Source organism: Pedobacter sp. GR22-10 (genome assembly GCF_026239715.1).
Taxonomy (GTDB): domain Bacteria; phylum Bacteroidota; class Bacteroidia; order Sphingobacteriales; family Sphingobacteriaceae; genus Pedobacter.
Genome location: NZ_JAPIVR010000002.1, coordinates 807,402 through 1,219,187 on the forward strand (window position 1 = coordinate 807,402; position 411,786 = coordinate 1,219,187).

Genomic DNA, 411,786 nt, shown 5'->3' on the forward strand with positions numbered 1-411,786 from the left:
AAAATCACCTTTCATGACCCTTGTTATTTAGGTCGGGGAAACGGCGTTTACGAAGCACCTAGAAAAGCACTGGAGGTTTTAGATGCACAATTGGTGGAGATGAAACGTTGCAAAAGCAATGGTTTATGCTGCGGTGCCGGCGGGGCACAAATGTTTAAAGAACCAGAAAAAGGTAAAAAAGACGTTAACGTTGAGCGCATTGAAGAAGCGCTGGAAACAAATCCTCAGGTAATAGCAGCTGGCTGTCCTTTTTGCATGACCATGTTGAGTGATGGCGTGAAACTGAAAGATAAAGAACAGGAAGTTAAAATACTTGATATTGCTGAAATTACGGCGAGAGCAAATGGTCTTTAATATTTAAACCTTACAGGTTTTGAGCAATCTGTAAGGTTTCCTAAATGGTCATTGCGGGATTAACACGGCTGGTAAACCACAAATTTTGGTCAGGTTTTCCCTGATTGCATTTAAATCCTCTGCCTCTATATTTTTAAGGGGAATTACCACTTGTGTTGCCATAGAATCCACATCTCCTCCCCTGTCTTTATAGGTTTGAACAATCACATCATCACCCTTGGTATGCAAATATAATTTACCCGCTGAAGTAGTACCATAATATTCCATATCCTTAAATTTCGCCAACTTAAATGCGAAATACTCCGTTTTACCGTTATTATAATACCGCTTATAACGACAAAATCCATTGTTGGTAATATTAAGTTCATAACGCTTAATTTGCTTAACCTCCTGGCTGATATCATAATGATCAACTAAGGATTTTTGCAGGTAACCCACGTATTGCGCCATGGATTCGGGATCTGAAAAAGCACATAGAAGTGTTGCTGTGGCCGAAATAAGGGCTATTATCAAGCACAAAGTAAACTTTTTCATAAGGGGATTATTTTAAGGCAAACTAATTTAATTAAAATTATAAATTTGTATATGAGTTTTTCTCCACAATCAAGAGTCTGGATCTATCAGAGCGATCGTAAATTTACAGCTGCAGAAGAAACTGCGATATTAAATAAGTTAGCTGCTTTCACCGGTCAATGGAAAGCGCATGGAAATGAACTATTGGCAAAGGCAGAAATCCGCTATGGTTATTTTATTATTTTGACTGTGGATGAAAGTCAGGCTGGCGTTACCGGCTGCTCTATTGACAGCTCGGTAAGATTGATTAAGGAAATGGAACAGGAATATCATATAGACCTGTTTAACCGGTTCAATATTGCCTATAAATTAGACGGTGAAGTAAAGGTTCAGGGTAAAGAGGATTTTGAAACCCTGGTCAATATCAAGCAAATTACACAGGATACAATTGTTTTCAATAACATGGTGCAAACATTAGCCGAACTGGAAACGAAATGGGAGGTTCCATTTAAAGACAGCTGGCACTCCACCGTGTTTTCACACTTATTATAGTTCAATAAGTTTTTTAATCAGGTTTGCGGCCAGCCTTTACACCTGACATTTATTATTTTTAGTTAAGCCTGAAACAATTAGATCAAAAAAGCATTATATTGCTATAATCAAATCCTGTTTATGAAGCGCTGGCTCAAAATTTCCTTAAAAATACTTTCTGCAATTATCATTCTCATTATTTTAACCTGGCTGGCGGGTGCTTTTTACACCAGCAGGAACAAAAAAGAAATACTGTCATCCATATTAGCCCAGCTGAACAAAAACTTAAACGGGCAAATCACAGCAGGTAGTATGGAACCTACGCTTTTAAAAAGCTTCCCGGGTGTTTCTGTATCTTTACATGATGTTTTGCTCCGGGATAGTTTGTGGGCACAGCATCAGCATGATTTGCTTAAAGCCAAAGAAATTAATGTTTCTCTAAACATACTATCCTTAATTGTTGGCCATGTAAATATCAACCGAATCGCCATTAATGATGCCGCCGTATATATTTATACCGATTCTACCGGATACAGTAATACCAGTATTTTTAAAAGTAAGCCCAAAACAGAAGAAAAAAAATCTGCTCCGAAATCTTCGGCACTTGAAGTGGGTAAAATAGATTTCAACCGGGTGAGTTTAATCCTCGACAACAAAAAGCGATTTAAGCTATTTAATTTTAATATTGACCAGATTCAGGGCAGAATGCAGTATCCGGATAGTGGCTGGACAGGTAAAGTAAAAATCAAAACACAGGTTAATAATTTCGCCTTTAACACCAGAAAGGGTAGTTTTTTAAAAGATAAATCATTAGAAGGAACTTTATCCGCACATTATAGCAGAAAACTGGATGCCGTAATTTTAGCTCCTGAAATGCTGAACATTGGAGGCCATCCTTTTAAAATTGGTGCCAAGATAGACCTGGATAAAGCAGCATTTGCCATCAGCATCGCTGTAGATAAGATTTTATTCCGCGATGTTGCGCTCCTGCTATCACCTAATATTTCTTCCAAACTTTTAAAATTTGGTATTGAGAAACCGATTGACATTCGCGGGAAGATTATTGATGATGGTTCCGGAAAGTACGGAGATCCCTTAATCAGAGTGGGCATTAAAGTTCGCGATAACATCATCTCTATTCCCGCAGGAAAATTAACAGCCGCCAGTTTTAATGGTTCCTTTACCAACCAGGATACCGTAGGGGGAATTATTGGTGATGAAAATTCTGCAATAAAGTTTCATACATTAACAGCCAAGTATTATAATGCTCCCATTCGGATCGATACGTTTACAGTCACTAACCTGGCCAGACCCATTGCTACGGGGCTGGTGACATCACAGTTTCCACTGACAAACCTGAATAATTCGTTGGGTACGCAAGATTTTGAATTCAAAGCCGGAACTGCAGATTTAAGGCTATACTGTCAGGCAGACATCGATAATTTCCGTTTTACTAAACCCGTAATTTCCGGGGGTATTAAAATTGCGAATGCAGATATCACCTACCTTCCGCGCAAACTTCACCTGGTAAAAAGTGCGCTGAATATTATTTTTAACCAGAATGATCTGTCCATTCAGGATGGTCATTTTCAACTCGGCAAAAGCGAATTAAATGTAAGTTGTAGCATTGCCAATTTTGCGAATTTATATTATTATGATCCGGATAAGATTTTAGTGAATTTGAAAATGCATAGCCCTCAATTGTATCTGAATGAGTTTATGCCATTCTTAGGACCAAGAAGCACTAAAAAGAAAACGGCGTCAGGTAATTCAATGAAAACGGCTTCAAAACAATTGAGCAATGTACTGGAGGTTTCCAAAATGAATATAAACCTTACCGTTGGTAAGGCCATCTATGATAAATTTCTGGCTAAAAATCTGGCGGCAGACATTTCACTTCGCGGCAATGGCATATTCTTCAACAAAATAAGTGTGGAACATGCTGGTGGTGCCCTTTCTTTAAATGGGAGTATCCTTCAGCAAACCGGTTCAAACACCTTTAAAATCAACTCTAAAGTGAGCCATGTCAGTGTGAAAGATTTCTTTTATTCTTTTGATAACTTCGGCCAGAATACCATTACCAATAAAAATCTGAAAGGTTATTTATCTTCACTGGTTGATATATCCGGCAAAATATCGCATACCGGTAAAATTCTTCCCCGCTCCATAAACGGAAAGGTGATTTTTAATTTAAATAATGCCGCCCTCGTGAATTTCGAGCCTATGGTAAAGGTAGGGAAGTTTGCATTTGCCAATAGAAACCTATCTAATGTTGAAATCAAAAAACTAGATGGCATACTGAATATCCAGGGCGATAAAATTAATATTAGTCCGATGCAGATCAATTCAAGTGCCTTGAATTTTAATGTAAAAGGTATTTATGCCTTAGGCGCAGGAACCAATGTTGAAATGGATATTCCATTAAGAAACCCTAAAGGAGATGAAAATTTAACCCGCCAGGAAAAACGTGAGGCCAGAATGAAGGGAATTGTGCTTCATCTGAAAGCCATTGATGACGAAAAAGGCGGAATTAAAATCAGATGGAATAAGGATCATGATTAGTTAGTCTGGAGTCCAAAGTCTTGAGTCGGGAATCTTCTACCATGATTTTATACCATACGACTAGGCTTCTGACTCAAGACTATTAACTTAGGACTACTGACTAAAAGCCTAAAAATCCAGCGGTCCCAGCCTGTTCATATTTCTTAAGATCAGATATTGGCGATGGCGAATATAAGGTGTTGCATTTCGGGGTGTCCACCTTCTTGGATTAGGGAAACAGGCTGCAATCAGTGCAGCTTGCTTTTTGGTTAACTTGGTGCAGGATTTACCGTAATATTCCTGCGCAGCAGCTTCAGCACCATAAATCCCATCCCCCATTTCAATGACATTGAGGTAAACCTCCAGAATCCGTTCTTTGCTCCAAAAAATCTCAATCAGCAAGGTGAAATAAGCTTCGAAGCCTTTTCTGATCCAGGATCTTCCCGGCCACAAGAAAACATTTTTTGCCGTTTGCTGTGAAATGGTACTGCCACCTTTAACTTTTTTGCCCCTGGCATTGCTGGCAAAAGCTTTTTCTATCGCTTTCATATCAAAACCAACATGTGTTAAAAAAAGCTGGTCTTCAGCTGAAACTGCAGCCCGTTTCATGTTGTTAGACATATCTTCAAAATCAACCCACTTCTTTTCTGTTTTAAATGGCTTCCCGTCAGCCTTTCTTTCAATGTTGCGAAGCGCCATTAATAAGGTTAATGGTGGGTTAATAAAACGGTAGGCAATAACCCAGATAACCGAAACAAATAGAAAATAAAGAAAAACCTTACTCAGAATGTTAATGATTTTCTTCGATAGTGATTTTTTTGAGCTTAATTTAGAAGGTCTTTTTTTGGCCATGATACAAAGGTATAAGAATTTAATATGGTTTTATAGCCAACATGAGCAAGGAAGCACATCACTTGCTGCGTTTTTTGTATTTTGCGTTAAAAAATTGACATGAAAAACCTGTCCTACCTTACCTTATTGATCATCTTCACCGGATGCATGGCCAAACGGAATCACATTTCCAATAAAAGTGAATGGATATCACTCTTCAATGGAAAAGATATCAAAGATTGGAATGTGAAGATTCATCACCATCAATATCACGAAAATTATGGAAATACCTTCCGGGTGGAAGATGGGATAATTCGGGTCAGTTATGATCAATACGGAGATTTTAATGATCAGTTTGGCCATCTCTATTATAAAACACCCTTTTCCAATTACCATTTAAAATTAAAATACCGCTTTGTTGGCCAGCTGCAAAAGGGAGCGCCGAGTTATACCCTAAGAAATAGCGGCGTGATGTTCCACAGCCAGGACCCTAAAACAATGCCTGAGGCGCAAGACTGGCCAATATCCATTGAAATGCAATTTTTAGGTGGTTTAAGCGATGGCCGATCACGTCCTACCGGCAATATGTGTTCTCCGGGAACTGAAATTTTTTATCAGGGAAAGTTATACCCAGAACATTGCCTGGACTCAAAATCAAAAACATATGATGGTGACCAATGGGTGTCTGCAGAACTGATTGTATTAGGCGATTCCCTGATTCAACATATCATTAATGGTGATACTGTTTTAAAATACAGTAAACCCCATATTGGTGGCGGGGTGGCTAATGGATATGATGCTAAAATAAAAATTGATGGAAAAGCGCTTAAAAGTGGTTTTATAGCATTGCAAAGTGAAGGACAACCTGTTGACTTTAAAGATATTTTCATTAAGCAACTTTAAAAGTTAGGATAAACATTTTATAAATGAATACGTTAATAGGATATGAAAGTAGCATTAATAACAGGAGGAAGTAAAGGGATTGGATTTGGAATTGCCGAATCACTCCTAAAAAGCGGTTATAAAGTGGCCATAACCAGCAGAACAATAGAAAGTGCAAACCAGGCGGCATCTCAATTGGTCGCTCATGGTGATGTTTTAGCTATTGAAGCTGACGTAAAAAATTTCCAGTCGCAGCAGGGAGCTGTTAATTTAGTTGTTGAAAAATGGGGGCAGTTAGACATTCTAATTGCAAATGCCGGTGTGGGTGCTTTTGCTCCTATTGATGAAATTGATATTGAGCAATGGAACGACATCATTGACACCAATTTAACCGGTGTTTTTTACAGCATTAAAGCGAGTGTGGATGAAATTAAGAAAAACCAGGGTTATATTTTCACCATTTCAAGCTTAGCCGGAACCAACTTTTTTGCGGGAGGAGCGGCGTATAATGCCAGTAAATTCGGTTTAACCGGCTTTACGCAATCAGTGATGCTGGACCTGAGAAAATATGGCGTGAAAGTAAGTACAATCATGCCGGGTTCGGTGGCTACTCATTTCAATGATCATAGTCCAGATGCTGAAAGCGATGCCTGGAAAATCCAACCAGAAGACATGGGAAAACTGATCGTAGATTTATTAGCGATGCCAGCGAGAACATTGCCGAGTAAAATTGAAATCAGGCCAACTACGCCTAAAGGATAGTGGTTAAGTAAAATAAAATAATAGTTTTTAATATTCTAATAAAAAAAATGCCTTTTGATTTGCATCAAAAGGCATTTTTATAATTTCTATAAAGAAAATACTTATTCAGCAATCACTTCGAAAGGAACCTGAACTTTAACTTCTTTGTGTAAGTTTAAGTTAGCCACATACTCGCCAACAAATTTTGGTTCAGTTTCGAAAGTAATACGACGACGATCTACATCAAAACCTTGAGATTTTAATGCTTCAGCAATCTGGATGGTGTTAACCGCTCCGAAGATTTTTCCGCTTTCGCCAGCTTTGGCACCGATAGAAAGTTTAACAGATGTTAAACGCTCAGCGATACCTTCAGCATCTTTCTTAATTTTATCTTGTTTAAATGCAGCTTGCTTTAAGTTCTCAGCTAAAACTTTTTTAGCAGAAACGGTAGCCAATGCTCCAAATCCTTGAGGGATTAAATAGTTACGACCATAACCTGGTTTTACTGTAACTACATCATCTTTCTCACCAAGGCCTTTAATATCTTGTTTTAAAATAATTTCCATATCTCTGAGCCTCCTATTTTAATTGATCTGCAACGAAAGGTAACAAACCGATGTGACGGGCACGTTTAACTGCCTGAGCCACTTTACGCTGAAATTTTAACGAAGTACCAGTTAAACGGCGTGGTAATAATTTACCCTGATCGTTAATGAATTTCAACAAGAAGTTTGCATCCTTGTAATCGATGTATTTAATTCCGTTTTTCTTGAAACGGCAATATTTTTTACGGTTATCCTCTACTTTAGGGGCTGTTACGTATTGAATTTGTTCTCTTGCCATTACGCTGCAACCTCCTTAGTTTTTTTGTTAAAAGCACCACTACGCTTTTTCTCATTGTAAGCAACCGCGTGTTTGTCTAAACGGATAGTTAAGAAACGTAACACACGCTCGTCGCGTTTTAATTGAAGCTCTAATTTTGCGATCAAATCACCTGAAGCTTTATATTCAGTTAAGTTGAAGAATCCGTTTGATTTTTTCTCAATTGGATACGCTAATTTTCTCAAACCCCAATTATCCTCTTGGATAATTTCGGCACCGTTATCAGTAAGAACTGCTTTAAATTTAGCTAATGCCTCTTTTGCAGCTTCTTCAGATAACAATGGGGTTAGAACGATAACAGTTTCGTACTGATTCATTGTTATAAATTATGTTTTTAATTTTTTAATCCCGAGGTATATTACGGGGATGCAAAAGTAACAATATATTTCTTAAAATCAAACCTTTAATTAAAAAGACTAAAGTAGAAAGAGGAAAGCCAAAAGACTAAAGAGCAAAGAACATCAGCCATATTTAAATATACCTGACATAAATGCCTAACATGACTGAGGTGGTTAAAAATAACATCAATCTTAATGTAAATAAAAAAAGAGATCACCCTCAGGCAATCTCTTTATCAATTAGCAATATTTAACCTTAATATAATTCTATTGTTTTAGTAAATTGTTTGCCTTTGGCATTAATAATGAATGTAAGCGATTGAGAATCAGTTTTGCTGATATTGAATTTCCGTTGTAAAACAGATTTATTTTTGAAAACCTCTGTGTATACGCTGTCGTTATATTCGTTCATCACCTGAACTTCAATAGGTTTGCCTTCTTCATTTTCTACTTTAAGAACAATAAAATCTCCCTCTTTTTTAATTAACGGATGGAACACATCAGAAAATACAGGCTCGGAAACAGTTGCCTTTCCATTGTATATCCCAACTTTATAATTCGCCAGCTTGGTATCTGATTCTATTTTAACAATATATTTTCCATCTGGTAATGCATTTAAATCATAAAGTTTACTGGTAGCTGTCTGAGTCTGAATATTCTCCTGAAACAACACTTCATTATTATTTCCGATAATAGACAGGGTTACATTTTCATTTCCTTCAAAAGAAAAGCGAAGTGATTTTTCTTTTTCATCTTTAACTTTCAGGGTAAAATCACCGTCATTTGCAGAAGCAACAGTTACATTAAAAAATAACGCTGCAATTAAACCGATTTGTAAGAACTTTTTCATAATTAAATAGCTTAAAGAGTTAACAATTAATTTATACGGCTAAATTACAGGTGTTTTAAAAGCCAAAAAGAAAGCATATTCTCCAATATATATGCTAAATTAACCTGAACTATTCTTTTATACCTATTAAATATCAATACAGTATATTTTATGCTTATTTTTATTGATATGAAAACTTTAAAACCAAGCTTTGAAGTTGTAGAACCTTCTTTTGGAAGTTCTTTCTATTATTCTAAATACATAGAAAATGAAAATAATAAGGCCCATATGTGGCATTATCATCCGGAGATCGAAATGGTTTTTGTAAACGGAGGGGCAGGTAAGCGACAAATCGGAAGCCATGTATCTTACTATACCGATGGCGATCTGATCTTAATTGGAAGTAATTTGCCTCATTGTGGCTTTACTGACACACACACTGGTAATAAAAATGAAACGGTTATCCAGATGAAGCCAGATTTTTTAGGCAGCGGTTTTATGTCACTCCAGGAGGCCAAATGGATGACAGCGCTATTTGACAAAGCCAAAGGTGGCATTGCTTTCGGCGAGCAAACCAAAAAAGAGGTAGGAAAGTTGATCGAAGACATGGAGTTTCAACAACCTTTCCATAAATTATTAACTTTGCTTGGCGTACTTAAATCACTGGAAGCCACAACAGATTTCAAGATTCTGAATGCTTCCGGATTTTCCCTGGAAACGCAAATACAGGATAATGATCGCATCAACATGATTTTCAATTATGTAAAAGATCATTTTCAGGAACAGATCAGCCTGGAGGATGTGGCAGAAATGTCGGCCATGACGGTACCTTCATTCTGCCGTTATTTTAAAAAAATAACCAAAAAAACCTTCACCCGCTTTGTAAACGAATATCGTGTGGTACACGCCTCCAAGCTTCTGTCCGAAAAACACCTGGGCATTACTGCCATTTCCTACGAAAGCGGATTCAACAATTTCAGCCATTTCAATAAAATCTTCCATGAGTTTACCGGAAAGAGTGCGTCTGAATATCGAAATGAATTAAAATCCATTATTAAATAAAAGGTATCAGGCACCAAGACTAAATTCAAATTCAGCTTCTAAAATCCTCGCTCATCCGTTCTAAATTTAAACAGCTGTCTGGCAGCTTATCAATACGCCTACTTTTCAACATTTAAACTTTTCAACCCAACAACATCCAAAATTTTCCTATTTTCGTGCCGATGGAAAATTTTATTGTTTCTGCCCGTAAATATCGTCCGGCCACGTTTGAAACCGTAGTTGGACAGCAGCATATTACAGGCACACTAAAAAACGCCATTAAAAACAATCAACTTGCACAGGCATTTTTATTTTGCGGTCCAAGAGGCGTAGGTAAAACCACCTGCGCCCGGATCCTGGCTAAAACCATTAACTGTACCAATCCTACAGCAGAAATGGAAGCTTGCGGACAATGTGATAATTGCCTGTCATTTCAAAACGGGCATTCATTTAACGTTCATGAGCTGGATGCGGCTTCAAACAACTCCGTTGATGATATCCGTAGTTTAATTGAACAGGTTCGGATCCCGCCACAAGCCGGCAGATATAAAATCTATATTATTGATGAGGTTCACATGTTATCACAAAGTGCATTTAATGCCTTTTTGAAAACATTGGAGGAACCACCTTCTTATGCCATTTTTATCCTGGCAACCACAGAAAAGCATAAAATCCTGCCAACCATCTTATCGCGTTGTCAGATTTTTGATTTTAACCGCATTCAGGTAGAAGATATTTCCAGGCACCTGGCTACGATTGCACAACGCGAAAACATTGCCTTTGAAACGGATGGCTTACACATCATTGCCCAAAAGGCGGATGGCGGCTTACGTGATGCACTCTCGATGTTTGATCAGATTGCCAGTTATGCAAACAAAAACATCACTTACAAAGCCGTAATCGACAATCTGAATATTCTAGACTACGATTATTTCTTTAAACTTACCTCCTATTTAACGGCTGCTGAAGTAAGCGAAACCCTGCTTCTGTTCGATGAAATTTTAAACAATGGCTTTGATGGCAATAACTTCATTAATGGTTTAGCCACACACTTCCGTAATTTACTGGTTGGTAAAGACGCCGCAACCATCAAATTGTTAGAGGTTAGCGAAAACATCAAACAGAAATATTTAGATCAGTGCAGGCAAACAGAATTATCATTTTTGTTAACGGCTTTAAATTTAGCCAACAACTGCGATTTAAATTATAAAAATTCTAAAAACCAACGCTTACAGATAGAGTTGGCGCTCATCAAAATGTGCCATATTCGATCTGTCGTCCAATTAGCCCAACAGCCTTTAAGCCCTAGTAACACAGCAACTGACGCAGATCAGGATAAAAAAAAAACTGATGTCATAATTGAAAAAGCGGAAAGTCCGAAGATTAAAGCGGAAAGTGAACACCTGCCGCCTAAAACGGAAACACCTGTTTTGCCACCTGTAGAAGAAAAACCAAAAACCAATCCTCCTTCTTCCGCAACGTCGATCAGCATTAACATTCCTAAAAAAAATGTAGGCACTTTAATTCCTTCTTTAAATGATTTGGAGCGACTGGCCAATGGCGAGGAAGATAACGGACCTAAAAAAGCTACAGGCGAGGCCCGAGAACCTTTTACCTATGATCAATTGCTGGAAGTTTGGAATAAATATATTCAGATTTTAAAAAGTGCTGATAAAATCAACCTATTTACCATCCTGAATAATTTTGCGCCAAAACTTATTAGTCCGGTGTTGATTGAAATATCAGTCGAAAGTAAAACGCAGGAACAATTTGTGGTGCAGGAATCAGTAGAGCTGATGAATTTCTTAAGAAATCAGTTGCAGAATTTTGCCGTTGACATTACCTTTAAACAGGTAGAACGCAAAATTGAAAACAGATTGTACGGAAACCGGGAAAAGTACGATTACCTCGTAAATAAAAACCCCAAGCTGGATGAGTTGCGCAAGAGATTTAATTTAGATATTAATCCGTAAAACATGACAGCCGATACAAAAGCAAAGCTGAAGAATACAGTTATAGCTGCCTTATTTTTTGCCATTATTTTCGGAACAATTGAAGCATTTATTTACGGCATTGCCTATGCCGCAGTTGCTGCACCCATCGCAGGTATACTTTTTGGCTTGTTTATGTACCTTTTTGTAAACTCAAGAAAAGTTAAACAACAAACTGCACTGACTGAAGAAGATCAGGACGGGGTTATTTATTCGGGAGCGGCTAACCATTTCAAAAATGCAGAGGCGGTGGGCGGCAAACTTTATCTTTTAACAGATCGCCTGGAGTTTAAATCGCATGGCTTTAACATCCAGAACCATGCTTTTAATATCTATCTGACGGAAATTAAAGAATTGGTTTTTTATAAAACTTTAGGTATGGTTCCAAATGGCTTGCAGATTGTTTTATACAATGGCGAAATGGAAAAATTTGTGGTCAATAACAGAGAGATCTGGAAAGCCGAAATTGAGAAATTAACTAAAATGGTATAAAACAAAAGCAGGATCATACTGTAATGTATCATCCCTGCTTTTCCATTTATAATGGTTTTGTCTCAAATCGCCATCTTACAGACGGGAATCTTTTACCTATATTTCGGGTGCATCGTTAACCGGGTAACCTTCCTCGTCTAAATCATCACGGTCATCTTCAGGTGTACGAGCTAAAATTTCATCTTCCGTATTTAATTTTACACTCTCACCATTGTCAACATGCATACCTAATTCTTCTAAATTATCTTCTGCAATGTCTTCATTACTGGCATATTCGTCACCTACATATGGATTAGCCTCATCATAAGTAGAATCATCATCTTTAGCTCCCGCAGCCACCGTTTCATATCCCATCGGATGATCATAATCCTGATCATCACCTTTTACATCCAACTCATAACTTTGTTTATTCTCATCAAAAGATAAATTCTCTTTATTGATTTCCGGATTTTCCGTAGTACTATGTATTTTATCTTGTGATCCTTTGTTTTCGTTAATTGACATGGTTATATCTCCTATTTTATTTATGATGATAACAAATGGTCTGGCAGATGGTTTTTGAGAGATTATGTATTTTAAAAGAATCTATCAACTAATATAAGTGAATTATCAGGGTATCTAATTCCAAAATACTCTTTATATTAGCATACCCATCCCTATAAATCAAGCATAATCAAATGATTTATATAGACAAATCACTTTACGCTATCATGAATGAAAAATATCAAAACAAATACAGAATTCCTTCTGCACGTTTACAAACTTGGGATTACGGCTGGGAAGGTAAATATTTTATAACCATTTGTACAAAAGATAAGTTACATTATTTCGGTAAAATTTTAAACGGAAAGATGATATTATCAAATATTGGTGTGATTGCCAATTTAATGTGGTACGAAATCAGAAATCACCAAAAAAATGTAGAATTAGGTGAATTTGTGTGATGCCAAACCATGCGCATGTGATCTTGATTTTAAATAATATAAATCCTTTGTCTGTAGCTCCCGGACAACAACGCTTTCTAAATCAGGGAAAAAACACGATATCATCTATAATTGACTCTTACAAATCTGCGGTGACTAAACATTGTAATCGATTAGGCTTCGACTTTGGATGGCAGACGCGCTTTTACGACCGCATCATTCGTGATGAAACGTCTTTTCAAAATAGTTCAAACTACATTATTAACAATCCCATGAACTAGGAAAAAGATAAATTTATTAAAGATGAATAGCATCTTTTAAATAAAACATTAAGATATAGAAACAAAAAATCCCCAATTGAAAATTAATTCAATTGGGGATTTAAATTTATTTATGAAGCCTTACAATCCAGCCAAAGCTGCATTTAAAGTTGCACTCGGACGCATTGCTTTATTTGTCAATTCATCATTTGGATGATAATAACCACCAATATTTTGAGGCTTACCCTGAGCACCAATTAATTCTTCATTAATTTTCGATTCGTTCTCTGTTAAAGCTTTTGCCAATGGCGCAAATCTGGCCTGCAATTCAGCATCTTTCGTTTGAGCGGCTAATGCCTCCGCCCAATATAAGGCTAAATAAAAGTGCGATCCACGGTTATCAATAGAACCTAATTTTCTACCAGGAGATTTATCAGTAGCCAGGAACTTCGCATTTGCCTCATCCAATGCATCAGCCAAAACCTGTGCTTTAGCGTTATTCTGTATTTGAGATAAATGCTCTAAAGATGCCTGAAGGGCTAAAAATTCACCTAATGAATCCCAACGTAAATAACCTTCTTCAATAAATTGCTCGATGTGCTTAGGAGCAGAACCTCCGGCACCTGTTTCAAACAAACCACCTCCATTCATTAACGGAACGATCGACAACATTTTTGCAGAAGTTCCCAGTTCTAAAATTGGGAATAAATCCGTTAAATAATCACGCAATACATTACCGGTAACTGAGATGGTATCTTCACCTTTACGGATACGATCTAAGGTAAATTTGGTAGCTTCGATTGGTGCAAGAATGCGAAGGTCTAAACCAGTAGTATCGTGATCCTTCAAATAAGTATTTACTTTAGCAATAATTTCTCTGTCATGCGCCCTGTTTTCATCTAACCAGAAAACTGCCGGCGTTTCAGATAAGCGGGCTCTGTTTACCGCTAATTTAACCCAATCCTGAATAGGTGCATCTTTTGTTTGACACATGCGGAAAATATCACCTTGTTCCACTTTCTGATCAAAGAAAACTTTACCTTCTGCATCAGTTACCTGTATGGTTCCATTTGCTGTAGCTTGAAAAGTTTTATCGTGTGAACCGTATTCTTCAGCTTTTTGAGCCATTAAGCCAACATTAGGCACAGAGCCTATAGTAGTTACATCAAAAGCACCATGTGCCTTGCAATCATCAATAGTTGCAGTATACACACCAGCATAACAACGATCTGGAATTAAGGCAATAGTATCCTGAGATTTACCTTCCTTGTTCCACATCTGACCGGAAGTACGAATCATTGCCGGCATCGAAGCATCAACAATTACATCACTAGGTACATGCAGGTTGGTAATTCCTTTATCTGAATTTACCATTGCCAAAGCCGGACCATTTTCTATTGCTGCTGCAATGGCTGCCTCTACTTCTGCTTGTTCCGGGCGGCCCGCGATCTTGGCATAAACATCACCTAAACCATTGCGTGTATCTACATTAATTTCTTTGAAAAGAGCTGCATATTTAGTGAAAACATCAGCAAAGTAAACTTCCACAATCGCACCGAAAATGATCGGGTCAGAAACCTTCATCATGGTCGCTTTTAAGTGTGCAGATAATAAAACACCTGCTGCTTTGGCTTCTTCAATCTCTTTGGCCACAAAAGATTTTAAAGCAGACAAGCTTAATGCGGAACTATCAATCACTTCACCGGCTTTTAGGGGCGATAAACCTTTTAATTCTGTAATAGCACCATCTTCTGCTACAAATTCAATTTTAAACTGACTGGCATCCTGAACAGTTACCGATTTTTCTGATCCGTAAAAATCACCTTCTGTCATGCTGGCTACCTTTGTTTGCGAATCAGCAGACCATTTACCCATTGAGTGCGGGTTTTGTTTGGCATAATTCTTAACTGCTTTAGGTGCGCGGCGATCGGAGTTACCTTCCCGTAAAACCGGGTTCACTGCAGAACCTAATACCTTTGCATATTTCGCTTTAATCGCTTTTTCTTCTTCGGTCTGCGCATTATCCGGGTAATTAGGAATGGCAAAACCCTGTGCCTGTAATTCCGTAATTGTACCTGCCAGTTGCGGAATAGATGCTGATATATTGGGTAATTTAATAATGTTGGCTTCTGGAGTGGTAGCCAATGCACCAAGCTCAGCCAAAGCATCACCAATTTTTTGATCGTCTTTTAAATACTCCGGAAAGTTTGCCAAAATCCTTCCCGCTAAAGAAATATCTCTGGTTTCTACATCAATACCCGCTGATGCGGTAAAAGCTTGTACGATAGGTAAAAGGGAGTAAGTTGCCAACATGGGCGCCTCATCGGTTTTGGTGTAGATAATTTTTGATGTATTTGACATGTTAATATTGATTTTGCTTTATAAAGGTTAACTATTTAATCGGTTAAAATTGTAAACCGACCTTTTCTTAAAATCGCCTAAAGATAAAATAATCGGATGAATTAAGGAACATCCTAATGTTATTTGTGTTTTCCTGGAACTTAAATATTGCGGATATTTTTTTAACTAAAATCTGATTGGATCTATTTCTCACACATAAAAATACGACTACTCTCATTGGCACGTTTTTATAAATGGATCAGGATTTGTTATTAAGAAGACAATTCATATGAGCAAATAAACATGGGAGAATGATCTCCCTGATTTAGCGCGCTACAACGCATAGCTCTTAAGTTAAACCTATATCATTTTCTATATGAGTGAACAGAATTTAGAACAACTTTTGATGCAGGGTCATTTTGATCAGGCGCTGCCATTATTACAATCAGGTGAAAAATTATCAAAAAATATTCCTGAACACCAAAAATCTCAAATTTTAGAGCGATTGTTCAGTAAGGAGCAATATGAGTTAATCGATCAATTGGTAGAAAGCAAATGGATTGAAACAGATGTGTACGAATTTGACAGTTTTGATAAAAGTATCTTCGGCAAGATCATCTGGAATTTAAAAAATGACGATCAAGCACTTGCTTTCTTTGAGAATTTCATTTCAAAATTTGAGAACCTCAACGATGAAGTTGAAGCAAAAACATTGTTAGGTTATTTTCTGGAAAAAGGCGTAAGTGTAGAAAAGATTAAAATATTGATTGCTGCCGGATGCGATGTGAACTTCACCAATAATGCTGAAGAAAATTTCATTCATCAGGTCATTAGAACGAACCTGATGAAACCGCAGCTTTCCATCTCCTATCTGGAACTGTTAATTCATGAGGGCTTAGATGTAAACGCTACTAACATTGTAAAAAAAACGCCACTAATTGCAGCCATAGAATTTAACAAACCTGAATACCTGGATATCCTGCTAGAAAATGGCGCAAATCCTAATGAGCTGGACCAGGATGGAAATTCGGCATTTTACTACGCTGTAGCACATAAACAAGACTTAAATATGTACCTCAAATTAAGGGATTTTGGAAGTCCTGATTTTGATACTGTTAATAAAAGCGGCGTAACCACACTTTTTGAATTCTTGAGGATGATGTACGTAAGTGATAAAAATCTTGAACTTTTAAGTCACCTGATCACCGATGGTGCAGATATTTATCAGGCCAGCATTTATTACAGTAAGGAGAAAACCCCTGTAGATCTGATCGCCGAAAAACAACCCGAAGTGCTTCAGGCCATTTTATCATCCGGCAATCTTGATGTTAACAGACAAGATGATCACGGCAACACCCTTCTGCATAAAGTGTGCGCATACAATGTAAACTTTGAAGCAGAAAAAGCAAAAGAGACCTATAAAAAAGTAAAATTATTATTGGAAAACGGAGCGGATACGTCAATCAGTAATGATGAAGATAAGACACCGCTGATGCTTGCATCTGACGATAATCTTAAAATAAAAACAGTTGAACTATTAATGAAAAATTCTTAATCTGATCAAAGGAAAAATATGTCGATGTCATTTATAATTGCATGCGAAAGCGGCAAAAGAAAAATAGCCGAGCTCTTATTGGCAAATGGTGAAGTTGAAGTAGGTTATACAGATGAAAAAGGTAGAACAGCATTGCATTATGCTGCTCATCGCGGTTACTTAGATCTGGTTCAGCTTCTAATTGCTGCCGGAGCTGATCTAAATTATGAAGACCATGCGGGTGAAACGCCGCTTTATTTCGCCTGTTTACAAAAACAAAAGCAAACAGCGCTTTACCTGCTCTCGCAGGATGCCAAAGCAGAAATTAAGGATTTAAAAGGAAACGGCTTACTTCACCTGACAGCACAAAGCGGCCAAATTGAAGTTTTAGAAAAATTGCTGGAGAAAGGACTTGAGGTAGATAGCGAAAATAATGAAGCTGAAACACCCCTTCTCATTGCCGCAAGCTGGAGAAATAAAGAAATTGTAAAGCTGTTGCTCAATCATGGTGCAAACATAAACACCACCAATAAAAATGGTGACTCACCTTTACTTTTTGCTGTAGCGTCTAAAAATTTACCTGTAACCGAACTGCTTCTGGAAAACGGGGCAAGTATTAATCATGTTAACCATAACGGGGTAAGTGCATTATTACAGGCTTGTTATGACAGCAATAGAATGCTGATTAAACTATTGATGGACAAAGGTGCAGATGTGTTCGCCTCTTCAAAAAACGGACAATCTCCGATTTGGTATGCCTGTTCAAACAATCAAAAAGAAATAGTTTCTTTATTCCTGGAGAATGGTGTGGATGTGAATTACTCAAAACCAGCTTCCGGAGATGAAGCATCCATGTATTCTTATCTCGACTGGGTGGAAACAGCAACCAACTTGTCTGCGTCAAGTTCTTTTTCCTTAGATACAGATTACGGATATGGTGGCGAAAGTTTACTTCATGTAGCTGCCAAAAGCGGAAATATTAGTATGGTGAAATTATTGCTTGAAAAAGGTGCTAATATTAATATTCAGGATGAAAGTGGTAACACGGCCTTACACTATGCTGCCGCAAATGGTAAAAAAGATATTGTTAAAATGTTATTGGAGCAACAGGCCGATGGAAATGTGGTTAACGCTAAAGAACAAAAAGCGATAGATTATGCCAATATTAAAGGCTTTAATGAAATTACTGCTTTATTACTTCAGTTTAATCCATCTGCACAGGCCAGTTTTAGTAAGCCAGAAGAACCTGCAGCAGATGAAAAACCAAAGCCAGACCTGGCCAGCAAAAAGCAGGCTTTACTGGATTTAAAAGAGTTGCTGGATATGGGGATTCTCTCACAGGCAGAATTTGATGTGGAAAAAGGAAAGATTTTAAGCAGTTAAATTATCAGGTATAGTTATTCGTTTTAGTGATTTAAATAGAACTTATTTAACAAACATCTCTGCATATATAATGTTATCAGACTGAAGATCTCCTTATTCACGAAAAATTGAAAAACATGAAAAGATATTATTTTTACGCTTCCATGCTCTCTGCAGCTTTCCTGGCGAGTTGCCAGTCGAACTCAAAATCAGGCCCGCAGGGTACGGATACCACTGTTACCACAAGTAGCGAATCCCTTACTTTACCTGCTCCGGATACCACAGCTTCAAAAAATAAATTCAGTAAAGTAATTGGCTGGCCGGAAAATAAAACGCCCGTAGCTCCTGAAGGTTTCGTAGTGACCAGATTTGCCAGTAACATCAAAAGTCCCCGGAATATGATTGTTGCGCCTAATGGTGATGTGCTGGTGGTATTGTCCAATTCAGAACGCAGCACAAAGGAGAAAGTAGCAAATGCGGTTACCGGAAAGTCAAAATCTGAAGTAGCCGGACAAAGTGCCAATACCATACTGCTCTACAGAGACGCAGATAAAGATGGCAAGCCAGAATTAACCACTACATTCTTAACTGGCTTAAACCAGCCTTATGGTATGCTGATTATTGGCAACTCATTTTATGTCGCCAATACAGATGGTATATGGCAATATCCATACAAAAGCGGAGATACAAAAATCACCAGTACCGGAAAAAAAATCATGAGTTTGCCTGCCGGGGGGTATAATAACCACTGGACCAGAAACCTGATTGCCAATGCTGATCAAAGCAAAATTTATGTAACCGTTGGATCGGGGAGTAATGTTGGTGAAAATGGTATGGAAAACGAAATCCGCAGGGCTAATGTCTTAGAAGTTAATCCTGATGGGACCGGGGAAAAAATTTATGCTTCTGGTTTGCGTAATCCGGTAGGAATTGATTGGGCACCGGGAACAAACATGCTTTGGACAGCTGTTAATGAACGTGATGGCCTGGGTGATGACTTAGTTCCCGATTATATTACAAGCGTGAAAGAAGGTGCATTTTATGGCTGGCCATATTCGTATTATGGTCAGAATGAAGATCCGAGATTGAAAGGTAAAAATCCTGATTTGGTTAAAAAAGCCATTGCGCCCGACGTACCGGTAGGATCACATACCGCATCCTTAGGGTTAGCTTTTTACAAGGGAAATAAATATCCTGCCAAATATCAGGGAGGTGCCTTCGTAGGTCAGCATGGTTCCTGGAACCGCTCTGCCATATCAGGCTATAAGGTGATTTTTGTGCCTTTTAAAGATGGAAAGCCTACCGGTAAACCTGAAGATTTCCTTACTGGATTTATTGCAGACACCGATAAAGCAGAAGTATATGGAAGACCTGTTGGCGTCACCCTTGCTGCAGATGGCGCCTTATTGGTAGCGGATGATGTGAGTGGCGTAGTTTGGCGTATAGCTTCGAAATAAATTAATTTACACCTGATAAGGGAGTAAGTGGCTAATGGTCATTTACTCCCTTATTTTTTAAAAATCGAACAATTGAAAATAACCTTTACTTGTATTTACCTGTTTCTCTCGGTTACAGCCTTTGCTCAAATGAGTGAAACTGATTCTGTTAAAAAATTAAAAGAAGTAGTTGTTCGTGGCTATTATAATAACCAAACACGATTAAGATCAGTTTCATCTGTTAACCTGATCGACACTAATCTCATACGCAACCAGCCCAATACCTCACTCACCAGTACTCTTAATACCGTTCCTGGTTTGAGGATGGAAGAACGATCGCCCGGCAGTTACCGTTTATCTCTTCGGGGAAGTTTGCTCCGTTCACCATTTGGCATCAGAAATATTAAAATTTATATTGATGATTTCCCACTTACAGATGCTGGTGGAAATACTTATTTAAATGCAATTGATCCGGAATCCCTCACCAGTATTGAAGTATACAAAGGTCCTGAGGCGAGTATTTTTGGTGCCAATACGGGCGGTACGATTTTAATTACGCCCCTATCTGCCAATCAAAATGCTATTTCGGCAACTGTTACCGCCGGCTCTTATGGCTTATTTCATCAAACAGCAAACATTCAGCAGCAGTTTAAAAACTATAGCTTCAATTTGATGGAAGGTTATCAAAAAAGCGACGGATTCCGAGAAAACAGTGCCATGGAAAGAAAGTACATACAAACCAATCATCAGTGGGACTATAGCAATAAGGGAAATTTGAAGCTTTATGCTTTTTACAGTGATTTAAATTATGAAACGCCAGGCGGTTTAACGTTAACACAGTTTGAAAACAACCCCAAATCCGCCCGACCTGCAACAGCAACCATTCCGGGGGCAATAACACAGCAGGCGGCCATTTATAATAAAACGTTATTTACCGGTATTGCTAATAATTATCAGATCAGCAAAAGCTTTAAACACGTAGTTGCCTTATTTGGGAGTTATACAGATTTCAAAAATCCGTTTATTACCAATTATGAGAAACGTTATGAGCAAACACTGGGGTTAAGAACTTTTGTCGATTTTCAGCAACTGAAAGACAAACTCAAGTTTAATGCACAGCTTGGATTGGAAAGTGGTGCAACGAAGACCCAGATCAAAAATTTTGATAATAACGCAGGAACTCCCGCTGCGATGCAGGCGTCTGATCACGTGAGAGCGAACCAGAATTTCGCTTTTTTACGCCTGAATTTAGACATTAATGATAAGCTTTTAATTGAGTTGGCTTCCAGCCTGAATTTTTATAGATACCACTATGAGCGCTTTTTTCCAACAGTAGTAGCTGAAAAAGAAAGGAAGTTTGATGTAGAATTGATGCCTAAGTTAGCTGCATCTTATCTGATCACTAATGAACTTTCCATCAGAGGAACCATTAGTAAAGGTTATTCCCCTCCTACTATTGCGGAGGTAAGGGCTTCTGATAATAATATTAACAATAACCTACAGGCCGAATCAGGATGGAATTATGAAGGCGGCATCAGGTATAGTCTATCAAACAATCGGCTTTATCTGGCAGCAAATGTATTTCAATTCAATTTAAATGATGCTATTGTCAGGCGTTTGAATACAAATGACGCAGAGTTTTTCATCAATGCAGGCGGAACCTCACAGCGGGGCCTAGAAGTGGAAACTTCCTTCTGGCTGATCAGAAATCATCGTTCCTTTCTACATGCAATTGAAATCCGCAGTAGTTATACTTACAATCATTTTAGATTTAAAGAATTTTCAACAGGTAATTTAAATTTCGACGGCAATAAACTAACTGGTGTTCCATCAAATGTTGCAGTCTCCAGTTTGGATTTTCAATTTAGCAAAGGTTTGTATTTCTTTGCCCAGCATAATTATACTTCCTCAATTCCGCTGAATGATGGCAATACGGCATTTGCAAAGCACTATCATCTCGTTGAACTTAAAACAGGCATGCGTCATATCCATCTTAAAAAGGTTAACCTGGAGGTTTTTGGCGGGATAAATAATTTACTTGATCAAACCTATAGTTTAGGAAATGACTTAAATGCAATGGCTGGCAGATATTACAATGCTGCCCCGGGCATTAACTTTTACCTTGGCACATCTGTTAAACTCTAAAGACATAAAGTAATTGAGATTTAGCCAACTCAATTACTTTATGCTAAAGTTACCTAATTTGACAAATCGATTTCTTTAATGGCAACTTCACTCACCACAATGTCTGTTGTAAACTTTTTAGATCCGTCTTTCGCCACGTATGATCCTGATAATAATTTACCTTCAATGGTTAATCTGGTTCCTTTCTTGATCTGAGCAGAGGCAAGGTCGGCTTTATCATTCCAGAATGTTAGTGTAAACCAGTTTGTTTTTTTAACCTCTTCACCTGATGCATTCTTGTAATATTCATTTACAGCTAGATTTACTTTCGCCAATCTTTGATTTCCTGAAATGTTTCTTACCTCAGCGTCTGCTCCTGCAAAACCACTTAATACTACTTTGTTAATTGCACTTTCCATAATCTTTTAAATTTAAGTTTCTTAATCATTAATGAACAATAGCTTTCCTCGCTATCGACAGAACAAAGGTGCAGACAGTGAAAAAAATTATTCGGATGTTAAGCAGTTATAGTCGTTTATAAACGTTTATAAACGGATTTAGCAGGCCATTACTCTTCAATTTGATTTATAAGCCTTATTTAATTTATGATGAAAGTAAACAGCATAGGTATTTGTGTATGTTGTATTTCAATCATGATCAGATATTCAGATTCAGATAACTTTGTGGTAACGATCATTTCAAGCTTAAGCATCAATCAACTGTATGATATGCTGCTGAACATTTTTTTAAGATGACTGAGGTAACGGATTTAGTATGCAAACGGGAAAACAGAGGATTTATATTTCTTAAACCATTTCATATGCTTACATTTAGTGGTGAGATCACAAATTAACAGGCAAAAAAGTATTCAAAGAGGTCGATTAGTATTCTATTTTAATACTGAATTATTGATCAATAAAGTTTTTGAAAACCTCGTCTGGTTAATTTTTTTAGCCTTGCCTCTTTTGCCATTGATGAATAAGAGCAATAAACTAACATTTACTTCGCTTTGCCTCAGTGTGGCTTTTGTTATCTTCATGCTCGTTAGTCTTTATTTAATGAATCACTTGATCCTGATCAAAGGATCAAACCCTAACTTAAACCGGTTAAAGATGGTTCAAATTTTAAAACATAGATATCCATCGCTTAAAATAGATGATTCAGGGCAAAACATTATAAAATTTAAAAAGGAAACAGGACTCTTTACCTGGGGAAAGGAAATTACAGTGCTCTTTGAAGAAAAGCAGGTTTACATCAATTCGACCACATTAGGACGTTACCACATGAAATCTCCTGTTCATTCTATCTTCAACACCATCTCTATGCTACAAATCAGGAAAGATTTTCAACAGGCAGAAGCCCAGGGTAAATCTACAGCCCCTAACTAAAAGGATGTAATGCGTCATGATCGCATTTTGTACAAAGATAAAATTTTATTATTTTTAATCATCATCCCATAATATAAACCTGATTATATATATGGAACGCTTGTGTCTAGATTGTGGCGAGGCTGTTAAAGGCCGAACTGATAAAAAATTTTGTGATGATAGTTGTCGTAATAATTACAATAATCGTTTAAAGAGTGAAAACGGTATTGTATTTAACAGGATTAATTCAATTCTTAAAAAAAACCGTACACTTCTATCTAAATTTAACCCTGATGGGAAAGTTAAAATATCAAGAAAGAAAATGCTAAACGCCGGCTTCAACTTTGATTACCATACCCACATTTATCAAACTCAAAACGGCAAGTGTTATCTCTTTTGCTATGAATTTGGTTATCTGGCGTTAAATGATGATGACTTTCTTTTGGTAAAAAGAGAGGATAAGTTATAGTCAGATGCTGGTCATGCAATGGAACTTAGCAATTATCGGGTATCATCTACTTCATTTCTTTATTAGTTTTGCGGGTAAGAAATGAGGATATGAAAATACAAGAAGACATTAACTACCATAGAATTGCCGATGCGATTAAATATATCCAGTTAAACTTCAAAAAACAACCCAGTCTGGAAGAGATTGCTGAAAAGGCAAATTTAAGCCCATACCATTTTCAGCGGCTATTTAGCGAATGGGCAGGTACAAGTCCGAAGAGGTTTCTACAGTATATTAGCATTGGTTATGCGAAAAAATGCCTCAAAGAAAATCAGGCTTCGTTATTTGAAACGGCAATGGAAACCGGATTATCCGGAACCAGCAGGCTACATGATTTGTTTGTTAATATTGAAGGAATGACTCCCGGCGAATATAAAAACGGAGGTGCAAATTTAAATGTTAATTACAGCTTTGCTGAAACACCCTTTGGAAATATCATTGTGGCCGCAACACCAAAAGGCATTTGTCATCTGGTTTTTATAGAAAATGAGCAAATCGCACTAGCACAATTGATTTCCAAATTTCCAGCAGCAAATTTTCATCACCAGTTAGATCGCATGCAACAAAATGCGCTGTTTATTTTCCAGAATGACTGGTCCAAGTTACAGGAAATTAAACTCCATTTAAAAGGTACTGATTTTCAATTAAAAGTCTGGGAAACCTTATTAAAAATTCCGATGGGTAAGTTGTCCACTTATGGCAGCATTGCCAGCAAAATTCAAAATCCAAAAGCATGCCGGGCAGTGGGCACAGCCATTGGTGATAATCCTGTAGCATTTTTAATTCCCTGCCATCGGGTAATCCAGGCCAGTGGTGCGTTAGGGGGTTACCACTGGGGCACTGAGCGTAAAATGGTCATGATTGGCTGGGAGGCCGCAAAAACAGCGGAACAGCAAAATTTAAAGCGGTAAAAATGGATTTGTTTAGTACAATACAAGATGTTAATCACAACTTCCTTCCCTATGATGGAACAGTGCGGTATTTCGGGCAATTGTTTTCCATCGAAAAGGCGAATGCCTATTACGAAGCACTCCTGAATACCATTGAATGGAAAAATGATGAAGCTTACATCATGGGCAAACACATCATTACCAAAAGAAAGGTGGCCTGGTATGGCGATAAAAAATATGCTTATACCTATTCAAATGCGACTAAATATGCACTTCCGTGGACCATGGAATTAACTGAACTCAAACAAATTGCAGAGGAAAACACCAGATCAACCTACAATTCCTGCCTGTTAAACCTTTACCACAATGGAGATGAAGGCATGGCATACCACAGTGATGATGAAAAAGCCCTGGGCAAAAATACCAGTATTGCCTCAATGAGTTTTGGCGCCGAAAGAAAGTTTCTTTTTAAACATAAAACAACTAAAGAAACCATTGGCCTGTTTTTAGAAAACGGAAGTTTGCTGGAGATGAAAGATGCCACCCAAACGCATTGGCTACACCGTTTACCTCCAACAAAAAAGATCAGCACGCCAAGGATCAACCTTACCTTTCGATCAATGCTTGCCGGATAATGAACTACTTTTTAAATTCGCTGATGTCTACAATCCGGTCATCATCTGGATTTTGCTTTAAAAAAGATGCCCCTTTTGCATTGGTAGCCCAGCTATAACCCTTTCTGATTTCATTGGCCACATTGCCAGATTGCATCACATTGGCAGGAAGTTTAAGTGTAGCCGTTTCTCCTGTACGGTAATTAACCTGATAAAGCGCGTTGCCGGTTAAAAAAACCAGGGTTTGCTTATCTGATGAATTGAATAAAAAATCGCCTTGAATGCGTTCACTTTCATTTTGTCTTTTGATGGGATAAATCTTCCCATTCACCAAAGCAATGGTAAAATCATTATTCACAATAATATTGCTTAAACTCATCTCCTCTATTCCCTTGGTATATTTTTTATCACTTTTCCCTGCTGATGCCTTGTATAAACTGGTTACACCAACTTTGCCGTCCTTTAAAGAAATCACATAAAATGGAGAAACCAGGCCTGAACCATCTTCAACCTGAACCAATGCAGCAGTTTTCTGTGTATTGATAAACCTGGCTTGTTTAAACTGATTGGCTAAAGGCTTAGGCTTATCCTGAATCGCTATAGTGGTATCTTTAAACTGAATGGTAAAAGTTTCCCTGTCTTCAGGTTTTGAGGGCTCAACAGTGACAATATTTAAGATTTCATTTTTAACCTTTGGAAATTCATTAAAATCCTCATTGGTGTAGGCTTTAGGAACATAAGTTTGTTCCAGCTTGCTTTGCTTACAGGCGAATAAACTGATGGAAAGCAGAATGGCGAATGCTGTAGTTTTCATAGATTTTATTGTCGCTTTTTTTTTGCTAATTTATTATCTTTATTTATTACCTCCGATTAAAAATTTAGTTTTATATCATTTACCCTCAAATAAATTATTGGATTAATTTTTGTTGATCATCAGAAATCGCAATACTTATGAAAAATTTATTTATCCTTGGCATTAGCCTCTGTCTTTTTAGTGCCTGTCTGGAAAAAAACGATCCAAAGAAATTAGCACATACCAAATGGGAATTAACTGAATTGCCAGGACTTACCTTACCTGCGAATGCTAAAGCAACACTTAATTTTGGTGATAGCTTGAAAGTTAGCGGTAAATCTTTTTGTAATTCCTATGGAGGAAAAATTGAAAAAGCAGATCGCAGGATTAAATTGCAAGATGTCATCAGTACCAGGATGTTTTGCCAGGAAACAGATGCGGCCGAACGTGCATATGTACAAGCCATTAACCAGGTAAACCAGGCGAAAGTAACGGATGGGAAACTAACCCTGCTGAATGACGAAAAAGTGCTGCTCGTGTTTAAAAAGGCGGATTAAATAACAAAAACAGATACAAAGGATTACGAATAAAGTATTTTGAGTATTTTCGGGGCTTTAAGAATGAAACATGCTGTTAAAACTAAAGGATAAATTAAGCTTCTTTTTCTCTACTTCGAAAAATGCATTTATCTTATTTCAACAAAACGATCCATTAAGATTAGCTGGCGCAACGGCATTCTTTACCAATTTTGCGCTTCCACCGATATTGATTATTCTCATCCGCTTATTTGGTATGTTTACCGACAGGCGTATTTTATTCACTAATATTTTTCAGCGTCTGGCCAACATCCTGGATGAAGACAGTATTAAACAGATCAAATTAACCCTTCGCAATATCAGGGGAATTGATCAGGCCTGGTATATTACTTTATTCAGTTTCGTATTTTTTCTGTTTGTTGCCACTACCCTTTTTAATGTGATTAAAAATTCTTTAGAGCAAATTTGGAATATTGGCAATAAGGATAAGAAAGGCATCATTAATACCCTTAAATCAAGAGCGATATCTGTTACGATAATCCTCTTTGCCGGAATCTTATTTTTTATCGGCTTACTGGCAGATAGTGTTCAGGCCATTATCGGTGCCTATTTAAAAAGCAGTTCACCGTCATTTAGTCTGATATTAACCTCCATACTGAATCAAATCATCTTTGTTATTATTGTTACTACCTGGTTTACGATGCTGTTCAGATACCTTACCAATGGCAGACCCACCTGGAAAGCAGCCATTTCAGGAGGCTTACTTACCGGCTGTCTTTTTACCGTGGGTAAATATATTTTAAGGATTTTGCTTCCACTGAGTAATATCAGCAACATTTATGGATCAGCCGGATCTATTATTGTGATTATGCTTTTTGTATTTTACTCTTCACTTATATTTTATTTTGGCGCTTCATTTATTAAAGCCTTAAGTATAGGAAGAGAAACGCCAATTGTTCCTAAAAACGGTTCTTATGCGTATGAGCTGACAGAGGTTGATCTCTAAATAAACATCATAAAAAAGGGCAGATCAAATGTCTGCCCTCTCCTATACTGATTATTTAGTATCAGGTTAAAAAATTCTATATCCCAAACCAACGGTAAACAAATTCAGCTTTGTTCCAGGGTAACCATCTTTATTTAATTTAGACAAGCCCAATTCGTAACGCGCATCGATGCTTAATTTCTTAATATCAAGTGCTGCACCAAATTGCCATGCAAATGCCTGATTTTTAAAGTTTCCATTAAAAACATTTCCGGTAGCCTGACCAAAACTTTGTTTTTCGTCTAAAATAAATGAAACCATTGGTCCGGTGTTTAATCTAACGCCAACACCCAAAGCACCAATTTTAGTTCCAACCAATAACGGAACATCCAAACTGGTAAAACTCACTTTATTTACCTGACCTGTTGCATCACTAACCAGGTTCGTTTTCTTACCTGAGATGTAAAGCTCTGGTTGAAAATGAACGCCTGCTCCACCAATCCTTGCCCACAAACCGCCGTAAAAACCGGCACGATTATCACTACTGAAAGTATTATCGCTATCAAACTTTGAAAAATTTGCTCCGGCTTTTAAACCTAGCTGGAAGGTTGGTAATACCTGTGCGCTTGCAAAAAAACAAGCAAATAAACAGGCAATAGTTAATGATAAAGATTTCATATAAAATAGGGTTAAGTTAAATTAGCCAGTTGCATTGTTGATGGCTTCTTGTTCTTTCAAGGCATCAACATTGTTCTTATCGCCAAAATTTTGTGTTTTGCCTGCAAAGTAATCTAAAATTCCTGATATAGTGTCTAAGTTATCTGCTAAATTTTGGTGGATATCCGGTAAATCCTTTTCTAACCTGCCATCGCCTAGTTCGATATTATCCACTTCAATTTTGCCAATTTTTTGGATCAGTGCTGTTTGCGAATTTTGTAAATCCTCTAACTCACGCACAATCTTTTCCATCAATTCGAATTTCTGTAAGGTATTCATAGGTTCTTTATTTAAATTTATACTAATATTCTTATAAACCCACACGCACCCAATTTGTTTTTATTTACCTCATCTTCCAGAAAAATTTGGAATCATCACTTATAACTAATAAATTAGTTTAAAATATTGAAGTGATGAAAAATATATTTTACTTCCTGCTGCTCATGGTATTTTCCCAACAGTGTGATGCTCAGTCTGCGCTTGTTAATAAGGAAAAATTATTCGATCTGTATCAAAATCAGAAATATGCAGATGCCGCTTTATATTTAAAAAGCATATTCACAGACAGTACAACCGATCAAAAAGCGCTCACCCAAATAGGTTATTGTTTTTTGATGGCGGGCAACAATGTAGAAGCCGAGAAATATTATAGCAAGGCATACCAGCTCCAACCGCAAAGTCTGCCTATTCTATTTAGTCTTGGGAGTATCAGCACCCGGCGGGGAAACCAACAAATGGCGAAAAAATACTATGGCGAAATCGTTCAAATAGACAGCAATAATTTTAGTGTTTATAAGCTTCTCGCTAATTTATATCCTTCAGTAAAAGACTCTATGAAGCTGGTTTACCTCCTTAAGGCAAACCGGCTTAATCCCAATGAAGCAGATATTGCGGTTGACCTGGCAGAAGTACACGACGTAAGCCAGGAATATGAAAAGGCTTATCATGTGCTGGATGTCGCCATTAAGGCAGACAGTGAAAACCTGGTATTGCAAAAAGCAAAACTTCCCCTGGCCAATCAGCTAAAAAAATACCAGGAAGTGATTACTTCCGGCGAAATGTTATTAAAAGACGGAGATGATGCCAGCGTAATTAAAGACGTAGCAAAAGCCTACTATTACACTAAAAAATATAATCAGGCCATTAATTATTTTTCCAGACTTGAAAAACTTTTGATGCAAAATGAAAACACTTTATATTTTACCAGCTTAAGTTATCGATACCTTAAAAATTATAAAATGGCCGCAGTTTACGCCAGGAGAACAATTGAGGAGGCCATCTCTCCAAATACGGCAAGTTACTATGCATTATTAGGCTTAAGTTATGAAGAGAATAATCAATTTAAGTTAGCCAATGCAGCCTATAAAAAAGGATTACAGTTTAAGGTAATGCCAACACTTTACTATCGCCTGGCCACACTTTATGATACCAAACTGAAACAGACTAAACCTGCTCTAAATTATTATAAGCTTTATCTCGGCAGTAAACCTCATGCAGAAGATGATCATTCAGAAATTAAGTTTGCCAAAGAAAGAATAGCACAATTGCACCTGACTGATTAGACCAGATCTTCAAAAACCGGTTTCACATGATCCCAGAAATCATCCAGCGCAATAATTCTTGGCTTAAAAAATGAAATGAGTGCTGGCCAGTGTTGCTGGTTAAAAATGCTTACTTCAGGTAAAGTAATTGATATCTGACTGATCGTTTTTCCGTAATCATCCGTAAAATCTCTCCTCCAGTCCCACTCCTCTTCTAAGGTATTGATGAGCATTAATTTGAATTCTTCAAACTGATCAAAAATGAGGTGGCGAATATCCTGATCTGAATGAGACAACTGAATAGCAATTGTTGCCTTTTTATTGTCAACATCCATTTTGAAGAAGATATTTTTTACGCCTGTTTTATAATTGATCCAATGAACCGTGCTGCCACTTGCCGAAGGCACAGGTTTCATGTACTGCCCAAAACTAATCCAGAACTGTTGCCTTAACCTGGCCGCTTCATCTTTACTGTACATCCCGATTGATTAAAAGGCAATTATTTATTCATTAATCTGGCCACGTACTTGCCAATAATATCAAACTCTAAATTAACGGTATCCCCAACATGTACTTCCTGCAGGTTAGTATGCTCAAAAGTGTATGGAATAATAAAGACCGAAAATTCGTTATCAGCAGAATTTACAACCGTTAAGCTAATCCCGTTTACACAGGCCGATCCTTTTTCTACCGTTACATTTCCTGTACCTGCATCATATTTAAAACGATATTCCCAGCTACCGTCCAGTTCTTCCCGTTTAACACAAACAGCTGTCTGGTCAACATGCCCCTGCACAATATGGCCATCCAAACGCGCATTCATTTGCATACACCTTTCCAGGTTTATCCGGCTACCCACCTTTAAATTAATTAAACTGCTTTTGCGCAATGTTTCGTCAATAGCCGTTACCGTGTGCGCCCCATCCTGAAGCGATACCACTGTAAGGCACACACCATTATGCGCCACACTCTGATCTATTTTGAGTTCGTGGCTAATGGCTGATGAAATGGTAAAATGAATATTGGTATGATCATTTTTAATGGCGGTAACTTCGCCGAGTGTTTCTATGATTCCGGTAAACATGTGTTATCAGTGTTGAGATTTCATTTTGCCATTGATAAAGTAACGGCCTGATGAAACCTGAATTAATATTTTAATCTGTTTTTTCTCCAGTTGGATGATGGTGGAGACACCTGCACAGGCGCTTCCTTAAATACATCCTTTTTAAAGAATTTTGTAGCAACAATTGCAGCAATCATCGCTTCCTCTTCATTTATTGCTTTTAATTCATCTGGTCTGAAATAGTTAGCAACAAAATGGGTATCAAAATTTCCGCTTTTAAAGGCTTCATGCTGCATGACAAATTTACCAAAAGCCAGTGTAGTTTCTATCCCGGTAATCTCATATTCTGCTATTGCCCTCAACATTCTGGATATGGCTTCCTCCCGATCCTTTCCATACGTAATCAATTTGGCAATCATCGGGTCATAATAAATCGGGATTTCCATGCCTTGTTCAAAACCATCATCCACCCTTACACCATTGCCTTTTGGTATTTTATAGGTTTGAAGCGTTCCGATATCCGGAAGGAAATTATGATTGGGATCTTCTGCATATACGCGAAGTTCAACTGCATGGCCATTAATTTTTAAATCATCCTGACCAAAACTTAGAGGCTTTCCTTCAGCAATTTTGATTTGCTCTTTTACCAAATCAACACCGGTAATAAATTCCGTAACAGGATGTTCCACCTGCAAGCGCGTATTCATTTCCAGAAAGAAAAAATCATGATTTTCATCGAGGATAAATTCTACAGTTCCGGCACCGGTATAATGTACAGAGCGGGCTACATCAATTGCACATTTACCCATTTTTTCCCTGATTTCAGTTGAAAGAACAGATGAAGGGGCTTCTTCCACCACCTTCTGGTGCCGGCGCTGCACGGAACATTCCCGTTCAAACAGATGAACAATGTTACCATGATGATCTCCAAGAATTTGAATTTCGATATGTCTTGGTGAAGTAACATAGCGTTCTATAAACACGGCCCCATCACCAAATGCAGATGTAGCCTCGCTCACGGCCAGATCCATCTGTTCTTCAAAATCAGACACACTTTCCACAATCCGCATACCTTTTCCACCACCACCTGCAGCAGCTTTGATCAGAATAGGAAAGCCTACTTCAACTGCCCTTTCTTTTGCTTCATTTACATTGGTAATGGCTTCTTCCGTTCCGGGAACCATGGGGATGTTATATTTCAAGGCAGCTGCTTTTGCCGATAATTTATTGCCCATGATTTCCATGGCCACTGCAGATGGGCCAATCAAAATTAATCCGGCATCTGCTACCATTTTCGCAAAGCCTGCATTTTCAGATAAAAAACCATAACCAGGATGAATGGCTTCAGCACCGGTTTTTTTACAGGCATCAATAATTTTTTCACCAACCAGATAACTCTGGTTAGATGGTGCCGGTCCGATAAATATGGCTTCATCGGCATAACGTACATGCAACGCATTGCGATCAGCTTCAGAAAAAACAGCTACCGTTTTAATCCCCATTTCTTTTGCCGAACGCATAATGCGCAGCGCAATTTCGCCCCGGTTGGCAATGAGGATTTTTGAAATCGATATCGGGAGGTTAGAATTTTCAGGCATTTGGCAATTTACTTTATTTAATACAATAATTGGTGAACAAGCGGTGCCATAACTACTGGCTGTCAACTTTACTACAAATGTACTATGATTTCAATGGCACGGTCAATCATTTCAGCGCTCAGATCCAAATGCGTTACCAGCCGCACTGTACTGGCACTCGTTGTACCGCACAGCAATCCTTTATCTTTGAGCTGATTTGCAATTTTCTCTGCCGTTCCCGCAGCCACCTCAAAAATAACAATATTGGTTTCAACCGGCATTACAGAAAGCACATATTTTGTACGTAACAGTGCTTCAGCTATTGCCCCGGCATGTTGATGATCCTCCTGAAGGCGCTCGATGTGATGATCCAGCGCATAAATCCCTGCTGCGGCCAAAAAGCCTGCCTGGCGCATTCCACCACCAAAAGCCTTTCTAATTTTACGGGCTTTCCTGATTATATCCTTATTGCCCAGTAATACCGATCCCACCGGCGCACCCAAACCTTTTGATAAACAAACCGACATCCCATCGAAATACTTGCCATACTCATGTGCCTTATCGCCTGTGGCCACCAAGGCATTAAAAATCCGGGCACCATCCAGGTGCAGTTTTAACCCTTTAATATTACAGAGATGATGAATAGGTGCAATCTGCTTCAGGTCATAACATTTTCCACCACCTTTATTTACCGTATTTTCCAGTACCACTAAACTGGAATCCGGATAATGGATATTATCTTCATTAATTTCAGGCTCAATTAATTCAGGCGTCAGAATGCCCCTATCGCCATACAGCAACCTGACGGAAGCACCAGAATGAAAGGCAATGCCACCAATTTCATAACGGTAAACATGTGCCGTTTGGTCGCAGATAACCTCATCCATGGGTTTCGTAAAACACTTGATCGCAATCTGGTTGGTCATGGTACCTGACGGACAAAACAATCCTGCTTCCATATGAAAAATCTGGCAGAGTTTTTCTTCCAATGCAGCAACTGTTTCATCTTCACCAAAAACATCATCACCTACCCGGGCAGTCATCATGGCATCCAGCATGCCTGGCGTTGGCCGGGTTACCGTATCGCTCCGAAAATCTAAAAAGTTATTATTCATTTGCACTTAAATTGTAAAATATTCTTGACGATTAAAAAAAAGCCTAATGCCTTTTCAAGTATAATAATAAGGTTTTAAGGCGATTGAAGCCCCTATATAGTGTATTTTTTACACACTTAAATTTCAACAACAATAAATTGTTAAAAAATTATTAAAAAAAAAGATACAAAATATAAGAGTTTTTATACTTTTATCGTGCTAAAACCAAAAAATAAATAAAATGATAGTAATTGCAGACGGTGGATCAACCAAAACAAATTGGTGTCTGATCAACGAAGCCGGCAGAAAAATCTACTTTAATACCGAGGGTTACAATCCATATTTTTCTAAGGGAGAATACATTGTAAAGTCTCTAAATGAAACCCTTCCAGACCACTTGGAAAGAGAAAAATTAACTGCTGTTTATTATTACGGTGCTGGATGCTCTACCCCTGGTAATGTAAAGATTGTGACTGATGCCATGAAGCAGATTTTCACCAATGCCGAAATTTTTGTTGGTCATGACCTTCTAGCTTCCTGCAGAGCACTTTTGGGTAACGAGCCCGGATTTGCAGCTATATTAGGAACCGGTACCAATTCCTGCCTGTATGACGGAAAAGATATTACCCTTAATATAGATTCATTAGGTTATTTCCTGGGTGATGAAGGTAGCGGTTCATTTATTGGGAAACGCATTTTAAGCGACTATATGAAAGGCTATATGCCAAAAGGCTTACGTGAAGCTTTTTATGATAATTATGCTTTAACAAATGAAGATATTTTTGATAATATTTACAATAAGCCTTTGCCAAACCGTTTCTGCGCCAGCTTCAGTAAATTCTTATACGACTTCAAAGATAACTATGAAGACTATGCTTTCAGCACTATAGATTATGCCTTTACTTCATTTTTTGAAGCTTTGGTGATTCACTATCCAAACTATAAAGACCACAAATTAAACTGTGTAGGTTCTGTAGGTTACAGCTTTCGCGATATTTTAAGTATTGTTGCTGACCGTTATGAAATGGGGGTTGGTAAAATTATCCGTTCACCTATAGATGATTTAGTTCATTACCATTTGGAAACAGCTAAGAAGGGGTAGTTTAGAGTACTGAGTTTGGAGTCTTTAGTCTGGAGTCATGAGTTTCAAGTAATTAGTCCAAAGTTTTTAAAACCATAAAAAAGGTCCCGATTGAAAATTCAATCGGGACCTTTTTCTTTTTATAGTAATGTGGTCTTTATTCTTTGCTCGGCAATCCTTTTCTTAAAAGGAAATTTCCTTGCCAAACAATTTGGCGTATTTGCGTTTATCAAAACGATAAAGCGTAGCTGCACGATAAGATACACCTTTTTGTTTTTCGTCGAGTTCTTTCAACACGCCAAAGCTTACAATCTTTTTTCTAAAGTTGCGCTTATCCAGTTTTTTACCGAGAATCAGTTCATATACATGTTGCAACTGGGTGAGGGTAAATTTTTCGGGCAGCAACTCAAACGCGATTGGCTGGTGTTTAATCCTTCGCTTGATTTTTTCCAGGCCCTTATCATAAATCTTCTGGTGATCGAAAGCCAGTTTAGGTAAATCCGTAATGGGTAACCATTTGGCACGTTTCGCATAGGTACTGATCGGACGGGGTTCTTTATCACCACCTAAACGGATAAGTGCATAATAGGCCAGGGTAATTACCCTACCCTGCGGGTGCCTGTTTGGATCACCAAAAGCATAATATTGCTCCATGTAAATTCCACGCAGACTGGTCAGCTCATATAATATACGCGATGCGGATTGATCTAAACTTTCATCTGCACCCACGATATTACCAGGCAAGGCCCACCAATCTTTAAACGGCTCTTCATTTCTTTCGATGAGTAAGATTTTAAGCTCCTTACCATCAAACCCAAACAACACGCAATCTATCGAGAATACAGAATCTAAATGAGGTAAAATTTGTTCCAAAGTAAAATTTAATTATTTTAAACAGATAAAGGTATGACTTTCAATATTAAGTAAAAAAAATAAAAAAAATTACTTAGTGTAAAAATTACACACTATATTCGTATCATAGATGGAGCCAAATATTAAAAACATAGCTGTACTTACTTCCGGTGGCGATGCCCCGGGAATGAATGCAGCCATTAGAGCTGTTGTTCGAACCGGAATTTACCATGGCATCAACATGTTTGGTGTAATGCAGGGATACCAGGGTTTGATTAAGGACAATATAAAATCGATGGACGCCCGTTCTGTAAGTAATATTTTACACTTAGGGGGTACCATTTTAAAAACTGCACGCTGCCTGGAGTTTAAAACTGATGAAGGTCAGCAAATTGCCTACCAGAATTTAAAGAAAAATAACATTGACGGTTTAGTGGTTATTGGCGGTGATGGCACTTTTACAGGCGCAAAACGTTTCTCAGAAACTTTTGGCGTAAAGGTAATTGGTATACCTGGAACGATTGATAATGACCTGGCAGGTTCTGATTTTACATTGGGTTATGATACCGCAATCAATACTGTCATTGAAGCAATAGATAAAATCAGGGATACCGCAGATGCGCACGACAGGTTGTTTTTTATAGAAGTAATGGGCAGGGATTCGGGATGTATTGCACTAAGAAGTTCAATAGCCAGTGGTGCCGAAGCCGTTTTATTACCTGAAAGGGCAACCAGTGTGGATGAGCTGATTACTAAACTTGCCCTGGGTGCGGCTACAAAAAAATCATCAAGCATAGTTATTGTTGCCGAAGGACATAAACAAGGCGGTGCTTATGATATTGCCAAGAAAGTAAAAGAAACTTTTGACCATTATGATACTAAAGTTACCATACTTGGACACCTTCAGCGCGGCGGCAGCCCGAGCAGCTTTGACCGTATTTTAGGAAGCAGACTTGGTTTCGCAGCCGTAAATGCACTCATTGCCGGAGAAAGCGGACAAATGGTAGGTTTACACGGCAATGCAGTTAAATTAACCAGCATCACAGAAGCGTTAACTGCACACAGCTTCAAGCTTGAGCCGGATTTAATGGAAATGACAGAAGTTTTATCAATTTAATATGGTGGCGGTTGTTTATAGTGGATCAAAAACTGCATTTTGGAAATTAACCCAAAATGGCAAAGTAGTGGCACACTGCAATACGACTGGAATTAATCCGACTTTTGTTGATGCCAAAATGATTTTGCAAATCCTGAACAAGAAAATTGTTCTGGTTAATCATGCAGAAAATATTAAAAAAATCTATTTCTTTGCAGCAGGAGCATCTTCAGCAGAAAGGAAAATAGAATTGGCAAATACTTTATCATCATTTTTCAGATACAGTAAGGTTTTTGTTGAAAACGATTTATTCGGCGCTGCAAAAGCCGCCTGTTACGAACAAACCGGGATAGTGGGCATGTTGGGAAGTGGTTCAAACTGTGCGTATTTTGATGGTAAAAAACTCCTCAACAATTGCTTTGGACTAGGCTATATTCTGGGAGATGAAGGTTCTTCAAACTATTTTGGCAAAGTACTTTTAAAAAGTTTTTTAAGTAAAACACTGCCCGAAGATCTTGAAACCAAATTTGTCAGAAACTTTAATCTTGATCGCCCTCAAATTTTGGAAAGAATATATAATAAGCCACAGGCCAATATATTTCTGACCTCTTTCTTTGACTTTTTTACACAAAATATAAAGCATGAGTATATTCTCAAATTAATTGATGAAGGCTTTGAGAGATATTTTCAGACTTATGTATTACCTATGGCAACTAAATATCAGGGTGAAGATATACACTTTGTTGGAAAAGTAGCTGCAGAACTGGAAGAACAGTTGCAAATAGTAGCAGACAGGCATCAGCTTAAAATTAAAACCATTATTAAAGAACCAATACTAAATTTATTAAAACATTACACTAATTAACAAAAACAATGAGCAAAATTGGAATAAACGGCTTTGGCCGTATCGGCAGACTGGTTTTCAGAGCTGCATTAAAAAGAGGATTGGATATCGTAGCAATTAATGACCTGATTGAGCCTGATTATATGGCTTATATGTTAAAATATGACACTACACATGGCAAATTTGATGGCACAATTGAAGTTGTAGATGGTAATTTAGTTGTTAATGGCAAAACAATTCGTGTAACAGCAGAAAGAAATCCTGCTGACCTGAAATGGGATGCAGTTGGTGTTGAAGTGGTTATTGAATCTACAGGTTTATTCTTAACCCGTGCGGATGCAGAAAAACACATCGCAGCAGGTGCTAAAAAAGTAGTTTTCTCTGCTCCGGCTAAAGATAGCGACATCCCTACTTACGTAATGGGTGTTAACCACCATAAATTAACTGCAGATCAAACAATTGTTTCTAATGCATCTTGTACAACAAACTGTTTAGCACCTATCGCTAAAGTTTTAAATGATAACTTCGGAATTGTTGAAGGCTTAATGAGTACCATTCATGCGGTTACTGCAACTCAAAAAACAGTAGACGGTCCTTCAGCTAAAGACTGGAGAGGTGGCCGTGGTGGTTTCTCTAACATCATCCCTTCATCAACCGGTGCTGCCAAAGCAGTAGGTATGGTATTACCAGAATTAAAAGGCAAATTAACCGGTATGTCATTCCGCGTTCCTGTGGCCGACGTTTCTGTTGTTGATTTAACTGCCCGTTTAGAAAAACCAGCAACTTATGAGCAAATTAAGGCAGCCATGAAAGCAGCATCAGAAGGTGAATTAAAAGGCGTATTGGCTTACACTGAAGATGAGGTTGTATCTTCTGACTTCATTGGCGATGACCATGCATCTATTTTTGATGCCAAAGCAGGTATTTCATTGAATGACAACTTTGTAAAAGTGGTTTCATGGTACGATAACGAGTGGGGATATTCATCTGCACTTGCTAAATTTGTAGAATATTACGCAAGTTTATAATACAAAATAGCCATAAGGCTAAATACTGTATTCAAAAAGCGACATTAACCTTTGGTTTTGTCGCTTTTTTATTTTAAACCTGAATTTCATTTATAAAGCTGATTTAATATGCAAGGTAAAACACTTAAGCGCATAAAAAAATGCTGATAAAAATACTTTATCTATAAATAAAGCTTAAAAAAGATTTAAAATGCACTTTTATTTTATAAATCATTCAAAAATTCAACTGACTACAACCATCCAAGCTAAAATTTAATACTATTTAACAATTACTTAACATATTTTGGATGTATATTTGCAATACGGTCATTTTAACAACGATTTGCCGGTTAAAAGATAGCTGCAGATAAAAATGACAAAAAAAATATATAAAAATTTCTTAGTGTATTTTTTACACTATCATTTTTTTTACTATATTTGTAGAGTAATAAACGGAACGATGTTTATGCAGATTAAAAAAGATAAATCATTCTCCTTAAAAAATATTTTGACGGAGGATTAAAGACAAAGCCTGGCTCATAACAGGTTTATATTTGGTTAGAAAAAAAGGAGACGCTCGGATGAGGTCTCCTTTTTCTTTATATCAAAATTTAGCATTCACAAACTTTGAATCCATAAAACAAAATATGATGAATATTTAGGGTGAAATACAACCTACGGAAACATCAGCCGCCAAACACCGCTGATTTTTACAGTTGATGAAGATTGATCTGACGATTGGTAATCTGATGCAACCAGGTAAAGATTTTAAATTTAGTCTCATCATATCCTGATATAGAATTCCAGAAATCTAAAAAGATTTTCTCAAGGATAATTTCTGCAGCATGTTCATCGGCAATCTTGCTGCGGATCATGCCGTATATTGCAGCTGCATATTGCTTATAAATGGTTTTAAAAGCTTCAGGATCACCAGATCTTAAATTATTAAGAAAAATTTCATGCTCAGAAAGCTGAATATTGAGGCCATAGCCTGCTTCCTGCTGATTAACTATCTTTAATAATTGCATTTTACTGATCTGTATAATTAGCTAACATTACATTTTTTTATTTGTTCGGTTTACCAACTAACTATCAAACAACCCAATGGAATATAAGTATAAAAGATACCACAGAACCGCATTTTTATTCTTTTGCTAATCCCTTAATAAATTAAAATCATAACTGGTTTGGTTGCCAGAGGTTTTGTACATTTGACTGGCCAATGAAAATCTTAGTTTACTTTTTGAGTATCACCATTTTGCTTTTATCTTGCATTACCTGCGAAGACGTGATGGCGGTGGAAATCAATAGGCAAACCAATGAGGCCATTCTAACAATTTCAAATACGAACACTTTACCGGATAATGATCATTGTTCGCCATTATGCACCTGCAATTGTTGCGGGCAGCCTATTGTAAATATATGTACCGAATTATTGACGCTTCAGCCAAAATCTTTATCTTCCAATCAGATAAAGCCTGGTTACCAAAGCAGAAATGTATCCGACTATATCCGAAACATCTGGCAACCGCCAAAGTTGAATAAAAATCTTATCGGTTAACCGATATTGTTAAGAACCTATCTCAAGGTTTAATTATTCAATTTATACTATACAGATGCAAAAAATAATATTATTGCTATGCACATTTTTGTGCTTAGGAAGTGCTTACGCACAAAACAGTCTTGAAATATCAGTCAGGAATAAAACGGACAAAACCATTATTAGTGATGCAACGGTGCTGATTAAGGGCACTAATCTTATCATAAAAACCAAAGCAGATGGTACTGCCAGCTTTGAAAACATTCCCGATGGTTCTCAAACCATAATCATCAGAAATATTGGATTCCGGGAACAACGCCTTATTGTTACCTTCCCGTTAAATCAGGTGAAGACGTATGAAATTTTCCTGGAACCGGCAGAAGATGAACTGGATGAAGTTATTGTTTCTTCTACCAGAACCAGCCGGAGTATTCAAAACACCCCCACTCGCGTGGAAACCATTGAACTGGAAGAAATTGACGAGAAAAGTAATATGCGGACAGCCAATGTTTCGATGATCCTGCATGAAAGCACGGGTATTGCCGTGCAGCAAACTTCGGCCACCAGTGCCAATGCCAGTATCAGGATTCAGGGCCTGGATGGACGTTATACCCAGCTTTTAAAAGATGGGTATGCCAGTTTTGGCAATTTTGCCAGCGGATTGAGTATCCTCGAAATTCCACCGCTCGACCTGGCGCAGGTAGAAATTATTAAAGGTCCAGCCTCTACGCTTTACGGTGCAGGGGCAATTGCCGGTGTAGTCAACTTTATTTCCAGAACACCGAGGGAAAAAGCTGATTTCAACATGATCTTTAATCAATCAAACGTAGGCCAAACCAATATCGGGGCCTTTAGCATGCAGCGAAAAGGAAAACTGGGCTACAGCTTACTGGCACTTACCAATTTTCAGAAAGCTTATGATGTTGATCAGGATGATTTTACAGAACTCCCAAAAACAAATGATTTTACCATTCACCCGAAAGTATTTTATTATCCGAATGAAAAAACAACTATTGTAATTGGCAATGCTTTTACCAGAAGCAACCGCACAGGTGGAGACATTTTTGTGATTAATAATGGTGCAGATGCCAACCACCGCTATTTTGAAAGCAACAAAAGCCTTCGCAATACCTCTACCCTCGATTTTGGCTACAAGGTAAATGCATCAGATTTACTGAAGATCAAAACCAGTTTCAATTATTTTAAACGGGATATTGCCATTCCTAACTATACTTTTAACGGGACTAACTATAATGCCTATACTGATATCAGTTATTTGAAAAACATCAAAAATCAAAGCCTGATTTTTGGGTTGAACATCGTATATGATAAGTTTGCAGAGCAAGATCAGCTCCCGAATCTGTCAAAAAACTTTACGACCAGAACGGCCGGCCTTTATGCACAGCAAACCTGGGATATCTCCGATCGTTTTAAGTTAGAAAGTGGTGTGAGGCTTGACTTTGTCAATTATTTCAATGCATTTTACCGCAGGAATGAAGCCTTCGTTTTACCCAGGATTTCTGCTTTGTACAAAATCAATGATCATTGGAGTTCAAGAATTGGTGGCGGCCTGGGTTATAAAACACCAACACTCTTTACCGAACAAACCGAAACTTTTCAATACCAGAACCTATTGCCGCTAAACCAGGTTAAAGCAGAAAAAAGTTATGGAGGTACGGCAGATATTAATTATAAAACGGCTATTGGCGCTGACTGGTTATTCAGCCTGAACCAAATGTTCTTCTATACCAGGATCAATAATTCTACTATCCTGCTTCAAGACAATCAGGGCGCATTTCACTTTGAAAACACCACACAACCTGTACAAAGCAGGGGTTTCGAAACCAATGCAAAGATTATTTTTAAGGAAAACTTTAAGCTTTTTGCCGGTTATACTTTTACCGATGCCAAGGCAGATTACCTGCCGGTTATTCAAAATATCAGGCTTTTACCTCAAAATAAGGTGAACCTGGCTTTGCTTTATGAAAAGGAACGCAATTTTAAATTAGGGCTGGAGGGTTATTTTACCGATCGTCAATACCTTTACAATAATCAATTAACCAGTGCATTCTGGGAGTTTGGTTTCATGGCAGAAAAGGTTTTTGGCAAAATCTCCATATTTATTAATGCCGAGAATTTTACTGATACCAGGCAGAGCCGGTATAAAAGTGTGGTTAACGGATCACATCTTAACCCCAGTTTTGACGACATCTGGACACATACAGAAGGCAGAACTTTTAATGGTGGGATTAAATTAAAGCTTTAAACAGATAATCAAACTATTTTCTAAAATATCTATTGTCAAAGAAAACAATTTTTATATCTTTGCAGCCGCTCTGGAAGCTTCCACTCCAGAGTTTAAGAAAGCCTTCCAGCAATGGGAGGCTTTTCTTATTTAAGCCTATTTGCTTTTAAATATGATTACGGCTAATGGTGGCAAGGTAATGTTAACCGAATATTCTTGCCCGTTATATCCCTCTTTCCGGGGAATAATCTCTCCCCTGTTGTTAATTCCGCTGCCGTAAAACAGAATATCATCCGTATTAAAAATTTCTTTCCATTTGGTTTTAAACGGCACACCAATGCGATAGTGTTCACGAACTACAGGTGTTAAATTAATGGCAATTACCAGTGTATCTTTCGCCTTTGGCCCTTTCCTCATAAAAACAAATACCGATTCATTAACATTATCAGCATCAAGCCATTCAAAGCCTTCATAACTGAAGTTAAAATGGTAAAGTGCAGGTTCCTTTTTGTAGAGGAAATTCAGTGCTTTCACCGTTTCCTGCATCCCCTTATGTCCGGGATACTGAAGCAGGTGCCAATCTAAAGATTGGGTAAAGTTCCATTCACTGGTATCGGCAAATTCATTTCCCATAAACAGGAGTTTTGCACCCGGGTGAGTAAACATGTAGCCATACAGCGCCCGCAGGTTAGCAAACTTTTGCCAGTCATCACCAGGCATTTTATACAGCATGGGCGATTTTCCATGCACCACTTCATCATGTGAAAAGGGCAGCATAAAATTTTCAGTAAACGCATAAGTCATGCTAAAACTTAGCTGATGGTGATGGTGTTTGCGTTCCAGCGTATTAATTTTAAAATACTTCAGGGTATCATTCATCCAGCCCATCATCCATTTCATGCCAAAACCCAGTCCACCGGCATGAACAGGATGTGTTACACCCGGATAAGTACTGCTTTCTTCAGCGATGGTTTGAACACCTTCAAAATTACCATAAATGGCCACATTGAGGTCTTGCAGAAACTGAATGGCACCAAGATTTTCACTGCCCCCATATTCATTTGTTGCCGCATCACCGTCTTCTCTTGAAAAATTGTAGTACAGCATAGAAGCCACTGCATCTACACGCAAACCATCCGCATGATACTGGTCCATCCAGAAAACAGCATTGCTGATTAAAAATGAACGAACTTCATTGCGGTCGTAATTAAATATATAGGATTTCCAATCGGGATGAAATCCCTTTTTCATATCAGCATGTTCATAAAGATGCGTTCCATCAAATTCGTATAGCCCGTGCCTGTCACCTGGAAAATGTGAGGGTACCCAATCCAGGATAACCGCAATATTGGCCTGGTGCAGGGCTTCAATCAGGAACATTAAATCCTGTGGTGACCCATAACGTGAACTGGCACCAAAATAGCCGGTAATCTGGTAGCCCCAACTCGGAAAATAAGGAAATTCCATTACCGGCATCAGCTCTACATGGGTAAAACCCATTTCTTTAACATAAGGTACCAACCGGGTAGCCACTTCCCTGGCGTTGAGCACCCGTTCAGGGTTTTCCGGATCACGCTCCCAGGAGCCTAAATGCAATTCATATACTGAAATGGGCTGATCAAGTGCATTCAGTTTTGCCCTTTTGGCCAGCCACGATTTATCTTTCCAACTGTAATCTGTATCCCAAACCACACTGGCTGTTTGCGGAGGATGTTCCCACTTTCTGGCATAAGGATCGCCCTTTAAATGTTCAGAAGCATCAAAACCCTTTACAAAATATTTATAAACCTCTCCTTTTGAAACCCCAGGGATAAATCCTTCCCAGATCCCTGATTTATCCAGTCTTTTATACAGCGAATGCGAAGTTCTATTCCAATCATTAAAGTTACCGGTTACGCTTACTTCCTGTGCATTTGGTGCCCATACCGAAAAATAGGTTCCATTTGTTTTTTCTACACTGATTAAATGAGAACCCATTTTTTCGTACAGCCTGAAATGCTTTCCAACCGAAAAAAGATCAATATCATAATCGGTGAAAAGGCTATGTACCCAAACTGACCTGCTTTTATCTATCGGTGTTACGGCTATATTTTTTTTGGAAACTTTTTTTGCTGGTATCATAATTTGACTGGATAGGTTTAGCCCCAAACACTAAACAGCGTTTGGGGCTAAAAGATTTACAGACTTAAAATCTGTATTTCAGTAAAGTTTTTAAGGCACTTGAAATGCAGCACACTTCTATCATCAATATGATAGTCGGTTACTTCTTTATTATCGACGATAATTTTCTTCACCTGAAATTTCATACCTATAATGTGGCAGCTATAAAATTCATAGTTTGGCGTATAAAGCCCTTCAATTCTTTGGTTAATTTTCAGTCCCTGTGCATCATTTGCTTTTACCGTAAACTTTTTCTCCAGGTAAATATCCTGTTCAAAAGCAAAGGTATCTCCATGATCTTCATACATATAGGAGTTAACTTCGTAATCGCAACTATAAATATTTAATGCCACCTCGGTAATTGCTTTTTCATCTACATATTGCATTACCGGGTATTCCGGAATGACAGATCCTGCTCTTACAAAGATCGGCATACTGTCAATCTTTGCTTCGATGTTGTATTCATTTCCGCCATCTAAAACTTCATTGGTCCAGAAATTATACCATAATCCTTTAGGCAGGTACACTTGTCTGGATATTGCGCCCTGCTCCAGAACAGGACAGATCAATAATTTATCACCATAGCAGAACTCATCCTGGCGGAAGCTGTTGCTAATATTTTCCTGCTCCAGCATCACCAATGGTCTTAAAATTGGAAAACCATAACGGTGATGTTCCCAGAAAACAGAATACAGATAAGGCATTAAACGGTATCTCAGTTCAATAAATTTACGGTTAATATCTTCGAAAAACCCACCAAAACTCCAGGGCTCCCGTTCAGCTGTATCACCCGCCGAATGTGCACGCATAAATGGAGAAAACGTTCCCAACTGGATCCATCGGGTAAACAATTCGCCATCAGGTTCGCCGCTAAATCCGCCGATATCTGTTCCGCAGAAAGGCACCCCTGAAACCGATAGTCGCTGGCATTGGATATTGCCTATTTTTAAATGTTCCCAGGTGGCAATGTTATCACCGGTCCATACACTTGCATAACGCTGCATCCCCGAATAACCTGCACGGGTAATGGTAAATGGCCGCTTATTGCGCATGAGTTTTTTCAATCCTTCATAAGTAGAGCGCACCATCTGCATGCCATAAACATTATGTGCTTTGCGGTGCGAGCCACGGTAACCATCGTAATTATGGCGAACATCATTCGGAAACGTTCCGGAACCAAAAACGGCCGGTTCATTCATGTCATTCCAGAAACCTGCAACACCCATATCCACCAGTTCTTCGTACAATTTACCCCACCATTTTCTTACTTTTGGATTGGTAAAATCCGGAAACTGGCAACGGCCAGGCCATACATGGCCTTCCATAAAATAATCATCACTTCTTCTGCAAAAGTATTTATTGTCTTTTCCTTCTTTAAACACCCAGTAGTCATCATCCACCTTAATGCCCGGATCAATCATTACCACGGTCTTGAAACCATCGTTAGCAAGTTCCTTGATCATCCGGCGTGGATCGGGAAAATATTTTTTGTTCCATGTAAAGCAGCGGTAGCCGTCCATGTAATCGATATCAAGATAAATGGCATCGCAGGGAATTTTTCGATCCCTGAACTGTTTGGCAATTTCCTTAACCTTGGTTTCCGGGTAATAACTCCAGCGGCATTGCTGATAGCCTAATGTCCACTTCGGGGGCATAGGATGTGTTCCGGTTAGGCTGGCATAACGTTTAACCACGTCCATAATATGCGGACCATGAATATAGTAATACTGTAATTCGCCACCATCAGCCCAGAAACTGGTTTTATTTACATCTTCACTACCAAAATCAAAATATGATTTAAAGGTATTATCAAAGAAAATGCCGTAAGCTGCCTGGTTATGTAACCCGATATAGAAAGGTATGGTTCTATACAAAGGATCCTGATTCCAGCCATAAGAATAGGCATCCGTGTTCCAGTTTTCGAAGCGACGACCGCGAAGGTTAAAGTTCCCCGATTTATCTCCTAACCCAAAAAAATTCTCTTCTGAATGGCATTTTTTGGTTGCATAAATATAGTAGCCACCAAAATCCACATTTTCTTCCCAGTGCATGGAGTTGGCCTCATCTACCATTACTAAATTGGTGATGTTATCAGAAAAGGAAATATGAAAGTTTTCTTTCTCTATTTTACAGGTAACGGAGTGGGTAGAAACCGTATAATACCCTTCGTGCTCCTGCATTTTAAATACCGAAACCTTTTGATCTACTTCCGGTACGGCATAAGAGAAGTCATCCAGAAAAACACCATGTGGCGCCATGCGTACACGAATGATTTCATCACTCACCACACGTACCTCAACTCTTGCATCGCCATCAGAAAAATAAAAGCGGTTTCCCTCTTTCTTTACCTTCTTTACGGCCCCCAGATATTGCTTAACAATTGGTTTAACCGATATATCAACAGGATTGTTTAAATGTTGTACTTCCTGTGCCTTTTCAACCAGTTCATTTACCTCATTAGGCTGATCATTTTGCTCTTCCATCCTTATTTATTCAAATTTGCTTTAAACTCATTCTTAAACCGGGATTGTGCTTAAGAAAGTACTATTATACAAATTATTTTATAGAAGCGGTTAAAAAACCTATTGCATAATCAAATGCCTTCTTATCTGCCCGTCGGCAACTTTATCCTGAAAGAAAAAGGATTGGAAATAAACCTTCGCTACGCACACCCCCGCTATTACCTCTGTGCCATCAAACCTGAGAGACACTATCCAAACACTTCATAGCAGTATTAACCCCTCCTTTTTAAAAAAGGGGCCGGGGTGGCTCTAAAACATCAGCAATAAAATCTGTCTTGTATCTTAGCAGGTGGGTTTTGCCCATCAACTGCCGGCTGTAGCGCGTTGAAATGCCCCTTGCATAAACTTTTCGCCAAATCCAAAAAAGCTTCTGTTAGGTCTACAAATTGAAATACAGATTTAATTTCAAGATCCTGATCAGCCTGAAAACCAGCTTGACAATAATTTTCCATTATTTTTTTCAGCAGCTGTTCATTTTCTGTACAACCTAAAAAATGTTGCAGCTTACTTTTAGCGAAACACGCACATAAATAAAGCAATTGTTTTAAGTTGTAGCTTTCGGCTTTGTAATCCATAAAAACATAATGATTTATGCCCCCTTTGTTGTTATTTCATCGGCGGGCATGCTTTCGCTGCGCTCAGGTTTGGTTACCTTTTTATCAAGAAAAAGGTAAGAGCTCCTCGGCTACGGTGAGCCGAGGCAAGCCAGGGCAAAGGGCAAAGATCTCTCCGCTGCGGTCGAGATGACGATTGATCTCGATTGAATTACGCATAATATCCCTCTGCACGACCGCTACCGGCCTGGGAGATGATGGAAGGAGAAGCCGTTGAAATTTTTGCACCTCCGTTCAAATGACCCCACTGCCCAAGGTAGCGCACACGGCTCCTTCGAAATTAATCTTGATTACCAAATAAAATCGAGTCCTTGTGCTACCGCTTTTAAAATTTCGACGCGCTAATCCAACATCAGCTCCAAGCCTTGATTGTTTGCTTCTTTGTTATCAAGAACAAAGAAGAAGAGGCCACAGCAGCCAGCCGAAAACAACTCCTGTCAGTAATTACGGCAAAGATTGCTTCGCCGGCTGAAAAAGCCGCCTCGCAATGACGATTTAACTGATCATCTGCACCCCGCTACCAGCCTCTGTGCGTATAATAGCGATTTTATCAAATCATAACACTTACTTATAAACGCAGAGCATAACCAGCCCGTTCTTCTTTTTTAAAAACCTATTAAGATTTGAAAAATCTTAATAGGTTTGGGTATTACTAAGGATTAAAAGAATAAGCAATATAATAAATAGCCCCTGCAGCAGGGTTACCATAAGAGGTGATGTAATATTTATTCATCACATTCGATCCACCCAGTTTAATAGCCGATTTTACTGAAGGGATTTGTAAACTCACCTGCGCATCAAGCGAGCTGTAAGCCGGTACATCTCCTGAGGCAAATGAAGAGTTCCAGTAAAATTTATCCTGCCAGCGGTAAGACACATTAAACCCAAAGTTTTTAATCACTTCCCTGTTGCCTAAACCCAGGTTAAAACGAATTTTCGGCGTATTAAAATCGTTAATATAGTTGACTGGCAAATCGCCAATCTGGTTATATGAAACGTTTCCGCTTAAGGTCCACTTATTGATCAGGTAATCAAGCCCCAGGGCGGCACCGTAAGAACTCACTTGCCCCTCAGCATTTACCGGAACGCCAAATTTAACAAAAGTAGGGCTGGCCGCCGTACCCACATTTTGATACACATCAACGGCAGTAATAAAATCTTTATAGATATTATAGTAACCATAAGCATCAACCAGGAGATTGGGCAAAATCAGTCCTTTATAACCTAACTCATAAGACTGAACACTTTCAGGCCGAACGCCCCTGCTATCAAATGTATATTGCTGCAATAATGCCGGATTTGGCGTACCCGTGGCCGCTGAAGCCAGGAAAGCACGGTAGCTTACATCGGTATAAGGTTTATTCGCATCTAAGTGATATTTATTGAAAATGATTTCAGGCAAGCCGCCAATTAAACGTTGCGACCCACCGCCAACAGCCAGATCAATGTACTGATTTTGTGTGGTTGGGTTGCGGTACCCTGTTTGGTATGATGCCCTGATGTTATTATTCCTGGCCACGGTAAACACACCGGTAATCCGTGGTGTAAAACGGCCTTCAAAATTCTGGCTTTTATCATACCTGCCGGCAAAAGTAATCTTCAGTTTATCATTCAGTATCTTTTTACCTACCTGTGCAAATGCACCATATTCATTAATATCAATCGATTCATTTAAATCGTTAAAGATGGTTCCGGCAGAATTCAAATCATATAAACGATAGGATGCACCCACCTGAAACTCCACTACCTTATTAAACGCATTGGTGAAATTGTACATGCCCTCATAATGATAAAGATTGGATTTATCATCAAACCTGGCTCCATAAACACTTTTTGTTGGATCAGTGCTATTGATAGATGTAGCACTGATGGTGGTATTCATAATGGTATTTTTAGCATTTTCATACCCCGCGCTTCCAGGTGCAAACCTTCCCTGGTTGGCGGCATTCCGGGCAAGTACATGTGCGGCCGCATCGTTTTGTCCGGCAGCCCTTGCCCCTATGTAATTACCGATATACTGTGGAAACCAGGTAGTAGAGGGTTTTGAAACTTCGTTGATGTAACTACCCAAAATAGAGGAAATATAAGAATCGCCTGAACGCTCCTGCGTGGTATATCCTTTTAAATAAAAATCCTCCCCTTTTAATTCCAACTTATACTGACCAATATTGAAGTTACGTAGCGAATAACGATCTGATCCGGTATAAACTGAAGTACCTGTGCCCCAGTTCGCCTGTGCTACCGCCTGAATGGTATTGGTGAAATTATAATAAACAGCACCAGATGCCTTGAGCGATTTAGTATCATAATCAACCAGATCAGATTCCTGATAACCTGTCCTGGAAACATTCTGATCCGGGATAAGATTAGCTTTTAAGCCCACATAAAAAGGAAGATAATTCTGAACTGCAGGCCTCAATGCGGCTGGCAGTCCGGCCAGGAAACCAGCTTGTTGTGCGGCATTTGGAATAGCGGCACCAAAGGTACCATCCATTAAAGCCTTGATGTTTGGGATTGCGCCACCTGAACCTGCATTAATTCCGGAAATGGTAGCATTTTGTACGCTCAGTGCCACGTTCCGCATATTCTGGCTCACTTCATCACCATATACGTTGATCCCGTCATAATTGGTATCACTACTGCGGTCACCCGTTTTTGCTGTCCTGGCGTTCCGGTCAAAGTTTGAATAATTGTTTCCAAACCAGTCTTTGGCCTGCAAAAATGAAAATGCGGCCTTCACACCAAATTTTTTATTCCATGATTTCGCCAGACGGACATCCAGCTGATTAAAGGGCTGCACGCTGCTGTTTTCATCATTTACATGATTTACACCCGATTTATACTGAAAACTGGCACCCTGATATTTAAAAGGATCTTTCGAAGTCATCAATAAGGTTCCGTTGATACCACCGGCACCATATAAGGCTGACGATGCACCCGGCAATAATTCTACATGATCAACATCCAGCTCAGTGATGCCCACAATATTACCTACTGAAAAGTTTAAGCCTGGGGCCTGATTATCCATTCCGTCGATATACTGATTGAAACGTGTATTTCCATTGGAGTTAAAGCCACGTGTATTGATGGATTTAAAAGTTAGACTCTGCGTGCTGCTTTCCACACCTTTCATATTGTTTAAAGCATCATAAAATGAAGGTGCCGCAATATCGCGGATAGAAGCAGCACTCATCCGCTCAATGGAAACCGGCGATTCCAGAATGCGCTCAGGTGTCCTGGATGCAGAAACAACCACATCGCCACCCAAAAGCACAGCAGCTTCCATCTCCACTGCAATTCCGGTAGTCGTACTATTAATTAACTGTTCCACAGTACCATAACCTACATAAGATGCAACCAGGGTAAATGGAAACTTTGCAGCAGTTGAAAAACTAAAGGTACCATCAGCAGCAGATGCCGTACCGCCAGGTTGCCCTTTAACCATCAGGCTCACACCTGACAATCCTTCTTTTGATTGCTTATCTTTTACAGATCCACTGACCGTAATGCGCTGTGCCTGTGCAGTTAAATTCATCGTGCACATCAATAATAACGCAAATAAAATTTGTGTAAAAATCCTGCTCATAAATAAATTGCTATTTGGCTTGTATTATTAGTTATATAAACTTAAATATTATTTTTGACTTCACCAGTATGGTGTGTAATATTTATGATTGAATATATAATTTTGATTGACATTCTGTTTGTTGTATTTTGCAGTCCTTATAAACGATCAGTTAAATAAATACTGTAATTTCTGAGATTTTTGCGAACCCACATGAACAAATTAAGAGCATTATTCTGCATCATCATACCTATAAGTCTGGCTTTCTTTTTCAATACAAAAATTGGAAGTACTCCACCCCTGCTGAAGTTCTTAAACCCTTTTATGGGATTTTGGCAAAATGCTGAAAACAATCATTTTATGTTTAACCATAAGGTGAAAATTAAGGGTGCTACAGATCAGGTTGAAATTTTTTTTGACGACAAAATGATCCCGCATATTTTTGCCCGGAATGATCATGATCTTTACCTGGCCCAGGGTTATGTAACCGCCATGCACCGCCTTTGGCAAATGGATTTTCAAACGCGTTTTGCAGCAGGCAGAATCAGTGAGGTAGTTGTATCTGAACCTGCACGCGAAAGCGACCGTTATCAGCGCAGAATGGGCATGGTATATGGTGCTGAAAACTCGCTTAAGGGCATGATGGCTGATCCAAAATCAAAGGAAATGATATTGGCGTATACCGAAGGGATTAATGCCTATATCAAAACACTCTCCCGTTCCAATTATCCTATCGAATATAAAATACTGGATTTTAAACCGGAACAATGGACCCCGCTCAAATGTGCGCTTTTGCTCAAACAAATGTCGGCCATTTTAGCCATGGGATCTGATGAATTTTATATGACCAACATCCTGAAAAAATTTGGTCCTGAAATTACCAAAAATCTTTTCCCGGATTATCCTTTTAAAGAAGATCCGATTATTCCGGTGGGTACTAAATGGAATTTTTCGCCATTACCCATTCCCAAAACCCCTGAAAGTTTCACCACAACACAAACCGGTGATGTACAAACCAAACAAAAAGTAGAGGGCATCGGAAGCAATAACTGGGCCCTCTCCGGAAGTAAAACCGCTTCAGGCTATCCGATTTTAGCCAACGACCCGCATCTGGAACTGAGTTTGCCATCCATCTGGTATCAGATTCAATTGCATGCACCGGGTATCAATACTTATGGTGTTTCACTGCCCGGTGCACCAGGAATTATTATTGGCTTTAACCAGAAAATTGCCTGGGGTGTAACCAATGTTGCAGCAGATGTGCTCGATTTCTATCAGATCAAATTTAAAGACAGTACGCATAATGAATACTGGTACAACAACAAATGGAATAAAACAACTAAACGCCTGGAGGTGATTAAAATCCGCGGAAGCAAGGATCTTATCGATACCGTTTACTACACCCATCAGGGACCTGTGGTTTATCTTCAGAAATCAAATTTTGTTAAAGCAAACAGTGTGCCTGTGGGTGATGCCTTAAGGTGGATCGCACATGACCGTTCAAATGAACTCATGACATTTTACTACCTGAACAGGGGTAAAAACTATAATGATTACAGAAAAGCATTAACCTATTATACCGCACCGGCACAAAACTTTGTGTTTGCCAGTGTGGATAATGATATCGCCATCACGCCAAATGGAAAGTTTCCATTGAAATGGAAAAACCAGGGAAAATTTATTCTCGATGGTACCGATCCGGCATACGACTGGCATGGCTGGATTCCCGCTTCACAAAACCCTACTGTGAAAAATCCACCTAGGGGTTTTGTAAGTTCAGCTAACCAATCTTCTACTGATCAGACTTATCCTTACTACCTCAATTGGGAATTCGCACCTTATGAACGCGGAAAGCGAATTAATGACCGTTTAACGGCGATGAATAAGGCTACGATGGACAGCATCAGACTCATGCAAACTGATAATTACAGCATCCTGGCCCAAAACCTGATTCCGGCTGTATTGCCACTTTTAAATCCGGAAAATTTAAACGCTACCCAAAAAGAAGCACTGCACTATTTAACTAAATGGAATAAACGTTATGATGCAGGTGAAATTGCAGCCAGTATTTTTGAAATCTGGACTAAACGCCTCGCATTCGATATTTGGGACGATGAATTTACAGTTAAAGGTATTCCAATGCGTTATCCATCAAGAGACCGCACGGTTGAAATGATATTGAAAGAACCGGCTGCCAAATGGTACGATAATGTAAATACCAGTCGGAGGGAAAACCTCGCTGATCTGGTTAATGAATCGTTTAAATACAGTTGCGATAGTTTGGAACGCAGATTCGGGCCGATCAATAAAGACTGGAGATGGTCTAACGTGAAACAAAGCAATGTTCCGCACCTGGCCAAAATACCAGGTTTTGGGTCTGAAGTATTACAGATTGGCGGAGCAAAAAGCACCATCAATGCCTTAAGTGAAACAAATGGTCCATCCTGGAGAATGGTAATTGAACTTGGCAAAAATCCTAAAGGCCATGGTGTATATCCGGGCGGGCAATCTGGTAACCCCGGAAGCAAATTTTATGATAATATGATTGATACCTGGGCAAAAGGTCAGTTATACGATTTGTTTTATATGCAAACGCCGGATGATCAGTCTGAAAAAATTATCTCTCGTTTAAAAATTTCTAAATAATTTAAAATGGTTTTTATTGTTATCGTCATCATCTGCTTTTTCCTTCAAATGATTGCACCCTGGTGGGTAATTATTGTGGTGGCCTTTGCCACTTGCGGCATTATAGGTAAAACGGGCAAAATTGCTTTCTGGCATTCCTTTTTTGCTATAGGCTTACTATGGATTGGCTATTCGCTATTTAAAAGCTTACCAAACGATAATTTGTTAGCCAGTCGGGTGGCAGTGATGACGGGTGTAAAGCTCTGGTGGGTACTATTATTGGTAACGGGAATACTTAGCGGATTAGTGGCCGGAATCAGCGGTTATTGCGGCTATCAATTTAGAATGGCGATGCTGGCTAAAAAAACTGACGATAAAATAGCATAAGGCTTCGTACTTTTGCAACGTGGATTTGACAAATACTGATATTTTTACAATAAACAATGCTCAGTCTTTTCAAGACCAGGCTTTAGCAACCTTTAAATTACAGGCAGCAAACTGCCAGGTTTACCGTGAATATATTCATCATTTAAAAATTGATGTCAATCAGGTATCCGCCATCGAACAGATTCCGTTTCTACCCATTGGTTTTTTCAAAACGCATCAGATCGTGAGTAATCAACATCCTGCTGAAGTAATTTTCAGCAGTTCGGGTACTACAGGAATGAGTCATAGCAGCCATCACGTAACAGATGTGGCTTTATATGAGCAAAGTTACCTGCTTGCTTTCAATCATTTTTATGGCAAAGTATCAGATTACTGTTTTCTGGCTTTACTTCCCTCCTACCAGCAAAGATCAGGTTCTTCTCTAATTTATATGGTTAATGATCTGATTGAAAAAAGCGGTCATCCACAGAGTGGTTATTTTTTGGATAACCATCATGACCTTTTGCAAACCTTAACAGATCTTAAAACCAGGAATCAACCAACTGTTTTAATTGGTGTAACTTATGCCTTACTGGATTTTGTAGAGAAATTCGATCTTAACTTCCCTGAATTGATTGTAATGGAAACAGGCGGTATGAAGGGCAGAAGAAAGGAAATGGTTCGGGAAGAACTTCACCAGCAATTAACAGAAGGTTTTGGCGTACCCGCTATTCACAGTGAATATGGCATGACCGAATTGCTTTCACAGGCTTATTCTTTGGGTGGGGGCATTTTTCAATGTCCGGGCTGGATGAAAGTACTGATCCGGGATACCAATGATCCTTTAACATTGATTCCTGAAGGAAAAACAGGAGGAATAAATGTAATTGACCTCGCCAATATTAATTCTTGCTCATTCATCGCCACACAGGATTTGGGTAAAATAAATGCTGACCAAAGTTTTGAAGTGTTGGGCAGATTTGACAATGCCGATATTAGAGGCTGTAATTTGCTTGTGCAGTAACTGAATTAATTCCAAAACTCAATTAGCTAAAACAATTACCTGCTAAAAAGGATTATTTATACAAAACCTTATACTATGAAAAATATCTTCTTGGCAGCACTAACCCTAACAGGTTTATTTGTGGCCTCATGTAACGGAAAACAAGCAGATCAGGAAAATGCAGATAGCACCTATAAATATTCAGATACGAATAAAAAAGATTCAGCAATGATGGATACCACAAAAGGTAAAATGCTGGCTGACTCTATATCGAATACCCCTGCCGATGCTAAACATTAGCATTCTAATTGGAAACTGATCATTAATCAGTATACAAACAAAAAAGGCTCAATTTGATTGAGCCTTTTTTGTTTAGCGTTTATTCTGCAATCAGGAGAAAATAGTTTTTCTTTCCTTTTTGTACGACAATAAACTGATCATTAATCAGGTTTCCGGTATTAAAAACCTGCATGGCATCAGCTACTTTTTCTTTATTTACAGAAACACCTCCACCCTGAATGAGTTTCTTGGTTTCGCCTTTAGAAGGAAAAACGGCAGCCTTTTCTGCAAGCAAAGTTGCCGCATCAATACCAGCACTTAATTCTGATTTAGAAATATGGAACTGCGGAATACCTTCAAACATTTCCAACACCTGGTTTTCTGATAAGCTTTTTAAAAAATCAAGTGAACCGTTTCCGAACAAGAACTCCGAAGTTTTAATAGCAGTTTCCAAAGCTTCTGCTGAGTGCGTTTTCACTGTAATGTCTTCGGCTAAAGCTTTCTGAAGAATGCGCAAATGTGGTGCTGCATCATGTTCCTTTTCCAGGGCTTCGATTTCTTCTTTATTTTTTAGCGTAAAAATCCTGATCCATTTCTTTACATCATCATCAGATGCATTTAACCAGAACTGGTAAAATTTATATGGAGAGGTTTTCGCCGGATCTAACCAAACGGCACCACTTTCTGTTTTGCCAAACTTGGTTCCATCAGCCTTTTTAATTAATTGCGTGGTAATGGCATAAGCTGTTCCGGCATCTTTCCTTCTGATTAACTCGGTACCGGTTACAATGTTTCCCCATTGGTCTGATCCCCCCATCTGCACCAGACAGTTTTCGTTTTTCCATAAATGATAGAAATCATATCCCTGAATCAACTGGTAACAAAATTCGGTAAAGGATAAGCCAGAATCACCTTCCAGGCGTCTTTTAACGCTATCCTTAGCCATCATATAGTTTACGGTAATGTGCTTGCCCACGTCTCTGATAAACGTAAACAGGTTCATATCTTTAAACCAGTCTGCATTATTTACCATTACTGCACCATTGCCACCCTCTTCAAATTTTAGAAATTTGGAAAGTTGACTTTTCATGCCTTTCAGGTTATGTTCAATCATTTCCGGTGTTTGAAGGTTACGCTCATCCGACTTACCAGAAGGATCGCCAACCATACCAGTAGCTCCTCCAACCAAAGCAAATGGCTTATGCCCTGCATTTTGGAAGTGAATGAGTGTCATGATTTGCGTTAAGTGACCAACATGAAGGGAATCGGCAGTAGGGTCGAAACCAATATAACCAGATGTCATCCCTTCATTCAACTTTTCTTCTGTATTTGGCATTATATCATGCAGCATGCCGCGCCACCTTAACTCTTCAACAAAATTCGTCATTGTATAGGCAATTTATTTTCGTGCGTGCAAAGATAAAATTTTCACTTGCTTTAATGCAAATTAGTTGATGACGCTAAACCAGCTTTTAAATCTGCAGCCCCAATCAGCCGTTTATTTCGAAATAGCTGATTATGGGTTCCATTATGTACATAAAACTCCAGATATATTGGTAACACCTTTTATCAACTGATATTTTGCATCACTAAAGAAAATATTACCTTGCAACATGAACTTTCTATCCCATTATTATTTCGAAAGATTAACGCAGGATGCTAACATAGTAATGGGAACGGTTTTGCCCGATCTGATCAAAAATGCTTCGAAAGAATTTAATCTTTATCCACAAAAAAATGAGTTTCTGTTTATAGGAAATCCGGATGAGGAAAACTTGCTTAAAGGCTGGAAAAGACATTTAGCCGTTGATTTATATTTTCATTCATCTGATTTTTTTCTGGAAAAAACCGCTCTGCTAAAGGAGCTTATTAAGCCCATTGTAACTGATACGCCGATTCGCCCCTCGTTTCTGGCTCATATTGGTTTAGAATTATTGTTAGATCATTTATTAATTGAGCAGAATCTCATTCAGGTCAATCATTTTTATGATAAGCTGGTGGCTGTTAATCCAAATTCGTTAACCGATTTCCTGGAGCATTGCGGACTTAAAAACCAGATCGTTTTCACGAAATTCCTGGAAAATTTCATCAGTAGCAAATATTTACTAAGCTACCAAAAGCTGGAAAACATTAGCTATGCCTTAAATAGAATCTGCATGCGCCTGTGGCCCGAAACTTTAAATGAGCTTCAGTTACAGGAACTGACCTTTCAATTGGGAATTTTCAAACCTGTTCTAGCCAAAGATTTCATGGATATTTTCGATGAGATTGAGGACAAATTAATATAAGTAATTATTAAAATCACTTCACCAACCTTGCAATTTGAAAGTGTAACTTTCAAATTGCAAGGTTTAAACGTATATTTGTTTGTAATCTGAAAGCAAAGGTTTCAAATTACAAGGTTATGATTGAAAGATTAATTAAAGAAAAAATTGTTAAAGGTTTAAAAAGCGTTCCAATTGTTGCGCTTTTAGGGCCAAGACAAGTTGGTAAAACAACGTTGGCATTTCAAATCTCCGGTGAGTTTTCAGCTAAAAAAACCAGTTATCTGGATCTCGAACTAGATACGGATATTAATAAGCTTCAGGATTCTGAAAGCTACTTAAAAAGATTTGAAAATGTCATCCTGATTATTGATGAGGTTCAGCGTAAACCAGATCTTTTTCCTAACCTAAGGGGAATTGTCGATCTAAGAAAGCGAGCAGGTGAGCAAGCCGGTCATTTTCTGCTGTTGGGCTCAGCATCAAGAGACCTGCTACAACTATCATCAGAAACGTTAGCAGGCAGAATCAGGTATATAGAACTTACACCCTTTAATGCACTGGAAATCTACAATCATGATCCACTTGGTTTTAGCGTAGAAAAAATTTGGTTTAGAGGTGGGTTTCCAGGAAGTTTTCTTGCTATTGATGCTGAAGAAAGCTGGGAATGGTTAAATGATTTTATTTCGACTTATGTAGAACGTGACATTCCATTAATGGGACCAAGTTTACCAGCAAACCGATTAAAAAGATTTTGGTCTATGCTAGCTCATTTTAACGGACAACAGGTAATTTATACAGATTTAGCCAAAAGCCTGGAAGTAAGCCATCCAACAGTGAAACTATATCTGGATGTATTAACGGATTTTTATATGGTGAGGCAACTGCAACCCTGGGCAGGAAATACTAAAAAAAGATTGGTAAAGTCTCCTAAAATCTATATCCGCGATACAGGAATTCTGCACAAATTACTTAACATATCTAGCTTAGAAGACCTTCTCGGGCACCCTGCATTAGGTTCAAGCTGGGAGGGTTTTGTGGTAGAAAATATTATTGGTCAGTTATCCAGTAAATGGCAATACAGTTATTATAGATCGGCCACACAAACAGAAATTGATCTTGTTTTGGAAGGCCCGAATCATAAAATCTGGGCGGTTGAGGTCAAAAGATCAGCCTCACCAAAAATTGCGAAAGGTTTTCATATCGCATGTAAAGATATTGGTGCCACCGAAAAATTTGTAGTTTACTCGGGTACCGAGAGGTATCCTCTTCCTAACAACACAGAAGCTATTGGTTTGATTGAATTTCTTCAGCTATTAAATAAAAACACCAATCAAGATCCGGCTTAATCGTAATTGCACCTGTTATCTATAAAAATCAAGCTAATGGTAATGTCACTCATTTCCCACAGCTTTTTGTGCTTCAAAGTATAAAAGCGAGTTAACCTTTTTTATCTTTGTGTCATGTCGCTGTTTAAAATAAAAGAGGAAATGGATGCGCTGGTTGCCGAACTTAACCAGCATAATTATAATTATTATGTGCTGGCCATGCCAACTATCGGCGATTTTGAGTTCGATAAAAAATTAAAGCACCTGGCTGAACTGGAGCTGGCGAACCCAGACTATGCAGATCCAAATTCCCCGACTCAACGGGTTGGTGGCGACATCACCAAAAATTTTATCACTGTTCAGCATAAATATCCCATGCTTTCGCTGGGCAATACGTATAATGAGCAAGACCTACGTGACTTCGACGAACGGATTCGAAAAGCCATAGGGGATAATTTCGAATATGTTTGTGAATTAAAATTCGACGGTTTATCCATCAGTTTAACTTATGAAAATGGAAAACTGATTAGGGCCGTAACCCGTGGTGATGGCACCAAAGGTGATGATGTAACCAATAATGTAAAAACAATTCACACTATTCCCCATCAAATTAAATCAGACCAGGCACCGGCACATTTTGAAATTCGGGGAGAAATTTTTATGCATAAAGCTGCCTTTTTGCGTTTAAATGCTGCACGTGAAGAGCTTGGTGAAATCCCTTATGCCAACCCCAGAAATTTTGCTTCCGGAACCATCAAAATGCAGGACAGCAAGGAGGTAGCTAAACGACCATTGGATGGTTTTATTTACTTTCTTTATACTGATAAAAATGAATTTAAAAACCATTGGGATAGCCTGATGGCTGTAAAAAATTGGGGATTTAATGTTTGTGAACACAATAAACTGGTTCAAAATATTGATGATGTATTGGCCTTTATTCACCATTGGGAAAATGAGCGCTTTAAACTTAGCTATGATATTGATGGGATCGTAATTAAGGTAAACAGTTATGCGCAGCAACAGGAATTGGGTTTTACGGCCAAATCTCCGCGTTGGGCTATATCCTATAAATATAAAGCTGCAGAAGTAGAAACCATTCTCGAAAAGGTAACTTATCAGGTTGGTCGTACGGGAGCAGTTACGCCGGTTGCTAATTTAAAGCCGGTTCTGCTAGCAGGTACGACGGTAAAAAGGGCCACCCTTCATAATGCCAACGAGATTGAAAGACTGGATTTACATGAAGGCGATGCTGTTTTTGTAGAAAAAGGCGGAGAAATTATTCCGAAGATTATTAAGGTAAACCTGGATAAACGTCTCGCCGGCTCGAAAAAGATTCATTACCTGCACAATTGTCCTGAATGTGGCACTGAACTCATCAGAAAAGAGGGCGAAGCCGTTCATTATTGTACAAATGATGAAGGTTGTCCGCCACAGATTGTAGGAAAAATACAACATTTTATTTCCCGCAAGGCGATGAATATTGATGGCCTTGGTGATGAAACCATTGAAACTTTTTATAAACATGGCCTGGTAAATCATATTAGTGATTTGTATACCTTGTACCAAAAGGCAGATCAGCTGAAAACATTAGATCGCTTTGGCGAGCGTTCTATTGAGAACATGCTGATGGGCATAGAAAAATCAAAAGAAATGCCTTTCGAAAAAGTACTTTTTGGTTTAGGCATTCGCTATGTAGGCGAAACTGTAGCTAAAAAGCTGGCTGCCGGAGTAAAGAATATCGATCGTTTATCGAAAGCAACAGTTGAGGAATTAATTGCTATAGATGAAATCGGACAAAGAATTGCTGAAAGCATTGTTGAGTATTTTGCAAAAAAAGAGCATCTCGATCAAATAGAATTATTAAAATTAGCCAATTTACGCTTCGAAATTGAAGAAAAGCTAATTGAGCTGTCCAGTGATAAACTTATTGAAAAAACATTCGTAATTTCGGGCGTTTTTGAAAATTATAGTCGTGAGGAACTTAAAGACCTCATTGAGGCCAATGGTGGCAAAATTTTAAGCGGAATATCCGGTAAATTAAACTATCTGGTAGCCGGAGATAATATGGGGCCATCCAAACTGGAAAAGGCAACCAAACTAAAAGTTCCGATCATTAGTGATCAAGAACTTATAGATATGTTAAAATAAAAAATAAGGGAATGATAGATTTAATGAATGGCAGAATGTGAGCGTTCGGTCAATCTTTCATTCAAAATTGAATAATTACAATATATAATGAACAAATTTCAGGGTACTGGTGTGGCATTGGTTACACCTTTCAATGCAGATGGATCTGTTGATTATAACGGTTTAAAAAACCTGATTAATCATTTGATCGACGGAGGGATAGATTACCTCGTTTCTTTAGGCACAACCGGCGAAACCGCCACGATGACCAAGGATGAGAAGAAGAAGGTGTGGGCTTACACTGCTGAAATTAACAACAATAGATTACCATTGGTTGCCGGCATTGGGGGCAACTATACCTTAGCTGTTGCTGAAGAGATCAAAACTTTTGATGCGACGGGATATAGTGCAATTTTATCTGTAAGTCCTTATTATAACAAACCAACACAAGAGGGGATTTATCAACATTATAAGCACCTGGCGGAGGTTTCGCCTTTGGATCTTATTTTATACAACGTACCCGGGCGCACCATGAGCAACATGAGCCCGGAAACCACCTGCAGGTTAGCGCATGATTTCAAAAACATCATTGCAACTAAAGAAGCCTCAGGAAGTTTTGATCAGTTTAACCAGATCATGAGGGATAAACCCGAAGACTTTCTATTGATCTCAGGAGATGACCCGATTACATTGCCCATGATTGCTTTAGGTGCATCAGGGATAATATCTGTCGTTGCCAATGCAATCCCCAAACAGTTTTCTGATATGGTAAGACAATGCTTGGCTGGCGACTTTAAGGCTGCTGTTCCTGCACACTTAAGTTTGGTTGAGTTCACACGTTTGGCTTTTGCAGAAGGAAATCCTGCCGGGATTAAAGCTGCATTGAAACATTCAGGCATTTGCGGTGATACAGTAAGGTTACCACTGATTAAAGCTTCTACTACCTTACATCATGCCATTGAAAATGAATTGGCAAAGCTTGCTCAACTGGTATAACTAAATAATAAACATTGCTTATTTGAAGCGTGTTTTTAAATGGAAACAGGTTCGTTCTTTTGCTCTTCAGCAATGGAATTAACCTGTTTTTTTTATGCGTATTTAAAATATTACAGTAGGTTATTCCACTAACTATCAACAACTTACCAGCACACTTTAACCTATTGATAAAAGCAGACACCAACATTCCATTAAAGAATACTATGCAGGCATAGAAATTGAATACAGCATTCTACACACAAATTAAACACAAAATGAAAAAGCTACTATTAATGTGCCTATTAGCCGCAACGCTGATGGGCTGTAATGCGATTCAGTATTACGAACCGAAATTTACGATCGGTATGACCGAGCAGGAATTTAAAAATCTTAACAGATCTGCCGTCCAGGTTTATGGAGATGATAGAGATATGCTGATTTACAGAACCTATAATGGCATAACAGAAAACTTCAAATTTTTCCGTTTCTCCAAACAAAAACTGGTACAATTTGGTGAGGGAGTTTATGCAGATGACTATAAGCTTATGCTCTTGAAGTAACAAAAAACCTGCCTTCGGGATTTCCTCAAAGGCAGGTTTGTCAAATATCTAATATTGGTTTAAGCTTTATTTTTTGTATCCTGTACTTCCAAACGAATGGCCTGGGCTAAGTTCTTTAAATCTTGCATACCTTTACGAACACGGGTTCCAGCGGCGCTATTCCCCTTGTTATAAAACTTGTCTGCATCAGCTTCCAAAGCTGCAACTAAACTTTTCACTTCTTCAAATTTTTTCATTTTCTTGTACTCCTGTAGTTTAAAGGTTTGATTTTTAATTATCTAACTCTAATTTAAATGGTTTGTTGCACAAACAAAAATATTCCTAAATAAAAATAGCTGTTTAAAGTGCTTTTTTTCTTCTCCACGCAGATCAAAGTTAACTTAAGAAACACTGGTAAAGCAAAAAGCCAATTATCTTAAATAATTGGCTCCTGTATTCTAATACTATAACTGCTTATGCAATTGCAAACTGATTTTCTTTATAATAACCGTTTTCCAATTTTTCTGAAACTTCACTGAATGCATCCAATGTACGTTGAACATCTTCTAATGTATGTACAGCTGTTGGAATTAAACGCAATTCGATCATTCCTTTAGGAATTACCGGATACACTACGATTGAGCAGAAAATACTATAATTTTCACGTAAATCGAAGGTAATGGCAGTAGCATCCGTTAATTCGCCCTTTAAGAAAACGGGGGTCACAACTGAATTGGTTACCCCTAAATCAAAACCGCGTTCACGTAGTCCTTTTTGCAAAGTGGTGGCTATTTCCCATAATTTATCCTTAAGCTCAGGTTTTCCTTTTAACAGTTCTAAACGTTTTAGAAGTCCTTTAACCATTGGCATAGGTAATGCTTTTGCAAAGGTTTGAGAACGCATGTTGTACCTGAGGAAATTAGTGATTTCTTCTGTAGACGCTACAAATGCACCAATACCAGCCATAGATTTGGCAAATGTTCCAAAGTAAACATCAATGCCTTCAATGCAATCCTGTGCTTCATGTGTACCAGCGCCTGTTTTACCCATGGTTCCAAAACCGTGTGCATCATCAACCAGTATCCGGAATTCGAAATCATTTTTAAGGTCAACGATTTCTTTTAGTTTACCTTGCGCGCCACTCATGCCGAAAACACCTTCGGTAATTAATAAAATACCACCTCCAGATTCTTTAGTCAGTTTGGTCGCACGTTCTAATTGTTTACGGGCACTATCAATATCATTGTGTTGGTAAACAAATCTTTTGCCCATGTGCAAACGCAGGCCATCTATAATACAGGCATGAGATTCTGCATCATAAACAATTACATCATTTCTATCAACCAGGGTATCAATAATCGAAACCATCCCTTGATAGCCATAATTCAACAAAAATGCATCGGGTTTACCAACAAACGCAGCAAGTTCCTGCTCCAGTTGCTCATGATATTTTGAGTTACCGCTCATCATCCTGGCACCCATTGGGTAAGCCATACCAAATTCGGCCGCGGCCTCTGCATCAGCTTTTCTAACCTCCGGATGATTGGCTAAACCTAAATAATTGTTTAAGCTCCAAACCAAATGCTCTTTTCCTTTGAATTGCATGTGCGGTGCAATCTCTCCCTCTAATTTTGGAAATGAGAAATACCCATGTGACCATTTTTGGTGCTGACCAAGCGGGCCCATGTGCTTTGCTATCTTATCGAATATATCCAATGTACTGTGTATTTTGTATAATAAAATTTTGCGAATTTAAGCTTTATTCGTCTTAAAATCAATTAGATTAATCTTTTGCCTGTCAATTAAGATTTTTAACGATCTAATTTTATGCCAAAAAAGCCCCCGATATTGTATCGGGGGCTCAAAATTATATGTGGTCAGACTTAGTCAACGTTATCATGTAAAAAAGAATTGTTTGGTCTGATCTCTGTACCGCCATCCTGATCGTTGCTGAGTGTAAAACGACTCACCTGTGATTCTGAAGAATGCTGAACTTGCTGCAATTGCATTTGTTTACGTTTATAAGCAGGTTCATTTTCCAATTCCTGTAAACCATTGGTTGTACGCAGTTTCATGCTCAAATCTTTCAGACGTAAAATACGTTCTTTAGATTTTTTCAACTGCTCTTCCATTGATTCGTCACTTTTATCATCATCTAAACCAACCACCGGCATTTCTGGTTCAGGAGTTGGTTCAGCAACCGGTGTATCAAATACGTAATTAGGTTCAGCCAACTTCACTTCAAACTCAAACCCGGTTTCTTTCGGCTCTTCTACCTGAGGTTCTTCCTCCATCAGGGTATGGCGAACGATGTGGTTATCCGGCTCCTGCTGTTTTTGAGCTTCTGGCTTGTTGAACATTCCACCAAAAAGATCAGCTTGTGAAACTTCTTCTTTTGCTTTTAAAACAGGCTCATAAGATGGCGCTGCTTTTGGCTGAATAAAAGAGTTTACCGGTTCAATCGGGCGAACCAATGGTGCTTCTTCTGGTGTTAACAGTGAAATTTTCTTCTTATTCTTTTCTTCGTGAACGCGTTCTTCTGAAGTCTGGAAGCCCGTAGCAATAATGGTTACCGATAATTTATCTTCCAGAGATTCATCCGTACAGTTACCCCAGATTAAATCTGCTGATAAACCAGCTTTATCCTGAATGTAATCTGTAATTATGGAAACCTCATCCATGGTTACTTCACGAAGACCAGAACTGATGTTCAATAAAATATAACGGGCGCCTTCAATTTCATTATCTTTCAATAATGGAGAAGCTAAAGCACCTTCCACCGCTTCCAATGCACGATCTTCACCATCAGCAGAATGACTACCCATAATAGCTACGCCACTATCTTTCATCACGGTACGCACATCCTTAAAATCCACGTTGATATAACCTGGAACAGTAATGATTTCGGCGATGCCTTTAGCTGCAGTAGTTAAAATATCGTCTGCCTGGCCAAATGCAGAACCTAAGGTCAGGTTTCCAAAAATCTCACGTAAGCGATCATTTGAAATAACCAGATAGGAATCTACATATTTCTTTAACTCTTCCATTCCTTCATCAGCCTGAAGACGACGTCTTTTCCCTTCGAATGAAAATGGAGTAGTAATGATGGCAACAGTTAAAATATCAAGTTCTTTAGCAGCTTTCGCAATAATTGGCGATGCACCTGTACCGGTACCGCCACCCATTCCTGCTGTAATAAAAAGCATTTTGGTTGTACTACCCAGCATAGCTTTAATATCATCTATATTCTCTATTGCCGAGTTTTTACCCACCTCAGGAATAGAACCAGCACCCATTCCTTCGGTTAAGCTAGCCCCTAATTGCACCTTGTTAGGGATAGGACTAGATTCCAAAGCCTGGGCATCTGTATTACAAATAATAAAATCTACACCAGTAATACCTGACAGGTACATATGGTTTACTGCGTTGCCGCCACCGCCTCCAACACCAATTACCTTGATAATTGAAGACTTATCTTTTAACATTTCGAACTGCATATCTTTATGAATCAGTTGTTTAAAAATTTTTAAATTCTGTTCATTACTCAATGTAATATTAACACTTTTTCAACATACGTTTTCCACATTTGTTAAGAATGTGGAAAACTCATTTTTTGTGGAAAAGTTTTAGCTTTTTAAGTAATCTTCATCACTCACATTCATATCGTCCTGAATGAACGTTTTCGTTTTCGCCAGTAATTTATCAAACAAACCTGGTCCACGTTTTTCTTTCTCTTTAACCGTTTTTGGCTTCTCTACAAATACCCCTGGTTGCTTCATTTCCTCAATCAGCTCTTCTGCTTTTTGAATACCTTTAATTAACAATCCAACACTGGTTGCATACATCGGGCTTTTCAAGTCATCATAAATCGTTTTCGGCATATCTTCATATTTAGATAAATGCTCATTCGGATATCCGATGCGGCAATCTAAACCTGTTACATACTCTACTGCCTGAGATAAGTGCTTTAACAGTGCGCCACCACCTGTGATGACAATGCCACCAATTAATTTTTTCTCATATCCGGAAGATTTGATTTCGTAATATACATGCTCAATAATTTCTTCCATCCGTGCCTGGATTACATATGCCAGGTTTTTAACTGATATTTCTTTCGGTTCGCGTCCACGTAAACCTGGTACACAAATGATTTCATTTTCTTTGTTCTCCTCAGCAAGGGCAGAACCAAAACGTGTTTTCAGCAACTCAGCCTGGTTACGCATGACAGAACAACCCTCTCTGATGTCTTCAGTTACACTATTACCACCAAATGGAATTACCGCTGTATGGCGAATAATGCCTTCATGGAAAATAGCAATATCTGTAGTACCACCACCAATATCTACTAATGCGATCCCCGCTTCTTTCTCTTCATCGCTCAACACCGATTCAGAAGACGCCAATGGCTCAAGAATTAAATCCTGCGTTTGTAATCCTGCATTATTTACACATTTAATGATGTTTTTCACCGCGGTAACCTGACCGGAAATGATATGAAAATTAGCTTCCAGACGTACGCCAGCCATACCTATAGGATCTTTAATTCCCGGTTCGTTATCAATGGTGAATTCCTGTGGCAATACATGGATGATCTCCTCTCCTGGAGGCATCACCAGTTTAAACATATCGTCAATCAGCTTATCGATATCTTTTTTACCAATTTCGTTGTTTAATTCTCTTCTTGTTAAAATCCCTCTATGCTGTAAGCTTTTGATGTGCTGACCAGCAATCCCTACATTTACCACCTGTATTTCTACGTTGGATTGTCCGCTTGCGATTTCTACTGCCTGCGCGATGCCTTGCACGGTTTTTTGAATGTTAGAAACCACTCCACGTGTCACACCTGCCGATTCTGCTTTGCCTATTCCTAAGATTTCTATCTTACCATGTTGGGTTCTGCGGCCAACGATAACACAAATTTTTGTAGTACCGATATCTAATCCTACTACAATGGGAGACTGACTGGTAAATTTTGCCTTGTCCATATTTGTTAATTTTGCTGAGTTTTATATTGTTTTTCTAGGGCTCTGATTTCTTTTTCTCTTGCTTCTTTCTGCTTTTTAAGCTCTTGTGCACTTAATACAGGTTTTGCCTTAGTTGTTGCTTTTTGATTTTCTTCTTTTTTGGTTTCTTTCGCCTTTGCCGCCTGAATTACAGGCTTTTTGGGTTCAGTCTTATTTTCAACCTTTTTCACCTCAGTTTTCTTGGTTTCAGTTTTTTTGACTTCGGGCTTTTGTGGCTCCGGCTTCCGGGGTTCTGTTCTTTTTACTTCAGTTGCTGATGCAGTCTGAACAGGTGTTTTTTTAATGGCCGCCGCGATTACATCCTTCACCAATGAATCAGAAACCCTTTGCTGTACACGAACGCTATCCATCTTTGATAAACGTTTTAAATTCCTTGCGATTTCTGTAGAGTCGCGCCTTTGGCAAACAATCTGATTGGTATACTTGATATTAATGGTTTTATAAGCTTCCCATCCTACCTGCGGCATTGCTTTTTTATAGAAAATAAGCAGGTTATTCATTTTCTTTTCCAGCGAATCAGCATTACCTAAAATTATACGCTGATTACCCACCCTTGGAATGAGTTCCATATCATTTTGCTGATCTACCACGACCTGTTCAATCTGGGCATCCCAAAGTGTATCCTTTTTGATGTACTGAGCAGTTTTATAAAGGTCGCGGGCCAATTTAGTATGTAAGGTATCTACACGGCTTCCAAAAACCTCCGAAATATGACCTGTAGCCACCAGCACATTTGCGGTAAAATTAGAAGAGGTAGGCATTTTTAATCCATCATTATCTATATAGAAATCTTGTCCAGTTTCATTTAATATACGTACAATGGGCTGTCTTTGTTTGACTTCGATGTTTAAAATTCCATCCATATCTACATAAACCTTTGCAAATGCGATATAAGGGTTGGATTGTAATTTCTTTTCTATTTTATGAATGTTAATGTTTTCCAGATTTCTTCCTAAAAGCACACCCTGATCTTCTTTCAGGATGGCATCAATTTCTTCTCTTTCGATAAAATTATCTGCACCGGGAATTAAAATTTTTACATCAGTACATTTTACCGTCTGCTTTTTAACATTAATAAAACTTAAAAGCACCACCACGCCAGCCAGGCTGATTAGCCAGGCAAAGCCGGTAAATATTGCGCTCCAGTTTATTCGCTTAAGCATGGTTTAATGTATTTTTAATGGGTTCAATAAGGGTATCAATATCGCCGGCACCAACCGTTAGAATCAGTTCAGGCTTTTCTTGCGCGATGTATTCGATCACGGCATCTTTTTCAACAATTCTTTTATTTCCCAGTGTGATTTTATCCAGTAAGAACTGTGCATTTACACCTTCCAAAGGCAATTCTCTGGCCGGGTAAACATCTAATAATAAAAGTTCATCGGCGGTACTTAAAACGCGGGCGAAATCATCTGCAAAATCCCGTGTCCGTGTAAACAAATGCGGTTGAAAAATCACTGTCAGTTTTTTCGTTGGATATAGCTGCCTAACCGCATCAAAACATGCCCTGAGTTCTTCAGGATGATGCGCATAATCATCAATATATATCTGCGATTCGTTATTGACAATATATTCAAAACGACGTTTAACCCCTTTAAAATTGGCAACGGCCAGTTTTACTTTTTCGGCATCAATCCCCAGCTGTAAAGCGATGGCTATGGCTACAGTTGTATTTTCCACATTATGCTTACCAGGCAGCATTAAGCTTACATCTGTCAGCTGATGATTGGAGTCAACATAATCAAAAACAAATTTCGCCCCTTCAACCCTTAAGTTTATTGCCTTTGCATCAGCGGTTGAGCTTGCGGCATAAGTGATGCTATTTTCTAAAGGCAAACCTTCGTGAACATACAGTTTGCCCTCAGCCTTTAACTGACCGGCATATAACCGGAAAGATTCTTCCAGATGGCTTTTATCACCATAAATATCCAGGTGATCGGCATCCATTGAGGTAACAACAGCAATATCAGGGTGTAAGGTCAGGAATGAACGGTCATATTCATCCGCTTCTACAACCACCACATTATTCTTTCCGAAAAGCACGTTGCTGTTGTAGTTACTGGCAATGCCACCCAAAAATGCAGTACAATCAAATCCTGTATCTTTCAGAATATGTGCTACTATAGAAGATGTGGTTGTTTTCCCGTGTGTACCCGCTATCCCGATACAGAACATTCCCTTGCTAATAATTCCTAACACTTCAGATCTCTTCTTCAGCACGAATCCGTGGCTTCTAAAATAATTGAGTAATTGAGCATCTTTCGGAATGGCGGGGGTGTAAACCACCAAAGTATCTTCTTTTGAATGGAGAAATGCTTCAGGCAATTCAGATACTTCATCAGCATAAGTGATCTGTATACCTTCCTGCGCTAATGTTTCAGTAAGTCGGGTTTTAGTTTTATCATAACCACAAACTTCCTGCCCACGTTTAGCAAAATAACGGGCGAGCGCACTCATGCCGATACCACCGACACCTACAAAAAAGACCCTATTTATTTTACTTAATTCCATTTTTATTAGATTTGAGATGGGAGATATGAGACACTAGACAAATGGTCTAATCTCAAATCACACATCTAGTTTCTCATCTCTTTACTTAATCAATTTCAACACTTCACCCGCTATCATTTCATCAGCTGCCGGCAAGGCCATTTTCCCTATGCTTTCTGATAACTTAATGCGCTGACTTTCATCTTTCAGCAATTCCAAGGCTGTTTTAACCAAAGTATCTTCAGCTGAACGGTCATTGATGAGCAAAGCAGCACCATTTTTAACCAGTGCCATGGCATTTTTAGTCTGATGATCTTCTGCTACATTTGGAGAAGGCACCAGTATTACTGGTTTTTTGATCAGGCAAAGTTCTGCAATGGTTCCTGCTCCGGCACGGGAGATGATTACATCTGCCGCTGCATAAGCCAGGTCCATTTTATTTAAAAATTCCAGGATGCGCACGTTGGGGTGATATTCAAGCCCTAACCTTTCAATAATTCCTTTATAATAAAACTTACCGGTTTGCCAGATTACCTGAACATCCTGAGCTAAAATTTCAGGCAGGTGTTTTTCAATCGCTTTATTTAAGGTTCCTGCGCCTAAACTCCCCCCCGTAACCATAATGGTTTTTTTCAATGGATCAAGTTTCAAAAGTTCAGCACCTGCATGGTGTTTACCTTTAATATCCACCACCTCTTTACGTACCGGATTACCTGTTTTCAAGATCTTACCTGCCGGGAAAAACTGATCCATTCCGTCAAAAGCGACACAAATCTTGGCCGCTTTTCTGCCCAGCCACTTGTTGGTAACACCTGCATATGAATTTTGCTCCTGTATTAAACCTGGAATTCCTTTCAATGAAGCCGCATACAATAACGGACCAGAAGCATATCCCCCTACACCCACAACAGCATCAGGTTTAAAATCTTTAATAATTTCCAGGGCTCTTTTTACACTTCCGATCACTTTAAATGGCAATGCCAGATTTTTCATGATCGAACCGCGCTGCATACCACTGATATTCAATCCTATAATTTTATATCCGGCAGCTGGAACTTTTTCCATTTCCATCCGGCCGTTCGCGCCCACAAACAAAATTTCACAGGAAGGAACCAAGCGTTTAAGCGCATTGGCTATGGCTACGGCGGGAAATATATGCCCGCCGGTGCCACCACCTGATATGATAATTTTTGGGGAATTATTCATTTTGTTATTTAATTATTGAATGAGGGAATTTTGAATGAGGGAATGTTCAATAAAGATAGCTACATTCAATCATTCGTTCATTCTATCATTCTTATTTAATTATTGAATGAGTGAATTTTAAATGAGTAAATGTTTACTAGCGACAATTACATTCTATAATTCAATCATTCTTTATTTCTATCTCTAATTATTGAATTTGTGAATTTTGAATGAGTAAATGTTTAATAGCGACAATTACATTCTATAATTCAATCATTCTTTATTTCTATCTCTAATTATTGAATTTGTGAATTTTGAATGAGTAAATGTTTAATAGCGACAATTACATTCTACAATTCAATCATTCTTTCATTTAATCCTTTATTTATGATTACTTACTGTTTTTCTTGCTTTAGCTACAATTGCTAAAATTTCATTTACTTCTTTCAATAATGGTTGAGCTTCCATCGAATTTGTAATCTTCGATTCTGTTAGGATCTCAATCCAGAACGCAGTTTCATCCGCTTCCTCAACAACAATACTCAGCTTAGAAAAAAATTCTGCCCTGGACCTACTTCTGCATGCAGCTCTATAATTTGCTCCGACTGATGATGCTGATCTTATAAATTGCCTACCTATTATTTTTCCTTCTTCAGTTTTTGGCAGTGCTTGATAAAACTTTATTGAATCCAAAACGAACTTCTTTGTTCTGGCTTTTATCGATTCTACAAAATCAATTTTAGTTACATTCTCCACTATTTATTAATTTCTAACTATTAAACTTTGGGATGTTCACTTCAATAGGGAATTCTATCACTTCATTATTACAACAATCTTATTCAATCATTCAAAATTCTGTCACGCTCTCAATCATTCATTAATTATTGTCTCACTCGCTAATTCAATCATGCTATCACTCACTAATTATTAATTAAGCCATCGCCGGAATCTCTCCTACAATCACTTTATTCTTTACTTTTTCTTTCTCCTCTTTAGCTCCTCCAATGGCATTTTCTTCCACATCTCTACTTACACTCAGGATAATACCAAAGGCTACACTGGTAAAAATCATTGATGTTCCACCCATACTCACCAATGGTAAAGGCACGCCCGTTACCGGGCCCAAACCTACGGCTACTGCCATATTTGCAAAAGCCTGAATGGTTAAACTAAAACTCAAACCGGCAGCCAGCAGTGCCCCGAAAGCCTTCGGAGCCTTGGTCACTATTTTTATGCATCGGTATAAAAGCACCAGGTAAAGCACCATAATGACAATTCCGCCCAGTGTTCCCCATTCTTCAATAATAATGGCGAAAATAAAATCGGAATACGGATGGGGAAGGAAATTGCGCTGTGTACTATTACCTGGTCCTTTACCAAAAACACCACCAGTGGCCAGGGCAATTTTTGCCTGATCGGCCTGGAAAGTTTTATCTGAATGCTGCATCTCCGGATGCATGAACGTATTAATCCTCGACATGTAAGTCTTCCGCCTCGGCCCGAGGAAGAATACAAATAACAATAACACAAGACCACCCGCACAAACAATAGCTATTTGCTTGATACTAATCCTGCCGATAATTAACAGCAAAATACTTACACCGAAAAGCATTAGTGCCGTTGAAAGGTTAGCCAATGCAATCAGTACAAAAACCACACAAACGGAGCCCATGATTGGTAAAAAGGACTCTTTTACATCTTTAATATTCTCCTGTTTTTTCGTCAGCATCCTGGCCAGAAATGTTATTAAAGCCAATTTTGCCAAATCGGATGTTTGAAAAGTCAATCCGATTACCGGAATCTTTACCCAGCGTGACGCATCGTTTAAATTTGTTCCAAAAATTAAGGTGTAAACCAGTAATGGAATCGTGATAATCATTAATATTTTAGATATACCTGCGTAATACCTGTAATCCAGCAAATGTGCAATGTAAATCATCCCAATCCCCATCAAAACAAAGATGAGGTGTTTGGTTAACAGCAATTTCTCTACGGCTTCGCCCTTTTTATAGGCCAAAGTTCCCGTTGCACTATAAACTGCCATTACAGAGATAAGCGAAAGCAAGATGATGATCAACCAGATCCATCTATCGCCTTTTGTTTTATCAAGTAGTGCTTGGAACATATATTAGCCTCCTATATTATAATTCTTTAACTGCTGCTTTAAACTGGTTGCCGCGGTCTTCATAGTTTTTAAATAAATCAAAACTGGCACATGCAGGTGAAAGTAAAACTGCATCTCCGCGTTTGGCCAGATGAAAAGCAATCTGAGTGGCTTCATCAGCAGAAAACGTATTTACAATAACTTCCACATCATCTTCAAAGGCATCATGAATCCGTTTGTTATCCTTACCTAAACACACAATCGCTTTCACTTTACTTTTTACCAGATCTTTTAGCATGTTGTAATCATTGCCTTTATCAACTCCGCCCATAATCAACACCACATCGGCTGTCATACTTTCCAGCGCATACCAGGTAGAATTCACGTTGGTGGCCTTGCTATCATTGATAAAATCAATTCCTGATATCTTAGCTACATGTTCTAACCTGTGCTCAATATTTTTGAAATTGCCCATACTTTCACGAATGGTCTCATTTCTTAACTCTAAAACCTTCGCAACAATGCCCGAAGCCATAGAGTTGTAAATGTTGTGCTTGCCTTGTAAGGCTAAATCTGAAATAGACATGGTTAGTTCTTTATTAGGTTCTGTTAGGATATGTATGGTTTGTGCTGCTAAATAAGCACCAGGTTCATTCTTTTTAATAATGGAAAACGGAAATACATTTGCTAAAGGCTTAAAGGCCTGCACTGCTTTTACAGTTTCTTCATCATCGGCACAATAAATGAAGACATCATCTGCCGTTTGATTTTGAATAATGCGCATTTTGGATGCAACATAATTTTCCATTTTGTAATCGTAACGATCTAAATGATCAGGCGTGATATTTAAGAGCACAGCAATATCTGCCTTGAATTTAAACATATCATCAAGCATGAAACTGGAGATTTCCAGCACATAATAATCATAGTCCTTATCAGCTACCTGCGCTGCGAAACTGTGACCAATATTTCCTGCAAGTCCTACATTTAAACCCGCATTTTTCAAAATGTGGTACGTAAGCAAACTGGTGGTTGATTTACCGTTTGATCCTGTAATGCAGATGGTTTTCGCCGTGGTATACCTTTTGGCAAATTCAATTTCTGAAATGACAGGCGTTCCCTGGGCGATTAATTTTCTAATGATCGGTGCAGTTGGCGGAATACCAGGGCTTTTGATTACTTCTGTTGCATTTAAAATCAATGCTTCAGTATGTTTTTCTGATTCAAAAGGAATGTTCAGTTTCTCTAATGCTGATTTATATTTATCGGCAATTACGCCGAAATCTGAAACGAATACCTCAAAGCCTTTGACCTGTGCAAGTTTCGCTGCACCAACGCCACTTTCGCCTGCGCCCAAAATAACCACACGGCCCTGCCCTGCCATTGCTGACTGCGGGTTTTCTAATGTGTTATTTTGAACTGTGTTCATTTTTAATTAGTATTTAGTATCAAGTCAAGAAGCTTAATAGCCAATTTTTTATTAATCTTTATTTATTTAAGAAGGTTAGCATTTTTTTTACCTTCTACCTTAAAGCCTTCCGCCTAGGTTTATCTCAATTTTAACGTTACTATTGTGATGATGGCCAGCATGATTCCGATGATCCAGAAGCGCGTTACAATCTTTGCCTCATGATATCCCTTTTTTTGATAGTGGTGGTGCAAAGGTGACATCAGAAAAATCCTGCGGCCTTCTCCAAACCGCTTCTTCGTGTATTTAAAGTACGATACCTGCATAATGACAGACACCAATTCCACCAAAAAAACGCCGCATAGAACCGGAATCAACAGTTCCTTGCGGATCATTAAAGCGAAGGAAGCGATGATTCCCCCAATGGCCAAACTTCCGGTATCGCCCATAAAAATCTGAGCCGGATAAGAATTATACCAAAGAAAACCTACACAAGACCCAACAAATGCGCCTGCAAAAATCATCAGCTCTGCTGAATTTGGAATGTACATGATGTTCAGGTAATCGGCCATTACCGTGTTACCCGAAACATAAGCCAAAATCCCTAAGGTAATCCCGATGACAGCGGATGTTCCAGTGGCTAAGCCATCTATCCCATCAGTTATATTGGCTCCGTTTGATACCGCCGTGATAATGAAAACGGTAATGAGCAAAAAGATGATGAAGGCAAACTTTTGATAATCACCACCTAAAAACTTCAATACCTTTGCGTAATCAAATTCATTATTCTTATAAAAAGGCATATTGGTTTTGGTCGATTTCACATCCTGAGTGTAATAAAATGTTTCCCCTTTCTGACGCAATACCATCGGGGCCGGCGAGGTCACTTTTACATCATCCTGAACCGTTTCTCTCACCACAATATTGGGATGAAAATACATCGTCGTACCAACAATTAAACCTAAACCTACTTGCCCAACAACCTTAAACTTGCCTGCTAAACCTTCTTTATTTTTTTTGAAAACCTTAATATAATCATCCAGGAAACCAACTGCACCCATCCAAATGGTGGTAATGATCATCAGGATCACATAGATATTGGAAATATTGGCAAACAATAAAGTTGGAATCAGAATCCCCAACAAGATGATAATCCCTCCCATTGTCGGAGTGCCTTGTTTTTGCATCTGCCCTTCCAAGCCAAGATTTCTAACCGTTTCTCCAACCTGTTTTTTGTGGAGATAATCGATTAACCTCCGTCCGTAAACGGTTGTAATGACCAAAGACAAAATAATAGAAATCGACGCACGGAAAGTGATATACTGGAACAACCTTAATCCAGGAATGTCATAATGCTTATGCAAGTATTCGAATAATAAATATAACATTAGCTGTTCGGGTTTAGTTGTGCTAGTAAAATTTCTTTATCGTCAAAATGGTTCCTTACGCCATTAATTTCCTGGTATTTTTCATGTCCTTTTCCGGCAATGAGGATAATATCACCGCTTTTTGCCAAATGACAGGCTGTTTTAATGGCTTCCCTTCTGTCTAAAATGGATAAGGTTTTACGTTTATTGGTAGGTGAAACACCTGCTTCCATCTCTGTAATAATACTTTGAGGATCTTCCGTTCTTGGATTATCAGAAGTTAAAATCACTTTATCACTCCAATCGCAGGCCACCTGTGCCATCACCGGCCGTTTGGTTTTATCCCGATCGCCACCGCAACCAATTACCGTAATTACCTGTTCTGTTCCCTTGCGGATATCTGCAATTGTGCCTAATACATTTTGAACCGCATCTGGTGTATGGGCGTAATCTACAATACCAATAATTTTATCTGAAGAAACAATATAATCAAAACGACCTTCAGCGCCGGTTAAACGACTTAAAGAAGTTAATACTTTCAATTTATCCTGTTCCAGCAAGATGGCTGTTCCGTATACCGCCAATAAATTATAGGCATTGAATGAACCAATCAACTTGAAATACACATCTTCATTGTCGATATCCAGGTGCAATCCGCTAAAACCGTTCTCCACAATTTTAGCTTTAAAATCTGCCAGTTGTTTCAAGGCATAAGTTTTTTTATGCGCCTTTGTATTCTGCAGCATCACCAAACCATTTTTATCATCAATGTTGGTCAGTGCAAAGGCTGACTTTGGAAGCATATCAAAAAAGGATTTCTTAGCCTTTAAATAGCTTTCAAAAGTTTTGTGAAAATCCAGGTGATCATGGGTCAGATTAGAAAACACACCTCCTGAAAAGCTTAAACCTTCAATTCTATGTTGAGAAACCGCATGTGAACTCACTTCCATGAAACAATAATCACATCCGGCGTTTACCATATCACTTAGTAACTGGTTAAGCGCAATCGGATCTGGAGTAGTATGTGTTGCCGGTATAACGGTATCATTGATATAATTTTCTACCGTTGAAATTAATCCGGTTTTATAGCCTAAATCTTTAAATAATTTAAATAGAATAGTGGCAATGGTGGTTTTACCATTTGTTCCAGTAATGCCAATCAGCTTTAAATCGGCAGAAGGATTACCAAAATAATGACCTGCCATAATACCCAAAGCTACAGCCGTATTTTCTACCTTAATATAGGTGACGGTAAAATCATGAACTTCAGGAAGATTTTCACACACAATTACAGTTGCTCCCTGCGCAAGAGTTTGCGCTATAAACTGATGGCCATCAGCCAGCGTTCCCACTACTGCAAAAAAAACATCGTCTTTACCAACCTTGCGTGAATCAAAGTGGAGCGCATTGATTTCCCTATCGGTTTTCCCAACCAATTCTTTAATCGTTACGCCATATAGTAAATCTTGTAATTGCATTTTGTTTTTTAATTAGAGAAGGATTGAATTAGAGAATAAAAGAATGTGGCTATCGCCTTTAACATTCACTCATTCAAATTCTATCATTCAATTATTTCACTTAATTAGAGAATAAAAGAATGTGGCTATCGCCTTTAACATTCACTCATTCAAAATTCTATCATTCAATTATTTCATTTAATTAGAGAATAAAAGAATGTGGCTATCGCCTCTAACATTCACTTATTCAAAATTCTATCATTCAATTATTTCATTTAATTAGAGAATAAAAGAATGTGGCTATCGCCTCTAACATTCACTCATTCAAAATTCTATCATTCAATTATTTCATTTAATTAGAGAATAAAAGAATGTGGCTATCGCCTCTAACATTCACTTATTCAAAATTCTATCATTCAATCATTTAATTCAACTCTATCTGTACGCCTAAACCTCTTCCTACTTTAGTGCCGGCGGCGATGGACTGGCTGATGACCTTACCGGAACCTGCCACTTTCGTTTTTAAGCCTGCATTACCCAAAAGGTATAATGCATCTTTCAACCCCATTCCTGCAACATTTGGCATGACCCCTCTTCGTTCTGTATTTTCCTGGTAAACGGCTCCTGCACTGGTATCAATGATGTTATAATACTCCGATTTAGATGCAAACAACGGTTTGTAACCAAATGATTTATATACCTTTTGCGTAGCTTTACTTTGACCGGCTTTTGTTGGTGGATTACCAGTGTTCCCAACTAATCTTGTCGGCATATCATTGTACATCTGCATATCACTGGCATAAATCCGGTCAGCTACTTCACGAAACACCGGTCCGGAAACCAGGGCACCATAATATCCACCTCTGGGATCATTAATCACGACAATCATCGAATATTTAGGCTTATCGGCCGGGAAATACCCAACAAAAGAAGCCTGATATTGCTTTTTAGCTTTGTAACCTTTATTGGCATCCGCTACCTGTGCGGTACCCGTTTTACCTGCAATTTTATATAAAGGGTTGCGTACATATTGCTTTCCACTACCTTCAGTCACCACACCTTCGAGCATTTTCTTTATTTTACTTAAGGTTACATCCGAGCATATTTTATCATTGATCACCCTGGCTTTAAATTGTTCAATCGGATTTCCAAGTCTCCTGACTTCCTTTACAAAAATTGGTGCAATATATTTACCATTATTGGCCACCGCATTATAAAATGACAGCATTTTTAAAGGTGTAAGCTGCATTTCATAACCATAAGCCATTTGCGGGAGGGTCATTTTCCCCCAGCTTCTATTTGATGGATTTTTAATAACAGGTTTTGCTTCTCCGGGAATCTGCAATTCCAGCTTTTCATTCAAATGCCAGTTATACAGATGGTCCGTAAAACGTTTTGGATTTTCACCATACCGGTTATTAATCAGGTAAGCGATTGCGGCATTTGATGATTGCTCAAAAGCTTTCTTAACCGTAACAACCCCAATACTTCCATGTGAATCTTTAATCATATGCCCAGGAATCTTATAATTTCCTGTTCCTACCATGGTATTCGTATCCACTAACTGATCTTCCAGCAAAGCCATATAGGAAGCCAGTTTAAAAGTTGAACCAGGATCCTGATTACCGGCTATGGCATAGTTAAACTTCTCTTTATAAACACCTTCTTCTACTTTTGAGAAATTGGCTACTGCCCTGATTTCTCCTGTGGCCACTTCCATTACAATCACCGCACCATGATCTGCATCATAGGCAATCAGCTGTTTTTCAAGCGCACTCTGCGCCAGATCCTGCATATTCACATCAATGGTGGAGATAATATCCGCGCCATCTTTCGGTGCCACCTCAGCCTCTTCATTTACCGGAATATAAACGCCTCCGGCAATCCGCTGCATTAATCGCTTACCTGTTTCGCCATTGATATACTCCTTATAAGCACCTTCCAAACCTACACCGTTGGCTACATTTTCATTTTTATAACCAATGGTACGGGCAGCCAGTGCCTGAAACGGAAGAATTCGCTTGTTCTGCTGCACAGCAATTAAACCACCACTGAATTTACCAATGTTATAAAGCGGAAAAGTCCTGATCGTTTTCAGATCGGCATACCCCACTTTACGGTGAATCAATAAATACCTGGCGCTATCTTGCCTGCCTTTACGTAGCATCCGGGCATAATCCTTAGCAGTTTTATCATTAAAAATCTGCGACAATTTGAGCCCCAGAGAATCGACCTTTTCATTGAAAACCTTATCATCTGCAATTCCACCTGCATACATATCCATACGAAGTTCGTATTCCGGAACAGATGTAGCCAGCAAACTCCCGTCGTTAGAATAAATATTCCCGCGGGTAGCCTCTACATTAACATAGCGTGTTGACAGGCTATCAGCCATTGCCTTCCATTTTTTACCTTGCAAAAACTGCACCTGACCGAGGCGTAAAAACACCGCAAAAGCAAAAAGCACAATTAAGCCAAATGCCAGGTATACGCGAAGCAAGATGTTTGCTCTAATATTCATCGCTTTTAACAATTATTTTTTTTGGTGGTTCAATCAGTTCCTTTATTCCGAGGGTATCTACCTTTTTGGCTACTTCTGTCAACTTACTCTTGAACATCAGATCTGCCTTTAACGATTTATACTCCCATCTTAATTCTTTTACTTCTTTATTTAACTTATCAATACGGCGAACATTGTTTACCGCAAAGTGGCTGTTGGCAATGTAAATCATCCCCAAAAAAGCCAGAAAACACAAATAAGGCAAAGCATCTGTTGCCGCCTCTTTTGATACCAAGCCATCATTAAAAAGCTTACTGATAAACGAATTACTATCCATTTTTTCTTCAGCTGTTTTTGGTTTTTTAGGCGCAGCCTTTAGCTCCGGCTCAGGTCCGATCTCCTCTTCTTCTATATCTTCCCTGAACTTATTCATATCTTCTCTGCTATTCTCAATTTCGCACTTCTAGCCCTGTTGTTCAGCACAATTTCCTCATCCGAAGCTACAACAGCTTTACGCGTAACCACATTAAAAGGCTTCTGTTGATTTCCAAAAAAATCTTTTTCAACCTCTCCCTGAAATTTACCTTTTGCCATAAAATTCTTTACCGGCCGGTCTTCCAATGAATGATAAGACATCACAACCAGTCTGCCACCAGGCTTTAAAACATCGGCAGCCTGCTGTAAAAAATCTTCCAGCACTTGTATTTCGGCATTCACTTCAATACGTAAAGCCTGAAAAACCTGCGCCAGGTATTTATTTTCTTTTCCTTTCGGGATGTAGGCAGAAATAGCAGCCTTTAAACTATCAATATCTGTAAATGGCATTTCCAAACGAGCAGTTACAATAGCACGCGCCAATGATTTTGCATTTTTAACCTCTCCGTATATCCCAAAAATTTTATGAAGCTTATCTTCAGTATAAGTATTTAACACTTCTGCAGCCGTTAAATGACGGTGCTGATCCATCCGCATATCCAGATCGGCATTGTGCCGGATCGAAAACCCACGCTGAGGAACATCAAACTGATGAGATGAAACCCCTAAATCAGCCAAAATGCCATCAACCTGCCTTACACCGTTTAAACGAAGATTATTTTTTAGAAATCCGAAATTCTGATCGATAAAAACCAATCGTTTATCATCCGGAATATTTTGTTGCGCATCAGGATCCTGATCAAAAGCAATCAATTTACCTTTATCACTGAGGTGCTTTAAAATTTCTCTCGAATGCCCGCCACCACCAAAAGTAACATCAACATAAACCCCGTCAGGATTAATATTAAGCCCCTCAATACAAGGTTGCAACATCACCGGAACATGGTAATTATTCTCCATCAATGCCTCCTTTCTTGTTACCCATTACCTTTTGAGCAAGATCTGCAAAGTTTGCAGGCACGTCATCAAAAATATCTTCGTAAGATTTTTTATCCCAAACCTCAATCCGGTCTAACTGACAAGCTAAGACCAGATCACTACCAATACCCGCATACTCTACCAATGATTTAGGCAGCAATACACGACCAGCCGCATCAAGCGAAAGCTCGGTGGCACCACGGGTAAAAGCCCGAACAAAAGCGCGGTTTTCCTGATCGTAAATATTTAGCTTGGCCAGATCGGCCACAACGGCATCCCAAACATTCTTAGGATAGATCACCAGATTTTTTTCGAAACCACGGTTAATAATAAGCCCTTCCTTCTCGGCATCAGGCAATTGCTTCTTAAGCGCAGCGGGTACCATAAGGCGTCCCTTTGCGTCAAGTTTACAATCGAATTCTCCTAAAAGTTGGGTCATAGTGGTATCTACACTTTTTATCTAGTGTAAAAGTAAAGAGTTCTACCACTTTTTACCACATTTTACCACAAAAAAGTTTTCAACATCTTTTTTGTTACATTAAAGCATACTCATTGAATCAAAAAATATGTTGAGCAATACACATAACATACTATAAACACTAATAATCAGCACTTTAAAAACATTGGTTTATTGAAGTGGGAAGCAAGCCCAAAAATTAATTCTCAGCTCCAAATTTAGGCTAATTAATTCCGAAATGCATGAGTAAGGCTACAAATTGGCTAAATGATCCTGGTCAATATCGATTGGAAGATATTTTTTTTGATGGAAATTCAGATTAAACTTCTATATAATTTTATGGCCGTAATTATTACTTTGAAGCGAAATGATATTAGTAATCCTTACTTGAGGTCATTTCAAGACCAACGATTTAAATAATACCTTAGAAATTTTATTTAGATCTTATACCCAGGCTTTTTTCCATAAAATTAAATCCAAAGAAATAATAGATAAAAAACTTATAGGAATTTTATTTTTCCCCCTTATGACATCTGTCAAATATCACTATATAAGGAATGAGAGAAAGTACAAGACCATGCATCTTATTTCTTATTCTAGATGATTAAAAGAAATTGTCTTTGGAGCTAAGCGAAATGAGAAGGGATGAGTGTGTTAAAGAGAACGAAGCTAAGCCAGATTTTTAAATAGTTATCGGATGAACATAACATATTATTCATCCGATAACCAAATTAACTATTCGTTAATTGCTTTAACGCCAGGTAATTCTTTACCTTCCATATATTCTAATAAAGCACCGCCACCTGTTGATACGTAGCTAACTTGATCTTCCATACCGAATTTAGCAATTGCAGCAGCAGAGTCGCCACCCCCAATTAATGAAAAGGCACCATTCTCGGTTGTAGCAGCCACCACAGCATCAGCCACTGCTTTTGTACCGACCTGGAAATTTTCCATTTCAAAAACACCCATCGGACCATTCCATAATAAAGTTTTAGAGTTCTTAATCACATCCTGAAATAATGCAACTGATTTCGGACCGATATCTAATCCCATCCAATCAGCAGGAATCTGACCTGAATCTACATCTTTCTTATTAGCGTCGTTCGCAAACTTATCAGCGATTACCGTATCTACAGGCAAAATTAAATTTACGCCTTTAGCTTTTGCTTTCTCCATTAACTCCAATGAAAGTTCTTGCTTATCCGCTTCCAAAAGCGAAGTACCAATTTCGCCACCTTGTGCCTTAGCAAAAGTATAGGCCATACCGCCACCGATGATCAGGTTATCTACTTTATCCAGTAACTTTTCGATTAATAAGATTTTATCCGAAACTTTTGCGCCGCCCATAATCGCAGTAAAAGGACGTTCTGCATGGTTTAAGATTTTCTCTGCATTTTCTACTTCCGAAGCCATTAAATAGCCAAAGTATTTCGCATCAGGGAAAAACTGGGCAATAATTGAAGTTGAAGCATGTGCACGGTGAGCTGTACCAAAAGCGTCATTCACGTACACATTACCCAGTTGAGATAATTTCTCGGCAAAAGCTACATCGCCTTTTTCTTCTTCTTTATAAAAGCGGAGATTTTCTAATAACAGCACTTCACCCGGAAAAAGATTTTTTGCCTGGTTAACAGCATCTTCACCAATACAGTCGGCAGCAAATTTCACTTCCAGATCAAGCATCCGCGATAAATCGCCCAGAATATGTTTTAAAGAGTATTTGTTAGTAGGGCCATCTTTTGGTCTGCCCAGGTGAGACATTAACACAACAGAACCGCCATCATTTAAAATTTTAGTGATGGTTGGCAATGCCGCACGCATTCTTTTATCATCGGTAATTTTAAATTCTTCATCAAGAGGCACGTTAAAATCTACCCTGATAAGCGCTTTTTTATCTTTAAAATTTAACTGATCGATTGTTTTCATGTTTATATATTATTTTAGTTTTAGTCGCATTTCATAATGGAAACCAATACCTGGAATGTCAAATTCAGGTGATTCATTGATAAAGCCTATTTTTTTATAGAAAGTTACAGCGGCAGATCTTGCATTGCACCAAAGGTAATCGGTATGATATTCTTTCAGATATTCGACCGCAAAATGAATTAATGCTGCGCCGTAACCCCGGCCACCATAATCAGGATGTGTAGCCATTCCGCGGAGTTGATAACCTTCACCATCTTCCGGAAAAAAATCATTCCGCATAAAGGTAGCTACAGAAAGGATTTGATCATCTTTCACGTAACCGAGATGAAAGGTATCATAGGCTTGATCTCCATCAAAAACACATTCATTCAATGGCTTACCATTTCTCAACATCAGGCTTCTTAGCGGGAGAACTTCTTCAGGAAGAATGAATTTAACCATATTTTACTTTAACAAAAGTGTTGTACTTACTTACAAGGCAAATACAAGGATGTTTTTCAAGAGCCTTGGCAAAGTTAGCAAAGCATTTGAAACCTGATTAAAATTGAGGTAAGAATTTTGTTAATGACTTTTATTATCACCAGCAAATTGTGGTATTGACGAGGATGTCAGGAATATGGTAGATGAGCGAATAATGCATCTTTTTGAAAAAGCAGTCATAAAATCCCATGAAAAGGATTCTATGACTGCCTTAAATTTATTTACTTTTCAGTTCGTTAACCGGTGTGGTTAATGTAAAAGCTTTGTGTACTTTTTCTACTTCCAGTTCTTTAGCCAAAGAAAATTCTGCAGATTGTTTTATTGATAATGATGAGGTACCAATGTTAACTTTATAGGTTCCTGCTTCAGCTACCCATGCACTTCTGCTTTCCATAAACGAAGCGAGATCTTTTGGAGACAGTGTAAGTTGCACAGTTTCTGACTGACCAGGTTTTAACAACTTTGTTTTAGCAAATGCTTTTAACTCTTCCACCGGTTTATCAACGTTTTGATGTGGTGCTGAAAGATAGAGTTGTACAATTTCCTTCCCGGCAACCTTTCCCGTGTTCTTAACGGTAACTGAAGCCGTCAATTTTCCTTCGAAAGTTTTGCTGCTTAATTTTAGGTTGGCATATTCAAAACGGGTATAAGATAATCCGTAACCAAACTCAAAAGATGGTTTTACTTTGAAGGTATTAAAATAACGGTAGCCTACATAAATACCTTCGGCATAAGTTACGTTTTCAGGGTTGGATGCAGGTGTACCCAACCAGTTTTTGGCTGAGGGCGTATCTTCATATTTCACCGGGAAAGTCATGGTTAATTTCCCTGAAGGTGTTACTTTACCACTAAAAATATCAGCTACAGAGTTTCCACCTTCCTGACCAGGCTGCCAGGACAATAAGATGGCATCTACTTTATCTTTCCAGCTGGCCGTTTCAATCACGCCGCCAATATTTAAAATTACCACCACTTTTTTGCCTTTTGCATGAAAAGCTTCAGTTACATTATTCATCAGGTTTACCTCATCCGCAGCCAGGTTAAAGTCATTATCTACAGTACGATCGCCTCCCTCACCAGAATTTCTTCCGATGGTGATCACCGCCAGTTCAGTCGATGCTGCCTTTTTTGCAATCAGCTCTTTATTTAAATCCAGCTCGGGCAATCTTTGCGGCAATGCCAGAATTCCCCGTTTTTTACGGCTTTCCAATTCTGCTGCCTTTTCTTTTGCTGCAAATGGCGTGTATAACGTTTTAAGCTCATCATCCAATTTATAGCCGCCCTTTTCCAGCCCCTCGATCAAGGAAACCGTATAAGCTTCATTCACATCACCACTTCCGGTTCCGCCCGAGATGAAATCGTATGAGGTTACCCCAAAAGCTGCAATTGATTTTCCTTTGGCCTGATAAGGCAATAAATGATCATTATTTTTCAACAAAATCATGCCTTCGGCAGCCGCACTCCTGGTCACCTCAGCATTAGCTTTTAAATCCGGGTGATCAGTATATTTATATTTCGCCATGGTTGGAGATTTGAAGACCAGCTCCAAAATTCTCTTAATGTTTGTTTCTACTACAGCTTTTGAAAGTTTACCATTTTTCATATTTTCAAGAATGGCTTTTTTCTGTGCAGGGAGGCCGGGCATTAATAAATCATTTCCTGCCTCAAGCTGGGCAACAACATTACTGGTACCACCTTGCAGTGAACTAAATCCGGCGTAACCGCCAAACCAATCCGTCATTACAATTCCTTTAAAGCCCCATTCATCGCGAAGAATATCCGTTAACAAATCTTTTCTTGCTGAAGTATAAGTTCCGTTAATCAGGTTATAAGATGACATCACCGTCCAGGGATTGGATTCTTTAACAGCAATTTCAAAGCCTTTTAAGTAAAGTTCACGCATGGCTCTTTCGGTAATGTGTTCATTAATAGAAAGGCGATTGGTTTCCTGATTATTAGCGGCAAAGTGCTTAATGGATGTCCCTACACCGTTAGACTGGATGCCATTTACCATGGCTGAAGCAATTTTACCAGACACTAATGGATCTTCGGAGTAGTATTCAAAATTCCGGCCATTTAAAGGATTGCGGTGAATATTTAAGGCAGGAGCCAGCAGCACATCTACCCCATATTCTTTCACTTCATTTCCCATGGCTTTACCAACAATCTGGATTAATGCCGGGTTCCAGGTAGAGGCGAGCGCAGTGCCCACCGGAAAAGCTGTACAGTAATAGGTGTTCTTATCCTTTTCACGAATGGGTTTAATGCGTAATCCGGCAGGGCCGTCGGCTACAATAATTTCCGGAATCCCTAAACGCTTGATGGCATAGGTGCCACCGGCTGCTCCCGGAACACGACCTTCTATTGCACCAACCACTGGTGTTAAACCATCAAAACCAGGCATGCCTGTGCCCATTAACATAGATGCTTTTTCTTCATCAGTCATTTTGCTGATCAAATCATCAATGCGCTCACTGACCGGTAAACGGTAATCTTCATATTTGTCTAACCTTCCGTTTCTGTTTAAATCTTCGAAAGTAAAACCATTTATGGTAATCCTAAGTGGTTTTTCTGTGTGTTTCGGGGATGCATTTTTCCAGGAGAGATTTGAAAATACCAATGCTGCCATCAGCGATAGCTTTAAAGTCTGATTTACGTGATGCTTTTTCATATTTTATCTATTTGGCTATGATTAGTTTAATAATTTGTGATATTTTAACCAGTCTTCAAACCGGTCAACCCAGCTATCAACAGGCAGATTTTGCTTTCCCATTCCGAAGCCATGACCACCCTTTTCATATATGTGCAACTCTGCCGGGTAACCACCTTCCAGCCATTTATTATACAACTGAATACTTCTGGGTGCAAGTTTTAGCTGATCATCTGTTGCGGCACATACAAATAAAGGAGTGCTGAGTTTAGGTAAAGGCTTTTGTAACAGTGCTGCAGAAACACCACCATAAATGGACGCCGCAAAATTTGGAACGAAGTTGCCGTTATTGTTCAATACGGTTTGCATGGCAACAGTACTGCCTGCGGAAAAGCCAATAATGCCAATCTGATTGGTTTTAATACCATATCTGGACGCATTTTCATAAACGTACTGAAGGGCTTTTTTTCCATCATGTGACGACATTTCAATTAACGGTGCAGTACTTTTTTCGAAAGCAGCCCGGTCTTTCAGTTTATCCATCATTTCTTTTGCAGGATCATTCGAAATGGTTTCGAGTAAACGATATTTTAAAACAAAAGCAGTAATTCCCTTTTCACTCAATCTTTTGGCTAAATCTATCCCTTCCCTGTTGATGGATAAACTCTGGAAACCACCACCAGGTGCAATTACCATGGCTGTACCTGTATTTTTCACACCTTCAGGCACTTTATAAACCAGAACCGAGGGATCAGTCACATTGTAAACCACTTCTGTTTTAAAGAGCTCGGAATAAACCTGTGCTTCTTTCTGCTTCCAGTTTTCAGACCCTGGCGCCTTGCCGTTATAAAGTTTTATAACCTCCTGTGCCTGAATGGAGAAAGAAAATCCAAGGGCGGTAAGTAGTAATAAGGGGATTTTATTTTTCATGGGATTCTATTTTGTTATTGTCAATCTAAATTTCAAAGCACTATCTTAAATGAGATAGCATCAGCATAAAATTTCTGTTCGTTATTTTTTATATTTTTCTGTTCTTGCATCTTTGATTACGCCTTTCCAGTTTAAGCCATAAGCAAAATCATAGCGGTTCCCATCTGTATCCTGATGTGGAATTAAATCAAAGGGGACGTCCTCTTTCTGTTTTTCCACAGTTGCCATATTTGCCGGCATTTGCAAAGGCAACAAACCTGATGGTTCAGTTTTGCCTGAAATAATATCTAAAACAGCTTGTGTGGAAACACCAAAATTCAGTACAATGCCATTTACACTTTTCTCAAACTCATTAAAAATCATCGGTTTTGATGCGGTAACTGAAACGATAACCGGTTTTTCTTTCATCATTTCGCGGGTATCGAGAATGGTCCGCAAATCCATGGTATTGGATGCAGTAACCGTTTTGTCCTTATAGTTCCGGTCTTTAATAGTTGGGTCGATTACAGGATCGCCGGCAGCAATGCTTTTGGATCTGGCACTTTCTGCAGTATAGGTTCCGTATTGCAAGCTGATGGGCACATAACCATTACTGCCACTCTTGCGATCGTTGATATCATAACCACCTTCAGCACTTTGCGGACTGCTTACAAATACGATAGCAAAATCTGCCTGATCAGGTACATCTGTTACGTTGTAATATTTTTTAACCAGTTCTATATTAACCGGGTATTCAAACTTTGCAGCCGTATAAATGCCCCACCAGTCTTTGGTGGCCGCTGTGTATATTTTGGGGATATAAACCGTTTGTTTTGTTTTTACCGGAAGTACGTTAGCACTGTTTTTTAACAGTATAACAGATTTTAACTGTGCGTTATATCCTGCTTTCATAAATTCAGCATTGCCAACAATTGCTTTGGTTTCGGCTACATTTAAGTAAGGGTTTTCAAAAAGCCCGACACGGAATATGTTTTTAAGTAAGCGCACGGCAGACCTTTCAAAACGGGCCCGCATAAATTTTTCGCCGTATTCTTTTATGCCCATTTGATAGGCTTCCAAAACAGGTTTCTGATCATTATTACCGCCAAACTGATCTACGCCTGCCATTAAAACTTTATAATGTCTCTGGGCAATGGTTAAAGCTTCGGCACCCCAGGGTTTACCGGCAAAAAGATTTGGCGTTTTTCCTTCATCACCAGTAACGAGCCAATCGGTACATACTACGCCATCATAGCCATATTGATCTCTCAATAAATCGGTAATTATATACTTACTGAAGCCATTGGCTACATTTTCCTTATACTTTTTATCCTGATCAAAAGTGATGGTATAATAAGGCATTACTGCTGATGCTTTTGCTGTTTTTCCTTTTAGTTTAAAAGCACCATTTACAAAGGGATCAATATGTTGCTGCAAATTATTGCCGGGGTAAACCGTAAATTTTCCATAAGCCCAATGCCCGTCTCTTCCCCCTTCTTCTGCCCCGCCACTTGGCCAGTGTTTTACCATTGCATTTACACTTTGATAACCCCAGCCATCCTTAATTTCATCTTTTCCATAAGAAGTTTGAAAACCATCAATGTAGGCGCGCCCCATATCTGTGGTTAATAACGGGCTTTCGCCAAAAGTCATTGCAATGCGATACCAGCGGGGTTCGCTTCCAAGGTCAATCTGGGGAGACAATGCCGTTGCAATGCCAAGGGCCCTGTATTCTTTCGCTGCGATTTGACCAAACTGTTCCACAATTTCCGGATCGAAGGTTGCCGCCATGCCCAAACCATCAGGCCACATGGAAATTTTACCACCCGCACCAGCATTAAACTCACTTGTGGCTATTGCGGTATGCCGCGGATCCGAACTGTTATTTGCCGGGATGCCTAAACCAATGCCTTCAACAAAAGCCTGAACATTGTTATTCCAGGTGGCTGCAATTTCCGGCGTTTGCACACTGGTTAACAAGACATGGCGCAGGTTATCCTTTTTTAAAAAAAGCTTTTGCTGATCAGTTAAATCTGATGCCTTCGCCTTACTCTCCGGAAACACCTTACCACCGTAAGTACCCATATTGTATCCGGCTACGCCTGCCGGCAATGCCTGGTGCCTGCTGTAAAGCATTAAGCCGGCAATTTGTTCTACCGTCATTTTTGAAGCCAGGTCTTTTGCCCTTTCATCTGCGGTTAAACGCCAGTCTTCATACCGGTCTAGTTTGCCGTTTTGATTTAGATCTTTAAACTTTAATCCGTTAACCGATAATATTTTAACACCCGAACTGGTGGAATAGCCAAGCATGGCACCACGGTTATTTTTAACGATGGAGAACTGTTGCGCAGTTAATGAAAAATTCGTCAACAGGGCTATGGACAGGGTTACTGTAATTTTCTTCATTTGGTTAGAATCTGAAATTTAATGAGGCTTCAACGGTAAACGGACGGATATAGGAACCTACTAAAATCTGGTTGTAATAAGCAGATGCATCTGTAATTAACTCGGCACCGTTAATGGTACCTTTCGCACCGGTCTGGTTTAAGAAGTTAACTGCAGTTACACCGAAGTCAAAATGCTTGTTCACTTTATAATTTATACCGCCAAAGGTTTCCCAGCGTGCAGCAAAGTAAAGTGCATTGGTTAAGTTAGCAAATTGCTTGCTGAAATAGCGAAAACTGGCCCAAACTTTAAAATCTTTGTAGGTATAACTTGGATCAATCTCCATTAACACTTTAGAAATCTCCAGTACGTTTTTATTATCGTATGAGTAGTTATTTCCAAAGGCGGTGAAGTTGTAATTCTTATAAATTGGATTTTGAAAAGTAACGAGATAGTGGATATTGAAACCTTTAAACGGATTGGCTACAATGTCGGTAGTCCAACCCAATGTTTGTATGTCATAGTTTACTGTCGCCACCTGCGACTCGCTGGCATTACCGGGATTCACCAGGTTTAAACGAGAGAAGTAATTGTTTCTGGTTAAATAAGTAGCCTGAGAAACGACACTAAATTTATCGTGATTATAGTAGATACCAAAAGCACCCAGCGGACTTTTAGTTTTAGACATGTTTGGCACTACCGCACCTGAATAGCTTTCCAGTCGGCCGTTATTCTCCGCATAGGTAAAATCAGCCAGTAAGCCAAGCCTATTGGTAATTTTGTAAACGGCATTTACTGATCCCCCAAAATGGAACCAGTTGTTATCAATCGGGCTTGTTTGTGTAGGATCGAATACAAAGCCTGCGGTACGTGGTGTTTGGTAATAATTTCCGCTTAATTTCTGGTATCTTAAATTAATGCCATAGTTGAGAGAGAATTTATCTGAAATGCTCCAGTTGTCTGAAAAATAGGTAGACAATTTATTTTCATAGCCATCATGATATTCTCCGCCAACATTATAGTTGTAAAAACCATCGGCATCTGTATTTGAAGTTCCGCCTGGTGTATTCCGTACCAGCTTTTCCGGGTTAGCTGAAACGGTTTGATAATAGAATGACCGGCTGGAAGTGTATTGATCCACATTATAATAATATTCGGTTAACCCCAGTCTTAAATTGTGGTCATTTACTTTTTTTGTTAATTCAAATCTTGAAAGAAAAGTTTGTGTAGGCGTTTTAGGGGTAGATAAGCCCAGCATTGAATTGACATTTCCGGTGTAAGCCTGTCCGTTACTTACATATGAAAAACCATCATTGGAGCCGGCCTGAAGAATGCCTAATGGAATATTGGTTAATGTTGTGGCTTTCGCAAATCTTAAACGTGTACTAAAATTAAATTTCCAGTCGTTCTTAAGTTTATAATTTCCAAGCACATCAAAGCTGTGAGAGCTTGATGCAGCATCATTTCCACCTTCATTCTTAAAAGAAAACGCACCTGTACGGATATCCTTAAACTTCATGATCCCATCATTGATGATGTAAGAATCCCTGCCAATTCGAAAGTTATCCAGCTCTTCAACCTGCCCGTTTTCTTTATATTTAAACACGGCATAATTGGTTAACGAAATGGAATTGGCATATTTATACAGAAAACTGATCTCACCTTTATCTTTTTTGAATCGTTTGGTTAAGCCGGCACGATAAATTTGTGTTTTATCCGAATAATTGGAAAATTGCACATCAAAAGAATTGGGATCATAGTTTTGGTAAATGCCAGCTACATATGACCAACCATTTGATATTGGCCCCGAAACATTTACATCCCCTTTTAACCAACCATAATGGCTGCCAGATAAATTACCAACAACTTCTAATTTTGGTGTACCCAGTTTTGTATAGGAATTAACCGCAAAACCCAAATCACCTGTGGTAATCACTGATTCTCCTATTTTTAATAAACCTGTTTTTTGCAGGCTCACACTTTGGCGCCAGGTTCTGTTAGGCAATTCAGGCCAGAAAAAGTAAACGACAGGCAGGTTATTTTCCTGAATGGTAATGCCGCCTACCGTTGATGGCAAACCGATATTAACATCCCTCGGACCAGTATTATTTGCTGCGTTCAGCATGACGTTTCTATTATCTTCTTCTTTTTTCTCGCCAATTTTCTTTTGAGGAATGGAATCTCTTTTTATTTTTTCTTGCGCATAAGACGAAATGTATAATACGGAAAGTACTAACATCAGGGTACTCTTTAGGGTGCTCATAGCCAACTCGGATTAAGTATGTAATTTTTAAAGTAGTTTTTCAGCAAAAAAATGAAGGAAAGCGATATTGGTTAGCGTAAATCAGCATATTTATCATTGCTTCATTATGAAGCAATATTAATATGTTTAATTAAGAAAAACAAATTATTAATTTTAGAAGTCATTAATTCATATAAAATAAACCTATGATCAATCAGGATATTAAAGATAAAAGTGTGGAGTTATGGCGAAGTTCAATCCCTCATATTTCAATAGACAGTGTGGTATTCGGCTTTCTGAACAACCAGTTAAATGTGTTATTGCTGAAGCTTAAAGAGGAAGAAAACTGGATTTTACCTGGTGGATATTTGCAAAAGGATGAAAGTATTGATGATGCAGCAAAAAGAATTTTATATGAAAGAAGTGGTGCCGATAAAATATTTCTGAATAATTTTTGTGTGTTTGGAGACCTCAACCGATCTGAAGAATATTTTAAGGATTATCCTGATGACCTGTGGCATAAGCAGCGTTTTATTACCATCGGTTATTATGCATTGGTTGACCAGACCAAGGTAAAACCGGTACCTGATAACTTCACCGACCGTTGTGAATGGATGCCGGTTAATGCCCTTCCCAGATTGGTAATGGACCATGAAACAATCATCAAAAAAGCATTGAGCACCTTAAGGGAACATATCAGTTATAAACCTATCGGCTATAATTTACTTCCTGAAACTTTTACACTTCCTGAATTGCAGGGACTTTATGAGGCTATTCTCGGAGAAAAACTAAACCGTGGGAATTTTTATAGAAAAATGATGCGTTACGATATCCTCATTAAACTTGACCAGCAGCGAAGAGGCGGTGCCTATAAAGCACCTGACCTGTATAAATTTGATGAAGCAAAATATAAAAAAGCACTGAGTGGATTAAACTGGTAAATCATTCAGGCTTGATCATAATACTCAAGCCTGAATAATAATATTGAAGAACCAGGGGGAAACCAATTGTTAATTATATTCGTTCAACTGGTTTATTTTCTTTACAATATCAACCAGGCGTGAACTGTAGCCAAATTCATTATCATACCAGCCCACCACCTTTACCATATCGCCAACAATAGAAGTTAAAAGCGAATCAAAAATGCAGGAATGCGGATTATTGATAATATCTACCGATACAATCGGATCTTCAGTATATTCAATTACACCGGCCAGTTCATTCGCTGCAGCACTTTTAAATGCAGCATTAATTTCACTGATGGTGGTTTTCTTTTTTAATAAACAGGTAAAATCAGTCAGTGATCCGTTCAACACCGGAACCCTTATTCCAGCTCCGCCTAAACAGCCATCCAACTCTGGAAAGATGTGAGTAATGGCTTTCGCCGCACCTGTAGTAGTGGGGATTATGGATGAAGATGCAGCCCTTGCCCGGCGCAAATCTTTATGATTGGAATCATGCAGGTTCTGATCACCTGTCATAGAGTGAATGGTAGTGATATAGCCTTCTTCAACACCCCAATGATCATTCAGGATTTTTATCATGGGCGCAATATTATTGGTCGTACAGCTGGCATTAGATAAGATTTCACTTTTAAGGTCAATCTGATCATCATTTACGCCCAGTACCACCATTGGAATATCATCTGCTGCAGGTGCTGAAATTAATACCTGCCTGGCGCCGGCCTTAATGTGTTGTCCTGCCGTGTCTGTTGTCAGGTTTTTCCCGGTGCAATCTATTACGAGGTCAACCCTAAGGGCAGACCACGGTAATTCTTCAGCTTCTTTAATGGAAAAAACAGGAATGGTAAGTTTATCAATAACCAGTGCATCAGGTTTCGAGGCTACTTCGCCATTAAAAACACCATGTACAGAATCATATTTAAAAAGATGGGCCATGGCTTTGGCATCAGCCAGGTCATTGATGGCTACTACCTCAAAGCCCTCAAGCAATGCCAAACGCAAAAAAGTTCTGCCTATTCTCCCGAAACCATTTATCGCAAGCCTCATATTAAAAATTTAGAGGGCAAAATTAATGTTTATTTCCAGATTATAGCCCCATCATATGCTCTACGTTCATTTTATTTTTGTCTGTTTAATCAGTTCGTTTTGAAAGCTGTCTTGAGATCAGTAAATTGAATACCATGCAGATGCCGATTAAAAGAAATATCAGGAGGAAGCTTCCCAGGTGTTGCAAAATCATGGTACAACACATGGCACTGAAATTCAGAATTACAGTTAGCATAACAATTTTATCCGGTTTAAAACCGAGGTCTTCCAGCCGGTGGTGAATATGATTCCGGTCACCAAGAAAAGGTGATTTTTTCTTTAAAATACGAACGGTAAATATGCGGAGTGAATCAAAAATCGGAACAATTAAAATAGATACAGCAATGGCTGGTGCCGAATAAAACGCTGGTGTATTCAGGCCTGTAAACTTATTTAACTCTATAAATTTAATGGCTAGTGCAGCTGTGGTTAAACCAATAATCAGTGCGCCGGTATCGCCCATAAATATTTTAGCCGGAAACCAGTTATACCTTAAAAAGCCGGCAAGGGCACCTGCCAGGGCAAAAGCAATAAATGCATAAGGCAACTCATCCATGATGGCAAAGCAGATACCAAAGCTCAGACTGGCCAGGATGCCAATGGTACCTGCCAGGCCATCAATCCCGTCAATCAGATTAAAGGCATTGTTTAAAAAAATAATCAGGATGATGGAAAATATTCCCCCGCCCAGGTAATTGATTTCATTGATTCCTAATACACCATACAGACTGGTAAGCCGGAAACCACCAAAAAAAACAAGTATGGCGGCAACAACCAATTGCAGCAAAAATTTTGTACTGGTATTGATACCATAAACATCATCTTTTAGGCCCAGGCCCGCCAGGATAATACAGGAAACAATTAAATAATTAGCCTCCTCAAAATTGATCAATGCGGAGAACAATAAGGTACAGATAGTAAAAATAGAAACGATTGACAATCCACCCAGCCTTGATATATTTTCTGCATGATTTTTACGATGCAGATCGCTCACATCAAAAAGTTTATATTTCAGTGAAGCATGAATGATAGAAGGAATACTCAATATGACCAGGAGCAGTGCCAATAAAAATATTGCACAATAGAATACTTCTGGAGCAGTTATTAAAAAATTTTTGAACAAAACGGGGAACTATTTTAACAAATATAGCCAATGATTGTAGACAATCCTGTTCTTTTTGTTCTTTACGGGTAATCATATCATTTACTTTACAATAACTTAACCGCTATACCGTAATAATTGCCGGGTTGAAACTTAATTTTTTAATATATCACATAAAATTTGTTTTTAATTTTGATTACAGGCGCAAAGATTACAGGTATTGAATAATTTTAGATACTTTTTTCCGCCATAATACCATTAATGGATTCGGGATTCTATTTCTTTTTAAAGCTTTATAATCATTCTTCAATGCCGCCATTAAATTCATTAAATTTTTATTGCTAACCCCTCCGGTCCTCATATTCACCATCAGCATTGGCAGGTAAACGGCTTTTAACTGGTGAACAAAAAAATACCGCAGGATGAGATCATAATCTGCGGCAGTACCCAAGTCAAGTGCATAATGTCCATACCGGAGAAAAAGTTCTTTTTTGATGTACAATGTAGGATGAGCCGGCATCCAGCCTTTTGCAATATCTTTTTCATCAGCCTGTTTCGATTTCCATCTTCTTAAAACCTGGTTATTAACCGGTTTAATATAATGAAGATCGCCATAAATGGCATCTATTTCAGGATTTTCGGAAAACTTCGCAGCTACATGTTTAATCACATGACGGTCAGCCAGCATATCGTCAGCATTTAAAATACCGATTACTGTTCCTGATGCCATCTGAATACCTTTATTTATGGCATCATATAATCCACGATCAGGTTCAGAAATAAAATGTTTTACAGCATATTGATAGGTTTCAATAATCTGAAGGCTTCCATCTGTTGATCCGCCATCTACGATAATATATTCAATATCGGGATAAGATTGATTGACAATTGATGCAATACACTCTTTCAGATAAGCCTCCCCGTTATAAATGACCGTGATAATGGATATTTTCATTTTTAAATGGCAGAAGCCTTTTACTTATGGTTAAAAAAGATATTCCTGCGGTAAATATAAATAATAAGGGAATAAAATCATCAATTGGGCATGCCTGGTAATAGGTACCTTTTTTACCGGCTTTACCATGACCAACGCAACCAGCAGAAGGCATTGACATATCCAGTGTCCAGGCACAATTGGCTTCAGGATAAATTTCACCTGGCGTGTTTGAAAATGTTCCGCCTGGCGGATTACTCTGATGAGTAAGCAATTCCGGATATCCGGGAACAAGACAGCCATATTCAGCAAAAACGAAAAACGGGATAAGATAAAGAGGGATGATTAAACATAACTTTTTCATAAGCCATTGGATTAATCATACACGAATGTAAGAAAAAAAATCAATACCTAAATATTAGGTATAATCAAAAATTCATTCTTTTTATAATTAAGTTTAAACTTTAAGGTAACGAATCATATTTTATTTTGCTTACCCCACCTAGTCTTATCATTTTAGAAGCCATAACGATTATTGGCTAAGGCATTGGAATATCTCTACCATAATCTTTTATATAATGAATTGCATTTTTTATTTCACAATCACTTAGTGTGTCCATTCGGTTTGTCTTGAATGCTCCCTTCATACTATAGTTACCGTTATGTCTTTTGATAAAAACAAAATTTACAAGTTTTGAACTGTCCATAGTCGCAAGCTCATCAAATGATAGTATGTTATTTAACCTTCCACCTCTCCTGATATGGCAATTATAGCAACTGAGGTTAGAAATTATTTGCCTGGCATCATAGGCATCATACCTGCAAGAATCTGGCAAGCTATTTTTTTTTTGTGCTTTTATGTTTATTTTGTTTTCATTTAAGCAAGCAACAAATAAAAAAAATAGAATGCTACCTAAACTTAGCTTTATTGTATTTGAAACCATTCGTTGTATCTTTTAAAAATCTGCTCAATAAATTTAAGGTGTTATAATTTAAGTTTGTATATGAATAGGTACCTTTTGTCATATCACTAATATTTCGCATAAGAAAATTCATCATATCTCCTCTTTCATTATCAGATATATTATAACTAGTGTTATCTCCTAAATGGTACATTAATCGGCCCTTTTTACTAACATCTTCAATGTCCCCCAAACCTAGCGTATGAAAAAACTCGTGTACACCTATATATTTATTTTTCCTCCATTCATTGTAACTTACAACTGCTGGCCCTCCATCTCTTTGGGCAAGTCCCCCTGAATTGTGCTTTTTCCCATATTGATCAGTAAACTGATAGCCAATACTATCTACTACAGCCAATACAAAATCATTTCCCTTTAATTGACTTAGCATATTTATCTGCACAACACTAGCATTACAACTAAAATTATAGCGGATAGAATATGTATGATTTTTTCGAAAATTAAATGACTTAGTTGATGAATTATATTCAAAATAAATAACGCCACTCTTATACCCGCCGCCCCTTAATTTGGAGGTTATCACCTGCTGGGTAAAAGTCATCAGGCTGTTTAAATTAGGCGCACCACCCGTAGTGAGATCAAGCACTTTTAAGGTAATGGTGAAATCGCCATATAGCATTAACTCACCACTACCATTATCACTAATGCTAAGGTTTTTGGCTACAATTCCTCCAGATAAGGGTTGATTTTGCAGCAATGAAATTTTGGTTTTAAATAAGTCAATTAAGTCATCAGCCATCATGAGTACAATATACCCTTATAAATATAGCCATAAATCATACAAACAACAAAATAGTGCTTACAGGTTAATTTGAAATTATTGATGGCTTATTAGATAAATGATTATCCTATTGCCTGATCAATCTTTATCCTAATTGCTTTCCCTACCCATGGAATTTACCAAAAGGTATGTCGGTTTAAATTAAATTTCTGGTGATTTTTCCCTTGATTATATATAGCGAAGTGATGTTGCTTTTTTCGATGATGGTATCGCCTTTAAAGTTGGGGTTGGATGAACGCAAAATCAGTTTATTCCGGTCGGTATGTTCATAAATCATTTTGATGCTCCGCAGGTAGTTGGCTTTCGCATCAGCCATCACCACATAAGCTTCTCCCCATTGCAGCACATCGTAATTTGTTACTTCACGAACAGCAATAATTTCACCGGATGCATATCTGGGATACATGCTGTCGCCGTAAACCGGAAGATAGGCTGTACAATCGTTAAAAGGTTTATAATTTACAAAATACTCCGCCTTTTCTTCCATCAAAATCAGGGTATCGGTATCTGATAAACTGATATCATAATAAGGTACACCTTCCTTAATTTCAGAAATTACCGGACCGATTTTCTTTACTGCTTCCCCTACGCCGGTTTCCAGCCATTCAATGTTGATATTTAACTTAAAATTCAGCCTATCTTTAATAGCGTTAGAAATTCCAGTACGCCCGCGTAATATATCAGAGAGTGAACCATCCTTAATATTTAATGCCGCAGCAAAATCTCTCTGGGTTTTGAAACCCAATATATCCATTAATAATTTAAGGCGATCCAGTTCATTCATAATTAAAAATGTTGATAAGTTTACCTAAAACTATTTAGAGTAACTTATTTTTTTAATATTTTTGTTATACCTCACGCAAGATAAATAAATTTTAAATTAAAAATAAGCTCATGAAAAGTATCGAAATTAATATGCATCCTACCTTCGCATTTTATAAAAGATTTTTCGAACTCAAAAGTGTTTCCAATTACCTGTATTTTATGGATGAATGGATGGAACTCATGCTATCAGATTACTCATCTGAACAAAAGTATGCACCTGCCGATTTACTTTTTTTCTACCGGCTCCTGGTTGAACTTTATGAAATTTCATTTGCAACAAATAAGGAAGTATCTGCAGTAAAAGACTTCATCAGTAAGCACAGCAGTGTAACGGAAGATTTGCTCGAATATGAAACATATTGTTACTTTTTCAATAGCCGTTATTTAACAGCTGAGGAACTGATGCAGCCGCTTAAAACACTGAACTTTCTTTATGATGAAGACCAATTATTTAAATACAAAAATTTTCTGTTCGAATGGCTCAGCTACTCATTGGAGCAAGGCATCGCTGATGGTTTTGACTTTTCCATTTATTCGCTTTATCGCAACACCAAGAGGTTAATTGAAGCCAGCTGGCTAATTTATGAACGGTTATTGAGGGCATTAGAAAGGCCGTCCACCGTAATTAAAATCAATCACTTTCAGGATACCTGCCCTACCTTACTGAGAAATGAATACCTAAAAAATCCCTATCATCAAATTATTCAGTTTTTTAGAGAAGGAAGCCTGGGCAGTTACCGCGATCAGCTCAAAGCATGGTTTAAAGCGGTTATAGCAAACAACCTGACAATGGCACCACCGGATTTTATATACCTGCATGACCAGCTGACCAGGCTTCTGGAAGCCTGTTACCTTATTTCAGCCTATCAAATTCCGGTTTCAACGCCTACTTCAGCTTCGGCGCAACCCCATCTCTTTTCCAGTTGGCTTGCCCTGCAGAACATCATCCATACCTCGCCGGAAGAGAACGATCCTTATGCCATTTTAACATTGCAGGAAGATGAAAAGACCAGCCCCCTTGATGTCTTCCACCCAATACTCACCCTTGAAAACATTTTTAACATCAGAGAAGACTTAAAAGAATGGAGTTATTGCGGTTCAAAGGCAGGCCATATTGCGCCAGCTACAGGCAGTGCCTTTAATTTATACGAAATATTGATCAAAATCATGGAACTTGCTTTATTACTGGTTGCGGTTGATGAAGACAAGTTATACTTACATTTTCACAATGAAACATTTATAAACCGATAAGATGAACTTCAACGCCTTGGAAACGAACAGAACCCTTGCTGCTTTTACTCAAAAGCAGTTTACGCATCTGCTGGAACTCATCACCAGTCTGATTCCGCTGGCCTATATTTTCCAGCGCAGGGCCGATGCAGGGGGCATCACTTTAATTATGGTTTTAGACCGCTTTCAATACCAACCGAGTGATGTCACCAGAAACATGCTGGAATTTATTGCCCTGGCCAAGATTAATATAGAAATCAGGTATTTCCATTATGGAACCATGCACGATATGTTAGCGCGTGGCAATATATTTTATTCCAGCTATTGCCGTCGCGAGCATTGCATCTATCAATCTGCCCCGCAATATGAATTGATTGAAACCCCTGCATGTACATTATCCGAAATCCGGGAACAGTCTGCCTTGGTCATTCATCATGGACTAGAAAAGGCCAAAAGTTTTCAGGAAGGTGCATCAGTATATTTTAAGGAAGGTAAATTCCAGCTGTCAGCTTTTATGCTTCATCAGGTGTGCGAGCAAATGTTTAAGCTCATCATCAATTTATCTGAAGAGAAAATGTGCAAAAGTCATCAGTTAGTATTATTGCAGCAAACAGCTGGTTTTTATGTTCCTGAAATCAGGAATATATTTGATATAAGAAAAAGCAAAGAATTGAATTGGCTGGAGTTATTGCAAAGCGCTTATCTTGGTGCACGCTATGATGATCATTACGAAATCAGGCCTAAACAGGTTATTTACCTCCAGGAGAAAATTGCTTTCATGCTGGAAAAACTAGGGCAAAAATTACAGGCTTGCTAATCATGAAGCAATAAAATAAATCTACTACAGGATTTTCCTACTCCTGATCATAAACACCCCAAAAGCACTAGCTACGGCAGCCAGTGGAAAAGTATAATCATCCAGGTTGCAGTATACAAATGATTTGGTTACGATAAACCCATCAAGAGCTGTACCATTACAACCGGTGCCACCTATCGAAAATGCATAACCACCGGGGCAGACCCTACAGCCACCGTTCGCAGTGACCCATTTGGTCTGGCTATTATTAACACAGCTAGAGGTTTGTGGTTCGGTTGGAGAATTTTTATACGCCAATCTAGTTCCAAAAAGCAATCTTATGGTGTTATCTAAAAATCCTAAATCATCAACCGAGGTATAAACTGTAGACCCAACCTGGCATCCATTTGTTTGCGCATTAGAAATGCACGTACAGAATAGTAGTAAACAAAAACAAATAAAACCTTTCATATGCAGCGCGTTACAGCTGCAAAACTACATGGTGTTACGTTCAATATTAACGTTCATTTTATTCAATATCAAGCAGTTAAACTTATTCACTTAATGAACAGCAAAGATCTAAAATGAATGAAAATGAGTAAATGTGATATAAGAAAAAACAAAAGCTTGGCAACTTTAGCAATGTATTCAGCACATGCAGCACTTCAATTATAAAATTAAATAAATTGAAGTGCTATTGGTTACATTATTGAAATCCCCATCACACCATTATCAAAATATCCTGGTTAAATTTAAATGAGTTTTTTGCGAATAACGGGCAAAGAAATTACCCCGGTTATCATTACTAAAAAGGAAAAGTGATCATCTAAAGGAAGATTGTCAGGACGTGTAGAAGTACACTTATTCGGATCTCTATAGGTATAGCCAACAATTGTTCCCTCGCCATCGGGTGTAGCATAACGTGATGATGCCACCACACATTCATGCTGCCGCGATGATGGATTTCGCCTGATATCATGACTGGCAGGAACAGTTATAAATCCACCATATGGCTTTATGGATGAATTCCAAACCTGAAATTCATCATAATCATTTATGGCACCACAATCATATGACCTGCCATTTCCCTTGTTAATTGGAACTGCTGATGAAGTGCTGTATACCTCAACAACATCGCTTACATTACCATAATATGTGGCTTTACCCAAATATTGAATAGCGATACGCCCACCAAAATCGCAACCATTTCCTTTAATCTGGGCATCACACTTCAGCGTAATTATGGATAGCATTACAGTTGATAATCCAATTAACTGATGCTTTAAACTAATATATTGATAGAAATGATTTAATCGTTGATAGGATAGTTTGATCATTAACACCAACTGTTGCGTGATACTAAGAAATGAGGACATCAAAATAAATATTAAAGCGTATTACTTATTTTACAAAAATATTCAAAACAAAACTATTAGCCAAATAAACAAGTCTCCATAAGTATTGTTTTTAAAATCAAAAAAAGTAGGTTTTTATTTAAAAAACCCAGTCATTTTACTTTAAACGAATATTTTTTAATATATCACTCAACAATTTGTACTCCAAAAACATTGACCATTGTCAATCTTAAAATTTTCAATAACAAAAAAACAGGGTATTCTTATTCTTATCTTGACTATGCAAATTAACCATATAAAAAAAAGTGAATTTATACTACACAATTACTGCTATAAAGGTTAAAAAAGGAAGTACTGATTTGAAAAAATAATTTAAGCCGAAAAAGCCATATTGATTTTCAGGTACATTTATTTTCACGCTGCACCTTGCTGGATAACATTTAAATAAAAAGCTCAGATACTATAGCAAGAGTTATCGGCAGAAAAATACACTATCGATGCTTTTCACCTGCAACTTGTGCTAAAAACATTTTAAATTGTATTTTTATCCTAATTTTACATTTCAGCAAATACACCACACTTAGCCTTATGCCATATCTGAAATCGCATCTCCATTTTCTATTGATCAGCTTAATCATGGCCAGCCTTTTTGGTTGTGGGGCACGCAAAGAGCGTACTTTGTTTAATGCCCCTTCAGATATTGTGACTGACACCATTAAACAGGTATATGTAGTAAATGACCAGGGCATTAGCGATGCTTATTATAAAATCAAAGTAAATGACCAGCTCGCCGTTCGTAATGTTCAGAATTTTGAATTTGGTGCAACAACCAATAGTAGCTCAGCTACTGGTTCGGCGAATCAGAATGCATCCGGAGGCGGTATCCAGAATGTACTTTCTTATCCGGTAGATTTGGATGGCAAAGTGAATTTACCTGCCATTGGAAAAGTTGAAGTAGCTGGCTTAAGCAGAAGGGAAGCAGCCATTAAAATCCAGGACATTTATAAAAATAAATTATTGAAGGAACCTATTATAGAACTTAGTGTGGTAAACCTTAAAGTTACCTTGCTGGGTGAGTTTGGGAAGCAGGGTAATTTTCTGCTGGAACGCGACAATACCACGCTAATTGATATTATAGGAGAAGCCGGTGGAATCAGTAAAACAGCAGATCCGAAAACCCTGAAAATTATCCGCGGCGACAGAACGCATCCTGAAATTATTTACGTTAATCTTAATGATATTAATAGCTTGGCCAGTAAAAAGCTGATCCTTCAAAATCATGACATTATTGTATTGCAACCTACTAAAAGCGCAGCCACGAGTGATAAACTTCAGAGTTTAAATAATATTTTGCAGCCATTGTTAGTGGTGGTGAATTTAGCTGTGCTTATTTTTACAGTAACCAGGTAAGTGTTCTTTAGTCTTTAGTCTTTAGTCTTTAGTCTTTAGTCTTTAGTCTTTAGTTAAAACACAGATTCCAGTTCATGGTTTTGATCAATTGCTGGCATGCTTTAAAATAATTCTACTGATGACTATAGAGAACTATTCATCTGACATTCGAAATCAGTGAATCCTTGTTGAATACCTTTTTTCATTATCGCTGGAAGTACAAACGGGCAGAGACTTTTCAAAATGAAACTCAAAACATTTCCAATTAAATCATCTCTTTTTCAAAATTGATTTTATCTTTATACTTTAATTGATTGTTCCCAAACTTCAAAATCAAAAAACATTGACAGAGTTAGTGCAAGAGAAAAAGGCTGTTAGCCAGAGTATTGATTTTTATAAAATATTCAGGGTATTTTTAAGCCGTTGGTACTGGATTACCGGAACAGTTGCCCTTGCGCTCTTCGGTGCCTGGCTTTATTTATGGTATACTCCACCTATTTATCAAACAGGCGCATCTCTTAAATTGGAAGACAGTAATCCCAATCTCGGAACAAATGCCGGTATCGTTGCCTCACAAAACTACAATTACACGGATAAAATCCAGGCAGAAAGTTTTACTATCCGCAGTAATGAAGTGATTGCCAATGCCGTAAAAACACTGGATTACAAAATCAGCTATTACCTTAAAGGCCGTGTACGTACCACAGAACTGTATCCCAATGTTCCGTTTGTGATTGAAATCCTCAAGCAGGATAGCGTAAATTTCAGTCGCTCACTTTATACCGTAACAGGCAAAGACGAACAGCATTTTGAACTTTCTACTGCTGATAATGAAGATAAAAAGACCACTTATCAGTATAATGCGATAATCAATATTGGCAATATGTCTTTCCGGATTAAGGATAAAATACCGGTAAAGAGTACCTATCAATTTAAATTTAACAGTCAGGAAGATTTTATTGGCCGTGCGATGGGTGGTTTAAATATCGGCGAAGCGGCACGTTTCACAAATGTAATGGGCTTGAATCAAACAGATGGAAATGCCGTTTTCGCTGCTGATATTCTGAATGCCATCATGAAAGCGTATGTAAAATATGATGTGATCCAAAGGAGACGATCAGCCAGACAGACAGTTGATTTCATCAATAGCCAACTGGGCTTCATTGATACTGCAGCAGGAAAATCAGGCAGTACCCTCGCCAGTTATAAAGCTAGAAACAACATGCTGGATGTCAGTTCTTCTACTTCCATGACGGTAGGAAAACTATCTGATTTTGAAAAGCAAAAAACCGAGCTCAACCTGAAACAGTTAGGTATCAGGCAACTTCAGGAACAGGTTAACAGCAATAAATCGAAGATTGAAATCGGTATGGATCTTGATGGGGAGATCAATTCAGGCATGGGTACCCTGGTTACGCAGCTCAATAACCTGCTCGCCAGCCGGGAAGCAAAACTCAGCCAGTTTAATAATGATTCACAGCCCGTCAGGCAAATTGAACAACAAATTTCAAACGTGAAGGCCGGCATCAGAAACGCTGTGGCTGGTATGCTTCGCAAGAATGAGCAAACCATTCGTTACATAGATAGCCAGATTGCCGGTGTAACGCAAAAAATGAGTACCATACCGCAGAAAGAACAAAACTTTGTAAAACTGCAAACCAATTTTGAAGTCAACAATAAAGTCCGTTCTTATCTTTCCGAAAAAAAGCTGGAGGCAGAAATGAATGCAGCCGCCATAGTACCGGGTGCATCCATCGTCAACCCTGCTTATCCATCTTATTATGCTATTTCGCCAAACAGCAGCAAAGCCTATACCACTGCACTGATGTTAGGCCTGGCATCTGGTTTTGGCTTAATCTTGCTGGTACGGTTCCTCAATCCTTATATTTACGATAAGGAAACGGTTGAAGGCTTAACCCATACACCCATTATTGGCGTTATCCGTAAGTTCCCCGATTATATTGACCAGGACAGCAGACAGGCTTTATCGCTTTCGAAACCAAAATCGGTATTTGCTGAATCGGTTCGCTCCGTGCGGACAAACCTCAGCTTTCTGGCCAGTCATAAAGAAAGTAAAGTCATTTGCATCACTTCAGAAGTTTCGGGTGAAGGAAAATCATTTGTAACCATTAACCTGGCCGGAACCCTTGCCCTGATTGACAAGCGCATTATCCTTATAGCTGCCGATTTAAGACGTTCCAAGCTGCATAAGGCATTCGGCAATGACAATAAGAAAGGATTAAGTTCCCTGTTGTCTGGCCAGGCTAGCCTGGAAGAGGTGATTAGTCACGATGAAGTGCACCATATCGATTTTATCCCTTCAGGTCCAGTACCACCTAACCCTTCAGAACTCCTTCACTCCACTACAATGAAAGAACTATTGTTAAAACTGGAACAACAATATGATTATGTTTTGGTGGATACGGCACCTGTAGGATTGGTATCAGATGCGATTCCGTTAATCAGAAATGCTGATATTAATTTATTTGTTATCCGTTCCGGTGTTTCACAGCAAAGAGCTGCCAATATCCCTGAGCGTTTATCAAGAGAATATGGCTTAAGCAACCTGGCCATTATCCTTAACGCCTTTGGTGACGATGCCCTGTATGCAAATTATTATACCACCGATTATTCACGCGGAGGGGGCAACAGCACTTATTATTATTCTGATTATAGTGGTTATTCCGGATCGGGTTATTATGATGATGAAAACCGCAAATGGTGGATGTTCTGGAAAAAGAAGTAATGGCTTTTGGCGTAAACAATTTTAGGGGTCAATTTTCGGATTTATACTAAAAAAATTTCACCACTCAGGTTTCAAAAAAAATGATGATACATCCCTTTCCTATCGAGAAAAAGCTGAAAGGCAGATTGAAACTTATCACGGCATTTAATTTCAGACATGATCGACAATAATTACCGGTGGTATCCTGTTTATACACGCTCAAGAGCAGAAAAAAAAGCATACGAAGAACTAATCCGGAAAGGAATTAATGCTTACCTTCCGCTCAGGAAAACCCTGAAACAATGGAGCGACCGTAAGAAATGGGTTGAAGAACCCCTCCTGAAGTCATATCTCTTTGTCTATATTTCCAGTAAGGAATACGCAGCAGTAATGATGACCAATGGCATTGCCAGATTCCTCTATTTTTCAGGACATATCGCTGATATGCCCAGCCAGCAAATTGAACATTTAAAATTATTACTGGCAACGGAACAAGACCTGGAGGTATTTGATCATGACATTAAACCAGGGCAGAAGGTATGGGTTAAAGCCGGACCGTTTAAAGATATGGCAGGAGAGCTGGTTTCGATTCATAACAAACAACGCATCATATTACGCCTGGATAATATCGGTTATTCCATCGAAATCAATACCTCACTGGCATTTGTAGCACCTTTGTAATTCTGGAAATACATATTTAACAGAAATCTGTTGCTTTCATTTAAATGAGAATAAAATTGCTTGTAAATACTTCTTTGCAAGTACCCGGTTTTCGCACAGATTTAGCATATTTGGGCTTAAAGCCTGTGGGGTAAATGAAAAGATTAAGGTCAATCATTAATAGAAAAACACAAAAGGATTAATAGTTAACCTCCTTATTGATTAGTTTTGCAAAGGGTAAACCTTTTGGAATTGAAACTCCGGGCATCAGATTTAAATATACTCATCAGTTCATTTTTTTAAGAAAATGTGACTGAAGGGGCGAAGCTGTGCCAGGCCGGCATCAAATGACTTCAATCCATCAAAAAATAACTTTGAAATATCTGGTCTGGATAAAACCAGGAGCATAAAAATTGGGGCGTGTGTAGAATTGCGGGTGTCATAGATAAAAAAGCATATCCTGATCAACTCAGACAGGATGTACAGCAGATGTGCAATGTTATGCGCCATGGTGGACCTGATGATGAAGGATTTTACACTGATGAGGCTGGAGGTTTAGGCTTTGGCCATCGCAGACTGGCCCTTATTGACCTCACTGCCGGCGGACACCAGCCTATGTTCGGACCGGAAGAAAAATTAGTCATCACCTTCAATGGCGAAATCTATAATTTTCCGGAATTGAAGAAAGAATTGTCCGCAGCGGGCTACCCCTTCCATACCCAGAGTGATACTGAAGTAATCCTGGCCGCTTATCAAGCCTGGGGTGTAAATGGTTTTAGGAAACTTAACGGGATGTTTGCTTTTGCACTGTATGACCGCTCCAAACAATTCAGTTACCTGGTTCGGGATCAATCAGGCATTAAACCCCTGTATTACGCCATTCAAAATCACCGGCTGATCTTTTCATCTGAAGTAAAAGCCTTTAAAGAAACCTGTTATCCATTTATTGAAAATAAGGACTGGAAAATTTATTTCCTGGCTTTTGGACATATCCCCCAACCTTTTACAACGTTGCAGGATGTATTTTCATTAAAACCCGGGCATTATCTGAAATGGGATCATCAGCAACAGCTTCATGAAATCATTTCTTTTGAACAAAGCCCCCCTTCCCCATCCGTAACGTCTTCCTTAGAGGCTGCGGCCGACTTGGGTAAAAGCCTTGAGGCGGCAGTTCATCGCCATCTGATTGCCGACGCCCCCATTGGGGTATTTTTGAGTGGCGGCATAGATTCCAGTATCATTACCCTGCTCGCCAATCAACACACGGGTAAACACCTCCAAAGCTTATCTGTCAATTTTACGGATCAGGCTTTCTCTGAAGAAAAATATCAAAAAATCATTACCGCAAAAACTAGTGGCATTCATCGCACTTACCTGGTTGAAGCACAGGATTTTGATGCAGACTTTGAAAAAATTATGGGGGCAATGGATCAGCCTACCAATGATGGCATCAATTCGTGGTTTGTAAATAAATATGCCAAAGAAAATGGCTTAAAGGCTGTTTTATCCGGAGTTGGTGCTGATGAACTGCTTGGCGGATACCCGTCATTCAGCAGAATGAAGATCATCAATATATTAAAAAAAACACCTCGTTTTCTCTTAAGGTTATGTAACCAGCTGCCTTCAGAAAAACTGAAAAGAATATATTACCTCAGCTACCGGAATCCGATTGGAGAATATCTTTTTCTCAGGGGATTTTTTACTCCGGAAACCATCGCCCGAATATTAAATATCGAAAAAAAAGAAATTGATCAGTTGTTTGAAAACTTTCCTATGGATGAAGAAATAAATGCTTTAAGTGGTGCAGAAAGGATTTCATGGCTGGAGACCCGTATTTTTATGCAAAACCAATTGTTAAAAGATACCGACTTTATGAGCATGAGCCACGGAGTAGAAGTCCGCGTACCTTTCCTTGATCAGCATTTCTTAGAAACCATCAATAGCATCGCTACCCCGCAACGCTTTCATGCAGAAAAGAAAGGTTTGTTAATCCAGGCGTTTAAAAAAATCCTGCCTGAAGCAATATGGAAACGGCCTAAAATGGGTTTCAGTTTTCCGCTTCAACAGTGGTTTATACAAGGCGGACAGATTACAAATGAACAGATTTATGCCGATCATGATTTCGCCAGGCACCTGATGGAAAGATTTAAATCCGGAAAGATACATTGGTCTAAAGCCTTTGCGCTCTACCAGGTATGTAAAAAGGGTTAAGGGATAGTCAGAATGGGAAATAGCGGATTGAAAAGTGAAAAGGTGTTATTTTTAAGTTTACATACTTTCAGCCTAACAGGTGGAATAGAAAAGGTATGCCGGTGCATCAGTAAAATTCTTAGTGATTTAAACATCACAAAAAATAATACGCATCAGCTAATAAGTCTCTACGATGATCAGCCGGATCTGCGTTATGTAAACACCGGAGATTTTAAAGGCTTACGTGGAAAACGTTTAGCCTTTCTGCTCAATACCATCAGATTAGGCCGCAAGGCAAACACCATCCTGCTCAGTCACATTAATCTTTTACTATTTGCCTGGATCCTGAAAAAAATTCAGCCGCAAAAGCGAATCATTCTGCTGGCCCATGGTATTGAAATTTGGGAGAAACTGCCTAAATGGAAAACAACGTTTCTTCGTAAACACACAGAAATTTGGGCAGTCAGCCACTTTACGGCACAACAGATCGAAAAAACACATCAATTAAATCCATCAATGATTAAGGTACTCCCTAATGGCCTGGATCCATTCTTTCCTATACCAACCCATTTTCAAAAACCAGGTAAACTGCTTCAACAGTATCAGCTTTCCACATCCAATAAAATACTTTTTACCTTAACCCGTCTTTCTTCACATGAACAATATAAGGGTTATGATCAGGTGATTCTGGCATTAAAAAATCTGCCTGAAGAAGTGGTTTATGTTTTGGCAGGTAAAGCCGATGATACGGAAAAGAAAAGGGTATTGACCTTAATTGAACAGCATCACCTGACCCATAGGGTAATACTCACTGGTTTTCTCGAAGAAACAGCTTTGCAGGATTATTTCCTGCTGTCCGATTTATTTGTCATGCCCAGCCAGGGTGAAGGTTTTGGGATTGCTTTCATAGAAGCGGCCGCCTGTGGTCGGTTTTCCATCGCCGGAAATGCTGATGGTAGCCGGAACGCCCTCCTGAACGGGAAACTTGGCTGCTTTGTTGATCCGCATCATATACATGAAATTGAAACAGCCATTTCTAAACAACTGGAAGATTCAAAATCCACTACTGATGCCTCGGGCTTACAGCAAGCCTGTTTAAATGCTTTTAACTTTGAACAATACAGAATAAACTTTCTTAATCTATTATCCAATTAGATGAATCCTGACTACCAATTTTACACAGTTTTATCTGTTTATGGAGCATAAAGAAGAGTACAGCTGGACCATTGAAGCAAAAGCTTCGCTTTTTGACCTGAAGTTTGGTGAGATCTGGGCGTATCGCGATTTATTGTGGCTGCTGGTGCGTCGCGATTTTGTTTCCTTTTACAAACAGACCATTTTAGGTCCGCTATGGTTTTTCATTCAACCCTTGTTTACCACCATTATTTTTACTTTTATTTTCGGTAACCTGGCGGGCATATCCACCGATGGACTGCCTAAACCTTTGTTCTACATGGCCGGCATTACCGCCTGGAATTATTTTGCAGATTGTTTGACTAAAACATCTACCGTATTTAAAGATAACGCCGGTATTTTCGGAAAGGTATATTTCCCCAGATTGATCATGCCGCTCAGCATTGTGGTGAGCAACCTGGTGCGTTTTGGTGTACAAATGTTGCTATTTATGCTGATGATGGCCTATTACCATTTTACGGGTGCGGCCTTCCATATCACCTGGGCGATTTGGCTCTTTCCTGTTATAGTGGTGCTGATGGCTTTACTGGGATTAGGTACCGGCATGATGATCTCAGCCATGACAACCAAATACCGCGACCTGGCTTTCCTGGTCACCTTTGGCGTGCAGCTTTTAATGTATGCCACCACTGTGATTTATCCGCTATCAGAAGCTTTAAATAAATATCCTGACTATGCCTGGATCATTGAATATAACCCCATGACACCCATTATTGAAACCTTCCGGTACGGATTTCTGGGTGAAGGAAGCTTTAGCTGGGGAAGTTTAGGCTATGCTACCGGCCTTACCGCTACCCTGCTCCTTTTCGGCGTGGTCATTTTCAATAAAGTAGAACGGAATTTTGTGGATACGGTTTAGGAGGGGAAGTGGGTTAGATGGTTAGAATTTTGACTAATATTATATTAAGTGATCATCCTTTATTTATTAATTCGTCTATAATAAAGATGACGCACGTTTATTTAGTGGAGAAACTGGAAGTTTGGACATGATCAATGTTGTTCAGAAAAGACATTTCTAACTGACTAAAAAATTTCCAAAAGAAGAGACTTTTGGCCTGACCAGTCAGATCGAAAGATCAGTGAACAGTATGGGAGTATGCTTAGCTGAAAGATCCGGGAAGATTGCATTTGAACAGAAGACTCATTGCACCAAAAGGGCCTATTCTACTACGCTTGAAACCTTAAATCATTTCATTGGGTTTACCTTTTGTTTACCCTTTCTCTACCCCTTGTTAACCCTTAGTCAACCCTTTGGTAACTCTTTGGTAACCCTTTGTTAACCCCCTGCTTACCCTTTGGTTACCCGCAAGGTAAAGCAGGAGTAACCAGGCAGTAATGAAATGGCAATGATTTAGCCCGTTTATATTAACTTAGTCAGGAGAATTATATATTGTACAGAGATCAGATAGAAAATATTATCCTTAAACTTACCCATCTGTGAAATTCACAGCTCAATGGTAAGAACTGACATTTGTACATCACTAATCTAAATTAATCAACATATACGCTAACACCCATCTCTTGTTGTCACACATCGCCATAAAAGTAGAAAACCTCAGTAAAGCTTACCAGTTAGGTCAAATCGGTACCGGCACCATCAGCCGGGATCTGGAACGCTGGTATGCCAGGATGCGTGGAAAAGAAGATCCCTTCCTGCGAATCGGGGAAAGCAACAACCAGCACACAAAAAGTGAAAGCGATATCGTTTGGAGTCTGAAAGACATTAATTTCGAGATTGAAAAAGGCGATGCTGTTGGTATTATTGGCCGTAATGGCGCTGGAAAGAGTACACTCCTTAAAATTTTAAGCAAAGTTACAGCCCCCACGACCGGAAAAATTTCAGGTAAAGGCCGGATTGCCAGTTTGCTGGAAGTAGGAACGGGATTCCATCCGGAGCTATCTGGCCGGGAAAATATATTCCTGAATGGAGCTATCCTGGGCATGCGTAAAAGGGAAATCCAGCGCAAACTGGATGAAATTGTCGATTTCGCCGGAATTGAACGCTACCTGGATACGCCTGTGAAACGGTATTCATCCGGCATGTACGTGCGACTGGCCTTTGCCGTGGCCGCACACCTGGAATCTGAAATCCTGATAGTAGACGAGGTACTGGCTGTGGGTGATGCAGAATTTCAGAAAAAGTGTTTAGGCAAGATGGGCGAAGTAAGCAAGGGTGAAGGACGGACGGTGCTGTTTGTGAGCCATAATATGGAAAGCATCCAAAAATTATGTGATAAAGGATTACTGTTATCAAATGGTCAATCTCAATATTATGGACAGATTAAAAATGTAATTGAGCATTATTTAAAGCGAAATGAGAAAATATCACAAAGATTTTTCGAGCCTTCTTTGGGACGCGTTGCAAATGTCCTGTCAGTAGAATTGAAGAATAATCAAACTAGGCTCGCTTCTGAAATATGTATTGCTGAAAGCTGGACGGTAAACTTCAATTTTAATGTTAGTGAAGACATAAAAGGCCTTATCTGTGCTATTGGGATTGTAAGTGTTTCTGGAATTCCGATAAAAACGACCTGGCATGAACCTTTAGATTTAAAACAAGGAAATTATAAAGCTGAGTTTTTAGAGGATTACACCCATTTGGCTTTAGGAACTTATTTTGTTCATGTTGGATTGTCAAGAGGTAATGAAAGTATTCAATATATTGAAGAAGCTATACAATTTGAAGTTGTTATAGGAAATTCGGACTTGAATAAGAATGTATTAAAATTCAATGCAAATACTGGGATAATCCTAAATCAACTCAAATCTTCTGTGTACAAAAATGATTAAAACGATCTATAGAAAATTATTTAAGCGTAAGCCTGATCAAAGTTTGGACTGGTTTAAGGAACAATTCTCACTTTTTAAAGAAAAGACAAAGGAAGTAAGATTTGATGTAGTGAAGATGACTTATATCCATGTTTAAATGACAGTACCGAAAGTACCGGTTTCGATGCGCATTACATTTATCATCCAGCATGGGCAGCCAGAATTTTAAAAGAGATTAATCCAGTTAAGCATATTGATATATCTTCAACATTGCATTTTTGCTCCATTATTTCAGCTTTTATTCCTGTAGAATTTTATGATTATCGGCCTGCTGATCTCAATCTGAGTAACCTTTTAAGTCAAAAAGCAGATTTAACTCAGCTTTTTTTTGAATCTAATAGCATAGAATGCTTATCCTGTATGCATACCATCGAACATATTGGCTTAGGCAGATATGGCGATCCTATTGATCCGGATGGGGATTTAAAAGCAATAAATGAAATTAAAAGAGTAGTCAAAAAGGGTGGATCAATACTATTTGTAATTCCTGTTGGTAAATCTAAAATTATGTTTAATGCCCATCGAATCTACGATCCAAAAATGATACTGGATTATTTTAGCGGCTTCGAACTCAGAAAATTTTCTCTGGTAACAGATCAAAACGATTTTATTGATCAGGCAGAAATAACTGAGGGTGCTGCCCAGACTTATGGATGCGGATGCTTTTGGTTCATTAAAAAATAATGATTATTGTAAAACTACAAGGCGGTTTAGGCAACCAGATGTTTCAGTATGCGGCTGCCAGAACTTTATCTAATTCTGGAAAAGTATACCTGGATTTTTCTTTTCTGCTTCAAAACAACATTACAACCGATTCATTTACAGCTCGTGGTTTTGAACTGGGCATTTTTAAAAGAACGAAGACACGTATTTCAAACCCCTATTTTATCAGATTGATTCGTTCAAAGAGAAGGATTTTTAAAACGCTTTCACCAAGATACCAGGAAGTAAAAGATGAAAACATTTTTGATTTTCTGAATAACAATTCATCAAACGTCTACTTAGACGGTTATTTTCAAAACCCACTCATTTTTCGAGACATCCGGAATATTTTAATGGATGAATTTACATTTCCTGAATTATCAAAACTGTCAAAAGAAATTGAATTAAATATTTTATCAACTACAAATCCTGTCGCTATACATATCCGTAGAGGAGATTATACCAAGCCAGAAATTCAGAGTTACCATGGAATACTACCTCTAAATTATTATAAACAAGGCATTGAACGTATTAAGTCCAAAGTAGAAAACCCAATATTTTATATTTTCTCTGATGATGCTAACTGGTGCAAAGAGAATTTTTCTTTTATTGAGAATAGTACCATTGTAAGTAACCTTGAGCCTTGGGAAGATATGTATTTGATGACGGCTTGTCAACATCACATCATTGCAAATAGTACTTTTAGCTGGTGGGGTGCCTGGTTATCAACGAACAAAAAGCAGATTAATATTGCACCTAAGAATTGGTTCAAAGATCCTCAACTCAACCTTGTATATCAAAATATAATCCCTAAAAATTGGATAAAACTATAATTGGAAAATCAATTCCTACTATATCTGTTATTATGCCCGTTTATAACGCGGCTAATTACCTTAATGAGTCTATTAAGAGTATCTTAGACCAAACATTTGCTGATTTTGAATTTCTCATATTTGACGATGCTTCTACTGATAATTCAAAGGAAATTATTCGGTCATTCAAAGATGAACGGATTATTCTTTACGAGTCGAGCATAAATACAGGATATTTAACTCATTTGAACCGCGGAATTGAGATAGCGCATGGAGCATATATCGCAAGAATGGATGCTGATGACATTTCTCATCCCGAAAGATTTCAAATGCAAATTAACGCCTTTCTGGAGGATGAAACTTTAGGCGTTTGTGGAACAAACTATCAAACATTTGGAGAACGGGAAAAAGAAGTAGTCCATCCTGGTGAGCACCGTGAAATTTTCAGTTCATTGCTTATTGGTTCATATATTGCACATCCTTCCGTGATGTTTCGGAAATCATTAATTCAAAGCAACAAAATACATTATGAACCAGCATATTATACGGCAGAAGACTATGAACTATGGACTAGGCTTGCCTTTCTAACCCGATTTAAGAACATTCAACGTCCTTTACTTAAGTATCGAATACAGCCAAATCAAATCAGCCAATCAAAAGTGAGTTTACAAAAGGAACTAGCCAATATTATTTCCTTGAACTTCTTTCATCATCTGTGTCTGATTCTTATCGGAAGTAAAGCCGCGGATATGAAATTTGGACATGTGTTCTTTAAATTTTTAATTAAATATGAAAGATCGATCAGAAAAGCTAATGAGAAACAAAAGTTGGTTAATGCCGATCATTTGGATAAAGCTATTTCGCGTTATTACAAACTAAACATCATTTCTCAGCTTAAATATAATCCATCTACACTTTTCGAGTCAATAGGGAGTTCTTTTTTTAATCGTTTAAGTAACAGAGAGCGAACTAAATTTATAGTAAAAAACCTAATATTTTATCGGCGCGAAAGATTTATTAAAATTAAATCATTTCTAACAGAAAGATATATTCAAATGTTAGTTAAACTCTTTCAGTTGAAAATCCTAAATTATTATAGAATTCCTATTATAATAAATAATTTTAATCGTCTTGCATATTTAAAGATTTTACTGGATGGACTAAAAAGTCGTGGATACCATAATATTATCATATTAGATAATCAGTCTACTTACCAGCCTTTATTAGACTTTTATAGCAATAATAAGCAAATCAAGGTTATCCGGTTGAGCAAAAACTTAGGACATCTTGCCTTAAACCAACTTCCATCGCTTTACAATAAAATTAAATATAATTTTTTTGTCTATACTGACCCTGATCTAGAAATTATAAAAGAATGTCCTGATAACTTTATTGAAGTTTTCTTTAAATCCTTAAATAGAAAGCAAAATTATAATAAGATTGGATTTGGACTTAAAATAGACGATTTACCTGACCATTACGAGAATAAACAAAAAGTGATTCAATGGGAGAGAAAATTCACATTATATCCATTAAGTAGTCTTGAATTTGATGCAAACATAGATACAACTTTTAGCTTGCATAAACCATTTTCACTTGTAGGAGTCGGATATCAATATAAATGTATGAGAACAAATTTCCCATATTTAATGAGGCATTTGCCATGGTATGAAAATACTAACAAAAAATCTGCTGAACAAATATATTATGATAATACTGCCGGGATATCTTCTTCATGGCATTCAAGTAAAATTAAAATATATGACCCCAACCTATGATCTCGATAATAATTTGTTCAAGAAATCAAAGTCTGTTAAATGATATACAGATAAATATTTCACAGACTATCGGAACTAATTATGAAATAATAGCACAAAAAAGCCCGAACGGTGAAATGGGGATAGCGAAGGCATATAATTTGTCGGGTGCCAAAGCTAAATATCCTTATCTGGTTTTCGTTCATGAAGATGTACAATTTCATTCTGAAAATTGGGGTCAGAAAGTTATTAAGCACTTGGAAAATGAGGCAACTGGTCTGATTGGTGTAGTTGGCACTAAAATTAAGACTTCAGCCCCATCAGGCGCATGGTTGAATAATTCTTTACTTGACAGATTTTTTATGATTCAAAGGAATCCATCAGGAGATAACTATATTAAATATGCAAATCCATTAAACGAAGAAATTTCAGAGGTAAAGATTTTAGACGGTTTGTTTTTATGTTGCAGAAAAAATGTATGGAAAGAAAATAAATTTGATGAATTGAATTTTAATAACTTTCACGGCTACGACATCGATTTTTCACTTCAGATTCAACAGCTATATAAATTATATGTTGTATATGATATTGAACTGGAGCACTTTTCTAATGGTGGAAATTCCAAAGCCTGGATAGTGGCCATGATTAAAATCACTAAGAAGTGGAATAATGTCCTGCCAACCTACATAACTGGAATTGATGACATCTTAAGTATTGAATATAATGCAATAGATTATTACATTAAAGCACTCATTCAAAACAGATACTATTCCATCCATACAATATTAATTTATGTAAAAATGCTGTACCTTGATATATTTAATCTAAATAACCTTAAAATAATTAAATATTTCTTAAAGAATATTCATAAAAATAAGATATGAATCTATACATGTTTAATATTCATAAGTTTAAACAAATATTTTCAATTTTGATGACCTTCAAATCAGTATAGTATTGGAAGTTATTTATCTTCTTTCTGATGTCATAGATTATGATAAGTTGATTTGTGATGATGCAGGACCTGGATATTCCAGAAACATGGGGTGGAGGCCTATATATTTGAAGGACATGGATTTGCCTATCTCTGGTAAAAAGAGCATCGTTGTTGTTGACAATAGAATACAAACAACTGACATAGAAAAGATTAACTATCTGATTGAGAACAACCCGACATCCATCTTTTTTTTAAAGATTGTAGATCCATATTATGAAAACTGCAATGGTCATTTCTACTATTCCTTTTTGGAACACGCATCTCGATATAGAAACGCCTTTTTGCTTTCTGTATACGAACCAAAAGAAATTACCTTAGATCTAAAAGAAAAATTTAGTGATAGATTTCTTCATTTACCGTATCCCTATCTCAGCTCAAAAGAAGTAGATATCAATACCTCTAAAAAGAAGAAAATCATAATATCAGGAGCATTAAACGAAAACGTTTATCCTTACCGATATTCGATATGGAAAAAAGTAACCAGATCGTTTTTTAGATTTTTATTCAAGATTTTGAAACATCCTGGCTACTTGGATTTAAATCGAGAATATTATTTTAAACATCCTTTCGTAAAGGATAGTTATATTCAATATATATCCAAATATAAGTACATGTTATTATGTCCCAGTAGGTGTGAAATTGAACTTTTAAAATATAACGAGTGCATGTATGCTGGTGCTCTTCCTGTCGGTCTACCACCAACGAGCTATCCTACTGAAATTCAAGCACTATTTTTAAAATTAGATAATTCCTCTTTTAACCGGGATTTAATTAAGATTTTTTTTAGTAGACAAAACAGTTTAATAGTTAATCGGTTGAGGAGATTTTTGTATGAAACCCGAAATCCCAAAATCTTGAATAACAATCTTTTGAATTTTGTTAGTAAATATCATCCTTTAAATCCTAAGGACGAGTGCATATGACCTCACAAACTTCCGAGCAAATTGTTCTTTAAATACTTTTAATATTATTCAGTACTATGGTACCACAACCTTATTATAACAACCTATATAAATACCTATCAGACAATCCGATACAAGAATATTAATTATTTCCATCTATAAATTTCCTAAATAGTTATCTATGAATATTTTGTTTATCCTTCCAGAGTATTATCCACATTCTGGCGGAGGTATATCCACTTATTATTTACATTACATTAAAGCATTGCGCAACTATTGCTCTTCTATACATGTAATGGTTGGAAGTGGTTATACGCAGGATGAAATAACATATACTATAGAGGATGGTATTCAAATCGAATATTTAAAACCATCAATTTTCGATTCTTATCTAAAAAAATTTACGAAACTTTCGCTTTTCCCAGAATATCAAAGAAACGTTGCCGCAGCATGGGCCATGTGGGATCAGGCAGATCAGGGGAAAAAATATGATCTTATTGAATGTACAGATTTTGGTTTAGGTTACATTCCCTGGATAATCAATCATCATAAACCTGTAGTGACAAGACTTCATGGAAGCTTTGGACAAATAGAGTTAAAGGAACCTCAGCTGAAACAATATTTAAACGGAGACTTGAACAGGCAAACGGAATTAAATTTACTGTCTCAATCTGATGTTCTCATCACCCATAGTGAAGCAAATCAACAGTTTTGGAAAGAGATGATAAATAAGGATGTGACGATGTTATATCCTGTTTTTATTCCGCCCATTATTGAGTTTAGTTACAATGAAGAAAAATTAGACTTTGCCATTGTATGCGCAAGAATTCAACAATGGAAAGGCCCGGATATACTTTGTAAAGCGATCCAGGAACTTGGGAATAATGCACCTAAAGTTAAGTGGTACGGAAAAGATACTGCATTCAGCAAAACAAGTTCTAAATCTGAAGAACTCAAAAATGAATATCCCACTGTTTGGGGTAGTAAAATAACCTGGCACTCTGCCTTGCCCAACAACCAAGTTCTCGCTGAACAAAAAAAAGCTAAATTCGCCATTGTTCCATCCACATGGGATATGTTTAATTTTACCTGTTTGGAGTATATGAGTGCAGGCATTCCGGTGATCTGTTCGGATGGTGCAGGGGTTTCTGAGCTAATTGAAAATGGTGTAAACGGATTTAATTATCCTAAAAATGATTTCAGTTCACTTGCCAAAAACATCAACTATGCAAATGCACTTCCTGAACATGAGCGAGAAAACATAGCAGATTCGGCAATGGTCACTATCAGAACTTTACTGTCGCCCGAAAAAATTATTCCTCAAAATCTTGATCTTTACCATCATGGTATAAATAATTTTAAGGATAAGTCGTCTAACGATTATTTAAATGCAATTTACAAACCTTCAGATACACCATTTGATATAGGAGATTTTTTAGATGTTCAGCCATTAAGACCCTTATTGCAGTATATTTTTAAAAGAATTAAAAAAAAAATTAGCTTGTGAGCTCTATTTCACTATGTATTCCGGCATTTAATGCAGCAAAATATCTTCCTCGTTTGCTCCAATCAGCCCTTAATCAAAAAATTCCATTTGATGAAATAATAGTTTATGATGATGCAAGCACTGATAATACGGCTGAAATTGCTAAGCAATATGGCGCAACAGTGATTTACGGAAAAATCAATAAGGGCTGTGCGCATGGTAAAAACACCATGGCACTGGCATCAAAATCTTCCTGGGTTCATTTTCACGATGCCGACGATGAGCTACTTCCTAATTTTACCACTGTGACAAAAAAGTGGATTGACACCCCATTGTGCCCCGACATTGTATTATTAAATTTTGAATATAAAGACGGTGTTACTCATGAAATACTCGGTTATCCAAATTATAATAGAGCTAAGCTTATTGAAAACACTGAAAAATTTGTAATCGAAAATAAGTTGGTGAATTTTGCCATACTCTGTAAAGATAAATTTAATGCCATCGGAGGCTTTAATACCGATCCTGATGTTTTGTATAACGAAGACCGGGCTTTCTATTCGAAAGCAATTGTCAATCGACTTTCTTTCGATTACGAAAGCGAGGTTACCTGTATTAACTATAGGCAAAACGAAAGCATGTCAAATTCTAATCTCTTAAAATGTTGCTGGGCACACTATCATGTTTCAGAATATCTTAAAAATTACTTCGGACAAATATACTACAGAGAGATAGCGGCCTGTTATTGGGAAAATGCTACACAATCTGCTGCTTGCAAGGATTGGACACTTGTGAGAAAAAATATTGAATCTGCCAGAAGGTTAAAAAGCTTCGCTCCTCCTAAAGAAAAAACTCTTTTCACTACAGTTTGCAAACTGAATCCTTTTGCGGCATTTTGGTTGAGAGAAAAAATGATCCGTTTATTCAAACCATATTTAAGACGTGGTTAAACCCTTAGTTTCTATAATTATTCCGCTCTATAACGCCTCACCATTTATAAGTAAATGTCTTGAATCTGCAATAAATCAAACATGGCCACAGAAAGAGATCATCGTAGTGGATGATGGTTCTACGGACGATTCATTTGAAATTGCAAAAACTTACCAAAGCAAATCGGTACAAATTCACCAACAACAAAATAAAGGTGCAAGTGCTGCCAGAAATCTTGGCCTAGCTCATGCTAGGGGCGATTATATACAATTTTTGGATGCTGATGACTTTTTGAGTGAAAATAAGATAGAATTGCAGGTAGAAGTGCTTGAAAAAAACCCAGGGTACCTGGCACTTTGTGAAACTATTCATTTTTTTAATTCCTCAGATATCTTACAATCGAATCGTGACAAAAGCTGGTATAATCAAACAACTGATCAACCATTTGACTTTTTATTAAAGCTAATTGGTGGTGAAGTTATTGGGAAAGGTTACGGAGGAATGATTCAACCTAATGCCTGGCTCGTTCCATCATCCATTATAAATAAAACAGGCCCATGGAATGAAGAATTGAGTGTAGATGATGATGGAGAATATTTTTGCAGAATTTTGTTGAACACAAAAGGCATTTGTTTCGTGCCAGAAACCTTTAATTATTATCGTAAATATCTTGTTTCAGGTGCAAATATAAGTTTATCGCAACAATTAACATATAAAGGATATAGCTCAATGATCAAAGCAATTGACTTAAAATATGAATATTTACAAACGAAGGTGGCCGTGGATTTATTAAATAAAATGTTCATTGCACCCTATGTACGAGTTGGTATAGCAACTTTCCCGAAATTCAATGACCTTTCGAGATATGCGATAAACAAAGCAAAACAACTCGGTGCAAAAAAAATGACTTACTCAGGAGGTCCAGTCAGTTTGAAGCTAAGCCGCTACTTTGGCTGGCGAGTAATAAGATTAATCAGCTACTGGAGATTTGGCTTTTAGACAAAATACTGTACCCCATTGTATTGAAGTGCTTAGAATCGCTAAAGATCTTTTTAGAATTTTACACCCCAATTCACTTTATTATTATAGCTATTAAACAGATAAACATGCAAAGAAATGTTTTAACCATTGCCACAGGAAAAGAAGTATATTGGAAAATGGCTATTAATTTAATACGCTCTTTTTTATGGTGGAACAATAATTACGATATTAATTTCCAAATCGTTACTGATTTAGAAAATCCGTTACCTACTGATATAAGTGGCAAAATAGAAATTATTAAAATAAACCAAAAAGAATATGGCACCGGTTTTTCGACGAAGCTACATCTTGATAAGTTTATCAAAAACGGTTCAACTTTGTTTATTGATAGCGATTGTTTAATTTTTGAACCCCTAGATTCTATTTTCAAAAGGTTTAAAGGCTTATCCGTTTCAGTTGTTGGCAATTACATAAATGGAGGTGAATGGTTTGGGAATATTTCCGAAATACTCACTCGCTTTTCCATTTCTTCAATGCCAAAATTTAATGGTGGCATTTACTATATAGAGAAGAACGAGATCAGCGATAAAGTATTCGAAACAGCCAGGATGTTAGAGAAAGAATATGATAATATAGGTTTTACCCGTTTAAGATCTCAACCTAATGATGAAGTTATTATTTCACTGGCTATGCAGCTAAATGGTCAAACTCCATTGATAGACGACGGAACAATAATGAGTGATCCACAAGCCTGTAGAGGACCATATCATATTAATGTTCTTAAAGGCACCAGAGTCTTGATAAACCCTAAATTTCCTGATCGGCTTAATCAAGATTGGTATCCATTTAATGAGGTTCAACCGGTTATTGTACATTTTCTAGGAGAATTCACCAAAGACTTTCATTATAAAAAGGAGGTTTATCGGTTACATGCAAAATCAAAAAATAGGCCTGAATTATGGATTAATCTGGTTTGTAATTTATCCATTAAATATCCGGCAACCATTAAAAATAATTTTAAAGCTATGTTTAGGCCATTATATCATAAGCTTTGGGGTTTCAGATCAATTAAACAATCGGAAAGGATTTTATGATTACTTACGTGACACACTATTTTAACGTTTATGGATAAACTCAAGTTATGCAGAAAATCTTTTTGGAAAAGATTGCATGTCTTATATTAAGTATTACAACTCAAATTTTTATAAAAAAAGTAAAAAGGCAAACCAATTATTTAAATTATCCTGAAAATAACAGCACGTGATATTGAGAAATAAAATAATTACTTCTGTAAATGGTTGATGTTAGCATTATAATACCAACCTACAATCGTTTATGGTGTTTACCAAGAGCTATAAGTAGTTGTTTGAATACGAAATGTAATGTAGAAATAATTGTTGTAGATGACGGAAGTACTGACGGAACGTGGGATTGGCTTTCAACTCAAACAAAAATAATAGCTCTTTACCAGCAAAATCAAGGACAAACATATGCTATAAATCGAGGAGTTAGTATTGCTTCTGGCAAGTATATAAGATTTTTGGATAGCGATGATTTTCTAACAGAAAGCATAATAGACGACCAGTTTAAAGTTGCAGAAGATAATTTCGCTGACCTTGTTTATTCAAAGGTGGATATCTATAACAACGATAATGGTCAGATATTCAAATCACCTGGAATTGAGAAATGGAACGACTTTTTAGAAATTCAATTGAGTAATAGACCTGGAAGTCACTTTTTAGGCATGCTATTTAAAACGAACCATGTTAAAAATATACCTAGAAGAGCAGATTTTGCTTTAAGGGAAGATAGAATGTTTTTACTTGAATATGGTCTTTTAGAACCAAAAACTGTTTTTTTAGATATTTGTGCTGGATATTGGGTTAAGCATAATGACCAAATGCAAGCGAATTATCAGGGATTGAAAGCTCAAGTAACAAATTGGCAACACTTAAATATTTATAAAAATATAGTTCAACACCTTCAATCTAATAACAAATTAACGCAGGGCAGAAGAAATGCGGTGAGTGAATCCCTTTGGCCATTAGCACACTGGATTGCGAAAGCTCACCTCAAAGAAGCTATTGAAATTGTTAAATGGATATATGAGCTTAATCCGGATTTTCAAATCCCTGAAACCGGGCTTTTGGGATGGTGCTACAGAAAATTAGGATTCACAACTACTGAAAAGATTTTAGTTATTAGAAGATTATTATTTGGAAATAATTTTATCAGGTATTAAAGATATATGTCTCATATAAATCTCTTCTATTCAGAACCAGATCCGGATCGATGGATAAAATTTGATCGTTATCCGAGGAGATGGATTCGCAGAATACTGAGAGGTAAGCCCAAACCTGGTGGTGTGATGATGGTAGCGCTTGAGCTTATAAAGGGACTGGAACTATTAAACATTCCCTACCGGTTCAACGACTATAAATATGCTAAACAACATCCAGAGGAATTAATTGGGGTTATCGGCAAGCCACATCTAATATTTGAAAGAAGATTCAAAAATCCAATTCTGTTTGGTGCTGGTGTTTTCTCACATCCAATCGAATGTCCTGACTTATTTCAAAAATATCCCAATGTCAAAAAAATATTGGTACCTGGTGAGTGGATGAAAGAAATGTGCGAACCTTATTATGGCAATCAAGTAAAAAGCTGGGCAGTTGGTATTGACAGCAACCTTTGGGCATCTACCAACAATAAACCAAAAGAATATGATTTCCTCATTTACGATAAAGTGAGATGGAATTATGAAAGCCTAAAAGACGAACTTATTAATCCAATCTATAAAATTCTTAAAGAAAAGAATTTGTCTTATCACATCATCAAGTACGGCAATTATATACCAAGCCAACTAAGGGATATGATTGAGATGAGTAAAGCAGTAATTTTTCTTTGTGAACACGAAACGCAAGGCATTGCCTATCAGCAAATCCTTTCAACAGATACCCCAATTTTTGCATGGGATAGAGGCGGATTTTGGCAAGACCCTTACTATTACCCGGAAAAGGTTAAGTTTCAGCCCGTGAGTTCTGTACCATACTGGGATAATAGATGTGGACTGAAGTTTAGAGATATAAACCAGTTCAATGAGCTATTGCCTCAATTTCTTGACCAGCTCCAAAATCATAACTTCGAGCCCAGGCAGTATATTTTAGAAAATTTAACATTGAAGATTTGTACACAGAAATATGTCGATACCTATCAATCATTACTTTAGATGAGAATTTTAGTTATAATGGATCCTGGAATTCCAATTCCCCCACCCTTATATGGCGGGCATGAACGTTTAGTAGATATGTTTGTTAAGGAGTATATCAATAAAGGGCATGATGTAAGTTTACTGGCGGGACCAGATTCCAAATCACCTGGCAAGACATTCCATTTTGGCATTAATGACCTTAAAAGATCCAAATGGCAGAAAATAAAAGAAGTGATGTACGCGTGGAGATTCCTGATTCGCCGCAGAAACGATTTCGATCTGATCCACAATTTTGGTCGGCTTGCATATCTCCTGCCCATTATCAATACTAAACAAACAAAACTTATGACCTATGGCCGTGAAGTTTCGCAGCGTGGAATCAGATTGACCAATTTATTACCTAATAATAAACTCACTTTTACCGGTTGCAGCGATTATTGTGTTTCCACCGGTAACATCGCAGGGAGTTGGAAAACAGTATACAATGCAATCGACTTTTCGAAATATGAATTTCAAGATCAGGTTGAGGAAAATGCTCCTTTGATGTTTCTAGGTAGAATGGATAAAATAAAAGGCTTACATCATGCAATTGATGTTGCCTTGGCTACACATAACAAACTTTGGATTGGAGGTAATATTCCGAATACACCTGACAATCTGAGATACTACGAGCAGGTGATAAAACCCAGAATAGATGGCCAGCAAATTATTTATTTAGGAGCGCTGGATGATTGTGCAAAAAATACATACTTAGGAAAATCGAAAGGACTTCTTTTCCCTATTGAATGGGACGAACCTTTTGGAATGGTAATGGTTGAAGCAATGGCCTGTGGAACACCCGTTATTGCTTTTAAAAAGGGTGCTGTTCCAGAAGTTATAAAAGAAAGTATAAACGGCTTAGTGGTAAATAATATAGTTGAAATGATTTACGCTATTAAAAAACTGCCTAGTCTTTCACGTAGGACGTGCCGGGATGATGCGTTTAAGAGATTTGATACCAAAGTAATCGCAGAAGCGTATTTAAAATTACATTCATGATTAAAAAGCTAATCCCCCAAAAGCTGATTAACTACTTAAAAATTAAACTTGGTGTGCCGAGTCAGAAATCGAGCCTTACTAAGTTAAAAAATTTAGGTTTCGAACCTAAAAACATACTTGATATCGGTGCCTATGAAGGTAATTGGGGTATAGAAATCGCAGAGATATTCCCTGAAGCACATATTTTAATGATTGAAGGACAACGCTCAAAAGAAGATAAACTGCTTAAAATTGCAAAAAACCTTAAAAATGCAGAAGTCTTAATTGCTTTGCTTGGTGCAGAAGTTAAAATGGTGAATTTTAATATTTATGAAACAGCCAGTTCTGTATTTACAGAAAACAATGTTACCAATGCAAAGATTGAAGAAGTACAACTAAATTTATTAGATGATATTCTTGAAAATCAGTATACGAATGCGATTGATTTTATTAAAATTGACACTCAAGGGTATGAGCTTGAAATATTAAAAGGCGGACTTAAAACGTTACATAATGCTCAAGCAGTCTTGCTTGAAGTTTCACTCCTAAATATATATAATGATGCTCCATTGGTTGATCAGGTTATGGCTTTTATGAGCGAGAACGGGTACGCGCTTTATGATATTTGCACTTTAATGCCCAGACCATACGATAAAGCGCTTTTCCAATCTGACTTTTTGTTTCTCAAAAAGGATCATTTATTAAGATCTTCTAGCAGATGGGATTGAATTCATCCAAGATAGTTTTAATTACTTCCGGCCAGCCTGCACTAAACCCAAGGTTGGTTAAAGAAGCCGATTTGTTAGCCGAAGCAGGTTACGAAGTAATCGTGATCTATCAGCACTGGAATGACTGGGCAACAGAAGTGGAAAAAACTTTGCTTCCTCAAAAGCAATGGGAAGCTATTCAAGTTGGTGGTTCTCCAAAAAACCAGGCCATCTTATATTGGTACACCAGGATAAGATTTAAAATAGCACGCCTGTTGTATAAATATTTTAAATTATTACCAGATGAAGCAATTGCACGGAGTACAACCTTGCTGCTTAGCCATGCAAAAAAACATGTAGCAGATCTTTACATTGCCCATAACCTTGGAGCATTATCTGCTGCAGTAAAAGCAGCACAAGCCCATCATGCAAAATGTGGCTTCGATGCTGAAGATTTTCACAGGTATGAGAATGCGGATAATCAAAATCATCCTATTGTAAAGCTAAATACACTCATCGAAAATACATACATTCCACAAATTGATTATTTAACCGCATCAAGCCCGCTTACCTCGGCCGCTTACTCACAAATATTCAACAGGGGATGTCCCGTAATATTAAACGTCCTCCCAAAAACTAAAAACAAACAGTTTTTTAGCAATAACGCAATACTGAGAATCTTTTGGTTTTCACAAACTATAGGAGATAATAGAGGTATAGAAACAATAATTGAAGCCCTTAACATCTCTGATAATAAGTTTGAACTACACTTACTTGGCAGCGTGGATCTGCAATATGCCGAAACACTAAAGAATCAACTTGCAATAAATAAGAGTCAAATTCATTTTCATTCTCCAATAACACCCGAAAAGCTACCAGCTTTTGCAAGCCAATTTGACATTGGAATAGCCTCAGAAACAGGGTTTTCAAGAAACAATAAATATGCACTAAGCAATAAAATTTTTACTTATATCCAAACTGGTTTAGTAACCATAGCAAGTGATACGCCAGCTCAAAAAGAATTATTAACAAAATACCCGAATATTGGCTCACTCTACAGAATTGGCAATGCCAGTCAGTTGGCAGCAGTATTAGATCAATATCAGAATGATCGCAACCTGCTATTGGTTCAAAAAACAGCTGCATTTGATTTGGGACAATCAGCGCTTAACTGGGAGGTAGAGGGCAAAAAACTGTTAGCATTGATTAGAAGTACATTCGAAGTTTGAAAAAGATCCTCATCATTTCCCCCTATTTTCCTCCAGTAAATTCGGCAGATATGCAACGCATCAGAATGAGCCTGCCCTATTTTTCCTCCCATGGATGGGAACCTGCGGTGGTAATGGTAGAGCCGGAATATACCGACCTGCCGACTGATGCCCTTTTGAATGAAAATATTCCTGCCAGCGTAACCATCCACCAGGTAAAGGCCTTGCCGAAAAAATGGACGAGTAAGGTGGGTTTAGGCAGTATTGCTTTACGTGCTTTATGGTTCTATAAGAGAAAGGTGAATCAATTACTCAAAAGTGAAAAATTTGACCTCATTTATTTTAGCACTACACAATTCCCCGTATTAATTCTAGGCCCGTACTGGAAAAAAAAATTCGGGGTCCCGTATATAATCGATATGCAGGATCCCTGGCATTCTGAATACTACCAGGACAAACCGAAGAGCGAACGCCCGAAAAAGCACTGGTTTTCATATCGGTTGAACAAGTTTTTAGAGCCTATTACCATGCAAAAAGTTGATGGGTTGATCAGTGTTTCAAAAGGCTATTTAGATACATTGACCGAGCGGTATCCCCAATTAAATGATTTACCAAAACGCATAATCACATTTGCCGCATTTCCTCCAGATTTCGAGACGGTAAGGAAACACCGCGCAGAATTCAACCTACCCTATCTAAAAACCGCATCGAATTATAATTTTGTATATGTCGGCCGCGGCGGCCACGATCTTAAACAGGCTGCAGAAATTTTATTTTCGGCATTTCAAACCGGGCTTAAAGCACATCCCGGGTTATTTAAACACGCCCGCTTTCACTTTATCGGCACCAGTTACGCCCCCAAAGGAGAAGGAGTTGCCACTATTCAACCCATTGCCCGACAAATGGATATCTCAACATATGTAAATGAACAAACCGATCGTTTACCTTTTTATCAAAGCCTGTTCACACTCGATAATGCTGATCATTTACTGATACTGGGATCTGAAGATAAAAGCTATACCGCGTCTAAAATCTTTCCTTACATTTTATCTGACAAACCCATACTGGCCTTTTTTCACTCTGAAAGCAGTGCCGCACAAATTATTAGTGAATGCCAGGCGGGCACGGTGATTCCGTTGGAAGAAGATGCTGTCCATTTACAAAAGATAGTGTATGAATATTTGCATCGGGCACTGCTAGGCAGACAACAACCTGCGAAAACCGATTGGAAAGCCTTTGAAAATTATGAAGCGTTTAACATGTGCCGTAAGCAGTGTGAAGTTTTTAATGAAGTAATAGCAAATGCGGAAAGAAAAAATGGTTAAAAAATCTATACATCGTTTGTTGCGCTTCATTTTAAGGAGGAAGCTATTTAAGGGCCAATTCAGAATTTTCCTGTCACTGTTCAAACGTCATATCCTTCATGGAATAATCACCATTACCCGGCCATTGTCTGGAAATTTTCGCTTAAATGTAAATACCGGTAACTTTATTGATGCAGCTATATATTTTACTGGTGATTACGAACCCTATTTAAAAAAACAATATCAAAAACTGATCAACCCTGGAGACTATGTCATGGATATTGGTGCCAATATTGGCTTCCACACGATGTATTTTGCTGAACTTTGCGGACCTGATGGAATGGTGTTTGCCTTTGAACCCATCCAATTCAACTACGATGCTTTATTGGATAATTTATCATTAAATAGCTTCACTCAAATACGCACTGTTAATGCTGCCTTAGGAAATGAAAACAGGGAAATGGATATACATATCGATCCATCAGCAAAAAATCCAGGAGCATATAACCTCCTTAGCGAAGGAGAAAAAAACACCTTTATAACCTGCCTGAAGGGTGATGATTATCTTTCGAGTATAGCACTTAAAAACATCAATTTTATAAAAATTGATGTTGAAGGTTATGAATATGAAGTATTGAAAGGTTTGAAACAAACGATACTACGTTTTCGCCCCACAATAATTTTTGAATATGACCGGAATTACCAGCTTAAGATGAACGCAGATGCCAGGCTTATTTTCGATTTCTTAAAAGAGCTAAAATATAATTTTTACTGTGTTGATGGTTATGGTGTACGAAAGCCTTTTACATATAATGAGCATGTACAGGGTGCTGAAATCATAGCACTTGCAAATTAACATGAAAAAACTCGCCGTCATCGTTACCCATCCCATCCAGTATTACGTGCTTTATGGTTCTATAAGAGAAAGGTGAATCAATTGCTCAAAAGTGAAAGATTTGACCTCATTTATTTTAGCACTACACAATTCCCCGTATTAATTCTGGGCCCGTACTGGAAAAAAAATTCGGGGTCCCGTATATAATCGATATGCAGGATCCCTGGCATTCTAACTATTATGAGGATAAGCCACAATCAGAAAAGCCAGCCAAATATTGGTTTTCTTATCGCCTAAATAAATTCCTGGAACCCATAGCCATAAAACAGGCAGACGGGATTATCAGTGTATCAAAAGCTTATATAGAAACCTTATGCAAACGTTATCCAGGATTAAAAACAGTACCTCAGGCAGTAATTACTTTTGGTGCTTACGCCAAAGATTTCGAACGGGTTCAAAAAAATTGGAATAAATTTGAGTTGCCATTTGAAAAAAAAGATGGATGTACACATCTGGTATATGTTGGCCGGGGCGGAAGCGACATGAAGGATGCCTTGATTTTACTATTCAACGGCTTTAGAAAAGGCCTGAATGATCAGTATGAACTTTTTAGCAAGCTCAGGTTTCATTTTATTGGTACAAGTTATGCTCCTGCAGGAAAGGGCATTCAAACAATTATGCCTATAGCCATAAAAATGGGTATTTCAGCATATGTAGAAGAGCAAACCGATCGCATCCCTTATTATCAGGGTATTTTTACTCTCTTAAATGCAGATGGTTTAATTGTAATTGGCTCAAATGATGTCCAATATACAGCTTCAAAAGTATATCCTTATATTCTAGCAGAAAAACCCTTATTAACATTGTTTCATTCAGAAAGCAGTGCCGCTAAAATCATTAAAGAATGTGAAGCTGGAGAGGTATTTACGTTAAATGACAAGGGCTTAGTAATTGAAGAAATTAGTCATGAATTATATTTAATCCTTTCAGGAAAGAAAAAGTCAACCACCAACTGGTCTGCATTTGAACAGTATAGTACTAAAAACCTGACAGAGAAACAATGTGAATTATTTAATAGTGTATTAGATGCAGGCAATCTACCGAACAATTAGTTTTATTAATAATCATCCGTTAGCCCAAAAAAACCTTATACTGGCTTACTATAGATTTTTTAAATGGCAATTCAATTCCATCATAAATAAAAATTTACAGCCTGTTCATTTTATTGGGTCTATTAATTTTTTAGCGAAAAAAAGATTAACAGGAATAACAGGAAATATCTATACCGGCCTGCATGAATTTAATGATATGGGATTTTTATTGCATTTTCTAAAACAGGATGATCTATTTTTTGATATTGGGGCAAATGTAGGCTCTTATACATTATTAGCCTCATTCCGTAAAGCAAAAACCATAGCATTTGAACCAATCCTCGAAACTTTTGATATTCTTAAAAAAAATATAGAACTGAATAGTCTTCATGCTGATGTAACTTTAGTAAACAAAGCTGTCAGCAGTAAGCATGGCATTATAAATTTTACAAATAATCAGGATACTACAAATCATGTAGTTAACCATCCTAGCGAACAAACTACAGAAGTTGAAATGATATTACTTGATGATTTTTTTGAAGAAAATAAACCTATATTAATGAAAATAGATGTAGAGGGTTTTGAAACAGAGGTATTAAATGGTGCCAAAAATTATTTATCAGATACCTCTTTAAAAGCAATAATCATTGAATTAAATGGTAGTGGAAATAGATATGGCTTTAAAGATGATGATATTCAAACTAAACTATTGAAGCATCACTTTAAACCTTACGATTATAATCCCATTACCAGGATTTTAAATGAACTTAATACCTATGGTAAAGATAATACCATTTATATAAGAGATCTCGAATTTGTTAAAAAAAGAATTCAATCAAGTGAAGCATTTAAGATTTTAAATCAAGTAATTTAAAGATTATATCAAATCCACTCCATCAAATTAATTGAAGTCACTCGCCATCATCGTTACCCATCCCATCCAGTATTACGTGCCTGTTTATCAGCAACTCGCTAAAGCCTGCCATTTGAAAGTTTTTTATACCTGGGGAGAGCAGGGTGCCGCTTCAAAATATGATCCTGGTTTTAAAAAACATGTTCAATGGGATATTCCACTACTGGATGGTTATGATTTTGAGTTTTTAAAAAATACATCCAAAAATCCCGAATCACACCATTATAAAGGCATCATTAATCCTCAATTAATTGAAAGTATCAAAGTCTTTCAGCCAGATGCAATACTCATTTATGGCTGGGCTTATCAAAGTCATCTTGCGGTGTTGCGCTACTTTAAAGGAAAAATCCCGGTATGGTTCCGTGGTGATTCTACCCTGCTGGATAAAGGTGCCGGCCTTAAACAATTGTTGCGGAATTTATTTTTAAAATGGGTTTACCGTCATGTAGACCAGGCGTTTTTTGTCGGCAGTGCAAACCAGGCATATTTTTTAAGATTTGGCCTGCAAAACAGGCAACTCATTTTTGCACCGCATGCAATAGACAATAGCCGTTTTGCGGCAGACAGATCAGATGAGGCCCTTTTGCTCAGGAAAAAACTGGGTATTGATCAGGACGCATTAGTCATTCTATTTGCCGGGAAGCTGGAGAAAAAGAAAAATCCTGAATTATTATTGCATGCTTTTATCGATCTGAATATAAATAACGTTCATCTCCTCTTTGTTGGGAATGGCGAACTGGAAACTGTTTTAAAGCAGAGAATCGAAAGCCTGGAAACCGATAACACTGATACAATCAACTTACCCTTACACACGAAGATTCATTTTATAGATTTCCAGAATCAGACGGATATGCCTGTAGTTTACCAGGCATGTGATCTATTCTGCCTACCTTCACAGGGTCCTGGTGAAACCTGGGGTCTGGCTGTTAATGAAGCCATGGCTGCAGGCAAAGCGATTTTGGTTTCCGATCGGGTAGGTAGTGCAAAAGATTTAATTTCAGAAGGAATAAATGGCAACATATTTATTTCAGGTGATTTAACCGACCTGAAAAATAAACTATTGATCTTAACTGCAGACCGTGAACAGCTATCGGCCATGGGGCAGGTAAGTAAAGAGATGATTCAAAACTGGACATTCAAACATCAGGTTAACGCATTGATTAAAACATTACATGAAGAGCACTAAGCACGTTTACTATATCCTATTGTATATACCGTACCTGCTCAGCGTGGCTGTACGATCTTTACCCCATAGTTCTTACTTAATTGCCTGGTTTGGCTCATTCTTTATCTTTTGGGTGTGTTTCAAAGGAATTATTAAAAAACTCCCAAATGATCTGCCCCTCTTTGAACAATTATTAAGACCTGTCTTTTTTCTGCATGTCATCTTTGCAGGCTATATGGCCTGTACTTCTATTTTTTATTATGTGAATGCTTTAGGTTATGAATATTTCAGTTATGTGGGAAACAGGGATTTTTTATCAGGAGATATTTATAAGTCCATTGCGCTTTGTCAGCGTTATTATGTTTTAGGCCATGCTGCACTCGCACATGGGATTATTGCCGGGATGAATGATCCGCAGGAAAAAAAGTACCGGGTTTATGCACCATCCATGAGTAACTTATTATTGGGTATTTCAGTGGCATGTTTGCCTTTAGGCTATGTATTCTCTAAAATTGGCAGCTTAAACCAGTTTAGTGTGCAGTTAAGCGGCCTCAGTTTTGTGGCAGGCAGCATTGCACTGGCCTTTGCCATCCGGGAAAATAAAAGCGTTAATCTTTGGGCATCAGCAGGACTCTTTGTTTTAAATATGATGTCGGCCTTAAGTTCCGGATTTAAAGAACCCATCATCATTTGTGTATTACTGCTGGGTGTTTTTCTCCTGCCTGTTTACGGGAAAAAAGTATTACCCGTACTGATTCCAGTATTAGTTTTATTATTTTTTGTGCTTCCCACCTTTATCGGAAACTTTAGAAAAATATCTTCACAAGGGACGGACGCCATCACCGCTAGGAACAAAAGTTTCGACAGCATTTTCAACAATGATCACCTAAGCAATGATTTACAGGAAGATAACTGGGCATTTTTAACCGGTCGTTTATCCGAAATCAGTATGTTTATTACCTATACACAATCTACCCCCTATTACATCCCCTACTACAAAACCAATCTGCTTAAAAGTGCCTTGCAAACTATCGTTCCACGTGTATTATGGCCTGGAAAACCCAATGTTGAAGAATTGGTTATGAATCGGGTTTATGCTGCGAGAGTGGTTGACAGGGAAAGTATTGTATCGGCCAAGCCTGCATTTATTGTAGACTGTTACCTCTCTTATGGTGGAATAGGCATCTGGATAGGCCTGTTTTTATATGGATATGTCGCCCAGAACCTTTCAGCACTTGCAGAAAGGATGTTCGGCGGTTATTTTATGGGAACGGCCGTGATGTTTGCAGGTTTGTTTCAAATTCTGTGGCGGGGAAACAGTTTTGAATTTGTTGCAAATGCTGTTTTCTGGAGTTTGATCACCATGTTGATCTTTCAAAAGGTATTTAAAGCCAGGGGAATCTTATATCAAGCCAGTTGAAAGTTATTCACGTTACCGCTTCCTATAAACCTGCATACATTTATGGTGGCCCTATTCAGAGTGTGGGCAAACTTTGTGAAGCCCTTGCTGCCGATCATAAGCACCCGATCCATCTTGAAGTTTTCACCACCACCGCCAATGGCGCTGCTGAACTTGCGGTAGAGACGCAGCAACCGCAGGTGGTTGATGGGGTTCAGGTAACCTATTTTAAAAGATGGACAAAAGACCACAGTCATTTTTCGCCAGGCTTACTATTAAGATTAAGAAAAGTACTTAAACAGGCTCAGCAGAACGATGAACAACTCATTATTCATATCCATGCCTGGTGGAACCTGGTTTCTATATTGGGTTGTCTGATCGCCAAATGGTATAATTTCCATGTAGTACTTTCCCCAAGAGGCATGCTTACCCATTATAGTCAACATAACCGACACTCCTTTGCGAAGCGTTTCATTCATTCCATTATGGGCAGGCGCCTGTTAAGCTACTGCCATATTCATGCGACCAGCTTGCAGGAAAAGGCAGATATTCTGCAAATAATTCGTCATAAACCCATTACCGTCATCCCCAATCTGATCAATTTAGCACCAGCGACACATCAGCCGCAGCCGATTTCAACCGGATCCACGTTGAATCTGATTTTCCTCTCCAGAATCGAAGAAAAGAAAGGGCTGGATTTATTATTCGATGCGCTTGCAAGGCTTAATTTTTCCTGGTATTTAACTATAGTGGGATCCGGATCAGCAAATTATGTGAAAAATTTAAAAGATCGGGCCAATGACTTGAAGATTGACGATCAGATTAAATGGTACGGACAAGTGAATGATCAGGATAAGTTTGAATTGATGGCTACACATGATGTACTGGTTTTAACCTCTTACAATGAAAACTTTGCTAATGTTGTGCTCGAGAGCCTTAGTGTTGGCACCGCCGTTTTAATTTCTGATCAGGTTGGATTGGCAGACTATGTCGAGGATAAAGATTTAGGATGGATTTGCCGCTTAACAGTACACGATATCATAAATAAACTCATTTCTTCAAATGATCAAAATAAAAGAGAAAAGATCAGACTGACAGCACCAGATCTGGTGAGACAGGATTTTAATGCAGAATTACTGGCAAGAAGATATTTGGAAATGTATAAGGAAGCGATGCGTTGTGAAGTTGATCAGACGGGTATAGTTGGGGATTATAATAATGAATAAGAATTATAGTTTTATTATACTCACCCTCAACGAAGAAATGCACTTGCCCAGGCTTTTGGAATCTATCAAAGGTCTCCATGCAGCAACCTATATTTTAGACAGTGGAAGTATTGATGCCACCATCGGGATTGCAGAAAAATATGGTGCTATAGTTAAACTGCATTTCTTTGAAAACCACCCTAAACAGTGGGATTTTGCTTTAAAAAACTTTGATATTCAAACGCCCTGGACTATTGGCTTGGATGCAGATCAAATCGTAACACCTGAACTTTATCACCTGCTTGATCAATTTAAAGCGGAAGAATATACCGGCGTTAACGGAATTTACTTTAACCGTAAAAATTATTTTCAGGGAAAATGGATTCGATTTGGAGGCTACTATCCGATTTACCTTCTAAAAATGTTTCGAACGGGAATCGGATATTCAGACCTAAATGAAAACATGGATCACCGCTTTATTACTTCCGGAAAAACAATGATCTGGAAAAAGGGGCACCTGGTGGAAGAAAATCTGAAAGAAAACGATATTGATTTCTGGTTTAAAAAACATGAGCGATATAGTGATCTTATTGCACTTGAAGAAGTGGAAAGAATGCAAAACAAAAGAACACAAACCTTAAAGCCAAATTTATTGGGGAATCCTGATGAACAAAAGGCATGGCTCAGGCGCCTGTGGTGGAAACTACCCCTGGGCTTCAGGCCCTATTTATATTATGGCTTCCGGATGTTTTTTCAATTCGGTTTATTCGATAATAAAACGGCCAGACGCTTTCATTACCTTCAAGGACTCTGGTTTAGAAAGTTAGTGGATAAAAAAATCAATATTCTACTCCAAAAAAAAAATCTTTCACAATAGTATCATATTCTCACCTAGTTATAGCTCAAGATGCAAAGCCAAAAAATTACAACAGATAAAAAAGCGGCTAATAAAAAAGCCATCCAGTTTATTATTACCTTATTTGTACTGTATATTTTTTTCAGTCAGGGTAACCTCTTCATGTTTAGCGTGATGACACCTACCGGGCGTTATTACAATCCATACATTGCTGAACATTTTGATTATATTCAGGGTCTGAAAACTGCATTGATTAATCCAGCCGTATGGATAATCAAGTTATTTGGCTTTTATGCCATTCATAATGAAATGGATGTTTTAATCATTAACGGTCCGTATTTAAGAATCAACTATTCTTGCCTGGGTTTAGGAGTAATGAGTTTTCTGACTGCTTTTGTACTCGCCTATCCGGCATCATGGAAAGCTACCTTTAAAATGCTTTTTTTAGGTATAATAACCATTTATATACTGAATATCCTGAGAATTGCAGGACTAGGGCTATTATTTGGTTTATTTCAAAGCCAGCGCAATTATTTTGAGTATCACCATGAAATCTTCAATGTTATCGTTTATATCATCATATTTGTGATGCTTTACATCTGGATCAAAAAGAACACTACAAAAGTCAGGCTTTAGGAAAAATTATCATTAACCAAAAAAAATTGCTAAAAACACAGTTACAGAAAGATTTTAATACCGGTCATTTTCAGATTGGTGCTTCAGTTTTGAAGCAATTGCTATGGTATTTTACGGATGTGTTTTTCTTTAGAAGTAAGCTTATTCCATTCAGCACTGTGCTCGTTTTTTTATTAAGGGCATTTGGTGCAAAAATTGGCAGGGAGGTCCGCATTAAACCAGGCATACAAATCAAATATCCCTGGAAACTGGAAATTGGTGATTATTCCTGGCTGGCAGATTGTTATATAGAAAACCTGGATTGGGTAAAGATTGGTGACCATTGTTGCATTTCACAGCAGGCCATGCTCATGACCGGTAACCATAATTATAAAAAAACAACTTTTGATTTAATGATATCGCCCATCATTTTAGAAGATGGGGTATGGGTTGGTGCAAGGGCGACAGTATGTCCGGGTTTGAAATTACATAGCCATTCCATATTAAGTATGGCTGGTGTGGCTGTAAGCAATCTTGACGCTTATGGCATTTATCATGGAAATCCTGCTGTAAAAATAAGAGACCGGATAATTCTTTAAATATGAATTATTTATTAAATTTCTTAAGCCACTTTGTGGCTTTTTTTATTGGTGATCATCTTTCAAATTTTTTAATTCATCCGGTATTTTAGCTGCCTGAAGCATTGATTCGAAGAAAAGTTAACGTACACTGATAAAATCTGATACAGAATATGAACAGATATATTACTCTTACCGAAAAAGTACCTGTACAAGCTGAGTATATCTACCCGTTTTTACCTCATTAAGGCAATTCTGCCTGTTATTTAAAAACCCTCCTGAAAGCTTTCGTGTTGTTTTCACAATCATCCTTGTTAAACCTTAACTGTTTACCTATGACAGAAAATGAATTTTCCATCAGCGTTAAAACACATGCTAAATCGCTGATCTCGCATGCGTTAAAATTTACCAAGGACCTCGATGATGCGAATGACCTTGTTCAGGATACACTCGTTAAAGCCACCCGGTTTGCTTACCGGTGTGATTATGAAACCAATACTAAAGTCTGGCTTTTTGTAATCATGCGAAATACCTTCATTAACAATTACCACAAAGGTGTTAGGCACAGAAGTAGAATTGTTCGGGAAGATGAGATATCCTCAAATCAGATGGCTTACAGTGCAACTACTAATGGTGCTGAAACCAGTTTTGCAATGGATGATATTAAAAAAGCATTGAACAGCCTTCCGGCGATGTATTCCGTGCCATTTATACGGTATTTTGAAGGCTATAAATATCAGGAAATTGCCGATGAACTGAATTTACCACTCGGAACCGTTAAAACTTATATCCATCATGCCAGGTTAAGGTTAAAAAAATTGCTCAAGCAGTATAAAAACAACTGAACCTGTTTAACTCAAACCTAACCGGCCATCCTGAAAATTTCAGGATGGCCGGTTTTATTCCCGGGTGTTAGAACTTTTAAAGCACAATATCAGCTATTTCAGCAGCTGAAGCGCCCGCATTTCCCCTGGGTGTATTTTCATTGTAAGAAGCCTCCAGGTGATTCAGGTATATTTTTAAATTCTGAATCTTCACATTTACCGCATCCTGCTGTTCAACAGAATGTTCAGGAGCACCATCCATGGCATTGAGTACATCCACAGAATAATCCATAAAATCCTTCAGATTCTCGGATAAGAGTTCTTTCTTTTCTATCATTTTAATTTTGTTTGTAGAAATAACAGGAAGAACAGCAAAAGGTTCAGGTTAAATTTAAAGGCTGGAAGTTCTCGGCACTAAAGAAATGAATTTATGCTTCATTGATGATTTAAAAAGCGATTTTTCAAACAAATTCATACACTTGATACACATTAAATGTTTGCCTTTAATTTGCATTTAACGTAACATTTTTGTATCTTTATGTTCAACCAAAAAGAAAAAGCCTATTCATCAAGACCTACTTAAATCATTATTATAATCGTATAGCCTATGAGAAATTATGTTTTGGGAGTCTCCGGTCTTTTGTTAATTGCTACTTGCTCATTGTTTACCGCATGGAAAAATGATGATGCCAAACAAGCAGATAAGCGGTTTTCATCCGAAAACACTTTGGAGACAGCCTATATTCATCATGCAAGATCACTTTATCAATCTGCACATTTAAAAGATTCAGGACTCTCTTTTCCTGTATTTGAAAAAGCCTTAACTGGTTACTATAATTTAAAAAAAGCTGGCTTGCTTTCTGATCATGCCCTTTTAAGCATCGCTGATTTTGATCAGCCAAGCACCAGTAAAAGATTGTATGTATTAAATGTTGACCAAAGGGATGTGGTGCTCAATACCTGGGTAGCGCACGGACAGCGAAGTGGTGAAAATCAGGCTGTAACTTTTTCCAACCAGAATGATTCATTTGCAAGCAGCATTGGTTTTTTCGTTACCGGCGAAGAATATCATGGTACACATGGCCGATCCTTAAAACTGGATGGCATGGACCCGGGTTTTAATGATAATGCCAGGCTGCGTTCTATCGTGATTCATGGTGCACCATACGTTAGTGAAGGTACTATAGCGGCTTTAGGACGATTGGGCAGAAGCCAGGGTTGCCCTGCTGTGGCTCCCGAGCTGGCTGATCCGCTTATTTCTTCCCTTGGTGAAGGTAGTGTACTTTTCATCAATAAATCTTCTGAGCGGTATGCTTCTACCTTTCTTAATGAAGAAAGTGCCTATCTGGCGATGATGCCTGAAATTAATGATACGCCGCTTTATGGCAACATTTCCAATATGGATTAAATTTTAATGAGATGCGTATACAACACGGCATCCAATCCATAAATATCCTTTGCAAATTTCAGTTTTCCTTCAGTATCCTGCCAGCAGGTATAATAGCTGAGATACACTGGAATTTGCTTTGGAAGTGAGATATTTTCGGCTTTTGGGTCTTTACTGACCATACCTGTACTGATCCTGTCGAATTTTTTTCCTGTACCAAAAAGTGCTCTTGCTAGTTCAAGAGGCTGTTCTACCCGAACACAGCCATGGCTCACCGCCCTTACAGGCTGATTAAAAGCCGCTTTTGCGGGCGTGTCATGCAAATACACACTACTTTGGTTATTAAACAGGAATTTGATTTTACCCAATGAATTATCATCCCCCGGACGTTGTTTAAAAGTATAGGTTTTTCCAACATCGGCAGCAGACCAGTCAATAGTTTCCGGGTCTTCGACCAGTTTTCCCTTATAAAACACATCAATATTTTTATTACCTAAATAATAACGATCTTTTGCTGCGTATTTAACAATTTCATTGGTTGCAATACTTTCCGGAATATTCCAAACCGGATTTACCTGAACGCTATGGATCATACTTTTTAGCTGTGGTGTTTCACGGTTGAAAGGCCTGTCTTTTTCAAGGTCATTGTCATCAAATTCTGTTAATGAAGGGGCAATATTCTCGTTCCGCCCCTCTCCTACACATACTTTCATGGTTAAAGCAGCTTTTCCATTTTCGATGACATGAAGCTTAAATTCAGGAATATTTACCCAAACGTACTTATCCTCGGCCGGGATATTCTTCCAGCGTAAACGTTCAAGATTTACCGCAATGAGGCGTTTACTTTCTTCAGCAGAGCATCCCGGAGCAAGCACCTCTTGCTTCAGCGCCTGCTGCAGCATTTTATAATCTGCTCCTGCCGGCTGGATGCTGTCCAGAAAGAAGGCCAGATTTTTAGTTTGATAAGGTTTGATAAAACTAAATGAATCTGGTCTTTTTGTTTTGGTATAATATTGCGCATAAATGCGACGCGGACTTACCTTTCCAAATTCTATTGCCTGACTATAAGCTGTAATGGAATGGCTGGCGGCAAATTCCAGTTCTATCAACGCCTGATAGGCTGCATCCAGGTTATTTATATTGGTTTGCTGGTGGATTTTTGCGAGTGTTGATTTAAATTCCGAAACCTTAAATGTTTCCGGGGATAAACCATGATCTCCAGCCCGGGAAATGATTTCAGTAGCCTTTAACAATCCGCTATCCGGAAAATATTTCGTCACTAATACCGGTTCATAATTGTTGGCTGCGTATATAGCTTCAGTAAATTTAGGGTTTTGAAGTGTTTTCGCACGACTGGCTATGGCTGATTTTAGCTTCTGACCAAATTGCTCCATATCTACCTGACTGAAAATCTTATTACCGGTTTCTTTAGCCAGCTGCGCACCAATTTGTGATTTATTTTTCTTGCAACTTTGTAATATAGTTAAACTGAATATAATCAGCAGGAATATGCCCAACAGCCCGGGCCTTCTAAATTTCAATAAATACATAGCCTATATAATCTGATTTTCAGGCGATTTGTTTTATCAATTTCTTATCTGACTGACGACTAAATCATTGCATTAATTACGATATCCATGAAGTATAAAATAGCCAAAGGATATAATGCATTTTTTATCAAATTGACGAAGTTTTCTTTTCAAAAAGCTTAAAAAGCTTATTTAGTCAGAAGTTCATTAAATCTTCATTTGATATGTAGAGTTTTATGGAACAATTAACAACGTTTATAAATCGATAATTCAACAAGCAAAATGAAAGCAATAAAAATTTTAATGATCGCCCTTGTAGCTGCCTTTACTGTAAATACAGTTAGCGCACAAACAAAAACTCCTGCAAAAGCAAAAGCTGATACAGCACAGGTTAAAAAAGTAAAAAAAGAGCATGGCAAACACAAAGCCAAAAAAGCTGAAGTAAAAAAATAATAATTAATATTTAATCTGCAATTAATCAGATTTATTCATCCATAATTAAAAACAACATGAAAGCAATTAAAATTTTAATGATCGCCCTAGTAGCAGCTTTTACTGTAAATACAGTTAGCGCACAAACTAAAACTCCTGCAAAAGCAAAAGCTGATACAACACAGGTTAAAAAAGTAAAAAAAGCACACGGTAAACACGCCGCAAAAAAAGCTGAGGCTAAAAAAGCTGAAGCTAAAAACTAATACCAATCACAAATGAAACCTACAAAGGGGCTGCCTTGAACTTAAGGCAGCCCCTTTGTGATTTAAGAAGCTGTGACCTAATTTAACGGCAGCTCACCCAAGCCTTCCAAAAACCATCCTGAATGGTATTTAAACGTTACTTCCTCTTCTCCAGATTTACGAATTACCTTTGAAGTAAAATCATGTGCGATTTCCTTTTTACTTTCTAAAACTGCTTTAGCTAAAAGGGCAAATTCATCCAGGTTTAAGCCATCTTCGATTACAAAATAAGGCTCTCCAGCTTCTGTCCAGCGGGTCTCTACCAATCCTTCTTCAAATTTTTTCTGTTGTTCTTCAGTCAATTGAGGAACATGGTTTTGATTATCCATATACTGTTTAATTAAAATTATTTAATTAATAAATCTTCTGCGAAATGCATAAGACAAAAAAAGACCGGCTTTGTGCCGGTCTTAGTATTTTAATACCTGGCTTATAAATTAAGCCGGAATTTTTCTAGGCACTTCCCTATCCCAGAATCTGTGCATCGCAATCATTTGTGCAAACAGATCTGTTAACGCATAAAGATCATCGGATACGATAATACCTTCCCTAAGTACGGTTTCAGCGGAATATTCTGCCGGAAGTTTTTTATGGAAATAACCAGCCTCCAATACTTGAATGGCAGCAGCATCAGCAGCAATCGCCTTGCAATGCTTAAAGGCTTCATTCAGGAAATGTACCGCATTGGCTTCAGCTTCTAAACTGGCTACACTGTTGGTTCCTCCCGGAACATACACGGCATCATAAAGTACAGATGCAGCAGTTAGAAAACTTTCATCTACCTGGATGTGCTGATCTTCTGCTGAAATAATCTCTCCTAATTTAGGTGCAATAATATGAACCACTGCTCCTTTTGCAACAAGTGCATCCTTTACGGTACTTAATGATTTTCCATCAACACCATCAGCAGCCAGAATAGCAATTTTTCTGGTAACAATCGAATCCTTTATGGTATTGGCCATGCTTAAAGCTTCAGATTTACCCAATGAACCTTCTTTCTTTTCTGATGCATAATCTGCCAGATCAGCATCGGCAGGAACACTTCCATTTAATTCGTCAAGAGGAATCTCAGGCACATGTAAACCTAGCGAATAGGCAACGGCAGCAGCAAGACCTTTATCAATGTGTGCTAAAACACCCAGCATACGCTCACGGATAGGTACCATTTTCACCTTACCCAACTCAAAACAAAGGGCATCAATCAAGTGATTTTTTTCAGGGTCAGACTGGCTATCGAAAAATAATTTTGCCTGAGAAAAATGATCGAAGAAACTTTTGCTTCTGGCCCGTATCTTTCTGGCATCGATGCGTTCATTATAACTGGTAAAACCTCCATTTGCAGCAGCAGTTTGCTGTGGATCATTCGCCGCAATGGCATTTGGTCCGTAACTGGTTTTGCCACGATTAATGGTCTGGCGCATGTAGCCATCACGCTGGTTATTATGTACTGCTATCACCGGACGGTTAATCGGGATTTCATGAAAATTTGGTCCGCCCAAGCGGATCAATTGCGTATCGGTATAAGAAAATAATCTGCCTTGCAACAGGGGATCATTGGTAAAATCAATTCCGGGAACGACGTGACCAATATGATAGGCCACCTGTTCTGTTTCTGAAAAGAAATTATCGGGATTGCGGTTCAATGTCATTTTACCGATTCTTTGCACAGGAACCAACTCTTCCGGTATCAATTTGGTAGAATCTAACAAGTCAAATTCAAATTTAAATTCATCTTCTTCCGGTATAATCTGAACACCCAATTCCCATTCAGGGAAAGCACCGGCCTCAATGGCATCCCAAAGATCTCTTCTATGAAAATCAGGATCTTTTCCGGAGATATTCTGGGCTTCATCCCAGGCTACTGCATGCACGCCCAAGAGAGGTTTCCAATGAAATTTAACAAAACTCGCTACGCCGGAAGCATTCACGAACCTGAAAGTATGCACGCCAAAGCCTTCCATCATACGGTAACTTCTGGGTAAAGCGCGATCGCTCATGGCCCACATAATCATATGTGCAGATTCAGGAAGCTGGGAAATAAAATCCCAAAAAGTATCATGGGCAGATGCGGCCTGAGGTATTTCATTATCGGGTTCAGGTTTTACCGCATGGATCAGATCGGGAAACTTAATGGCATCCTGAATAAAGAAGACTGGCATATTGTTTCCAACCAGGTCAAAATTCCCCTCCTGGGTATAAAACTTAACGGCAAATCCCCTTACATCCCGGGCAAGATCCGTTGATCCTCTTGATCCGGCTACCGTAGAAAACCTTACAAATACAGGTGTTTCTGCACCAGGATCACAAAGAAATGCTGCCCGTGTTACTTCAGACATGTCTTCATACACTTTAAATACACCATGGGCGGCTGATCCCCTCGCATGAACGACACGTTCTGGAATACGCTCATGATCAAAATGCGTAATCTTTTCCCTCAGGATAAAATCTTCCAGCAGGGTTGCTCCCCTATCGCCTGCCTTTAACGAATTTTGATCGTCACTGATTTTCACCCCATGATTGGTGGTCATCTGCTGTCCGGTACTATCGGCCACAAATTCTTCCAGCTTAGTGGTTTTATCGTTTTCAACCTGAGCAGGTTTAGTGCTATTATTATTTACTGATTTCTTCGCCATCCTATTTTCTTTTAAGCTTCCTCAGCTGCTTTATAATTGATTTCGTTGCCTGCGATATCCGAAAGTTTCGAATCCGCATTTTTCTCTTCAGAAAGTGTTTCTTCCAAAAGATCGCCAACTTCTGTTAAACCCAAAGTGGTAGCCAGTTGAATTAAACCACTATAAGATGCAATTTCATAGTGTTCTACTTTTTGTGAGGCCAGAATAATGCCTACATCACGGGTGGCCGTACCTGGTTCCGTTTCTTCCACAATGCCTTCACCCTCTTTTGTAATCCCTTCCATGGCATCACATTTCTTTGCAATGGCCTTTTCTCCCAGCAATTCAAAAACCTGTTCTAATCTGGCTACATGCGTTTTAGTTACTTCCAGGTGAGATTCAAGTGCAGAAACAAGTTCCGGGGCAGTAGCGGCAGAAATCATTTTTGGTAACGCTTTCACCAGGTGATTTTCTGCCCAATATAGGTCGCGGATACCGTCGGTAAAAAGTTCCTGAAGCGCTGAAGAAGAATCTTTAGTGGTTTTAGTACTCAACTTTGGTTCAGTACCGCTTTCCTGTTTTTTCATATTGATGTTTTGTTTAAGTTGATATTGGTGACTATACTACATAGTTGGATCAGAATTTATCTCTGGTTCCTTTTCTGCAACAAGTCGTTTTAAGAGAACCCATGCCAACACGAAATAGTTTTAAGAGTTTTAAGCAATAAATGCTTTTCTTTCTCAGGGATACCAAGTTAAAATCTCGATTCTCCACGCTAAAACGTAATGCTGATCAAAAGCATCAAATAAACTGTTCATTATCCAAACTTTGACTGGATAATATGGTTTTGATTGCATGGAAAATATCGACCAGTTGATGATACCCGCCGCAAGGAAAGGCGAAATGGAAGTTTTAGCAGAACTGATTCGCAGGGATGCCGATGTAAATGCACGCGATGAAAAAGGATATACGCCGCTAATTATTGCCTGTTACAATAACCAGCTAGCTGCCGCGAAGGCACTGCTTGATGCCGGAGCAGATATTAATGCCGCCGATGATGGTGGCAATACAGCGCTCATGGGTGTAAGCTTTAAAGGTTATATTGAAATTGCCAGGTTATTAATTGAACGTGGTGCAAAGCTCGACCTCCAGCATGGTAATGGTGGAACAGCACTGATGTTTGCCAGCATGTTCGGACGGAACGACATCTTGCAATTATTACTTTCCAGCGGAGCCAATGTAGACATAACTGATTTTCGCGGGCAAACCGCAGCAGATCTGGCTGCCATGCAAAGGAATGAAGAAGGACTAAAATTGTTAAATGCATCCTAACCTCATCCTGAATTAAATTCAGGATCTTCATCATTGTTAATTTTAAAGGTGCTGAATCAGGTTCAGCATGACGAGTAATGGTCGTTATTTACGTCATCAGATAAGCGGCACGGTGACAATTAATACATTATTTATCGATAAAAAAGATTGCGTCGTTAGCTAAAAAAGCATTCCCTTAATGATGGATTCCTTTTGACAACCCTTTTTTGCAGACTTCCCTCCCTTTTTTAAAGGAGGGAAGTGCATGCTACTATAATCTATTATTTTACACCAAATGCCTGTAAAATTCGCTTACAAATCTCAGTGTTCGGATAAATGCCAGTGAATTTTTGCGATCCCGGGCCGTAGGCAAAAACTGGAACCATGATGTTGGTATGGTCATCACTACTGAAGTTCCCCCTAACGGTACCTTTTCTGTAAGAAGCATCCAGCATGGAGAGCCCGCCAGTTTCATGATCTGCCGTCACGATAACCAGTGTTTCCCCATCCTGATCAGCAAATCGCATGGCTTCGCCAACCATCCGGTCAAAATCATGCAGCTCGGTAACCACATAAGGTAAATCGTTTGCATGTCCGCCATGATCAATTTGTGCCCCTTCAGCCATAATAAAGAAACCCTTTTTATTTTTAGATAGCAATTCCACACTTTTTACCAGTGATGTTTTAAGCATTTCTCCCCTACCCTTTAAAACACTTCGCGTAACGGAATCATCTAACAATACCAATTGCCTGCCCGATGCTGCTGTCCTAAATTCATTCAGGTTATTTTGCAACTGGTAACCTTTGGCCTTTAGTTTCTGCATTAAACTGGCATCCTTATTTTCTAAAAAACTTTTACGATTTGAACCAATTAACACATCAACCGGACTGTTCTGAAAATCGGCTGCAATATCCTGCGACATGGTTCGTTCGATCTGATGCGCATAAAATGCTGCCGGAGTGGCATCAGTGATATCTCCACTGGTGATGATAGCCGTTTTCATGCCAAGTGGCGCTAAAATTTCAGGAATAGATGATAAAGGCTTACCATTTACATCCATACTGATGTAACGATTATTGGTTTTTTGTCCGGTGGCCATCGCCGTAGCACCCGCCGCAGAATCAGTAAAATCAGAATTGGAAGCCTCTGTGCGTGAAAGACCAATATGCTGGATATTCATCATATTGAGTTGTCCGAAATTGGCACTTAAACCCGCCTGAATTTGAGCCAGTCCCATGCCATCTCCGATTAAAAGAATCACATTTTTAACCTTTTTAGGCAAACCGTCATTTTTATATGTGGGTTGATACAGCTGATACTTTTTGGTATTGGTGTACTCCAGCTTATCTTTGTTTTTATAAAACTCGCCTAAAACAGTCGGCCGATCTGTTCCAATCCAGTCTGCTCCCATTTGCTCCAATTCTTTCCAGCTATTCGGACTATCTTTTGTGGCCCAAAAACGAAAGGGCTTGCCCATCCGGTGTGCTTCAGCAATCACATTTTTCATCTTCTGCAAATCAGGTGGTGTTGGTGTACCCTTTCCATTCCATACGGAAAAATGCGAAAGATCATCACTGATCATCCCGATATGCTTCAACTGTTCATCAGTATAATTCCTCCCCGGACGACCGTCAAAAAAAATCATTTGCGGATATTGGCTAAACTGATCAGCTGGTGGCACATCACCACTCATTACAATTTTAATGGCAGATGGATTTTTAGACTGATCAAACACAGATTCATAACCTTTAATCTGTTTGATCAGAGTAGCAAGCACATGCGGGTAATCTTCCTTAATATCAATTACCAGCTGAAGTTTTTGCGAGGCACTGGCATAGGGTTGATTTCCGTTTTGCTTAAACAAGGCTACCAACGGATCAAGGTAAATCTTTTTCAGCGTTTTACCTGGCTTAATCTCGTTGCTTTCATGCGCTACATAAAGTTCTCCTTCGCGATAGAAAACATCAGCTTCAATGGAGCCCATCCCTGCGTAATAAGCCTGAAGTAAGGGGATTTGCTGTTTATAATCATTGTGACTATGACCATTATTGGCGGTCAGTTTCCGCTGTGCAGAGACTGACTGAATACCAAAAATGATGAACAATAAACAAATGAGTTGAGTGCTCTTTACCATCCCGGGTTTTGTTTAATTACGCCTGAACTGTTATCAATTTCTCTTTGCGGAACGGCCCAAACATCATGAACCTGTGGGTTAAACGTTCTGGCCGGCCAGATAACCGAACCATCATAGTCATGAAGTGGTTTGGCATAGGTGGCTTGTGCATCTCCCCAACGCACCAAATCGCGGTGGCGATCGGCCCATTCGCCGGCCAATTCATTCCGGCGCTCACGCTTTAAATCATTCATGGTCATTCCGGTTTTGGATGCCAGACCGGCCCTTACCCTGATTCTGTTTAGTTCGGTATCGCCTGCACCAGCGCCATTTAAATTAATCGCTGCCTCAGCTTTAATTAAAAGGACTTCAGCAAAACGCATTAAAGGCACATTTAAATCTGTTGTTCCATTATCGCCATTTGGGTTAACGTGGGTAGGAATGGGATTGGCATAACTAAAAGGCTCCATATACTTTTTAAACTGGTAATTTGAAGTGGCGCCACCATCTTTGGTAAAACTCCGCTCAGTGCCAAAAAACATAAATTTGTCGCCTGGTTTTAAAATGGTTACCTCACGACGCTGATCTCCTGTTTCAAAAGAATCATAAAGTTCTTTTGTAGGCAGGTAATAGCCCCAGCCATTATAAATTCCCCAGGCTTTGTTAGTCAGCATTACACCTGGCAATTTACTACCCCAGCCTGTGCCACCACCGTTTGGCGTACATACTACCGACCAAATGTATTCTTTAGACCAATTATTTGAAGCTTTAAATACATCAGCAAAGTTAGACAGCAAATCATGCTGACCAGAGCCAATGACCATATCAGCATATTTTGCTGCGTTTGCATAATCTTTCTTAAACAGATATACTTTTGATACATATGCCCAGGCAGCCGTTTTGTGTGCTTTGCCATAATCAGCGGATTTCATTGCTGAAAAATTAGGCAAATTATCTGCGGCTTTCAATAATAATGAAATGATGTAGTCATAGTTCTCTGTTACATTTTTTGCCCTTGGGATGGCCACAGATGCATCAGCATCCGGAGTTACAATGGGTACGCCAGCTTTATCATTACCATAATTAGCCGCCAGTTGAAAATAAACCAGTCCGGCATTAAAATAAGCATCACCAATAATCTGTTTTTTTAATGTTTCATCCATGGCGATGTTTGGTACATGGGTAATGATGTCATTTGCCCTTTTAATAATGGCATAACGCATGCTCCATTGCGATTCGGTATAACCACCGCCTACATAACTCCGGTTAAAGTTTTTGATATTATCTGCTTCTGGCTTATTTCTACCCGTAACCATATCATCACTGGCATTGATAAACCAGAACATGCCACGACCATAAAAATCTTCTGCATTATAATTTTCATACATTCCGGCTTCGGCCTTCATGGCATCTTCCTTTGTTTTCCAGAAATTTTGCGCCGACGGAGATCCCTCTGGTGTGATATCCAGTTGCTTGGTGCACGAGGCGAAAGCTGCAATAACAATCAGTGCCAGGTATTTTATATTCGTTTTCATTAAATTATAAATTAAAGGTTAACACTCAGACCAAAGATGAAACTTCTTGCTTGCGGGTAACGGCCCACATCAAGGCCATTATTATCCATCCCGATTTCCGGGTCGAAGCCTGAGTACTTGGTAATGGTAAATAAATTGTTGGCAGTGGCATAAACCCTTACCGCCCCGGTTTTAAGTTTGCCGGTGAGTGATTTTGGCAAACTATACCCGAGTGTTACATTGCGGATACGCAGATAAGAGCCATCTTCAATATAAAAATCGGAAGCATTAAAGTTTCCATTGTTATCACTGGTAGAAATGACAGGTACTTTTCCACCCGGATTTTCAGGAGACCACGCATCTAAAATGCCCACCAGCTTATTGTAAGAAGGTCCGCTGGCACTATAAGTTGTCCTCTTTACGGCATTGAAAAGTTTATTGCCCTGTACACCCTGTGCAAAAATATTGAAATCGAAGTTTTTATAACTGGCATTAAAGCTTAAGCCATAAGAGAAATCAGGATAGGCGCTCCCTGCGAAGTAACGGTCTTTGCTATCAATTGATCCATCTCCGTTAAGATCTGCAAATTTGAAATCGCCGGCTTTAGCATTTGGTTGAATTTTCTGTCCATTTGCATTTTTATAATGATCGGCTTCTGCCTGGCTTTGGAAAATACCTTCCGTTTTTAAAACGTAATAGCTATACAAAGGCTGGCCTACAGTAATGGCCAATGGAGCAAGCTCATTTCTAAAATTGGTACCTACAGCAATATTGGTTAATCCTGGCGCCAATTCTTCTACCTTGTTGTTAACTTTGGTTAACGTAGCATTTACAGAATAGGTAAATGCGGTGTTTTTAGCACTATTATAAGTTAAACCAAGTTCAATGCCTTTATCTTTTACTAAGCCTGCATTGATGGTTTGCGAAGTTAACCCCGCAGTGCCTGGCAAAGAACGGGTCAGAATCATTTTATCCGTTTTCTTAATAAAATAATCTGCCACCAAACTTAAGCGATCAAGAACCGTTACATCCAAACCTATATTCGTTTGTTTACTTTCTGCCCAGGTTAAGTTTTTATTGGCGAGAATGGTTTGAACATAACCGTTTTGCAGGGTTGGTGTTTGACCGAAATAACTTTGTGTTGCAGCCAGTAACGGATTAACCGCTGATGAGGATAAACTCCCCAGATTACCTAAAATACCATAACTTCCTCTTAGCTTTAGTTCATTTAACCAGTTTGCTGTTTTTAAAAATTCTTCTTTGTTGATAGACCAACCGGCTGAAACAGAGCCATAATTTCTAAACCTGTTTTCTTTGGCAAGCATAGATGAACCATCTCTTCTGCCGATAAATGACAATAAATATTTTTCCTTATAATTATAATTGGCCCTTAAAAACAGTGATGAAATGGCTTTGGCGTCATAATAACTGGTAGAAGGTTGAATAATGGTGGCATTGGTTAAATAACGGTACTGATTAGACTCATCATCAAAGCCAGATCCGGAGGTATACAAGCCATTGCTTTTGGTTTTCTGAAAGGTATAGCCACCTGTTAAATCAATTTGATTAGATCCAATGGTCGTTTTGTAGTTTAGTACCTGTTCTGCTAAAAAATCATTTACCGCATCTGCTCTTTGTATCAAACTATTGCTTAACACCGGCTTTCCAACTTCCGGGCGTTTTGGTGTAAAACTTTTAAATTGGGCATCTGATTTGGTGATACTCAGGTTTGACCGAAAACTTAAACCTTTGGCCAGCTGAAGGGTAGCATAAGGATTCACCACCAACACGTTGACAGGGTTATTGATGTCAATTCTTTTTAATTCGGCAACCGGATTAATAATATCTCCGTAATCACCGGCATATTGTCCGCCAGGTAAACCTGCAAAACTGCCATCAGCATTGTAAGGTGTACCGTTTGTAGGGTAATAAATGGCCGACAAAAGTGCACCCGTATAATCACTGCTGGTATTGGCACCATTACCATTGGTACTGCTATAAGAAAGGTTTTCACCCACTTTTAACCAGGGTGTAAGTTCATGTTCAGAATTGACCCTGAAATTATAGCGTTTGCTTTTAGTATTCAATACAATGCCTTCAGCATTGCGGTAATTGAAACTTAAATAAAAGGTTGATTTTTCACTTCCCCCGTTAATAGCCGTATTATAGTCCTGCAATAAGGCATTTCTAAACACCTCATCCATCCAGTTGGTTCTGGTGGTTTGTCCGTCAGGATATTTGGAAAGATCAAATGCAGGCAAAATGGTTGTTCCGCCGTTTTTAGCTGCCGTTGCTGCCACCTGTGCACGTTGCTGGGCATTTAAGGTTTCCAGCTTTTTCCAGGCACTTTGTTCTCCAACCTTGGCATCAAAGCTGATCTGCATTTTGCCTTTCTTTCCTTTTTTAGTGGTGATTAAAACCACACCACCAGAAGCACGCGCACCATAAATTGCTGCGGAAGCATCTTTCAATACCGATATTGATTCGATATCGTTAGGGTTCAGGTTTGGCGTCCCCAGAAAGATAGATCCATCAATGACGTAAAGAACACTTTCGCCATTAATTCCACCCGCTCCTCTGATATTGATTCTGGGTGCTGATGTCGGGTCGCCACCTTCATTGGTTACGATTACGCCTGGCGATTTACCAGCCAATACTTCTCCAACACTATTTACAGACCTCGATGACAGTTTATCCAGTGAAACCAAACTCACCGCTCCTGTTAATGTTTCTTTCTTCTGGGTTCCGTAACCTACCACCACCACATCTGCCAACATAGACCTTTCCTCGTTCATTATAACGTTAATGGTGAGGTGATCACCCACGGTTACCTCTTTGGTGCGGTAACCGATCATGGAAAAGGAAAGCACCGTTTGTGCACTTACTTCAATGCGGTATGCACCATTGGCATCAGTAGTGGTACCGCTTTGGGTGCCCACTACTTTAACGGATACACCAGGTAAAACCAAACCGGTTGAATCTTTCACTACACCTGTTACAATCCGGTCGGGTTGATTAAAAGTAGCATTATTCAAAATGACGTAGTCGCCCTTTTCTTCTACGCGAAGGCCTAATTTATCCAGCAAAGAACGAACAGGCTCCATCTGAAAATCACCGCTGAGCTGGGTATTTGTTTTTTGAAGAAGATCGGGATTGTAAACAAAGCTTAAACCTGAAACGCTTTCGATCTCCCGGATAATTTCATTGAGTTTACGGCCCTTGCTGATTTTAATGTTCACTTTGCTTTTGGCCAATCGCTGGGCCATACCGGGCGAAGCCAAAAGTGAGCTGCAGAATATGCAGATGATTGAAAATGTTAAGCATGAATATTTCATGATCTGATAAAGAGATAAGGTCCTCCTGGACGAGGTTGTTTTCATTTGTTTGTTTGCTTATAAGAATTAAAATAGTTGCGAATAGTCTGTTTGAATAGCCACAGGTAGTTTATGAATGATTTAATTATACATTATTGATAGATTTTAAATGTTTGGTGATTTTGATCTGAACTAAATTTGAGGTGATGCAGTGTGCAAATGATATCAAGAATTTCTTCAGGCCGCTGTGCACTGTTAAATGTTGCCGTTGTTTTTAAGTTCACTAAGGAAGTTTGATGCAGCTGAATTTTAATATGATAGAGGTATTCCATCCGCCGGACAACCTGCATTAGTGTGGTTCCATTGAAATTGATTTCAACGGGGCGGACATCACGAATAGTATTGAGGATAGATTTGCCGCTAGTTTTATTAAATGAAAGTTTCTGATTTCTGGTTAACGTTCCCAGCAGTTTATCTTCATTTTTAATGGCCACCTTACCTGTTGAAACGATGACTTCCACTTCTTTTCTGGCATAATAGGCACGAATGAGAAACGAAGTTCCTAATACGGAAACACTTAAATGGTTGGGAAGCTTCACCTGAAAAGGTCTTTTTTCATCATGCGCAATGGAAAAAAATGCTTCTCCTTCTATGATGGAAACCTTTCTGGAATTTTTCAGGAATTTCTCAGGGTAAGTGATTTTGGCTAAAGGGGCTAAAGTAATTTCCGAACCATCGCTCAGTATAATCTTTTTACGCTCGCCTGCCTGGGTTGAGGCCGTGATTTGTGTGTTAGGGATTTCATGCCCTGTATGCTGTTGCCAAAGCCAGAGCGTAACAGAAACAACAATTACAATGGCAGCGGCAATGTTGATCCAGTGTTCCAATAAGAAAGGTTTCCTGGTTTCCTGATGATTAATAGCCAATCGCAGTTTTTGAAACATCTCTTCACTGATGGCAGCTTTTTGCTTGCCTGCAGGTGCTTCCTGATTGGTGCCTAAAGCATTGTACCAATCTGTTACCTGATCACATTCTTCAGAACTTGCCGCTCCGTCCAGATATTTCTCCAACAGTTGTTTTGCCTTTTCTACGCTCATTTGTATAGATGTCGTTTCAAAAGGAAAAGGGTACTAACCAAAAATGTTATCAGTAAGTTAAGTTTTGGTTAAGACCGGTAAAACGAAGAAAAGACCAGGTCTCAAATGAATCAAAACCATAAAAATGCGATAAGCAGCAAGTAGGATAAGTTTTCGCGGAGTATTTTCATTGCTGTGGTAATCTGGTTTTTTACCGTCTGTACAGAAATGTTAAGTTCAGCTGCAATCTCCTTAACGGTTTTATCCTGTTCCCTGCTCATCGAAATCACCAAACGCATCCGCTCAGGTAAAAGTTGCAGTACAGCCTCTACCTCTTTTGCGGTATCCTGGCGTATGAGGTGTTCATCCGGGGCAATTTCCCTCCGCTGATTCATCAGGTTGGCGTATTCAACCTGGTGAATATCTTTAATGGAACTGGATCTGTAATAATCAATTACCCTATTTTTTACCGCACCACATAAGTAGCCGGAAAGGTTGCCCGTTAAATCAAGTTTCTTTCGTTTTTCCCATAAAGAGATAAAAATCTCCTGCGTGATGTCTTGCGCAAGTATTTCGTCGCCCAGCTTTTTAAAGGCTAAATCAAATACCTTTTCCCAATGGATATGGAATATTTGCTCCATTGCAGAAGGATCATCGTTTTTTAATGATGCAATTAATAAGTCGCTCAATGCTTTTAGTTTGCTGCAGCAAAGCTAGCAAGCCAATATTCACTTCATATTAATTCTTTATAAAGAGTGATGCATTAACTGCTCTTTCATGAAGGACTTGTTTCAAATTAGTATCTGTATTAAGTAATTAGAACATCAATAAAACCTAAAATACTGATTTTCAAAAGGAAATAAAATAATTTAAACATTATTTAATTATAAATGTTGGCTCTTTAAATCGAAAATAATCTCGGTTATTATATTTATTATTAAATCATTTATCATGAAAAAAATTTTTATCTCTAGTTTATTCTCAGTAGCATTATTTATGGGTGTTGCTCAGGCACAAATTCAAAAAGGCAATGTAATGGTTGGTGGAAACCTGGCCAATATCAATTTAGGTTTGGATAACCCTAAAGTTTTCAGTGTAGACATTACACCTAAAGCAGCCTGGTTTATCCAGGATAACCTGGCATTGGGTGGATATGTAAACTTTGGTTTAAGTACGACAAAAAATGCACCAACTAGAACTAATTATGGTGTAGGTGCTTTAGGTCGTTATTATGCCGGTAAAGACGTTGAAGTGTTAAACCACGGACGTTTCTTTGCTGAGGCAACAGTTGGTGTTGGTGGTACCAGTGTAAGCAGAGGTGGTGCTAATACAAACGGCTTAAACCTAAGTGTTGGTCCGGGTTTTGCTTATTTTATTACACCAAACATTGGTTTAGAAACCTTGTTAAAATACAATGGTTTAGTAGGATTTGGTAATACTACAGCTCAAAACAGCTTAAACCTTTCTTTTGGTTTCCAGGTTTATTTACCTGGACAAAGAACGGCTAACAAAGTAAAAGGCGATATCCGTAATTAATAACGAATAAATATTACAAAAAATGCCGGTATCGATCAGATACCGGCATTTTTTATTTCTGTAAAAGAAGCATTTATACAGGTAGCCCTAAAGCCTCTTTTAATTCCTGACAATCTTCTTCCTCCAGCGAAATAATTTCATTCAGCAGATTAAAGATTCCCTCCTTTTCATTAGTTTTTAGCATCAGATCAAATAAACGGATCACCATTTTCTTTTGATCAATGTTTAAACTGCTAAATAATTTAGGTTCTACTTCATATAATATTTTAATCAGCCGGATTAATTTTGGTTTAACCAGTTCCTTTTCGTGTGCAGTTGTGTAATTCGGAAAAATCCCATCCTGCTCCAGACTTTCTATTAAGCGATCTGCATATTCCCGTAAAAATGGCTTTCGTTTATTTTTCAGGTAATCATTTAGTTCCTTAATTAGAAAACGATATTCCGGAGAAGATTTAGCTGACCCGAACAAAGCCACTTGTTCTTCATTTTCAAAACTTTTAAAATCAAAATCCCTGAAAAAGTCGCTATCTATATAAACGCTGTGAAAGTAATCGTCACTTTTTTTATTCAGGGTAGTGTAATCCTTATAAATTTCTTCGCCACCTGCCAGAAAGTAATATTTAGAGAGTTCTTTATGCAGACTCTCCTTCCAGTGTACATATTTGATTTTAAACCTAAAGGCTGTATCCGCATAGTAAAGCTCAAACTCTTCCATACTTTTAACATTGGCTGAGAAATCCAGCGCATTTCCATTCACCAGCACTTGCAGTTTCTGATGTCGGTTTAGTTCAATAAACCAACAAAATTCCTGAACTAAGAAAGGGATTACGGTTTGCTTAAAATCCAATTCACCAATACGCAGGTTAGTAAAGGTAACCACTGTTCCCGTCGTTTTAGCCGCATGAGGCTGCTCAAAGGCTTCGTAACTATTCAACCTTCCGGTATTGATTTGGATGACTCCCTGATGAAAGCCTTTATCATCCTGGTAAGTAGTATTCCAGCTGGCATTGTGGGCAAAAGTGAAAAAAGTAAGCCGGCCAACACCGTTCCGTCCGTGCATTTTGGAAGTATGCTTGGGAGCTGCAATTTGAACAGCCTTTTCTGATTCGAAAAAGGGATCAAACTTCTGCTGTAATTTTTCAAAGTTAATGCCATAACCATTGTCTGCAATTTGAAGACTATCCAGCCAGCCAAGTTCATTGCTCACATAATCGATGTGAATGGTATCAGCATTGGCGTCAAAACCATTCCAGATATATTCTGCTATCGCTTGCTTTTCATTATAATTTTTTAATACCCTTTGAATTCCCTTGGAGGTAATATTAACTTTCTCAGACATCTATTACTAAATTAATTAGCAAATATATCAGAATATTCCTGAATCTGTAAACTGTTGATGTCATTCACATCATTTATATTCAGCATACTAAGGGCAGCAAGACTAAATGAATTTAGTTGTAGGTATGTGGCTTATTCAATTATCTAACTAAAACACCATAAAAGCATAACTAACTTTACTATTCTGCTATTTTTATATTTTTAATTACGAATTTTGCTGAAAAGTAATTTTTAAATGAACATCGAAAATGTCTATGGCGATCAAAAGTGGGCCTCATCTGGCGGGCAATCACCCTTAATTGCTGTCTTTAAATCATTTCATCAACTTAATCCAGAAATTGAGGCAGTGATCAATGCCTATACTTTTCCGGTAAACTTTCCGAAAAATAAACACATTGCATCGCCTTTAAAAAGAAACAAGTATATCTATCTGATCCTGCAAGGCGCTGTTCATGGTTACATTAAAATGGGCAATAAAAAAATCACCACGTGGATTGCTGCGGAAAATGAACTTGCAGGAACAATCAGAAACCTGTGGGAAGATGTCATTACTGATGAATATATTGAAACCATTGAAAATGTGTTCGCCATTGCCATTCCACACAGCATGTCTAAATTGTTATACGAAAATTATCCCGTCGCCAACTATGTAGGCAGAAAGATGACCGAAATGTATATCAAGGGTGCATCCGAAAGGGCATTTATTGTGCGGTTACCTACAGCTTTAAAACGCTATCAAAGATTATTAATTTCTTACCCGCACCTGATGAACAGGGTACCGCTAAAATATATTGCCTCCTTTATCAGCATGCGTTTAGAAACACTTAGCCGTATCAGAAGTAAAGTTTAACAACTATGCTTTTTATAATCCAACTACATCATGAATATTATTCTCGCTTCTACTTCGACGCTCTTCGGCGGCACTTATCTCCACTACCTTAAAGATGAAATTATAGACCTTTACAAAGGCATTGATGAAATTATCTTTATTCCATTTGCCAGACCAGGCGGCATTTCGCACGATGAGTATACCGATAAAGCCAGGTTTTTTTTTGCCGCCCTGGAGATTAAGGTACGTGGTTTGCACGAATTTGAAGATCACATTAAGGCTATAAACGATGCGAAGGGATATTTTACCGGTGGCGGAAATACGTTTATGCTGGTCAAAACCCTTCATGAAAACGGCTTAATGGATGTTTTAAAAAGCAATATCGGAAATGGCAAAGCTTATCTGGGCTGCAGCGCCGGAAGCAATATTGCCGGCATTAATATGAAAACCACGAATGACATGCCGATTGTTTACCCGCCTTCCTTTAACTGTATGGAACTGGTTCCTTTTAACATTAATCCGCATTACCTGGACGCAAACCCTGACCTGAAACATAACGGAGAAACCCGGGAAACAAGAATAATGGAATTCTTAACTCAAAACAACATTATGGTGATTGGTTTAAGAGAGGGCAACTGGATCAGAAGAATTGGCGACCGGATTACTACGGAAGGTGCGGAGCAGACAAGAATTTTCGAACAACATAAAACCCCATATGAAGTTGATCCGGGTACAGTGCTTTAACAACAGCATCCTGATTAAAGACCTACCCTTTTTAACATGTGTAAATATGATGATCACATGATTTAAATTACTGAAAATAAAGCAGGTAAACTTTGTTATTGATACCGACTTTCTGTAAATTGGATATACCAAATATAGAAATCATGAAACTACTCAAGAAAATTAAAAAATGGGGGGATCAGCATCATCCTCAATGGATTGATTATTTCAGAATATTGTTAGGCATCATTCTCATCTGGAAGGGTGTTGGTTTTTACATCAATATTGAAGCCTTTAATCATTTAATGCGAGGCGCAATGCTCAGTACGGCATTCAGTATTAGCATAGCAGCTCATTTTATTATTTTAGTCCATATTATCGGCGGTATTGCTATTGCCCTGGGCACACATACCAGGTTATTTTGCCTGGTTAACCTGCCCATACTAATTGGAGCTGTCTTTTTCATCAATATTTCTGCCGGGATATTTAAACCCTATTCAGAATTCTGGTTTTCATCGCTGGTATTGATTGGACTCATTTGTTTTATTGTCGAAGGAAACGGGGTGCTGGCTGTAGACAAAACGCAGCCTGTTCCTCAATAATTGACGTTTAATCGGGACTTTAATTCTGGCTAAAAAGCCAGGGATGCCACTATTTCCGCAAATTGAGCTTGATTTTTCTTTAAAAATCAAATGCTAACTTAATGGTTAACAAGAAGTAATGTTTTTTATTGAATATTAAAGCTAAAATGATTTGCAGATTACGATCAACTTTGTACTTTTGCAGCGGAGAGCTGGCAGAGTGGTCGAATGCGGCAGTCTTGAAAACTGTTGACTGTAATAGGTCCGGGGGTTCGAATCCCTCGCTCTCCGCAGCATAAAATTAAAAGCCTGTTTATCGTATGATAGACAGGCTTTTTGCTTTTTGGTAAAAAATATAAGGCATGATTTTACCGGCGAATATGATTTCTGTTTGAGGCGGTTCGGAGAAGCAATAATAACTTTGCGGTAAAGTACCTTAAAAATTTCGGAAAGATTATCAGAATCTGTTTGGCAAATGGATGGATGACCAAGGAATCATTTCCTAAATTATAAGCATAGCGTTAAACCTGTGAAAAGACAGTATTTGACGGAAGGTGCAATTAAGATTATTGCTTCTAAATCCATATCTCGGAAAGTCTAATGAACTTGTAGTTAACTCGTTTTTTACTTTTACAGCCTATTCTTCCATGAGTCTGCTCATTAAAATTATCCGTTCCAGATTCTTTTTCATGGTAATTTCTTATTAAACTATTATGTCCCCATTGCCTGCGTTTTGGTTTTGGACAACAAAATATTCACTTAAGCCCTAAAAAAGTAATAGCTACGCTCAAATTACTTCCAACAGTCCGAGATGACACAAATGGACTAGGATATCCCCGGCCATTTCAAATGGTATCTGCCGGCTCCAGAAATAGATTAGCTCTCCAATGGTTTCACCTCCTTTAACCGAGCTGATAAGGGGGAAAATCGCGACATTGCCGATATAAGCAACTTCCCTCTCCAACATAGGATGCCGAATAGTATCCTTTAACTGTAGCCGATCGTTTTCGACACAGACTGCTTTGGTAAAAGTAACCTGTGGAGAAATCCTTACCTTTTTATGCCACAATTGGTCTATCGCATCTGCCGGCTTTATACGGGCACCGACAGTATTGTCTTTTTTATTGATGGGGCTTTCCTGTAACTTTAGCTTCAATTTAGTGTAGAATGCAGTTTCGTTAGCCTGTGCCGATATACCTACTTGAGATCTTTCTTTCCAGAAGCCGTTGTTGCTACCGGGCCAAGCACTATGGTAATATCCGCCTGTCCATTTTATATGCTGACTAATTGAATTTGCTATGTGATTCTCAAAAAAGGCCTGCGAAATTTCCACATCTCCGGAGTTAAGTATATTATTTACAGCAATTACCGTCTGTAGCGAAAAACGCATCGCTTTTTCCACTCCTGAAGAGGATAAGGGATCGAGTGTAAATGCGGCCTCTCCAATCCTGACATAGTTGTTGTCCCAGGGGTTATTATGACAATAATTCAATACCACACAGCTTTTGATTCCGGAATTTGAGAGACCAGTAAGCCCCTTACGAAACAATAAGGAAGAGGATACGCTGTGTTGAAAAAGCTTTTCCGGATACTCTTTGCGAAGATCTGCCAGCGCAAAAAAAGCCATCATCCTAAATAACTTATCACCTGGTAAGGGTGAGCCCCATAACCAACCATTTTCCTGTGCCTCTATCAGGGTACAGGCTGGCATCGAAACGCTGCTGGTATTTGCGTAAAGCGCAACCATCGGTGGCGTAGTAATGATTTTATCGATCATCCTGCTACTGCTCCTACCTCTGGAGTCAAGCACAAAAATCGTTTTGAGCTCCATACACTGATTTTTTATCCTGATCAGCACCTTCCAATGATCGCTTTCTCTGCGAAAAATTTCCGGCTTTGCAGGCTGAAACAACACCAGCCCCTTTGAAACTGCCAACTGGATCAGATCATGGTCCAGTTTCCCTCTATCTACCATAATACCGCCGTTATGGTTCCTTAGCTCAATATTTCCCTCTTTGGCATTCTCCCAGATTACCCGGGCTGGGAGCTCATCGATATAGCCACGCTCCTTCAGCAGATGTCCTGCACCCAAGTAATCGAAAATGTTCCGAATACCTGCAGATAAGGATTCCCCGATCTGCGGACGTGGAAAAACATGCTGTTCAACCAATGCTACGCGGTGACCAAGATCAAGAAGCCTGATTGCAGCAGAGGTTCCAGCAGGCCCTCCGCCAATGATTACTACGTCGAATACTTCAGGATTTCCCATTGAAACAAACTTAATTGAACCAGCCAGGTGCCAATCTCGAAATCCGCTCGTGTGCCTGAATGGTATAATGGAGCCAGCCTCGTATATAATCACAGGCATTTCTTCCTTTATCAATCACTTCATGATGACAACCGCCTCCACAGAGATAGCGGGCCCAGCACTGGTTGCAGGGAGACTGTTGATGCACATGTCTTGACTCCAGCCAACCATTCTGCAACTCTACATCAATGCCATTTAAAATATCACCCATGCGCCCGGCCGGTTCATTAACAAACCTGTGGCAAGCAGCAATTTCTCCATCTGCAGATACCCCCATGTAGCCTGCACCGGCGCCACATGGGTAGGGCCGGTGTGTTCCTTTATTGATTTCTTTAAGGGCATTGACCATATTCAGGTAAGGATAACGTTCACCCTGCAGCACTTTCTTTTCAAAGTGCAAACCACAGGCGATCATTGCCCCTAACAATTGCTCTAGGTCTTTTTCATCCATTTCACCTTTTCCGTTACTGGAGTTTAATAACGGGGAAAAACCTACACTATGGAAACCCATTTCGATAAAACCCTCAAGAACCTCAAGCAGATTAAGGTTTGCAGGAGTAACCGTTACACGGGCTGATACCTGCATTTTCCGCTGAATCTGCAGCAGCGGCTTAATATTTTCCATAATCTGATCATAGGTACCAGAACCGCTTTTCAGTGGCCGTTGTGCATCATGTTCTTCCCTTAATCCATCAAGGCTGACTGTAACGGAAAAAGCATATTTTTCAAAAAAAATGGCATCATCTTCGGTCAGCAATGTTCCGTTCGTAGTAATGGAAAAACCGATGTTAATATTTTTTTCCAGTGCCTTTTCGGCTGCGTATGCAGTTGCTATCCTTATCGCTTTCCGGTTAAGCAAAGGTTCTCCACCAAGGAAAGTAAGCTGTACACTCCCGTTTTCAGGACAGTCTTTAAGCAGTAGGTCGATCGATCTGGTGGCCACATCTAATGACATGCTTTTCATTGCGCCGCCAAAGCCTCCCTGATCTGCATAACAATAGGTACACCCCATATTGCATTTTTGAGCTATAGCCAATGAAAGCGCATAGACCGCGGGGCTTTTTAATGGCACATCATTTATTTTCAGCGGTGCATCAAGGCCCATATCCATCAGCTTGTTTTTAAGCCCGTTTTCATCTTTTGATCCCAGGAGCACTCGAAACTCTGCCTCAGTCTGGGGAGAAATCCGGTAAAGCATAGTGCCATTGGTAACCAATAACTGTGTATCCTGTCCACCTCTAACCAAGTGTACTTGCGGAGAGATCGGTTTGGATTCGGTTGCAATTTTTATCGCCATCCTGCCAGCTATATTGCCTGCCGGGGAATCTGTCTGTTTAAGCGTTAACATAAGTTATCTCCTTTTTTATAAATTCTACTTTTCCTGATCTGTTCCGGTAGCATCATTGCCCTTGATGATAAAACTTAGTTCACCCTCCCAGTTTCTGAACAAGTCATCATAACTCAACAGACGTGAATCTGTCCTATTGTCGAGAATATATTCACCTGTTCTTTTCTTTGCCATCCAGTTATCGCCGGAACTAAGTCCTTTTTCGTCCGGCACTACATTTACAAAATCCGGACGGCTGGCTGCCCAATAATAGCAGGCACATTCACGATAATCGTTCTGCCATGGCGCACATAGCCCTTGGGTCATTTCGCCCGGCTTAATGATTTCTTCAGAAAAAACACTTGTGTCAGCTTCAAAAAAGTGGTTTACTTTTAGGGGCACTTTTTGGTACAATTTTTCATTATCAAGATCTTTTGCCAAAGCAACAACCTCTGTTATTGATGGTCCAATGGTAAAATGGCATATTACTTCCTCTCCCTGTTTCTGTAATACCTGCGCCATAGAATTTGACCATTCCATAAAGGAAACTCCATTTGGATTGGCAGCAGTAATCAAAGGAATACTGTCGCCGCCCGGAAACACAGGACCAGAGGTAGCAACCATGGTTGGCTTATACCCTATCGCAACCAGGCGACAGCCTTTCAAATGCTCGAACTCTGGATCAGCGCTAACCACATAATTGTTATTTTCGATGAGCAAGATGCCTTCAAATGCACGCCGCCAAAGGTTCCTAAAATCGAATTCGAGTCCTGGAAAACAGTTGGAAATCGCTGCCCTCGGCAAGATGGAAAAAGGATTTCCCTCACCCAGATAATGTAGCTGGGCGGTAAGGTTCGAGGCCTTTAGGGCCTTATCACTTAAAGAGGATTTATTAAGTGCTCCTGCCGCCTGGCTATCCTTGAAAATTGCACCGGCAGCTGCCTGGATTACCAAATTAATCTGGCGATGCGTCAGGGTAAGCGATCGCCCATCTGCACCGCGCATAAGTGCCGGCATCTTGCGGAGCATTGGGCTGGAAAGATCGCCAATTTCATTCGGATGGCGGAGCGCATCGGCAAACCATGCAGCTGCACCTGTGCTGAGACCTCCGAACACCCGTTCATGAAGCGCGCGCAAAGCCAGATTATCTACAATTGAGGTTGCCATTATCGGTTCATAAAGACGGCCAAAGTCATTGGTATTCTGTCTAACCATTGTACTGGCCGCATTCTGTATGCCTTCAAAAGAATTGCCGTTCATCACACTGGTATTCATCAACCTAATCGTTTCCAGTGCCCTTCGTACAATTTCCTCTGCTTCTTCAATATCTACTTCGCCAGTAACCTCTGGTCCAAGCAGGATTTGTTCGAGCTCATCCGAAACTACCCTGACTGGAAGCGTATCGGGTGCAAATGCCGGAGGTCCGGCGCTGATATGTGCCCTTGCTGTAAGCTTATCATCTTTACCCTTAAGATGTACAGAAACAAAACCATCACACTCATCATCCAGATAACCCCAGCTGATTCTATCATTGTTCTCCAGGTAGTAACCTGCAAATATCTGTGCCGGATTGGTGTAGGTGGGTTCTCCAACTCCCTTTTCACAGTAACCCCACCAGCCTTTTTCTTTGTCGTAGATCACAAGATCTTCCGAATTGATGATCGGATCAGGCTGATTGAGCTTGTTTGGACTCTCATTCCTAAACCTGCTCGAACCATAAACCTTTCCCGCCCCTGGAGTAAAGCGGAAGCGAACTTCAGGAAATTCGGCCGTTGGCGAAATAAACTGTACTGATCCCAACGGCAATGTCTTTCCAGGGAGGAAGTTTTCGCTCTCGCCTAGTAAAGGCGCGACAGCATGGCTATTGAGGCCTAAAACCTTAGCATAAATCTTATCACCTTCCTTACCTGTTCTCCGGAATATCTTGATATTTCCAACCTCTACGTCCCAGCTGATGTCTTTTAGACTATAGCCAGCCTTTATCAATAATGCTTCAGTTAAGGGAACAAGCCTGTCTCCATCTTCATCGGTAAGTGCAAATACTTCAAGAAAAGGCGCTACAGGATGTATCTTACCATCTTTGGATTCTACAGAAGGTGCATCCTTAAAATTGATCTGCTTTGGCAGTTTACCGGTAATCTTTCCCGAAACAGGATCAACACTAAAAGTCTGTTTTGGTATTATATTCCTGAAGTCAAGCGGTCTTTCCGGGGACAGACCAAGATCATAGGCGGACAGGGGAACTGCAGAGGAGCCCAAACGGCCGATGGCAATAGGGGGAAGAATGCGAAGCGCTAAAATTTTCATAACAATAAAATTTAGGTTATTATTTAGAGGTAGAAATAAGTTCTTTTATAATTGCTGAAAGTCCCTGATCGGCTTCCCTTAGCACATAAAGGTATTTGAGGTTGGTAGGTGATACAAAAGGCACCAGGCTTTCTATGATGGTTTCACTGGCATCTATCAGATCCTGATGTTCACGCCAGCGATTTCCCTCTCCCATCGGGAGATCCAGCGTATAAGGAATGCTGAAAGGTGGCCCTGCCATCTTATCATCTATCCCGGGCGGGTTAAGTGGTGTTTGTACGAGTACATTAGAAATACTTCTTAAATTGTACATTTCTCCAAATGTGGCATTGATAATGGTAGCTCTTGGTGAGGTAGCACCGTTATTGTTAAAACCATTATCTAACAGGAAACTATGCGCAAGGTAATTCAGCAACATCCGGTAGCGAACATTAAAGAGATGGGCCCATGCTCTGGCCTCGGGATTGGTTATTGCATCCTTCTGATAATCCGTCCCAACCTTTTTTGAAGGCTCCAGGCTACCGTCGGCCTCCCTTTCGGCAATAAATGGATTAGTGGCTACATTTCTTGATGGCTCCCATGATCCGCCTATTTCTTTTTCCAGTTCACGCAGCTCTTTGTAAACAAACAGAAACCGTTCGAAATGTGAAGGCTTACCAGCATTTTCTTCATTTGTCGGCGCCTCGCCCTGTTCGGAAATTTCAAGTAAGGCAGCGTAAGCATCATCCCTACAGGTAAGTGGGGCAACCAGCACATCCGGACCTCCTTTAGGTCCTGTTTGCGCACTGCCGCGCTGTCCTCCCGTATATCCGCGTCCCCATTCATCAAATTTAGCCTGAAAGGGATAGGTATTGGCATGAAAAAGTTCATCAGGAATCTGTTTATCATCATTGATAAGGCTGAGAATCACTGTAAAAAGCGCACCTACCCGGTGAGGATCTGTAGTATCTTTATATACTTTTTCTTTGACCTCGATAGCGATTGGATCATCACTATTGATCCATTCTTCAGGGGATTCAGCGTATACATACTTGGCAAGCGATTCTAAGGTAAGCCGTTCTAGTTTAAAGGGAAAGGGATAAAAAGGGGTATCCCAAGGGTAGTCCATCCGTCCAAAGTTTAACGGAGCACCAATAAGCTTGAGTACATTCTGTACAGAGATAAAATGCCCCATTTCTTCTTTTGCTATGCCAAGAATAATATCTTGCCAGCCTTTAACCTTTTGCTGATACTCTTCAGGGATTTTTGAACCACCGATACTGTAACCCGCATACAGGTACTGGAGCATCAGTCCATGCTCTATTTCTGCATTAATGTAGAGCAAAAAGGAAAGATAATCTTTAGCATTAAATTCATATGGGATTTCGACTTTCAGGTCTTTAGGATCCGGAGGACCGGAAGCCCCGCCGGTTTCAATAGCGTGGAAATTTTTGATTCCTTCGGCTTTCATTAAAGCCTCTGCTCTGTTGCTTTCCGCCAACTGAAAAACAGGCTTTAAAAATCGTTCAAAATTGCTTTGCATAGTATGGTTTTTAGAGGTTAAAATTTTAATATTTATTCTTTGAATGATACTATGGATGATGTATCCTCAACACGTTATAAGCAGCATACCCATTTGTATTTTAGGAAATACATAAAATCCGGATCTACAAGCCGCCGCTGTATTACACTTACCGATCGGTTTACACTTACTGAGCCATATGAAAACTCAACTACTGGAACCGCGTATAAATATATTGAAGGTATAAAGCTTGTAAAAATATTTTTTTATCAGTGACTGACAGTGAAATAAGATAAACCTATAGCGTCCACCACTTAAGGATGGAGTAATATGAATGGAGAGCATATCGTGAGAGCGTTTTGTAAGTTAGTATCTAATGTAGTATTTATAATATAAATAAGCAACTATAAAATTGTAAATAATACACAACATAAACACAATAAACAACCATCCATACCGGCTGAAAAAAAACATGGATATACCATTTGGAATTTTAAATTAATGATGAAACCTATTGTTAATTGAAAGTGATGATGATAAAAGGCGGGCTAACAGAAAAAATAACTAAAGAAAGGAATAGCGCTGCTTAAGGTCCAGCACCTGTTCATCCACAACCATTCCAGATCATATTTCTGGATAATTAATCTTGCTTTAAAACCAAAATAGGCCCGAAGTGTTTATAGTTACAAAATCGAAAGTCTTGATGAATTATTCACCACAAAAAAACTTATGGAAATAAGTCAAATCAGGGCAATATAATCCGGAATAATTGAGATTACAGCAAACCGGATCTGCACAGATGGCTTTAAGTAAATGGGTAACTCGTAAAAACTAACTAAAGAATTTAATTACTTAAATTATAATGAAATACATTCTAATTATCGCTTCTTTTCTTATCCTCAGCTCACAGGCGCATTCACAGATAAAACCAGTTCGAAAAGGGTGGCATTCTTTCACTATTCAATGGATAAGTTTTAATAAGACCAATCCAGGTAAGGTATATATTAAGAGTATTGGCGATGAGGAATATAGTATTGAAGGGGAACAAAGGGATAAAAAAACGAATGAATATGTGACTATCAAAGGGACATTCCTGAACCAGGGACGTACCTTAAAATTCAATGGTGATATTGTTTCAAAAATCAATTCGATTAACGGTGGCCAACCTTGCACACTGAACGGGCTTTCCATTTTTAAGGCCAGTGGCTCCAGAAAATACTGGAGGTTACAACAAATGCTTAACTGTGACGGTGAAACCACAGACTATATTGACATCTTCTTTTAGATCTGATCACTTCATAAAATAAACTCCATATCATTGAATCAATAACGCTATGAAAAAAAAGCTGCCTTTTGCATTATTCATGCTCATTACCATTTCTGTATTCACAACAGCTTGCAAGAAAAAACCAGCTGATGAACCAACTTCGCCAAGCAATTGCGGTACAAAATACGAAGTGATGTTCGGGGAATCGGGACCAATTAATGAAAATGCCTCCGCGACTTACGAAAATGGTCAGCTTAAATCAATCAGCTCTGGCAGTTCAAATTTTAGCATCGAATATGCAACAGACAAAGCAGTTTTATTGGCTTCGGGTGTTCCATTTTATCAGATCGATATTGTAAATAAATTAGCCACAAGATCTACTGATCTAAAAAGTCAGACAGAAGAGCGAATGTCTTATGATGGTAACCGAAATCTCATTAAAATAGAAGCCTATCAGAATAATAGTTTAACAGACACCAAAACCCTGACTTACAGCAATGGTAATCTCGCATCCCTTACCCAAACCTATCCTGATGCGCCTACGGTAAAAAGATTTACCACGTATAGCTATTCATCTGAAATTGCCTCAAAAGTTGACAATGATACACGTCATTTAATATTTGGCCCGCTAGACTTTTACACGCCCCTGTTTCTTACCGGATCAACCTCCAGAAATCTTTTATCAGGAAGTTTATATACTTATACAGCCGAAAACTTTCGTACAGACCTGACAAAAACTTATACTTATACCAGAAATAGTGGTGGCATCATTACCAAAATTGTAGAAGATTCTCATACCGTAACAGTTAGCAATGGTGTGCAGACACAAAATGAAAGGTTAAAACGTACCATTTTCATTAACTCTACTTGTAATTAAAGGGGTTGCGAATTGGATGGCAAGCTACTGTCAATCTAGTTTTGCCCGCAGATTAAAATGATGTACGCGGATTGGAATAAGATGATGAATCATTATCCTTTTATGCACGCTTCTGATCTGCTGGAAGAAATAGTAAGATCACCACAGATTAATAATAATCGGCCAAGGTGGTTGCCCGCAGATTAAAATGATTTACTGATCTATTTTAATTATTAGGTAGCCCTTTATTAAGCAGAGATTCCAGTGAGCAGGCAAATAATTACAAAATTTCAATTCCCTTCTCTTCAAATGCTTCAAAGACCTGTGCATTAATCATGCTTCTGGTTAAATCCGCTTTGGAAATATCTTTACACCAAAAATAGATGTTGACGTTACTGTTCAGCTTACTCACCGGACTAATCATGATGATGGGTTCTTTACTGGTAAAGACATTATTGTTTTCCACGATAATATCCCTGATCAGGCTCACTACTTCAGTTGAATTAAAAGGTTTGGCAATCGAAAGGGTTAAATCCACACGCATTTGATTGTTGCTGAGTGTCCAGTTGATGATGTTATTTGATAAAATGGAACCGTTAGGGATGATAATCTCAGCCCCCTCATCGCTTAGCAAAGTGCTTGCACGCACACCTATTTCCTTCACTCTCCCCTTTTTATTGCTTAACTCAACAATATCGCCTATTCTGATGGTTTTATCAAAGATGAGAATAATGCCTGAAACAAAATTACTGACGATATTTTGTAAACCTAAGCCAATACCTACACCCAGGGCACCAAGAATCACTGTGATTTTATCAATAGGCAACCCGGATGCGGCTACAGCGATTAAAAAGCCCCCAATCAGCAGGACTAACCTGGTTACCAACAGTTTGGATCGCTCACCTTTATTGTCATCAAAACTGTCATCTCCCGTATCACCAAAGAAGTAAGCAATATACTTTTGTAAGAAATTCGCAATCCAGATAATACCCAGAAACAAGACAATGCCTCCAAAAGTAAAAGAGAAACTCCCTATAGTTCTTTTTTCGGTTAACACCTCCATTACTGATTCATAAAGTCCGTTAAAGACATTAAGATTAGTGGCAAAAATCACAAACCAGATGATCGTAGCACCAATACCGGTTAATTTTTTAAGTCCGGAAATAACCGGTTGCCAATCGAAATACTCGGGATATCCTTTACGGATCCTGCTGCTTTTCATCTGCAACAAAAAAGCTTCTACCAAAACTTTGGCTAAAATGGTAAGTGATATTGCATTCAGCAACGAGCTTACTCCGGTTGAATAAAATATTTGTGTAAGCGTAAAGCGGCCAAACAGGTTACAGAAAACAGCGATAATGGCAAATCCGGTATAAATAAAACCTGTTACAAGGATCATCCTGTATCTCTTAATATTTTCATCAAGCATTTTCCACACCATTATACCATAAGCCACTGAACATAAGCTTAACAAGAGGAGCATCCAGCGCTGGTATCTGGGTGGCATACCTAAAAGACGCAAAAAAACAGGCGCCAGCAGGAGTACAACAAACAAGCACCAGTAATAGAATATTCTTGAACCCAGTTTTTTTCGCAGATAAAAGGAAAGCACAATAGCCAGCAGTACCTGAACAGCTTCTATATAAAGTGCCGGCGCCCTGAGATCGAAAATGGGTGCCAGCGCAAAAAGCATAATTAGTGTAATTAAAAAGGGCTGCGGACTGATTAGTGAAAAATCATCAAGGGTTTCTAAGCGGCCATGCTGTTTTACACTCCGGAAATTAAAGAATACCCAGAAAAAGAATATGGCACAGGTAAAGAGCAAAAGGAGCCTGCTGCTTCTGGTATACACAAAATAATAACCTGATATTTCCTGCTCTCCCTGAATAAACCTTCGGAAACCCAGGCTCTTATTTGCTGACCGGTTTACTGATTCCCAAAGATACCGGCGCTCTTTACCAAAGGCTTTAATACTTACAGCATCAAGCTGACTATCTGTAATATACATTAACTCTTTGATGTTAATCAGATTCGATGAGGTTCTGGCATGAAGGTTATTGATGGATAAGGTAGCTGCTTTTATTAAACTATCTGTGACGAAACGTTTCTTTTTCAATTCTGCAAACTGGTCCTTAAACAGGATACGCAAGGCAGGCAATGTAAATACTTTGGCCAGTACGGTATCCTTCCTGAGATTCAGGAGTTCCGTTTTTAATGACCTTAATTCCTTTTCATATTCATCAAGATCTGCTAAACAGTCCCTGTTATTGCTTTGCAGCTCATCCAACAAAGTCTGATCCATCTGAAGGTTCTGAAGATTTAAACTCCGGTCTGCCATAGTAAGCCTGCTCTTCAGCAAGGCCAGGGCAGCCTCATCCTGGGTTAAGTGCGCTTCCATCGGCTTTAACTTTTTAAAAGAACCTATGGTTACCGGAACTTTATTGATGGCTTCAAAAACTTTTTCCAGGTGCATGAGATAATCGCCCTTGGTTAAGGTTGCAGAATCAGAAAGAATAGAGACATCCTGATCCTTTTCTATCATTCGCCCTTTTTGAGCAAATGCATGGCTTAAACCAATGATGATGAGGAATATGATGAGGCTAGCAACCTTAAAGGAAAAAGTTTTTTTTGTTATCATTAGCATGGACATACCGCCTGCTGGCGTCAGGTCAAAAATAGCGAATTCTATTGGTTTAATAAACGATGCAATTGGCATTTGATAGAGGAAAGCCTATTGTCCTTTGGTTTACCAATATTTATTTTAACAGCCAGCTGAAGGTTTATCAAACGACATCGTGATATTATTATATTGGTTTCCCGGTAAAACAGATGGCTTCGCGATTGATCAAGCCATTTTAAATTAACTTTATGAGATTGACAGCTTTTTAAGCCTAAAACAAATGTTGCTGGTTGGCAGACATGATTAACTCTGCTACGTTTTTTACCTGAAACTTTTGTAAAAGGTTTTTTCGGTGGGTATCAATCGTCAGCGGACTAAGAAATAATTCCTCTCCAATGGCCTGACTGGTTTTGCCCTGGGCAATGAGTTCCAGGATTTGCTTTTCGCGTTTGGTTAGCCGGGGTGCGGCAAGCAATTCATTTCTGGATGGCCGGCTCAGAATCTCCGTAACTTCTTTGCTGTAACAAATGCTTCCTTTTACAGCTTCCGCAATACAAAGACGGAGTTCATCAAGCGAACTGTTTTTCAACAGGTATCCACTGGCCCCGTTCTGTATGGTTTGCACCACAATACTTCGCTCCGTTCTGTTACTTAGAATTAAGACAATAACAGATCTGTATTTTTTCTTAATCTTCAGGCAGAGATCCATTCCATTCACATCCGGAAGCGTAATATCAAGCAGGATGAGATCCACCTTTTCTGATTCGAGATACTTCATAATGGATTCACCATCCTGAAATCCACCAATCAGTTCAATATTTGATTCATTTTTTAAAAGATTTTTCAGCCCTTCAATCACAATCGGGTGATCATCAACTATAGCCGTTTTTAATTTATTTGGTTGCATCAATATTCAGTTCTATATTTATAGTTGTACCTTCCCCTTCAGCTGAAAGAATTTCCATTTGTCCGTTAAAAAAATCCACCCTGTTTCTGATACTCTTTAAGCCCATTCCCTTACTTTTTTCTTCCCGCAGATGATCAAAACCAATGCCGTTATCCTCCAGTGTAATCAAAAAAACTTTGGCGTCCTGTGTACATTGTAAAATAATACTGGAAGCTTGTGCATGTTTAATCGCGTTGGAAAGCAGCTCCTGTGCAATCCTGTAAATATGAAGCTGAATGGCAATCGGGATATTGGTTAGAATGTTAAAAGCTTCGAAGGCAATTTGCAAATTGTCACGCATGTGAAATTCACAAAGATCCTTCAAGGCTACTTCAAGTCCAAAATCAAGCAGCGTTTCGGGCACCATATTCCGGGCAATCCTTCGCAACTCACTTACAGAAGTATCCAACTGGCCAATAATTCGGTGCAGATCTTTATCCTGAGAAGCACCCGGCCGGGTATCGGTCCAGCCGGATAAGCCGATTTTTACACCTGCCAGCATTCCGCCCAAACCATCATGCAAATCTCTGGCGACACGCTCTCTTTCATGCTCTTCACCATCAAGCATAGCTTTAGTTACTTTAAGTTGCTGCTTTTGCTCCATTTCACTTAGCTGCTGACGGTAATTGATTTCTTTCTGCTCTGCCAGTTTTGATTTGTTCCGGGCAATTACGGCAACAAAAACCAATGATGCCAGCAGAAAAAGGCAACCAAGACCGAGAACCAGATTGTATAGCCGGTTATTCCGGGCATTCAGCAATGCCTGTTTATTTTGCACTTCCAATGATGCTATTTTATGTTGATTCTGAACGCTCCTGTATTTGGTTTCCAGCTCATTAACCTTCACTTTTATTTGATCATTATTAATACTGTCACTCACGCTACGGTATTTGCTTAACCACTTGTAAGCTTCTTTATAATCGTTCAGCTTCGCACTGGTTTTAGCCACCTCTCCATAAATGGTAGCCTTATCAATCATACTGGCCGTTAGCGTACCTTCCTTAATAATATCCAGTAGAATTTGCCTGGCCTTTCGATATTCTTTTTGCTGCCCGAAAATATTATACTGACGGAATAAAAACTGCTGATAGAGTTGATTTTGGTGATACTTTTTAGCCAATACGATGCCTTTATTAATGCTGGACAATGCCCGATCAAAGGCCTGAATAGTCGAAAAATAAAGTACCTCGTTATAAAAATACAGCGTATAATTTACGGATTCAGGAAATGGTTTTAAAAGTGCATTTGCCTTATTTAATAGTGTTTTAGCCTTTTCTGCATGATTTTCATAACAATAAATACTCACACCACTCAGGTAAGCAAATAACAGGCTGGTCTTATCATGTTTAGCGCTTTCAAGCAGACTGATTGCTTTCTGATTATAGAAAGTAGCCTTGGCAAATTGTGAATTGTTCATTAAGATGGTAGAAAGCCGAGTATAATATTGCGCCACCAGAGTCGAATCACCAGATTTTTCAGCATCTGGAATAGCCTTTTCGAGCGTAATTTTTGTAATAAAACTATAACCCTCCTTTTCTATATTCATGATGGCATAATTGTACCATGCGGCTGCCCGCATGACATAAGCCTTTTTAGTAGTAAAATAAGAGAGTGCATCTGCTGCCTTCCTAAATGCTACCGATGCCCTGGCTTTGTTCCAGTTAAAATAGTATTCTCCCTCATAAAAACTGGAAACGGCAATAGAATAGGGATCCTTTTTCGCGATTTTTTTCCCAGCTAATAGATAAGCTTTACTCTTCAGGGTATCTTTAAATTTCCAATAATCTACCAGCAAGAAATTAGCATTGGCTTTTGAACTATCTGCACCGGATGTCTTCAGGATATTTTGCAGACTATCCAGATAATGTTTTTCATTAATCGGAATCTGCTGCTGACAGAACACATAATGCACACTTAACAGACAAAGAATAAATAAAGATAATTTTTTCATTGATTAAAAACAGTATAAACTGGAGCTGAGCATGATACACAGGAAATAATAACTACTTAAAAGACACAAAGCTCAGGTGTAAATATCAGTCATAATTTGTAAGCAACCATAATTTCAGCCATTTGCTGCGAAAAATACCTAAAAACCAGTAGAAAAAAAACGATGAATCATGGTATTTCTTTTGGGAATGACTTCTGATAATTTTGTATGAGTTGCCTGAATAAGTAAAATGTAATGAGAAGCACAAGCGATCTGCAATGCGAATGGTGTAATTAAATGATGCATCACAAAGGGTATGTTTATTCTTTATACAACCTATTAACGGAAGATCAATCATTTAAATCAGGATCTAATTTTATAATTATGATGAAAAATTTTTTATCGTTTTCTTTGGTCGCCTTCCTCCTGCTATCAGGAAATAAAGTACATGCCCAACTGGAAAACCTGCTGCAAAAAGCAAAAGATAAGGCAGAAAAGGCCTTAGAAAAAAAAGTAACCCATAAAGATGCTTCCCGCAAATCTAAAAATAGCGGTACGGATATGGGCTTTGATTTTACTCCTGGAGACTCGTTGATCTTTGCAGAGAATTTTTCAAAATATGCAAAAGGAGCAACTGCTGCCAGCATCAAAACCAATGGAGCAGCAATAGTGACGACAGTAGAAGATGAAAAAGGTAAGTGGATGCTGTTAAGGGATAAAGCTACTTACAAGCTGACTAAACTCATCAGGTATCCAAAGCAATTTACAATTGAATTTGATATACTGGCCTCTGCCGATCAGGCAAATGATATCTCACCTTTATCATTTGGCTTTACAACAGATAATAGTGTACAGGATTATACCAGCAACGCGGATGCTTATGTTGAGCTTCAGTATTATGATACCGATCAGGTGAATGTTGGTAATAGCAATCCCAAAAAATATGTCAATACAACCTTTGATCTGACTGAAAGCTTAAATCGCCCCCTAAAGGTATCTATACACGTTGATGGAGAAAGAATGATTGTATACCTGGATAAAACCAAGCTTGTAGACACGGAACTGTTTACCCCTGCTGCTGCTAAAAACTTTTACATCACTGCACCCTGGGATTATACAAACGGAGCCAAGGTGATGGTAAGCAATATCATGATCAAGGGTTTTAGTAAAACTAAGTAGATTTAAAAAAACTATAAGTAAATGATAGCGCTGTTGAGATATTATGAAGTACCAGCAATATCAATTAATATAAAAAAATGAAACCCCTGATCACGCTTTTATTTCTCTTCTTCATTTATACACTACACGCTCAGGATCTGTTATGCGATGACCGAAAGGCCATTAGTGAGAAACTTGAAATGATCCGCGAAACGGATCAGGGAATCAGGAGCAGGCTGATTAAAGAAATGGCCACCAAAGATCCGCAGGCCATGAAAAAAATTGCACTGGAAATGAAAGCCGGTGACAAACAAAACCAGCTTCTTGTCGGATCACTTCTGGATAGGTGTGGCTGGCCAAAAGGGCTCAGTGCAGCGGAAAACAATACCATTTTCCTGGTTATTGATCATGCAGATACAGCGTTTATGATCAGGTACTTTCCTTTGTTGAAATCACAGGCAGACCAGGGCAAAGTGGCCAGGCGTGATTTGGCGACACTGCAGGATAGAATGCTTTTGAGAAGCGGGAAAAAACAATTCTTTGGTACCCAAACCCTGAAAGAAGGCAATATCGTGACCATCTGGCCGGTAGATGATCCGCAAGGCCTCGATGCACGTCGTAAAGAAATGGGACTCATACCAATGGGTGCATACATGGCGCTATTGAAAAAAACCTATCAATCGGAAGTGATCTGGGATCAGGACTTATCAGTGGATGCAGCTCAGGAAAAAATGCGTAAAAAGAATTAAGAGTTTAATATCAATGATCAAACATCGTTTAGTGTTTAGACTCACGCTCCATATATTGCGTTAATTCAAAAAGCCAATCGCCTCCATAAACAAACAAAATGCAAACCGTCACTAAAATAATAACATAGGTAATCACTTGTTTTAGCCTTTTATCATTGTTTTTATCCTTCAGGAAAAAAAAGTTTATGACCAAAAAGATTAATGCAGAAATAATACCTGATGGAATGCCCAGCCATGCGGCAGATAAAGCATTCCAGGGGTCTTTAAAATAGAAAGCATAGATAGAAGCAAACCCTAATAAGGCACTTGAAAAGAGTAATAACAACCCTTTAAAAAAATGTTTGCCCATCAAACCAAACATCATCAAAAAAAGTGAAATGGCAAGTGTTAAGTAAGTGTAAGGAAGTTCTGTAATGAGATACGTTTTACTGCTTTCAATCGGAAAAATGATTCCAACACTGATCAGCAGGATCATCATACCAGCGATTAGACAAAGTTTTTTTAATTCCAGTCCTTTTGAGGGCAAATTAGTATCATGCATTAGTGATTGTACTTTGTGATTCAAAATATTTCTAAGGATTGATAAAATGTAAGATAGGTATTCTTAATCATTAAACACACCGTTTTTCATTTGTCAAACTATTTGTATTAATCCCTATATATCAAAAACTTACACCATCTCTATTCTGATTTATGCTTAAAGTCATTAGCTCATGGGCAGAACAAATCTGATTTCTAAAGCAGCAAAATATTCAAACAGATATTATTATTTAGAATAATTAAAAATAAGTTTCTAATCCCGTTTTAATTTCTTTCTTTTGCGACAACTAAGAATTAATCTAAATAAAATGAAGAAAACCTTTACCTATTTTTTTAACATAATCCTGCTTTCTATTTTTCTCACGGGCATCACTTATGCACAATCCAGAAACGGATCAGTATCCGGTTCCATTAAAACCAGCGATGGTAACCCTGCTCCATTTGTAAGTGTTGGCTTGAAAAACACGGCTAAAACAACACAAAGTGATGAAAAAGGAAACTTCACTTTAAAAAATGTTTCACCTGGAAACTATGTATTAAAGATTTCAGCAATTGGTGTTTCGGTACAGGAGAAAAATGTTTTGGTTGTAGCTGGCGAAAATGCAGAAGTTTTATTATCCATCGCGGAATCGTCTTCCCAATTGGATGAAGTAGCCATCACAGGTTATAAAACACCTAATAAAAAACCGGTGAACCTCGGCAAAATTGCCATCGCCCCGATGGATCTTCCACAATCAGTACAGATTATTGGCAACCAGGTCATTACTGATCAACAGGCCAATCGCTTAAGCGATGTACTAAAAAATGTTAACGGTGTGGCTTTTGGTGAAAACCGTGGATCAGTAAGTGGTGAAACATTTTTCGCCCGAGGTTATAGCTTAGGTACCAACAATGTGTTTAAAAACGGATCACGTGCCAATAGCGGAGGCATGCCTGAAACCAGTACCTTAGAATCAGTAGAAATTTTAAAAGGAAGTGCAGCCTTACTTTATGGCGGCGTAACAGGAGGCGCAGTGGTAAACATGGTTACTAAAAAACCTAAATTTGAGTATGGTGGAGAAGTATCTATGCGCGCCGGAAGTTACGACATGTATAAACCCATGGCAGATATTTACGGACCAATCTCTAAAAAAGTAGCATTCCGTTTAATCGGTACTTATGAAGTTGCAGCAAGTTTCAGAAATTCTGTAAAATCAAACCGGATCTATGTAAATCCTTCCTTGCTTTACAAAATAAGTGATCAAACAGATCTTTTGCTTCAGGGGGATTATTTAAAAAGTGACATGACTCCTGATTTCGGGATTGGCACTGTTGAAAATCAGATTGTTGATATTGGTCGCGGTGCATTCGTAAATGCACCCTGGGCTTATAACAAAACAAACACCGCAACCTCACAATTAAACCTCAATCATAAATTTAATGATAGCTGGAAATTAAATGTTTTGGCTAATTTCCAGTCTTACAACCGCAATTACTTCAGTGCTGAGCGACCATTTGCCGATACCAAGGTGGCAACTAACCCTCTTCCATATGGTTTCGCGGCCCGCAATGTTACCCGTTCTAAAACAAAAGAATTTACTTACAATGAGCAGATTAACCTGAATGGCTTCTTTCAAACCGGAAGTATTACCCATACCTTGTTAGTTGGTGCAGATGCAGATCAATCGCGTACCACAAGCGGTGGCTTCAATTTTAATAATAACCTCACTACATTCAATTATGGAAATGTTAACCTACTGGATCCAGCCACTTATTTCGGATCGGGAATTGAGCCAACCGCAAACATGATTACCCAGACCTTTGCACCATTGTATCGTATGGGTGCTTTTGTACAAGATTTAGTTTCCATCACTGATCAGTTTAAAGTGCTTGCCGGAGTACGTTATACCTTTCAGAAAACACCGAGAACCGTGGCGACCAATCTGGCCACCGGTGTGCAAACGCTCAGCGTAAACAGTTTAGACAGGTCGAAAGTAGAAAGTGCTTTCACACCAAAATTTGGATTGATTTATCAGCCCTTAAAAACAACCTCAATTTATGCCAGTTATGCCAGCAACTTCATTCAGAATACGGGCACAGATGTTAATCTAGCACCTCTTGATCCTTCTACCGTTGATCAATATGAAGCCGGTGTTAAAAACGACCTTTTCCAGGGCAAACTTTCTGTTAATTTAACTGCTTACAGAATTTCAAATGATAAATTTGCCCAGCAGGCACTTCTAAATGCAAAAGGCGCACCTAATGGTGACACCAACATTAAAGAACTTAATGGAAAAACATTAAGTGATGGTCTGGAACTTGATATTACCGGTACAATTGTAAAAGGCTTAAACTTTATTGCAGGCTACAGTTACAATTATATTCGCTATACGCAAACACGAGACAAAACAGTTTATACCGTTCCTGAACCTACTACAGCACAGCCTAACGCCACCAGAACGGTTACATTAGGTGGCATTATTGAAGGTCAGCGTTTAGTAGGCTCTACGAAAAATACTGCAAATGGCACCTTATTTTATACCTTTCAGGATGGCCGTGTGAAAGGATTAAAACTGGGTGCTTCAGCTTATTACACAGGAGCAAGAAACGGTGGGTACAATGATTCTAAAATTCAGGCTTACAGCAGGCTCATTCCATTAAGCGCCTTTACCACATTCGATTTCTCTGCGGGCTACAACTGGAAAAAACTTTCATTGCTGGCAAAAATTGCCAATATAACCAACGAGCTAAATTATTTCGTTCATGAAAACTACAGTGTGAATCCTATTCCGCCACGTCAGTTCATGACCACATTATCTTATAAATTTTAACCGATAAATCAGTCATGCCGAAGGCCTCAAAGTGTGTAAAATACTTTGAGGCCTTTTTATGGCTTGGATTACTGGTTTCCGGAATTGCTTTCTTAAATTTGACGATCAACCACCAAATGAAACACCTTTTACAAATTAAGCTGGCTACCTTCCTCCTGTTGTTAAATTGTGCTGTCTTCGGACAGACAATGAAAAAGAGAACGACCCTTTTAATGGGAAGTAAATTTGAAATTACTATCGTTGCAAAAGATGCACAAACTGCTTCGGACAATATTGATACGGTGATTCAGGAAATCAGCAGAATTGAATACCTGATATCCGACTGGAAACCCAGCTCACAAATCTCACAGGTAAACAGCCATGCGGGTATTAAACCCATTAAGGTAGATAAAGAAGTTTTTGATTTAACCAAAAGGGCATTGAACCTGTCTGAAATTACCGGAGGTGCTTTTGACATTAGTTTTGCAGCCATGGATAGAATCTGGAAGTTTGATGGTTCCATGAAAGAGATGCCTACTGCCGAAGCCATTAAAAAATCAGTAGAAAAAGTAGGTTACAAAAACATTATTCTGGATAGCGTCAATTCCACCATCTTCCTGAAATTAAAAGGAATGAAAATTGGTTTTGGTGCCCTGGGGGAAGGTTATGCAGCCGACCGGTCTCGCAATATGATGCTCCGTAAAGGCATCAAAGCCGGTATTGTTAATGGCTCAGGAGACATGAGTACCTGGGGAAGACATCCTAAAGGGCATTATTGGACCATCGGAATTACCAATCCTTTTTACAAAGATAGTTTATATGCTATAGTTCCCATTAAAAACGGTGCCGTGGTAACTTCCGGAAGCTATGAAAAATTTGTAGTCTTTAATGGAAAAAGATATGCCCATATTATCAATCCGGTTACGGGTTACCCGGCAACAGGTTTAACCAGTGTAACGGTATTTGGGCCAGATGCAGAACTGGCAAACGGTTTCAGTACATCTATTATGGTTTTGGGAAAGGATGCAGGTTTAAAGTTCATCAGTCAGTTTCCAAAATTTAGCTGCATCATTTTTAGTGATGATGGCCAGGTGTATCATTCTGATAATTTGAGCCAGAAAACAATTAAACAATGGAAAAAAGGCTTATAACATCTTCAATTTATTCCCCGCATTGATAATATTTTTAGGATATTCTATTGATCAAATCAGGAAAACTGCATCCTGAAAAATAACTTCTTTATAATCCATGAACAAAGCGAATCTGCTTAATAGCAATCCATTAAAATCTGTCCCCTCGACTGGTAAAAACTGACACTTTGATTTGATGATTGCTGACATGCATCTTCCAGCCAGTCGATCACATCCTTTTGCATACCCAGTGAACCGCACAGCATCAATACCCCACCATCATTGAGTGCTTCACCAACAAAAGCAGCATCTTCAGCCAGTAAATCTTTAACATATTGTTTGTTTCCTTCTCTGGAATAAGCCACATTTAATTTGGCCAGTTTGGAAAGTTCATTTTGCAAGGTATTTTCATAGAGCGAAAAGGATTCCTTATTCTTAAAACCGCAATAAAGATGAACATTTCTGCCCTCGCCATGCTGGCTTAACATGCCCAGAAACGGGGCAATACCAGTACCGTTTGATACCATAATTACAGTACAGGCTTTTTCAGGAAAGTGGAAGTGCTTATTTTTAACAATGAGGGCATTTATGGTTTGGCCGGTTTTAAGCTGATGTAAATAACCTGAACCCAAACCACCCTCATGCAGTTTAACACTTAACTGAATTTCTCTTCCAATTTTGCCAATTGAATATTGCCTTTCGCGATGATCACCGGCCGGATAAATGGCAAGCAAATCTCCTGAAGTAAATCTTTTTCTGCGCTTCGGGCGCAAGCGAATAATAAATGAGGTTTCGGCATGAGTGGAAATGGTTTTCTTTACCACTTCAAAAGGCTGCGTTTTTAGACGTTTCGTATCCAGCAATTTCGACAAGAGAGACAGCGTTATATCCGCATGTTGCGCCCATAAATTCGCCCATCTGGTAAAATCATCCGGAGATCGGTCATTAATGGTATGAATATCAAGTAATGGCCTGGCCCACTTCTGATGCGATAATGCGTTATTCACTTCGTAACCAAACTTGCAGAAATCAGGATAAGCATGAGAACCAAAAGCAATTACAGAAAAATCAACGGAATTGCTTTGTGGATATTTTTCTAATAATGCACTGAACTTTTTAGCGTTTACAGGCGATTCACCCTGACCATATGTCGCCGTAAAAACCAGCAATTGCCTGGCCTTGGCAAAAACCTGATAATCGTTTAGCTCAGCCATAAACGATGTTTTACCATTCTTTAACAGTTCCTGATGTATCGCACTGGCAAAGCGGAAGGTGGTTCCGTTTTCTGATCCAACCAATAGGATAAATTCTGCCTGATCTGATCGAAACTTATTTTTAATCCTGCCTGAACTGCGTTTCCACCAGATCACAAAGCCTGAATAAATAAAAAAAAGGATATTTACCGAAGCAATAGCCAAAACCATTGCCCAGAGGGCACTTCCTCTACCGGTATGTAAATCCAGACTAAGGTTATTGAAAAGTGTAGCTTTTGAATAGGCTTGTTCCGTCAGGATATCGCCGGTTATCTGGTTTACAGTAATTTCTTTATTATCCAGTTTCAGTGTAAAATAATCTTCTACATCCTCAGAGAAAGGAAATTCAATGGATTGAACTTTAGTCAGTGGAATATTTCTGAATACTTCGAAATCCGCCACTTTTTTTTTCGGCTCCGTTTGAAGTGCATCAAAATCAATCTTATGCGTAATCTTTTGTGTTTTAACGAGCCCAAATCTTTGCAGCGACAAAAATGTACCACTTAAGGAAATGATAATAACCGGAATCAGCATCAGTCTGCCCAGCACCACATGATAATATGCTGCAAAACTATCTTTGACAATTTTTCCGAAGAATTTTTTAATGCTTCGCTGGCGTTTGATGATCAGGATTGTACCTGAAGTGGCAATTAAGAACAAGAAAAAAGCCGTTAGCCCGATAAAAATCCGACCGGTTTCATGTAAAAACAAGGAACGGTGTAAGGTGGTTACCCACTGAAAAAATACATTTTCCTTTTCTACCTTCCCCAATGATTTTCCTGTTGCCGGATCCACATAAAAATTCCCGGAATTAGCTGCGAAGTCAGTTCCGTTTATCTTCACGAACTGATTGGCATCTATGGTAACATCGCCAATATCAGTATACGACTTTTGAAGACGTGGAATGAGTTCAGCAACGGTAAGCTGACCGAATTTTTCTGACCGGTAAGGTTGATTTTTTTCCGCAACAGGCTTAAAAGACAGGATGATCCCGGTAACGGAAGCAAGGGTTATAAAAAGAAAAGAAGATACCGCCAGGGCTAAATGGCTGTATCTCCATATGGAAATTGTCATTAATAAAGCTGTTTAGTTTGCACTTAGGCGTACATACCTGATGTAACCTGTGCCTTCAGTTTTAGCGGCCAAACCTTCGGTGGTTAACGGAATTTCAATATCTTTTAAATAGTATTTATTATCTTCAACAGCGGTTTCAAAACGCAGCTTGTAACCTTTGTTTATTTTATCGGTTTCAATATCCAGAACCGTAACGCTGCGATCGCCGCCCGTAACCGAAGCACCGGTTATGGCACTGATATTGGTTGGTTTTTTCTTGTATGCTTTGTGCCACTCTTTAAGGTCGGGATACCATTTTTTATCAGATCCCATCACATAAAGTGTTTTTTCATAGGCCCCTTTCGCATCTATTAAAGACACCGCGATGTAAGCGCCTTCGCCAACATAATTGGTCATTTGCACCATACATTTATACTTTGTAGTTTTTTGGGCAACACTGACTGCAGGAACGGAACAAATTAATGTTAATGCCAGGCACAGTTTAAAAAAGTTATTCATTTGATTATTTTAAAAAGTCGATTGATACTTTGTTTTTAGTTAAAAATTCATTTTCTGATGCCAAATCATAAGGTGTTTCCTTAAAATCTGTAGCCACATCTTTTTTAGCACCTGCTGAAATTAAATAGTGCATCAGTTCTGTATCCTTTGCGGTCATCGCCGCTTTATGCAATGCCGTGTAACCTTCTTTATTTTTAAGATTCACATCAACCTGATAACCAGCCACAAGCTTAGCCAATGCCAGGTCATTTTTAGCCACAGCCAGGTGATATAAAGAATTTCCGTTTGGCTGGATTGCAGCCACATTGAAACCTTTATCGGTTAACACCTCCAACTTGGCGTTGAAATCGTCCATACTCCTTGTACCGTAAGATTGGAAAAGATAATAAGCCAGGTTATTACCCTCTTTATCGGCTATGTTCATATCTGCTCCTTTGTCAAGCAGGAATTTCACTACCTCACCGGAGTTGCTGCGAACCGCCATGGCCAGTGCCGATACGCCTTTGGCATTTGTTTGATTGATGTTTTTTACCTTTGCCGAAAGCAATTCAAGTGTGGCCAGGTCTCTCGTAAAACCGGCAGCATTAATAAATGCTGTATTTCCGTCTTTATCAGCCTGATTTATATCTACTCCTTTTGAGAGAAAATAATTGATCACTTCTTCCTGTTTAGGTTTGCGGACAATATAAAATAGTGCATTTTCACCATTACTTCCGGTAACCGTTGGTTTCAATTTTAATCCTTCCAGGTATTGAAACACAGCTAAACCATTGGAAGATCCGCGACCGCCCTGAGCCGCCATGATGAACGCATGATCATTGTATTTTACCCCTTTTGCGATGAGCTTATTCATCAGTTCTATGTTTCCGCTTCTGGCTACGTAATTAAAAGCAGTATTTCCGTTCGCATCCACACTATTCAGGCTTAAGCCTTTCGATACAAAATAATCCGTCAGGGAAAAATTCTTATCATTTGAAATGGCAATTAAAAGTGCATTTGCACCGTCATGATTCAGGTCTTTTTTGAGATCAGCACCTTTTGAAAGTAATAAGTCATAAACTTTAGTATTGGCCTGGCCACCAACTGCCGCGAATGTTAATGGTGTAAAACCATGACTATCCTGAAGATCCACCTTTGCACCATTTTTCAAAAGGTATTCCATCACCGGGATATTTCCTTTTGATGCAGCCCAGAACAAATAGGTTCTGCTGTCGTGGGTTAATTTATTGACATCGTTCCCTTTTTGAGCCAGCAGGTATAAAATAGATTCCTCTGGTGCTCCATTGTTAATGGCATAAACGGTGGCATCAAAAGACATTTGATTTAACTGCGAAGGACTATTTCCCTTCTCAATTTCTGATTTAATGGTGGCCAGGTCTGTATTTCCTTTCCAGAAGGATTGCTCCAGAAAGGTATTTTTTTGAGCCTGTGCCCCAAGAGCAGCCATGGCAAGAACCGCAAAGAAGATTTTTTTCATTTTGAAGCTGAATAGTTTTTGATTTCAATTCTCCGGACGAACCACAAGAATTCCGGCTAAGTTAACAAGAATCGTTCTAAATAATGGATTGTATTGAATTTATTTAAATTAATTACAGATAAATTTTCTGTTACAGAAAAGCCGCAGCTTATGTGTCTGCGGCTTGAAATTAACATTAGTTATCCCACCAAACTTTATCAATAGTAACCTGATCGCCGCCCTGTTTGGAGGCTTCTGCGTTATTGGTTTGTCTTTCCGATTCCGGGTACATCAAACGAAGGGGTCTGGCATCTGCTGAAGGCGCTTGTAACGAATTAGGTATGGCCGGCAAACCCAGTCTTCTATAATCACTCCAGGCTTCAATGCCGTTTGTGCCATTCATCGACAACCATTTTTGTGTAATGATGGCACTGATTTTATTGGCTGCCTGATCAAAATTAACCGCAGTTTGTGCATTATAGGCCGTGAAAGCCGACGCCGGAACTTCATTGTAAGCGAAAGATGCTTGAATGCCCTGCTCATAAAAGTTTTTTGCACTCCCGGCAATCCATCCTCTTTGTGCCGCTTCGGCTTGTAAGAAAAGACTTTCGTAAGCACCCATTAAAACCAATGGCTGTAAGGCACTTTTCAGTAAACCCGCAGCAGCATTTGCATTTTCCTGCGGTCCGCGGAGGGCTGAAGTGAATGCCCGGTTATATTCTGCCGCAGCATTCGGATTTCCGAAAAGCACTCCCTTATAATCTCCGGCAATGGCCTGATAAATTTTGGCCATTCTTGGATCATTCCGTTGTTTATACTGATCAATTAAGAATGTAGTAGGCCTTAAGTTATCGTAAGCAGCCGTAGTAGCCCCCTGAACATTGCGGTAATACGTTTCCCAAAAAGGATTAATCTTTCCTGCCGTATTTTCATATCCGGGTTTAAGTGTCACATGCTGGTTCAGTTCCAGGTAACCGCTTCCTTCCGCCTGGATTTTCTGAATTTCTGCCGTAATGTAAGCCTGATTATTTTTTTCACTCTGGCGGATCAGTGCCCTGAGTTTAATGGTATTGCCAAATTTCGCCCATAAAGGTTTTGATCCATTGAAGATGATATCTGCACGGGCAATGCTCGCATCAGCAGCTGCTCCTTTAATTTCATTTATCCCTTCAGTAATGAGGTTAATGGATTTCTGATAAACCGCCTGGCCACTTTCATAACGCGGGGTCGGAAATCTGGTACCCTGCAAGGCATCATCAAAAGGGATATTGTTGTAAATATCAACCAACCTTAAAAAATGCCATCCTTGCATCATTTTAGCAATGCCGGAATAGTAGCCTGCACCTTCCTGCTGCCCCTGTTCTTTAATTAACTGGTAATAAAGCAAATTCTGGAAACCATTTTCCCAAATGGGAATCCCATCCCGCTGGTGCCTGATGGATGGACCATCATAACTTTTCTCCTTGAAATACTGGTTAATACCTTCACTATTGGTTCCCCAGTAGCCACCCCAGAAAGCACCAAGCTGATTGAGCTGAATGGCTTCCTGATTTACTGTACTCAAAAGGGCAGCGGGTAGTTTCGCACTTAAAGGGAGATTCTGATTAACCGGATTATTTGGATCGTTATTCACATCCAGAAATTTTTCACAGGCACTAAAAACCACCATGATCAACCCTGTGAACAGATATAAACTTAAATGTCTTTTCATTTTATTAAAATCTTTAAAATACCACGTTAATATTGAAACCAAATGTTCTGTATGGAGGCACCTGCCTGAAACTGATATAACCATCAGTATCATTGTATAAATATTCCGGATCTCCATAGGTATTATCCTGGTGTCTGATCAGAAAGAGGTTATTGGCTATAAAACTCAGCCTGGCTTCTTTAATTACATTTTGCTTAGCCAGTAGTTTTGCAGGAAAATTATAGCTGATGTTCAGCTCACGCATTTTGAAAAAATCAGATTTTGCGGCCGTATTGCTTTGTACCGCACCCTGTGCCTGCCAGAATGCCTTATCACCTTTTGACAATACAGTAGTATTGGGCGCAAATACACCTGGAGATGTTTCGATCACTGAGTTTGGATAAATAAATGGCTGACGGTTAAATTCTATTGTTGCAGGATGCGTTCCAGCGGTATACATCCGGGGTACAATTTCAGAATACAACCAGCCCCCCATTCTCCAGTCAAACTGTGCCCCCAGGCTGATGTTCCTGTAAGTGACCATGGTATTTAACCCCATTTGGTGCGGCGGAACCATCGTCCCTAAATGTACGGCATCGGTTGCCACCACCGGATTGCCATTGGTTGGATTAATCACCACATTTCCATTTGGATCCCTTTTATAATCGCTCACCTGCAAACTGGGGTAAGCCTGGCCGATATTGGCATAAGACTGGCGGAAAATATTAAATGATTCCAGGCCTTCAAAAAGTTCCTTCACCTGGTTATTGATATAGGTATAGTTGAAGCCTAAGTTCCATTTGAAATTGGCATTGCGGATGATGTCTCCATTTAAATTGAGCTCGATTACACTATTGGTTAACCGGCCTGCATTTACCCTTGCACTGGCATAACCCGTTGCACGGGATGTGGTGGCATTAAAAATCTGTCCTTTCGAATCCGAGAAAACATAAGCGCCTTCAAAATTCAAACGGTTATTGAACAAACCCAACTGAATACCTGCCTCGTAAGAGGTCACAAATTCAGGCTCAATATCCGGGTTAGGGAAAGTTGCTCCCGGCAGGAAACCAACCAGGTTACCAAATGGAAAACCGTTGGCCTGGCTGTAAGGGTTGTTGAGTGAATATGGATTGAGGGTATTATTACCTGTTTTATTATATGATGCATATATTTTACCAAATGAAAGTGTTTTGCTGTTTTTCAAAGGTGTTATGGCCTCCGAGAAAACAAATGAGGTACTTAATCCAGGGTAAAAATAAGACCGGTTTTCTTTGCTCAGGGTTGAAACCCAATCGTTTCTTCCGGTTAAAGTAAGGAACAAATAGTTATGGTAACCTGCAGTAAATTCTCCATAGCTTGCCAAAGAACGGAATTGGGTAATTGTACTTCTTCCGGACACTTGTCCGAGGGCACTTCCCTGATTGAATAAATCGGGGAACAACAGGTTTGCCGAACTTAGTGTTTGGGCTTTGGTGTAATCGCTTCTTAAATTCTGACCAATTAATAAACGGGTGGTGAACTTTCCAAAATCCTTATTAAAACTGAGGATTAAATCATTGTTCATCTTCCTGAAATTGTCTGAACCATCGTTAACAGATCCATTTACATTTCGCTGTCCGCTACCTTCAAATTTCCCTACAGTACTTCTCGTTTCGGCAACCGTAGCATAATAACCGAAACGATAGAGTGCTTTAAACCATGGCGTAAACTGGTAATCCAATTCTACTTTTCCATTAAGGGTTTGCTGTTTGGTATCATCACGATAGTTGTCGATCTGGAAGTAGGGATTTTTCTGCTGATCGGTGAAAAAGTTTGCCGGATTGGCATTTGATCCCCTGTCCTGCCAGTTCCTCATGGAAGTGAAATCAAAATTGGCAGGTAACTGGTAAGCGGTAATCCATGGTCCGTCAGGTGTGGTATTTTTATTAAAAAGCACATAATTTACGTTGTAGGAAGTATTTAACTTGCCGAATTTTCTTGTTCCGTTAAACCTGGCACCTGTTCTCCTGCTTTCATCTTCCGGAATAATTCCTTTAATTTTCACATCCTGAACCGATAAAAAATAAGTCGACTTATCATCTCCGCCCGAAAAAGAGACATCATTCTGCATGTTTAGTCCGGTATCAAAAAGTTCAAGCCGCTTATCCTGATCTGGGGCGGCATACAAGGCCTGCGGCTGTGTCCCATTCGGTAAAGCAGGACCAAAATTTTTCATGGTTCCATCAAAAGCCGGACCCCAGCTTTCATATTGCGTAGGTACGTAAACACCATTTACGCCCTGACCAAAGGCTTGCTGAGCAGGCGGCAACATCATCACTTTTGAAAAAGTGGTTGTATTAGAAAAGGTAACCCTGCCACGGCCTTTTGCACCTTGCCTGGTGCTGATCATAATGGCTCCGTTTACACCTTCTGAACCATATAAAGCTGCAGCATTCGCGCCTTTCAGTACCGTAATTTCTTCAATATCATTTGGATTGATCCGGCCAATACTAGGCACAGGAACACCATCCAGTACATAAATAGGCTCGTTTTTGGTCCGGTTTAATGATCTTGATCCACGCATCACGATCTGAATCTGCGGATCTACCTTACTATCAAACATGTTTACCCTTAAACCCGAAACCTTACTTGTTAATCCGTTTAACGGGTTAATGGTTTTACCTTGATTCAGGTAATCATCCTTTATGGTTTGCGTACTGGTTCCAAGTTCTCTTGCAGATCTTTTAATGCCCAGTGCGCCCGTCACCACCAGGTCTGCCAGCTGGTTTTCTTCGCTTTCCAATGTAATGTGCAACATCCCCGTTGAACCACTTAAAATAATGATTTGCCTTTTGAAACCCACATAAGCAACGGATAGCTGATCGCCGCTATTTGCCTGGATGGCAAATCCGCCCAGTTGATCGGTATAAATACTTTCGTTCCGACCTGCCACAAAAATGCTTGCGCCAACCAGAGGTCGCTGCTCCGTATCGGTAACCTTTCCGGTTATGGTGATTTTTTGTGCTTTTAAATGCCAGGAGAACATCATTGCACAGAAAAAAATAAGTAAACTTTTTTTCATATAAATTAATGAGTTAATGATTTTGCAGTTTGTTATTTATAAATAGTCTTAATAAATAGTAACTTTGGCAAAAGTATCATTAACCTCGACCTCAAAATGCCAGATAAGGGAAATTTTATAACCAGAAAAGGAAATAATCATAACCTGATTTGCCAGCCCTTTCCGGTGTATAAAATGAGTCAGAAATCGAAAAGTTCAGAACTGAATATTGACGGAGCTCTTTTACGCAGGGTGAAGATAAATGCCGGTGGCTTTTACCTGCATAGATTAAGCATCGTTCCGGAGGAATTTTATCTTATTTTTAGTCATTCGGCCACCATTAAAATCGATGGTTTACACCATAAGGTGCTGTTGCTTCCCAATCAGTATTTAATACTGAATGAAGGAACGGCGGGCAGTTATCGTTTTTTTATCAATTACCTGGAACATCAGGATGATATTTATTTCATCCGTTTAAACTGTAAAAAATTCAAATCTTTTCAGGAAGCTATCGCTTTAAACAGGCAGATGGCCATGGATGTTGAAATTATTAATATTTTGGGTAATATGTTCAACTGCGACTATGCTGATCCACTCAAAACAACTTACCTGGAAGCCAAAACTATCGAATTGCTTTGTCACATTCAACATCAGATTAAAGTGGTACAGGGTAATATGGAAACATTTGATGTTCCGGCACATATGCTTGATGCAATCCAGCTGGCGCGGGATATTTTAATTCATGACCTGAAGGCCCCTGTTTCTTTAACCAGCCTTGCCCGACAGGCAGGAACCAATGAGAACTACCTGAAAAAATATTTTAAACAGGTTTTCGGACAAACTGTTTTTGCTTTCCTGAATGCGCATAAAATGCAACTGGCAAAACTGATGCTCACCAAAGAAAGGATGCCGGTTAGCCAGGTTGCAGCAGATCTGGGCTATAAAAATTCTTCGAATTTTAGCGTTAATTTCTTTAAATATTATGGCTTTCTGCCAAAAAAATTAAAATCAGCAAAGATATACCTTCTGCTTTTAACAGCAGATATTTTGATGATGCTTGAAGAAATGACCATGATACCAGCTTCCTGAAGCAAGTATAAGATGTTCAGCTTAATATCTGTATGAAATTAAACAGCAATGTACAAGCACCATTTTTAAATTAATCAACCGATGAAGAGGGTCTTAAAGAAGAATACCAGTTAATGGGATGCGACCTCAGTTTCATGCCATCGCTCTCAATGTGATAAAGAATAATCGGATTGCTGAAATCGACCAGTCTCTCTACTTTTTTAGCGAGTTTACTTAAAAATTCTCCACTGGAAATGCCCTCTTTTAAATGTACATAAATGACAGAAGCAGTTTTAAATTCAAAACGTTCTACCACTCCCGGCCATTCAGATTTTATCCTGTTTAAAAATGCATTAATTTTTGTATCGTTTCTTAGATCTTCCATACGCTTAAGATTCTGATAACTAAATTTACCAATAAATTCTAAAAACGAATAATTGTAACAGAGAGTATACATAACGCAGGCTTATCTCTTCCATTCTGTTAATATGACAATTTTTTGTACTGCAGTGCCGGATATTATTTGGCCACCAGCACATCTTTTAATACCGCCCAAACATTTTCGGCGAGAATTTTATCCCCTTCAGCAGTAGGGTGAATACCATCTTCCTGATTCAGTTTTGGCACCCCTCCTACCTTATCTAAAAGAAAAGGCACCAGAGCCATGTTATTTTTCCTGGCCAGGCTGGGGAATATGTTCTTAAAATCTTCCGCATATTGAGCACCCATATTTGGGGGTACCTGCATACCAGCCATTACCATTTTCACTTCAGGATATTTTAGTCTGACACTGTCTATAATGCTTTGAAGATTTTTAGTAGTTTGGGCAACCGGCAATCCGCGCAAGCCATCATTGGCGCCCAGTTCTAGCACAAATACATCAATGGGCTGTTTCAATAGCCATGAAATCCTGCTTTTTCCTGCAGCTGAGGTTTCACCGCTAAGCCCGCCATTAATCACTTTATAAGGCATTTTTAATGAATCAATCCGGTTTTGAATCAGCGCCGGATAAGCTTCCGTGGGGTCAAGCCCATAACCTGCCGTTAGGCTCGTACCGAAAAAAAGAATATTCTTAAGCTTCTGATCATTAACTTTTGAGGTTTGACGGACAGTATCCGACTGCTGATCCTGGTTTTCTTTATTTTGTTTGTTCCCGCAGGCTGCAAATAGCAAAGCCAAAACAAATAGGCCTGTCAAGCGTTTTCGTAACATCATATGCAATTAAATATCTAATCAAAAACCAATAACAGATCAGTCTCAGTTATGTTTGGTCAATATCCGTATACACCTCTAAAAAGAATCGATTGGAAAGTATTTTAAATATCAGAAACGTTAATAAAATTTATCAAAGTGCCGGACGTGAGCTGAAGGTGTTGAATCAGATCAATTTTGCGATCGAAAGCGGCTCCACTGTAGCCATCACCGGTCCATCAGGGAGTGGAAAAACCACTTTACTCGGTTTGTGCGCCGGCCTTGACCGCGCAAGCAGTGGCACCGTTGAACTCAATGGCATCGCATTCGAAAAACTGAATGAAGATGAGCGTGCTGCAGTGAGAAATCAATATGTAGGTTTCATCTTTCAGAATTTTCAGCTCCTGCCTACCCTGACCGCTTTAGAAAACGTCATGGTGCCGCTCGAATTACGGGGTGCCAAAAACATCAGGGCCCAGGCACTCGATTTGCTTGACAGGGTTGGACTGGCAGACCGGTCTCATCATTATCCGGTTCAATTGTCAGGAGGTGAACAGCAAAGGGTTTCGCTGGCAAGGGCTTTTTCCAACCAGCCAGCCATTCTTTTCGCCGACGAGCCTACCGGAAATCTGGATGCAGAAACCAGCGAAAAAGTGATTAAACTGCTGTTTGATCTGAACCAGGATGCCGGTACTACCTTGGTGATCGTTACCCATGATCTTGAACTTGCTGCCCGAACCGGCAGAACCATTAAAATTAAAGGCGGAACCATCATTTCTGATGAAAACCATAGTTATGCAGAATAAGATCCCCAGGCAGCGCATTAAATTTTCATGGCTGTTTAAAATGGCCTGGCGCGATAGCCGCAAGAACCGCTCGCGCTTACTCTTATTTATCTCTTCCATTGTACTGGGCATTGCAGCCCTGGTAGCAGTATATTCCTTTAAAGATAATTTACAGCACGATATTGATGCACAGGCAAAGGAGCTTACCGGTGCCGATCTGGTTTTGGATAGCCGAAAGGGTGTAACCAAGGCCATGCAAAAGATGCTTGATACCCTCGGAAACGAACGTTCGCAGGAAAAGACTTTTGCCTCCATGATTTATTTTAAGAAAGGTGGCGGTAGCAGATTGGTGCAGATGAAGGCCCTGAAAGGTGATTATCCTTATTACGGCACCCTCGAAACCATTCCCTTAGAAGCTGCTGAAAACTTTCAATCCGGTCAGGATGCCTTAGTAGACCAGACCCTTATGCTGCAATTCGGAGCCAAAGTGGGCGATTCGCTTAAGGTGGGCGACATCAGTTTCAAAATACTAGGGACGCTGGTGAAGGCCCCCGGACAAACCGGAATAGCAGCTACGGTAGCACCTACCGTTTATATTCCCATGCAGTTTTTGGCCAAAACCAATCTCATTAAAACCGGAAGCAGGATCAACAATAAATTTTATTACAAGTATAATGATCCATCAGGTGTGGATGAATGGGTGAAGAAAAATGAATCTAAACTTGAAAGTGAAGGTTTCGACGCTGACACGGTTGAATCACGCAAGGAACAAACCGGAAGATCATTTAAAGATGTAAACCGCTTCCTGGCTTTATCTGGTTTTATTGCCTTGCTTTTGGGTTGTGTGGGTGTGGGGAGTGCCATTCATGTTTACATTCAGGAAAAGCTCAGTGCCATCGCCACTTTACGCTGTTTGGGCTTAAAGGCCCGGCATGCTTTTTTCATTTACCTCATTCAGATATTTTTTATTGGCCTGGTTGCCGCTGTGCTCGGAGCAGTTATTGGTACGGGCATACAGTTTCTGCTGCCTGTAGTGCTCAAAGATTTTTTACCTGTAGAAATAACCATGCGGGTTTCATGGGCAGCTGTAGCACAGGGCATTTTACTAGGACTGATCATTTCTATCCTTTTTGCCCTTCCCTCACTATTGTCGGTGAGAAAAATTTCGCCTTTAAATGCCATCCGGATTTCATTTGAGCGGACAAGTCAAAAACAAGACCCATTTATATGGCTGGTTTACCTGTTAATGACAGCATTTGTAGTTGGCTTTACCCACCTGCAAATGAAAAACTGGATACAGACACTGGTATTTACGCTAAGCATTGGTATTGCCTTTCTACTCTTAATTTTGCTTTCCAGGGTTTTGATGTTCATGGTCAGAAAGCTCTTGCCCAATTCCATCAGTTATTTGTGGCGGCAGGGTTTCGCAAATCTCTATCGCCCAAACAACCAAACCCTGATGCTGACGGTTTCCATTGGCCTTTCCACTGCATTTATCTGTACTTTATTTTTTATTCAGGGTATCCTGATGAGCAGGGTCACACTTTCTTCAGGCAGTAATCAGCCTAACCTGGTGATGTTTGATATTCAGAATACGCAAAAAAAAGGCTTGGATAGCCTGACGAAGTCTTTTAACCTGCCATTGATGAACCAGGTTCCCGTGATCACGATGCGGATAGAAGAAATTAACGGAAAAACTTCCAGCGCAGACACCAGTAACCGCCGTGCATACCGCAACGAAATCCGGGCCACTTACCAGGATAGCCTCACTGCAGCAGAGCAGATTGTAGCCGGCAAATGGATCGGTAAGGTAAAGCCCGATGAAACCATTTATATTTCACTTGATCAGCGTTATGCCAGTCAAATTCATGTTGGCCTGAATGATAAAATCGTTTTTAACGTACAGGGCATGATGATCCCCACTGTAGTTGGAAGTCTCCGGGAAGTGAACTGGAGCAGGATGCAGACCAATTTCAGGGTAGTCTTCCCGGCCGGGGTGCTGGAGCGGGCACCACAGTTTCATGTATTGATGACACGCGTACCCACGAATGAGCTATCTGCTAAATTTCAGGGCGAAGTGGTTCAGCATTTCCCCAATGTGTCTGTAATTGATTTAGATCTGGTACTAAAACTGCTGGATGAGTTGCTGGGAAAAATTGGCTTTGTGATTCAATTTATGGCAGGTTTCAGCATGGTTACCGGCTGGATAGTATTGATTTCTGCCGTGCTGACCAGCAAAAACCAAAGAACAAGGGAAAGCATTTTACTGCGAACGATGGGCGCCAGCAAAAAACAAATCCTGGCCATTAATGCCATAGAGTACTTTTTTCTGGGAGCCTTTGCTGCCGGCGCCGGATTAATCCTGGCCATCGGGGGAAGCTGGGCGATGGCAAAATTCACTTTTGATGCGGCATTTGTTCCACCTTTCCCGGCCACATTATTACTTTTTGCTTCGGTCATCCTGCTGGTTGTGGTTACAGGCATACTCAGTACAAGAAGCATTTTAAACCAACCGCCACTTAAAATATTACGGTCTGGAAGTTAATTCCGGAGGGATGATTACATTAATAAAAATCCCATGTTAAATATTCACCCACCGGAAACATTTTGAAAGCGGGGATGTTTTTAAGCAAATTGAATTATAGCATGAACAATAAGCTTAGAAACATCCTTCTCCTGGCTACCTTAGGCATAATCGTGGTAAGTTATGCCGGTTGCGGGGTATCAATACCCAAAGGTGCAAAAGCCATAAAACCTTTTAAAAAAGATAAATACCTGGGTAAATGGTATGAAATAGCCCGGATGGATTTTAAATTTGAAAAAGATTTAAACAATGTTACTGCCACCTATACTTTGGAAGACGGGGCAATTAAAGTAGATAACCGTGGTTATAACGATGTAAAAAAAGAATGGAAGCAAAGCATTGGCAAAGCCAAGTTTGTGAATGATGAAAATGAGGCCAGACTTAAAGTTTCTTTCTTCGGGCCGTTTTACGCAGGCTATAACGTTATTGAAATTGATGCAGATTATCAATATGCCCTTGTGGCTGGAAACAGTTTAGATTACCTGTGGATTTTATCAAGAAAGCCAACCATACCGGAAGAAATTAAAGCGGCTTATCTGAAAAAAGCAAAAGATATTGGTTATAAAACAGCAGAACTTGTGTGGACAAAGCACGATCAATAATTACTGATCGTGCTTTCTTTTTTCAAGTTCAACCTCATCGGTTAAATCCAGGCGCAATGGTGTGATGGATACATAATCATTTTCTACTGCCCAGCGGTCTGTATCTTCTTCCGCAGGTTCCAAAGCAGATACGGTAATCCAGTAATGCTTTCGCTCCATGGGATCTGTTCCCGGCACCACATGTCCGTCATAAAGCCTTACCGATTGACGTGTCCATTTTATCCCTTTGGGTAAGGGTGGAAAATTCACATTGTACAGGCCCAGTTCATCATCTTTAAATACCGTATTTAATACCTCCGCCACATAAGCATCAAGCGCTTCAAAATCAGGTTCTGTTTTTCCAACAGGTGTACTCAATGCCACACCTTTTACGCCCAGTAATACCGCCTGCTTTGCTGCTGCCAGCGTTCCTGAATGCCACATGGAATTGCCCAGATTCGGTCCCATATTTATTCCAGAGAGTACCACATCTGTATCAGGATACATGTGCAGGCCTAAAGCCACACAATCTGCCGGCGTTCCGTTCACCCGGTGTGCATCTATATTTTCAAAAGTGATGGGAGATGATTTAATGGATAGTGGTCTGGAATGGGTAATGGCATGGCCCATGGAAGATTGTTCCACATCCGGCGCTACAATCCTGACTGTCCCAAATTGTAAGGCCATTTTGGATAATGCTGCAATTCCGGGGCTGTAAATACCATCGTCGTTCGTAATCAGAATATTCATATCTTTCAAAATTAGGTATAGAATTAAAACCGAAACGGCCTGTTATTGTTCATAACAATATGAAAAATGCAGATAAACTGGTGAGACTGATCCATAACCCAGGGGCCGGAGAAGGAAAGTATTCAAAAAAAGAAATCGTTAAAATGATGGATACTCACGGTTATGAATGTGATTATGTATCTTCCAAAAAGAAGTCGGCTTTAAAAAACATTGAACCCGAAACCAAATTTATTGCCATCGCCGGCGGCGATGGTACCATCCGGAAAACCATTATGGGCCTGTTGAGCAAAAAACTGAAGTTTAAACGCCCCATAGCACTGTTGCCATTTGGCACAGCAAACAACATTGCCACCTCGCTTGGCATCAGTGAAGATGTAGGTCAAAATGTATCCACATGGGATGATTATAAGCTCAGAAATTTTGATGTGGGCCAGGCACTCGGTTTAAAAAAGGCTGCCTATTTTATAGAATCACTTGGATTTGGACTTTTCCCGCAGCTTATTCAAACCCTGGAAGATACTGATACTAAAAATATTGAAACCGCCGAAGAAGAATTTGAGCTGGCGCTGAACAAATTGCTTGAGATCACCAGGGCCTATCCGGCCAGAAAATGCCAGATCAGCATTGACGGAGAAAAGATCGAAAAGCATTGTATTATGGTAGAAATTATGAACATTTCACGCCTCGGTCCTAATTTGAAACTAAGTGAAAAAGCTGATCCCGGAGACGGTTTTTTTGATGTGGTTATTGTTGGGGAAGAAAACCGGATGGCAATGGAAAATTATATTACCGATATCGCAAAAGGAAAGAACATTCCGTTCCCAATTGCCTCCATTCCCGCTAAAAATATCAGCATCAGCTGGGAAGGTACGGATATGCACATTGACGATACCATTAAAGAAGAAGAAAGCTACACATTAACCATATCCATACTGCATAGTCTGCTCGAAGTCATTGTAAATAAAGAGACACTGGCATAAATAGCTTTAAAAGATACCTGATATCCTTACTTTTGATGAATGATCAGATTAAATAGTGAAACACCTAATGATGTACTTCAAGAGGTTAAAATTGGCGACATGGTAACTGATACCTTTAGTAAAACCGGCCTGGTAGAAAGTATTGAAGTGAATGATGATGGTTTATATAGAATTTACGAATTTCATCTCGTAACCGGAAGAACAATCAAGATAAAAAGGTAAATTGCCTTTCAAACCCTGATTGCCCTATGTCATTGTTGATTTTACTTACCGGCATTTTACTGCTCTTTCTGATGATCCTTAAAAAGATCAACCCCATGATTGCGCTCATGGCAGTGGCCATTGCAACCGGATTATTACTCGGAATGCCGGTTTCGAAGGTAATTGGTGCGGTGAGCAACGGAATTGGCAGCACTTTAGGTAGTATGGTCATGGTACTTGCCTTTGGTGCCATGATGGGAAAACTGATTGAAGATAGCGGGGCAGCACGGAAAATCGTTTTTATTTTAATCAAGGCTTTCGGAAAGCAGCACATCCAGTGGGCTGTTTTGCTCACAGGTTTGTTGGTTGGCATTCCCCTGTTTTATAATGCAGGCTTTGTGGTTTTGATTCCGCTGGTGTTTGCCATTTCTGCAGCTACAGGACTATCCAAACTATATATCGGCCTGCCTATGGCTACCGCACTTTCAGTAACCCATGGTTTCTTACCTCCCCATCCCGGACCTGTTGCTCTTGCAGGTATTTTCCATGCAGATATTGGCCAGACACTCATATATGGACTGGTGCTGAGCCTGCCCATTGCTGTCATTGCAGGAATTTATTTCCCGAGGTTAATCATGAAGAAGATTCAGCCTGCCCTCATAAAGGATTTTGTACTGGAAGAAGGTGAAGGCTTACCTGGCACGGCAAAGAGTTTTATGGTGGCATTGCTGCCAGTATTTCTGATCATTGCCGGAACCATCGGAAGTGGCCTGAATACAGTGTACCCGGGCAAATCGATATTTATTTTTCTTGCCGATCCTACAGCAGCCTTACTGATCTCGGTGATCCTGACACTCCTACTCCAAAACAACAGCATTGAAAAAGCTATGGAATCCTGTACAGAAGGGGTAAAAAGCATTGCCATGATTATATTGATCATTGCTGCCGGTGGGGCTTTTAAACAAATTTTAATTGACAGCGGCGTGGGCGAAACCGTCAAACAATTAACGGGTAATTTAAATCTTTCTCCGTTGTTACTGGCCTGGTTAATTACGGCCTCACTGCGCATAACCCTTGGCTCCGCCACTGTTGCAGCCGTAACCGCCTCCGGGATGGTGCTACCCCTGATCGGTCAACATGCCCCTCCCGAATTAATGGTGTTATCTGTAGGGGCAGGTAGCCTGATGCTTTCTCATGTTAATGATACCGGTTTCTGGATGTTTAAAGAGTATTTTAACCTCAGCCTTAAAGAAACATTTGGAACCTGGACCATGATGGAAAGTATCGTTTCCGTACTCGGATTAGTTGGGGTACTTCTTTTAAATCAGTTTTTATAAAACATACACACCATTTCTGAATACGAATAAATTTATCTATTAAGCGATTTGAGCGCTTTTATAATTGCAACCAGATCTTCTTCCCCATACTTTCCCTGCGCCTCTTCATAAGTTGATAATGCGGTTTTAGCTAAGGGAGATGAGATGCCTTCATCCTTGGCGAGCCTCAAATCTTTTACAATGTGTTTTAAAGCAAAAGCAGCTTTATAATCATCGTTCAGAATGGCCTCGCCTTTTATTTTGGTGTATACATTGCCGATGGCTGCATTTCCGATGAGTTCTAATAAATCTGCCGGTTGAATTCCCTTTTCACTGGCAAACAAAATGGTTTCTGCCAGGCCTTGTGTGTATAGTGCCAATAGCGAATTGATGGCCAGCTTAGCTATATTTCCCGCTCCAGTATCACCTACCCACTTGCTTAATTTCCCCAACACATCAAAAATGGGTTTTACTTCTTCAAAAGCAGACTTTGCGCCCCCGGCCATAATCACCAACTGACCAGTTTCTGCCTGCTTCACGCTCCCTGATACCGGGGCATCAAGGTACCGGCAATTTTGTAATTTACACAGTTCATCTATTTTTTTAGAAATGGCCGGAGACACCGTACTCATATTGATAATGACTTTCCCATCTATCTGACCGCGAATCAATCCCTTTTCACCTTCAAAAACAGCGGTTATGGCCTGATCATCAGTTACCATTACAATAACCACATCAGATTCCCGGCTAAGTGCTTCAGGGCTCTCCGCTACTGCTGCACCTATAGCAGTTAAAGCAGATTCTTTTTCTGTACTTCTGTTATATACGGTAACCGGATATGATGCTTTTAAAAGCTGTGCAGCCATTGGAATACCCATGTTTCCTAATCCAATCCATCCTATTTTTTTCATGTTCAAGTTATGTTCTGATCAACAACAAAGTTGATGAATAAATGATTGAATATGGCATAGCCGATATCATTTTTTAAACAAATTTTCTGAATAAGAAACTTGTTGAATGTGTAAAACAATAGCTGGAAATAAATTTGTATCACATAACTTTAACACAAAATCAACCATCAGATGAGTTATTTGCTTAAAAACCTTTATTCACCGGCATTTTATGGGAAACTAACAGATGCCCTGCTTTTGACTGTTCCGGCTTTCGACCGGGACAAGTTTTTAAAAGAGATTTTTATTGCCGAATTTGAATCAAAGGAACTGAAGGAAAGAATGAAACATACCACAAATGTGATTCATCGATTCTTTCCTGAAAACTATAATGATACGATTGAAATCATTAAAAAGACCATCGGTGAATTAAGAAAAATAGGCATTGGTGAAGATGGACTGGCCTTTATGTTCCTGCCGGATTACATCGAAACTTACGGAATGGATGATTTTGACACCTCTGTTGAAGCATTGGAATTTGTAACCCAGTTTGTGAGTTGTGAATTTGCCGTTCGCCCTTTTATTTTAAAGTACGGCGATAAAATGATGCGCCGCATGCAGCAATGGTCATTACATGAAAGCCATAAAGTGAGGAGATTGGCAAGCGAGGGCAGCCGGCCCAGGCTACCCTGGGCCATGGGTATTCCATTTTTGAAAAAAGATCCTGGTGCTGTACTACCTATTCTGGAAAACCTGAAGCACGATCCTGCTGAATATGTGCGGAGAAGTGTGGCCAACAACCTGAATGATATCGCTAAAGACCATCCGGGCATTGTATTAGAAATCGCTAAAAAATGGTCGGGAATCAGCCCGGAAACAGATGCCATAATCAAACATGGCTGCAGAACCCTCTTAAAACAGGGCCATCCTGAAATCCTCAAACATTATGGATTAAATGATCATGGAATGATCTTGAAAGACTTCCATCTTTTAACACCAGACATCCGCATGGGTGAAAGCCTGGCCTTTTCATTCACCATTCAAAATGAACTTCTCACTGAACAGAAGGTGAGGCTGGAATATGCCATTTATTACAAAAAGCAGAACGGGCAGCATCATAAAAAAGTGTTCAAGATTTCTGAAAGGATTTATCCTGCCGGCATGAAGGTGAATATTTTACGTAAGCAAAAGTTTGTCCCGATCACGACACGAAGGTTTCATTTGGGTAACCACCGGATTGCTGTGATCATTAATGGAGCAGAAAAACAGTCATCTGATTTTAATTTACACGCTTAGTCAGTATAGAAACCAATTCATCTAATAAGGGAATCTGCCGGTCTTTAATCGCCAGGATGGCATTTTCATAAGTAAACCAGTCGCCTCTGTCTACCTCTACAAAGCTTTGTATTTTGCCCGATTTTGGTGGCCATTGCATTTCAAAAGTGTTACTATGCAGTGTTGCCGGATCAAGATCACCTTCAACGGCCCAGCATAACACCCTCTTGCCGCCTTTTTGAATAATGGGTTGCAGTTCGATGAAATCGCCATCAATTCTCGTTCCTACTTCCTCTTCAAATTCGCGGATGGCTGCATGCAGCGGCTCCTCATTTTCATCCAGTTCACCCTTTGGTACAGACCATACCCCTAAATCTTTTTTGGCAAAAATTGGTCCGCCGGGATGAATGAGAAAAAATTCCGGTTCCGGACCTGTTTTCCTGTAAAGTAATATTCCTGCGCTTTGTCTCATGTTTAAATATAATGCAAGGTGTATGACTGCCGGTAAAAACGAACCACACTGGTACTACAAAAAAAGTCTGTTCCAGTTAAGAGACAGACTTTTTTTATTTCAATTGAATGCTATTTTATAACAATCCATATAAGCCATGTGCGTAGGTACGCAGGGAAGCAGATACACTCTGCATCTTTTCTGGCGACGGTCCCTTTACCTTGTAGGCTTCAGGATGTAATTCTAAGGATTGATCATTTACTGAATCGGATGTGCTTTTATTGCTTAATGTAGCATGCTGTTCTTCGCTGATTTTTAAAGGAGCCATATTAATAATTATTTATATCAGATTAACATGTTTCTCAGAAATAAGTTTGAAAACCCTGCATATTTTTATAAATTATTTTTCTACCGAAGAAATCCAGTTTTCCGTATCCGAAATCTTGACCGGATCTGCAGAAGCTATAATCTTCAACACACCACCCGCATTAATCTCAGCCTGAGTGATATAGTTCTTTCTAAAAGGCTTATCATTTAAAAAGACGGCTTTGATATACTTATTTTTAAGGCTAAAATTCCCGGTTTCAATTTTAAAAGTCTTCCCTTTTGGCAAATGGTAAGTTAATGAAGGAAATAAAGGAACATTCAAGTAATAGACCGGCCAGCCTACACAAGCGGGAGAAAAACCGCTGGCCGCAAAAATATACCAGGCACTCATGGCGCCGGCGTCATCATCCATGGTTCTTAAATAAGCCTGTGGTTCATTTTTATAAATTTTGCCAATGTAGGATCCTATGCCCCGGCTATTGTCGTTAAAATAATTCTGAATCACCGTATCTGCAGCCAGCTGGTGCATCCAGTATTGAGATTTATATCCTGATGTGGTGGCATTATACATCAATGGTACCTGCAAATCGGGTTCATTGGCATGGTTATATAAATCTTTTGCAAAAAATTGATCCAGATTGGCCAGGTAGGCTTCTGCTCCTCCATCCAGTTCAATTAATCCCTGCACATCATAAGGTACAAACCACCTGTATTGCCAGATGGTTCCCTGGTACAAACCCCTTGCCTGCATGCGGTCTACATCATTTCTGGTTAAATCTCTAAAATCCTTATTCCAGTATTTTTTATATTCCAGGGCTTTATTTTTATAGGATTGAGATTTATCCTTATTCTTCAGAATGGCAAATATTTCTCCCAGTGCCCAGTGATCATAACTGGATTCCAATGCTTTATCCGGCGATTTATAATCCAATCCGTCTACTTCTTTCGCCAGGGAATCTGCAATCTTCGCAAAATCTACCGGATATCCTTTCCGGTAAGCATCCAGCAAGACCACAATGGCATGCTCAGAACGGACGGTATTTGATGGCTCATGCTGACTTGCATAATCCTTTTTACCAGATTGATACAATTCTGCAATAGAAGTGATCATCCCCGCATATTCGCTTTGATTAATGAGAGAAAGTAAGGGCAGTTGCGTCCGGTAATTGTCCCAGATGGCCCATCCGTTGTAATGAATTTGCTTATCTTTCTGCAATTCTCCTTTGGTGTTCCGGTAAGTACCATCTTGTTCAGAAATGACATAAGGTGACTGCATGGTGCGATACAGGAGTGAATAAAATAATGCTGAGTTTTCTTCATTTCCATTCACTTCAATCTGACTTAAATGATGATTCCACTCCGAAGCACTCAGCATTTTGACATGTTCAAATGAATCATTACTGATCGTTGCTGAAGCTGCTTCTGCACTCACAGAGGATAAGGCTACATTGATTTCTGTGGTAACTGCAGCTTCCGGAAGCGACAAAACCAAACGGTGATTGCCATTGTCTTTCCAGCTTTTTGTACCTTTTGCCACCAGGCAATAATAAATTTTATACTTTCCTACGCCGCAGGTCGTTCTGGAAGTAATCCAGCCTGAAATTGTATCTCCTTTTACCTGATGCTGCTCATCAACAAAAGCACCGTTAAAAGCATAACTCAAATCAAGATATAATCCCTTTTTACCTTTCGGAAACTGATAAACATGTTTCCCTGCATTTTTTAAAACACTTAGCTGTACGCTTATTTTATTGCCAAAGCCAACCGCATAATAACCCGGGCTGGCCTTTTCTGAAGTCTTGATCAGATCAGTTTTCATGGGATCAGTGCCTAAAAAAGGCCTGATTAAAATATTCCCTCCTGAGCCCTGGCAGCCTACGCCTTCAAAACGGTTATGCGTAAAACCTTCAAATTTCTTCGCCAGGTATTCGTAACCGGTATGGGTTTTAGGATAGGTTTGCGGTCCGATGCTTAACATGCTAAAAGGATAAGATGCAGCCGGCGACATTTGTCCGTGATCGCCAGAAGATCCCAGAAATACATTGACCAGATCCACAGGCTGTTTTCCTTTTACAGAAAAAGAATGATGATTTGATTGTGCTAAAACGTTTAATTTAAAAAACAAAAAGCAATAAGTTAACCGGATAAAAAATTTCATTATGTGTTATTAATATCCGGCCAAAATAATATTTTAGCATGAAGTTGCTGTTATGTTACCATTTCTTTACATAACAGCAGGAAATAAATAAGGCCATTTCAGATCAGTGAAATGGCCTTTGAAATAATATTAATTTTCTGTTTCTATTTAATAGATACCGGTACGGAAACCTTATCCCAATCTAAAGAGAAGCCAGTTTTAGTAATTTTATAAACCAAACGTTCCTGAGTGGCTTTCAATACTTTGGTTTTAACATCAACACGTAAAGCATCTTTGCCTTCTTCATATTTATATGCACCCCATTGCTTTGGTTCTTTGTTAAAAATTGCCGTCCATGTTCCGCTTTCTTTAGGGATTAAAAAGAAGCTATATTTTCCAGCGGCCAATGGTTTTCCTTCCACCATAATGTCTTTATCCGTTTCAAAAGTAGTGGCTTCGTTTGCACCGGCACGCCAAACTTTATCATAAGCTTCCAAACCTCCCCAGATTTTACGGCCTTTTACAGCCGGGCTGCTATAGTTAATGGTAATGGTGGCACCTTTTACTTTTCCGGTAACAGTTGCCGCAGGACTCGGTTTAGGCTGGGCATCCTGAGCCATTGCACTTACAGAGAATGTAATGGCTGCAAAAAGCAGGGTGATTGATTTAATCATCTTTTTCATATGGTATATATTTGTTTTGTTGTTTTGAGATTTACGAAAATAAGTTTTTAAGCCGATAAAACCATAATCCTAAAGTCGAAAAAATGATTACTGCCGCGGCACCAATTACATTTAACCAGAGGAATGACACCACATCGAATTTATAAACAGCAATTACGGCAATTTCAGAAAGGATAGCGGAAATAAATACCAGCGGGCCATCGATTTTTTTAAAATAAAAAGCCACCAGGAAAATACCGAGAATTGGTCCGTAAAAAAGCGACCCCAAAACATTTACTGCCTCAATTAGCGAGCCCATCTGGGTAGCGAACATCGCCACTGCAATAGAAAATATACCCCAGCCTAAAGTATGTAGTCGGCTATATTTCAACTCCGTAGTGTCATCAATTTTTGTATTGCTAAAAAGAAGATGTATATCTTTTAATGAGCAGGCTGCCAATGAATTTAATGCCGCAGAAATAGACCCCCAGCTGGCCAGGAAAATGACGGCAAATAATAATCCGATCATCCCGACAGGCAAAGTGTTTTTAACAAAGTATAGAAAGATATAATTGGTATCTGTTTTCTCGGCATTAAAGTTAGATTGGTTAATGGCTTCTTCTACCCTGCCATGTAAATCTTTAACCTCAATTTGGGTAGATTTAAATTTCGCAACAGAAGCATTTAATTCCGGTGATTGGCTTTCCTTCTGCAGGAGAATAATTTTGGATTCCTGATTAAATTTTGCCGCTAAAGCCTGATGCTCCTTTTCAAATATGGCCGCTTGTTTGGGTTGAGTTTCTTTTAAATATTGATATGACCTTTCATTGAAATAGATGGGTGCCGGTTTTAGGGAAAAGAAAGCAAATAATAAGGCTCCAATTAAAAGGATGGCAAACTGCATGGGTATTTTGACCAAACCATTCAGCAGCAAACCCATTTTGGCATTGGTGTTATCCTTTGCGGTAATGTATCGCCCCACCTGACTTTGATCGGTGCCGAAATAGGATAGTGCCAGGAAAAACCCGCCAATCAATCCACTCCAGATGTTGTATTTATCTTTCCAGTTGAAATCAGTAGTGATCACATTCAGTTTTCCGGATTTTCCGGCCAGGTATAGGGCATCACTGAAGCCAATTCCATTTGGCATATTTTGCACCAGTAAATAACCGGCAAAAGCCATGGTTCCTAAAATGATCAGGAATTGCAGTTTTTGGGTATGTGCAATGGCTTTTGCACCGCCAACGTAGGTGTAAATTAAAAGGATGCCACCAGTTAGCACATTGGTAAGGTAGATGTTCCAGTTTAATACGCTGGATAAAATAATGCTTGGCGCATATATACTGATCCCGGTTGATAAGCCTCGGGAAAACAGGAAAAGCAGAGAAGTTAAAACCCTTGTTTTTTTATTGAAACGGTTCTCCAGATACTCGTAAGCAGTGTATACATTTAACCGTTGAAATATTGGAATAAAGGTTACACAAATTACAATCATGGCCAATGGCAAACCGAAATAGTATTGCACGAAACGCATGCCATCAGTATAGGCTTGCCCCGGCGCCGACAAAAAGGTAATTGCACTTGCCTGCGTAGCCATGATCCCCAGCAGCACGATGTACCAGGGCATCTTACTATCGGCCTTTAAATATGATTCGTTACTTTTTTGTCCGCGACCGATGAAAACACCGTAAACCACAACGGCTAATAACGTGAAAATGAGTACACACCAATCGATATTACTCATGCCCAGAATTTAGTGAAAAAATAATAAAATACCACCTGAAACACCAGGGCCAGCGCTAGTAAAATATACCAGGTATTCCAGTTTTTGAACTGATTTTTCATTTAATTTAGATGTGAATTCATAATTTAGGTGTCTGAAAACATAAGATAGCAATTATTCCATAATGGCTTACTTCCCTGCTGATATAAAATTAAAAAACAGCCTTGCTGCACCTACATTACCTGCCGGCAATTGCCTGAAAAATGCCAGTGGCGAATAAATGAAATTCCCCTTACCGTATTTCGCATACAATGTGGCTCCTCTTAAAGGCTCTTCTCCGGTATCGTTCATTTCAAAAAGCGGTTCATATTTATCATCCCATTTATCCGGGAAATAGGCACCACGCTCCTGCACCCAGCCGTTAAAATCTGCTGCTGTAATCTTATTCGGATAGTTTAAAAGCTTATGATTTGGAACCAGGAATTTAACTGAAGCATTTTCTTCAGTAACTCTTTTTCCGCTAATGCTAAAAGGATAAACACCAAAATCCTGTAAGGCCATATCCTGGGTGGTATTGTATTGCATTACCATCGTACCACCGTTTTCTACATAGTTTTTCAAAGCCGGCTGCCAATTCTTGATTCTCTTTTCGGTATTGATCACCCTTACCCCTGTTACAATGGCATCGTATGTAGCCAGTTTTGCAGGGTTCAAAATATCAGCTTCCGTTAATGCATCCACCTGCAAACCAGCCTGACGTAAAAACTCCGGAATCAGATCTCCTGCACCTTGAATATAGCCTATTCTTTTTGCCAGCACCTTGATATCGCCTTTTAATAACCAGGTTGTTGCCGGTACAAAATATTGCAGGGAAGGCAGGTGCGGATACTGAATCAATACCTGTCCTTTTGTAAAAGTATTTTGCTCCGCTGAAAAAACAGCTTCAAGTTTATTCTGACTGCTTTTAATTTTTGATAAATCTTCAGCCGGAATTAAAAAGTCTTTAATGGTAACGGTATTTTCAGGTAAATTGATTCCGTTAAAGGTTTTGACGATCACATTTCCAATCTTGAAATCAACCTTACCATAATTGATGGATTTATTGGCCTTCAACCTCAGGGTAACGGCTAATCCTTCTTTTTCCCTGGCAAAATATACCGGCTCGGCAAAACTTAAACCAAGTGCCGGAACAATCCTTAATTGCTCGACCACATCACCTTTAACCGGGTCTAACTTTTTGAACGATAAAGGCAGTTTTACTTTAAATTGTTCCGTACCGATTTTAAGCGACAAAACAACATTCAGTGCAGCTTCATTCTCAGCCAAACCGATTAAGGTATCATTGGCCACACTAAAAGTAGCTGCATTTTTTGCAGGTTTTTCTAACCAGTAGGGTTCAGTTAACCCTGCTCCTGCCGGGATTTGAATCTTACGCTCAATGGTCAGCAGGGAATCGCCCGAAACCCTGCGGTTTAAATTATCTGTTTGGTTGATCCAATTTACCTGTTCTAACAATACCGGAACCGAGGACCGGGCAATTACATTTAAACGAAAGCTGTAACTGTTGCCTGCAATGGCTTCTGCCTGGTCGGTAACCACTTCACCCATAAAACCGGTACAGCTTAAAATAATGTGGTCGATAGCAGCTAGTTTATCTTTCCGAAGATTCGCATCCCGCAGTTCAGCAATCTTCTTGCGCAACATCAATAAACCATGTAAACTCTTATCCGGATGGTTATAATCAAAAGACAAGAGGGTAATATCAATTAACTCATCAATGTCATTGATTCCCCTGTCAGACCAGTTCATCGGGATTCTTTCAAACAAATTTGCTTTGGCCTGATCACCTAAAACCGGCGAAAAATATTCCGTTCGTACGCCAGCCACGGCTTGTGTGCCTGCACCCTGGCTTTTGTGTAAACTTCTGCTGAGTCCTGCCAGCTCACCATAACCCAATCCGAGCTGGGCATCATACTGCCCAACAGTTGCCTTCAACTGGTTTTCGGCTGTGGTATTGGTTGATCCAAATCTGAAAGTATTCCAAAGGATGCGTTTGGGTTGCCAAACACTTACATATTTCAATTGATTGGGGAATGCCGTTTGATCTCCTGCCAGTTTAAAAGCCTTTTCAGCTATCACTGCAGAAGCCGCATGTTGTCCGTGGCCTGCTGCTGCTGTTGGCGGAAAACGACAAATAATGACATCAGGTCTGAATTTGCGGATTACCCAAACTACATCAGCCGTAAGGCTGTCGGCATCCCATTGTTTAAAGGTATCTTCTGTATTTTTGGAAAAACCAAAATCAATGGCCCGTGTAAAAAACTGCTGCGCACCATCCAGTTTCCTTGCTTCCAGTAATTCATGTGTTCTGATTAATCCCAGGGCTGCACCCTGCTCGGTACCTAAAAGGTTCTGACCGCCATCTCCCCGGGTAAGCGACAGATAGCCGGTTTCCACGTTCTGCTCATTAATTAACCAGGAAAGTAAGCCTGTATTTTCATCATCAGGGTGGGCCGCCAGATAAAGTACCTTTGGAAGATGCTTAAGCGTTTTCAGTTCCCGGTAAATTGCTGAAGATTTCGCCGGCCGCACTTGCTGGGCAGCGCAAAAACTGACAAAGAAACTGAGGACGATTACTGGGCTTAATTTTTTAAACATAGCATTTGGTTTACGAGGTCAAATATGCTTAAAAAGGATTTATTTCAGGCGGTCGTAAACGAAAAAGTACATAAAGCTTATGCACCTTGCTTAAAAAGCGATTCCAGCAGACGAATATAGATCGTTATTCCTTCTTCAATTTCATCGATGTAAACAAATTCATCAGCTGTATGTGATCGTGCAGACTCTCCCGGTCCCATTTTTATCGAAGGCATATCCAACCATCCCTGATCTGAGCTGGTAGGTGATAAATAGGTTTTTCTGCCTAAACCCAAACCCGCCACCACAATAGGATGCAACAAGCTGATGTGGGATGGCTGTAAAATATTTGGCCTGACATTGAAGCTTGAAATGGTATGGTTGATGATGGTGTTCAGAATTTCTCTGGATGTATAATTGTGATCGAACCTGATATCCACGGTAAAGTGGCAACAGCCCGGAACAATATTATGTTGCATGCCCGCATCAATTTGCGTTACGCTCATTTTTACAGGTTGCGGGGCACCATCCTCAATCGGGAACTGATAACTGGAAAACCAGGCAATATCCCTCATGGCTTTGTAAATGGCGTTATCGCCCTCCTCTCTCGCGGCATGACCAGATCGACCTTTCGCCGTACAATCAATCACCATCGAGCCTTTTTCTGCAATTGCCATTTGCATGTTTGTAGGTTCACCAACAATAGCGAAAGAAATCGGTTCCAATTCATCCAGAATACATTTGATGCCGTTTCCACCTGAAGTTTCTTCTTCCGCCGTTGCGGCTAAACAAAGGTTGAAAGGCAAATTTTCGTCTTCATAGAAATAAATGAAAGCAGAGATCAGCGATACCAGCGCAGCACCGGCATCGTTGCTTCCTAAACCATACAGCTTGTCATCGTAAACAACCGCTGCAAATGGATCACGCGTATATTGTTCATTTGGCCTTACCGTATCGTGATGTGAATTGAGTAAAATAGTAGGCTTCTGCGGGTTAAAGAATTTATTGTAACACCATACATTATTCCGCTTGCGGATGGTATTCATCTGATGTTTCGTCAAATGCAATTCAATTTCATCAGCTGTTTTATCTTCAGCACCGCTATAAGATGGCATACTGATCAAGGTGGTTAAAAGAGCGATCGCTTCGTTATAAAGCCTGTTTAAATCTGGATGTGATGTTGCCCGTTTATTTGAAATATTCATGGTTCGGTTTGATTAATGGATGGCTAATGATTGTTGTTTTTTATCTGCTAAAGCGGCTTGGGTGACGATTTGATCAATGTGCTCAGGAGTAAACAGCATGGCAGTGCATAAGCAGTTACGCCGTTTTTTTCTTTCCAGAATATCGAAGTTGGTACAACTTGCGCAACCCGCCCAAAAGGCTTCATCTTGGGTAATCTGATCAAAAGTTACCGGCTCAAAACCCAGCTGGCTATTCATTTTCATAATGGCTGCGCCCGAGGTAATGCTGAATATCCTGGCCTGCGGAAAATGACGCCTTGACAAGTTGAAAATCCTGTTTTTAATGCATTTCGCTACGCCAGAATTCCGGAACTTTGGCTTCACAATTAATCCGGAATTGGAGATGAATTTGCCATGTTCCCAGTTTTCGAAGTAGGAAAAGCCTACCCATTCACCACCACTGGTTACCGCAATAATCGCTTTGCCGGTTTCCATTTTTTCAATGATGGATCCGGGTGTTCTTCTGGAGATTCCAGATCCTCTGATGATGGCGGAGTTCAGCGTTTCATCTACAATTTCACCTGCATAAATGGCATCTTCTTTTGTGGCAAGGCGGACAAATATTATTTGATTGTTCATTTTTTCTAAAATTTCATCATCCACCAGGACAAACCTGGTGCCCTGCAAACAACAAACCCATATCTATCTGATTGTCTGCATAAAAACTTTCAAAAAAAGGATTATTAAGCATTACCGGCAAAACGAAACACACCAAAATGGAAAGCTTTTTCCCAATATGAAAAGATTGCAGCTTAACCATTCCAAAATGATTGCTCCGAATGGAAAAAATGCAGGATAGATTATATTTCAATTTCTGTTGATTCGCCTTTTTTATCCTTAATATTGTAGCTTATTTCAAACCTATGAACGGGATCATCCTCATCATTGATGATGAAAAAAAAATCAGCAGTTTACTGTCCAGAATTATAGAACTGGAAGGTTTTAGAACTTTGCAGGCCGCTACAGGCAAAGAGGGCTTAAAACTTTTAAAAAACAATGATGTAAGTATTGTAATCAGCGATGTAAAATTGCCCGACGTAAATGGCGTGGCCATGGTGAAGGACATTAAACTGATCAAACCTTTTGTGGAGGTAATCAATCTTACCGCATACGGAACGATATCAGACGGTGTTTTGGCGATTAAAAATGGTGCTTTCGATTACCTGGTTAAAGGAGATGACAATGATAAAATAATCCCTTTACTTTATAAAGCAATTGAGAAAGCAAATCTGCAGCAACGTGTTGCCGAACTAGCACAAAAAATTGCCGGCAAACATCACTTCAGCACGATGATCGGTCATTCCAAAAAACTCACCGAAGCAATTGATTTAGCAAAAAGAGTAAGCCAGACCGATACAACCGTTTTGCTTTTAGGTGAAACCGGAACCGGGAAGGAAGTTTTCGCACAATCCATTCATTATGAAAGTCCGAGGGCAGCAAAGCCTTTTGTAGCCTTAAACTGTAGTGGCTTTAGTCCTGATTTATTAGAAAGCGAACTATTTGGTTACAAAGCAGGTGCTTTTACCGGTGCGAATAAAGATAAAAAAGGCTTACTGGAAGAAGCCAATGGCGGCACCTTATTCCTGGATGAAATAGGTGAAATGAACCTCGATTTACAAGCCAAGCTTTTGCGGGTGCTGGAAAATCAAAGTTTTATTAAAGTTGGGGATACGCACACACAACAGGTAAATGTACGCATATTGGCCGCCACCAATAAAGATCTTAAAGCAGATGCTGAATCTGGAAAGTTCCGTTCTGATTTATATTACCGCCTTTCGGTTTTCACGATCATGCTGCCGCCTTTGCGCGAACGCAAAATAGATATCCCTTTGCTGGCAAAACATTATTTGGCAGAATTTGCTGTTAAATCCAATCGGGCTCAGCTTAAAGCAGACGATAAACTGCTGGAAATATTGGAGAAACATCAATGGCGTGGTAACATCCGGGAGCTCAAAAATGTGATGGAGCGCCTGGTGATCCTATCTGACGGCGCCGAACTTAATTTATCAGCCTTACCACCAGAATTTTTTGAATTTGTGCCTGTTCAGAATCATTTCAATCTTCAACAGATAGAAAAACAACATATCCAGAAGGTGCTGATTCATACCAAAGGCAATAAAACGGAAACTTCCAGGTTACTGGGGATTGGCCTGACAACCCTGTATAGAAAAATTGAAGAATACGGAATTTTGGAATTATAAACAGGAGAAGGCAAAAGGTCATTTAAAAAAAATCATTAAATTTGGTACATGAGCATTCAATATTTATCAAATGAGCATGGACAAATCACTGCGGTTCAACTTACTATTGAAAATTGGAAAAAGATTAAAGACCTGTACCCAGAAGTAGAATCGATTAATGCTTCTTTACCAGAATGGCATAAGAAATTTCTGGATACCAGATTGCAATCCCTGTCTAAGGATTCAAATAAAATTGTGCCGCTATCCACATTAATGGAGGAGCTTGATCGAAATCAGGTATAAAAAACATCCGGTCAGTCTTTACAGCTGTTTTTCCGTATTCCATTTATTTTATCATTAATGATGAACTTAGCCGGATCGTAATTATCGGCATTTTACATCAAGCCAGGAATCCGGCACTTCAGTACAACAGAAATAGATAGTTTCGCAAGTCATTAAGATAGACCTTAATGCAAGCCCTGGCAGAAACATTAAAAATATTCAATCAATTACATTATTCATTTTAAATACATTACCATTAATTCATCAGCATGCAGAAATATATTCTAATATTATTATTATCAACACTATCTTTTTCCATCTTCGCACAGGAAAATTATTTTCAGCAAAAATTAACGTACAACATTGATGTTACTTTAAACGATAAAGAAAAATCACTCAAAGGATTCGAAACCATTGTTTATAAAAACAATTCACCATCCACACTTGATTTTATCTGGTTTCACATCTGGCCAAATGCCTATAAAAACGAATCAACTGCACTTTTTCAGCAAATCAGGAATGATACTTCCCGCAAGGAAAAACTTAAAAACGTAAGCTACGGCAGTATTGATGGCTTAGGTTTCAAGGTAAATGGAAAATTGGCTGAAACAAAAGCACACCCTAACCCACAGTACATTGATATTGTGAAAGTCATGCTTCCTGCCCCCTTAAAATCCGGTGATTCTGTAACCATTACAACTGGTTTTAATGTGAAATTACCCAGCTATTTCTCCCGGTCTGGCTATGCCGGTACCGAATTTATGGCAACACAATGGTACCCGAAACCCGCCGTGTTTGACAGAGATGGATGGCATGAGTTCCCTTACCTGGATATGGGTGAATTTTACAGCGAATATGCAGACTATAAGGTGAACATCACCCTTCCCACCAATTATGTAGTTGGTGCTACGGGTGTTATGCAGAATGCAGATGAACTTGCTGCTTATAAAAGTATAGGTGCAAAAAATACAGCGGCCAGAAACAACAAGCCTGCATTATACCGTGCTAAAAGCAGTTCAGGCACTAAAACCCTGACTTACCTGATAAATGATGTGCCTGATTTTGCCTGGTTTGCTGATCAGGACCTGGTCATTCAATACGATACCATAAAACTTGCTTCAGGAAAAGTTGTGGATGCTTTCAGCTATTACCATAATAAGGAAAATACACTTTGGGTAAATAGTATTGACTACATTAAAGATGCAACTAAAAAGTACAGTCAATGGATTGGCGAATATGAATACCCGGTGGTACAAGCCATTGAAGGGCCCAAAAACAATGCCAGCGGCGGAATGGAATACCCTACTATTACCCTGATAACTAGTCCGGATGCGAAAAAAGAAACCCTTGATGGGGTAATTACCCATGAAGTGGGCCACAACTGGTTTATGAGTATGCTGGGCAATAACGAAAGAATACATACCTGGCAAGACGAGGGTTTTAATACCTTTTTCCAGTTCCGTTATGAAGCCGAGAAATACAGATCGAATTCTATTTTTGGCGATGCCATTCCGGCAAAGATTAAGGAACTACCTGCTGATCGGTTTCTGGCCAGTGTTTATGGTGCCTTGTCAAATGTACCTATGCAATCAGCCATTGAAACACCCGCAGCTGATTTCAAAACTTCTGAAGAATATAGTTTAATCTCATATGCCAAGACGGCCCTCTGGCTTTATATTTTGGAATCGCAGGTGGGAAAAGAAAAATTTGATCAGGCCTTTAAAAATTATTTCAGTGAATGGAAAAATAAACATCCGCAACCGTTAGATTTTAAAATCTCTATGGAAAAATCATTGGGTGTTAATCTGGATAAATATTTCAGCTTACTGAACCAACAGGGGAAGTTTTAGTCTGAAGCCTATAAACGAATGCGAAAATGCTCTTCTGAAAAATAAACCATCCTTCCATAACGATAAAAACCCTTCCAAAACGGAAGGGTTTTTTTATGCCTGAAAATTTAATTCTGATCAAAATAAAACATAAATCAATATAAATCAGCAACTTATAATCATATACATTTCTGCGGCACAACAGTTGGCAATAGCCTTTCAAAAATTAATAAAGTTATGACCATAATCCTGTTTTTAATTATCCTTTTGCTCTGCTGGGCAACTTATAAATCAATTGATTGGTTCGAAAAAATTTAAAGCCATGTTAGCATTATTCATCATCGCCATCGCCGTATTTATCTATATGATTTACGTGCTGATCAAACCCGAAAAATTTTAATGGAGGAAATAGAAAATCGGTAAAAGAAAATTGATAAATCCATCTAAAATCTATTCCCTATTGACTAATTCCTATTCTCCAAAAAACAAAAAAAATGAACACTGAATTAACCGGCATTATTGCCACATTCCTGCTTACTTTGGTCATCGCCATTCCCTTAGGGAAATATCTGGCCAAGGTTTTTGCAGGAGAAAAGGTCTGGACAGACTTTTTAAAACCGCTTGAAAACTTAATCTATAAACTTTCGGGCATCAATATTAAAGTACAGATGGACTGGAAACAGCAACTGAAAGCTTTATTAGCCATTAATGTATTGTGGCTGGTATATGGCTTTTTCGTACTGATTTTCCAGAATCACCTGCCATTAAATCCGGATGGAAATCCAGGCATGACACCAGATCTGGCCTTTAATACCATTATTAGCTTTGTGGCCAACTGTAACCTGCAGCATTATTCTGGCGAAAGCGGCGTAAGTTATTTAACGCAGCAATTTGTATTGATGTTTCTTCAGTTTGTAAGTGCTGCAACTGGTATTGCTGCTGCAGTGGTCTTTTTTAAAGCATTCAGAGACAAAACTACGACACAACTGGGTAACTTCTGGGAATTTTTTGTAAAAGCCATCACCCGGCTATTGCTTCCGTTATCGGTAATTGTTGCTTTAATCTTAACTTTCAATGGTACACCTGCCAGTTATGATGCGAAGGATCAGTTCATATCGGTTCAGGGCGATACCGTAAATGTTTCTCGTGGACCAGCCGCTCAGTTTATCGCTATTAAACACTTGGGAACGAATGGAGGTGGGTATTTTGGTGCAAATTCTGCTCACCCATTCGAAAACCCAAGCTATTTAACCAACATGGTGGAAGCAATTTCGCAGACGATTATTCCATTGGCGATGGTCATTGCTTTCGGTTACTTTATTCGCAGGCGTAAACTGGCCTGGACTATTTTTGGAGTGATGACCATTGGTTTATTTATGTTGCTGATTCCAACCATTACTTCAGAATTAGGTGGAAATCCGGCATTAGCCAAAATGGGAATTTCTCAGGCCACAGGCGCTATGGAAGGGAAAGAAGTTCGCTTCGGACCAGCCGCTACAGCTTATTGGAGTACCTTAACCACTGTTATTTCAACTGGTTCGGTAAACGGAATGCACGACAGTACTATGCCTCTCACTGGTTTATGGCAACTGTTAGCCATGATGATTAATGGCTTTTATGGAGGCTGCGGTGTAGGTATATTGAATTATTTCATCTATCTGATTATTGCTGTATTTATTTCAGGTTTGATGGTAGGCAGAACCCCTGAATTTCTGGGACACAAAGTGGAAGCCAGGGAAATCAAAATTGCTGCGTTAATTACTTTGTTAAGTCCTTTTCTAATTCTTGCTGGTACCGCAATTGCAAGTTATGTTTTTACCAATCATGCCGATGCTGCCTGGGCTGTTCAGCCTAAAGCATGGTTAAATAATCCTGGTTTTCATGGTTTCTCTGAAATGCTGTACGAGGTAACTTCATCTAACGCCAACAATGGTTCAGGCTTCGAAGGTTTGGGAGATAACAATGTTTTCTGGAACGTATTAACCGGGGTGATCATCTTTCTCGGTCGTTTCCTGCCCATTATCGGCCCTGTAGCGATTGCTGGTTTATTAGGTGCTAAAAAATTCATTCCTGAATCTGCAGGAACCTTAAAAACTGACACCAAAACATTTGCGCTGATGACTTTAGCCGTGATTTTAGTGTTGAATGCACTTTCTTATTTCCCGGCCCTGGCCTTAGGCCCGCTGGCTGAATATTTTACCATGCTTAAATAAATCTGCGAAATCACTTTAATCTGTGAAATCAATTTAAAATAAATAAAATGAAACCCAATAATAAATTGTTTGAACCAGCTTTGGTCAAAACAGCATTGAAAGAATCATTCATCAAACTCGATCCCAGGGTAATGGTGCGCAACCCGGTCATGTTTACCGTTGAAGTAGGCACTTTGGTAATGGCTTATGTTACTGTATACTCCTTTAGTCACAGCGGGCAGGGATCGCCATTGTATAACTTCTGCATCTTTTTGGTACTTCTGCTTACCGTAGTATTTGCCAACTTTGCAGAAGCTATTGCAGAGGCCAGAGGAAAAGCCCAGGCAGACAGTTTGCGGAAAACCCGTGAAGAAACACCTGCAAAAGTCCTTTTAGAAAATGGTACAATTGAAATCCGTTCTTCAAACCAATTGCAAAAAGGCGACGTATTTGTTTGCGAAACCGGCGATACCATTCCAACCGATGGAGAAATCATTGAAGGTATTGCAACTATCGATGAATCAGCCATTACAGGAGAATCTGCTCCGGTAATCCGGGAATCAGGTGGTGATAAATCATCAGTTACCGGTGGTACAAAAGTATTATCTGATGAAATCAAAGTACAGGTGAGCACAGCGCCTGGTGAAAGCTTTCTGGATAAAATGATTGCTCTGGTAGAAGGTGCTTCACGCCAGAAAACACCAAATGAAATTGCATTAACGATACTCTTGGCAAGCTTTACGCTGGTATTTATTATCGTTTGCGTTACCTTGAAACCATTTGCCGATTACGCCAATACACCAATTACGATTGCAGCATTAATATCGCTTTTTGTTTGCCTGATCCCAACAACTATAGGTGGTTTATTATCAGCCATCGGTATTGCCGGAATGGACCGGGCGCTACGGGCAAACGTGATTACCAAATCAGGTAAAGCAGTAGAAACCGCAGGAGATATAGATGTGCTCTTGTTGGATAAAACCGGAACCATCACCATTGGTAACCGCAAGGCAACCCACTTCTATCCTACTGCAGGTGTTGTAATTAAAGATTTTACGGATGCCTGCGTATTAAGTTCGCTGGCAGATGAAACACCTGAAGGCAAATCGATTATTGAATTGGCTAATGAACAGGGCTTCAAAACTGCCGGAACACCACAAGGTTCTACCTTTATCAAATTCACAGCCGAAACCCGCTCCAGCGGATTGGATACTGCCGATGGTAGACGCATCAGAAAGGGGGCTTTCGATTCCATCAGAAATATCGTGGAAAAAGCAGGGAATATTTTTCCATCGGATATTGAAAGTCATGTAAAAAATATTGCCACCAATGGCGGAACCCCTTTAGTGGTGTCAGAAAATGAGAAAGCACTTGGCGTAATTGAGTTGCAAGACATTATTAAACCAGGTATCAGTGAACGTTTTGAACGCTTGCGCAAAATGGGTGTTAAAACTGTAATGGTTACCGGAGATAATCCTTTAACAGCCAAATACATTGCAGAAAAGGCTGGTGTAGATGATTTTATTGCAGAGGCTAAGCCAGAAGATAAAATGAACTACATTAAGGACGAGCAGGCACTAGGAAAGCTTGTGGCCATGATGGGTGATGGTACCAATGATGCTCCGGCACTTGCCCAGGCTGATGTTGGTGTGGCCATGAACAGTGGTACCCAGGCCGCGAAAGAAGCTGGTAATATGGTCGATTTAGATAACGATCCTACGAAATTAATTGAGATTGTAGAAATCGGGAAACAGCTCCTCATTACACGCGGAACACTGACCACTTTCTCCATTGCCAATGATGTGGCGAAATATTTCGCCATTGTTCCGGCACTATTTATTGCCGCTATACCGGCATTGCAAAGCCTCAACATTATGGCCTTACATTCACCAGAAAGTGCAATTATGTCGGCTGTGATTTTTAATGCGATTATCATCCCGATATTAATTCCGCTCGCCTTAAAAGGTGTGGCCTATAAACCTATCGGTGCAACGGCACTGCTGCGCAGGAACTTATTCATTTATGGCATTGGAGGGGTTGTCGCTCCGTTCATCGGCATCAAATTAATTGATTTAGTAGTTGGGTTATTTGTATAAACATACTGTCAAGTTGAGCTTGTCGAAATGAAGATTAACTTCTTCGGCAAGCTCAGGATGACAAAACTAAATCTTCATCATCATTTAAAATCTGTGTAATCACATAATATCATGAAAAAATACATCATTCCATCCATACGCTTAACATTAGTTTTAATCGTATTGTTATGTATCATCTATCCCATCAGTATTGCATTGGCAGGCCGGTTTTCCAAAGGAAATGGTGCTGGTGAGAAAATCACTAAAAATGGAAAAACAATTGGCTATGCCTTATTAGGTCAATCATTTACTAAACCAGCATATTTCTGGGGAAGACCATCAGCAGTAAACTACAACGCCGCAGGCTCTGCAGGTTCAAACAAAGGACCTTCTAATCCTGATTATCTGAAAGAAGTACAATCAAGAATAGACACCTTGCTAAAATATAATCCCGGATTAAAAAAATCGGAGATTCCTGCTGATATGGTTACGGCATCAGGAAGTGGTTTAGACCCAAATATTTCTGAACAAGGCGCTACCATTCAAATTGCCAGAGTAGCTAAAACAAGGCATATCAGTGAACAGAAAGTTAAAGAACTGGTTGCCCTTAATACCATCAAACCTTTAATGGGTTTATTCGGCCCGTCATCAGTAAATGTATTAAAACTGAACCTGGCACTAGACAATCTGTAACACATCGTCATTTCTACCGGAGCAAAGGAAAATGGAGGAGGTCCTTGAAATTTAGTTGTTATACTTCAACGCTTTCTCCCCTCCGGTTGAAAAGACCATCAATTTGATCATCATGTTTAAAATCACCTTTAACAGGTGTAATCACCATACAAAAATGAAAAAACTCGTTATCCTTATTACCACTTTAACCGCATCAATTACCGCTTTCGCACAAGAAGCACCTAAAGTAAAATTTTCAGGTTATATTGAAGCTTACTATGGCTACGACTTCAATAAACCTGCCGACCATAACCGACCTGCATTTATTTACTCTCATAACCGCACTAATGAAGTTAACCTCAATTTAGGCTTTATCAAGGCTGCTTATGACGATGGCGCCATCCGTGCCAACCTGGCTGTAATGGCTGGAACGTATGCTAATGCCAACTTAGCTACCGAGCCAGGTGTACTTAAAAATATTTTCGAAGCCAATGCAGGCGTTAAACTCTCTAAATCAGCAAACTTATGGATTGATGCCGGTATCTTTTCATCGCACATTGGTTTTGAAGGCGCCATATCGAAAGATTGTTGGGTTTTAACCAGAAATATTGCTTCAGAAAATACACCCTATTATGAATCAGGGGCAAAACTAACCTATGGCACTCAGGATGGAAAACTTACCGCCACGCTGCTTTATCTGAACGGATGGCAAAGAATTACCCGCCAGAATGGAAATGACAAACCTGCGGGCGGCTTGCAGTTAAGTTGGAAACCCACACCAAAAATCACAGTTAATTACAGCAATTATCTGGGAACAGAGGGTGTTGATTCTGTTCGGGTGAACCGTTTTTATCATAATCTGTATGGTATTTTCCAGTTAACAGATCAATTTGGATTAACCCTTGGCTTGGATTATGGTACCCAACAAAAAGCTAAAGGTAGCAGCAGCGTTAATGAAGTCATTTCACCGGTAGCCATTGTGCAATATAAATTTGCAGATAAATGGGCTATGGCAGGAAGATTTGAATATTACGAAGATAAAAATGGTATTTTTATCTCAACGGGAACGCCAAATGGATTTAGAACAAAAGGCTATTCCTTAAATTTAGATTATTCACCAATCCCGAATGCAGTTGTTCGCTTGGAAGGAAAAACTTACGATAGCAAGGATAAAATTTTTAATCGTGGAACGAATTCCATAAATGCCAGTACCACATTAACAGCCAGTATAGCCGTGGCCTTTTAAATTGCCGCGTAACAAATGCAATATTTAAATATTGCCACGGAAATGCAGTGATAAAGGAAGATTTACCTTATGAAACTGTATTTCCGTGGTTAAAGAAGACAATGCAAAATAAAGAAGATTCTGTACAACATTTCCTTGAACTGATTCAGAAATCCAGGCGGGGAAAGCTCAAAATTTATATTGGGATGAGTGCCGGTGTAGGCAAAACCTACCGGATGCTGCAGGAATCTCATGCCCTGTTGCGAAATGGTGTTGATCTTTGTATTGGCTACGTAGAAACACACCGAAGAAAAGAGACAGCAGCTTTGGTTGATGGTTTGCCAATGATTGCCCGAAAGAAAATCTTTTATCGCGGTAAAGAAATCGAAGAAATGGATTTACAGGGTATTCTAAACCGTCATCCTGAAATTGTGGTGGTAGATGAATTGGCCCATACCAATGCCGAAGGCAGTAAGAACAGCAAACGCTGGCAGGATGTTTTCGATTTACTTGAAGCTGGTATTAATGTTATTTCAGCAGTGAATATCCAGCACCTGGAAAGCATCAACGAAGAGATTGAACAGATCACGGGTATCAGCGTAACCGAGCGGATTCCCGACAAAATACTGGAACTGGCAGATGAAATCGTGAACATTGATTTAACTGCAGATGAACTGATTACACGTTTAAAAGAAGGGAAAATTTATGATCAAAGTAAAATAGACAAGGCATTAGGCAACTTTTTTCAGGCAGATAAGATATTGCAGCTCAGGGAATTTGCATTAAAAGAAGTGGTACACCAGGTGGAAAGAAAAATTCAGATTGAAATTCCGAAATCAGTAAAACTACGTTCGGAACGTTTTCTGGCCTGTATTTCCTCAAACGCAGCAACGGCAGGTGTCGTCATCCGGAAAACAGCCCGGCTGGCTTCCTATTATCATTCTCCATGGATTGCGTTGTATGTGCAAAGTGATGCCGAAAGCTTTGATAAAATCAAACTGGATAAACAACGGCACTTAATTAACCATTTTAAACTGGCCACTGAACTGGGTGCCGAAGTGATCAAGGTAAAAAGCAATCAGGTTACACAAACCATCATTAATATGGCAACCGAAAAAGAAATTTCCACCATTTGCATTGGTAAGCCTCATTTAAATATTTTTCAGGTGATCATGCGAACGGCAATTTTTAATCAGTTGTTACGTAATTTAGCTGCAAAAGAAATTGATTTGGTTATACTTTCTTAAAATCTAATCTAATAAATTTTACCACCTAAGCACATCTAAACTTAAATATACTAAGGCTTCTTAGGTGGTAATAAACAACTTCACCATGAAAATAAAAACCAAGCTCCGTCTCGGATTCGGCTTCCTCTTCATCATCGTTTTATCTTTTGGTCTGATCGCCTTATTCTTTCTGAATGAATTGTCTGATAAATCCAAAGTAATCCTGAAAGACAATTATAAATCGCTCAAATATGTCAGTGCCATGCGGAATGTTGTAGATGAAAGCAATTTTCCTTTATCATCCGCAAAAGCAAAAATATTTGAAGAAAATTTAAAAAACGAAGGTCGGAATATTACAGAACAAGGTGAGAAAATAGCCTTTCAGAAACTTTTATCAACTTACAAATCTTTACAGGTTGCTTCTAGTACGAACAATATAAAAAACATGCGTACCGCCTTGCAAAGCATTGAAGAGGTAAATATGAAGGCCATTTACAAAAAGAATGATCAGGCAAATACGGCATCAGCAAGGGCCAATTTATACATTTCAATTGCGGCCGTGCTGAGTTTTCTCATCCTGTTTACGTTTATTGTCAACTTCCCTGGTTTTGTTGCCAATCCACTGGCTGAATTTAGTGCCGCTATCAAACAAATCAGCAGAAAGAATTACAAACAGCGGCTTCATTTTAAAAACCACGATGAGTTTACCGAACTTGCTGATGCCTTTAATGGGATGGTGGTGAAGCTGAATGAATGGGAAAACAGCAATCTTTCAAAAATCAAATCTGAAAAATCGCGGATTGAGGCCATCATCGCACAGATGCAGGATGCCATCATCGGCTTAAATGAAAAGGGTGAAATCCTGTTTTTAAATCACCTGGCAGCAAAGCTGATGAATCTGAATGAAGGAAAAGTCATCGGCCAGAATGCTACAGAACTGATAAAAAAGAACGAACTATTGAAGCGCATCATTAAACCGGAAACCAAAGACAAAACCTTAAAAATTTATGTGGATGAAAAAGAATCTTATTTCTTACTGGAGCATCGCGAAATTGTAATTCCGAATTATGAAGATCAGGATGAAAAGACATTAATCGCATCTTCAAAATCGGCAGGCAGTGTTTACGTACTGAAAAACATTACTCAATTCAAAGAATTGGATGAGGCCAAAACCAATTTCATTGCAACAGTATCTCATGAACTGAAAACACCCCTTGCATCCATAAAAATGAGTTTAAAGTTGCTTGGCGATGAACGTGTTGGCCTGATGAATGAAGAACAAAACCAGCTTTTAACCCATATCAAAGAAGATAGCGACCGGCTGTTAAAAATCACAAGCGAGCTTCTGGATTTATCGCAGGTAGAAACCGGAAACTTAAAACTAACCTTTGCGATAACCAAACCTGAGGATATTGTACAATATGCCATTGATGCGGTAAAATTTCAGGCCGAACAAAAATCAATTAAACTGGAATTAAACTGCGACGGGAACTTACCGAAAGTAAATGCCGACATCCAGAAAACAGCCTGGGTACTGGTTAATTTTTTATCAAATGCTTTGCGTTACAGTTCGGAGAAATCCAAAGTGGTAATTGATATTTTGCAAAAAGATAAATTTGTTCAGTTTTCAGTAAAAGACTATGGAAAAGGCATTGATGAAAAATATCAGAAACGCCTGTTTGAACGCTATTTTCAGGTGCCGACTGATGGACAGAACAAATCAGGCTCCGGCTTGGGCTTAGCCATTTCGAAAGACTTCATTGAAGCAGAAGATGGAAAAATCTGGGTAGAGAGTGCTATTGGCGAAGGAAGTAAATTTAGCTTTGCCTTACCTGTTATAGACTAAACTATATAGGGTTCCATCTCCTTATCAATGCTTTTACGGAGCTCCATCAGTTTAATGGCATAACCATGCATGGCAATTTCTTTTTCCGTTTTTGGTTTAAAGGCAGGAACTGCTTTAGGCTGCCCTTCATGGTCAACAGCAACAAAAACAATGATACAATGTGTATTTTTAACAAAATCAGCCTGATCAACAGGTTTTGAAAAGGCATCTACAGCAATATGCATACTGGTTTTACCGGTGTAAATAATCCGTGCTTCCATTTTAACCAAATGTCCGATATGAACCGGATGAAAAAAACGGATTCCACCAACATAAACAGTTACACAATACGTTTGACTCCATTGTAAGGCACAGGCAAAAGCAGCCTGGTCAATCCATTTCATCATCATTCCACCATGTACTTTACCGCCATAGTTTACATCTGATGGTTCGCTTAAAAACTGAAGTTCGATGTGATTTTTTGTTCTGGCCATGATTGTTAGCTCCCGCAGATTGAAATAATTTATACAGATACTTGTTGACAGCAATATGCGAAAATTATGGTATCTAAGAAACAGTACTAAAGAATTTCTGCTGATAAAATCAAATCTGCGTATATTATTTTAAATCTGCGGGAGATTTTTTATTACTGAATTTAAAACCAAATAGCTTTGAGACCATATAGTATTTCCCGCTGATCACACAGATAACTGCTGATAAAACCAAATCTGTATATATCGTTTTAAATCTGCGGGAGTTTTTTTATTACTGAACTTAATCAACCAAATAGCTTCGAGACATTATAATATTTCCCGCTGATCACACAGATAACCGCTGATAAAACCAAATCTGCGTATATCATTTTAAATCTGCGGGAGTTTTTTTACTACTGAACTTAAAACCAAATAGCTTCGAGACCATATAATATTTCCCGCTGATCACACAGATAACCGCTGATAAAACCACATCTGCGTATATCATTTTAAATCTGCGGGAGTTTTTTTATTACTGAACTTAAAACCAAAAGCTTCGAGAACATATAATATTTCCCGCTGATCACACAGATAACCACTGAAAAAACCAAATCTACGTATATCATTTTAAATCAGCAGGCGCATTTTAAACAGGTAATCATAAACAAAAAAGCCGTAGTTAAGCACTACGACTTAATGAAAAAGAAAAACTTTATATCATTTGCAATAAAACTCAGTCTTCCCGGCCATTAAATACAAAACTTATTTTGCCATAATACTGATCGCATAGCCACCACCCGGTGCACAATATTGCGTTAACTTCGTTTTATTGGTTACTTCCATTTTACGAATAGTGTAGGCTTTAGGTTTTTTTTCGTAATGTGCATCCTTCGCATCAGCATAAATGGTTGCTATATATTTTTTTCCTGCATCTAAAAAGGCAAAATTGATTTTTGAAGTGCGGGCGATTTCATCATTTGTACGACCGACAAACCAGTTATTTTTACCTTTTGCCTTACGGGCGAAAGTAATGTAATCGCCAGGTTCTGCCTCTAAAACTTTGGTATCATCCCAATCCACTGCCACATCTTTAATAAACTGGAAAGCATCCATATACTTATTATAGGTTTCCGGTAAATCTGCAGCCATTTGCAACGGGCTATACATTGTTACGTAAAGCGCCAGCTGACGGGCAAGTGTGCTGTGTACAAATGAATTGTTTTCTGGGTTATAAGCACTCACTTTGGTTTCAAAAATACCGGGTGTATAATCCATCGGACCGCCAATTAAACGCGTGAAAGGTAATATAGTGGTATGATCGGCATTATTACCACCAAAAGCCTCATATTCCGTTCCCCGGGCAGATTCATTTCCAATCAGATTGGGATAAGTACGGGCCAAACCTGTCGGACGGACCGCTTCATGCGCATTAACCATAATTTTATATTCCGCCGCTTTTTGAATGGCATATAAATAATGATTGTTTAACCATTGTCCGTAGTGATGTTCGCCACGTGGAATCATATTACCTACATAACCACTTTTTACCGCATCATAACCATTGGCTTTCATAAATTTATAAGCGGTATCCAAATGTCTTTCGTAGTTACGAACTGATGAGGAAGTTTCATGGTGCATGATCATTTTGATACCTTTACTTGCCGCATAACGATGTAATTCTTTCACATCAAAATCAGGATAAGGTGTAACGAAATCGAAAACGTAATCTTTGGTTTTGCCAAACCAGTCTTCCCAACCTTCATTCCAGCCTTCAACCAATACAGCATCTAAACCGTTTTTAGCCGCGAAATCGATATATTCTTTTACGTGCGCCGTATTTGCAGCATGTTTGCCATTTGGCTGAGTTTTCGAATAATCAGTTACGCCCAATTGTACGCTAGTTAAATTGTTGTAAGCCCAGGTGCTTTTGCCCGTGATCATTTCCCACCAAACCCCAACATATTTGGTTGGTTTAATCCAGGATACATCTTTGAATTTGGTAGGCTCATTCAGGTTGTAGGTTAATTTTGAAGTGAGGATATCTCCGGCTTGATCGCTTACAATGATGGTTCTCCACGGTGATACACATGGCGCCTGCATGTAGCCTTTATCGCCAATGGCATCGGGTGTTAACCATGATTCTAAAACCATGCTTTGATCATCAAGATTTAACGACATCAATGAATAATTGATGAGCGCAGCTTCGTGAATATTAATGTATAAACCACCCTTGCTCTTCATCATTAAAGGGGTTTGCAATCCTGTTGGCGAAAAGGTAGTTTGCGATGCATTTGGTGTTACCGCAGCTTTCATTTTACCACGAACTTCTGATAAATTTGAAGTCACCGTGCTATACTCTTGTGTGTCATAATCCCCCGGCAACCAAAAAGCTTTATGATCGCCAGCCAATGCAAATTGTGTTTTTTCTTCTTTAATGACGAAATAGTCAAGATTTTTCTGCTCTGGAAATTCATACCTGAAACCTAAACCATCATTAAACAACCTTAAACGAATCATCATATATCTGTTGGTTTCCTTTTGAGTAAGGGTTAGCGCTAACTCATTATAATGATTGGTTATTTCTTTCACTTCACCCCAAACAGGCTTCCATGTTTCATTGAAGGTACTTGTTTTCGTATCGGTGATGGTAAAACCATTCGTTAAGTTTTTACCATCCTTCAGCTCCAAACCCAGCTTACTGGTTTTAATGACATTCTTACCTTTATATTTTAAACTGTATGTGGGCACACCACCTTCAGTTAAAGAAAAATGTGCGGTTAAGTTGGCATCCGGCGATTTTAGTTCCTGTCCGGAAACGTTCCCGGAAAATAGCAAAATGCAAATAAATGCCAGAAATTCTGAGCGGTTGAGCGCTTTATTTTTTTTGTTCTTATTCACTGTATATATTTTGTTTATCATTCTTTTTGTTTGAACCAGATGCCATTTTCTTATCCAAAGGGATGCAGATTTCAGGCATTTAAGAAAACATAAGACTGTATTACTGATAGCTATTTTATTTTCTGACATCATATCTGTGATCATTTTAATCCAGCAACAACGTTTCATCATCGTCATCTGTTAAACTCAACTGAATACTGTCATTACCCGCAATGCCTTCAATGGAGCCTCGGATATGCGTAGCGTTCAACAATACTTTTTCAAGCTGCTTCTCACGGGCTTTCCATAAACGCTCCATAGCATCCCGTTCGCGCTGAATGGAAAGTTTCATACTCATAAAACCTTCGCGAATGGCTTTCCATTGCTCTGAAAATTCTGTACCCGTGAGATAATCATAAAGCATGTGCATTTTATCACCCCGGTTTTCCTGTGATTTAATGGCAGTTGACAAACGCAAAATTCCATCGCGCAGCACATAAGCCACAGCATTTACCTCTTCAAAAGAACAGATCCATACCCCATCGCGCTGACCGAAACTGCTCATGCCTTTTGGATAACACTGACTGACAATCACCGCCACATCAACGCCCATACTCCGCATGTCTTTTTTTAATTTTTCAATCCAGTCGCCACCAAAATCTTTAGTACGCTTACTTTCATAGATAATTTTGCCGCATTCCTGCCCAAACTGGTTGCGCACCACCTGCACACAATCTGCCCCACGAACGCCTTTACCTACTTCTTCAATTAAATCGAAAGGAAAATTGCTGCGCAACAGTTCTTCCAGAATCAGTTCCTGCACTTCACCCTGCAACTGCATACTGCCTTGCTCGGCTTTACGCTTCATTTCTTCAGCCAGTTTTTTCTGATCATCAAGCTGTTTTTCCAGCTCTCTTAAACGCAACTGGTGTTCGGTATCTTTAATGCTGTTTTTTTCTGCCTCCTGCTTACGGATCTGTTCTACAAGTTCATTGCGCTGCTCCTGCACTTTACGTTGAAAGGCCAGCTCCATCTCCTCTTCCTTTACCTTCAAACTTTGCTCACGGCGTAAAAATTCCAGCTCCTTTTCGCGGGCTAGTTTCAATTTTTCCTCATTATCCTTCGCATTACCTTCCAGCATCTGTAATTTGGTTTCAAAATCCGCAGCAATACTTTTACGCAGATTGCCTTCCAAATCATCTTTTAATTTGGTTTTTTCTTCAGCCAACTTTAATTCAAAAGCTTTTTGCTGAAGTTGCTTATCATGCTCCATTGCGGCAAGCTTCCGCTGAAATTCCTCATCCTTTTGCCGGGTAAAAGTGACCATTTTTTCACGCAGCTCTTTCTTATAATCTTCGGCCATGGCTTCTTCCATCGGAAAAACATGGGCACAATTCGGACATTTAATTTCAGTAGCCATAATTATTTACTCCAGATAAAACTGAGTGATACAAAGATATTAAAGCTTTTCAGGAATGTGTAAATGAGTTTTGCACCTTTTAAAGCACCTTTGATCTGACCTCATGTCCAACAGTCAGCATTTTACTCACCGGGCATTTGGCTGCGATATCTTCCAAACGGCTTTTTTGTTCATCAGTTAACTCCCCGGTACAGGTTATTTCTTCGAAGAATACCGTTTCACCATTCTCCGTATCAACATTTACCTCCACTTCTATTTTATCAACAGGCCATTCTTTCCGGTCGGCATACATCCTTAAGGTAATGGCCACACACGAAGCCAATGATGCCATTAATAATCCCTTTGGTGCAAACCCCTTATTTGTTCCACCCAAGTCGAAGGGTTCATCCACTATAATATCGTGTGAACCATTTGTAACCGAACAAGCATAATGTTCCCTGTTTATTGTTGCCTTTACCATTTTCTGCATTTATGTTAAGCTTAAACTTACCAAATCTTTTGCGCATCTGCAGCTGATTTAGATTTATTGAAACATTATACTTTAGCGATTGTTCCTTTTAAAAACGCATCGTAATGAATCCGAGGTCATTAACATTTTATAAGCACAATTGGCTTATTTTTAATACCGGGTTCCATCATATAATCTATACCTAAAACATAAACAGATGAAGTACAGAAAATTAATCGGAAAATATTTAGACCACAAATCAAATAACAACAGCCAGGTTGCATTGGCATTGGTTGCAGGTTTGGCAGCAGGAGCAATTGTAAGCATTTTATTTGCACCTGATAGCGGAGCCGGAACAAGAGATAAAATTGCCGGTGGCGCAAAAAACCTGCGTTATGGCTTTCAGGATAAATATAATTTATTGAAAGAAAAAGTATTTGGAGTTGAAGCCATTGAAGAAGACATTGTAGAACATGAAATACCTCATTTTAAGCATAAGGTGGAGAAGAAACCAAAATCCGACATCAGGGAATTGATGGACAACGCACATGAAAATGTTCAGGTTCAGGAAGGACAAGGCTAACCAACCAGTTAGATCAAAATAAAAATCATAGTTTTAAGGTGTAATTGCCTGACTATGATTTTTATTTTTTCTAAAGTTTTTTTATTTCTTCTCCGGCCAATAGTATGGATTTCTATCCTACTGTTGGTTGCATTATTGTCTAAACGAAGAAAAAAGCAACTGTTAATCGCCGCAATATTATCACTGTTATTCTTTTCTAATAACTTTATTGCAGGGCAGGTTGCACATGCATACGAATCCAGCTATCCGTTACGCAATCATCATGATATTGGTATCGTTTTAGGCGGTTATTCATCCTTTAACTTAAGGACACACGACATCGCTTTTGGGCCTAGCAGCGACAGGTTATTTCAGGCAGTTAAACTTTTAAAAGCGGGAAATCTCAAAAAAATCTTGCTAAGTGGAGGCAGTGCAAATTTATTAGACACCACAACCAAAGAGTCTGATCTGACCTATAATTTTTTAAGACAAATCGGAATCCCCGACTCTTCCATATGGGTTGAAAATTTGAGCAGGAATACAGTAGAAAATGCGCAGCGGAGTATTGACATGATCCACCGCAAACAACCAAATGCAAGTATCCTGGTGATTACCAGCGCCTGGCATATCCCCAGATCACGAATTATATTTGATAAAATTGCGAAGCAAAAACTGGATTATTACCCCACAAATTTTATTGGAAAATCTGCGTTCGAACTGACTGATTTTATCATTCCGGATGCAGCAGCATTTTCCATTTGGGATGTATTATTAAAAGAATGGGTAGGCTGCCTGGTAGACAGGAAAAGAGCTTAACTCCTGATTGTCAGCCAGTTTAACTGCCCAGGTTATTATGAAGCAAAATATACTGTTGACCCTATTTAGTTAAAAGGTTCAGCCTTCAATCGCTTTCCAGAGCAAATCTTTTAATTCCAGTATGTTTTTCTCCGCAACAGAGGAGATAAATATGGATGGAATACCTGGCAAATCCTGCTTCATTTCAGCAACCAATTCATCATCCAGCATATCAGATTTTGTAATGGCCAGAATATGTGGTTTCTGCATTAATTCAGGATTATAAGATTCAAGCTCACGTTTTAAAATCTCGTATTCTTCCTTTATCGATCTGCTGGTATCTGCCGGAACCATGAATAAAAGCACAGAATTACGTTCAATGTGACGCAGGAAGCGATAGCCTAAGCCTTTACCTTTTGATGCGCCTTCTATAATTCCCGGAATATCAGCCATAACGAAAGATTTTCCGCCACGGTAACTTACAATTCCGAGATTAGGTACGATAGTCGTAAAGGGATAATCGGCGATTTCTGGTTTGGCTGCTGAAACTACAGACAATAAAGTAGATTTACCTGCATTGGGGAAACCAACTAAACCCACATCAGCTAAAACCTTTAGTTCAAGAATATTCCAAACTTCTTTTCCCTGTTCACCTGGTTGTGCGAAACGGGGGGTCTGCTGAACAGCATTTTTAAAGTGGGCATTTCCCAAACCGCCACGGCCACCTGGAGTTAAAATTTTTGTTTCGCCATGTTTGGTGATCTCAAAAAGCACCTCACCGGTTTCTGCATCTTTGGCAATGGTTCCGAGTGGAACCTCCAGAATTTCATCTTTACCCTGACGACCGAATTTATGTGAACTCCCGCCAGCCAGTCCGTCTTCGGCAATAATATGTTTACGGTATTTGAGGTGCAATAATGTCCAGATGTTGCTGTTCCCGACCACGATGATATGGCCACCACGACCACCATCACCACCATCAGGACCACCCATTGATGTTAAAATATCACGATGCAAATGTGCTGAACCTGCCCCGCCCTTACCCGAACGGCAACAAATTTTTACATAATCCACGAAATTCGAACCCTGCGACATATTGCTTTACAATTTTAGATTTACGATTTCAGATCACCAAAATCGCTAAAAAACAAACATCCGCAAAAAATAACTGATTATCTTTTGCGGATGAGATTTATTTAATTTTTTAATATTAGAACTGATCAATTACAGCGCAAAGATCACTATAAACTTTTTCTATATCACCAATTCCATTTACTTTTTTCAATTTTCCCTGCTCCTCATAATAAGGTAATACATGAATGGTTTTATCAAAGTATTCTGAAATCCGCTTTTTCAATTTTTCTGCATCGTCATCAGGTCTGCCACTCACCTTATGGCGTTCGGCGATACGTTTGGTTAATTCAACCTGATCAACATCTAAAGCAATAACACCAGCAATTTTACTGCCTTTACGCTCTAGAAATAAGTCGAGTTCTTTTGCTTGTGGCACAGTACGTGGAAATCCATCAAAAACAAATCCTTTTGCATCTGGATTTTTATCCACTTCTTCTTCAAGCATCGCTATTGTAATCGCATCCGGAACCAATTCGCCATCTGCCAACAATTGACTTACTTTTATTCCTAATTCTGTTTCACCTTTTACGTGTGCCCTAAAAAGATCGCCTGTTGAAACATGTACCAACTGATATTTTGCAATCAGTTTTTCAGATTGGGTGCCTTTACCCGCCCCTGGAGGGCCAAAGAGAACTAAATTAAGCATTAACGTGGTTTAGGTTATCTTTAAAATTAAAAAGCCTTATTCCTATGGCTATACTATCAGAAAGCGAAACACAAAGTGTTGCCTTTCAAGGCTGCAAATATATAATTATTAATTTATAAGGCATTTATTATTCAGAATTTATTTAAAAAACAAGGTTCTGCAAACTCAATTCGAAGTATTTACATGAATAATCCTGAAGATTATTTAACATAAACCAAATATCACCACCATTTTAGAATAGTTTCTCAAAAAACAGTGCATTTAAGTAAAAAATCCAGACGAATTTAATGCAAATCTTACGCATATAAAACAATAAGCGGCTGACCATGATAATGATGCAACCGCTTATGCTTGTGTTTAATATGGATTAGTTTTTAGTGTAAATAACACCTAATTTATCTATCTCATCACCTGCATTACCATAAAAACCGGTAATTTTATAACCAGTCGGAGCAGTATAGGTTACTACATTTGAAGTTGCTGTACCAACTGCCAGTGTTCGGCCTGAACTGGTGGTAAGTTTAACGTAAAATATTCGTGTGCGACCTGAGTATTCACCTGAACATAACATTACCGATGTAACAGTTTCGCCGTTCTGCAAGGTAAGTGATTGTGCAGTACCACCGTTACCACCATGTTTTAGAATGGTTCCATTTGCAAAAGTCACTCCTATACCATCAACACGATTGGCTCCTTGCAGGGTAAACACTTTAGCGTTATGTGCTGAGGTAAGGGTTTCCAGATCATTAAATGGATTACCATGCGGACCTCCAAATAAATCACTTGCTCCGAAAGCAGACTGAAGCGTATAGGTAAAATTAGTTGTTAATGGCATATGGTCTGATAACTGCTGACCGGCATCATTTACAAAACTTTTTACCACATTATAACCAGAGGCCTGCAGCTTTATAAATTTGCTGCTGCGATAATAAATTTTATCTACAATTTCACAAGTGTTACTGATATTAGGAAAATCGCACACAATAGCCGCACTGCCCAATACCGGAATATTACCGCCACGGATCAGTTCAATCCAGGGATCAGTCATTCCATTTACATCCAGAAATAAATGCAGGTTATTATCGCGGGTATACCTGCCGTTAGAATCACCCATTACAATGACAGCATTTCCTTTAGAATTGGCAGCAATATAATTACTCAATTGCAATAGGTTATCGGCACGTGCATCTATAGAAGCCTGATCAGACTCCGCATTGGTATGCATATTATAAACATCTATATACACGCCACCGGATATTCTGTAACGGCAATATGTAAATCCCTTCGGAATAAGTGCATTCTCATTAATGCGTTTGTTCCAGGTAATCCGGGCAAAATCTGTCATAGGAAAATAAGACAGGGAATTTAAACCATCTCCAAAAGGCACTCCGCCACTTGTAGATGAACGATAAGGGTGGGCATTCCCTTTATCATATAATTCTGCATGGTAGTTAAAATCTTCCTGTACATGCACAATATCATAGGCATTCGCCATTTTACCTATTAACGCAGTACTGGCTGCCCGGGGTGTTTGTGCACTGGAGGCTATTTCTGGCAAACCCGCAACATTATAAGTTAATACCGAAAATGTACCACCTGTGGACGTAATTACCCGGTTACCGGCAAGGAATAGCTTGGATTTAGCACCTGATAAAGCTACAGGCTGCTCCTGCTGTTTATTACAGCTGGCTAAGGCAAGCAGTGCTGACATAGCAAGCCAAATTAATTTTTGAGATGACTTCATTTGAATGGCGATGTTTTTTATACTTAAGATTAAATAATTAATTATTAATCAAATATGTAAACACACTTTTAGCTCGAAGTTAACTCTGCATTACAAAATTAATCCGCTCATCAACTGAAAACTTTTCACTGCTCTTGCGGCATTATGCAACCAACAACTTTATGAGAATAGGCAATTTTTTTTTTGGGGGGGGTATAAAAAAAGCGGCTGATGATCATCAGCCGCTTTTGTGCACTTGTAGGGATTCGAACCCCAAACCTTCTCATCCGTAGTGAGATGCTCTATCCAATTGAGCTACAAATGCATTTTCCGTATCGTTAACGGACTGCAAAGGTATAATTTGAGATTTTAATTTCCAATTAATTTTTAAAAAAATCTCAAATTATATTCACCATTTTTTTGACTATGCCTTCAAAACATCATCAATTGCTTTAAAATCAGGCAATTCTCCGGCATTCTCTAAAACTTCAGCATAAGCGATCTTACCTTCTTCATCTACCACAAAAGCTGCTCTTTTTGAAACACCTTTCAAACCAAATGCAAATTCAGGATAAAAAGCACTATATGCTTCTGATACATCTTTATTAAAATCAGACAATAAAGGAAACTGATAACCCTGCACTTCTTTAAACTTGGCTAAAGAAAATGGAGAATCTACAGAAATACCCAATACCTGCGCATTAATACCTTCATAAAAGCTAAAGTTATCACGCATGGCACATAATTGTTCTGTACAAACTCCGGTGAAAGCCATCGGGAAAAAATGAATGATGACCTTTTTCCCTTTAAAAGCTGATAATGAAACCTCTGTTAAATCAGCGCTGTATAATTTAAAATCCGGGGCCTGATCGCCTACTTGTAGTGACATATTTAATTGTTTTATTGTTAAATGTTTTATTGTTATTATTAAGCTTGCCTGCCTAATGAACTAGTGACAAGTGAACTAATTATTTCTTTTCATCTGCTCGTCTAAGATTTTCAACCCTTCTTCAAAGCTATGCGGTTGGTAATTTAAATCATTCATCGCTTTATCCAAAATAAAACCAGTTTTAGCAGGGCGTTTAGCTGTTTGGTTTAAGCTTTCAGAACTGATCTGCGAAATCAACAATTGATCCAGCATCCAATAATCGGCAACTTTTTTTACTAAATCTGCAATACTCATGTAATCTTTGCCTGAAATATGGTATATGCCCTTCGCATTGTTTTCTACCGCCAGCAAACAGGCCTCGGCTAAATCTTCTGCCAGTGTTGGTGTGCGCCACTGGTCGTTAACCACCTGAATGGGCTGGCCTTTTTCTAATGCATTCTTTGCCCATAGCACGATATTGCTTCTGCTCATATCAGAATTAATTCCGTAAACCAGTATGGTGCGCAAAATAGCCCAGCTTACTTTCGATGCTTTAACGGCATCTTCTGCTTTAAGTTTAGTTTCGCCATAATAACTAAGTGGTCTGGGTACATCCTCCTCCCTGTAAGGGCCGGCCGACCCGTCAAATATAAAATCAGTACTTAAATGTATAAAATGAATACGGTATGCTTCACAAATGGATACCAGATTTTTAGTAGCCTGAACATTTAACTGATCACATAAAGCTTTATTTTCTTCACTGGTATCAACATTCGTCATTGCAGCAGTATGAATAACCGCGTCAGGTTGATGAATTTTTAGAATTTGTTTCACCTGATCAAAATCTAAAATATCCATTTCAACATATTGATAACCTCGAACAGCAGGATACCGGTTTGCGCCCTTTGAAGTTGCAATTAGTTTTACTCTTCCTTCCTTTAAAATTTTTTCCGTTATTTTCTGGCCTAAAAGACCATTGCTTCCGGTGACTAAAATGGTTTTCATTCGATTTTTTAAAGCCCTAAATTACCTATTAAAACCCTGTTAGAAAAATTTCTAATATATATTTAAAATTTACTAATAATAACTTAACTTTGCCAACCGAATTGGAGCCCTTGTAAACAGCTTTAATTCATTGACTGTAATAAATTTACTCACAACAGATATGCCTAACTTAGGAAAAATAGCACAAATTATCGGCCCAGTGGTTGACGTTAGCTTTGCTGATGATGCCCATCTACCTAAAATTTTTGATGCGTTAGAGATAACGAAAGAAAATGGACAAAAAATTGTTTTAGAAGTTCAACAGCACTTAGGTGAAGATCGTGTTCGTGCAATCTCAATGGACTCTACTGATGGTTTAGTTCGTGGAATGAGTGTGGTTGATACGGGTTCAGCGATTCAAATGCCAGTTGGCGACCAGATTAAAGGCCGTTTATTTAATGTGGTTGGAGAAGCCATTGATGGTATTACTGCTGTTGATAAAACTGGTGGCCGTCCTATTCACGCTACTCCTCCTAAGTTCGAAGATTTATCTACTGAAACTGAAGTACTTTTTACAGGTATTAAAGTAATCGATTTATTAGAGCCTTATGCTAAAGGTGGTAAAATTGGTTTATTCGGTGGTGCAGGTGTAGGTAAAACCGTATTGATTATGGAGCTGGTAAATAACATCGCTAAAGCTTATGCGGGTTTATCAGTATTCGCAGGTGTTGGTGAGCGTACCCGTGAAGGGAACGATTTACTTCGCGAGTTCATTGAATCAGGCGTAATCAACTACGGTGATGATTTCTTACACTCTATGGAAAAAGGTGGATGGGATTTGAAATCTGTTGACACTGAAAAATTAAAAGAATCTAAAGCAACATTGGTTTTCGGTCAGATGAACGAGCCTCCTGGTGCACGTGCACGTGTAGCATTATCAGGATTAACGGTTGCAGAATATTTCCGTGATGGTGATGGCGAAGGTGCCGGAAAAGATATCCTTTTCTTCGTTGATAACATCTTCCGTTTCACTCAGGCAGGTTCTGAAGTTTCAGCTTTATTAGGTCGTATGCCATCAGCAGTAGGTTACCAACCAACATTGGCAACTGAAATGGGTTTAATGCAGGAGCGTATTACATCAACTAAACGCGGATCAATTACATCAGTACAAGCGGTATATGTGCCTGCGGATGATTTAACTGACCCTGCACCGGCAACAACATTTGCCCACTTGGATGCCACTACGGTACTTTCACGTAAAATTGCTGAGCTAGGTATTTACCCTGCGGTAGATCCTTTGGATTCTACTTCACGTATCCTCTCTCCTGCTGTTTTAGGTGATGAGCACTACAACACGGCTCAACGTGTGAAAGAAACTTTACAACGTTATAAAGAATTACAGGATATCATCGCGATTTTAGGTATGGATGAGTTATCTGAAGAAGATAAATTAGTCGTATCAAGAGCACGTCGTGTTCAACGTTTCTTGTCACAACCTTTCCACGTAGCTGAACAATTTACAGGCTTAAAAGGTGTATTGGTTGACATTAAAGATACCATTAAAGGTTTCAACATGATTATGGATGGTGAAGTGGATGAGTATCCTGAAGCTGCATTTAACTTAGTTGGTAGCATTGAAGATGCCATCGAAAAAGGTAAAAAATTATTAGCAGAAGCAAACTAAGAGAGACGTGAGACACTAGATAGGAGATATGAGAGAGACCTGGTCTCAAAGCTCATGTCTCAAATCTCAAATCTATTCAAAATGAATTTAGAAATATTAACTCCAGATAAAAAAGTATTCGAAGGTGAAGTAACAGCAGTTACTGTTCCTGGTACTTTAGGTTCTTTTCAGATCTTAAAAGACCATGCTCCGATCATCTCAACTTTGGAAGATGGAGAAGTTATTATAAAAGCAGGTAAAACTGATGAACAACGTTTTTTTATTAAAGGAGGCGTAGTTGAAGCCATTCATAATAAAATTGTCGTTCTGGCAGAAGGTATCGCATAATAAAATTCGTCATGCTGATTTTATTTCAGCATCTCAAAGAAAAGCCTTTTCGATTAATTTCGGGAAGGCTTTTTTCTTTAAAACTGAATACACTAAAGCAATGCCTGATAAAATTGAATATATTAAAATTTACATTCCCTGAAAACGCCTAAAAAATATAGTTTTTAAACTGTTCTTATTTTCAATTTTCTTTAGTTAAAAACACATTTTAAGAAGAAAACCATAAAAATTGCAATGCAAGCATAACAAACAGACTGTATACCGTTTTGATATTTAGTCTACCATCACCCGTGGTATATCAGTAATTCTTATTAAAAATGGAATTATATTTCAAATTATCAAGTTATTAAAGAATTATATTCTGATTTCTTTTTTTTTCTATTTCTCTTGTTTATTAATATACCAAAAACTAAATTGGTATTTATAAAGAAACAGAAAACCATGGCAATTCAAAGCAATACTTTTTCACATTACACTACAGCAATTTCTGCAGTAAATGTTGTATTGTTACCTGTCATTACGCCGAACCTACTCCTACTGAATATTTTATGGAGCAGTAAGCAGGCGCAGATTAAATAGATTTTTCAAAAAAAATGATACTTAAAGCGTCCTGACACAAACAGGACGCTTTTTTTAAATAACAAAACGCAGTATTATGAAATATTATAATTCTAATACGATTATTTACCTTGACGGACGGTTTGAAAAAGCTGTAGATAGCAGTACTGATCTTTATGGTCAATCGCTACATTATGGTTATGCAGCTTTTGAGGGCATTAGGGCTTACAAAACCCATAACGGCAACCGTATTTTTAAGGCAGCAGCACACTTCGATCGTTTGGAGCGTTCCTGCCAATTAGCTAATATTCCTTTCCCCTGGGATAAGCAAGAATTAATCAAGGAAACTTATAAGCTATTAACCCTGAATAAATTAAAAGACGCTTATATCCGCCCTTTGGTTTTTTGCCACCCAAACATGAAATTGAATGGCCCGAGCGGGGTTTCTATTTTAATTTGTGCCTGGGATTGGGATGCTTACTCAGGTAATAAACTGTTGAAATTAACCATTTCGGATTACGAACGACCAAACCCGAAATCAACTCCTATGGAAGCAAAGTTGAGTGGAAATTACATAAACTCCATCCTGGCAACTACCGCAGCGAATATTAAAGGCTATGATGAGGCTTTGCTTTTAGATATGCATGGATTTGTTGCTGAAGCATCTGGTGCAAATATCTTCATTGAAAAAGATGGCAAAATTTATACGCCGTCATTAGGGAATATTTTACCCGGAATTACCAGGGCAACAGTGAAAGAACTTTGTACCATATTAGATATTGAATGTATGGAGAAAAAAATAACGGTAGAAGATTTAAAAAATGCCGATAGTGCTTTTTTATGTGGAACGGCCTCAGAAATTGCGGGCATTGCTTCCATTGATGACATTGTTTTCCGCAACCTTTGGAGGGAGTCTATTGGTTATACCATTCAGCGTGCTTACAAAAATCTGGTATTGGAAAAAGTAAACTATGAGGTAATTATCTAAAAATAATGAATCAAGAGATCAACCAGCAATTTCCGAATACCTACCAGCAAATTTTACGTGCGACTAAAGCATCAGGATTTGATATGGCATCTGATGTGCTGACTTGTTCCTTATTAAGAACACTTGCAAGTTCAAAACCTGGCAGCACTTTTCTGGAATTAGGTACAGGAACAGGTTTATCAACTTCATGGATATTGGATGGAATGAATGCATCATCTACCCTGACATCTATTGACAATGATGAAAAATTTTTAAGCATTGCGAAGGATTTCTTGGGAAATGATACCCGGGCAAATATAATTTTAACGGATGGAGGCGATTGGATTAAAAAAAATAAACACAAAAAGTTTAATTACATCTTTGCAGATACCTGGAATGGAAAGTATTTGCTTTTGGATGAAGTCATTGCCATGTTGAATCCAGGAGGACTTTATATTATAGATGATATGCTTCCTCAATTAAATTGGCCTGACGGTCATCAGGAAAAAGCAATCAAGTTAATAGCAGATTTAGAATCGCGTAACGATTTGCAAATAACTAAACAGGTATGGGCCTCAGGCATTGTAATTGGCGTAAAAAAAACAACAAACTAACAGACCAGTATATACATTTTAAACCATGAGCGAATTAAACAAATACAGTAAAACATTTACACAAGATCCCACACAACCGGCGGCGCAAGCCATGCTTTATGGAATCGGATTAACCGATGCGGATATGGCAAAGGCGCAGGTTGGCATTGCAAGCATGGGTTACGATGGCAATACCTGCAATATGCACTTAAATGACCTTGCAAAAGATGTTAAAGCCGGGGTTTGGAAAAATGATTTAGTCGGTTTGGTTTTTAATACCATTGGTGTAAGTGATGGAATGAGTAATGGTACTGATGGTATGCGTTATTCATTGGTGAGCCGTGATGTGATTGCAGATAGTATTGAAACCATTTGCGGGGGGCAGTATTATGATGGTATTATTTCTATTCCGGGATGTGATAAAAATATGCCGGGAGCGATTATGGCAATGGCCCGTTTAGATCGCCCGTCTATCATGGTTTATGGTGGTACAATTGCACCAGGACATTACAAAGGAGAGGAATTGAATATCGTTTCTGCCTTTGAAGCTTTAGGACAAAAAATTTGCGGTAATTTATCGGAAGAAGATTATCAGGGCATCATCAAACATACTTGTCCGGGTGCAGGTGCCTGCGGCGGCATGTATACGGCCAATACGATGGCCTCGGCAATTGAGGCTTTAGGAATGAGTTTGCCTTACTCCTCTTCGAACCCGGCCATTAGTCCGGAAAAAAAACAAGAGTGCTTAGATGCCGGGAAATACATTAAAGTTTTATTGGAAAAAGATATTAAGCCATCTGATATCATGACGAGAAAGGCATTTGAAAATGCCATTCGTTCCATCATCATATTAGGCGGAAGTACCAATGCCGTATTACACTTTATCGCAATGGGCAAAGCCATCGGCATCGACATTACACAGGATGATTTCCAGAGAATGAGTGATATAACCCCTGTACTGGCCGATTTTAAACCAAGTGGTAAATACTTAATGCAAGATTTACACCAGTATGGCGGCATCCCTGCAGTATTGAAATACTTGCTAAACGAGGGTTTATTACACGGCGATTGCTTAACCGTAACCGGCAAAACAATGGCTGAAAACCTGGCTGATGTAAAATCAATTATGGATTATGATCAGAAAATTGTTCAGAAATTAAGCGAACCCATCAAACCAACTGGTCACTTGCAAATCCTTTACGGCAACTTAGCCGAAAAAGGTTCAGTTGCAAAAATCTCCGGTAAAGAAGGTGAAAAGTTCGAAGGTCCGGCGCGTGTATTTGATGGTGAGCATGATTTAATTGCAGGTATTTCAAGTGGTCGTGTTCAGCCTGGTGATGTAATTGTGATTAAAAATTCTGGTCCGGTAGGCGCACCGGGCATGCCTGAAATGTTGAAACCTACTTCTGCTATCATTGGTGCTGGTTTAGGTAAATCAGTTGCTTTGATTACTGATGGACGTTTTTCAGGTGGTACACACGGTTTTGTAGTTGGGCACATCACTCCGGAATCATACAAAGGTGGCTTAATCGGCTTGGTGGAAGATAACGACCCAATTTTGATTGATGCCGTAAATAACATCATCAGTTTGCAAGTAAGCGAAGAAATTATCGCAGCACGAAGAGCAAAATATGTTCAACCAGAATTAAAAGTTACAAAAGGTGTTTTATACAAATATGCTAAAACAGTATCAGACGCAGCAAGTGGCTGTGTAACTGACGAATACTAAACCCTATCCCCTTTGAAGGGAGAAGGCAATAACAAAAAGTCATCCCGACTATAAATTAATATTTAAATGAAAACGATATGCAAATTATTAAGAGCATTGAAAGTAGAATTTATACAATCAGGGATGAAAGGGTAATGTTAGATTTTGATCTGGCATCACTTTACGAAGTAGAGACAAAAGTATTGAATCAGGCAGTGAAACGAAACATCACACGCTTTCCTGAAGATTTTATGTTTCAACTTACTTCAAAAGAATGGGAAAGTATCCGATCACAAATGGTAACCGGATGTGAAAAAGTTAACCCATTAAAAATTGAGTTGACTAATAACCCCAACTTGAAGTCACAAATTGTGACTTCAAGTTGGGGAGGCACCAGAAAAATGCCTTATGCTTTCACAGAGCAAGGCGTAGCCATGCTAAGTGGCGTATTGAAGAGTGAAAAGGCAATTAACATGAATATTGCCATCATGAGAGTTTTTGTTGATGTTCGAAAAATTTTGCTAAAACAAAGTAATATGAATGAACAACTAACAGCAATTAAAGAACGGATTGGTGAACACGATGTTCAATTGAATGAACTATATGATGCAATGGAAAATTTAATAGACGAAAAAATCACTCAGTTGAAATGGAAAGATAGAGAGCGGATTGGGTTTAAAATCAAAGAATAATAGAACCGTAAAAACATAATTATGGAAACTGCACAAGATACACTACAACAAACCGAGACTAAGGCAGAAGCCTCAAAAACCCTCTTTAAAGGAACAGGATCTCAGGTTTTGTTGAATGGATTAATTGAAGAGGGTGTAACTACCATCTTTGGCTATCCCGGCGGTGCCATCATGCCAATTTATGATGCACTTTATGACTATGCTGACAAATTAGAACATATTTTGGTCCGCCATGAGCAAGGTGGTATCCATGCCGCACAAGGTTTTGCAAGGGCAAGTGGTGAAGTTGGTGTAGTGTTTGCCACCAGCGGCCCTGGTGCTACAAATTTAGTTACTGGCTTAGCCGATGCCCAGATTGATAGCACGCCGCTAGTTTGTATTACCGGACAAGTTTTTGCTCATCTTTTGGGAACTGATGCTTTCCAAGAAACAGATGTCATTAACATTACTACGCCAGTTACCAAATGGAACTATCAGGTTACTGATGCAAAAGAAATTCCTGAAGTTTTGGCCAAAGCTTTTTATATCGCTAAAAGCGGCAGACCAGGACCGGTTTTAATTGATATTACCAAGAATGCACAATTACAGGTAGAGGAATTTCCTGAATATGTAAAATGCAATCATATCCGCTCTTACCGCCCTAAGCCCAAAGTTCGTGTAGAATATATTGAGCAAGCAGCTGCACTAATCAACGAAGCAAAAAAACCATTTGTTCTTTTCGGACAGGGTATTGTTTTAGGCAAAGCTGAAACAGAATTTAAAGCTTTTATAGAGAAAACTGGCATTCCAGCGGCCTGGACTATTTTGGGCGAAAGCGCGATCCCCACCGCCCATCCTTTAAATGTAGGGATGTTAGGAATGCATGGCAACTATGGCCCTAATGTTTTAACCAATGAATGTGATATTTTAATCGCAATCGGGATGCGTTTTGATGATCGGGTAACCGGGCGTTTAGATAAATATGCAAAGCAAGCCAAAATCATTCATTTGGATATAGACCCAGCTGAAATTGATAAAAATGTTAAAGCTGATGTAGGGGTTTGGGGCGATTGTAAGGAAACTTTACCCTTGTTAACCAAACTGGTGCATGAAAACAAACATGAAGACTGGCTGGCCAAATTCAGAGAATATAACCAACAGGAAATTGATCAGGTAATTACTCCTGAATTGTATCCAACCAGTGAGGAAATGACCATGGGCGAGGTATTGCGCAACATCAATGAAATTTGTGGTGGCGATGCCGTAATTGTGACTGACGTTGGTCAGCACCAGATGGTGGCCTGCCGTTATGCCAAGTTTAATAATACCCGTAGTAATATTACATCTGGTGGTTTAGGTACCATGGGCTTTGGCTTACCTGCAGCAATTGGTGCTAAATACGGTGCTCCTGATAAAACGGTAATCGCCATTATTGGAGACGGTGGTTTCCAGATGACCCCACAGGAACTGGGTACCATTATGCAATTCGGGGCAGCTGTTAAAATCCTGATTTTAAACAATCGTTTTTTAGGGATGGTTCGTCAATGGCAACAATTATTTCATGATAAACGTTATTCATTTGTGAACATTACCAGTCCTGATTTTGTGGCTTTAGCTAAATCTTATTACATCGAAGCTGATAAAGTTGATGATCGTGCTAACCTCAGAAAAGCTTTGGAAACGATGATCAGCCACGAGGGTTCTTATCTGTTAGAGGTGATGGTAGGAAGAGAAAATAACGTTTTCCCTATGGTTCCTCAAGGAATGAGTGTAAGCGAAATCAGGTTGAAGTAAGCTGAAAGACCAAAGCGAAAAATAGCATAAACAAAACCTTCATGGCCTTTGTGCCTTGGTGGTAAAAATTTTGGACATGAGTACTGAAAATACAATACAACATAAAATAGACAAGGCTGATTTAGACGGAAAGCAGGAATACACCATCACCGTATATGCAGAAAATCGTATTGGTCTGTTAAACAGGATTGCGATCATTTTCTCTAAAAGAAAAATAAATATCGAAAGTTTAAACACTTCGCCATCAGAAATAGATGGGATTCACCGTTTTAACATTGTAATTACGGAAAGTTACGAAGTGGTGAGAAAACTTGCACGCCAGATTGAAAAGCAAATTGAGGTATTGAAAGTCTATTTCAACACCAATGAGGAAATCATCTGGCAGGAACTGGCACTATATAAAGTTTCTACTGATGAAATTGCAGAAAAAGTAACGGTAGAGCGTTTGCTTAGGCAATATGGCGCAAGTGCCGTGGTAATCCGGAAAGATTATACGGTTTTTGCTGTAACCGGACACAGAGAGGAAACAGATGCTCTGGTAAAGGCCCTGGAGCCATATGAATTAATTGAATTTGTTCGTTCTGCAAGAGTTGCCATTATAAAAGACAGTGCCGGCTTCCACGAAAAGCTGAAAGAATTTGAAGCCTTTGAACCAGGGGAAGAATTAGTAGAGAATGAATTTTTAGATAAGGGAGAGAAGATTTTTACGATGTAATACAAAGGTGAAAGGTAAACAACACGATGCTTAGCGCTCTTTGCGGTTAAAATTAAAGAAATATGAAATGCAATAAAACCATACCGATTTTAAGAATATTCGATTATGATAAAGCAATCGAGTTTTATGTAAACTGGCTTGGATTTAAAATAGACTGGGAATACCCCTTGGAAAAGAATTCCCCGGTTTATATCCAGGTTTCATTAAACGGTCTTGAACTTCATTTAAGCGAACACCATGGAGATAGCGCCCCTGGTGCGCACGTTTATGTTGACTGTGTAGGTTTAAAGGAATTCCATAAAGAAATAACAGCAAAGAATTACAAATATAATAGTCCAGGCTTAGAGGAAACTTTTCATGGAACCTGGGCAGTAACCGTAAATGACCCGTTCTTTAACCAGATCACTTTTAACGAAGAGCGAAACTAAGCTGAAAATACAAAGATTAAAGAAAAAATATGAACGAAGTATTTGATTTCATAATAAACTCACGTAAGGCATTTATTAAGTTAATAGATGGCTTAACAATCGAAGAATTGAATAAAATTCCCGATGGATTTAACAACAACATCATCTGGAACTTTGGCCATATTGTAGTGAGCACGCAAACGCTTTGTTATGTTCGTACCGGTGTATTACAAGATGCTGCTTCGGTAAAATTTAACGAATATTATAAAAAAGATACAAAGCCATCTTATACAGTAACTAAAGAAGAGGTAGCAGAATTAAAAGCCATTGCATTACAAAGCATTGAAAAAATTAAGGAAGATTATGCAAATGGAAAATTTTCCATCATCACTCCTTTCACAACAGCTACCTATGGCGTGCAGATGAACAGTATAGAAGATGTACTGATCACCACGATTGGTCATGATAACTTGCATTATGGCTATGCATGGGCACAAAAAAATAAAATTTAAAGATTGAAGATGAACGATATGATCTGTGAAATCAACCCATCTGTGTAATCAAACCGAAGGAAATGTGAGATGGAAAATGGATAAAATCGGTGAAATCACTATATCTGTGAAATCAAACCGAAGGAAAAAAAAATATATAAACCGATAATTAAATAGAAATAAACCAATAAAACGATGTCAAATTATTTTAACACATTACCTCTCAGAGAAAAATTAAACCAACTTGGTGTTTGCGATTTCATGGATAGCAACGAATTTTTAGATGGCGTTAGCGCTTTAAAAGGCAAAAAACTGGTAATTGTTGGTTGCGGCGCGCAGGGCTTAAACCAGGGTTTAAATTTAAGAGATAGTGGTTTAGATGTAAGCTATACGTTGCGCAAAGAGGCGATTGAAGGTAAAAGAGATTCATGGAAAAACGCAACTGAAAACAACTTTAAGGTTGGTACCTACGAAGAATTAATCCCAACTGCAGATGTAGTGATCAACCTTACGCCTGATAAACAACATACAGCTGTGGTGAATGCTATTATGCCATTGATGAAAGATGGTGCTACTTTATTATATTCTCACGGTTTTAATATCGTGGAAGAAGGCATGCAAATCCGTAGAGATTTAACGGTGATTATGGTGGCTCCTAAATGCCCGGGCAGTGAGGTGAGAGCCGAATATGTTCGCGGTTTTGGTGTACCTACTTTAATTGCTGTACACCCTGAAAATGACCCTCAAGGTAAAGGCTTGGCACAAGCTAAAGCCTATTGCGTAGGTACAGGCGGTCACAGGGCTGGTGTATTAAAATCATCTTTTGTTGCAGAGGTTAAATCTGATTTAATGGGCGAGCAAACCATTCTTTGTGGTTTATTGCAAACAGGTTCTATCCTATCATTCGATAAAATGGTCGAAAAAGGAATCGATGCAGGATACGCTTCCAAACTGGTTCAGTATGGTGTTGAGGTAATTACTGAAGCTTTAAAGCAAGGCGGTATTACAGCCATGATGGACAGGTTAAGTAACGTTGCCAAAATCAAAGCTTTTGAAATCTCTGAAGAACTAAAAGACATCATGCGTCCGTTGTTTCAAAAACACCAGGATGATATCATGAGTGGCGAGTTTAGCCGTACCATGATGGAAGACTGGGCTGCCGGAGACAAAAACTTATTAAAATGGAGAGCTGAAACAGGCGAAACTGCCTTCGAAAAAACACCTGCCGGCGATGTTAAAATTGGCGAGCAGGAATATTTTGACAACTATACACTTATGGTGGCATTTGTACGTGCCGGTGTAGAATTGGCTTTTGAAACCATGGTTCAGGCAGGGATTAAACCAGAATCTGCTTACTATGAATCACTGCATGAAACACCTCTTATTGCAAACACCATTGCCCGTAAGAAATTGTTCGAAATGAACCGTGTAATTTCTGATACCGCTGAATACGGTTGTTACTTATTTGATCAGGCTTGTAAACCATTATTAGCTGACTTCATGAAAAAGGTAGATACTGATTTGGTTGGTAAAAACTTTAATGAAGGCAAGGATGGCGCTGTAGACAATAGAAAATTAATTGAAGTGAATGAGGCCATCCGCTCACATGAAGTAGAACAAATTGGTGCTACTTTACGCAAAGCGATGACTGCAATGAAAGCCATTAAAACTGCATAACCTCACCCCTAAATCCCCTCTGCTAAAAGAGAGGGGATTTAGGACAGGTTTTATAAAAATAATAATTACAAACTTAAATTCCCCCATTAGGGGGCTAGGGGGTAAAAATGTCAAAAACATTAGTAGAAAAAATTTGGGATGCTCACGTTGTAAAAAGTGAAGAAGGATTTCCTGACATTTTATACATCGATACACACCTCATTCACGAGGTAACTTCTCCTCAGGCTTTTGATGGTTTGCGCAAAAGAGGTTTGCCTGTCTTGCGTCCGAAACAAACGGTGGCAACAGCTGACCATAATGTGCCTACTTTAAACCAGTCGTTACCCATTAAAGAGGAACTTTCCCGCTATCAGGTGGATATGCTGACTAAAAATTGTGCAGAATTCGGTATTGAACTTTATGGTTTAGGACATCCATTCCAGGGAATTGTTCACGTCATCGGTCCTGAATTAGGTATAACCTTACCAGGAAAAACAATGGTTTGCGGCGATAGTCACACCTCTACACATGGTGCTTTTGGTGCAATTGCTTTCGGTATCGGCACCTCGCAGGTAGAACAGGTTTTCGCCACGCAATGTTTATTGCAATCGAAACCCAAAACCATGAAAATTGAGGTAAATGGTGAACTTGGTAAAGGCGTTGGCGCAAAAGATATTATTCTTTATATCATTTCACAAATCTCTGCAGCAGGTGGTACCGGATACTTTATTGAATATGCAGGTTCGGCAATAGAGGCTTTAAGTATGGAAGCCCGGATGACGATCTGTAACATGAGCATTGAAATGGGTGCCAGAGGAGGGTTAATCGCACCAGACCAAACCACTTTCGATTATATTAAAGGAAGAGAGTTTGCGCCTGCAGGTGAAGAATGGGACAAATCATTAGCCTACTGGAAAACTTTATACAGCGATGCTGATGCCAAATTTGATAGCGCACTCACTTTTGATGCAGCGGATATTGCGCCAATGATTACTTATGGAACCAACCCCGGAATGGGTATGGGCATCCAGGAACATATCCCCGCAACCAATGCACAACCAGAGAAAGAAAAGCTTTCTTATCAAAAGGCACTGGATTATATGGGTTTCGATGATGATGCATCTTTAATCGGCAAACCGGTCGATTATGTTTTCATTGGCAGTTGTACCAATTCACGCATTGAAGATTTACGCGAAGTAGCAGATTTCGTTAAAGACAAACGCAAGGCAGATAACGTAACGGTTTGGATTGTTCCAGGCTCAAAACAAGTGGAGCAACAGGCTAAGAATGAAGGTTTAGATCGGATTTTTGAAGCAGCAGGTTTCCAGTTACGCGAACCAGGTTGCAGCGCATGTTTAGGTATGAATGAAGATAAAATCCCTGCTGGTAAATACTGTGTGTCTACATCGAACAGAAACTTTGAAGGTAGACAAGGACAAAATGCCCGTACACTCTTGGCTAGTCCGTTAACGGCTGCCGCCGCTGCTGTTACTGGTGTAATTACTGATGTGAGGGAGATGCTTTTGCAAGATCAAGGATAAACTAAGATTAAAGATTGTAAAATACCTATTCATTAGTAATTGCGATAACAGAAACATAAAACATGATTTTAGAAGTTGCGATATTACACGTAAAAGCAGGTTTATCTGCTGATTTTGAAAAGGCCTTTAGCGAAGCTCAAAAAATCATTTCATCAATGAATGGCTACATTTCGCACCAATTAAAAAAATGCCTTGAAGAAACTGATAAATATATTCTGCTGGTCAATTGGGAAACATTGGAAGATCATACTGAAGGCTTTAGAGGTTCAGCTGCCTATCAGGATTGGAAAAATTTATTACATCACTTTTATGATCCTTTTCCAACAGTTGAACATTATACTGAGGTTTAAGGCAACAAAATCTTAAATGTACATAGGTTGTAAAATACGAAGGCTATAAAATAAAAATGGAAAAATTACAAGAAATACAAAATCAGTTTAATGCCGTATCGGAAAAGTACGATAGGCAAAGGCGTTTTCTGATTCCTTGTTTTGATGATTTTTATGGAACAGCTTTAGCCTTATCTGAACAAGTTTCAACTGTAAAGAACATTTTGGACGTTGGTGCCGGAACAGGATTAATGAGTGCTTTTTTTCAAGAAAAATATCCCGACGCTAAAATCACACTTGTAGATATTTCTAAGGATATGCTTAAAAAAGCAAAAGAACGCTTCGTAGGAAATGAGAACATCAGCTTTTTGAATACGGATTTTGCAACCATTGATTTACCTGAAAATCATTACGATTTGGTAGTTTCCGGCTTAGCCATACATCATTTACCAGATGAATTGAAACAACAGTTATTTGGGAAAATCGCAAAAACACTAAAATCTGATGGCTGGTTGATTAACGCCGACCAGGTTTTAGGTGAAACCGATTTAGCAGAAAAGATTTATACTGAAAACTGGAAAAACCACGTAAAGCAACATCCAAATTTAACAGATGATGAAAAGCAAAGTGCCTTCGATCGAATTAAAGTTGATATGATGGCATCATTAAATAACCAGTTAAATTGGTTGGAAGAAGCAGGATTGCAAAATGCAAACTGTTATTATCAGTATTACAATTTTGTAGTCTTTGCTGCAAATAAACAATAATTAATCAATGAAATCACTTTAATCGGTGAAATCTTTTAAACCAGTGAAATCATATTAAAATGAAGAAGTTCACAACATTAACATCGGCCGTAGTGCCCTTAAATATAGAAAACATCGATACCGATCAGATTATTCCGGCGAGGTTTTTAAAAGCGACTACGCGTGAAGGTTTTGGCGAAAACTTGTTCCGCGACTGGCGTTACGAAAATGATAATCAACCTAAAGCTGATTTCGTTTTAAACGACCCGACTTATAGCGGTAAAATTTTGGTTGCCGGTAAAAACTTTGGTTGCGGAAGTAGTCGTGAACATGCAGCCTGGGCTATTCAGGATGCAGGTTTTGATGCTGTGATCAGCAGCTTCTTTGCTGATATCTTTAAAGGCAATGCGCTAAATAATGGTTTGTTGCCCATTCAGGTGAGTGAAGAATTCCTGTCCCAGATTTTTAAAGCGGTGGATCAGAATGCTAAATCGCCACTGGAAGTTGATTTGGAAAATCAAACGGTAACCATTATTGAAACCGGTGCTCAGGAATCTTTTGAGATCAATCCTTACAAAAAATCATGTCTGATTAACGGTTATGATGATATCGATTTCATCTTAAACCAAAAACAATTAATTGAAGAATTCGAGCAAGCAAGATAATGTTTAAACCATTCGTTCACATACAGAATTTAAATTTGAGTTACTACAACAAAGTGGTGCTAAAGGATTTGTATTGGGCAATGAATGTTTGCGAAAATTATGTAATTGGTGGTAAAAGCGGAACAGGAAAAACTTCGTTAGCAAAAGCAATTGCAGGTTTAATTCCAGCTCAGGGAAGTATTGAGATTGATTTTGATGTATTGAGCACACTACCAAAAGAAGTACTTTATGTAGAAAGCTGGTACCAGTTTAAAAACTTAGAAGGTGTTGCCAATTTTTATTACCAGCAACGTTATACCAGTCAGCAGGCTAAAGAAACTTTAACCGTTCATGCAGAGTTGGTCAGTTATGGCAAAGAAAAAGGGCTTCACTTCGATCAGGTAGAACCGATATTAGAAGCTTTAGGTTTTGCGACATTTGCAAGTTCACAATTAATTGAATTATCCAGCGGCGAACATAAAAAACTGCAACTGGTTAAAGCACTTTGGTTAAAACCACAGTTATTAATTGTCGACCAACCATATACAGGTTTAGATGCGGCTTCGCGAAAGAACCTTAACATTTTACTGGACCGGGTGGCTGAAGAAGGGGTTCAATTGATTTTGATCTGTAATGAAAGTGAATTACCAACCTGTATCAATTCTTTTGCCGAAATAAGAGATGGACAATTAATTCAAGTAGATGCTTTAGAACCCTCTGTCAGTTCCGAAATCCATTTAAGAGAAATTCCGGATTTCTTAAAAGAATCGCCGGTTTATAGTTCGCAGAATATTGTAAAAATGGTTAATGTGAACATTAGCTATGGCGAAAAACAGGTATTGAAAAATATCAACTGGGAAGTTAAGGCTGGCGAAAAATGGCTTTTACAAGGGCATAATGGTTCTGGAAAATCGACCTTGTTAAGCTTGGTAAACGGCGATCATCCACAATCTTATGCCAACGAACTTTATTTATTCGGCAACAGGCGTGGAAGTGGTGAAAGCATCTGGGACATTAAACAGCATATAGGCTTAATCTCTCCCGAGTTTCACTGGTATTTTGATCCAACCGCTACTGTTTGGCAAAGCATCGCCTCGGGCTTTTATGATTCCGTAGGTTTATTTCAGCAACTGCCCTATTCAAAAAGTGAACAGGTAAATGAACTGATCAACTATTTTGGATTAACAGAAAGCCGAAATGAGTTATTAAGTACGCTCCCATTGGGTAACCAAAGATTGGTTTTACTGGCTAGAACCATTATCAAAAATCCGGAGCTGTTAATTCTCGATGAACCCTGCCAGGGATTGGATCAGCAGCAAACACAACATTTTAACCAACTGGTTGATGAACTGTGTAGCAATGGCATGACCTTAATTTACGTTGGCCATTTTGAATCGCAGTTGCCAACCTGCATAGAAAAAAGAATATTATTAGAAAAAGGCGAGGTAAAAGTCGTCGAAAGTTTAAATACCAAAACTCGTCATTACGAGGTACAAAGCAGTTCCATCTAGAAAATATAGTGCAAAAAATTGCTTCGTAACTGGCAAAGACGATAATATATCATACAATGAAGAAGAACATTTTAGTAATACCTGGAGACGGTATCGGACCCGAAGTAACCACATGGGGAAAAGCAGCATTAGAGAAAATTGCAGAAATTTTCGGACATGAGTTTGTTTTTGATGAAGCTTTAATGGGACATGCAGCAATTGAAGTTACGGGCGAGCCACTGCCTGACGAAACTTTAGATAAAGCAAGAAAAAGTGATGCGATTCTCTTTGGTGCCATTGGTCACGCCAAATACGATAACGACCCAAGCTTAAAAGTAAGACCTGAACAGGGCCTGCTAAAAATCCGCAAAGAACTGGGTTTATTTGCTAATCTCCGCCCGATATTACTATTTGATGAACTTCTGGAAGCCTCAAGCATTAAACCGGAAATTTTAAGGGGAACCGATATTTTGTTCTTCCGCGAATTGACAGGAGATGTTTATTTCGGAGAAAAAACCCGTTCAGAAGATAGAAACACGGCTTCCGATTTAATGATCTATCACCGTTACGAAGTGGAGCGTATTGCACATAAAGCCTATCAGGCGGCGCAGCAACGCAATAAAAGATTATGCTCGGTAGATAAAGCAAACGTTTTAGAGAGTTCACGCCTATGGCGCGAAACCGTTCAGGAGATTGCAAAACAATACCCTGATGTAGAAACGGAGCACATGTTTATTGATAATGCGGCCATGCAATTAATCAAAAATCCAAAGAAATTTGATGTGGTTTTAACTGCAAATTTATTTGGCGATATCTTAACTGATGAGGCTTCTCAAATTGCGGGATCAATGGGCATGTTAGCCTCCGCATCTGTTGGAGAAAGCACCGGTTTCTTCGAGCCTATTCATGGCTCTGCACATGATATTACAGGTAAAGATTTAGCAAATCCATTGGCCTCTATCCTATCAGCAGCATTAATGCTTGAAATTGGCTTCGGGCTCAAAGATGAAGCTAAATTATTGGTAGACACGGTTGATGAGGTTTTGAAAGAAGGTTTCAGAACGCACGACATTGCTGATCAAAGCACTAACCGATTTAAAGTTTTAGGCACTGCCGAAATGGGCAAATTGGTATTAAAATTCTTATCTCAAAAAATTACTCACTCTTAAATTTAGGATTATGATTCACGACCCAAACAAAGTTTATATATTCGACACAACCTTACGTGATGGTGAGCAGGTTCCGGGCTGCCAGTTAGATACAAACCAAAAGGTAGAAATCGCAAAATCTCTTGAACGGCTAGGCGTAGATGTTATTGAAGCTGGTTTTCCCGTATCCAGTCCGGGAGACTTTAACAGCGTAATTGAATTATCAAAAGCTGTAACCAACCCTATTATTTGTGCGTTAACACGTGCCAATAAAAATGATATTGATGTAGCAGTTGATGCTTTACGTTATGCAAAAAGACCACGGATTCATACCGGGATTGGTTCTTCTGATTTCCATATCAAACATAAATTTAACAGTACCCGCGAAGAAATTTTAGAACGTGCTGTAGAAGCGGTAAAATATTCGAAAAAATTTGTAGAGGATGTAGAGTTCTACGCAGAAGATGCCGGCCGTTCAGATATTGAATTTTTAGCTAAAATGGTTGAAGCGGTAATTGCAGCTGGCGCTACTGTAGTCAATATTCCGGATACAAATGGTTATTGCCTTCCAGACCAATACGGTTCTAAAATTCTTTATCTAAAAGAAAACGTAAAAAATATTGACAATGCAATTATTTCAGTTCACTGCCACAATGATTTAGGCCTGGCTACGGCAAATTCAATTTCAGGCTTACAGCATGGTGCCCGGCAGGTAGAATGTACCATTAACGGTATCGGTGAACGTGCAGGAAATACGTCGATGGAAGAAGTAGTGATGATTTTAAAAACCCATAAAATTTTGGGATTAAATACCCAGATTGATGCTACCCGCTTTTACGAAATGAGCCACATGATCAGAAACCAAATGAATATGCCTGTTCAACCAAATAAAGCGATTGTTGGTGGAAATGCGTTCTCGCACAGTTCCGGCATTCACCAGGATGGTTTCTTGAAAAACCGTGAAAACTACGAAATTATTAAACCTGAAGATGTAGGTTTCCCGGATGCAACAATTGTATTGACAGCGAGGAGCGGTCGCCATGCATTGAAACACCATCTGGATCGCTTAGGCCATAGATTGGAAAAAGACAATCTGGATATGGTTTATAAACAGTTTTTGGTTTTAGCAGATAGCAAACAAGGCATTAATGATCATGATTTAAACCATCTGGTTGCCCTGCATTTAGCGTAGCAGTTAAAAGGTTCAAGACTAAACTAAAAGTGAGCCGCGAATGGCGTGAAAAGTTAAGGGTTTTGCATTAAACAGTTAGCATTTTCAATTTAATGCACTGACTTAAGTTTCCTAAACCTGATAGCAGTGGAAATACTTTTTAATTGCATCAACCTTAAATATCATGTGATGCTGAGGCACGAAGCATCTGGAACCGATGAAAATGGATCTTCATTCTTCTGCAGGACAGGAGTTTTAAAAAGATTGGAACGAATAGCAGGACTGCAATAACCAAAAAGTACAGTAACCTGCTTTACAAAAATAGAAGAGAATAATGATCTTGTACTGAGTTCTCTTTACCTGATATGACAACAATGAACACAACAATACTGAATACATTGGATTTTAATGCTGCATCGCAACAACTTAAAGGCGTGGTAAAACGTACGCCTTTAGAATTTAACGCCGGCCTTTCTGCTCGTTATAATGCAAATATTTATTTAAAAAGGGAAGATTTGCAGATTGTTCGTTCCTATAAACTGCGTGGTGCATATAACAAAATCAGTTCATTGCCGCAAGAGGCCTTAATAAATGGCGTGGTTTGTGCAAGTGCCGGAAATCATGCCCAGGGTGTAGCCTATTCATGCAAGAAGCTAGGGATTAAGGGTGTGATATTTATGCCTGAGATTACGCCAAAGCAAAAGATTAAACAGGTTAATATGTTTGGGGGCGATAATATTGAAATCATTTTAGTTGGCGATACCTTCGATGATTGTTTAAAGGAAGCCCTGATTTATGCTGAAGAAAAAGCCTCAACCTTTATCCCTCCCTTTGATGACGATAAAGTAATTGAAGGACAGGCTACCGTTGCGATGGAAATTTATGAAGATCTGCCAGAGCTAGATGCCATAATCGTTCCGGTTGGTGGTGGTGGTTTAGCTTCAGGCGTGATTGCCTACCTGCAAACCGTAAAGCCTGCTGTAAAAATTTTCGGTGTTGAACCAATGGGCGCACCATCATTAAGCGAAGCATTAAAAAATGGCGGACCAATAACTGTTGAAAATATAGAGCGTTTTGTAGACGGTGCAGCGGTAAAAAGAATGGGATGGATCACCTATCAGTATTGTAAAGAATTGCTAAGTTCTACTTATTTAATCCCTGAAGGACAAATCTGCACCACCATTTTAAAGCTTTATAATGAAGATGCGATTGTTGTAGAACCTGCCGGTGCCTTATCTGTTGCTGCATTAGAACAGGTAAAAGATCAGATTGCAGGCAAAAACGTGGTATGTGTGATTAGTGGTGGCAATAACGACATTGAACGCATGCAGGAAATTAAAGAGAAATCTTTACTTTTTGAAGGCCTGAAACATTATTTCATTGTTCGTTTCCCACAGCGACCAGGTGCCCTAAAATTATTTGTGAATGAAGTTTTAGGTCCGCAGGATGACATTACCCGCTTTGAGTTTATCAAAAAAACCAATAAGGAAAATGGGCCAGCCTTAGTTGGAATTGAACTTTCAAATAAAAACGATTATGCCAGTTTATTGCAGCGCATGAAAGATTTTAAATTTGAGATTATTGAGTTGAACCAGGATCAGACTTTATTTGAGTATTTAGTTTAAAGGAGTTAACCGAAAAGGATGCCAATCTATTCGCAGAGAAAACAATAGATCTTAACTTACATTTCTTACATGGTAAATAAAACGCATCATGAATTTTAAAGATTTACCCAACAAAACATTAATAGAAGATAACGATATCGATTGGGACAATTTAGGTCCTGGTGTAAAGCGTAAAGTAATGCCATTTGATGAGCACCTGATGTTGGTAAAGGTCAGCTTTCAGAAAGGTGCAATTGGTACCATTCACAACCATCCGCATTTGCAATTGAGTTATGTAGCCAAAGGAAGCTTTGAAGTGACCATGGGCGATGATAAAAAGATTCTTAACGAAGGGGATATCTTTTTTGCGCCAACACGCGTATACCATGGTGTAGTGTGTTTAGAAGCAGGATTGTTAATCGATATTTTCAATCCACACCGGGAAGATTTTTTATAATAAATTTAACCACCTCAGCAACCCAAAACTACTTAAACGTTATCAGGTGTCTGAGGTGGTATATGTATTGCTACTCAAAAGTCAAACGTACATTTTTATAGCCCAGGCCTTCAATTATAGGTTTCAGTACACTTGCTGCATTGGTTTTGGTCTGTGCTAAAATATCTGATTTTTTTACTTCGGAGGTTATCTTTTGTTCAGCGGCCTTATAAGCTTCGTCTACCAGCTTAGCCTCCCTGAAATAAGCCATTTTAGTATCGTAAACCCTGGAGTTTTTGTGGTCAATTTTTACATAGCAAATCTCTGGCTGTGGTAAATTTACTACAGCAGAATCAGCATTGACCTGGATATGGTCTTTTGTAACTTTTGTGAGATCAATACAACCTACAGCTTCTGCTTTTACAATGAGTAAAACACTGGCCTCCGGTAAAAAATCTGTTTTATTTTTGTGTTCCAGTACATCACTAATCTGATAGCGAACCAGCTCCAATTTGCCTATAGCCTCTATTTTCTCTACCAGCAGTTGATGTTTACTTTCAACGGATGTACTGATGCTGAACTTTTTGGAGATAAAAAAATAGCCGGCTACAAGCAAAATTAACCACGGCAAAACCCTAAAAAACATTCTCATTGTGAAGGAATTAATTCAAATTTTATTATTGTGTGATAGCGATTAAACAATAATTAATCCACATTGTATGATTCAGCATTTTTGGCAGTTGTTTTGTATTAAGACAATTAACACACACAAATAAACAAAATCAACATGAAAAAACTTACTATCCTCATGCTTTGCATCGCCACACTAGGTTTGGCATCTTGCAAGAAAGAAACACTTGTTCAGAATATTCCTAACAAAACTATTATTGCATATTTAAATCCATCAGATTGGAAGCAAGATGTTGATGGAATTACATTATATTCTATAATAAATATATCTGATGTACTTGATGAAGCCACTTTTGAAGATGATGGAATATTAGTTTATATTTCTCGAGGAGATGTAGACAATTATGAACAAATTCCTAATGTTTATGCCTTTAACTCATATAGCTATTTAGTGGATAAAGTAAATAAGACTTTAGAAATTGACTTGCAAAGATCTGATCGTAGTTCATACCCTGCTTTTCCAACATCTAAAACCCGTATTAAAATTGTACTGGTAAGATCACAACAATAGATTAAGATCTAATACTACATATCACGGCTGAGTTAAACACAACTTAGCCGTTTTTTTTGTTAAAATCTAAAATAGATAATTATATTTTATAATATATTAATGTAATATTATACATACAAAATCATATATATAATAATATTATTTTTTTTTATTATGTTACTTATATATTTGTAATACAAAAAAGTAATAAATGAAAAGAAAATTTTTATTGTGGATAATTCCACTATTTTCCATTTTAAATTCTTGCAAGAAACAAGAAAATTCATCTTTGAAAAAAGAGGACTTATTAATGAACTCAGAAATCGTGGGTAATTGGGTGCCTACAAAAGTTTTGAACGCAATTACTGATAAGAATGGAACAACTGTTGTCGCAGACAGTAGTGTTTATGTCAAGTCCTATACTCTTGGGTATCTTATCAATAAAGATTTTTTGGTAACTGATAATAGGCAGCAAGGCTATAAGCTAACTAAGGAGGAAGATCAGTACTTTTTAGAATACAGTATTTTTGATATTCCTCAAAAAATTCCCATACTATCACTGAAAGAAAATGAACTGGTGCTTCAAAGAAAAGAGATCATTGGGTCGATTACTAAAACAGAAACTACCTATTACAAAAAATAATTATGAGATTTTTAAAATTAACGGTAGCCTTGAGTTTGTTTTTTATGTTTACAAATTCATTTGGTCAAAATGCAGTAATCGATTTTACAGGAACTCCACAAATGTATTCCGGAGACGGAGTTTATAACCCTAACTATTGGGCAAACGGTGGGTGTCCAACTTATCATCAATTTGGTCCAAATCCATTACCTGTTAATGGATATAATGTTAGGACCAGTGGAAGAGTGCTTATAGCTCCTACATATACCAATACTTCAACGACATATTCTATGAGCATATATGCATTTGGAAATATGTCAACCGGCCAACGAGAAAATAATGCAATTTCAGTAGAGTATCCCTTTCAAGCTAACAAATCCTATCTTATCGAGATTGTAGGAGTCAACGATCATAATTGGGACGGTAATGGGACAGCTGGAACGAGATATAATGGTGTATTTTGGGTTAAATTGGATGATAATGCTAACCTGCCTACGACATCACAGAGTCCATGTGTAGCCGTCTATACTCCAGTAGAAAAGAGTGTTGGAAGATATTCAAAATTAATAGCTGATCCTGATTTCTCTATACTAGCAAGAAATCATCAGGTAAAATTTTCCATGAAGGAATCAAAATCTGCCTTGAAAATAACATTTGATGCTTCTCCTTATGTTCCAGGAATTAAAATAGATAACATCTTTAGGCTAGGAAAGATAAAAATAACAGAAATACCTTATGAAGAAGATCAGCTTTCAACCTATCGCTATTTAAATACACCTAGAGAGACGTTAGGTCATAATGAAAGAAATAATCCTGAATATAATATATCATACACACCACCAATAAAACCTATAACACCCAGACCAGAGCGAGGGATTAGTTCTGAAGTATCTATCAATGCTGATCAATGGATCCTTAATCCAGATGGGAATAGCTATTCTTTTAATTTTGGATCAACAATAAATGATTTAGAAATATTCGAATTACTGTCATTAACTTTAATAACAGACGAAAATAATGACACCGCTGGTACAAGACCTGATCGCCCTTCATTAAAAAGAATTCAACTTCCATGTACATATCAAGATCATGATTATAGTTATGATTTATTTAATAGAGATATTTTTATCACTGTTCATAACTCTAATAATACAGTTCCTACTAAACCTGTGGCATTTACCTTTACTTATAAGTAATATATATAGAATTACTAAAACTTAGGAGACCTTGGCATCAATACATTCTGCTAAAACCCTAAAAAACGACTAATGTTCAACTGAACGTAGTCGTTTTTTTTATGCTCTATTATTCCCACATTAAAAAATCACGGATATAAATATGTTGTATGCCCTTATAAGTATTACCATTAAATCGGGTATTGGTAATTACATATTTAGGGTAATTGTTATCAATTTGAAGCAGGTTTTCAAATTCTCTCTTAATTGTTGCTTCATCATCCAATTTTAGTGCAACCTGTACATAAATAAGCTCATTGTTACGCTCTGCGAGAAAATCTATTTCTTTTGTATTTAGTGTACCTACCTTTGTTTTATATCCCAAGTATAAAAGATGGTTATGCACTACATTTTCGAGTAATTTACTTAAATCTTGTGGCCTGTATCCTACAATGGCATTTCTAATACCCGTATTTTCAAAATAAAATTTGCTACCTATTTCAAATATTCTCTTTCCGATAATGTCATATCGATCTACATCATGTATGATATATGCATTTACCAGATATTTGGCATATAACTGAATTTGATTTGGAGCTATTTTGGTTTGTTGAGATTTGAGAAAATCACTGATTTTTTTTGCCGAGAACAAACTTCCAATATTATCTGCTAAAAAAAGCACTAACTTTTCCAAAAAAATACTGGTTCTTAAATGATATCTTGAAATAACATCGCGAAACAAAATTGTAGTATAGATACTTTTGAGGTATTCAAATGCTTGCTCATTTAAAGGAAGATTAATTAAATAGGGTAAGCCACCATATTTAAAATAATGCTCCATACTTCCTTCATTATTTTCCAGCTTATGAAACAATAAGAATTCTGAATAAGATAAGCTGTATATGGTAATTTCTATATATCTACCACTCAAATAAGTAGAAAGTTCACCTGAGAGCATTTTTGCATTGCTCCCTGTGATATAGATATCGTTACTTTCATTCAGTAAAAGAGACCTTATGGCTTTTTCAAAATCAATTATATCTTGTATCTCATCAATAAAAATGTAATTATGCACGTCAGATTTTATTTTTGAGGTGATATAACTATTCAGATCATTTGCTTCTTTAATAAAATCAAACTGTAAATCTTCTTTGTTGATGTAAATGATATTTGCGTGCTCATCCTGCTCAAGGATATGATTGATCAGCTGAAAAACTATATAGCTTTTCCCTACCCTACGTTGCCCAGTAAGTACTTTAACTAGATTTTTTCGAATGAAAGGCTGTATTTGAGCAATATACTTTTCCCTTTTTAAAATATGGCTTGGGATATTCATAACTTATAATTATACTTATAAATATTACAAATATAAATAAAAGTTATAACCATACTTATAACTTTTAATAAAAATGCGGTTAATTATAATTATAGCTAAAACTCCAGAAAATGACTAATGTTCAACTGAACGTAGTCGTTTTTTTTATGTTCACCCCTATTCAGCTGTAAAGCACGAATGGTTACACCATTGCGTTCCAATAGCAGTTCATCATAAAAACCTTTGTAATAAACGTCTTTCACTTCAAAACGCCTGCTATTCCAATTGTTAGAGATTTCTGCCCATTCCGGATAAAAAACCACATGAGCTGAAAATGTTTTTAGTCCGATTTTTTCAGCATCACCACGGGATAGCACCACAGCATTGCCTAAAATCTGGGCCGTATAAATGTGTTTAGGTTTTTGATAAATTTCTGATGGCTTACCGGTTTGCAAAAGTTCTCCCTCACGAACAATCAACAGCTGATCGGCCAGAAATAAGCCATCGGCCGGATCATGAGAAACCAGGATTACAGTAACACCGGTTTCGGCGGCAACACGTTTGATATCCGCCCTTAACTGGTTTTTCAATAAGGCATCCACCTGACTAAAAGGTTCATCTAACAACAATACCTTTGTATCAGAAACCATGGCTTTAGCAATCGCCACACGTTGTTGCTCACCACCACTTAGTTCAATAATCTTCTTGTTTTTTAAGGGAAGAATCCGAAGGTGTTCCATAATAGCCAAAGTTTTTTCAGCCTTGGTTTTAAGATCAGTATTGGATAATTGTGAGGCAATATTATCATAAACCTTTGCATAGATATTCAGTGAAAAATCCTGCGTTACCATTTTCATCTGTTTATGCCCGGGGATTAGTTGTTCATCTGGTCCTTTAATACGTTCGTTTTCAAAAAAGATTTCGCCTGAATCTGTTTTTAATAGACCATAAATGGATTTTAATAAAGTTGATTTACCGCTTCCGCTTTCGCCAATAATGGCTACCACATCCCCCCTATTAATATCAAAACTAATGTTTTTAATTCCGCCAGCCTGATCAGCCTGGTATTGTTTGGTTAAATTTCTTACGCTGATAATGGTATCGCTCACAGAGGTAAAGATAAAGCTTAAAGCAGAAAGACTAAAGTTTAAAGCAAAAGAATATTACACAATTAAATAAACTAAGAGACTAAAGCTCATAGCTAAAAATATCACACGTGTATTTTTATTAAAATTTGCACGTGCAAGTACATCCATGTATCTTTACATCAATACATCTTGACGTCAATAATAAGAAGATTATGAATACCAAGCTAACCTTAACCATAGATGAGTCTGTAATTAAACGGGCGAAGGCTTATGCACAAGAGCAAGGGAGAAGTTTGTCTGCTGTTGTAGAAAATTACTTGAAAGCTGTAATTGCAAGAGAAGAAATTAAGCCTGTTCAAGAAGAACTTTCTCCACTGTTAAAATCATTATTAGCTAATCGTCCTAAAATTAATTTGCCTGCAGATTATGATTATAAAAAAGAATTAGAGAAAATTAGGGATGAAAAATATAAAAAATACTGGGATAATGAATAACATTGTTATCGATTCTGATATTTTATTAGACTTTCTTCTTCAAAGACAACCATTTTTTGATCACTCTTCAAAGGTTTTAGCACTCTGTGAAAGAGGAAAGGTTAAAGGATTTATTACAGGTTTAATTATAAGTAATACTTATTATTTGTTAAGGAAACATTTTCAACATAAATTGATTATGAATGACTTTAAACAGTTACTAGTTTTCTTAGATGTATTAACGATCGAAAAAAATACTATTTTAAAAGCTATTGATTCTGAATTTTCTGATTTTGAAGATGCCCTTCAAAATTTTTCAGCCGAAAGTAATGGCATCATTAATGCCATCATCACTCGTAATATTAATGATTATAAGAAAAGTAAGCTTAGCGTACTTACACCAACTATGTTTTTAGAAATATTATAAAACAAAAAATCCTGCCTCGCCTAACCGAAACAGGATTTACTGTGTGTTGTTTTGATCAAATACCCTTTTCAGGGTTTAAAATCAATTTAGTCCAAAGGTTACGCCGAAGCTCATGTTTTTCAAACCTGCCTGTGCTGTTGTATTAAACATATCGTTGAAATAGTATTTGGTAAATAAGCCAAAACCACCATAACCTAACCTAAATGTACCACCATAACGCACCGACTGGAAGTGGTAATTATCATATTGTTTTTCTTTTCCACGTTCATCGCTAATCTGTTTTATTTTTCCATTTAAAAGAAAGCTCACTTCAGGGCCTAAAATAAAATAGAACCTTTTGCCCTTGTCGTTTTCTTTGGTGCGTAATTCAAAGTTTAAAGGAATGTGAACATAACTACTGGAAAAACGATTCTTGGAGAAAGCGATATTTTCATTTACATAGGCTAATGTAGGTTGATTTTTCTGAATGGTAATGTTATCCCTTAAACGAATTAATGTCCAGTCGAAACCGCCCGCTACATAAACCTTAAAGTTCGAATTAAAACGATAACCAAATTGTAAAACATCGAAAGAGAACGTACTGGTTTTACCACCTTTATAATCTAAAAATTCATTGGTAGGTGATAAATTAAAACTACCATTATCAACTAACCTTGAAAAGCCCAGATCAACTCTGGTAAAGGTAATACCACCAACAAAACGACCTTTCTTAACTTTATCTAAAGAATCTGTATTTTTTGTGATCAGGCTTCCCCCACCAATATTTATCGTATATTTTGCTTTCTTTTTCATCACCGTATCTTTCACTACGGTATCTTGTTGTGCAAAAGCACCTGGAGCCATAACACCGGTAAGCCCGCTTACCAAAAGTGTTGTAAAAATGAGATGTTTCATATGTTGTGTGTTTTTTTAAATGAGAATTATTGAATGAGAGAATTATAAAATGAATGAGTTGTTTTTAATTAAATGATTGATCAGTTGAATGAAAGAATGGTTGAACCTACCAAGTCTTATCACCCTCTAATTTGGTTTATTTCCTGTTTTTCTTACCAATTCTAAAAGGCCCGATGTTTACTGCAGATATGGAAGAATCATCATCATCTGTTCTGAACTGGATTAATTTATCTTTCCTTTTATCCATTTTATTTACGATCAGGTTAACTACATCACCCACATTACGGATTCCTCTTTTTTCAGGTTGATCATTTTCTCCCGCCACCTCATCCGGTAAAATAGTGCTGGTATTTGCAGCCAGAATAACTTCTTCCTGAGGTTTTAATATCGCTTCCTCAATTTTAGTTTTAAGATCCTTCTGAGGTGTTTCAGTTTTAGCCATTAAGGTTTCTCGCTTTGGTATTTCAGGCGAAGTAATTGGCTTCTGACTTCCAGCAGGAGCAGTCTTTTCTTTTTCTGAACTTTTTGCAATCATTTCAACGGGTTTTGAAGCCTCAGGTAAAACCCGTTCTATTTTTTCAGCTGGAGTGATTACAGCCTTAGCAGTATCTGTAACTGGTAATTTTTCAATTGCTGGTTTAGCTACTTTAGGTGTTATATGATTTGCAAACTGTTTCGGTTTAACATCCTGCTGCTGATAAACCAAAACACTCGCGGTAGCGATTAATAGTACTGCTGCTGCCGATAACCAGTAAATGGGTATAATTCTTTTACTTTTCGGTTCTATTTTACTTTCAATCCTGCCCCATAAATCTTTAGCGGGTGCGATTTCTGCATCTTCAAAAGCATTTTTAAATAACTGATCAAAATCTTTATCCTGTATAGGTTGCATAACCAAATCCCTCCATTTTTATAATTTCTTCTTTTAATATCGCCCTTGCCCTTGATAATTGCGATTTACTTGCACCTTCAGAAATACCCAGTGTTTCACCGATTTCCTTGTGTGAATAACCTTCAATTACATACATATTAAAAACCATCCGGTAACCATCCGCTAATTTTTGTATTACCTTCATTAGATCCTGCATACCCAGTGTACCAAAATCAAATCCGGTTGAAGGTTGTTCGTATGCTTCATCAATATCAACTACATTCAGACTCCGTAAATTTTTCCGGTAACTTTCAATGGCAGTATTTACCATTACCCTTCTGATCCAACCTTCAAAAGAACCATCACCCCTGTATTCCTTTATCTTTTGAAAAATCTTGATGTAAGCCATTTGCAATACATCTTCAGCTTCCATTTTATCTTTTGCGTAACGCATACAAACAGCCAACATTTTCGGTGCAGTTTGCCTGTAAAGCAATTCCTGCATTTTCCGGTCGCCGGTTTTGCAGCCTTCCATCAAATCGTTTATTGTATAGCTTCGCGTCAATTTCATTGTGTGTTTGTATATAGAAGATGGCAGATAACAAACATTGGTTGCATGGGAGGCAAAAAAAAGTTAAATAAAGTTAAAATTATCAGATAGATATTGATTTTCAGATAGATATTTGATGTTTAATTTTTAGAAAGTTATAGTTTTTTGATTTGAAAAGCAAAGGCAGAGCATTTTTTAAGCGTTCGTCCCGCTATTCGCTTCAAAGCCTTGGCTCGTTCCTCACCTTCGTGTTTTTCGCTGCTATCGGGTTTAGAAATCAGGGAACAGTTTAAAAACAAGAAACCTCGTAAGTTTTGAAAACCTACGAGGTTTGAAATGGATCAGCTGAATCACCCTAAACCTTACACTTTTACCTTTCGGCTTTCTTCACCTTAAACAATTTAAAATCCTGTTTATACGTTAAGAAAAAAGAGTGGTTAAACTGCAATTGTTTATCGGTATGATCCAGATCAATATGTGGTTCGAACCGAACATCCAGATATAAATGTGGAATAAGTTCCTTCTGATAGGCATAACGCAGCGAAATGATATTTCTTCCACTTTGCTTTAAGCCATTGGTATATAAATTACTTGAAACAGATTCATACAAAGGCATACCTTTTATCGAAATAAAATTATTTCCTTTCCAGTATGATGCCACTAAGCTGCCCCATTTACTTTCCACGCCAGCATTCAGCCACATACCAAAACCACCTTGATAGGCTCGTCTTTTATCAGGCGAAAAATCTTTGTAAACCGCAATATAGTTATCGGTATAAACCTGTTTGATATTCGCACTAATATCTTTATGCAGTTTTAAACCCGTAGCGCCGTTAAAAACCGTACTAATCGGAATTTCCTTTAACACATCAATTTGTCCGCCCTGGTGGAAAGCCAGGAACTGGGCAGGCAAACTAAACTTCCATCCATTATTTTCAGCAATAGTAGTTTCGGTTGATAAACCACCTATTATTTCCTCTTTCGCAGCCTCTCCGGTGTAAATCATTTTCTGCCAGGCAATCCAGGCATCTAAACTAAATTTCTTCCGCTCTATCAATAGCTGTGTTCCATATTCAATTGGCGTAGTAATTATTCTTTCAAAATCATAAAGTGGTTCTATGTATTTATGCTGAATTCCTCCTTCCAAACTTCCGAAAACAAGGGTTAAATTTCTTTTATGGTATTTTAAGCTAAACAATGGTTTGGCATCTGTAACCCCATTTCTGCCAAAATCTTTTCTTATAAATGCACCTGCGGTGATGGCCAGATTCGGATGTGCATAATAAACGATCTGTGGCTGTAACTGTGTCCCGTAAAGGGTATAACCATCATGAAAATCGTTAGTATATTCGTAGTTCCGAACATAGTTTAAATTGTAAAAGTTAAAATGAACTTCATTGATTAAACTGCTATCAGGACGGATTCTGTTTTCAAAAGCCGATTGATTGAATTGTGCTGCTGCGAAATAGGATGTGAATGAAAAAGTTAGGAAGAGTAAGGCCTTTTTCAAACCTGTGTTTATGAACATGTGCTTGGATTTTATCGCTCAAATTTAGAATAGTTTTTCGTAAAGTATAAAGGCGTGAGGATCAAAGTACCTAGAATTGAATACAAGTTGACGAAAAGCAAACAAAGCACTTCATTGGATTTTGACTTTCTGATTTAATCTTTCAGTTCTATTCTTAAAAGCTTATTTCTTCAGCCGGTAATTCTTGTACAGCTTAACTGCAATCATAATTGCCATTGCTACCCCCATAATGCCAATTAAACCATAAATCCAGTTAATCGCATCTTTAAGGATAACCACAAAAACGATAGCAATCATAAAGATTGTCGCCAATTCCCGCCACAGGCGCAACTGAAAACTGCTCATTTTAAATTGATTGTTTTTAAGTTGCTTCACAATATTCTGGCAGATGAAATGATAGATTAGCAAACCGATTACAAAACCAAGTTTAACATGCATCCAGGGCATCTGTAATAGCATAGGATGTAATGTCAGCATGGAAACACCTGCCATAACAGAAATAACCATTGCCGGAACAGCAATAATTTTCCACAAAGTAGCTTCCATTTTAGTGAATTGCTGGAGAAGAATACTTTTTTCAGGCTCCGGCTTTTCAGTTGCCTCGGTATGGTAAATAAAAAGACTTAAAATATAGAATAACCCAGCCATCCAGCTGATGACAAATACAATATGTACCGCAAGAAAGTATGGATAATAGGGCTGCAGGGTTTCTATCATTAGACGTTGAAGAAATAAATGTTTGATTTAAAATAAATCAGAATGTGTTCCAACTCTTAATAAGATTATTACTCTTTCTTCCGTTACTTCAAACCAAATGATTAACAAATCAGGTTTAATATGAGCCTCCCAATTATTGTTATAATTTCCAATTAATTTATGAGGGCGATATTTCTTTTCAATTCCAACAGCTCCATCAATTTCTAATTTAAATAAAAAATCTTTAATGAAATCAGCATTCTTTGTTGAACGATTTTTCATTAACCTAACATCCTTATCAAATTGATTAGTTGGTTTTAAAACAAACATTATAATAAGTCGATATAGGTTTTTATATCTGTAATTGGTTCACCTATTCCAATACCTATATGAGCATCGTTAATAGTTTTTAATGTGATTGAATTAGGAACAGGATTAGAATTATTAGAATTTTCTCTTTTAAAAGTAACACCAAGCTCTTTTAGTAGCTGTTTAACTAACTCACTTTTTTTTTCAGGAATATTTATAATAAGTGTTTCCATATTTAAATATAACAATTTATATCCGCCGTTCAAAGCCTACCTTAGGAATTTAGGGCTTTAATACCTAAATTCCTTTACCACCTCAATTGCATACTTTACGTTGTCGAAAGGAATATCCGGCATAATACCATGTCCTAAATTGAAGATAAAACCTTCAGTTCCACGCATGCGTTCGAATAACTTATGAATCTGTGCTTTAATTACGGATTGATCTGCATATAAAATATGTGGATCTAAATTTCCCTGAACGGCAATACCCGCAGGCAAAGCATTCTTGATATTTAATAAATCAGCATTCCAGTCAACAGAAATTACGTCTGGTTTAGCTTCTGCCATAATCGGCGCAAAAACCGAACTTCCTTTACAGAAAGAAATTACCGGAATATCTTTTCTGTTTAGGTTGGCAATAATTTCCTGAATGTAACGATGCGAAAACTCCTGGTAATCATTCCATGATAAGGCAAGCGCCCAACTATCGAAAATCTGAACAGCATTTACGCCAGCAGCAATCTGCAGGTTCAGATAATCTGCGGTTACCTTTGCAATTTTACCCAAAAGTTTGTGCGCTAACTCTGGTTGGTTATGTATGAAGAGTTTGGTTAATTTGAAATCTTTAGACGATCCACCTTCAATTAAATAGCTCATTACCGTAAAAGGTGCGCCAGCAAAACCAATTAGTGGTATATTTCCATCTAAACGTTGTTGAATTACTTTAATCGCATCAGCTACATATTGTAACTCATCCAAACAATCCACATTTAAATTTTCAATGTCCTGAGCAGTACGTACCGGATTGGCAAATTTAGGACCAACACCTTGGGTAAAACTCAAATCGCCACCCATTGCTTCGCCCGTTACTAAAATATCGCAGAATAAAATCGCGGCATCAATTCCTAATAAATCTACAGGCAACATGGTAACATCGGCTGCAATTTCAGGCGTTTTACACATCTCTAAAAAAGAGTATTTGTTTTTGATCTCCCAATATTGCGGCATAAAACGACCAGCCTGACGCATCATCCATACTGGCGGACGTTCTGTTTGTTTTGAGAATGCAGCGTCTAAAAATAAGTTATTCTTCATGATTTGTAGTTGCTATTCCATTAAATCGCCATACTGAATTTATTTCAGCATCTTTCTTTATAATTAAAACCTGAACTAAATTCAGGATGACGAACGGAAAAAAATTAATGATGCAAAGCTATAAATAAAAAAAAAACGAAGTACCTTTTTATTCCTAAACTGATGCTTCGTTATTCAAAATGACAATATTAATATTATAATTTGCTGATTTCCCTTTCAACCTTCGCAATAATTTCTTTTGATCGGGTCGATTCTGCCAGCTCTTTAGCCAGTTTTGTATAGGCTTCTGCTTTTTCCTTATCTTTCTTTCTTAAGGCAAGATTGGCAAGATGAATCAGCACATAACCTTTCTGGTTCTTACCGCCCACCGGGAACCGGCTGGCCAGTTGAAAATGGTATTCGGCCTTATCATAATCTTCTTCTTTCAGGGCCATATTGCCCTGCATAAATTCATAATAGCCCCTTCGGTTTCTTGATAATCTTTCTGGATTAGGTACTTCAGCCAACATTAGTTTAGCTTTTACAAAATCATTATTTTTAAAATATTTGGATGCCATTAAAACAGAACTATGCCTAAAGTGACTCCAAATGATAAAAAGAAAAAGAAAACCAGCGACAGCCGCCAGCTCATACTGAGTATAAAAGATACAAACCAATGCTGCCAGTAAAAAAACAGCCATCAATACATACCTGCCAAGACTGTTATACATTAATGGATATCAGTGAATTTATAGCCTACCCCACGAATCGAATGAAAATAAACCGGATTTTTCTGGTCTGGCTCAAAATACTTTCGGAACGTTAAGATAAAGTTATCAATTGTTCTGGTTGATGGATAAACATCATAATTCCAAACGGTTTCTAAAATTTGCTCACGAGAAACGGCATCATTCTTACGCTCAATTAAAAGCTTTAACAACATCGTTTCTTTTTTGGTCAATGGTGTAATGGTACCATCATCATTTTTCAATTCAAAAGAATTAAAATAGATTGTTTTATCACCGATTTTATAAGAGTTTAACTCTTTCAGATCATCAGATTTTAAGCTGCGTTTAACTAAAATACCCACACGAAGAATCAATTCTTCTAAGTTGAAAGGCTTAACTAAATAATCATCTGCTCCTTTTTTTAAACCTAAAACACGGTCTTCAGAAGTGTTTTTGGCTGTCAGGAACATAATCGGAACTTCTGCATTTTCCAGACGAATCGTTTCACACACCTGGAAACCATCCATTTCGGGAAGCATAACATCTAATACAATAAGATTAAAACGCTCCTCTTTAAAAACTTTAAGAGCTGTTTTGCCATCTTTAACGGCGTGAACTTTATAACCCTCCAGTTCGAGGTTTAATTTGATAGCATCTAACAAGTGATCCTCGTCTTCTACCAATAGAATTCTTAATTTTTGTGACATAATTGAGATTAACTAAATGTTACTTCAAAAATACTTCCTTGAGGCAGATTATCTTTTACTGTAATATCTGCATCATGGTATTGTAAAACCTCTTTCACAATAAACAAGCCTAAACCTGTTCCTTTCGCTTTCCTGACATTCTCATTACCAACCCGGTAAAACTTATCAAATATCAACATTTTTTCGGCATCTGAAATACCCGGCCCTTTATCAATTACACTGAGTTGAATATGCCCTTCAACCTGATGCAAAAGCACATTTATCTCATCACAAGGGCTCGAATACTTTACTGCATTTTCTATCAAATTCGTCACGACTGACGATAAGGCAAATTTGTCACCTACAATCTGCAGATTTGGCTGAATTTGCGCATTAATCAATTGCTCATTACCGCAGGAGTGAACTTGCAACCTATCTGTGATCTTATAAACCAATTCAGAAAAATTAAATTCTTCTTTCGGAAAACTATAGGAACGATTTTCAATTTTAGTAGCCAACAACATGTTTTCAACCAGATCATCCAAACGTTCAATATCTTTTAATGAATTATTTAACAAAGAAACCTGACGGGCCTTATCCAGATCTCTTTTAACAATGGTTTGGATAGAAAGTTTTATGGCTGCCAGTGGCGATTTTAATTCATGCGTAATCGACATTAGGAAATTCTGCTGTTGTTCACGAAGTTTATCTTCACGTTTAAGCGACTGATGCAGAAAATAACCGCCGATACAAAGCAAAAAAAGAAAGACGGACCCTTCCCCCATAATCATTGTCATGCGGCTTGGCTGCAAACGCACAACCAAAGTTCCCCATGAAACTAACTGGATTAATGCATAAAGCAATAATGCGTAAAATATAATTATAGATTTCTTCATTTGTTCCTTCGGGTTGATTGCACAGATTGTTTGATTACACAGATTTATTTAACGCTTTTCTTTATTTCGAGACATGAAGCAATGACAACTTCTAATACAAAACTCTCTGTTCTCTGTGAAATCTCCTTGCTCTCTGTGGTAAAACTTTTACTTCTTAAACACCAAATCCAATGCTTCAAAAATAGCACGTTTTGCTTTCTCCAATTCTATTTTGGTGTGGGCCGCAGATACGAAACCAACCTCATAACCCGATGGGCCTAAATAAATCCCTCTATTGAGCAATTCACGGTGCATGATCTTAAATTTATCCATGCTTCCGGCATCAATATCATCAGCAGATTGAATTTTATCTTTCTCAGTAAAGGCAAACCAAAAAATAGAACCTATCGTAAAAACTTTAAATTTATAATTTCTGGCTGTAGCAAATCGTTGAATGCTGGCTACGAAATCTTGTGTTTTAGCATTTAGATCTTTATAAAAACCAGATCTGCTGAGTTCTGTTAGTGTCGCAATTCCTGCAGCCATCGCAACCGGATTACCCGATAAAGTACCTGCCTGATAAACACCTCCATCAGGAGAAATATGCCCCATAATTTCAGCAGAGGCACCATACATCCCCACAGGTAAGCCCCCACCGATGATTTTTCCATAAGTTACAATATCTGGTGTGATACCATAATGCGCAGCTGCACCTTCAAAACCAACCCTGAAACCAGTGATGACTTCATCAAAAATGAGCAGAGACTTGTTATCTGTACAGATTTTACGTAAGAATTTGATATATTCTTCATCCTGCATGATCAAGCCATTATTTGCCGGAATACCTTCGATAATTACAGCCGCTACCTGATCTTTAAACTGATTGAAAGCTTGTTCAATGGCATTTGTATCATTTAAAGGTATTACGATGGTTTCTTCAGCGAAAGATTTTGGAACCCCTGCTGATGACGTTTCACCAAAAGTAACCAAACCGGAACCTGCCTTTACTAATAATGAATCGCTATGACCGTGGTAACAGCCTTCAAATTTGATGATTTTATCTCTGCCGGTAAATCCCCTGGCCAAACGAATCGCCGACATCACAGCCTCAGTACCAGAACTCGTGAAACGAATTTTTTCTACAAAACGGTTATTTTTAATAATCAGTTCTGCCAATTCATTTTCTAAAGCAGTTGGTGCACCAAAACTCATTCCGTTCTGCATCACTTCGGTAACCTTCTCACGGATTTTTGGATGGTTATGGCCTAAAATCAGTGGCCCCCAGCTTCCACAAAAATCAACAAATTGATTACCGTCTGCATCCCAGATATAACAGCCATCACCTTTTTCAATAAAAAGTGGTGTACCATACACCGATTTAAAAGCCCTTACAGGCGAATTTACACCACCCGGAAAATAGGTTTTTGATCTCTCATACAACTCCGCTGATTTTACTCTCGAAATATCGGGCTTACTTCCAGTATTGACCGGAATATCGGCCTCATTGCCTGAAAATATTTTCTTTAATGAATCTAACATTTTTTTAGTTTTTAAGTTGTACGTATTAAGTTTTAAGTATTCGCCAAAACGCAGAACCTAAAACCTAAACTTACAATCTTCCTTTTCTCAAACCTATATATTAAGTTTTAAGTCTACACCTAAACGTAGAACTTACAACTTTAAATCCAATCGTTATTTAAAATATCTTTAATATGATAAGTAGTAATGATACTTGCACCGGCTCTTGCAAAGGCATGCATCGTTTCCATTACCACCTTTTGTTCGTCAATCCAGCCACGTTCTGCAGCAGCCTTAACCATGGAGTATTCACCTGATACATTGTAAACCGCTATAGGTAGATTGGTATCTTGTTTTAACCGTTGGATAATATCCAGGTAAGCTAGTCCGGGTTTCACCATCAGTACATCTGCACCTTCCTGTTCATCCAGCTGCGCTTCACGTAAAGCTTCTAAAGGATTTCTAAAATCCATCTGATAAGCTTTCCGGTCACCTTTGCCCGGGGCACAGTCTGCAGCCTCTCTAAACGGGCCATAATAAGCCGAGGCAAATTTCGTCGCATGGCTCATAATAGCTGCATTTACAAAACCATTATCATCCAGCAGATTTCGCATCGCTTCAATTCTGCCATCCATCATATCTGAAGGCGCAAGCATATCAGCTCCGGCTTGCGCATGTGTTAAAGCCATTTTGGCAATTACATCAACCGTTTTATCGTTTTGAACATAATCATTTTCCAAAATACCGCAGTGCCCATGAGTGGTATAAGAACAAACGCATACATCGGTTACCACATATAAATCATCGCCAAATTGTTTCTTTAATTCACGAACGGCTGTTGGCACCAGGGAATGATCATGATAGGCAGACTTCGCATCAGCTGACTTTTCATCTCCGACACCAAAAAGCATGATTTTATTCAAGCCCTTTTTCATTCCGGCTTCCACATCCTTAACCAAAGCATCAACCGAATAGTGGTTTACACCAGGCATGGCATCAATCGCATGTGTAACATTTGTTCCAGGCACTACAAAATACGGGTACACAAACATATCTTTCGATAGTCGGGTTTCGGCTACCATCTCTCTCACTAACGGACTTTTCCGTAATCTTCGCGGACGATTTAACATATAATTAGTATTTAGTATCAAGTATCGAGACTTGAGTATTCATTTTTCCTTGGAAGTGATTTCACCGATTCCTTATTAATAGCACTGTTATGAGTAAGTCGTTTTGCTTTCAGCACTAATCTTTTAGCTTCCAAACCCTCAACCTCTATTTAATTTCTATTCCAAAAACGGCCTCTGCTAATCCGATTTCATCAGGAGAATATGGCAAGGCATATTTTACGCCCATCTCATCAAACTTTTTCCCTGTTGAATTACCGATGGCAATCACTTGTTGCCCAGGTTCTAGCAAATTATCAGCAAAATAGGCATCTACATTGGATGGGCTGGTAAAAATTAATACATCAGCATAACTTTGGTCGATGTTTTCTTCAATTACCGTTTCGTAAATGGGTAAATCAATAATTTTAGCATCAGCTGGCAAAGATTTTTGGATAGACTGCAATGAATCCTGTGCCCTTGGAAACAGGATATTTTTTCCTGAAATCAGCTTTGCAAAATCTTCAGCAACTTCTGTAATATCACCACTTTCACCTACAAAATTGGCAACATGACCAAACTTACGCAATGCATCCTCCGACCCCCTACCCACTACACCAAATTGTGTTTTCTTAGGTAAATGCGGTTTAAGATTGAAAAAATACTCCACACTATTTCTGCTGCTAAAGAAAATCCAATCAATATTTTTTAAAATAAACTGATCTAAAACCGTTACGATAGGAAAAGTACGAATTAAAGAGCGACCTTCAATTTCAATTCCTTTGCTTTCCAGTGCTTTACGAAAATAGCTATGTTCTCCAATTTCGCGTGAGATAAAAACTTTAGCCGGCTTCTTTCTTTCCTGACTAAACTTGGCAACGATTTTTTCGGCCAAACCTTCCGTCGTTTCCGAGCGCAAAAACAAGCGTTCAGGAAAATCATCTGCGGTTTCAGCTTTTGATGTCCATACTTCAAAGACACCATCTTCTTCTTTGCAGTAACAGCCTAACGGCATATGGCACCCTCCCTCAAACAAGTTCAAAACTTTACGTTCCACACCAACTTCTTTAGCAGTTAAGGGATCGTGTAGTGTTTGAAGTGCTTCAAAGAGTTCATGATCATTTTCTCTGATTTGTATCGCTAAAGCACCCTGAGCCGGAGCCGGAACAAATGTAGTAGGTGCTAATTCCTCTACATGAAACTCACTAACATCTAAACCCAACCGTTTAATACCAGCTTTGGCGAGCATAATGGCATCATAGCTTTCATCCTTCAATTTCTGGATACGTGTAGGTACATTTCCCCGTAAATCTTCAATTTCCAAATCAGACCGTAAGCCCAATAATTGCGCTTTTCTCCTGTTTGAAGAAGTACCCACCATGGCACCCTTTTTCAATGAAAGTTTCTGGGATACATCTACGCAATCTTTTAAAATCAATAGATATTCAGTGGCTTCCTCACGTGGAGGAATAGCGGCAATAGTTAAGCCTGCAGGATGATTGGTTGGCAAATCTTTCAGGCAGTGAACGGCCAGGTCAATTGTACCAGCCAGGAGCTCTTCTTCCAGTTCTTTGGTAAAAAAACCTTTTCCTTCTAATTTATCCAATCTCAAATTCAGGATTTTATCGCCCTGTGTTTTGATGATTTTAATATCAGCTTCTATTCCAATTGCAGCTAACTCACTTTGAATATGATTAGCTTGCCATAAAGCAAGGTCGCTACCGCGTGTTCCGATGGTTAATTTCTTCACTATAAACATTTGATGAGTAGCAAATTTAAGGTAAATAGTGCTTGAAACTATAAATTGTTTAAAAATGAGACAGTGAGGTTACAGAGAAGGGAGATTGAGATGAAAGTAGCATAATTTAAATCACAATGAGAAGCTCCCATAGCTGGATAGTTATTTATTAATTAGGCTAAAAACCCTTTAGGGAACAGAGATTTAAAATGCTAAATTGTAAGTAAAATGAATTCGTTTGACCAGATCAGTAGGGTAAAAAAGTATAAGCTTTAATCGAAGAGCATTACATCTAGAATTTGTTCACCCTGATTAAACCCAAAAGAGATAAAGCCTAACTTAACGTACTTTGGGCATACCTTAAGCGTTCTTTGCAGTTAAATTAAGATTCTTTAACCAGAATTTCTTTGGCCATAATCATCGGTACACTGATGCACTTTTTCTCCATATAATTCATTACGCGTTCCAGAACTTCGCGGGAAGCTTCATCCATCTGGCTAATTTCATCTGCAAATACGCCATTCAATGCCGTATTTTTGATTTCTTTAATCTTCCGTGGAACATCCTGCATGGCCAGTTCAATCCGGCGTTGTTTCAGTACGGTAAAAAACTCAGCGATATTGGCATTGATGATATCCTCCGCGTGAACCAATTCATTATAACGTTCCTGGATATTTTTACGGGCAACTTCTTTTAAAGATTCTACTTCAATGTAATGAACCGGGTTATTGTGAATAACAGCGGGGGCCACATCGTTCGGGATCGCTAAATCAACAATTACCTTTTTCCCTGTATCGCCATTTAATAGCTTAGCATAAAGGGCTTCATTGATAATGGCTTCAGTAGAACCTGTACAGGTAATAATCACGTCAAAGCCTTCCGTAAAATCTTCTAAAGCTTCTAAAGGATAAGCTTTACCATTCAACTCTCCCGCTAAAGATTCTGCTTTAGATAGGGTACGGTTAAAAATAGAAAAGTTTGAGTATTTATGTTTGTTAAGATATTTTGCAATATTCTGGTTGGTTTCACCTGCTCCAATGATTAATACACGTGAATTGCCGCACATGTTTAATTCTTTAAGCTTGCGATAAGCAAGAGAAACCACAGAAACCGGATTTTTTGAAATGTTCGTATGCGTATAAACCTCTTTCGCAGTTTTAACCACCCGCTCCATAATCATACGCATATAATCGCCGGTAAAACCTGCATCACGGCAGTTTTCATAAGCTTTACGTATCTGTGCAAGAATTTCTTTTTCGCCAACCACCAAACTTTCCAAAGAACAAGACGTTCTTAAAAGATGGTTGAAAGCTTCTTCGTTTTCGAAAACGGTAACATTATCAAGGAAACGCTCCATAAACTCCGGAGGCAAACCCATGTCCAACACCGTAAGAAACCGGGTAACAAATTCTTTATCTGTTTTCTCTTTAGTCAAAAAAACGAACTCTACACGGTTGCAGGTTCCAACGTAAAAAATTTCGCTAACAGGAAGCTCAGTTTGAATATTCTTCAACCTGCTATCCAAACTCTGGTCACAAATAACTAATTTCCCTAAAGATTTCAGGTCGATGTGGTGATGCGTAAAAGCTATTACTTTTAAATATTCCAAGTGCTTCCGTTGTTAACTATTATCGGGATACAAAAGTAGCATGGATGATGCATGTCACCGTCATTCATCTGTAATTTAGGTTAATTTAGAACGGTTTTAAATAAATGCAAAACACTGACAATCGAAACATTACTTACAAAACTTTCCTAGTGATATATGGCCTCTTGTATATCCTGGCAGGGATTAATCATTTTATATCAACACCCGCATATCACGCCATTATGCCAAAATGGTTGCCGGCTCATGCATTTTTAATTTATCTATCTGGTATGATGGAAATTGTTTCAGGAATAATGCTGCTTTTTTCAAGAACAAAAAAACTGGCTGCTTTATTTATTATTCTGATATTAGTTGCATTCCTACCTGCACATATATACATGATTCAGATCGCACCCTTTCAGCTTGGCAAAATTTTGGTAACACCTCTTATTGCTTGGGTGAGATTACCATTTCAATTATTATTGATCGGCTGGGCCTGGTATTATTATCGAAAATAGGATAAGATAATGAGAATTTACTCCTCCTATTTTTCATAACACCAGCGAAAGGATATGATAAGCGCGCACAAATTTACAACAAAATCAGTTTTAGTAAGTTTATCTTATACACCAATTCCTTAAATGATGATTATACAAAATGATTTTAGCTTAAGTGGTTCAGATGGAAAACTAATTATTGGAGATATTACTTTTGATGATAAAAACCCTAATACCCCAATTGTACTTTTCGTGCATGGCTTTAAAGGGTTTAAAGATTGGGGCGCACATCATCTGGTGGCCAGATATTTCGCCAGCAATGGATACAGGTATATTAAATTCAATTTATCACATGGTGGCGTACCTGCAGATCATCCTGTAGATGTTACTGATATGGAAGCTTTTGCCAGCAATACCATTTCTAAAGAGCTTTTTGATGTAAATGCAGTACTCGATTTCATAACCAAAGCTTATGGAAGTGAAACCCGAGTAAATTTAATTGGCCATAGTCGAGGTGGTGGATTAGCCATCATTGAGGCCGCAAATGATGTGAGAATTAATAAGCTCATCACCTGGAGCGCTATTTCGAGCTTCAATAGTCTGTGGAAAAAGGAACAGGAAGCGGAATGGAAAAAAACAGGCAAAATTTTCGTAACCAATGCAAGGACGAAAGAACAAATGCCGTTAAACGTTAATTTACTGGAAGATTTTGAGCAAAATACTCAGACATTCAACATCATTGATGCAGCTAAACGCATTAACATTCCGTGGTTAATTGTTCAGGGTGATGATGACGTAAATGTCCCTTTTGAGCATGCACAAAAATTAGCAGATGCCAATCCGAATAGCAGACTGGCGAAAATTGAAGGTGCCAATCATGTATATGGCGCATCTCATCCTTATGAAACCGAAACCTTACCACCACTTTTATTGAAGGTTTGTGAACGGTGTTTAACTTTTTTAGATGAGTAAATTGATAGCAAAGGGGGGGGATGTTTAATCATTCCCTTTTTCAACAAATCTTCTCATGTCACTTCCACTAGGACTTTGAAAAATCTCCAGATCGAAGTAAGGTACGGCAGCCAGCAGGTGATCGAAAATATCTGCAGCAACCTCTTCAAATTTTTTCAATGCCTTTTCTTTTGAGAAAACGTATATTTCTATTGGGAGTCCGTTTTCAGTGGCCTGTAACTGGCGAACCATAAAAGTTAAATCGGTATTAATGGAAGGATTACTTTCCAGGTATTTCTCAGCGTAAACCCTAAAAGTGCCAATATTCGTCATATGACGCCCGTTTACCAGGTTATTGGGATTCACGGTATTTTCAGCGTTGAACTGCTCAATTTGTAATTGCGTTTCTTTGAGGTAATCCTTTAAAAAATCAATGCTTTGCAAACGGCTGATTAAATCATCATCACAAAATTTTATGCTCGATATTTTAATATTAATGTGGCGTTTAATCCTCCTCCCCTCACTTTCTTCCATCGCCCGCCAATTTTTAAAAGATTCACTCACAATGGCATAACTAGGCACAATAGTAACCGTTTTATCCCAATTTCTCACTTTAATGGTAGTTAAATTGATCTCGGTTACTTCTCCATCGGCGCCATATTTTTCTACGGTAATCCAATCACCAACACGAACCAAATCGATGGCACTCATTTGCACTGAAGCAACAAAGCCTAAAATTGGATCGCGAAATACTAGAATAAAAACAGCGGTAACGGCTCCAAATCCTCCAAAAATATACAAAAGCGACTGGTTAAGTATGATGGATAAAATCAACACAAAACCAAAGATATAAATGATAATTTTAGCTACCTGCTTGTAACTCCTGATGGGTTTATCAGCATATTTTCGTGACGATTCCATCACAGAAACCAACGCATTTAAAAAGGCATTAATGGCGAACATGGTTGCCAGCACCACATAAATTTTAGAAAAAATAATGGCGTAGAAATACCAGTTTTTAAAATCAATAAAAACATACGGAACGGCATTATAAATGATGTAGGCACCGAATATTAAGGCAAAAGCCCTGAAAACACGAAATTCGTATAAGGCTAGCTGCCAGTCTGATTTAGTTTTTGCACTTTTGACTACACCAATAAAAACCTGTCTCGTAACAAAAATCGTGATGAACAGAAAAAGTGTAACACCAATTGATCCAAGTAGAAAATAGCTGTAAATTAATGCTCCGCCTGTTAATCCCTGTTCGATTAAGAGTTTTCTTAATTCATTAAAAATGGATTCAAACTCGAATAGGTTCATGAGCGCAATTTAGGTTTATTCTTGGAAATGTTAGATGACTTAAGGAAGCGATTAAACCTTCTCTATCCAATTGCCGTCATTCTTAATGATTTCAATCAGTTCATCTAAAGCAAAAGCCGTATTAACATTCTTCTTCACCACTTCCTGACCACGATAAAGCGTAATTTTGTCTGGACCTGTACCTACATATCCATAATCAGCATCGGCCATTTCACCCGGACCGTTTACAATGCAGCCCATGATTCCGATCTTAAGCCCTTTCAAATGATCGGTCCTTGAGCGGATAAGTTGTGTGGTTTCCTGCAAGTCAAAAAGTGTTCTGCCGCAACTTGGGCAAGAAATGTATTCAGTTTTACTGATGCGTGTACGTGTGGCCTGCAAAATACCAAAGCTGGTGGAGTTAATTAATGCAAGATCCAGGCCTAGTGCATCTATCCAGATTCCGTCACCAAAACCATCCGTAAATAGTGCACCAAAATCTGTTGCAGCATAAAGCATTAAGGTATCTGCATCAAGATTTTCATAACTTCTTCTGATGATCACCGGAATTTGCATGTTCAGGCTTTGCAAAGCAATAAAAAATGCTCTTTGTTCTGCCATTCCGTGTTTAGCGGATGTTTCGAGAATGAGCACAACATTATTTAGTGATACAGTTGTTAAAGTGGTTAGTTGGCTCGCATCAATTCTGACGAAATTCAAAAACTCATCCTTCACTTCAGTCCTGCTAAATTCTTCTAGGGAAAATAGAGGATGACAGTTGTTTTTATCACGAAGATTTAGCCATGTATGATAGTTGTAAACCTGCTTTAAATTTCCAGGAAAAGAAAAGGAAGGCAGGTTGTCGCCAAGAAAAGCCAGGTCACATGCCTGATCGGCCAGGTTATATTTATCTAATCCCGCACTGTAATTATAGCCAACCGAACTCAAAAGGTAAGGATCTTTTAGGTTTTCTTTTGAAACATCAATCATGACCAAAGGGTGGTGATGATCACCAATGTGCTGAACAGACTGGGTAATTCTTCTTGAATAGGCATATGGAGAGTAAGTTGGAAGTTGAGTATTAGGAGTTGGGGGTATAATTGGCGACTCCGCACTCCGAACTTCAAACTCCAAACTCCTTTTCACATACCGATCAGCCAAAGCTTTTGCTACCGGTGCTTCAAATTCAGGGTCTTCCGTTAAGGAAACACGAATGGTATCACCTAAACCATCTTCCAGCAAAGTACCAATGCCTACAGCAGATTTAATTCGTCCATCTTCGCCATCGCCTGCTTCTGTTACGCCCAGGTGTAAAGGATAATTCATGCCTTCTTTCACCATGGTTTCAACCAATAAACGATAAGCCTGAACCATTACCTGTGTATTGCTGGCTTTCATAGAGATCACCAGGTTATAATAATTTTCGGCCTCACACATGCGGATAAATTCCATAGCAGATTCCACCATTCCTCTTGGTGTATCGCCATAATGACTCATGATCCGGTCTGAAAGTGAACCATGATTGGTTCCAATACGCATGGCAGTACCATATTCTTTACAGATTTTTATCAGTGGAATAAATTTTTTATTAATTCTTTCCAGTTCAGCGGTATAGGCGTCATGCGTGTATTCCAGATTTTCAAACTTCTTTTTATCAGCATAATTACCCGGATTTACCCTTACCTTCTCAACAATTCTTGCAGCCATTTCAGCTGCATTTGGTGTGAAGTGAATATCAGCAATCAGTGGGACATCATAGCCTCGGAAACGTAATTCCTTTTTAATATTAGCTAAATTTTCAGCTTCTTTTATGCTGGGTGCGGTGATACGAACATATTCACAGCCAGATTCTACCATGCGAATGGTTTGCTCTACTGTTCCAATGGTATCCATGGTATCGGTTGTTGTCATCGATTGGATACGAATGGGGTTATGACCACCTAAAGCGATGTCTCCAATCTTAACTTCGCGGGTTAAAAACCTGGAATACTGCGTTAAACTGTTGCAATACCCTCCACCTAACTCATGCTTTACCGATAAATTTTCCATACTACGGCAAAGATAGGCTAAATGTTTAATTGTTAAATTGATGGATTGTTAAAATTTTAAGATAGTAAAAATTTATTTTGCTAATAATTAAAAGCAATTTTCCCTTATTTTGCTATTTTTTTATAGCAATTTTTACTATTTTTGCTTATAAATACTATCAAAATGGAAAAGTTACGGCTTAAATCAAATTTAATTGTACAGCAACAAACAATGAATATTGTGAGGCCATTATCAAAAAGGATAGACTGGAGCGATAGACTTATTAGCATTTTGGGTGCCAGAGGGACTGGCAAGACTACCTTGATTTTACAGCACATTAAAGCTAATTATGGTTTAAGTGATGAAGCGTTATATGTTTCTATGGATGATATTTATTTCTCCAATAACAAATTATCAGACTTTGCAGAAGAATTTAGACAAAATGGAGGAAAAATATTATTTATTGATGAAGTACACAAATACCCGGATTGGGCAAAAGAAATAAAAAATATATACGATTTTTACAAAGACTTAAAAATCGTATTTACAGGTTCATCTATTATCGATATCTCCAGACAAAAAATAGATTTAAGCCGTAGGGCAGTACAATACGAATTAACAGGATTATCTTACAGAGAATTTTTAAGTTTTAGTAATATTATAAATCTTGATGCTATTTCATTAGAGGATTTTCTTCAAAATCATATTCAAATTGCACATGATTTAATTTCAAAATTTAAGCCATTACAGTACTTTAATGAATACTTAAAACATGGTTACTATCCTTTTTTTGTAGAAAATATCAATACCTATCACCTACGACTGGAAAAGGTTGTTAGATTAATTATAGAAGAAGATTTACAGTTTATAGCAGGTTTTAACCCACATCATTCCAGAAAAATCTATCAATTACTTTATATTTTATCAACTAATGTCCCTTTTAAACCTAACATTAGCAATTTAAGCGAAAAAACAGGAATTAGTAGAAATGCAATTGTAGAGTATTTGTATTACTTACACAATGCAAAATTAATAAACACGCTTTCGGCGGCTGGTAAAAGCATTAGTACCTTACAAAAACCTGATAAAATTTTTTTAGAAAATACAAATCTATCATTTGCTTTAAGTCCAAATAACACAGAGAAAGGTTCTTTACGTGAAGCCTTTTTTATGAATCAGCTTACAAATGCCGGGCATGCTATTAATTTACCTCTTAAAGGCGATTTTTATGTTAATGATCAATTCACTTTTGAAATCGGAGGTAAGGGAAAATCAACTAAACAATTAACCGGGATTGACAATTCTTTCTTTGCCGTTGATGACATGGAAGCGGGTATAGGCAATAAAATTCCTTTATGGATGTTTGGTCTACTTTATTAATTTATTATAATTTAGAAAATAATCAAAATAGAAGTAATATTATCAAAGCCGGAATATTGATTTCTGCTATTTGGCTTGTCCTAAATCGCAAAAGTATATCCAGCTTTTCTATATCAACCTATCTTTAATTACTAAAGTATCAGCAGTAATGTCGTGCCAGCATTGATTTTTTTTATTGAGAAAGCAATACAAATAGCCAAAAAAAACAGGAATTACAGATAAGATTTTAGAAAAATTGCGTGCCATGGAACGACCTGTATTTATCCTGCTTCCTTCCAAATCTGTCACCTTAATATTCAGCATCCTTTTACCAATGGTAGCTTGCCTTGATGATGATTCTGCAAATACACCATAAATTAATTTAACGATAAAAATGACAGGAAATGGCACTATAAAAGCCATAATTCTTTCATCCTTTCCTTGTATAAAAATATAACTGGTGAGGATGATAACCGTATAAATTCCAAAAATAATAAAGTGATCGATCACTGAAGCAAGTAACCGCTGGTCAAAAGCGGCAAAATATTGAGGAGCAGTTTTTTGGTATTTAAAACCGAGAAGCTCACGCAATTCGGGAATTGCATGAGCTTCTTTATAATCGTCCATTCCGGGTGTGCGAATGAAGGTATTGGGCGTTATGTTTAACCCCTCCAGATCTGATAAAACGTAAGGGCCTTGTGGCTTACCATTAATTACAACTGTATATTGATCAGGATTCATTGGATTTTTAGATTTTAAGATCAAAGTTTTTAAAGGCCAGACCATGTATAGCCTTCAACTTTCCACCCTCAAACCTTCAACCTTTTTAGTATCTACTTACTTCAAAGTTACTTAATCCGCCGTCTAAATTGATGAAAATTTTGTTTGTAGATGTTTTATAATTTGAAGTTTCATAAAGTCCGTCACTTATTTTTTCAAATCCTGCAAAATCTTTTGCCGATAAGCCGGTTTGCGTTTTTATTCTGCAACCAGAATTAACGGGAACCTTAATCTTCACATCTGCCACGCCTGATTTCACAATTACATCAGTAATGGGCAACAATTCACCAAGTTTAATATCTAAAGCTGCAGCGCCACCATCAAAACGGAATGTGCGCACTTTATAATCCTGAAAATCAAGATCAGCTGAACCTGCACCTAGTTTCATGAAAATTTCCCAGTTCGCAGTTTTATTTAAATGAAAGTCGACATCATTAGAACCATTATTAAAGTTCCATTTTTTTCTTTTATCATCCAGCTGGAAAGTAAGAATAGTGGCACTATCCGTTACTGCTTTTTTCAATGAAAAATTACCATTTTTCCCTTTAACATTCGCATCAATCAATTCAGAAGTTTCTCCATTTAAATTGAAGGATATTCCGCCTCCAGCAATGTTCAATATTGTTTTCTTTGCATTATCTGTAGATACAAAGGGTTCTGAAAGTTTAAATTCTCTCACGGATGATGTATCTCCATCATTATCATTGTCATCATCATTGTCATCATCATTGTCATCGATATCAATATCCACGCCTTTCTTAAAATGACTGCCCCACCATGAACCACGCTCAGGAATTTGTTGTCCTCTGATAAAGAGAAATGACAATGCCACTACCAATACAGCTATAGATATAATACTGCCGGTTTGAGAATTATTTCTGTTGAACAGAATATTCAGTCCGCCAATGATTAAGAATATTGGCCAGAAGCCCCAGACATTACGCCAGTAAAAGTTGATTATTCCAAAGTTTTCGAGTAGAAGTACACCACCTATAAAAAGCAGTAAAATACCCCAAATTAATCTATCTAATTTCATAAAATTTATAATTGAGGAGGGTGAGTTGTTATAGTTTCTTTAGACTCTTGAGATGTTGGATCGTCCGGTGTTGCAACAGCATCTGAAAAATCTGCCTTTTTATCTTCTTCAGCAGCCTTTTGTTGCTGCTGAAAAGCCTGCCAATCGTTTTTTCTTTTTGATTTAGCGATAATGCTGATTCCTAATGCAATAAAGATTAATGGCCACATAAACTTAAACAGGTTTCTGATGGTAAACCAATCCGGGATGAAATCCATTTCACGCATTAAAAAGAAACAACCAATCACCAGCATCACCAAGCCAGCAACTGTACGCCCGGTATCATTAGGCTTATTAAATTTATTGAAATCGGGCTGGGTTTCAAAAGCGGTTTTTGAAGCACCTTCATTTACAGGTTGCGTCCAGTTTGGATTTCCACTTCCTGCAGGTCCGGTAAATGGAGATGGATTACCAAATGGACTGGTATTTTTTTGATTAAAATAATCGTTAAATTTTGAGAACCTGGATGCCGGATCATTGTTAACCGGAACGATGATCCACATGATCACATAGGCGATCAAACCGGCCCCAGCCATAAAAATGGTTGACAATACAAATAACAATCTGATTATGGTAACCTCAACCTGCATATAGTCTGCAAGTCCTGAAGCTACCCCGGCAATCATCTTATCATGTTCGTTTCTAAAAAGCTTCTTTTCCATAATGCTGTTTATTTAGCGTTTAAAAATCCAGCGGTGTGATTAAAACCTCATCAACATTTGCCCCTTTACTTAAGTTTAAAATGGCATAAAGCGTTTCAGCAATATCGGCGGGTTGTACAAATTTCTCATCTGGTATAGTTGTTCCTTCCCAAGAAGCTGTTTTTGTTGAACCCGGCAAAAAGGCTGTTACTTTAACATGGTGTGGTGCTAACTCTTGCCGCAATACATGATTAAGACTTAACATCGCTGATTTTGTTACACTATAACTTCCACCATTTTCGACAGGGATTTTGCTCGCGACCGAACAGATGTTAAAAATATGTCCACAGCGCCTTGAACGCATTTCTTTCCCCAAAAATTTACTAATGTAATAAGCTGCATTAACGTTTAGCGCTTGTTGCGCTTCGAAAACTTCATCCGTTTCATCTAACAAACTGCCTGGCATATAAACACCTACATTATTAACAAGAACATCTATATCACCAAATTCATTTTTTACCTGGTGAAGAAATTGATAAACCTCTTCCTTAATAGAACAATCTACCAGATAAGTTTTAATCATTCGATCTGGCTGCGCAAGTTTTTCACACAGTTCATCTAAATCATGCGAACTTCTGGCTACCAATGCCAAATCATACCCTTCATTACAAAGTTTAACTGCTATTGCCCGACCAATGCCTTTTGTTGCGCCCGTGATTACCGCTTTCATTTCCCGTTATTTAATTTTGTTGACAAAAAACCATATTAATAATCAAAACCACGAATATTTTTGCAATTATCAAAGACCGACAACTTTTTTATCGTTTCTTTGTAGTAATATAAATGATCATTTAAATTAAGCAATACATACGGAATGAATTTTACCAATTTCGGGAGATACATCCTGCTACTCAAATCTGTATTCAGAAGGCCGGAAAAACTTAAAATATATTTGAAGGAAATTGCCAAGCAAATGGATTATGTAGGCGTGGGCTCACTGGGCCTTATCGCTATCATCTCCACATTTATTGGTGCAGTAATGACCCTCCAGATTGCTTTCCAGCTGGTGAGTGATTTTATACCTAAAACCATTATCGGTTCAGTGAACAGAGATTCGAGTATTCTGGAGTTAAGTCCAACCATCAGCGCAATTGTGCTGGCTGGAAAGATTGGCTCTGCTATTTCATCTGAAATTGGCTCTATGCGGGTAACCGAACAAATTGATGCATTGGAAATTATGGGCATTAATGCGCCGGGTTATTTAATTCTTCCAAAAATCATCTCAGGCATTACCATGGTACCTATGCTGGTAATCATCTCTATGTTTTTAAGTATCTCTGGTGGTTATCTTGGCGGTTCACTATCTGGTGCAGTTACTCCGGCAGAATATCTTCAGGGAATCACCACAGATTTTAACCCTTATACCATTGTGGTTGCTTTGGTAAAAGCTTTTGTTTTTGGATTTATTATTACTTCAGTTCCGGCATATGAAGGTTTTTATGTTCGTGGCGGAGCTTTAGAAGTTTCTCAGGCCAGTACCAGGGCAGTTGTAATTAGCTGTATCTCTATTCTTGTTTGCGATTATTTAGTTACCCAATTGTTATTGTAATGATCGAAGTTAAAGATATATATAAATCATTTTCGGGCAATGACGTTTTAAAAGGCATTTCCGGTAAGTTTGAAGAAGGTGTTACGAACTTGATTATTGGAGGTTCGGGCTCTGGTAAAACAACCTTGCTGAAATGTATGGTTGGTTTACATCAGCCAGATTCCGGTTCTGTTTTATATGATGGCCGCGACTTTACCCCTATGACTTACGAACAAAGGATCGAAGTGCGTAAAGAAATCGGAATGCTTTTTCAGGGTTCTGCCCTATTTGACAGTATGACGGTAGAGGATAATATTATGTTTCCGCTGAATATGTTTACTGATCAAACCAGAAAAGAAAAGCTGGAACGGGTAAATTTTTGTCTGGAACGCGTTAATCTGGCTGGCAAAAACAAATTGTTCCCGGCAGAACTTTCAGGCGGAATGAAGAAACGTGTGGGTATCGCCCGTGCCATTTCAATGAATCCTAAATACTTATTTTGTGATGAGCCCAATTCTGGATTGGATCCAAAAACTTCCATCGTTATTGATGAATTAATTCAGGAGTTAACCGAAGAATTCAAAACCACTACCATTGTAGTTACCCATGATATGAACTCTGTAATGGGGATTGGAGATTATATTTTATTCCTGCATGAAGGTAAGAAATTTTGGGAAGGTAGTAATAAGGAAATTGCGCATACAGACATTAAAGAGTTGAACGACTTTGTGTTCGCAAGTCGCTTTATGAAAGCTGCAAAAGACAAGTTTTAAATACAACTATCATTGCGAGGTACGAAGCAATAACGAACAACACATATTAATACATGATACAATTATTGACCCCAACGCACTGGAAAGATTATGAACTGATTGACTGCGGGGATTTTGAAAAATTAGAACGTTTTGGAAATGTGATTTTAATCCGTCCTGAACCACAGGCCGTTTGGAAAAAAACATTATCAGAATCAGAGTGGAAAAAAACAGCGAACATTACATTCAGAGGTCGGTCTGCAACTTCAGGAGAGTGGGTTAAAAAAAATCAATCCATACCAGATCGCTGGCATGTAGAATATAAAAATGACGAAGTGGCTATTAAACTTCGCTTAGGACTAACTTCCTTTAAACATGTTGGTGTGTTCCCTGAGCAAGCGGTTAACTGGGATTTTATTTCTTCTTCTATTAAAAAATTTAAAACGCCCCAACCAAAGGTGCTCAACCTTTTTGCCTATACAGGTGCTGCCTCTTTAATTGCAAATGCTGCCGGAGCAGAAACCACCCACGTCGATTCTATTAAACAGGTGGTAACCTGGGCAAATGAAAATCAAGAATTATCGGGTTTGAAAAATACCCGTTGGATGGTGGAAGATGCTTTAAAGTTTGTAAAAAAAGAACTGAAGAGAGGTAAAAAATACAATGGTATTATTTTAGATCCACCAGCATATGGCCATGGACCAAATGGCGAAAAGTGGAAACTGGAAGATCATATTCAGGAAATGATGCAAGATGTAGTTCAGCTTTTGGATGAAGAGGAACATTTCTTAATTTTAAATACCTATTCATTAGGATTTTCATCTGTGATTGTCGAAAATTTAATCCGGACCTCTTATCCAAGTGTTCAGAACTTGGAAACAGGCGAGTTATACTTACAAGCTACTGCAGGTATAAAACTACCTTTAGGTGTTTTTGGTAAATTCTGTAACGTATAATTTATTTGTTTTAATTCAGCAAATTTCCATATCTTTTCCGATTAAAAGCCAGTTGTAAAAACTGCAACACTAAATAACCCATTATATTATCTATGAAATTCCCCAAATTAGCAGGCACAATTATACTTGGCTTTGCTGCAATCAGTTTATTTGCAAACTGTAACTCAGATGGCAAGAGCAAAAGTGGTACCGGCCAGAACACATCTGACACCACTAAAAAGAAAGGAGATTCAACAGCAAACGTGATGAAGCCTGTTGATCCAAAACTATATGATTCTCTTGTAAAAAAACTTGCTAACGGTGATACCACAGGCAAATGGCCGGTTAAAAATCAACCTGTTCCACTTGCTGGCGCCATTTTGCCTTTTAAAAGGATTGTGGTTTATTACGGAAACCTTCACTCTAAAAAAATGGGGGCTTTGGGTGAGTACGCACCAAAAGAGATGTGGCAACGCCTGAATGCTGAAGTTAAACATTGGGAAAAGGCTGACCCTTCTACACCTGTTCAACCGGGTTTGCATTATATTGCTGCAGTAGCAAGCGGAACACCTGGAAAGGACAAAAAATATATCAACCGGATGGGTAACAAACAGATTGATTCTGTATTAACCATTGCCAAAATGCAACCTAATACCATTGTTTTTCTGGATTTGCAGGTGGCATTAAGCACTATAAAGGATGAGCTTCCGCATATTGCCAAATATCTTCAATTGCCATACGTGCATTTAGGAATCGATCCTGAATTTTCAATGAAAGATGGTTCTCTTCCAGGCAAAAAAATCGGAACTTATGATGCTGCTGATGTCAACTATGTAACAGGATACCTTGCAGATATCGTTAAAAAATATAACTTGCCTCCGAAAGTATTTGTTTTACACCGTTTTACGAAGAAAATGGTAACTAATGCTGCAAACATTAAATTACGTCCGGAAGTACAGGTAGTTATACACATGGATGGATGGGGTGAGCCAGAACTGAAGAAAGGCACCTATCGCCATTTCGTTTATGGTGAGCCTGTGCAGTTTACAGGTTTCAAGCTTTTTTATAAAAATGATTTGAAAAAAGAACCTAAACGTTTAATGACTCCGGAAGAGTTATTAAAACTTACACCGAAACCGATCTACATTCAGTATCAGTAAAAAAAAAGCCCATGATGATCATGGGCTTTTTTTATTTCATTTTAGGGTCTAAATCAAACTGGAATTTATACCCACCACTAATTTTCAAAAGTGAGCAATGCATGCTGACTTGCGGTATGAATATCTCGCCAAACCCGATTAATTTCTGATTCCTTTTTAGCGGCTTCCAACCCACCATAAGGGAAAAGCGTATCAGCAGCTCTTCTACAGGCATGAGCAAGTTTCCTGCTTATGCGACTCACCATTTGCAATTGATCTTCTTGTATCGAACCATTTTGAATAAGTTGATCCCATGATTGATCAAAGGTGGTATAAAATTGATTTCTCAACGATTCAACTTCGGTTTTGCAACCATTTAATTCAGAAGTAAAAAAAGCAACCTGTTCATCATTGTATCTGCTTAGCCCCGAACGTGCAAAAAAAGAATCTTCTACCAACCGGATAAAATGCCTGCCCATCCCCAGGCTATTCACAGCCAGCGTAGTTTCAGCCAGTTGTAAAAAAGGATAATCAAAGCCTTGATCTGCCACTTTAATATCGCTATTGATTTTAAAGGTTCTGTTTACTGGAACAAGCAGGTCTTTTACTTCAAATGCATGACTTCCGGTTGCAATCAACCCAAAATATGACCAGCCGGAAAGAATTTCCACTTCATTTTTCTTAAGGATAAAAGAGATGACTTCAGGATTTCCATCTTCATCTAGAAGATCAGTACCATCTACTTTTTTTATCGTACAATTGGCTGTAAAAACAGTAGCATGTAAGGCACCACTGGCATATTTCCAATGACCATTAATCAGGTAACCACTTTCCATTTGAACTGCCGTTCCTCCAACTGCACCACTGCCCGCAAAACAAACTTCCCTCTCTGAAAAAATTTCTTTCGCAAGTTCCTGATCTAAAAAACCCGCAAACCAGGCGGCACCAGCGCAAAGGGTTACAGTCCACCCTAAGCTCCCATCGGCTTCAGCCAACTCCTCTTCAAGATGTAGAATTTCGGGAAGTTTCTTCCCTGCACCACCATAAATTTGAGGCACAAAAAGTTTAAACCAGTTTTCCTTGTAGGCAAGGTCCAAAATTTCCGGATGCAACTCTCCCAACGTTTCAGATTGCGCTGCAAATTCCCTTACCTTATTTTGCCAGGTTGATGTTAACGTATTTTGCATGTTTTTTTTATCTAATAAGCATGGAAGGTATTCGATTCAAAGCAAATACTGCCTTTTCCATATTGGTAGTGTTAAGCCACCCTAAATTTCCTCTTGCCGATAATTTTCTTCCAATCTAGAAAGCCAAATATGGCGACTATAAAAAGGAAAGTAGTTAGGCAGGCCATGAGCGGTAGCTTTTTATGAAATAATAAAGGTATAGCCACTATATTGGAGATGTTGAGGAAAATCCAATTCTCAATTTTACGTTTTGCGAGCAGCCACATTCCGGCCCATGCGGTTGATGACACGAAGGCATCCAGAAGTGGTACGTCAGAATCAGTGTGGTGTCTTAATGCAAAATATAACACAAAGAAACCAACTACAGCAATTAACACTGCAATTAACAACTCCTGGCTGGTACTCCATGATACCTGGTTTTCACCGTCAATTTTACGCTTTTTCCAAATCATCCACCCATAAACACTCATCACCAGATAGTAAATGCTGAGCAACATTTCTGCATAGAGCTTAACATTAAGTAAAAGAAACATGGATAATAGAATGGAAATAATCCCGGTAGGATATAACCAGATGTTGTTTTTTTTAGCCAGTAAAACCTCAGAAACACCGAAACCAACGGCCAGCCATTCTATAATTGAAGTATGTAAAATTTGTTGTTGAAAAAGCCTGAACCACTCCTGAAAATTCATTTACAATAATTTTGCCTCACGGCAGATAAAAATAATTGAAACTGCTTTCAGGGCGAAACAGTATGTTGAATTAACCTCTTCCCTACGCCGGCATTATCCGGATCAGGTGCATTTAAGTTAAAAGTTTTGGGTTCAAAGTTAAAAGCTTAAACTTTCGACTTTGGACTTTTAACTTTCCAATTAAAACGGGTGTAATCTCAGCCTCCGATTGCAACAGCTGTTGCACAATTCAAAAGCACCCCTTTGAGTAAGGCAAATATAGATTTAAATTTTAAGATACGTAATCGAAAGATACTATTCTTTTAAACCCTCAACAGCTGGAGGATTGCCCGACCCACCAATTCTTTAAATGTGAAATAGTCGAATTTACCATCAGTATTTATGCTACAAAGGAAATCAGCATTTATATTTCAACCTAATGGTTGGTGTCACATCAACCATTAGGTTCTTGTATAGCGATTACATTAAGATTGCTGCGTACCTCAGCAATAACGACTTATTGTTTAAAAAAGTCCCAATTGACCTTTGTCATCAATTTCAATATCATTGGGATTGGTAATTTCGAAATCTACCTTTTTAGCCGGCTTTTCTTCAGCTTTCGGCTTATCCTTAATTTTAGGTTCTTCTTTTTTCGCCGGTGCAGGTTTTTCTACTTCTTCAACAGCTTTTTCTTCAGTCCCGGTTTCTTCCTCTTTAATCCCAGTTGATTCCTGAGCTGGTTGTTTGATTACCGGCTTTTCTTCCTGTACTACTTTCTCTTCAACAGCAGACACTATTTTCCGTTCAAATTTAGGCTTTGGCGGCTCTTTTATTGCTGTTTCGGCAACCTCCTCAACTACTTCTGGCTTAGAAATTTCTTCATTGGCTTCAGGCTCGGCCATATCATTAACTGTTTCTGTTTCTACTACCGCACCTTCAATACCTTCACCTGACTCATCATTACTCCCACTTTGTTCATTTTCATCAGCATCTTCCACTTCAATGGCGGGTTCTTCCAACACTACTTTTTGCACATCATGTGGCGATAAGCGGTTGCCATTTGCCTTTAAGCCTTTTACATCAATTAATTCTGCAAGCATCAAATCTAACGTCTCCGGAATTTGCGTTTTACCTTTAAGCACATCAACAATAATCCTTGCGGCAGGGTGCGCCGTTAAAAACAACAATTTAGATTTTTGTTCCTCACTGATAAAAATGGTTTTTCTACCAATGGATTGCAGTTCAAAAACAAAACGCTTGATGAAATAATTTTGTGCTTTGCCTTCAAAATGAACCGCAGCAAATACCTTTTCAGGATCAAACTTTTCGATCAAAATCAAGCCGTCATCAAAGTGGTTACTTAGTTCAAATGAGCTTAATTCATAATAACCGTCTTTATGTACCTGTAAAATCCGATCATCGCCATCAAACTCACCAAGATACTTCCCTCTTCCATCAACGTTTAGGCGCTTTAACAAATCATCATACCAAATTTTTAACCCTGATAAGGTAGAAACACCTTTACTTTTTAAGGTGATTTTTTTAACGGGATATTTAGAAATGATATTCCCCTGCGATCCACGACCTTTAATGGCTACTTCAGCAAAATCCTGATCAAATTGAAGCTTACGCAATTTAGAGTGCGGCTTCAGGGCAACATTTATAATTTCAGCTTCACCATTCGGATTGGCAGTAAAATATAAAACTTTCGAGCCTTTTGATCCTTTGGTTAAATCGTATTCCTTATCTCTTGTTACACCGACAACTGCAAAACGCTTAATGTAAGCTACTCCGGTACCGCCATCTTTGTAAATCATATTGTAGATGGTGCGCTCGTCGTTTTTTTTAAAAACCTGGGCATGAATAATTCCCTTTCCAACAAAGGTTTTATCGGCCACTTTGGTGATCATACACTTTCCATCTTCACGGAAAACAATCACTTCATCAATGTCTGAGCAATCTGCAATAAACTCATCTTTACGTAAGCCCGTACCAATGAAACCATCCTCACGGTTTACATATAGTTTCACATTTGCTAAAGCCACTTTTGAAGCTTCTACCCGATCAAACAAACGGATTTCAGTTTTCCGTTCTCTACCTTTCCCGTATTTATCTTTTAATTTCTGAAACCAGGCGATGGTGTAATCGGTCAGGTGTTTTAAATGATTTTTAACCACCTTGATTTCATCTTCCAGATTTTTCATTTGCTCATCTGCCTTTTTCACATCAAAACGGGTGATGCTACTCATTGGTTTATCGATCAGCTTTTTAAAATCTTCGGGTAAAATTTCCCGGTAAAGCGAAGGTTTGAAAGGATCAAAAAGTAAATGCAATACTTCAACAACGGTATCGAAATTACTGGAATTTTCATATTCAGGGTTTTTATACATCCCCTCCTGAATAAATATCTTAAGTAGTGAACTAAAAAAGATTTTTTCCTGCAGCTCATGCAGGCGAATCTCCAGTTCTTTTTTTAATAAACTTTTGGTGTGTTTGGTATTTTGAATCAGGATGTCGTTTACACTTAAAAAGTGTGGCTTATCATCCTGGATAATACAGGTATTGGGTGAGATCGAAACCTCGCAAGCCGTAAAAGCATATAATGCATCAATGGTTACATCAGGCGAAATTCCGGGAGCCAGGTGCACAATAATTTCTACATGCGCTGCTGTACTGTCTTCAATTTTTTTGATTTTGATTTTGCCCTTATCGTTGGCAGCCAGAATACTGTCGATGACAGAGCTGGTTGTGGTACTGTAAGGAACTTCCGTAATCACGAGGGTTTTCTTATCCTTTTCGGTGATTTTTGCCCTAACCCTGATTTTGCCGCCGCGCTGTCCTTCATTATAATTCGAAAAATCAGCCATTCCACCGGTAAAAAAGTCAGGTACAATATTCGGCCTTTCTCCTTTTAACACATCAATCGAAGCATCCAGCAATTCGTTAAAATTGTGTGGCATTACCTTGGTTGCCAAACCAACGGCAATACCTTCTGCTCCCTGTGCCAATAACAACGGAAATTTAACCGGTAAAGTGATGGGTTCATTATTTCGTCCATCATAACTCAATTGCCATTCAGTAGTATCGGGATTGAAGACCACTTCATTTGCGAATTTCGACAAGCGGGCTTCAATATAACGCGGTGCCGCAGCACTATCGCCGGTAATGGGATCTCCCCAGTTGCCCTGCATATCAATCAGCAAATCTTTCTGACCAATTTGTACCATTGCATCACCAATGGAGGCATCACCATGCGGGTGATACTTCATGGTATTTCCAATTACATTGGCTGCCTTATTGAAACGCCCATCATCCATTTCTTTCAACGAATGCATAATACGGCGCTGAACAGGTTTTAAACCATCATGAATATGCGGAACGGCACGATCCAGAATTACATAAGACGCATAATCGAGAAACCAGTTTTCATATAAACCATTAATTGGCGTTACGGTATGCTTGTGTTCTTCGTTTATGTTTTGGTCTAATTCTTCACTCATCTATTTACAAAATTGGCAGCCGTAAATATAATAAAAATGATCTCATCGAATGAACAGAGGTTATGCACATTCAAAGTTCAAATTTTGATGGAATGACTTGAATAATTAAATCTTGCCCTTTTATTGAAGTGGTTATTCTACATGACACCGGATTTTTAGCTTTAATAAAACGCTATCTTTCCAGCCTGTCTTCTACAAAAGAAAAAGGTAGTAAGCTTTTTACGCTGGGTACTTTTAAGATTTCGCCATTGAGGCAATAAAAAATTACTTCAATTGGTGTTGTTTGTTTACGTTCAAATTCTGCCATCACCTGCAAACAGCCTCCGCATGAGGTAACAGGTTTTGTGATCTGGAAATGATCAGTTTGCGCAGTAATGGCCATGCTTTCAATAATGGCATTGGGCTGATTGGATCCGATAGAGAATAATGCCACACGCTCTGCACACAATCCGGATGGATAGGCTAAATTTTCCTGGTTGCTCCCAAGAATGGTTTCACCGGATGCCAAACGGATGGCCGTACCTACCCTGAACTTTGAATAAGGTGAATATGAACCCTTTAAGGCCAGTTCTGCATTTTCACAAAGCAGCTTGTCTTTTGTGTTCAGTTCATTAAGGCCAGCATACTGCTCAAAACTAATATTCAGATTTAATAATTTCATTTATTGTTGATTATTATGCCGCCAATGTTAAATTTTTGCAGCGGGCGAACAATTTAGTTTATTTTTTGTATTATTTATAAATATGCCCTAAAATTTATTTAGGGGTACGCTTTTAGCATTTAAAGAAACCATCAAACATTATCAGCTTTGAATAAATACGTACGTAAAAGTTTAAAAATTTTACTCTGGGTAATTGCTTCAATTATCATCCTGGTTGTCGGTATAGCCCTTTCACTAAATATTCCTGCCGTACAAAATTTTGTAAAAGGAAAGGCGATTAACTATCTCAAAACCAAAACTAAAACTGAAGTCAGTTTGGAAAGCATTAAAATTGCTTTACCTAAAGATGTGGTTTTAAATAAATTTTACATCGAAGACCGAAAAGGCGATACACTGCTATATGCTGAAAAGTTAGCCGTAGATATCAGTCTGTTTAAATTATTAAAGAATACGGTTGAGATTAATAATATTGAGTTAAAAAATATCCGTGCGAATGTGAAGCGCATTAACCCCGATACCACATTTAATTTTTCTTTCCTGGTTGATGCTTTTATGAGTGACCAGAAAAAACCAGAAAAAAAAGTGGATCAGGATACGACTTCAACCCTCAAATTTTCTGTAGATAAGGTTTCTTTTGAAGATATTGGCATTACCTATCGGGATGATGTGGCCGGAAATGATGTAAAACTCTATTTAGGGGCATTTAAAACTAAATTAAAAACATTTGATTTAGCCAACCAGCACTATGTGATTAAAGCGCTTAACTTAAATAATACTTCGCTTAAATATCTTCAGCAAAAACCTTTAACCCAATTGGTACAGCACATTACCAATAGTGTAGATAGTAGCCAGAAAGAAACAGGGAAACTGCCTTTAATTGAAGTGGAAAATTTTGCCTTCAACAATGTGAAGGTAAATTATGATGATCAGATCTCCACAACGAAAGCCATTGCTACTGTGAATGAATTGGGTCTGGTCCATTTAAAGGTAGATCTCACTAACAGTAAATACACTGTAGAGGATGCTAAATTAAATAAATCCAATATTCTCTTCGCCTTTAAACCTGCACCAAGCAACAATTTAAAAAAAGTTAAAGATACGGTTGTTCCGGAAAAATCGCCTTTGGGCTTAATGATTAAAAATATCAGCCTAACAGATAATAATTTTCAGTTTGATAACCTTGGTGCAAAAGCCGCACCTAAAGGAATGGACTTTAATCACCTTAAAATCAGCAGACTTACTTTTGGTGCCAGCGATGTAAGTTACAGTGCTGATGGTATTAAAGCCAATGTTAAAAATGGATCATTGAAAGAAAAGAGTGGTTTTGCCTTAAATGAGTTAAAAGGAAATGCCATATATAATGATAAGCAGATTAAGTTAAGCAACTTCATTTTAAAAACGCCAAACACAACCGTTGAAAACGCGACGGAACTTAACTTTACTTCAATGGATGACTTAACTAAACATCCTGAAAAAGTGAAACTGGCACTAAGTTTCAAAAATACGACTATAGGGTTAAAAGATGCCGGTTATTTCAGTGATGCCATTCCGGCGAATTACCGCAATGAAAAAATTAAACTGAATGCAAAGGTAAATGGCTATCTTAATAACCTGAACATCCCACTTTTACAAATCAGCGGATTAAAGAATACACAGATAGACATTAGTGGTACGGCCAAAGGCTTACCTGACATAAACAAAACCTTTCTTGATCTGAATATTAAAAAACTTTATATCACAAAAAGCGACATTCTGGTGGCCGTACCTAAAAAATCACTTCCACCATCTATTGAACTTCCAAATGTAATCAATGCCAGAGGAAAGTTTACCGGATCAATGACTGATTTCAACACCAATATGAATATTCAAACGGATATGGGTGGTGCAATAGTAGTTGCAGGAATGAAGGGATCAAAAGGGAGAGAAAGCTATAAAGCAGATATCAGTCTGAATAATTTCAATGTTGGTCGATTGCTAAAAATGCAGCCTAAATTAGGTCGTGTTACGGTGAAGGCTGATGTGGCAGGTACCGGCCTTGATCCTAAAAAAATTAATGCAAAATTTAACGCACGGGTTTTAAATGCCTATTATAATAAATACACCTATCGCAACCTGAATCTTGCCGGTACATATGCCAATCAGAAAATAGCCATTAAAAGTAGCATGCCGGATAGCAATGCCAATTTTGCATTGAATGCCAATGTTAACCTGGCGGGAAAATATCCGGCGGTGAAGGCAGATTTAAACTTAAAGCAGTTAAATCTACAAGCCTTGAATTTTAGTCCGACAGTATTAAGTGCTGCAGGCCTTGTTAAGGTTGATTTGGCCACCGCAGATGCAGATTACTTAAATGGCAGTGTTGATGTTACAGGTTTACAGCTGGTAAAAGATCAGCAAAGAATTAATGTGGATACCATATCTGTCAGAGCTAAAAGCACAGCAACTGAAAATGAGCTGACCCTCAAATCAGAAGTTTTATCAGCAAAAATCGATGGTAAATATCAACTGACGAAAGTGAGCAATGCCATCATTAATGAAATTAACAAATATTATGCTTTTGGAGAAGTGACCAAAATACCAGATCAACGGATGCGTTTCTTCGTGAAGGTTTATGATTCAAAATTATTGAAGCAGTTTGTTCCGGAGTTGACCGTTTTTAAACCCTCACAATTTTACGGGTTAATTGATACCCAAAAAGACAGCCTGCTGATTAAAGGGAGCTTCCCACAGGTGGTATATGGTGATTTTAAAATCGATACCACACTGATAAACATCAATAACGATAACAATAAACTGGATTATGCCTTAACCGTTAAAGCTTTGCAAAGTCCATCAGTTTCACTTTTTAATACAGAAGTAAGTGGTGATGCGGCAAGTAATATCTTAGGTGTTAATATTTTTCTTCGCGACAGACAACGTAAAGATAAATATGTAATCGGTGGAAATTTTCAATCTATTAATAAAGACTTCAAATTTACTTTAGATCCGCAAAAATTATTGCTCGACTATCAAAAATGGGTGGTATCTCAAGATAATTATATTCAATTTGGTGCATCCGGCATACTGGTGAATCAATTTCAGATCAGCAACAGCGGTCAGTCATTATCGATTAACAGTAACCCTACACAACCCAATGCACCGCTATCCGTTGAGTTTAAAGATTTCCAGTTAGAAACCCTGACTAAATTTGCAGAAACAGATACTACTTTGGTGGGCGGGCGTTTAAATGGAACAGCAAATGTGAAAGATCTGGCTTCATCAGCTAAATTTGAGGCAAACTTAACTATCGATCAATTGCGTTATCAAAAAGATCAGTTAGGCACGTTGCGTTTAGCCGTTAATAATGACACACAAAATGCCTATGAAGTTAATGTGGCCTTAAGCGGCGTGCACGATTTAAGGGTAAACGGATTCTATTACACGGCTCCGAAAAGTGCATTGGATTTAACTGTAAACATTGATAAAATAGAATTAAAAAATATAGAGAGTTTATCTGCCGGACAATTAAAAAACGGAACCGGAACCATTACTGGTGCCTTAAGTGTTAAGGGTGAATTAACTGCGCCTAAAATTTTAGGCGACCTTACTTTTAATAACGCCGGGATTAATGTGGCCTATGTTAACTCTTATTTCAGAATGCCTAATGAAAAGATTTCCTTCACCAATGAAGGCATTAGCTTTAATAACTTTACGCTGATAGATTCTCTAAACCAGAAAGCAACCATCAATGGAAAGGTCATGACTACAGATTACAGAAGTTATCGTTTTGGTTTAGATATTAAGATGAATAACTTCAGGGCCATTAATTCTACTGCAGCTGATAATGACATGATTTATGGAAAGGTTTTCTTAACCAGTGATATTCAGGTTAGAGGAGATATGAATCAGCCAGATGTGAAGATGAATATTAAAGTGAATAAAGATACCAGATTCTTCTTCGCCCTGCCTTCAAGCGATCCATCCATTATAGATCAGGATGGCATTGTACAATTTATTGATGCAGATGCACCACCATTTAACGGGCAAAAAGCACTTAAAGTGGATAGCATCAATAAATCTTCCATGAAAGGTATTAACCTGGTCGCAGCCATTACCATTGATCCTGAAGCTGAACTTAATGTGGTGGTAGATCCTTCAAATGGTGACGCCTTGAATATTAAGGGTGATGCCAACCTGAATGCCACCATGGACCCAAGTGGAAAAATAAGCATGACCGGCCGTTATGAAGTTATTGATGGTTCTTATAATTTATCTGTTGGCCCTTTAGGCAAAAAAGAATTTAAGCTGGTTAAAGGCAGTACCATCGTATGGACAGGCGAACCGACATCAGCAAATGTAAACTTAACGGCACTTTATGAGGTAAATGCAGCACCTATTGATTTATTGAACCAGCCAGATTTATATGAAGCAAGAACCAAATTGCCTTTTCAGGTTTATCTTATGATGAAAGGTGAACTGTTGAAGCCGATTATTTCCTTCAGATTAGACCTGCCTGAAAATGAGCGTAATGCATTAGGCGGACAGGTATATACCAGATTGATTAACGTTAACCGGAATGAAAGCGAGTTGAATAAACAGGTATTCGCCTTACTGGCATTGAATAGATTTATCGCCAATAATCCTTTTGAAAGTTTAGCCGGTGGCGGTGGTGGTGTTTCTACACTTGCCCGCTCTAGTGTGAGCAAACTTTTGACGGAGCAGTTAAATAACCTGACTTCTGATTTAATTCAGGGGGTAGATCTTAATTTTGGAGTGAATTCATCAGAAGATTATTCTACCGGTTCCATGCAGCAAAAAACTGACCTTGAAGTGGGCTTATCCAAGAAGTTGCTTAATGATCGGTTAACGGTTACCGTAGGAAGCTCATTTGCATTGGAAGGTCCGCAGGCGCCAGGTGAAAAATCAACAGACATTGCAGGAAATGTAAATGTAGAATATGCCTTATCGGCAGATGGAAGATATAGGTTAAGAGCTTACAGAAGAAATCAAAACGATGTAATTGTGCAGGGACAGATTATCGAGACAGGTTTAGGATTTACCCTTGTTGTGGATTACAATAAATTCAGAGAAATATTCCAGAAGAAAAGAAACAGAAGAACAAGAAACATTGAACAGAAAGCACAAAATGAGAAAACTAACTAGACCTATCCTATTTCTATTGGCTTGTTTAGTTTACGCGGGCTGTAGCAGTACCAAATCTTTAAAACCAGGTCAGATTTTATATACCGGCGCTGAAGTAAAAATTAATCCTGATTCTACAGGTAAAATTGACGACGAAAAACAGATAAAGGCAGACTTAAAAGGTAAGACACGACCTAAGCCTAATAATAAATTAAAACTGGCCATTTATAATTTTGCCGGCGAACCTAAAAAGGCAAAAGGTGGATTAAGAAACTGGATTCGAAAAAAAGGGCAGGCTCCTGTGCTTTTAAGTGAGGTTAAACTTAAATACAATAATGATGTACTAACCAGTTATCTGTTGAGCGAAGGTTACCTGCAGGCCGAAGTAACAGGTGATACAGTGGTTAAAAATAGAAAAGGAAAAGCCATTTACACTGCTAATACTGGTCAGCGGTATAAAATTAATCAGGTAAATTTTCCGCCGGATTCTGGTGTGCTGACTAAAATTATCAATGCCAATAAAGCCAAAACCTTATTAAAAGCAGGGGATTTTTATGACCTTGACAATTATAAAAACGAGCGGATCAGAATTGATAACGATTTAAAAGAAAATGGTTATTTCTATTTCAGTCCTGATTATTTAATTATGCAGGTGGATAGTACCATTGGCAAAAACCTGGTTAATGTTTCAATAAAGGTGAAGGATATTGCTCCGGATGCTGCGTTAAAGCCGTATACCATTAAAAACATCAATATCTATCCAAACTATTCCTTAAGAAGAGATACGGTTTTAAGACGTTTAAAACCCCTGGAGTACAAGGATTTTAATATTTATGATGATCGAAATACCTTTAAGCCACGCTTGTTTGATCGTTTGGTTTTCTTCCAGAAAGGGGAACCATATAACCGTAAAGATCATAACCAATCATTAAACAGGATGGTTAATATTGGTGCCTTTCAGGATGTAAGAGCAGAATTTTTACCTGTAGACAGTTTTAAAAACAACCAGCTGGACCTTAATATTTACCTGACGCCTTTAAAGAAAAACTCACTGACGTTTTCCGTGACCGGAACCAGCAAATCCAATAACTTTGTGGGTTCGGAAGTGAAGGTGACACAAACCACCAGAAACCTTTTCAGGGGTGCAGAACAATTAGACTTAAGTGTAGGTGGTGGTTTTGAAACCCAAACCAGGGGAACATCACTGGGTAAAAACTCCTTATCACTCACCACTGAAGCAAAGTTAACCTATCCAAGATTTATTGTGCCTTTCTATAAGCCCAATAGCACCACAGCTTTCATCCCGAAAACAATCGCCTCGCTCTCTTATCAAATGTTAAACAGAGGTGGTGAATATACTTTGAATGCTTTTAAAGGTGAATTTGGTTATAACTTTAAAGAAAATCAGTATAAGGAACATAATTTTAATCCCATTTCGGTGAGTTACATTTCAACTGGTTTTCCTTCCAGAAAAGGGAAAGCCCCTAACTTTGTCAGGGATAGTTTATACGAAGTGAATCCACTCTTAAAGTCCACTTTAGAAAATCAGTTCATTATTGGTAGTAATTACAATTTCACCTATACTAACCAAATGGAAACCAACCGGAGGAACAATACTTATTTCTTCGGTGGGATAGAAACAGGCGGCAACTTATGGGGCACTTTTGTTCCGAAAGATGATGAAGGCAAACGTACACTTTTCAACGTTCCTCTATCGCAATTTATCAGGATCGAGGCCGATTTGAGAGACTATTATAAAGTGAACAGAAATGTAACCTGGGCCAACCGGTTAAATCTTGGTTATGGTTATGCGTATGGGAACAGCACTTCTTTACCCTTTGTACGGCAATTCTTTGCTGGGGGCAGCAACGATATCCGTGCTTTCCCGGCCAGAACATTAGGCCCGGGAACATATAAAGTTCGTGATGATGCTACTTTTGCAGATCAGGGTGGCGATATTAAACTGATGTTGAATTCTGAATTAAGGTTTAAGTTGGTAAGTGTTTTATATGGTGCCTTATTTGTAGATGCAGGTAATGTATGGTTAAGAAAGGAAGATGTAGGCGTACCAGGAACTGCTGATACCGGCCGACCAGGATCTGAATTTAAACTCAAAAACGCGTTAAATGAATTGGCTGTTGGTACCGGAGCGGGGTTACGTGTTGATGCAACCATCTTTGTCGTTCGTTTAGATGTGGCATTCCCGGTGCGTAAACCTTATTTAGCAGAAGGACAGCGCTGGGTATTTGATAATATCGCCTTTGGTGACAAGGACTGGAGAAGAGAGAATTTAATCTTTAACATTGGAATTGGATATCCGTTTTAAACATCATGAAGTTAGTTAGCAAGATCAGACATTTTTTTATAGCACTGTACCATCTTTTTATAGCAGCAGGTAAGGGTTTTGTGGAAGACAGGATTACGAAACTGAGCGCATCCCTTGCTTATTATACAATATTTTCGCTGACACCTTTAATTATTATTGTTTTATCTGCCGCCACCTTGTTTTTAGGAAATAAAAGCAATACCGATACACGAAACAGATTTTTTGCTCAGGTTACAGATATGGTTGGTCCTGATGCTGCCGTTCAGATTCAGGGTTTTGTGGAACATTCCACCAAATCGGGTCAGTCTACTATTGGCTTAATTATTGGTATTGCCACACTAATTATTGGTTCTACGGCCATTTTCATTGAAATTCAGGACAGCATCAACATGATCTGGAAGGTAAAGGCCATTCCAAAAAAGGGCTGGCTGAAAATGCTAACGAACCGGCTTCTTTCTTTCTCACTGATTGTTTCCATGGGTTTTTTGCTGTTGGTATCGCTCGTGATTAACAGTGTGGTGGTGGGCCTTGGCGATAAGCTGATTGCTTTACTTTCCAAGAGTGAAATTGATGAGGTGATTCCGGTGGCGGATGATACCATGGCCCTGATCATTTATATTTTAAATAATGTGATTACACTCGCAGCAGTAACAGCTGTTTTTACAGTCATCTTTAAAGTGCTGCCCGACGTGGTTATTAAATGGAAATCAGCCATTATTGGTGCTTTATTCACGGCTGTACTTTTCAGCTTAGGTAAGTATTTAATCGGAATTTATATTGAGAAAGGCAATCCGGGTTCTGCATTTGGTGCGGCAAGTTCTATCATTGTAATCCTGCTGTGGATTTATTATACTTCAATAATTCTTTATTTTGGTGCTGAGTTTACACAAGCTTATGCAGAAAAGTACGATGGCGGAATTGCACCGAGTAAATATGCCGTATTTACGAAAATTACCATTGTAGAGAAAAACGTGGACGTTCTTCCTCCTCAACATCCGGAAGAAACCGTTCATGCACCAGTCAACTAACTGAAGCAAATCCTTATTTTAGGAGATTATTTCCGCTATCGGATGTATTTTAAAATTTTCTCCAGTAGCTCATGTTCCAGGAACGGTTTCAGTACTAATTCATCCATTCCGGAGGCCAGGTATTTCAGCCGGTCTTCTAGTAAAACATTGGCAGTGATCCCCAGTATCGGGGTGCTGCGCTTTTTAGTATCGTTTTCATTTCTAATCTTACCAGCAAGTTCCATCCCACCCATTTTGAGCATTTGTATATCAGTTAAGATAAGATCATATTCATTTTCGCAAAATAATTTATAGGCTTCTTCTCCGTTATATACCGCATCATAAGAAATTTTATATTTTTTGAGAATGGTACCAGCCAGCATAATATTCAACTTGTTATCATCAGCCATTAAAATTCTTTTTCCTTCCAGTAATGTGGCTTTATCATATAATTCTGTGTTTACCCTTTCTGTAAAAGTATGATGAGTAATTTGATAAGGTATTTCGAAAGAAAACACAGCGCCCTCCCCTTCCTCACTCCTTACATAAATGGTTCCGCCTTGAAATTCAACTATTTTTTTACAAATGGCCAGGCCCAGGCCTGTACCATGTTGTCTTTCTTTTGTTGAAGTACCGTAAACCTGGGCAAATTCTTCGAAAATAATTTCCTGATCAGCAAGCTTAATGCCTATACCTGTATCAATAATATTTACTTTAAGTTTTGCCTGGTTTCTATTAGTTAAAGTGAGCAATGCTTCCAATGTGACGCTTCCATGTGACGTAAATTTGATGGCATTGCCTAACAAATTCATCAGCACCTGCTTTAGCCTCAAAGGATCACCAAGAAAATAGATATCCTCGTTTACAGACATCTCCAGATGGAAACCAATTTCCTTTTGTAAAGCCTGAATACGCATGCTTTCAAAAACATTTTTAATGGTAGTATAAGGTAAGAAAGGAATTTGAGCTAAAGTCACCTTGCCTGTTTCATATTTTGAAAAATCAAGAATATCATTGACAACATTCAGAAGCATCATGGATGATTCGCTGATGGCGGCAACCTGTTCCTTTTGTACAGGCGTAAAGTCAATCTGAATCAACTGTTCCGAGAATCCGATAATGGAGCTTAGAGGTGTGCGAATTTCATGACTCATGTTTGCCAGGAAGCAGCTTTTGGTGCGCGCATAAGATACCAGTTCATTGCTGTAATCAATTAAAGCTTTTTCATCCTTATAACAATGGTAGATCATGTAAAAGATAAAAGCCAATAAACCAACAGTGAGCGTAAGCAATACTTTGGTAAATTTATCTAAATTAATAACCGCATTCAAGGTGCTTTTATGAGTGATTTGCGATAAGTTGTAATAGTATTCTTTTTCAATGGATTGATATCTTTTTAATCCTTGAATGATGCCAGAAATTAATTGATAATCAATGTTAAACAATTGTTTTTCTTCATTGATAAGATCAAGTCTTAAATAATCATTAATGGCTTTAAGCTGCAACTCATTACGGGCTAAGCGGACAGAGTCAGTTGTTTGAACCAGTGCGGATGTAGTAATACCATTCTGGTCTTTAATTTTAAAAAGATTAGTTTCCGGAAGAGATTGCCGTTCAAGTACCTGATCAAGCTTTATTGAAAAACTGATCAGACTGTCACACAAAATTTTCAGCCTGATAAACTCGTTTATAGCCGGTTGGTTTTGACTGATTAAAGCAGGTTGACCTTTAGATATAAAATCATTTTGCTTTTTCCGGCTGATGGCATTAAGAATGAAGGAGATTTCCTTAATCTCATTCATAAATTCGTGGTGATAACAATGCTTTCTATTCACCATGAACATTCTGCAGTTGTTTTCTGCATGATATAACTTTAAAATACAACTATCAAGTTTAGCGTAATCATATTCTACCTGAGCAATTTTATCAACCGATTGGAGAAGCGGCAGGTTTGAAAAATTCACAAAAATAACGGCTGTTATTCCGAAAATGATCAAAATTGAAGAGACAATGATCAGGTATTTGTTTGCTAAACTTTTAGTGGATTTCAAATGCGTCGATTTAATTTTGTGATTATATCAACGCCGAATTTATGCTACTTCATCAATTATCTTAGGTTCTTCCTCCACCTCGTCTTTCTCCACACGAAGATTTCTGATGATATGTTGTTGCCTATCAGGAGTATTTTTTCCCATATAATATTCCAACAGGCTTTTAATGGTCTGATCTTTTAAAATAACAGGATCAAGCCTGATATCTTTACCAATAAACAAACCAAACTCATCAGGAGAAATCTCTCCCAATCCTTTAAAACGGGTGATTTCGGGCTTGCTACCTAATTTTGCAATAGCATTTCGACGCTCTTCATCACTATAACAATAAATGGTTTCTTTCTTATTTCTAACCCTAAACAAGGGTGTCTGTAATATATAAACATGGCCTGCTTTTACTAAATCAGGAAAAAACTGAAGAAAAAAGGTCATCATGAGTAAACGGATGTGCATGCCGTCCACATCTGCATCAGTCGCAATTACGATATTGTTGTAATGCAAACCATCCAGGCCATCTTCAATATTAAGCGCATGTTGCAGTAAATTAAACTCTTCATTTTCATAAACCACTTTTTTAGTCAGCTCATAGCAGTTAAGTGGTTTACCTTTTAAGCTGAAAACGGCCTGGCAATCCACATCCCTTGATTTTGTAATGGACCCTGATGCAGAATCACCTTCGGTAATAAACAAGGTCGTTTCATAGCGTTTTTCATGTGTACTGTTAAAATGAACCTTACAGTCACGCAGTTTTTTATTGTGTAACGAAGCTTTTTTAGCCCTGTCGTTTGCTAACTTTTTAATTCCTGCAATGTCTTTACGTTCCCGTTCAGATTGATTAATACGCTTCAAAAGGGCATCTGCCACATCCGGATTTTTGTGCAGATAATCATCCAGTTCTTTTTTAACGAAATCGTTAATAAATGTAGCTACCGATGGTCCTTCAGGCCCCATATTCTGAGAACCCAGCTTCGTTTTGGTCTGCGATTCGAAAACAGGTTCCTGTACCCGGATGGAAATGGCCGCTATAATAGATGAACGGACATCAGCTGCATCAAATTCCTTCTTAAAAAATTCACGAACGGTTTTTACTACTGCCGCGCGAAAGGCTGCCTGGTGTGTTCCGCCCTGTGTGGTGTGCTGCCCGTTGACAAAAGAATGGTAATCCTCACCATATTGCTGTCCGTGGGTCATGGCAATTTCGATATCATGCCCTACCATGTGTATAATCGGATAGCGAATTTCTTCAGGCTTATTGAATTTGGAAAGCAAATCGTACAAGCCCCTTTCTGAAAAATATTTCTGATTATTGAAATTGATGGTCAAACCCGTGTTCAGAAACACATAATTCCATACCATACTTTCTACAAAATCAGGGATATAATGGTAATTTCTGAAAATGGTTTCATCAGGATAAAAGGTAATGGCCGTTCCATTGCGCTGGGTAGTATCAATTACGGGTTGTTCATTTACCATTTCCCCTTTAGAAAACTCTACTTTTTTGGTTTTACCATCACGGTATGATTGTACGGTAAAAATGGTGGATAAGGCATTTACAGCCTTGGTACCAACGCCATTTAACCCAACAGATTTCTGAAAGGCATTGCTGTCATATTTCCCCCCCGTATTGATCTTACTTACACAATCAATCACTTTTCCTAATGGGATACCACGACCATAATCACGAACATTTATTTTCTGCTCAGAAACAGTGATTTCAATGGTTTTTCCGGTTCCCATCACAAACTCATCAATAGAATTATCTACAATTTCTTTCAACAAAACATAAATTCCATCATCTTGTGCAGAACCATCACCCAGTTTACCAATGTACATACCGGGCCGTAATCGAATGTGTTCTTTCCAATCTAATGAGCGAATGCTGTCGTCGTTATAAATTACTTCTGCCATAAATTTTTTAATTGTTATCAGGTTGGTTGAACTTTACGATTACACAAAGGAGCCTTACCGAGGGATGTTCGGAACAAGCCTTAACACTCAACATGACAATAAGTTTGGGATGATTTGTATCGCTTAAATGAGCCATCATCTGTGATGATGGTTCAAAAGCCGGATAGCAAAATTATTATACAATAATAGTTTTAATCTTTGAAGCTCGCAAATGAAAATTTCAACAATTGTTATGGGGATTGAGGAGCACGGAAAATGAGAGATGGAAAAGTGGGAATTTTTGAATGTTGAATGGTCAAATTACCAGCTGAAAACGGCTAACCGGAAACTTCTTCCATAATTTCCCTATCTTCGTTCTCTTTTATTTAAACCTGATTTAATGCAACCTAAAAAGCAGCTCTCACTCTTTGATTTATCCATGATCGTAGTGAGTTTGGTGATTGGAATGGGAATTTTTCGTACGCCGGTAAATGTGGCTGCAAAAGCTCAGATACCTGAACTTTTCTATTTGGCATGGTTTATTGGTGGCTTTGTGGCATTTTGCGGGGCACTTACGTATGCAGAAATTGGTTCCAGATACCCTGTAACAGGAGGATACTATAAAATCTTTTCTGCCGCTTATCATCCTTCAATTGCTTTTGCAATCAATTGCATCGTCATCATTTCAAGCGCGGCATCTGTAGCAGCTATTTCTATTATTGGGGCAGAATATTTAGGCAAAATTGTTTTACCAGCCCATATGCAAACTGATGTTTACCGGGTAGCCATTGCCATTACCACCATTTTAGTCTTTTATTTCATCAATTTACTCGGTTTAAAAGCAAGTTCAAAAACGCAAAATATATTAACCATAGTGAAAATCGGCTTGATTTTACTGCTCATCTCGGCGGTATTTTTTGGTTCACAAACCGAAACCATCATGCCTGTATTTAAAACGCATACGGGCACACGGCCAGGGTGGACAGATTATGGAAAAGCTTTGGGATTATGCTTAATTGCCGTGTCTTTTTCTTACGCCGGATACGCACAAACCATTAATTTCGGGGGTGAAGTGAAAGAAGCCAAAAAAGTGATTCCCCGTTCAATCATCATTGGCCTATCCATTATTGTTGCGCTTTACCTGATTATCAACTACGTTTATGTTCAGGTAATCGGTTTCGAAGAACTTAAATCTGCCGAAAGTATCGCAGCCATTTTAGCTTCCAAGATATTTGGACCTGCTGGTTTTAAGATGCTTTCAGTCATTATTTTTGTTTCCGTAATGGGTTATGTAAATGTGAATTTATTGAGCAATCCAAGGGCCATGTTTGCCATGGGTGAAGAAGGGGCACTTCCAAAAATTTTCAGCAAAATGAATCAGAAAACGGAAGTGATTACCATCAGTTTAACCGTTTTTACTTTAATTGCGGTGGTCATTATCTTTTATGCCAAAACCTTCGACAAAATCTTAAACTACACCATTTTTCTGGAAAGCATCAGTATGGCCAGTTCTGCCGCCACCATCTTTATTTTAAGAAAGCGGACAGCACATCTTAATCAGAAAAGCATTTATACCGTCCCTTTATATCCTATATTGCCCATTATATTCATTGCGGCTTATACTTTTGTTGCGTTTAGCATTTATGCAGACGATCCTGGCGCAGCGCTCAATGGTTTATTTATTTTTACAGGTTTTCTGGTTATTTATTTTGCGACCAAACTATTTCAAAAGAAACGTAATTTTTCTAATAAAAACTAATCAAAAGCATATAGTTTTCAACCACTTTCTGCAAATAAAGTTGTTACTTGAAACTAATTCGAAGCGCACAGGTTCGTTACCAAAAGAATAAATCAGATGGAAAAAATTTAATGAATAAAACGCTCACTTTAAAACAAGAAATTACTTATGCAGCAGGCATGATTGGCTGGAGTACAATGACAAATATTATCATTGTAATGCTGCCTTTTTTTTATTTGCCTCCAAATCATTCCGGCTTACCTGCTTTGGTTCCGCAACTTGTTTTTTTAGGCGCGTTCAATATTTTATCCATTATTGCCGCATCCGGAAGATTGGTTGATGCCTTGTTTGATCCCTTTATTGCAGGCAGAAGCGATGCCAGTAAAAATCCGAATGGCCGCCGGATGCCATTTATGAAATGGGCGATTGTACCGGCCATGTTGTTTTGCGGATTGGTGTTTTATCCTCTTCAAAAAACAGAGAGCTTACAAAATGCCTGGTGGCTGACCATCACCCTGTGCTTGTTTTTTATATCTGTAACCACTTATATTATCCCCTATAATGCCTTATTGGCAGAAGTAACCAACACCCCGCAGCAAAAAGTTAAATTATCCAGTTATCAGCAGGTTGGATTTGTAATTGGCATTATCTTTTCAGCTTGCACCAATAATTTCGCCGATCTCGTTCAGGACTACTGTACAGTGGCAAACCGGAGTGAAGCCATACAAATCGCCATTTGGGCTTTGTGTTTATTATCAGGCTTGATGATGGTGATGCCCATATTCACCATTAAGGAGAAAGACTTTTCTGTAGCCAGGCCAACACATGTACCCCTATGGCCCGCCATAAAAAACACCTTTAAAAACAAAAACTTTAAGTATTACCTGATTTCAGATTTTGCCTTTTATACCGCGTTAAGTATCATTTCAAGCGGATTATTATTTTTCTGCACCGTTTTACTGGGCTTACCGGAATCAGAGGGCGGGAAATTTATGGGTACCATGGTAATCGCTTCTTTATTATTTTATCCGCTGATTACTTTCGGATCGGCTAAAATTGGCAAGAAGCCTTTTGTATTACTGGGATTCGGCATCCTGTGCCTGATATTTGTAACCATTTATTTCTTGGGCAAACTCCCGTTCGGACCTTACACACAAATTTATCTTCTGGTACTCTCAGCCTCTTTTCCTTTGGCTGCCCTGGGTATTTTGCCCACAGCGATCTTAGCAGATATAGCCCAAAAGGATACTTTAGAAACCGGTGAAAACCACGAAGGAATGTTTTTTGCAGTGAAATACCTTTTTGTAAAATTAGGCCAGACTTTAGGCATCGCTATTTTTGCCATGCTCACGATTTACGGGAAAGATCCGGGAAATGATTTTGGCCTCCGCCTGAATGGAATTGTAGGATTCGGACTTTGTTTACTGGCACTTTTATTTTTTAGCAGGTTTAAGGAAGAAAAATAAATCTATTAAACGGGCTGGCATAAAAAAAACGCATGAAACAGTTCGCTTCATGCGTTTTTTAAAATTAAGACTATTAGTACCCTGGACTTTGTTTCAGGGTTCCGTTACTTCTGTCAATCTGATCCTGAGGTAATGGAAAATATTCGTCTCTTGATTCAATCGTTATACCATTCAGATAGTTGAAGTATTTTCCTTCAAAAGTAAAATAACTCTCCAGCGTCTGCTTGGCAATCCCCCAGCGCACCAGGTCAAAAAAGCGGTGTCCTTCCATCGCCAATTCCAGTCTGCGCTCAAAACGAACCGCATTCCTGGCATAAGTAGCATTTGGAAATGATGGATATGGGCTAACTTTGTAAGCTGCCGCCGGCGTACCGTTAATTGTTGTCGGGGATATTTTAGCTGCCCGAAGTCGAACAGCGTTCACTAATGTTAATGCTGTAGAAAGGTCATTTGTTTCAACAGCACATTCTGCGGCCATTAGATAAACATCACTTAAACGGATAAGATTAACATTCAAACCGGTGACGTTAGTCATACCCGGACCAGTACCCGATGCAATCTGAGAAGACTCAATTGAATTTTTTACCGCTACAAACGGGCCACCATTACTGGCATCCCTGATCCAGCTATCACCAGCCATAATTCCCCAATCACGATAAGGTACACCGCGGCGTCCGATGGTGGATTCTATTCTTGGATCAAATGCTATTGAACGATCTAACTGATAACTGGCTTTCTCTGCAGCTGATAAATTTAAATCAGAAGTATAAGCATTGGTTCGGTAGCTACCATCTAACAGTGGTAAGCCTGAAGCATCTACTTTAAAGGCATTGGCTAAATCAATAGTTGGTTGAAAAAATCCGCAGCAGTTAATTGGTGTTACCCCTCCATAAGGAAAATTTAACATATCACCCACATTGCCATTATCACCACCTGTACCGTCTGTACCTACCGAATGCTGTACAGCTACGATAGATTCTGGTCCGTCTTCTTTGGTAATATCAAAATTATCACCATAAGGCATATCTACCAAACTTCCTTTTGCCGTAATGACGGCATTAAGTTGAGCATAAGCTTCAGCATAGCGTTTTTGGTACAATAAAACCTTTCCAAGGTAAGCCTGAGCAGCATATTTATCCATACGACCCTTTTGACCTTTAGGTTTAGTGGTTCCAAGGTTGGCTACTGCAGCCTGAAGATCCTCAATGATATTCGGGTAGATATCCTTGTCGTTGGGAATAATGGCGCCGTTTGAGGCTTCGGTAACATAGGGCACCATTTTAAAAACCCTCACAAGAAAGAAATAATAATGCGCCCTGAGCAGCCTGGCTTCGCCCTGGATTTCTTTCGCCCTGCTATCTGAAAACTTTGTAGCACCACTTCCAGATTGTAGCGTTGCAAGTACCTTTAAAGTATTGTTACAACGTTGAACACCTTCAAAGCATCTATCGTACAAGTTAGAGAGGTTATCATTTGTGCTGGTAGGCGAGTGTTGCTCTATGGCATTCATATTAGGCTGATCTCCATTACTACTGCCTTTGTGCGCATTATCAGAAGCTACTTCACCAAATAACCATTGGCTCGGTGCTGCACCATAATTACCCCATGTGCCATTAATATTACCATTGAGCAGACCGTATGCACCTACAAGTAAACCCTCTACCCCATCCTGTGTGGTCAATTGCTCTGCTGTAAGCTCAGCCTGCGGGTTTAGCGAAAGAAAGTCCTTTTTGCACGATACGCTACTTAAAATGAATATGAATAAGAAAATATATTTTATATGTTTCATCTTGAAATCTTTTAATTAAAATCCAACATTTATACCTAATAAAAACTGTCGAGGTGATGGATATACCCCCTGATCAACCCCCGGAGCAGTGAAGCCATCCGTAATCTGACTAACTTCCGGATCTACGCCTGTATATTTGGTGATGGTAAATAAGTTACTCGCTGCAACATATACCCTGAATTTGCTGATACCTGCTTTAGATCCAAAAACTTTATCAGTAGGGATGGAATATCCGATCTGAAGATTTTTAAGCCTTAGAAAACTACCATTCTGAATATAGTAACTGGAAGAAGCAAATTCTACATCAGATGCACCTGTATAGGCAGACGGGATAGTACTGGTAGGGTTGCTTGGACTCCAGGCATTTAGCAAACGGGTACTTTTAGCCCCATCAAATGATGGGAAATCGGTAAAGTAACGGGTAGCTTCGAAGATATCATTACCTTGTACACCATATAAGAATGCTGTAATATCAAAATTATGATAAGAGGCGTTCAGATTAATACCATAAGTAAAATCAGGATTTGGATTTCCAATAATGGTACGGTCTTTCGGGTCAATCACACCATCTCCGTTAATATCCATGTATTTTAAGCCACCTACACGGGCACCAGTATAAGATGGGCTGTTCTGGATATCTGCTGCACTCTGGTAAATTCCATTGGTTTTATATCCATAGAAAGATCCGAATGGGGCACCTTGCTGTAGAACACTGGTTTGCAAACTTCTGTAATTACCATACACCTGGTTGAAAATTCCGGGAGCAAGCTGATCAATTTTATTTACGTTTCTTGAAAAGTTAACACCAATATCAAACTTAAATGGATTATCGGCTTTTCTGCCATAGTGATAGGCCACATTAAATTCGATCCCTTTATTGCTCATATCACCAATATTCACAAATGGAGAACTTCCGCCTCCAACTGCGCTTGAAGGTAAAGGCAGGTTATAAAGCATATCGGTAGTTTTCTTATTGTACCAGTCTACTGATCCATCAAAAGCACCTTCAAATAAGGTAAAATCTATACCCACATTCAGGGCTTTTAATGATTCCCATTTCACATCGGAATTTAGATAAGCATTTTGCCATACACCAGTGGTGAGCGTATTTCCACCTCCAACGGCATAAGCTGCATTCGTGATCGAACTTTGGTACCTGTTGATATACTGATATGGCGGAATCCGCTGGTTACCCGTTTGACCGTAACCTACACGAAGTTTTAAGTCACTTACCCATTTAACACTCTTCAAAAACTCCTCTTCCGATAATCTCCAGGCTATACTCCCTGCGGGATAAACACCGTATTTGTTTGCCGGACCGAAGTTAGATGATCCATCCCTTCGAACGGTTACGCTGGCCAGGTAGCGGTCATTAAATGAATAATCTACTTTTCCAAATATGGAGAAAAGGGAACCGATAGCGCCTGTGCTGGAATTACTGATATTGGAAGATCCGGTATTGAGGTAATAATAATCCAGATCGCCTAGTAAAAAGAAATCATTTCTTGATCCATTTAATTGTCTGGATCTTGAACGTATGGCTTCAGTACCAACCAATACATTTAATTTATGCTTTTCATTAAAGGTAGCACTATAATTTAAAGTGTTAGACCAGGTCCATTCTGTATTATAACCCTGGTATTCGCTTAAATTATTAGAGTTATTTCCTTCCGAGAATTCGAGGTTTGGATAACGCATAGACATCCCGTTATAATTTTCATAACGGATACCGAAATTGGTTCTCAATACCAAACCTTTCAGAATATCGCCTTCGGCAAACATATTACCGAAAAAGAAATTGCTTTTGTTTAAGTTATCCTTTGCCCTGTAAAGAAAAGCAACAGGATTTTCAGCATTTCCGAGCTGACTTCCACGGCTTCCGGCAAAATTTCCGTTAATGTCATAAACCGGAATAATTGTCGGAATCCTGTAGGCCCAGCTTAATGCACTACCCTGATCCTGGTAACCACCTGGCGTATTTGGATTTACACCAAAACCATATCCTTCAGAATAACTGTATTGCGCGTTTTCACCAAAACGAACGTGTTTGTTGAATGCACTAACGGTTGTATTTGATCGAAGGTTATAACGTTTAAAACCTGTATATTCAATTGTTCCCTTCTGATTAAGATAGCCTGCAGACAAGGCATAGGTTGAATTTTCAGAACCGCCTGTTGCGCCCAGCTGATAATTTTGTACCGGAGCCGAACGGGTAATCTCATCAAACCAGTTTGTTCCTTGTTTGTTGGCCTTGGTTATCTGGTAAAAAAGCGAAGGATCCCGGCTGTAATTGTATCTTGACGGATCAGCATCTGCCGAAGTAACATCCTGCCCTAAAACAGATCCTGCGACCAAATATTCTGGTAGTACCGGCGTTGTTCCAGAACCATAATTTCTCCCTGCAGCAATTGCTTTCCCGGCATTGGTATAGCTGTCAAATACATATTGCGCATATTGTTGCGGATTCATCATTTCTGGAAAACTGCCTTTCCGGGGTACCTGCGTGCCATAATAAGAATCGACGGTGATTTTTGGTTTGCCGGATGTTCCTTTCCTGGTAGTGATAATTACAACCCCGTTATTTGCCCTGGAGCCATAAATTGATGCTGATGATGCATCCTTTAGCACCTGCATACTTTCGATATCATTCTGATTAAGCCAGGAGAGTTTACCTTCAAACGGCACACCATCAATAACATATAGCGGCTCATTATTATTAATGGTACTTGTTCCCCTGATTCGGATCTGCGGTGTTGAACCTGGTGCACCATCATTAATAATCTGTACACCAGTAGCCTTTCCCTGCAAGGCTTCCACAGCACTTGCTGCAGGCTGAGCTTTTAAAACACCCATATCCACTACGGCTACGGCACCGGTTAAATCTTTTTTACGTTGCGAAGAATAACCGGTTACCACCACCTCGGTTAAATTGTTATTCTCCGCCTGTAGTATTATTGAAATATTGGTCTGGTTGCCAACTGTTACTTCTTTATTTGTAAATCCGATAAATGAAATTACCAATACATCTGATGGCTTTGCACTGATTGAAAATGCGCCATTGGCATCAGTTGTTGTACCTCCTGCCGCATTTTTAAGTTTGATTGTTGCACCTATAATAGGAAGTTGATCATCACTGGCAATAACCTTACCAGTAACTTTAGTTTGGGCAGTTGCGCCAATGGCATACAACAAACCCAAGCACAGAAGAAGGAATCCCCTCCTGAAAAAGGATAGATTTTGTTTCATAATTTATATTTTGGTTAGTATTCGTTTTTAGATCCGACTCACCTACTTGTAAAGGAGTTCGAAGCTATTGGCCCTATCATAGATCTGTTAGTAACGGAGAATGGTTGTTCGCCCGATGTGAGGATTTAAAGGTGTTACGAGATAGGTTAAGGAACCAATTTGTGGATAAAGTACAGGTAATGCCATACGTAGAATTTTATTTGGTTAGTTAATAAGTTTATTCGTAGTTTAAATCATACTTTACAAACAAATTATGTATATTTCTGATTATAAACTGATTACAAATTAATCATAAAATCATTACAAGCCAAATAATATTTTTTTTAATCGGATTAATACAGCCATTTATAATGGGGAGCATTATTTTCATCCCTGATCTTTTGTAAAAATAATTTTTCTCGTCTCTCCGATTATTTCCCTATCTTTGTTGCCGAAGCAGGAATAAGGGCTTGCCATTCTGAATGGCATATTCTCTCCGCAAGTTAGTCCTTCAACAAATGATTGTTCTAGCTTCTTCAATAAATATTACAAAAATTCATACATGTTATTCAAAGAATTAAACCTCATAGCGCCTATTTTACAGGCACTGGAGAAAGAAGGTTATACACAACCTACCCCTATTCAGGAGCAATCCATCCCAACCATATTAAAAGGAAAAGATTTATTAGGCTGTGCGCAAACCGGAACCGGAAAAACTGCTGCCTTTGCCATCCCGATGTTGCAGCTATTACACGAAAAACACATCAATACCAAGGCAAATAAAAATATTAAGGCCCTGGTTTTAACACCAACCCGCGAGCTTGCTATTCAAATTGAAGAAAGCTTTAAGGCTTATGGCAGTAACCTTAACTTGCGCAGGCTGGTTATTTTTGGTGGCGTAAACCAACACTCACAGGTAGAAGCACTTAGAAAAGGTGTTGATATTTTAGTGGCAACTCCCGGCCGTTTACTGGATTTAATGAACCAGGGATTCATTAGCCTAAGTACCATTGAACTTTTTGTGCTGGACGAAGCAGACCGGATGCTGGATATGGGTTTTATCCATGATGTAAAGAAGGTGGTGGCCAAATTACCGGCAAAACGCCAGACTTTATTTTTCTCGGCCACGATGCCTGATGAAATTCAGAAATTGGCCAATACCATTTTGTCCAGTCCGACAAAAGTAGAAGTTACACCAATTTCTTCTACGGCTGAAACCATTGTGCAATCTGTTTATTTTGTGGATAAGCCTGATAAAAAGAAATTATTAATCCATCTGCTGGAAGATAAAAAAATCGAGACCGCTTTAGTGTTTACACGTACCAAGCATGGCGCTGACCGGATTGTGAAAGATTTAGCTCATGCCGGAATCAAAGCAGCCGCCATTCATGGCAATAAATCGCAAAATGCCAGACAAAGGGCTTTAACTGATTTTAAAGATAGAAAGATTCGTGTATTAGTGGCGACAGATATTGCTGCAAGAGGTATTGATATCGACCAGTTATCTCACGTTTTTAATTATGAGTTACCGAATATACCTGAATCGTACGTACATAGAATTGGTCGTACAGGTCGTGCAGGTGCAAATGGTATTGCCATTTCTTTTTGCGATGCAGAAGAAAATGAATATCTATTAGACATTCAGAAACTAATTAAAATCACACTACCTGTTGTTGACGATCATCCTTATCCACTTAGCTGGGAAAGCATGTTGGCTAAAAACCAGGTTAAACGTAAACCTCAGGCACAATCTAAAGGTGGTGGTGGCGGTAAAAGAAGCGGTGATGGAAATATGAGTGGCAAACCGCGTAACGCCAGCAATAATAGAAGACCGGGCGGAAATAGAAATAAGGCGAAAGCTTAAGCCTGTGCGTTGTTCTGAACTTGATTCAGCATCCAATATGATTTAGATGCTGAATAACGATTTCCCATAAAATCGGGAATGAGGATAGCCTAAAGAAGCAAATCCCGAATTGATTGCTCAATCCGGGATTTGCTTTTTATTAAAGAATAGAAAGAAAGACCCTATGCCTTAAACTTTCCATCCTCAACCTTAAACAACTACATTAATAATCTTTCCCTTAACAAAAATGATTTTTTTCGGTGTTTTGCCATCCAAAAATTTCTGGAATTGTTCATTCGCCAATAGAATGGCTTCTACTTCTGGTTGTGCCAGGGTTAAACTCAAATTCAGGTTCATTTTCATTTTACCGTTCACTGAAACGGGATAAGCAAACTCATCCTCCACCAGGTGATCCGGATTAAAGGTTGGGAAAGCTGTATAAGATAAACTTCCTGCTTCATTCCCCAGCTGTACCCAAAGTTCTTCACAAATGTGCGGTGCATATGGCGATAAGATCACCACCAGATCCTGCAAAACAGCACGTTTGTTGCATTTTAAATCGGTCAGCTCATTTACCGCAATCATAAAGCTAGATACAGAAGTATTGAAAGAGAAACGCTCAATATCGTCCTGCACTTTTTTAATGATTTTGTGTAAAGCTTTCAGTTCTGCCTTGGTTGGCTCCGCATCAGAAACCGTAAATTCCCAGGCTTCATTGTGGAATAATCTCCAGAATTTCCGCAGGAACTTAAATACGCCTTCAATCCCATTGGTATTCCAGGGTTTACTTTGCTCCAACGGACCTAAGAACATTTCATACATCCGCAAGGTATCAGCGCCATAACGTTCAATCAAATCATCCGGATTCACCACATTGAATTTTGATTTCGACATTTTTTCGACTTCAACACCGCAAATGTATTTGCCGTTTTCCAGAATGAATTCGGCATTGGCATATTCTTCTCTCCACGACTTAAATTTATTCAAATCTAAGGTATCGTTCTCCACAATGTTAACATCAACATGCAATGCTGAAGTTTTGTATTCCCTCCTTAATCCTGCGGAAACAAAAGTATTAGTTGGCTTTCCATTCTCGTCATTGATGCGGTAAACAAAATTACTTCTACCTTGGATCATCCCCTGGTTAATCAGTTTTTTGAAAGGTTCTTCTTCTTTGGTATAACCCAGATCTTTCAAAAACTTATTCCAGAAACGACTGTATAGTAAGTGGCCCGTTGCATGTTCAGAACCGCCGATGTATAAATCAACAGCCTGCCAGTATTCAATCGCTTCTTTAGCTGCAAAATCAGCATCATTACTGGCATCCATATAGCGGTACCAATACCAGCTGCTTCCAGCCCAGCCTGGCATGGTGCTTAGCTCGTAATGATCACCGGCAGAAGGCGTCCAGTTGTTTGCCCTTGCTAAAGGTGGCTCACCCGTTTCTGTAGGCAAATACTTATCAATTTCTGGCAAGATTAAGGGCAATTCTTCTTCTTTAATTAAGAAAGGTAAACCATCCTTGAAATAAACCGGAATCGGCTCACCCCAGTAACGCTGACGACCAAAAATAGCATCTCGCTGACGGAAATTTACTTTTGCTTTTCCAACATTTTCTTCTTCTAACCAGTTATTTAAAATTGGAACCGCTTCTTTATAGGTTAATCCATTGATGAAACCTGAATTAATATATTTCCCCTCTTTGGTTGGGTCGGCCTGCACATCAATGTCTTTCTGTGCGTCTAAAATTTGAATAACCGGCAGATTAAAATGCGTCGCAAATAACCAGTCACGCTGATCGCCGCTCGGCACACCCATCACCGCGCCTGTTCCATAACCTGCAAGTACATAATCTGCAATGTATAATGGAACACGTTCACCACTCACCGGATTAATGACATAGGTGCCGGTAAAAGCACCTGAAACTGTTTTAGTGTCCGCCATGCGGTCTAATTCAGATTTCTTTTTGGTTTGGGCTATATAATTTTCTACTTCAGCTTTTTGCTCAAGCCTAGTTAATTCAGCAACCCATTCGTGTTCAGGCGCTAAAACCAGGTAAGAAACCCCGAAAATGGTATCTACGCGGGTGGTGAAAACCTCAATATAGTCTGAAGTACGGAGTACAGCATCAGAAGTCTCATTTGTAGATCGTAAATCTTCAATCTTAAATTTAACTGATGCGCCTACGCTCTTTCCAATCCAGTTGCGTTGCATTTCCTTCACGGGTTCCGGCCAGTCGATGGTATCTAAACCTTGTAAAAGTCTGTCAGCATAGGCAGTGATTCTCATGCTCCATTGCATCATTTTTTTCTGCTCCACCGGAAAACCGCCACGTTCAGAGAAACCATCTTTAACTTCATCATTGGCCAGAACTGTTCCTAAAGCCGGGCACCAGTTCACCGTACTTTCCCGTAAATAGGTTAAGCGGTATTTCAACAATTCAGTTTGCTTTTCTTCTTCTGTAAAGGTTGCCCAATCACTTGGCAGGAATGATTTTACGTCTTCATCGCAAGCGGCTTTTACATCAGCCGACCCTGAAGCATTAAATTTCTCGATTAAAGTGGTGATGTCTTCTGCACGATCATTTTCAAGGTTGTACCAGGAATTGAACAATTGCATAAAAATCCACTGTGTCCATTTATAGTATGATGGCTCGCTGGTACGCACTTCTCTGCTCCAGTCAAAAGAAAAACCAATCTGATCTAACTGGCGACGGTAAGTGGCAATGTTTGCCTCAGTGGTAATGGCCGGATGCTGACCAGTTTGTATGGCATATTGTTCTGCAGGCAAACCGAAAGAATCATAGCCCATTGGATGCAAAACATTAAAACCTTTAAGGCGTTTGTATCTTGAAAAAATATCAGATGCAATGTAACCCAGTGGGTGACCAACGTGTAAACCTGCTCCTGATGGATAAGGAAACATGTCTAGCACATAATATTTTGGTTTTTCAGAATTGCTTTCGGCTTTAAAGGTTTGATGATCTGCCCAAAATTTCTGCCACTTTTGTTCTATTTCTTTGAATTGGTAATCCATTGCAAGTTTTAAATTTTTAAAGGAGCGAAAATACGGAAATAAAAAGCTTAAAAAAACAGAATAGATGACTATTCAAAATCCTTTAGGTTTTTAAACCCCATAAGGATTGAAATATAAAAAAGCGCCATTGGCTATCAATAACCAATGGTGCAAGCAAACACTAGGGAATTAGATTTTATCTGGTGAGGTAATATACCTTTACAATGTTGGTTTTATCTATTTTAGCAGTAAACTGAAATTGCGATTGTGTCAGGCTTTTAACGGTTGCATTTGAAACACCTTCGGGAAAAGACATCACGAAATCGTCTCCAAGGGAGGTTGTGTACGTACCTATAGTACGCTGATTATTTAAACTCAATTCCACCTGGTCGTCATTATCAGATTTGAAATCCAAATAATCATTAATGGTATAATTAAATGTTCCGTTAAGAGATGGGTTTGTATTTCCGGAAACTTCAATTTTATTGACGGTCCATTTCCCCATGATCCGGGCTTTTAAAGAAACAGTATCTTTTTTACAGGATAATAATGCTGTTGTTGCAATAAATAATAAGCCAATTACGGTAATTTGTTTTTTCATTCAGAATAGATTTTAGGTTTTTACTAGCATTATAAACGCCTGATCTCCGGATTTCGTACCGGTTTCAAAAATTTGGGTACTGCGCTGCAATATTTTCAAGTGAACTAAATCACGGGCAGGGCCGTTATATTCATTTAGAATAGCTTTATATTGGTGTTTATCAGGTATAATTTATATTTTCGCAAAAACAAAATTGAAATACATGGAAGAATTCGAAGTAAGTGACGCATCTAAGAAAACCAAAACCGTATATATCTCTACCATTATTAGTATTGCGCTGGTTTTATTAATGCTGGGCCTGCTTGGGTTGGTACTTGTACATGCCAAAAACCTGTCCAATTACGTTAAGGAAAATATTGTTTTAAATATTATTGTTGATGAAGGTGCAAAAGAAACGGATGTGCTGGCTTTTCAAAAAGAATTAAATGCCAACCGTGCCGTGAAGCAAACACAATATGTAAATAAAGAACTGGCGGCGAGAAACCTGACCCAGGATTTAGGTGAAGATTTTGTTAACTTTTTAGGCTACAACCCGCTTACCTCTACTTTTGATGTTTATCTGAAAGCGGAATATGCTAATAATAAAAGTATTGAAACTTTAAAAGCCAACATTGCTAAAAACCCTGTTGTAAAAGAAGTGGTATATCAGAGTTCTTTAATTGATATGGTAAATAAAAATATCAATACCATTGGCTTAATTATCCTGGCATTTGCGGCATTGCTTTTAATTATTGCCATTGCACTGATTAACAACACCATACGCTTAGCCATCTACTCACAAAGATTTTTAATTAAAAGTATGCAGCTCGTTGGTGCAACGAAAAATTTTATCCGACGTCCTTTTCTATTATACGCAGCCTTACATGGTTTAATCGCAGCTTTCATCGCGATTATTATCTTACTGGCTACATTAATATATGCACGGAAAGAAGTTCCTGAAATTATTATTTTAAACAACTATAAAGAGTTTGGCTTTGTATTCGTTGGCTTAATTATTATGGGCATTTTTATTACGGGCATTAGCACCTGGTTTGCGGTAAGCAGGTATTTACGTTTAAAATCTTACAATCTTTATAGATAATGGCATTAGAAAAAAAGACAAGTCCGGTAACGAAGGACGTAAAAAGTGAATTGGTTTTTACCAAAAAAAATTATCAGCTATTGTTAATCAGCATGGGTATTGTAGCACTGGGCTTCATATTAATGATGGGCACCACTGGGGATATTTATGATTTTAGAAGGACCTTACTCGCACCCCTCGTTGTGCTTTTTGGCTTTGCCTTCGGCATTTATGCAATTCTTAAAAAATAACTTTGCTTTAAATAAAGTCTTTTTTAACTTTATGATATGACGACTACAAATCTGCAAATAGAAATAAATTCTTTGCCCTTGGATCTGAGACAGGAGGTGGCAGATTTTGTAGAATTCTTAAAAACGAAAAAAGCAAATAAACCAAAATTAAAGTCACGAGAATTTGGTTACGCAAAAGGTAAAATCAAGTTAGCTGATGACTTTGATGAACCATTGGAAATGTTTTCAGATTACATTTAATGGCTTTTTTGTTAGATACACATACTTTCTTTTGGTTTGTTGCCGGCGATAATCAATTGTCTGAATTGATAAGAAAAAAAATATTAAACCTTAATGAATCTTGTTTCCTAAGCATTGCATCACTTTGGGAGATTGCCATCAAAAAGCAGATTGGAAAATTAGTATTAAATGTAGGTTTTGATGAATTATTTAGATTTGCAGAAAGAAATCAAATTGAAATCGTTTCAATTAATGAAACCCATCTAACAACTTTACTAACTATTGCCTTGATCACCCATGACCCGTTCGATAGAATTATTGTATCTCAAGCACTATCAGAAGATTTAACTCTCATTTCAAGAGACAAAAAACTCAAAAATTATAAGATAAAATTACTTTGGGACTAACCCACATTTACCTACTATGAACTATTTCCAAGCCATTATCCTTGCCATTATTGAAGGACTGACGGAGTTTTTGCCTGTATCAAGCACCGGTCACATGATTATTGCGTCATCATTTATGGGCATTGCTAGCGACCCCTTCGTAAAGCTCTTTACAATTGCCATTCAACTGGGGGCCATACTCTCCGTGATTGTATTGTATTTCAAAAGGTTTTTCAAATCGATCAACTTTTATATTAAACTTTTGGTAGCTTTTATCCCGGCAGCGGTTTTCGGATTGCTTTTAAGTAAAAAAATTGATGAGCTTTTAGAAAGCCCGATGGCAGTTGGCATCTCTTTACTCGTTGGCGGAGTAATCCTTTTATTTGTAGATAAATGGTTTAATCAACCTACCATTCATGAAGAAGAAGAAATAAATTATTTAACGGCCCTGAAAATTGGTTTTTTTCAATGTATTGCCATGATTCCAGGTGTTTCACGCTCCGGAGCCACGATTGTTGGTGGCATGAGCCAAAAATTAAGCAGAAAATTAGCGGCAGAATTTTCATTCTTTTTAGCCGTGCCAACCATGTTTGCAGCAACAGGTAAAAAACTATTTGATTTTTATAAAGAAGGAAATACCATTACGCATGATCAGGCTAATCTTTTAATTATTGGAAATGTAATCGCTTTCATTGTCGCACTTTTAGCCATTAAAAGCTTTATCGGCTTTTTGAATAAGCATGGTTTCAGGGTATTTGGCTGGTATCGTATTATTGCAGGTTTAATCCTCATTATTCTATTGTACACCGGACATAACTTGCAAGTGATATAATCCGTATCTTTGCGGAAAAAAGATTTGTGAGTACAGAAAATTCTAAGTTTAAAGATTTCAATTTTGCCGAGGGCGAACTGCTTTTAATTAACAAACCTTACAAATGGACTTCATTTGATGTGGTGGGCAAAATCCGTAACGCTCTAAAACCATTAAAACTAAAGGTTGGTCATGCGGGCACATTAGATCCGCTCGCTACCGGCTTATTGATCATTTGTACAGGGAAACTCACCAAGCAAATAGACACTTTTCAGGCAGAAGAAAAGGAGTATACCGGAACCATGATGCTTGGTGCCACTACCGCATCATTTGATATGGAGACAGAAGTTGATCAGACCTTCGACATATCCACCATCACTCCTGAACAGATATACAATGCTACAGCACCATTTATTGGTGATATCGAGCAATATCCACCTGCACATTCAGCTGTAAAAATCAACGGCGAACGTTTATATGTCAAAGCCCGTTTGGGTGAGGCCGTAGAATTACGTAAACGTTTTGTAAGCGTTCCGGAATTTGAAATTACCAGAGTTGAACTGCCCGAAATAGACTTCCGCATTGTTTGCAGTAAAGGCACTTATATTCGTTCTTTAGTGTCTGATTTTGGGAAAGCATTAAATAATGGTGCCTATTTATCTAAACTCACCCGAACAAGAAGTGGAAACTTTTTGCTTTCAAATTCGTTTGAGGTTCTGGAGCTCGTTAATTATATTCGTAGCAGGAAAGAGGAAACTAAAATCCAGGAGTAAAAAATGAACCGAATAAAAAACAAGAATGCCCGGTTTGCAAAAGAAATTCTCTTAATTGTGGCGGGCGTTACTTCAGCTTGTTTTGGTTTAAAGAGTTTCCTGATGCCCAGTCATTTCATTGATGGTGGCGTGACGGGTATATCCCTGCTTTTAAGCACATTAACCGGATGGAACCTCTCCTACCTGATCGTCATTATCAATATACCTTTCGTTATCCTGGGTTTCAGGCAAATTGGAAAGGGCTTTGCCATTAAAACGGCAATAGCCATAGCAGCCTTATCCATGGCCTTAATTTTTTTGCCGTTTCAACCCATTACCCATGACAAACTCCTTATCGCCTTCTTCGGTGGTTTGTTTTTGGGAGGAGGAATTGGCATGGCCATGCGCGGCGGTTGTGTGATTGATGGAACAGAAGTACTGGCACTTTATATCAGTAAAAACAGTATCCTTACCGTGGGCAATATTATCCTGATATTAAACATCATCATCTTTGCCTTTGCAGCATACTTTTTAAATATCGAAACGGCACTTTACGCCATATTAACTTACCTCTCAGCCTCGTATACCATAGATTTTATTATCAACGGTATAGAGCAATACACCGGCGTAACCATTATTTCAGAACATCAGGAGGAAATAAAAGATTATATTATTACAGAGATGAAACGTGGTGTAACCATTTATAAAGGAGAGGGTGGTTATGGAGAAAGAAAAGATATTGACATCCTTTTTACAGTAGTCACCAAGTTAGAAATGAGCAAATTGCAAACAGCCATCAGAAACATAGATGCTGATGCATTTGTGATACAACAACAAATTGCAGACTTAAAGGGTGGTGTTGTAAAACGCCATGCTTTGCATTAATAAATATAATTATAGAAATTTGGGCGTGCCCCCGAGCTATGCAAGGGGTCGGGCTGTACGCGATATCTTTTTCGTTTTTATGTACTGATATTATCCGTTAGAAAGAAAAAGTATGCCGCTTCCATCCCTCACGCAAACCCCATAGTTTAAAAAGATTATCCCATTGAAAATATATCATAACCTATCCGAATTTACCAGGCTTAACAACGCAATCGTAACCATAGGTACTTTTGATGGTGTTCATTACGGACACCAGAAAATCATCAAACAGTTAGTTGCAAAAGCAAAAGCAGATCATGGTGAAAGTGTTATTTTAACTTTCTTTCCTCATCCACGGCTAATCATTGATCCCGAAAATCAGGACCTTAAAATGATCAATACCATCAACGAAAAAGCTGAAATCTTAAAAAGCCTTGGTGTTGATCATTTAATCATCACCCCTTTTACCCGCGATTTTTCAAACCAGCTTCCTGATGATTATATCAAGAATACATTGGTTAATAATATCGGGACCAAACATATCATTATTGGATACGACCATCGTTTTGGAAAAGACCGTACCGGAAACCTTGCTGATTTAAAGGCAGCAGGTATTCATTTTGGTTTTACCGTTGAAGAAATTATGGAACAGGATATCCACGATGTTGCGGTGAGTTCAACTAAAATACGGCAGGCACTTCTAGCTGGCGATGTCGGCCTTGCATCAGATTATTTAGGCTATGCCTTTTCTATTTTCGGGCGCGTAATTAAGGGCGATAAGATCGGCAGAACCATTGGTTTCCCAACGGCCAACATTTTTGTAGAAGAAACCTATAAACTGATTCCAGGTGATGGCATTTATGCGGTAACGGTTGAAATGGATGTCCGGAGTCAGAAGTCAGAAGTCGAGAGTCAGAAGTCGGGAGTTAATGCTCCAGCCCCTCAACCCTCAGCCCTCAACCTTCAACCTTCAACCTTTAAAGGTATGGCTTATATCGGTCAAAGGCCAACCATCAATGGCATGACGAGAAACATTGAAGTAAATATCTTCGATTTTAATCAGGAAATTTATGGGCAGGATATCAAAATGAATTTCTTAAAATTTCTACGCCATGATGTAAAATTCACTGGTTTAGAAGCTTTAAAAGTTCAACTTCAAAAAGATAAAGAAGATACACTGGCTTTCTTTTCATCTCTTAAATAGTTAAGCTTAATCGAAATTTAACTTTCAAAAAAGCCTCATTTTCGCTATATTAGCAGCAATGAGGCTTTTTTATATCCTATTTTTTTTTAGTACGCTGGTGAGTTTCGCAAACTTTGCTGCTCCAAAAAAAGATAATGCCTTAAAAATTCAATTGGTGCAGTGCGCTCCTACCTTAAAAAAAAGCATTTTTAAATTACACTTTGGTAATAATCAGGAAAGTCTTCAAAAAGACCTGATCGATCATACCTTAGCTAAAATCCGTTTAGATCTACTTATTGTTGTGCTGATTGCTTTGCCTTTCTTTTTCTATTTGAAGATAGATGAGTTGGTATTAAGTCGACCTAGATATAAATATTGGTTTCTACTTAAAATGCTTTACCCGAAACACGTTTTCTGGTAATTTACAAAGCCCACCACCATCAGGTGGAATACAACAACCGGTTTAGCCGGAAATCATTTTACCATTATACCGATTACCACCAATGCACTTACCAGATTTAATTGCCGATTTAGGATTAATCCTCGCCGCAGCGGGAATTACCACACTCATATTTAAAAAAATTAAACAGCCACTTGTTTTAGGTTATATTTTAGCAGGCTTATTGGTTGGCCCGCATTTAGATTTTTTTCCCTCCGTTACCGACACCAAAAATATTAATATCTGGGGCGAAATTGGTGTGATCTTCCTCCTATTCAGTTTAGGATTGGAATTTAGTTTTAAAAAACTGGTTAAGGTTGGCGGTTCCGCTTCGGTGACGGCCATTGTCGAAGTTGTTTTTATGCTTTTAATCGGTTTCTCTGCCGGCAAATTGATGGGCTGGAAAACCATGGACAGTATTTTTCTTGGTGGAATTTTATCTGTTTCTTCTACCACTATTATTATCAGGGCTTTTGAAGAACTTGGCGTAAAACATAAAAAATTCGCAGGTCTGGTTTTTGGTGTGCTCATTGTAGAAGATTTAGTGGCCATCTTGCTACTCGTTCTCCTCTCTACCCTTGCGGTGAGTCAGCAGTTTGCCGGTAGCGAAATGCTGATATCAATCTTAAAACTGGCATTTTTTTTAGTGCTCTGGTTTTTAGGCGGAATATTTCTGATCCCGTCTTTCCTGAAAGCTACCAGAAAGCTGATGAATGACGAAACCATGCTCGTGGTTTCTCTGGCCTTATGCCTGTTAATGGTGCTCCTGGCTGTAAAGGTTGGATTTTCTCCTGCATTAGGTGCCTTTATTATGGGCTCCATCCTTGCCGAAACTACACAGGCCGAAAAAATAGAACATTTAACCAAATCTGTAAAAGATTTATTTGCAGCAGTATTTTTTGTTTCAGTAGGCATGCTCATTGATCCAAAAATACTGATAGATTACAGCATCCCGATTGTAATTGTAACACTAGCCACTATTTTTGGAAAGTTTTTGAGTTCAAGTCTGGGCGCACTCCTTTCCGGCCAGCCGCTCAAAACTTCTGTTCAATCTGGAATGAGCCTGGCACAAATTGGTGAATTTTCGTTCATTATTGCCACATTAGGATTAACCTTAAAGGTAACCAGTGATTTTCTCTACCCGATTGCCGTGGCGGCATCAGCCATCACTACTTTCACTACCCCCTACCTCATAAAACATTCTGAGGCATTTTATAATTTCCTTAACCGGATTCTACCTAAAAAATGGCTGGATGGGATTTCAAGATACAGTTCCAGTACGGCAGGAATGACCACCTTGAGCGACTGGAAAATTCTTTTGCGGAGTTATGCCTTTAATACAGTTATCCATTCCGTTATTATTGTGGCAGTTATTTTTCTGGCATCCCGCTATATTCAGCCTTTTATTGCCAAAAATTTTGTAAATGGAATTAAATCGACCATTATCAGCCTGGTGGTTTCATTTATTATCATGGCGCCTTTTTTATGGGCATTATCCATCAGAAGGATTCAAAAAACGGCTTATTCACACTTGTGGCTGAATAAAAAATATACCCGAGGACCATTAATCGCGATAGAAGTATTCAGAATAGCACTAGGCATCTTTTTCGTTGGATTTTTAATGTACGAATTTTTTGATACCTGGATTGCCGCCGGAATTGCTTTAGCTTTGATTGTGCTGATGATGTTTATTTTCTCCAGGAAACTCCAGGCTTTTTACAACCAGCTGGAAAAACGTTTCATTTTAAACCTGAACGCACGAGAAAATCAGAAACCAGATATTTTACCCTGGGATACCCACCTGACAGAATTAACGGTTTCGCCAGAATCTGAGGTGGTAGGACAAACACTCGCAAGCCTGATGATCCGTGAAAAATTTGGTGTAAACATTGCCATGATTGAACGTGGCAGAAACAGCATCCCTACACCTGGAAGAGATGAAAGACTTTACCCCAATGACAAATTGCTGCTCATCGGTGCAGACGATCAATTGGCAGCAGTAAAGGCAATTTTAGAGGTGGATGTACCGGAAACAGAAAGTGAGAAAAACTTCCCTGATAAGGAAATGACCTTGCAGAAAGTGGTGGTAAATCTGGAATCTCCGGTTTATGGACTGAGCATCCGGAATGCAGGAATAAGAGAAAAAGCACAGGCATTAATTGTTGGCATTGAACGCGGATCAGAACGCATTTTAAACCCCTCATCAGACTTCACATTTGATAATGGGGATATCATCTGGATTGTGGGGAATAATAAGAAAATTAAAGAGGTGATATAGGTAGTCCAGAATTTTTAGTCAGTAGTCTGAAGTCGATATAACCTCCAGACTTCAGACTTATTTTTATATCTTCGTGATAGAACCTAACCTATGAAAGTTGATATAGAAAAAAGTGAGTTTCTTAATGAAATGATTGAGCAATGGCAAAACGATGGCTTAATTAACGAAGAAACAGGCTACAAACTTCGACAAAGCTATGAAGCTAAAAATTTCGACTGGTTAAGACTTGCCCAGTATGCCTTTTGGGTAGCATTGGCCTGTGGTTTTATCGCTTTAGGATCGCTCTTAATTGATAACGCTATACTCAATTATCTTAAACGCGTTTACAATACTCCAAATATTGTTATTGCACTGGTATCTGCCGGGATTGCCGGATGGCTTTATATATTGGGTTTCCGAAGGAAGAAAAAATTGCCTAATCTCAGATTTAGCAATGAGGCCATTGTATTTTCAGCCATTTTACTTACGGCGAATGCCATTGCCTATTTTGGCAAATCACTGGATAACGGTTCTGGAAATTTCACCATTCTGATATTAATTTCCGTATTTATTTACGGCGGACTTGGTTACTTCTTCAACTCAAGATTGATCTGGATATTTGCATTAATATCTTTAGGTGCATGGTTTGGTACGGAGACAGGTTACCTCAGCCGCTGGAATTATTATTTCCTGGGTATGAATTACCCGCTCCGGTTTGTCGTTTTTGGAGCCGTTTTAACCGCTGCTTCCTTTATCATGAAGGCCTTACCTAAAACCAGGCAATTTTTTCAAGTCACCTACATTGCAGGAATGGTTTATCTATTCATCTCATTATGGGCCTTATCGGTTTTTGGCAATTTCGCCAGTTTAGAAAAATGGTATGCAGTGCGACAGTTAAGTTTATTTTATTGGGCTCTAATTTCTGCGGCGGTCTGCGTACTCAGTACCTTATTTGGGTTAAAATACCGTGATGACATCGCAAGGGAATTTGGGATTACATTTTTGTTTATCAACCTCTATACCCGTTATTTTGAATATTTTTGGGATAGCTGGCACAAGGCGCTTTTCTTTTCGGTATTGGCCGCTTCATTTTGGCTGATCGGCAGAAAAGCAGAGAAAATATGGAATGTAGAATTTTTAAAGTAAGTCTTTCTTTGTATTAATTTATTGAAAGATTTAGCCAGATGTATTATGAAAATCGACAATCAAAATTTGTACAAAAAGGTAATTGAACTACTCAACCAAGCCAGACAAAGTATAGTATAAACTATTAACAATACAATGGCCATGACCTACTTCGAAATTGGTAAAATGATTGTAGAAGAAGAGCAGCATGGTAAAGAAAAATCTGAATATGGAAAACAAGTTTTAAAGGAACTTTCAGAAAAGTTAGTCAATGAATTTGGCAAGGGCTTTTCGGAAACTAATTTAAAGCAAATGCGGCAATTTTATATCAATTATTCAATTCGTCAGACGGTGTCTGACCAATTCAAACTTACCTGGTCTCACTATCTTAAACTCATGAGGATAGCTGATTTGAATGAGCGTAATTTTTACGAAATAGAAGCTATAAAAAACAATTGGAGCTTACGAGGATTACAACGCCAATATGACTCTGCATTATATACGCGTTTAGCCTTAAGTAAGAATAAGAAAGAAGTGATTTCTCTTGGACAAAAAGGTCAGATCATTGAGAAAAACAAAGATTTAATAAAAGACCCTTATATTTTAGAATTTTTAGGCCTGCCAGATAAAAGTTTCTACTCTGAAAGCGATTTAGAGCAAAAACTGATTGATAAATTAGAACACTTTCTATTAGAGTTAGGTAATGGTTTTACCTTTGTAGCCCGCCAAAAAAGAATAACCTTTGATGAACGTCACTTCAAAGTAGATTTGGTTTTTTACAATAGGATACTTAAGTGCTTCGTATTAATAGACTTAAAAATTGGCGAATTGAAGCATCAGGATATAGGCCAGATGCAGATGTATGTAAACTATTTTGATAGGGAAGTAAAACTTGATGATGAAAACAAAACTATTGGAATTATTCTTTGCCAGGATAAAAGCGAATCTGTAGTCAGATATACGTTACCAGAGAATAATGAGCAAATTTTTGCCAGTAAATACCTTACCGTATTGCCTAGTGAAAAAGATTTTATCCAAATCATAGAAAACCAATAAAAGTAACAACTAGCTTAATAGCATTATAATGCCTACAATAAAATAATCAATTGCTTCACTACTAAATAGGCCGCCAGCACATACAAAAATATGGCAATGGATTTATTGATAATCAGGCTGCTCAACGCAAATTTCTCCTGAATAAAAGTGGCAAAATGAGCATATACATATAAAGCTCCCGCAGAGCCAAAGCCTGATCCGATAGCAAAGACAATTAATGATAAATAATCCGTTTTAATCCATTCATGCAGGATGACATAATTACCAAAAAATAGCCAAAAAGGGATCTGAACCGGATTTAATACCCCTAATATTAAGCCATACAGTACACTCCCACTTCGCTTATCATCTTTTTTACTACTGGTTTTCGGAACTTTTTTACGATTTACCCAAGTGATGGTTCCCATGACAATAAACATGAGAATCATGAAACAATCAACCAGTGTTCCCAACCGCACTTCACTTACCGCCTCATTGGGATTGATATCACTCATCGCCCAACGGGCAAAACGCATCATCCCGAAAGTAAAAAATACTTCTACACAGGAAAATGAGAAGATAAAGTACCATACCTGCCGCATGCCTTTATTAATAGTCAGCTGTGCAACCGTCAAATTAATGTTACCAGGGGGAATATAACCCATGGCGTTGAGGAGGATGCCTATAATAAAGGTTAGAAAAAGCATTGCCGAAATTATGGATTTAAATTTAAATGCGATGCTAAATATTTACCTGTATAAGAACTTTTCTCTTTTACCAAGTCTTCAGGTATACCTTCGAATACTAATTTTCCACCGCCATCACCACCTTCCGGACCAATATCAATCACCCAATCAGCACATTTGATCATATCCATATTGTGCTCAATAACCAATATCGTATTACCTTGTTCTATTAATGTATTCAGTGCCTTCAATAATTTTTTGATATCGTGAAAATGCAATCCGGTAGTTGGCTCATCAAAAATAAATAATGTTTTATTGGCATTATTCCCCTTAATTAAAAATGAGGCCAGCTTAATCCGCTGCGCTTCTCCACCTGATAAGGTGTTTGAAGACTGCCCTAAATGCACATAGCCTAAACCCACATCTACCAGTGGATTTAATTTATTTAATATCTTCTGTTCATCTTTAAAGAAATCAACGGCCTCATCAATGGTCATATCCAGGATTTCAGAAACATTTTTTTCTTTATAGGTTACATCTAAAACTTGTTGCTTAAACCGCTTTCCGCCGCAAGCCTCACAAGGCAAATAAATATCCGCCATGAACTGCATTTCGATTTTAACTTCACCCTCACCCTGACAAACATCACAACGGCCACCTTCTACATTAAAAGAAAATGCAGCCGGTTTTAGTCCTGCCGCTTTGGCTGCAGCCTGTCCTGAAAATAACGCACGAACATCATCCCAGGCCTTCACGTAAGTAACCGGATTGGAACGGCTTGATCGACCTATTGGATTTTGATCCACCATTTCTACAGCACTGACCAAATCTACGTTCCCAAAAATCCCATCGTATGCACCTGTTTGCTCACCGGCATAATTACCGATGGCCTTTTGTAAGGCCGGATAAAGTATTTTTTTTACCAAACTGGTTTTACCAGATCCTGAAACACCACTTACGGCAGTGAAAACACCAAGCGGGAATTTAACATCAATGTTCTGTAGATTATTTTCTCTGGCACCTTTAATCAGGATGTGATCCTTCCACTTGCGACGCTTCTGCGGAATGGCAATTTTTTCAATTCCCGCCAGGTAGCGGCCGGTTAAACTGTTCTGATCTTTTAGAATTTCTTCATAATTGCCACTGAAAACCAGGTTCCCTCCATGCGTACCTGCTTCAGGACCAATATCAATGATGTAATCGGCAGCACGCATCATCTCCTCTTCATGCTCTACAACAATTACGGTATTCCCAACATTTCTTAGTGAAATTAAAACTTCAATAAGTTTGTTGGTATCTCGCGGATGCAGACCGATACTGGGTTCATCCAGAACGTAAATCGAGCCTACCAAACTGCTTCCTAAAGAAGTTGCCAGGTTAATCCTTTGCGATTCACCACCAGATAAGGTATTTGATAAACGATTAAGCGTCAGATAACCTAAACCCACATTATTTAAATAGAGGAAACGATTATCAATCTCTGCCAGTAAACGTTTGGCAATTTTCGCATCATTTGCACTTAACTTCAGGTCATTGAAAAATACCAGTGCTTTTGACAAGGGCATCAGCACGATATCAATAATGGACTTTTCAGCAATTTTTACATAAGAAGCATCTTTACGCAAACGCGATCCTTTACAATCCGGACAGGTGGTTTTGCCACGGTAACGGGATAACATTACCCGATATTGGATTTTATACGTTTGCTCTTCCAGTTCCTTAAAAAAAGCATCAAGTCCTGAAAAGTGTTTATTTCCCGTCCACAACAAGCGTTGTTCTTTGGCCGTTAACTGGCTGTAAGCCCGGTGAATCGGAAATTCAAATTTTGGTGCAGCCTTAATGAAATTCTGCAGCCAGATACTCATTTTTTCACCACGCCATGGCGCAATGGCATTATCATAAATACTTTTACTCTTATCAGGTATCACTAAATCTTCATCAATACCAATTACATTTCCATAGCCTTCGCAACGTTTGCAAGCACCATATGGATTATTGAAAGAGAAAAAATTAGGCGTTGGTTCTTCAAAGCGAATTCCATCCAGTTCAAAACGATCGCTAAAATGTTTGGTTTTTTCTTCAGCCTCTACATAACAATCGCCTTTACCTTCAAAGAAAGCCGTTTGTACGGAATCAGCCAGCCGGCTCAAAGTTTCTTCTTCCTGATTGGTAACCAGGCGATCAATCAGAATCTGTACCGTTTTATCGTCAGTCAATTCTGCATCCTTAAAGTCTGCGTCATCCAGCACCGATTCAATTTTTAATATTTTATGATTAATCAATACCCTTAAAAATCCCTTTTGCAATAAAATGGCAAGTTCTTCTTTAATGGTCCTGTTGTTATGTGGATAAAGCGGACAAAATATAGTAACGGTAGTATCCTCGGGCAGCGCACCCACATAATCAACAACCGTACTTACAGAATCTTTTTTTACCTCCTTCCCGGATACCGGGGAGATGGTTTTTCCGATACGGGAAAACAATAACTTCAAATAATCATAAATTTCGGTAGATGTGCCTACCGTTGAACGGGGATTAGAGGTTATTACCTTTTGTTCGATGGCAATGGCAGGTGCAATTCCTTTAATGTAATCTACATCAGGTTTATTCATCCTACCCATAAACTGACGGGCGTAAGAAGACAGACTTTCGACGTAGCGACGTTGTCCTTCAGCATATAAAGTATCAAATGCAAGCGAAGATTTTCCCGAACCCGACATTCCCGTAACCACCACCAATTTATTTTTCGGAATAGCAACATCGATATTTTTAAGGTTGTGCACACGGGCACCTTTTATGATTATATTTTTATGCGGATCTTTTTCGGCCTCTTTTTTGCTCATGTATGGTTAAGAATATATAATGAAAACCCCAGAAAGTAATTTGGGTTTTAAGATGATACAAAAATAGGGTACTGAGATGGTTAATTTATTTTTTAACATTTTATTTTTTGCATTTTGGTAAAAAATAACTTTCTTTGAACATTAACGACCTCAGAACCAAACTAACTCAATCAAAAAAAACATAGGAGATCAGCTATAGAAATTAAACATCTACAAATTAATTTTTAGCAAACAGTACGGGATTTAGTGTAGGTAAACCTATGAATTTACAATCATATAACGATCAGGACCTTGTAAAGGTATATATTGCCGGAGACGAGAATGGATTGCAGGAACTTTTACGAAGACATAAAAGCAAGATTTATACATCCATTTATTTATTGGTTAAAGACCAATATCTGGCGGAAGATATTTTTCAGGATGCTTTTATTAAGGTGATCAATACCCTTCGATCAGGAAGATATAACGAAGAAGGTAAGTTTTTACCATGGGTAATGCGTATTGCGCATAACCTTGTCATTGATTATTTCAGAAAAGAAAAACGAACACCCATTATCACCAGTGCTGATGGAATGGATGTATTCAATATGCTACACTTTTATGATGAGAGTGCAGAAGAAAAAATGCTTCGCGATCAAACCCATAAAGATTTAAAAGCCATGATTCATTTATTGCCTGATGAACAGAAAGAAGTATTGTTAATGCGCCATTACGCCGATTTAAGTTTCAAGGAAATTGCTGATTTGACTGATGTGAGCATTAATACCGCTTTAGGCCGTATGCGCTATGCACTAAGCAATCTTCGGAAAATGCTTAAAACAAAGGAAATGACATACAAGGGGTAGCATAAAAGTTACAGAAATTATTCCGGGGTTTAAAATAAAGTATCTGAAGTACCGTTAAGTTTATAAACTTATCACATTCAGTGCTTATGACAAAAACCTCTACATCAAACTCAAGTGTAAATTCACCAATTCAAAACATGTTTCAGCCAAAAACTGACATAGAATCTGACACAGAGATCGACTTATTTTATGATCAAATAAAAGGTAAGTTAGATCGGTTAGCTAAAGATCCTCAGGATGAAACCATCAGGAAGATTTTAGCCTACAGCAGAAAAAAATAAGAATTTACAAGAGCTAAGGAAGGCTGTTCTACAGGTGTAGGGCAGCCTTTTTTTGCTTTTTGGTTGAGCTAACATTTTAATCATAGAAAATTCTCAACCCGTCTTCCTTTTTAAGATGTCCCGATTTTTACAATTGGAAAAACAAAAACCCATACCTTTGCATAGTGTAATTTTAACACTAAGAGCAATGAATAAAAATCTTCTTCCACTTACTTTGGGTGGTTTAGGCATCGGAATTACAGAATTTGTAATGATGGGATTACTCCCTGATATAGCTAAGGGTTTAACGGTATCAATTCCAAAAGCCGGACACCTGATTTCTGCTTACGCATTGGGTGTGGTAATTGGTGCACCTTTGTTAATCATCATTGCCGGGAAATATCCACCTAAAAAGATACTAATCGCCTTGATGGTCATGTTTACAGCATTTAATGCTTTTTCTGCGTTTGCACCTACATTTAATACCTTATTTATTGCCAGGTTACTTTCTGGCTTACCGCATGGTGCCTTTTTTGGTGTAGGCTCAGTAGTCGCTAGCCGCATTGCACAAAAAGGAAAAGAAGCACAAGCCGTTTCGATGATGTTTATGGGTTTAACCATCGCGAATATAATTGGCGTTCCGCTAGGTACATATATTGGGCATAATTTCTCCTGGAGGATCTCTTTTGCGGTAGTGGTAGCTGTTGGATTAATTACTTTGTTAAGTCTTAAATTATGGTTACCTGCTTTAGAGGCGGCTAAAAACCGTGATCTGAAAGCTGAACTTGGCTTCTTCAAAAAGAAAGAAGCCTGGATTATTATTTTAATGATCTCCATCGGTACCGGTGGTTTGTTTACCTGGTACAGTTACATTGCACCACTAATGACAGAGGTTGCCGGTTTTTCGCCAGGAGCAGTTACCTACATCCTGATGCTGGCAGGCTTAGGCATGATGGCCGGAAATTTTATTGGTGGCTTACTGGCGGATAAATACTCACCAGCCAAAGCATCGGCCGTATTGTTGCTGGCCATGATGGTTGCCCTAACCATTGTACATTTTGTTTCTGCAAACCAGGTGCTGGCGCTGGTGATGACCTTTATTACAGGTGCCGTGGCTTTTTCCCTGGCCGCCCCCATTCAAATGCTCATGATCCAGTCGGCCAAAGGCTCAGAAATGCTGGCAGCATCTGCCAGTCAGGCCAGTTTTAATATTGGTAATGCATTAGGCGCATTTTTCGGCGGACTTCCGCTGGTTTATGGTTTCGACTACACCTCACCTGCTTATGTTGGTGCAGCGATGGCTTTAATTGGCGCTTTCTTTGCCTTCTGGTTGATTAAAAGCAAATCAAATAATAACATTGCCGAACCCAAACAAAAATATGCCGTGATGCATTAATTATTGTAATGGATAGCCTACATTAATGGCTTATCAGCAATTTGCTTATTATATTTGTCCATGCTTAAAAAAGAACGTTATAAACTTTTTGTAGAACATTTTTCGGCTAAGCAGCCTGATGCGGAAACAGAGTTACATTATCATAATCCTTATCAGCTGCTGGTTGCAGTAATTCTTTCGGCACAATGTACTGATAAACGGGTGAACATGGTTACGCCAGCCCTATTTCAGCGTTTTCCGAATGCAAAGTCCTTAGCTGAAGTCACTCCGGATATTGTGTTTGATTATATTAAAAGTATCAGCTATCCGAATAACAAGGCTAAACACCTGGTCGGAATGGCGAATATCCTGGTGAATGAATTTAATGATGTTGTTCCTTCAGGAATAGATGATTTACAAAAAATGCCGGGTGTGGGTCGGAAAACGGCAAACGTAATTGCTTCAGTGATTTATAACGCACCAGCGATGGCTGTGGATACACATGTATTTCGTGTAGCAAACCGTTTAGGTTTAACCAATGGCAAAACACCATTGGCAGTTGAAAAAGATTTGGTTAAAAATCTGCCTGAACAGGATATTCACATTGCGCATCATTGGCTGATTTTACATGGCCGATATGTTTGTTTAGCTAGAAATCCGAAATGCAAAGTGTGTGAGATTACATATATGTGCCGCTATTTTGAAAGATTAACCGCACAAACAGAACGTGATCAACTAAAAATGAAAATAATTTAATTTTACTATTGACATTAGCTAAAAAACAATTAACTTAGCTAAATATTTTAGTATTACAAATTATTAACATCAGTATATTTAGCCGACAATTCAATTATATTTACGGAATCAAATCTTAAAAAAATGGCAAGCGCAAATCCAGATAAATTAAAAGCATTACAGTTAACCCTAGATAAATTAGAAAAATCTTACGGTAAAGGAACCATCATGAAACTTGGCGATACCGCTATTGAACCTATTGATTTTATTTCTACAGGTTCCATTAGTTTAGATATTGCTCTGGGCATTGGTGGTATTCCAAAAGGAAGGGTTATTGAAATTTATGGACCGGAATCTTCGGGTAAGACAACTCTGGCTACACACATTATTGCAGAAGCACAAAAAAAAGGTGGTATCGCTGCATTTATTGATGCGGAACATGCCTTTGATCAGTTTTATGCCAAAAAATTGGGTGTTGATACTGATAACCTGTTAATTTCTCAACCGGATAACGGTGAACAGGCATTGGAAATTGCTGATAACTTAATCCGCTCCGGTGCCATTGATGTTATTGTGATTGACTCCGTTGCAGCATTGGTTCCTAAAAGTGAGATTGAAGGCGAAATGGGCGACAGTAAAATGGGTTTACATGCCCGTTTAATGAGTCAGGCACTTCGTAAATTAACCGGAACCATTTCAAAAACCGGATGCTGCTGTATTTTCATCAACCAGTTACGGGATAAAATTGGGGTGATGTTCGGTAATCCGGAAACGACAACGGGTGGTAACGCATTAAAATTCTATGCTTCGGTACGTTTGGATATCCGTAGAATTTCACAAATTAAAGATTCTGATGAGGTTTCCGGTAACCGTGTTAAGGTTAAGATTGTAAAAAATAAAGTGGCTCCACCGTTCCGGATTGCAGAATTCGATGTAATGTTTGGGGAAGGAATTTCTAAAAATGGTGAGATTGTAGATTTAGGTGTTGATTTCGGCATTATCAAAAAGGCAGGCTCATGGTATTCTTACGGAGATACCAAATTGGGTCAGGGTAGAGATGCCGTAAAACAATTATTAAGCGATAATCCTGAACTGGCTGAAGAACTGGAAGTAAAAATTAAAGCTGAAGTAACAGGTGAACACTTGCAAGAGAAATAATTAAAGTACTTTCATACATAAAAAAGCGTCCCGATGTAAAACCCGGGACGCTTTTTTGCTTTCATTAACCTGGCATTTAATAGCTTACTGAAATACCAAAATTGACAGAAGTACCTCTACCCTTCGAATAGAAACCTGGCTGCATAAACCACTGTGCCCTGGCAGGAAAATAATCCTGGTTAAAAATATTATCCACACCCAGTGAAAGTTTTGTATTCTTTTTAACCTGATAAATTCCTGCAAAGCTAAATAAGTTATATGCCCTTACCTCACCTTCGTTTCCATTGTATACACCATTGCTGTTTTTCTCAAATCTGTTACGGGAACCGATTCCGGTAAAATTCATGGTTAAATCCAATACCTTTAACGGGCTATAGGTTAGGGAAGCGGTAACTTTTGGTGCAGCAATACGGCGGCCATTAAGGTAAAGGTCTGCAGCATCGTTATATTGACCGTTTTTGTCGATATCGCGTTTGCCTTCTGTATAACTATAACTTGCTGATAAACCAAGGCTCTCAAACAAACGGTAATTTGCAGCGAGTTCAAAACCGTATATTTTTTCCGGACTTCTTGCTGTATTAAACAAACCAGTCACCGGATCATAAACCACTTCGATGCCCAATTTGGAAGTACTGATGTAAGCAGAAGCTGAGAGGATCAAGCCTCCTATTCTACTTTCAAAACCTGCTTCATAATTGTTAACCTTTACGGCATCAGTATTGATTTTATCTATGCTGTTCACTTTTGCATCACGCAGGGCAAGACCAATATCCATTACCGAAAACCCTTGTGAAAACCCAACAAAAGGGCTGAAGATATTGAACTTATTATACCTTAACCCTGCATTAAAGAGATATGTACTGTACTTTAGATTCCCTCCTTTTACATCAAAAGATGGCGTAATGGTGGTATTGTTGGCACCAGTAGTTCTTAAAGTACGGTAATCATCAACAGCTATAGCAACATTTTCATAACGCAGGCCGGTTTTAAATACAAGATTATGCAGGATATTAAAATCTACTTGTGCAAAAGGCGCTACATTGGTCATGTCCATTGTCGGCACCCATATCCTGCCATCTACCAATGGCTGTGCTGTCTTATCTTTCATAAAATCAGCACCATAGGCAATACTGGCTTTTAAAAAGTTAAAGTTGAGCAATGGTGTTTCCAAAAATAAACGCGCACCTTTTTTATCATTTCTTGCCAGCGACTGTCCATCTCCCCCATCAAAACGACCTAAAGAAACGTAGAACACATCTTTTCTTGTTTCATAATATACATCTGCATTTAAACTGGACTGAAGAAAAATGCTGTCAATTTTATATGATAAGTGCAGGTTGTGGTTATAATCTACACCAGTCGGAATACCCAAGGGTTTACCCAGCACACCCGTTGCTTTCTGCCCGGTTGCCAGATTACCATTAACAAGGGTAAAATTGCTGTTTTGCAAACTGCTGTAAGTGTTATAGGTAAACTGGATACGCTGGTTCATTGCCGGCACATAGCCGATTTTTGTAAAAGCATTGTAGCTATCTGTTTCACCTAAACTGTAATTTGGCCCTACCACATCGCCTTTAGCATCTTTATATTCACCGGTTTGTTCATACATCCCACTTATCACATAATCGAACTTGCCCAGTTTTCCGTAAAACATTTGGTTGATCCTGCCACCTGCTGAATTTTTAACTTTCACAATTGATCCGTTGAGGTTGACCTGAGTTTTACCTGCAAATTTTGCAGCCGTATCCGGAACCATAGTGATGTAATTGACCAAACCTCCGGCAGCACCATTGCCATAAATTGCCGTTGCCCCTTTTACTACCTCAATTCGTTCGAGCACTGACGGATCAATAGACCTTAAATCTACTTCCGCATTCCTGAGCGGCGAAGATTGTGAAACACCATCAATCATCACCAGCATGGGGCGGCCACGCAGATTCTGCCCCACATTATTACCTGTTTGTGCGGTTGGTGCAAAACCAGGTACCTGATTGGCCAATATGGTACTTAAATCCGGGTTGATGGCCATCTCCCTCGAGAGTTTTTCCTTATTTACGATACTGACTGAAGTGGTAATGTTTTTGACATCCTCTGGCTTTCTGGAAGTAGATATCACAACGTCATCCAGTTTGTTAGGAACTGGATCTAAACCAATATTAATAATGGTATCACCGCTAAGGGATAAAACATTTTTGGTAAATGCTTTGTAACCTACAGCCTGTGCACTCAGTATAAATGGAATACCACTTTTAATATACACAGCATAATAGCCCTTGCTATCAGCCTGAACTTTTTGCCCTGAAAAAGAAATGGTTACATAAGGGATTTCGCTTTTATTATCTTTAACATATCCCTCAACCTTTACATTTTGTGCATGTAAACGAAGAATATTCAGCGAGATGAGTACAATGATGAGTAGGCTTTTTTTCATCTATATTTGAATTTTTTCGCCAAATATAGTGAATCATACCTATCTAGATTAGATCTAAATAAAAATTAAGTCAGTAATCTAATTCTGACTGAATACAGCATTGAAATCTTTCGTGACATAGACAATCACCAAAAGTGCTGCGATAACCAAAGCACCTAAAATAATTACTCCCCAGCTTCCTTTCAGTTTATTTTTATCCTTCCGGATCAGGTAATATAAAATTCCGACAAGTGGTATTGCACAGACAATCCAAAATACCAATGATGCTCCAGTCATATATACGATTTTACTATTTCTTTTTTGTAATTACTCTTTCTTCAGCCAACTCAACACCTAACCAACTTTAACCTAAAACTCCATCCGTGCCATTGGTGATACTTCCTGTCCGGCAAAATCTTTCGCCAAAAACTTTTGATAACCGGCAATGGCAATCATTCCGGCATTATCTGTACAATACTGAAAAGCAGGAATATAAATTTTCCAGCCCAGTTCATCAGCAGCTTCCTGCAATCCCTTTCTTAAGCCCGAGTTGGCCGATACGCCACCTGCAATGGCTATTTCCTTAATATGATATTGCTTAGCCGCCTTTTTAAGCTTGTTTAATAAAATTTGAACGATACTATGCTGTACAGATGCGCAAATATCATTTAAATTTTCGGCAATAAAGTTTGGATTCTCTTTTTCCTGCTTCCTGATGAAATAAAGGATAGAGGTTTTAAATCCGCTGAAGCTAAAATTAAGTTCAGCAATCTGTGGTTCGGCAAATTTAAATGCCTTAGGATTACCCATTTGAGCATATTTGTCAATTAATGGACCACCGGGATAAGGCAGCTGCAATATTTTAGCCGTTTTATCAAAGGCTTCCCCCGCGGCATCATCAAGGGTTTCACCAACAATTTCCATATCAAAATAATCTTTCACCAAAACAATCTGGGTATGCCCGCCTGAAACGGTCAGGCATAAAAAAGGAAAGTTGGGTTTAGGATCATCAATAAAATGCGCCAATATGTGCGCATGCATGTGATTGACAGAAATTAAAGGTATATTTAAGGCGAGTGCAAAAGATTTTGCGAAGGAAACACCCACTAAAAGAGAGCCAAGTAAACCTGGGCCCCGGGTAAAAGCCACGGCATTAATGTCCTGTTTTGTAACCTTCGCGTTCTTTAATGCCTGCTCAACAGTTGGGACTATATTCTGCTGATGTACCCTGGATGCCAATTCAGGGATTACACCACCATAATTTTCATGAATTGTTTGGTTCGCAATAACATTGGCCGTAATTTTGCCGTTGTTACATATGGCGACTGAAGTATCATCGCAAGAGGACTCGATAGCAAGTATAACAGACAAATTATTTAAATTTTAAGCTGCAAAATTATTAAAAAACTATTTAAAATACTCCTTTGGGTAATTGCATCAATAATTTTGCTGCTTGCGCTTATTATTTTCTCACTACAATTTAAACCAGTTCAGACTTATGTTGCTCAAAAAGCCGCGGCATATTTATCTAAAGAGCTGAACACCACTATATCCATTAAAAGCCTTTACATCAAGCCTTTCAAATCAGTCGTACTGGAAGATCTGCTGGTTCTTGACTTACAAAAAGATACTTTACTGCGCACGCCACAGTTTATGGTAGATATCAATTACCTCTCACTGGAGAAAAAAATAATTGATATCAGTACCGTTCAAATCAATAACGGACAATTTTTCCTAAAGGAATTCAAAGATAAGTCATCTAACCTCGATTTCATCATAGACTACTTCGATTCCGGTAAACCTACTGTAAAGAAAAAGAAAACAAAGCCTTTTGATGTCAAGCTGGGCCGGCTCATTTTAAACGAATTTGCCTTCCGCTATACTAATTTTGCGGCAAAAGATCTTAAACAAGGCACAAGTGTAAACTTTGATAATGTTGATGTGAAAGCTTTAAGTGGCATTTTTGAAGGCTTAGATACTAAAAACCACTTATTTAAAACACAGATTAAAAACCTGACTCTAAAAGAAAAGAGTGGCTTTTACCTTAAAAATCTGACTGCCCAAACAACCGTTGACAGCAATGCCATAGAGCTAAGAAACCTTTTATTGGTGACTGATCATAGCCGGCTGACGAATTATTACCAAATGAAGTTTAAATCTTTTAAGGATTTTAACCATTACATCGATAACATCAGGATGAAGGCCGTTTTTAAAGACAGCCACATGTCATCCAGAGATGTGGCATTTTTTGCCCCGGAATTAAATGATATGAAACTGGACCTGGATATCGATGGGCAAATTACAGGCCTGGTGAATAACCTCAGGGCTAAAAAATTATCCATCAAAGCGGGTAAGGCCACTTATATTAAAGGAGATTTCGTACTTCGCGGACTTCCTAAATGGCGGGAAACTTTTATGGACCTTAAAATTGAAATGGCCGGAACCAATAAAACAGATCTGGACCAAGTTCTGGCGGGTATTACCAACAGCAAAAAGAAAATAATCCCTGTCATTGTAAATAAGTTTGGGAATATCAATTTTAATGGCAGCTTTACTGGTTTTCAAAATGATTTTATCGCATACGGTGAGTTTAAGACTAAATTAGGCAGAATCGTTTCGGATGTAAATATGAAGATTGATAAAAATGATATCCCTTCTTATACCGGCAACGTAAAAACCTATGATTTTAACCTGGGAAACCTGATCGATGAAAAATCTTTAGGCAAAATCACTTCTTCATTATACGTGAAAGGCCGCGGCACTGAACTTAAAAACCTGACCGAGAAAATTAACGGGGATGTTGATTATATCGATTTCAATAAATATAGATACCGCAACGTTAAAATTGATGGTACATTTGATAAAAAATATTTCGACGGAAAACTCAGCATTAATGACCGGAATGTTAAGCTTGTTTTTGATGGCGGTGTAAACCTGAATCCAAAACTCCCTGTATTTAACTTTAATGCAACCATTTCAAAAGCCAGGTTAAAGACTTTAAAATTAATGAAAGACTCTTTAACGGTTGATGCCAAATTCAGCACCAATTTTTCAGGAACCAACCTGAATAATATTGAAGGCAGTTTACTGGTTGAAGCAATCAGGCTTCAGAACCCCAAAGGCATTTACCATATTGACTCGGTACAGTTAATGGCAGAAGGAACGGGCATTAACAGGAACCTGAACATCAAATCAGATATTTTAGATGCCAGCATCAGCGGACAATATGATCTCAATTCTATTGTTTCCTATTATAAGGCCATAGCCAAAACTTACATCCCATCGCTTAAGGCGGATATCATCAAATACAATAATCAGATCTTCAAGTTTAATCTGGTGGTTAAAAAGTTTGAACCACTGGCACAATTTATCTCTCCGGGTCTTGAAATGGAAGAAGGCGCCACCATAATCGGCGATTTTGATTCCAGGAACAATACGGCAACACTGTCTGGCTTTGTCAAGAAAATGAAGTACAATGGCATTGTAGTAAACAATATTATACTGGATGAAAACACCACAAAAGAGCAGCTTCAGCTAATTGTTACTTCAGATCGGGTACAGCTAAACGACAGCTTGTTCATTAAGGATGTGAACATTTCCAATATTCTCCGAAATGACAGTCTCGCTTTTAACATTAAAATGTCTAACGCTGATGAAGCCAACCAACTGGATTTAAACGGATTGGTGGAATTTACCAAAAATCAGGATACCACAGCCCGGCTAAGCCTTTTACCTTCCATTTTAAAAATTAACAGTGAAGAATGGAGAATACAGGAAAAGGTAAGAATTATCCTGAATAATGGTAAAACACTCATCAGTAATTTTGATTTAACCAACGGGAACCAGCAGCTTACCGTTGATGGCTTATTATCTGCTGATCCAAAAGATTTGCTTCAGGTGGGTTTTAAAGATTTCAGTCTGAAAACGCTTAATCCATTTACAAAAGGCTTTGGGGTAAAACTAAGTGGAAATGTAAATGGCGATACCAAACTGTACGGCATATTAAAATCACCAAGAGCAACTGATAACCTGAAGGTAGACTCGCTTAATTTTAATGACATCTACATCGGAACACTTCAGGATACCTCTTCATTTAATGGCGAAAACAGTAAAGTGAATATTTTCACCAGAATAACAGCCGATGATACGGAAACTTTTAAACTCACAGGTAACCTGGATTTAAATGAGAAATTCATCGACATGAATGTTAAAATGAATGAAAGTAAACTAACCATTTTAGAGCCATTTGTAAAACAACTGGTCTCCAACCTGAAAGGAAATATATCGGCTGATTTAAGCGTAAAAGGAAGTTTAGATAAACCTGCCATTAATGGAGACCTGTCATTAGATGAGGGGCAGTTAATGGTAAATTACCTCAAAACAACCTATGTAATTACGGATAAGGTAAATATTGAAAACAGTATCATTAATCTGGATAAATTCAAAATCCGCGATTTAGAAAATAATGAAGCAGTTGCAGATGGATCCATTGATTTGAATAAACTTGATGATCCTACGCTAAATATCCTGGTTAAGGCAAATAACTTCATTTCCTTAAATACGACGGCTAAAGATAATGCTGTTTATTTCGGAAAGGCTTATGGTACAGGCGAATTTAAGTTTAGCGGGCCAACCAGCAGGATGAAGATTGATATTAAGGCCAAAACCGAAAAAGGAACAGTGTTCAATCTTCCTTTAAACAGTTCTGAAACCGTTTCAGATAAAGACTTCATCAACTTTATCAGCCGGGATTCGAGTAAGGTGGTGAAAAAAACCACCAGTTTTGATGGCCTTACACTAACTTTCAAACTCACCATCGATCCCAACACCACCGCTAATATTTTCACTACGCTGGGTAATCTGAGTGGAAAGGGAAACGCCGAGCTGAACCTGAATATCAACAGCCTGGGCGATTTTGAAATGTCTGGCGATTATATCATCGAAACCGGTAGCTTCGATTTCACGGCACAAGAGGTGATCAATAAAAAATTCGAGATCAGGCAGGGTGGAACCATCAGGTGGACAGGTAACCCTACGGCTGCTCAGATCAACCTGAAAGCCGTTTATGCCTTACGTGCAAATTTAAATGAACTGTTTAAGGCCGCCAACAGGGATGCCAGCAGTAATGCCAACCAGCGGGTAGATACCGAAGTTGAAATGGGATTAACAGGATTACTGCTCCAGCCGGAAATTAAACTGGACATCAACTTTCCCTCACAACCTTCTATCAAAGAGCAACTGCAAACTTATTTAAGCGACCAGAATAACCTAAACTTACAAGCTTTTAGTTTGATCATCAGAAGGAGTTTTGCTTCAGGAAACGGCGGGGAATCAATCGGGAATCAATTGAGTTCTACCGCAACAAGTACGGCTACGGAGCTTGTATTCAACCAGTTTAACAATGTACTCTCTTCACTAAACCTGAACTTTGTGGATCTGAACGTACGTTCATTGAACGAAGCCAATGCTTCATTTAAATTCTTTAACAACAGGTTGATCATTAATGCCGGTATTGTTGACAGAAACAGTGTGAACGATTTTAATGTCATTAATTTCAACAATGATAATGTTGGCCGGGAGGTTGAAGCCCTCTTTTTAATCCGGAAAGATGGTAGCCTGACAGTAAAGGCTGCCAACAAGCCGCCTACGCAACAGAGTATCTTCCTGAATAGCGGAATCAGTCCGACTGCAAACGTAACTTCATTTGGATTGGTATACACCCAGCAGTTTGATACTTTTAAGGAGTTTATTCAAAAAATTTCGGGTTCTTACCGCAGGAACCTGAAACGCAGACAAAGTGAGGCGCCGGTTAAAGTTAATAAATCAATCAGTAAAGAGGCGATTATCAATCAAAGCAAGGGAAATCAGCGGAAGTAAATTTTAGTTATCTGTTGATAGCTGGAGCCCGCTCTTTTTAAGGAAGAGCGCCTTACCAACAAATCCGTCATGAAGAGATGGCTTCTTTACAAATGAGATTACTACCATTTATACAGCCCCTATCCACCTATCGGCACGGTTACCGATATAAAATCGGCATGCACCCCAGAAGGGAAAGGCTCTGGGAAAAAAGCAATCCCTATTTGATCGACACTCCTCTAATCATAAAATACAGTAAATAAAAAAACCAGTGGTTAAACCACTGGTCTTAATTATTCTGAACGCCTGATTGCGGATTGAACTATAAACAGCATCTATCCTTTCATAATGGAATGCCCCATTTTATCGCGTTTGGTTCTCAGATAACGCTCATTATGTACGTTGCTTTCAATTTCAATGGGAATATTTTCGATAACCTCTAAGCCATAGCCAATCAAACCGGCTCTTTTAGTTGGATTATTGCTCATTAAACGCATCTTGGTAATGCCTTCTGACCTGAGTATTTGTGCACCCACGCCATAATCGCGTTCATCTCCTTTAAAACCCAGTTTAATATTGGCTTCAACGGTATCAAAACCCGCATCCTGAAGATTATATGAGCGCAATTTATTAATCAGTCCGATGCCCCTGCCCTCCTGATTCATGTACACCACAATGCCTTTGCCTTCTTTCTGAATCATTTCTAATGATTTATGCAACTGCGGACCGCAATCGCAGCGGCAGGAGCCAAAAATATCACCGGTAACACATGAGCTGTGTACCCTGGTCAGTACAGGTTCATCCTCTTTCCATTCCCCTTTCGAAATGGCCAGGTGTGTGGCATTGTTATCCAGCTGTGTGTAAGCTGTCATTTTAAAATCGCCCCATTCTGTTGGCAAATCAATGGTTACTTCCCTTTTAATTAAACTGTCTATGTTTAAGCGGTAAGCAATCAGGTCTTCAATAGAAATGATCTTTAACTGGTGTTGTTCTGCAATTTTAAACAGATCCGGGAGCCTGGCCATTTCGCCATCCTCTTTCAAGATTTCCACCAAAAGACCAGCAGGTTTCATCCCCGCCAAACGGGCCAAATCTACCCCGGCCTCAGTATGACCAGCACGACGAATCACGCCGCCATCCTTCGCAATTAAAGGAAAAATATGCCCTGGTCTTCCCAGTTCTTCCGGTTTGGTTTGAGGATTGACCAGCGCCAGCATGGTTTTTGACCTGTCGCTTGCCGAAATTCCCGTGGTACAACCATGGCCTACTAAATCAACTGAAACCGTAAAATTGGTTTCGTAGGCTGCTGTGTTTTTCCCCACCATTAAATCCAGGTTTAATTCCTTACAACGCTCTTCAGTAAGTGGTGCGCAAATCAAACCCCGCCCATAGGTGGCCATAAAGTTAATGACTTCGGGCGTTGCATTTTCTGCGGCGGTAAGAAAATCGCCCTCATTCTCCCTGTTTTCGTCATCAACAACAATAATTACTTTACCTGCTTTAATATCAGCAATGGCTTCCTCTATGGTGTTTAATTTTGTTTGCATTTGTTCAAGGCATATTTATCTAGACTGATCAGGTTATTTACAAGGTGCTAAATAACATACAACTAATTTGCCGATACAAAGGTACAACCTTAACAGACAAAAAAATCTTTAAAATATCATTTATAAGTAAAGGAAAACGGCTATTGTTTTTGCTTAATCCGGAATAGTTTAATGAAGAACTGCTTATAATAATTGACATCAAACAAGGCCGAATCAACCGTAGCTTTATAAGTTAAAAATGCCGCCAGCGGAGACAATACAATCACGGCAATCCACATGGCTACGATTGGATTGGTTGAACCTTCACGGGCTGATTTTTCAGCGACTGTAGTGATGATGTGGTACACCAGGAAAAACGAGATGGCAATCACCACTGGCAGGCCCATACCGCCTTTGCGGATAATGGCACCCAGAGGCGCACCAATAAAAAACAATAGGATACAGGAAGCTGCCAGGGTAAATTTTCGCTGGTATTCTATCCGGGTAAAGATAAATTCGCCTACTAAATCGGCATGTCGCGGTGCCGTGTTGGATAAATTCTGCATCATTCCGGCCACGATGTTCACGGCATTGTCAAGGCTTGCCTGTTTTGACCCGTTCGGAATATCTTTAATAATGTTATCGCTGATTTTTTTCGGCGTAACCTTTAAACTGGAGTATCCTTTGGTGGTGGTATATTGTTTCAGGTTACCAGAGGCCATTCTTACGGAGTATCGCCCCAAGGTATCCAGTACCCTGGTTAATGAATCGCCTTTTTTAGCTATCCCCCTTAAATTCAGCATCGGTGTACTGTTTCCGAAAGCATTAGGGTCTGTTCTGTTCATATCAAATGATTCGAGGCTAAACCTCGGCTCTGTTTCTTTAAAGCGGGTGCGGTTTAAAATCTGCCGTGGATTGTACGCCCCACTGGTACTGGCCTGCTCCTCATATTGTACGCCGTCTTTTAATTTAAGCAGCAGGTATTTACCATCAGAAGTTTTATTCATTTCACCTTCTTTGGCCATGATCACTTTCGGAATCCCATTGTTGCCCCTGTGGTCGTATATGAGGATGCCGCTTAATTTTCCGTTTTCATCTTTGGCATCTACCCGGATGGAGAAATTCGGAATACTATTGTTGAATACGCCGGGTTTGATCAGAAAAGATAGTTTTTTATTGCGGATGTCGTAAAGCAATGAACTGAATTTCAGGTTCGCCTTAGGTAGCATGTAATTGGAAAAAAGAAAGGAACTGATGGTGAGCATGATGATCACCACGAACAAAGGTCTCATGGCTTTCTGCAATGAAATACCGGCAGATTTGATGGCTACCAGTTCATAATTTTCACCCAGCGTACCAAATGTCATGATGGAAGAAAGCAAGACAGACAGTGGTAATGCCATGGCTACGTTAGCGGCCGAGGCATAATACATCAGCTCTAAAATGGTATACCACTCAAAGCCTTTGCCGATTAAATCATCAATCCACTTAAACAGGAAAAACATCAAAAGGATAAACATTACCACAAAAAAAGTGGCAAGGAATGGCTTGATGAATGCTTTAATAAGAAGAAGGTGTATTTTTTTCACCCTACAAAGGTAAGCAATACGGTATTAAACTAGGCACCTAAAACGCTAATCAAATAATCAATTTGATTATCCCAGATCAATTTTTTCTCTGCCAGTAAGTCATCCGTGGTAAAATCGGTAATGGCCAGTGCTACATCATTGGTGAGTTCGTCCTGCACAATTTCCATTTCAAAATAGCATTGTGGTTCGTCATCCAACCACTTAAACTTAACCAGTTTGTTTTCTTTGATCGAAACCAGTTTAGCTTTTAGTTGCTCATCATCCCAGGTAAAGGTATAAACCTGATCGCGAAAATTTACATCGTCGGCAAACCATTGTGATAAGCCATTTGGCTCACTGATAAAGCTATACAAAATTCGTGGTGACGATTTAACCTCGTACTCAAGCGTAAATTTTTTCTTTTCTGCCATGTTCATTCATTACCAGAATAAATCTGGGTGTATTTTTTTTATTTTATTTTTCTAAAGAAAGGTAAATTATTCTATATTTGCAACTCCAAAAAATAACCAGCTAAATATTTGATATTATACACAAATATTTATACCCGGCGGGGTAGCTCAGATGGTTAGAGCGCAGGATTCATAACCCTGAGGTCGGCAGTTCGATCCTGCTCCCCGCTACATTGATTACCAAGCCTTTAGCTTTTTACAGCTAAAGGCTTTTTTATTGAAGGTACAACAGCACAGGGCGGTTAAATATATATCAGCCACTATCCCAAAAAATCAAATCCTACAAATAACAGATAATTTAAGGGAAATTTTATTCGCCTTAAATATTATCATCGAACATTGTAGTTTTGAAACTTGTGAACTAGACTGATTTAAAAGAAATTTAACTATATCTCTTTCTCCATTCAAAATAAATGACTCGTCCCATATTTTAGGCTCTTCATTTTCCACCCGCACAGAATGTTGGTATGCATTTCTGTTTGGTTCCTTGGAAACGGCTCGTACAGTAATAATACCTTTGTTCTTTAGGCGTATAATCAATGGGGCAAGCTTATTTGCAAAATCATCTGCCACTTGCTTGTTAACAATAGATTGCACTTTTCCATTTTCACCTAATTCAATCCCTCTTTTCTTTGCTTCACACAAAACCTCATTTGTCGTTTCACTTATTCTACGTCTCTGTTCTTCTGCTACTGCAGCCAGTATATAAATTGTGAACCGATTGACATTCGGATTATCTACGACAATGATCTCGACCTTAGGTTTTACAATCCCTGCGATTTGTTCTACATATCTCCCCAAACGATCAAGTCGTGCCACAATGAGTACTGCTTTCTTTGTTTGCAAAGTTAAGTGCATGAAATAATCCTGATCGTTGTTTTCTCGGCGATTTGACCTCACTAACTTCATCCAAAATTTCGTATTCATTTTGCTTGCGATAGTAATCAACTGAACTTTGTTGAGCTTCTAATCCCAAACTACTTCTTCCCTGGCGTATTGTAGAAATCCTGTAATAGGCGCTGGATAAATCCGGGAGATGAACAGCGTACCAACGTCCCTTCGTATGATGCCAATTCATCTGATGCTCAAAGTCGCAGAGACGTTACTTATTATAGCCGTGCAGACATTAACGTGGTGAGTGCATCTTACATTAAAATGCGTGACATTACGCTTTCTTACAGCCTGCCTTCCTTATGGATTAAAAAGCTGAAAGCCGATCAGGTTACTTTGCGTGCCCAGGTGTCTAACGTGATGTTATGGAAAGCAAATAAAGATGGTATTGATCCGGAATTCCAGGAAGCCAGTTTAGCCTTCAGGAATCTGCGGATTAACCAGGGCTCCGTATCATTTGGTTTGAACGTAAAATTCTAATAAACATGAAACAGATATTTAAAAATATAAAAACTGCGGTTGTGCTTGCCTTGCTTTCGACCGTTTTTTTCTCCTGTAAAAAGTCTTTTCTGGAAGTGACTCCGAAAGGCAAGCTGATTGCGCAAACCGTATCAGACTATAATTTGCTGCTCAATAACCTGGACCTGATTAATCAAATCTCCTCAAATGCGCAGATCACTTTGGGCGATGAAATGGCTGCAATTGAACCTTATTACAGCGGAAAGACTTTAAGAACTCAGCGCTTGTTCCGCTGGGACGATGTAGTTTATGAACCGAATGAAGATGCCGGCGAACTTTCTGCCCCATTGAAAAATATTTATACCTACAACAAAATTATTACCGAATTGCCCAATGCCACAGATGGAACCGAACTACAAAAATCGTCTATCAAGGCTGAAGCCATGGCAGGCAGAGCATGGACTTATTTTCTATTGATTAATTATTTCGGTAAGCCCTATAATGCCACGACATCTGCCAGTGATCCGGGTTTCCCGATTGTAACCGCACCCGATGTCACGCAAACAAAATTTACAAGGGCAAGCGTAAAAGAAGTGTATGATTTTATTATAAACGACCTGGTTAGTGCTATTCCTAACCTGCCTCAGAAAGTAAGCTCCCGCATCCGGATGTCGAGACCTGCGGCAGAAGGAATTTTAGGTAAGGTCTATGTGTATATGGGCAAGTTTTCAGATGCGCTACCCCATTTAAATGCATCGATACAAGGTTTGGCCAATGCATCCATCCCGGTAGGGCTTTATGATTATAATGTAACCTTTGCGCCAGGCGGACAATTTACACCAATTGACGATTTTGGCGTTCCATATCCAAACCTGGATGGAATTCAGGAAAATATATATGGAAAACAGTGTTATAACGATGGACCTTTTGGAAATGCACTTGTACTCGATAAAAAGACAGTTGATTTGTATCAACCGTCAGATTTAAGGCTGAATTTTTATTCGTCAAATGCCGTCTTTGGTCCAGAATACCCTCAGGGCTTTCTCAGAAGAACCAGTCCTGGCACCATTCAATTTGGGGTGGTTATTCCGGATTTATACCTTCTAAGTGCAGAATGTAAGGCACGTACCAACGATTTATCTGGCGCGAAAACGGATTTGGAATACCTGCGTATCAGAAGATTGCCCTCAGATAGCTACGAGGTACCGACTTCCATTGCCAATCAGCAGCTGCCCTTGTTGAAATATATCCTTGATGAGCGCATCAGAGAATTTTCAGCCATGGGTTACCGATGGTTCGACATGAGAAGGCTTTCAGTAGATCCACTCTTTAGTTCCAATGCCTATACCCACACATTATACTCGGCAACAGGTACGGTCAGTAAGACATTTACCTTAAAGCCAAATCGTTTTACACTCCGTTTTCCTCAAAAGGTAATTAATGAGAATCCGGGTATGGAAAACAACCCATAAATGTAAACCATAATTTTTTCTAAATAATTCAAAAAACATGTTAAAAATACTAGTTACTGCAGTAATTGGCCTGGCCGCTTTTTCTGTAAACGCGCAAACCGGCTTTTCCATTAAAGGAAAAATTCCAGCTAAGTATGATGGTCAGAAAGTGATGCTGGAATATCGGACTGAAAAACAGGAAGTGAAAGATTCTGCTGTAGTCAAAAACGGTTCTTTCTCATTTAAAGGCAAAGTGAATGCTGTTGTAAAAGCATACCTCAATTTAAAACCGACCGAAGAAAACAAAGAAACGGCAAATAACGATGATTTCTATTCCAGAAATTATCAGACATTCTTTTTAGAAAACACCAATATCAGCATTGTAGGCAATCAAATCAGTAACGCCACCATCAAAGGCGGACCCGCACAATCGGATTACCTGCTTTTAAAATCTCAGTTAAAATCGCTGGAAGCAAAGCAGATGGTCTTGAATGAACAGGTGATGCGCAGTTTCAGAAACAGCAAGGAGGATAGCACAAGTAAAGATGCGCCAAATGAATTTGCGCCGCAACTACAGCGCTTGTATAGCGAAATTGGTAAGGTACAAAATGCGTTTATCCAGCAGCATCCAGACTCTTATGTAAGTCTTGATTTGATTAATGAAAGGAATGACGGCGCGGTTGAACTGGAAAAGCTAAAGCGTGATTTGAAACGTTTGAGCCCCAGAATGAAAAACACGGCCATTGGCAAGAATTTACAGGTTAAATTGGCCATGGCCGAAAAAACCGGCATTGGGCAGCAGGCGTTGGATTTTACCCAGAACAATACTGAAGGAAAGCCCGTAACCCTATCTTCTTTAAGAGGGAAGTATGTTCTGGTCGATTTTTGGGCCAGCTGGTGTGCACCTTGCCGGGAAGAAAATCCAACAGTGTTAAAGGCTTACCAGAAATTTAAAGACAAGAATTTTGAAATTATTTCCATTTCCCTGGATGATAAAAAAGAGCCCTGGTTAAAAGCAATTGAAGCAGATGGCTTACCCTGGATCCAATTGAGTGATTTAAAAGGCTGGAAAAATTCGGTAGCCAGGTTGTATGGGGTAACCTCAGTTCCCCAAAACCTTCTTTTAGACCCGAATGGAAAGATTGTAGCAAAAAATCTTAGAGGTGAAGAACTACAAATGGAACTGGATAAAATCTTTAATTAAAGAAAACTGATGCTTAAGAATTGTCAATTAGTGGTCTTCGTTACGCTGCTGTTTACGCAAACAGCTTTAGTGGCACAACCAAACCATCAATGGAAAACTGCTGCTTCCGGTAGTTATACCTACAAATATGTAACTGATGACCCCACGAAATCCCGCTTTTACACCCTAAAGAATGGACTAACTGTGGTCTTGTCACAAAATACACAGAATCCGGTTATTGAATTCAGGTTGGCCGTGAGGGCGGGGAGCAATACCGACCCCAAAAATACGACTGGTTTAGCACATTATCTTGAACATTTACTTTTTAAGGGTACCGATAAATTCGGTACCCTTAATTATGCCAAAGAAAAACCGCTTCTGGATGAAATAGAGAAGTTATTTGAACAGTACAGGCGAACCGTTGACCCGGTAAAACGGAAGGCGATGTATGCGAAAATTGACAAGATCTCAAATGAGGCCTCCAATTACGCAATTGCCAATGAATACGACCGGATGATGAAATCAATCGGTGGCAAAACCACCAATGCCCATACGCTCTATGAGGGAACAGATTATAACGAAGACTTTCCGTCTAATGCCGTAGATCAGTTCCTGGCTTTACAGGCAGAACGGTTCCGAAGCCCGGTATTCCGTCTTTTTCATACCGAGCTCGAGGCCGTATATGAAGAAAAAAACAGCCATTTAGACGATGACAACGCTAAGATGGATGAAAAAGTTTTAGCCGCATTGTTTCCTACCCATAATTATGGACAGCAAACCGTAATCGGCACCATAGCACATTTGAAAAACCCATCACTCGTCGACATCAGGGCATATTATAATCAATATTATGTCCCGAATAACATGGTCCTTGCCTTTGCCGGCGATTTTAATCCGGACGAAATGATCAGGAAAGTTGATCGTGCTTTTTCCTATATGAAGGCAAAACCACTGCAGTTATACCATCCTGCGCCTGAAAAGCCATTGACTAAAGTTCAACAGATCGTTGTTTATGGTCCGAATAAGGAAAATGTTAAGATATCTTACAGGGGCTATGCTCAAAATACAAGGGAAAGCATGTTGCTTAAACTCATTTCCAGTATTATGTCAAACGACAAAGCTGGTCTTACGGACGTAAATTTGAACCAGCAGCAAAAGGTGCAAAGTTCGGGTACAAATTATTATCAGATGAAAGATTATGGCGTGTTCAGTTTGTACGCAAGCCCTAAACAAGGTCAAAGCCTGGAAGAGGCCCAAAAGCTATTGCTGGAGCAGATTGCACAACTTAAACAAGGTAATTTCGATGAAAGTCTGATCCAGGCAATTGTTGCCAATAACAAGCTGAATTCACTTTATGAATTTGACGATAACGGCATGCGTGTAAATGCAATTGTTAAGGAGTTCGTGTTAAACCGTTGCGAAAACTGGGATGAAACCTTAAACATGCCGGAGGCGATGGGCAGGATTACCAAAAAGGAAATCGTAGAATTTGCCAACAAATTCTTCAAAGACAATTATGTAGTCGCCTATAAACGCCAGGGTGAAGATAAAGAAACGGTTAAAGTTGAAAAGCCCATCATTACCCCAATCAACACCAATCCTTCAGCAATATCCACATTTGCAAAGCAGCTTTATGCAATGCCCCTGAAACCAATTGCGCCCAGGTTTTTAGATTATAAAAAAGATTTAAATTTATCAAAGGTGGGCATCGCTGATGTGGTGACCGTTCAAAATACAGAGAATAGCCTGTTTAGCTTGTCTTATAAATTTGATATTGGCAGCTGGAACCTGAAGCTATTGCCATATGCTGCGCAATACCTGGATTTTTTAAGTACGGACAAATATACTTCAGAAGAGATTAAGCGACAGCTTTATCAAATTGCCTGCGATTATAATTTCTCTGTTGAAAACGAAACGGCTTCCATTTCCATTAGCGGTTTACAGGAAAACTTTGATAAAGCCGTAAATCTGGTAGAATATATTTTCGCAAATTGTAAAGCCAATGAGCAGGCCTTAGCCGAACTTAAAAATGGGATCATCAAAGAACGGGAAAACAGCAAATTAAGCAAAGATGATATCTTAAGGGGTATCAGCATCTATGCACAGTATGGACCGAACAACCCATTTAACGATAAATTGAGCAATGAGGAGATACAAAATATTTCATCAGCAGAACTGCTCTCGATGTTGCATCACTTTAGTAAATACAGGCATGCCATCACGTATTACGGGCCAAAGCCGCTGGCCGATTTTACAGATGATATTGGAAAGCTTCATCATTTGCCCGATCAGTTCGTAGCAGATCCACCGGTTAAAAAATTTACGTATACCATAGCAGCTAAAAACCAGGTTTATTTTACGCCATACGATATGGTACAGGCAGAGGTATGTTGGGTGCGCAATAATGGCGGGCCTTATGATCCCGCTCAAGCCGCAAAGATTAATTTATTTAACAGTTATTTCGGTCAGGGTATGAGTTCAGTAGTGTTTCAAACCATCAGGGGTTCTAAAGCTTTGGCCTATTCAACCGGCGCCCTATATTCTTCGCCTAAGAAAAAGGCTAAAGAATATTCTATGTTTGCCTACCTCACCTGTCAGGCCGATAAAATGGGTTATGCCATCAATAGCATGAACGATTTGCTGAACAATTTACCGAAAGAAGATCACGCTTTTGAACTTGCTAAGGCCAATGCGTTAAATGAAATAGCAACTGAACGGATTAATAAAGAGGAGATCATCAGGACATATTTTAAGGATCAGCAATTGGGTATCGACCATGATTCGAGGATCGACCAATACGAGGGGCTAAAAGCTTTAAACTTCTCAGCTATCAAGGCATTCCATGAGCAAAAAATTGCAAACAAGCCTTATTACTACTGTATCGTTGCTTCGGAAAAAAATGTAAAAACGGAAGCACTGCAAAAAGCTGGTCCGGTAACGAAACTAAGCCTCAAACAGATTTTTGGCTATTAATAATCATGCCCATGAAATTCAAATTACTATTGCTGGCGGGCCTGCAAATTACATGTTTAAGCTTAATGGCCCAAAACACTTATCAGTGGAAAACTGCCATTTCCGGTGGCTATTCGTATAAGTATGTCACCAATGATCCAACCAAATCACGCTTTTATACTTTAAAGAATGGCCTCACCGTGGTGCTTTCACAAAATACCAAAGCACCAGTCATTGAATTCAGGCTGGCTGTGAGGGCCGGAAGTAATACAGATCCAAAAAACGCCACCGGCCTTGCGCATTACCTGGAACACATGCTCTTTAAAGGTACAGACAAATATGGTACCCTGAATTATGCCAGAGAAAAACCTTTGCTGAATAAGATAGAAGCTTTATATGAGGAATATCATGAAACAACAGATCCGGTAAAACGAAAGGAAATCTATGCAGAAATTGACAGGGTCTCTGGTGAGGCCTCAAACTACGCTATTGCCGGCGAGTACGATAAGGTGATGAAATCCATAGGTGGAAAGTCTTCCAACGCATATACCTGGTATGAAGAAACCGTGTATAAAGAGGACTTTCCTTCCAATGCCATCGATCAGTTCCTGGCTTTGCAGGCAGAGCGTTTCCGCAATCCGGTATTCCGCCTTTTTCATACGGAGCTGGAAGCCGTATATGAAGAGAAAAACCGGGGTTTAGACGATGATGACCGGAAAGTAGATGAGCAATCCTTCGCGAAACTGTTTCCCACGCATAATTACGGACAGCAAACGACTATAGGCACCATAGCACATTTGAAGAACCCATCCTTGGTAGAGATCAGGAAATACTATAACAGGTATTATGTTCCAAACAATATGTTACTGGTTTTTGCAGGTGATTTCGACCCGGATGAACTGATTAAAAAGATCGACCGATCATTCGCCTATATGAAGCCTGAACCGTTAGAGTTTTACAATCCCGCACCCGAGAAAACAAGAACGAAAATTGAAAAGATTGATGTATATGGTCCAAGTTCGCCCAGAGTAAGGATCTCCTATCGCGGTGGCGCACAGTCTGCAATGGAAAGTAGAATGCTGTCTTTGATTTCAAGTATTCTTTTTAACGAAAAGGCTGGACTGGGTGACATCAATCTTAATCAGCAGCAAAAAGTTCAATACGCTGGTGGTGCTTATCAGCAAATGAAAGACTATGGGGTTTTCCAATTATTTGCGCAGCCTAAACAAGGACAAACGTTAGACCAGGCCCGTCAGTTATTGTTGGAGCAAATTAATCTGCTTAAAAAAGGCCATTTTGATGAAAGCTTAATCAAAGCCACGGTAGCCAATCAAAAATTGAACCTGTTAAAAGAATCTGGCGAAAACCGATCCCGGGTGAATGCAATTGTACGTGAGTTCATCTTAAATCGTGGCATAAACTGGGATAAAACATTAAACGCTCCGGATGCCATGAGCAAAATTACCAAAAAGCAGGTTACAGATTTTGCAAATCAATTTTTTAAGGATAATTACGTAGTTACCTATAAGCATCAGGGCGCAGATAAAGCCATTACAAAAGTAGAAAAGCCAATCATCACCCCGATAAATACCAATGCACTGGCGACTTCTGAATTTGCGAAGGCACTTTTTGCCATGCCTGTTAAGCCCATCCTGCCTGAATTTCTGGATTATAAAAAGGATCTTAATTTTGGCAAAGAAGGGATTGCTGATGTGGTAACTGTGCAAAATAAAAACAATGGTATTTTTAGTGTAACCTACAGGTTTGATATTGGGAGCTGGAATTTACCATTGTTGACTTATGCCGCGCAATACCTGCCATTCCTAAACACAGAAGAGTACAGTGCAGAAGAGATCAAAAAGCAATTTTACAATATTGCCTGTAACTACAACTTCAGTGTAGGAGCTGAAACCACTTCCATTACCATCAGTGGCCTACAGGAGAACTTTGCCCAGGCAGTAAGTTTGGTTGAGCAAATTTTTGCCGGCTGTAAAGCCAACGAGGGGGCATTGGCAGACTTGAAAAATGCAATATTACAAGATAGAGAAAACAGCAAAACTGACAAAGATTATATTAAGGTCGGGCTGGAAAGCTATGCCCTGTATGGGGCTAAAAATCCGTTCAATAATAACATAAGCAACAATGAGGTTAAAGAAATTACTTCAGCGCAATTGCTTTCACTGCTCCACAATTTAACTAAGTATAAGCACATCATTGCCTATTATGGTCCGGAAACAATGGCTGAGTTTACGTCAGGTATCAGCAAACTTCATCATTTGCCAAAAGCATTTATTCCCAAACCTGCAGCCAAAGAATATATCCCTGTTCCGACTGATTCGAATGAAGTTTACTTTTTTGACTACGATATGGTGCAAGCTGAAGTCTCCTGGGTGCGTAACACTGAAACCTACGAGCCGAAATTGGCACCGAAGATTGCCTTATTTAATAGTTACTTTGGTGATGGAATGGGATCCGTCGTCTTCCAGTCCATCCGGGAATCTAAAGGTCTGGCCTATTCTACCGAGGCATTTTACCTTTCCGCCAACCAAAAAGACAGGTTGAATGTAATGACTGCCTACGTGGGAAGCCAGGCAGATAAGATGAACGAGGCTGTAAAAAGTATGAACGAGTTGCTGACCAATCTGCCTGAGGTAAACAAATCTTTCGAAGTTTCTAAAAGCAATACATTGAATGGGCTGGAAACCAACAGGATTACCGGTGAACGGATTATATCTGCCTATTTTTCCGATCTAAAACGAGGTTTGGACCATGATTCCAGGATCGACTTATATGAAGGCGTTAAGCAGCTGAATTTTGCAGATATCAAAGCTTTTCATAAAGACCATGTAGCTGAAAAGCCTTATAAGTATTGCATTATTGCTTCAGCGAAAAATGTAAAAACGGAAGATATGCAGCAATTTGGTAAGGTGACTACATTAACGCTGGAACAAATTTTTGGGTATTAGACTTAATTCTGTTTCTCGACTATCATTCATTATAATTGTTTGTATTTGCATATGAAAGTGAACGGACCACGGTTGTCAGAACATATTGTATTATTCGGTTAATACCTAACACACCATATCAATCGCAAAATAATTTGACTCCTGGAAAATGAATGAAGAGTGTGTTTCCCGCATTATTCAGAAAGTTTTTACAGGCTATCTTACAATGCGTAACTTAAAAAAAGTATTGACAGCTATTGATTTTTAGCTAAAAAACAGGATTTATCATTTGGAAGTGATACATCCTGTTTTGTGTCATCTGCAAACATTCCATTGCTTCTTTAAAATTTAGTCACTTCCGTTTCAAAACTCCATCAAAGTTTGCTGTGTATTCATTTAATAATACATCGAAAAAGCGGTTAGATTTCTGTAGATATTTCTTTCTATTCAGTATGCCACAATTCTTTTAAGATAGCCTTGTTCTTACAATCTTCGAATACGCTCACCTATTGTTGCTATAAATTTATGGCGCTTAAAAGAAATTTCGTTATTGATTAATGAAGCATCATGCTGTAAGCATTTTAAAATTTCTATATCAACCTGGTGTAATCCCGTCGCATCATATTGTTATTGACTAAATCGTAAAAAAATACAGTATGCTTTTAAAAAACACTGTCTTACTGAATTAATCATTATAAATATTTAAAAAAAGCTAAAATTTTACGGTAAAAACTAACTTGATTGATTTGAAAAATTATAATATAGAATTTTACCGAAATTAAGTCATAGTAATTCACATTAAATCTGAATTTAAAACAGGGCATGAAAACATTAACAGGAAAAACGCAGCTGGCTGATATAGAGGGGAAATTTGAGCATTTATCGCTTCTGGTTGGCAATACGCCAATGCTCGAACTAACTTATTTCTACAAAGGCAATAAGAGCAAAATTTACGTCAAATGTGAACACTATAACTTAACCGGAAGCATTAAAGACAGAATGGCCTTATATACCTTAAAGAAAGCGTACGCTCAGGCCAGGATAAAGGTTGGTGACAGAATTGTGGAAGCTACTAGCGGGAATACCGGAATTGCATTTGCTGCTATTGGTAAGGCACTGGGTCATCCTGTTACGATCATAATGCCAGATTGGTTGAGCAGGGAGCGGATGGATATCATCAAAAGTTTGGGCGCGCAAATTATTCTTGTCAGCAAGGAAGAAGGTGGCTTTATAGGCAGTATCAAGCTTGCAGAATTAATGGCGACAAATCATCCAAACATTTTTTTACCCCAACAGTTTGAGAATACCGCTAACCCGGAAGCACATGAGCTTACCACAGGAAAAGAAATCTGGGAACAGCTGCGTTTAAAAAATATTACCCCTCAGGCTTTTGTAGCTGGAGTAGGTACTGGTGGGACTATAATGGGAGTAGGTAATTTCCTGAAACAACAAAATCCAGACATCAAGGTACATCCCCTGGAGCCAGCTGAATCACCAACATTAACGACAGGCTACAAAGTGGGCAGCCACAGGATACAAGGGATCTCAGACGAGTTCATACCGGACATTGTTAAACTCGGCGAACTGGATGAAGTTGTACAGGTAAATGACGGCGATGCGATCCTAATGGCACAGAAATTAGCCGAAAAATTAGGTTTGGCAGTAGGTATATCATCTGGTGCTAATGTTATCGGCGCCATAAAACAACAACAGAAAATGGGGATAGAAAACTGTGTGGTAACTATTTTTTCTGACAGCAACAAAAAATATTTAAGTACTGACTTAATGAAAGTAGAACCGGTTAAAGAAGGATACCTGACACCAGAAATAGATTTTATCGATTACAAGGCCTTTAGCAGGCTATAATAAACATCACTAACACAAACCAACCAAACATGAAAAAAATCATTTTTTTACTCTCCGTTCTATGCCTGATTAAGGTCTGTGCATATAGCCAGATCCTGAAACCGGTAACATGGAGTTATGCAGCAAAAAAAACAGGGCCAAATACGGCTACTGTATTTATCAAAGCCAACATAGATCAGGGCTGGCACCTATATTCGCAGTTTGTTAAGGAAGGCGGGCCGGTTAAAACAACTTTTACTTTTCCCTCATCGGTGGCTTATGTGCTGATTGGAAGCACAGCCGAACCAAAAGCGGTTTCTAAATACGAATCTACCTTTAAAATGAACGTAAGTTATTTTGAAAAGTCGGCCATATTTCAGCAAAAGTTAAAACTGAAAGGTAAAAGTGCAACCGTGAAGGGCAGTATAGAATTTATGGTGTGCAATGATAAACAATGCTTGCCACCGGAGCAGATAGACTTCAGTATTTTAGTGAACTAATCATTATAACGCATATGATATACATCAAAAAAATATGCTTTGGTTTTCTGTTGTTTTGTGCAATATCCTTAAGTGGCAATGCACAGGAACACACTGATACTGATGATCTCAATTTTACGGAGATCAGGCAAGAAACTGACAGCAGCTCATTCAAAACTGCCCCGAACACTATAAAAGCAGCCGAACGTACAGATATTAACAAACCTGTTTCTGTGCCAAAGCAGGAAAATAAAACATTATTGGGGATTTTTATCGCCGGCTTTCTGGGTGGTATGGCAGCTTTGCTAATGCCATGCATCTTTCCTATGCTTCCTTTAACAGTTAGTTTTTTTACAAAAGGCTCCGAAAAAGGCAGGGCTTTCAGACGGGCAGCACTTTATGGAATTTTCATTATACTTATTTATGTGGTGCTTGGATTGCTGGTCACTGTGATTTTTGGTGCCGATGCATTGAACAGCTTATCAACGAATGGCATATTTAACTTCTTTTTTTTCCTTTTGCTGGTTATTTTTGCAGCTTCCTTTTTTGGGGCTTTCGAAATTACCCTGCCTTCTAACTGGGTAAATAAAATGGATGCCAATTCTGATAAAGGTGGGATGGCAGGTCTGTTTTTCATGGCTGGAACTCTGGCACTGGTATCTTTTTCCTGTACCGGCCCCATCATTGGCACTTTATTGGTCCAGGCAGCTACTACGGGTGCTCTCTTAGGCCCCGCAATTGGGATGTTTGGTTTTTCGTTAGCACTTGCTATTCCCTTTGCCTTATTTGCATTATTCCCTTCTGCCATGAACAAATTACCTAAATCTGGCGGGTGGTTAAATAGTGTGAAGGTGGTACTGGGCTTTCTGGAGCTGGCCTTTGCACTTAAATTCCTGAGCAATGTAGATTTAGCGTACCATTGGGAATGGTTTGACAGGGAAATATTTTTGGGTTTATGGATTGTAATTTTTGGGATGATGGGGATTTATCTGCTCGGTAAACTAAGATTTTCACATGACAGCCCGCTGGCATTTATCTCCGTACCCAGGCTTTTCCTGTCAATTGTAGTATTGGCTTTCACGGTTTACCTCATCCCGGGAATGTGGGGTGCACCACTACGAAGCGTTTCAGCATTCCTGCCGCCTCAGGAAACCCAGGACTTCGACCTCTACACCTCAGGATTATTGGCAGGAAAACAGCCGGCAACAAATGATGGCCCTCATAAATATGCTGATAAATTCCACGCCCCGTTAAAGCTGAATGCATATTTCGATTACAAGGAAGGACTAGCTGCTGCAAAAAAACTGAACAAGCCCTTGCTGATAGATTTTACCGGACATGCCTGCGTAAACTGCCGAAAAATGGAGGCTAACGTTTGGCCAGACAAAGATATTTATAATATGCTTAGCAATGATTATGTACTGATCCAGCTGTATGTAGATGACAAATCAGAAGTAGATCCAGCAGATATAGTCGTTACCCCGGAAGGCAGGAAACTGAATACGATTGGCAAAAAATGGAGCGACCTTCAGGCAAGAAAGTTCAAGTCCAATTCACAGCCATTTTATGTGCTGCTTGACCCAAGATCAGAAGAGATTTTAATTCAGCCTCAAGGTGCAGATTACGAAATAGTCCACTATAAAAAATTTCTGGAAAATGGCTTAAAGGCGTATAACAGATAAAAACACTGGTGTTGTAGCAATCATCAATATCTTGTTCTTCAATAATTTTTCAAAATTATGTATCGCTTCAAAACCTTCATACAAGTTCGATTTCTAGCGGTTTAACTCTACTAATTGGAAGCTCATCGAAAGATGGGCTTTTTTTGTTTAGAGGGAAGTAGTTTTGCACACGCGGCACGCGTGCGACAGCGAAGGCAGAGCCAGTACAGTACGGAATTCCCCCGCTAGCGCACGCGTGCCGCGTGTGCTTTCCAACTCACCTCCACTCCCGGCAATCCAAATACATCATACTCTTAAGAATTTGTTGCGCAGAAGCCATTTCGCTCTCTAAAACACCAAGTTGATGCAAACCGCATAATTTAAGTTTCACTAAACACCTGATTTCTAGCACGCCAGCATAAGGATTAGCTGCTTTACCTTTCAAAATTGATTTTCAATTCGTTAAGCAAACGCCACAGTTTACGTTTGATGATGGCAAAAAGTGTCAATAAAGCATTTTTCATATCAATTGAGTAAACCTAAGATCAGAAGATTATAAACCTAAATAGCTCGCAATGATCACTAAACATATACAATACTGCCGTAAGATCAAAAAATGGTAGTATGGTTATTAAAATTAGTTATAAATACTTTGCCTCATAGTAGAGATATTTATATAGTCATGTTAATCAATAACTTATTTGGTACTTTCCATCCCTTTCTTTTGTAAACATTCCAGTGCATTTGCAACATATACCAAAGGCGCATTCCAATTGATGGCTATTTCATTACTGGCATAAGAAGCCACATTATCCAGGTAAGACAATTCCGGTTCTGCAGATTCATATTTTAATCCATCCTGCTTTTCCGGATTGGGGCCACCAACCAACATCCCTGGAACCGGATCAGCCACACCATCAGCAAAAGAAATCCGGTGATGTGGGTTCATGGGTGAATAGGTACCAATACCGGTAACAAAAGAATAACCGATTGCATTTCTTCCCAGGATATAATCCAGGTTTCCAGCGGCGGCATTCAGATAATCTTTATTTTGGGTGAATAAGTAAGCATTAATGAGCAAAACAGACTGGTTCATGGCAACCGAGTTACTTCCCCATACAAAATCCGATCGTGAACTGCCCATTACTGAGCCATAGGCACTTGTCTTGCCTTCCAGCAAATAGCGGTCTGCAATAGAAAGTACCTTTTTCTTCAATATACTGGTGATGCTGCTGTAACTTACAGGAAGTTTATTATGACACCTGATCAGTGAATAATACCCTAAAATACCTACGGAACTCCAGCTGGGTAAATTTACTTTTGCATTCAGGCGCGCAAAGAAAGCCTCATAATATGGCGACTCACCGGTAGTGGCCAGGAGTTCAGCCGCGGCCCAGCTCCATTCATCTTCGAAATCCTTGTCGCCGTAAGCACCTGTAGTAACTTTCAGATCAGTTGTCTTGTTCATCAGCTGCTGATCATAAGGCAGATTTGGATTTTTAAGTGCCCATTTCCAGGCTAGAATTGCGGCAGCGCGACAACTGTCGGCCAGGCCGGGGTACTGTTCAGGAAAATCCCTTAAAATCCGGGATGCCTGAGCGGCAACCGCAGCAAGGTTCAATGTTGCGGCAGTACCTTTTGCCACCACATATCTGGGTGCCAAAGCCTGTGCAGGCATAACCATCGCATCGAAACTGAGATTTGTACACTTATTGTATACACCACCATCATGTGGATCCTGCATTTTCAGCATCCAGCGTAAATTGTAAATGGCCTCGGTTAATATATCCGGCACCCTGTTCTTCGCATCCGGAAGCCTCGTTTTCAGCTTCAGGAAATAGTCAGGAAAGTCCTCGTAAGCGGATAGTAAGGTAGCGGTAGAAATCCCGCTGTTAACGATGTACTTATTATAGTCGCCCGCATCATACCAGCCGCCCGCCACATTAATCCGGCTTCCCGCTGCCCTGTTTTTAGTGGCAGCAGATGGATGAATCAATACTGCGGTATCCGGATGTCCGGATGCGCGGTACCATTTCCCGGCATAATCTTTATCCAGGGCCGAAGAAGCCCGTTGGTAATAGAAAGCTTTCAAGCCAGCCAAAGCAAGATCCTGATGCACACTGTCGGCAATTTTAAAAACCGGAGAGTCGCCTACACCCGGAACCCGGATCAAATAGTTTCCGGGCTGCTGGAAACTGCTAAAATCGGCGATCCTGGTCTTCATTCCGGAATAGCCGGTGCTTTTTAACCCGGAGAGCGCCCCGGTATAGACCGGCTTTCCCGCCGGCATGGCAATCAGTTCAAAACCATCGCCCGCAGCAGCTTTGATAATGACAGCCCTTTTATCCAGACCTGGATAAAAACCTGACTGGTCTACAAGGATTGTCTGATGCCCGGCCTTTTGGGCCTGCGCTTCGGTTAACCCCATACCGATTAGCATGAGCAGCACAACATAAATTTTCATAGGCTTATAAATATTTCTCATAATCGGCCTGGCTGATCACTTTAAGACTAACATCATCAACGAACAGGGTACCCGATACATAACCCAAAGCAAACAAGAGTTTGATACCAGCAGTACCCGGCGGAACAATATATGCACGTTCATAAAGCTTCCAGTCCTGATCGCCGGTAACTGAAGCGATATTAATCCCTTCCCCGATTTTGGCTTCGCCCTTCCCCAGCATTTCAAAAAGGAAGAGTGCACCATTCCAGTCTTCCTTTCCGGTACTTACGCCATCTGCTTTGATCCTGGCAGACATCAAAATATACGGTGCATTTTTAGGCAGCGCAACAATTTGATGCATGCCCGTCCATTTAGAAGGATCGCCGGAGAATAAAGCAGCACTCATTTTTCCGGTACTGAAAATATAGGGTGTAGCTTTTGCAGAATAGTCTACCCATCCGCTCAGTTCATCTTCAAAGCCCCCATTTGTCACCAGGTTTTTTTGTGCCATGCTGGTGTAATTCACGGTTAGCATCAGGATTCCAACAGCTGCATATTTTATTATGTTCATGACTATAAATTTTATTTTTAATAAACTATAAGAAGGGGCTGTTTCATAAATCAGTTTATCTTTGAACTTGTACCGAATCTTCGGGAAGCTCAACGTAACAGGTTCAGGATGACATTTTGTATTTATGAGACAGCCGCTTTTTCGTCAGACTATTTTTGACAATAAGAATTAATATACACCGATATCATCGAGGAAGATCGTTTCCGGCGCATTACCACTCAACTCCTGAAAGCCAATCCAGTTGAGGCTGGTTGGTTTACCTGGCTGGCTGGCATTTTGGAAACGCTCCAAAGGCACTACATAGGTTGTCCATTTACCGGCATGTAATACAATGCTAACCTGACGGTTGTCGAAATCATTCAATCCGATCTTTACCACCTTGCCTTCGGTTCCGGTTGTTCCATATATCGAGAATTTAACATAAGTTTTATCGCTCAGGTCTACAGGATCATTGCTACCCACAGCATATCCGGCATAATTACCGGTGTACGTAAGTTTGATGGCGTGGCTGCCCCTTTTAACCATCTCTGTGTTACTTACATCTCCACTGGCACCGCCAAAATTGAAATCGTAACCTGCTGTGATCTGATCGTCGTAAAACAAGTGTTTAAATCCAAATGGCAATAATATCGGCACTGCCGTTCCATCGTAAGATACATACGGACCAGTACTGGTTCCTCCCGGGGTAGTTACACTTACCGCACCAAGGCCACCGTTAGGTACGGTTACCTTTAGTTCTGTACTTTTCGAGGAAACTATCCTCGCTTCAACCGTCCCAAATTTAACACTGGATACCTGATCGAAACGTAAGCCGGTAATGGTTAACTCATCACCAGCATTTCCGGCAAACTGGCTTAAGTCATTAATTACCGGAGGTGGTTGTTTGATGCTAAAATCAAAACTTACCGTTCCAGATGCATTAGTCAGCACCAATTTACCGGTTTGATTGATCCAGGAAGCTGTGGCAGGAATCATCACCACGATACTGTTATCGCTGAACAGGGCAGTATTCAAATAAGCTGCTGTGCCATTAAATTCCACTTTGTTTGTACTCTTCAGGTTTGCACCTTCAATTACATAAGTCACGCCGACATCACCTGAGGTGACTGTAGAATCTAAAGCCGTTGGCTGAGCCACTCCAGGCTTCACCAGGGTGCGCACCCTGGTGATAGCGGGCATGCCTTGCCCCTCTCCCTCCTTTTTGCAGGAGGCGATAAATATCAACATGAAAAATAGTCCTGTCAGAGAAATGACTATAGGGTTTTTATATATGATTTTCATAATAACTATTTAAAATTGTAAGGTACCGGTGGCAGTAATAATTTAGGATTAAGGGTAGATTCTGTTGTAGGGTATGGCAAACGGAAATTGGCATCAGTGGCCGTATATTTTTGTCCCCAGATGACTACAGGCGTAGTGTTGCTGTAAATGCCCCTTTCCTGGTTGGCAATAATGGCGATGGCCTTAGGATGGGAAGTGACATTAAACCCGTCTAACCTGCCCAGATCAAACCAATAATCAGCCTCAAATACAAATTCCATACGGCGTTCCTGATAGATATCCATAATGGAAATGGAGGTTTTAGGAATCAGCCCGGCCCGTTGTCTGATTTTATTAAAGGGCACCAGTGCTGCAGCATCTGATGTACTTTGCGCACCAGCAAGAACGGCTTCCGCTTCAATCAGAAGCACATCTGCATAACGCATCAGATAAGTATTATTCGCTGTTGAAAACGAAGCACCTTTACCGCCATTGTCTGCCGGAGTGCCTACCACATACTTTTTGATAAATGCCGGCATTCCCTGTGCAACCGCTCCCGCCGGCAAGGTATAACCGCCTTTGGCCTGGTTAATTTCAGGGTAAACATCACCCTGCATCATCACCGTAGGTTTTCTTCTTAAATCACCCGGCTCAAAAGCTGTCAGCAAATCAATGGATGGCGTTACGCTGCCATATCCATCTCCGGTACCCGTAATTTCAGAGTTATAGGCCAGGAAAGATTGTAAGGCATTCCCGTGTCCGTAGGCAGATCCGCCCAGCCATTGTATAGCAGCGATACTTTCTTCATTGTTGTTATTGGCTGTTTTAAATAAGTCGGCATAGGTCTTCCCGGAAACATCGATGCCGTACAATTTGAACTCTCCGCTATTGATGACCTGTTCTGCTTTCAAACGGGCATTCGGATAATCACGCATGTACAGATAAACTTTGGCTAAAAGTGCAGACGCAGATCCGCTGGATACCTTACCCTGAGAAACAGATCCGGTTCTGATCATTTTGTCGCAGTTTGCTTCGGCAAACTTCAGGTCATTGATGATAAAGGTATACACATCGGTTACCGGATTGGTATTGATCTGATAGTTGCTGACATGGTCCAGGCTATTTTCTATAATCGGCACATTTCCCCAGGTTCTCACCAGATAGAAATAAGCCATGGCCCGCATAAACCGGGCCTCCCCAATGGCATTATTCACTACGGCAGTTGGTACACTGGCCGGAACTTTAGATTTCAGATTATTGATGAGTGCATTGGATTGGGCCACTACACTGAACAGGGAATTCCAGGCCGACAACAATTGGGTATTGTCGCCCGTTACCGAGAAGTTTCCAAAATTGATCACATCCGGAGAATAGGTATGCGCATTGCCGCTCAACAACTCGGAGATACACCAGGATGCTTTTGCATTCCAGTCAAACCACGGGGAGTTGTACAAAGCAATCGTGCTGGCCTGTACCTGCTCGGTATTCTGATAAAAATTATCCGCACTAAGCGCATCCTGCGGCGGAATATTAAAAAAGTCCTTTTTACAGCTACTGCTAATGGTGGCTATGAAGACTAATATATATAGGAGATATGATTTCATTTTCTTACAATAATTTATGGTCACTAAAATTGTGCGTTGATGCCAAATGTGATGGTCCGGGCAATCGGGTATCTGCCCAGGTCAATGTTATTCAGGATAGCACTTTGGTTAATTGCACCGATTTCCGGATCGTACCCTTTGTATTTCGTAAAGGTGTACAGGTTCTGCACACTGGAATATACTTTCAGGTTGCTGAATTTAAATTTCCTGATCCAGGCGGCGGGCACTTTATAACCAAGACTCATATTTTGAATCCTTAAAAAAGAACCGCTCTCTACATACCGGTCAGATACGACCAGATTTGGATTATCAATACCAATTTTTGGAGCAGGAATATTGGAGTCCGGGTTTTGAGGTGTCCAGAAATTGCTGTAAGCAGCATATTGGTTTTGATAAACGTTCGCCAGGTTGCCCATGGTGTTGTTCAGCAAATTCATGATCTTAGCTCCATAAGATCCATTTAAAAACACAGTGAAATCAAAAGCCCTGTAGCTGAACGTATTGGTAATCCCATAGGTAAATTTAGGATTCGGATTCCCGATCGCGGTGCGGTCTTTCTCGTTCACTACGCCATCACCGTTTACATCTTCATATTGCACATCACCCAGCCAGGTGCTGTTGCTGTTATTGGCAATCGTTCTGCCAAACTGAACCGGTGCAGCACGCAGCTGATCCTCTGTTTTAAAAATTCCTTTTACCCGGTAACCATAAAATTCACCTACTGATCGGCCTACAACCGTACGCGTAACAGGTGTTTGCAGGTAAGCATTGGTTACCGTACCAAATAATTCGGTAAGCCCGTTGCCCAATTCCTTCACTTCATTTTTATAATGGGATAAAACCACATTGGTATTCCATTTAAAATGATCATTATCAATATTGCGGGTATTGATGGTCAAATCAAAACCTACGTTATCAATTTTACCCAGATTGACGTAAGGCGGATTAATGCCACCCAGGTAATCAGGTCCGCCTACCAGGTATGCCGGTAATGTCAGCTGAAACAAAAAATCTTTTGATGTTTTTTTATAAACATCTATACTGGTGTTGATCTTCCCATTCAGGAAACTCATGTCCAAACCAGCATTATATTGAATAGAGGTTTGCCACTTTAAGGCCTTATTGTCAATTCGTCCGGCAAGAAAACCTGTACCCAAACCGGTCTGAGATGACCTCAATAAAGAACTGTACAGATAATTGGGAACATCCTGATTACCAACCTCTCCATATCCAAGACGAATTTTAACCCCGCTCACCACCTTATTGATTCCCTTCATAAAAGATTCATCAGACAATTTCCAGGAGGCAGCAAAAGAAGGGAAATAACCAGACTGTGATCCTTCTGCAAATTTAGAGGTCTTGTCTTTACGGATGGTTGAAGTCAGGCTATATTTTGAACCATAGGTATAAATGGCACGGGCATATACAGATTCCTGTCGCTGTGTTCCAATGTACTCATCATTGGTGGCTGTTATGGCCTGCCCTAAGTTTAATGATTGCACGTCATTACTGAAAAATCCCTGCCTTCTTCCTTCTATACCTCTCCACGTGGATTCCTGAACTTCATAACCTAAAATTGCACTCAGGTTGTGTTTTCCGAATGTCTGGTTATAATTCAGGTATTCTTTCCAGATCAGAAATGTACTTTGCTGATGGCGTTCCTGCAGTGAAGCTGTTGGGTTGGTAAAGCGGCCCCATGAATAACTTGGCGTAAACACATTATTATCAGAGAAATTAAAGTCCCCACCCAATTCTGACCTTAAAGACAGGGGTTTAAGTACCTTGATTTCATTATAGATATTTGTATTGATGTTGCTCCTGTTTAGTTTATTTTTAATTTGCTGCGCCTGGGCCACTGGATTTAATGCCGCAGCGGCAGCCAGGGGATCTGACAAAGGTGGCCCGGTATAGGAACCATCAAGATTGGTTACTGCGAGATCAGGTCCCTGCAATAGGGCATTGTAAATGATTCCATTGTTGTCACTTGTGATTACGTTTTCGGCAGAACGGCTGGCCGTAAGTGTAATACCAAGCTTAAACCATTCTTTAACCTGGGCATCCACATTGGTACGCAGGCTGTAACGACGGAAATCAGACCCGATAACGGTACCATCCTGCCCGAGATATCCACCTGAAATATAATAGTTCAAGCCCTCTTTACCGCCAGAAACAGCGATCTGGTGACTTTGCTGAGCCGCAGTTCTGAAGATTTCTTTTTGCCAGTTGGTACCTTCTCCTAATATGGAAGGATCTGCAAATTCAACTCTTCTTCCCGTTCCATAGATGTCGCCCAGCGAGTTCTGCAATCTGGCATATTGCTTAAGGTCCATGACATCCATATACTTCGCTACGCGCTGGAAACCGTAATAGCCATCGTAATTAATAGCCGAATTGCCTGTTTTTCCTCTTTTTGTCGTGATGATGATCACGCCGTTAGAAGCCCTGTTCCCATAAATTGCAGTGGCTGAGGCATCCTTTAACACATCGATAGATTCAATGTCATTTGGGTTGATCAGCGACAAAGGACTAACGGTAGTTTGAGAATTGGCATTTGAAGAAGAGGCCTGTAAGGGTGATCTTCCACTTGTACTTTGGTTGCTGGCATCACCTGAAATGGGGACACCATCAATCACATATAAAGGTTCATTACTCCCGCTTAACGAAGTTATCCCGCGCACACGAACGGATGTATTGCTGCCGGGTGCCCCTGAATTCTGGCTGATGGTTAGTCCTGAAGCCCTGCCCTGTATCATCTGGTCGATGCTCACCTGGGGTACATTTTCGATATCTGAAGCCTTGACAGAAGAAATTGATCCGTTAATGTCCGAACGTTTCTGAGTACCATAGCCAATTACCACCACATCGCTGAGTACTGTATTTTGGTTCTTCAAAACCACATTTAATGTGTTTCTTTTACCAGGGACAATTTCCTGGGTTTCCATGCCTACAAAAGAAAATACCAGAATCGATGTAGCGGATGGAACAGAGATTTTATACCTCCCGTTGATATCGGTTACTGCGGTCACTTTCGAATCCTTCACTTTAACCGCGACGCCGGGAAGGGTTACCCCCTTCTCATCGCTGACCGTTCCGGAAACCTCAATCTCCTGAATTTGTATCTGCGTTGATGGCAAATAGGTTCTTTTCTTGAGAATAATTGTTTTTTTAATAATCTTAAAATCCAGGTTTGTATTTTTTAAAACCATCACCATGGCCTGCTCAACAGGCATGTTGGTTACATTTACATTGATTTTGGATTTCTCATCAATATCGGCACGCCTGAAAAGCAAATGGTAGCCACTCTGTTTTTCAATTTGCTTAAGAACAGAAAAAATGTCGGCATTGGTATGTTTAAGCGTTAAATTCTGACTAAAGCTACTTGCGCTCACCTGCATTAAAGTCAGAATAAAAAGAAGCACGGTTAGTCTCATTGTTAATAAAATCTGGTAAGAATCACGGCGCAATAGCAGCCTGATCCTATAAAATAAATTCATATCTTTATAGGGTTTGGGTTAAATTATAATGTCGTCTGAATGGGCTTGTAAGTAACCTTTACAATGACCGGATGTGCTGCAAACACAATCCGGTCTTTTTTAAAAACGGTTACGCCGGTTGATTATGCAGTGTTGTAGTAGTTGCTCATATTTGGTTATTTATATTGGTTAAATTATTGGTTAAGCAGTTTTTCCATTATTCTATAATGGTGAGCACATGGTCGTTCAATTCGTATTTTAATCCTGTAAACTGAAGCATACTCAGCATTTCGGAAAGCGCTACATCTTTAGCTATGGTACCGGTGTAGGAAACTTTTGAAGGGGTGCCTTTAAATACCACCCGGATATCATACCATCGGGAAAGTTGCCGGGCAATTTCGTTGATCTCCATATCCTTAAAAATGAAAAGGTCGTTTCTCCAGGCCATTACCGCTTCGAGATCAGCATTGTCGCTGACTTTGATCGCGGATGACGGATTTACACTGGCTTGCTGACCAGGTTTCAACAGTTTTGAAAAGTTTCCTGAGGATAAATGAATACGACCTTCCAGCAGCGTTGTTTTCTGATCAGCTTCATCGTCGTAGGCCATCACGTTAAAATGTGTTCCGAGCACACTGATTTCGGTTCCGCCGAATCGCACTTTAAAAGGTTGCTTCGGATTCTTCACGACCTCAAAATATACCTCACCGGTCATTTGTACATTTCTTTCTGCACCTGTAAATGAAGTCGGGAACCTCAGACTAGACTTGGCATTTAGCCAGACTTTACTTCCATCCGGCAATATCACGCTGTATTTTCCGCCAACAGGTGTTGTGATGGTGTTGTATACCATTTCAGAAGGATTTTCTCCCTTCCTTTTCTTATAGCTCAGCTCTCCTTCAGCGGTTTTGACCACACTCATATCGTACTGATCAGCCACCTTGCCCAGGTTTGCATCAGTAAGTACCAATGAAGATCCGTCATCAAGGGTGAGTACGGCCTTATTGCCTCCCGGGAGGATGCTTGCAGATTGACTTGATTTAAAGCTTTTCTCCGGAGAAAATGAGGAGGAGTATTGCATCCAGAGCAAAGCCATGCTTAAGCATAAAAACAGTGATGCGGCAACCGCCAGAACTTTCCAGGAATAGCTTGACTTTTCAGGTATGAAGATTGGTTTTTGATGCGACTTTGCTTCGATGTTCCGGAGGATGCGTTCAAAGATTTTGGTTTCCATCAGCGCACGTTCCTCATCTGTCAGACCTGAAATATGATCTGGCACAGCATCCATCAGATCAAACCAATGTTCAACCGTTGCGGCTTCACTGGCCGTACAGCTGCCTGAAAGATATTTTCTGATTAAGGACAAGGCTATTGATTTGCCCATATTGGTTTTCAATTATATTTGGTTGGTTAATGGTATAGTCGGTTGGACAGGCTTTTGCCCCCAAAAAAAAATAAAAAAAAATTTAGTGCGGCTAAAACAGCAGCCAGGCGAAGGATGAAGCGATCAGAACTTCCTTAAAGTGCAACCTGAAAAGTTTCAGCGCATTGGTGATATGGTTTTCCACTGTTTTCTCAGAGATTCCTAATAATTCAGCGATTTCCTTATTTGATTTATGATGTTGCCTGCTCAATTCAAACACCCGCCGGCATTTTGCAGGTAATTTCGAGATCACCCGGTTGATTCCATCTTCTACCTCATGCAAAAACACCGTCTCTTCAGTAGTATTGGCTGTTTCCGTATAACTAAAAGAAAGCAATTCCAGGTAATTGTTCCGGGTTGCTTCCCTGGCCAGGTAATCGATCACTGAATAACGGATGGAAGTATGGAGATAAGCCTTTAAGGCACCCCTGATGTTTATTTTTTTGCGATTGATCCAGAACAGGGTAAAAAAATTCTGGATAATTTCTTCAGAAGCTTCTTTAGACCTCAGCCGCTTATTGGAAATCAGGTACAAATCATACCAATACCGGACATAAATCTCCTTGAAAGCAAGCATGTCGTTTTCCTTCAAAAGGATGACAAGTTCTTCATCGGTATGTTTATGCCCGTTGCTCATAGTGAGTAAAAGTATAAAAAAATAGTTTCATTCAGCATGCTGATTTTGTTTGCTGAAAAATATCAACAGCAATGTTTATCACCAGAAGAAATCGGGTTTAATATTGCGTTTTAATCCTGGCGTAAAAGCCAGTATTCAGGTAGATGAGGAGGTAGATTCCGGGAACCTACCCTTCACCTTTGCAAGATTAGAGGAACCTTTATCACAGCCTATCTAAAAACTTTTTCACTCCATAAATAAAAATTACACATGCTCTCCGAGAAACAAAATTGCAAGAAACCCTTTTTTGTTTCTCGATAAATTGTTTCTCCAACCCGAAACACTTTTCCTTGAAACTTTTTTTTGTTTCGGGAAAAAGGGTTTCAAATCATCTATCTAAAATGGTAAAGTCAGCCTCTGCTTACACTCTGTTCTTGAAAATTATTTAGTGAATTAAATTTTTGTCTTTTAAATTGGCGATGCAAATCAATAATCAATAAAATTTATAACATTAACAGAGACGTGGACTTATAAATACTGCTGATGTAATTCAGGCATTAAAATCTGGTCAGCTTGGTTATTTAGGGCTTGATGTATATGAACAGGAATCAGCCTTGTTTTTTCATGACCTATCTAACGAAGTTATTCAAGATGATCAGATCACTCGCCTGATGTCGTTTCCAAATGTTTTAGTCACTTGCCATCATGGATTTTTTACGCGTGAGGCCATGCAGCAAATTGCAGAGATTACTTTTGCTAACGCCGATGCTTTCGCTACAGGCGCTGTAATGCCGAATGAAATTAAGCCATAACGGAATAAGAACAAATTGAAATTAAATCGCCTTACATTTTTCTGCCAGCCATGAGGCTTCCTCGTCAGTTAATTCTTGCTTCAACTGGTCATAAACCAGTTGATTATATGCATTGAGCCAGTTAATTTGTTCGGGAAGCAACCAGTCTTTCTGGATCATCGAAGTATCAATATAAGCCAGTGTTACCGTTTCAAACTGAAGAAATTCACCAAAAAAAGTGGTTTCACCCGCAACGGTGAGCACAAGGTTTTCAATCCGCACCCCATGTTTGCCCGGCCGGTAAATTCCGGGTTCTATGGAAGTAAGCATACCCGGATCTATTGCTACCGCAGCATTTGACGGACCAATATTTTGCGGCCCTTCATGAACATTCAGGTAATAACCCACGCCATGACCTGTGCCATGGCCATAATTAATGCCTTGCTGCCACAACTGCTGGCGGCAAATTCCATCAAGCTGATATCCGCGGGTACCTTTAGGAAATTTAGCCGCAGTACCAAAAATCAGTGCAGAAAGTACCAGCGTGTAATCCCTTTTCTCCTCATCGGTTGTTTCGCCTAAGGGAACTGTTCTGGTAATGTCAGTTGTGCCGTAGAAATAATGCCCGCCGGAATCTAACAGGAAAAGTCCCTGAGGAAGCAATTCAAGATGGTTAATTTCATCAGGAGCGTAATGTGGCAATGCGGCATGTGGTCCGTAACCTGCAATGGAAGCGAAGCTGATGCCTGCAAAATTTTTACCCCGCTCACGAAATGCTTTAATTTTCTGCGATGCAGACCATTCCGTTATCCTGATCTTGCCAAGGTTTTCTTCCAGCCATTTAAAAAAACGGGTAAGTGCCACACCATCACTCACCATCGCCGCCCGTATATGCGCTATTTCAACCGCATTTTTAATAGCCTTAAACCCTACCACCGGATTGGTTTCCCTGATTACCTGTACTGTTGAGGATAACTGCGTTAAAAACTGATAGGAAGTTCTTTTACCATCCAGCAAAATCCTACCATTTTCCAGCTGCTGAATATCAGCGTTGATTTCGTGATAATCCTTCAGCTTCACGCCTCTTTCTGCTAATAAATTCACATCAGCAGGAGATATTTTTTGATAATTAAGGTATAATGTCACTTCGTTTATGGTAATTAACGCATAACAAAGTACCACCGGATTATAACTGACATCATTTCCCCTGATGTTAAAAAGCCAGGCGAGATCATCCAAACTGGAGATCACATGAACATTCGCCTGATGTTCTGTCAAGGCAACCCGAAGTGCAGAAAGTTTGCTGTTGAAGGTTTGTCCGCAATCTTTTTCAGGCAATAAAACAGCAGGAGCTGTTGGCAATGCTGGCCGGCTCTGCCAAATTTCAGCTATTAAATCTAAATGCCTGATATCAATGTGATGAGTAGCCAGGGCAGTTTTAATTTCTTCACCTAAAACCATCGACATCAGTTGATAATCAAATGCCACAACAGATTCTTCAGTCAGTTTTTCACCTAACCAGTCGATATACTCCGGCGTATGCTGAACCTTTAACCTGACCAGCTCATATCCGCTTCCTGCTAATTGCTGTGTCGCTTGTTCGAAATAACGGAAATCTGCCCAGAGCCCGGCAAAATCAGGCGTAATTACCAATGTTCCGGCAGAACCGCTAAAACCTGAAGCAAACTGAATGCACTTATAGCGATCGGGAACGTATTCACTCATGTGCGGATCAGAAGAAGGAATGATATAGGCATCTACGCCCGCTTCCTTCATTTTTTCCCGGAAGGCATTTAATTTTTCCTGATGGGTCATATCCATTAATAAGCGTTGTTTCTGATTTCTTCTACTTCGCTGATTTCGATCGCTAAAGGTTTACCCAATAACCGGAGGCCTTCGGTGGTCATGGCATAATTATTCTCCAAACGGATACCACTAAAATCCTTAAACTTTTCTACTTCGGCATAATTGATAAAGGATTCAAATCTCCGGTCAGCTTTCCATAAATCGATCAGTTCAGGAATCATGTAAATTCCGGGCTCGATGGTAAATACATAACCGGGCTCCAAAGCACGTCCTAACCTTAAGGATTTAAGTCCAAACAGTTCTTTTTCTTTCTTTAAAGTATCGTCATAGCCCACATATTCTTCACCCAGATCTTCCATATCATGAACATCCAGTCCCATCATATGGCCCGTACCACACTGAAAAAACAGGGCGTGGGCACCGGCAGCAACCGCTTCGTCCATATCACCTTTCATTAATCCCATTGCTTTCATGCCTTCAGCCAAACTTTTACAAGCCGCGTAATGCACATCAATATATTTTGTATGTGGTTTTGATCCTGCTTCAGCACTTTGAAGTGCAGCTTGAACAATAGCATACACCTCACGTTGCCTGTTATCGAATTTTTTACCTACCGGAAAGGTCCTGGTTAAATCGCCACAATAACCCATTGCTGTTTCCATTCCTGAATCATTCAGCACCAGCTGTCCATCCTGCATTACATTTCCGTGAAAATGATTGTGCAGAATTTCGCCATGAACGGTTAAAATAATCGGATAGGCAATATTGCCACCGGTTCGCAGTGCTTCGCCATGAATCAATGCGGCAATCTCTTCTTCTTTCAGGCCTGGCCTGGTTTTTTGCATGGCCAGCAAGTGCATATCAATGCTATGGTTAACCGCTTGCTCTATTTCGGTAATTTCTACAGCTGATTTGATGGACCGTTGTGCCGCAACAGCTTGAATAAATGGTAATGATGCCGATGGCTTTAACTGATTCACATTGAGGCTTAATAAATCAGCCAGCTTAATTTTATTTTCTGCCCGGTAAGGTGGTAAATAGTGAATTGTTCTTTTTAAGGAAACTGCCTTGCGGATATGATCAGACAGTTCAGCCGATGGAAGTACTTTGGAGATCCCCGCAAGATTTGCTTTTTCCTGAATAGTCTCCTGTCTGCCCATCCATACGATATCATCAATGCCCATTTCATTTCCGAAAATCATTTCCTGGTTTTCATCTATATCAATCATGGCCATTAAGCCCGGGTGCGCAATTCCGAAATAGTATAAAAATGTGCTGTCTTGCCTAAAGCTATAGGCATTATCAGCATAGTTCATCGGACTTTCTTCATTTCCAAAAAAAAGAAGTAAGCCAGATTTTAATCTCTGAGCCAATGCGGCTCTTCTTTCTACATAAACACTTGTTTGGAACATTTGCTTTATTTTCTGGTGGATCAAAAATTTAATCAAAAATAGCAAAAGCAATAAATAATGCCTGCTCATTTACGTCACAATCTTAAACAGGATAAGATCATGCACTATAGGGTGAAAATCAGTAAAGATAGCCCGGCAGATTTACACCAAATTAGCATATGGATAAAATGGAATCGAAAAAAAGCAGTTACCCCAAAAGTATTGGGTACATCATTGCCAATGAGGGTGCTGAACGCTTTAGCTTTTATGGCATGCGGTCCATCCTTGCCACCTTTCTGGTGTTCCATTTCTTTAACCCTACCATGAATGCGGCCTTGCAGGCTACAGCAGAAGCCAAAGCCAATGAAACCACACATTTTTTTGTATCACTGGCTTATGCACTTCCCTTCGTGGGCGGCCTGGTGGCCGATTGGTTCTTTGGGAAATACAAGGTAATTATCTATGTATCCGTGGTGTACTGCATCGGGCATTTGTGTCTGGCTTTATTTGATCACGACCTGGAGAAATTTAAATATGGCTTAATTTTAATTGCCATTGGTGCCGGAGGCATTAAATCTTGCGTTTCGGCGAATCTTGGAGATCAGTTTACGGCAAGCAACAAACACCTGATGTCGAAAGTTTATGGTTGGTTTTATTTTAGCATTAACGCCGGATCTGTATTGTCCACCATCCTCATCCCATTAGTTTATGACCGTTATGGTGCCAAATGGGCATTCGGAATCCCCGGAATTTTAATGGCTTTAGCCACGGTGATTTTCTTTCTGGGCAGAAAAACTTACGTCAATGTTCCGCCATCCGGTGTCAATAAAAACAATTTTGTGTTCATCTCTGTATACGCGCTAATCAACTGGCGGTCAAAAAAGAAAAAACAATCGTTACTGGATGTAGCGAAAGAAAAATTCGACCATCAGAAAGTGGAAGATGTCAAAACGGTTTATAATGTACTGGCGGTATTTGTTTTTATCCCGATTTTCTGGGCACTGTGGGATCAGAATTTGTCGGAGTGGGTGTTGCAGGCCACTAAAATGGACCGGCATATTCTCGGTATTCAATTCCTTCCTGAACAAATTCAAACTGTGAATCCATTTTTCCTGCTGTTATTTATTCCCATATTTAATTACTGGCTCTATCCATTTCTGGATAAAAAAGGGTTAAAAACAACACCGCTTAGGAGAATAGGTGCCGGCTTAGTGCTTTTGGCGGTATCTTTTACCATTATTGCATTGATCCAAACCAGCATTGATAAAGGGGCAAGTCCATCCATTGTATGGCAGATTCTGGCTTATGCCGTTCTAGCAGCGGCAGAGGTTCTGGTTTCTATTACCGGATTAGAATATGCCTATACACAAGCCAGTAATTCAATGAAAAGCACCATGATTGCCATCTGGTTACTTACCACTGCCCTTGGAAATCTCTTCACTGCTTTGGTAAACCGAAGCATCTCAAGCGGTGGTTTTTTTGCCCAGTTTAAGGGTGCAGATTATTACTGGTTTTTCATCGGCCTGCTCGGGATCTTTATTGTGGTGTATTTCTTTGTTTCGCCGAGGATTAAAGAAAGACAGGAAACCGAAGTTATACCAGTTATTCAACCTGAATTAAATTAGCAAATATGATTGTTCAATTATGTAAAAAACAAAGATGCATCTCCTATGCAATCTTCACCGTCGCAGGACTTCTTTTTACCTTAAGTACCAATGCGCAGGAGCAAAAAAGTGATGTAAAACCGCTGGCGTCGAACCTGGAGCAACTGTTGATTACGCGTCCGCCAGATTCACTGGGTTATCCAAAATTTTATGAAAAATATACAGATGCCTTTGGGATTCCTGTGGTTTCATCGGCTAAGGTTTCTGATGCGGCATTGTTAGTAGCCCGGGATATCATCAATTATATGCTGGTAAAAAGGCCGGATATCCGCAGTGCAATGATCAGTATGAAAGCCCGCCTATCTATCATGGCCTGGTCTGAAATGCAAACTGATCTGCCTGAATACAGCAACTGGAAAAAACCGGCACTTACCGACGGGCGCCTTACCCCAACAGAAAAAGAAAACTATAACAAACCCGGTGGAATAGCAAGCTTAACGGACAAGGGGTACTGGAATCAGCGTGCCCGCGGGATGGGTGGGATTCAAACTTCCTGCGCGGAAGAAAATCTTTTGGGTTTCCCCGGAACAAAGTATTATGGCGAAAATATTATGGTGCATGAGTGGAGCCACAATGTCATGTCGGCCTTGCGGAAAGCCGATCCGGAGCTTTACAAGCAAATTGATGTGGCCTACCAAGCCGCAAGGAAAAAGGGCATGTATAAAGATCAGTATGCCATTAATACCGTTGCAGAGTATTGGGCAGAGGGTAGTCAATGGTGGTTTTGGTCGAATTATGAGTTTAACGATGGAAAAGTCAGGGTGCAAACCCCTGATGATTTGAAGGCATATGACCCAACGCTGTATCATATTCTTTCACAGGTATATGCCGGGCATCATATTCCTGCAGACGTTTATTATGGCAGGAACATTCCTTTTGGCGGCCCGACAGTGAAGCATTGAGTGATAACTTTGAGCAAGTTACACAAACGGCATATGTGCGGGGCATTCAGCAATCTCTCCTGCAAAATAGATTGTTTCGTCGGCTGAAAAAGCCTTTCCTCGCAATGACGACTAAAAGTCTCATTTCAAATTTACTTCTTCTGAAAAACCTTAAACCCTTTAAAAGCACCATAGCCAGCAATATCACCATAAGTTGCATGATAAACCCCAACTTCCAAAACCTCAGCCGCCAGATCATCACGTTTAACAGGGCTTCCGGGAAGATTTACCCAGTTCCTTCCATCACTGCTTCCCCGCATAAAAAACGTATTCCCAATCCGCTGGATTTGCAGGTAGCTGTAAAAATCCCATCCTGAAAGATTATTGAACTGCCTCCGCCCTTTCGTACTCAGATCAGTGATGATATTGCCAATGCCCCAACCGGGCATAATACCATTTTGAATAAGTTTATGATTCGTCTCCGGTAGTTTCACCATGATTCCTGCCTCGTTCGCACCATAGGCTTTTTTTTTAGCAAGCCCAATGAGATCTGAAAGTTTCACTTCAGCAACAAAATCTCCCTTTAAATTAAGGTATGCAAACGGGCCTGAATTACCCGAACCATCCCAGGCGGTGTTATGCGAGATCATTTTTAACACACCTTCCTGCTGAACAAGTGTATCTGCTGACCCCACGAAACCATCCCATGATGTCCCGGTTAATCCTTCTTTTGATCCCGGAATTGATTGAGCATTTCCATTCTGCCTTTTAGTGATCAATAGCGAGGAATCAGTTTTTACAGTAAGGGTGGACGAAGGTTCCGTTACATTTCCAAAATTATCTTTCACCTTCAGCATATATTGATAACTATGCTCCGGCTTCACGGAAAAATCAATAAAGGCGGCAGTATCATTCCACTTGGCCACACCATGATCTACATTGGTGAAGAGATATTGAAAAACACTACCGGGCAATTCCGGCCGGTCAGCTACCATATATACCATATTAGGTGTAACCAACGCAGGAGTTGAAGCAAAGCTTGCCTTTAAATTCCTGACACTTTGCCCTTGCTTCCAAAAGTTGAACGCATTTCTTCTGGAAAGCTCATCTAAACCTTTATCATAAATGAAAAAGGAAGATATTGCTGTCTGACCGCCTGATGTTTCCAGCAACAGCTGCTGGTTGTTCTGTATATTTGCATCAGCTAAACGCGCATTGAGTTTCCTGTTGACAAAAACCTGAAACTTTCCATGTAAATAGTTGAAGATGATTTGCTGCCATTTACCATTGCCTAAAATGGCCACCTTTTTTCCGGCTCCAAAATAAAAACTGGCTTTCGAACCGCTGGCTGACATCATAGAAAAAACAGCACTGAATGGTTTGGTAAAATTCACTGCTTTGGTACTTTCGTCCGGCAAATGCAGCTGTGCGCCATCATGTAATACAACTGAAACTTTCCCGGCCACATCTTTTACCTCCAAAAGGCCTTTGGTGTGCAGTTCACCTAAAGCCTTCCCATGGTTTTTCCATTTCTTCAGCTTTCCATAATCAAGGTTCTTCGCATCTGCATAAACCACTGCATGATTATCAGTTCCTTTGGCGTAAGCTGTTGTTATTTCTTCAAAACTTAAGGGCTTATCATAAACTTTCAGTGCTGCGAGGGCTCCGGAAAACCCTGCAGTTCCATCTTCATTCCCACCAACCAGAAAGTGTGATAATTTTTTAATAAAAAGCATTCTTCGCGCAGCCCGATCCAGTTTCCCATCCACATAAATACGCTCCAGCGTTCCATCAAAAACCATTACCATGTGGTGCCATTGATTTGCTTGAGGAACAACTTTGTAGCCTAAATCTGCCCAACCCAAATGAACCGCTGCACCAGAATTTTTACTGGAGCCATAACCTACAGAAACATTTGTAAGATCATCACCGCTTCTATCTGTCCAGGAAACCAGTGTTTCTTCTTTTTCAATTTCCGGATTAAGTACCCACATACTTACAGTGTAGCTGCTGTTGCCCAGCAAAGATGGCGGGGCCAAAATTGAAGAAGATAAACGTTCTTTTCCAGAAAACAGCAAGGCCTTCTTTCCATCTATCATCGTAACTATTGGTTTCGCTGTTCCTAAAGCAGAAAATGTACCGCCTGATTTCCCAGGATTTGGAATATTTTGAATGGCCGAACCGATACGGAGCTTGCTAAAATTCAAATCAATTAATAAACCCCTCGAATCAAAGCGCTGTAAAGATTCCCACCTTTTAATTGCTGTATTCATCACAGGTCGATAGGAGGCATCATCAAAAACCTGAACATTCCAGATAGCCTTGTTTAAACCGGGATATTCGGTGTGCAGAATGGTATTGCGTATATACCTGGCCTTCACGTTTCCAACATCAATCATCGGACTTCCATGTTGGGTATTGCGGCTTTTATCAGCATACCATTTCCAGGTTTTGCCATCAAGAGAATATTCAATTTTATACTGATAATACCAGGTGGCATACTCAAACTGGGTATGTACACTTCTAACATTCATGACCTTGCCCAGGTCTATCTGCAACCAGGCCGGTCCAATGTTGTTTTTTGGTTTCCAAAGCGTTCCCTTGTTATCGTCCACCGCATACTCAGCTTTAAAATCCTGGTCGTAAACAGATGATGCGGTTACTGTTTTTCCTAAAGCAAGGTTATCATGCGGATTTTCATTTTTTGCCAGATAACCAATCCCCGTATGTGTTGGTATCAGTTTTAGAATATTTCCCTTTTCGTCAAAAATAATTTTATCGGCTGCCACTTGCCTGTGGTAACCGCCATCATTGTGCGGATTGTTGTGCCGGTGATAGATCAGATAAAAATCTTCACCCTGCTGTAATACAGACTGATGGCCTGGCCCATGCACCGTTCCATCATTATTGGTTGCCAAAATTGGGTTTTCAGCAGCATATTTGAAAGGCCCCATCGGATTTGTTGCCGTTGCATATTGCACCCGGTAAGTTCCATCTTCACAATAACCAGATGAATAAGTGAGGTAATAAATCCCTTTTCTTTTAAAGACAAATGGTGCCTCGAAAAAATCTTTTGCATCTGTATTGGGAATTTGAGCCAGTTTTGCAAATGATTTCATGTCTGCATTCAGCAAGCCAACGCCACAGCCATGGTTCGGGTAAATGCCCCAGGTGCCCCAATACATGTAATATTTCCCATCATCATCTTTAAAAGTCTGGCCATCAAGTGTAATGACATTAGGCACCAGAAAGTTAGGAACAATGGGTTTGCCTGGTGCCAATAGCGGAGTCCACGGCCCCACTGGTGAAGCAGATGAAGCACCGAAGATTTCTACGGGCTGGCAATAATAGAGGTAATATTTTCCATCCGGACCTAAAGTAGCATCTGGCGCCCAGTAATGATGGGTAGTCGGCCAGTTCATATCCTGCAGGGTCCAGTTCACAAAATCTTTCGAGGTCCAGACTTGCGAGGGCCCGAAACCACCGCCATTGCCATCTGTAGTTGCATAGATATAATAAGTATCTCCAAATTTCTTTACCGTGGGATCTGCAAAATAACCTGGAATAATCGGATTCCCATTTCCTTTTTTCAACTGTGGCGCTTGTGCCAAAGCAGATAAACTAAAAGAGCCGCTCAGAATGGATAACAGCAAAAGGTTTAGAACAATGTTTTTCATAATGATCAATTAATGTAAAAACCAACACATCCTTTGCCTCCCAACACAGCTGTACAGATCATTATTTTGCCGGTGAAACCAGGTTTACATTTGGTGTTTCAGCCTTTAAAAGATGCCTGATAAAGAAATCCCTTTTGCGCCTTCGGCCATAAACGCCACCATCACTATGCCCCATCCCTGGAATGCTTAAAATATCAAAATCTTTATTGGCCTTAATCAAAGCATCAGCCAGGCGATAAGTAGATTCTGGCGGAACATTTTCATCGGCTTCGCCAACAATCAGAAATAAATTGCCCTGAAGTTTTGCCGCATTGGTAATGTTTGATTGTGCGTCATAATGTTCACCTACCGGATAACCCATCCATTGTTCGTTCCACCATTGTTTATCTATTCGATTATCATGGCAACCACAGGCAGAAACCGCAGCCTTATAAAATTCGGGGTGAAAGAGTAACGCACCGGTAGAATTCTGTCCACCGGCAGACGTTCCATACACACCAATTTTATTGATATCGGCGTTAGGATATTTTTTCGCCATGGCCTTCATCCATAAAATCCGGTCTGTGAAACCTGCATCAGCCAGGTTATGCCAGCAAACATCATGGAAGGCTTTTGAGCGGTTGGCTGTTCCCATTCCATCAATCTGAACAACAATAAAACCCAATTCTGCCAGGCTTTGCATTTCACTGGCTGGTAAAAAGCTCTTCGGCACAAAGCTATCCTGCGGACCCGCATAAATATTCTCGATAATGGGATAAGTTTTATTGGGGTCCATATGGGATGGCTTACAAACCACTCCCCAGATATCGGTCACCCCATCACGGCCCTTACTGACAAAAACTTCTGGCAATTTTACACCCGTATTTAAATATGGAGTAACATCACCATGCTCAATTTCCTGTAGCGGTTTTGTACTTGCCGTAACCTTCAATTTGGTTACGGGCGGGATGTTTACCTGCGAATAAGTATCGAGATAATATTTTCGATCAGGAGAAAAGCTGACATTGTGGTTCCCTACCTCTGGCGTGAGGTTAACCAATCCCTTTCCGTCGAAACCAATTCTGTAATAATGCATAAAATAGGGATCCTCACCTTTATTCATACCGCTGGCTCTAAACCAAACCTGGCGTTTAATGATATCCACACTATCCACATCACGCACTACCCAATTGCCTTTGGTGATAAGGTGTTGCTTACCTGAAATGCCATTGACAAGGTAAAGGTGCTGCCAGCCATCCTGCTCACTGGTATATAGAATTTCATTTGTTTTTGGGAGATAACGGGTATAAATCCGGCTCTCGTAAATGAATGTTTTTGTTTTTTCATCAATGATGTTTCTTGTTTTTCCGGTTAATGCATCTACCTCAATCACCCTGAACCGCTGATGCCCCCGATCTGCTTTTTCATAGGTATAGTATCGGTTATTACGCCAGTGCAATGGCTGCGGACTAAAAAAATCAGTGGCTTCTACATCTACTTTCTTTGAAGTTTTAGTGTTCAAATCAAAAATATAGGGCTGGTAAGATGTAAAATCATCTCCTGGTTGCGCATACTCACGAGATTTTAACGCTCCCCTGGTGGTTCCCGGAACAGAACTTAAAACATAATGGACTTTCTTAATTTCCTTCGGATCAGTTTTATAAGCCACCACCGTTTTTCCATCCGGCGACCACTCAAAATTTCCATAAGGTTTATCAGCCGTGCCATCCTTACTTATTGGCGTTTCAGTTTTCGATGCCACGTCAATTAAGATCAAATTCCCCCCACGAACTTCTATTTCACTTTTTCCGTCAGGCGATTGGCGCACAGTTTTGCTTCCCTCCCAACGCGAATATTTACGCTGCAAAGGCATTTTTGAATTATATTTAAAAATCGCTGTATCAGTAGCAGGCTTGATGCTATAATCATCCAGATTTACCTCATACCACTTATTTTGGGATTTCAGCTTTAAGGTATGCTGATCAGTGAAATAAAGCATTGAAAATGGTAACCGCATGGCCGATTGCTTTTGACCACTAACAGCCGATAGCCTCTGTGCAAGTTGTTCTGCATCGAAAGCAGATTTTCTACTGCCACTGGCCACATCCACATAAATATATTCCCAGTTTTTATTTGGAAGGTTTTTCTTATACCAAAAAGCTGTGCCATCCTTTTTCCAGAATGGAACAATGTCGTTATTAGTTGGAACATTACGTATGGCGGTATCCAGTTGACTGGCCCTTTGGTAGGCCTCAACAATGTCTGCTGCAGTTGGCGCATAAGGCTTTTGCTGTGCCAGAACAATTAAAGAAGTGAAGGAAAAAAAAGAAGCGAAGGCCATTTTTCCAATCGGGAAATTCATTTTCATCTTGCAGGGTTAAGCTGTAAATATAATTTAACAGGCAAAGAATTTCCCGTTATATTTTAATACATAACATGATTATTTTAACCGACTTAATATTTATTTAGCGGTATGAAGACGCTTGATCAGATAGTAGATTGGAATTCCAATCAGGGTAATGATTAAGCCCGGCCAGGTAAATTTTGGTTTAAATACGATGAGCAACATACAGAAAGCCAAACCCATCAAAATATAAATAACAGGCAAAACCGGGTAACCAAAAGCTTTATACGGCCGCGCCGCATCCGGACGTTTTTTACGAAGAATGAAAATCCCAAAGATGGTGAGCATATAAAATCCAACCACCACAAATGAAATCATGTCAAGCAGATCACCATATTTCCCACTGAGGCACCACAAGCAGGCAAAAACACATTGAATCCATAAGCCAAAGCCTGGAACCGAGTTCTTGTTAAGTTCGGCCACTTTCTTAAAGAACAGACCATCTTTCCCCATGGAATAATACACCCTTGCACCAGCCATGATCAGGCCATTATTACAGCCAAAGGTAGAAACCATAATCATCACTGCGATAGTAATGGTTCCGGCGGTGCCGAAAATATGATTCGCTGCAGAAACCGCCACCCGATCTTTATCTGCATAGGCGATATCGTGCAAGCTCAACACACCAGTGTACATTACATTGGTTAAAAGATAAAGTACAGTTACTATAATGGTTCCTAAGGCCAGGCTTAAACCAATATTGCGTGCCGGATTTTTAATTTCACCTGCAATGAAAGTAACATTGTGCCAGGAATCGCTGCTAAAAATTGACCCGACCATGGCTGCGGCAATGGCACCAAAAGCGGCTAGAGTTGTGTATGGCGAGATTATTCCATCAGCATTTAACGATCCTAAATGCCACATGTTTTCCCAGTTTGCTTTCCAGATTCCTTTATCTAAAAAGAATAAACCAAATACAATCAGACCAAAAAGACTGAGCAACTTGGCCACGGTAAAGGTAGTTTGAATAGCTTTCCCGGCATTAACTCCTCTGCTGTTTACGTAAGTAAGTAGTACGATAACACCTATAGCCAGCAATTGAGCAGGAGAAATGGTGAAAAAGCCTAAATCTATAGCAACTAAATCTTCACTGAACGCAGGCAATAAATAAGCTGTAAATTTGGCAAATGCCACACCAACTGCGGCTATGGTTGCCGTTTGTATAACTGTGAAAAAACTCCATCCATATAAAAAACTGATGAGTGGGTTATAGGCTTCCTTTAAATAAACATACTGACCTCCGGCCTTTGGAAACATTGCACTCAGTTCACCATAACTTAAGGCCGCAGTAAGCGTCATAAACCCGGTAATTAACCAAACCACCAGCAGCCAGCCGGCACTTCCTACATTTCGGGTAATATCTGCACTGACAATAAAAATTCCTGATCCAATCATACTACCTGCCACTAACATGGTGGCATCCAACAATTTCAATGAGGGTTTGAAGCGGCTTTTTTCTTGTTCCATGGCATTTTTTTGAGATTAATAATAGGATACACTCCTCCCATCCGGTTAAAAACCAGAACTATTTTAAGATTGAAATGTTAAGAATCGTATTGTTTGGAGAGGTAATTTGATTTCGCTGGCCAAAATCCTAAGATTGATGGTAAAGGGTTTGCAGTTTTATTTTTATATGAGTTCCCAATCAGATTCAGAATGACGGTTTCTTTTTCAAAAACAACTATGCTCCCATATAGCTCACTCTGCTTACCATATTATAGCTGTCTACATAAGCCCTTGGCGATTGGCCTATAATACTTTTAAATACCCTGTTGAAATTGGTGATGCTATTGAAACCGGCTTTATAAGCTACGCCAGAAATACAATCTGTTTTCGCTCCTGAAATCAGGCTTTTACAGGCATCATTAATTCTGACTTCATTTAAAAAAGAGACAAAGGTATGGCCGGTATGTTTCTTAAAATAACGACAGAAAGCCTGTGGTGTCATAAACGCAACATTGGCGACATCTTCCAGGGTAATCTGGCTATTGTAATTTTCGGTAATGTAGCCAATGATTTTGCTTAAACGCATGCCTTCATTTTCACTTACATTTGACGAATATAAATCAGAACATAAAGGAATGGTATCATCGCCGATAGATTGCAACGTGACCATTAATTTAACAAAGGCAAATAACAGATCGGTACCGGAAGCCTCCTGAACATCGATCATTTTAGCCAAAATTTCTTCGGTATATATAAAAGGTACCTTAAAACCATGTTTGTTTTTGGCTAAGAAAGCATTGGCTAGCTTCATTTCCGGAAGGGAAAACAGTGGTCCTAATTTTCCATTTGAATTAAAGTAAACAGAATATGATGCCACAGACCGCTCACTTTTACTTTGAAAATATTCCGGGTTGCTTTTAAACAGGTGCGGAAGCTTTGCGCCGATGACAAAAATATCTCCGGGCCTGAAGGCGTGCATATCACTCCCGGCTATCAATGTACCTTCTCCTCTTTCAATGTAAGTAATCTGCCATTCGTCGTGCCTGTGCAGATATTGATAAAAATAAGGTAGTTCAATGTGCTCAGAAATAACACTCTTGTCATCAGGCACAAGCATGGTAAATGGCAATACTTTCATGTGGTTGGTTGGTTATTTGTTGATGATTGAAGATAAGGATATTAACTGTAAAAATTAAAAAAAACCTATGTTAGGTTAAAATCCTGCTACAATGCGATAATATTCTACACAATATCAACGCAACCACTATCATTTTACATTATTAAATTGCCTGCTTAAACAGATTACGATCTGCTTACTAAAAACGGCTCTACTGACATTTGCAGCTTTTCTTCGGCAATGATCTGGCTGACCAGTAAACCGGTTGCCGGTCCAAGACTTAAGCCCATCATTCCATGACCCGTAGCAATAATTAAATTTTTTCTGTGCGTACTTCGCCCAATGTATGGTAATCCATCAGGTGACGAGGGTCTGAATCCATACCAGATGTCCTTTTTATCCGGAAGTGCCGGATGCAGATCAGGGAAATATTGAGGTACAGATTCTACAATCCCCTTAACCCTTTGCATATTTATACGGTTGTTAATGCTATCCAGCTCCATCGTTCCGCCGTATCGAATGCCACCATTCATGGGCGTAATGGCCACCCTCGCCTCGCATAGTAGAGCCGGAATGGTTAAGCGTTGCTTTGGTTCCGCTTCCATAAAGGAATAACCTTTACCAGGCATTAAGGAAATTTTTAAATCAGCCATTTTGGCTACAGCCGGAGACCATGATCCTGTAGCAATTACATATTGATCTGCTTCCCATGCCGTGGCACCAGTGAACACTTTCGTAATTTTATTTCCGGCCAATTCGATCTTATCTACTTCTTTTCCACTCACCAAAGAAACGCCATTACCCCTTAAATAAGTCAGTAAAGCATTCATGAGTTTGCCCGGATAGAGGTGGGCATCACAACGATAATGAACAGCCCCCAGTACATCAAGATTTAAATCTGGCTGTAGTGCTTTACAATCAGCAGCACTTAAAACAGCCATATCCAGTCCAAGTGCTTTGGCTTTATCAGCCAGATGCGCTTCTTCTTCACCGGCTTGCTCCGTTTTATAAAAAGCTAAGATACCGTTATTGGTAAGTTCAAAGTTAAAACCCGGTTCTTTTGATAAATCTTCGTAAAGTTTTTTGCTTAAAAGGGATAAATCTCTGAGGGGTTCTGCAGATTGCGCGACATGCTTTTCAGTTGCATGTTTCATAAATTTCAGTCCCCAGCCAATGAGGCTTGGATTTAAAGATGGGCGAACGTAAAAAGGACTTTTACTATTGAACATCCACCGGATACCCTTGCTGAGCATTCCTGGTGCCGCCAATGGAATAAAATGACTGGGCACAATCATGCCGGCGTTTCCAAAGGAACAATTATCGCTTAAATCGCCTTTATCCAGAACAGTTACCTCAAATCCTTTTTTTTGAAGATAATATGCCGACGTGAGTCCAACAATTCCTCCTCCTATAACTAATACTTTCGACATTATACTTTTATTCTATAAAAACAATTACTAAATCACCTGAAATCCGTGCGCATAAGGATCATCTTCGGCATCTATCTTGATCGTGTTGTAACCGAAAACTTTTGCCCAACCTTCTACACTTGGAATAATGGCTTTAAAACCATCCAGTTCAATTTCTTCTTCTACCCTTCCGGTAAACTTGCTGCCAATAAAACTTTCATGGATAAAATCTTCTCCTTTTTTAAGTTTTCCTTTTGCATGCCATTGGGCCATACGGGCAGATGTACCTGTACCACAGGGTGAACGATCAATGGCTTTATCTCCATAAAAAACTGCATTTCTGGCGGTTGAAGTTGGATCTAAAGTCGCACCTGTCCACAATACATGGCTGCAACCATTAATGGTAGCGTCTTGTGGATGAACAAAAGTATATTGCTCATTGATGCGCTTTCTGATTGTCTGACTCCAGGTGATGAGCTGCGATGCCGTATAATTTTCCAAACCCAGGAAGTTGGTTTGCGGATCAACAATGGCATAAAAATTCCCGCCGTAAGCCACATCAAACGTCAGCGTTCCCAAATCCGGACATTCAATTTCCAGATTTTCTGCAGCCAGATAAGAGGCTACGTTTTTTAACTTAACAGATTTTACTTTTTTCCCTTCCTGCTGGTACTCAATCTGAACCAAACCTGCCGGCGCTTCCATTCTGATTACACCCGGAATTTTTGGCTGAATCAGTCCTTCTTCTATCGCAATCGTAATGGTACCGATGGTTCCATGACCACACATGGGCAGGCAACCACTGGTTTCGATAAAGAGAACAGCCACATCATTCTGAGGATCATGTGGCGGATAAAGAATACTTCCAGACATCATATCATGACCGCGGGGTTCAAACATCAATCCTGTTCTGATCCAATCAAATTCTCTTAAAAAGTGTTGTCGTTTTTCGCTCATATTGGCACCCACCAGCTGTGGCCCGCCACCTGCCACTAGCCTTACCGGGTTTCCGCAGGTATGCGCATCTACACAAAAAAAGGTTTTACTCATAAGTCTTTCGTCAATTGCTGGTTTACCATTCTAAAAATACCCAAAGGGTTCCCATCTTTCAACTCATCTGGCAAAAGATCTTGCTCCCAATCCTGATAAGCCAGTGGTCTGACAAAACGATAAAGTGCTGTAGAACCTACTGAGGTAAACCGGCTGTCGTTTGTTGCCGGGAATGGCCCGCCATGCTGCATCGCTGCACAAACTTCAACACCCGTTGGTACACCATTTAAAATAATACGCCCTGTTTTAGCTGTTAGCTTATGAATGAGGGACTGATATTGACTAAGCTCATTTTTATCGGCCATTAAGGTCACCGTAAGTTGCCCCTGCAATACAGCAATCACGTCTTCCAGTTCTTGTTGATCTTTCGCTACCACTAAAAGTGAATATGGTCCAAAGATTTCTTCCTGTAATTTTGGATTTTTGATGAAACCTGCTGCATCTACCTGCGCCACTTTCGCTTCAGACTGGTTTTGTAATGCTTCATTTTTCACTTCAGAAACCGCAAGTAATTCAATGCCATTTTCAGCAATGATGTTCGCTGAAAGTTTAGTATAATTTTTCGCAATTCCTTCAGTAAGCATAGTTGCAGATGGAACTACTGAAATTGCGGTAGCGATGGCTTGTTTAAATTTTTCAAGCCCCGGAGATGCAATAGCCAACATTAAACCCGGATTGGTGCAAAATTGCCCTGCTCCCAACGTAATGGATGCTGCATATTTTTTAGCGAGTTCTTCCGCCTGATTTTCTATCGCCTCCGGCAGCAATATAACAGGGTTAATACTTCCCATTTCAGCAAATACCGGTATAGGCTGTGGTCGTTGTTGCGCCAGATTAATCAGCGCCATTCCGCCATGGTATGAGCCTGTAAAAGTTACCGCTTTTGTAAGTGGATGTAATACCAGGGCCGCACCTACCTGATAGCCATCATCATACAGTAAAGAAAATACACCCTTTGGCATACCTGTTTTTTCTACGGCCTTCACAATGGCTTCACCAACTAGGGCACTGGCACCATAATGTGCAGGGTGTGCTTTAACCACCACTGGGCAGCCGGCAGCCAGGGCCGAAGCTGTATCTCCACCTGCTACTGAAAAAGCCAGAGGAAAATTACTGGCACCAAATACCACGACTGGTCCCATCGGAATCAGCATCCGACGAATATCTGATCGGGGCAGAGGTTGTCTTTCCGGCAAGGCCGTATCAATAATTGCATCAACCCATGAGCCTTCTGCTACCAGGTTGGCAAAAAGCCTTAGCTGGCCGGTTGTTCTGCCTAACTCGCCTTGTAACCTGGGTAACGGCAAGCCACTTTCTGCAGATGCACGAGCCACCAAATCTTCTCCAATAGCCGAAATTTCATCTGCAATGGCATTTAAAAATGCTGCTTTTTTATCTTTATGGATATTTCTATAGGTTTCAAATGATTCGGTAGCCAATACCAAAGCCTCATTGATTTCCTGTTCACCGGCCTTACAAAATTCACCATCAAGCAATAAACCCGTTGCCGGATTTACTGCTTTAAGCTTAAGTTCAACGGCTTCTTTATAAGCGCTGGCCACTATATTTTTTCCGTTCATATTTGATTGTGTTATTTACCCCAGCTTCCTGCAGGTAATTCCGGACGAACAGCTAATGCGTCGTTAATAATTTTTAATACTTTTTCTCTTTCTGCGCCTTCAAGTGCTAAACGTGGCGCTCTTACCGCTTCCGTACCTAAACCTGTAGCTACTTCAGCAAGTTTAATGTACTGAACAAGTTTCGGATGAATATCCAATTCTAACACAGGCAAAAACCAACGGTAAATGGTTAATGCTTCCGGAATACGGTTTTCTTTAATCAGGTTAAAAATAGCGACAGTTTCTTTTGGGAAAGCATCAACAAGACCGGCCACCCAGCCATGGGCACCCATTACAATACTTTCCATGGCTAATGGATCTACACCTGTAAAAATTTTAAAACGATCACCAAAACGGTTGATTAACCGGGTTACGTTTGAAATATCCCTGGTGGATTCTTTGATGGCCTGTACATTTGGATATTTGGTCAGTACTTCAAACATATCCAGGGTTACTTCAATTTTATAATCAACAGGGTTGTTGTAAATCATGATGGGCAATGAAGTGGCTTCAGCAATGGCCCCGAAAAATGCCAATGTTTCATCTGCCGATGCATTGTAGCGCATTGGAGGCAATAACATTAGGCCTTGCGCGCCAAGAGATTCTGCCTTTTTTGCTACTTCAATTCCTTTTTTTGTGGTAGATTCTGAGATGTTTAACAGAACAGGCACACGACCGTTTACTACTTCTAAAGTGTGGGATAATAACCCGAATTTCTCTTCATCTGTTAATACACTGGCTTCGCCAAGTGATCCGCCAAGGATAATACCCTTTGCACCAGCTTCCAGTTGGGCTTCGATGTTTACATCAAAAGCAGCGAAGTCTAATTCATCATTTGCTGTAAATTTTGTCGTTACAGCCGGGAAAACCCCTGTCCATTTTATTGCCATTTTACTATTAATTTTTATAATTATATTTTTCAAAAAATTTATGAGATGCTTGATGAGTTATTCCAGAGAACAAAGCCTGCATGTAACTTTTATATTGTAATTCTCATCTTATATTCAAAGTTACGCCATAGCTTCAGGGTGGAATTGTTGTATTTTAACCGATACCAACTATAAATAGACCATTTAGGTTAAAATCTAACTGTTCATTTTAACCTGCAGGTAATACATGAATTCAATCGCTGCTTTTTCCAGTAAAGATTCTTGCCCTTGCAATAGTTTGCAATGTGCCCAGGTTGGTGTCGGAATAAGTTTTAACGTTTTAACACCCTCTTTTTTAAGGATTAACGGCAAATTAAACCCGTCAACACAGTTAGTATACCGGTAAAACACTTCATCATTTTTAATGTAATATTCAAATACAGGTACCTGGGTAGTTCGTAAATACTGATCAAAGACTTTTGAATAAGAATAACCGGCTTGTTTGGAAACATAAGCTTCTACCTGAGCGCTTGTTACCGTTTGGTGATAAAAAACTTTATTTAGTCCCCGCAAAATGGACCTGAAAAGTTCATCATTATCCAAACTGTGCCTGATGGAATGCAGCATATTGCCTCCTTTCGGATACATGTCTCCGCTACCCTGAGCATTTACGCCATAAGGTGGAATAATCGGCCGATCATTTCGGATCCCTTTTCTGATGCCAAAATTATACGCATTACCTGCGTCAGTTCCGAAATTATAATCCACAAACAGGGTTTCGCTATAATTGGTAAAACCTTCATGTACCCACATATCCGCAAGATCTTTGGTGGTGATGTTATTGCCGAACCATTCATGACCACTTTCGTGGATGATGATAAAATCCCATTTTAACCCCCAGCCATTGCCAGACATATCCCGGCCTAAATAACCAAACTTATATTTATTGCCGTAAGAAACTGCTGACTGGTGTTCCATCCCGGTATGAGAGGCATCGATGAGCTGATAGCCATCTTCATAAAAAGGATATGGGCCAAGCCAATGTTCAAAGCTTTTCATCATTTTATGAACCTGATCGGGCATGTAGGTGCTGGCTTTGCCAAGGTTATAATCCAACACCCAGTAATTCAGGTCTAGCTTTCCTTTTTCACCTGCATACTGTTCCTTAAAATTTACATATTTACCAATGTATGGAATAATGCAATAATTACTAATGGGATTAACTACATTATATTTATAGGTTACTGTACCATCGTGATTATCTTTTTTAAAAACCAATCTGCCATTGCCAATACCTACAAGGGTATCAGGAATGGTCATTGTTAAGGAAGCGCCTAAATCTGGTTCATCACTTTGATGGTCTTTATTAGGATACCAGACTGATGCGCCCAAACCCTGGCAGGCAACAGTCATCCATGGCCTGGATAGAGAATCAGTTGTGAAAATGAATCCTCCATCCCAGGGCGCACGTTTTGCCTGATGTACATTTCCATGATAGAAGATTTTTACACGGTTAACTGTTTTTAATTTCTGACCGGGAACATGGGCATACCAAACACTTCCTACGTGCTCAAATTTAAGTTTTGCATGTTCATTATACCAAATGCTATCAATCACCAGTGGTTCCTGAAGGTCAATTTGCATGCGGGTTTTTCCATCATTCGGTTGAACTACCTTATAAATGATTTCATTGGCACCAGATATGCTTTTGTGCCCATAATCAGGTTTAAAAGCAAGCTCATACCGTTGTACATCCCACCAGGTTCTTTCAGCATTCAGGCTTCCCCTAAGCGTATCAGCTAAAGTGTAGGATGGCGATTTTACCTGAGCAAAAACTGCTGGTGCATATAAACCGGCAAAAAGCAAAAAAATGCGGATTAAATTTTTCATCGTAAAAAACTAAACAGATAATGCGGTTGATATTGACGCTGTACGAAGATGGCCAAAGTGTTTGTTAATCAGGAATTTTTAGTACAAACCGGATAAAATACGGGATGAATCAGACAATTAATGGCAATTGCTATGGTATCATAATCACCTTAATTTAATCATATATTTAAAACAGGGTTAAAATATGCTTAATAATGGCAAATTATAGGGGTTTACAAGCTATACCTTTTGTTTAATTTTATTGATTAGATAAACCCTTACCATCATGAATAAGATTATGATTAAAGGCTTGCTGATATTGGCCCTGTCAGGCGCTGTAGATACTCAAGCTCAAAATTACTTTCCACACTTTAACGATAGCCGGATAAAAGTTAAAAACAGCACGCCAATTAAAGCCTATGCTTTTGATCTTTCGCAGGTAAGCTTGCTGGAAAGCACATTTAAAACCGCTATGCTGGCAGATGAATCCTATCTCGCCGTCATTGATCCGGATCGCCTGTTATCGGGTTTCAGAAAAAATGCAGGACTTGAGCCTAAGGGCAAAATTTATGGCGGCTGGGAAAGTGATGGTTTGGCCGGCCACTCATTAGGCCATTATTTATCGGCCATATCCATGCAATATGCCACCACTAAAGATCCGGCGGTTTTAACCAAAGTAAATTATATTGTTGATGAACTGGTGGCTTGTCAGAAAGCTAGAAAAAACGGTTATCTGGGTGCTTTTGGAAATGAAGATAAAATCTGGGGTGAACTGGCAAAGGGAAATGTGAAAACCGGTGGCTTTGATTTAAATGGCGGCTGGTCTCCATGGTATACCGTGCATAAAATTCTGTCCGGACTTTTGGATGCCTACTTTTACACAGGCAATAAAAAGGCCCTCAGCGCTTCAGTAGCCCTGGCAGATTGGACTCAACATATCGTAAGCAAACTAAATGATGAGCTTTTGCAAAAGATGCTTTTTTGTGAATACGGCGGAATGGCCGAAACATTGGTTAACCTGTATGCCATAACCGGCGAAAAAAAATACCTGGACTTATCTTACAAATTTTATGATAAACGCATCCTTGATCCTCTGGCTAAAGAACAGGATATCTTACCCGGAAAACATTCCAATACGCAAATTCCTAAAATTATTGCCAGTGCCAGAAGACATGAAATTACAGGCGATCAAAATGACAAGGCCATTGCAGATTTTTTCTGGAAAACGATTGTTTACCACCACTCTTATGCTACCGGAGGCAACAGTAACTACGAGTATTTAAGCGAACCCAATAAATTAAATGATAAGCTAACCGAAAATACCACCGAAACCTGTAACACGTATAACATGCTGAAATTAACAGGCCACCTCTTTGCGGAAAATCCGTCAGCAGAATTATTTGATTATTATGAAAAAGCCTTGTATAATCACATTCTGGCCTCGCAAAACCATGATGATGGAATGATGTGCTATTTTGTGCCATTACGCATGGGCGGTAAAAAAGAATACAGCGATCAGTTTAATACCTTTACCTGTTGCGTAGGCACGGGTATGGAAAATCATGTAAAATACAATGAAAGCATTTATTCCAGAGGCGATGATGGCAGTTTATATGTAAACCTTTTTATTCCATCAGTTTTAAACTGGAAAGAAAAAGGACTAACCTTAACGCAGCAAACGGCTTTACCACAGGGAGACCATACCACGCTCAAGCTCAAGTTAACCAAAGCATCTACATTCGCTATCCGGGTAAGAAAGCCTAAATGGTCAACTGAAGCCACTATAGCCGTGAATGGTGAAATTCAAAAAATTATGCCTGATCAAACAGGTTATTATGTGATTACCCGAAAATGGAAAAATGATGATCAAATCAGCTATGTTACACCCGAGAAATTATATACGGAGGCCATGCCTGATAATGCAGACCGCCGGGCTGTATTTTTCGGACCAGTATTACTTGCCGGAGTTTTAGGAACGACAGAACCAGATCCAATTAAAGGTGTTCCGGTATTTGTAAGTGCCAATAAAGACCCTAAAGATTGGTTAAGTGTGGTAAATCAGGCTGAACTTAAATTCCAGACTAAAAACATTGCCCAACCGCAGGAGGTAACCATGATCCCCTTCTATCAAACAAAAAACCAGTTTTATAGTGTTTACTGGGATGTATTTACCCCTGAAAAATGGGCGGTACAGCAGAAAATTTACGATGAACAGAAACGGAAGCAAAAAGAACTGGAAGATAAAACGCTTGATGTTTTCAGATTTGGCGAGATGCAACCAGAACGCGACCACAATTTCACGGCAGCTAAAGAGTCAATGGGAGAAGAACATGGCAGCAAGTGGCGTATGGCTGGTGAAGAGGGTTTTATTCAATTTGAGGTTAAGGTAGATCCTAATGCACAGAATACCATTATTGCATCTTATTGGGGCATGGATAACCGGGGAAGAAACTTCGATATTTTGGTTGATAACGTAAATATTGCATCAGAAGATTTAAACCGGTATAAAGAGAGTCGCTTTTATGAAATTTCCTATAAAATCCCTCCAGAATTAAGTAAAGGCAAAAAAAAGGTAACGGTTAAACTATCTCCGAAAGCCAGGAATAGTGCGGGTCCTGTTTACAGTATCAGAGTGATTAAAGAAAAATAATCAACATGGCAGCAAACTGATTACATTTCTGATATCAGCTTTTTATTTGAAGATTTCAGAACCCAACTTTCAAAAGCTTGGAAAAAAAGCAGTGGCTGTATCATAAATTCAAAATGTCAAGGAGCCTGTCGAAAGACTTGTTAAAAAATGTTCTTAACGGTGTTTCGACAAGCTCAACCTGACAAATCTGAGTTATTAATGAAGGTACAGCCTTCTGAAATAATGAGCTGGTGAATTTATTTTTGAATCAACACTGCTGTGGTTCCCGTTGGAGAAAGATTAATAAAACTTGCTCCACGTTCCTTTGTGTTTACAGACTTTATCTCATAAGTACCTACACCCGATATTTTTGCAGGCTGGGCAATTCGGATGATGGCAGTTGGTGTATATGCATCTGCCTTTTCTAAGTTCAGCTTTACTTCACCAGTTGAGCTATTATATTGCAGGGATGCTATTTTACCGGCATCAAGTGAAATCCACAATCCAATTGGGGCTAAGTAAACCGATGATTTTGCGGCAGTAGTTAGTTTAATATCAATCTTATTCTTGATCTTCTTCAAGTTCCCGCCAAAAGCCAGCCAGCCAAATTCAGGATGTTCCAGCACATACGTTGAGGTATTTACGGCATAACCAAAAAAGCCAGAGCCATAATCTCCTGTAATGCCATCATTCTTTAACGTAGATGGATAAGCATGAAAAGCTGCAGGTGCAAATCCATCTTTAGTGATATTAGAGATGGAACCCATTAAGCCACCATAGCCGGCACGCAACAAATAAAAATCAGCAGGATTTTTGCGGTAATCCATCAATAACGGAATGGCATTTAATGCAGAACCATAGTGGTGAATCATCCTTTCGATGCGCTGCAATTTACCTCCGTATAAAAAATCCCAGTAACGGCGGGCATTTCCATTATATGCCCAATGTGGGATTACTGGCATATATGCTAAAATAGCATCAAGCGTTACTTTTGCTTTATCATTATAGCCAAAATAATTCGACCACACATAAACTTCTTCCTGCCCGGTAGAATCCCAGGGCATTTCGCTACCAAAGGGGTATTCCAGTGATTTCCAATGATCGGCACGTTTTTTCATTTCCAGTTCCAGCTTAGCCGCTTCTTCCATCAAACCTTCATTTTTCAGATCAGTTAGGATAAGATAAAAAATGGTTCCTTCCATTTGCCCGAATTGCGCATAATAAGGCGCAATGTTTACCATGGCCATTCCTGTTTCGGCAGCATCAATAAGGTGTTCTTTCCAGGTGGATGGATTTACCAGGCCTTTATAATTTCGGGCTAAGCGATACATCATCCAGTGTGCAGCTGCAACATGTGGATAATTATAGGAACGGCCCAGATTATCAGCTTCTTTTTTAGGCCAGGCAGACCAGGTTTTAAAATTTATGCTGCTGGAATAGGTATTTTTAGGCATCGAGTCCGGCTCATAAAAAAACAAACTCTTTTTTACGCCATATTTTTGCGGACCGTTTTTAAGCTGAATATTTCCAAACATTACGGTATCTACAAATTTTTGCAACTTATCAATTTCAGCCTTCTCCGGATGAACCAACTGTTTCATAATGGCACCAAGCCAGGAGCCAGCTCCTCCTTCATCACTCAGGCCGGCAATCCATGCGCGATTATCCTGTATCACCTGTTGCTGTTCTTCATTGTCATAAGTAATCACCGATGGCGAACGTTTAAATTGATCATTAGGTTGTTCAAACCATTGTTTTGTCGTTAAGAAATTTCCATAACTGGCAATAACATTGGCTTCGGGCTCAATAATTTTATAATTCACCGTCTGCTCCAAGCCATCTTCATATAAAATGGTTAATCTGGCTCTACCCCATGTCCTGCCATTAACAGCATAACTTTTCCAGCCATTTTTGGTTGTGCCTATAGCCTTAATTACCATCGAATTTTCCGGAAAGGCTTTGATTGTTTTAATTTTACTGCCATATTTAAGGAACAATTTAGCATCTACATCTCGGGGAATTACATAACCCGGAAAGGAAACTGCCACTGGTCGCTTATTTTCGATCAGTTTTTGTTCCGTATCTCTTGCCGTACCGGACAGGACAAACTGGAGTCCATACGTTCTGGTTTCATTGGGCTTTAAGCTGGTTGATGTTGGCACATTCCATTGATCAGCATTTTTCCATTCATTCTCCGCATAGGCCTTGCTATAAATCATCCACTCATAGAAACCTTCAAAGGCAATTCCTCTGGGTGTACGGTCATCATTTAAAGGGTTATAGGCTTCAAATGGTGTTTTGCCAAAAGGCAAAACTAATAAAGATGGCGCATGACCACTTAACCGGGTTACCTGTAAATAACCTGCATCATTTCCAATATAGGGATCATAAAAAACATTTTTAGCATGGGCTTGCTCCAGTGTCCGGCCTTCCAGAATATTATCAAAAATCATGGGTATACCCAAAGCACCAATTTCTATATTTTGAGCAGATTTGTTTCTTAATTCAAATTTTAAGATCAGTTTACCATCATTCATTTCCCAGCTTCGGATGATTTGTAAAGGAATATCTGCAGGCAGAGTAGCGGCAAGATCTGCTGATGCCAGCACCTTACCATTCGCAGCCAATGCTTTTACCGGCATCCTTTTGCCCGCGGTGCTGTAGCTGGTCCACGCTTTACTATTTTCTGTTTTAATCTTCAGGTTAAGATCACCCAGGTGGTAAAGTCCGTCTGAACTTCTGACTTTCAAACTATCACCCGGCACAAAATCAAAATCTTTAACGTTTTTGGGTTGCAATCCAGCAACTGTCTGAGCTGATTTAACCAGTTTTAAATTAAATGCGCCGGCATCAAAAGAGAGATAACCTTTCTCTAAACCTAATGTGGAAGGTTTTTTACCTAAACTGATCCACGGTGATTGTGCATTTACAATCCCCGTGCTTACAAAAAGCACGATCATAAAGATTATGGCGGGTAATAATGGCCTTTTGCTCCTTCTTGTTATTTTAAGTGTTTTATTCATGATGGTTAACATTAAAACTATGCTCAGTATAGTCAATCAAAAATACTCTTTAAAGAAACAAAGGAAAACCAATCTGACAATTTAGACAAGATTGGTAAAGTATCAGCTTAATTATGGTGAATGGAAGTTTCCGAAATTAATAATTTCATTCAGAATCAGTAGAACTTAGAATTATCATTCGATCATACCCGGCAATCAGACTATTTGAAAATTCGGTAATCAATCATTTTAAAGTGATGAAGCGTATAACTTTTCTTTTAATCAGCCCCATAATGAATATTATATTTAATTAAAAGATAACAGCTGGCTGGGGAATGGATGATGTACAATCATAGCCCTGTTGTGGATCATTAAATTCATTATATTTGCCCAACCAATCATATGAGCACAGTAACAAACTCGGTCTTTTCTAAAATTTTTGCCTTTTTACAAAAAAAACAATGTGTTATTGGCATATATGTTATATTGGCTATTGTTGCCGGTACAAAACAATACCTTCACCATTCGTTCAACAATTACCTTATTTTCAAATATGTTTATCTGCATACACTTGATTTGCAGAATTTATATAACAATTATGCAGAATATGGCGACAGCAACCATTATGGAATCATTTTCTCTTTACTGATTGCTCCTTTTGCCTGGCTGCCTGATGGCCTGGGCATGATTTTGTGGAACATTGCTAATGTTTTGGTACTACTCTGGGGTATTTATAGTCTGCCGCTTTCACTCAATAAAAGAACAGTTATTGCCTGGATTTGTGCACATGAAACACTTACAGCCCTATTCAGCTTTCAGTTCAACATTGCTTTAACCGGATTGATATTGCTTAGCTTTTCTTACTTAATAAAAAAACAAGAAATTAAATCTGCCATTTTTATCGCTTTAGGCACATTTGTAAAGCTATATGGCATTGTAGGTTTGGCATTTTTCTTCTTTACCCGGCATAAAGTAAAGTTCATTTTGGCAGGTGTGCTAGCTGTATTTTTACTCTTCCTGTTGCCAATGGCCATTTCCTCACCTGACTTCGTGATACAATCTTACGTAGATTGGTATCATTCCCTTGTTCATAAAAATGCTTCAAATGCTTCCCTTACTTCTTTTCAGGATATTTCTGTAATGGGCATGGCAAGAAGAATAAGTGGAGACGTCAATCTTCCAAATATGCCTTTTTTACTTGGCGGGTTAATCCTTTTCGCTTTGCCCTATTTAAGAATCAGCCAATATAAACACCTTGCTTTCCGCTTAATGCTTTTGGCATCTACGTTAATATTCACGGTGATCTTTAGCAGTGGATCTGAATCGCCCACTTATATTATTGCCTTTGCAGGTGTGGCCATCTGGTTTATCGTTCAAACATCGCCAAAAAGTAAATGGGCAATAGGCTTGTTTGTGTTTGCGTTTTGCTTAACCAGCTTATCTCCAACAGACCTGTTTCCAAGAGCTGCAAAAGAATTTATTCGCCTATATTCACTCAAAGCCCTACCTTGCATGATCATTTGGTTTACGATTATTTACCAAATGATGAAAGAAGATTTTAAATCATATTTGATTGCTGATAAATGAAGAAATTAGTTTCTATAGTCATACCAGCTTACAATGAAGCTGATAATATTTTTGTGATCTCTGAAAGTATCAAGAACGTTTTCTCCACCATCAATTATAATTATGAAATTATCCTGGTAGATGATGGAAGTGCAGATCATACCCTTGAAAAAATCAAGGAGTACTCATCCACTGCAGAGAACATTTTCTTCCTGGAATTTAGTAGAAATTTCGGCCATCAGCTTGCAGTGAAAGCCGGTATGGATCATGCCTTCGGCGACTGTGTGATTTCAATGGATTGTGACATGCAGCACCCGCCAGAGCTAATTCCTGAAATGCTTAAAAAATGGGAAGCTGGTTTTGAAGTGGTTTATACCATCAGGGCAGAAGATAAAAGTCTTTCTAAAGGAAAGCGAAGCTCATCCAATCTTTTTTATAAAATACTGAATTGGTTATCAGATATTGATCTTGAACCTGGTGCCGCAGATTTCCGCTTACTGGATCAGAAAGTGGTAAATGTTTTCCGGAATTTTCACGAAAATGAACCCTTCCTTCGTGGTTTGGTAAAGTGGTTAGGCTTTAAGCAACATGCCATAAAGTATCAACCGGCAGCACGTTTTTCCGGATCAAGTAAATATACCCTAAAGAAAATGATTCGATTGGCCCTGCATGGCGTTACCGCATTTAGCATAAAGCCACTATATTCGGCTGTTTACTTGGGCTTTATCTTATCATTAGCTTCCGTTTTATACATTCCCTATGTAATTTATGCATTCGTTAATCATGTTGAAGTTTCCGGTTGGGCATCCATGATTATGACCATTGTATTTTTCGGTGGTTTGCAATTAATTATTTTAGGAATCATCGGTATCTATGTAGGTAAAATGTTTATGCAGACTAAAAACCGTCCAAATTATATTATCCGTTCAACCAATATCCCTCAGCAATAATGGTATTATTAAGTTTTGATATTGAAGAATTTGATATGCCTTTTGAATATGGCAAGGATATTTCGTTTGCAGATCAGATTTCCATTTCAAGAGCAGGTACGATCGCCATTTTGGATTTATTGGATAAACACCACGTTCAAGCGACGTTTTTTTGCACGGTTACTTTCGCCGAAAATGTACCTGATCTAATTGAGCGCATAACCAAAAGCGGACATGAATTGGCTTCACATGGCTATTTTCACTCAGATTTTAAACCGGAACACTTGCTTCAGTCTAAACTGCGACTACAAGAACTCTCCGGAAAAGAAATTACTGGTTATCGCATGGCCCGCATGATGCCTGTTGATGAAAAAGAAATAGAAAAGGCTGGTTATACCTATAATACTTCAATTAATCCCACTTACTTACCTGGCCGCTATAATAATTTCAACATCTCCAGAACCTTTTTTACCAAGCAAAATGTACTGCAAATTCCAGCTTCTGTAAGTCCAATTATCAGGTTTCCGCTATTCTGGCTTTCCTTTCACAATTTGCCACTTGGTGTCTACAAGTTCCTGGCTCGCTGGACTTATCAAAAAGATCGATACTTAAATATTTATTTTCATCCATGGGAATTTACTGATCTTAATGATGTGGAGAGGTTTGGCTTTCCTGCTTACGTGAGAAAAAACACAGGACAAAAAATGATCAGAAGAATGGATCGTCTGATCGCCTGGATGAAAGCAAAAAAATATCCGTTTGCTACCTTTCAGGAATTTATCAATACAAGAACTAAAGCCAGCTGATATTAATAAGTTGCCGCTAGTTTTAAGGCATTGTATGCATTTACTATACCACCACTAACACAAATTTCACTAAATAGCGCCCTGGTATTCTCACCTTTTTCGTTTTTATATTTGACCTTGCGGTTTACTTTCGAAACAGATTTAATAATGATCTCCCTGACCTGAGCAGGCTTAAGTTGAGGGTAATAACTCAAAATCAAAGCAGCCAAACCCGATACCACCGGCGAAGCCATACTGGTACCATCAAGCTCTTCATATTTACCATCAGGAATAGTAGAGTTTATTAAAAAGCCAGGCGCAAAAACATCAACATTATATTTCCCATAATTTGAGAAATCAGCTTTCAATGTTTCATCGTCTTTATATGCACTTGCGCCAACCTCAATCCAATTGGTAGCACTGGGTAAACTAAATTTCGCAGAATCAAGTGGTACCTGTTTTGGAACAGCAATACCCATTGGAGGCCTCATGCCCATGGTATGTTGTCCGACAGGTTTTTGTGGTATAAAATCTGGTTTCAATGGTTTGCGGTGTGCCGACTTGTATGCCTCTGCTTCAGCACCATCATAATATTTATTTGGAAAATTTTCTTCAACATCATTATTCTGATGATCATTGCCAGCAGCATGAACCAGCAGTACACCATTAGATTCAGCATATTTTACTGCTTCATCAACAACCTTTTTATCCCATTTATATGCCTTTCCGAAGCTCATGTTAATCACCCTGGCGCCGTTATCTACAGCATATCTGATTCCATTAGCTACATCTTTATCCCGTTCATCGCCTGTTGGTACAACCCTGATGGCCATTATACGCACATGATTGGCCACGCCCAAAATACCTGAATTATTATTACGATCAGCACCAATAATCCCACTTACATGCGTTCCATGCATGGCATCCGGCCCTTTTACATCTGCATTTCCATAGTTTCTATCCTGACTATTAGCATAATCATCCCCTACCAGTTCTGCCCTTTTATCATATTTAGGATTCAGATTGTATTTCAGCATAGCATCATATTGCTTATAACCATCTTTAATATTCTTATAAAACTTATCAAAGCCACCATCTTCTCTTGAACCTTTCCTGATAATGGTTTTAACCTGCTCTTCTGTCTCATCATCAGCCTTATATTTTTCTATATCTTCATAAGTTGGAATTTGCTTATGATTTATGGTGGCCACAGAATCCAAAACCTTATTAATGGCAACAAGTACAGAAAACGTATTACTGGCATCTTCATATTTCTTTCCGAAATCACCCACCATTTTTTTATAAAGCCTGAATTCTTCCTTTTGATTACTATCTAATGGTGTCAGATTGGTGGTAGACTGATACTTTGGTGTATAGATTCTAAGAAGCCGGACCAATTCCAGATTATCAAATTCCAGATTACCTTTCTTTGAACCAATAAAATTCCATCCATGAATATCATCGATATAACCATTACCATCATCGTCAATACCATTTCCAGGAATCTCTTTTTGATTAACCCATAAAACCGGTTTTAAATCAGGGTGATTAATATCGACCCCGCCGTCAATAACAGCTACAATGATATTTTCTTTTGGTTTTTTATCCTTTAAAAGATCACGATAAGCTTTCTCTGTACTAATTCCAAAATAACCACTCTCCGTCAGATCCAGATTAAACCAATTCGCAGGAAGCTTTACATTTTTATTCTGTGCAGAAGCACCCATTTGAACAAGGATGAAAACAATAAGAGTAAGTAATTTTCTTTGGCTGAAATTAGTCATATGATGAAGTACGTAATGGTACAATAATACGGATTTATTAAATGGGCACTTAAAGATTTTACATTTTTTAACAGGAAGAAAGTGAATCATTTGCAAAAGAAAGTCAGCAACAATTGGCTATTTCAGTCCTGCTGTACACGACAATCTTTTTGTTGAGATATTTCTAAAAATAGAACGTTATGGTTAACAAAAAGGATTTTCGTTGCCATCAGGTTTATTAAAGACAGGCCTGGTGCCTTTTTTGAAAGCCTGCTTCTGCTGAGGCGTTTAAATCCACTCTTCTCAGATCCTGAATCCCATTCAGGAGAACCAGACAAGGGCTTCGGAAAACATTGATTGAGAATAACTTTAAACTGGCTCTTCTTCAGACTCCAAATGCGACTACACAACGTTTCATCACCCTAAATCTGCGAAATTCTCTGAAATCTGCGGGAACCATTATAGATAGGTTCTAATCTCCTGTTCTTCTATCGTTATGGATTAGTACCCTTAAAAACATCCCGGATTTCAACAACACGATCTTTCATCACCTTAAATCCGCGAAATCCCTGAAATCTGCGGGAAACAATTATAGATGGATTCCTAATCTCCTTGTTTTTCTATCGTTATGGGTTAGTACCCTTAAAAGATCCTGAATTTCAACGACACAACGTTTCATCATCCTAAATCTGCGAAATCCCTGAAATCTGCGGGAACCATTATAGATGGATTCTAATCTCTTTGTTTTTCTATCGTTATGGATTAGTAGCCTTAAAAACATCCTGGATCATGTCTCAGCAATATTCAAACAACAATTCAGCCTTTGCTCTTTAGCCTTTGCTCCTCGGTCTTTGCTCCTTATTCTTTGCTCATTGTTCCTTGC

The 411,786-nt window shown here is 38.9% G+C and carries 337 protein-coding genes, 3 tRNA genes and 1 pseudogene (1 of these 341 cut by a window edge); 178 read left to right on the forward strand and 163 right to left on the reverse strand.

Annotated features, from left to right (window positions below; genetic code table 11):
* Nucleotides 1–354, forward strand: the 3' end of a protein-coding gene (locus OQX64_RS10965) for a (Fe-S)-binding protein (RefSeq protein ID WP_265818795.1). Its footprint begins 435 nt before the window's first position; 354 of the gene's 789 nt are visible here — the last part of the coding sequence; its start codon lies off the left edge, out of view; it ends in the stop codon at nt 352–354.
* A gap of 48 nt (nt 355–402) precedes the next feature.
* Here OQX64_RS10965 and OQX64_RS10970 read toward each other — a convergent pair whose 3' ends face one another.
* Nucleotides 403–888, reverse strand: a complete 486-nt coding sequence (locus OQX64_RS10970; protein WP_265818796.1) for a hypothetical protein — start codon at nt 886–888, stop codon at nt 403–405.
* A gap of 51 nt (nt 889–939) precedes the next feature.
* On the opposite strand from OQX64_RS10970, the gene OQX64_RS10975 reads away from it, so the two are divergent.
* Both OQX64_RS10975 and OQX64_RS10980 read left to right on the forward strand, forming a co-directional pair.
* On the forward strand, nt 940–1,419 hold the full coding sequence (locus tag OQX64_RS10975; protein WP_088300008.1) for an ABC transporter ATPase: 480 nt from the start codon (nt 940–942) through the stop codon (nt 1,417–1,419).
* 120 nt (nt 1,420–1,539) lie between these two features.
* Nucleotides 1,540–3,960 carry an AsmA family protein gene (locus OQX64_RS10980; protein ID WP_265818797.1) on the forward strand — a complete coding sequence of 807 codons (2,421 nt, stop codon included), beginning with the start codon at nt 1,540–1,542 and terminating at the stop codon, nt 3,958–3,960.
* Nucleotides 3,961–4,068: 108 nt separating this feature from the next.
* Here OQX64_RS10980 and mtgA read toward each other — a convergent pair whose 3' ends face one another.
* Complete coding sequence (gene mtgA, locus OQX64_RS10985; protein WP_088300010.1) at nt 4,069–4,791, reverse strand: monofunctional biosynthetic peptidoglycan transglycosylase; 723 nt, start codon at nt 4,789–4,791, stop codon at nt 4,069–4,071.
* Nucleotides 4,792–4,890: 99 nt separating this feature from the next.
* Between mtgA and OQX64_RS10990 the strand changes: the two genes are divergently transcribed.
* Together OQX64_RS10990 and OQX64_RS10995 are read left to right on the forward strand one after the other, a co-directional pair.
* Entirely contained in the window at nt 4,891–5,673 is a 783-nt protein-coding gene (locus tag OQX64_RS10990) for a 3-keto-disaccharide hydrolase (RefSeq protein ID WP_265818798.1), read from the forward strand.
* Between the two features lie 42 nt (nt 5,674–5,715).
* Nucleotides 5,716–6,414, forward strand: coding sequence for an SDR family oxidoreductase (locus tag OQX64_RS10995; RefSeq protein WP_088300012.1), 699 nt, complete (start codon nt 5,716–5,718; stop codon nt 6,412–6,414).
* Nucleotides 6,415–6,515: 101 nt separating this feature from the next.
* Here OQX64_RS10995 and rplI read toward each other — a convergent pair whose 3' ends face one another.
* The 4 genes from rplI to OQX64_RS11015 all read right to left on the reverse strand — a co-directional run bounded on the left by rplI (nt 6,516) and on the right by OQX64_RS11015 (nt 8,463).
* Complete coding sequence (rplI, locus tag OQX64_RS11000; protein WP_029283100.1) at nt 6,516–6,959, reverse strand: 50S ribosomal protein L9; 444 nt, start codon at nt 6,957–6,959, stop codon at nt 6,516–6,518.
* Between the two features lie 13 nt (nt 6,960–6,972).
* Complete coding sequence (rpsR, locus tag OQX64_RS11005) at nt 6,973–7,236, reverse strand: 30S ribosomal protein S18 (protein WP_010599582.1); 264 nt, start codon at nt 7,234–7,236, stop codon at nt 6,973–6,975.
* Entirely contained in the window at nt 7,236–7,592 is a 357-nt protein-coding gene (rpsF, locus tag OQX64_RS11010) for a 30S ribosomal protein S6 (protein WP_029283098.1), read from the reverse strand. The genes rpsR and rpsF overlap by 1 nt, the downstream gene beginning before the upstream one ends.
* A 277-nt stretch (nt 7,593–7,869) precedes the next feature.
* The gene (locus OQX64_RS11015) at nt 7,870–8,463 is read right to left on the reverse strand and encodes a hypothetical protein (RefSeq protein WP_088300014.1); all 594 of its coding nucleotides are present in this window, start codon (nt 8,461–8,463) and stop codon (nt 7,870–7,872) included.
* A 168-nt stretch (nt 8,464–8,631) separates the two neighbouring features.
* Between OQX64_RS11015 and OQX64_RS11020 the strand changes: the two genes are divergently transcribed.
* The 3 genes from OQX64_RS11020 to OQX64_RS11030 all read left to right on the forward strand — a co-directional run bounded on the left by OQX64_RS11020 (nt 8,632) and on the right by OQX64_RS11030 (nt 11,966).
* Nucleotides 8,632–9,504 carry an AraC family transcriptional regulator gene (locus tag OQX64_RS11020; RefSeq protein ID WP_088300374.1) on the forward strand — a complete coding sequence of 291 codons (873 nt, stop codon included), beginning with the start codon at nt 8,632–8,634 and terminating at the stop codon, nt 9,502–9,504.
* 161 nt (nt 9,505–9,665) lie between these two features.
* The gene (locus tag OQX64_RS11025) at nt 9,666–11,456 is read left to right on the forward strand and encodes a DNA polymerase III subunit gamma/tau (protein ID WP_265818799.1); all 1,791 of its coding nucleotides are present in this window, start codon (nt 9,666–9,668) and stop codon (nt 11,454–11,456) included.
* A 3-nt stretch (nt 11,457–11,459) separates the two neighbouring features.
* A complete protein-coding gene (locus OQX64_RS11030; protein ID WP_088300016.1) occupies nt 11,460–11,966 on the forward strand; it encodes a hypothetical protein in 507 nt (168 codons plus the stop codon).
* A 96-nt stretch (nt 11,967–12,062) separates the two neighbouring features.
* Here the strand turns inward: OQX64_RS11030 and OQX64_RS11035 are convergent, their stop codons facing one another.
* The gene (locus OQX64_RS11035) at nt 12,063–12,470 is read right to left on the reverse strand and encodes a hypothetical protein (RefSeq protein WP_265818800.1); all 408 of its coding nucleotides are present in this window, start codon (nt 12,468–12,470) and stop codon (nt 12,063–12,065) included.
* A 173-nt stretch (nt 12,471–12,643) separates the two neighbouring features.
* Between OQX64_RS11035 and OQX64_RS11040 the strand changes: the two genes are divergently transcribed.
* Nucleotides 12,644–12,910, forward strand: coding sequence for a hypothetical protein (locus OQX64_RS11040; protein WP_265818801.1), 267 nt, complete (start codon nt 12,644–12,646; stop codon nt 12,908–12,910).
* Nucleotides 12,911–13,290: 380 nt separating this feature from the next.
* On the opposite strand, the gene OQX64_RS11045 is transcribed toward OQX64_RS11040, so the two are convergent.
* Nucleotides 13,291–15,510, reverse strand: a complete 2,220-nt coding sequence (locus OQX64_RS11045; protein WP_265818802.1) for an NADP-dependent isocitrate dehydrogenase — start codon at nt 15,508–15,510, stop codon at nt 13,291–13,293.
* A gap of 355 nt (nt 15,511–15,865) precedes the next feature.
* Here OQX64_RS11045 and OQX64_RS11050 point away from each other — a divergent pair, with 355 nt between their 5' ends.
* The 4 genes from OQX64_RS11050 to OQX64_RS11065 all read left to right on the forward strand — a co-directional run bounded on the left by OQX64_RS11050 (nt 15,866) and on the right by OQX64_RS11065 (nt 21,966).
* Nucleotides 15,866–17,044, forward strand: coding sequence for an ankyrin repeat domain-containing protein (locus OQX64_RS11050; protein ID WP_088300020.1), 1,179 nt, complete (start codon nt 15,866–15,868; stop codon nt 17,042–17,044).
* Nucleotides 17,045–17,068: 24 nt separating this feature from the next.
* Nucleotides 17,069–18,406: an ankyrin repeat domain-containing protein gene (locus tag OQX64_RS11055; protein ID WP_265818803.1), complete on the forward strand. Its 1,338-nt coding sequence runs from the start codon at nt 17,069–17,071 to the stop codon at nt 18,404–18,406.
* A gap of 116 nt (nt 18,407–18,522) precedes the next feature.
* Nucleotides 18,523–19,842 carry a PQQ-dependent sugar dehydrogenase gene (locus OQX64_RS11060; protein ID WP_265818804.1) on the forward strand — a complete coding sequence of 440 codons (1,320 nt, stop codon included), beginning with the start codon at nt 18,523–18,525 and terminating at the stop codon, nt 19,840–19,842.
* Nucleotides 19,843–19,914: 72 nt separating this feature from the next.
* Nucleotides 19,915–21,966, forward strand: coding sequence for a TonB-dependent receptor (locus tag OQX64_RS11065; protein ID WP_265818805.1), 2,052 nt, complete (start codon nt 19,915–19,917; stop codon nt 21,964–21,966).
* 53 nt (nt 21,967–22,019) lie between these two features.
* Here OQX64_RS11065 and OQX64_RS11070 read toward each other — a convergent pair whose 3' ends face one another.
* Both OQX64_RS11070 and OQX64_RS11075 read right to left on the reverse strand, forming a co-directional pair.
* Complete coding sequence (locus tag OQX64_RS11070; RefSeq protein WP_088300023.1) at nt 22,020–22,364, reverse strand: single-stranded DNA-binding protein; 345 nt, start codon at nt 22,362–22,364, stop codon at nt 22,020–22,022.
* 470 nt (nt 22,365–22,834) lie between these two features.
* Nucleotides 22,835–22,984: a hypothetical protein gene (locus OQX64_RS11075; protein ID WP_265818806.1), complete on the reverse strand. Its 150-nt coding sequence runs from the start codon at nt 22,982–22,984 to the stop codon at nt 22,835–22,837.
* A 73-nt stretch (nt 22,985–23,057) separates the two neighbouring features.
* Here OQX64_RS11075 and OQX64_RS11080 point away from each other — a divergent pair, with 73 nt between their 5' ends.
* From OQX64_RS11080 to OQX64_RS11095, 4 genes are all read left to right on the forward strand, one after another.
* Nucleotides 23,058–23,333, forward strand: coding sequence for a hypothetical protein (locus OQX64_RS11080; RefSeq protein WP_265818807.1), 276 nt, complete (start codon nt 23,058–23,060; stop codon nt 23,331–23,333).
* A 91-nt stretch (nt 23,334–23,424) separates the two neighbouring features.
* Nucleotides 23,425–23,781 (forward strand): hypothetical protein, encoded by a 357-nt coding sequence (locus tag OQX64_RS11085; RefSeq protein ID WP_088300025.1) that lies wholly within the window; start codon nt 23,425–23,427, stop codon nt 23,779–23,781.
* Between the two features lie 89 nt (nt 23,782–23,870).
* On the forward strand, nt 23,871–24,731 hold the full coding sequence (locus tag OQX64_RS11090) for a methylated-DNA--[protein]-cysteine S-methyltransferase (protein ID WP_265818808.1): 861 nt from the start codon (nt 23,871–23,873) through the stop codon (nt 24,729–24,731).
* 2 nt (nt 24,732–24,733) lie between these two features.
* Nucleotides 24,734–25,345, forward strand: coding sequence for an alpha-ketoglutarate-dependent dioxygenase AlkB family protein (locus tag OQX64_RS11095; protein ID WP_088300027.1), 612 nt, complete (start codon nt 24,734–24,736; stop codon nt 25,343–25,345).
* A 4-nt stretch (nt 25,346–25,349) separates the two neighbouring features.
* On the opposite strand, the gene OQX64_RS11100 is transcribed toward OQX64_RS11095, so the two are convergent.
* The gene (locus tag OQX64_RS11100) at nt 25,350–26,138 is read right to left on the reverse strand and encodes a hypothetical protein (protein ID WP_265818809.1); all 789 of its coding nucleotides are present in this window, start codon (nt 26,136–26,138) and stop codon (nt 25,350–25,352) included.
* Nucleotides 26,139–26,275: 137 nt separating this feature from the next.
* Between OQX64_RS11100 and OQX64_RS11105 the strand changes: the two genes are divergently transcribed.
* Together OQX64_RS11105 and OQX64_RS11110 are read left to right on the forward strand one after the other, a co-directional pair.
* Complete coding sequence (locus OQX64_RS11105) at nt 26,276–26,674, forward strand: META domain-containing protein (RefSeq protein ID WP_088300029.1); 399 nt, start codon at nt 26,276–26,278, stop codon at nt 26,672–26,674.
* 70 nt (nt 26,675–26,744) lie between these two features.
* On the forward strand, nt 26,745–27,659 hold the full coding sequence (locus tag OQX64_RS11110; RefSeq protein WP_265818810.1) for a YihY/virulence factor BrkB family protein: 915 nt from the start codon (nt 26,745–26,747) through the stop codon (nt 27,657–27,659).
* A 66-nt stretch (nt 27,660–27,725) separates the two neighbouring features.
* On the opposite strand, the gene OQX64_RS11115 is transcribed toward OQX64_RS11110, so the two are convergent.
* Nucleotides 27,726–28,316, reverse strand: a complete 591-nt coding sequence (locus tag OQX64_RS11115; protein ID WP_088300031.1) for a porin family protein — start codon at nt 28,314–28,316, stop codon at nt 27,726–27,728.
* 21 nt (nt 28,317–28,337) lie between these two features.
* A complete protein-coding gene (locus tag OQX64_RS11120) occupies nt 28,338–28,634 on the reverse strand; it encodes a hypothetical protein (protein ID WP_265818811.1) in 297 nt (98 codons plus the stop codon).
* Between the two features lie 134 nt (nt 28,635–28,768).
* Here OQX64_RS11120 and OQX64_RS11125 point away from each other — a divergent pair, with 134 nt between their 5' ends.
* Nucleotides 28,769–29,917: a tetratricopeptide repeat protein gene (locus OQX64_RS11125; RefSeq protein WP_265818812.1), complete on the forward strand. Its 1,149-nt coding sequence runs from the start codon at nt 28,769–28,771 to the stop codon at nt 29,915–29,917.
* On the opposite strand, the gene OQX64_RS11130 is transcribed toward OQX64_RS11125, so the two are convergent.
* From OQX64_RS11130 to OQX64_RS11145, 4 genes are all read right to left on the reverse strand, one after another.
* Nucleotides 29,914–30,375 (reverse strand): DUF4268 domain-containing protein, encoded by a 462-nt coding sequence (locus OQX64_RS11130; protein WP_265818813.1) that lies wholly within the window; start codon nt 30,373–30,375, stop codon nt 29,914–29,916. The genes OQX64_RS11125 and OQX64_RS11130 overlap by 4 nt on opposite strands.
* Before the next feature lie 20 nt (nt 30,376–30,395).
* Nucleotides 30,396–30,980, reverse strand: coding sequence for a riboflavin synthase (locus OQX64_RS11135; RefSeq protein WP_088300035.1), 585 nt, complete (start codon nt 30,978–30,980; stop codon nt 30,396–30,398).
* A gap of 62 nt (nt 30,981–31,042) precedes the next feature.
* Complete coding sequence (accC, locus tag OQX64_RS11140; protein WP_265818814.1) at nt 31,043–32,557, reverse strand: acetyl-CoA carboxylase biotin carboxylase subunit; 1,515 nt, start codon at nt 32,555–32,557, stop codon at nt 31,043–31,045.
* Nucleotides 32,558–32,628: 71 nt separating this feature from the next.
* Nucleotides 32,629–33,651, reverse strand: coding sequence for a threonine aldolase family protein (locus OQX64_RS11145; protein WP_265818815.1), 1,023 nt, complete (start codon nt 33,649–33,651; stop codon nt 32,629–32,631).
* Between the two features lie 220 nt (nt 33,652–33,871).
* Between OQX64_RS11145 and OQX64_RS11150 the strand changes: the two genes are divergently transcribed.
* Nucleotides 33,872–34,732: an N-acetylglucosamine kinase gene (locus OQX64_RS11150; RefSeq protein WP_088300038.1), complete on the forward strand. Its 861-nt coding sequence runs from the start codon at nt 33,872–33,874 to the stop codon at nt 34,730–34,732.
* 162 nt (nt 34,733–34,894) lie between these two features.
* Here the strand turns inward: OQX64_RS11150 and OQX64_RS11155 are convergent, their stop codons facing one another.
* Nucleotides 34,895–35,584, reverse strand: a complete 690-nt coding sequence (locus tag OQX64_RS11155) for an NUDIX hydrolase (RefSeq protein ID WP_088300039.1) — start codon at nt 35,582–35,584, stop codon at nt 34,895–34,897.
* Between the two features lie 109 nt (nt 35,585–35,693).
* On the opposite strand from OQX64_RS11155, the gene pfkA reads away from it, so the two are divergent.
* The 3 genes from pfkA to gap (OQX64_RS11170) are packed head-to-tail and all read left to right on the forward strand — an operon-like array spanning nt 35,694 to nt 38,531.
* Nucleotides 35,694–36,680, forward strand: a complete 987-nt coding sequence (gene pfkA / locus OQX64_RS11160) for a 6-phosphofructokinase (RefSeq protein ID WP_088300040.1) — start codon at nt 35,694–35,696, stop codon at nt 36,678–36,680.
* A gap of 1 nt (nt 36,681) precedes the next feature.
* Entirely contained in the window at nt 36,682–37,524 is an 843-nt protein-coding gene (locus OQX64_RS11165; protein WP_265818816.1) for a hypothetical protein, read from the forward strand.
* An 8-nt stretch (nt 37,525–37,532) separates the two neighbouring features.
* Nucleotides 37,533–38,531, forward strand: coding sequence for a type I glyceraldehyde-3-phosphate dehydrogenase (gene gap / locus OQX64_RS11170; RefSeq protein ID WP_025144555.1), 999 nt, complete (start codon nt 37,533–37,535; stop codon nt 38,529–38,531).
* A gap of 689 nt (nt 38,532–39,220) precedes the next feature.
* On the opposite strand, the gene OQX64_RS11175 is transcribed toward gap (OQX64_RS11170), so the two are convergent.
* Nucleotides 39,221–39,538: an RNA polymerase sigma factor gene (locus tag OQX64_RS11175; protein WP_088300042.1), complete on the reverse strand. Its 318-nt coding sequence runs from the start codon at nt 39,536–39,538 to the stop codon at nt 39,221–39,223.
* A gap of 194 nt (nt 39,539–39,732) precedes the next feature.
* Between OQX64_RS11175 and OQX64_RS22560 the strand changes: the two genes are divergently transcribed.
* Nucleotides 39,733–40,071 (forward strand): DUF6660 family protein, encoded by a 339-nt coding sequence (locus OQX64_RS22560; protein ID WP_416240471.1) that lies wholly within the window; start codon nt 39,733–39,735, stop codon nt 40,069–40,071.
* A 55-nt stretch (nt 40,072–40,126) separates the two neighbouring features.
* Entirely contained in the window at nt 40,127–42,316 is a 2,190-nt protein-coding gene (locus OQX64_RS11180; RefSeq protein ID WP_265818817.1) for a TonB-dependent receptor, read from the forward strand.
* A gap of 135 nt (nt 42,317–42,451) precedes the next feature.
* Here OQX64_RS11180 and glgB read toward each other — a convergent pair whose 3' ends face one another.
* The 3 genes from glgB to OQX64_RS11195 form a co-directional block, all read right to left on the reverse strand.
* On the reverse strand, nt 42,452–44,416 hold the full coding sequence (gene glgB / locus OQX64_RS11185) for a 1,4-alpha-glucan branching protein GlgB (protein ID WP_265818818.1): 1,965 nt from the start codon (nt 44,414–44,416) through the stop codon (nt 42,452–42,454).
* 56 nt (nt 44,417–44,472) lie between these two features.
* Entirely contained in the window at nt 44,473–46,938 is a 2,466-nt protein-coding gene (locus OQX64_RS11190) for a glycoside hydrolase family 31 protein (RefSeq protein WP_265818819.1), read from the reverse strand.
* A gap of 1,305 nt (nt 46,939–48,243) precedes the next feature.
* Nucleotides 48,244–51,177, reverse strand: coding sequence for a TonB-dependent receptor (locus OQX64_RS11195; protein ID WP_265818820.1), 2,934 nt, complete (start codon nt 51,175–51,177; stop codon nt 48,244–48,246).
* A gap of 303 nt (nt 51,178–51,480) precedes the next feature.
* On the opposite strand from OQX64_RS11195, the gene OQX64_RS11200 reads away from it, so the two are divergent.
* The 4 genes from OQX64_RS11200 to OQX64_RS11215 all read left to right on the forward strand — a co-directional run bounded on the left by OQX64_RS11200 (nt 51,481) and on the right by OQX64_RS11215 (nt 55,450).
* Entirely contained in the window at nt 51,481–53,802 is a 2,322-nt protein-coding gene (locus tag OQX64_RS11200; RefSeq protein ID WP_322974950.1) for a penicillin acylase family protein, read from the forward strand.
* Nucleotides 53,803–53,808: 6 nt separating this feature from the next.
* Nucleotides 53,809–54,168 (forward strand): hypothetical protein, encoded by a 360-nt coding sequence (locus OQX64_RS11205; RefSeq protein ID WP_088300049.1) that lies wholly within the window; start codon nt 53,809–53,811, stop codon nt 54,166–54,168.
* 25 nt (nt 54,169–54,193) lie between these two features.
* On the forward strand, nt 54,194–55,171 hold the full coding sequence (locus tag OQX64_RS11210) for an acyl transferase (protein ID WP_416240474.1): 978 nt from the start codon (nt 54,194–54,196) through the stop codon (nt 55,169–55,171).
* Nucleotides 55,172–55,246: 75 nt separating this feature from the next.
* On the forward strand, nt 55,247–55,450 hold the full coding sequence (locus OQX64_RS11215) for a hypothetical protein (protein WP_265818823.1): 204 nt from the start codon (nt 55,247–55,249) through the stop codon (nt 55,448–55,450).
* 79 nt (nt 55,451–55,529) lie between these two features.
* Here the strand turns inward: OQX64_RS11215 and tyrS are convergent, their stop codons facing one another.
* Entirely contained in the window at nt 55,530–56,816 is a 1,287-nt protein-coding gene (tyrS, locus tag OQX64_RS11220; protein ID WP_265818824.1) for a tyrosine--tRNA ligase, read from the reverse strand.
* Nucleotides 56,817–57,042: 226 nt separating this feature from the next.
* On the opposite strand from tyrS, the gene OQX64_RS11225 reads away from it, so the two are divergent.
* The 5 genes from OQX64_RS11225 (at nt 57,043) to OQX64_RS11245 (ending at nt 62,680) form a co-directional block, all read left to right on the forward strand.
* Nucleotides 57,043–57,717, forward strand: a complete 675-nt coding sequence (locus OQX64_RS11225) for a hypothetical protein (protein ID WP_265818825.1) — start codon at nt 57,043–57,045, stop codon at nt 57,715–57,717.
* 116 nt (nt 57,718–57,833) lie between these two features.
* On the forward strand, nt 57,834–59,039 hold the full coding sequence (locus OQX64_RS11230; RefSeq protein WP_265818826.1) for an ATP-binding protein: 1,206 nt from the start codon (nt 57,834–57,836) through the stop codon (nt 59,037–59,039).
* Between the two features lie 114 nt (nt 59,040–59,153).
* Nucleotides 59,154–61,166, forward strand: coding sequence for an NAD-dependent DNA ligase LigA (ligA, locus tag OQX64_RS11235; RefSeq protein ID WP_265818827.1), 2,013 nt, complete (start codon nt 59,154–59,156; stop codon nt 61,164–61,166).
* An 87-nt stretch (nt 61,167–61,253) separates the two neighbouring features.
* Nucleotides 61,254–62,141, forward strand: a complete 888-nt coding sequence (gene dapA, locus OQX64_RS11240; protein ID WP_265818828.1) for a 4-hydroxy-tetrahydrodipicolinate synthase — start codon at nt 61,254–61,256, stop codon at nt 62,139–62,141.
* Nucleotides 62,142–62,395: 254 nt separating this feature from the next.
* Nucleotides 62,396–62,680 carry a hypothetical protein gene (locus OQX64_RS11245; protein WP_265818829.1) on the forward strand — a complete coding sequence of 95 codons (285 nt, stop codon included), beginning with the start codon at nt 62,396–62,398 and terminating at the stop codon, nt 62,678–62,680.
* Nucleotides 62,681–62,739: 59 nt separating this feature from the next.
* Here the strand turns inward: OQX64_RS11245 and OQX64_RS11250 are convergent, their stop codons facing one another.
* From OQX64_RS11250 to OQX64_RS11355, 22 genes are all read right to left on the reverse strand, one after another.
* Nucleotides 62,740–62,916: a hypothetical protein gene (locus tag OQX64_RS11250; RefSeq protein WP_010602932.1), complete on the reverse strand. Its 177-nt coding sequence runs from the start codon at nt 62,914–62,916 to the stop codon at nt 62,740–62,742.
* A gap of 217 nt (nt 62,917–63,133) precedes the next feature.
* Complete coding sequence (locus OQX64_RS11255) at nt 63,134–64,375, reverse strand: aminotransferase class I/II-fold pyridoxal phosphate-dependent enzyme (RefSeq protein ID WP_088300058.1); 1,242 nt, start codon at nt 64,373–64,375, stop codon at nt 63,134–63,136.
* Between the two features lie 167 nt (nt 64,376–64,542).
* Nucleotides 64,543–66,156: a cell division protein FtsZ gene (ftsZ, locus tag OQX64_RS11260; RefSeq protein WP_088300377.1), complete on the reverse strand. Its 1,614-nt coding sequence runs from the start codon at nt 66,154–66,156 to the stop codon at nt 64,543–64,545.
* Between the two features lie 129 nt (nt 66,157–66,285).
* Nucleotides 66,286–67,644, reverse strand: coding sequence for a cell division protein FtsA (gene ftsA, locus OQX64_RS11265; RefSeq protein ID WP_088300059.1), 1,359 nt, complete (start codon nt 67,642–67,644; stop codon nt 66,286–66,288).
* A 5-nt stretch (nt 67,645–67,649) separates the two neighbouring features.
* Nucleotides 67,650–68,846 (reverse strand): cell division protein FtsQ/DivIB, encoded by a 1,197-nt coding sequence (locus OQX64_RS11270; RefSeq protein WP_265818830.1) that lies wholly within the window; start codon nt 68,844–68,846, stop codon nt 67,650–67,652.
* On the reverse strand, nt 68,839–70,194 hold the full coding sequence (gene murC / locus OQX64_RS11275) for a UDP-N-acetylmuramate--L-alanine ligase (protein WP_265818831.1): 1,356 nt from the start codon (nt 70,192–70,194) through the stop codon (nt 68,839–68,841). The genes OQX64_RS11270 and murC overlap by 8 nt, the downstream gene beginning before the upstream one ends.
* 81 nt (nt 70,195–70,275) lie before the next feature.
* Nucleotides 70,276–71,379: an undecaprenyldiphospho-muramoylpentapeptide beta-N-acetylglucosaminyltransferase gene (murG, locus tag OQX64_RS11280; RefSeq protein ID WP_265818832.1), complete on the reverse strand. Its 1,104-nt coding sequence runs from the start codon at nt 71,377–71,379 to the stop codon at nt 70,276–70,278.
* Between the two features lie 360 nt (nt 71,380–71,739).
* Nucleotides 71,740–72,114, reverse strand: a complete 375-nt coding sequence (locus OQX64_RS11285; protein WP_265818833.1) for a four helix bundle protein — start codon at nt 72,112–72,114, stop codon at nt 71,740–71,742.
* 175 nt (nt 72,115–72,289) lie between these two features.
* The gene (locus tag OQX64_RS11290; RefSeq protein WP_088300064.1) at nt 72,290–73,483 is read right to left on the reverse strand and encodes an FtsW/RodA/SpoVE family cell cycle protein; all 1,194 of its coding nucleotides are present in this window, start codon (nt 73,481–73,483) and stop codon (nt 72,290–72,292) included.
* Nucleotides 73,484–73,499: 16 nt separating this feature from the next.
* The gene (murD, locus tag OQX64_RS11295) at nt 73,500–74,891 is read right to left on the reverse strand and encodes a UDP-N-acetylmuramoyl-L-alanine--D-glutamate ligase (protein ID WP_265818834.1); all 1,392 of its coding nucleotides are present in this window, start codon (nt 74,889–74,891) and stop codon (nt 73,500–73,502) included.
* A gap of 119 nt (nt 74,892–75,010) precedes the next feature.
* Entirely contained in the window at nt 75,011–76,258 is a 1,248-nt protein-coding gene (mraY, locus tag OQX64_RS11300) for a phospho-N-acetylmuramoyl-pentapeptide-transferase (protein ID WP_029282979.1), read from the reverse strand.
* Nucleotides 76,258–77,715 (reverse strand): UDP-N-acetylmuramoyl-L-alanyl-D-glutamate--2,6-diaminopimelate ligase, encoded by a 1,458-nt coding sequence (locus OQX64_RS11305; protein ID WP_088300065.1) that lies wholly within the window; start codon nt 77,713–77,715, stop codon nt 76,258–76,260. Before OQX64_RS11305 ends, mraY begins: the two co-directional genes overlap by 1 nt.
* A gap of 403 nt (nt 77,716–78,118) precedes the next feature.
* Complete coding sequence (locus OQX64_RS11310; RefSeq protein ID WP_265818835.1) at nt 78,119–80,215, reverse strand: penicillin-binding protein; 2,097 nt, start codon at nt 80,213–80,215, stop codon at nt 78,119–78,121.
* Entirely contained in the window at nt 80,205–80,627 is a 423-nt protein-coding gene (locus tag OQX64_RS11315) for an FtsL-like putative cell division protein (protein WP_029282973.1), read from the reverse strand. The genes OQX64_RS11310 and OQX64_RS11315 overlap by 11 nt, the downstream gene beginning before the upstream one ends.
* Nucleotides 80,624–81,529 (reverse strand): 16S rRNA (cytosine(1402)-N(4))-methyltransferase RsmH, encoded by a 906-nt coding sequence (gene rsmH, locus OQX64_RS11320; RefSeq protein WP_265818836.1) that lies wholly within the window; start codon nt 81,527–81,529, stop codon nt 80,624–80,626. The genes OQX64_RS11315 and rsmH overlap by 4 nt, the downstream gene beginning before the upstream one ends.
* Nucleotides 81,519–81,986, reverse strand: coding sequence for a division/cell wall cluster transcriptional repressor MraZ (gene mraZ, locus OQX64_RS11325; protein ID WP_265818837.1), 468 nt, complete (start codon nt 81,984–81,986; stop codon nt 81,519–81,521). Before mraZ ends, rsmH begins: the two co-directional genes overlap by 11 nt.
* 753 nt (nt 81,987–82,739) lie before the next feature.
* Entirely contained in the window at nt 82,740–83,933 is a 1,194-nt protein-coding gene (locus OQX64_RS11330; protein ID WP_322974872.1) for a phosphoglycerate kinase, read from the reverse strand.
* 9 nt (nt 83,934–83,942) lie between these two features.
* Nucleotides 83,943–84,374 carry a GNAT family N-acetyltransferase gene (locus tag OQX64_RS11335; RefSeq protein ID WP_265818838.1) on the reverse strand — a complete coding sequence of 144 codons (432 nt, stop codon included), beginning with the start codon at nt 84,372–84,374 and terminating at the stop codon, nt 83,943–83,945.
* Between the two features lie 256 nt (nt 84,375–84,630).
* On the reverse strand, nt 84,631–87,084 hold the full coding sequence (locus OQX64_RS11340; RefSeq protein WP_265818839.1) for a glycoside hydrolase family 3 N-terminal domain-containing protein: 2,454 nt from the start codon (nt 87,082–87,084) through the stop codon (nt 84,631–84,633).
* Nucleotides 87,085–87,105: 21 nt separating this feature from the next.
* Nucleotides 87,106–87,993: an alpha/beta hydrolase gene (locus tag OQX64_RS11345; RefSeq protein WP_265818840.1), complete on the reverse strand. Its 888-nt coding sequence runs from the start codon at nt 87,991–87,993 to the stop codon at nt 87,106–87,108.
* A gap of 81 nt (nt 87,994–88,074) precedes the next feature.
* Nucleotides 88,075–90,378 carry a glycoside hydrolase family 3 protein gene (locus tag OQX64_RS11350; protein WP_265818841.1) on the reverse strand — a complete coding sequence of 768 codons (2,304 nt, stop codon included), beginning with the start codon at nt 90,376–90,378 and terminating at the stop codon, nt 88,075–88,077.
* Between the two features lie 4 nt (nt 90,379–90,382).
* The gene (locus OQX64_RS11355; RefSeq protein ID WP_265818842.1) at nt 90,383–92,620 is read right to left on the reverse strand and encodes a hypothetical protein; all 2,238 of its coding nucleotides are present in this window, start codon (nt 92,618–92,620) and stop codon (nt 90,383–90,385) included.
* 185 nt (nt 92,621–92,805) lie between these two features.
* Here OQX64_RS11355 and OQX64_RS11360 point away from each other — a divergent pair, with 185 nt between their 5' ends.
* Nucleotides 92,806–93,540, forward strand: a complete 735-nt coding sequence (locus tag OQX64_RS11360) for an NUDIX hydrolase (protein ID WP_265818843.1) — start codon at nt 92,806–92,808, stop codon at nt 93,538–93,540.
* Between the two features lie 69 nt (nt 93,541–93,609).
* Here OQX64_RS11360 and gap (OQX64_RS11365) read toward each other — a convergent pair whose 3' ends face one another.
* The 7 genes from gap (OQX64_RS11365) to OQX64_RS11395 form a co-directional block, all read right to left on the reverse strand.
* Nucleotides 93,610–94,608, reverse strand: coding sequence for a type I glyceraldehyde-3-phosphate dehydrogenase (gene gap / locus OQX64_RS11365; RefSeq protein WP_265818844.1), 999 nt, complete (start codon nt 94,606–94,608; stop codon nt 93,610–93,612).
* 85 nt (nt 94,609–94,693) lie between these two features.
* Entirely contained in the window at nt 94,694–95,770 is a 1,077-nt protein-coding gene (locus OQX64_RS11370) for an MraY family glycosyltransferase (protein ID WP_088300080.1), read from the reverse strand.
* A 190-nt stretch (nt 95,771–95,960) separates the two neighbouring features.
* Complete coding sequence (locus OQX64_RS11375) at nt 95,961–96,704, reverse strand: glycosyltransferase family 2 protein (protein WP_265818845.1); 744 nt, start codon at nt 96,702–96,704, stop codon at nt 95,961–95,963.
* Nucleotides 96,673–97,047 carry a hypothetical protein gene (locus tag OQX64_RS11380; protein ID WP_088300083.1) on the reverse strand — a complete coding sequence of 125 codons (375 nt, stop codon included), beginning with the start codon at nt 97,045–97,047 and terminating at the stop codon, nt 96,673–96,675. The genes OQX64_RS11375 and OQX64_RS11380 overlap by 32 nt, the downstream gene beginning before the upstream one ends.
* A gap of 175 nt (nt 97,048–97,222) precedes the next feature.
* A complete protein-coding gene (locus OQX64_RS11385) occupies nt 97,223–97,627 on the reverse strand; it encodes a hypothetical protein (RefSeq protein WP_265818846.1) in 405 nt (134 codons plus the stop codon).
* Entirely contained in the window at nt 97,593–98,408 is an 816-nt protein-coding gene (locus tag OQX64_RS11390; protein ID WP_265818847.1) for a hypothetical protein, read from the reverse strand. Before OQX64_RS11390 ends, OQX64_RS11385 begins: the two co-directional genes overlap by 35 nt.
* 175 nt (nt 98,409–98,583) lie before the next feature.
* Nucleotides 98,584–99,231: a LexA family transcriptional regulator gene (locus OQX64_RS11395; protein ID WP_265818848.1), complete on the reverse strand. Its 648-nt coding sequence runs from the start codon at nt 99,229–99,231 to the stop codon at nt 98,584–98,586.
* Between the two features lie 110 nt (nt 99,232–99,341).
* Here OQX64_RS11395 and OQX64_RS11400 point away from each other — a divergent pair, with 110 nt between their 5' ends.
* Both OQX64_RS11400 and OQX64_RS11405 read left to right on the forward strand, forming a co-directional pair.
* Nucleotides 99,342–100,523, forward strand: coding sequence for a hypothetical protein (locus OQX64_RS11400; protein ID WP_265818849.1), 1,182 nt, complete (start codon nt 99,342–99,344; stop codon nt 100,521–100,523).
* Between the two features lies 1 nt (nt 100,524).
* Nucleotides 100,525–101,319, forward strand: a complete 795-nt coding sequence (locus OQX64_RS11405; protein ID WP_265818850.1) for a HEPN domain-containing protein — start codon at nt 100,525–100,527, stop codon at nt 101,317–101,319.
* A 24-nt stretch (nt 101,320–101,343) separates the two neighbouring features.
* Here OQX64_RS11405 and OQX64_RS11410 read toward each other — a convergent pair whose 3' ends face one another.
* Nucleotides 101,344–101,616 (reverse strand): hypothetical protein, encoded by a 273-nt coding sequence (locus OQX64_RS11410; RefSeq protein WP_265818851.1) that lies wholly within the window; start codon nt 101,614–101,616, stop codon nt 101,344–101,346.
* 434 nt (nt 101,617–102,050) lie between these two features.
* Nucleotides 102,051–102,674: a hypothetical protein gene (locus tag OQX64_RS11415; protein WP_265818852.1), complete on the reverse strand. Its 624-nt coding sequence runs from the start codon at nt 102,672–102,674 to the stop codon at nt 102,051–102,053.
* Between the two features lie 615 nt (nt 102,675–103,289).
* On the opposite strand from OQX64_RS11415, the gene OQX64_RS11420 reads away from it, so the two are divergent.
* The 33 genes from OQX64_RS11420 (at nt 103,290) to OQX64_RS11580 (ending at nt 139,156) form a co-directional block, all read left to right on the forward strand.
* A complete protein-coding gene (locus OQX64_RS11420; protein ID WP_265818853.1) occupies nt 103,290–104,063 on the forward strand; it encodes a polysaccharide biosynthesis/export family protein in 774 nt (257 codons plus the stop codon).
* Between the two features lie 322 nt (nt 104,064–104,385).
* Entirely contained in the window at nt 104,386–106,788 is a 2,403-nt protein-coding gene (locus tag OQX64_RS11425) for a GumC family protein (RefSeq protein ID WP_265818854.1), read from the forward strand.
* A 156-nt stretch (nt 106,789–106,944) separates the two neighbouring features.
* Nucleotides 106,945–107,448: a UpxY family transcription antiterminator gene (locus OQX64_RS11430; RefSeq protein ID WP_265818855.1), complete on the forward strand. Its 504-nt coding sequence runs from the start codon at nt 106,945–106,947 to the stop codon at nt 107,446–107,448.
* Between the two features lie 399 nt (nt 107,449–107,847).
* Nucleotides 107,848–109,638 carry an asparagine synthase (glutamine-hydrolyzing) gene (gene asnB, locus OQX64_RS11435; protein WP_265818856.1) on the forward strand — a complete coding sequence of 597 codons (1,791 nt, stop codon included), beginning with the start codon at nt 107,848–107,850 and terminating at the stop codon, nt 109,636–109,638.
* A 12-nt stretch (nt 109,639–109,650) separates the two neighbouring features.
* Nucleotides 109,651–110,772 carry a glycosyltransferase family 4 protein gene (locus OQX64_RS11440; protein WP_265818857.1) on the forward strand — a complete coding sequence of 374 codons (1,122 nt, stop codon included), beginning with the start codon at nt 109,651–109,653 and terminating at the stop codon, nt 110,770–110,772.
* Nucleotides 110,773–110,812: 40 nt separating this feature from the next.
* Nucleotides 110,813–111,670, forward strand: a complete 858-nt coding sequence (locus OQX64_RS11445) for an ABC transporter permease (protein WP_265818858.1) — start codon at nt 110,813–110,815, stop codon at nt 111,668–111,670.
* Nucleotides 111,671–111,830: 160 nt separating this feature from the next.
* Nucleotides 111,831–112,091: a four helix bundle protein gene (locus tag OQX64_RS22445; protein WP_265819050.1), complete on the forward strand. Its 261-nt coding sequence runs from the start codon at nt 111,831–111,833 to the stop codon at nt 112,089–112,091.
* Nucleotides 112,092–112,332: 241 nt separating this feature from the next.
* Nucleotides 112,333–113,601: an ABC transporter ATP-binding protein gene (locus OQX64_RS11455; RefSeq protein ID WP_216359194.1), complete on the forward strand. Its 1,269-nt coding sequence runs from the start codon at nt 112,333–112,335 to the stop codon at nt 113,599–113,601.
* A 249-nt stretch (nt 113,602–113,850) separates the two neighbouring features.
* On the forward strand, nt 113,851–114,324 hold the full coding sequence (locus OQX64_RS11460; RefSeq protein WP_265818859.1) for a DUF268 domain-containing protein: 474 nt from the start codon (nt 113,851–113,853) through the stop codon (nt 114,322–114,324).
* Nucleotides 114,324–115,175 (forward strand): alpha-1,2-fucosyltransferase, encoded by an 852-nt coding sequence (locus OQX64_RS11465; RefSeq protein WP_265818860.1) that lies wholly within the window; start codon nt 114,324–114,326, stop codon nt 115,173–115,175. The genes OQX64_RS11460 and OQX64_RS11465 overlap by 1 nt, the downstream gene beginning before the upstream one ends.
* Nucleotides 115,160–116,932: a glycosyltransferase family 2 protein gene (locus tag OQX64_RS11470; protein ID WP_265818861.1), complete on the forward strand. Its 1,773-nt coding sequence runs from the start codon at nt 115,160–115,162 to the stop codon at nt 116,930–116,932. The genes OQX64_RS11465 and OQX64_RS11470 overlap by 16 nt, the downstream gene beginning before the upstream one ends.
* The gene (locus tag OQX64_RS11475) at nt 116,929–117,795 is read left to right on the forward strand and encodes a glycosyltransferase (protein ID WP_265818862.1); all 867 of its coding nucleotides are present in this window, start codon (nt 116,929–116,931) and stop codon (nt 117,793–117,795) included. Before OQX64_RS11470 ends, OQX64_RS11475 begins: the two co-directional genes overlap by 4 nt.
* A 73-nt stretch (nt 117,796–117,868) precedes the next feature.
* The gene (locus OQX64_RS11480) at nt 117,869–118,831 is read left to right on the forward strand and encodes a hypothetical protein (RefSeq protein WP_265818863.1); all 963 of its coding nucleotides are present in this window, start codon (nt 117,869–117,871) and stop codon (nt 118,829–118,831) included.
* A gap of 160 nt (nt 118,832–118,991) precedes the next feature.
* On the forward strand, nt 118,992–120,317 hold the full coding sequence (locus OQX64_RS11485) for a glycosyltransferase family 4 protein (RefSeq protein WP_265818864.1): 1,326 nt from the start codon (nt 118,992–118,994) through the stop codon (nt 120,315–120,317).
* Complete coding sequence (locus OQX64_RS11490) at nt 120,314–121,246, forward strand: glycosyltransferase family 2 protein (protein ID WP_088300119.1); 933 nt, start codon at nt 120,314–120,316, stop codon at nt 121,244–121,246. Before OQX64_RS11485 ends, OQX64_RS11490 begins: the two co-directional genes overlap by 4 nt.
* Complete coding sequence (locus OQX64_RS11495) at nt 121,239–122,225, forward strand: glycosyltransferase family 2 protein (protein ID WP_265818865.1); 987 nt, start codon at nt 121,239–121,241, stop codon at nt 122,223–122,225. The genes OQX64_RS11490 and OQX64_RS11495 overlap by 8 nt, the downstream gene beginning before the upstream one ends.
* A 107-nt stretch (nt 122,226–122,332) precedes the next feature.
* Entirely contained in the window at nt 122,333–123,301 is a 969-nt protein-coding gene (locus OQX64_RS11500) for a hypothetical protein (RefSeq protein WP_265818866.1), read from the forward strand.
* A gap of 200 nt (nt 123,302–123,501) precedes the next feature.
* The gene (locus tag OQX64_RS11505; protein WP_265818867.1) at nt 123,502–124,449 is read left to right on the forward strand and encodes a glycosyltransferase family 2 protein; all 948 of its coding nucleotides are present in this window, start codon (nt 123,502–123,504) and stop codon (nt 124,447–124,449) included.
* 6 nt (nt 124,450–124,455) lie between these two features.
* Nucleotides 124,456–125,436 (forward strand): hypothetical protein, encoded by a 981-nt coding sequence (locus tag OQX64_RS11510; RefSeq protein ID WP_265818868.1) that lies wholly within the window; start codon nt 124,456–124,458, stop codon nt 125,434–125,436.
* On the forward strand, nt 125,437–126,456 hold the full coding sequence (locus OQX64_RS11515) for a glycosyltransferase (protein ID WP_088300126.1): 1,020 nt from the start codon (nt 125,437–125,439) through the stop codon (nt 126,454–126,456).
* Nucleotides 126,453–127,163 (forward strand): FkbM family methyltransferase, encoded by a 711-nt coding sequence (locus OQX64_RS11520; RefSeq protein ID WP_265818869.1) that lies wholly within the window; start codon nt 126,453–126,455, stop codon nt 127,161–127,163. Before OQX64_RS11515 ends, OQX64_RS11520 begins: the two co-directional genes overlap by 4 nt.
* 137 nt (nt 127,164–127,300) lie before the next feature.
* Nucleotides 127,301–128,371: a glycosyltransferase gene (locus OQX64_RS11525; protein ID WP_265818870.1), complete on the forward strand. Its 1,071-nt coding sequence runs from the start codon at nt 127,301–127,303 to the stop codon at nt 128,369–128,371.
* Between the two features lie 50 nt (nt 128,372–128,421).
* Nucleotides 128,422–129,675 (forward strand): glycosyltransferase, encoded by a 1,254-nt coding sequence (locus OQX64_RS11530; protein ID WP_265818871.1) that lies wholly within the window; start codon nt 128,422–128,424, stop codon nt 129,673–129,675.
* Nucleotides 129,653–130,510 (forward strand): FkbM family methyltransferase, encoded by an 858-nt coding sequence (locus OQX64_RS11535; RefSeq protein WP_265818872.1) that lies wholly within the window; start codon nt 129,653–129,655, stop codon nt 130,508–130,510. Before OQX64_RS11530 ends, OQX64_RS11535 begins: the two co-directional genes overlap by 23 nt.
* Before the next feature lie 191 nt (nt 130,511–130,701).
* Nucleotides 130,702–131,601 carry a hypothetical protein gene (locus OQX64_RS11540; RefSeq protein WP_265818873.1) on the forward strand — a complete coding sequence of 300 codons (900 nt, stop codon included), beginning with the start codon at nt 130,702–130,704 and terminating at the stop codon, nt 131,599–131,601.
* A complete protein-coding gene (locus OQX64_RS11545) occupies nt 131,576–132,454 on the forward strand; it encodes an FkbM family methyltransferase (protein WP_265818874.1) in 879 nt (292 codons plus the stop codon). Before OQX64_RS11540 ends, OQX64_RS11545 begins: the two co-directional genes overlap by 26 nt.
* Before the next feature lie 31 nt (nt 132,455–132,485).
* Nucleotides 132,486–133,679, forward strand: a complete 1,194-nt coding sequence (locus tag OQX64_RS11550; protein WP_265818875.1) for a glycosyltransferase family 4 protein — start codon at nt 132,486–132,488, stop codon at nt 133,677–133,679.
* Nucleotides 133,666–135,078, forward strand: a complete 1,413-nt coding sequence (locus tag OQX64_RS11555; RefSeq protein ID WP_265818876.1) for an exosortase Y-associated Wzy-like protein — start codon at nt 133,666–133,668, stop codon at nt 135,076–135,078. The genes OQX64_RS11550 and OQX64_RS11555 overlap by 14 nt, the downstream gene beginning before the upstream one ends.
* Nucleotides 135,075–136,283: an XrtY-associated glycosyltransferase XYAG1 gene (locus OQX64_RS11560; protein ID WP_265818877.1), complete on the forward strand. Its 1,209-nt coding sequence runs from the start codon at nt 135,075–135,077 to the stop codon at nt 136,281–136,283. The genes OQX64_RS11555 and OQX64_RS11560 overlap by 4 nt, the downstream gene beginning before the upstream one ends.
* Entirely contained in the window at nt 136,276–137,139 is an 864-nt protein-coding gene (locus OQX64_RS11565) for a glycosyltransferase family 2 protein (RefSeq protein WP_265818878.1), read from the forward strand. The genes OQX64_RS11560 and OQX64_RS11565 overlap by 8 nt, the downstream gene beginning before the upstream one ends.
* Before the next feature lie 30 nt (nt 137,140–137,169).
* Nucleotides 137,170–137,754, forward strand: a complete 585-nt coding sequence (gene xrtY / locus OQX64_RS11570) for an exosortase Y (RefSeq protein WP_088300139.1) — start codon at nt 137,170–137,172, stop codon at nt 137,752–137,754.
* A 26-nt stretch (nt 137,755–137,780) separates the two neighbouring features.
* Nucleotides 137,781–138,332 carry a WcaF family extracellular polysaccharide biosynthesis acetyltransferase gene (locus OQX64_RS11575; RefSeq protein WP_265818879.1) on the forward strand — a complete coding sequence of 184 codons (552 nt, stop codon included), beginning with the start codon at nt 137,781–137,783 and terminating at the stop codon, nt 138,330–138,332.
* Nucleotides 138,333–138,646: 314 nt separating this feature from the next.
* A complete protein-coding gene (locus OQX64_RS11580) occupies nt 138,647–139,156 on the forward strand; it encodes an RNA polymerase sigma factor (protein WP_088300142.1) in 510 nt (169 codons plus the stop codon).
* Nucleotides 139,157–139,232: 76 nt separating this feature from the next.
* Here OQX64_RS11580 and OQX64_RS11585 read toward each other — a convergent pair whose 3' ends face one another.
* Nucleotides 139,233–139,472 carry a hypothetical protein gene (locus tag OQX64_RS11585; RefSeq protein WP_265818880.1) on the reverse strand — a complete coding sequence of 80 codons (240 nt, stop codon included), beginning with the start codon at nt 139,470–139,472 and terminating at the stop codon, nt 139,233–139,235.
* 270 nt (nt 139,473–139,742) lie between these two features.
* Here OQX64_RS11585 and OQX64_RS11590 point away from each other — a divergent pair, with 270 nt between their 5' ends.
* A complete protein-coding gene (locus tag OQX64_RS11590) occupies nt 139,743–140,543 on the forward strand; it encodes a murein L,D-transpeptidase catalytic domain family protein (RefSeq protein ID WP_265818881.1) in 801 nt (266 codons plus the stop codon).
* On the opposite strand, the gene OQX64_RS11595 is transcribed toward OQX64_RS11590, so the two are convergent.
* A complete protein-coding gene (locus OQX64_RS11595; RefSeq protein WP_416240472.1) occupies nt 140,540–142,072 on the reverse strand; it encodes a L,D-transpeptidase family protein in 1,533 nt (510 codons plus the stop codon). The two genes, OQX64_RS11590 and OQX64_RS11595, sit on opposite strands and share 4 nt — an antisense overlap.
* A gap of 261 nt (nt 142,073–142,333) precedes the next feature.
* On the opposite strand from OQX64_RS11595, the gene OQX64_RS11600 reads away from it, so the two are divergent.
* Both OQX64_RS11600 and OQX64_RS11605 read left to right on the forward strand, forming a co-directional pair.
* Nucleotides 142,334–142,504, forward strand: coding sequence for a hypothetical protein (locus OQX64_RS11600; protein ID WP_172406444.1), 171 nt, complete (start codon nt 142,334–142,336; stop codon nt 142,502–142,504).
* 56 nt (nt 142,505–142,560) lie between these two features.
* Nucleotides 142,561–142,746, forward strand: a complete 186-nt coding sequence (locus OQX64_RS11605; RefSeq protein WP_088300150.1) for a hypothetical protein — start codon at nt 142,561–142,563, stop codon at nt 142,744–142,746.
* A 77-nt stretch (nt 142,747–142,823) separates the two neighbouring features.
* On the opposite strand, the gene OQX64_RS11610 is transcribed toward OQX64_RS11605, so the two are convergent.
* The 3 genes from OQX64_RS11610 to OQX64_RS11620 form a co-directional block, all read right to left on the reverse strand.
* Nucleotides 142,824–143,114: a hypothetical protein gene (locus tag OQX64_RS11610; protein WP_265818883.1), complete on the reverse strand. Its 291-nt coding sequence runs from the start codon at nt 143,112–143,114 to the stop codon at nt 142,824–142,826.
* A gap of 108 nt (nt 143,115–143,222) precedes the next feature.
* Nucleotides 143,223–145,418 carry a catalase gene (locus OQX64_RS11615; RefSeq protein ID WP_265818884.1) on the reverse strand — a complete coding sequence of 732 codons (2,196 nt, stop codon included), beginning with the start codon at nt 145,416–145,418 and terminating at the stop codon, nt 143,223–143,225.
* Between the two features lie 11 nt (nt 145,419–145,429).
* Nucleotides 145,430–145,984: a ferritin-like domain-containing protein gene (locus tag OQX64_RS11620; RefSeq protein WP_265818885.1), complete on the reverse strand. Its 555-nt coding sequence runs from the start codon at nt 145,982–145,984 to the stop codon at nt 145,430–145,432.
* 268 nt (nt 145,985–146,252) lie between these two features.
* Between OQX64_RS11620 and OQX64_RS11625 the strand changes: the two genes are divergently transcribed.
* Complete coding sequence (locus OQX64_RS11625) at nt 146,253–146,729, forward strand: ankyrin repeat domain-containing protein (RefSeq protein WP_265818886.1); 477 nt, start codon at nt 146,253–146,255, stop codon at nt 146,727–146,729.
* A gap of 260 nt (nt 146,730–146,989) precedes the next feature.
* Here the strand turns inward: OQX64_RS11625 and OQX64_RS11630 are convergent, their stop codons facing one another.
* The 5 genes from OQX64_RS11630 to OQX64_RS11650 all read right to left on the reverse strand — a co-directional run bounded on the left by OQX64_RS11630 (nt 146,990) and on the right by OQX64_RS11650 (nt 155,415).
* Nucleotides 146,990–148,843, reverse strand: coding sequence for an alkaline phosphatase (locus OQX64_RS11630; RefSeq protein ID WP_265818887.1), 1,854 nt, complete (start codon nt 148,841–148,843; stop codon nt 146,990–146,992).
* The gene (locus tag OQX64_RS11635; protein WP_265818888.1) at nt 148,837–150,357 is read right to left on the reverse strand and encodes a RagB/SusD family nutrient uptake outer membrane protein; all 1,521 of its coding nucleotides are present in this window, start codon (nt 150,355–150,357) and stop codon (nt 148,837–148,839) included. The genes OQX64_RS11630 and OQX64_RS11635 overlap by 7 nt, the downstream gene beginning before the upstream one ends.
* An 11-nt stretch (nt 150,358–150,368) precedes the next feature.
* The gene (locus OQX64_RS11640; protein WP_265818889.1) at nt 150,369–153,716 is read right to left on the reverse strand and encodes a SusC/RagA family TonB-linked outer membrane protein; all 3,348 of its coding nucleotides are present in this window, start codon (nt 153,714–153,716) and stop codon (nt 150,369–150,371) included.
* 86 nt (nt 153,717–153,802) lie between these two features.
* The gene (locus OQX64_RS11645) at nt 153,803–154,747 is read right to left on the reverse strand and encodes a FecR family protein (RefSeq protein ID WP_265818890.1); all 945 of its coding nucleotides are present in this window, start codon (nt 154,745–154,747) and stop codon (nt 153,803–153,805) included.
* 110 nt (nt 154,748–154,857) lie between these two features.
* Entirely contained in the window at nt 154,858–155,415 is a 558-nt protein-coding gene (locus tag OQX64_RS11650; protein WP_265818891.1) for an RNA polymerase sigma factor, read from the reverse strand.
* A 262-nt stretch (nt 155,416–155,677) separates the two neighbouring features.
* Between OQX64_RS11650 and OQX64_RS11655 the strand changes: the two genes are divergently transcribed.
* Nucleotides 155,678–156,262 carry a hypothetical protein gene (locus tag OQX64_RS11655; RefSeq protein ID WP_265818892.1) on the forward strand — a complete coding sequence of 195 codons (585 nt, stop codon included), beginning with the start codon at nt 155,678–155,680 and terminating at the stop codon, nt 156,260–156,262.
* 73 nt (nt 156,263–156,335) lie between these two features.
* On the opposite strand, the gene OQX64_RS11660 is transcribed toward OQX64_RS11655, so the two are convergent.
* Complete coding sequence (locus OQX64_RS11660; RefSeq protein ID WP_265818893.1) at nt 156,336–157,601, reverse strand: ATP-binding protein; 1,266 nt, start codon at nt 157,599–157,601, stop codon at nt 156,336–156,338.
* Nucleotides 157,602–157,835: 234 nt separating this feature from the next.
* Between OQX64_RS11660 and OQX64_RS11665 the strand changes: the two genes are divergently transcribed.
* The 4 genes from OQX64_RS11665 (at nt 157,836) to OQX64_RS11680 (ending at nt 160,024) form a co-directional block, all read left to right on the forward strand.
* Nucleotides 157,836–158,450, forward strand: coding sequence for a Crp/Fnr family transcriptional regulator (locus OQX64_RS11665; protein ID WP_088300168.1), 615 nt, complete (start codon nt 157,836–157,838; stop codon nt 158,448–158,450).
* A 30-nt stretch (nt 158,451–158,480) separates the two neighbouring features.
* A complete protein-coding gene (gene pepE, locus OQX64_RS11670) occupies nt 158,481–159,173 on the forward strand; it encodes a dipeptidase PepE (RefSeq protein ID WP_265818894.1) in 693 nt (230 codons plus the stop codon).
* Between the two features lie 143 nt (nt 159,174–159,316).
* Complete coding sequence (locus tag OQX64_RS11675; protein ID WP_088300171.1) at nt 159,317–159,754, forward strand: DoxX family protein; 438 nt, start codon at nt 159,317–159,319, stop codon at nt 159,752–159,754.
* A gap of 185 nt (nt 159,755–159,939) precedes the next feature.
* Nucleotides 159,940–160,024 (forward strand) — tRNA-Ser (locus OQX64_RS11680).
* Nucleotides 160,025–160,520: 496 nt separating this feature from the next.
* On the opposite strand, the gene OQX64_RS11685 is transcribed toward OQX64_RS11680, so the two are convergent.
* From OQX64_RS11685 to OQX64_RS11700, 4 genes are read right to left on the reverse strand one after another with little or no spacing between them, the layout of a single operon-like run.
* Nucleotides 160,521–162,002 (reverse strand): NAD(P)/FAD-dependent oxidoreductase, encoded by a 1,482-nt coding sequence (locus OQX64_RS11685; RefSeq protein WP_265818895.1) that lies wholly within the window; start codon nt 162,000–162,002, stop codon nt 160,521–160,523.
* A 10-nt stretch (nt 162,003–162,012) separates the two neighbouring features.
* Nucleotides 162,013–163,389 carry a radical SAM/SPASM domain-containing protein gene (locus OQX64_RS11690; protein ID WP_265818896.1) on the reverse strand — a complete coding sequence of 459 codons (1,377 nt, stop codon included), beginning with the start codon at nt 163,387–163,389 and terminating at the stop codon, nt 162,013–162,015.
* 24 nt (nt 163,390–163,413) lie between these two features.
* Nucleotides 163,414–165,675, reverse strand: coding sequence for a hypothetical protein (locus OQX64_RS11695; RefSeq protein ID WP_265818897.1), 2,262 nt, complete (start codon nt 165,673–165,675; stop codon nt 163,414–163,416).
* Nucleotides 165,676–165,694: 19 nt separating this feature from the next.
* Nucleotides 165,695–167,197 (reverse strand): ferritin-like domain-containing protein, encoded by a 1,503-nt coding sequence (locus OQX64_RS11700; protein ID WP_265818898.1) that lies wholly within the window; start codon nt 167,195–167,197, stop codon nt 165,695–165,697.
* An 841-nt stretch (nt 167,198–168,038) separates the two neighbouring features.
* Here OQX64_RS11700 and OQX64_RS11705 point away from each other — a divergent pair.
* Both OQX64_RS11705 and OQX64_RS11710 read left to right on the forward strand, forming a co-directional pair.
* Nucleotides 168,039–168,461: a hypothetical protein gene (locus tag OQX64_RS11705; RefSeq protein WP_088300180.1), complete on the forward strand. Its 423-nt coding sequence runs from the start codon at nt 168,039–168,041 to the stop codon at nt 168,459–168,461.
* A gap of 49 nt (nt 168,462–168,510) precedes the next feature.
* On the forward strand, nt 168,511–169,320 hold the full coding sequence (locus tag OQX64_RS11710; RefSeq protein ID WP_265818899.1) for a hypothetical protein: 810 nt from the start codon (nt 168,511–168,513) through the stop codon (nt 169,318–169,320).
* 259 nt (nt 169,321–169,579) lie between these two features.
* Here the strand turns inward: OQX64_RS11710 and OQX64_RS11715 are convergent, their stop codons facing one another.
* From OQX64_RS11715 to OQX64_RS11725, 3 genes are all read right to left on the reverse strand, one after another.
* Nucleotides 169,580–171,841 carry a mechanosensitive ion channel family protein gene (locus OQX64_RS11715; RefSeq protein WP_265818900.1) on the reverse strand — a complete coding sequence of 754 codons (2,262 nt, stop codon included), beginning with the start codon at nt 171,839–171,841 and terminating at the stop codon, nt 169,580–169,582.
* Nucleotides 171,842–172,190: 349 nt separating this feature from the next.
* Nucleotides 172,191–172,826, reverse strand: coding sequence for a response regulator (locus tag OQX64_RS11720; protein ID WP_265818901.1), 636 nt, complete (start codon nt 172,824–172,826; stop codon nt 172,191–172,193).
* On the reverse strand, nt 172,813–174,816 hold the full coding sequence (locus tag OQX64_RS11725) for a sensor histidine kinase (protein WP_265818902.1): 2,004 nt from the start codon (nt 174,814–174,816) through the stop codon (nt 172,813–172,815). Before OQX64_RS11725 ends, OQX64_RS11720 begins: the two co-directional genes overlap by 14 nt.
* Nucleotides 174,817–175,179: 363 nt before the next feature.
* On the opposite strand from OQX64_RS11725, the gene OQX64_RS11730 reads away from it, so the two are divergent.
* Nucleotides 175,180–175,974 carry a hypothetical protein gene (locus OQX64_RS11730; RefSeq protein ID WP_265818903.1) on the forward strand — a complete coding sequence of 265 codons (795 nt, stop codon included), beginning with the start codon at nt 175,180–175,182 and terminating at the stop codon, nt 175,972–175,974.
* A gap of 77 nt (nt 175,975–176,051) precedes the next feature.
* Nucleotides 176,052–176,702, forward strand: a complete 651-nt coding sequence (locus OQX64_RS11735; protein WP_265818904.1) for a DUF6624 domain-containing protein — start codon at nt 176,052–176,054, stop codon at nt 176,700–176,702.
* 28 nt (nt 176,703–176,730) lie between these two features.
* Here OQX64_RS11735 and OQX64_RS11740 read toward each other — a convergent pair whose 3' ends face one another.
* Nucleotides 176,731–177,243 (reverse strand): hypothetical protein, encoded by a 513-nt coding sequence (locus OQX64_RS11740; protein WP_265818905.1) that lies wholly within the window; start codon nt 177,241–177,243, stop codon nt 176,731–176,733.
* 307 nt (nt 177,244–177,550) lie between these two features.
* On the opposite strand from OQX64_RS11740, the gene OQX64_RS11745 reads away from it, so the two are divergent.
* Together OQX64_RS11745 and OQX64_RS11750 are read left to right on the forward strand one after the other, a co-directional pair.
* Nucleotides 177,551–180,052, forward strand: coding sequence for a TonB-dependent receptor (locus OQX64_RS11745; protein WP_265818906.1), 2,502 nt, complete (start codon nt 177,551–177,553; stop codon nt 180,050–180,052).
* 188 nt (nt 180,053–180,240) lie between these two features.
* Nucleotides 180,241–181,182: an FAD:protein FMN transferase gene (locus OQX64_RS11750; protein ID WP_265818907.1), complete on the forward strand. Its 942-nt coding sequence runs from the start codon at nt 180,241–180,243 to the stop codon at nt 181,180–181,182.
* Between the two features lie 116 nt (nt 181,183–181,298).
* Here the strand turns inward: OQX64_RS11750 and OQX64_RS11755 are convergent, their stop codons facing one another.
* The 5 genes from OQX64_RS11755 to OQX64_RS11775 form a co-directional block, all read right to left on the reverse strand.
* Entirely contained in the window at nt 181,299–183,488 is a 2,190-nt protein-coding gene (locus OQX64_RS11755; protein ID WP_265818908.1) for a PepSY domain-containing protein, read from the reverse strand.
* Between the two features lie 12 nt (nt 183,489–183,500).
* Nucleotides 183,501–183,986 (reverse strand): DUF2271 domain-containing protein, encoded by a 486-nt coding sequence (locus tag OQX64_RS11760; protein ID WP_265818909.1) that lies wholly within the window; start codon nt 183,984–183,986, stop codon nt 183,501–183,503.
* A 4-nt stretch (nt 183,987–183,990) separates the two neighbouring features.
* Entirely contained in the window at nt 183,991–185,463 is a 1,473-nt protein-coding gene (locus OQX64_RS11765) for an ankyrin repeat domain-containing protein (protein ID WP_265818910.1), read from the reverse strand.
* A 175-nt stretch (nt 185,464–185,638) separates the two neighbouring features.
* The gene (locus OQX64_RS11770) at nt 185,639–187,153 is read right to left on the reverse strand and encodes a SusD/RagB family nutrient-binding outer membrane lipoprotein (protein WP_265818911.1); all 1,515 of its coding nucleotides are present in this window, start codon (nt 187,151–187,153) and stop codon (nt 185,639–185,641) included.
* A gap of 13 nt (nt 187,154–187,166) precedes the next feature.
* On the reverse strand, nt 187,167–190,193 hold the full coding sequence (locus OQX64_RS11775; RefSeq protein ID WP_265818912.1) for a SusC/RagA family TonB-linked outer membrane protein: 3,027 nt from the start codon (nt 190,191–190,193) through the stop codon (nt 187,167–187,169).
* 96 nt (nt 190,194–190,289) lie between these two features.
* Here OQX64_RS11775 and OQX64_RS11780 point away from each other — a divergent pair, with 96 nt between their 5' ends.
* A complete protein-coding gene (locus OQX64_RS11780) occupies nt 190,290–191,261 on the forward strand; it encodes a helix-turn-helix transcriptional regulator (RefSeq protein WP_265818913.1) in 972 nt (323 codons plus the stop codon).
* Between the two features lie 70 nt (nt 191,262–191,331).
* Here OQX64_RS11780 and OQX64_RS11785 read toward each other — a convergent pair whose 3' ends face one another.
* Together OQX64_RS11785 and OQX64_RS11790 are read right to left on the reverse strand one after the other, a co-directional pair.
* Nucleotides 191,332–191,625, reverse strand: coding sequence for a hypothetical protein (locus OQX64_RS11785; protein ID WP_088300200.1), 294 nt, complete (start codon nt 191,623–191,625; stop codon nt 191,332–191,334).
* Between the two features lie 134 nt (nt 191,626–191,759).
* Nucleotides 191,760–192,455, reverse strand: coding sequence for an arylesterase (locus tag OQX64_RS11790; RefSeq protein WP_253248969.1), 696 nt, complete (start codon nt 192,453–192,455; stop codon nt 191,760–191,762).
* Between the two features lie 89 nt (nt 192,456–192,544).
* Between OQX64_RS11790 and OQX64_RS11795 the strand changes: the two genes are divergently transcribed.
* The 3 genes from OQX64_RS11795 (at nt 192,545) to OQX64_RS11805 (ending at nt 196,402) form a co-directional block, all read left to right on the forward strand.
* Nucleotides 192,545–193,237, forward strand: coding sequence for an ABC transporter ATP-binding protein (locus OQX64_RS11795; protein ID WP_265818914.1), 693 nt, complete (start codon nt 192,545–192,547; stop codon nt 193,235–193,237).
* The gene (locus OQX64_RS11800; RefSeq protein WP_265818915.1) at nt 193,227–195,761 is read left to right on the forward strand and encodes an ABC transporter permease; all 2,535 of its coding nucleotides are present in this window, start codon (nt 193,227–193,229) and stop codon (nt 195,759–195,761) included. The genes OQX64_RS11795 and OQX64_RS11800 overlap by 11 nt, the downstream gene beginning before the upstream one ends.
* A gap of 101 nt (nt 195,762–195,862) precedes the next feature.
* The gene (locus OQX64_RS11805; protein WP_088300383.1) at nt 195,863–196,402 is read left to right on the forward strand and encodes a lipocalin family protein; all 540 of its coding nucleotides are present in this window, start codon (nt 195,863–195,865) and stop codon (nt 196,400–196,402) included.
* On the opposite strand, the gene surE is transcribed toward OQX64_RS11805, so the two are convergent.
* On the reverse strand, nt 196,403–197,131 hold the full coding sequence (surE, locus tag OQX64_RS11810) for a 5'/3'-nucleotidase SurE (RefSeq protein ID WP_088300204.1): 729 nt from the start codon (nt 197,129–197,131) through the stop codon (nt 196,403–196,405).
* A 59-nt stretch (nt 197,132–197,190) separates the two neighbouring features.
* On the opposite strand from surE, the gene OQX64_RS11815 reads away from it, so the two are divergent.
* Genes OQX64_RS11815 through OQX64_RS11825 form a run of 3 tightly spaced genes read left to right on the forward strand, consistent with a single transcriptional unit; the run spans nt 197,191 to nt 199,649 of the window.
* Entirely contained in the window at nt 197,191–198,111 is a 921-nt protein-coding gene (locus OQX64_RS11815) for a diacylglycerol/lipid kinase family protein (RefSeq protein ID WP_088300206.1), read from the forward strand.
* 39 nt (nt 198,112–198,150) lie between these two features.
* Nucleotides 198,151–198,333, forward strand: coding sequence for a hypothetical protein (locus tag OQX64_RS11820; protein ID WP_088300207.1), 183 nt, complete (start codon nt 198,151–198,153; stop codon nt 198,331–198,333).
* Nucleotides 198,334–198,359: 26 nt separating this feature from the next.
* Complete coding sequence (locus OQX64_RS11825) at nt 198,360–199,649, forward strand: gluconate:H+ symporter (protein ID WP_265818916.1); 1,290 nt, start codon at nt 198,360–198,362, stop codon at nt 199,647–199,649.
* A 32-nt stretch (nt 199,650–199,681) separates the two neighbouring features.
* Here OQX64_RS11825 and OQX64_RS11830 read toward each other — a convergent pair whose 3' ends face one another.
* Nucleotides 199,682–200,539 (reverse strand): NAD(P)-dependent oxidoreductase, encoded by an 858-nt coding sequence (locus tag OQX64_RS11830; RefSeq protein ID WP_265818917.1) that lies wholly within the window; start codon nt 200,537–200,539, stop codon nt 199,682–199,684.
* 171 nt (nt 200,540–200,710) lie between these two features.
* On the opposite strand from OQX64_RS11830, the gene OQX64_RS11835 reads away from it, so the two are divergent.
* Complete coding sequence (locus OQX64_RS11835) at nt 200,711–201,814, forward strand: DNA alkylation repair protein (protein ID WP_265818918.1); 1,104 nt, start codon at nt 200,711–200,713, stop codon at nt 201,812–201,814.
* Here OQX64_RS11835 and OQX64_RS11840 read toward each other — a convergent pair.
* From OQX64_RS11840 to OQX64_RS11875, 8 genes are all read right to left on the reverse strand, one after another.
* On the reverse strand, nt 201,798–202,265 hold the full coding sequence (locus OQX64_RS11840; RefSeq protein WP_265818919.1) for an NUDIX domain-containing protein: 468 nt from the start codon (nt 202,263–202,265) through the stop codon (nt 201,798–201,800). The two genes, OQX64_RS11835 and OQX64_RS11840, sit on opposite strands and share 17 nt — an antisense overlap.
* 115 nt (nt 202,266–202,380) lie before the next feature.
* Nucleotides 202,381–202,572 (reverse strand): hypothetical protein, encoded by a 192-nt coding sequence (locus tag OQX64_RS11845; protein ID WP_088300214.1) that lies wholly within the window; start codon nt 202,570–202,572, stop codon nt 202,381–202,383.
* Nucleotides 202,573–202,644: 72 nt separating this feature from the next.
* A complete protein-coding gene (locus tag OQX64_RS11850; RefSeq protein ID WP_265818920.1) occupies nt 202,645–204,729 on the reverse strand; it encodes a glycoside hydrolase domain-containing protein in 2,085 nt (694 codons plus the stop codon).
* A gap of 143 nt (nt 204,730–204,872) precedes the next feature.
* Nucleotides 204,873–205,391 (reverse strand): DUF2911 domain-containing protein, encoded by a 519-nt coding sequence (locus OQX64_RS11855; RefSeq protein ID WP_088300217.1) that lies wholly within the window; start codon nt 205,389–205,391, stop codon nt 204,873–204,875.
* A gap of 31 nt (nt 205,392–205,422) precedes the next feature.
* The gene (locus tag OQX64_RS11860; RefSeq protein WP_265818921.1) at nt 205,423–207,114 is read right to left on the reverse strand and encodes a sodium:solute symporter; all 1,692 of its coding nucleotides are present in this window, start codon (nt 207,112–207,114) and stop codon (nt 205,423–205,425) included.
* A gap of 168 nt (nt 207,115–207,282) precedes the next feature.
* Complete coding sequence (locus tag OQX64_RS11865; protein WP_265818922.1) at nt 207,283–209,751, reverse strand: PIG-L family deacetylase; 2,469 nt, start codon at nt 209,749–209,751, stop codon at nt 207,283–207,285.
* A gap of 77 nt (nt 209,752–209,828) precedes the next feature.
* A complete protein-coding gene (locus tag OQX64_RS11870; protein ID WP_265818923.1) occupies nt 209,829–210,935 on the reverse strand; it encodes a M20/M25/M40 family metallo-hydrolase in 1,107 nt (368 codons plus the stop codon).
* A 12-nt stretch (nt 210,936–210,947) separates the two neighbouring features.
* On the reverse strand, nt 210,948–211,553 hold the full coding sequence (locus tag OQX64_RS11875) for an N-acetyltransferase (RefSeq protein ID WP_265818924.1): 606 nt from the start codon (nt 211,551–211,553) through the stop codon (nt 210,948–210,950).
* A 284-nt stretch (nt 211,554–211,837) separates the two neighbouring features.
* Between OQX64_RS11875 and OQX64_RS11880 the strand changes: the two genes are divergently transcribed.
* From OQX64_RS11880 to OQX64_RS11925, 10 genes are all read left to right on the forward strand, one after another.
* Complete coding sequence (locus OQX64_RS11880) at nt 211,838–213,175, forward strand: sigma-54-dependent transcriptional regulator (RefSeq protein WP_265818925.1); 1,338 nt, start codon at nt 211,838–211,840, stop codon at nt 213,173–213,175.
* 48 nt (nt 213,176–213,223) lie between these two features.
* Nucleotides 213,224–213,457 (forward strand): hypothetical protein, encoded by a 234-nt coding sequence (locus OQX64_RS11885; RefSeq protein ID WP_265818926.1) that lies wholly within the window; start codon nt 213,224–213,226, stop codon nt 213,455–213,457.
* Nucleotides 213,458–213,705: 248 nt separating this feature from the next.
* Entirely contained in the window at nt 213,706–215,286 is a 1,581-nt protein-coding gene (locus OQX64_RS11890) for a M1 family metallopeptidase (protein WP_265818927.1), read from the forward strand.
* 301 nt (nt 215,287–215,587) lie between these two features.
* Nucleotides 215,588–215,665: a potassium-transporting ATPase subunit F gene (locus tag OQX64_RS11895; RefSeq protein WP_082468366.1), complete on the forward strand. Its 78-nt coding sequence runs from the start codon at nt 215,588–215,590 to the stop codon at nt 215,663–215,665.
* Between the two features lie 94 nt (nt 215,666–215,759).
* Entirely contained in the window at nt 215,760–217,478 is a 1,719-nt protein-coding gene (gene kdpA / locus OQX64_RS11900; RefSeq protein ID WP_088300232.1) for a potassium-transporting ATPase subunit KdpA, read from the forward strand.
* Nucleotides 217,479–217,525: 47 nt separating this feature from the next.
* On the forward strand, nt 217,526–219,553 hold the full coding sequence (gene kdpB, locus OQX64_RS11905; protein WP_088300233.1) for a potassium-transporting ATPase subunit KdpB: 2,028 nt from the start codon (nt 217,526–217,528) through the stop codon (nt 219,551–219,553).
* A 111-nt stretch (nt 219,554–219,664) separates the two neighbouring features.
* A complete protein-coding gene (locus OQX64_RS11910; protein ID WP_088300235.1) occupies nt 219,665–220,225 on the forward strand; it encodes a K(+)-transporting ATPase subunit C in 561 nt (186 codons plus the stop codon).
* Between the two features lie 154 nt (nt 220,226–220,379).
* Nucleotides 220,380–221,450: a porin gene (locus OQX64_RS11915; RefSeq protein WP_265818928.1), complete on the forward strand. Its 1,071-nt coding sequence runs from the start codon at nt 220,380–220,382 to the stop codon at nt 221,448–221,450.
* A gap of 101 nt (nt 221,451–221,551) precedes the next feature.
* Nucleotides 221,552–222,676: a sensor protein KdpD gene (locus OQX64_RS11920; RefSeq protein ID WP_265818929.1), complete on the forward strand. Its 1,125-nt coding sequence runs from the start codon at nt 221,552–221,554 to the stop codon at nt 222,674–222,676.
* An 85-nt stretch (nt 222,677–222,761) separates the two neighbouring features.
* Complete coding sequence (locus OQX64_RS11925; RefSeq protein ID WP_265818930.1) at nt 222,762–224,501, forward strand: ATP-binding protein; 1,740 nt, start codon at nt 222,762–222,764, stop codon at nt 224,499–224,501.
* On the opposite strand, the gene OQX64_RS11930 is transcribed toward OQX64_RS11925, so the two are convergent.
* The 4 genes from OQX64_RS11930 to OQX64_RS11945 form a co-directional block, all read right to left on the reverse strand.
* The gene (locus tag OQX64_RS11930; protein WP_088300241.1) at nt 224,498–224,974 is read right to left on the reverse strand and encodes an acyl-CoA thioesterase; all 477 of its coding nucleotides are present in this window, start codon (nt 224,972–224,974) and stop codon (nt 224,498–224,500) included. The genes OQX64_RS11925 and OQX64_RS11930 overlap by 4 nt on opposite strands.
* A gap of 741 nt (nt 224,975–225,715) precedes the next feature.
* The gene (locus OQX64_RS11935) at nt 225,716–227,872 is read right to left on the reverse strand and encodes a glycoside hydrolase family 97 protein (protein ID WP_265818931.1); all 2,157 of its coding nucleotides are present in this window, start codon (nt 227,870–227,872) and stop codon (nt 225,716–225,718) included.
* Between the two features lie 124 nt (nt 227,873–227,996).
* On the reverse strand, nt 227,997–229,250 hold the full coding sequence (locus tag OQX64_RS11940) for a DUF2130 domain-containing protein (RefSeq protein ID WP_265818932.1): 1,254 nt from the start codon (nt 229,248–229,250) through the stop codon (nt 227,997–227,999).
* A gap of 79 nt (nt 229,251–229,329) precedes the next feature.
* On the reverse strand, nt 229,330–229,719 hold the full coding sequence (locus OQX64_RS11945) for an OsmC family protein (protein WP_265818933.1): 390 nt from the start codon (nt 229,717–229,719) through the stop codon (nt 229,330–229,332).
* A gap of 196 nt (nt 229,720–229,915) precedes the next feature.
* Between OQX64_RS11945 and OQX64_RS11950 the strand changes: the two genes are divergently transcribed.
* Both OQX64_RS11950 and OQX64_RS11955 read left to right on the forward strand, forming a co-directional pair.
* On the forward strand, nt 229,916–230,281 hold the full coding sequence (locus tag OQX64_RS11950) for a YtxH domain-containing protein (protein ID WP_088300245.1): 366 nt from the start codon (nt 229,916–229,918) through the stop codon (nt 230,279–230,281).
* A 54-nt stretch (nt 230,282–230,335) separates the two neighbouring features.
* Complete coding sequence (locus tag OQX64_RS11955; protein ID WP_265818934.1) at nt 230,336–231,076, forward strand: YdcF family protein; 741 nt, start codon at nt 230,336–230,338, stop codon at nt 231,074–231,076.
* A 78-nt stretch (nt 231,077–231,154) separates the two neighbouring features.
* Here the strand turns inward: OQX64_RS11955 and obgE are convergent, their stop codons facing one another.
* From obgE to OQX64_RS11985, 6 genes are all read right to left on the reverse strand, one after another.
* Complete coding sequence (obgE, locus tag OQX64_RS11960) at nt 231,155–232,150, reverse strand: GTPase ObgE (RefSeq protein ID WP_088300248.1); 996 nt, start codon at nt 232,148–232,150, stop codon at nt 231,155–231,157.
* Nucleotides 232,151–232,265: 115 nt separating this feature from the next.
* The gene (locus OQX64_RS11965; protein ID WP_088300249.1) at nt 232,266–232,835 is read right to left on the reverse strand and encodes an adenylate kinase; all 570 of its coding nucleotides are present in this window, start codon (nt 232,833–232,835) and stop codon (nt 232,266–232,268) included.
* A 367-nt stretch (nt 232,836–233,202) separates the two neighbouring features.
* Nucleotides 233,203–234,546 carry a jacalin-like lectin gene (locus OQX64_RS11970; RefSeq protein WP_265818935.1) on the reverse strand — a complete coding sequence of 448 codons (1,344 nt, stop codon included), beginning with the start codon at nt 234,544–234,546 and terminating at the stop codon, nt 233,203–233,205.
* A 263-nt stretch (nt 234,547–234,809) separates the two neighbouring features.
* Nucleotides 234,810–234,883, reverse strand: a tRNA-Arg gene (locus tag OQX64_RS11975).
* Nucleotides 234,884–234,982: 99 nt separating this feature from the next.
* Complete coding sequence (locus OQX64_RS11980) at nt 234,983–235,447, reverse strand: redoxin domain-containing protein (RefSeq protein ID WP_265818936.1); 465 nt, start codon at nt 235,445–235,447, stop codon at nt 234,983–234,985.
* Between the two features lie 75 nt (nt 235,448–235,522).
* The gene (locus OQX64_RS11985) at nt 235,523–236,431 is read right to left on the reverse strand and encodes an SDR family oxidoreductase (protein ID WP_265818937.1); all 909 of its coding nucleotides are present in this window, start codon (nt 236,429–236,431) and stop codon (nt 235,523–235,525) included.
* A 160-nt stretch (nt 236,432–236,591) separates the two neighbouring features.
* Here OQX64_RS11985 and atpD point away from each other — a divergent pair, with 160 nt between their 5' ends.
* The 21 genes from atpD to OQX64_RS12090 all read left to right on the forward strand — a co-directional run bounded on the left by atpD (nt 236,592) and on the right by OQX64_RS12090 (nt 257,111).
* Nucleotides 236,592–238,094, forward strand: coding sequence for a F0F1 ATP synthase subunit beta (atpD, locus tag OQX64_RS11990; protein ID WP_088300253.1), 1,503 nt, complete (start codon nt 236,592–236,594; stop codon nt 238,092–238,094).
* 81 nt (nt 238,095–238,175) lie between these two features.
* Nucleotides 238,176–238,421 carry an ATP synthase F1 subunit epsilon gene (gene atpC / locus OQX64_RS11995; protein WP_029283968.1) on the forward strand — a complete coding sequence of 82 codons (246 nt, stop codon included), beginning with the start codon at nt 238,176–238,178 and terminating at the stop codon, nt 238,419–238,421.
* A gap of 441 nt (nt 238,422–238,862) precedes the next feature.
* Nucleotides 238,863–239,000 (forward strand): hypothetical protein, encoded by a 138-nt coding sequence (locus tag OQX64_RS12000; RefSeq protein ID WP_172406446.1) that lies wholly within the window; start codon nt 238,863–238,865, stop codon nt 238,998–239,000.
* A gap of 76 nt (nt 239,001–239,076) precedes the next feature.
* A complete protein-coding gene (gene ilvE / locus OQX64_RS12005; protein ID WP_265818938.1) occupies nt 239,077–239,967 on the forward strand; it encodes a branched-chain-amino-acid transaminase in 891 nt (296 codons plus the stop codon).
* Nucleotides 239,968–239,972: 5 nt separating this feature from the next.
* Entirely contained in the window at nt 239,973–240,560 is a 588-nt protein-coding gene (locus OQX64_RS12010) for an O-methyltransferase (RefSeq protein WP_265818939.1), read from the forward strand.
* 25 nt (nt 240,561–240,585) lie between these two features.
* The gene (gene ilvD, locus OQX64_RS12015) at nt 240,586–242,268 is read left to right on the forward strand and encodes a dihydroxy-acid dehydratase (protein ID WP_265818940.1); all 1,683 of its coding nucleotides are present in this window, start codon (nt 240,586–240,588) and stop codon (nt 242,266–242,268) included.
* Nucleotides 242,269–242,345: 77 nt separating this feature from the next.
* Nucleotides 242,346–242,939 carry an ORF6N domain-containing protein gene (locus OQX64_RS12020; protein WP_265818941.1) on the forward strand — a complete coding sequence of 198 codons (594 nt, stop codon included), beginning with the start codon at nt 242,346–242,348 and terminating at the stop codon, nt 242,937–242,939.
* A gap of 21 nt (nt 242,940–242,960) precedes the next feature.
* Nucleotides 242,961–244,712 (forward strand): biosynthetic-type acetolactate synthase large subunit, encoded by a 1,752-nt coding sequence (ilvB, locus tag OQX64_RS12025; RefSeq protein WP_265818942.1) that lies wholly within the window; start codon nt 242,961–242,963, stop codon nt 244,710–244,712.
* A gap of 76 nt (nt 244,713–244,788) precedes the next feature.
* Nucleotides 244,789–245,427: an acetolactate synthase small subunit gene (gene ilvN / locus OQX64_RS12030; protein WP_088300259.1), complete on the forward strand. Its 639-nt coding sequence runs from the start codon at nt 244,789–244,791 to the stop codon at nt 245,425–245,427.
* Between the two features lie 62 nt (nt 245,428–245,489).
* Complete coding sequence (locus tag OQX64_RS12035; protein ID WP_265818943.1) at nt 245,490–245,855, forward strand: glyoxalase superfamily protein; 366 nt, start codon at nt 245,490–245,492, stop codon at nt 245,853–245,855.
* 29 nt (nt 245,856–245,884) lie between these two features.
* Entirely contained in the window at nt 245,885–246,346 is a 462-nt protein-coding gene (locus OQX64_RS12040; RefSeq protein WP_265818944.1) for a DinB family protein, read from the forward strand.
* Between the two features lie 174 nt (nt 246,347–246,520).
* Complete coding sequence (gene ilvC / locus OQX64_RS12045; protein WP_265818945.1) at nt 246,521–248,002, forward strand: ketol-acid reductoisomerase; 1,482 nt, start codon at nt 246,521–246,523, stop codon at nt 248,000–248,002.
* Between the two features lie 107 nt (nt 248,003–248,109).
* Nucleotides 248,110–249,522, forward strand: a complete 1,413-nt coding sequence (gene leuC, locus OQX64_RS12050) for a 3-isopropylmalate dehydratase large subunit (RefSeq protein ID WP_265818946.1) — start codon at nt 248,110–248,112, stop codon at nt 249,520–249,522.
* 62 nt (nt 249,523–249,584) lie between these two features.
* The gene (locus tag OQX64_RS12055) at nt 249,585–249,872 is read left to right on the forward strand and encodes an antibiotic biosynthesis monooxygenase family protein (RefSeq protein WP_265818947.1); all 288 of its coding nucleotides are present in this window, start codon (nt 249,585–249,587) and stop codon (nt 249,870–249,872) included.
* 56 nt (nt 249,873–249,928) lie between these two features.
* The gene (locus OQX64_RS12060) at nt 249,929–250,618 is read left to right on the forward strand and encodes a class I SAM-dependent methyltransferase (protein ID WP_265818948.1); all 690 of its coding nucleotides are present in this window, start codon (nt 249,929–249,931) and stop codon (nt 250,616–250,618) included.
* A 59-nt stretch (nt 250,619–250,677) separates the two neighbouring features.
* Complete coding sequence (gene leuD, locus OQX64_RS12065; protein WP_265818949.1) at nt 250,678–251,262, forward strand: 3-isopropylmalate dehydratase small subunit; 585 nt, start codon at nt 250,678–250,680, stop codon at nt 251,260–251,262.
* Nucleotides 251,263–251,297: 35 nt separating this feature from the next.
* Nucleotides 251,298–252,752, forward strand: a complete 1,455-nt coding sequence (locus tag OQX64_RS12070; RefSeq protein WP_322974951.1) for an ATP-binding cassette domain-containing protein — start codon at nt 251,298–251,300, stop codon at nt 252,750–252,752.
* Between the two features lie 56 nt (nt 252,753–252,808).
* A complete protein-coding gene (leuB, locus tag OQX64_RS12075; protein ID WP_265818951.1) occupies nt 252,809–253,900 on the forward strand; it encodes a 3-isopropylmalate dehydrogenase in 1,092 nt (363 codons plus the stop codon).
* Between the two features lie 10 nt (nt 253,901–253,910).
* Nucleotides 253,911–255,071: a 2-isopropylmalate synthase gene (locus OQX64_RS12080; protein ID WP_265818952.1), complete on the forward strand. Its 1,161-nt coding sequence runs from the start codon at nt 253,911–253,913 to the stop codon at nt 255,069–255,071.
* 353 nt (nt 255,072–255,424) lie between these two features.
* Nucleotides 255,425–256,675 (forward strand): threonine ammonia-lyase IlvA, encoded by a 1,251-nt coding sequence (gene ilvA, locus OQX64_RS12085; protein ID WP_172406448.1) that lies wholly within the window; start codon nt 255,425–255,427, stop codon nt 256,673–256,675.
* An 88-nt stretch (nt 256,676–256,763) separates the two neighbouring features.
* Nucleotides 256,764–257,111 carry a cupin domain-containing protein gene (locus tag OQX64_RS12090; RefSeq protein WP_265818953.1) on the forward strand — a complete coding sequence of 116 codons (348 nt, stop codon included), beginning with the start codon at nt 256,764–256,766 and terminating at the stop codon, nt 257,109–257,111.
* A gap of 70 nt (nt 257,112–257,181) precedes the next feature.
* Here the strand turns inward: OQX64_RS12090 and OQX64_RS12095 are convergent, their stop codons facing one another.
* Nucleotides 257,182–257,742 (reverse strand): DUF4230 domain-containing protein, encoded by a 561-nt coding sequence (locus OQX64_RS12095; protein WP_265818954.1) that lies wholly within the window; start codon nt 257,740–257,742, stop codon nt 257,182–257,184.
* 135 nt (nt 257,743–257,877) lie between these two features.
* Between OQX64_RS12095 and OQX64_RS12100 the strand changes: the two genes are divergently transcribed.
* The 3 genes from OQX64_RS12100 to OQX64_RS12110 all read left to right on the forward strand — a co-directional run bounded on the left by OQX64_RS12100 (nt 257,878) and on the right by OQX64_RS12110 (nt 260,088).
* Nucleotides 257,878–258,291: a hypothetical protein gene (locus tag OQX64_RS12100; RefSeq protein ID WP_265818955.1), complete on the forward strand. Its 414-nt coding sequence runs from the start codon at nt 257,878–257,880 to the stop codon at nt 258,289–258,291.
* 190 nt (nt 258,292–258,481) lie between these two features.
* Nucleotides 258,482–258,913, forward strand: a complete 432-nt coding sequence (locus OQX64_RS12105) for a hypothetical protein (RefSeq protein WP_265818956.1) — start codon at nt 258,482–258,484, stop codon at nt 258,911–258,913.
* Nucleotides 258,914–258,915: 2 nt separating this feature from the next.
* Entirely contained in the window at nt 258,916–260,088 is a 1,173-nt protein-coding gene (locus tag OQX64_RS12110) for a hypothetical protein (protein WP_265818957.1), read from the forward strand.
* Nucleotides 260,089–260,197: 109 nt separating this feature from the next.
* Here the strand turns inward: OQX64_RS12110 and OQX64_RS12115 are convergent, their stop codons facing one another.
* Entirely contained in the window at nt 260,198–261,403 is a 1,206-nt protein-coding gene (locus tag OQX64_RS12115; RefSeq protein WP_265818958.1) for an ATP-binding protein, read from the reverse strand.
* Between the two features lie 95 nt (nt 261,404–261,498).
* A complete protein-coding gene (locus tag OQX64_RS12120) occupies nt 261,499–262,491 on the reverse strand; it encodes an ABC transporter ATP-binding protein (protein ID WP_265818959.1) in 993 nt (330 codons plus the stop codon).
* A 191-nt stretch (nt 262,492–262,682) separates the two neighbouring features.
* On the opposite strand from OQX64_RS12120, the gene OQX64_RS12125 reads away from it, so the two are divergent.
* Entirely contained in the window at nt 262,683–262,964 is a 282-nt protein-coding gene (locus OQX64_RS12125) for a DUF6364 family protein (RefSeq protein WP_265818960.1), read from the forward strand.
* Nucleotides 262,957–263,370 carry a PIN domain-containing protein gene (locus tag OQX64_RS12130; protein ID WP_265818961.1) on the forward strand — a complete coding sequence of 138 codons (414 nt, stop codon included), beginning with the start codon at nt 262,957–262,959 and terminating at the stop codon, nt 263,368–263,370. The genes OQX64_RS12125 and OQX64_RS12130 overlap by 8 nt, the downstream gene beginning before the upstream one ends.
* An 81-nt stretch (nt 263,371–263,451) precedes the next feature.
* On the opposite strand, the gene OQX64_RS12135 is transcribed toward OQX64_RS12130, so the two are convergent.
* The 15 genes from OQX64_RS12135 to hemA all read right to left on the reverse strand — a co-directional run bounded on the left by OQX64_RS12135 (nt 263,452) and on the right by hemA (nt 277,773).
* On the reverse strand, nt 263,452–264,264 hold the full coding sequence (locus OQX64_RS12135) for an outer membrane beta-barrel protein (RefSeq protein ID WP_088300276.1): 813 nt from the start codon (nt 264,262–264,264) through the stop codon (nt 263,452–263,454).
* Nucleotides 264,265–264,400: 136 nt separating this feature from the next.
* Complete coding sequence (locus OQX64_RS12140; RefSeq protein WP_265818962.1) at nt 264,401–265,156, reverse strand: hypothetical protein; 756 nt, start codon at nt 265,154–265,156, stop codon at nt 264,401–264,403.
* Entirely contained in the window at nt 265,137–265,706 is a 570-nt protein-coding gene (locus tag OQX64_RS12145; RefSeq protein ID WP_265818963.1) for an RNA polymerase sigma factor, read from the reverse strand. The genes OQX64_RS12140 and OQX64_RS12145 overlap by 20 nt, the downstream gene beginning before the upstream one ends.
* A 349-nt stretch (nt 265,707–266,055) precedes the next feature.
* Nucleotides 266,056–267,213, reverse strand: coding sequence for a hypothetical protein (locus tag OQX64_RS12150; protein WP_265818964.1), 1,158 nt, complete (start codon nt 267,211–267,213; stop codon nt 266,056–266,058).
* A gap of 162 nt (nt 267,214–267,375) precedes the next feature.
* Nucleotides 267,376–267,930, reverse strand: coding sequence for a CopD family protein (locus OQX64_RS12155; RefSeq protein WP_088300280.1), 555 nt, complete (start codon nt 267,928–267,930; stop codon nt 267,376–267,378).
* A 27-nt stretch (nt 267,931–267,957) separates the two neighbouring features.
* Nucleotides 267,958–268,239, reverse strand: a complete 282-nt coding sequence (locus OQX64_RS12160; RefSeq protein ID WP_265818965.1) for a type II toxin-antitoxin system YafQ family toxin — start codon at nt 268,237–268,239, stop codon at nt 267,958–267,960.
* The gene (locus OQX64_RS12165) at nt 268,239–268,451 is read right to left on the reverse strand and encodes a hypothetical protein (protein WP_265818966.1); all 213 of its coding nucleotides are present in this window, start codon (nt 268,449–268,451) and stop codon (nt 268,239–268,241) included. Before OQX64_RS12165 ends, OQX64_RS12160 begins: the two co-directional genes overlap by 1 nt.
* Nucleotides 268,452–268,508: 57 nt before the next feature.
* Nucleotides 268,509–269,534, reverse strand: coding sequence for a uroporphyrinogen decarboxylase (hemE, locus tag OQX64_RS12170; RefSeq protein ID WP_088300283.1), 1,026 nt, complete (start codon nt 269,532–269,534; stop codon nt 268,509–268,511).
* Nucleotides 269,535–269,728: 194 nt separating this feature from the next.
* The gene (locus OQX64_RS12175; protein ID WP_088300284.1) at nt 269,729–270,244 is read right to left on the reverse strand and encodes a hypothetical protein; all 516 of its coding nucleotides are present in this window, start codon (nt 270,242–270,244) and stop codon (nt 269,729–269,731) included.
* Nucleotides 270,244–270,948 (reverse strand): response regulator transcription factor, encoded by a 705-nt coding sequence (locus tag OQX64_RS12180; protein ID WP_029284042.1) that lies wholly within the window; start codon nt 270,946–270,948, stop codon nt 270,244–270,246. Before OQX64_RS12180 ends, OQX64_RS12175 begins: the two co-directional genes overlap by 1 nt.
* Nucleotides 270,949–270,956: 8 nt before the next feature.
* Nucleotides 270,957–271,823: a sensor histidine kinase gene (locus OQX64_RS12185; protein WP_265818967.1), complete on the reverse strand. Its 867-nt coding sequence runs from the start codon at nt 271,821–271,823 to the stop codon at nt 270,957–270,959.
* Nucleotides 271,824–271,970: 147 nt separating this feature from the next.
* Entirely contained in the window at nt 271,971–273,341 is a 1,371-nt protein-coding gene (gene hemL / locus OQX64_RS12190; RefSeq protein WP_265818968.1) for a glutamate-1-semialdehyde 2,1-aminomutase, read from the reverse strand.
* 140 nt (nt 273,342–273,481) lie between these two features.
* A complete protein-coding gene (gene hemB / locus OQX64_RS12195) occupies nt 273,482–274,450 on the reverse strand; it encodes a porphobilinogen synthase (protein WP_265818969.1) in 969 nt (322 codons plus the stop codon).
* Nucleotides 274,451–274,595: 145 nt separating this feature from the next.
* The gene (gene hemC / locus OQX64_RS12200; RefSeq protein ID WP_265818970.1) at nt 274,596–276,185 is read right to left on the reverse strand and encodes a hydroxymethylbilane synthase; all 1,590 of its coding nucleotides are present in this window, start codon (nt 276,183–276,185) and stop codon (nt 274,596–274,598) included.
* A gap of 361 nt (nt 276,186–276,546) precedes the next feature.
* On the reverse strand, nt 276,547–277,773 hold the full coding sequence (gene hemA, locus OQX64_RS12205; RefSeq protein WP_088300288.1) for a glutamyl-tRNA reductase: 1,227 nt from the start codon (nt 277,771–277,773) through the stop codon (nt 276,547–276,549).
* 104 nt (nt 277,774–277,877) lie between these two features.
* Between hemA and OQX64_RS12210 the strand changes: the two genes are divergently transcribed.
* Nucleotides 277,878–278,270: a DoxX family membrane protein gene (locus OQX64_RS12210; protein ID WP_265818971.1), complete on the forward strand. Its 393-nt coding sequence runs from the start codon at nt 277,878–277,880 to the stop codon at nt 278,268–278,270.
* Nucleotides 278,271–278,393: 123 nt separating this feature from the next.
* Nucleotides 278,394–279,221: an alpha/beta hydrolase family protein gene (locus tag OQX64_RS12215; protein ID WP_265818972.1), complete on the forward strand. Its 828-nt coding sequence runs from the start codon at nt 278,394–278,396 to the stop codon at nt 279,219–279,221.
* 24 nt (nt 279,222–279,245) lie between these two features.
* On the opposite strand, the gene OQX64_RS12220 is transcribed toward OQX64_RS12215, so the two are convergent.
* Both OQX64_RS12220 and ispG read right to left on the reverse strand, forming a co-directional pair.
* Nucleotides 279,246–280,520: a mechanosensitive ion channel family protein gene (locus tag OQX64_RS12220; protein WP_265818973.1), complete on the reverse strand. Its 1,275-nt coding sequence runs from the start codon at nt 280,518–280,520 to the stop codon at nt 279,246–279,248.
* Nucleotides 280,521–280,571: 51 nt separating this feature from the next.
* Complete coding sequence (ispG, locus tag OQX64_RS12225; protein WP_265818974.1) at nt 280,572–282,548, reverse strand: (E)-4-hydroxy-3-methylbut-2-enyl-diphosphate synthase; 1,977 nt, start codon at nt 282,546–282,548, stop codon at nt 280,572–280,574.
* Nucleotides 282,549–282,710: 162 nt separating this feature from the next.
* Between ispG and OQX64_RS12230 the strand changes: the two genes are divergently transcribed.
* Nucleotides 282,711–283,907 carry an ATP-binding protein gene (locus OQX64_RS12230; protein ID WP_265818975.1) on the forward strand — a complete coding sequence of 399 codons (1,197 nt, stop codon included), beginning with the start codon at nt 282,711–282,713 and terminating at the stop codon, nt 283,905–283,907.
* A gap of 108 nt (nt 283,908–284,015) precedes the next feature.
* On the opposite strand, the gene OQX64_RS12235 is transcribed toward OQX64_RS12230, so the two are convergent.
* From OQX64_RS12235 to OQX64_RS12250, 4 genes are all read right to left on the reverse strand, one after another.
* Nucleotides 284,016–284,627, reverse strand: coding sequence for an RDD family protein (locus tag OQX64_RS12235; protein ID WP_265818976.1), 612 nt, complete (start codon nt 284,625–284,627; stop codon nt 284,016–284,018).
* A gap of 85 nt (nt 284,628–284,712) precedes the next feature.
* Nucleotides 284,713–285,702, reverse strand: a complete 990-nt coding sequence (locus tag OQX64_RS12240; protein ID WP_265818977.1) for a LiaF transmembrane domain-containing protein — start codon at nt 285,700–285,702, stop codon at nt 284,713–284,715.
* Nucleotides 285,703–285,707: 5 nt separating this feature from the next.
* The gene (locus tag OQX64_RS12245) at nt 285,708–286,403 is read right to left on the reverse strand and encodes a PspC domain-containing protein (protein WP_265818978.1); all 696 of its coding nucleotides are present in this window, start codon (nt 286,401–286,403) and stop codon (nt 285,708–285,710) included.
* 19 nt (nt 286,404–286,422) lie between these two features.
* Complete coding sequence (locus OQX64_RS12250; RefSeq protein WP_265818979.1) at nt 286,423–287,112, reverse strand: SDR family NAD(P)-dependent oxidoreductase; 690 nt, start codon at nt 287,110–287,112, stop codon at nt 286,423–286,425.
* A 144-nt stretch (nt 287,113–287,256) separates the two neighbouring features.
* On the opposite strand from OQX64_RS12250, the gene OQX64_RS12255 reads away from it, so the two are divergent.
* The 4 genes from OQX64_RS12255 (at nt 287,257) to OQX64_RS12270 (ending at nt 290,817) form a co-directional block, all read left to right on the forward strand.
* The gene (locus OQX64_RS12255; RefSeq protein ID WP_029284070.1) at nt 287,257–287,991 is read left to right on the forward strand and encodes an MlaE family ABC transporter permease; all 735 of its coding nucleotides are present in this window, start codon (nt 287,257–287,259) and stop codon (nt 287,989–287,991) included.
* On the forward strand, nt 287,991–288,743 hold the full coding sequence (locus OQX64_RS12260; protein WP_029284071.1) for an ABC transporter ATP-binding protein: 753 nt from the start codon (nt 287,991–287,993) through the stop codon (nt 288,741–288,743). Before OQX64_RS12255 ends, OQX64_RS12260 begins: the two co-directional genes overlap by 1 nt.
* Before the next feature lie 53 nt (nt 288,744–288,796).
* Entirely contained in the window at nt 288,797–289,678 is an 882-nt protein-coding gene (locus tag OQX64_RS12265) for a class I SAM-dependent methyltransferase (RefSeq protein ID WP_265818980.1), read from the forward strand.
* Nucleotides 289,679–289,770: 92 nt separating this feature from the next.
* Nucleotides 289,771–290,817 (forward strand): hypothetical protein, encoded by a 1,047-nt coding sequence (locus OQX64_RS12270; protein ID WP_265818981.1) that lies wholly within the window; start codon nt 289,771–289,773, stop codon nt 290,815–290,817.
* Between the two features lie 77 nt (nt 290,818–290,894).
* Here the strand turns inward: OQX64_RS12270 and OQX64_RS12275 are convergent, their stop codons facing one another.
* From OQX64_RS12275 to OQX64_RS12290, 4 genes are all read right to left on the reverse strand, one after another.
* The gene (locus OQX64_RS12275) at nt 290,895–291,983 is read right to left on the reverse strand and encodes an acyl-CoA dehydrogenase family protein (protein WP_265818982.1); all 1,089 of its coding nucleotides are present in this window, start codon (nt 291,981–291,983) and stop codon (nt 290,895–290,897) included.
* 71 nt (nt 291,984–292,054) lie between these two features.
* On the reverse strand, nt 292,055–292,675 hold the full coding sequence (gene pnuC, locus OQX64_RS12280; protein ID WP_088300302.1) for a nicotinamide riboside transporter PnuC: 621 nt from the start codon (nt 292,673–292,675) through the stop codon (nt 292,055–292,057).
* 503 nt (nt 292,676–293,178) lie between these two features.
* Nucleotides 293,179–296,154: a DNA gyrase/topoisomerase IV subunit A gene (locus OQX64_RS12285; RefSeq protein WP_265818983.1), complete on the reverse strand. Its 2,976-nt coding sequence runs from the start codon at nt 296,152–296,154 to the stop codon at nt 293,179–293,181.
* 172 nt (nt 296,155–296,326) lie between these two features.
* The gene (locus tag OQX64_RS12290) at nt 296,327–296,815 is read right to left on the reverse strand and encodes a cytidine deaminase (RefSeq protein ID WP_088300304.1); all 489 of its coding nucleotides are present in this window, start codon (nt 296,813–296,815) and stop codon (nt 296,327–296,329) included.
* Nucleotides 296,816–296,962: 147 nt separating this feature from the next.
* Here OQX64_RS12290 and OQX64_RS12295 point away from each other — a divergent pair, with 147 nt between their 5' ends.
* Genes OQX64_RS12295 through OQX64_RS12305 form a run of 3 tightly spaced genes read left to right on the forward strand, consistent with a single transcriptional unit; the run spans nt 296,963 to nt 305,290 of the window.
* Nucleotides 296,963–301,957, forward strand: coding sequence for a translocation/assembly module TamB domain-containing protein (locus tag OQX64_RS12295; RefSeq protein WP_265818984.1), 4,995 nt, complete (start codon nt 296,963–296,965; stop codon nt 301,955–301,957).
* Nucleotides 301,941–304,262, forward strand: a complete 2,322-nt coding sequence (locus OQX64_RS12300; RefSeq protein WP_265818985.1) for a BamA/TamA family outer membrane protein — start codon at nt 301,941–301,943, stop codon at nt 304,260–304,262. Before OQX64_RS12295 ends, OQX64_RS12300 begins: the two co-directional genes overlap by 17 nt.
* Nucleotides 304,263–304,267: 5 nt before the next feature.
* Complete coding sequence (locus OQX64_RS12305; RefSeq protein ID WP_088300306.1) at nt 304,268–305,290, forward strand: YihY/virulence factor BrkB family protein; 1,023 nt, start codon at nt 304,268–304,270, stop codon at nt 305,288–305,290.
* Between the two features lie 35 nt (nt 305,291–305,325).
* On the opposite strand, the gene OQX64_RS12310 is transcribed toward OQX64_RS12305, so the two are convergent.
* Together OQX64_RS12310 and OQX64_RS12315 are read right to left on the reverse strand one after the other, a co-directional pair.
* The gene (locus OQX64_RS12310; RefSeq protein ID WP_265818986.1) at nt 305,326–307,320 is read right to left on the reverse strand and encodes an ATP-binding protein; all 1,995 of its coding nucleotides are present in this window, start codon (nt 307,318–307,320) and stop codon (nt 305,326–305,328) included.
* A 39-nt stretch (nt 307,321–307,359) separates the two neighbouring features.
* Nucleotides 307,360–309,228 (reverse strand): DNA topoisomerase IV subunit B, encoded by a 1,869-nt coding sequence (locus OQX64_RS12315; RefSeq protein WP_088300308.1) that lies wholly within the window; start codon nt 309,226–309,228, stop codon nt 307,360–307,362.
* A gap of 379 nt (nt 309,229–309,607) precedes the next feature.
* Here OQX64_RS12315 and OQX64_RS12320 point away from each other — a divergent pair, with 379 nt between their 5' ends.
* On the forward strand, nt 309,608–310,966 hold the full coding sequence (locus tag OQX64_RS12320; protein WP_265818987.1) for an APC family permease: 1,359 nt from the start codon (nt 309,608–309,610) through the stop codon (nt 310,964–310,966).
* A 110-nt stretch (nt 310,967–311,076) separates the two neighbouring features.
* Nucleotides 311,077–312,411 (forward strand): MFS transporter, encoded by a 1,335-nt coding sequence (locus tag OQX64_RS12325; protein WP_265818988.1) that lies wholly within the window; start codon nt 311,077–311,079, stop codon nt 312,409–312,411.
* A gap of 73 nt (nt 312,412–312,484) precedes the next feature.
* Here the strand turns inward: OQX64_RS12325 and OQX64_RS12330 are convergent, their stop codons facing one another.
* Together OQX64_RS12330 and OQX64_RS12335 are read right to left on the reverse strand one after the other, a co-directional pair.
* Nucleotides 312,485–314,200, reverse strand: a complete 1,716-nt coding sequence (locus OQX64_RS12330) for a RagB/SusD family nutrient uptake outer membrane protein (RefSeq protein WP_265818989.1) — start codon at nt 314,198–314,200, stop codon at nt 312,485–312,487.
* A gap of 15 nt (nt 314,201–314,215) precedes the next feature.
* Nucleotides 314,216–317,446, reverse strand: coding sequence for a SusC/RagA family TonB-linked outer membrane protein (locus OQX64_RS12335; RefSeq protein ID WP_265818990.1), 3,231 nt, complete (start codon nt 317,444–317,446; stop codon nt 314,216–314,218).
* A 541-nt stretch (nt 317,447–317,987) separates the two neighbouring features.
* Between OQX64_RS12335 and OQX64_RS12340 the strand changes: the two genes are divergently transcribed.
* On the forward strand, nt 317,988–319,289 hold the full coding sequence (locus OQX64_RS12340; protein WP_265818991.1) for a DEAD/DEAH box helicase: 1,302 nt from the start codon (nt 317,988–317,990) through the stop codon (nt 319,287–319,289).
* Nucleotides 319,290–319,478: 189 nt separating this feature from the next.
* On the opposite strand, the gene leuS is transcribed toward OQX64_RS12340, so the two are convergent.
* The gene (gene leuS / locus OQX64_RS12345; protein ID WP_265818992.1) at nt 319,479–322,304 is read right to left on the reverse strand and encodes a leucine--tRNA ligase; all 2,826 of its coding nucleotides are present in this window, start codon (nt 322,302–322,304) and stop codon (nt 319,479–319,481) included.
* A 175-nt stretch (nt 322,305–322,479) separates the two neighbouring features.
* Nucleotides 322,480–322,884 carry a hypothetical protein gene (locus OQX64_RS12350; RefSeq protein ID WP_265818993.1) on the reverse strand — a complete coding sequence of 135 codons (405 nt, stop codon included), beginning with the start codon at nt 322,882–322,884 and terminating at the stop codon, nt 322,480–322,482.
* A gap of 202 nt (nt 322,885–323,086) precedes the next feature.
* On the opposite strand from OQX64_RS12350, the gene OQX64_RS12355 reads away from it, so the two are divergent.
* The 12 genes from OQX64_RS12355 to OQX64_RS12410 all read left to right on the forward strand — a co-directional run bounded on the left by OQX64_RS12355 (nt 323,087) and on the right by OQX64_RS12410 (nt 333,287).
* The gene (locus OQX64_RS12355) at nt 323,087–323,965 is read left to right on the forward strand and encodes a cell division protein FtsX (protein ID WP_088300315.1); all 879 of its coding nucleotides are present in this window, start codon (nt 323,087–323,089) and stop codon (nt 323,963–323,965) included.
* Nucleotides 323,965–324,195, forward strand: coding sequence for a DUF3098 domain-containing protein (locus OQX64_RS12360; RefSeq protein WP_265818994.1), 231 nt, complete (start codon nt 323,965–323,967; stop codon nt 324,193–324,195). Before OQX64_RS12355 ends, OQX64_RS12360 begins: the two co-directional genes overlap by 1 nt.
* Before the next feature lie 36 nt (nt 324,196–324,231).
* A complete protein-coding gene (locus OQX64_RS12365; protein WP_088300317.1) occupies nt 324,232–324,435 on the forward strand; it encodes a DUF2281 domain-containing protein in 204 nt (67 codons plus the stop codon).
* Between the two features lie 8 nt (nt 324,436–324,443).
* Entirely contained in the window at nt 324,444–324,821 is a 378-nt protein-coding gene (locus OQX64_RS12370; RefSeq protein WP_172406450.1) for a type II toxin-antitoxin system VapC family toxin, read from the forward strand.
* 16 nt (nt 324,822–324,837) lie between these two features.
* On the forward strand, nt 324,838–325,632 hold the full coding sequence (locus OQX64_RS12375) for an undecaprenyl-diphosphate phosphatase (protein ID WP_088300319.1): 795 nt from the start codon (nt 324,838–324,840) through the stop codon (nt 325,630–325,632).
* A 26-nt stretch (nt 325,633–325,658) separates the two neighbouring features.
* The gene (gene truB, locus OQX64_RS12380; protein ID WP_265818995.1) at nt 325,659–326,384 is read left to right on the forward strand and encodes a tRNA pseudouridine(55) synthase TruB; all 726 of its coding nucleotides are present in this window, start codon (nt 325,659–325,661) and stop codon (nt 326,382–326,384) included.
* 3 nt (nt 326,385–326,387) lie between these two features.
* Complete coding sequence (locus OQX64_RS12385) at nt 326,388–327,248, forward strand: YitT family protein (protein WP_265818996.1); 861 nt, start codon at nt 326,388–326,390, stop codon at nt 327,246–327,248.
* A gap of 163 nt (nt 327,249–327,411) precedes the next feature.
* A complete protein-coding gene (locus OQX64_RS12390; RefSeq protein WP_265818997.1) occupies nt 327,412–328,431 on the forward strand; it encodes a bifunctional riboflavin kinase/FAD synthetase in 1,020 nt (339 codons plus the stop codon).
* Between the two features lie 58 nt (nt 328,432–328,489).
* Nucleotides 328,490–328,831: a hypothetical protein gene (locus OQX64_RS12395; RefSeq protein WP_088300323.1), complete on the forward strand. Its 342-nt coding sequence runs from the start codon at nt 328,490–328,492 to the stop codon at nt 328,829–328,831.
* An 82-nt stretch (nt 328,832–328,913) separates the two neighbouring features.
* A complete protein-coding gene (locus tag OQX64_RS12400) occupies nt 328,914–331,127 on the forward strand; it encodes a cation:proton antiporter (RefSeq protein WP_265818998.1) in 2,214 nt (737 codons plus the stop codon).
* Between the two features lie 90 nt (nt 331,128–331,217).
* Nucleotides 331,218–332,252, forward strand: a complete 1,035-nt coding sequence (locus OQX64_RS12405; RefSeq protein WP_265818999.1) for a DUF2157 domain-containing protein — start codon at nt 331,218–331,220, stop codon at nt 332,250–332,252.
* Nucleotides 332,253–332,387: 135 nt separating this feature from the next.
* Complete coding sequence (locus tag OQX64_RS12410) at nt 332,388–333,287, forward strand: PDDEXK nuclease domain-containing protein (RefSeq protein ID WP_265819000.1); 900 nt, start codon at nt 332,388–332,390, stop codon at nt 333,285–333,287.
* Nucleotides 333,288–333,319: 32 nt separating this feature from the next.
* Here the strand turns inward: OQX64_RS12410 and OQX64_RS12415 are convergent, their stop codons facing one another.
* On the reverse strand, nt 333,320–333,973 hold the full coding sequence (locus OQX64_RS12415; protein ID WP_088300327.1) for a LysE family transporter: 654 nt from the start codon (nt 333,971–333,973) through the stop codon (nt 333,320–333,322).
* 8 nt (nt 333,974–333,981) lie between these two features.
* A complete protein-coding gene (gene uvrA / locus OQX64_RS12420) occupies nt 333,982–336,795 on the reverse strand; it encodes an excinuclease ABC subunit UvrA (RefSeq protein ID WP_265819001.1) in 2,814 nt (937 codons plus the stop codon).
* Nucleotides 336,796–337,055: 260 nt separating this feature from the next.
* On the opposite strand from uvrA, the gene OQX64_RS12425 reads away from it, so the two are divergent.
* The 4 genes from OQX64_RS12425 to recA all read left to right on the forward strand — a co-directional run bounded on the left by OQX64_RS12425 (nt 337,056) and on the right by recA (nt 341,168).
* The gene (locus OQX64_RS12425) at nt 337,056–337,640 is read left to right on the forward strand and encodes an RNA polymerase sigma factor (protein ID WP_088300329.1); all 585 of its coding nucleotides are present in this window, start codon (nt 337,056–337,058) and stop codon (nt 337,638–337,640) included.
* Between the two features lie 468 nt (nt 337,641–338,108).
* The gene (locus OQX64_RS12430) at nt 338,109–339,296 is read left to right on the forward strand and encodes an MFS transporter (protein ID WP_088300331.1); all 1,188 of its coding nucleotides are present in this window, start codon (nt 338,109–338,111) and stop codon (nt 339,294–339,296) included.
* A gap of 60 nt (nt 339,297–339,356) precedes the next feature.
* On the forward strand, nt 339,357–340,031 hold the full coding sequence (gene nth, locus OQX64_RS12435; protein WP_265819002.1) for an endonuclease III: 675 nt from the start codon (nt 339,357–339,359) through the stop codon (nt 340,029–340,031).
* A gap of 123 nt (nt 340,032–340,154) precedes the next feature.
* Nucleotides 340,155–341,168, forward strand: a complete 1,014-nt coding sequence (gene recA / locus OQX64_RS12440) for a recombinase RecA (RefSeq protein WP_088300333.1) — start codon at nt 340,155–340,157, stop codon at nt 341,166–341,168.
* A 76-nt stretch (nt 341,169–341,244) separates the two neighbouring features.
* Here recA and OQX64_RS12445 read toward each other — a convergent pair whose 3' ends face one another.
* The 3 genes from OQX64_RS12445 to tsaD form a co-directional block, all read right to left on the reverse strand.
* Nucleotides 341,245–343,599, reverse strand: coding sequence for a TonB-dependent receptor (locus tag OQX64_RS12445; protein WP_265819003.1), 2,355 nt, complete (start codon nt 343,597–343,599; stop codon nt 341,245–341,247).
* 78 nt (nt 343,600–343,677) lie between these two features.
* Entirely contained in the window at nt 343,678–343,875 is a 198-nt protein-coding gene (locus OQX64_RS12450) for a hypothetical protein (protein WP_088300335.1), read from the reverse strand.
* Between the two features lie 72 nt (nt 343,876–343,947).
* The gene (gene tsaD, locus OQX64_RS12455) at nt 343,948–344,949 is read right to left on the reverse strand and encodes a tRNA (adenosine(37)-N6)-threonylcarbamoyltransferase complex transferase subunit TsaD (RefSeq protein ID WP_265819004.1); all 1,002 of its coding nucleotides are present in this window, start codon (nt 344,947–344,949) and stop codon (nt 343,948–343,950) included.
* 75 nt (nt 344,950–345,024) lie between these two features.
* Between tsaD and OQX64_RS12460 the strand changes: the two genes are divergently transcribed.
* Nucleotides 345,025–349,455 carry a translocation/assembly module TamB domain-containing protein gene (locus OQX64_RS12460; RefSeq protein WP_265819005.1) on the forward strand — a complete coding sequence of 1,477 codons (4,431 nt, stop codon included), beginning with the start codon at nt 345,025–345,027 and terminating at the stop codon, nt 349,453–349,455.
* Between the two features lie 314 nt (nt 349,456–349,769).
* Here the strand turns inward: OQX64_RS12460 and OQX64_RS12465 are convergent, their stop codons facing one another.
* From OQX64_RS12465 to OQX64_RS12475, 3 genes are all read right to left on the reverse strand, one after another.
* Nucleotides 349,770–350,981 carry a bifunctional 3,4-dihydroxy-2-butanone-4-phosphate synthase/GTP cyclohydrolase II gene (locus OQX64_RS12465; RefSeq protein WP_088300338.1) on the reverse strand — a complete coding sequence of 404 codons (1,212 nt, stop codon included), beginning with the start codon at nt 350,979–350,981 and terminating at the stop codon, nt 349,770–349,772.
* Between the two features lie 140 nt (nt 350,982–351,121).
* Nucleotides 351,122–352,549, reverse strand: a complete 1,428-nt coding sequence (locus tag OQX64_RS12470; protein WP_088300339.1) for an LptF/LptG family permease — start codon at nt 352,547–352,549, stop codon at nt 351,122–351,124.
* 29 nt (nt 352,550–352,578) lie between these two features.
* Nucleotides 352,579–352,959, reverse strand: a complete 381-nt coding sequence (locus OQX64_RS12475) for an START-like domain-containing protein (RefSeq protein WP_029284154.1) — start codon at nt 352,957–352,959, stop codon at nt 352,579–352,581.
* A 136-nt stretch (nt 352,960–353,095) separates the two neighbouring features.
* Between OQX64_RS12475 and OQX64_RS12480 the strand changes: the two genes are divergently transcribed.
* Nucleotides 353,096–353,169: transfer RNA gene (locus OQX64_RS12480), tRNA-Met, on the forward strand.
* A 102-nt stretch (nt 353,170–353,271) separates the two neighbouring features.
* Here OQX64_RS12480 and OQX64_RS12485 read toward each other — a convergent pair.
* Nucleotides 353,272–354,076: pseudogene (locus tag OQX64_RS12485) on the reverse strand (recombinase family protein).
* Between the two features lie 77 nt (nt 354,077–354,153).
* Between OQX64_RS12485 and OQX64_RS12490 the strand changes: the two are divergent.
* The 8 genes from OQX64_RS12490 (at nt 354,154) to OQX64_RS12525 (ending at nt 366,885) form a co-directional block, all read left to right on the forward strand.
* A complete protein-coding gene (locus OQX64_RS12490; protein WP_265819006.1) occupies nt 354,154–354,369 on the forward strand; it encodes a hypothetical protein in 216 nt (71 codons plus the stop codon).
* Between the two features lie 5 nt (nt 354,370–354,374).
* Nucleotides 354,375–355,820: a RagB/SusD family nutrient uptake outer membrane protein gene (locus tag OQX64_RS12495; RefSeq protein ID WP_265819007.1), complete on the forward strand. Its 1,446-nt coding sequence runs from the start codon at nt 354,375–354,377 to the stop codon at nt 355,818–355,820.
* Between the two features lie 37 nt (nt 355,821–355,857).
* Nucleotides 355,858–357,003, forward strand: coding sequence for a TlpA disulfide reductase family protein (locus OQX64_RS12500; protein ID WP_265819008.1), 1,146 nt, complete (start codon nt 355,858–355,860; stop codon nt 357,001–357,003).
* A gap of 9 nt (nt 357,004–357,012) precedes the next feature.
* A complete protein-coding gene (locus tag OQX64_RS12505) occupies nt 357,013–359,955 on the forward strand; it encodes a M16 family metallopeptidase (RefSeq protein ID WP_265819009.1) in 2,943 nt (980 codons plus the stop codon).
* Between the two features lie 11 nt (nt 359,956–359,966).
* The gene (locus OQX64_RS12510) at nt 359,967–362,900 is read left to right on the forward strand and encodes a M16 family metallopeptidase (RefSeq protein WP_265819010.1); all 2,934 of its coding nucleotides are present in this window, start codon (nt 359,967–359,969) and stop codon (nt 362,898–362,900) included.
* An 801-nt stretch (nt 362,901–363,701) separates the two neighbouring features.
* Complete coding sequence (locus tag OQX64_RS12515) at nt 363,702–364,745, forward strand: PLP-dependent cysteine synthase family protein (RefSeq protein ID WP_265819011.1); 1,044 nt, start codon at nt 363,702–363,704, stop codon at nt 364,743–364,745.
* A 29-nt stretch (nt 364,746–364,774) separates the two neighbouring features.
* Complete coding sequence (locus OQX64_RS12520) at nt 364,775–365,224, forward strand: protein-disulfide reductase DsbD domain-containing protein (RefSeq protein WP_265819012.1); 450 nt, start codon at nt 364,775–364,777, stop codon at nt 365,222–365,224.
* Between the two features lie 14 nt (nt 365,225–365,238).
* Nucleotides 365,239–366,885: a protein-disulfide reductase DsbD family protein gene (locus OQX64_RS12525; protein WP_265819013.1), complete on the forward strand. Its 1,647-nt coding sequence runs from the start codon at nt 365,239–365,241 to the stop codon at nt 366,883–366,885.
* Nucleotides 366,886–367,561: 676 nt separating this feature from the next.
* Here OQX64_RS12525 and OQX64_RS12530 read toward each other — a convergent pair.
* From OQX64_RS12530 to OQX64_RS12560, 7 genes are all read right to left on the reverse strand, one after another.
* The gene (locus tag OQX64_RS12530; protein WP_265819014.1) at nt 367,562–369,328 is read right to left on the reverse strand and encodes a glycoside hydrolase family 9 protein; all 1,767 of its coding nucleotides are present in this window, start codon (nt 369,326–369,328) and stop codon (nt 367,562–367,564) included.
* Between the two features lie 4 nt (nt 369,329–369,332).
* On the reverse strand, nt 369,333–369,881 hold the full coding sequence (locus tag OQX64_RS12535; protein WP_265819015.1) for a hypothetical protein: 549 nt from the start codon (nt 369,879–369,881) through the stop codon (nt 369,333–369,335).
* Nucleotides 369,882–370,049: 168 nt separating this feature from the next.
* Complete coding sequence (locus OQX64_RS12540) at nt 370,050–371,162, reverse strand: IPT/TIG domain-containing protein (RefSeq protein ID WP_265819016.1); 1,113 nt, start codon at nt 371,160–371,162, stop codon at nt 370,050–370,052.
* A 5-nt stretch (nt 371,163–371,167) separates the two neighbouring features.
* Complete coding sequence (locus OQX64_RS12545) at nt 371,168–372,745, reverse strand: RagB/SusD family nutrient uptake outer membrane protein (protein ID WP_265819017.1); 1,578 nt, start codon at nt 372,743–372,745, stop codon at nt 371,168–371,170.
* A 23-nt stretch (nt 372,746–372,768) separates the two neighbouring features.
* Complete coding sequence (locus OQX64_RS12550; protein ID WP_265819018.1) at nt 372,769–376,239, reverse strand: TonB-dependent receptor; 3,471 nt, start codon at nt 376,237–376,239, stop codon at nt 372,769–372,771.
* Between the two features lie 196 nt (nt 376,240–376,435).
* Entirely contained in the window at nt 376,436–377,602 is a 1,167-nt protein-coding gene (locus tag OQX64_RS12555) for a FecR family protein (protein WP_265819019.1), read from the reverse strand.
* 91 nt (nt 377,603–377,693) lie between these two features.
* The gene (locus OQX64_RS12560) at nt 377,694–378,278 is read right to left on the reverse strand and encodes an RNA polymerase sigma-70 factor (protein WP_322974954.1); all 585 of its coding nucleotides are present in this window, start codon (nt 378,276–378,278) and stop codon (nt 377,694–377,696) included.
* Nucleotides 378,279–378,787: 509 nt separating this feature from the next.
* Here OQX64_RS12560 and OQX64_RS12565 point away from each other — a divergent pair.
* Nucleotides 378,788–379,069, forward strand: coding sequence for an NAD(P)-dependent oxidoreductase (locus OQX64_RS12565; RefSeq protein WP_265819052.1), 282 nt, complete (start codon nt 378,788–378,790; stop codon nt 379,067–379,069).
* A gap of 21 nt (nt 379,070–379,090) precedes the next feature.
* Here the strand turns inward: OQX64_RS12565 and OQX64_RS12570 are convergent, their stop codons facing one another.
* Together OQX64_RS12570 and OQX64_RS12575 are read right to left on the reverse strand one after the other, a co-directional pair.
* Nucleotides 379,091–380,863, reverse strand: a complete 1,773-nt coding sequence (locus OQX64_RS12570) for an aminopeptidase P family protein (RefSeq protein ID WP_265819020.1) — start codon at nt 380,861–380,863, stop codon at nt 379,091–379,093.
* A 5-nt stretch (nt 380,864–380,868) separates the two neighbouring features.
* Nucleotides 380,869–382,266, reverse strand: coding sequence for an aminopeptidase P family protein (locus tag OQX64_RS12575; RefSeq protein WP_265819021.1), 1,398 nt, complete (start codon nt 382,264–382,266; stop codon nt 380,869–380,871).
* A 167-nt stretch (nt 382,267–382,433) separates the two neighbouring features.
* On the opposite strand from OQX64_RS12575, the gene OQX64_RS12580 reads away from it, so the two are divergent.
* Entirely contained in the window at nt 382,434–383,870 is a 1,437-nt protein-coding gene (locus OQX64_RS12580; RefSeq protein WP_265819022.1) for a POT family MFS transporter, read from the forward strand.
* A 5-nt stretch (nt 383,871–383,875) separates the two neighbouring features.
* Nucleotides 383,876–384,811, forward strand: coding sequence for a glycoside hydrolase (locus tag OQX64_RS12585; RefSeq protein ID WP_216359276.1), 936 nt, complete (start codon nt 383,876–383,878; stop codon nt 384,809–384,811).
* Nucleotides 384,812–384,942: 131 nt separating this feature from the next.
* On the opposite strand, the gene OQX64_RS12590 is transcribed toward OQX64_RS12585, so the two are convergent.
* The 9 genes from OQX64_RS12590 to OQX64_RS12630 form a co-directional block, all read right to left on the reverse strand.
* Complete coding sequence (locus OQX64_RS12590; RefSeq protein WP_265819023.1) at nt 384,943–388,467, reverse strand: family 43 glycosylhydrolase; 3,525 nt, start codon at nt 388,465–388,467, stop codon at nt 384,943–384,945.
* Between the two features lie 61 nt (nt 388,468–388,528).
* Nucleotides 388,529–390,814: a S9 family peptidase gene (locus OQX64_RS12595; protein ID WP_265819024.1), complete on the reverse strand. Its 2,286-nt coding sequence runs from the start codon at nt 390,812–390,814 to the stop codon at nt 388,529–388,531.
* 93 nt (nt 390,815–390,907) lie between these two features.
* Nucleotides 390,908–392,317 (reverse strand): APC family permease, encoded by a 1,410-nt coding sequence (locus OQX64_RS12600; protein ID WP_265819025.1) that lies wholly within the window; start codon nt 392,315–392,317, stop codon nt 390,908–390,910.
* 214 nt (nt 392,318–392,531) lie between these two features.
* Nucleotides 392,532–393,434: an AraC family transcriptional regulator gene (locus OQX64_RS12605; RefSeq protein WP_088303179.1), complete on the reverse strand. Its 903-nt coding sequence runs from the start codon at nt 393,432–393,434 to the stop codon at nt 392,532–392,534.
* 164 nt (nt 393,435–393,598) lie between these two features.
* Complete coding sequence (locus OQX64_RS12610) at nt 393,599–394,843, reverse strand: NAD(P)/FAD-dependent oxidoreductase (RefSeq protein ID WP_265819026.1); 1,245 nt, start codon at nt 394,841–394,843, stop codon at nt 393,599–393,601.
* A 27-nt stretch (nt 394,844–394,870) separates the two neighbouring features.
* On the reverse strand, nt 394,871–395,872 hold the full coding sequence (locus OQX64_RS12615) for a 4-hydroxyproline epimerase (protein ID WP_265819027.1): 1,002 nt from the start codon (nt 395,870–395,872) through the stop codon (nt 394,871–394,873).
* Nucleotides 395,869–397,452, reverse strand: coding sequence for an aldehyde dehydrogenase (NADP(+)) (locus OQX64_RS12620; protein ID WP_265819028.1), 1,584 nt, complete (start codon nt 397,450–397,452; stop codon nt 395,869–395,871). Before OQX64_RS12620 ends, OQX64_RS12615 begins: the two co-directional genes overlap by 4 nt.
* A gap of 11 nt (nt 397,453–397,463) precedes the next feature.
* Nucleotides 397,464–398,381: a dihydrodipicolinate synthase family protein gene (locus OQX64_RS12625; protein ID WP_265819029.1), complete on the reverse strand. Its 918-nt coding sequence runs from the start codon at nt 398,379–398,381 to the stop codon at nt 397,464–397,466.
* Nucleotides 398,382–398,576: 195 nt separating this feature from the next.
* Nucleotides 398,577–400,250: a M1 family metallopeptidase gene (locus tag OQX64_RS12630; RefSeq protein WP_265819030.1), complete on the reverse strand. Its 1,674-nt coding sequence runs from the start codon at nt 400,248–400,250 to the stop codon at nt 398,577–398,579.
* 265 nt (nt 400,251–400,515) lie between these two features.
* On the opposite strand from OQX64_RS12630, the gene OQX64_RS12635 reads away from it, so the two are divergent.
* The gene (locus OQX64_RS12635) at nt 400,516–402,879 is read left to right on the forward strand and encodes a glycoside hydrolase family 127 protein (protein ID WP_265819031.1); all 2,364 of its coding nucleotides are present in this window, start codon (nt 400,516–400,518) and stop codon (nt 402,877–402,879) included.
* Nucleotides 402,880–403,115: 236 nt separating this feature from the next.
* Here the strand turns inward: OQX64_RS12635 and OQX64_RS12640 are convergent, their stop codons facing one another.
* The gene (locus tag OQX64_RS12640; RefSeq protein ID WP_265819032.1) at nt 403,116–405,881 is read right to left on the reverse strand and encodes a DUF5695 domain-containing protein; all 2,766 of its coding nucleotides are present in this window, start codon (nt 405,879–405,881) and stop codon (nt 403,116–403,118) included.
* Nucleotides 405,882–406,262: 381 nt separating this feature from the next.
* On the opposite strand from OQX64_RS12640, the gene OQX64_RS12645 reads away from it, so the two are divergent.
* From OQX64_RS12645 to OQX64_RS12655, 3 genes are read left to right on the forward strand one after another with little or no spacing between them, the layout of a single operon-like run.
* On the forward strand, nt 406,263–407,447 hold the full coding sequence (locus OQX64_RS12645) for a glycosyltransferase family 87 protein (protein WP_265819033.1): 1,185 nt from the start codon (nt 406,263–406,265) through the stop codon (nt 407,445–407,447).
* Entirely contained in the window at nt 407,444–408,376 is a 933-nt protein-coding gene (locus tag OQX64_RS12650) for a glycosyltransferase family 2 protein (protein ID WP_088303170.1), read from the forward strand. Before OQX64_RS12645 ends, OQX64_RS12650 begins: the two co-directional genes overlap by 4 nt.
* A complete protein-coding gene (locus OQX64_RS12655) occupies nt 408,376–409,161 on the forward strand; it encodes a polysaccharide deacetylase family protein (protein WP_265819034.1) in 786 nt (261 codons plus the stop codon). Before OQX64_RS12650 ends, OQX64_RS12655 begins: the two co-directional genes overlap by 1 nt.
* A 2-nt stretch (nt 409,162–409,163) precedes the next feature.
* Here the strand turns inward: OQX64_RS12655 and OQX64_RS12660 are convergent, their stop codons facing one another.
* Nucleotides 409,164–410,924: a S8 family peptidase gene (locus OQX64_RS12660; protein WP_265819035.1), complete on the reverse strand. Its 1,761-nt coding sequence runs from the start codon at nt 410,922–410,924 to the stop codon at nt 409,164–409,166.
* Nucleotides 410,925–411,786: the final 862 nt, after the last annotated feature.

Bases quoted from the DNA above. Each gene is read 5' to 3' on its own strand.
- OQX64_RS12660 (WP_265819035.1), bottom strand. From the start codon at position 410,924: ATGACTAATTTCAGCCAAAGAAAATTACTTACTCTTATTGTTTTCATC.
- OQX64_RS11675 (WP_088300171.1), top strand. From the start codon at position 159,317: ATGAAACTACTCAAGAAAATTAAAAAATGGGGGGATCAGCATCATCCT.
- OQX64_RS12115 (WP_265818958.1), bottom strand. From the start codon at position 261,403: ATGAATATCCCAAGCCATATTTTAAAAAGGGAAAAGTATATTGCTCAA.
- OQX64_RS12290 (WP_088300304.1), bottom strand. From the start codon at position 296,815: ATGAAATTATTAAATCTGAATATTAGTTTTGAGCAGTATGCTGGCCTT.
- OQX64_RS12425 (WP_088300329.1), top strand. From the start codon at position 337,056: ATGAATTTACAATCATATAACGATCAGGACCTTGTAAAGGTATATATT.
- OQX64_RS12645 (WP_265819033.1), top strand. From the start codon at position 406,263: ATGAGCACAGTAACAAACTCGGTCTTTTCTAAAATTTTTGCCTTTTTA.
- ilvD (WP_265818940.1), top strand. From the start codon at position 240,586: ATGAGCGAATTAAACAAATACAGTAAAACATTTACACAAGATCCCACA.
- OQX64_RS11115 (WP_088300031.1), bottom strand. From the start codon at position 28,316: ATGAAATCTTTATCATTAACTATTGCCTGTTTATTTGCTTGTTTTTTT.
- OQX64_RS11820 (WP_088300207.1), top strand. From the start codon at position 198,151: ATGATCAGATTAAATAGTGAAACACCTAATGATGTACTTCAAGAGGTT.
- OQX64_RS12150 (WP_265818964.1), bottom strand. From the start codon at position 267,213: ATGTTCATAAACACAGGTTTGAAAAAGGCCTTACTCTTCCTAACTTTT.
- OQX64_RS11780 (WP_265818913.1), top strand. From the start codon at position 190,290: ATGCCAGATAAGGGAAATTTTATAACCAGAAAAGGAAATAATCATAAC.
- leuD (WP_265818949.1), top strand. From the start codon at position 250,678: ATGAAGAAGTTCACAACATTAACATCGGCCGTAGTGCCCTTAAATATA.
- OQX64_RS12165 (WP_265818966.1), bottom strand. From the start codon at position 268,451: ATGGAAACACTTATTATAAATATTCCTGAAAAAAAAAGTGAGTTAGTT.
- OQX64_RS12350 (WP_265818993.1), bottom strand. From the start codon at position 322,884: ATGAAAAAACAAATTACCGTAATTGGCTTATTATTTATTGCAACAACA.
- OQX64_RS12400 (WP_265818998.1), top strand. From the start codon at position 328,914: ATGCACTTACCAGATTTAATTGCCGATTTAGGATTAATCCTCGCCGCA.
- OQX64_RS12105 (WP_265818956.1), top strand. From the start codon at position 258,482: ATGAAAAGAAAATTTTTATTGTGGATAATTCCACTATTTTCCATTTTA.
- OQX64_RS11205 (WP_088300049.1), top strand. From the start codon at position 53,809: ATGGTTTTTATTGTTATCGTCATCATCTGCTTTTTCCTTCAAATGATT.
- leuC (WP_265818946.1), top strand. From the start codon at position 248,110: ATGTCAAAAACATTAGTAGAAAAAATTTGGGATGCTCACGTTGTAAAA.
- OQX64_RS12475 (WP_029284154.1), bottom strand. From the start codon at position 352,959: ATGGCAGAAAAGAAAAAATTTACGCTTGAGTACGAGGTTAAATCGTCA.
- OQX64_RS12300 (WP_265818985.1), top strand. From the start codon at position 301,941: ATGAGAAAACTAACTAGACCTATCCTATTTCTATTGGCTTGTTTAGTT.
- OQX64_RS12520 (WP_265819012.1), top strand. From the start codon at position 364,775: ATGAAAAAAATCATTTTTTTACTCTCCGTTCTATGCCTGATTAAGGTC.
- OQX64_RS12245 (WP_265818978.1), bottom strand. From the start codon at position 286,403: ATGGAAAAGAAGCTTTTTAGAAACGAACATGATAAGATGATTGCCGGG.
- dapA (WP_265818828.1), top strand. From the start codon at position 61,254: ATGAACAAATTTCAGGGTACTGGTGTGGCATTGGTTACACCTTTCAAT.
- xrtY (WP_088300139.1), top strand. From the start codon at position 137,170: ATGCAAAGCCAAAAAATTACAACAGATAAAAAAGCGGCTAATAAAAAA.
- OQX64_RS11015 (WP_088300014.1), bottom strand. From the start codon at position 8,463: ATGAAAAAGTTCTTACAAATCGGTTTAATTGCAGCGTTATTTTTTAAT.
- OQX64_RS11215 (WP_265818823.1), top strand. From the start codon at position 55,247: ATGAAAAATATCTTCTTGGCAGCACTAACCCTAACAGGTTTATTTGTG.
- OQX64_RS12180 (WP_029284042.1), bottom strand. From the start codon at position 270,948: ATGTCACAAAAATTAAGAATTCTATTGGTAGAAGACGAGGATCACTTG.
- OQX64_RS11860 (WP_265818921.1), bottom strand. From the start codon at position 207,114: ATGAGTAATATCGATTGGTGTGTACTCATTTTCACGTTATTAGCCGTT.
- OQX64_RS11465 (WP_265818860.1), top strand. From the start codon at position 114,324: ATGATTATTGTAAAACTACAAGGCGGTTTAGGCAACCAGATGTTTCAG.
- OQX64_RS12430 (WP_088300331.1), top strand. From the start codon at position 338,109: ATGAATAAAAATCTTCTTCCACTTACTTTGGGTGGTTTAGGCATCGGA.
- OQX64_RS11030 (WP_088300016.1), top strand. From the start codon at position 11,460: ATGACAGCCGATACAAAAGCAAAGCTGAAGAATACAGTTATAGCTGCC.
- OQX64_RS11150 (WP_088300038.1), top strand. From the start codon at position 33,872: ATGATAGTAATTGCAGACGGTGGATCAACCAAAACAAATTGGTGTCTG.
- OQX64_RS11700 (WP_265818898.1), bottom strand. From the start codon at position 167,197: ATGCAAAGCAATTTTGAACGATTTTTAAAGCCTGTTTTTCAGTTGGCG.
- OQX64_RS11225 (WP_265818825.1), top strand. From the start codon at position 57,043: ATGAACTTTCTATCCCATTATTATTTCGAAAGATTAACGCAGGATGCT.
- OQX64_RS12335 (WP_265818990.1), bottom strand. From the start codon at position 317,446: ATGAAACAAAATCTATCCTTTTTCAGGAGGGGATTCCTTCTTCTGTGC.
- OQX64_RS11875 (WP_265818924.1), bottom strand. From the start codon at position 211,553: ATGAACAATCAAATAATATTTGTCCGCCTTGCCACAAAAGAAGATGCC.
- OQX64_RS11390 (WP_265818847.1), bottom strand. From the start codon at position 98,408: ATGATGGCTGATGACTTAATTGACTTATTTAAAACCAAAATTTCATTG.
- OQX64_RS11405 (WP_265818850.1), top strand. From the start codon at position 100,525: ATGAACTTCAACGCCTTGGAAACGAACAGAACCCTTGCTGCTTTTACT.
- hemC (WP_265818970.1), bottom strand. From the start codon at position 276,185: ATGTTTATAGTGAAGAAATTAACCATCGGAACACGCGGTAGCGACCTT.
- mraY (WP_029282979.1), bottom strand. From the start codon at position 76,258: ATGTTATATTTATTATTCGAATACTTGCATAAGCATTATGACATTCCT.
- OQX64_RS12250 (WP_265818979.1), bottom strand. From the start codon at position 287,112: ATGAAAGCGGTAATCACGGGCGCAACAAAAGGCATTGGTCGGGCAATA.
- OQX64_RS12395 (WP_088300323.1), top strand. From the start codon at position 328,490: ATGAGGCTTTTTTATATCCTATTTTTTTTTAGTACGCTGGTGAGTTTC.
- OQX64_RS11620 (WP_265818885.1), bottom strand. From the start codon at position 145,984: ATGAAAAAACAGGAAAGCGGTACTGAACCAAAGTTGAGTACTAAAACC.
- OQX64_RS12080 (WP_265818952.1), top strand. From the start codon at position 253,911: ATGATTCACGACCCAAACAAAGTTTATATATTCGACACAACCTTACGT.
- OQX64_RS11595 (WP_416240472.1), bottom strand. From the start codon at position 142,072: ATGTATTTATTGAAATTTAGAAGGCCCGGGCTGTTGGGCATATTCCTG.
- OQX64_RS11515 (WP_088300126.1), top strand. From the start codon at position 125,437: ATGAGAATTTTAGTTATAATGGATCCTGGAATTCCAATTCCCCCACCC.
- OQX64_RS12545 (WP_265819017.1), bottom strand. From the start codon at position 372,745: ATGAAATCATATCTCCTATATATATTAGTCTTCATAGCCACCATTAGC.
- OQX64_RS11110 (WP_265818810.1), top strand. From the start codon at position 26,745: ATGCTGTTAAAACTAAAGGATAAATTAAGCTTCTTTTTCTCTACTTCG.
- kdpA (WP_088300232.1), top strand. From the start codon at position 215,760: ATGAACACTGAATTAACCGGCATTATTGCCACATTCCTGCTTACTTTG.
- accC (WP_265818814.1), bottom strand. From the start codon at position 32,557: ATGCCTGAAAATTCTAACCTCCCGATATCGATTTCAAAAATCCTCATT.
- OQX64_RS12305 (WP_088300306.1), top strand. From the start codon at position 304,268: ATGAAGTTAGTTAGCAAGATCAGACATTTTTTTATAGCACTGTACCAT.
- OQX64_RS12450 (WP_088300335.1), bottom strand. From the start codon at position 343,875: ATGACTGGAGCATCATTGGTATTTTGGATTGTCTGTGCAATACCACTT.
- OQX64_RS11865 (WP_265818922.1), bottom strand. From the start codon at position 209,751: ATGTTTAAAAAATTAAGCCCAGTAATCGTCCTCAGTTTCTTTGTCAGT.
- OQX64_RS11830 (WP_265818917.1), bottom strand. From the start codon at position 200,539: ATGAAAAAAATAGGATGGATTGGATTAGGAAACATGGGTATTCCAATG.
- OQX64_RS10975 (WP_088300008.1), top strand. From the start codon at position 940: ATGAGTTTTTCTCCACAATCAAGAGTCTGGATCTATCAGAGCGATCGT.
- OQX64_RS12635 (WP_265819031.1), top strand. From the start codon at position 400,516: ATGAATAAGATTATGATTAAAGGCTTGCTGATATTGGCCCTGTCAGGC.
- OQX64_RS11040 (WP_265818801.1), top strand. From the start codon at position 12,644: ATGATTTATATAGACAAATCACTTTACGCTATCATGAATGAAAAATAT.
- OQX64_RS11035 (WP_265818800.1), bottom strand. From the start codon at position 12,470: ATGTCAATTAACGAAAACAAAGGATCACAAGATAAAATACATAGTACT.
- leuS (WP_265818992.1), bottom strand. From the start codon at position 322,304: ATGGATTACCAATTCAAAGAAATAGAACAAAAGTGGCAGAAATTTTGG.
- OQX64_RS12500 (WP_265819008.1), top strand. From the start codon at position 355,858: ATGTTAAAAATACTAGTTACTGCAGTAATTGGCCTGGCCGCTTTTTCT.
- OQX64_RS12140 (WP_265818962.1), bottom strand. From the start codon at position 265,156: ATGCAACCTATACAGGATAAAGATTTTGATCAGTTATTTAAAAATGCT.
- OQX64_RS12605 (WP_088303179.1), bottom strand. From the start codon at position 393,434: ATGAAAGTATTGCCATTTACCATGCTTGTGCCTGATGACAAGAGTGTT.
- OQX64_RS11190 (WP_265818819.1), bottom strand. From the start codon at position 46,938: ATGGAAGAGCAAAATGATCAGCCTAATGAGGTAAATGAACTGGTTGAA.
- ilvB (WP_265818942.1), top strand. From the start codon at position 242,961: ATGGAAACTGCACAAGATACACTACAACAAACCGAGACTAAGGCAGAA.
- OQX64_RS12515 (WP_265819011.1), top strand. From the start codon at position 363,702: ATGAAAACATTAACAGGAAAAACGCAGCTGGCTGATATAGAGGGGAAA.
- OQX64_RS11400 (WP_265818849.1), top strand. From the start codon at position 99,342: ATGAAAAGTATCGAAATTAATATGCATCCTACCTTCGCATTTTATAAA.
- OQX64_RS12650 (WP_088303170.1), top strand. From the start codon at position 407,444: ATGAAGAAATTAGTTTCTATAGTCATACCAGCTTACAATGAAGCTGAT.
- OQX64_RS11195 (WP_265818820.1), bottom strand. From the start codon at position 51,177: ATGAGCAGGATTTTTACACAAATTTTATTTGCGTTATTATTGATGTGC.
- OQX64_RS11600 (WP_172406444.1), top strand. From the start codon at position 142,334: ATGAAAGCAATAAAAATTTTAATGATCGCCCTTGTAGCTGCCTTTACT.
- glgB (WP_265818818.1), bottom strand. From the start codon at position 44,416: ATGATACCAGCAAAAAAAGTTTCCAAAAAAAATATAGCCGTAACACCG.
- OQX64_RS12465 (WP_088300338.1), bottom strand. From the start codon at position 350,981: ATGCAAACAAAATTAAACACCATAGAGGAAGCCATTGCTGATATTAAA.
- OQX64_RS11890 (WP_265818927.1), top strand. From the start codon at position 213,706: ATGCAGAAATATATTCTAATATTATTATTATCAACACTATCTTTTTCC.
- murG (WP_265818832.1), bottom strand. From the start codon at position 71,379: ATGAATAATTCCCCAAAAATTATCATATCAGGTGGTGGCACCGGCGGG.
- OQX64_RS11945 (WP_265818933.1), bottom strand. From the start codon at position 229,719: ATGCAGAAAATGGTAAAGGCAACAATAAACAGGGAACATTATGCTTGT.
- OQX64_RS12510 (WP_265819010.1), top strand. From the start codon at position 359,967: ATGAAATTCAAATTACTATTGCTGGCGGGCCTGCAAATTACATGTTTA.
- OQX64_RS10990 (WP_265818798.1), top strand. From the start codon at position 4,891: ATGAAAAACCTGTCCTACCTTACCTTATTGATCATCTTCACCGGATGC.
- ilvE (WP_265818938.1), top strand. From the start codon at position 239,077: ATGAAATATTATAATTCTAATACGATTATTTACCTTGACGGACGGTTT.
- hemL (WP_265818968.1), bottom strand. From the start codon at position 273,341: ATGTTAGATTCATTAAAGAAAATATTTTCAGGCAATGAGGCCGATATT.
- OQX64_RS11270 (WP_265818830.1), bottom strand. From the start codon at position 68,846: ATGCTTAAGCGAATAAACTGGAGCGCAATATTTACCGGCTTTGCCTGG.
- OQX64_RS11020 (WP_088300374.1), top strand. From the start codon at position 8,632: ATGAAAACTTTAAAACCAAGCTTTGAAGTTGTAGAACCTTCTTTTGGA.
- murD (WP_265818834.1), bottom strand. From the start codon at position 74,891: ATGAACACAGTTCAAAATAACACATTAGAAAACCCGCAGTCAGCAATG.
- OQX64_RS11420 (WP_265818853.1), top strand. From the start codon at position 103,290: ATGGCCAGCCTTTTTGGTTGTGGGGCACGCAAAGAGCGTACTTTGTTT.
- OQX64_RS12020 (WP_265818941.1), top strand. From the start codon at position 242,346: ATGCAAATTATTAAGAGCATTGAAAGTAGAATTTATACAATCAGGGAT.
- OQX64_RS11965 (WP_088300249.1), bottom strand. From the start codon at position 232,835: ATGCTTAATTTAGTTCTCTTTGGCCCTCCAGGGGCGGGTAAAGGCACC.
- OQX64_RS12620 (WP_265819028.1), bottom strand. From the start codon at position 397,452: ATGAACGGAAAAAATATAGTGGCCAGCGCTTATAAAGAAGCCGTTGAA.
- OQX64_RS11520 (WP_265818869.1), top strand. From the start codon at position 126,453: ATGATTAAAAAGCTAATCCCCCAAAAGCTGATTAACTACTTAAAAATT.
- OQX64_RS12090 (WP_265818953.1), top strand. From the start codon at position 256,764: ATGAATTTTAAAGATTTACCCAACAAAACATTAATAGAAGATAACGAT.
- OQX64_RS11625 (WP_265818886.1), top strand. From the start codon at position 146,253: ATGGAAAATATCGACCAGTTGATGATACCCGCCGCAAGGAAAGGCGAA.
- OQX64_RS12095 (WP_265818954.1), bottom strand. From the start codon at position 257,742: ATGAGAATGTTTTTTAGGGTTTTGCCGTGGTTAATTTTGCTTGTAGCC.
- OQX64_RS11910 (WP_088300235.1), top strand. From the start codon at position 219,665: ATGAAAAAATACATCATTCCATCCATACGCTTAACATTAGTTTTAATC.
- OQX64_RS12555 (WP_265819019.1), bottom strand. From the start codon at position 377,602: ATGGGCAAATCAATAGCCTTGTCCTTAATCAGAAAATATCTTTCAGGC.
- OQX64_RS12385 (WP_265818996.1), top strand. From the start codon at position 326,388: ATGAACCGAATAAAAAACAAGAATGCCCGGTTTGCAAAAGAAATTCTC.
- OQX64_RS11385 (WP_265818846.1), bottom strand. From the start codon at position 97,627: ATGGTTTCAAATACAATAAAGCTAAGTTTAGGTAGCATTCTATTTTTT.
- OQX64_RS11050 (WP_088300020.1), top strand. From the start codon at position 15,866: ATGAGTGAACAGAATTTAGAACAACTTTTGATGCAGGGTCATTTTGAT.
- OQX64_RS12615 (WP_265819027.1), bottom strand. From the start codon at position 395,872: ATGAGTAAAACCTTTTTTTGTGTAGATGCGCATACCTGCGGAAACCCG.
- OQX64_RS11055 (WP_265818803.1), top strand. From the start codon at position 17,069: ATGTCATTTATAATTGCATGCGAAAGCGGCAAAAGAAAAATAGCCGAG.
- OQX64_RS12655 (WP_265819034.1), top strand. From the start codon at position 408,376: ATGGTATTATTAAGTTTTGATATTGAAGAATTTGATATGCCTTTTGAA.
- OQX64_RS12495 (WP_265819007.1), top strand. From the start codon at position 354,375: ATGAAACAGATATTTAAAAATATAAAAACTGCGGTTGTGCTTGCCTTG.
- OQX64_RS11735 (WP_265818904.1), top strand. From the start codon at position 176,052: ATGAAACCCCTGATCACGCTTTTATTTCTCTTCTTCATTTATACACTA.
- OQX64_RS12535 (WP_265819015.1), bottom strand. From the start codon at position 369,881: ATGAACATAATAAAATATGCAGCTGTTGGAATCCTGATGCTAACCGTG.
- OQX64_RS11245 (WP_265818829.1), top strand. From the start codon at position 62,396: ATGAAAAAGCTACTATTAATGTGCCTATTAGCCGCAACGCTGATGGGC.
- OQX64_RS11640 (WP_265818889.1), bottom strand. From the start codon at position 153,716: ATGAAAACAACCTCGTCCAGGAGGACCTTATCTCTTTATCAGATCATG.
- OQX64_RS12415 (WP_088300327.1), bottom strand. From the start codon at position 333,973: ATGCTTTTTCTAACCTTTATTATAGGCATCCTCCTCAACGCCATGGGT.
- OQX64_RS12145 (WP_265818963.1), bottom strand. From the start codon at position 265,706: ATGAAATTGACGCGAAGCTATACAATAAACGATTTGATGGAAGGCTGC.
- OQX64_RS12525 (WP_265819013.1), top strand. From the start codon at position 365,239: ATGATATACATCAAAAAAATATGCTTTGGTTTTCTGTTGTTTTGTGCA.
- OQX64_RS12315 (WP_088300308.1), bottom strand. From the start codon at position 309,228: ATGGCAGAAGTAATTTATAACGACGACAGCATTCGCTCATTAGATTGG.
- ilvC (WP_265818945.1), top strand. From the start codon at position 246,521: ATGTCAAATTATTTTAACACATTACCTCTCAGAGAAAAATTAAACCAA.
- OQX64_RS10995 (WP_088300012.1), top strand. From the start codon at position 5,716: ATGAAAGTAGCATTAATAACAGGAGGAAGTAAAGGGATTGGATTTGGA.
- OQX64_RS12505 (WP_265819009.1), top strand. From the start codon at position 357,013: ATGCTTAAGAATTGTCAATTAGTGGTCTTCGTTACGCTGCTGTTTACG.
- OQX64_RS12610 (WP_265819026.1), bottom strand. From the start codon at position 394,843: ATGTCGAAAGTATTAGTTATAGGAGGAGGAATTGTTGGACTCACGTCG.
- ligA (WP_265818827.1), top strand. From the start codon at position 59,154: ATGTCGCTGTTTAAAATAAAAGAGGAAATGGATGCGCTGGTTGCCGAA.
- OQX64_RS12365 (WP_088300317.1), top strand. From the start codon at position 324,232: ATGACGACTACAAATCTGCAAATAGAAATAAATTCTTTGCCCTTGGAT.
- OQX64_RS12130 (WP_265818961.1), top strand. From the start codon at position 262,957: ATGAATAACATTGTTATCGATTCTGATATTTTATTAGACTTTCTTCTT.
- OQX64_RS11715 (WP_265818900.1), bottom strand. From the start codon at position 171,841: ATGATAGAAAAGGATCAGGATGTCTCTATTCTTTCTGATTCTGCAACC.
- OQX64_RS12330 (WP_265818989.1), bottom strand. From the start codon at position 314,200: ATGAAACATATAAAATATATTTTCTTATTCATATTCATTTTAAGTAGC.
- OQX64_RS11120 (WP_265818811.1), bottom strand. From the start codon at position 28,634: ATGAATACCTTACAGAAATTCGAATTGATGGAAAAGATTGTGCGTGAG.
- OQX64_RS12240 (WP_265818977.1), bottom strand. From the start codon at position 285,702: ATGAAATTAGATAGATTAATTTGGGGTATTTTACTGCTTTTTATAGGT.
- mtgA (WP_088300010.1), bottom strand. From the start codon at position 4,791: ATGGCCAAAAAAAGACCTTCTAAATTAAGCTCAAAAAAATCACTATCG.
- OQX64_RS11200 (WP_322974950.1), top strand. From the start codon at position 51,481: ATGGGATTTTGGCAAAATGCTGAAAACAATCATTTTATGTTTAACCAT.
- OQX64_RS11730 (WP_265818903.1), top strand. From the start codon at position 175,180: ATGATGAAAAATTTTTTATCGTTTTCTTTGGTCGCCTTCCTCCTGCTA.
- OQX64_RS11935 (WP_265818931.1), bottom strand. From the start codon at position 227,872: ATGATAAACAAAATATATACAGTGAATAAGAACAAAAAAAATAAAGCG.
- OQX64_RS11310 (WP_265818835.1), bottom strand. From the start codon at position 80,215: ATGAATATTAGAGCAAACATCTTGCTTCGCGTATACCTGGCATTTGGC.
- OQX64_RS11610 (WP_265818883.1), bottom strand. From the start codon at position 143,114: ATGGATAATCAAAACCATGTTCCTCAATTGACTGAAGAACAACAGAAA.
- OQX64_RS12110 (WP_265818957.1), top strand. From the start codon at position 258,916: ATGAGATTTTTAAAATTAACGGTAGCCTTGAGTTTGTTTTTTATGTTT.
- OQX64_RS11060 (WP_265818804.1), top strand. From the start codon at position 18,523: ATGAAAAGATATTATTTTTACGCTTCCATGCTCTCTGCAGCTTTCCTG.
- OQX64_RS11380 (WP_088300083.1), bottom strand. From the start codon at position 97,047: ATGAAAAAGTTATGTTTAATCATCCCTCTTTATCTTATCCCGTTTTTC.
- OQX64_RS11785 (WP_088300200.1), bottom strand. From the start codon at position 191,625: ATGGAAGATCTAAGAAACGATACAAAAATTAATGCATTTTTAAACAGG.
- OQX64_RS12325 (WP_265818988.1), top strand. From the start codon at position 311,077: ATGAATAAAACGCTCACTTTAAAACAAGAAATTACTTATGCAGCAGGC.
- OQX64_RS11080 (WP_265818807.1), top strand. From the start codon at position 23,058: ATGGTTCAAATTTTAAAACATAGATATCCATCGCTTAAAATAGATGAT.
- OQX64_RS11825 (WP_265818916.1), top strand. From the start codon at position 198,360: ATGTCATTGTTGATTTTACTTACCGGCATTTTACTGCTCTTTCTGATG.
- gap (WP_265818844.1), bottom strand. From the start codon at position 94,608: ATGAGGCTTGCGATAAATGGTTTCGGGAGAATAGGCAGAACTTTTTTG.
- OQX64_RS12035 (WP_265818943.1), top strand. From the start codon at position 245,490: ATGAAATGCAATAAAACCATACCGATTTTAAGAATATTCGATTATGAT.
- OQX64_RS12175 (WP_088300284.1), bottom strand. From the start codon at position 270,244: ATGTATAACAGTCTTGGCAGGTATGTATTGATGGCTGTTTTTTTACTG.
- OQX64_RS11790 (WP_253248969.1), bottom strand. From the start codon at position 192,455: ATGATGTTACGAAAACGCTTGACAGGCCTATTTGTTTTGGCTTTGCTA.
- OQX64_RS12235 (WP_265818976.1), bottom strand. From the start codon at position 284,627: ATGAATCCTGATCAATATACAGTTGTAATTAATGGTAAGCCACAAGGC.
- hemE (WP_088300283.1), bottom strand. From the start codon at position 269,534: ATGAAGAATAACTTATTTTTAGACGCTGCATTCTCAAAACAAACAGAA.
- rpsF (WP_029283098.1), bottom strand. From the start codon at position 7,592: ATGAATCAGTACGAAACTGTTATCGTTCTAACCCCATTGTTATCTGAA.
- ilvN (WP_088300259.1), top strand. From the start codon at position 244,789: ATGAGTACTGAAAATACAATACAACATAAAATAGACAAGGCTGATTTA.
- OQX64_RS12125 (WP_265818960.1), top strand. From the start codon at position 262,683: ATGAATACCAAGCTAACCTTAACCATAGATGAGTCTGTAATTAAACGG.
- ftsA (WP_088300059.1), bottom strand. From the start codon at position 67,644: ATGGACAAGGCAAAATTTACCAGTCAGTCTCCCATTGTAGTAGGATTA.
- OQX64_RS12060 (WP_265818948.1), top strand. From the start codon at position 249,929: ATGGAAAAATTACAAGAAATACAAAATCAGTTTAATGCCGTATCGGAA.
- OQX64_RS11475 (WP_265818862.1), top strand. From the start codon at position 116,929: ATGATCTCGATAATAATTTGTTCAAGAAATCAAAGTCTGTTAAATGAT.
- OQX64_RS11130 (WP_265818813.1), bottom strand. From the start codon at position 30,375: ATGTACAGTAAAGATGAAGCGGCCAGGTTAAGGCAACAGTTCTGGATT.
- OQX64_RS12215 (WP_265818972.1), top strand. From the start codon at position 278,394: ATGATGATTATACAAAATGATTTTAGCTTAAGTGGTTCAGATGGAAAA.
- OQX64_RS11695 (WP_265818897.1), bottom strand. From the start codon at position 165,675: ATGAAAATTTTAGCGCTTCGCATTCTTCCCCCTATTGCCATCGGCCGT.
- OQX64_RS11350 (WP_265818841.1), bottom strand. From the start codon at position 90,378: ATGAAGAAAATTACAGTAACCCTGTCCATAGCCCTGTTGACGAATTTT.
- OQX64_RS11835 (WP_265818918.1), top strand. From the start codon at position 200,711: ATGAGTTATTTGCTTAAAAACCTTTATTCACCGGCATTTTATGGGAAA.
- OQX64_RS11840 (WP_265818919.1), bottom strand. From the start codon at position 202,265: ATGAGACAAAGCGCAGGAATATTACTTTACAGGAAAACAGGTCCGGAA.
- atpD (WP_088300253.1), top strand. From the start codon at position 236,592: ATGCCTAACTTAGGAAAAATAGCACAAATTATCGGCCCAGTGGTTGAC.
- leuB (WP_265818951.1), top strand. From the start codon at position 252,809: ATGAAGAAGAACATTTTAGTAATACCTGGAGACGGTATCGGACCCGAA.
- OQX64_RS11530 (WP_265818871.1), top strand. From the start codon at position 128,422: ATGCAACGCATCAGAATGAGCCTGCCCTATTTTTCCTCCCATGGATGG.
- OQX64_RS12260 (WP_029284071.1), top strand. From the start codon at position 287,991: ATGATCGAAGTTAAAGATATATATAAATCATTTTCGGGCAATGACGTT.
- OQX64_RS12375 (WP_088300319.1), top strand. From the start codon at position 324,838: ATGAACTATTTCCAAGCCATTATCCTTGCCATTATTGAAGGACTGACG.
- surE (WP_088300204.1), bottom strand. From the start codon at position 197,131: ATGAATATTCTGATTACGAACGACGATGGTATTTACAGCCCCGGAATT.
- OQX64_RS12490 (WP_265819006.1), top strand. From the start codon at position 354,154: ATGCGTGACATTACGCTTTCTTACAGCCTGCCTTCCTTATGGATTAAA.
- gap (WP_025144555.1), top strand. From the start codon at position 37,533: ATGAGCAAAATTGGAATAAACGGCTTTGGCCGTATCGGCAGACTGGTT.
- atpC (WP_029283968.1), top strand. From the start codon at position 238,176: ATGAATTTAGAAATATTAACTCCAGATAAAAAAGTATTCGAAGGTGAA.
- OQX64_RS11580 (WP_088300142.1), top strand. From the start codon at position 138,647: ATGACAGAAAATGAATTTTCCATCAGCGTTAAAACACATGCTAAATCG.
- OQX64_RS11145 (WP_265818815.1), bottom strand. From the start codon at position 33,651: ATGAATAATAACTTTTTAGATTTTCGGAGCGATACGGTAACCCGGCCA.
- OQX64_RS11135 (WP_088300035.1), bottom strand. From the start codon at position 30,980: ATGTTTACCGGAATCATAGAAACACTCGGCGAAGTTACCGCCATTAAA.
- tyrS (WP_265818824.1), bottom strand. From the start codon at position 56,816: ATGACGAATTTTGTTGAAGAGTTAAGGTGGCGCGGCATGCTGCATGAT.
- OQX64_RS11070 (WP_088300023.1), bottom strand. From the start codon at position 22,364: ATGGAAAGTGCAATTAACAAAGTAGTATTAAGTGGTTTTGCAGGAGCA.
- OQX64_RS12230 (WP_265818975.1), top strand. From the start codon at position 282,711: ATGGAAAAGTTACGGCTTAAATCAAATTTAATTGTACAGCAACAAACA.
- OQX64_RS11750 (WP_265818907.1), top strand. From the start codon at position 180,241: ATGAAAAAGAGAACGACCCTTTTAATGGGAAGTAAATTTGAAATTACT.
- OQX64_RS11690 (WP_265818896.1), bottom strand. From the start codon at position 163,389: ATGTTAACGCTTAAACAGACAGATTCCCCGGCAGGCAATATAGCTGGC.
- OQX64_RS11485 (WP_265818864.1), top strand. From the start codon at position 118,992: ATGAATATTTTGTTTATCCTTCCAGAGTATTATCCACATTCTGGCGGA.
- OQX64_RS12275 (WP_265818982.1), bottom strand. From the start codon at position 291,983: ATGCAAAATACGTTAACATCAACCTGGCAAAATAAGGTAAGGGAATTT.
- OQX64_RS11605 (WP_088300150.1), top strand. From the start codon at position 142,561: ATGAAAGCAATTAAAATTTTAATGATCGCCCTAGTAGCAGCTTTTACT.
- OQX64_RS11085 (WP_088300025.1), top strand. From the start codon at position 23,425: ATGGAACGCTTGTGTCTAGATTGTGGCGAGGCTGTTAAAGGCCGAACT.
- OQX64_RS12340 (WP_265818991.1), top strand. From the start codon at position 317,988: ATGTTATTCAAAGAATTAAACCTCATAGCGCCTATTTTACAGGCACTG.
- OQX64_RS11880 (WP_265818925.1), top strand. From the start codon at position 211,838: ATGAACGGGATCATCCTCATCATTGATGATGAAAAAAAAATCAGCAGT.
- OQX64_RS12270 (WP_265818981.1), top strand. From the start codon at position 289,771: ATGAAATTCCCCAAATTAGCAGGCACAATTATACTTGGCTTTGCTGCA.
- recA (WP_088300333.1), top strand. From the start codon at position 340,155: ATGGCAAGCGCAAATCCAGATAAATTAAAAGCATTACAGTTAACCCTA.
- OQX64_RS12160 (WP_265818965.1), bottom strand. From the start codon at position 268,239: ATGTTTGTTTTAAAACCAACTAATCAATTTGATAAGGATGTTAGGTTA.
- pnuC (WP_088300302.1), bottom strand. From the start codon at position 292,675: ATGAATTTTCAGGAGTGGTTCAGGCTTTTTCAACAACAAATTTTACAT.
- obgE (WP_088300248.1), bottom strand. From the start codon at position 232,150: ATGTCGCAGGGTTCGAATTTCGTGGATTATGTAAAAATTTGTTGCCGT.
- OQX64_RS11230 (WP_265818826.1), top strand. From the start codon at position 57,834: ATGATTGAAAGATTAATTAAAGAAAAAATTGTTAAAGGTTTAAAAAGC.
- OQX64_RS12540 (WP_265819016.1), bottom strand. From the start codon at position 371,162: ATGAAAATCATATATAAAAACCCTATAGTCATTTCTCTGACAGGACTA.
- OQX64_RS12210 (WP_265818971.1), top strand. From the start codon at position 277,878: ATGCAAAACACTGACAATCGAAACATTACTTACAAAACTTTCCTAGTG.
- OQX64_RS11565 (WP_265818878.1), top strand. From the start codon at position 136,276: ATGAATAAGAATTATAGTTTTATTATACTCACCCTCAACGAAGAAATG.
- OQX64_RS11740 (WP_265818905.1), bottom strand. From the start codon at position 177,243: ATGCATGATACTAATTTGCCCTCAAAAGGACTGGAATTAAAAAAACTT.
- OQX64_RS11095 (WP_088300027.1), top strand. From the start codon at position 24,734: ATGGATTTGTTTAGTACAATACAAGATGTTAATCACAACTTCCTTCCC.
- OQX64_RS11305 (WP_088300065.1), bottom strand. From the start codon at position 77,715: ATGCAATTACAAGATTTACTATATGGCGTAACGATTAAAGAATTGGTT.
- OQX64_RS12560 (WP_322974954.1), bottom strand. From the start codon at position 378,278: ATGAGCAACGGGCATAAACATACCGATGAAGAACTTGTCATCCTTTTG.
- OQX64_RS11335 (WP_265818838.1), bottom strand. From the start codon at position 84,374: ATGGTTAAATTCATTCTTCCTGAAGAAGTTCTCCCGCTAAGAAGCCTG.
- rpsR (WP_010599582.1), bottom strand. From the start codon at position 7,236: ATGGCAAGAGAACAAATTCAATACGTAACAGCCCCTAAAGTAGAGGAT.
- OQX64_RS11125 (WP_265818812.1), top strand. From the start codon at position 28,769: ATGAAAAATATATTTTACTTCCTGCTGCTCATGGTATTTTCCCAACAG.
- OQX64_RS11330 (WP_322974872.1), bottom strand. From the start codon at position 83,933: ATGAAAACAATCGATCAGTTAAATTTTAAAGATAAAAAAGCGCTTATC.
- OQX64_RS12000 (WP_172406446.1), top strand. From the start codon at position 238,863: ATGGCAATTCAAAGCAATACTTTTTCACATTACACTACAGCAATTTCT.
- OQX64_RS11895 (WP_082468366.1), top strand. From the start codon at position 215,588: ATGTTAGCATTATTCATCATCGCCATCGCCGTATTTATCTATATGATT.
- OQX64_RS11415 (WP_265818852.1), bottom strand. From the start codon at position 102,674: ATGTCCTCATTTCTTAGTATCACGCAACAGTTGGTGTTAATGATCAAA.
- uvrA (WP_265819001.1), bottom strand. From the start codon at position 336,795: ATGAGCAAAAAAGAGGCCGAAAAAGATCCGCATAAAAATATAATCATA.
- OQX64_RS11250 (WP_010602932.1), bottom strand. From the start codon at position 62,916: ATGAAAAAATTTGAAGAAGTGAAAAGTTTAGTTGCAGCTTTGGAAGCT.
- OQX64_RS11025 (WP_265818799.1), top strand. From the start codon at position 9,666: ATGGAAAATTTTATTGTTTCTGCCCGTAAATATCGTCCGGCCACGTTT.
- OQX64_RS11545 (WP_265818874.1), top strand. From the start codon at position 131,576: ATGCAGGCAATCTACCGAACAATTAGTTTTATTAATAATCATCCGTTA.
- OQX64_RS12255 (WP_029284070.1), top strand. From the start codon at position 287,257: ATGAATTTTACCAATTTCGGGAGATACATCCTGCTACTCAAATCTGTA.
- OQX64_RS11800 (WP_265818915.1), top strand. From the start codon at position 193,227: ATGCAGAATAAGATCCCCAGGCAGCGCATTAAATTTTCATGGCTGTTT.
- OQX64_RS11725 (WP_265818902.1), bottom strand. From the start codon at position 174,816: ATGAAAAAATTATCTTTATTTATTCTTTGTCTGTTAAGTGTGCATTAT.
- OQX64_RS11505 (WP_265818867.1), top strand. From the start codon at position 123,502: ATGGTTGATGTTAGCATTATAATACCAACCTACAATCGTTTATGGTGT.
- OQX64_RS12640 (WP_265819032.1), bottom strand. From the start codon at position 405,881: ATGAATAAAACACTTAAAATAACAAGAAGGAGCAAAAGGCCATTATTA.
- OQX64_RS11950 (WP_088300245.1), top strand. From the start codon at position 229,916: ATGAAGTACAGAAAATTAATCGGAAAATATTTAGACCACAAATCAAAT.
- OQX64_RS12575 (WP_265819021.1), bottom strand. From the start codon at position 382,266: ATGTTCCAAACAAGTGTTTATGTAGAAAGAAGAGCCGCATTGGCTCAG.
- rplI (WP_029283100.1), bottom strand. From the start codon at position 6,959: ATGGAAATTATTTTAAAACAAGATATTAAAGGCCTTGGTGAGAAAGAT.
- OQX64_RS11645 (WP_265818890.1), bottom strand. From the start codon at position 154,747: ATGAGCGTAGAAAAGGCAAAACAACTGTTGGAGAAATATCTGGACGGA.
- OQX64_RS11805 (WP_088300383.1), top strand. From the start codon at position 195,863: ATGAACAATAAGCTTAGAAACATCCTTCTCCTGGCTACCTTAGGCATA.
- OQX64_RS11850 (WP_265818920.1), bottom strand. From the start codon at position 204,729: ATGAAATTTTTTATCCGGTTAACTTATTGCTTTTTGTTTTTTAAATTA.
- OQX64_RS11165 (WP_265818816.1), top strand. From the start codon at position 36,682: ATGGTGGCGGTTGTTTATAGTGGATCAAAAACTGCATTTTGGAAATTA.
- OQX64_RS11855 (WP_088300217.1), bottom strand. From the start codon at position 205,391: ATGAAAAAGATGATTAAATCAATCACCCTGCTTTTTGCAGCCATTACA.
- OQX64_RS12285 (WP_265818983.1), bottom strand. From the start codon at position 296,154: ATGAGTGAAGAATTAGACCAAAACATAAACGAAGAACACAAGCATACC.
- OQX64_RS11345 (WP_265818840.1), bottom strand. From the start codon at position 87,993: ATGAAAAATAAAATCCCCTTATTACTACTTACCGCCCTTGGATTTTCT.
- OQX64_RS11445 (WP_265818858.1), top strand. From the start codon at position 110,813: ATGGAGCATAAAGAAGAGTACAGCTGGACCATTGAAGCAAAAGCTTCG.
- OQX64_RS12445 (WP_265819003.1), bottom strand. From the start codon at position 343,599: ATGAAAAAAAGCCTACTCATCATTGTACTCATCTCGCTGAATATTCTT.
- OQX64_RS11710 (WP_265818899.1), top strand. From the start codon at position 168,511: ATGAAAAAAAAGCTGCCTTTTGCATTATTCATGCTCATTACCATTTCT.
- OQX64_RS11630 (WP_265818887.1), bottom strand. From the start codon at position 148,843: ATGGTAAAGAGCACTCAACTCATTTGTTTATTGTTCATCATTTTTGGT.
- OQX64_RS11845 (WP_088300214.1), bottom strand. From the start codon at position 202,572: ATGGCTCCTTTAAAAATCAGCGAAGAACAGCATGCTACATTAAGCAAT.
- OQX64_RS12185 (WP_265818967.1), bottom strand. From the start codon at position 271,823: ATGAAGAAATCTATAATTATATTTTACGCATTATTGCTTTATGCATTA.
- OQX64_RS11815 (WP_088300206.1), top strand. From the start codon at position 197,191: ATGAAAAATGCAGATAAACTGGTGAGACTGATCCATAACCCAGGGGCC.
- ispG (WP_265818974.1), bottom strand. From the start codon at position 282,548: ATGGAAAATTTATCGGTAAAGCATGAGTTAGGTGGAGGGTATTGCAAC.
- OQX64_RS11590 (WP_265818881.1), top strand. From the start codon at position 139,743: ATGAGAAATTATGTTTTGGGAGTCTCCGGTCTTTTGTTAATTGCTACT.
- OQX64_RS12595 (WP_265819024.1), bottom strand. From the start codon at position 390,814: ATGAAAATGAATTTCCCGATTGGAAAAATGGCCTTCGCTTCTTTTTTT.
- OQX64_RS11100 (WP_265818809.1), bottom strand. From the start codon at position 26,138: ATGAAAACTACAGCATTCGCCATTCTGCTTTCCATCAGTTTATTCGCC.
- OQX64_RS11720 (WP_265818901.1), bottom strand. From the start codon at position 172,826: ATGCAACCAAATAAATTAAAAACGGCTATAGTTGATGATCACCCGATT.
- OQX64_RS11355 (WP_265818842.1), bottom strand. From the start codon at position 92,620: ATGAGCACCCTAAAGAGTACCCTGATGTTAGTACTTTCCGTATTATAC.
- OQX64_RS11770 (WP_265818911.1), bottom strand. From the start codon at position 187,153: ATGAAAAGACATTTAAGTTTATATCTGTTCACAGGGTTGATCATGGTG.
- OQX64_RS12585 (WP_216359276.1), top strand. From the start codon at position 383,876: ATGATTGTTCAATTATGTAAAAAACAAAGATGCATCTCCTATGCAATC.
- OQX64_RS12625 (WP_265819029.1), bottom strand. From the start codon at position 398,381: ATGGCAATAAAATGGACAGGGGTTTTCCCGGCTGTAACGACAAAATTT.
- OQX64_RS11635 (WP_265818888.1), bottom strand. From the start codon at position 150,357: ATGAAAACGAATATAAAATACCTGGCACTGATTGTTATTGCAGCTTTC.
- OQX64_RS12600 (WP_265819025.1), bottom strand. From the start codon at position 392,317: ATGGAACAAGAAAAAAGCCGCTTCAAACCCTCATTGAAATTGTTGGAT.
- pfkA (WP_088300040.1), top strand. From the start codon at position 35,694: ATGGAGCCAAATATTAAAAACATAGCTGTACTTACTTCCGGTGGCGAT.
- OQX64_RS11440 (WP_265818857.1), top strand. From the start codon at position 109,651: ATGGGAAATAGCGGATTGAAAAGTGAAAAGGTGTTATTTTTAAGTTTA.
- OQX64_RS11500 (WP_265818866.1), top strand. From the start codon at position 122,333: ATGCAAAGAAATGTTTTAACCATTGCCACAGGAAAAGAAGTATATTGG.
- OQX64_RS11920 (WP_265818929.1), top strand. From the start codon at position 221,552: ATGCAAAATAAAGAAGATTCTGTACAACATTTCCTTGAACTGATTCAG.
- OQX64_RS10970 (WP_265818796.1), bottom strand. From the start codon at position 888: ATGAAAAAGTTTACTTTGTGCTTGATAATAGCCCTTATTTCGGCCACA.
- OQX64_RS11705 (WP_088300180.1), top strand. From the start codon at position 168,039: ATGAAATACATTCTAATTATCGCTTCTTTTCTTATCCTCAGCTCACAG.
- OQX64_RS11870 (WP_265818923.1), bottom strand. From the start codon at position 210,935: ATGAATATTTCAAATAAACGGGCAACATCACATCCAGATTTAAACAGG.
- OQX64_RS11775 (WP_265818912.1), bottom strand. From the start codon at position 190,193: ATGAAAAAAAGTTTACTTATTTTTTTCTGTGCAATGATGTTCTCCTGG.
- OQX64_RS11985 (WP_265818937.1), bottom strand. From the start codon at position 236,431: ATGAAAACCATTTTAGTCACCGGAAGCAATGGTCTTTTAGGCCAGAAA.
- OQX64_RS12355 (WP_088300315.1), top strand. From the start codon at position 323,087: ATGGAAGAATTCGAAGTAAGTGACGCATCTAAGAAAACCAAAACCGTA.
- OQX64_RS11665 (WP_088300168.1), top strand. From the start codon at position 157,836: ATGAACATCGAAAATGTCTATGGCGATCAAAAGTGGGCCTCATCTGGC.
- OQX64_RS12265 (WP_265818980.1), top strand. From the start codon at position 288,797: ATGATACAATTATTGACCCCAACGCACTGGAAAGATTATGAACTGATT.
- OQX64_RS11745 (WP_265818906.1), top strand. From the start codon at position 177,551: ATGAAGAAAACCTTTACCTATTTTTTTAACATAATCCTGCTTTCTATT.
- OQX64_RS11175 (WP_088300042.1), bottom strand. From the start codon at position 39,538: ATGCAATTATTAAAGATAGTTAATCAGCAGGAAGCAGGCTATGGCCTC.
- OQX64_RS12360 (WP_265818994.1), top strand. From the start codon at position 323,965: ATGGCATTAGAAAAAAAGACAAGTCCGGTAACGAAGGACGTAAAAAGT.
- OQX64_RS11980 (WP_265818936.1), bottom strand. From the start codon at position 235,447: ATGTCACTACAAGTAGGCGATCAGGCCCCGGATTTTAAATTATACAGC.
- murC (WP_265818831.1), bottom strand. From the start codon at position 70,194: ATGGAATTAAGTAAAATAAATAGGGTCTTTTTTGTAGGTGTCGGTGGT.
- mraZ (WP_265818837.1), bottom strand. From the start codon at position 81,986: ATGACCCAACTTTTAGGAGAATTCGATTGTAAACTTGACGCAAAGGGA.
- OQX64_RS12100 (WP_265818955.1), top strand. From the start codon at position 257,878: ATGAAAAAACTTACTATCCTCATGCTTTGCATCGCCACACTAGGTTTG.
- OQX64_RS11655 (WP_265818892.1), top strand. From the start codon at position 155,678: ATGAAAAAAATTTTTATCTCTAGTTTATTCTCAGTAGCATTATTTATG.
- OQX64_RS12570 (WP_265819020.1), bottom strand. From the start codon at position 380,863: ATGACCCATCAGGAAAAATTAAATGCCTTCCGGGAAAAAATGAAGGAA.
- OQX64_RS11340 (WP_265818839.1), bottom strand. From the start codon at position 87,084: ATGAAAAAGCATCACGTAAATCAGACTTTAAAGCTATCGCTGATGGCA.
- OQX64_RS12590 (WP_265819023.1), bottom strand. From the start codon at position 388,467: ATGAAAAACATTGTTCTAAACCTTTTGCTGTTATCCATTCTGAGCGGC.
- OQX64_RS11180 (WP_265818817.1), top strand. From the start codon at position 40,127: ATGCAAAAAATAATATTATTGCTATGCACATTTTTGTGCTTAGGAAGT.
- OQX64_RS11395 (WP_265818848.1), bottom strand. From the start codon at position 99,231: ATGAATGAACTGGATCGCCTTAAATTATTAATGGATATATTGGGTTTC.
- OQX64_RS22560 (WP_416240471.1), top strand. From the start codon at position 39,733: ATGAAAATCTTAGTTTACTTTTTGAGTATCACCATTTTGCTTTTATCT.
- ftsZ (WP_088300377.1), bottom strand. From the start codon at position 66,156: ATGCAGTTCGAAATGTTAAAAGATAAGTCTTCAATTATCAAGGTAATT.
- OQX64_RS11765 (WP_265818910.1), bottom strand. From the start codon at position 185,463: ATGAAAAAAATCTTCTTTGCGGTTCTTGCCATGGCTGCTCTTGGGGCA.
- OQX64_RS11045 (WP_265818802.1), bottom strand. From the start codon at position 15,510: ATGTCAAATACATCAAAAATTATCTACACCAAAACCGATGAGGCGCCC.
- OQX64_RS12550 (WP_265819018.1), bottom strand. From the start codon at position 376,239: ATGAATTTATTTTATAGGATCAGGCTGCTATTGCGCCGTGATTCTTAC.
- OQX64_RS11915 (WP_265818928.1), top strand. From the start codon at position 220,380: ATGAAAAAACTCGTTATCCTTATTACCACTTTAACCGCATCAATTACC.
- OQX64_RS11510 (WP_265818868.1), top strand. From the start codon at position 124,456: ATGTCTCATATAAATCTCTTCTATTCAGAACCAGATCCGGATCGATGG.
- kdpB (WP_088300233.1), top strand. From the start codon at position 217,526: ATGAAACCCAATAATAAATTGTTTGAACCAGCTTTGGTCAAAACAGCA.
- OQX64_RS11925 (WP_265818930.1), top strand. From the start codon at position 222,762: ATGAAAATAAAAACCAAGCTCCGTCTCGGATTCGGCTTCCTCTTCATC.
- pepE (WP_265818894.1), top strand. From the start codon at position 158,481: ATGAATATTATTCTCGCTTCTACTTCGACGCTCTTCGGCGGCACTTAT.
- ilvA (WP_172406448.1), top strand. From the start codon at position 255,425: ATGAACACAACAATACTGAATACATTGGATTTTAATGCTGCATCGCAA.
- OQX64_RS11105 (WP_088300029.1), top strand. From the start codon at position 26,276: ATGAAAAATTTATTTATCCTTGGCATTAGCCTCTGTCTTTTTAGTGCC.
- rsmH (WP_265818836.1), bottom strand. From the start codon at position 81,529: ATGGAGAATAATTACCATGTTCCGGTGATGTTGCAACCTTGTATTGAG.
- OQX64_RS11885 (WP_265818926.1), top strand. From the start codon at position 213,224: ATGAGCATTCAATATTTATCAAATGAGCATGGACAAATCACTGCGGTT.
- OQX64_RS11075 (WP_265818806.1), bottom strand. From the start codon at position 22,984: ATGAAGATAACAAAAGCCACACTGAGGCAAAGCGAAGTAAATGTTAGT.
- hemB (WP_265818969.1), bottom strand. From the start codon at position 274,450: ATGTTAAATCGTCCGCGAAGATTACGGAAAAGTCCGTTAGTGAGAGAG.
- OQX64_RS11685 (WP_265818895.1), bottom strand. From the start codon at position 162,002: ATGGGAAATCCTGAAGTATTCGACGTAGTAATCATTGGCGGAGGGCCT.
- OQX64_RS11540 (WP_265818873.1), top strand. From the start codon at position 130,702: ATGCAGGATCCCTGGCATTCTAACTATTATGAGGATAAGCCACAATCA.
- OQX64_RS12405 (WP_265818999.1), top strand. From the start codon at position 331,218: ATGAAAGTTGATATAGAAAAAAGTGAGTTTCTTAATGAAATGATTGAG.
- OQX64_RS12010 (WP_265818939.1), top strand. From the start codon at position 239,973: ATGAATCAAGAGATCAACCAGCAATTTCCGAATACCTACCAGCAAATT.
- OQX64_RS12040 (WP_265818944.1), top strand. From the start codon at position 245,885: ATGAACGAAGTATTTGATTTCATAATAAACTCACGTAAGGCATTTATT.
- OQX64_RS11315 (WP_029282973.1), bottom strand. From the start codon at position 80,627: ATGAATAAGTTCAGGGAAGATATAGAAGAAGAGGAGATCGGACCTGAG.
- OQX64_RS11290 (WP_088300064.1), bottom strand. From the start codon at position 73,483: ATGTTCCAAGCACTACTTGATAAAACAAAAGGCGATAGATGGATCTGG.
- OQX64_RS12220 (WP_265818973.1), bottom strand. From the start codon at position 280,520: ATGAACCTATTCGAGTTTGAATCCATTTTTAATGAATTAAGAAAACTC.
- OQX64_RS11955 (WP_265818934.1), top strand. From the start codon at position 230,336: ATGATTTTTATTTTTTCTAAAGTTTTTTTATTTCTTCTCCGGCCAATA.
- OQX64_RS12155 (WP_088300280.1), bottom strand. From the start codon at position 267,930: ATGATAGAAACCCTGCAGCCCTATTATCCATACTTTCTTGCGGTACAT.
- OQX64_RS12630 (WP_265819030.1), bottom strand. From the start codon at position 400,250: ATGAAAAATTTAATCCGCATTTTTTTGCTTTTTGCCGGTTTATATGCA.
- OQX64_RS11555 (WP_265818876.1), top strand. From the start codon at position 133,666: ATGAAGAGCACTAAGCACGTTTACTATATCCTATTGTATATACCGTAC.
- OQX64_RS11940 (WP_265818932.1), bottom strand. From the start codon at position 229,250: ATGGCTACTGAAATTAAATGTCCGAATTGTGCCCATGTTTTTCCGATG.
- OQX64_RS11585 (WP_265818880.1), bottom strand. From the start codon at position 139,472: ATGATAGAAAAGAAAGAACTCTTATCCGAGAATCTGAAGGATTTTATG.
- OQX64_RS12580 (WP_265819022.1), top strand. From the start codon at position 382,434: ATGGAATCGAAAAAAAGCAGTTACCCCAAAAGTATTGGGTACATCATT.
- OQX64_RS11090 (WP_265818808.1), top strand. From the start codon at position 23,871: ATGAAAATACAAGAAGACATTAACTACCATAGAATTGCCGATGCGATT.
- OQX64_RS11970 (WP_265818935.1), bottom strand. From the start codon at position 234,546: ATGTCAGCACTGCTTGCCTTAGCCAGCTGTAATAAACAGCAGGAGCAG.
- OQX64_RS11375 (WP_265818845.1), bottom strand. From the start codon at position 96,704: ATGAAAATATCCATTATCACGGTCATTTATAACGGGGAGGCTTATCTG.
- OQX64_RS12530 (WP_265819014.1), bottom strand. From the start codon at position 369,328: ATGAAAATTTATGTTGTGCTGCTCATGCTAATCGGTATGGGGTTAACC.
- OQX64_RS12320 (WP_265818987.1), top strand. From the start codon at position 309,608: ATGCAACCTAAAAAGCAGCTCTCACTCTTTGATTTATCCATGATCGTA.
- OQX64_RS11360 (WP_265818843.1), top strand. From the start codon at position 92,806: ATGATCAATCAGGATATTAAAGATAAAAGTGTGGAGTTATGGCGAAGT.
- nth (WP_265819002.1), top strand. From the start codon at position 339,357: ATGCTTAAAAAAGAACGTTATAAACTTTTTGTAGAACATTTTTCGGCT.
- OQX64_RS11430 (WP_265818855.1), top strand. From the start codon at position 106,945: ATGATCGACAATAATTACCGGTGGTATCCTGTTTATACACGCTCAAGA.
- OQX64_RS11755 (WP_265818908.1), bottom strand. From the start codon at position 183,488: ATGACAATTTCCATATGGAGATACAGCCATTTAGCCCTGGCGGTATCT.
- OQX64_RS12135 (WP_088300276.1), bottom strand. From the start codon at position 264,264: ATGAAACATCTCATTTTTACAACACTTTTGGTAAGCGGGCTTACCGGT.
- OQX64_RS11760 (WP_265818909.1), bottom strand. From the start codon at position 183,986: ATGAATAACTTTTTTAAACTGTGCCTGGCATTAACATTAATTTGTTCC.
- OQX64_RS11930 (WP_088300241.1), bottom strand. From the start codon at position 224,974: ATGGCCAGAACAAAAAATCACATCGAACTTCAGTTTTTAAGCGAACCA.
- OQX64_RS11660 (WP_265818893.1), bottom strand. From the start codon at position 157,601: ATGTCTGAGAAAGTTAATATTACCTCCAAGGGAATTCAAAGGGTATTA.
- OQX64_RS10980 (WP_265818797.1), top strand. From the start codon at position 1,540: ATGAAGCGCTGGCTCAAAATTTCCTTAAAAATACTTTCTGCAATTATC.
- OQX64_RS11535 (WP_265818872.1), top strand. From the start codon at position 129,653: ATGCGGAAAGAAAAAATGGTTAAAAAATCTATACATCGTTTGTTGCGC.
- OQX64_RS12410 (WP_265819000.1), top strand. From the start codon at position 332,388: ATGGCCATGACCTACTTCGAAATTGGTAAAATGATTGTAGAAGAAGAG.
- OQX64_RS11615 (WP_265818884.1), bottom strand. From the start codon at position 145,418: ATGGCGAAGAAATCAGTAAATAATAATAGCACTAAACCTGCTCAGGTT.
- OQX64_RS12055 (WP_265818947.1), top strand. From the start codon at position 249,585: ATGATTTTAGAAGTTGCGATATTACACGTAAAAGCAGGTTTATCTGCT.